General features: G+C 71.0%; 392 protein-coding genes, 18 pseudogenes and 1 riboswitch (2 of these 411 running past the window's edge). Of the genes and pseudogenes, 204 read left to right on the top strand and 206 right to left on the bottom strand.

The features are described from left to right. The 4 genes from ACQEXA_RS16735 to ACQEXA_RS16720 all read right to left on the bottom strand — a co-directional run. On the bottom strand, positions 1-543 hold the 5' portion of the coding sequence (locus ACQEXA_RS16735) for a response regulator (RefSeq protein ID WP_432933737.1). Its footprint begins 147 nt before the window's first position; the window shows 543 of its 690 coding nt (coding positions 1-543); its start codon is at positions 541-543; its stop codon lies beyond the left edge, outside the window. Further along, positions 540-2273 carry an ATP-binding protein gene (locus tag ACQEXA_RS16730; RefSeq protein WP_432933739.1) on the bottom strand — a complete coding sequence of 578 codons (1734 nt, stop codon included), beginning with the start codon at positions 2271-2273 and terminating at the stop codon, positions 540-542. Before ACQEXA_RS16730 ends, ACQEXA_RS16735 begins: the two co-directional genes overlap by 4 nt. Before the next feature lie 106 nt (positions 2274-2379). Then, positions 2380-3330: a sucrase ferredoxin gene (locus ACQEXA_RS16725; protein WP_432933741.1), complete on the bottom strand. Its 951-nt coding sequence runs from the start codon at positions 3328-3330 to the stop codon at positions 2380-2382. 175 nt (positions 3331-3505) lie between these two features. Continuing rightward, the gene (locus ACQEXA_RS16720; protein WP_433130464.1) at positions 3506-4762 is read right to left on the bottom strand and encodes a citrate synthase family protein; all 1257 of its coding nucleotides are present in this window, start codon (positions 4760-4762) and stop codon (positions 3506-3508) included. Positions 4763-4858: 96 nt separating this feature from the next. Here ACQEXA_RS16720 and ACQEXA_RS16715 point away from each other — a divergent pair, with 96 nt between their 5' ends. Further along, positions 4859-6025 (top strand): citrate synthase/methylcitrate synthase, encoded by a 1167-nt coding sequence (locus tag ACQEXA_RS16715; protein WP_432933745.1) that lies wholly within the window; start codon positions 4859-4861, stop codon positions 6023-6025. A 28-nt stretch (positions 6026-6053) separates the two neighbouring features. On the opposite strand, the gene ACQEXA_RS16710 is transcribed toward ACQEXA_RS16715, so the two are convergent. The 3 genes from ACQEXA_RS16710 to ACQEXA_RS16700 all read right to left on the bottom strand — a co-directional run bounded on the left by ACQEXA_RS16710 (position 6054) and on the right by ACQEXA_RS16700 (position 8144). Further along, positions 6054-6761: a DUF6082 family protein gene (locus ACQEXA_RS16710; RefSeq protein ID WP_432933747.1), complete on the bottom strand. Its 708-nt coding sequence runs from the start codon at positions 6759-6761 to the stop codon at positions 6054-6056. 467 nt (positions 6762-7228) lie between these two features. Continuing rightward, positions 7229-7465 (bottom strand): hypothetical protein, encoded by a 237-nt coding sequence (locus ACQEXA_RS16705; RefSeq protein WP_432933749.1) that lies wholly within the window; start codon positions 7463-7465, stop codon positions 7229-7231. Between the two features lie 130 nt (positions 7466-7595). Beyond that, positions 7596-8144, bottom strand: coding sequence for a DUF6082 family protein (locus ACQEXA_RS16700; protein ID WP_432933750.1), 549 nt, complete (start codon positions 8142-8144; stop codon positions 7596-7598). 369 nt (positions 8145-8513) lie between these two features. Here ACQEXA_RS16700 and ACQEXA_RS16695 point away from each other — a divergent pair, with 369 nt between their 5' ends. Further along, complete coding sequence (locus ACQEXA_RS16695; protein ID WP_432933752.1) at positions 8514-9599, top strand: CobW family GTP-binding protein; 1086 nt, start codon at positions 8514-8516, stop codon at positions 9597-9599. On the opposite strand, the gene ACQEXA_RS16690 is transcribed toward ACQEXA_RS16695, so the two are convergent. Continuing rightward, positions 9600-12056: a DNA gyrase/topoisomerase IV subunit A gene (locus ACQEXA_RS16690; RefSeq protein ID WP_432933754.1), complete on the bottom strand. Its 2457-nt coding sequence runs from the start codon at positions 12054-12056 to the stop codon at positions 9600-9602. 333 nt (positions 12057-12389) lie between these two features. Between ACQEXA_RS16690 and ACQEXA_RS16685 the strand changes: the two genes are divergently transcribed. The 4 genes from ACQEXA_RS16685 to ACQEXA_RS16670 all read left to right on the top strand — a co-directional run bounded on the left by ACQEXA_RS16685 (position 12390) and on the right by ACQEXA_RS16670 (position 17276). Next, complete coding sequence (locus ACQEXA_RS16685) at positions 12390-13754, top strand: M16 family metallopeptidase (protein WP_432933756.1); 1365 nt, start codon at positions 12390-12392, stop codon at positions 13752-13754. Next, positions 13751-15139: a M16 family metallopeptidase gene (locus ACQEXA_RS16680; protein ID WP_432933758.1), complete on the top strand. Its 1389-nt coding sequence runs from the start codon at positions 13751-13753 to the stop codon at positions 15137-15139. Before ACQEXA_RS16685 ends, ACQEXA_RS16680 begins: the two co-directional genes overlap by 4 nt. Positions 15140-15410: 271 nt before the next feature. After that, positions 15411-15619, top strand: a riboswitch (cyclic di-AMP (ydaO/yuaA leader). Between the two features lie 13 nt (positions 15620-15632). Next, positions 15633-16385: a M23 family metallopeptidase gene (locus ACQEXA_RS16675; RefSeq protein WP_433130462.1), complete on the top strand. Its 753-nt coding sequence runs from the start codon at positions 15633-15635 to the stop codon at positions 16383-16385. Positions 16386-16580: 195 nt separating this feature from the next. After that, positions 16581-17276: a GntR family transcriptional regulator gene (locus ACQEXA_RS16670; RefSeq protein WP_432933762.1), complete on the top strand. Its 696-nt coding sequence runs from the start codon at positions 16581-16583 to the stop codon at positions 17274-17276. Positions 17277-17647: 371 nt separating this feature from the next. Here the strand turns inward: ACQEXA_RS16670 and ACQEXA_RS16665 are convergent, their stop codons facing one another. Further along, positions 17648-17929, bottom strand: coding sequence for an HPr family phosphocarrier protein (locus tag ACQEXA_RS16665; protein WP_359394575.1), 282 nt, complete (start codon positions 17927-17929; stop codon positions 17648-17650). A gap of 157 nt (positions 17930-18086) precedes the next feature. Here ACQEXA_RS16665 and ACQEXA_RS16660 point away from each other — a divergent pair, with 157 nt between their 5' ends. The 4 genes from ACQEXA_RS16660 to ACQEXA_RS16645 all read left to right on the top strand — a co-directional run bounded on the left by ACQEXA_RS16660 (position 18087) and on the right by ACQEXA_RS16645 (position 23451). After that, positions 18087-20891 carry a GNAT family N-acetyltransferase gene (locus tag ACQEXA_RS16660; protein ID WP_432933766.1) on the top strand — a complete coding sequence of 935 codons (2805 nt, stop codon included), beginning with the start codon at positions 18087-18089 and terminating at the stop codon, positions 20889-20891. Between the two features lie 42 nt (positions 20892-20933). Beyond that, a complete protein-coding gene (locus tag ACQEXA_RS16655) occupies positions 20934-21530 on the top strand; it encodes a DUF5998 family protein (protein WP_432933768.1) in 597 nt (198 codons plus the stop codon). After that, positions 21530-22720 (top strand): alkaline phosphatase family protein, encoded by a 1191-nt coding sequence (locus ACQEXA_RS16650; protein ID WP_432933770.1) that lies wholly within the window; start codon positions 21530-21532, stop codon positions 22718-22720. Before ACQEXA_RS16655 ends, ACQEXA_RS16650 begins: the two co-directional genes overlap by 1 nt. 80 nt (positions 22721-22800) lie before the next feature. After that, positions 22801-23451 carry a thymidine kinase gene (locus ACQEXA_RS16645; protein ID WP_432933772.1) on the top strand — a complete coding sequence of 217 codons (651 nt, stop codon included), beginning with the start codon at positions 22801-22803 and terminating at the stop codon, positions 23449-23451. 43 nt (positions 23452-23494) lie between these two features. Here ACQEXA_RS16645 and ACQEXA_RS16640 read toward each other — a convergent pair whose 3' ends face one another. After that, positions 23495-24298 carry a VOC family protein gene (locus ACQEXA_RS16640; protein WP_432933774.1) on the bottom strand — a complete coding sequence of 268 codons (804 nt, stop codon included), beginning with the start codon at positions 24296-24298 and terminating at the stop codon, positions 23495-23497. 336 nt (positions 24299-24634) lie between these two features. Between ACQEXA_RS16640 and ACQEXA_RS16635 the strand changes: the two genes are divergently transcribed. Then, positions 24635-25486, top strand: a complete 852-nt coding sequence (locus tag ACQEXA_RS16635) for a sulfurtransferase (RefSeq protein WP_432933776.1) — start codon at positions 24635-24637, stop codon at positions 25484-25486. Positions 25487-25538: 52 nt separating this feature from the next. On the opposite strand, the gene sepH is transcribed toward ACQEXA_RS16635, so the two are convergent. From sepH to ACQEXA_RS16620, 3 genes are all read right to left on the bottom strand, one after another. After that, positions 25539-26576 carry a septation protein SepH gene (gene sepH, locus ACQEXA_RS16630; RefSeq protein WP_432933778.1) on the bottom strand — a complete coding sequence of 346 codons (1038 nt, stop codon included), beginning with the start codon at positions 26574-26576 and terminating at the stop codon, positions 25539-25541. A gap of 448 nt (positions 26577-27024) precedes the next feature. Continuing rightward, positions 27025-28344, bottom strand: coding sequence for a D-arabinono-1,4-lactone oxidase (locus ACQEXA_RS16625; RefSeq protein ID WP_432933779.1), 1320 nt, complete (start codon positions 28342-28344; stop codon positions 27025-27027). Continuing rightward, positions 28304-29542, bottom strand: coding sequence for an MFS transporter (locus ACQEXA_RS16620; protein WP_432933781.1), 1239 nt, complete (start codon positions 29540-29542; stop codon positions 28304-28306). The genes ACQEXA_RS16625 and ACQEXA_RS16620 overlap by 41 nt, the downstream gene beginning before the upstream one ends. 243 nt (positions 29543-29785) lie before the next feature. On the opposite strand from ACQEXA_RS16620, the gene ACQEXA_RS16615 reads away from it, so the two are divergent. Then, complete coding sequence (locus tag ACQEXA_RS16615) at positions 29786-30913, top strand: ferrochelatase (protein WP_433130460.1); 1128 nt, start codon at positions 29786-29788, stop codon at positions 30911-30913. Positions 30914-30921: 8 nt separating this feature from the next. Further along, the gene (locus ACQEXA_RS16610; protein ID WP_432933785.1) at positions 30922-31740 is read left to right on the top strand and encodes an inositol monophosphatase family protein; all 819 of its coding nucleotides are present in this window, start codon (positions 30922-30924) and stop codon (positions 31738-31740) included. Positions 31741-32027: 287 nt separating this feature from the next. Here ACQEXA_RS16610 and ACQEXA_RS16605 read toward each other — a convergent pair whose 3' ends face one another. Then, positions 32028-32201, bottom strand: coding sequence for a hypothetical protein (locus tag ACQEXA_RS16605; protein ID WP_181923169.1), 174 nt, complete (start codon positions 32199-32201; stop codon positions 32028-32030). Between the two features lie 414 nt (positions 32202-32615). Here ACQEXA_RS16605 and ACQEXA_RS16600 point away from each other — a divergent pair, with 414 nt between their 5' ends. The 4 genes from ACQEXA_RS16600 (at position 32616) to ACQEXA_RS16585 (ending at position 36110) form a co-directional block, all read left to right on the top strand. Continuing rightward, positions 32616-33269, top strand: a complete 654-nt coding sequence (locus ACQEXA_RS16600) for a response regulator transcription factor (protein ID WP_055494404.1) — start codon at positions 32616-32618, stop codon at positions 33267-33269. 5 nt (positions 33270-33274) lie between these two features. Continuing rightward, positions 33275-34507 carry a sensor histidine kinase gene (locus ACQEXA_RS16595; protein ID WP_432939625.1) on the top strand — a complete coding sequence of 411 codons (1233 nt, stop codon included), beginning with the start codon at positions 33275-33277 and terminating at the stop codon, positions 34505-34507. A 390-nt stretch (positions 34508-34897) separates the two neighbouring features. Continuing rightward, the gene (locus ACQEXA_RS16590; protein WP_003993510.1) at positions 34898-35194 is read left to right on the top strand and encodes a DUF4193 domain-containing protein; all 297 of its coding nucleotides are present in this window, start codon (positions 34898-34900) and stop codon (positions 35192-35194) included. A gap of 13 nt (positions 35195-35207) precedes the next feature. Continuing rightward, the gene (locus ACQEXA_RS16585) at positions 35208-36110 is read left to right on the top strand and encodes a hypothetical protein (protein WP_432933788.1); all 903 of its coding nucleotides are present in this window, start codon (positions 35208-35210) and stop codon (positions 36108-36110) included. A gap of 21 nt (positions 36111-36131) precedes the next feature. Here ACQEXA_RS16585 and ACQEXA_RS16580 read toward each other — a convergent pair whose 3' ends face one another. After that, entirely contained in the window at positions 36132-36593 is a 462-nt protein-coding gene (locus ACQEXA_RS16580) for a DUF3093 domain-containing protein (RefSeq protein ID WP_360989717.1), read from the bottom strand. Positions 36594-36651: 58 nt separating this feature from the next. On the opposite strand from ACQEXA_RS16580, the gene ACQEXA_RS16575 reads away from it, so the two are divergent. The 8 genes from ACQEXA_RS16575 to ACQEXA_RS16540 all read left to right on the top strand — a co-directional run bounded on the left by ACQEXA_RS16575 (position 36652) and on the right by ACQEXA_RS16540 (position 44524). Continuing rightward, complete coding sequence (locus ACQEXA_RS16575) at positions 36652-37236, top strand: PaaI family thioesterase (RefSeq protein ID WP_432933790.1); 585 nt, start codon at positions 36652-36654, stop codon at positions 37234-37236. After that, on the top strand, positions 37233-37748 hold the full coding sequence (gene dut / locus ACQEXA_RS16570) for a dUTP diphosphatase (protein ID WP_432933792.1): 516 nt from the start codon (positions 37233-37235) through the stop codon (positions 37746-37748). Before ACQEXA_RS16575 ends, dut begins: the two co-directional genes overlap by 4 nt. 1 nt (position 37749) lies before the next feature. Then, positions 37750-38508 carry a DUF3710 domain-containing protein gene (locus ACQEXA_RS16565; RefSeq protein ID WP_432933794.1) on the top strand — a complete coding sequence of 253 codons (759 nt, stop codon included), beginning with the start codon at positions 37750-37752 and terminating at the stop codon, positions 38506-38508. 163 nt (positions 38509-38671) lie between these two features. Beyond that, positions 38672-39880: an alginate lyase family protein gene (locus tag ACQEXA_RS16560; protein ID WP_433130458.1), complete on the top strand. Its 1209-nt coding sequence runs from the start codon at positions 38672-38674 to the stop codon at positions 39878-39880. 186 nt (positions 39881-40066) lie between these two features. Then, entirely contained in the window at positions 40067-42610 is a 2544-nt protein-coding gene (locus ACQEXA_RS16555) for an ATP-binding protein (protein WP_432933798.1), read from the top strand. Then, positions 42607-43290 (top strand): response regulator, encoded by a 684-nt coding sequence (locus ACQEXA_RS16550; protein ID WP_432933800.1) that lies wholly within the window; start codon positions 42607-42609, stop codon positions 43288-43290. The genes ACQEXA_RS16555 and ACQEXA_RS16550 overlap by 4 nt, the downstream gene beginning before the upstream one ends. 64 nt (positions 43291-43354) lie before the next feature. Further along, a complete protein-coding gene (locus ACQEXA_RS16545) occupies positions 43355-43753 on the top strand; it encodes an OB-fold nucleic acid binding domain-containing protein (RefSeq protein WP_433130456.1) in 399 nt (132 codons plus the stop codon). A 3-nt stretch (positions 43754-43756) separates the two neighbouring features. Beyond that, a complete protein-coding gene (locus ACQEXA_RS16540) occupies positions 43757-44524 on the top strand; it encodes a DUF3159 domain-containing protein (RefSeq protein ID WP_432933804.1) in 768 nt (255 codons plus the stop codon). A gap of 155 nt (positions 44525-44679) precedes the next feature. On the opposite strand, the gene ACQEXA_RS16535 is transcribed toward ACQEXA_RS16540, so the two are convergent. Next, positions 44680-45351, bottom strand: a complete 672-nt coding sequence (locus tag ACQEXA_RS16535; RefSeq protein WP_359394627.1) for a potassium channel family protein — start codon at positions 45349-45351, stop codon at positions 44680-44682. Further along, positions 45351-46022 (bottom strand): potassium channel family protein, encoded by a 672-nt coding sequence (locus tag ACQEXA_RS16530; RefSeq protein WP_432939628.1) that lies wholly within the window; start codon positions 46020-46022, stop codon positions 45351-45353. The genes ACQEXA_RS16535 and ACQEXA_RS16530 overlap by 1 nt, the downstream gene beginning before the upstream one ends. A 392-nt stretch (positions 46023-46414) precedes the next feature. On the opposite strand from ACQEXA_RS16530, the gene ACQEXA_RS16525 reads away from it, so the two are divergent. The 3 genes from ACQEXA_RS16525 (at position 46415) to ACQEXA_RS16515 (ending at position 51026) form a co-directional block, all read left to right on the top strand. Next, on the top strand, positions 46415-48466 hold the full coding sequence (locus tag ACQEXA_RS16525) for an APC family permease (protein WP_432933806.1): 2052 nt from the start codon (positions 46415-46417) through the stop codon (positions 48464-48466). A 108-nt stretch (positions 48467-48574) separates the two neighbouring features. After that, positions 48575-49894 carry a class I SAM-dependent RNA methyltransferase gene (locus tag ACQEXA_RS16520; RefSeq protein ID WP_432933808.1) on the top strand — a complete coding sequence of 440 codons (1320 nt, stop codon included), beginning with the start codon at positions 48575-48577 and terminating at the stop codon, positions 49892-49894. A gap of 421 nt (positions 49895-50315) precedes the next feature. Further along, positions 50316-51026, top strand: a complete 711-nt coding sequence (locus ACQEXA_RS16515) for a phosphatase PAP2 family protein (RefSeq protein ID WP_432939630.1) — start codon at positions 50316-50318, stop codon at positions 51024-51026. 22 nt (positions 51027-51048) lie between these two features. On the opposite strand, the gene ACQEXA_RS16510 is transcribed toward ACQEXA_RS16515, so the two are convergent. The 22 genes from ACQEXA_RS16510 to ACQEXA_RS16405 form a co-directional block, all read right to left on the bottom strand. After that, positions 51049-52404 (bottom strand): glutamate-1-semialdehyde 2,1-aminomutase, encoded by a 1356-nt coding sequence (locus tag ACQEXA_RS16510; protein WP_433130454.1) that lies wholly within the window; start codon positions 52402-52404, stop codon positions 51049-51051. After that, a complete protein-coding gene (rfbC, locus tag ACQEXA_RS16505) occupies positions 52391-52942 on the bottom strand; it encodes a dTDP-4-dehydrorhamnose 3,5-epimerase (protein WP_432933812.1) in 552 nt (183 codons plus the stop codon). Before rfbC ends, ACQEXA_RS16510 begins: the two co-directional genes overlap by 14 nt. Then, positions 52939-54150, bottom strand: coding sequence for a polysaccharide pyruvyl transferase family protein (locus tag ACQEXA_RS16500; protein ID WP_432933814.1), 1212 nt, complete (start codon positions 54148-54150; stop codon positions 52939-52941). Before ACQEXA_RS16500 ends, rfbC begins: the two co-directional genes overlap by 4 nt. Then, positions 54147-55094: a glycosyltransferase family 2 protein gene (locus ACQEXA_RS16495; RefSeq protein WP_432933816.1), complete on the bottom strand. Its 948-nt coding sequence runs from the start codon at positions 55092-55094 to the stop codon at positions 54147-54149. Before ACQEXA_RS16495 ends, ACQEXA_RS16500 begins: the two co-directional genes overlap by 4 nt. Next, entirely contained in the window at positions 55091-56398 is a 1308-nt protein-coding gene (locus tag ACQEXA_RS16490) for a hypothetical protein (protein ID WP_432933818.1), read from the bottom strand. The genes ACQEXA_RS16495 and ACQEXA_RS16490 overlap by 4 nt, the downstream gene beginning before the upstream one ends. Further along, the gene (locus ACQEXA_RS16485; protein ID WP_433130451.1) at positions 56395-57678 is read right to left on the bottom strand and encodes a DUF4910 domain-containing protein; all 1284 of its coding nucleotides are present in this window, start codon (positions 57676-57678) and stop codon (positions 56395-56397) included. Before ACQEXA_RS16485 ends, ACQEXA_RS16490 begins: the two co-directional genes overlap by 4 nt. Next, entirely contained in the window at positions 57666-58691 is a 1026-nt protein-coding gene (locus tag ACQEXA_RS16480) for an NAD-dependent epimerase/dehydratase family protein (protein WP_433130449.1), read from the bottom strand. Before ACQEXA_RS16480 ends, ACQEXA_RS16485 begins: the two co-directional genes overlap by 13 nt. A 3-nt stretch (positions 58692-58694) precedes the next feature. Continuing rightward, positions 58695-59342, bottom strand: a complete 648-nt coding sequence (locus ACQEXA_RS16475; RefSeq protein ID WP_432923033.1) for a PIG-L deacetylase family protein — start codon at positions 59340-59342, stop codon at positions 58695-58697. Beyond that, a complete protein-coding gene (locus ACQEXA_RS16470; RefSeq protein WP_432923036.1) occupies positions 59339-60142 on the bottom strand; it encodes a glucose-1-phosphate cytidylyltransferase in 804 nt (267 codons plus the stop codon). The genes ACQEXA_RS16475 and ACQEXA_RS16470 overlap by 4 nt, the downstream gene beginning before the upstream one ends. Next, positions 60139-61374 carry a class I SAM-dependent methyltransferase gene (locus ACQEXA_RS16465; RefSeq protein WP_433130447.1) on the bottom strand — a complete coding sequence of 412 codons (1236 nt, stop codon included), beginning with the start codon at positions 61372-61374 and terminating at the stop codon, positions 60139-60141. Before ACQEXA_RS16465 ends, ACQEXA_RS16470 begins: the two co-directional genes overlap by 4 nt. Further along, a complete protein-coding gene (locus ACQEXA_RS16460) occupies positions 61371-62615 on the bottom strand; it encodes a glycosyltransferase (protein ID WP_432933824.1) in 1245 nt (414 codons plus the stop codon). Before ACQEXA_RS16460 ends, ACQEXA_RS16465 begins: the two co-directional genes overlap by 4 nt. Before the next feature lie 2 nt (positions 62616-62617). Next, positions 62618-63850, bottom strand: a complete 1233-nt coding sequence (locus ACQEXA_RS16455; protein WP_433130445.1) for an O-antigen ligase family protein — start codon at positions 63848-63850, stop codon at positions 62618-62620. Between the two features lies 1 nt (position 63851). Beyond that, positions 63852-65396 carry a right-handed parallel beta-helix repeat-containing protein gene (locus ACQEXA_RS16450; protein ID WP_432933828.1) on the bottom strand — a complete coding sequence of 515 codons (1545 nt, stop codon included), beginning with the start codon at positions 65394-65396 and terminating at the stop codon, positions 63852-63854. An 8-nt stretch (positions 65397-65404) separates the two neighbouring features. Beyond that, on the bottom strand, positions 65405-67348 hold the full coding sequence (locus ACQEXA_RS16445; protein WP_432933830.1) for an alginate lyase family protein: 1944 nt from the start codon (positions 67346-67348) through the stop codon (positions 65405-65407). After that, positions 67345-69525: a bi-domain-containing oxidoreductase gene (locus ACQEXA_RS16440; protein WP_433130443.1), complete on the bottom strand. Its 2181-nt coding sequence runs from the start codon at positions 69523-69525 to the stop codon at positions 67345-67347. Before ACQEXA_RS16440 ends, ACQEXA_RS16445 begins: the two co-directional genes overlap by 4 nt. A 29-nt stretch (positions 69526-69554) precedes the next feature. Then, positions 69555-71489, bottom strand: coding sequence for an asparagine synthase (glutamine-hydrolyzing) (gene asnB, locus ACQEXA_RS16435; RefSeq protein ID WP_433130441.1), 1935 nt, complete (start codon positions 71487-71489; stop codon positions 69555-69557). Positions 71490-71492: 3 nt separating this feature from the next. Then, the gene (locus ACQEXA_RS16430) at positions 71493-73013 is read right to left on the bottom strand and encodes a Wzz/FepE/Etk N-terminal domain-containing protein (protein WP_432933836.1); all 1521 of its coding nucleotides are present in this window, start codon (positions 73011-73013) and stop codon (positions 71493-71495) included. Next, positions 73010-74380, bottom strand: a complete 1371-nt coding sequence (locus tag ACQEXA_RS16425) for a Wzz/FepE/Etk N-terminal domain-containing protein (RefSeq protein WP_432933838.1) — start codon at positions 74378-74380, stop codon at positions 73010-73012. The genes ACQEXA_RS16430 and ACQEXA_RS16425 overlap by 4 nt, the downstream gene beginning before the upstream one ends. Beyond that, positions 74377-75645: a glycosyltransferase family 4 protein gene (locus ACQEXA_RS16420; RefSeq protein ID WP_432933840.1), complete on the bottom strand. Its 1269-nt coding sequence runs from the start codon at positions 75643-75645 to the stop codon at positions 74377-74379. The genes ACQEXA_RS16425 and ACQEXA_RS16420 overlap by 4 nt, the downstream gene beginning before the upstream one ends. Beyond that, positions 75635-76951 (bottom strand): nucleotide sugar dehydrogenase, encoded by a 1317-nt coding sequence (locus tag ACQEXA_RS16415; RefSeq protein WP_432933842.1) that lies wholly within the window; start codon positions 76949-76951, stop codon positions 75635-75637. The genes ACQEXA_RS16420 and ACQEXA_RS16415 overlap by 11 nt, the downstream gene beginning before the upstream one ends. Before the next feature lie 73 nt (positions 76952-77024). Then, complete coding sequence (locus tag ACQEXA_RS16410; RefSeq protein ID WP_432933844.1) at positions 77025-78503, bottom strand: sugar transferase; 1479 nt, start codon at positions 78501-78503, stop codon at positions 77025-77027. 626 nt (positions 78504-79129) lie between these two features. Further along, a complete protein-coding gene (locus ACQEXA_RS16405; RefSeq protein WP_432933846.1) occupies positions 79130-79351 on the bottom strand; it encodes a hypothetical protein in 222 nt (73 codons plus the stop codon). A gap of 295 nt (positions 79352-79646) precedes the next feature. On the opposite strand from ACQEXA_RS16405, the pseudogene ACQEXA_RS16400 reads away from it, so the two are divergent. From ACQEXA_RS16400 to ACQEXA_RS16390, 3 genes and pseudogenes are all read left to right on the top strand, one after another. Further along, positions 79647-80662, top strand: a pseudogene (locus tag ACQEXA_RS16400) (IS200/IS605 family accessory protein TnpB-related protein); the annotation flags it as partial. A gap of 125 nt (positions 80663-80787) precedes the next feature. Beyond that, positions 80788-81711: an IS5 family transposase gene (locus ACQEXA_RS16395; protein ID WP_432929601.1), complete on the top strand. Its 924-nt coding sequence runs from the start codon at positions 80788-80790 to the stop codon at positions 81709-81711. A 22-nt stretch (positions 81712-81733) separates the two neighbouring features. Beyond that, positions 81734-82348, top strand: a pseudogene (locus ACQEXA_RS16390) (IS200/IS605 family accessory protein TnpB-related protein); the annotation flags it as partial. Between the two features lie 115 nt (positions 82349-82463). Here the strand turns inward: ACQEXA_RS16390 and ACQEXA_RS16385 are convergent. The 3 genes from ACQEXA_RS16385 to ACQEXA_RS16375 all read right to left on the bottom strand — a co-directional run bounded on the left by ACQEXA_RS16385 (position 82464) and on the right by ACQEXA_RS16375 (position 84535). Continuing rightward, positions 82464-83099, bottom strand: a complete 636-nt coding sequence (locus ACQEXA_RS16385) for an RraA family protein (RefSeq protein WP_432933848.1) — start codon at positions 83097-83099, stop codon at positions 82464-82466. A gap of 135 nt (positions 83100-83234) precedes the next feature. Beyond that, positions 83235-84137: a M48 family metalloprotease gene (locus ACQEXA_RS16380; protein WP_432933850.1), complete on the bottom strand. Its 903-nt coding sequence runs from the start codon at positions 84135-84137 to the stop codon at positions 83235-83237. Further along, positions 84134-84535: a BlaI/MecI/CopY family transcriptional regulator gene (locus ACQEXA_RS16375; protein ID WP_359394184.1), complete on the bottom strand. Its 402-nt coding sequence runs from the start codon at positions 84533-84535 to the stop codon at positions 84134-84136. Before ACQEXA_RS16375 ends, ACQEXA_RS16380 begins: the two co-directional genes overlap by 4 nt. A gap of 259 nt (positions 84536-84794) precedes the next feature. Between ACQEXA_RS16375 and ACQEXA_RS16370 the strand changes: the two genes are divergently transcribed. From ACQEXA_RS16370 to ACQEXA_RS16355, 4 genes and pseudogenes are all read left to right on the top strand, one after another. After that, positions 84795-86309: a hypothetical protein gene (locus ACQEXA_RS16370; protein WP_433130439.1), complete on the top strand. Its 1515-nt coding sequence runs from the start codon at positions 84795-84797 to the stop codon at positions 86307-86309. Next, positions 86306-87277 (top strand): lysylphosphatidylglycerol synthase transmembrane domain-containing protein, encoded by a 972-nt coding sequence (locus ACQEXA_RS16365; RefSeq protein ID WP_433130437.1) that lies wholly within the window; start codon positions 86306-86308, stop codon positions 87275-87277. Before ACQEXA_RS16370 ends, ACQEXA_RS16365 begins: the two co-directional genes overlap by 4 nt. Before the next feature lie 136 nt (positions 87278-87413). Beyond that, positions 87414-88239 (top strand): annotated as a pseudogene (locus tag ACQEXA_RS16360) (COG4705 family protein). 152 nt (positions 88240-88391) lie between these two features. Next, positions 88392-89291: a COG4705 family protein gene (locus tag ACQEXA_RS16355; protein ID WP_432933854.1), complete on the top strand. Its 900-nt coding sequence runs from the start codon at positions 88392-88394 to the stop codon at positions 89289-89291. Here ACQEXA_RS16355 and ACQEXA_RS16350 read toward each other — a convergent pair. From ACQEXA_RS16350 to modA, 8 genes are all read right to left on the bottom strand, one after another. Then, positions 89272-90690 (bottom strand): sensor histidine kinase, encoded by a 1419-nt coding sequence (locus ACQEXA_RS16350; protein WP_432933856.1) that lies wholly within the window; start codon positions 90688-90690, stop codon positions 89272-89274. The two genes, ACQEXA_RS16355 and ACQEXA_RS16350, sit on opposite strands and share 20 nt — an antisense overlap. Next, positions 90687-91349, bottom strand: coding sequence for a response regulator transcription factor (locus ACQEXA_RS16345; RefSeq protein WP_432933858.1), 663 nt, complete (start codon positions 91347-91349; stop codon positions 90687-90689). Before ACQEXA_RS16345 ends, ACQEXA_RS16350 begins: the two co-directional genes overlap by 4 nt. Positions 91350-91409: 60 nt before the next feature. After that, on the bottom strand, positions 91410-92060 hold the full coding sequence (locus ACQEXA_RS16340; protein ID WP_432933860.1) for a phosphatase PAP2 family protein: 651 nt from the start codon (positions 92058-92060) through the stop codon (positions 91410-91412). Beyond that, positions 92057-92740, bottom strand: coding sequence for a DedA family protein (locus ACQEXA_RS16335; RefSeq protein ID WP_432939633.1), 684 nt, complete (start codon positions 92738-92740; stop codon positions 92057-92059). The genes ACQEXA_RS16340 and ACQEXA_RS16335 overlap by 4 nt, the downstream gene beginning before the upstream one ends. A 157-nt stretch (positions 92741-92897) precedes the next feature. Then, complete coding sequence (locus ACQEXA_RS16330; protein ID WP_432933862.1) at positions 92898-93317, bottom strand: TOBE domain-containing protein; 420 nt, start codon at positions 93315-93317, stop codon at positions 92898-92900. Positions 93318-93410: 93 nt separating this feature from the next. Beyond that, complete coding sequence (locus ACQEXA_RS16325; RefSeq protein WP_432933864.1) at positions 93411-94502, bottom strand: ABC transporter ATP-binding protein; 1092 nt, start codon at positions 94500-94502, stop codon at positions 93411-93413. Next, entirely contained in the window at positions 94499-95350 is an 852-nt protein-coding gene (modB, locus tag ACQEXA_RS16320) for a molybdate ABC transporter permease subunit (RefSeq protein WP_432933866.1), read from the bottom strand. The genes ACQEXA_RS16325 and modB overlap by 4 nt, the downstream gene beginning before the upstream one ends. Then, positions 95347-96189 (bottom strand): molybdate ABC transporter substrate-binding protein, encoded by an 843-nt coding sequence (modA, locus tag ACQEXA_RS16315; RefSeq protein ID WP_433130435.1) that lies wholly within the window; start codon positions 96187-96189, stop codon positions 95347-95349. The genes modB and modA overlap by 4 nt, the downstream gene beginning before the upstream one ends. A gap of 191 nt (positions 96190-96380) precedes the next feature. Here modA and ACQEXA_RS16310 point away from each other — a divergent pair, with 191 nt between their 5' ends. Further along, positions 96381-96863: a molybdopterin-dependent oxidoreductase gene (locus ACQEXA_RS16310; protein ID WP_432933870.1), complete on the top strand. Its 483-nt coding sequence runs from the start codon at positions 96381-96383 to the stop codon at positions 96861-96863. Between the two features lie 20 nt (positions 96864-96883). Here the strand turns inward: ACQEXA_RS16310 and ACQEXA_RS16305 are convergent, their stop codons facing one another. Together ACQEXA_RS16305 and ACQEXA_RS16300 are read right to left on the bottom strand one after the other, a co-directional pair. Beyond that, positions 96884-97282, bottom strand: a complete 399-nt coding sequence (locus ACQEXA_RS16305; RefSeq protein ID WP_359394209.1) for a TOBE domain-containing protein — start codon at positions 97280-97282, stop codon at positions 96884-96886. Between the two features lie 57 nt (positions 97283-97339). After that, entirely contained in the window at positions 97340-97942 is a 603-nt protein-coding gene (locus ACQEXA_RS16300; protein WP_432933872.1) for a hypothetical protein, read from the bottom strand. 86 nt (positions 97943-98028) lie between these two features. Here ACQEXA_RS16300 and ACQEXA_RS16295 point away from each other — a divergent pair, with 86 nt between their 5' ends. Beyond that, positions 98029-98787 carry a YcnI family protein gene (locus tag ACQEXA_RS16295; protein WP_432933874.1) on the top strand — a complete coding sequence of 253 codons (759 nt, stop codon included), beginning with the start codon at positions 98029-98031 and terminating at the stop codon, positions 98785-98787. A gap of 194 nt (positions 98788-98981) precedes the next feature. Here the strand turns inward: ACQEXA_RS16295 and ACQEXA_RS16290 are convergent, their stop codons facing one another. Then, a complete protein-coding gene (locus ACQEXA_RS16290; RefSeq protein ID WP_433130433.1) occupies positions 98982-100703 on the bottom strand; it encodes a hypothetical protein in 1722 nt (573 codons plus the stop codon). Between the two features lie 243 nt (positions 100704-100946). Here ACQEXA_RS16290 and ACQEXA_RS16285 point away from each other — a divergent pair, with 243 nt between their 5' ends. The 6 genes and pseudogenes from ACQEXA_RS16285 to ACQEXA_RS16260 all read left to right on the top strand — a co-directional run bounded on the left by ACQEXA_RS16285 (position 100947) and on the right by ACQEXA_RS16260 (position 105324). After that, positions 100947-101333, top strand: a complete 387-nt coding sequence (locus ACQEXA_RS16285) for a cell division protein SepF (protein WP_432933878.1) — start codon at positions 100947-100949, stop codon at positions 101331-101333. Positions 101334-101453: 120 nt separating this feature from the next. Then, the gene (locus ACQEXA_RS16280; RefSeq protein ID WP_432933880.1) at positions 101454-102623 is read left to right on the top strand and encodes an ATP-binding protein; all 1170 of its coding nucleotides are present in this window, start codon (positions 101454-101456) and stop codon (positions 102621-102623) included. Further along, the gene (locus ACQEXA_RS16275; RefSeq protein WP_359394220.1) at positions 102620-102973 is read left to right on the top strand and encodes a nucleotide pyrophosphohydrolase; all 354 of its coding nucleotides are present in this window, start codon (positions 102620-102622) and stop codon (positions 102971-102973) included. The genes ACQEXA_RS16280 and ACQEXA_RS16275 overlap by 4 nt, the downstream gene beginning before the upstream one ends. 213 nt (positions 102974-103186) lie before the next feature. Next, complete coding sequence (locus tag ACQEXA_RS16270) at positions 103187-103663, top strand: DUF6099 family protein (RefSeq protein WP_432933882.1); 477 nt, start codon at positions 103187-103189, stop codon at positions 103661-103663. Between the two features lie 445 nt (positions 103664-104108). Next, a pseudogene (locus ACQEXA_RS16265) lies at positions 104109-104216 on the top strand (LLM class F420-dependent oxidoreductase); the annotation flags it as partial. 64 nt (positions 104217-104280) lie between these two features. Further along, positions 104281-105324, top strand: coding sequence for a recombinase family protein (locus ACQEXA_RS16260; RefSeq protein ID WP_433130431.1), 1044 nt, complete (start codon positions 104281-104283; stop codon positions 105322-105324). Here ACQEXA_RS16260 and ACQEXA_RS16255 read toward each other — a convergent pair. Beyond that, a complete protein-coding gene (locus ACQEXA_RS16255; RefSeq protein WP_432923211.1) occupies positions 105235-106269 on the bottom strand; it encodes an IS630 family transposase in 1035 nt (344 codons plus the stop codon). The two genes, ACQEXA_RS16260 and ACQEXA_RS16255, sit on opposite strands and share 90 nt — an antisense overlap. Positions 106270-106453: 184 nt before the next feature. Between ACQEXA_RS16255 and ACQEXA_RS16250 the strand changes: the two genes are divergently transcribed. The 7 genes and pseudogenes from ACQEXA_RS16250 to ACQEXA_RS16220 all read left to right on the top strand — a co-directional run bounded on the left by ACQEXA_RS16250 (position 106454) and on the right by ACQEXA_RS16220 (position 113338). Then, a complete protein-coding gene (locus ACQEXA_RS16250; RefSeq protein ID WP_432933886.1) occupies positions 106454-107182 on the top strand; it encodes a hypothetical protein in 729 nt (242 codons plus the stop codon). Positions 107183-107430: 248 nt separating this feature from the next. Then, the gene (locus tag ACQEXA_RS16245) at positions 107431-107616 is read left to right on the top strand and encodes a hypothetical protein (RefSeq protein WP_432933888.1); all 186 of its coding nucleotides are present in this window, start codon (positions 107431-107433) and stop codon (positions 107614-107616) included. A 319-nt stretch (positions 107617-107935) separates the two neighbouring features. After that, positions 107936-108589: a response regulator transcription factor gene (locus ACQEXA_RS16240; RefSeq protein ID WP_361005458.1), complete on the top strand. Its 654-nt coding sequence runs from the start codon at positions 107936-107938 to the stop codon at positions 108587-108589. Further along, complete coding sequence (locus ACQEXA_RS16235; RefSeq protein ID WP_432933890.1) at positions 108580-109848, top strand: sensor histidine kinase; 1269 nt, start codon at positions 108580-108582, stop codon at positions 109846-109848. The genes ACQEXA_RS16240 and ACQEXA_RS16235 overlap by 10 nt, the downstream gene beginning before the upstream one ends. A gap of 38 nt (positions 109849-109886) precedes the next feature. Next, positions 109887-111161 carry a COG4705 family protein gene (locus tag ACQEXA_RS16230; protein ID WP_432933892.1) on the top strand — a complete coding sequence of 425 codons (1275 nt, stop codon included), beginning with the start codon at positions 109887-109889 and terminating at the stop codon, positions 111159-111161. Between the two features lie 153 nt (positions 111162-111314). Beyond that, positions 111315-111965: pseudogene (locus tag ACQEXA_RS16225) on the top strand (response regulator transcription factor). Next, positions 111962-113338 (top strand): sensor histidine kinase, encoded by a 1377-nt coding sequence (locus tag ACQEXA_RS16220; protein WP_432933894.1) that lies wholly within the window; start codon positions 111962-111964, stop codon positions 113336-113338. Before ACQEXA_RS16225 ends, ACQEXA_RS16220 begins: the two are co-directional and overlap by 4 nt. A gap of 311 nt (positions 113339-113649) precedes the next feature. Here ACQEXA_RS16220 and ACQEXA_RS16215 read toward each other — a convergent pair whose 3' ends face one another. Beyond that, complete coding sequence (locus ACQEXA_RS16215) at positions 113650-114858, bottom strand: hypothetical protein (RefSeq protein ID WP_432933896.1); 1209 nt, start codon at positions 114856-114858, stop codon at positions 113650-113652. A gap of 962 nt (positions 114859-115820) precedes the next feature. Between ACQEXA_RS16215 and ACQEXA_RS16210 the strand changes: the two genes are divergently transcribed. From ACQEXA_RS16210 to ACQEXA_RS16195, 4 genes are all read left to right on the top strand, one after another. Further along, the gene (locus ACQEXA_RS16210; protein WP_432933898.1) at positions 115821-115961 is read left to right on the top strand and encodes a hypothetical protein; all 141 of its coding nucleotides are present in this window, start codon (positions 115821-115823) and stop codon (positions 115959-115961) included. Between the two features lie 205 nt (positions 115962-116166). Continuing rightward, positions 116167-116463 (top strand): GntR family transcriptional regulator, encoded by a 297-nt coding sequence (locus ACQEXA_RS16205; protein ID WP_433130429.1) that lies wholly within the window; start codon positions 116167-116169, stop codon positions 116461-116463. A gap of 62 nt (positions 116464-116525) precedes the next feature. Next, the gene (locus ACQEXA_RS16200) at positions 116526-118004 is read left to right on the top strand and encodes a 3' terminal RNA ribose 2'-O-methyltransferase Hen1 (RefSeq protein WP_432933902.1); all 1479 of its coding nucleotides are present in this window, start codon (positions 116526-116528) and stop codon (positions 118002-118004) included. After that, entirely contained in the window at positions 118001-120562 is a 2562-nt protein-coding gene (locus ACQEXA_RS16195) for a polynucleotide kinase-phosphatase (RefSeq protein ID WP_432933904.1), read from the top strand. Before ACQEXA_RS16200 ends, ACQEXA_RS16195 begins: the two co-directional genes overlap by 4 nt. A gap of 180 nt (positions 120563-120742) precedes the next feature. Here the strand turns inward: ACQEXA_RS16195 and ACQEXA_RS16190 are convergent, their stop codons facing one another. Together ACQEXA_RS16190 and ACQEXA_RS16185 are read right to left on the bottom strand one after the other, a co-directional pair. Continuing rightward, positions 120743-121642, bottom strand: a complete 900-nt coding sequence (locus tag ACQEXA_RS16190) for a hypothetical protein (RefSeq protein ID WP_433130427.1) — start codon at positions 121640-121642, stop codon at positions 120743-120745. Beyond that, complete coding sequence (locus ACQEXA_RS16185) at positions 121639-122751, bottom strand: SPFH domain-containing protein (protein WP_432933908.1); 1113 nt, start codon at positions 122749-122751, stop codon at positions 121639-121641. Before ACQEXA_RS16185 ends, ACQEXA_RS16190 begins: the two co-directional genes overlap by 4 nt. Positions 122752-122913: 162 nt before the next feature. Between ACQEXA_RS16185 and ACQEXA_RS16180 the strand changes: the two genes are divergently transcribed. The 3 genes from ACQEXA_RS16180 (at position 122914) to ACQEXA_RS16170 (ending at position 126879) form a co-directional block, all read left to right on the top strand. Then, positions 122914-124143 carry an arginine deiminase gene (locus ACQEXA_RS16180; protein WP_359394234.1) on the top strand — a complete coding sequence of 410 codons (1230 nt, stop codon included), beginning with the start codon at positions 122914-122916 and terminating at the stop codon, positions 124141-124143. Positions 124144-124280: 137 nt separating this feature from the next. Further along, positions 124281-125288: an ornithine carbamoyltransferase gene (argF, locus tag ACQEXA_RS16175; RefSeq protein WP_432933911.1), complete on the top strand. Its 1008-nt coding sequence runs from the start codon at positions 124281-124283 to the stop codon at positions 125286-125288. 136 nt (positions 125289-125424) lie between these two features. Beyond that, the gene (locus tag ACQEXA_RS16170; protein WP_432933913.1) at positions 125425-126879 is read left to right on the top strand and encodes an amino acid permease; all 1455 of its coding nucleotides are present in this window, start codon (positions 125425-125427) and stop codon (positions 126877-126879) included. On the opposite strand, the gene ACQEXA_RS16165 is transcribed toward ACQEXA_RS16170, so the two are convergent. Beyond that, complete coding sequence (locus ACQEXA_RS16165; protein WP_359394240.1) at positions 126839-127288, bottom strand: ATP-binding protein; 450 nt, start codon at positions 127286-127288, stop codon at positions 126839-126841. The two genes, ACQEXA_RS16170 and ACQEXA_RS16165, sit on opposite strands and share 41 nt — an antisense overlap. 321 nt (positions 127289-127609) lie before the next feature. Between ACQEXA_RS16165 and ACQEXA_RS16160 the strand changes: the two genes are divergently transcribed. Next, positions 127610-128437 carry an enoyl-CoA hydratase family protein gene (locus ACQEXA_RS16160; protein WP_432933915.1) on the top strand — a complete coding sequence of 276 codons (828 nt, stop codon included), beginning with the start codon at positions 127610-127612 and terminating at the stop codon, positions 128435-128437. 2 nt (positions 128438-128439) lie between these two features. After that, complete coding sequence (locus ACQEXA_RS16155) at positions 128440-130785, top strand: bifunctional salicylyl-CoA 5-hydroxylase/oxidoreductase (RefSeq protein ID WP_432933917.1); 2346 nt, start codon at positions 128440-128442, stop codon at positions 130783-130785. Between the two features lie 42 nt (positions 130786-130827). Here the strand turns inward: ACQEXA_RS16155 and ACQEXA_RS16150 are convergent, their stop codons facing one another. Then, positions 130828-131640 carry a PaaX family transcriptional regulator gene (locus ACQEXA_RS16150; protein WP_432933919.1) on the bottom strand — a complete coding sequence of 271 codons (813 nt, stop codon included), beginning with the start codon at positions 131638-131640 and terminating at the stop codon, positions 130828-130830. Between the two features lie 15 nt (positions 131641-131655). Next, positions 131656-133371: an AMP-binding protein gene (locus ACQEXA_RS16145; protein ID WP_432933921.1), complete on the bottom strand. Its 1716-nt coding sequence runs from the start codon at positions 133369-133371 to the stop codon at positions 131656-131658. A gap of 134 nt (positions 133372-133505) precedes the next feature. Here ACQEXA_RS16145 and ACQEXA_RS16140 point away from each other — a divergent pair, with 134 nt between their 5' ends. The 3 genes from ACQEXA_RS16140 to ACQEXA_RS16130 all read left to right on the top strand — a co-directional run bounded on the left by ACQEXA_RS16140 (position 133506) and on the right by ACQEXA_RS16130 (position 135713). After that, complete coding sequence (locus ACQEXA_RS16140; protein ID WP_432933923.1) at positions 133506-134633, top strand: acyl-CoA dehydrogenase family protein; 1128 nt, start codon at positions 133506-133508, stop codon at positions 134631-134633. Continuing rightward, positions 134630-135028 (top strand): RidA family protein, encoded by a 399-nt coding sequence (locus ACQEXA_RS16135; protein WP_432933925.1) that lies wholly within the window; start codon positions 134630-134632, stop codon positions 135026-135028. Before ACQEXA_RS16140 ends, ACQEXA_RS16135 begins: the two co-directional genes overlap by 4 nt. A gap of 265 nt (positions 135029-135293) precedes the next feature. Then, positions 135294-135713, top strand: a complete 420-nt coding sequence (locus ACQEXA_RS16130; protein ID WP_432933927.1) for a DUF6299 family protein — start codon at positions 135294-135296, stop codon at positions 135711-135713. Positions 135714-135809: 96 nt separating this feature from the next. Here the strand turns inward: ACQEXA_RS16130 and ACQEXA_RS16125 are convergent, their stop codons facing one another. From ACQEXA_RS16125 to ACQEXA_RS16115, 3 genes are all read right to left on the bottom strand, one after another. After that, positions 135810-137339: a helix-turn-helix domain-containing protein gene (locus tag ACQEXA_RS16125; protein WP_432933929.1), complete on the bottom strand. Its 1530-nt coding sequence runs from the start codon at positions 137337-137339 to the stop codon at positions 135810-135812. Between the two features lie 64 nt (positions 137340-137403). After that, positions 137404-137601 carry a DUF4236 domain-containing protein gene (locus ACQEXA_RS16120; RefSeq protein ID WP_360989866.1) on the bottom strand — a complete coding sequence of 66 codons (198 nt, stop codon included), beginning with the start codon at positions 137599-137601 and terminating at the stop codon, positions 137404-137406. 101 nt (positions 137602-137702) lie between these two features. Then, positions 137703-138083 (bottom strand): DUF2267 domain-containing protein, encoded by a 381-nt coding sequence (locus ACQEXA_RS16115; protein ID WP_432933931.1) that lies wholly within the window; start codon positions 138081-138083, stop codon positions 137703-137705. A gap of 291 nt (positions 138084-138374) precedes the next feature. Between ACQEXA_RS16115 and acnA the strand changes: the two genes are divergently transcribed. After that, the gene (gene acnA / locus ACQEXA_RS16110) at positions 138375-141089 is read left to right on the top strand and encodes an aconitate hydratase AcnA (RefSeq protein ID WP_432933933.1); all 2715 of its coding nucleotides are present in this window, start codon (positions 138375-138377) and stop codon (positions 141087-141089) included. Between the two features lie 103 nt (positions 141090-141192). On the opposite strand, the gene ACQEXA_RS16105 is transcribed toward acnA, so the two are convergent. Continuing rightward, complete coding sequence (locus ACQEXA_RS16105) at positions 141193-141558, bottom strand: hypothetical protein (protein ID WP_432933935.1); 366 nt, start codon at positions 141556-141558, stop codon at positions 141193-141195. Positions 141559-142086: 528 nt separating this feature from the next. Between ACQEXA_RS16105 and ACQEXA_RS16100 the strand changes: the two are divergent. Continuing rightward, positions 142087-142224 (top strand): annotated as a pseudogene (locus tag ACQEXA_RS16100) (glycoside hydrolase domain-containing protein); the annotation flags it as partial. Positions 142225-142296: 72 nt separating this feature from the next. Here the strand turns inward: ACQEXA_RS16100 and ACQEXA_RS16095 are convergent. Next, entirely contained in the window at positions 142297-146100 is a 3804-nt protein-coding gene (locus ACQEXA_RS16095; RefSeq protein ID WP_432933937.1) for a GH92 family glycosyl hydrolase, read from the bottom strand. Between the two features lie 448 nt (positions 146101-146548). Between ACQEXA_RS16095 and ngcE the strand changes: the two genes are divergently transcribed. The 9 genes from ngcE to ACQEXA_RS16050 all read left to right on the top strand — a co-directional run bounded on the left by ngcE (position 146549) and on the right by ACQEXA_RS16050 (position 158735). Next, complete coding sequence (ngcE, locus tag ACQEXA_RS16090; RefSeq protein WP_432933939.1) at positions 146549-147997, top strand: N-acetylglucosamine/diacetylchitobiose ABC transporter substrate-binding protein; 1449 nt, start codon at positions 146549-146551, stop codon at positions 147995-147997. Positions 147998-148084: 87 nt separating this feature from the next. Then, positions 148085-149020 carry a carbohydrate ABC transporter permease gene (locus ACQEXA_RS16085; protein ID WP_359394268.1) on the top strand — a complete coding sequence of 312 codons (936 nt, stop codon included), beginning with the start codon at positions 148085-148087 and terminating at the stop codon, positions 149018-149020. Positions 149021-149035: 15 nt separating this feature from the next. Then, positions 149036-149968 (top strand): carbohydrate ABC transporter permease, encoded by a 933-nt coding sequence (locus ACQEXA_RS16080; RefSeq protein WP_432933943.1) that lies wholly within the window; start codon positions 149036-149038, stop codon positions 149966-149968. A 199-nt stretch (positions 149969-150167) separates the two neighbouring features. Beyond that, a complete protein-coding gene (locus ACQEXA_RS16075; RefSeq protein ID WP_432933945.1) occupies positions 150168-151367 on the top strand; it encodes an ROK family transcriptional regulator in 1200 nt (399 codons plus the stop codon). A gap of 133 nt (positions 151368-151500) precedes the next feature. Then, positions 151501-152604, top strand: a complete 1104-nt coding sequence (locus ACQEXA_RS16070; protein ID WP_432939635.1) for a substrate-binding domain-containing protein — start codon at positions 151501-151503, stop codon at positions 152602-152604. A gap of 178 nt (positions 152605-152782) precedes the next feature. Continuing rightward, complete coding sequence (locus tag ACQEXA_RS16065; protein WP_359394273.1) at positions 152783-153574, top strand: ATP-binding cassette domain-containing protein; 792 nt, start codon at positions 152783-152785, stop codon at positions 153572-153574. Then, positions 153571-154863: a sugar ABC transporter permease gene (locus ACQEXA_RS16060; protein ID WP_432933947.1), complete on the top strand. Its 1293-nt coding sequence runs from the start codon at positions 153571-153573 to the stop codon at positions 154861-154863. The genes ACQEXA_RS16065 and ACQEXA_RS16060 overlap by 4 nt, the downstream gene beginning before the upstream one ends. A 294-nt stretch (positions 154864-155157) precedes the next feature. Next, positions 155158-157092 (top strand): 1-deoxy-D-xylulose-5-phosphate synthase, encoded by a 1935-nt coding sequence (dxs, locus tag ACQEXA_RS16055; RefSeq protein ID WP_432933949.1) that lies wholly within the window; start codon positions 155158-155160, stop codon positions 157090-157092. Positions 157093-157238: 146 nt separating this feature from the next. After that, the gene (locus ACQEXA_RS16050; protein ID WP_432933951.1) at positions 157239-158735 is read left to right on the top strand and encodes an amino acid permease; all 1497 of its coding nucleotides are present in this window, start codon (positions 157239-157241) and stop codon (positions 158733-158735) included. 23 nt (positions 158736-158758) lie between these two features. On the opposite strand, the gene ACQEXA_RS16045 is transcribed toward ACQEXA_RS16050, so the two are convergent. Beyond that, on the bottom strand, positions 158759-159157 hold the full coding sequence (locus ACQEXA_RS16045) for an NTP pyrophosphohydrolase (protein ID WP_432933953.1): 399 nt from the start codon (positions 159155-159157) through the stop codon (positions 158759-158761). A gap of 69 nt (positions 159158-159226) precedes the next feature. Between ACQEXA_RS16045 and ACQEXA_RS16040 the strand changes: the two genes are divergently transcribed. Further along, entirely contained in the window at positions 159227-160252 is a 1026-nt protein-coding gene (locus ACQEXA_RS16040) for a hypothetical protein (protein WP_432933955.1), read from the top strand. Positions 160253-160354: 102 nt separating this feature from the next. Here ACQEXA_RS16040 and ACQEXA_RS16035 read toward each other — a convergent pair whose 3' ends face one another. The 5 genes from ACQEXA_RS16035 to ACQEXA_RS16015 form a co-directional block, all read right to left on the bottom strand. Next, the gene (locus ACQEXA_RS16035; protein ID WP_432933957.1) at positions 160355-162484 is read right to left on the bottom strand and encodes a 3-hydroxyacyl-CoA dehydrogenase NAD-binding domain-containing protein; all 2130 of its coding nucleotides are present in this window, start codon (positions 162482-162484) and stop codon (positions 160355-160357) included. After that, the gene (locus tag ACQEXA_RS16030; RefSeq protein WP_359394288.1) at positions 162481-163698 is read right to left on the bottom strand and encodes a thiolase family protein; all 1218 of its coding nucleotides are present in this window, start codon (positions 163696-163698) and stop codon (positions 162481-162483) included. The genes ACQEXA_RS16035 and ACQEXA_RS16030 overlap by 4 nt, the downstream gene beginning before the upstream one ends. A 337-nt stretch (positions 163699-164035) precedes the next feature. Beyond that, positions 164036-165310 (bottom strand): HRDC domain-containing protein, encoded by a 1275-nt coding sequence (locus tag ACQEXA_RS16025; RefSeq protein ID WP_432933959.1) that lies wholly within the window; start codon positions 165308-165310, stop codon positions 164036-164038. A 239-nt stretch (positions 165311-165549) separates the two neighbouring features. Further along, complete coding sequence (locus tag ACQEXA_RS16020; RefSeq protein WP_003993737.1) at positions 165550-166212, bottom strand: response regulator transcription factor; 663 nt, start codon at positions 166210-166212, stop codon at positions 165550-165552. Positions 166213-166501: 289 nt separating this feature from the next. Further along, positions 166502-167170, bottom strand: a complete 669-nt coding sequence (locus ACQEXA_RS16015; protein WP_432933962.1) for a DUF3000 domain-containing protein — start codon at positions 167168-167170, stop codon at positions 166502-166504. A 217-nt stretch (positions 167171-167387) separates the two neighbouring features. Between ACQEXA_RS16015 and hemE the strand changes: the two genes are divergently transcribed. After that, positions 167388-168455 carry a uroporphyrinogen decarboxylase gene (gene hemE / locus ACQEXA_RS16010; RefSeq protein ID WP_433130425.1) on the top strand — a complete coding sequence of 356 codons (1068 nt, stop codon included), beginning with the start codon at positions 167388-167390 and terminating at the stop codon, positions 168453-168455. A gap of 57 nt (positions 168456-168512) precedes the next feature. Here hemE and ACQEXA_RS16005 read toward each other — a convergent pair whose 3' ends face one another. Then, on the bottom strand, positions 168513-169337 hold the full coding sequence (locus ACQEXA_RS16005) for a rhomboid family intramembrane serine protease (protein ID WP_432933966.1): 825 nt from the start codon (positions 169335-169337) through the stop codon (positions 168513-168515). A 125-nt stretch (positions 169338-169462) separates the two neighbouring features. Here ACQEXA_RS16005 and ACQEXA_RS16000 point away from each other — a divergent pair, with 125 nt between their 5' ends. After that, entirely contained in the window at positions 169463-169807 is a 345-nt protein-coding gene (locus ACQEXA_RS16000) for a hypothetical protein (RefSeq protein ID WP_432933968.1), read from the top strand. 57 nt (positions 169808-169864) lie between these two features. On the opposite strand, the gene ACQEXA_RS15995 is transcribed toward ACQEXA_RS16000, so the two are convergent. Together ACQEXA_RS15995 and ACQEXA_RS15990 are read right to left on the bottom strand one after the other, a co-directional pair. Further along, the gene (locus tag ACQEXA_RS15995) at positions 169865-171262 is read right to left on the bottom strand and encodes an FAD-dependent oxidoreductase (protein WP_432933970.1); all 1398 of its coding nucleotides are present in this window, start codon (positions 171260-171262) and stop codon (positions 169865-169867) included. Between the two features lie 28 nt (positions 171263-171290). Then, positions 171291-172235 (bottom strand): DUF4349 domain-containing protein, encoded by a 945-nt coding sequence (locus ACQEXA_RS15990; protein ID WP_432933972.1) that lies wholly within the window; start codon positions 172233-172235, stop codon positions 171291-171293. 159 nt (positions 172236-172394) lie between these two features. Here ACQEXA_RS15990 and hemG point away from each other — a divergent pair, with 159 nt between their 5' ends. Next, complete coding sequence (gene hemG, locus ACQEXA_RS15985; RefSeq protein ID WP_432933974.1) at positions 172395-173873, top strand: protoporphyrinogen oxidase; 1479 nt, start codon at positions 172395-172397, stop codon at positions 173871-173873. A 4-nt stretch (positions 173874-173877) separates the two neighbouring features. Then, positions 173878-174609, top strand: coding sequence for a hydrogen peroxide-dependent heme synthase (gene hemQ / locus ACQEXA_RS15980; RefSeq protein WP_432924057.1), 732 nt, complete (start codon positions 173878-173880; stop codon positions 174607-174609). Positions 174610-174646: 37 nt separating this feature from the next. On the opposite strand, the gene ACQEXA_RS15975 is transcribed toward hemQ, so the two are convergent. Together ACQEXA_RS15975 and ACQEXA_RS15970 are read right to left on the bottom strand one after the other, a co-directional pair. Next, positions 174647-175408 (bottom strand): DUF4142 domain-containing protein, encoded by a 762-nt coding sequence (locus ACQEXA_RS15975; RefSeq protein ID WP_432933976.1) that lies wholly within the window; start codon positions 175406-175408, stop codon positions 174647-174649. A gap of 269 nt (positions 175409-175677) precedes the next feature. Then, complete coding sequence (locus ACQEXA_RS15970) at positions 175678-177114, bottom strand: DUF692 domain-containing protein (protein ID WP_432933978.1); 1437 nt, start codon at positions 177112-177114, stop codon at positions 175678-175680. A gap of 355 nt (positions 177115-177469) precedes the next feature. Between ACQEXA_RS15970 and ACQEXA_RS15965 the strand changes: the two genes are divergently transcribed. Then, positions 177470-178426, top strand: a complete 957-nt coding sequence (locus ACQEXA_RS15965; RefSeq protein ID WP_432933980.1) for a glycoside hydrolase family 16 protein — start codon at positions 177470-177472, stop codon at positions 178424-178426. Here ACQEXA_RS15965 and ACQEXA_RS15960 read toward each other — a convergent pair. The 7 genes and pseudogenes from ACQEXA_RS15960 to zapE all read right to left on the bottom strand — a co-directional run bounded on the left by ACQEXA_RS15960 (position 178334) and on the right by zapE (position 183805). Then, positions 178334-178777, bottom strand: coding sequence for a hypothetical protein (locus ACQEXA_RS15960; protein ID WP_432933982.1), 444 nt, complete (start codon positions 178775-178777; stop codon positions 178334-178336). The two genes, ACQEXA_RS15965 and ACQEXA_RS15960, sit on opposite strands and share 93 nt — an antisense overlap. Before the next feature lie 192 nt (positions 178778-178969). Then, positions 178970-179728: a peptidyl-tRNA hydrolase gene (locus tag ACQEXA_RS15955; protein ID WP_432933984.1), complete on the bottom strand. Its 759-nt coding sequence runs from the start codon at positions 179726-179728 to the stop codon at positions 178970-178972. 80 nt (positions 179729-179808) lie between these two features. Further along, on the bottom strand, positions 179809-179985 hold the full coding sequence (locus ACQEXA_RS15950; RefSeq protein WP_432933986.1) for a hypothetical protein: 177 nt from the start codon (positions 179983-179985) through the stop codon (positions 179809-179811). Beyond that, positions 179982-180872 carry a polysaccharide deacetylase family protein gene (locus tag ACQEXA_RS15945; RefSeq protein ID WP_432933988.1) on the bottom strand — a complete coding sequence of 297 codons (891 nt, stop codon included), beginning with the start codon at positions 180870-180872 and terminating at the stop codon, positions 179982-179984. The genes ACQEXA_RS15950 and ACQEXA_RS15945 overlap by 4 nt, the downstream gene beginning before the upstream one ends. Before the next feature lie 142 nt (positions 180873-181014). Further along, complete coding sequence (locus ACQEXA_RS15940) at positions 181015-182136, bottom strand: SPFH domain-containing protein (RefSeq protein WP_432933990.1); 1122 nt, start codon at positions 182134-182136, stop codon at positions 181015-181017. Between the two features lie 129 nt (positions 182137-182265). Further along, positions 182266-182685, bottom strand: a pseudogene (locus ACQEXA_RS15935) (SulP family inorganic anion transporter); the annotation flags it as partial. A gap of 19 nt (positions 182686-182704) precedes the next feature. After that, positions 182705-183805 (bottom strand): cell division protein ZapE, encoded by a 1101-nt coding sequence (gene zapE, locus ACQEXA_RS15930; RefSeq protein ID WP_432933992.1) that lies wholly within the window; start codon positions 183803-183805, stop codon positions 182705-182707. A 37-nt stretch (positions 183806-183842) separates the two neighbouring features. Between zapE and ACQEXA_RS15925 the strand changes: the two genes are divergently transcribed. The 4 genes from ACQEXA_RS15925 (at position 183843) to msrB (ending at position 187268) form a co-directional block, all read left to right on the top strand. Further along, the gene (locus tag ACQEXA_RS15925; RefSeq protein WP_432933994.1) at positions 183843-184694 is read left to right on the top strand and encodes a pyrimidine reductase family protein; all 852 of its coding nucleotides are present in this window, start codon (positions 183843-183845) and stop codon (positions 184692-184694) included. Between the two features lie 201 nt (positions 184695-184895). Next, positions 184896-185372 carry an indole-3-glycerol phosphate synthase gene (locus ACQEXA_RS15920; protein WP_359394330.1) on the top strand — a complete coding sequence of 159 codons (477 nt, stop codon included), beginning with the start codon at positions 184896-184898 and terminating at the stop codon, positions 185370-185372. A gap of 82 nt (positions 185373-185454) precedes the next feature. Next, entirely contained in the window at positions 185455-186846 is a 1392-nt protein-coding gene (gene murC, locus ACQEXA_RS15915) for a UDP-N-acetylmuramate--L-alanine ligase (RefSeq protein ID WP_432933996.1), read from the top strand. A 14-nt stretch (positions 186847-186860) separates the two neighbouring features. Then, positions 186861-187268, top strand: a complete 408-nt coding sequence (gene msrB / locus ACQEXA_RS15910) for a peptide-methionine (R)-S-oxide reductase MsrB (protein ID WP_360989914.1) — start codon at positions 186861-186863, stop codon at positions 187266-187268. A gap of 80 nt (positions 187269-187348) precedes the next feature. On the opposite strand, the gene ACQEXA_RS15905 is transcribed toward msrB, so the two are convergent. Both ACQEXA_RS15905 and ACQEXA_RS15900 read right to left on the bottom strand, forming a co-directional pair. Continuing rightward, positions 187349-188380, bottom strand: a complete 1032-nt coding sequence (locus tag ACQEXA_RS15905) for an alpha/beta fold hydrolase (RefSeq protein ID WP_432933999.1) — start codon at positions 188378-188380, stop codon at positions 187349-187351. Between the two features lie 10 nt (positions 188381-188390). Beyond that, positions 188391-189680 (bottom strand): esterase/lipase family protein, encoded by a 1290-nt coding sequence (locus ACQEXA_RS15900; protein WP_432934001.1) that lies wholly within the window; start codon positions 189678-189680, stop codon positions 188391-188393. A 293-nt stretch (positions 189681-189973) separates the two neighbouring features. Between ACQEXA_RS15900 and ACQEXA_RS15895 the strand changes: the two genes are divergently transcribed. Genes ACQEXA_RS15895 through ACQEXA_RS15885 form a run of 3 tightly spaced genes read left to right on the top strand, consistent with a single transcriptional unit; the run spans position 189974 to position 192482 of the window. Next, complete coding sequence (locus ACQEXA_RS15895) at positions 189974-191104, top strand: ABC transporter ATP-binding protein (RefSeq protein WP_432934003.1); 1131 nt, start codon at positions 189974-189976, stop codon at positions 191102-191104. Beyond that, positions 191101-191817, top strand: a complete 717-nt coding sequence (locus tag ACQEXA_RS15890) for an ABC transporter permease (RefSeq protein ID WP_359394343.1) — start codon at positions 191101-191103, stop codon at positions 191815-191817. The genes ACQEXA_RS15895 and ACQEXA_RS15890 overlap by 4 nt, the downstream gene beginning before the upstream one ends. Beyond that, positions 191814-192482, top strand: coding sequence for an ABC transporter permease (locus tag ACQEXA_RS15885; RefSeq protein ID WP_432934006.1), 669 nt, complete (start codon positions 191814-191816; stop codon positions 192480-192482). Before ACQEXA_RS15890 ends, ACQEXA_RS15885 begins: the two co-directional genes overlap by 4 nt. A 52-nt stretch (positions 192483-192534) precedes the next feature. Here the strand turns inward: ACQEXA_RS15885 and ACQEXA_RS15880 are convergent, their stop codons facing one another. From ACQEXA_RS15880 to ACQEXA_RS15865, 4 genes are read right to left on the bottom strand one after another with little or no spacing between them, the layout of a single operon-like run. Next, positions 192535-193134 carry a GTP-binding protein gene (locus tag ACQEXA_RS15880; RefSeq protein WP_432934008.1) on the bottom strand — a complete coding sequence of 200 codons (600 nt, stop codon included), beginning with the start codon at positions 193132-193134 and terminating at the stop codon, positions 192535-192537. Continuing rightward, positions 193121-193561 (bottom strand): DUF742 domain-containing protein, encoded by a 441-nt coding sequence (locus ACQEXA_RS15875; RefSeq protein WP_432934010.1) that lies wholly within the window; start codon positions 193559-193561, stop codon positions 193121-193123. The genes ACQEXA_RS15880 and ACQEXA_RS15875 overlap by 14 nt, the downstream gene beginning before the upstream one ends. Before the next feature lie 36 nt (positions 193562-193597). Beyond that, on the bottom strand, positions 193598-194074 hold the full coding sequence (locus ACQEXA_RS15870) for a roadblock/LC7 domain-containing protein (RefSeq protein WP_432934012.1): 477 nt from the start codon (positions 194072-194074) through the stop codon (positions 193598-193600). Then, the gene (locus ACQEXA_RS15865) at positions 194071-196680 is read right to left on the bottom strand and encodes an ATP-binding protein (RefSeq protein WP_433130423.1); all 2610 of its coding nucleotides are present in this window, start codon (positions 196678-196680) and stop codon (positions 194071-194073) included. Before ACQEXA_RS15865 ends, ACQEXA_RS15870 begins: the two co-directional genes overlap by 4 nt. Positions 196681-197113: 433 nt before the next feature. Between ACQEXA_RS15865 and ACQEXA_RS15860 the strand changes: the two genes are divergently transcribed. Both ACQEXA_RS15860 and ACQEXA_RS15855 read left to right on the top strand, forming a co-directional pair. Next, the gene (locus ACQEXA_RS15860) at positions 197114-198073 is read left to right on the top strand and encodes an ABC transporter substrate-binding protein (protein WP_432934016.1); all 960 of its coding nucleotides are present in this window, start codon (positions 197114-197116) and stop codon (positions 198071-198073) included. Between the two features lie 11 nt (positions 198074-198084). Next, on the top strand, positions 198085-199569 hold the full coding sequence (locus tag ACQEXA_RS15855; RefSeq protein ID WP_432934018.1) for an aromatic amino acid ammonia-lyase: 1485 nt from the start codon (positions 198085-198087) through the stop codon (positions 199567-199569). A 126-nt stretch (positions 199570-199695) separates the two neighbouring features. On the opposite strand, the pseudogene ACQEXA_RS15850 reads toward ACQEXA_RS15855, so the two are convergent. After that, a pseudogene (locus ACQEXA_RS15850) lies at positions 199696-199845 on the bottom strand (SAM-dependent methyltransferase); the annotation flags it as partial. Positions 199846-200084: 239 nt separating this feature from the next. Here ACQEXA_RS15850 and ACQEXA_RS15845 point away from each other — a divergent pair. From ACQEXA_RS15845 to ACQEXA_RS15835, 3 genes and pseudogenes are all read left to right on the top strand, one after another. Continuing rightward, positions 200085-200417, top strand: a pseudogene (locus tag ACQEXA_RS15845) (ATP-binding protein); the annotation flags it as partial. 310 nt (positions 200418-200727) lie between these two features. After that, positions 200728-200919, top strand: coding sequence for a hypothetical protein (locus ACQEXA_RS15840; RefSeq protein WP_432940067.1), 192 nt, complete (start codon positions 200728-200730; stop codon positions 200917-200919). 324 nt (positions 200920-201243) lie between these two features. Then, on the top strand, positions 201244-202044 hold the full coding sequence (locus ACQEXA_RS15835) for a VOC family protein (protein WP_432934020.1): 801 nt from the start codon (positions 201244-201246) through the stop codon (positions 202042-202044). Between the two features lie 35 nt (positions 202045-202079). On the opposite strand, the gene ACQEXA_RS15830 is transcribed toward ACQEXA_RS15835, so the two are convergent. The 3 genes from ACQEXA_RS15830 to ACQEXA_RS15820 all read right to left on the bottom strand — a co-directional run bounded on the left by ACQEXA_RS15830 (position 202080) and on the right by ACQEXA_RS15820 (position 203540). Further along, positions 202080-202226: a hypothetical protein gene (locus ACQEXA_RS15830; protein WP_432934022.1), complete on the bottom strand. Its 147-nt coding sequence runs from the start codon at positions 202224-202226 to the stop codon at positions 202080-202082. Between the two features lie 217 nt (positions 202227-202443). Further along, on the bottom strand, positions 202444-202863 hold the full coding sequence (locus ACQEXA_RS15825) for a DUF6114 domain-containing protein (protein WP_432934023.1): 420 nt from the start codon (positions 202861-202863) through the stop codon (positions 202444-202446). Beyond that, positions 202863-203540 carry a DUF6230 family protein gene (locus ACQEXA_RS15820; protein WP_359394369.1) on the bottom strand — a complete coding sequence of 226 codons (678 nt, stop codon included), beginning with the start codon at positions 203538-203540 and terminating at the stop codon, positions 202863-202865. The genes ACQEXA_RS15825 and ACQEXA_RS15820 overlap by 1 nt, the downstream gene beginning before the upstream one ends. Positions 203541-204166: 626 nt before the next feature. On the opposite strand from ACQEXA_RS15820, the gene ACQEXA_RS15815 reads away from it, so the two are divergent. Beyond that, entirely contained in the window at positions 204167-204823 is a 657-nt protein-coding gene (locus tag ACQEXA_RS15815) for a Tat pathway signal sequence domain protein (RefSeq protein WP_432934026.1), read from the top strand. Between the two features lie 47 nt (positions 204824-204870). Here ACQEXA_RS15815 and ACQEXA_RS15810 read toward each other — a convergent pair whose 3' ends face one another. After that, positions 204871-205794: a lytic polysaccharide monooxygenase gene (locus tag ACQEXA_RS15810; RefSeq protein ID WP_432934028.1), complete on the bottom strand. Its 924-nt coding sequence runs from the start codon at positions 205792-205794 to the stop codon at positions 204871-204873. A 220-nt stretch (positions 205795-206014) separates the two neighbouring features. On the opposite strand from ACQEXA_RS15810, the gene ACQEXA_RS15805 reads away from it, so the two are divergent. Then, positions 206015-206590, top strand: a complete 576-nt coding sequence (locus tag ACQEXA_RS15805; RefSeq protein WP_432934030.1) for a hypothetical protein — start codon at positions 206015-206017, stop codon at positions 206588-206590. After that, on the top strand, positions 206583-207743 hold the full coding sequence (locus tag ACQEXA_RS15800; RefSeq protein ID WP_432934032.1) for a damage-control phosphatase ARMT1 family protein: 1161 nt from the start codon (positions 206583-206585) through the stop codon (positions 207741-207743). Before ACQEXA_RS15805 ends, ACQEXA_RS15800 begins: the two co-directional genes overlap by 8 nt. Here the strand turns inward: ACQEXA_RS15800 and ACQEXA_RS15795 are convergent. Together ACQEXA_RS15795 and ACQEXA_RS15790 are read right to left on the bottom strand one after the other, a co-directional pair. Further along, positions 207736-209001 carry a cytochrome P450 gene (locus tag ACQEXA_RS15795; RefSeq protein WP_432934034.1) on the bottom strand — a complete coding sequence of 422 codons (1266 nt, stop codon included), beginning with the start codon at positions 208999-209001 and terminating at the stop codon, positions 207736-207738. The genes ACQEXA_RS15800 and ACQEXA_RS15795 overlap by 8 nt on opposite strands. Further along, the gene (locus ACQEXA_RS15790; protein WP_432934036.1) at positions 208998-209819 is read right to left on the bottom strand and encodes an alpha/beta fold hydrolase; all 822 of its coding nucleotides are present in this window, start codon (positions 209817-209819) and stop codon (positions 208998-209000) included. Before ACQEXA_RS15790 ends, ACQEXA_RS15795 begins: the two co-directional genes overlap by 4 nt. 219 nt (positions 209820-210038) lie before the next feature. On the opposite strand from ACQEXA_RS15790, the gene cyc2 reads away from it, so the two are divergent. The 6 genes from cyc2 to ACQEXA_RS15760 all read left to right on the top strand — a co-directional run bounded on the left by cyc2 (position 210039) and on the right by ACQEXA_RS15760 (position 217549). Then, complete coding sequence (cyc2, locus tag ACQEXA_RS15785) at positions 210039-212243, top strand: germacradienol/geosmin synthase Cyc2 (protein ID WP_432934038.1); 2205 nt, start codon at positions 210039-210041, stop codon at positions 212241-212243. A gap of 225 nt (positions 212244-212468) precedes the next feature. Further along, positions 212469-212870, top strand: a complete 402-nt coding sequence (locus ACQEXA_RS15780) for a YciI family protein (RefSeq protein ID WP_432934040.1) — start codon at positions 212469-212471, stop codon at positions 212868-212870. Beyond that, positions 212867-214105 carry an RNA polymerase sigma factor gene (locus tag ACQEXA_RS15775; protein WP_433130421.1) on the top strand — a complete coding sequence of 413 codons (1239 nt, stop codon included), beginning with the start codon at positions 212867-212869 and terminating at the stop codon, positions 214103-214105. Before ACQEXA_RS15780 ends, ACQEXA_RS15775 begins: the two co-directional genes overlap by 4 nt. Further along, complete coding sequence (locus ACQEXA_RS15770; RefSeq protein ID WP_433130418.1) at positions 214105-214998, top strand: hypothetical protein; 894 nt, start codon at positions 214105-214107, stop codon at positions 214996-214998. Before ACQEXA_RS15775 ends, ACQEXA_RS15770 begins: the two co-directional genes overlap by 1 nt. Positions 214999-215378: 380 nt before the next feature. Beyond that, positions 215379-216524, top strand: coding sequence for a M24 family metallopeptidase (locus tag ACQEXA_RS15765; RefSeq protein ID WP_432934046.1), 1146 nt, complete (start codon positions 215379-215381; stop codon positions 216522-216524). A 101-nt stretch (positions 216525-216625) separates the two neighbouring features. Beyond that, positions 216626-217549, top strand: a complete 924-nt coding sequence (locus tag ACQEXA_RS15760) for an aminoglycoside phosphotransferase family protein (protein ID WP_432934047.1) — start codon at positions 216626-216628, stop codon at positions 217547-217549. Between the two features lie 164 nt (positions 217550-217713). On the opposite strand, the gene treZ is transcribed toward ACQEXA_RS15760, so the two are convergent. Then, the gene (treZ, locus tag ACQEXA_RS15755) at positions 217714-219459 is read right to left on the bottom strand and encodes a malto-oligosyltrehalose trehalohydrolase (protein WP_432934049.1); all 1746 of its coding nucleotides are present in this window, start codon (positions 219457-219459) and stop codon (positions 217714-217716) included. Positions 219460-219628: 169 nt separating this feature from the next. Between treZ and ACQEXA_RS15750 the strand changes: the two genes are divergently transcribed. From ACQEXA_RS15750 to ACQEXA_RS15740, 3 genes are all read left to right on the top strand, one after another. Next, the gene (locus ACQEXA_RS15750; protein WP_360989969.1) at positions 219629-220180 is read left to right on the top strand and encodes a DUF1707 and FHA domain-containing protein; all 552 of its coding nucleotides are present in this window, start codon (positions 219629-219631) and stop codon (positions 220178-220180) included. A gap of 337 nt (positions 220181-220517) precedes the next feature. Next, the gene (locus ACQEXA_RS15745) at positions 220518-221843 is read left to right on the top strand and encodes a M14 family zinc carboxypeptidase (protein ID WP_432934052.1); all 1326 of its coding nucleotides are present in this window, start codon (positions 220518-220520) and stop codon (positions 221841-221843) included. Beyond that, positions 221840-222283, top strand: coding sequence for an SSI family serine proteinase inhibitor (locus ACQEXA_RS15740; RefSeq protein WP_432934054.1), 444 nt, complete (start codon positions 221840-221842; stop codon positions 222281-222283). The genes ACQEXA_RS15745 and ACQEXA_RS15740 overlap by 4 nt, the downstream gene beginning before the upstream one ends. A gap of 116 nt (positions 222284-222399) precedes the next feature. Here the strand turns inward: ACQEXA_RS15740 and treY are convergent, their stop codons facing one another. Together treY and glgX are read right to left on the bottom strand one after the other, a co-directional pair. Beyond that, a complete protein-coding gene (gene treY / locus ACQEXA_RS15735) occupies positions 222400-224751 on the bottom strand; it encodes a malto-oligosyltrehalose synthase (protein WP_432934056.1) in 2352 nt (783 codons plus the stop codon). Between the two features lie 58 nt (positions 224752-224809). Then, a complete protein-coding gene (gene glgX, locus ACQEXA_RS15730) occupies positions 224810-226921 on the bottom strand; it encodes a glycogen debranching protein GlgX (protein ID WP_433130415.1) in 2112 nt (703 codons plus the stop codon). A gap of 511 nt (positions 226922-227432) precedes the next feature. Between glgX and ACQEXA_RS15725 the strand changes: the two genes are divergently transcribed. Together ACQEXA_RS15725 and ACQEXA_RS15720 are read left to right on the top strand one after the other, a co-directional pair. After that, positions 227433-228671: an SAV2148 family HEPN domain-containing protein gene (locus ACQEXA_RS15725; protein ID WP_432934060.1), complete on the top strand. Its 1239-nt coding sequence runs from the start codon at positions 227433-227435 to the stop codon at positions 228669-228671. A 101-nt stretch (positions 228672-228772) separates the two neighbouring features. Further along, a complete protein-coding gene (locus ACQEXA_RS15720) occupies positions 228773-229495 on the top strand; it encodes a 3'-5' exonuclease (protein WP_432934061.1) in 723 nt (240 codons plus the stop codon). 34 nt (positions 229496-229529) lie between these two features. On the opposite strand, the gene ACQEXA_RS15715 is transcribed toward ACQEXA_RS15720, so the two are convergent. Together ACQEXA_RS15715 and ACQEXA_RS15710 are read right to left on the bottom strand one after the other, a co-directional pair. Then, positions 229530-230027, bottom strand: coding sequence for a YbaK/EbsC family protein (locus tag ACQEXA_RS15715; RefSeq protein ID WP_359401779.1), 498 nt, complete (start codon positions 230025-230027; stop codon positions 229530-229532). Continuing rightward, on the bottom strand, positions 229997-231016 hold the full coding sequence (locus ACQEXA_RS15710) for a DMT family transporter (RefSeq protein ID WP_432934063.1): 1020 nt from the start codon (positions 231014-231016) through the stop codon (positions 229997-229999). The genes ACQEXA_RS15715 and ACQEXA_RS15710 overlap by 31 nt, the downstream gene beginning before the upstream one ends. Before the next feature lie 79 nt (positions 231017-231095). Between ACQEXA_RS15710 and ACQEXA_RS15705 the strand changes: the two genes are divergently transcribed. Further along, entirely contained in the window at positions 231096-232025 is a 930-nt protein-coding gene (locus ACQEXA_RS15705; RefSeq protein ID WP_432934065.1) for a LysR family transcriptional regulator, read from the top strand. Between the two features lie 9 nt (positions 232026-232034). Here ACQEXA_RS15705 and ACQEXA_RS15700 read toward each other — a convergent pair whose 3' ends face one another. Both ACQEXA_RS15700 and ACQEXA_RS15695 read right to left on the bottom strand, forming a co-directional pair. Then, positions 232035-232898: a phosphotransferase enzyme family protein gene (locus ACQEXA_RS15700; RefSeq protein ID WP_432934067.1), complete on the bottom strand. Its 864-nt coding sequence runs from the start codon at positions 232896-232898 to the stop codon at positions 232035-232037. 268 nt (positions 232899-233166) lie between these two features. Then, on the bottom strand, positions 233167-235425 hold the full coding sequence (locus ACQEXA_RS15695) for an MMPL family transporter (protein WP_432934069.1): 2259 nt from the start codon (positions 235423-235425) through the stop codon (positions 233167-233169). 252 nt (positions 235426-235677) lie between these two features. Between ACQEXA_RS15695 and ACQEXA_RS15690 the strand changes: the two genes are divergently transcribed. Together ACQEXA_RS15690 and ACQEXA_RS15685 are read left to right on the top strand one after the other, a co-directional pair. Beyond that, positions 235678-236232 carry a DUF1697 domain-containing protein gene (locus ACQEXA_RS15690; protein WP_432934071.1) on the top strand — a complete coding sequence of 185 codons (555 nt, stop codon included), beginning with the start codon at positions 235678-235680 and terminating at the stop codon, positions 236230-236232. Positions 236233-236336: 104 nt separating this feature from the next. Then, complete coding sequence (locus ACQEXA_RS15685) at positions 236337-236945, top strand: TIGR03086 family metal-binding protein (protein ID WP_432934073.1); 609 nt, start codon at positions 236337-236339, stop codon at positions 236943-236945. Positions 236946-237001: 56 nt separating this feature from the next. Here the strand turns inward: ACQEXA_RS15685 and ACQEXA_RS15680 are convergent, their stop codons facing one another. From ACQEXA_RS15680 to ACQEXA_RS15610, 15 genes and pseudogenes are all read right to left on the bottom strand, one after another. Continuing rightward, on the bottom strand, positions 237002-237754 hold the full coding sequence (locus ACQEXA_RS15680) for a sirohydrochlorin chelatase (RefSeq protein ID WP_432934075.1): 753 nt from the start codon (positions 237752-237754) through the stop codon (positions 237002-237004). A gap of 15 nt (positions 237755-237769) precedes the next feature. Beyond that, on the bottom strand, positions 237770-238684 hold the full coding sequence (locus tag ACQEXA_RS15675) for an ABC transporter permease (protein ID WP_432934077.1): 915 nt from the start codon (positions 238682-238684) through the stop codon (positions 237770-237772). After that, positions 238671-239459, bottom strand: coding sequence for an ABC transporter ATP-binding protein (locus ACQEXA_RS15670; RefSeq protein WP_359401807.1), 789 nt, complete (start codon positions 239457-239459; stop codon positions 238671-238673). The genes ACQEXA_RS15675 and ACQEXA_RS15670 overlap by 14 nt, the downstream gene beginning before the upstream one ends. A gap of 36 nt (positions 239460-239495) precedes the next feature. Further along, positions 239496-240638: an aliphatic sulfonate ABC transporter substrate-binding protein gene (locus ACQEXA_RS15665; protein ID WP_432934079.1), complete on the bottom strand. Its 1143-nt coding sequence runs from the start codon at positions 240636-240638 to the stop codon at positions 239496-239498. Positions 240639-240951: 313 nt separating this feature from the next. Then, positions 240952-242280: a sulfate adenylyltransferase subunit 1 gene (locus ACQEXA_RS15660; RefSeq protein WP_360990003.1), complete on the bottom strand. Its 1329-nt coding sequence runs from the start codon at positions 242278-242280 to the stop codon at positions 240952-240954. A 2-nt stretch (positions 242281-242282) separates the two neighbouring features. After that, positions 242283-243227, bottom strand: coding sequence for a sulfate adenylyltransferase subunit CysD (cysD, locus tag ACQEXA_RS15655; protein WP_432934082.1), 945 nt, complete (start codon positions 243225-243227; stop codon positions 242283-242285). Continuing rightward, positions 243224-243760, bottom strand: a complete 537-nt coding sequence (cysC, locus tag ACQEXA_RS15650; RefSeq protein ID WP_359401818.1) for an adenylyl-sulfate kinase — start codon at positions 243758-243760, stop codon at positions 243224-243226. The genes cysD and cysC overlap by 4 nt, the downstream gene beginning before the upstream one ends. Before the next feature lie 26 nt (positions 243761-243786). Continuing rightward, positions 243787-244497: a phosphoadenylyl-sulfate reductase gene (locus tag ACQEXA_RS15645; protein ID WP_432934084.1), complete on the bottom strand. Its 711-nt coding sequence runs from the start codon at positions 244495-244497 to the stop codon at positions 243787-243789. Then, on the bottom strand, positions 244494-244673 hold the full coding sequence (locus ACQEXA_RS15640; protein ID WP_059129589.1) for a hypothetical protein: 180 nt from the start codon (positions 244671-244673) through the stop codon (positions 244494-244496). Before ACQEXA_RS15640 ends, ACQEXA_RS15645 begins: the two co-directional genes overlap by 4 nt. Beyond that, positions 244670-246361, bottom strand: coding sequence for a nitrite/sulfite reductase (locus ACQEXA_RS15635; protein ID WP_432934086.1), 1692 nt, complete (start codon positions 246359-246361; stop codon positions 244670-244672). The genes ACQEXA_RS15640 and ACQEXA_RS15635 overlap by 4 nt, the downstream gene beginning before the upstream one ends. Before the next feature lie 124 nt (positions 246362-246485). Continuing rightward, the gene (locus ACQEXA_RS15630; RefSeq protein WP_345942706.1) at positions 246486-246569 is read right to left on the bottom strand and encodes a putative leader peptide; all 84 of its coding nucleotides are present in this window, start codon (positions 246567-246569) and stop codon (positions 246486-246488) included. Positions 246570-246695: 126 nt separating this feature from the next. Beyond that, positions 246696-247268 (bottom strand): GNAT family N-acetyltransferase, encoded by a 573-nt coding sequence (locus tag ACQEXA_RS15625; RefSeq protein ID WP_432934088.1) that lies wholly within the window; start codon positions 247266-247268, stop codon positions 246696-246698. A 62-nt stretch (positions 247269-247330) separates the two neighbouring features. Next, entirely contained in the window at positions 247331-248719 is a 1389-nt protein-coding gene (locus ACQEXA_RS15620; protein WP_432934090.1) for a hypothetical protein, read from the bottom strand. A gap of 150 nt (positions 248720-248869) precedes the next feature. After that, a pseudogene (locus ACQEXA_RS15615) lies at positions 248870-250246 on the bottom strand (GAF domain-containing protein). 421 nt (positions 250247-250667) lie between these two features. After that, the gene (locus ACQEXA_RS15610) at positions 250668-252302 is read right to left on the bottom strand and encodes an acyl-CoA dehydrogenase family protein (protein ID WP_432934092.1); all 1635 of its coding nucleotides are present in this window, start codon (positions 252300-252302) and stop codon (positions 250668-250670) included. Between the two features lie 122 nt (positions 252303-252424). On the opposite strand from ACQEXA_RS15610, the gene ACQEXA_RS15605 reads away from it, so the two are divergent. After that, entirely contained in the window at positions 252425-253594 is a 1170-nt protein-coding gene (locus ACQEXA_RS15605) for a YihY/virulence factor BrkB family protein (protein WP_432934094.1), read from the top strand. Between the two features lie 81 nt (positions 253595-253675). Then, entirely contained in the window at positions 253676-254365 is a 690-nt protein-coding gene (locus ACQEXA_RS15600; protein ID WP_432934096.1) for a helix-turn-helix domain-containing protein, read from the top strand. 166 nt (positions 254366-254531) lie between these two features. Here ACQEXA_RS15600 and ACQEXA_RS15595 read toward each other — a convergent pair whose 3' ends face one another. Next, a complete protein-coding gene (locus tag ACQEXA_RS15595) occupies positions 254532-254924 on the bottom strand; it encodes a VOC family protein (RefSeq protein ID WP_432934098.1) in 393 nt (130 codons plus the stop codon). Positions 254925-254997: 73 nt separating this feature from the next. Here ACQEXA_RS15595 and ACQEXA_RS15590 point away from each other — a divergent pair, with 73 nt between their 5' ends. Beyond that, on the top strand, positions 254998-255654 hold the full coding sequence (locus ACQEXA_RS15590) for a ThuA domain-containing protein (protein WP_432934100.1): 657 nt from the start codon (positions 254998-255000) through the stop codon (positions 255652-255654). A 206-nt stretch (positions 255655-255860) separates the two neighbouring features. Then, complete coding sequence (locus ACQEXA_RS15585) at positions 255861-257486, top strand: carboxylesterase/lipase family protein (RefSeq protein ID WP_432934102.1); 1626 nt, start codon at positions 255861-255863, stop codon at positions 257484-257486. A gap of 71 nt (positions 257487-257557) precedes the next feature. Here ACQEXA_RS15585 and mmuM read toward each other — a convergent pair whose 3' ends face one another. The 3 genes from mmuM to ACQEXA_RS15570 all read right to left on the bottom strand — a co-directional run bounded on the left by mmuM (position 257558) and on the right by ACQEXA_RS15570 (position 265677). Continuing rightward, complete coding sequence (gene mmuM, locus ACQEXA_RS15580) at positions 257558-258490, bottom strand: homocysteine S-methyltransferase (protein WP_432934104.1); 933 nt, start codon at positions 258488-258490, stop codon at positions 257558-257560. A gap of 75 nt (positions 258491-258565) precedes the next feature. Next, positions 258566-261100 (bottom strand): SpoIIE family protein phosphatase, encoded by a 2535-nt coding sequence (locus ACQEXA_RS15575; RefSeq protein WP_433134572.1) that lies wholly within the window; start codon positions 261098-261100, stop codon positions 258566-258568. Between the two features lie 296 nt (positions 261101-261396). After that, positions 261397-265677: a HAMP domain-containing protein gene (locus tag ACQEXA_RS15570; RefSeq protein ID WP_432934106.1), complete on the bottom strand. Its 4281-nt coding sequence runs from the start codon at positions 265675-265677 to the stop codon at positions 261397-261399. A gap of 762 nt (positions 265678-266439) precedes the next feature. On the opposite strand from ACQEXA_RS15570, the gene ACQEXA_RS15565 reads away from it, so the two are divergent. Further along, positions 266440-267213 (top strand): isocitrate lyase/PEP mutase family protein, encoded by a 774-nt coding sequence (locus ACQEXA_RS15565; protein WP_432934108.1) that lies wholly within the window; start codon positions 266440-266442, stop codon positions 267211-267213. Here the strand turns inward: ACQEXA_RS15565 and ACQEXA_RS15560 are convergent. The 4 genes from ACQEXA_RS15560 to ACQEXA_RS15545 all read right to left on the bottom strand — a co-directional run bounded on the left by ACQEXA_RS15560 (position 267190) and on the right by ACQEXA_RS15545 (position 270516). After that, positions 267190-267789 (bottom strand): TetR/AcrR family transcriptional regulator, encoded by a 600-nt coding sequence (locus tag ACQEXA_RS15560; RefSeq protein ID WP_432934110.1) that lies wholly within the window; start codon positions 267787-267789, stop codon positions 267190-267192. The two genes, ACQEXA_RS15565 and ACQEXA_RS15560, sit on opposite strands and share 24 nt — an antisense overlap. Before the next feature lie 104 nt (positions 267790-267893). After that, on the bottom strand, positions 267894-269324 hold the full coding sequence (locus ACQEXA_RS15555; protein WP_432934112.1) for a selenium-binding protein SBP56-related protein: 1431 nt from the start codon (positions 269322-269324) through the stop codon (positions 267894-267896). A gap of 164 nt (positions 269325-269488) precedes the next feature. Beyond that, positions 269489-269683: a DUF397 domain-containing protein gene (locus tag ACQEXA_RS15550; RefSeq protein ID WP_432934114.1), complete on the bottom strand. Its 195-nt coding sequence runs from the start codon at positions 269681-269683 to the stop codon at positions 269489-269491. Continuing rightward, on the bottom strand, positions 269680-270516 hold the full coding sequence (locus ACQEXA_RS15545; protein WP_359401873.1) for a helix-turn-helix domain-containing protein: 837 nt from the start codon (positions 270514-270516) through the stop codon (positions 269680-269682). Before ACQEXA_RS15545 ends, ACQEXA_RS15550 begins: the two co-directional genes overlap by 4 nt. 154 nt (positions 270517-270670) lie before the next feature. Here ACQEXA_RS15545 and ACQEXA_RS15540 point away from each other — a divergent pair, with 154 nt between their 5' ends. Both ACQEXA_RS15540 and ACQEXA_RS15535 read left to right on the top strand, forming a co-directional pair. Next, positions 270671-271102: an ATP-binding protein gene (locus ACQEXA_RS15540; RefSeq protein WP_432934116.1), complete on the top strand. Its 432-nt coding sequence runs from the start codon at positions 270671-270673 to the stop codon at positions 271100-271102. An 80-nt stretch (positions 271103-271182) separates the two neighbouring features. Then, positions 271183-272450 (top strand): annotated as a pseudogene (locus tag ACQEXA_RS15535) (MFS transporter). Positions 272451-272638: 188 nt separating this feature from the next. On the opposite strand, the gene ACQEXA_RS15530 reads toward ACQEXA_RS15535, so the two are convergent. The 3 genes from ACQEXA_RS15530 to ACQEXA_RS15520 all read right to left on the bottom strand — a co-directional run bounded on the left by ACQEXA_RS15530 (position 272639) and on the right by ACQEXA_RS15520 (position 278275). Then, the gene (locus ACQEXA_RS15530; protein WP_432934120.1) at positions 272639-275536 is read right to left on the bottom strand and encodes a glycoside hydrolase family 2 TIM barrel-domain containing protein; all 2898 of its coding nucleotides are present in this window, start codon (positions 275534-275536) and stop codon (positions 272639-272641) included. 92 nt (positions 275537-275628) lie between these two features. After that, the gene (locus ACQEXA_RS15525) at positions 275629-276897 is read right to left on the bottom strand and encodes an ROK family transcriptional regulator (protein WP_432934122.1); all 1269 of its coding nucleotides are present in this window, start codon (positions 276895-276897) and stop codon (positions 275629-275631) included. 130 nt (positions 276898-277027) lie between these two features. Continuing rightward, a complete protein-coding gene (locus ACQEXA_RS15520) occupies positions 277028-278275 on the bottom strand; it encodes an FAD-binding protein (protein WP_433130413.1) in 1248 nt (415 codons plus the stop codon). 203 nt (positions 278276-278478) lie between these two features. Between ACQEXA_RS15520 and ACQEXA_RS15515 the strand changes: the two genes are divergently transcribed. The 3 genes and pseudogenes from ACQEXA_RS15515 to rsgA (ACQEXA_RS15505) form a co-directional block, all read left to right on the top strand. Beyond that, the gene (locus ACQEXA_RS15515) at positions 278479-279810 is read left to right on the top strand and encodes a radical SAM protein (RefSeq protein WP_432934126.1); all 1332 of its coding nucleotides are present in this window, start codon (positions 278479-278481) and stop codon (positions 279808-279810) included. Between the two features lie 216 nt (positions 279811-280026). Then, the gene (locus ACQEXA_RS15510) at positions 280027-281520 is read left to right on the top strand and encodes a cellulose binding domain-containing protein (protein WP_433130412.1); all 1494 of its coding nucleotides are present in this window, start codon (positions 280027-280029) and stop codon (positions 281518-281520) included. A gap of 427 nt (positions 281521-281947) precedes the next feature. Further along, positions 281948-282398: pseudogene (gene rsgA / locus ACQEXA_RS15505) on the top strand (GTPase RsgA); the annotation flags it as partial. 141 nt (positions 282399-282539) lie between these two features. Here rsgA (ACQEXA_RS15505) and ACQEXA_RS15500 read toward each other — a convergent pair. Next, a complete protein-coding gene (locus tag ACQEXA_RS15500) occupies positions 282540-283229 on the bottom strand; it encodes a response regulator (protein WP_432934130.1) in 690 nt (229 codons plus the stop codon). Continuing rightward, positions 283226-284917, bottom strand: a complete 1692-nt coding sequence (locus tag ACQEXA_RS15495; RefSeq protein WP_433130410.1) for an ATP-binding protein — start codon at positions 284915-284917, stop codon at positions 283226-283228. The genes ACQEXA_RS15500 and ACQEXA_RS15495 overlap by 4 nt, the downstream gene beginning before the upstream one ends. Positions 284918-285152: 235 nt before the next feature. Here ACQEXA_RS15495 and ACQEXA_RS15490 point away from each other — a divergent pair, with 235 nt between their 5' ends. From ACQEXA_RS15490 to ACQEXA_RS15465, 6 genes are all read left to right on the top strand, one after another. Beyond that, on the top strand, positions 285153-286013 hold the full coding sequence (locus ACQEXA_RS15490) for an ABC transporter ATP-binding protein (RefSeq protein WP_433130408.1): 861 nt from the start codon (positions 285153-285155) through the stop codon (positions 286011-286013). Continuing rightward, positions 286010-286888: an ABC transporter permease gene (locus ACQEXA_RS15485; protein WP_433130406.1), complete on the top strand. Its 879-nt coding sequence runs from the start codon at positions 286010-286012 to the stop codon at positions 286886-286888. Before ACQEXA_RS15490 ends, ACQEXA_RS15485 begins: the two co-directional genes overlap by 4 nt. Positions 286889-286981: 93 nt before the next feature. Next, entirely contained in the window at positions 286982-288070 is a 1089-nt protein-coding gene (locus ACQEXA_RS15480; RefSeq protein WP_433130404.1) for an ABC transporter substrate-binding protein, read from the top strand. A 504-nt stretch (positions 288071-288574) separates the two neighbouring features. After that, positions 288575-290257 (top strand): SWIM zinc finger family protein, encoded by a 1683-nt coding sequence (locus tag ACQEXA_RS15475; RefSeq protein WP_432934138.1) that lies wholly within the window; start codon positions 288575-288577, stop codon positions 290255-290257. A gap of 251 nt (positions 290258-290508) precedes the next feature. Then, entirely contained in the window at positions 290509-291669 is a 1161-nt protein-coding gene (gene rsgA, locus ACQEXA_RS15470) for a ribosome small subunit-dependent GTPase A (RefSeq protein ID WP_433130402.1), read from the top strand. Positions 291670-291774: 105 nt separating this feature from the next. Then, positions 291775-293196: a DNA-3-methyladenine glycosylase 2 family protein gene (locus ACQEXA_RS15465; RefSeq protein ID WP_433130401.1), complete on the top strand. Its 1422-nt coding sequence runs from the start codon at positions 291775-291777 to the stop codon at positions 293194-293196. A 35-nt stretch (positions 293197-293231) separates the two neighbouring features. Here ACQEXA_RS15465 and ACQEXA_RS15460 read toward each other — a convergent pair whose 3' ends face one another. Both ACQEXA_RS15460 and ACQEXA_RS15455 read right to left on the bottom strand, forming a co-directional pair. Further along, complete coding sequence (locus ACQEXA_RS15460; protein WP_432934144.1) at positions 293232-293600, bottom strand: PPOX class F420-dependent oxidoreductase; 369 nt, start codon at positions 293598-293600, stop codon at positions 293232-293234. Positions 293601-293678: 78 nt separating this feature from the next. Continuing rightward, the gene (locus ACQEXA_RS15455; protein WP_433130399.1) at positions 293679-294836 is read right to left on the bottom strand and encodes an RNA-guided endonuclease InsQ/TnpB family protein; all 1158 of its coding nucleotides are present in this window, start codon (positions 294834-294836) and stop codon (positions 293679-293681) included. 23 nt (positions 294837-294859) lie between these two features. Here ACQEXA_RS15455 and tnpA point away from each other — a divergent pair, with 23 nt between their 5' ends. Continuing rightward, positions 294860-295288, top strand: coding sequence for an IS200/IS605 family transposase (tnpA, locus tag ACQEXA_RS15450; protein WP_432939643.1), 429 nt, complete (start codon positions 294860-294862; stop codon positions 295286-295288). Positions 295289-295311: 23 nt separating this feature from the next. On the opposite strand, the gene ACQEXA_RS15445 is transcribed toward tnpA, so the two are convergent. After that, entirely contained in the window at positions 295312-296154 is an 843-nt protein-coding gene (locus ACQEXA_RS15445) for an IS5 family transposase (protein ID WP_432920252.1), read from the bottom strand. A gap of 251 nt (positions 296155-296405) precedes the next feature. Between ACQEXA_RS15445 and ACQEXA_RS15440 the strand changes: the two genes are divergently transcribed. The 4 genes from ACQEXA_RS15440 to ACQEXA_RS15425 all read left to right on the top strand — a co-directional run bounded on the left by ACQEXA_RS15440 (position 296406) and on the right by ACQEXA_RS15425 (position 302060). After that, entirely contained in the window at positions 296406-297785 is a 1380-nt protein-coding gene (locus ACQEXA_RS15440) for an IS1380 family transposase (protein ID WP_433130396.1), read from the top strand. 312 nt (positions 297786-298097) lie between these two features. Next, entirely contained in the window at positions 298098-299321 is a 1224-nt protein-coding gene (locus tag ACQEXA_RS15435; protein WP_432934148.1) for an SGNH/GDSL hydrolase family protein, read from the top strand. 244 nt (positions 299322-299565) lie between these two features. Beyond that, the gene (locus tag ACQEXA_RS15430) at positions 299566-300093 is read left to right on the top strand and encodes a recombinase family protein (protein WP_433130394.1); all 528 of its coding nucleotides are present in this window, start codon (positions 299566-299568) and stop codon (positions 300091-300093) included. Continuing rightward, positions 300090-302060, top strand: coding sequence for a zinc ribbon domain-containing protein (locus tag ACQEXA_RS15425; protein ID WP_433130392.1), 1971 nt, complete (start codon positions 300090-300092; stop codon positions 302058-302060). The genes ACQEXA_RS15430 and ACQEXA_RS15425 overlap by 4 nt, the downstream gene beginning before the upstream one ends. Positions 302061-302070: 10 nt before the next feature. Here the strand turns inward: ACQEXA_RS15425 and ACQEXA_RS15420 are convergent, their stop codons facing one another. Further along, positions 302071-303051 carry a helix-turn-helix domain-containing protein gene (locus ACQEXA_RS15420; RefSeq protein ID WP_433130390.1) on the bottom strand — a complete coding sequence of 327 codons (981 nt, stop codon included), beginning with the start codon at positions 303049-303051 and terminating at the stop codon, positions 302071-302073. Between the two features lie 544 nt (positions 303052-303595). On the opposite strand from ACQEXA_RS15420, the gene ACQEXA_RS15415 reads away from it, so the two are divergent. Next, positions 303596-305053, top strand: coding sequence for a protein phosphatase 2C domain-containing protein (locus tag ACQEXA_RS15415; protein ID WP_433130388.1), 1458 nt, complete (start codon positions 303596-303598; stop codon positions 305051-305053). Positions 305054-305107: 54 nt separating this feature from the next. Continuing rightward, positions 305108-306850 (top strand): pyruvate dehydrogenase, encoded by a 1743-nt coding sequence (locus ACQEXA_RS15410; protein WP_432934157.1) that lies wholly within the window; start codon positions 305108-305110, stop codon positions 306848-306850. A gap of 97 nt (positions 306851-306947) precedes the next feature. Here the strand turns inward: ACQEXA_RS15410 and ACQEXA_RS15405 are convergent, their stop codons facing one another. Further along, positions 306948-307787, bottom strand: a complete 840-nt coding sequence (locus ACQEXA_RS15405; protein ID WP_432934159.1) for a hypothetical protein — start codon at positions 307785-307787, stop codon at positions 306948-306950. A gap of 517 nt (positions 307788-308304) precedes the next feature. Here ACQEXA_RS15405 and ACQEXA_RS15400 point away from each other — a divergent pair. Beyond that, complete coding sequence (locus ACQEXA_RS15400; protein WP_432934161.1) at positions 308305-308787, top strand: ATP-binding protein; 483 nt, start codon at positions 308305-308307, stop codon at positions 308785-308787. 57 nt (positions 308788-308844) lie between these two features. Here ACQEXA_RS15400 and ACQEXA_RS15395 read toward each other — a convergent pair whose 3' ends face one another. Continuing rightward, positions 308845-309888, bottom strand: coding sequence for a DUF2637 domain-containing protein (locus ACQEXA_RS15395; RefSeq protein WP_432934163.1), 1044 nt, complete (start codon positions 309886-309888; stop codon positions 308845-308847). A gap of 237 nt (positions 309889-310125) precedes the next feature. On the opposite strand from ACQEXA_RS15395, the gene ACQEXA_RS15390 reads away from it, so the two are divergent. Then, positions 310126-311757, top strand: a complete 1632-nt coding sequence (locus ACQEXA_RS15390) for an IS200/IS605 family accessory protein TnpB-related protein (RefSeq protein WP_433130386.1) — start codon at positions 310126-310128, stop codon at positions 311755-311757. A gap of 245 nt (positions 311758-312002) precedes the next feature. Here the strand turns inward: ACQEXA_RS15390 and ACQEXA_RS15385 are convergent, their stop codons facing one another. Next, a complete protein-coding gene (locus tag ACQEXA_RS15385; protein WP_432934167.1) occupies positions 312003-312845 on the bottom strand; it encodes a (2Fe-2S)-binding protein in 843 nt (280 codons plus the stop codon). Positions 312846-313009: 164 nt separating this feature from the next. Here ACQEXA_RS15385 and ACQEXA_RS15380 point away from each other — a divergent pair, with 164 nt between their 5' ends. Both ACQEXA_RS15380 and ACQEXA_RS15375 read left to right on the top strand, forming a co-directional pair. After that, a complete protein-coding gene (locus tag ACQEXA_RS15380; protein ID WP_433130384.1) occupies positions 313010-313885 on the top strand; it encodes a GntR family transcriptional regulator in 876 nt (291 codons plus the stop codon). Between the two features lie 151 nt (positions 313886-314036). Beyond that, a complete protein-coding gene (locus ACQEXA_RS15375) occupies positions 314037-314267 on the top strand; it encodes a hypothetical protein (RefSeq protein WP_432934171.1) in 231 nt (76 codons plus the stop codon). 12 nt (positions 314268-314279) lie between these two features. Here ACQEXA_RS15375 and ACQEXA_RS15370 read toward each other — a convergent pair whose 3' ends face one another. The 3 genes from ACQEXA_RS15370 to ACQEXA_RS15360 all read right to left on the bottom strand — a co-directional run bounded on the left by ACQEXA_RS15370 (position 314280) and on the right by ACQEXA_RS15360 (position 317558). After that, on the bottom strand, positions 314280-314792 hold the full coding sequence (locus tag ACQEXA_RS15370) for a DUF2231 domain-containing protein (RefSeq protein ID WP_432934173.1): 513 nt from the start codon (positions 314790-314792) through the stop codon (positions 314280-314282). Positions 314793-314927: 135 nt separating this feature from the next. After that, complete coding sequence (locus ACQEXA_RS15365) at positions 314928-315716, bottom strand: hypothetical protein (RefSeq protein WP_359407981.1); 789 nt, start codon at positions 315714-315716, stop codon at positions 314928-314930. Between the two features lie 150 nt (positions 315717-315866). Then, complete coding sequence (locus ACQEXA_RS15360) at positions 315867-317558, bottom strand: PucR family transcriptional regulator (RefSeq protein ID WP_433130383.1); 1692 nt, start codon at positions 317556-317558, stop codon at positions 315867-315869. 331 nt (positions 317559-317889) lie between these two features. On the opposite strand from ACQEXA_RS15360, the gene ACQEXA_RS15355 reads away from it, so the two are divergent. The 5 genes from ACQEXA_RS15355 to ACQEXA_RS15335 all read left to right on the top strand — a co-directional run bounded on the left by ACQEXA_RS15355 (position 317890) and on the right by ACQEXA_RS15335 (position 324547). Continuing rightward, entirely contained in the window at positions 317890-318780 is an 891-nt protein-coding gene (locus ACQEXA_RS15355; RefSeq protein ID WP_432934177.1) for an FAD binding domain-containing protein, read from the top strand. Further along, on the top strand, positions 318780-319352 hold the full coding sequence (locus tag ACQEXA_RS15350) for a (2Fe-2S)-binding protein (RefSeq protein ID WP_360990107.1): 573 nt from the start codon (positions 318780-318782) through the stop codon (positions 319350-319352). The genes ACQEXA_RS15355 and ACQEXA_RS15350 overlap by 1 nt, the downstream gene beginning before the upstream one ends. A 2-nt stretch (positions 319353-319354) precedes the next feature. Continuing rightward, positions 319355-321733: a xanthine dehydrogenase family protein molybdopterin-binding subunit gene (locus tag ACQEXA_RS15345; RefSeq protein ID WP_433130381.1), complete on the top strand. Its 2379-nt coding sequence runs from the start codon at positions 319355-319357 to the stop codon at positions 321731-321733. 158 nt (positions 321734-321891) lie between these two features. Beyond that, entirely contained in the window at positions 321892-323349 is a 1458-nt protein-coding gene (locus ACQEXA_RS15340; protein ID WP_433130379.1) for an NCS2 family permease, read from the top strand. A 46-nt stretch (positions 323350-323395) separates the two neighbouring features. Then, positions 323396-324547, top strand: coding sequence for an XdhC family protein (locus ACQEXA_RS15335; RefSeq protein ID WP_433130377.1), 1152 nt, complete (start codon positions 323396-323398; stop codon positions 324545-324547). Positions 324548-324553: 6 nt separating this feature from the next. Here ACQEXA_RS15335 and ACQEXA_RS15330 read toward each other — a convergent pair whose 3' ends face one another. Both ACQEXA_RS15330 and ACQEXA_RS15325 read right to left on the bottom strand, forming a co-directional pair. Further along, on the bottom strand, positions 324554-325204 hold the full coding sequence (locus ACQEXA_RS15330) for a class I SAM-dependent DNA methyltransferase (protein ID WP_433130375.1): 651 nt from the start codon (positions 325202-325204) through the stop codon (positions 324554-324556). A gap of 11 nt (positions 325205-325215) precedes the next feature. After that, on the bottom strand, positions 325216-325662 hold the full coding sequence (locus ACQEXA_RS15325) for an SRPBCC family protein (RefSeq protein ID WP_433130373.1): 447 nt from the start codon (positions 325660-325662) through the stop codon (positions 325216-325218). Between the two features lie 183 nt (positions 325663-325845). Here ACQEXA_RS15325 and ACQEXA_RS15320 point away from each other — a divergent pair, with 183 nt between their 5' ends. After that, complete coding sequence (locus tag ACQEXA_RS15320; protein ID WP_433134570.1) at positions 325846-326856, top strand: DUF2278 family protein; 1011 nt, start codon at positions 325846-325848, stop codon at positions 326854-326856. Positions 326857-326892: 36 nt separating this feature from the next. Here ACQEXA_RS15320 and ACQEXA_RS15315 read toward each other — a convergent pair whose 3' ends face one another. Together ACQEXA_RS15315 and ACQEXA_RS15310 are read right to left on the bottom strand one after the other, a co-directional pair. Continuing rightward, a complete protein-coding gene (locus ACQEXA_RS15315; RefSeq protein WP_433130369.1) occupies positions 326893-327633 on the bottom strand; it encodes a polysaccharide deacetylase family protein in 741 nt (246 codons plus the stop codon). Positions 327634-327806: 173 nt separating this feature from the next. Beyond that, positions 327807-328070: a transposase family protein gene (locus ACQEXA_RS15310; protein ID WP_433130367.1), complete on the bottom strand. Its 264-nt coding sequence runs from the start codon at positions 328068-328070 to the stop codon at positions 327807-327809. 160 nt (positions 328071-328230) lie between these two features. On the opposite strand from ACQEXA_RS15310, the gene ACQEXA_RS15305 reads away from it, so the two are divergent. The 4 genes from ACQEXA_RS15305 to ACQEXA_RS15290 all read left to right on the top strand — a co-directional run bounded on the left by ACQEXA_RS15305 (position 328231) and on the right by ACQEXA_RS15290 (position 332263). Then, complete coding sequence (locus ACQEXA_RS15305; protein WP_433130365.1) at positions 328231-328419, top strand: hypothetical protein; 189 nt, start codon at positions 328231-328233, stop codon at positions 328417-328419. A gap of 377 nt (positions 328420-328796) precedes the next feature. Then, on the top strand, positions 328797-330062 hold the full coding sequence (locus ACQEXA_RS15300) for an ISL3 family transposase (RefSeq protein ID WP_433130364.1): 1266 nt from the start codon (positions 328797-328799) through the stop codon (positions 330060-330062). A gap of 44 nt (positions 330063-330106) precedes the next feature. Continuing rightward, positions 330107-331666 carry a transposase gene (locus tag ACQEXA_RS15295; protein ID WP_433130362.1) on the top strand — a complete coding sequence of 520 codons (1560 nt, stop codon included), beginning with the start codon at positions 330107-330109 and terminating at the stop codon, positions 331664-331666. Between the two features lie 78 nt (positions 331667-331744). Next, positions 331745-332263 (top strand): zinc ribbon domain-containing protein, encoded by a 519-nt coding sequence (locus ACQEXA_RS15290; RefSeq protein WP_433130360.1) that lies wholly within the window; start codon positions 331745-331747, stop codon positions 332261-332263. Here ACQEXA_RS15290 and ACQEXA_RS15285 read toward each other — a convergent pair. The 5 genes and pseudogenes from ACQEXA_RS15285 to ACQEXA_RS15265 all read right to left on the bottom strand — a co-directional run bounded on the left by ACQEXA_RS15285 (position 332260) and on the right by ACQEXA_RS15265 (position 339815). Next, complete coding sequence (locus ACQEXA_RS15285; protein WP_433130358.1) at positions 332260-333420, bottom strand: magnesium and cobalt transport protein CorA; 1161 nt, start codon at positions 333418-333420, stop codon at positions 332260-332262. The two genes, ACQEXA_RS15290 and ACQEXA_RS15285, sit on opposite strands and share 4 nt — an antisense overlap. A 267-nt stretch (positions 333421-333687) precedes the next feature. Then, a pseudogene (locus tag ACQEXA_RS15280) lies at positions 333688-333960 on the bottom strand (trypsin-like serine protease); the annotation flags it as partial. A 274-nt stretch (positions 333961-334234) separates the two neighbouring features. Then, the gene (locus ACQEXA_RS15275; protein WP_433128595.1) at positions 334235-335458 is read right to left on the bottom strand and encodes an IS110 family transposase; all 1224 of its coding nucleotides are present in this window, start codon (positions 335456-335458) and stop codon (positions 334235-334237) included. Positions 335459-335946: 488 nt separating this feature from the next. Further along, entirely contained in the window at positions 335947-338757 is a 2811-nt protein-coding gene (locus tag ACQEXA_RS15270) for a helix-turn-helix transcriptional regulator (RefSeq protein WP_433130356.1), read from the bottom strand. Positions 338758-338978: 221 nt separating this feature from the next. Next, positions 338979-339815 (bottom strand): helix-turn-helix transcriptional regulator, encoded by an 837-nt coding sequence (locus ACQEXA_RS15265; protein WP_359406086.1) that lies wholly within the window; start codon positions 339813-339815, stop codon positions 338979-338981. Positions 339816-339916: 101 nt separating this feature from the next. On the opposite strand from ACQEXA_RS15265, the gene ACQEXA_RS15260 reads away from it, so the two are divergent. Both ACQEXA_RS15260 and ACQEXA_RS15255 read left to right on the top strand, forming a co-directional pair. After that, positions 339917-341596, top strand: a complete 1680-nt coding sequence (locus tag ACQEXA_RS15260) for an AMP-binding protein (RefSeq protein WP_433130354.1) — start codon at positions 339917-339919, stop codon at positions 341594-341596. Continuing rightward, positions 341593-343200, top strand: coding sequence for an AMP-binding protein (locus ACQEXA_RS15255; protein ID WP_432934201.1), 1608 nt, complete (start codon positions 341593-341595; stop codon positions 343198-343200). The genes ACQEXA_RS15260 and ACQEXA_RS15255 overlap by 4 nt, the downstream gene beginning before the upstream one ends. A 44-nt stretch (positions 343201-343244) precedes the next feature. On the opposite strand, the gene ACQEXA_RS15250 is transcribed toward ACQEXA_RS15255, so the two are convergent. Continuing rightward, positions 343245-344000 carry a hypothetical protein gene (locus ACQEXA_RS15250; RefSeq protein ID WP_432934203.1) on the bottom strand — a complete coding sequence of 252 codons (756 nt, stop codon included), beginning with the start codon at positions 343998-344000 and terminating at the stop codon, positions 343245-343247. A 236-nt stretch (positions 344001-344236) separates the two neighbouring features. Between ACQEXA_RS15250 and gcl the strand changes: the two genes are divergently transcribed. After that, entirely contained in the window at positions 344237-346021 is a 1785-nt protein-coding gene (gene gcl / locus ACQEXA_RS15245) for a glyoxylate carboligase (protein ID WP_432934205.1), read from the top strand. 57 nt (positions 346022-346078) lie between these two features. Here gcl and ACQEXA_RS15240 read toward each other — a convergent pair whose 3' ends face one another. The 17 genes from ACQEXA_RS15240 to ACQEXA_RS15160 form a co-directional block, all read right to left on the bottom strand. Continuing rightward, positions 346079-346660 carry a TIGR04222 domain-containing membrane protein gene (locus tag ACQEXA_RS15240; RefSeq protein WP_359406101.1) on the bottom strand — a complete coding sequence of 194 codons (582 nt, stop codon included), beginning with the start codon at positions 346658-346660 and terminating at the stop codon, positions 346079-346081. 160 nt (positions 346661-346820) lie between these two features. Beyond that, complete coding sequence (locus ACQEXA_RS15235; protein WP_432934207.1) at positions 346821-347057, bottom strand: hypothetical protein; 237 nt, start codon at positions 347055-347057, stop codon at positions 346821-346823. Between the two features lie 438 nt (positions 347058-347495). After that, on the bottom strand, positions 347496-348389 hold the full coding sequence (locus tag ACQEXA_RS15230) for a 2-hydroxy-3-oxopropionate reductase (protein WP_433130352.1): 894 nt from the start codon (positions 348387-348389) through the stop codon (positions 347496-347498). 44 nt (positions 348390-348433) lie between these two features. Further along, positions 348434-349273, bottom strand: coding sequence for a TIM barrel protein (locus ACQEXA_RS15225; protein ID WP_432934211.1), 840 nt, complete (start codon positions 349271-349273; stop codon positions 348434-348436). 205 nt (positions 349274-349478) lie between these two features. Further along, positions 349479-350264 carry a hypothetical protein gene (locus ACQEXA_RS15220; protein WP_432934213.1) on the bottom strand — a complete coding sequence of 262 codons (786 nt, stop codon included), beginning with the start codon at positions 350262-350264 and terminating at the stop codon, positions 349479-349481. 48 nt (positions 350265-350312) lie between these two features. Beyond that, a complete protein-coding gene (locus ACQEXA_RS15215) occupies positions 350313-350825 on the bottom strand; it encodes a hypothetical protein (RefSeq protein ID WP_432934215.1) in 513 nt (170 codons plus the stop codon). Continuing rightward, positions 350798-352072, bottom strand: a complete 1275-nt coding sequence (locus ACQEXA_RS15210; RefSeq protein ID WP_432934217.1) for an MCE family protein — start codon at positions 352070-352072, stop codon at positions 350798-350800. The genes ACQEXA_RS15215 and ACQEXA_RS15210 overlap by 28 nt, the downstream gene beginning before the upstream one ends. Next, positions 352069-353355: an MCE family protein gene (locus ACQEXA_RS15205; RefSeq protein ID WP_432934219.1), complete on the bottom strand. Its 1287-nt coding sequence runs from the start codon at positions 353353-353355 to the stop codon at positions 352069-352071. The genes ACQEXA_RS15210 and ACQEXA_RS15205 overlap by 4 nt, the downstream gene beginning before the upstream one ends. Beyond that, entirely contained in the window at positions 353352-354485 is a 1134-nt protein-coding gene (locus tag ACQEXA_RS15200; protein ID WP_433130350.1) for an MCE family protein, read from the bottom strand. Before ACQEXA_RS15200 ends, ACQEXA_RS15205 begins: the two co-directional genes overlap by 4 nt. Next, on the bottom strand, positions 354482-355651 hold the full coding sequence (locus tag ACQEXA_RS15195; protein ID WP_432934223.1) for an MCE family protein: 1170 nt from the start codon (positions 355649-355651) through the stop codon (positions 354482-354484). The genes ACQEXA_RS15200 and ACQEXA_RS15195 overlap by 4 nt, the downstream gene beginning before the upstream one ends. Then, positions 355648-356685 (bottom strand): MCE family protein, encoded by a 1038-nt coding sequence (locus ACQEXA_RS15190; protein ID WP_432934225.1) that lies wholly within the window; start codon positions 356683-356685, stop codon positions 355648-355650. The genes ACQEXA_RS15195 and ACQEXA_RS15190 overlap by 4 nt, the downstream gene beginning before the upstream one ends. Next, a complete protein-coding gene (locus tag ACQEXA_RS15185; protein ID WP_433130348.1) occupies positions 356682-357923 on the bottom strand; it encodes an MCE family protein in 1242 nt (413 codons plus the stop codon). Before ACQEXA_RS15185 ends, ACQEXA_RS15190 begins: the two co-directional genes overlap by 4 nt. A gap of 11 nt (positions 357924-357934) precedes the next feature. Next, positions 357935-358759 carry an MlaE family ABC transporter permease gene (locus ACQEXA_RS15180; RefSeq protein ID WP_433130346.1) on the bottom strand — a complete coding sequence of 275 codons (825 nt, stop codon included), beginning with the start codon at positions 358757-358759 and terminating at the stop codon, positions 357935-357937. Between the two features lie 3 nt (positions 358760-358762). After that, complete coding sequence (locus ACQEXA_RS15175) at positions 358763-359533, bottom strand: MlaE family ABC transporter permease (RefSeq protein WP_360994691.1); 771 nt, start codon at positions 359531-359533, stop codon at positions 358763-358765. Then, positions 359530-360468 (bottom strand): ABC transporter ATP-binding protein, encoded by a 939-nt coding sequence (locus ACQEXA_RS15170; protein WP_432934231.1) that lies wholly within the window; start codon positions 360466-360468, stop codon positions 359530-359532. Before ACQEXA_RS15170 ends, ACQEXA_RS15175 begins: the two co-directional genes overlap by 4 nt. A 118-nt stretch (positions 360469-360586) precedes the next feature. After that, on the bottom strand, positions 360587-361645 hold the full coding sequence (locus ACQEXA_RS15165; protein WP_433130344.1) for a sigma-70 family RNA polymerase sigma factor: 1059 nt from the start codon (positions 361643-361645) through the stop codon (positions 360587-360589). A gap of 68 nt (positions 361646-361713) precedes the next feature. Then, positions 361714-362781, bottom strand: a complete 1068-nt coding sequence (locus ACQEXA_RS15160) for a lytic transglycosylase domain-containing protein (protein ID WP_432934235.1) — start codon at positions 362779-362781, stop codon at positions 361714-361716. Positions 362782-363007: 226 nt separating this feature from the next. Here ACQEXA_RS15160 and ACQEXA_RS15155 point away from each other — a divergent pair, with 226 nt between their 5' ends. The 6 genes from ACQEXA_RS15155 to ACQEXA_RS15130 all read left to right on the top strand — a co-directional run bounded on the left by ACQEXA_RS15155 (position 363008) and on the right by ACQEXA_RS15130 (position 367181). Further along, positions 363008-363256 carry a hypothetical protein gene (locus ACQEXA_RS15155; protein WP_432934237.1) on the top strand — a complete coding sequence of 83 codons (249 nt, stop codon included), beginning with the start codon at positions 363008-363010 and terminating at the stop codon, positions 363254-363256. Continuing rightward, entirely contained in the window at positions 363253-363621 is a 369-nt protein-coding gene (locus ACQEXA_RS15150) for a helix-turn-helix domain-containing protein (RefSeq protein WP_432934238.1), read from the top strand. Before ACQEXA_RS15155 ends, ACQEXA_RS15150 begins: the two co-directional genes overlap by 4 nt. 208 nt (positions 363622-363829) lie before the next feature. Then, positions 363830-364345, top strand: a complete 516-nt coding sequence (gene uraD, locus ACQEXA_RS15145) for a 2-oxo-4-hydroxy-4-carboxy-5-ureidoimidazoline decarboxylase (RefSeq protein WP_432934240.1) — start codon at positions 363830-363832, stop codon at positions 364343-364345. After that, a complete protein-coding gene (gene uraH, locus ACQEXA_RS15140) occupies positions 364342-364749 on the top strand; it encodes a hydroxyisourate hydrolase (protein WP_432934242.1) in 408 nt (135 codons plus the stop codon). The genes uraD and uraH overlap by 4 nt, the downstream gene beginning before the upstream one ends. Positions 364750-364755: 6 nt before the next feature. Next, entirely contained in the window at positions 364756-365676 is a 921-nt protein-coding gene (gene pucL, locus ACQEXA_RS15135) for a factor-independent urate hydroxylase (RefSeq protein ID WP_432934244.1), read from the top strand. Between the two features lie 125 nt (positions 365677-365801). Then, a complete protein-coding gene (locus ACQEXA_RS15130) occupies positions 365802-367181 on the top strand; it encodes an 8-oxoguanine deaminase (RefSeq protein ID WP_432934246.1) in 1380 nt (459 codons plus the stop codon). Positions 367182-367526: 345 nt separating this feature from the next. On the opposite strand, the gene ACQEXA_RS15125 is transcribed toward ACQEXA_RS15130, so the two are convergent. Then, the gene (locus ACQEXA_RS15125; protein WP_432934248.1) at positions 367527-368102 is read right to left on the bottom strand and encodes a 3'-5' exonuclease; all 576 of its coding nucleotides are present in this window, start codon (positions 368100-368102) and stop codon (positions 367527-367529) included. Positions 368103-368142: 40 nt separating this feature from the next. Between ACQEXA_RS15125 and ACQEXA_RS15120 the strand changes: the two genes are divergently transcribed. The 4 genes and pseudogenes from ACQEXA_RS15120 to ACQEXA_RS15105 all read left to right on the top strand — a co-directional run bounded on the left by ACQEXA_RS15120 (position 368143) and on the right by ACQEXA_RS15105 (position 372266). Then, positions 368143-368760 carry an IS607 family transposase gene (locus ACQEXA_RS15120; protein ID WP_433130342.1) on the top strand — a complete coding sequence of 206 codons (618 nt, stop codon included), beginning with the start codon at positions 368143-368145 and terminating at the stop codon, positions 368758-368760. Next, the gene (locus ACQEXA_RS15115) at positions 368757-369818 is read left to right on the top strand and encodes a hypothetical protein (RefSeq protein WP_433130340.1); all 1062 of its coding nucleotides are present in this window, start codon (positions 368757-368759) and stop codon (positions 369816-369818) included. The genes ACQEXA_RS15120 and ACQEXA_RS15115 overlap by 4 nt, the downstream gene beginning before the upstream one ends. Before the next feature lie 72 nt (positions 369819-369890). Continuing rightward, positions 369891-371046, top strand: a pseudogene (locus ACQEXA_RS15110) (IS701 family transposase); the annotation flags it as partial. 44 nt (positions 371047-371090) lie between these two features. Next, the gene (locus ACQEXA_RS15105) at positions 371091-372266 is read left to right on the top strand and encodes a zinc ribbon domain-containing protein (RefSeq protein ID WP_433134568.1); all 1176 of its coding nucleotides are present in this window, start codon (positions 371091-371093) and stop codon (positions 372264-372266) included. 84 nt (positions 372267-372350) lie between these two features. Here the strand turns inward: ACQEXA_RS15105 and ACQEXA_RS15100 are convergent, their stop codons facing one another. Next, a complete protein-coding gene (locus ACQEXA_RS15100) occupies positions 372351-373793 on the bottom strand; it encodes an MFS transporter (protein ID WP_433130338.1) in 1443 nt (480 codons plus the stop codon). A 101-nt stretch (positions 373794-373894) separates the two neighbouring features. Here ACQEXA_RS15100 and ACQEXA_RS15095 point away from each other — a divergent pair, with 101 nt between their 5' ends. Then, positions 373895-374296: a winged helix-turn-helix transcriptional regulator gene (locus ACQEXA_RS15095; RefSeq protein WP_432934257.1), complete on the top strand. Its 402-nt coding sequence runs from the start codon at positions 373895-373897 to the stop codon at positions 374294-374296. A 10-nt stretch (positions 374297-374306) separates the two neighbouring features. Here ACQEXA_RS15095 and ACQEXA_RS15090 read toward each other — a convergent pair whose 3' ends face one another. From ACQEXA_RS15090 to ACQEXA_RS15075, 4 genes are all read right to left on the bottom strand, one after another. Further along, positions 374307-374741: an acyl-CoA thioesterase gene (locus tag ACQEXA_RS15090; protein WP_433130336.1), complete on the bottom strand. Its 435-nt coding sequence runs from the start codon at positions 374739-374741 to the stop codon at positions 374307-374309. A 131-nt stretch (positions 374742-374872) separates the two neighbouring features. Continuing rightward, positions 374873-375496 carry a hypothetical protein gene (locus ACQEXA_RS15085; RefSeq protein WP_432934261.1) on the bottom strand — a complete coding sequence of 208 codons (624 nt, stop codon included), beginning with the start codon at positions 375494-375496 and terminating at the stop codon, positions 374873-374875. Positions 375497-375550: 54 nt separating this feature from the next. Next, on the bottom strand, positions 375551-376201 hold the full coding sequence (locus ACQEXA_RS15080; RefSeq protein WP_432934263.1) for a histidine phosphatase family protein: 651 nt from the start codon (positions 376199-376201) through the stop codon (positions 375551-375553). A gap of 95 nt (positions 376202-376296) precedes the next feature. Next, entirely contained in the window at positions 376297-377505 is a 1209-nt protein-coding gene (locus ACQEXA_RS15075; RefSeq protein WP_359403834.1) for a pyridoxal phosphate-dependent aminotransferase, read from the bottom strand. 84 nt (positions 377506-377589) lie between these two features. On the opposite strand from ACQEXA_RS15075, the gene ACQEXA_RS15070 reads away from it, so the two are divergent. Next, the gene (locus ACQEXA_RS15070) at positions 377590-378216 is read left to right on the top strand and encodes a winged helix-turn-helix transcriptional regulator (RefSeq protein ID WP_433130334.1); all 627 of its coding nucleotides are present in this window, start codon (positions 377590-377592) and stop codon (positions 378214-378216) included. A gap of 120 nt (positions 378217-378336) precedes the next feature. On the opposite strand, the gene ACQEXA_RS15065 is transcribed toward ACQEXA_RS15070, so the two are convergent. The 6 genes from ACQEXA_RS15065 to ACQEXA_RS15040 all read right to left on the bottom strand — a co-directional run bounded on the left by ACQEXA_RS15065 (position 378337) and on the right by ACQEXA_RS15040 (position 384397). Next, the gene (locus ACQEXA_RS15065) at positions 378337-379146 is read right to left on the bottom strand and encodes a hypothetical protein (protein ID WP_433130332.1); all 810 of its coding nucleotides are present in this window, start codon (positions 379144-379146) and stop codon (positions 378337-378339) included. Then, positions 379146-380411: a VWA domain-containing protein gene (locus ACQEXA_RS15060; RefSeq protein WP_432934269.1), complete on the bottom strand. Its 1266-nt coding sequence runs from the start codon at positions 380409-380411 to the stop codon at positions 379146-379148. Before ACQEXA_RS15060 ends, ACQEXA_RS15065 begins: the two co-directional genes overlap by 1 nt. 60 nt (positions 380412-380471) lie before the next feature. Continuing rightward, positions 380472-380723 (bottom strand): hypothetical protein, encoded by a 252-nt coding sequence (locus ACQEXA_RS15055; RefSeq protein WP_432934271.1) that lies wholly within the window; start codon positions 380721-380723, stop codon positions 380472-380474. A 510-nt stretch (positions 380724-381233) separates the two neighbouring features. Then, positions 381234-381899: a hypothetical protein gene (locus tag ACQEXA_RS15050; RefSeq protein ID WP_432934273.1), complete on the bottom strand. Its 666-nt coding sequence runs from the start codon at positions 381897-381899 to the stop codon at positions 381234-381236. A 9-nt stretch (positions 381900-381908) separates the two neighbouring features. Further along, entirely contained in the window at positions 381909-382760 is an 852-nt protein-coding gene (locus tag ACQEXA_RS15045) for a hypothetical protein (protein ID WP_432934275.1), read from the bottom strand. 128 nt (positions 382761-382888) lie between these two features. Then, positions 382889-384397 (bottom strand): IucA/IucC family protein, encoded by a 1509-nt coding sequence (locus tag ACQEXA_RS15040; protein WP_432934277.1) that lies wholly within the window; start codon positions 384395-384397, stop codon positions 382889-382891. 102 nt (positions 384398-384499) lie between these two features. On the opposite strand from ACQEXA_RS15040, the gene ACQEXA_RS15035 reads away from it, so the two are divergent. From ACQEXA_RS15035 to ACQEXA_RS15025, 3 genes are all read left to right on the top strand, one after another. Continuing rightward, on the top strand, positions 384500-385981 hold the full coding sequence (locus ACQEXA_RS15035; protein WP_432934279.1) for an IucA/IucC family protein: 1482 nt from the start codon (positions 384500-384502) through the stop codon (positions 385979-385981). Between the two features lie 73 nt (positions 385982-386054). Then, positions 386055-386969 carry a HipA family kinase gene (locus ACQEXA_RS15030; protein ID WP_432934281.1) on the top strand — a complete coding sequence of 305 codons (915 nt, stop codon included), beginning with the start codon at positions 386055-386057 and terminating at the stop codon, positions 386967-386969. 17 nt (positions 386970-386986) lie between these two features. Then, the gene (locus ACQEXA_RS15025) at positions 386987-387265 is read left to right on the top strand and encodes a SelT/SelW/SelH family protein (protein ID WP_359403849.1); all 279 of its coding nucleotides are present in this window, start codon (positions 386987-386989) and stop codon (positions 387263-387265) included. A gap of 1 nt (position 387266) precedes the next feature. Here ACQEXA_RS15025 and aceB read toward each other — a convergent pair whose 3' ends face one another. Beyond that, positions 387267-388886, bottom strand: coding sequence for a malate synthase A (aceB, locus tag ACQEXA_RS15020; protein ID WP_432934283.1), 1620 nt, complete (start codon positions 388884-388886; stop codon positions 387267-387269). A gap of 198 nt (positions 388887-389084) precedes the next feature. Next, positions 389085-389684, bottom strand: a complete 600-nt coding sequence (locus tag ACQEXA_RS15015) for a nucleotidyltransferase family protein (RefSeq protein ID WP_432934285.1) — start codon at positions 389682-389684, stop codon at positions 389085-389087. 187 nt (positions 389685-389871) lie between these two features. Here ACQEXA_RS15015 and ACQEXA_RS15010 point away from each other — a divergent pair, with 187 nt between their 5' ends. From ACQEXA_RS15010 to ACQEXA_RS15000, 3 genes and pseudogenes are all read left to right on the top strand, one after another. After that, a complete protein-coding gene (locus tag ACQEXA_RS15010) occupies positions 389872-390186 on the top strand; it encodes a DUF5955 family protein (protein ID WP_432934287.1) in 315 nt (104 codons plus the stop codon). A 94-nt stretch (positions 390187-390280) separates the two neighbouring features. Next, positions 390281-390563: pseudogene (locus ACQEXA_RS15005) on the top strand (FtsX-like permease family protein); the annotation flags it as partial. Next, positions 390554-390899: pseudogene (locus ACQEXA_RS15000) on the top strand (ATP-binding cassette domain-containing protein); the annotation flags it as partial. The pseudogenes ACQEXA_RS15005 and ACQEXA_RS15000, both read left to right, overlap by 10 nt. A gap of 10 nt (positions 390900-390909) precedes the next feature. Here the strand turns inward: ACQEXA_RS15000 and ACQEXA_RS14995 are convergent. After that, the gene (locus ACQEXA_RS14995; protein WP_360994642.1) at positions 390910-391707 is read right to left on the bottom strand and encodes an IclR family transcriptional regulator; all 798 of its coding nucleotides are present in this window, start codon (positions 391705-391707) and stop codon (positions 390910-390912) included. Between the two features lie 270 nt (positions 391708-391977). Between ACQEXA_RS14995 and allB the strand changes: the two genes are divergently transcribed. Together allB and alc are read left to right on the top strand one after the other, a co-directional pair. Then, positions 391978-393318: an allantoinase AllB gene (allB, locus tag ACQEXA_RS14990; protein ID WP_433130330.1), complete on the top strand. Its 1341-nt coding sequence runs from the start codon at positions 391978-391980 to the stop codon at positions 393316-393318. A gap of 47 nt (positions 393319-393365) precedes the next feature. Further along, the gene (gene alc, locus ACQEXA_RS14985; protein ID WP_433130328.1) at positions 393366-394481 is read left to right on the top strand and encodes an allantoicase; all 1116 of its coding nucleotides are present in this window, start codon (positions 393366-393368) and stop codon (positions 394479-394481) included. Between the two features lie 51 nt (positions 394482-394532). On the opposite strand, the pseudogene ACQEXA_RS14980 reads toward alc, so the two are convergent. Continuing rightward, positions 394533-395110, bottom strand: a pseudogene (locus tag ACQEXA_RS14980) (SDR family oxidoreductase). Between the two features lie 159 nt (positions 395111-395269). Here ACQEXA_RS14980 and ACQEXA_RS14975 point away from each other — a divergent pair. The 3 genes from ACQEXA_RS14975 to ACQEXA_RS14965 all read left to right on the top strand — a co-directional run bounded on the left by ACQEXA_RS14975 (position 395270) and on the right by ACQEXA_RS14965 (position 398457). After that, the gene (locus ACQEXA_RS14975; protein WP_359403790.1) at positions 395270-396082 is read left to right on the top strand and encodes an AIM24 family protein; all 813 of its coding nucleotides are present in this window, start codon (positions 395270-395272) and stop codon (positions 396080-396082) included. Positions 396083-396332: 250 nt separating this feature from the next. Beyond that, positions 396333-396728 carry a ribonuclease domain-containing protein gene (locus tag ACQEXA_RS14970; protein WP_361824402.1) on the top strand — a complete coding sequence of 132 codons (396 nt, stop codon included), beginning with the start codon at positions 396333-396335 and terminating at the stop codon, positions 396726-396728. A 271-nt stretch (positions 396729-396999) separates the two neighbouring features. Then, complete coding sequence (locus ACQEXA_RS14965; protein ID WP_433130326.1) at positions 397000-398457, top strand: sensor histidine kinase; 1458 nt, start codon at positions 397000-397002, stop codon at positions 398455-398457. Between the two features lie 48 nt (positions 398458-398505). On the opposite strand, the gene ACQEXA_RS14960 is transcribed toward ACQEXA_RS14965, so the two are convergent. After that, entirely contained in the window at positions 398506-398916 is a 411-nt protein-coding gene (locus tag ACQEXA_RS14960; RefSeq protein WP_433130324.1) for an N-acetyltransferase family protein, read from the bottom strand. 171 nt (positions 398917-399087) lie between these two features. Here ACQEXA_RS14960 and ACQEXA_RS14955 point away from each other — a divergent pair, with 171 nt between their 5' ends. From ACQEXA_RS14955 to ACQEXA_RS14915, 9 genes are all read left to right on the top strand, one after another. Continuing rightward, the gene (locus ACQEXA_RS14955; RefSeq protein ID WP_433130323.1) at positions 399088-399759 is read left to right on the top strand and encodes a response regulator; all 672 of its coding nucleotides are present in this window, start codon (positions 399088-399090) and stop codon (positions 399757-399759) included. A 100-nt stretch (positions 399760-399859) separates the two neighbouring features. Continuing rightward, a complete protein-coding gene (locus ACQEXA_RS14950; protein ID WP_359403846.1) occupies positions 399860-400609 on the top strand; it encodes a GntR family transcriptional regulator in 750 nt (249 codons plus the stop codon). Positions 400610-400746: 137 nt separating this feature from the next. Next, entirely contained in the window at positions 400747-401751 is a 1005-nt protein-coding gene (locus ACQEXA_RS14945) for a sugar ABC transporter substrate-binding protein (protein WP_432934299.1), read from the top strand. Continuing rightward, positions 401748-402815 carry an ABC transporter permease gene (locus tag ACQEXA_RS14940; protein ID WP_433130321.1) on the top strand — a complete coding sequence of 356 codons (1068 nt, stop codon included), beginning with the start codon at positions 401748-401750 and terminating at the stop codon, positions 402813-402815. Before ACQEXA_RS14945 ends, ACQEXA_RS14940 begins: the two co-directional genes overlap by 4 nt. Then, positions 402812-403624: an ATP-binding cassette domain-containing protein gene (locus ACQEXA_RS14935; RefSeq protein WP_359403766.1), complete on the top strand. Its 813-nt coding sequence runs from the start codon at positions 402812-402814 to the stop codon at positions 403622-403624. Before ACQEXA_RS14940 ends, ACQEXA_RS14935 begins: the two co-directional genes overlap by 4 nt. A 127-nt stretch (positions 403625-403751) precedes the next feature. Continuing rightward, positions 403752-404897, top strand: a complete 1146-nt coding sequence (locus ACQEXA_RS14930) for an ROK family glucokinase (protein WP_432934305.1) — start codon at positions 403752-403754, stop codon at positions 404895-404897. A 74-nt stretch (positions 404898-404971) separates the two neighbouring features. Further along, positions 404972-405481, top strand: coding sequence for a sugar kinase (locus tag ACQEXA_RS14925; RefSeq protein WP_433130319.1), 510 nt, complete (start codon positions 404972-404974; stop codon positions 405479-405481). A gap of 132 nt (positions 405482-405613) precedes the next feature. Continuing rightward, entirely contained in the window at positions 405614-408418 is a 2805-nt protein-coding gene (locus tag ACQEXA_RS14920) for an SNF2-related protein (protein WP_433130317.1), read from the top strand. 413 nt (positions 408419-408831) lie between these two features. Continuing rightward, positions 408832-410967, top strand: a complete 2136-nt coding sequence (locus ACQEXA_RS14915; protein WP_433134566.1) for an SWIM zinc finger family protein — start codon at positions 408832-408834, stop codon at positions 410965-410967. 28 nt (positions 410968-410995) lie between these two features. Here ACQEXA_RS14915 and ACQEXA_RS14910 read toward each other — a convergent pair whose 3' ends face one another. From ACQEXA_RS14910 to ACQEXA_RS14900, 3 genes are all read right to left on the bottom strand, one after another. Beyond that, positions 410996-412477 carry a multicopper oxidase family protein gene (locus ACQEXA_RS14910; protein ID WP_433130315.1) on the bottom strand — a complete coding sequence of 494 codons (1482 nt, stop codon included), beginning with the start codon at positions 412475-412477 and terminating at the stop codon, positions 410996-410998. 307 nt (positions 412478-412784) lie between these two features. Then, positions 412785-413975: a sensor histidine kinase gene (locus ACQEXA_RS14905; protein ID WP_433134565.1), complete on the bottom strand. Its 1191-nt coding sequence runs from the start codon at positions 413973-413975 to the stop codon at positions 412785-412787. Between the two features lie 538 nt (positions 413976-414513). Continuing rightward, a complete protein-coding gene (locus tag ACQEXA_RS14900; protein WP_433130313.1) occupies positions 414514-415200 on the bottom strand; it encodes a response regulator transcription factor in 687 nt (228 codons plus the stop codon). Between the two features lie 146 nt (positions 415201-415346). On the opposite strand from ACQEXA_RS14900, the gene ACQEXA_RS14895 reads away from it, so the two are divergent. The 9 genes from ACQEXA_RS14895 (at position 415347) to ACQEXA_RS14855 (ending at position 423068) form a co-directional block, all read left to right on the top strand. Beyond that, positions 415347-415889: a hypothetical protein gene (locus ACQEXA_RS14895; protein WP_433130311.1), complete on the top strand. Its 543-nt coding sequence runs from the start codon at positions 415347-415349 to the stop codon at positions 415887-415889. A 454-nt stretch (positions 415890-416343) separates the two neighbouring features. Next, entirely contained in the window at positions 416344-417642 is a 1299-nt protein-coding gene (pcaC, locus tag ACQEXA_RS14890; protein WP_432934319.1) for a 4-carboxymuconolactone decarboxylase, read from the top strand. Between the two features lie 70 nt (positions 417643-417712). Further along, positions 417713-418348 carry an MBL fold metallo-hydrolase gene (locus tag ACQEXA_RS14885; protein WP_433130309.1) on the top strand — a complete coding sequence of 212 codons (636 nt, stop codon included), beginning with the start codon at positions 417713-417715 and terminating at the stop codon, positions 418346-418348. A gap of 87 nt (positions 418349-418435) precedes the next feature. Further along, positions 418436-419215, top strand: coding sequence for an exodeoxyribonuclease III (locus ACQEXA_RS14880; RefSeq protein ID WP_433130307.1), 780 nt, complete (start codon positions 418436-418438; stop codon positions 419213-419215). A 57-nt stretch (positions 419216-419272) separates the two neighbouring features. Beyond that, positions 419273-419713 (top strand): DUF6278 family protein, encoded by a 441-nt coding sequence (locus ACQEXA_RS14875; protein WP_432934325.1) that lies wholly within the window; start codon positions 419273-419275, stop codon positions 419711-419713. A 138-nt stretch (positions 419714-419851) separates the two neighbouring features. Next, a complete protein-coding gene (locus ACQEXA_RS14870) occupies positions 419852-420595 on the top strand; it encodes an amino acid ABC transporter ATP-binding protein (RefSeq protein ID WP_433130305.1) in 744 nt (247 codons plus the stop codon). Positions 420596-420613: 18 nt separating this feature from the next. Continuing rightward, a complete protein-coding gene (locus tag ACQEXA_RS14865; protein WP_432934327.1) occupies positions 420614-421525 on the top strand; it encodes a glutamate ABC transporter substrate-binding protein in 912 nt (303 codons plus the stop codon). Between the two features lie 11 nt (positions 421526-421536). Beyond that, complete coding sequence (locus tag ACQEXA_RS14860) at positions 421537-422181, top strand: amino acid ABC transporter permease (protein WP_432934329.1); 645 nt, start codon at positions 421537-421539, stop codon at positions 422179-422181. Beyond that, on the top strand, positions 422178-423068 hold the full coding sequence (locus ACQEXA_RS14855) for an amino acid ABC transporter permease (RefSeq protein WP_432934331.1): 891 nt from the start codon (positions 422178-422180) through the stop codon (positions 423066-423068). The genes ACQEXA_RS14860 and ACQEXA_RS14855 overlap by 4 nt, the downstream gene beginning before the upstream one ends. A 52-nt stretch (positions 423069-423120) precedes the next feature. Here the strand turns inward: ACQEXA_RS14855 and ACQEXA_RS14850 are convergent, their stop codons facing one another. Together ACQEXA_RS14850 and ACQEXA_RS14845 are read right to left on the bottom strand one after the other, a co-directional pair. Beyond that, positions 423121-424686, bottom strand: a complete 1566-nt coding sequence (locus tag ACQEXA_RS14850) for an alpha/beta fold hydrolase (RefSeq protein ID WP_433130303.1) — start codon at positions 424684-424686, stop codon at positions 423121-423123. Between the two features lie 115 nt (positions 424687-424801). Beyond that, positions 424802-425563, bottom strand: a complete 762-nt coding sequence (locus ACQEXA_RS14845; protein WP_433130301.1) for a hypothetical protein — start codon at positions 425561-425563, stop codon at positions 424802-424804. 264 nt (positions 425564-425827) lie between these two features. Between ACQEXA_RS14845 and ggt the strand changes: the two genes are divergently transcribed. Further along, positions 425828-427627 (top strand): gamma-glutamyltransferase, encoded by a 1800-nt coding sequence (gene ggt / locus ACQEXA_RS14840; protein WP_433130299.1) that lies wholly within the window; start codon positions 425828-425830, stop codon positions 427625-427627. Positions 427628-427639: 12 nt separating this feature from the next. Here ggt and ACQEXA_RS14835 read toward each other — a convergent pair whose 3' ends face one another. Further along, positions 427640-430294: an ATP-dependent Clp protease ATP-binding subunit gene (locus tag ACQEXA_RS14835; RefSeq protein WP_433134563.1), complete on the bottom strand. Its 2655-nt coding sequence runs from the start codon at positions 430292-430294 to the stop codon at positions 427640-427642. A gap of 266 nt (positions 430295-430560) precedes the next feature. Next, positions 430561-431337: a type I methionyl aminopeptidase gene (map, locus tag ACQEXA_RS14830; protein ID WP_433130297.1), complete on the bottom strand. Its 777-nt coding sequence runs from the start codon at positions 431335-431337 to the stop codon at positions 430561-430563. A gap of 73 nt (positions 431338-431410) precedes the next feature. On the opposite strand from map, the gene ACQEXA_RS14825 reads away from it, so the two are divergent. The 10 genes from ACQEXA_RS14825 to ACQEXA_RS14780 all read left to right on the top strand — a co-directional run bounded on the left by ACQEXA_RS14825 (position 431411) and on the right by ACQEXA_RS14780 (position 443779). Beyond that, positions 431411-431662, top strand: a complete 252-nt coding sequence (locus ACQEXA_RS14825; protein WP_359398223.1) for a helix-turn-helix domain-containing protein — start codon at positions 431411-431413, stop codon at positions 431660-431662. Positions 431663-431819: 157 nt separating this feature from the next. After that, complete coding sequence (locus ACQEXA_RS14820; protein WP_433130295.1) at positions 431820-434159, top strand: hypothetical protein; 2340 nt, start codon at positions 431820-431822, stop codon at positions 434157-434159. A 184-nt stretch (positions 434160-434343) separates the two neighbouring features. Next, on the top strand, positions 434344-435186 hold the full coding sequence (locus tag ACQEXA_RS14815) for a nitrilase-related carbon-nitrogen hydrolase (protein WP_433130293.1): 843 nt from the start codon (positions 434344-434346) through the stop codon (positions 435184-435186). Then, positions 435183-436466 carry an aspartate aminotransferase family protein gene (locus tag ACQEXA_RS14810; RefSeq protein WP_433130291.1) on the top strand — a complete coding sequence of 428 codons (1284 nt, stop codon included), beginning with the start codon at positions 435183-435185 and terminating at the stop codon, positions 436464-436466. Before ACQEXA_RS14815 ends, ACQEXA_RS14810 begins: the two co-directional genes overlap by 4 nt. A gap of 67 nt (positions 436467-436533) precedes the next feature. Beyond that, positions 436534-438093: a PucR family transcriptional regulator gene (locus tag ACQEXA_RS14805; protein ID WP_359398215.1), complete on the top strand. Its 1560-nt coding sequence runs from the start codon at positions 436534-436536 to the stop codon at positions 438091-438093. A gap of 148 nt (positions 438094-438241) precedes the next feature. Then, positions 438242-439084 carry a nitrilase-related carbon-nitrogen hydrolase gene (locus ACQEXA_RS14800; protein WP_359398213.1) on the top strand — a complete coding sequence of 281 codons (843 nt, stop codon included), beginning with the start codon at positions 438242-438244 and terminating at the stop codon, positions 439082-439084. 133 nt (positions 439085-439217) lie between these two features. Then, complete coding sequence (gene hydA, locus ACQEXA_RS14795) at positions 439218-440618, top strand: dihydropyrimidinase (protein ID WP_433130289.1); 1401 nt, start codon at positions 439218-439220, stop codon at positions 440616-440618. A gap of 11 nt (positions 440619-440629) precedes the next feature. Beyond that, entirely contained in the window at positions 440630-441649 is a 1020-nt protein-coding gene (locus ACQEXA_RS14790; RefSeq protein WP_433130286.1) for a TIGR03842 family LLM class F420-dependent oxidoreductase, read from the top strand. 160 nt (positions 441650-441809) lie between these two features. Next, positions 441810-442019, top strand: coding sequence for a hypothetical protein (locus ACQEXA_RS14785; protein WP_432934352.1), 210 nt, complete (start codon positions 441810-441812; stop codon positions 442017-442019). A gap of 209 nt (positions 442020-442228) precedes the next feature. Beyond that, positions 442229-443779, top strand: coding sequence for an NCS1 family nucleobase:cation symporter-1 (locus tag ACQEXA_RS14780; protein ID WP_433130284.1), 1551 nt, complete (start codon positions 442229-442231; stop codon positions 443777-443779). Positions 443780-444191: 412 nt separating this feature from the next. Here the strand turns inward: ACQEXA_RS14780 and tyrS are convergent, their stop codons facing one another. The 11 genes from tyrS to ACQEXA_RS14725 all read right to left on the bottom strand — a co-directional run bounded on the left by tyrS (position 444192) and on the right by ACQEXA_RS14725 (position 454954). After that, on the bottom strand, positions 444192-445595 hold the full coding sequence (tyrS, locus tag ACQEXA_RS14775; RefSeq protein ID WP_432934356.1) for a tyrosine--tRNA ligase: 1404 nt from the start codon (positions 445593-445595) through the stop codon (positions 444192-444194). A 184-nt stretch (positions 445596-445779) separates the two neighbouring features. Further along, a complete protein-coding gene (locus ACQEXA_RS14770) occupies positions 445780-446430 on the bottom strand; it encodes an L-threonylcarbamoyladenylate synthase (protein WP_432934358.1) in 651 nt (216 codons plus the stop codon). Between the two features lie 3 nt (positions 446431-446433). After that, entirely contained in the window at positions 446434-447198 is a 765-nt protein-coding gene (locus ACQEXA_RS14765) for a phytanoyl-CoA dioxygenase family protein (RefSeq protein ID WP_433130282.1), read from the bottom strand. After that, on the bottom strand, positions 447182-448021 hold the full coding sequence (locus tag ACQEXA_RS14760; protein ID WP_433130280.1) for a creatininase family protein: 840 nt from the start codon (positions 448019-448021) through the stop codon (positions 447182-447184). Before ACQEXA_RS14760 ends, ACQEXA_RS14765 begins: the two co-directional genes overlap by 17 nt. Then, entirely contained in the window at positions 448018-448815 is a 798-nt protein-coding gene (locus ACQEXA_RS14755; RefSeq protein WP_433130278.1) for a class I SAM-dependent methyltransferase, read from the bottom strand. The genes ACQEXA_RS14760 and ACQEXA_RS14755 overlap by 4 nt, the downstream gene beginning before the upstream one ends. Continuing rightward, on the bottom strand, positions 448812-449477 hold the full coding sequence (locus ACQEXA_RS14750; protein ID WP_432934365.1) for an HAD family hydrolase: 666 nt from the start codon (positions 449475-449477) through the stop codon (positions 448812-448814). Before ACQEXA_RS14750 ends, ACQEXA_RS14755 begins: the two co-directional genes overlap by 4 nt. Further along, positions 449474-449920, bottom strand: a complete 447-nt coding sequence (locus tag ACQEXA_RS14745; RefSeq protein ID WP_433130276.1) for a hypothetical protein — start codon at positions 449918-449920, stop codon at positions 449474-449476. The genes ACQEXA_RS14750 and ACQEXA_RS14745 overlap by 4 nt, the downstream gene beginning before the upstream one ends. Beyond that, complete coding sequence (locus ACQEXA_RS14740; protein ID WP_433130274.1) at positions 449902-450972, bottom strand: enolase C-terminal domain-like protein; 1071 nt, start codon at positions 450970-450972, stop codon at positions 449902-449904. Before ACQEXA_RS14740 ends, ACQEXA_RS14745 begins: the two co-directional genes overlap by 19 nt. Beyond that, positions 450969-453014 (bottom strand): hypothetical protein, encoded by a 2046-nt coding sequence (locus ACQEXA_RS14735; protein WP_432934371.1) that lies wholly within the window; start codon positions 453012-453014, stop codon positions 450969-450971. The genes ACQEXA_RS14740 and ACQEXA_RS14735 overlap by 4 nt, the downstream gene beginning before the upstream one ends. Then, positions 453014-454108, bottom strand: coding sequence for a hypothetical protein (locus ACQEXA_RS14730; RefSeq protein WP_432934373.1), 1095 nt, complete (start codon positions 454106-454108; stop codon positions 453014-453016). The genes ACQEXA_RS14735 and ACQEXA_RS14730 overlap by 1 nt, the downstream gene beginning before the upstream one ends. A 147-nt stretch (positions 454109-454255) precedes the next feature. Then, positions 454256-454954, bottom strand: a complete 699-nt coding sequence (locus ACQEXA_RS14725; protein WP_433130272.1) for an HAD family hydrolase — start codon at positions 454952-454954, stop codon at positions 454256-454258. A gap of 98 nt (positions 454955-455052) precedes the next feature. Between ACQEXA_RS14725 and ACQEXA_RS14720 the strand changes: the two genes are divergently transcribed. Together ACQEXA_RS14720 and ACQEXA_RS14715 are read left to right on the top strand one after the other, a co-directional pair. Beyond that, a complete protein-coding gene (locus ACQEXA_RS14720) occupies positions 455053-455802 on the top strand; it encodes an XRE family transcriptional regulator (protein ID WP_432934377.1) in 750 nt (249 codons plus the stop codon). A 7-nt stretch (positions 455803-455809) separates the two neighbouring features. Then, the gene (locus ACQEXA_RS14715) at positions 455810-456277 is read left to right on the top strand and encodes an NUDIX hydrolase (RefSeq protein ID WP_432934379.1); all 468 of its coding nucleotides are present in this window, start codon (positions 455810-455812) and stop codon (positions 456275-456277) included. A gap of 10 nt (positions 456278-456287) precedes the next feature. On the opposite strand, the gene ACQEXA_RS14710 is transcribed toward ACQEXA_RS14715, so the two are convergent. Then, the gene (locus tag ACQEXA_RS14710) at positions 456288-456857 is read right to left on the bottom strand and encodes an HD domain-containing protein (protein ID WP_432934381.1); all 570 of its coding nucleotides are present in this window, start codon (positions 456855-456857) and stop codon (positions 456288-456290) included. A gap of 411 nt (positions 456858-457268) precedes the next feature. Between ACQEXA_RS14710 and aspS the strand changes: the two genes are divergently transcribed. Then, positions 457269-458579: an aspartate--tRNA(Asn) ligase gene (aspS, locus tag ACQEXA_RS14705; RefSeq protein WP_432934382.1), complete on the top strand. Its 1311-nt coding sequence runs from the start codon at positions 457269-457271 to the stop codon at positions 458577-458579. A gap of 248 nt (positions 458580-458827) precedes the next feature. Here the strand turns inward: aspS and ACQEXA_RS14700 are convergent, their stop codons facing one another. Next, complete coding sequence (locus ACQEXA_RS14700; RefSeq protein WP_432934384.1) at positions 458828-460291, bottom strand: DUF6545 domain-containing protein; 1464 nt, start codon at positions 460289-460291, stop codon at positions 458828-458830. Positions 460292-460321: 30 nt separating this feature from the next. On the opposite strand from ACQEXA_RS14700, the pseudogene ACQEXA_RS14695 reads away from it, so the two are divergent. Further along, positions 460322-460780, top strand: a pseudogene (locus ACQEXA_RS14695) (cytosine permease); the annotation flags it as partial. A gap of 22 nt (positions 460781-460802) precedes the next feature. Here ACQEXA_RS14695 and ACQEXA_RS14690 read toward each other — a convergent pair. Then, on the bottom strand, positions 460803-461373 hold the 3' portion of the coding sequence (locus ACQEXA_RS14690; protein WP_433130270.1) for a hypothetical protein. It continues 122 nt past the right edge of the window; only the last 571 of its 693 coding nucleotides appear in the window; its start codon lies off the right edge, out of view; its stop codon occupies positions 460803-460805.

Here is a 461373-nt window from a genome sequence, read left to right as displayed (position 1 = left end):
CTGGGCCGACAGCGGCCCGTCGGCGTGCATCAGGGCCCGGCGTACGAGATCCGCCGTGCTGGGGGAGTGACCCTTGGGCAGTCCCGGTCCGGGACCTGCCGACAGGGCGCCGAAGATCCGGTCGACCTGAGCCTGTTCGGCCTCGCCTCCGCCGTCGAGGGTGCGGCGCAGTTCGGCGTACGCCTCCAGCTTGGCGCGCAGGCCCGCGAAGGAGAACGGCTTGACGAGGTACTGGAGTACGCCGTGCCGCATCGCCGCCTGCACGGTCCCGACGTCACGGGCGGCCGTCACCATGATCACGTCGGTCTCGTGGCCGCGCCGTCGCATCTCCTGGACGACGCCGAGTCCCGTGCCGTCCGGCAGGTAGTGGTCCATCAGCACCAGATCCAGGTGGGGCAGGGTCTCCAACCGATCCAGCGCGGCGGCCGCGTTGTGCGCCTCGCCGACCACATGGAAGCCCGGGACCTTTTGCACGTATGCGGCGTTGACCCGTGCAACCCGGGAGTCGTCGTCCACGACCAGAACTCCGATCGGCCGGGTCATCGGGATCCCTCCTCGGGGGTCTGCACGGTTGCGTCCGGGTCCGGAGACCCGTCGTCGGGCACCCGTTGAGCGTGGACCAGGGAGCGGCGGTCTCCCACAGCGGGCCGCGGTGCCGGATCGGCCTCCTCCAGCGCTTCCGGCAGCACGACGGTGAACTCCGCGCCCCCGCCCTCCGCCTCGTCCACCCGGGCGATTCCCCCCTGGCGCTCGGCGAGACGACGCACCAGGGAGAGGCCGAGTCCGCGCTTGCCGTGGACGGGCGGCTGCTTGGTCGACCATCCGTCGGTGAAGACCAGCTCCCGCCGCTCGGCAGGGATTCCGGGGCCCGTGTCCCGCACCCTGAGGATCGCGGTGCGCCCCTCGGCGCGCAGTTCGATCTCCACGCGCGCGTGGGGCGTGCCGGCCACGGCGTCGAGCGCGTTGTCGACCAGGTTGCCGACGACGGTGACCAGTCCCCGCGGGTCGATCAACCGGTCCGGCAGCAGCGTGCCGTCCGCGATCCACAGGGCCACGCCTCGCTCCGCGGCGACCGTGGCCTTGCCCACCAACAAGGCCGCGAGCAGCGGATCGTGGATTTTCTCGGTGACCTGCTCGGAGGTGGCCCGGTGGTCGCCCACCACCTCTCCGACGAACTCCACCGCGTCGTCGTACATCTCCAGTTCGAGCAGTCCCAGGAGCGTGTGCATCCGGTTGGCGTGTTCGTGGTCCTGCGCGCGCAGGGCGTCGATGAGACCGCGCGTGGAGTCGAGTTCCCGGCCCAGCTGCTCCAGTTCGGTGCGGTCGCGCAGAGTGGCGACGGCACCTCCGTCGTCGGTCGGCATGCGGTTGGCGACCAGGACCCGGTGGCCGCGCACGGTCAGCAGGTCGGTGCCGGTGACGCGTCCCGCCAGGACGTCCGTCGTACGGCCCTCACCGAGTGCCTCGTCGAGGGGCTTTCCGACGACCTCGTCACCGATGCCGAGCAGACGCTGCGCCTCGTCGTTCACCAGCCGCATCCGGCCGGCCCGGTCCAGGGCGACGACGCCCTCCCTGATGCTGTGCAGCATCGCCTCCCGTTCGGCGAGCAGCGCCGAGATGTCGGAGAAGGCGAGGTCCCTGGTCTGCCGCTGGACCCTTCGGGAGACCAGGTACGCCGCCAGAGCGCCGATCGCGAGTGCCGCTCCGGCGTAGGCGAACAGCCCGGGTATCGCGTGGATCAGGCGGGCTCGCACGCTGTTGTACTCGATGCCCACCGACACCGCCCCGATGATCCTGCCGTGCGCGTCCCGCAGCGGCACCTTGCCGCGGGCCGAGCGGCCCAGGGTGCCGGTGTCGATCTGCAGGACGTCCCGGCCGGCCAGGGCCTCCCTCGGATCGGTGGAGACGACCTTGCCGATCTGCGAGAGGTCGGGGTGCGACCAGCGCACGCCCCTCATGTTCATCACCACGACGTACTCGGCGTTGCTGGCCTTGCGGATCCGCTCCGCCTCCGCCTGCACGGGCCCGTCCTTTGAGGGCAGCGTCGACTGGAGGTCCTCGGCGATCTGCGGCTGGGCCGCCGTGGTCTGCGCGATCGCGAGGGCCCGGCGCATCGCCTGGTCGTCCAGCAAACGGCCGAGCGGCGCCAGGAACAGCCCGGTGGCGAGCACCGCGACGCCCGCGGCGATGGCCACCTGCATCAGCAGGACCTGCGAGAACATCCGCCGCGGCATACCGAGCCGCAGTCGTCGTGCAGGGGGAGAGGGCCTCATGCGTACGACGGTACGGGGCCCAGCGCGCCCTGCCGTAGGGGGTGTGGCGTGGATCTCCTGCGGGACTCCCGTGGGCCGGAGCCGGTTGTGAGCCGGCGCGACGGTCTCAGCAGCGCGCGGGGTCGGTGACGACCGCGGCGTGCAGTTCCCGTACGGACACGACGTCCATCCGGGCCGGCGAACCCAGTACCGAGCCGCAGCTCTCCGGGCGCGGCGGCAGCGAGCTGCCCTGGGCCACGAGGACGTGCCACAGCCGCCCGTCGGTGTGCGCGACGGTGACATCCCAACGCGGTGCGTCCCCGTCGGTGCGGACGACGGTCAGCGCGTTTGCCGCGTACTCGTGGGCCGCCGTGCGCACCGCGAGTTCAGCGGCCTGCGCGGGGCGCTCCCAGGCGGAGCTGCCACGGCATCCCTCGACCACGACCCGCCCTTCTCGCACCCCCTGGAGGACCTCTTTGACATGCGGGGCCTGGGCCCGCCCGTACGCGTATCCGAACGGAAGGACGAGCACTGTGGGCGAGAAGCGGTGGCCCCCCAGGTGGGTGACCTCCCAGACGCCGTCGACTCCGGAGCCGGCCAGCTCGGTGGCGAGGGGACGGCCGAGCAGCGCGCAGCAGCGGTCCCGCTTGCCGTTGGTGCACACGAGGGCGAGCGGATCGCCCGTGTGGGGCCGCCCCCGAAAAATGTCGTCGAAGGTGTGCGGGTCGCCCATGCCGAGCGCCGTGAAGTCGAGGTCGAGCAACCGTTCGGGCGCGGAGGTCGTGGTGGCGTGCAGCCATACGTTTCCGGGAACGGTGTGGGCTACATACACCTGTCGTACGGACGGTTCGCCGCAGTCGGCGTGCCGGCCGGGTCGGCGGATGAGCGCGATCCGCACTCCGGTGCCCTCCGAGGCCGCATCGAGGGCGCGACCGAGCTCCGGGTCCAGGTGGCTCGAGGTGAGCGCCTTGGGTCCCCAGGGGCCGGGCTGCTCCAGGAGCAGCCATGTCCTTGCGGTCGCCGCGGTCCCCGCGAGGAGCTCGTCGAGGTCCCGGGACGCGGTCGTGCACGTACTCACAGAGGTGAGCCTAACCTGACTTTGCCTGGGGTGACTTCCGCTACCGCGGACGGGGCGCGTTGGCGGCGCATCCAGGCGCGCGAAAGGGGCGTGCGGAGCACGTCGGGAGAGCGGAGCGCGAGCGGACGCGCAACGGCTCACTCGGGGCGCGATTGCGGACACGGGCGTGCCGGGCTCAGCGGGGGAGCGGCTGCGGCGGACGCGCCCCCACGTAGCGTCCACTCGGGCGCATCCGCAGCGGGCGCTCCTCGTACTCCTCCAGGATGTGGGCGATCCAGCCCGCCGTACGCGCGACGGCGAAGACGGTCTCGCCCGCCGTGGCCTCCATGCCACACGCGACCGTGAGGACGGCGAGTGCCAGGTCGACATTGGCGTACAGGGGCGTGTGGCGGGCCGTCGTGGCGACGACGTCCCTGGCCGCCGCCAGGGCCGGGCCCGCGGCCGGTACGTCCTCCAGGAGCGCGAACAAGGCACGTGCGCGCGGGTCCTCGCCGGGATACAGCCGGTGTCCGAGCCCGGGGACGCGGCGTCCGGTGCGCAGTTCGTCGGCGACGACCGGGGCCGCGGTGCCCCGGTCCAGGACGTCCAGCAGCAAGCGGTGCGCGAAGCTGCTGGCCGCACCGTGCAGGGGGCCCTCCAGAGCGCCGAGGCCGGCCGAGACGGCGGCGTACGGGTGCGCACGGGCGGATGCGGCGACACGGACCGCCAGGGTCGAGACGGCCAGGTCGTGGTCGACTAGCAGCCCGAGTGCCGTGTCGAGCACCCGAAGTGACGACTCGTCCGGGGTACGGCCGGTGAGCCGCCTCCACAGGCGCTCGGCGAGCGGGACCGGCTCGCGATGTGTGTGCCGCAGCGGGGGAAGGGCGGCGACCATGGTGGGGATCAGGGTGCGGGCGGCGCCGAGGACCGCGTCCGGTGACAGGTCGAAGCGGAGCGGATCCGCGGTGGCCGCCGCGATCGCGGCCACCCGCAGCCGGTCGGTGGGGCCGCTGTGCTCGGGCAGCGCGTGCACGGCGCGACGGGCCACGTCGACGGCCGTGTCCGGGGCGGTGAAGGTGATTCCGGGCCGCAGCCGTCCCGTCCACAGCCACTCGGCGATCTCCTCGTACGAGTGGCGCGCGGCCAGCTCGGTCGCGTCGACGCCGCGGAAGTAGTACCAGTCCTTGTCGATCAGGGTGATGCCCGTCCGGACCGAGAGCTCGCCGCTCGCAGGGGAACTCCCGCCCAGATCACGTCTGTTGCGCCGCGCGAGTGCCGCGACCTCCTTGGCGTCGAAGGTGCTGCCACGGCCGCCCGGCTCGCGCCGGCTGCTGAGCTGGCCACGGCTCACATAGGCGTAGACGGTCTCGGGCTTCACGCCGAGCACCTCGGCCGCCTCCTTGGTGGTGAGCCGGGTTCCGTCCTGACCGTGAGCCGCTTCCTGATCTCTCATGGCCGCCACCGTATCCGTGGATCGAATATTGATTCAATCAATATTGACAACATATAAGTCAAGGATAGACAGTCGAGTCAAGTTGAGGGAGGAAACATGCCGATCAGCAGGGCCGCAGCCACCTCCGTGGACGTGCCGCGAGGACTCGCGGGCGTCGTCGTCACCGACACCGCATTGGGTGACGTCAGGGGGCTGGAGGGCTTCTACCACTACCGCCAGTACTCGGCCGTCGAACTCGCACAGACCCGCGGCTTCGAGGACGCCTGGCACCTGATGGTCCACGGCGAACTGCCGGACGCGGCGCAGCGGTCCGCCTTCGCCGCGCGGACGGCGGAGCTGCGCCGGCTGCCCGAAGACGTACGGGCCGCGCTTCCCGCGGTGGCCGCGGCGAGCGGCACCTCCGGCCCGCTGTCCGCACTGCGCACGGCGCTCTCCCTGCTCGGCGCGTCCAAGGGGTTCCGGCCGGTGTACGACATCGACGCGGACCAGCGCCGTGAGGACACGATCGCGGCGGCCGCGACCGTCCCCACGCTGTTGACGGCGCTGTACCGGCTGGGCCGGGGGCTGGAGCCGGTCGAGCCTCGGCAGGATCTGCCGCATGCCGCGAACTATCTGTACATGCTGACGGGTTCGGAGCCGGACGCGGCGCACGCGAGGGCGGTCGAACAGTACTTGATCTCGACCATTGACCATGGATTCAATGCGTCAACCTTCACGGCGCGGGTCATCGCCTCGACCGGTGCGGACGTGGCGGCGGCCCTGGTCGGTGCCGTCGGCGCGCTGTCCGGACCGCTGCACGGCGGCGCGCCGAGCCGCGCCCTGGACACCCTCGATGCGATCGGCACGCCCGGCCGTATCGACTCCTGGATCCGCGAGCGCGTCCTCGCGGGAGAGCGCATCATGGGCTTCGGCCACCCCGTCTACCGTACGGAGGACCCGCGCTCCCGGATGCTCCGCGGCATCGCCGAGCGGTTCGGCGGCCCGCTGGTCGACTTCGCGATTGAGGTCGAGCGCCAGGTGGAGGCCATCCTGGCCGAACTGAAGCCCGGCCGTGAGCTCCATACGAACGTGGAGTTCTACGCGGGCGTGGTGATGGAACTCTGCGGGCTCCCGCGCGAGATGTTCACCCCGACCTTCGCGACGGCCCGGGTGGTCGGCTGGAGCGCCAATCTCCTGGAACAGGCGGAGGACCCGAAGATCATCCGCCCGGCTGCCCGGTACGTGGGGCCGGTGCCACCGGTGGCGGTGCCGGCGGTGGCATGACCGACGGTGCACGGTGGGCGGTGAGGCATCATCCCGCCACGCCACCGGATGGATCACCCTGTCGACGAAGTTCGGGGAGAGCCCTCTCGAAGATGCGGAACACTTGTCCCTCGGTGGTCATCGGAGGCACTGCGCTCTTGGCGGTCCTGGCAGCGTCCCAGTACCGGCGAAATGCGGGGCTCCGGAGTAGATTCCGCGCGTAAGCAAGGAGGTCGGCCTCGGACTGGTTCTCCCAGCTGTACGCGAGAACAAAGTGGTTGAAGGTCAGGTTGGCGAACAGGTGTTGCCGGAGCATGGCTTCGGACGATCCGGGAAAATCGTTCCACACATCGGCCAATGACGGATCGTCCATGACCATCTGCGTGAGCTGCATGTGGAGGCCACGTAGGTCGGCCTCCGCGCTTCGGCGCAGCTCGTCCCGAGAAGCGGTCAGCTCGTGACGCTGCAGAGACAACTCCTGCCGCTGCAACCGTAGCTCTCGTTGTTGGAAGAACAGGGCGACGATCAGCAACAGCAGCGCCAGTCCCGAGAAGACCGCTTCCGCCCCGCCGAAGGAGCCGCCTATGGGGCTTTGCGCGAGTGCCGTTCGTCTTCCTCCTGCGGCTCGTTCGGCCCCGTCTATGAGCCATTTGCTGACGACGATTGTCGCGACTCCGACCAGCGCGATGCCGAGGACCGCTGTGACCGACCAGGCGAGAAGCCTGGGGATGGGGTGCCGGACATGGAAACGTGCCATCAACCCTCCCGAGTGGTGCGAGATGACCTGGTGACATGAAGTTGAAGGCGACCCGACTGACGGCCGGGCGACGTGCGCTCGAGCCTGCATCTGCGTGAAGTGATGGCGCCAGGTGGCGTCCTTAGCGGCCCATAAGGTCCGGGATGACGATCAGGCGACGGAGGGATCGCGGCGGTGTGGCGAAGTCATGGAAGCCGCCGTTCTCACGTCGTGTGGGCCCTGAGAGCGGCGGAGGTCCGGCGCCGGTCTGACGTCGGACCTCTCAGAATCAGTTCGAACGGTGGACGAGGTGAGCGTTTGACCGACTCGATCGAAACGCCTCCTGTATTTCGGGGTGGTACGCGGAGGCGCGAGCGTGTGAGGGCTGTGAAGTCGGGGCGTACGCGGATGTGGGACCCCAAAGGGGGTGGGCGCGGAGGGCCCGGGAGTTGACGTATGGCTATCGTTGTCGCCCTGAGGGGGAAGTGCTATGCGTCAGGAATGTCGGCTTTGGCGCGTACGAGCGTTTCTCGGCTGACGATGACGATCCGTTCGTAATCGGCTCTAGCGGCGTCAGCAGGAAGTTCGTTGTCGAGTGCCGCAGTGGCCTCGGTCCCGATGACAGCGAAGTTGCCGTCACTGAGTTCGAAGATGTCGGGGCAGCTCTCGCCAGACAAGCTGCCCCGTTCGCGTGGGGACGCACCGATGCGGCGCACGATTTTCAAGGGGATCCCAGTCCTCGTGATTAGACAGTTTAGGGCTGGGACAGGGTAGCCGACGGAGCGCCACCCGAATGGCCCAGACTGGGCCAACTGGCCGCCCGCCGTGTGGTGTTCACCTCTGCGATTGTGGGCTTTATTCTGCGGGCGGTTCACCTACGACCCACCACTCCTCGGTGTCCGCTTCGTCCAGATCGCGGATTATTGTGTCCATCATTTGACCTACGCGCGCTTCATCGGACGAATCTTTGAGGCTTGCGCGATGGTGGCGCGTAGCATCCCAGTAGTCGCGAAATATGGCATTCCGGCAAATGATGCGCAGGTGGCCGTGAAGCTCGTCCCAAGCGACCACCCCCACCCGATAGGCGAGAAGTGCGTTGGTGTACATCGCGTTGGCGAACAGGTACTGCCGGCGCCGTGTGGGGTCCACTTCCTCGATCGTGCTCATCACCGCGGCCAGATCGGGATCGCTCAGTGCCTTGTCCAGAAGGTATGACTGCAGCCGCTGCTGCTCGGCCAGCCGTGCTTCGCGGCGGTCGTTCTGCTCGGTTCGTTCGATCCGCAGGCGCAGTTCCTCGTATCGCAGTTGCTGGACGGCCACGGCGACCACCAGGCCTACCGCGAACCCGAGCCCCGCTGCGGCTGCGGCACCCAGCCCCCTCGTCCCGTGCTTCTGTGTGACCATGTCAACCCCCGAATCAGGCGACCGTCCGCCGGTCGTCGGGTGCGGGTCGCTGATGGGGACCGGCGAGCGATGGGCGGCGCGCTTGCCGCCTCCCAGGGTGCCGAGCGGCTCTGATCGGCGGGGAGGCGGAGAGGAGGCGCACGGGGGGAAGTGCGGGTCGCGCGTCCCGGCGCCATGCTGAACGTGTGCCCCGCGAGCGCCGCTAACAATCGTTCACTTCGCTGCGTATCGGCCCACTCGTATCCTGGGTCGGCATTCAATCCTCGTACGAGAGCCGACCCGATCCTGCGAAAGCCGGTCCGTGAGCCGTCCTCGTACACCCGCCGGTACGCGATCCGGCGCACGCAACGGTGTGAGAAGGGGCGCGCGGTGAGCCGGTCGTCGAGTTCGCAGCAGATTCCGGTCGTCGTACTCGCCGGATTCCTGGGTTCGGGAAAGACCACCCTGCTCAACCACCTTCTCCACCACAGTGGGGGCAGCCGGATCGGCGCCGTCGTCAACGACTTCGGGGACATCGAGATCGATGCGATGGCCGTCGCCGGGGCGCTCGGGGACTCCACCGTGTCCCTGGGCAACGGCTGTCTGTGCTGCGCCGTCGACGCCAGTGAACTCGACCTCTACCTGGACCGCCTGGCCCAGCCCTCCGCCGGCATCGACGTCATCGTCATCGAGGCCAGCGGACTCGCCGAACCCCAGGAACTCGTCCGCATGGTGCTGGCCAGCGAGCAGTCGCGCGTCGTCTACGGCGGACTCGTCGAGGTCGTCGACGCGGTCGAGTTCGACGCCACGCGCGAGAAGCATCCCGAACTCGACCGCCATCTCGCCCTCGCCGATCTCGTCGTCGTCAGCAAGACCGACTGCGCCGACGACAGCGAGCGGGTGCTTCGGCGGGTGCAGTCGCTCGCCGAGCGTGCCGCCGTCGTCCCGGCCGTCCACGGGCGCCTCGATCCTGAATTCCTGTTCGATTGCCGACCGGTCGAGGAACGGATCGGGCAGCTGTCCTTCGACGACCTCCACCGGCACGACGACGAACACGGGAACGACAGTCCGCACCACACGCATCTGCACACCGGATACGACAGCCTGTCCTACCGTTCGGGCGTACCCATGAACCCGAGGCGGCTGCTGGATTTCCTCGACAGCAGGCCGGAGGGCCTCTACCGGATCAAGGGGTACGTCGACTTCGGCGCCGCCGATCCGCGCAACCGGTACGCCGTGCACGCGGTCGGGCGGTTTCTGCGGTTCTACCCCGAGGCATGGAAGGCCGGCGACGAACGGCTCACCCAGCTCGTCCTCATCGGGTCCGGCATCGACACCGCCGCCCTGCGCAAGGAGCTCGAGGCGTGCACGGACAACGCCCCACACGCCGACGAGCACGGCATGTGGGGCGTTCTTCGCTACGTCCAGGACAAGGGGGCCGAGGCTCCCACGAGCCTCGGCGACCTCGAAGGCTGACTACATCGGTCCCGCCACCACCGAGACCGTCTTTTGCAGCGACACACCCGAGCCGTCGCGCCGCGGGTCGATCTCCGGCAGCTCGGCCGGTGTGCCGTTCTTCTGCGCCGCCCGCGCCGGGGTAGCGCCCGCCCAGGCGAACGACAGGCAGTCCTCGCCCTTCAGGAACCGCTGGCAGCGCACACCGCCGGTGGCCCGGCCCTTGCGCGGGTACTGGTCGAACGGGGTCATCTTGGCGGTCGTCTGGACCGAGTCGTCCAGCGTGCCGCGCGAGCCGGCGACCGTGAACACCACCGCGTCCACCGCCGGGTCCACCGCCGTGAAGGAGATCACCTTCGCACCGTCCGACAGCTTGATGCCCGCCATGCCGCCCGCGGGCCGGCCCTGCGGTCGCACCTGGGACGCGGGGAAGCGCAGCAGCTGGGCGTCGTCCGTGATGAAGACCAGGTCCTCCTCGCCCGTGCGCAGCTCGATCGCGCCGACGATCCGGTCGCCCTCCTTGAGGGTGATGACCTCCAACTCCTCCTTGTTGGCGGGGTAGTCGGGGACCACACGCTTGACCACGCCCTGTTCCGTGCCGAGCGCGAGGCCCTGGGAGGACTCGTCCAGCGTCGTCAGGCAGACCACCGTCTCGTCCGCCTCCAGGGAGACGAACTCCGAGACCGGGGCGCCCCCGGACAGGCTCGGCCGGGTCGCCGTCTCCGGCAGCTGCGGGAGGTCGATCACGTTCAGCCGCAGCAGCCGCCCGGTGGACGTCACCGCGCCCACCTCGCCTCGTGCCGTCGCCGCGACCGCGGAGACGATCACGTCGTGCTTGGCGCGCTTGCCGTCGGTGTCCTCCTCGAACGGGTCGCCGTTCGCCGTGCGCGCCAGCAGGCCCGTCGACGACATGAGCACCCGGCACGGGGCGTCCTCGACCTGGAGCGACACCGTCGGCGCCGGGGCACCGGAGGACTCCAGCAGGACCGTGCGCCGCTCGGTGCCGAACTTCTTGGCCACCGCGGCCAGTTCCGTGGAGACCAGCTTGCGCAGCTCCGCGTCGGACTCGAGGATCCTGGTCAGTTCCGCGATCTCGGCGTTGAGCCGTTCCTTCTCTGCCTCGAGCTCGATGCGGTCGTACTTCGTCAGGCGGCGCAGCGGGGTGTCGAGGATGTACTGCGTCTGGACCTCGCTCAGCGAGAAGCGCTCCATCAGGCGCTCCTTGGCCTGCGCGGAGTTGTCGCTGGACCGGATCAGGCGGATGACCTCGTCGATGTCCACCAGGGCCGTGAGGAGGCCCTCGACCAGGTGGAGCCGGTCGCGCCTCTTTCCGCGGCGGTACTCCGAGCGGCGCCGGACGACCTCGAAGCGGTGGTCGAGGTAGACCTCCAGCAGCTCCTTGAGGCCCAGCGTGAGCGGCTGGCCGTCGACCAGCGCCACGTTGTTGATGCCGAAGGACTCCTCCATCGGGGTCAGCTTGTAGAGCTGCTCCAGCACGGCCTCCGGCACGAAGCCGTTCTTGATCTCGATGACCAGACGCAGCCCGTGTTCGCGGTCGGTGAGGTCCTTGACGTCGGCGATGCCCTGGAGCTTCTTCGAGCCGACCAGGTCCTTGATCTTGGCGATCACCTTCTCGGGACCGACCGTGAAGGGAAGCTCGGTGACGACCAGGCCCTTGCGGCGCGCCGTCACGCTGTCCACCGACACCGTGGCACGGATCCTGAAGGTGCCGCGGCCCGTCTCGTACGCGTCCCGGATGCCCGAGAGGCCGACGATCCGGCCGCCGGTGGGCAGGTCGGGGCCCGGGACGTGCTTCATCAGGGTGTCCAGGTCCGCGTTCGGGTGGCGGATCAGGTGGCGGGCGGCCGAGATGACCTCGCCGAGGTTGTGCGGCGGCATGTTCGTGGCCATGCCGACCGCGATGCCGGAGGCGCCGTTGACCAGGAGGTTCGGGAAAGCGGCCGGGAGGGCCTCGGGCTCCTGCTCCTGGCCGTCGTAGTTGGGTGCGAAGTCGACCGTGTCCTCGTCGATCGACTCGGTCATCAGGCTCGTCGCCTCGGCCATCCGGCACTCGGTGTACCGCATCGCGGCCGGCGGGTCGTCGTTGCCCAGCGAGCCGAAGTTGCCGTGGCCGTCGACCAGGGGGACGCGCATCGAGAAGGGCTGGGCCATGCGCACCAGGGCGTCGTAGATCGACGCGTCCCCGTGCGGGTGCAGCTTGCCCATGACCTCGCCGACGACACGGGCGCACTTCACATAGCCGCGCTCGGGACGCAGGCCCATCTCGTTCATCTGGTAGACGATGCGCCGGTGCACCGGCTTGAGGCCGTCGCGCGCGTCGGGCAGGGCTCGGGAGTAGATGACCGAGTACGCGTACTCCAGGAAGGAGCCCTGCATCTCGTCGACGACGTCGATGTCGAGGATCCTCTCCTCGTACGCGTCGTCGGGCGGCGGGGTCTTCGTGCTGCGGCGGGCCATCGCTGCCGGCTCCTTCACAGTCTGCGCGGGGCATGAACGAAACTGACGGGGACCATTGTGGACCGCCGCACCGACAACCCCGACCAGTACCCGTCCTCAAGGGCCCCCGGACCCGGCAGCGGGTGTCCGCGGGCCGCCGTCGCGGCCGTCCCGCGGTGCCGGACGGACCGCGTCAATGGTGCATTCGTTCGTCCACCCCCCGTAATCACAGTCTCGCTCTCGGCGTACGACACACGGGAACTTGTCCACTGGTCCGCACGCTTGCATACAGTGACAGGACCGGCAGGAAACCGCGGATTTTCCGCGACAGCTTCCGCGAGCGAAGGGATGTACATGCCCATGGGTCACACGGCCACAGCCGAGGCAGGCTCCGGGGGCCTGACAGCGACCGAGCACCGCCTGGCCAACGGGCTGCGCGTGGTGCTCTCCGAGGACCATCTGACCCCGGTCGCGGCGGTGTGCCTCTGGTACGACGTCGGCTCGCGTCACGAGGTCGAGGGCCGCACCGGTCTCGCCCACCTTTTCGAGCACCTGATGTTCCAGGGCTCGGGCCAGGTCAAGGGCAACGGCCACTTCGAACTGATCCAGGGCGCCGGCGGCTCGCTGAACGGCACCACCAGCTTCGAGCGCACCAACTACTTCGAGACCATGCCCACCCACCAGCTGGAGCTCGCCCTCTGGCTCGAGGCCGACCGCATGGGCTCGCTGCTCGCCGCCCTGGACGACGAGTCCATGGAGAACCAGCGCGACGTGGTGAAGAACGAGCGCCGCCAGCGCTACGACAACGTCCCCTACGGCACGGCGTTCGAGAAGCTGACCGCGCTCGCCTACCCGGAGGGCCACCCCTACCACCACACGCCGATCGGGTCGATGGCGGACCTGGACGCGGCCACCCTGGAGGACGCGCGGGCCTTCTTCCGCACGTACTACGCGCCCAACAACGCCGTGCTCTCGGTCGTCGGTGACATCGATCCCCAGCAGACGCTCGCCTGGATCGAGAAGTACTTCGGGTCCATCGCCTCCCACGACGGCAAGCCCGAGCCGCGCGACGGCTCGCTGTCCGACGTCATCGGCGAGCAGCTGCGCGAGGTCGTCGAGGAGGAGGTCCCGGCGCGCGCCCTGATGGCTGCCTACCGGCTTCCGCAGGACGGTACGCGCGCGTGCGACGCGGCCGACCTGGCCCTCACCATCCTTGGCGGCGGCGAGTCCTCCCGCCTGTACAACCGGCTCGTCCGGCGCGACCGTACCGCCGTCGCCGCCGGATTCGGCCTGCTGCGGCTGGCCGGAGCGCCCTCGCTGGGCTGGCTGGACGTGAAGACGTCCGGTGACGTCGAGGTGCCCGTCATCGAGGCGGCCATCGACGAGGAGCTCGCCCGGTTCGCCGAGGAGGGTCCCACGGACGAGGAAATGGAGCGCGCCCAGGCCCAGTTGGAGCGCGAGTGGCTGGACCGGCTGGGCACGGTCGCGGGCCGCGCCGACGAACTGTGCCGGTACGCCGTGCTGTTCGGCGACCCGCAGCTCGCCCTGACCGCCGTCGGGCGCGTGCTCGAGGTCACGCCCCAGGAGGTGCAGGAGGCCGCTCAGGCCCGGCTGCGGCCGGACAACCGCGCGGTGCTCGTGTACGAGCCGGTCGCGGCCCAGGCCGAGACCCCGGAAGGCGCCGAAACCACCGACGAGACCGAGGAGTCGGCGAAGTGACCGAGCTCGCGACCATGGACTTCCACCCGCAGCCCCAGCCCGGCGAGGCCCGGCCCTGGGCGTTCCCGGCGCCCGAGCGCGGCACGCTCGACAACGGCCTGACGGTGCTGCGCTGCCACCGCCCCGGCCAGCAGGTCGTCGCCGTCGAGGTGCTCCTCGACGCGCCCCTGGACGCCGAGCCGGCCGGCCTCGACGGCGTCGCCACGATCATGGCGCGTGCCTTCTCGGAAGGCACCGACAAACACTCCGCCGAGGAGTTCGCCGCCGAGCTGGAGCGCTGCGGTGCCACCCTCGACTCGCACGCCGACCACCCCGGCGTCCGCCTCTCCCTGGAAGTGCCCGCCTCCCGTCTCTCGAAGGCGCTCGGGCTGCTCGCCGACGCCCTGCGGTCGCCGGCGTTCGCGGAAAGCGAGGTGGAGCGCCTGGTGCGCAACCGCCTCGACGAGATCCCGCACGAGATCGCCAATCCGGCCCGGCGTGCCGCCAAGGAACTGTCCAAGGAGCTGTTCCCGGCGTCCTCGCGCATGTCGCGCCCGCGCCAGGGCACCGAGGAGACGGTCCAGGGCATCGATGCCGGCGCCGTCCGCGCCTTCTACGACCGGCATGTGCGCCCGGCGACGGCCACCGCCGTCGTGGTCGGCGACCTCACCGGGCTCGACCTCGACGCGCTTCTCGGGGAGACCCTCGGCGCCTGGACCGGGGCACCCGCCAAGCCGCGCCCCGTGCCCCCGGTGACCGCCGAGGACACCGGTCGCGTGATCATCGTGGACCGCCCCGGGGCGGTCCAGACGCAGCTGCTGATCGGCCGCGTGGGCGCCGACCGGCACGACCGGGTGTGGCCGGCCCAGGTGCTCGGCACCTACTGCCTCGGCGGCACCCTCACCTCGCGTCTGGACCGGGTCCTGCGCGAGGAGAAGGGCTACACGTACGGAGTGCGGGCGTTCGGCCAGGTGCTGCGCTCCGCGCCCGATGGCACGGGTGCCGCGATGCTCGCCATCAGCGGCTCCGTCGACACGCCGAACACCGGCCCGGCGCTCGACGACCTCTGGAAGGTGCTGCGCACGCTCGCCGCCGAGGGGCTGACGGACGCCGAGCGGGACGTCGCCGTGCAGAACCTGGTGGGTGTCGCGCCGCTCAAGTTCGAGACCGCGGCGGCCGTCGCGAGCACGCTGGCCGACCAGGTCGAGCAGCACCTCCCGGACGACTACCAGGCGAGGCTGTACCAGGCGCTGTCGGCCACGGGCACGGTGGAGGCCACGGCCGCCGTCGTGAACGCGTTCCCGGTCGACCGGCTGGTGACCGTCCTGGTGGGCGACGCGGCGGCGATCGAGGAGCCCGTCAAGGCGCTGGGTATCGGCGAAGTGAGCGTCGTACGGGCCGAGTAGAGCGAGACCGCGCGCCCGCGAGGCGCAACCCGGTGCGATCGCGACGTGATTGAAAGACGGGCGCGCGTCGCACGGCGGGGACATGAGGGCCCTGGTGCCTTTTCCGGCACTAGGGCCCCACTTGTGCGCTGTTTGTCCGTATTGCCATAGAGGTTGCCTCTCTGCCCTGTGGGATGCGCTACAAACACTCTGTTCGGTTTGGTGATTGAAAGACCGTCCTCTTAGCGTCTCTCAGGCTGTCCGTCAGACAGTGCGTCGCACCCGCGGCGCCGGACAGTCATCGCCGAGTCCCCGTACGGCGCGAGCCAGGGGAGCCGGGGACCCACCTTTCGTGGCCGCCTGCGCGGCCGACGGAGCCCGCTGTCGCCGCCTTCGCGGCCCGGCGGGCACAAGTCCCTGGGGTGAATCGGGCACACGCCCGTAGGAGACCTTCCTGCTCCGAACCCGTCAGCTAACCCGGTAGGCGAGAAGGAAGGAAAGGACCAGCCACTTCATGGCGTTCACCTGCGCCACCGGGAAGCACCGGCGGCCGAGCCGCGTCATGCGCACGACCACCAACGCCGTGGGCGTCGCGGCGCTCACCACCACCGGTGTCATCGGCGCTCTGACCACCCCGGCGTTCGCCGCCGGCGACCCCGTCCAGCAGACCGGCCTGATGCAGGCCGTCACCCTCGGCGACTCGGTCGCCCAGAAGATCGACGCACAGGCCGCCGCCCAGAGGCAGGCCGCGGAGCAGAAGACGGCCGAGCAGGCGGCGCGTGTGCGTGCCGCGGTGAAGGCCGCGCAGGAGCGCGAGGCCAAGGAGCGCGCCGCTCGCGAGGCCGAGCGCCGGCGCCTGAACGCGTATGTGGCGCCGATCTCCCACTCCTATGTCTCGACCGGCTACAAGACCGGCGGCTCCCTGTGGTCGTCCGGCACCCACACCGGCATCGACTTCCACGCCGGGACCGGCACGCCCGTGCACGCGGTCGGCTCCGGCACCGTCGTCGAGACGGGCTGGGGCGGCGCGTACGGCAACCAGATCGTCATCAAGATGAACGACGGCACCTACACCCAGTACGGCCACCTGTCGTCGATCGGTGTCTCCGTGGGCGAGACGGTCACTCCGGGCCGGCAGATCGGCCTGTCCGGGGCCACCGGCAATGTCACCGGGCCGCACCTGCACTTCGAGGCCCGTACGTCCCCGGAGTACGGCTCGGACATCGACCCGGTCGCCTATCTGCGGTCGCACGGCGTGAACGTCTGACGACCCGTCCGAAGCAGGCGCGCGCCCTTGGAAGGCCCCGGCTCAGCAGCCGGGGCCTTCCTCTTTCGAACGGCTGTCTGTCCAAAAAATATCCATGGATTCCGGCCCGCGGTCGGAAATTCCGGTCCGCTGCAATAGAGTCGGTTGAACACGTCAATCGGCGACGTTTCGCGGGGATTAAGGCGGAGGTCGGGCATGCGTATTCCGGCGCACTCGGTATGCACGGCGATCCGTGATGACATCGTCGCGGGTGTCTACGAGCGCGGCAGCCGGCTCACCGAGGAGCTTCTCGCGCGCCGGTACGGCGTCTCCCGCGTCCCCGTGCGCGAGGCGCTGCGCACGCTGGAGGCCGAGGGGTTCGTCGTGACCCGCAGGCACGCGGGCGCGTGCGTGGCGGAGCCCACCGAACAGGAGGCCGCCGACCTGCTGGAGATGCGGATGCTGCTGGAGCCGCTGTGCGCCGCGCGGGCCGCGCAGCGCCGCACCGAGGCCCATCTCAAGGTGCTGCGCGGCCTGGTCAGACTGGGCCAGGAGCGGGCCAGGAAGGGCGGCAGCGAAGATCTGCGCTCCCTGGGCGGCTGGTTCCACGAGACGCTGGCGCAGGCCTGCGGAAGTCCCGCGCTGACCTCCACGCTGGCCCAGCTGCGGCACAAGATCTCCTGGATGTACGCGGTCGAGGCACCGGCCGGCCCGGTGGAGTCCTGGGCGGAGCACGGCGGCATCGTGGACGCCGTCGCACGCGGGGACAGCGAGCGGGCGCGGGCCATCACGGCCGTGCACACCGAGCGTGCGACCGCGGCGCACCGGCTGCACATTCCCGGCGCGACGGACCGGGCGGAGCGCGTGAGGACTTCGCAACATGCCGTAAACATGTCGGGACTGCGTCATTAACATGGGCGACGTATACAAAGAGAGAGATATTCGGCAGGGACTTATTTAAGCTGTCTTTTTCCGCGCGCACGGAAATCCGGTGCGTGCGATATCTGTGCGACTTGCGCGCTATTTGATGTGACCTGCTGAATTTCCTGCCCGGCCGGAGGCGGTGCGGGGGCGGCATGTTTGTGGAACGTCGCACCGGGTGACCGTGCGACGGTGCCTCGCGCACGACGGCGGCCGCTCGGCCGGGACCGGGGTCTGGGCGCCCGGTGAGGGCAGGCCCGAGGAGCCGCGCAGACGGGTGCCGTGAACGGGTCCGAACACGGCGGAGCCGCGTCCGCCCGAAGGCCGACGCGGCTCCGCCGTGTGGTGCTCTGCCCGAAGGGTCAGACGGTCTCGGGAAGCTCCTCGAGGCCCTCGGCGACCAGCTTGGCCAGACGGTCCAGCGCGGCGTCCGCGCCCTCCGCGTCGGAAGCGAGGACGATCTCCTCGCCGCCCTGGGCGCCCAGTCCGAGCACCGCGAGCATGGACGCGGCATTGACCGGGTTGGTGCCCGCCTTGGCGATGGTCACGGGGATACCGGAGGCCGTGGCTGCCCGGACGAAGATGGAGGCGGGGCGGGCGTGGAGGCCCTCGGCCCAGCCGACGTTGACGCGGCGCTCAGCCATGTGATGCTGCCCTTCAGGTGTTCAGGGTTGTCTAGACCAGTGTTCCATAAGTCGAGCGCGCCCAGAAAGAGGGCGGCGGACGGCCCGTGCGCGGTGCGGCCAGGCTCCCTCAGCCTGCCTCGCACCGCTGTCGGACGCGAGCCTTACTCTGGGGCGCATGCAGACCTCGTCGGACCGGCACGAGTACCCCGCCCACTGGGAGGCCGACGTGGTGCTGCGCGACGGCGGCACCGCGCGCATCAGGCCCATCACCGCCGATGACGCCGAGCGCCTCGTCAGCTTCTACGAGCAGGTCTCGGACGAGTCGAAGTACTACCGCTTCTTCGCGCCGTACCCACGCTTGTCCGCGAAGGACGTCCACCGCTTCACGCACCACGACTTTGTGGACAGGGTGGGACTCGCGGCCACGGTCGGCGGCGAGTTCATCGCCACCGTACGCTACGACCGCATCGGCTCCGACGGCATGGCCGCCTCCGCGCCCGCCGACGAGGCGGAGGTCGCCTTCCTGGTGCAGGACGCACACCAGGGCCGCGGCGTCGCCTCGGCCCTCCTCGAGCACATCGCGGCGGTGGCCAGGGAGCGCGGCATCCGCCGGTTCGCCGCTGAGGTGCTGCCCGCCAACACCAAGATGATCAAGGTGTTCACGGACGCCGGCTACCAGCAGAAGCGCAGCTTCGAGGACGGCGTCGTACGTCTGGAATTCGGCCTGGAGCCCACCGACCGGTCGCTCGCCGTGCAGCGTGCGCGGGAGCAGCGGGCGGAGGCGCGGTCCGTGCAGCGGCTGCTCGCGCCCGGCTCGGTCGCCGTGATCGGTGCGGGCCGCACGCCCGGGGGAGTGGGCCGCAGCGTCCTGGACAACCTCAGGAGCGGCGGGTACACGGGCCTGTTGTACGCGGTGAACGGGGCGCTGCCCGAGGGGCAGAAGGAGCTTGCCGGGGTGCCCGCCCACCGCTCGGTCCGCGACATCGCCGAGCCGGTCGACCTCGCGGTGGTCGCCGTGCCCGCCGAGCACGTCCCGGAGGTCGTCGCGGAGTGCGGCGAGCACGGGGTCCAGGGCCTCGTGGTCGTGTCCGCGGGATACGCCGAGAGCGGTCCCGATGGGCGCGAGCGGCAGCGGGAGCTGGTGCGGCAGGCGCGGTCGTACGGGATGCGGATCATCGGCCCCAACACCTTCGGGATCATCAACACCTCGCCGCAGGTCCGGCTCAACGCGTCTCTCGCGCCCGAGATGCCGCGCCCCGGGCGCATAGGTCTGTTCGCGCAGTCCGGTGCCATCGGCATCGCCCTGCTGTCGCGCCTGCACCGGCGCGGGGGAGGCGTCACCGGCTCGACCGGCGTCTCGACCTTCGTCTCCTCCGGGAACCGCGCGGACGTCTCGGGCAACGACGTGCTCCAGTACTGGTACGAGGACGCGGACACCGACGTCGCCCTGATGTACCTGGAGACCATCGGCAACCCGCGCAAGTTCAACCGGCTCGCCCGGCGCACGGCGACGGCCAAGCCGCTGGTCGTGGTGCAGGGCGCGCGGCACGGAGGCGCCCCGCAGGGGCACGCCGTACGGGCCACGCGGCTGCCGCACGCCACGGTGTCCGCGCTGCTGCGGCAGGCGGGCGTGATCCGGGTGGACACGATCACGGAGCTGGTGGACGCGGGACTGCTGCTGGCGCGGCAGCCGCTGCCGGCCGGCCCGCGGGTGGCGATCCTCGGGAACTCGGAGTCGCTCGGGCTGCTGACGTACGACGCGTGCCTCACCGAGGGGCTGCGGCCGCTGCCGCCCCTCGACCTGACGACGGAGGCGACGGCAGAGGACTTCCACCGGGCGCTGGCCGCGGCGCTGGCCGACGACACGTGCGACGCCGTCGTGGTCACGGCGATCCCGGCGGTCGGCGAGAGGTCGCCGAGGGACGTCGAGCTGGCCGAGGCGCTGCGGTCGGCGGCGGCCACGGCGCCCGCCAAGCCCGTGCTCGTGGTCCATGTGGAGCTGGGCGGGATCGCGGAGGCCCTGTCGGCGGCGGTCAGCACATCGCCCCAGGCGCAGCGCGGCGACCTCCCGCGTCCGGCGGAACCGCCGCCCACCGCGGTTCAGGCACCGGAGGAAGCCCGTCTCATCCCCGCCTATCCCGCCGCCGAGCGCGCCGTGCGGGCCCTGGCCGAGGCCGTCAACTACGGCCAGTGGCGCCGCGACGCCGCCGACCCCGGCAAGGTGCCCGAGTACGAGGACATCGACGAGAAGGGCGCCGCCGGGCTGATCGACGGGCTGCTCACCCGGGGACAGGGGCTCACGCTCGGCGGCGACGAGACCTGCGACCTGCTCGCCCGGTACGGCATCGACGTCCGCCGGGCACTGCCCGCGCCCGCGCCCGAGGCAGCCGCCGAGGCCGCCCGCGCCCTCGGCTACCCGGTGGCCCTCAAGGCCACCGCCCCGCACCTGCGCCACCGCGCCGACCTCGGCGGTGTACGTCTCGACCTGGCCGACGAAGAGCAACTGCGCCGGGCCTACGCCGAGTTGACCGAGCTGTTCGGTCCGCCTCTGGAGCTGCGGCCGGTCGTCCAGGCGATGGCGCCACGAGGCGTCGACACGGTCGTACAGGCGGTCATCGACCCGGCGGCCGGACCGGTGCTGTCGTTCGGGCTCGCCGGGGCCGCCTCACAGCTCCTCGGCGACACCGCGCACCGATTGATTCCGGTCACCGACCGGGACGCCACCTCCCTGGTCCGGTCGATCCGCACGGCACCGCTGCTGTTCGGCTGGCGCGGTTCGGCCCCGGTGGACACCCCGGCCCTCGAGGAGCTGCTGCTGCGCGTGTCGCGGCTGGTCGACGACCATCCCGAGGTGGTCGCCGTCACCCTGGAGCCCGTCGTCGTCGCGCCGCACGGCCTGAGCGTGCTCGGCGCCACAGTGCGGCTCGCGCCCCCTCCCGCCCGCGACGATCTCGGCCCGAGGACACTTCCGGTGTACTGAGCGGCGACGAGCGGTGCCTCGCAGTCAGTGCACCCCCGTAGGATGGACGTCATGGCCAAGACCAGTACGACGACCCAGGGGCTGCGCGCGGCGATCGAGCGCAGCGGCTATTACCCGGCTCTCGTGGCCGAGGCGGTGGAAGCCGCCGTGGGCGGCGATCCGATCCGGTCGTACCTGGTCCATCAGGAGACCACGTTCGACGCGAACGAGGTGCGCCGCCATGTGACCGTGCTGGTCCTCACGGGCACCCGCTTCATCGTCAGCCACACCGACGAGCAGGCCGCGGACGACACCTCCCCGACGCCGTACGCGACGACCTCCACGGAGTCGGTGAAGCTCGGCCGGATCTCTTCGGTCGTCGTCAGCCGCGTCGTCGCCAACCCGGAGGCGTACACGCCGGGCACGCTGCCCCGCGAGGTCGTCCTGACCATCGGCTGGGGCGCCGTCTCCCGTATCGACCTGGAGCCCGCCGCCTGTGGCGACCCCAACTGCGAGGCGGACCACGGCTACACGGGCAGTTCGACGGCGGACGACCTCAGCCTGCGCGTCAGCGAGGCCGGGGACGGCCCGGAGACGGTGCGCCAGGCGCTCGCCTTCGCACAGTCCCTCTCCGAGGCGACCGCGGACCTGACCCACTGATGGCGCTGACCACCTGGGACGACCACCCGGAGCCGCTCGCCGCCGGTTCGGCGCCGGTCCCCGAGTACGGCACCGGCTCACTGGCCGACCTCCTGCCCACCCTGGCCGCGGGCATGGGGGTGCCGGGCCACAGCGCCGCCATACCGGAGCTGACCGCCGCCGACCGTAACTGCGTGTTCCTCGTCGACGGGCTCGGCTGGGAACAGCTGAAGGCGCACCCCGACGACGCGCCCTTTCTGACCTCGCTGCTCGGCTCCTCGCGCGGCGGCACCGGCCGGCCCCTCACGGCCGGATATCCGGCGACCACCGCGACCTCGCTCGCCTCCGTCGGCACCGGACTGCCACCCGGCGTGCACGGCCTGCCCGGGTACACGGTCCGCAATCCCGACACCGGTGAGCTGATGAACCAGCTCCGCTGGCAGCCCTGGACCGAGCCGCGCGCCTGGCAGCCCTACCCGACGGTCTTCCAGCTCGCCGACGCGGCCGGAGTCCACACGGCGCAGGTCTCCTCCCCGACCTTCCAGAACACCCCGCTGACCAAGGTCGCCCTCAGCGGCGGAACGTTCCTCGGGCGGTTGACCGGCGAGGACCGTATGGACCTGGCGGCCGAGCAACTCGCCGCTGGCGACCGGGCTCTGGTCTACACGTACTACGCCGAACTCGACGGCGCGGGCCACCGTTTCGGTGCCGACTCCGATACCTGGCGCGGCCAGCTCATGTGCGTCGACCGGCTCGTCCAGCGGCTGGCCGAACAGCTGCCGCCGCGCTCCGCCCTGTATGTCACCGCCGACCACGGCATGATCGACATCCCGTTCGACGAGCAGCACCGCATCGACTTCGACGAGGACTGGGAGCTGCGCGCCGGGGTCGCCCTGCTGGGCGGAGAGGGCCGCGCCCGCCATGTCTACGCCGTGCCGGGCGCCGAGGACGATGTCCTGACCTGCTGGCGCGAAGTGCTCGGCGAGCAGTTCTGGGTGGCCTCGCGGGACGAGGCGATCGCCGCGGGCTGGTTCGGCCCGCACGTCGAGGAGCGCGTGTACCAGCGCATCGGCGACGTGGTCGCGGCGGCCCGCGACGATGTGCTCATCATCGCCTCCGAACGCGAGCCGAAGGAGTCGGCGATGGTCGGCAACCACGGCTCGATGACGCCCGTCGAACAGCTGGTGCCCCTGCTGGAAGTCCGTACCTGAGCGCCGCGCGTCCCGTCGCCCAGTAGGCTGCTGAAGATCCGCACGCCCCGAACCCCTGCCCGAAAGGTCCTCAACTCCCCATGCCCGAGCTGGTGTTCTTCTCCGGAACGATGGACTGTGGGAAGTCGACGCTGGCTCTCCAGATCGAGCACAACCGCTCCGCGCGGGGACTGCAGGGCATGATCTTCACGCGCGACGACCGGGCCGGCGAGGGCAAGCTCTCCTCACGGCTCGGCCTGGTGACGGACGCGGTGGAGGTGGCGGACGGGCAGGACCTGTACGGGTACGTCGTCGACCATCTCTCGCAGGGCGGGCGTGCGGACTATGTGATCGCCGACGAGGCGCAGTTCCTGACGCCGGAGCAGATCGACCAGCTGGCCCGTGTGGTCGACGACCTCGGGCTCGACGTCTACGCCTTCGGTATCACCACCGACTTCCGCACCAGGCTCTTCCCGGGATCGCAGCGCCTGGTCGAGCTCGCCGACCGGGTCGAGGTCCTCCAGGTGGAGGCCCTGTGCTGGTGCGGCGCCCGCGCCACGCACAACGCCCGTACGGTCGGCGGGGCGATGGTGGTCGAGGGTGCCCAGGTGGTCGTGGGGGACGTCAACCAGTCCGCCGACGAGATCGGCTACGAGGTCCTGTGCCGTCGCCACCACCGGCGCCGGATGACGGCGGCCACCGCCCGCGCGGCGGCCCTCTCCCCGGACGTCCTCCCCGTGTCGTCCACCTGACGCCCCGGCCTCACCCGAAAGAACGGCCGTTTCACCCGAAAGGTCAGCCCAGCGGGCTGACCACCGAAAACGTCGCGCCCTCCGGGTCGGCGACCGTGATCATGTGACCCAGGGCCGTGTTGCACATGGCGCGCACGATGTGGCCGCCCAGCTCGGTGACCCGTTCGGCCGCCCGGTCGGCGTCCACGACCTGGAAGTACGTCATCCAGTGCGCGCCCCGGTCGCGCGGCAGTGCCTGCCCGACACCGTGGATGCCGGCGACCGGACGACCCTCGATGTGGAGGGTGATGTAGTCGAAATCGGGGGAGACGACCGGCTCCTCGGCGTAGCCGAAGACGGTCCGGTAGAACGGGGCGACACTCGCCGTGTCGTAGGTGAGCAGCTCGTTCCAGACCGGGGTGCCGGGTACTCCGGTCAGGCCCGTGCCGAGGTGATCGGCAGCCTGCCAGATGCCGAACACCGCGCCCATCGGGTCGCAGGCTATGGCCAGCCGTCCGGCCTCGGCCGCGTCCAGGGGGCCCACGCCCACGGTTCCGCCGCAGCTGCGTACCTGCTCGGCGGTCACGTCCACGTCGTCCGAGCCGAGGTACGGCGTCCAGGCGATGGGCAGATGGCGGTCCAGCGGCAGCTGGCCGATGCCCGCCACCTCGTAGCCGTTCAGCACGGCCCGCACATATGGTCCGAGCGGCTGTGGTCCGGGCCGGAACTCCCAGCCGAACAGCGCCCCGTAGAACTCCTGGGTCGCGGCCATCCCGTGCACCATCAGACTCACCCAGCACGGCGTACCGGGTGCGTGCCTCTCATGCGTCGTGCCGGTCAGGCCCGCCGACCCCCGTGCCTCGGTCATCGTCACTCTCTCCTCGGCCCCTCATAGCGGCCGCTCAGCTTCCGCCCGCATGCCCGTGCGCCGCGCACGCGCAGGGGCACGCCTCGTGTCGATGCTCGCACCACCGGTCGCGACCTACGGTCCGGCCGCGCCGTGGCGAGGCGCCCGGCGGCCCGAGGTGCCCCTGCCCGATGCGCGATGTCCCGTCCCGTTTCCCGGGCGATGCGGCGTGCCGGCCGTGAGCATCGGCTGTACAGCATGTGCCCAACCCCGTACACGCGGTGACCGGACCTGTCCGGCGGAGCAGAGTAGCCGGACCTGAGCGACTCGGCCACCCCGTGCGCGAGGATGGGGGCCATGAAGGCCATCATCTCCGCATCCGAACTCGCGAGCGACTTGGCGGGACCGCAGCCGCCGACGCTGCTGGACATCCGCTGGCAGTTGACCGCCGCGACGGCGTCCGGCGCTCCTGCTTTCGACGGCCGCGCCGCCCACGCCGCCGGTCACATTCCGGGCGCCGTCTTCGTGGACCTGGACGCCGATCTCGCGGATCCGCCCGGCCCCGCCGGGCGGCATCCGCTGCCCGGCACGAAGCGTTTCGGCGCTGCCATGCGGGCCGCCGGCGTCTCCTCGGAGTGGCCGGTCGTCGTGTACGACGGCGGGCAGGGCTGGGCCGCCGCACGTGCGTGGTGGATGCTGCGCTGGACCGGGCACCCGCACGTCCGGGTGCTCGACGGTGGACTCCCCGCGTGGCAGGGACCGCTCGCCACGGGGGCCGAGGAGCCGGCGCCCGGTGACTTCCGGCCCCTGCCGGGGGCCCTGCCGCTCCTGGACGCCGACGGTGCCGCGGCACTCGCCCGGACCGGGGTGCTCCTCGATGCGCGGGCCGGTGATCGCTACCGGGGCGAGGTGGAACCGATCGACCCCGTGGGCGGCCACATTCCGGGTGCGGTGTCGGCGCCGACGTCCGAGAACGTCGATGAGGACGGCCTGTTCCGGCCGGCCGTAGAGCTCGTCGACCGTTTCAAGTCGCTGGGTGCCAGGGAGGGCGCCGAGGTCGGCGTGTACTGCGGTTCGGGTGTCTCCGCGGCCCACGAGGTGCTGGCGCTGGCGGTCGCCGGGATCACGGCCGCGCTGTACGTGGGGTCGTGGTCGGAGTGGTCCGGCAACACCGGCCGCCCGGTCGCGGTCGGTCCCGACCCGCAGTGAACGCGAGGGCGGGGTCCACGCGACTGCGTGGACCCCGCCCTCGGACGTCGGGTCAGTCCTGCTTCTTGCGCCGGGTGCCGAAGACGATCTCGTCCCAGCTGGGTACCGCCGCTCTGCGACCCGGCCGGACGCCGTCCGCCTCGGCCTGGCGGTCCGTCGCACCGATCAGACGGTCACGGTGGCTGCCGACGCTGCGCGGCATCAGGACGTCCGCGTAGGCGGAGCCGGCCGAGGCCGCGGGCGCCGGCGGCTCCTCCGCCGCGGGCTCCTGGACGGGCTCCTCCTGCGGCTCGGCGGGCCGCTCCGGCACCACCAGGTCGCCGCGGAAGCTGGGCACCGCCTCCAGAAGACTGGTGAGCGAGTCCCGCTCACCGGTGCTCTCCTCCGGCGGTTCGGACGACTGCGCCGGCAGGACGGGCCGCTCCGCCTGGCGCTCCAGGGCGCGGTCCATCCTGCCGTCACGCGGCAGCCGGGCGATCCGCGGCTTGAAGGGGTAACTCGGCTCGGCTGCCGAGAAGTCGTCGGACTCGCCGATCAGTGACCGCGCCTCGTCGTCGACCGCCTGGACGAGCCGCCGGGGCGGGTCGTACGTCCAGCTCGCCGAGTGCGTCTCACCCGCGACCCGGTAGACGAGCAGCACCTCCCAGGTGCCGTCGTCGCGGCGCCAGGAGTCCCACTGGACGGTGTCCTTCTCGGCACCTCGCAGCAGCAACCGCTCCTGCACGGCCTCGCCGAGCTGGGGACCGGCGTTCTCGCCGGGCCGGCGCACGGGTGTCTTGCGGGCCCGCTCGGCCATGAAGGCGCGCTCCGCCAGCACAGGGCCCTCGAAGCGCCGTACGCGGTCGACGGGGATCCCGGCGAGCTGCGCCACCTCTTCGGCGGTCGCACCGGCGCGTATACGGGCCTGGATGTCACGGGGGCGGAGATGGCTCTCCACCTCGATCTCGATCTGGCCGAGGCGGGGACGGTCGCCGCGCACGGCGGCGCGGAGCCGTTCGTCGATCGGAAGCGTGTACTCCGTACTGTCCGCAGCCTTCAGCACCAGCCGTGTGCCGTCATTGGAGACGGCCACGACACGCAGTTCGGGCATGGGGACCTCCCGGGTGGTGCCTGCCGACGTCACGTGCGTCGCTGCTTCCGCTAGTCGAGTGTGGCCTGCCCGGGTGCAGCCTGCCACAACCTTGCCGAGTTGCCCGGCGTGTCGGGCATGAGCCCTGAGTCGCCGTTATGGCACGGTTACCTATTCGCAACGCTAAGTGACGATACCCGTCACCCTGTGCAACTAGCCCCCCTCCCGGCGGTCCAGCAAGGCCCCGGACGCCCTGGCGGGAGACCGGACCCAGGGCTCGCAACAGTACTCCATTCGGGCCACCTAAGTAGATCGGCACGCCGCCCGACTTCTGGCAAGGGGTGTGACTCGGCCGCCGACTGCACCGTTTCGCGGCCGTCAAACGTGGCGCACCTCACCCGACGCGCAGCACCGCAATCACCCTGCGACGGAAAGGCGACTGAATCTGAGAGGCTGTCAAATGCCTTCCCTAGGCGCCGAATACGCGGCGCAGATAGTCGTTTCCGAAGCGCCGGTCGGGGTCGAGACGGTCCCGCAGAGCGGTGAATTCGCCGAAGCGCGGATAGACCTCGGCGAGGTACTCCGCGTCCCGGGTGTGCACCTTGCCCCAGTGCGGGCGTCCCTCGTGGGCCGTGAAGATGCGCTCGGCGGCGGTGAAGTATGCCTGATAGGGCGTACCGCGGAACATGTGTGCAGCGATGTATGCGGTGTCCCGCCCGGACGCCGTGGACAGGGCGATGTCGTCGGCCGGGGCGGTTCGCACCTCGACGGGGAAGCTGACGCGCAGGGGCGAGCGGTCGACCATCGCCTTGAGTTCGCGCAGCGTCTCCACCAACGCCTCGCGCGGGACGGCGTACTCCATCTCCACGAACCGCACCCGGCGCGGCGATGTGAAGACCCTGTAGGGGATGTCGGTGTAAGTGCGGGCCGACAGGGCGCGACTGGAGATCCGGGCGATCGCCGGGATGGTGGCGGGCGCGGCGCGGCCGACCCAATTGGCCACCTGGAAGACCCCGTTGGAAAGGAATTCGTCCTCGAACCAGCCGCTCAGCTGTCCGATGGGCTTCTCGGGGCCGAGGCTGCGGTTGTTGCGCTTCGTGTTGGTGTTCCCGGTGTGCGGGAACCAGTAGAACTCGAAGTGCTCGTTCTCGGCCCACAGTTCGTCGAAGTCGGCGAGCACCTTCTCCAGGGGCATCGGCTCCTCGCGAGCCGTCAGCAGGAAGATCGGCTCGACCGCGAAAGTGATCGCGGTGATGATCCCCAGGGCGCCGATCCCGATGCGCGCTGCCGCGAAGACGTCCGGGTTCTCCTTCTCGGAGCAGCTCAGCACCGAGCCGTCGGCCGTCACCAGTTCCAGCCCCCTGATCTGGGCGGCGATCGACCCCGAGTCGCGGCCGGTGCCGTGGGTGCCGGTGCTGGTGGCGCCGGAGATCGTCTGTTCCATGATGTCGCCCATGTTGGTGAGCGACAGCCCCTCGCGTGCGAGCGCGGCGTTGAGTCTCTTCAGCGGGGTGCCCGCCTCGACGGTGACGGTCCCGGCCTCGCGGTCGATCCCGCGTATGCCGGTCAGCAGTTGAGGGCGTATCAGTACGCCGTCGGTCGCGGCGGCGGCGGTGAAGGAGTGCCCGGTGCCGACGGCCTTCACCGTCAGCCCGTCCTCGGCCGCCCGCCGTACGGCGGCGGAGAGTTCCTCCACCGACGCGGGGGTGACCTCCCGTCGGGGCCGGGCGGTGACGTTCCCCGCCCAGTTACGCCACGTGCCGCTCTTCCCGCTCACTGTGGTGCTCATAGGGCCCTCCCCGCTGCGGAACCGGCCTGCCCAGCCGGCGATACCCGAGGAAACCGACCGCGACCGCGACGGCCCCGGACACCGCCGGAACCCCGTACCCGGACCTCGCGCCGGCCGCGTCGATCACCCAGCCGGCCAAGGAGGAGCCGATCGCGACCCCGACCGCGAGCCCGGTGGATATCCAGGTCATTCCCTCGGTCAGATGCGCGCGTGGTACGTGCCGCTCGATGAGGGCCATCGTCGTGATCATCGTGGGTGCGATGGACAGGCCCGCAACGAACAGCGCCACGGCCAGAAACAGCAAGTTTCCGACCAGTAGGAGGGGGATCATACTCACGGCCATGGCACATATGCCCAACAGCCATCTGCGTTCCGGCGCCCCGGTGAAGCGGAGCAGGCCGAAGACGAGGCCGGCGACGCAGGAACCCGCCGCGTACAGCGCCAGGACGACGCTCGCCGCGGCCTTGTGGCCCTGCTCGTCGGCGAAGGCGACGGTCACCACGTCGACCGCGCCGAAGATGGTGCCGGTGGCCACGAACGTGGCGACGAGCACCCGCAGTCCCGGTGAGCGCAGCGCGGTGCCGCCGGTGTGGTGCTCTCGCGGGTGAGGCTCGGGCTCGGTGGCGCGCTGGGCGGTCAGCCAGAAGACGCCCGCCGCGAGGAAGCACGCGGCGAGCAGCGGTCCGGCCTCCGGGAACCAACTCGTGGACAGGCCGATGGAGATGATCGGCCCGAAGATGAAGCAGACCTCGTCCACCACCGACTCGAACGAGTAGGCGGTGTGCAGCTGCGGAGTGCCCCGGTACAGGGCCGCCCAGCGGGCCCTGATCATGGCGCCGAGGCTCGGCACCGCGCCGATGCCCGCGGCGCACACGAACAGCACCCAGTCCGGCCCGTTCAGATACGCGGTGAGGAGTAGCCCGGTGGCCGCGGTCAGGGCGCAGAGCGTCGCGGGGCGCAGTATCCGGCGCTGCCCGTACCGGTCCACCAGGCGCGAGACCTGCGGTCCGACCGCGGCGGCGGAGAGCGCGATGGTGGCGGAGAGCGCCCCCGCGAGCCCGTAGCGCCCGGTGAGCTGGGAGATCATCGTCACCACGCCGATGCCCATCATCGACAGAGGCATCCGGCCGAGGAAGCCGGCGGTGGAGAAACCCTTGGAACCGGGAGCGGCGAACAAGGCGCGATAGGGGCTGGGCACGGGGTCTCCGATGGTAAGGCATGAAAAGCGATCATGCACCTTACGAGTTAGGCAACCCTAACGTATGCGCAGCTCACCGTCCGCACCAGTGTCCGGACGGTACCGGTGGTACGCCTCAGTAGACCCGGTTCCGGTACCGGCGGACCACGGTGCACCGAACGCCCAGTCGATCATCCGTGAACGGCTGCCCGGCACGGGCGGGTGGCAGGAGCGTTGCCGGAGGCGGGTGGCAGGATCGTAGACATGCCCGACGCACTAGACGCCAGACCGTACGACGCCCTGCTGCTCCTCTCGTTCGGAGGCCCGGAGGGCCCGGACGACGTGGTCCCGTTCCTGGAGAACGTGACGCGAGGCCGGGGTATCCCCAAGGAGCGCCTGAAGGAGGTGGGGCAGCACTACTTCCTCTTCGGCGGGGTCAGCCCCATCAACAGCCACAACCGCGCCCTTCTCGACGCGCTCCGCAAGGACTTCGCCGACCACGGCCTGGACCTGCCCGTCTACTGGGGCAACCGCAACTGGGCGCCCTACGTGACCGACACCCTGCGCGAGATGGTCGCCGACGGCCACCGCCGCATTCTGGTCCTGGCCACGAGCGCGTACGCGTCCTACTCCGGCTGCCGCCAGTACCGCGAGGACCTCGCGGGGGCGCTGGCCGCCCTGGAGGGCGAGGGCCTCGAGCTGCCGCGGATCGACAAGCTGCGGCACTACTTCAACCACCCCGGCTTCGTGGAGCCCATGATCGAGGGCGTCCTGAAGTCCCTGGCCGACCTCCCCGAGGACGTCCGGGGCGGCGCCCACATCGTCTTCAGCACCCACTCCATCCCCACGTCGGCGGCCGACACCTCCGGCCCGGTCGAGGAGCACGGGGACGGTGGGGCCTATGTGAAGCAGCACCTGGACGTGGCCCGGCTGATCGCCGAGGCCGTGCGCGAGCGGACCGGCGTCGACCACCCCTGGCAGCTCGTCTACCAGTCGCGCTCGGGCGCCCCGCAGATCCCCTGGCTGGAGCCGGACATCTGCGACCACCTGGAGGAGCTGCACGGCGCAGGGGTCCCGGCGGTCGTGATGGCGCCCATCGGGTTCGTCTCGGACCACATGGAGGTGCTCTACGACCTCGACACCGAGGCCACGGCCAAGGCGCAGGAGCTGGGGCTGCCGGTGCGCCGCTCGGCCACCGTGGGCGCCGACCCGAGGTTCGCCGCCGCCGTCCGCGACCTGATCGTCGAGCGCGCCACGGCCGAGCGGGGGCAGCAGGCCGCCGCGTGCGCCCTCGGCGCCTTGGGCCCGAGCCACAACGTCTGTCCGGTGGGCTGCTGCCCGGCCCGTGCCCCCAAGCCCGCCGCCGCGGGCGCCGACAGCCCCTACGCGTGAGGAACACCGTGACCGAGCAGTCCGAGCCGTCGCAGCGGCTGAAGGCCGAACTCCTGGAGATCGCGCTGGACGCCGCGACCCGCGCGGGCGCCTTCCTGCGCGACAGGCGCCCCGAGGACCTCGGGGTGGCCGCCACCAAGTCCAGTGCCATCGACGTCGTCACCGAGATGGACATCGCCGCCGAGAAGCTCATCACCGGGCTCCTGTCCGACCGCCGGCCGGACGACGGCCTGCTCGGCGAGGAGGGGGCCAGTGTCGAGGGCAGCAGCGGTGTCGAGTGGGTGATCGACCCGATCGACGGAACGGTCAACTACCTCTACGGGCTGCCGAGCTGGTCGATCTCCATCGCCGCCCGCAAGGACGGGGAGACGCTGGTGGGAGTGGTCCACGCCCCCATGCGCGAGGAGATCTTCCGGGCCGTCCAGGGCGAGGGGGCGTTCGTGAACGACCGCCCCGCGCGGGTGCGTCCCGCGGCCGAGCTCGGCCTGGCCCTGGTGAGCACCGGCTTCGGCTATCGCGCCGAGCGCAAGGCCCAGCAGGCCGAGGTGGCCCGTCGGCTGATCCCCGAGGTACGGGACATCCGGCGGGGCGGCTCGGCCGCGATCGACCTGTGCGATGTGGCGGCGGGCCGCCTGGACGCGTACTACGAGCGGGGGCTGAACCCCTGGGACTACGCGGCCGGCGACCTGATCGCGCGCGAGGCGGGCGCGCTGACCGGCGGCCGCCCCGGGGAGCCGATCTCCCCGGCCTTGACGATCGCCGCCCCACCGGGTCTCTTCGAGCGGCTCCAGGCCCGGCTGGACGAGCTGGGAGCGTGGCACGACTGAGCCACACCCACCCGGCCCGTGCGTGACCCCAGGGCCGGGCCTGAGGCTCGTGGGCGGGTCCCCGGGCCGGATCGACGGGCGTGCGCCGGCCGGGGGAGCGCGCTCGACGGACCGACCGGTGGTCCGTGCGTGGCTTCGGCAGGATCACCCACTCGGCCGCCCACCCGTGCGGGCTCCGGCGATCCCGCCTCCGAGAAAGTGCCGGGCCCGGGCCTTCGCTCCCACAGCCCAGGCACGCGAAGCGGGCCCCGGCTTGGATCTGCCGGGGCCCGCTTGGTGCGAGCTGATCAGACGCGCGTCGCGCCGACTTCCACACCGTGCTCGGCGGCAAGGCGATGCAGGTCGTCGAGCTCCGACTGCTCGACCTCCGCGAGGAAGTCGTCGCCGGTTTCGCGCGCCCGCGTCAGGTCGGACTCGGTCGCCCGTATGCGCTGCAGAAGTCCTGCGGTGAATGCGTCCATGCTGCGCCCCCTCGTCCTGGGTCGTGGGTCGATGGCACGGGGGTGTGCCGTTGGGAAGGTCGATCACGTTTCCACTGGGTGCCCAGCGCAGCCCTGGCTGGGCGGCGACGGTGCCGGACACCCACGCCCGCCCTGCGGGAAGCGGTGAGCAGCCGACCACATCGTGGTGTGCCACATGCAGAGCGTGATCGCGGGGTGTAAAGCCGTCCTCCCCCCGCGCCCTTCCACGGAAACCTCAACCGCCCGAGATTTTTTCTCATTCCCGGACCGCCGCCCCGGTATGGCGGAGCGCCTCACCCCGTCTTACAGCCGGTTTACGGCTGAAAAGGGCAGGATGGAGCTCATCCACGACAGACCTGCCCGTGGGCTGCCCGCAATCGGGTGACGCGGGTGGACAGAGGAAGGACAAGCGACGTGCGCGTACTCGTCGTCGAGGACGAGCAACTGCTCGCCGATGCGGTGGCCACGGGACTGCGCCGGGAGGCCATGGCCGTCGACGTCGTGTACGACGGTGCGGCTGCCCTGGAGCGCATCGGCGTCAACGACTACGACGTGGTCGTCCTCGACCGCGACCTCCCGCTCGTGCACGGCGACGACGTCTGCCGCAAGATCGTCGAGCTCGGCATGCCCACCCGGGTGCTGATGCTCACCGCTTCGGGCGACGTCAGCGACCGCGTGGAGGGTCTGGAGATCGGCGCCGACGACTACCTCCCCAAGCCGTTCGCGTTCAGCGAGCTCATCGCGCGCGTACGCGCCCTCGGCCGGCGCACGAGCGTGCCGCTGCCGCCCGTCCTGGAGCGCGCCGGGATCAAGCTGGACCCCAACCGCCGTGAGGTCTTCCGGGAGGGCAAGGAGGTCCAGCTCGCCCCCAAGGAGTTCGCCGTCCTGGAGGTGCTCATGCGCAGCGAGGGTGCCGTGGTCTCGGCCGAGCAGCTCCTGGAGAAGGCCTGGGACGAGAACACGGACCCCTTCACCAATGTCGTGCGCGTGACCGTCATGACCCTGCGCCGCAAGCTCGGAGAGCCCCCGGTCATCGTGACCGTGCCCGGCTCCGGATACCGGATCTGATGACCGTGTCGCCGACACCCGCACCGCCCATGGCACCTCCCAGGCCCACGTGGGACCCACGCCGTCCGGAACTCGCGTTCCCGTTGCTGCGCCCGACCATCCGCATAAGGCTCACGCTGCTGTACGGCGGCATGTTCCTGATCGCAGGCATCCTGCTGCTGTCGATCATCTATCTGTTCGCTGCGCATGCGCTCAACGTGGGCAGCGAACTGCCGTTCAAGATCCTCTCGGGTCAGGTCGCCAGCGACACCTGCAACTTCCCCGCGTCCCCCACGGCGAACGAGCTCAACAACGCCATGAACGCGTGCGTGAACGAGCAGCGCCAGCACGCCCTCGACAACCTGCTCAGCCGCTCGCTGCTGGCCCTCCTGGGCCTTGCGGTGATCGCCTTCGCCTTCGGTTACGCGATGGCCGGCCGTGTGCTCTCGCCGCTCGGCCGGATCACCCGTACCGCGCGTGCGGTGGCCGGCTCGGACCTGTCCCGCCGTATCGAGCTGGACGGCCCCGACGACGAGCTGAAGGAGCTGGCGGACACCTTCGACGACATGCTGGAGCGGCTGCAGCGGGCGTTCACCGCCCAGCAGCGCTTCGTCGGGAACGCCTCGCACGAGCTGCGCACCCCGCTGGCGATCAACCGCACGCTCCTCGAGGTGCACCTGTCCGATCCGGCGGCGCCCGTCGAGCTGCAGCAGCTCGGCAAGACGCTGCTCGCCACCAATGAGCGCAGTGAGCAGCTCGTGGAGGGCCTGCTGCTGCTCGCCCGCAGCGACAACCAGATCGTCGAGCGCAAGCCCGTCGATCTGGCGGAGGTGGCGTCCCAGGCCGTCGACCAGGTGCACGCCGAGGCGGAGGCCAAGGGCATCGAGATCCGCGGCCGGCGCGGCCCGGCGGTCGTCCAGGGCAATGGGGTCCTGCTGGAGCGGATCGCCCTGAACCTCGTTCAGAACGCGGTGCGTTACAACATCCCGGAGGGCGGTTGGGTCGAGGTGACGACCGAGCTCCAGCACGGCGAGGCCGTGCTGGTGGTCTCCAACACCGGACCGGTGGTCCCCGCCTACGAGATCGACAACCTCTTCGAGCCTTTCACCCGGCTCCGTACGGAGCGCACGGGCAGCGACAAGGGCGTGGGGCTGGGTCTGTCGATCGCGCGGTCCGTGGCGCGCGCCCACGGCGGGCACATCAGCGCGCAGCCCCGGGAGGGCGGTGGACTGGTGATGCGCGTCACCTTGCCCACCTGAGAGGACGTCGGCTCGGTCGGATGTTCGCTTTGCGCAGAATTTTCTGATCCGGGCCCTCGATTGTCCTTGTGTGATCGATCACAGCGATGTTTTTCCAGCCATCTACTCTCTGTGATCGTTCGGGTGCCCATAAAGCCTAAAAATCCGGGTTTTCCCGGGCCTTGATCACGGGAAGTACACGGTGAGATGCCTTTGTACTGGGGCACACGGACCGTGTACGGTCCCGTTCGCCATCCAACCCGATCACTCTTGAGGAGTCCGGTTGGGTGTCGATTGAGTAACAGACCTTGATGTGAGGCAAAATCTCCGCCTCGAGGCGGGCACAAGTCCGGCCTCTCACGCGTTACGTGCGCTGGAGACACCCGCAGACACCCAGAGGGGGAGAGCGAAATGGCAACCGACTACGACACCCCACGCAAGACCGACGACGATGTCGACTCCGACAGCCTTGAGGAGCTGAAGGCCAGGCGGAACGACAAGTCCGCTTCTGCCGTCGACGTCGATGAGTTCGAGGCCGCGGAAGGCCTTGAGCTGCCGGGCGCAGACCTCTCGAACGAGGAGCTGGCCGTCCGTGTGCTGCCGAAGCAGCAGGACGAGTTCACCTGCATGAGCTGCTTCCTGGTGCACCACCGCAGCCAGCTGGCCCGGGAGAAGAACGGTCAGCCGATCTGCCGCGACTGCGACTGAGGACGGGTCGGCCGTGACTGGCTCGACCCCTCCTCGGAAGCGCCGCTTCCCGCACAAGGGAGCGGACCTGGAGCCCTCCGAGGGTTCCCGTGGCGCACGTGACGACGAGCGGGGCTCTTCCGATCCGGGAGCAGCCTCGCTCGAACCGGCACAAGCCTCCACGGCCCCGGAAGGGCCCGAGGAGGTACCGGCCCGACCGCCGGTACCCGTGTGGCAGCGCCGTGCGGCCGCCGTCCGGGACGGGGTCCAGGAAGGCGTCCGCAAGGGCGGTGGCTGGGCCAAGGTGGCCCTGGTCAACCTCACCGACCGGGTCATCGAGACGGCCCCGCGGATCCCCGTCCGTGACCTCGCGACCCTCCGCAGGCAGTTCCCCGGCCTCGGGCCCGAGGAACTGGCCGACAAGCTGGTTGCGGGCGCCGCGAGGGGGACGGCCACGGTCGGGGCCGGCATCGGGGCCGCGGCGATGCTGCCCGTGCCGCCTGCCATGCCGACCGAACTGGCCGCGGAGATCACCGGAGTCGCCGGGGTCGAGATCAAACTGATCGCCGAACTGCACGAGGTGTACGGGCGGCGGCCGGCCGGGAACCTCGCCCAGCGCAGTACCGCTTATCTGCGCTCGTGGTCGGGCGAGCGCGGCATCGACGTGACCAGGCCGTCGACCATAGACACGGCCCTCGGTGGTCAGGTGAAGCGCAGACTGCGACAGCAGATCATGAAGCGAGTGGTGCGCGACCTGCCCAGTCTCATGCCCTTCCTGGTGGGCGCCGCGGTGGGGGCGGTCATGAACGGGCAGGACACCCGACGGCTCGCGGATCGCGTCCGGTCGGACCTGCGCAAGGTGCAGGTGCCGTGGGAGGCCTTGCCGGAGCTGCCGCCGCTGGAGCAGCCGAAGGACGCCCTGCCGCCGGGGTACTGACGAGCCGGCGCGGTCCCGCTGTCACCCCCGCGCCCGGGCCGCCTTGATCGCGGCTGCCAGCTTCTCCGGCTCCCTGGTCGACAGATACAGGTACGGCGTCGGGTCCTGCGGGTCCGTCACCTCGACCTTGAGAGCGGTCGGGATGTAGGCGCGCAGGAGCATGAAGGCGCGCGTGTTGGCCTTGTAGGTGCGCCAGGCACGGGCCTCCTCCGCGTCCAGGATCTCCGAGTCGCCGAGCGCCGACACCGGGATCTTCGCCTCGCCGGCGATCAGCGAGTCGCCCACCACGCGGATGCGGAGGGAGCCGTACGAGCTCGCCACCACCGCGGCGGCGGCGGTGCCGCCGACCAGCCCGCCGAGCAGCGGCAACGTGCCGAAGGGGAGCAGGATCAGGGCCAGCGCGACACCGGTCAGGAGGCACATCAGCCACCAGGACCGCGGCGCGGTGAGACGTTCTTCGTACGGCGGCGCGGAGAGCTGCATGAAGCCAAGCTTGGCACGGTGTCCGAAGCACGCTCACGCGCGGGTAAGGTCTGCGCCTGTGAGTGGTACTTCCGCAGCTCTGACGCCTCCCGACCACGCCGTGGCGCCCGTACGGCACCCCGATGCCCCGGCACCGGGTGAACTCCTCGGCGCCCACTACGGGCAGTGCTTCGGATGCGGCGGAGAGCAGCCCCACGGGCTGCACCTGCAGGCGCGGGCCGGTGAGGGCGTCTCCATCACCGCCGAGTTCACCGTCCAGCCCGCGCACCAGGGCGCGCCCGGCCTGGCCCACGGCGGGGTCCTCGCCACCGCCCTGGACGAGACCCTCGGCTCGCTGAACTGGCTGCTGCGCACCATCGCGGTGACGGGACGGCTGGAGACCGACTTCGTCCGGCCGGTCCCCGTGGACACCGTGCTGTATCTGGAGGCCGAGGTGACGGCGGTGGCCGGACGGAAGATCTACTCGAGGGCGACCGGGCGGATCGGCGGCCCGGACGGGCCCGTGGCCGTCCGGGCGGAGGCCCTCTTCATCGAGGTGAAGGTCGACCACTTCATCGACAACGGCCGCCTCGAGGAGATCCAGGCGGCCATGAACGACCCGGACCGGCTCCGGCGCGCACGAGCCTTCGAGGTGAATCCGTGAGCAGCGACCCCGTGAACGTGCTGATCCGGCGCGTCGACCCCGACGTACCGCTTCCGGCGTACGCGCATCCCGGCGACGCCGGAGCCGATCTGCGCACCACGGAAAGCTGCGAGCTCGAGCCGGGAGAGCGGGCCGTACTTCCCACGGGTGTGTCTGTGGCGCTCCCCGAGGGGTACGCGGCCTTCGTGCATCCACGGTCCGGTCTCGCCGCCCGCTGCGGTGTCGCCCTCGTGAATGCCCCGGGGACGGTTGATGCCGGGTACCGTGGGGAGATCAAGGTGATCGTGGTGAATCTCGACCCGCGCGAGTCCGTGCGGTTCGAGCGCTTCGACCGGATCGCCCAATTGGTCGTCCAGCAAGTCGAGAGGGTCCGCTTCCAGGAGGTGGCGGAGCTTCCCGACTCGGCGCGGGCCGCAGGGGGCTTCGGGTCCACCGGCGGTCACGCCGCGATGGGCGGCACAACGGGTGGGAATCGATACGCTTCGGTCGTATCCGACCGGGAAGGACAGTGACGTGTTCGGACGTCGCAACAAGAAGGATGCCGCCGAGGACGCGGCCGGCGAGGCCGAGCAGGTCGTCGACGGTGTCGACACTGAGGCGGACGAAGAGGTCGAGCACGAGCGCGTGAGGCTCGAACCGGAGCCCCGGCCCGACGGCCCCTGGGACAGCACCGAGGTCCGGGAGCCCGACGAGGGCCGGGTGGATCTCGGCGGTCTGCTCGTGCCCGCGGTCGAGGGCATGGAGCTGCGGGTCGAGGTCGCGGGAGACGCGATCGTCGCGGCCACCGTCGTCCTGCGGGACAGCGCCGTCCAGCTGCAGGCCTTCGCTGCGCCCAAGCGCGAGGGCATCTGGGGCGAGGTGCGCGAGGAGATCGCCAGCGGCATCACCCAGCAGGGCGGCATCGTCGACGAGGTCGAGGGACCGCTGGGCTGGGAGCTGCGCGCTCAGGTACCGGTGCAGCTGCCGGACGGCACGGGCGGATTCCAGGTCGTGCGGTTCATCGGTGTGGACGGTCCCCGCTGGTTCCTGCGCGGTGTGATCTCCGGTCAGGGTGCCGTGCAGCCGCAGGCGGCGGGCCTGCTCGAACAGATCTTCAGGGACACGGTCGTGGTCCGCGGCGAGGGCCCGATGGCGCCCCGCGATCCGATCGTCCTGAAGCTGCCCAACGACGCGCAGATGGTGCCCGAGGGCGTGCAGCAGGAGGAGGGCTCCCGCTTCTCGGGCGGCATGGGCCAGTTGCAGCGGGGACCCGAGATCACCGAGGTCCGCTGACAGCTTCGCGTACACAACCGACACGAGGCCGTACCCCGCAAGGGGTACGGCCTCTTCGTGTGCGGCCCCTTGACGGCCAGTTGGTCTGTACCTATGGTCACCGGCCAACGCGAGCGTTCAATAATACGCTCATCGTTCACATACAAGAACGGGTGGCTGTCGTATGCGCGCTGCACCCCCACGTCGTCGCCGCACATCCCGGGCCTTGCTGTTCGTCACGTCGGTCGCCGTGCTGGCGGCCGGTCTCCTCCTGCCGGAGCCCCCCAGCGCCGGCGCCGCCCCCGTCACCTTCGTCCATCCCGGAGTCACCGTCTCCAGGGGGCAGCTGGACTTCGCCCGTGCCAGGGTGAACGCCGGCGCCCAGCCCTGGAAGGCCGCCTTCGACCAGATGATGGCGAGCGAGTACGCCGATCTGAACCGCACCCCCAAGCCCCGTGCGACCGTGGAATGCGGCTCGTACTCGAATCCGAACTACGGCTGCACCGACGAGCGCGAGGACGCGATCGCCGCGTACACCGACGCCCTCGCCTGGTACATCACCCGCGACGACCGGTATGCGCAGAAGTCCATCCAGCTGATGGACGCCTGGTCGGCCGTCATCAAGGAGCACACCAACAGCAACGCGCCCCTGCAGACCGGCTGGGCGGGCTCGTCCTGGCCCAAGGCGGCGGAGATCATCAAGTACACGTACACCGGCACCTGGGCCAACTCCGGGCGCTTCGCCACCATGCTCCGCGACGTCTACCTGCCGAAGGTGATCGGCGGCTCCAACTCCAACGGCAACTGGGAGCTGTCCATGATGGAGGCCGCCGTCGGCATCTCCGTCTTCCTCGAGGACAGGACGTCGTACGACCAGGCGATGGCGCGGTTCCGCACCCGCACGGCCGCGTACGTCTATCTCGCTTCCGACGGCGATCTGCCGAAGACCGTGCCGAGCCAGCACCTCGACACCAGGGACAAGATCATCTCGTACTGGCAGGGGCAGTCGACCTTCGTCACCGGGCTCACCCAGGAGACCTGCCGCGACTTCACGCACACCGGCTACGGCATCTCCGCCATCTCGCACGTCGCGGAGACCAGCCGGGTCCAGGGGCAGGACCTGTACGGCACCGACGTCGGCGAGCGGCTGCGGCAGGCGCTCGGCTTCCAGTCCAAGTACCAGCTGGGCACGGCCGTGCCCAGCTGGCTGTGCGGGGGCTCGCTCACCCTCGGCCTCGGACCGGTCACCGAGGTCGGCTACAACGCGCTCCACAACCGCCTGGGCATCGCGATGACCAACACCCAGGCGCTGACCGAGCGGAACCGACCGGCCGGCAGCAACAACCTCTTCGTGGCCTGGGAAACCCTCACGCACGGGGACAATCCGTCCTGAACCGTGTACGGCGGCCGTGGCTCCGCTGCCTCGGAGCCCGGCCGCCGTACCGTCCGCAGCGGCTCGGCGGACGCATCAGGGTTGCGTCAAAGAGGCCCTGGCCGAGGCACCCCGTCCCATTTGCCGTGATTATTGGCCGTAAAGTCGACGCAGCGTACGCAGGTGTGATGGGAAGACAATGGGGCCATGGGACGCGGCAAGCTTCGGATCTACCTCGGTGCGGCACCCGGCGTGGGCAAGACATACGCCATGCTGTCCGAGGCACACCGACGCGTCGAGCGCGGCACGGACTGCGTGGTGGCCTTCGTCGAGCACCACGACCGCCCGCGCACGGCGGTGATGCTGCACGGCCTGGAGCAGATACCCCGCAAGGAGCTCGTCCACCGCGGCTCGGTCTTCACCGAGATGGACGTGGACGCGGTCCTGCGTCGTGCCCCCGCCGTCGCCCTGGTGGACGAGCTCGCCCACACGAACATCCCCGGCTCACGCAACGCCAAGCGCTGGCAGGATGTCGAGGAGCTGCTGGCCGCCGGGATCGATGTGGTCTCGACCGTCAACATCCAGCACCTGGAGTCCCTCGGCGACGTCGTCGAGTCCATCACCGGCATACGGCAGCGCGAGACCGTACCCGACGAAGTGGTGCGGCGCGCTGACCAGATCGAGCTCGTCGACATGTCGCCCCAGGCGCTGCGCCGCCGGATGGCGCACGGCAACATCTACAAGCCGGACAAGGTCGACGCGGCCCTGTCCAACTACTTCCGGCCCGGAAACCTGACCGCCCTGCGGGAGCTGGCCCTGCTGTGGGTGGCGGACCGGGTCGACGAATACCTGACCGCGTACCGCAGTGAGCACCAGGTGTCGAAGATCTGGGGTTCGCGCGAGCGGATCGTGGTCGGACTCACCGGCGGCCCCGAGGGACGGACCCTGATCCGCCGCGCCGCGCGGCTCGCGGAGAAGGGCGCAGGCGGCGAGGTGCTGGCCGTCTACATCTCCCGCACCGACGGGCTCACCTCGGCCTCGCCGAAGGAGCTCGCCGTCCAGCGCACCCTCGTCGAGGACCTGGGCGGCACCTTCCACCATGTGGTGGGCGAGGACATACCCGCGGCGCTGCTGGACTTCGCCCGCGGCGTGAACGCGACCCAGATCGTGCTCGGCTCCTCGCGCCGCAAGACCTGGCAGTACATCTTCGGACCCGGCGTCGGTGCGACGGTCGCCCGCGAGTCCGGCCCCGACCTCGACGTGCACATCGTCACCCACGAAGAGGTCGCCAAGGGACGCGGTCTCCCGGTGACCCGCGGGGCGCGCCTCGGCCGTACGCGCATCCTGACGGGCTGGCTGGTCGGCGTCGTCGGGCCGGTCGTGCTGGCCCTGCTGCTGATCGCCGTGCACCTCGGTCTCGCCAACGACATGCTGCTGTTCCTGGCCCTGACCGTGGCGGCGGCCCTGCTCGGGGGGCTCTTCCCGGCGCTCGCCTCGGCCGCGCTGGGCTCCCTGCTGCTGAACTACTACTACACGCCCCCGCTGCACCGGCTGACGATCGCCGACCCGAGGAACATCGTCGCCATCGTGATCTTCGTCGGCGTCGCCGTGTCGGTGGCCTCGGTGGTGGATCTCGCGGCCCGGCGCACCCACCAGGCGGCACGGCTGCGCGCCGAGTCCGAGATCCTCTCCCTCCTCGCGGGCAGTGTGCTGCGCGGTGAGACCAGCCTGGACGAGATCCTCGAACGGGTGCGCGAGACCTTCGCCATGGAGTCGGCGGCGGTGCTGGAACGCACCAGCGAGCTCGATCCCTGGACCTGCGCGGGCAGCGTGGGCCCGGGCGCGCCGACCGGACGGCCGGAGGACGCCGACGTGGACGTGCCGGTGGGCGACAACATGGCGCTGGTGCTGTCCGGGCGGGTACTGCCCGCCTCGGACCGCCGGGTGCTGGCCGCCTTCGCCGCACAGGCGACGGTGGCCCTCGACCGCCAGCGCCTGCGGCAGGAAGCCGAACAGGCCCGCGCGCTGGCCGAGGGCAACCGGATCCGCACCGCCCTGCTGGCGGCCGTCAGCCATGACCTGCGCACCCCGCTCGCGGGCATCAAGGCCTCGGTCACCTCGCTCAGGTCGGACGACGTGGAGTGGTCGGAGGAGGACCGGGCCGAGTTGCTCGCGGCGATCGAGGAAGGGGCCGACCGACTCGACCACCTGGTGGGCAACCTGCTGGACATGTCCCGGCTTCAGACCGGCACCGTCACCCCCCTGATCCGGGAGGTCGACCTGGACGAGGTCGTCCCGATGGCGCTCGGCGGTGTACCCGGGGGCAGCGTGGAACTGGACATCCCAGAGACCCTGCCGATGGTCGAGGTGGACGCCGGACTCCTGGAGCGCACGGTCGCCAACCTCGTCGAGAACGCGGTCAAGTACGGCCCCCTGGGGACGCCCGTGGTGGTCTCGGCGAGCGCCCTCGCCGACCGCGTGGAGGTCCGTGTCGTCGACCGCGGTCCGGGTGTGCCCGACGACGCGAAGGAACGGATCTTCGAGCCCTTCCAGCGGTACGGTGACGCTCCGCGCGGTGCCGGCGTCGGCCTCGGCCTGGCGGTCGCCCGCGGCTTCGCCGAGGCCATGGGCGGCACCCTGACCGCCGAGGACACCCCCGGCGGCGGGCTCACGATGGTGCTCACACTTCGGGCCGTGGAGAGTGTTCTCGGCCCCGAACGACTCGCTGAACCAGAAAGGCAAACCACATGACCCGGGTGCTCGTGGTCGACGACGAGCCGCAGATCGTGCGCGCCCTCGTGATCAACCTGAAGGCGCGCAAGTACGAGGTCGACGCGGCCCCCGACGGCGCGACCGCGCTCCAGCTCGCCGCCGCCCGCCACCCCGATGTCGTGGTGCTGGACCTCGGGCTGCCGGACATGGACGGCGTCGAGGTGATCAAGGGCCTGCGCGGCTGGACCCGGGTGCCGATCCTGGTGCTGTCCGCACGCCACTCCTCGGACGAGAAGGTCGAGGCGCTCGACGCGGGCGCCGACGACTACGTCACCAAGCCGTTCGGCATGGACGAGCTGCTGGCCCGTCTGCGCGCCGCCGTCCGCCGTGCCGAGCCGACCGGCGGCGATGACGACGACGTGATGGTGGAGACCGACGGCTTCACGGTCGACCTGGCCGCGAAGAAGGTCAACCGCGACGGCAAGGACGTACGCCTCACCCCCACGGAGTGGCATCTGCTGGAGGTGCTCGTCCGCAACACCGGGCGCCTGGTCAGCCAGAAGCAGCTGCTCCAGGAGGTGTGGGGGCCGTCGTACGGGACGGAGACCAACTATCTGCGGGTCTACATGGCCCAGCTGCGACGGAAGCTGGAGACGGACCCCTCGCACCCCAAGCACTTCATCACCGAACCCGGCATGGGCTACCGGTTCGAGAAGTGAGCCGGGCCGCCCGGGCGGTGCCTCGGGTACGCCGGTGCGAGGCGTCCCCCGGTAGGCTTTCTGTATGACTGCTGTCCCCCGCTCCGAAAGGCCGGTCGGCCGGCTCCGCCGCATGCTCGACCGTCTCTCCTCCTCGCAGGAGGAGCTGGATTCGGAGGAACTGCGGGAGGACGCCGAGACCACCGGCTGTACGCGGATCGGGGACTGCCACGACCGGCAGATCGTCACGGTTACTGGTACGTTGCGCACGGTCACGCTGCGCCCGCGGGCCGGTGTGCCGGCGCTGGAAGCCGAGCTGTTCGACGGTTCGGCGGCCCTGGACGTGGTGTGGCTGGGCAGGCGCTCCATCGTCGGGATCGAGCCGGGACGCAAGCTGATCGCGTCAGGCCGGATCTCGATGAGCCGGGGCCGCAGAGTCCTGTTCAACCCGAAGTACGAACTCAGACCACTCGGACGGGAGTAGCCGGTGACGTCACTCGAGAAGCCGACCGAAGACGCCCAGCACGATTCGCGGGCGGTGACGGAGGCCGCGCTCTTCGAGGCGTTCGGCGGGGTCCGCGGCATGGTCGAGACCGTGGTGCCGGGCCTCCTGTTCGTCACCATCTTCACGATCAACAAGGACCTGCATCTGTCGGCGATCGCCGCGCTCGCGGTGTCGCTGCTGCTGGTGGTGGTACGCCTCGTCAGAAGGGACACCGTCAAGCACGCCTTCAGCGGTGTGTTCGGTGTGGCGTTCGGCGTGGTCTTCGCGATGATGACCGGCAACGCCAAGGACTTCTATCTGCCGGGCATGCTCTACACCCTCGGCCTGGCCCTCGCCTACATCATCACCACGCTCGCCGGGGTCCCTCTGATCGGCCTGATCCTCGGCCCGGTCTTCAAGGAGAACCTCTCCTGGCGCACCCGCAACCCGGGACGCAAGAAGGCGTACGCCAAGTCCAGCTGGGCCTGGGGACTGATCCTGCTCGCCAAGTGCGCGATCCTCTTCCCCCTGTACTGGTGGGCCAACACCGCCCAGCTCGGCTGGGTGCTGGTCACACTGAAGATCCCGCCGTTCCTGCTCGCCGTCTGGCTCACCTGGGTGTTCCTGGCGAAGGCACCGCCGCCGATCGACGTCTTCGCGGAGATGGAGGCGGAGGAGAAGGCCGAGAAGGCCGAGAAGGCCGAGAAGGAACGGACGGCCGCGGTGGGGGAGCACGAGGCCTCCGCGGGCCGGCATCGCCGGCAGTCCTGAGCTCTGTCGCCGGACTCCCGCTTGCGTCGCCCCGCAGCCGGTGGCCGCGCCCCCGGGGCTCCTTCGCCCTGAACGGTTTCCCTCTCGAACGCCGGACGACGGAGTGACGCGGGGCCCCGGACGTGTCCGGGGCCCCGCGTCGACCGCGATCCGGACTAGGCGTCCTCGCGCCGCACCGAGAGCAGCTCCTCCAGCTGCTCCTCACGGGCCTGGGCCGCCACGAACAGCAGCTCGTCGCCCGCTTCGAGCGAGTCCTCCCGCGACGGGGTCAGGACCCGGGTACCGCGGATGATCGTCACCAGGGACGTGTCCTCCGGCCACTGCACGTCGCCGACCTGCGTGCCGGCCAGGGCCGACTCCGGGGGCAGCGTGAGCTCGACCAGGTTGGCGTCGCCGTGGCTGAAGCGGAGCAGCCGGACCAGGTCGCCGACGCTCACCGCCTCCTCGACCAGCGCCGACATCAGACGCGGCGTGGAGACCGCCACGTCGACGCCCCATGCCTCGTTGAACAGCCACTCGTTCTTGGGGTTGTTCACCCGGGCGACGACGCGCGGGACGCCGTACTCCGTCTTGGCCAGCAGGGAGACGACCAGGTTCACCTTGTCGTCGCCCGTCGCGGCGATCACCACGTTGCATCGCTGCAGCGCCGCCTCGTCCAGGGACGTGATCTCGCAGGCGTCGGCCAGCAGCCACTCCGCCTGGGGCACGCGCTCCACCGAGATCGCGGTCGGCGCCTTGTCGATCAGCAGGACCTCGTGCCCGTTCTCCAGGAGCTCGCCCGCGATCGAACGGCCCACGGCACCGGCACCGGCAATGGCGACCCTCATCAGTGACCGCCCTCCCTCTCAGGGCCCTCGGCGAACGACGCCTCGACCTTCTCGACGTCGTCCGTCCGCATCATCACGTGCACCAGGTCGCCTTCCTGCAGCACCGTCTGGGACGTCGGCAGCATCGTCTCGCCCAGCCTGGTGAGGAACGCCACGCGGACGCCCGTCTCCTCCTGCAGCTTGCTGATCTTGTGGCCGACCCATTTCGGCGAGGCGTGCACCTCGGCGAGCTGGACACCGCCGGTGGGGTCCCGCCACAGCGGCTCGGCGCCCGACGGCAGCAGCCGGCGCAGCATCTGGTCCGCGGTCCAGCGGACCGTGGCGACGGTCGGAATGCCGAGCCGCTGGTAGACCTCGGCGCGGCGGGGGTCGTAGATACGGGCCGCGACGTTCTCGATGCCGAACATCTCGCGTGCCACGCGCGCGGCGATGATGTTCGAGTTGTCGCCGCTGGAGACGGCGGCGAAGGCGCCGGCCTCCTCGATGCCCGCCTCGCGCAGGGTGTCCTGGTCGAAGCCGACTCCGGTGACACGACGGCCGCCGAACCCGGAGCCCAGTCGTCGGAAGGCGGTGGGGTCCTGGTCGATCACGGCGACCGTGTGCCCCTGTTGCTCCAGGGTCTGGGCAAGAGCGGATCCCACTCTTCCGCAGCCCATGATGACGATGTGCACGACCGTCCTTCCGATGTCAATGGTCACGGCTCAGTCGAAACGCCAAAGACAGGGTCTCAGACCGCCGACCAAGCTACACATGCGCGGTCTGCCCGGGGCACCCCTGTGACACGCGCCGGACCGCTTTGTGTGCTGTGCGGGAGTCGGTGCCGCGAGCACCGGGGAAGAGTCAGGAATCCGGCGCCGGCGAGTGCCGCCGCGGTGCCGGGTCGTTCCACGGTCGTGTGCGCAGAAGTGTGCGGCGGCGGCAGCGGACGGGAGTTCGCCGTCAACCCGTGCGCGACCGGTCACCTGCGGAAACCGCAGCCCGGCCGCTGTGAGATCGCACTCGTGAGGCAGATCTCCATCAGCGGGTGGAGGGCTCCCGGTACGAGCCCTTACGATCCTCTGTTGTGTCCAAACTGACCGACGTGCCCAAACGCCTCCTCATCGGGCGCGCCCTGCGCAGTGACCGGCTCGGGGAAACGCTGCTGCCCAAGCGCATCGCCCTCCCCGTCTTCGCCTCCGACCCCCTGTCCTCCGTGGCCTACGCGCCCGGAGAGGTGCTGCTGGTCCTGTCCATCGCGGGCGCGTCGGCCTACCACTTCAGCCCTTGGATCGCGGTCGCGGTCGTCGTGCTGATGTTCACCGTGGTCGCCTCCTACCGGCAGAACGTGCACGCCTACCCGAGCGGTGGCGGCGACTACGAGGTGGCGACCACCAACCTCGGCCCCAAGGCCGGCCTCACCGTCGCCAGCGCGCTGCTCGTCGACTATGTGCTCACGGTCGCCGTGTCGATCTCCTCGGGCATCGAGAACCTGGGCTCCGCGATCCCGTTCGTCGTCGAACACAAAGTGCTCTGCGCGGTCGCCGTGGTCGTGCTCCTCACGCTGATGAACCTGCGCGGGGTCAAGGAGTCCGGCACGCTGTTCGCCATTCCGACGTACGTCTTCGTCGCGGGCGTCTTCATCATGATCGTGTGGGGCGCGTTCCGCGGGCTGGTGCTCGGCGACACCATGCGGGCGCCCACGGCCTCGTACGAGATCAGGGCCGAGCACCAGGGCCTGGCCGGCTTCGCGATGGTCTTCCTGCTGCTGCGCGCCTTCTCCTCCGGCTGCGCGGCGCTCACCGGTGTCGAGGCGATCTCCAACGGCGTCCCGGCCTTCCGCAAGCCCAAGTCGAGGAACGCGGCGACCACGCTGGCGATGATGGGCCTGCTCGCCGTCACCATGTTCTGCGGCATCATCGCGCTGGCCATGACCACCAAGGTCCGCATGGCGGAGAACCCCGCCGCAGACCTGCTCCACCACGGTGTGGCACTGGGCTCCGGCTATGTGCAGAACCCGGTGATCTCGCAGGTCGCCGAGGCCGTCTTCGGCAAGGGCAGCTTCCTGTTCATCGTGCTCGCGGCGGCGACCGCGCTGGTGCTGTTCCTCGCCGCGAACACCGCGTACAACGGCTTCCCGCTGCTCGGGTCCATCCTTGCCCAGGACCGTTATCTGCCGCGCCAGCTGCACACCCGCGGCGACCGCCTCGCCTTCTCCAACGGCATCGTGCTGCTCGCCGGCGCGGCCAGCCTGCTGATCTTCATCTACGGCGCGGACTCGACCCGGCTGATCCAGCTGTACATCGTCGGCGTGTTCGTCTCGTTCACGCTCAGCCAGACCGGCATGGTCAGGCACTGGAACCGTCACCTGGCCGTCGAGCGGGACCCGGTCAAGCGCCGTCACATGCTGCGCTCCCGCGCCATCAACACCTTCGGCGCCTTCTTCACCGGCCTGGTCCTGGTCGTCGTCCTCGTCACGAAGTTCACGCACGGCGCCTGGGTCGCCCTGCTCGGCATGTGCATCTTCTACGCGACGATGACCGCGATCCGCAGGCACTACGACAGCGTCGCCGAGGAGCTCGTGGCCCCCGAGGGCCCCAGCGACGACAGCGTCCGCCCGTCGCGGGTCCACTCGGTGGTGCTCATCTCCAAGATCCACCGGCCCACGCTGCGCGCCCTCGCCTACGCCAAACTGCTGCGCACGGACACCCTGGAGGCGCTCAGCGTCAACGTCGACCCCGCGGAGACCAAGGCGCTGAAGGACGAGTGGGAGCGGCGTGCCATCGATGTGCCGCTGAAGATCCTGGACTCGCCCTACCGCGAGATCACCCGCCCGGTGATCGAGTACGTGAAGAGCCTGCGCCGCGAGTCCCCGCGCGACGCCGTGTCCGTGATCATCCCCGAGTACGTGGTGGGCCGCTGGTACGAACACCTGCTGCACAACCAGAGCGCGCTGCGGCTCAAGGGCCGGCTGCTGTTCACACCGGGCGTCATGGTGACCTCGGTCCCGTATCAGCTGCAGTCCTCGGAGGCCGCGAAGCTCAGGGCCCGCAAGCGGCAGGACTGGAACGCTCCGGGTGCGGTGCGCCGGGGCCCGGCGGAGGAACGGGCCAGGGAGACGTCGTCTTCGCAGGGCTGAGGCCGCTGTGGTGAACGGCCGGGTCGCACCCACGTAGACTGGTGGGCTGTCGTCCGGCCGTGCCGGTTTCGCAGTCGTCCCCCCTCTCGTATCTGGAGTCGTCCCGCCATGCAGGCAGAACCGAAGAAATCGCTGGTGGGGGAGGAGTACGAGGTCGAGATCGGCCCCGTCGCCCACGGTGGCCACTGCATCGCCCGTACGGAGGCCGGCCAGGTCCTCTTCGTCCGGCACACGCTGCCCGGCGAGCGAGTCGTGGCGCGGGTGACGGAGGGCGAGGAGGGCGCCCGCTTCCTGCGCGCGGACGCGGTGCGCGTGCTGGAAGCCTCCAAGGACCGCATCGAGGCACCCTGCCCGTACGCGGGTCCCGGCCGCTGCGGCGGCTGCGACTGGCAGCACGCCAAGCCGGGAGCGCAGCGTCGCCTCAAGGGCGAGGTGATCGCCGAGCAGCTGCAGCGGCTCGCGGGCCTCACTCCCGAGGAGGCGGGCTGGGACGGCACGGTGGTGCCGGCCGAGGGCGACAAGGTTCCGGCGGGCGAGGTGCCGCAGTGGCGCACCCGGGTGCAGTACGCGGTGGACCCCTCCGGAAAGGCGGGCCTGCGCAGGCACCGCTCGCACGAGGTGGAACCGGTCGACCACTGCATGATCGCCGCCGAGGGCGTCAGCGAGCTGGGCATCGAGAAGCGGGACTGGACGGGCATGGACTCGGTCGAGGCGATCGCCGCGACGGGCTCGCAGGACCGCCAGGTGATCCTCACGCCGAAGCCGGGCGCACGACTGCCGCTGGTGGAGCTGGACCGGCCGGTGTCGGTCCTGCGGGTCGACGAGAAGACGGGTGGCGTCCACCGTGTCCACGGCCGGCCCTTCGTCCGCGAACGTGCCGACGGCCGTACGCACCGTGTGGGCGGCGGCGGTTTCTGGCAGGTCCACCCGAAGGCGGCGGACACGCTGGTGACGGCCGTGATGCAGGGGCTGCTGCCCCGCAAGGGCGAGATGGCGCTGGACCTGTACTGCGGCGTCGGCCTCTTCGCGGGCGCGCTCGCCGACCGGCTGGGCGACAAGGGCGCGGTGCTCGGCATCGAGTCCGGCAAGCGCGCGGTGGAGGACGCCCGGCACAACCTGGCGGACTTCGACCGCGTCCGGATCGAACAGGGCAAGGTCGAGTCGGTTCTGCCGCGCACCGGCATCACGGAGGTCGACCTGATCGTCCTGGACCCGCCGCGCACCGGCGCGGGCCGCGGCACGGTCGCCCATCTGTCGACCCTGGGCGCGCGCCGGATCGCCTACGTGGCATGCGATCCGGCCGCGCTGGCACGGGACTTGGCGTATTTCCGGGAAGGCGGGTACCAGGTGCGGACGCTCAGGGCGTTCGACCTTTTCCCGATGACGCATCACGTGGAGTGCGTCGCCATTCTCGAGCCGGTCCGGTAGGCCGTCTGACCTGCGGTTTCCGGTGGTTCGGTAGCGGGCTGCGTGCCGGCGTCACTGGGCCACTCGGCGCACGGATGTCGCTCGTTCTGAGCGCCCGTCAGTTATAGAGGGACGGGTGCGCGAGCGCGGGCGAGCCCAGCAACCGAAATTGGCGGAGTGTTGACCCGCGGACGTTCCGACGGCGGTGTGCCGCGACCGTATTGTTGGTTAGGGTCCGGAATAGGGACTTTTCGAATGCTCTTGGCAGGGTGATGGACAGTCTGGGAGGTTCGGGGTTCACGGGCTGATGGCTCCCGCGCGGGCCAAGTCAGACACGACAGGGGGCTCGTTGGTGAGGAGTTGGCACCTGCAGAAGCCGAAGACCCATGTCGGCGGGCGGCAGCGGGCAGTTCTCGGGGGCGATCCGGAACACCCTCTACCGATCACGGCACAGCACCACAGGCCGACCGGACGCGGTGGGCGGTCGGCGCCCGCGGTGCTGCCCCCGTCGCTGCGCGGGTGGCTCGGGCCGATCGCGGCTCTCGCCGCGCTGGTGGTCGTCGTGCTCGGGGTCCTGTATGCGGACGACAGCAAGCCCGGCATGGTGGACGGGCGGATCTTGGCGGCGGTGGACGGGGTGGGGCCGCCGTGGTGGTACGTCGCTCAGACCCTGGACTTCTTGGGGGAGCCCGTGGGATCGGTGATGCTGGTCGTGGCCACCGTGTCGGGCTGTCTGCTGCTTCGGCGTCCTCGCGCCGCGGTGCTCACCGTTGCCGGCGTCGGCCTGGCCGTGGGGACGACGACGCTGCTCAAGTCCCTGGTGGGACGCACCATCCACGACGGGCACCTGTCCTACCCGAGCGGGCACACCGCCTTTCTCACCGCGCTCGCCCTCGTGGTGGCGCTGCTCGTGACCGGCCGGCTCGGCCTCGGCAGGACGGCCGGCATGTCACTCGTGCTTGCCTCGGCGCTGGTTGCCGGTGCCGCCATGGGCTGGGCGGAGGTCGTCCTGGGCGCGCACTACCCGACCGACGCCCTCGGCGGTTTGTGTACCGCGCTGGCGGTGATACCGGCGACCGCGTGGCTGGTCGACCGGACGGCTGACTTGCTGGTCGACCGGACGGCCGAGGCCGGTCGGCCGGAGCGTCGCTGACGTCACGTCACGTCACGTCATGTCACGCCAAGCGGCGGAATACGGGCTTGACCGGTCGTCCGGCCAGCCAGGGGGTGGGGTCGGCGGCGTCCAGTGCCTTCCGGTACACCGCGCACGCCTGGGCCACCACCTCGACGGTGTGATCGATGTCGGCGTCGTCGAGCGCGCTGCTCACCACGAACGACGGGGCCAGCACCCCGCCCGCGAGGAGCCGGCGCAGGAACAGGGTGCGGTACTGCTGCGACGGCTGCCCGTTCTCGTCGAGGGTGGCGAAGACCAGGTTGCTGGCCCGGCCCCGGACGACGAGGTGGTCGCCGACGCCCGTGCTGGCCGCGGCGTCGCGGACACCGGCGGCCAACCGCTCGCCGAGGGCGTGCAGTCGTGCGGTGACGCCCTCTTCGACGTAGGTGGTGAGCACGGCCATCGCGGCGGCCAGGGAGTGCGTTTCCGCACCGTGGGTGGTGGACAGCAGGAACACCCGGTCGCCGGAGTGACGTAGTCCGCCCCGTTCCATCAGATCGCGGCGTCCGGCCAGCGCGGAGACGGCGAATCCGTTGCCCAGCGCCTTGCCGAAGGTGGAAAGGTCGGGGACGACGCCGTACAGGCCCTGGGCGCCCGCCTCGGACCAGCGGAAGCCGGTGATCATCTCATCGAAGATCAGTACGCAGCCGTGCCGGTCGGCCAGCTCGCGCAGGCCGGCGAGGTAGCCGGGCGGGGGCTCGGTGTGCGAGGCGGGTTCGAGGATCAGGCAGGCGACCTCGTCCTGGTACCGGGTGAGCAGCTCCTCCGTGGCGGCCAGGTCCCCGTAAGGGAAGGACACGGTGAGCTCGTTGGTCGCCGCCGGAATGCCGGCGGACATCGGCGTGGTGCCGATGAACCAGTCGTCGACGGAGAAGAACGGGTGGTCGGCGCAGATCGCCACCCGCGGGCGCCCGGTGGCGGCGCGGGCGAGGCGCACCGCGGCGGTGGTGGCGTCGGAGCCGTTCTTCGCGAACTTCACCATCTCGGCGGTCGGCACCGTGGCCAGGAAGCGTTCGGCGGCTTCGACCTCCACGATGGACGGCCGCACGAAGTTGCTGCCGCGGTCGAGTTCCCGCCGCACCGCCTCGATCACGCGTGGGTGGGCGTGGCCGAGGCTGACCGACCGCAGGCCGGACCCGTACTCGATGTAGCGGTTGCCGTCGATGTCCCACACGTGGGCACCCTTGCCGTGGCTGATGACCGGGGCCAGGTTGTCGGGGTACTGGTCGTCGCCCTTGGCGTAGGTGTGCGCGCCCCCGGGGATCATGGCGTGCAGCCGCTCGTTCGCCCTCCGCGACCGGGGCAGGAAGAGCTCTCCGGTGTCTTCGGTGTCCACGCCAACCTCAACTCTCTTCATGCTTCAGGACCTCGGCGAGGCTCGGCGCCTCCCGGTCCCGTTGGGACATCGATGTGACCGGCAGCGGCCAGGGAATGGCGAGCTCCGGGTCGTCGAAGGCGATCGTCACGTCCTCGGCCGGGTCGTGCGGGCGGTCGATCCGGTACGAGACGTCGGCCGTTTCGGTCAGAGCCTGGAAGCCGTGCGCGCACCCCGCCGGGATGTACACGGTCACCTGCGCCTCGCCGGACAGCTCGAAGAAGACCCAGTTCCGGTAGGTCGGCGACTCCGGGCGCAGGTCCACGACGACGTCGTAGATCCTCCCGTACGAGCACCGCACCAGCTTGGCCTCGCCGGCGCCGGAGCGCAGGTGCAGGCCGCGCAGCACGCCCAGGACCGAACGGGACACGCTGTCCTGAACGAAGGCGTCCGGGTCGAGGCCCACCGAGCGGACCACGTCGGCGTCGAAGGTGCGGCAGAAGAAGCCGCGCTCGTCGGCATGCGGCGTCGGCTCGAACAGGTATGCGCCGGCGATCGCCGGGACTTCGGTCGCTTTCATGGAGACTCCCGCGGGGCGTGGGCGTTTGCCGGGAACAGAGTCGTGGTCAAGGCCGTGAACTGCTGGGCGAGTTGCTGTGCGGCGACCCGGTTTCGCTCGGTGAGGGTCTGCCGCAGCTCCGCCGATCGCTTCTCCAGGTCCCGGAACTGTTCGAGGAGCCGGTCCGCGTCGACCTCGCGAGCCGGGTGGCAGTACGCGCCGAGGCCCATCCGGTCCATGAGCGCGTCGCTCTTCGCCGCGTAGCAGAGGGCAAGCACGGGCGTTCCGGTCTTCAGCGCGCAGATCAGGTTGTGGTAGCGGACGGCCACCACGGTGTCGGCGGCCGCCATCTCGTTCATCAGGTCGGCCAGTGAGGCCGGTTCGGCGGCGGTGACCAGCGGTGAGTCGACCGCGTCGAGGATCGCGGCGACCACCGACTCGTCGCATGTGTCGCCGGTGAGCAGCCGGACCGGCCTGCCCTCCTCGACCAGCGTGCGGACGAACTTGATCGTCCCGTCGAGGTAGCGCCGGTGGATCTCCTCGGCCCGGGCGCGGTCGTCGTTGCCGCCGTGGAAGTCCATGACTCCGAGGCAGACGGGACCCGGCGTCCCGGTGGGCGCGCTCACTTGTGGTGTCGGCAGGGAGAACGCGAGGTCGGGGTAGACCTCGTCGCGCGCGGTGTCCACGCCCATCGCGCGCATCGCGTCGCGGGACTGGGCGTCCCGGTACGACCGGTATGCGGCCAGCCGTGCCGACCAGCGCACCAGGGCCCGGGTCGGGCGGTTGCCGATCGCTGCGGCGCCGACGCTGACCAGCGCGACCCGGGTGCCCAGCAGCCGTCCGCTCGCGCAGAGCAGGAACAGCGAGTACGGGAAGCCCCACGGCCGCAGCGGCAGCGTGGCCTCCAGGACGCCCATGCCGGGCACGATCACCACGTCGTGCCGGCGCACCCAGGCGGCGGTGCGGACGACGTCGACGAGTTTGCCCAGACCCTTCGACGCGATCGCGCCCGCACGGGACGCGGTCCGGTACTCCGCGCGGTTCCAGTGCAGCCGCGTCGCGGGGATCCCGAACTTGGCCGTCACCGCCTCGGGTCCGCCGCACAGCGCGTCCACGACCGCGTCCGGATGCTCGGCGCGGAGGTATCCGAGCACGGCTTCCAGCGATCCGTCGTTGCCGAGGTTGCCGGAGCCGAGCAGGCCGAACACCCCAATGCGGACAGCGGTCACGGCTGCCTCCCCTCACGTCCGGCGACAAGGGCGTCGACGGAGACGGTCAGCTTGGCCGGATCGACCGGGGCGCGGTCCTCGACCCGCTCGCCGGCGCCCGGCCGGACCCGGCTGGTCATCCATGCGGCCAGGTGGCGGTAGCAGGCGCGCCGGTCGGCCGGGGACAGCGGCGCCCGGCGGATCGCCGAGGCGAAGCCCCAGACGTACTCGGCGAGCAGCCGGGGCGTCGGGTGCAGCGGACCTGCCCGGCGCGGGTCCAGGTTGACGCACCGGGAGCGCTTGGAGGGGTTCGCCCGCTCGGCGCGGGTGGGGTGGTCGCGGCGGAAGTACAGGAGTTCCGGAACCTGGTGGAAGCGGCCGTGCAGGGCGATCTCGGCGACGAACGTGCGGTCCGCGTGGTGGTAACTGTCCATCGGCTTCACCCGGCGCAGCGCGTCGGCCCGGATCACCCCGTAGAAGTCGTCGCCGCCGGGCTCGAACAGCATGCTGCGGAAGCGCTCCGGCGGGCGCGGCGAGTCGGTGGCGAGCGTGTACTCGTAGGGGACCTTCACCTGGCCGTCGCCGTCGATGACCGCCTGGCCGGTGTGCGCGAGGATCACGTCCGGCCGCTCGTCCAGCGCCTGGATGCAGCGCCGCAGCAGATCGCGGGCGTAGAGGTCGTCGTGCGAGGCCCACTTGAACAGTTCGCCGCGGGACTCGGCGAACACCCGGTTGTGGTTCGGCGCGGCGCCGATGTTCCGGGGCAGCCGGAGGTAGCGGATGCGCGAGTCCTGCGCGGCGTACTTGCGGCAGATGTCCTGGGTCCCGTCGGCGGAGGCGTTGTCGGAGATGACCAGTTCGAAGTCCTCGTAGGTTTGGCCGAGCAGGGCGTCGAGCGACTCGGCCAGGTACTCCTCGCCGTTGTAGACGGGCAGGCCGATGGTCAGCCTGGGTTGGGCGGTCATGAGGTCCTCACTTCGGGGATGGGGTGGTCTTGGCGCTCGCGCAGGGCGGACCGCAGTTGCAGCCACCACACGGCTGAGCCGCTGACGGTCGCGGCGGCGACGCCCCAGGCCGAGCCGACCGTGCCGGCGAGGGCCGCCCCCCCGAGCCCGCCGCCGACGTAGCAGGCGGAGGCGAACAGTTGGGAGCGCAGGCTGCGCCGGGCCGCGCCGAGCGCGCGCAGCCCGGCCGCCGCGCCGGTGCCTAGGCCGGCGCCCGCGACGCCGAGGGTGACCATCACGATGAGCTGCGCGGCGGAGTGCCAGACGTCGCCGAGCAGGAGTTCGCCGAGCCGGTCCGGCATCAGCAGCAGCGCGCCGCCCCAGAGCAGCGCGCCGGCGGCCTGCCCGCCGCCCAGCAGGAGGCAGAATCTGCCCAGTTGCTGCGGGGCCTGCCGCAGCACCCGTGCCGCCTCCGGGACGGTGACCAGCGACAGCCCCATCAGCACGGCGAGGAACGGGCCGAGCAGCAGCTCGGCGCCCCGGACCGCGCCCACCGCGCCGAGGCCGACGATCGCGCCGAGCCCGTACGCCCGCAGCTGGCTGGCGCCGCTGAGGCAGGTGTTCTCGACCAGGTACCGGTAGCCGAGATCACGCTGCTCGCGAAGCCAACCGCGCGCCTGTGCCGTCCGGGGCCGGATGCCGGACTGGAGGCAGCCGTAGCCCGCCGCCACCGCGGCGGACGCGCCCCAGGCGAGCACGAAGGCGGCCACGCTGCCCACGTGGGCAGCCACGACCAGGGCCGGGATGAGCGCGACGCCCCACACGACGTCGTTGACGAACGCCTTGCGCCCGGTGCCGGCGGCGAAGAACGAGAACCGCCAGGCGTCCTGCAGCAGCAGCCCCGGCAGCACGACGCCGAGGCAGACGAACGCGGGCCCCACGCGGCCACCGAGGGCCGGCCCGATCACCAGACACGCCGCGCCGATGGCCGTACCCACGCCGAGCGCGGTACCCGTCGACCGGGCCACCGCCCCGCGCCAGGACGCCTCCGGCACACCGCTGAAGCGCACCACGAGCGGATCGGTGGCCAGCCCGCGGGAGACGTTGAGCACCACGCCGTAGGTCACCCAGGCCAGGCTGAACACGCCGAACGCGGTTACCCCCAGCGAGCGGGCCACGTAGATGCCCACCGCGAAGTTGCTGATGCTGGAGGCCGCCTGGTCGGCCAGTCCCCAGGACATCCGGCCGACCAGGGCCCGCTTGGCGGATCTGGCCGGTGGCGCCGTTGTCTGCGCGTTCTCCCCCTCGACGGGCATCGGCGTCATGTCTTGATCAGCCCGGCCTCGTGCAGGGCGTCGGCCGCGTCGGCGACGGTGTCGAACGGGAGCCCGGACCGGTCGGCGACGTCGAGCAGGCTGTGCTCGCCGTCGGAGAGGCTGAGCACCCAGAGCATGGCCATCTGGGCCTGCTTGGTGTCGCTGCGGCCGCCGAGCGCGTCGTACAACCCGCGTCGGCCCAGCTGTGGTTCGCCGTACGGGCTGAGGTTGACGTACTGACGGTTGCGGTCGAGGACGGCGAACGCCTCGCGGCAGACGGCGAGGGTGTCCGCCATCGCCTCCGGGGAGACGAAGTCCAGGTTGTCCGCCGAGGTGTGGTACTCGGGGTAGCCGGCGTACGGGGTCCGGGTGAGCGAGCCCACGCCGAGATTGAACCCGGGCGAGCAGAACTGCCGCTCGTCGTAGCCGTACGGGGTGAACTCGACTGTCTGGTGCGGGCGTTCGGAAGCGGTCAGCACGTGCCGCATGACGCGGTCGATCTCGGCGTCGCCGCGTCTGCTCTGCTTGTACGTCAGCCGGCCCGGGTCGCCGGCGCAGGCCAGCACGAGGCCGTGCTTGACCCGGTCCACCCGTTCCGCGTTGCGGGCCAGCCAGGTGATCGCCCCGATGGTGCCGGGCGCGAACAGGAACCGGTAGGTGTAGTACGTCGGCTGCTCGACAAGGGCCCGGGCCAGGAACGTCGCCACCGCGATGCCGGCCAGGTTGTCGTTGGCCAGCGACGGGTGGCAGACGTGGCAGGAGACGATCACCTCGTCGGCGACCTGCCCGGGGACCACGTACTCGGCGTAGGTGAGGTGCCCGTCGGCGAGTGTGGAGTCGACGCACACCTCGTACTCGCCGTCCGGCAGCGCGTCCAAGGTCTCCTGGGCCAGGCAGAACCCCCATTCCGGCTTGTAGTAGCTGGTGCGGTACGGCACCCAGGCCGGGTGCTCCGGCAGGGTGTGCAGGTGCGCGCGAAGCTCGGCCAGCGGCATGGTCGCCGACACCGGCACGCTGTAGCCGAGCACGTGCAGGCTGGACGCGGCGAAGTCGACGACCCGCTTGCCGGCGGTGTCGGCGATGTACGCGTCCCGGATGTTCCACTCCTTGGGCACCGTCCAGTCGAGCACCTGAGTCCCGGTCGGCACCTCGTGCACCTGGAGCGGAACGTACTCGCCGACGATCTCCAGGGTGGCGCGCACACCGTCGCCGGTGATGCTCCGGCACAGCGGGTACAACCGTTCCACCAGCGCGTACATCTCTTCGCCGGCCGTGGTCATCGGCGCCACCGCAGGGTGTCGTCGACCGTGCCGGCGTCGGACGCCGCGCGCAGCACGGCCAGCCGGGTGAAGCGTCGCTCGAAGTCCTCCCGGGTCAGCCCGTGCTGACGGTAGGCGTCGGCGAGTTCGAGCGCGCCCTGCTTCACCGTCCACTCGCAGTCGAAGCCGGGCACCGCGGTCCGGAACCGGGAGAAGTCCACCCGGTAGGACCGCGGATCGGCACCGTTCTCCCCGGTGATCACCACCCGCGAGCCGGATACCGCCTCGGCGACCTGCTCGGCGATCTCGGCGACCGTGACGTTGTTGATCTCGCTGCCGATGTTGAACGCCCGGTCGTGCACCGCCTCCCGCGGCGCCACCAGCGCGGCCGCGAAGGCCCGTGCGATGTCGGCGGCGTGCACCAGCGGGCGCCAGGGGGTGCCGTCGGAGAGCACCAGCACCTCGCCGGACAGGAGCGCGTGGCCCACCAGGTTGTTCAGCACGATGTCGGCGCGCAGCCGGGGTGAGTAGCCGAAGGCGGTGGCGTTGCGCATGTACACCGGGCTGAAGTCGCCGTCGGACAGCGCGTGCAGGTCGTCCTCCACCCGTACCTTGGACTCCGCGTACGGCGTCACCGGCCGCAGCGGGGCGTCCTCGGCCACCAGGTCGTCGCCGCCGGCGGCGCCGTAGACCGAGCAGGTCGAGGCGTACAGGAAGCGCCGTACTCCGGCGTCGCGGGCCAGCCGGGCCAGCCGCACGGACGCGTGGTGGTTGATGTCGTAGGTGAGGTCCGGCGCCAGTGCTCCCAGCGGGTCGTTGGACAGGGCGGCCAGGTGGATCACGGCGTCGACCCCGGCCACGTGTTCGGCCGTGACGTCGCGCAGGTCCACCCGCCGCCCCGGCGGATCGGCGGGCGCCGGGCCCAGCACGCAGTCGGCGAACAGGCCGGCGTCCAGCCCGACGACCTCGTGCCCGGCGGCCGCGAGGACCGGGGCCATGACGGTGCCCAGATAGCCCTGGTGCCCGGTCAGCAGTACGCGCAAGGTTCATTCCCCCAGGTCGAGAGTGAGTTTGGTGACGGCGAACGCCTCGGCGTAGCGCGCGTGGCATTCGATACCGCGGATCCGCGCCAGCCCGAGGAAGGCCTCGCGGTCGTACCAGGGCCGGCGCCGCTGCGAGGGGTAGTGCTCCTGCAGCAGCCGCACCTTCCGCTCGGCGATCTCCGGCGACAGCGGCTGATACGCCGCCATACGGCCGAGATCGCCGTCCCACTTGACGATCTCGTAGCCGAGCACCAAGTGGTCGCGGAACGCGGTGGTCATCAACTTCGCCAGACCGCGGTGGTCCTGGTGCGCGTCATCGGTGCGCGGGGCCAGGATCAGATCCGGGTCGGTCTGTCCACGCAGTTCCTCCACGGCGGCCTTGGCCTCGTCCCAGTGCACGGGCATGCGGCCGTCCGGCAGTTTGAGCACGGTCAGTCGCAGGTCGGCGCCCGGGCAGAAGGCGGCGAGCGCGGCCTGCTCCTCCTGCTCCCGCTCGCTGCCGCCGCCGGAGAGCACCAGCACGTCGACGCGGACACCCGGCCGCGCCAGGCACAGCGTCAGCAGCGTGCCGCCGGCGCCGATGGCGATGTCGTCGCAGTGCGCACCCACCGCGACGATCCGGTCCAGGCGCCCGGCCCCGAGCCGGATCACGCGGTCCTCACCGCCGCGTTCGCGCCGGCTTGTTCCCACACGGCCCAGGGACGCTCGCCCCGGGTGTAGGCGGCGTCGAGCGCGGCCCGCTCCTTCACGGTGTCGGTCGGCTTCCAGAAGCCACGGTGCTGGTACGCGATCAGCCGCCCGCGCTTGGCCAGTTGGGCGCAGCCGTCAGCGACCAGGTCCCCGTTCTCCGGGATGTGGTCGAAGACCTCCTGGCGGAGCACGAAGTAGCCGCCGTTCTCCCACAGCGGCAGTTCACTCACCGCGGTGATGCCCCCCACCAGGCCGTCCTCGCCCAACTCCACACAGTGGAACGAGGACTGCGGCGGCACCACCATCATCGACGCACCCGCGTCGCGCCGGGCGAACCGGTCGATCATCTCCGGCAGCGGGGCATCGGTGAGGACGTCGGCGTAGTTGGCAAGGAACATCTCGTCGCCGTCCAGGTGGCGGCGCACCCGGCGCAGCCGCTCCCCGATCGGCGACTCGATGCCGGTCTGCACAAACGTGATCGTCCAGTCCGAGATGTCGGTGGACAGCAGCTCGGTGCGCCCGCTGCGCAGCACGAAGTCGTTGGACGTCGTCTCCTCGTAGTTGAGGAAGAAGTCCTTGATGTGGTGGGCCCCGTACCCCAGACACAGGATGAACTCCGTGTGCCCGAAGTGCGCGTAGTAGCGCATGACATGCCAGATCAGCGGACGGGGGCCGACCATCGCCATCGGCTTGGGCACGTCGTCGGAAGCTCCGTTGCGCATCCGCATCCCGTAACCACCGCAGAACAGAACGACCTTCATCGCTTGACCTCGACAATGCTCAGTTCCGGGATGGGAAAGACCAGACGACCGCCCCAGTCGTGCACGAAGGACAGCTGCTCGACCAATTCGGCCCGCAGGTTCCACGGCAGGACGAGCACGTAGTCCGGTCTGTCGGCGGCGATCTGCTCGGGCGGCAGGATCGGGATGCGGGTGCCCGGAGTGAACCTGCCGTGCTTGTAGGGGTTGCGGTCGACCGTGTATGTGAGCAGGTCGGGCCGGATGCCGCAGTGGTTGAGCAGGGTGTTGCCCTTGCCCGGGGCGCCGTAGCCGACGACCGTCTCGCCGCGCTCGGCCGCCTCGATGAGGAACTTGAGGAGGTCCCGGCGTACCTTGGCCACCCGCTCGGAGAACTCGGTGTACCCGGACAGCTCCTGCAGCCCGGCGGCCTTCTCCCGGTCCAGCACGTCGGCCACCCGCCGGGTCGGCTCGCCGGCCACCTCGGCCGGCCGGGCCCACAGCCGGATGGAGCCGCCGTGCGTGGGCAGCAGCTCGACGTCCACCAGCGCGAGTCCGCCGCTCGCCAGCGCCCGGATCGCGGACGCGACCGTGTAGTACTGGAAGTGCTCGTGGTAGATCGTGTCGTACTGGTTCTCCTCGATCAGGGTCAGTAGGTGCTGCACCTCGATGGAGACCCAGCCGTCGTCGGCGACCAGGGCGCGCAGCCCCTGGGTGAACCCGACCACGTCGGGGATGTGCGCGTACACGTTGTTGGCCACGACCAGGTCGGCCGGGCCGTGCTCGGCGCGGACGCCGGCGCCGGTGGCCGGGTCCAGGAACTCCGTGAGCGTGGGCACACCCGCCTCGCGTGCCGCGGCGCCGACGTTCACCGAGGGCTCGATGCCAAGGCAGCGGATCCCGCGGTCCACCACGTGCCGCAGCAGGTACCCGTCGTTGCTCGCGACCTCGACCACGAAGGCGTCGGTGCCGAGACCCAGCCGCTCCACGGCGTCGGTGACGAATGTGCGCGCGTGCTCCACCCAGGAGGTCGAGTAGGAGGAGAAGTACGCGTACTGCGTGAACGTCTCCTCCGGCGTGATCAGCGGCGGGATCTGCGCCAGCCAGCAGCCGGTGCACACCCGCAGGTGCAGCGGGTACGCCGGCTCCGGCTCATCCAGTTGGTCCGCGGCAAGAAAGCTCTCGCACGGCGGCGTCGCCCCAAGATCGACGACGCTCGCCATCGCTTCCGAGCCGCAGAGTCGGCATCGTGTCATCTGCTGTTCCCATCCCCCCTGCTCGCGCGGGTGTCCCCGGCGCGAGTCTGTGCTGACCGACCCGCGATCGCGGTGCGGTACTCCTCCACCAGGCGCTCCAGCCCGACGGCCGGGCTGAAGCCCTGCTCATAACGGAGCCGGGCCGCCCGGCCCATCTCCCGGTTGCGGTCCGGGTCGGCCGTGATCCGGCGTATGCAGGACGCGAGCGAGGCGGGCTCTCCCGGCCGGTGCAGCAGCCCGGTCACCCCGTCCTCGACGAGCTCGACGAAGGCGCCGTGGCCGGCGGCGACGGCCGGGACCCCGGCCGCCATCGCCTCCACGACCACCAGGCCGAACGCCTCCAGCCACGTCGAGGGAGCCACCACGGCAACCGACCTCGCGATGACCTTGCGGCACTCCGCCGTATCCAGCAGGCCGGCGTAGCGCACGTCGTCCCGGCCCGCCGCCCAGGCGGTCACCTCCGCCTCCAGCGGCCCCGTGCCGGCGATCACGAGCGGCACGCCCACCCCGCCGCTCGCCGCGATCTCGTCCCACGCGGCCATGAGCAGCCGCACGCCCTTGGCTTCCGCGAGCCGGCCGAGATAGAGCAGATGCTCTCCCCCGCCTACTCGGCACGTGCCCGGGTCGGGCACGAAGTTGTGCTTCACCGCCAGCCGCTCGGCCGGCATGCCGGCCCGCACCAGGACGTCGCGCTGCGCCGCGGAGATGCAGAAGAACCGCTCCACACCGGACCACCACCGCCGCCGGTTGACCGACAGGCTGACCGCGAGCGGCACCGTCGCGAGGCGGGAGCCGCGGTAGCAGCCGTGCCGGACGGCGGGCAGCGGCGCCGCCGACCCGACGCACTCGGTGCACGGCCGGCCGTCCCGCTGCAGCGTGCCGGGCGGGCAGACCTGGGTGTAGTTGTGCAGCGTGGCCACGGCGGGCACACCGGCGTCGGCGCACGCGGCCAGCACCGCGGGCGACAGCAGCGGGAAGACGTTGTGGACGTGCACCACGTCCGGCCGCTCGGTGCGAAGCCGGGCGGCGAGCTCCGTGCGGACCGCCGGGTTCCACGGCACCCGCAGGGGCACCGCGACCTTGGCGAGGAGGGACATGGCGGCGATGTCGTCGCTGCGCCGCTCGAACATCTCGACCCGGTGGCCGGCCGCGCGCAGCAGCTCCACCTCCTGGTCGACGACCCTGTTCTCCCCGCTCGGCTGCGCCGAGGCGTAGCGGTTGTGCACCACGAGGATGTGCATGCTCAGGTCGCCTCCACTTTCCGGGCCCAGCGCGGGGTGTGCTGGCGGGGAACGTCGGGCATCGCGAGGGGTGCGGCCTGGGCAGGTGCCGCCAGCAGCGAGGCGGCCAGGGCCAGATGCAGCAGATACGGCGAGGCGTCGCCGAGGCCGGCCTCGGTGTACGACGCGATCGCGCAGTAGCTGATCAAGAAGATCGCGCAGGCCCTCGACAGCGACGGTGGCCGCAGCAGCGCGACGCCGCCCAACACGATGATGATCGCCGCGACGAGGGTGACGCCGATCAGACCCTGCTCGTTGTAGACGGCCAGCCAGCTGTTGTCGATCGGCAGCCCGCCAAACGACTTGTCGCCCAGGCCCACGCCGAAGAACTTCTCCCCAGTCGTCCGGGGGGCGGCCAGCAGGGCGTCCCAGACCTTGGCCCGGCCGGTGAGGCTGGAGAAGTTCTCCTTGCTCTGTCCGCGCAGGAACCACGTCTGCAGGGCGGAGGCGAACCCCACCGCGGCCACCACGCCGCACAGCACCGCCCAGGTGAAGAACCGGCGGGCGGCCGCACTGGTCAGGATGAGCGAACCGATCGCCAACGCCAGCCCGATGAACAGGCCGAGTGTGGCCGTCCGGGTATGGGTGAGCGCGAGCAGCACGAACGACGGCACGATGACCACCGCGGCGCTGGTCCCGTTGGTCCGGCGGCCCAGGACGAGCAGCACGGTGAGTCCGATGATCACCGCGGCGTACTGTCCGATCTGCGGCGGGGTGAGCGGCCACAACGCGCCGACCAGCCGCCCGCCGTAGAGATCGGGCATGGCCGCGCCCGGTGAGACGACCAGGCCGGCGGCCACCGTCCCGAGCACCGCGAAGTACATCCGGATGTGGTGCCGGACGAACGTCAGACCGCCGTCCCACCAGCGGCTGAGCAGCCACAGCGTGCCGACGAAGAGAGCCAGCCGGAAGCAGCGGAACAGCGCGCCGAACCCGGACTCCAGGTGCACGCTGGAGATCACGCTCGACACCAGCAGCAGGGTGAGCAGGAACACGTACGCACTGGGTCGGATGCGCAGCCGGAGATTGACGGTGAGCGCCAGCGCGAACGCGGCGACCAGCGCGCCCATGGTGACCATCTGGATGAGGGAGCGGGGCAGCGGGACGATGGTCTTCGCCCCGGCGGAGCCCAGCGTGTTGAGGACCAGCAGCCCCCAGACAGTGCCGACGATCTTCGGTGTGTGACCCCCGCTCATCTCAACCACCGTCCCGTGCGCGGAGGGTGCTGCCCGCGTCCTGCCGGTACGGCGTGGCCTGCCACTGCGCGAAGTCGAGCACCTGGCTCGGGTCGTGGGCGACGAACTTCCACGGTCCGACGTAGACGTTGTCGTGCCAGCGGTTGTCCTGCTTCTGGGTGATCGCGTCGGCGACCTTCTCGCCCTTGTACGGCGACCAGTCCGGATAGGTGCCGTAGTTGGACAGCACCGCCATGCGGTCGCACTTCGCCGTGCAGTTGACGACGGACTTGTCCAGCACGAAGCGGTTGTCGTGGATGTCCACCCGCTGGGTCTTCCACCGGCAGTCGGCGTAGAGCGGTGCGGTGGCAATCGCCGGCTTCGCGCAGCTGGCGGTCTTCTTCACCAGCAGCGTGCAGTCACCGGACGAGGTGTTGGCCGGGCTGTTGCAGAACCGGTCGGCGTTCTCCCACAGGGTGATCCCGGACCAGTTGTCCTCCAGCACGTTCCGGTAGATCTCGATCTTGTTAGTGCGGGCCTTGATCCGTGGTTCGCCGCCGGACTCGGACAGGTAGATGGTCGCGAACGGGAAGCTGTCGCCGCTGTCGGCCGCCTTGCGGCCCTCGACCCAGTTGTTCCGCCGGATCGTGTTGTTCCGGATGACCGCGTTGTAGCTGATCTCGTAGATCAGCGCCGCACCGTCGTTGGCCTCCAGCACGTTGTCCTCGATGAGGAAGTCGTTGTTGTTGGTGTCCGCCCACAACCCCGTTCCCCGGTTGTCGTGCACCCAGTTGCCGCGTATGTCGGCGCCGTTGACTGCCCAGAACTTGACGCCTCCGGTGCAGCCGCAGCCCGGCTTGCGCCGCTCCCAGTCGCCGGTGTTGTTGCCCGTGATCTCGTTGCCCTCGACCACCAGGCCGGTGATGGTGCCGGTGGCCTTGTACGCGTTCATGCCGTATTGGCCGTTGTCGCGCAGGCAGTTGGCGCGGACCTGCTGGCGGTCACCGGCCATCAGCCCGGCACCGGAGTTGTTCTGGATCGTCGCGTCCTCGATCACCCACCCGTCGGCCGAGTCATGGTTGACCACGCCCTCGTCCGACGGTGCCACGAAATGTTGCACGGTCAGGTAGCGGATGGTGACGTCGGGGGCGGTGCCGCTGAACGCGTACTGGTTGGTCTTCCGGCCGTCGAGCACCGCGCCTGGCGCGCCGAGGTAGACGTCCCCCTCCTTGGGGATGACCTGGGCGTAGCGGTCCGATTCGAGCCTGTGCGTGCCCGGTCGAAGCCAGAACGTGGTGTGCGGGGGGCTGTTCTTGGTCTTCGCGGCCAGGTCACCGGCCACCGCGGGGTCGACCGTCACCGCGCCTGCCGGCGCCTTCGCCGGCCCGGCCACGGGGTTGGCGCACACCCGGGCCAGGGCCGTGGGCCGAGCTCCGGACGTGGTCGGCACGGCGGTGGCGGTCGGGTTCGCGCGGGCGTCCGACGTGCTCTCGCAGCCGGTCGCCGTCACCAGGGCCAGCGCCAGCGCCGCCGCCACCAACGCCCAGTGCCACCTCTTGATCTCCACGCGCCCTCCTAGCCGCGGAACCTGAGCACGGTGGTGAACCCCTCCGTGCCATCGGCGGAGCCGGTGCCGACCAGCGTGGTGGTGGGTTCCTTGCGCCCGAAGCCGGCGGAGTACCAGCCCAGCGGCGGGCCGGTCTCGCCGCGGTGCGCCCGCCAGGACAGCTGCCCGGGCAGGTCGAGCGCCGCGGAGCGGTCCTCGCCGTCCCGGGTCCAGGTGAGCTGTGCCCGGTTCCCCACCAAGTCCGCGGCGATCGCCGGGCCGAGGTGGAACGCCAAGTGCACGGCCCGGCGCGGGCCGCGCACCTCGTCCACGACCCGCAGCTCCTGGCTCTCGGCGGTCAGCTCCACCCGGCGGCGGTGCACGGAATCCTGGTACCCGTCGTGCTCGGCACTCCAGTGAGCCACCCCGTCGCCGGACGCGTCCGCGGCCAGGACGCGGCTGCGGGCGTGCCGGGTCCACAGGAACGGGCCGCCGGAGACGGACTGGTCGGTGCCGTCCAGTTGCAGGGTGTTGTGGCCGAGGGTCGACCGGAAGTACTGCCGCCACTGGGGCTGTCCGTGGTAGCAGAACGTCCCCGGGTCGGCGAGGACGTCGACCCCGTCGTGCCGGACCTCCACGGACAGCGCGTCCGCGTGGGCATGCGCGGCGATGGACAGGAAGCCGTGCGGCCCGCCGTCGCAGCGGCACCAGATCTCTCCCGGACCGCGCAGGATGGTCATGCCCGCGTCGGCGAAATGGGCCGGCCGGCCTGCCGGGCGGGACACGGCCGGTGCAGTGGGCCGGATGAGCGCGGCCAGCAGCGGGGTGCGCACATCGGTGCCGGTCACCGCCGGCCACCAGGCGAGCCGGCCGAACACGGCGTCCCCGGTGGCCAGCAGCGAGGCCCAGCGGTCGGTGCCCGCGCCGTCCACGACCAGACCGTGTCCGTCGTCCGCGTCCCCCTGGCGCGGCGGCCGCAGCCGGCTGTCCACGACGGCCGCGAGCGCGTCGGTCATCCGCAGCAGCACCAGCCGGATCGACGCGGGGACCGGCACGCCGGCGGCATCCGCCTCGGCGACCGCGGCCAGGCCGAGCTCCAGCACCAGTCCGTGATATTCGGTGGCCAGCTCGCGGTTGAGGCCGGAGGCGAAGGTGTTGGCGCGCAGGTGCCGATCCAGCGACCGCAGCGCGTCGGCGCGCCAGCGCGCCGAGGAGGGGAACCAGGCGAACGCGCAGGCCGCGGCGAACTGCCCGGCGGCCTCGGCGATGACGTGGTTGTTCGCCGAGGACCCCCGGCTGGGGAAGGCGGCCAGCCAGCGCTGGTGGTGCCAGATCTGGTTCAGTGCCACCGGGTTGCCCTCGAACAGCCCGGCCGCGCCCGGCCAGCCCTCGAGCAGCCGGCGGATCCACACCCAGGACAGCAGCCGGATACCCAGCTCGATGCCGCTGGTCCAATGGACGCCGCGCAGCGGCGTGTTGACCGCCCACCACGAGCGCAGGTGCTCGGCCACCCGCTCGGCGTACCGCTCCTTGCCAGTGATCGCGTAGGCGGCGGCGAGCTGGGTGAGGTACTGGTGCCGGGACAGCTCCCAGATCTGCTTGATGTCCCCGACCGCGTCCTCGTTGCGGTACGGCACGTCGAAGGCGTAGCCCGAGGGAGCCCGGCGCCCGGTCTTCGGGTCGTACCACCAGTCCGGGTCGGTCAGGTCGTCGCGGTCCACCCCGAAGTACTCGGCGTGCCCGGCCATCAGCCGGTCCGCCTCGGCGATGAGGCGTTTCGCGGCGTCCGGTGGCACCGCGTCGATCGTCCCTGCGGGCAGTACCGCGGTGAACCGGGCGCCGGTCACGCTGGGGCAGTCCGGTCGCGCCGACCGCCACCGCCGCCTGCGCACCGCGTCGCCCGCCCGGCCGCCGACCTCCTGCGGTCCCATCCGGGACAGCCGGCGCAGGTACCAGCCCGCGCTCATGGTCATCGCGCCCTCGCCAACGTCACCGGCACGCCGCCGGCCAGGCCGGCCTGCACGGCGAGGGTGGCCGCCGTGGTGGCGACCAGCGACTGGAGCGGCACCGGCATCGGACCGCCGGTCCGCACGGCCTTGATGAACGCGGCCAGTTCGGCGTTCTGGCCCTTGTCCCGGGCCTTGGGCAGCCGCGAACTGACCCACTTCTTGCGGCCGTAGACCGAGGCACGGACGAAGTCGTCGAGCCGCAGCACCTTGCCGTCCGCGACCAGGTCCAGCGTCTCCTTGGGGAAGCCGGGCGCACCGGTGGTGACGTAGCTGATGGTGGCCGTGGACTCGTCCGGGTAGCGCAGCACGATCTGCAGATCCTCGTTGCCGGACGTGGCGGTCGCGTACACCGAGACCGGGTCGGCCTCCAGCAGCCAGCTCGCCGTGTCGATGAAGTGCCCGCCCTCGCCGGCGAACCGCGAGCCCTCGGTGCCCTGCCGGAGGTACCAGCTGCCGTGCGTGAGGCGGCCCGCATTGACCAGGTAGCGCAGGCTCGCCGGACCGGTCCGGACGCCGAACCGCTTCCTGGCCTCCTGCAGCAGCGGCGCGAACCGGCGGTTGAAGCCCACCTGCAGCCGGTCGTTGCCGGACTCCTCCACCGCCGCGAGCACGCCGGCCAGCTCGTCCTCGGTGAGCGCCAACGGCTTCTCCACGAACACCGTCTTGCCGGCCAGCAGCGCCCTTCGGGTCAGTTCGGCGTGCGAGCTGTGCCGGGTGACCACGAACACCGCGTCGATGGACTTGTCGCCGAGCACGGCGTCGAGATCAGTGGTCGCCTCCGCGAAGCCGAACTTCCGCTGCGCGTTGGCCGCGGACAGCGCCGTCGTGGTGACCACGGTCGACAACTCGACGCCCTCGCGCCGTGCCAGGTGCGGCAGCAGCATCGACGTCGCGTAGTTCCCCGCGCCCACGAACGCCAGCCGCACCGGCGCCTTGGCAGACCTGGCCGGGCTCCGCTGCACGTTCACCGCGGGCACGGCCACCGCCAGGGCCGCCAACTCGGCTTTTCCGGCCTCCTGTTCGGGGTAGCGGAACAGCACGGCCACGGCCTTCAGGTCGCCCTCCTTCAGGCGCTGGTACGTCTCGACGGCGTCGTCGAAGTCGGCGATGTGGGAGACCAAGGGCTCCACGTCGACGCTGCCGCGGGCGAGGAGGTCGAGGAAGCACGCCAGGTTGCGGCGCTCGGTCCAGCGCACGTAGCCGATCGGGTAGTCCCGCCCCTCCAGCTCGTACTCCGGGTCATAGCGCCCGGGTCCGTAGGAGCGGGAGAAGCGGACGTCGAGTTCCTTCTCGTAGTACGCGTTCCACGGCAGGTCCAGGCGGCACTTGCCGATGTCGACGACCCGACCGCGGTCCCGGCAGAGCCGGGCGGCCAGCTCGACGGGCTGGTTGCTGCCGCCGCCGGCCGCCAGATACACCTGGTCCACGCCGTGCCCGCCGGTGAGTTCGGCGACGGCTGCTTCCACGGCCGCGGACGCGGGATCGCCGCAGGCCGCCGCGCCCAGGCGCTCGGCGAGCTCGCAGCGCGCCGGGTCGGGGTCGGCCCCGACGACGCGGACTCCCGAGGCGGCCAGCAACTGCACCACCAGCTGCCCGATCAGCCCGAGGCCGATGACCAGCGCCACTTCGCCGAGCCGTGACTCGCCCTGGCGGACGCCCTGCATGGCGATCGAGCCGACGGTGCCGAAGGCCGCGTGCCGCGGCGCGAGGCCGTCCGGCACCCGGGCGTAGAGGTTCTTCGGCACCCAGTTCAGCTCGGCGTGCAACGCATGCTCGTTGCCCGCGCAGGCCACGAGGTCGCCGACCTTCACATCGTCGATCCCGGGGCCGACCTGCTCGACCACCCCGCACAGCGAGTAGCCCAGCGGCGTGTAGGAGTCCAGCTTGCCCATCACCTTGCGGTAGGTGGCGGGCACCCCGTTGGCGGCCACGCTCTGCACGACCTTCGCCACCTGGTCCGGCCGGGAGCGCGCCTTGCCCAGCATCGACATGCCGGCCTCGGACACCTTCATGAGCTCGGTCCCCGTGGAAATCAGCGAGTAGGCGCTGCGGACCAGCACACCGCCCGGCTTGCACCCCGGCACCGGCACGTCGAGCAGCGCCAGCTCGCCGCTCTTGTAGTTCTGCACAACCTGCTTCACTCGAAGTCCCCTTGTTTCTACGCCGTCTTCTACGCCGCCGAGCGAGCGTTCTGGCCGGACCTGGAGGTCGCGTCGCGGTACCAGTACTCGAGGGTCAGCACATGCCACAGATGCTTGGAGAAGTCCCGCTGCCCGGCGGCGTCCTCGGCGACCATGCGCGCCAGGGCGTCGCGGCGCAGGAACCCTGAACCGACGAGCACGCCGTCGTTGACCACCTCGCGCACCAGCGGTGCCAGATCCCGGCTCATCCAGGCCCGCAGCGGGGCGCTGAACAGGCCCTTGGGCCGGTACACGATCTCCCGGGGCAGAACCGAGGCGGCCGCCTCCTTGAGCACGGCCTTGCCCTGCCGTCCGACGATCTTGCGGTCACCGGGCACGGCGAACGCCGCCCTGACCACCTCCACGTCCACATACGGCACCCGCACCTCGGTCGACGCGGCCATGCTCGAGCGGTCCGTGTAGGCGAGGTTCAGGCCCGGCAGGAACATCCGGGCGTCGGTGAGGCACATGCGGTTGACGAAGTCGTCGAGGTCGTTGTCCTGGTAGACGTCCGCATGCTCGGTCAGCACGTCCTCGACCGCCGGGGCCAGGTCCGGATCGATCAGGGCGAGCAACTCGTCCTGGTCGTACATGGTGTAGCTGCGCCGGAACGCGGTCTCCTCCGGCAGATCGGCGAAGGAGAGGAACCGCTTCGCGAAGCGCACCGACCGCAGTCCCCGGCGGGACGTGGCGACCGGCAGCCGGTCCACGGCCCCCGACACCCCGCGCCGCAGGGGCCGCGGGACGCGCTGGTAGCGCAGCGCGATCAGATTGGCCAGGTGCTTGCGGTAACCGGCGAACAGCTCGTCCGCACCCATCCCCGAGAGCATCACCTTCACCCCGGCCTCCCGGGCGGCCGAGCAGATCAAAAACGTGTTGATCGCCGCGGGATCGCCGATCGGCTCGTCCAGGTGGTACGTCATCCGCGGCAGCAGGTCGAGCACATTCGGAGCGATCTCGATCTCATGCAGGTCGACACCGAACCGCTCGGCCACCTGCCGGGCATAGCGCAGGTCGTCCGGCATCGCCTCGAACCTGGCGTCCTCGGCCCGGAACCCGATCGTGTACGCGGAGATCCCCGGCCGGTGGCGGGCCGCCAGCGCGGTCAGGTAACTGGAGTCCAGCCCGCCGGAGAGAAAGGTCGCCACGGGTACGTCCGAGAGCAGGTGACGCCGCGTCGACTCCTCGACGACGGCAGCGACATCCGGCCGCTCGCCGGCCCGGGCCCGCTCCCGGCCCTCGGCAGCGACGTCCCTCAGGTTCCAGAACCGGCCGCGCTCCACCCGGCCGTCCGGCCGGCACCTCAGCCAGCTCCCCGGCGGCAGCTTCTCCGCCTCACGCAACGCGCACCGCGAGTCCGGCACCCAGTAGTACAGCAGCGAAGCCACCAGCGCCGCATGGTCCACCTCCAGCGACCCACCGGTCACCGCGGCGAGCGCCTTGAGCTCCGAGGCGAACACCAGACCCTCACCGCGCCGGAGCAGGAACAGCGGCTTGATGCCCAACTGGTCGCGGACCAACACCAGCTCACCGGTTCGCTCGTCGAAGATCCCGAACGCGAACATGCCACGCAGCCGGGGCAGGCAGTCCGTGCCCCAGCGCCGCCAGGCCTCCAGCAGCACCTCCGTGTCGGAGGTACCGCGAAAGCGCACCCCGGCGGCCTCCAACTCGGCACGCAGCTCGGGCGCGTTGTACAGCTCGCCGTTGTACGTCAGCACGAGGCCGTCCAAGACCATCGGCTGGGCGCCGGTCTCGGACAGATCGATGATGGCCAGCCGGCGGTGCCCGAGATGCACTTCGCCGCCGCCAGCGGGGTGGCTGTACCGGCCTGCCCCGTCCGGACCCCGATGGGCGAGGATCTCGGTGAGCCGGTCCGTCACGACCTTCCCATCCGGCCACCGGTAAGCGCCTGCGATGCCACACATGTCCTACCGCACCTCCTGGTCGCTGTCCGGGACCCGTGCCGCCCACACCGGCAGCCGCTCCGTCTTCACCTGGCCGGTCCCGTTCTGCCGGGCCGACCGCTCGCTCTGGCCGCGCAGCGCGGTGTGCAGCCCGTCCCACAGCGTGCCGTCGGTCCGGTCACGCGGATCGGGGTCGATCAGCACCACACCGATCACCACAATGCGCTGGTCCGCGAGCTGCCGCGCCACGGTGTGCAGCCAGGCCGCGCTGCCGTGCCCGGCATGCACGACGAGCACGGTCTGAGTGCCGAGGTACTGAAGGTCGGTCCACGCCGTGCCGGGGGCCACCGAGCCGACGCCGAGCCGGAGTTCCTGATCCGGCACGGCCGCGGCACGCTCGCCGCTGACCACGGTCGGGTCTCCCGGCTTCGGGCGACGGCCGGAGAGCTGTGAGCCGGGCAGGCCGTCGATGACGGCCACGGGCCCCACATCCGTCAGTGCCCTGGCGACGTTCAGCGCGATCAGACTCGCGCTGCGCGCACAGCCCAGTTCCAGCAGCGACACCGGTTCCGCGGAGCCGCGCACGGTGCGGGCCAGGGACGTGGTGAGCCGTTCGCGTGCCGCGCGGATCCGTCGGCGCCGCCACGGCCTGCCCGACCTGTGGGGCAGCTCGGCGATGACCGAGGCGCCGAGGTTCGCCGCGATGTCGCGGCGCAGCACGGGGCGGTCCGCGACCACCACGCCGACCGCGGCGACGGCAAGCCCGAGGAAGAGTCCGAGGACGAGCCCGATCACGGCGTCGGTGGCGGCTGCCTTGGGCAGGGAGTGCCGCACCGCGCGCGGTGCGTCCACGATCTGCGTGCCGGCGATGACCTGGGGCGTGCCGGTGCGCGCGTCCGCGGCGCGCTGGTCGAAGTCGGCGATGCGCGAGTTGAGTTCGGCCCGGCGGGCGTAGAGCGACTCGATGCTGGCCGACGCCTGCGGGTCGCTGTCCGGGGATCGGTCTCCGATCTCCTTGTTGACCTGGGCGAGCTCGTCCCGCGTTCGGTCACGCTGGTCGAGCAGGGCCTTGGACTCGGCCTTCGCGGTGTCCTGCATCCGCTTCACGTGGTCCGCGACGAACGCGTCGGCCAGCGCCTTGGCCCGGGCCACCGCTTCGGCGTCGGTGTCGGCGGTCACGTCGATCTGCAGCAGGTTGTTGGTCAGGCCGGTCCCCCGGTAGTCCTTCATGAAGTCCTCGGGTTTTTCCGGGGACTTGAGGGACTGCAGGGCCGTGTCGGCGATCTGCGTGGTCTGCAGCAGCGCGACGTCGGTGCGGATCAGCGTTCCGGTGTCGTTCGGCTGGTCCTCCGCGTGCGTGACCAGCACCTTGGTCATCGCGCTCGGTGGCGGCGGCATCAGGACGGCCACCGCCGAGCCGGCCAGGAAGCCGAGGAGCGCCATGGTGCACCACAGGCGGCGGCGCCTGCGCACCGCCACCACCAGCGCCTGCAGGTCCAGCAGCGGAGCGGCGGCCGGCGACTCCGTGATCGTGCTCGTCGTCACGCCTGGCCTCCCGTCGCCCGGCGGGGAACCGCGAGCGCCAGAGTGGCGTCGTCGGGAAGTTCGCCAACAGGCCGCGTGGGGCGGGCCTGGACCGTGCCTGCGACGACGACGCCGACGACCTCGTGCCCGCCGTCGGCGCACGCCTCGGCGATGCCGGCGAGCTCCTCCGCGGTCCAGCTGCCCGCGCTGACCACGACCAGGGCACCGGACTCGTTGTCGCGGTCCGGCACCATCGGCCGGTCCAGCGACACCTGCACCACGCGCAGCAGCGGATCGGTCTTGGCCTCGGCGACGAGCTGCCCGGCGGCCCGGCGGGCGATCTCGTCGCCGTCCGGTACGACAACCAGCAGCCGCCGGGGAGCGGGCAGTTGCTCTCTCAGGCGAGCGCACACCCGCCGGTAGCGGAGCCGTCTGCCGGCCTCGTCGCCGGACTTCTGCGGGGTGGGCATGTCCCACCGGGTGTCGGTGCCGAGGAGTCGGCGGATCCGGGCTCCTCGGCCCCCGGTTTCCGGCCGGTGCGCGGGCTGTTCACCGGGTACGTCGACAGTACCCAGGGGCGCCGAGCCCAGCGCCGCGGCGATCTCCGGTTCGGTGCGCAGTCGGCGGTTCATCCGTGCGGCGGCGAGATGGCCGATGACGGCGAGCAGGAAGAACACCAGCGCCCCGCCGACGATGAGCTGCATCCGCGTCGGCGGCGCCTCGCCGGTCGGCCGGGCGGCCGGCCCCATGACGACCATGCCTGCCTTGTTGGTCGTCGGGTCGGCCTCTTCTAGTTTCTTCATGGCCGCCTCCAGCGAGGTGCGCAGGTTCTCGAGTGCTGTGCGGGCCTGCACGCTCTCCACGGTCTGTCCCGGGTCGGCCGCCTTGGCCAGGTCGGTGATACGGCGGTTGGTGTCCGCGACCTGCTTGCGCAGTGCCTCGGTCTCCGACGCCGTTCCGGGGTCGGCGCTGCCGCCTGCGATCCGCGCGGCGAAGCTGACGAACTGCTGGGCCATCTGGTCGGAGAGCCGCTGTGCGCGCTCCGGGGTGTCGGCCGTGCCCGAGATCGTGATGATGTTCCCGTCGGCGGCCTTGGCGCTCACGTTGTCCCGCAGTTCGGTGTCGCTGACGCCGGTCCAGTGGAGTGCGTCGGCCGCGCGGTCGACCACCGCCGAACTGGTCGCGATGTCCACCTGGGTGAGCAGCTCGCGCTCCTCCCACACCCCAGGCAGAAGTACCGGGGCCGACGCGGTGTAACGCGGCGGGAACACCAGCACTGAGGCGCCGTAACCGACGAGTGCGCCCACCACGGCGAGGGCGGCGAGAAGCCGCCACCGCCGACGGAGTATCCGTCCGATCGTGACGAGGCGGATGGTGTCTTCGTTCAACTGCGCTGCCTCTTCTTCCTTGTGCGCACCGGACCGCCCGCCGAGACCGCACTGCGGTCCCGGCAAGCGGCGGCGTAGGCGGCGAGCAGCGACCGCTGGGAGTTCCGCCAGGAGAGCGGCCCGCTGATCCGCTCCTGGCCGATCTTGCCCATCCAGGCCCGCTTCTCCGGATCGTCCAGCAACACCGTGATGAGCTTGGCGAACTCGGCCTCGTCGTTGGCGGGTGCGTACACGGCCGCCTCACCGGCCGAGACGCGTGCTTCCTTCAGGTCGAACGAGACGATCGGCCGGCCCATCGCCATGTACTCCAGGACCTTGTTCATGGTCGACACGTCGTTGAGCGGATTGCGCGGGTCGGGAGAGAGGCACACGTCCGCGGTGGACAGGTAGCGCACCAGTTCGGCGTCCGGAACGCGCCCGGTGAACTGCACCTGCTCCGAGAGCCCGAGCCGCCGGGACAGCTCCACCATCGCGTCGAAGGCGTCGCCGGCGCCGACGAACACCGCATGCCAGTCCGTCCGCCCGAGCTCGTCGCGCAGCTTCGCAAGAGCCCGCAAGGCGTAGTCGACGCCGTCCTGCGGGCCCATGACGCCGAGGTAACACAGCAGATGAGGCTTGCCGCGCTTCAACTCCGGCTCGGGCGGCACCGGTTGGAACCGTTCGATCGCGGGCGCGCTGCGCACCACGAAAACGTCCTCCGGCCGCCGGCCGCCACGGCGCACCGCGACGTCCCGGTAGCTCTCGTTCGTGGCGAGCACGACGTCCGCGGCCCGGTAGGTCAGCCGTTCCAGCGCGCACACCGCGCGGTAGAGCAGATCCTCGCCGCGGCCGAACCGGGAGAGGTACAGCTCGGGTACCAAATCGTGCTGGTCGAAGACGAACCGCGCTCCGCGCCGCTTCAGCCACATTGCCGGCACGAACAGCAGGTCGGGCGGATTGCAGGCGTGGACCACGTCGACCGAGCCGACCCTGCGGGCCAGCCGGACCGTATGCCACAACGCCGATCCGTACTCCCGCAGGTAGCCGGCCGGCCCTCCGGTGGCCGCGCGCAACGGATAGCGGTGGATCCGCACCCCGTCGATCTCCGCCTCCGCCTCCGTGTCCCGCTTACTCCCCTGGGGACAGATGACGTGCACCTTCCAGCCCGCGTCGCGCAGCGTCGTGCACTCCTGCCACACCCGCCGGTCGAACGGCACCGACAGGTTCTCCACAAGGATCAGCGCGCGCCGGCCGGAACCGGCGCCGCTGGTCGCTTTACCAAGCAAGGCCCATGTATCCCGGTTCGGCCCGGCGCGCCTCGGCGTCGGGAAGGCGGATGAGGTCGACGATCACCGGGCCGCCGCCATGGGGCAGCGCCGACAGCACGGCCGGGTCCCTGGTCCCGACCAGGCACACCTCGGCGTGCTCGAGCACCTCCTCGACGGAGTCCGCGAGCAGCTGCGCAAGGTGCGGCAGCCGGGTCTCGATGTACTCGCGGTTCGCGCCCAGCAGCCGGGACAGGCTCACGTTGGCGTCGTGGATCCGCAAGTCGTAACCCTTGCCGAAGAGCCTCTCCGCCAGCTCGACGAGCGGGCTCTCGCGGAGGTCGTCGGTGCCGGGTTTGAAGGACAGCCCGAACAGGCCCACCCGGCGCTTGCCGGTGCGCTCGACCAGCTCCACCGCCCGCTGCAGATGGTCGGAGTTGGAGGGCAGCACGTGGGCGAGGATGGGCACCGAGACGTCCGCCCGCTGCGCCGCGTGGACCAGGCTGCGCAGGTCCTTGGGCAGGCAGGAGCCACCGAAGGCGAAGCCGGGACGCAGATAGGCCGGGCTGATGTTCAGCTTGCGGTCGGCCAGGAACACGTCCATCACCTGGTGCGAGTCCACCCCGAGCGCCTGGCACACCGCGCCCAGCTCGTTCGCGAAGCCGATCTTGAGGCCGTGGAACGCGTTGTCCGCATACTTGATCGCCTCGGCCGTCGGGACCGGCACCCGGAACACCTCGCCGGGCAAGCCGTCGTACAGCTCCATCACCACATCGCCGCTCGCCGGGTCGAGCTCGCCGATGACGGTCTTGGGCGGGTCGAAGAAGTCCCGCACGCTCGTGCCCTCGCGCAGGAACTCCGGGTTGACCGCGACTCCGATGTCCACCCCGGCCGTGCCGCCGACGTACTTCTCCAGGATCGGCACCAGCAGGTTCAGGCAGGTGCCCGGGAGCATGGTGCTGCGGAACACGACGGTGTGCCGCCCACCCCGCTCGGCCAGCACGGCGCCGATCTGCTCGGTGACCCGCTCCAAGTACGTAGTGCACAGGCTGCCGTTGGGCTCCGACGGCGTGCCCACGCAGACCAGCGACACCTCACTGCCCATGATCGCCTCGCGGACGTCGCCGGTAGCGCGCAGCGCTCCGGTCCGCACGACCTCCGCGATGAGCTCGCCAATCCGCTCCTCGACCACCGGGGCCTTGCCGTCGTTGACCAGGTCGACCTTCACCTGGTTCACGTCCACCCCGATGACCTCGTGCCCCATGCCGGCCAGGCACGCGGCCGACACGCAGCCCACGTAACCGAGCCCGAAAACGCTGACCCTCATGACCCGTTCCTCCCCCCAGGCAGGCCCTCCCGGCCTGCGTTCCGCACGTCGGCCGGACGACGACCCTCGCGCATCAGTAGGCCCCCTGCCCATACACCACCGCACGCAGCGTCTTCCACAAGATCACTGTGTCCAGGGCGAGCGACCAGTCCTCCACGTACCGCAGATCCAGCCGGACGGCCTCCTCCCACGACAGGTCGCTGCGTCCGCTGATCTGCCACAGGCCGGTGAGTCCGGGCCTGACCAGCAGCCGCCGCCGGATGTCAGGGCCGTACGCAGCGGACTCCTCCGGTAACGGAGGCCGCGGACCGACGAGCGACATCGATCCGGTGAGCACGTTGAAAAGCTGCGGGAGTTCGTCGATCGAGTACCGGCGCAGTACTGCTCCCACCCGGGTCACCCGCGGATCCCGGCGGACCTTGAACAGCAGGCCGGCGCCTTCGTTGAGGTCGGCCAGCTCGGCACGTGCCCCATGAGCCCCGACGACCATGGTGCGGAACTTGAGAATGGTGAACTCGCGGCCGTGCTTGCCGACTCTGCGCTGGCGGTAGAACGCCCCACCCCGACTGTCCATCAGCACGAGCAGCCCGACGACCACCATCAGCGGCGCGAACAGGATCAGCAGGATCGCTGCGCCCAGCCGGTCGACGACCACTTTGATCGCCCGGCGGCCCCCGGTGAAGGTCGGCATGCTGACCCGCAGCAGCGGGATCCCGAGCACCGCGTCGACGTGCAGCCGCGGGCCGGCCACCTCCATCAGGACGGGGGCCACGACCATTTCGGCGTCGCTGCCTTCGAGGTTCCAGGCCAGCCGCTGCAACCGGTCCGGTGACCAGTGCGGGTCCGGTGTGACCGCGACGACACGGTAGCCGTCGCGGTGGACGTGGGTGGCCACGTCCGCCAGCTCGCCGACGACCGGCACTCCGTCCAGCTGGTCACCGTCGAGGCCGAGACCGTCCGTCGTGCACACCGCATCCACCCGCCAGCCGAGGTGCGGGAACTTGCGGGTTCGGGTGATCAGGTCGCGCACGGTGGCCAGGCTCCCGGCAGCGAGCACCGGTCGCAGGCACAGGCCTTCCTTCCGCTGTTTGTGCAGCCGGAGGCGCAGCAGATACCGCGCGGTCATGGTGATGAACCCGATCGCGGGGATCGCGACGAAGATCCAGAGCTTGATGTTGCGCGAGGTGAGGGCGATCCCGCCGAGCGCCAGTACGACGGTCGCCGTGAACAGTGAGCGTCCGAGCCGGCGGAATTCCTCGGCGCCCTGGCCGAGCACGGCCGGAGTCCACGCCCGGCTCACCGCAAGCGTCCCCAGCACCAGCAGCTCGGTGCAGAAGGCGAGAATTCCCCACTTCTCATGCCAGTTGGCCGCGTCCCGGGCCCCGAAGAAGTTGCCGATCGCCGCCACCACGAAGGCGGTGGCCACGGTGTCGCTGATGATCACGGTACGGCGGTACCGCTGCTCCCACTCGATCGCGGTCTGCTTGATCGCCCCGTTCGCCAGACGCTCGCGCGCCGACGGAAATGGGCGCGCCAGTCCCCCCTGTTGCACAGAACCCCCCAAGGTCCCCAGTGGTTCGACGTGTTCGCCTAACACTGTTCCGGGAGGCCCCCGCCTCCCGAGTTGCGCTGTTCCTCCCCTGGGAGGCTCCGCCTCCCGCGCCGCGCTGTTCTTCCCCCTGGGAGGCCCCGCCTCCCGCGCATGATCCCGGCTATGTCAGAGCTGCTCGAACAACCCACCCTGGCAGCGGCAGACTTGAATGCCCTGCCGGACTCTCAAGGTGCGCGGGAACCCGTCGAAAACCTCGGGTGCCCTCCGCACCCAAAGCCCCCCCGGGCTCCAAGAACTGATCACCCCCACGTCTGGCGCCGGGGACGCGACTGCTGGCTTCCCGTAGCGCTGGACCTATAGATCATCATTGGTCGCCTCATGTCCGAACAGCTGAAGCACGATCAATCTAGACCATGGAGGCCGGTATGAAGAGTGGGATGTGTGGAAATTGTGCTCAAGATTTGAGGCTCATCCACCAATGGGTGACTGCCTACGGGTGCCTTGACGCCGCCGCGCGCTCCAGCAGCGCGCCCGGCCCCGGCGGGCTTCCACGCGGTAGTGATCGGCGAGCTGCAACGGGCCTTCTACGGCGCCCAGTTCGGCAACAACGTCCCACTGTTCGTGCCCTACGGCGTGCCGATGAGGGTGCCCGAGGTGGGCGGGGCGACCGACCCCGACAACGAGGCGCACGACATGATCGGGGACTCGCCGACGGTAGTACGGCGGAGCCGGCCGACGTGCGTGGCGTGGCCGAATCGTGTCGGTGGGGCGTCGTTCGAGGAACTCGCCTCGCGGTGGGCGTTCGTGGAGTACACGGAGATCCAGGCAGCGTATGAACGCGGATGCACGGTCGGCGTGATCGAGGCGTACTGGCGCGCGTTGCTCCGGGAGGTGTCCCCGCGCCTGCGGTCGGTCGTCGAAGACGCCGGTGAACGGCCCCGCAGGTGTGCGATGTTCCCGCTGGACAGTCACCAGGGGTGGGGAACTGGTCGTTTTCGGATGTGCAGGAGCGTGCGTGGGTGTGCAGGAGCGTGTTCTGGTTCGTGGTGTTGTAGCGCGCACACGTCGTCGGGCATTGATGTCAGTGCCGGCTCGTACTGTTCTTCCTGTTGCTGATCAAGCGTGGTGGAGGGGAGTACATCGATGCGTGGTGAGTCGTTGCGCACGATCGCTGCTCCTAATCAGTTCGGGGAGTCGGCCCGTCGGGCGTGGCGATCCGGACCCGTCTGGGTCACCTGAGCGCCGAGGACGAGCGGGTGCTGCGCCTGGTGGGCGCGCATCTTGGCTCGCTGGCCTCTAAGGACCTCAAACGCCGGTGCGCTGAGGGCCTGGAGCACTCCGCGGAGAGGTGGGCGGGGCGTAAGCGGGCCCTGACAAAGGAGTCTTCGTCGCGTTGGGCCGGGAGCATTACCAAGGCCACGCATGATCAGTGGGCGCTGTCCAGGCGTGCCCAACTCGCGCACATCCACAGCCTTGAGGCGGGCGTGCGGACGATCGCGCACCGCCTGTCCCTGCCGATCGGCGAGAAGGGAAGCAGGCGGGGGTCGGGCGGCTACCGCAGCGCCAAGGAGTGGTTCGCCAAGACCCGACGCCTGCGGGTCCTTCACGACCGGCTCAGTGCCCAGCAGGCCGACCACGCCGTGGGCCGCGTCCGCATCGTGCGCGGCGGGAAGCGGCTCGCGCGCAACCGGCACCACCTCAAGGCCGCCCAGCTCACGCAGGCCCAGTGGCGGCAACGCTGGGAAGCATCGCGCTGGTTTGTGCAGGCGGACGGGGAATCGGGCAAGCGGTTCGGCAACGAGACGATCCGCGTCACCCCGGACGGCGCGGTCTCCCTCAAGCTCCCTGCTCCGCTCGCCCACCTGGCCAACGCCCCGCATGGCCGGTATGCGCTCACCGGCGCTGCCCTCTTCCACCACCGCAGCGACGAGTGGGCCGACCGCATCACCACGAACAAGTCTGTGGCCTACCGCATCCACTACGACACAGACCGCGCCCGCTGGTACCTCACCGCCTCCTGGACCATCCCACCGGTCAAGACCGTCCCCCTGTCCCACGCCCGCACCGGCGGACTGATCGGCGTCGACACCAACGCCGACCACCTCGCCGCCTGGCGGCTGGACGAGCACGGCAACCCATGCGGCGAACCGCGCCGGTTCTTCTAAGAGCCCGTGAACAAACTGATCGTTGTCGGCGGGTGGGAATCGGTGAAGTGACGTGAACGACCAGGACCTCTTGGTAGCAACTGCGGTGTCGAAGCCCAGTCGCGCCAAGAGGTCCTGTCATGCCGTTGTACGCCCCTGCCGCCACCGCTGTCACCCCAGACGGGCAAGGTCACTGCCCCTGCCTGGCCTGCCGGTTCGGGCACGGTCGCCGTCATCCGGCCCGGCCCCGCCGCTACACCTCAGACACCACGGATGCGGAGTGGCAGGTCATCGCTTCGGTACTGCCGTGGCCGGCATGGCTGGACGGCAATGGCGGGCGGCCGGAGGAGTACTGCCGTCGGCTGATCGTGGACGCGATCTTCTACGTCGCGGACAACGGCAACAAGTGGCGCAACCTGCCAGGCGACTTCCCGCACTGGCGCACGGTGCACACCATCTTCACCCGGTGGTGGCAGGACGGAAGCGTCGACGCCATCCACAACGACCTGCGTGACGAGGTCCGCCGATCCGAGGGCCGGGACACCGACCCGACCGCCGCGATCATCGACTCGCAGTCGGTACGCGCTGCGGAGACGGTCGGCGCCGACAGCCGCGGGTACGACGCGGGCAAGAAGGTGGCAGGCCGCAAGCGCCACGTGATCGTGGACACGATCGGCTTGCTCCTCGTCGTCATGGTCACCAGCGCGAGCGTGCAGGACCGCGACGGCGCCCGCCCCTCGCTGACGCACCTGCGTGACCTCTTCGAATCAATCAGCCTGGTCTGGGCCGACGGCGGCTACGCCGGGAAACTCGTCACCTGGGCCAAGAAGAAGCTCCAGCTCACGATCGAGATCGTCAAGCGCAACGACGACGTCAAGGGCTTCGTGGTACTGCCACGCAGGTGGGTGGTTGAGCGCACGCTGTCGTGGATCTTCCAGCGCCGCCGCTGCGTACGCGACTACGAACGGTTACCCGAGCACCATGAAGCCATGGTCAAGTGGTCCATGATCATGCTGATGTCCCGGCGCCTGGCGGGCACGAAGGACGCCAAGCACCGGAAATGATCAGTTTGTTCACGGGCTCTAAGACCTGTCCGGCACCGCGAACCATCGTGACGCCCAGGTACGGCATGCACTGATCCGGCTCCTGCACTGGGCCGAACGCCGCGGCCTGTCGATCGCGGTCGAAGACCTCGACTTCAGCGCGGAGAAGACCCGGGAGAGGCACGGCCGCCGGAAGCGGTTCCGGCAGGTGATCTCCGGCATGCCGGTGTCCAAGCTGCGGGCCCGGCTTGTCAGCATGGCGGCCGAACTCGGCATCCCCATCATCGCCGTGGACCCGGCCTACACCAGCAGGTGGGGCGCCCAGCACTGGCAGAAACACCTCACCCACACGACCAGGAAGACCAGCCGTCGCGATGCTGCGAGCATCGCGATCGGCAGGCGCGCCCTGGGGCACCGCATCCGGCGACGGACGGCACCGCCCCCACACGACCAGAGCGATCGTGTGGGGCATCGGACCGCCCAGGCCGGACACGGCACCCCAGGGCGTGAGGGAACCCGCCCCCGCATCCCCGGACCACGGACACGATCCGTGTCGCCGGACGCGGCGCGAACGCGGGCGACCAGTGCATCCACCACCGTTCGAGATGCGCCAGCTGACCAGGATTGGGTACAAGACTCACTCCTGCTCACTGACTGACTAGGAACGGTTCTGCGTAGTCCCAGACCTGGGCAAGCGTTGGACCACGCCGTACGTCCGGCCGAAGCACCTTGTGGGCTTCGAGCTGGATGCTTGACGTCGCGTCAAGAGTGGCTCAGTCCTCGAACCCCTTCTCCGACAGAATCGCGTCGATCTTCGCCCGGTGCGCCTTCTCCCACATGTCGAGGGTTTCCTGCTCCTCCTTCGCGAGCTTATTCCGGGCGGCGGCGAGGATCTCTTCGCGACGGGCGGCGGGGACCACCGCCACGCCCTCCTCGTCGGCCACCACCACGTCGTCGGCGTGCACCCGGACACCGCCGCACCGCACCGTCACATTGAGCGGTTCCACGGCGTTCTTGGTGCCCGGGATCGGGATGACGCCCCGGGCGAAGACCGGGAAGCCGATTTCGCGGACCTCCGCCAGGTCGCGGATGACGCCGTCGGCCACGAACGCGGCGACTCCCCGGCGCTGGGCGACGGCGCAGACGTTGCCTCCCGCGAGCGCGTAGTCGACGTCTCCCGACTCGACGACGATGACCGAACCGGGCTCCGCGCGGTGGATCGCCGCATGCAGCATCAGGTTGTCGCCGGGAGGGCAGCGGACTGTGAACGCCGGACCCGCCACGCGCGGCCCCGAGGGCCACAGCGGGCGGATGCCGATGTCCATGACCTGCTCGCGGCCGAGCAGGTCGGCGAGGGTGGTGGTCGGGATGTCCTTGAATGCGCCGGCGGTTCCGGTGGCGTCGGTCATGGGACTCCTCCGTTCGGACGATCATCGACTCTACGCTTCCGGGGTGCCGACGATCATCCCTTCGGGCACCGGGAGTTGAGCGGAGGGAGCGTCCTGTGCGGAGTCCGGCCCCGGGTGGCGGGGCGTGTCGGCCGGTCACACCAGGACGTGCTCCAGCAGCCGCAGCAGATCGCCTGTCGCGTCCGCGGCCCCCAGGGCCGGCAGTGCGCCGAGGGCGAGCGTCGTCGCGGCGAGCGGCCACAGGTGCGGAGGCGGACCGGCCTGGAGGGCGGCGATGCGCCGGACGACCGCGTGGTCGCTGAAGTACAGCGCACAGGACGGAGAGCGGCGTTCTGCGCTGAGGGCCGCGCGCGCCAGGGCGCGGGCCGTCGTGGAGCGGTCGCCGACCACGTCGGCCGCCTGCTCGTCCGCCCAGCGCTCGACGAGGAAGCTGACGGTGGTGCGTACCGGTGCGAGCAGCGGGTCGGCCGCGGTGGCGAGGGCGACGGCACTCGCCAGGAACGCGTGCCGGTGGGCCAGATGGGCGCGCTCGTGGGCCAGCAGCACCCGGCGCTCTGCCGGTTCGAGCGCGCTCAGCATCGCCGAGGTGACCAGGATCCGGCCCGGTGCCCCGGCGTTGCCGGGGATGGCGAACGCCTGTGCCCGGGACGACGCGGCGACGACGAGTTCCGTGTCCTTCGGATACCCGGCGCACAGGCGGCGCAGTGCGCGGCGGGTGGTGCGCTCGGCGCGGACGGTCCGGTACACGCGTACGGCGATCAGTACGAGTGCGAGGGTCGCTGCCACGGCGATCGTCTCCGGGACCGGGTCGGGCAGTCGGCGGCCGTCGTCGCGGGCGTCCGCGACGACCGGCGGCGCCTGGTTCACCAGGGTGACCGCGAGCAGGAGCAGCGACCAGGTGGTGGCGGCCGCGGTGAAGACGGCGGACGTGGCCAGCACCCGGGCCGCGAGCGCGGGCGCCACCCGCCGGCCGACCAGGGGGCTGAGGGCCGTCAGCAGCAGCGAGAGCAGGATCGGGAGGTAGACGTCGATCCTCATACGCCGCCTCCGTCGGGGAGCGGTGGGCCGCCGAGGAGGTCACGCAGGGCCTGCTCCTCCTCGGGGCTGAGTCCGGAGACGAACTGCTGGAGCGTGGCGATCGGGTCGGGTCCGCGGTCCAGGGCCTCGTGCATGGCCTCGGCGGTCAGCTCGGCCGCGTTCTTCGCGGGCCGGTACGCGCCGCGCCGCCCGTCCACGTCGCGCAGGACGAGTCCCTTGTCGTAGAGGCGCTTCAGGATGGTGTGCACGGTGTTGTAGGCGAGGCCGCCGCCGATATCGGCCTGGATCTCGGCCGGCGTGAGCGCCTGCTCGGTGGCCCACAGTGTGGCGAGCACCTCGCTCTCCAGCTCACCGGCGTTGCGCCGTTCCGCTCTGCCCTGGGGGCCTGTGCCAGCCATGCTCGCAACCTTACAGCGCGTAGGGGAGCGCGACGGCGGCGGGCGGAGCGCGCTGCCTTCCGGCCGGAGCGCTGTGCGTTCACCCGATCGGCGCAATGACGCCGAAAGGTGGCCGGGTGGCCACCCCACTCGAACTGCACCCCAAGGTCAACCGGGTTAACTTAGGCGTGATTTGCCTGATTCGTCCCTGATTTCGACCGTCAACCCTACGTACTGTAGGGTGTGATGCCCCTACGGCCTGTAGGGGGTGAGGATGGGTATGACCAACAGCGGGTACACCACGCTGGCCGGGGTCCGCCGGCTCACGGGGCCGTCGGTGGCCGGTATGTCGTGGCGCGACCGCGGCCCGGGTCTGATGGCCCTCGTGGCGGCCGCCTTCACGCTCGCCCAGCTACTCGTCGTACGGCCCCGCATGGGACTCGGCTGGGACGAGACGGTGTACGTCAGCCAGATCAGCGCCCACGCCCCGGCCGCGTACTTCAGCGCGCCGCGCGCCCGGGGGACATCCTTCCTGGTCGCCCCGGTCACCTCGTGGTCCTCCTCCACCGCCCTGCTCAGGCTCTACCTCGCGGTGCTGTCCGGCGCCTCCCTGTTCCTCGCCCTGCGTTCCTGGTCCGGCCTCCTCCCGGCCCGCGTCCTCGCCCTCGGCGGCGCACTCTTCGCGAGCCTGTGGGTGACCCTCTTCTACGGCCCGCAGGCCATGCCCAACTACTGGGTGGCGGTCGGCGCCCTGGCCGCCGTCGGCTGCTTTCTGCGCGCTCACGCGGACACCGCGGACCGGGCAGCCGTGTGGGGCGTCGGCGTGAGCGTGGCGGTCATGACGTTGATGCGGCCCACCGACGCCGTCTGGACCACGGCACCGCTGCTGTTCCTGCTGATCTTCCTGCCCCGGTGGCGGCGCCTGCCGGTGCTGCTGGCGCTGGTGGGCGGGCTCGCGGTCGGATGGGCCCAGTGGACCGCCGAGGCGTACGAAAGCTACGGAGGGCTCCTGCGGCGCCTGTCCGAGGGCTCCCGCATACAGGGCGGCCTGGGCTGGAGCATCGCGATCGGCGACCAGTTGCGCAGCCTCGGCGGCCGCACCCTGTGCCGCCCGTGCTCCGGCCCCCTGCCGAACCCGTCCATCACGGCCTGGTGGTTCGTCCTGCCGCTGCTCGCCGCTCTGGCGGTCGTCATCGCCTTCCGGGCCCGGCGCCCGGCACCCCCCAGCCGGACCGTGGTGCCGGTGGTCTGCGCGGTGACGGCGGCCTTCCCGTACCTGTTCCTGATCGGATACGCGGCGCCCCGCTTCCTGCTGCCCGCCTACGCACTGCTCGCGATTCCCGTGGCCGACGCACTCTTTCACCTGGTCACGGCGCCGGACGGACGGTGGCGGCCGGTCACCGCGTCGCTCGTCGCGCTCGGTCTCGCCGGGCATCTGGCCGTGCAGTACACGGTGCTGCACCGCACCGTGGACCGCACCACCGCCGACCGCCACGCCTGGTCCCGTACCGCCGCCGAACTGCACCGGCTGGGTGTGCGGCCGCCCTGTCTGCTGGCCGGGTACGAATCCGTCCCCATCGCCTTCTACACCGGCTGCTCCTCCGCCGCGACCGACGGCAGCAACGAGAACAGCACCGCCGGGGACATCGCGCGCATCGCCGGGCGCATGCCCGCCGCCTATCTGGACACCGTCGCGGGCCGGCTGCCGTCGTACGCGCACGACTGGAGCGCGCACTCCTTCGACGGTGTGCACATCTACGTCGCCCCCACGGCGGCAGGGGGCGGACCCGGATGACGCCTCCGACCACGACCGAGGCGGCACCGGCCACGTCCGCGCCGCCCGCCCCCCGGCTGATGTCCCTGCGCGGGCGCGCCCCCTGGCACGTGGCCGCCACCCTCGCCGTGCTCGTCGGCGCCGCCTTCCTCGCCCGGCACCACTGGCCGGTGATCGAGGCGGGTGCCGCGCGGCTCGCCGGCGCCGACCCGGGCTGGCTGCTGTTCGCCGCGACGGCCACCGTGTCGACCTGGGCCTGCTCGGCGCTCGCCCAGCAGGGTGCCGTGACCGAGGGCCTGCCCGGGGCACGCCTGGTCGCCGTGCAGTTCGCCGCCTCCGCCGCCAACCATCTGCTGCCCGCGGGCGCCGGCGCGGGCGCCGTCAACCTGCGCTTTCTGACCCGCTGCGGACTGTCCGTGCCCCGCTCGGCGACGGCGCTGGCGGTGAAGGCCACCGCGGGTGCCGTGTCGCGCGGCGCGCTGATCGCGGTCCTGGCCCTGGCCGGCCCCGGGCTGCTGCGCCTGCCGCCCCTCTCCACCGTCGCGGTGGCGGCCGCGGTCCTTGTCGCCGTGGCGCTCGGGGTGGTCCTGTGCGGACCGCTGCGGCGTGCCTCGCGGGCCGTGCTGGCGGATGTACGAGCCGTGCACCGGCTCCCCGGCCGCGCGGCCGCCCTGTGGGGCGGGTCGCTGGCCTTCGCCTCGCTGCACTCACTGGTGGTGATCGCGGTCGCCCGGTCGCTCGGTCTGCCGCTGCCGCCGGGGGAGGTGGCGCTGGCCTACCTCGTGGCGAGCAGTGCGGCCGTACTGCTGCCCACCCCCGGCGGTATCGGCTCCCTGGACGCCGCGCTCGCCATCTCCCTCGCACTCGTCGGCGCCCCCGGCGGCATGGCGGCCTCCGTGGTCATCGGCTACCGGCTGCTGACGGTGTGGCTGCCGCTGATCCCGGGCCTTGTGGTGCTCGCCCTGCTGGTCAAGCGCAAGGAGTTGTGACCGCCGGGGTGTCGCAGCGGCGTCAGCAGGCCGATGTCCGGCCGTAGTGTGCCCTGTGAGTGTGTGCCAGGTGGGGCGCGTGATGCGCCGCCGTGGTCAGGATGCGTTCAGGTTTCCGTTGGCACCGTCGGGCCTCATGGCATCTGAGATATCTGAGAACGCCCGGCTCCGGGACGCCGCCGAAGCCGCTCCGCGACTGCGCTGGAACAAGGTCCCCGAGGTCACCGTCTACTTCTGGATCATCAAGGTCCTGTGCACGACGGTCGGCGAGACCGCGGCCGACCTCCTCAACGACAAGGCGGGCCTCGGCCTGACCGGTGTCGCTGCTGATGAGCGCGCTGCTCGCGGTGGTGCTCGTCGTGCAGTTCCGCACCAAGGCCTACCGTCCCGGCGTGTACTGGCTCGCCGTGGCCCTGATCAGCGTGGTCGGCACCCTGATCAGCGACAACCTCACCGACAACATGGGTGTGCCGCTGACCTTGAGCACCACGGTGTTCGCGGTCCTCCTCGCGATCGTGTTCGCCGCCTGGTACCGCACCGAGCGCACCCTGTCCATCCATCACGTCGACACCGTGCGCCGCAAGTCCTTCTACTGGCTCGCGGTCCTGTTCACCTTCGCCCTCGGCACCGCCGCGGGCGACCTCGTCGCCGAGAAGATGAACCTGGGCTACTGGGTCTCCGCGGTCCTGTTCGCCCTCGCGATCGCCGCGGTCGCGGTGGCCCGCTTCGCGCTCGGCCTGGGCGCCGTGACCAGCTTCTGGATCGCCTACGTCCTCACCCGTCCGCTGGGCGCCTCGATGGGTGACTACCTCTCCCAGCCGACCGGTGACGGCGGCCTCGGCCTGGGCACTGTCGTGACCAGCGCGCTGTTCCTCACCGTCATCCTCGCCCTGGTCATCCACCTCTCGGTGACCCGCACGGATGCCGCCGATCCCGAGCATGCGGCGGCAAACACGAACTGACGGGTCATCACGTGTTCAGGATCGATTCAGGTCACCGCTGACAGGGTCGGACCCCGACGCGGCCGCGACGCACGGCCGTCCCCACCGTCTGCGCAGGGCGCTCGCCTTCCACGAGCGCCCTGTGTCATTGCCCGCACTGGAGGGTCCGCACCGTGGAGAAGTCCGAAGTCCTCACCCGCCCCGGCGCCGCCGAGGCACGAAGGAGTGTGGTGAAGAAACTGCCGGAGGTCACCCTGGCCTTCTGGATCATGAAGATCGCGGCGACCACCCTGGGCGAGACGGCGGGCGACCTGTTCGCCCAGACCCTCAGGCTGGGCTATTTCCTCACCACGATCGCGCTGTTCCTGGTCTTCGTGGTGACCCTGGTCGTCCAGCTCCGCTCCGCCCGCTACAACCCCTTCTTCTACTGGACCGTCATCCTGTCGACCAGCATGGCCGGCACGACGATGTCCGACTTCATGAACCGCGACGCCAGCGAAAAGTACCTGGCGAAGGGATCCACCTCGCTCGGCTGGGGGCCCCAGGGCCTGGGTCTCGGCTATCCCGCGGGCGCCGCCATCCTCATCTCGATCCTGCTCGTCATCTTCACCGTCTGGAAGCTGACCGGGATGACGTTCCAGATCCGCGACATCGTCACTTTCCGCGGCGAGGCCCTCTTCTGGTCGGCGATCCTCGTCTCCAACACCCTCGGCACCTCGATGGGCGACTTCCTCTCCGACAGTTCCGGCCTCGGCTACGGGGGCGGCGCGCTGCTCGTGACCGGTGCGCTGCTGGTGCTCGTCGTCCTGATGCGGGTGCCCGCGGTGCCCAATGTGGTGTTGTTCTGGATCGCCTTCGTGCTCACCCGCCCGCTCGGCGCCACCGCCGGTGACTTCCTCACCAAGCCGGCCGACAAGGGCGGCCTCGACCTCGGCACCGCGGGCTCGTCGGCCGTGCTGCTCGCGATCCTGCTCGGCCTGATGGCCTACGCCCACGTCCAGGAGCGCAGACACGCCGTCGCACCGCCGCCGGCCCCCGACGGTCGGGATCCCGTCAGCCGGCGGGCAGGGTGACCACGAACCGCGCGCCCGGGGTGTGGCCGGGATCGTGGCGCACCTCGCCGCCGGCCGAGCGGGCCAGGCGTCGCGCGAGCGGAAGCCCGAGGCCCGCACCTCCGTGCCCGTCGTGCGGATCGGCTCGCTGCCCGGGCTGGAAGAGCCGCCCGGCGAACGACTCCGGCACCCCCGGACCGTCGTCCGTGACGTCGATCCGTACGCCGTCGACCGTGCGCCGGGCCTCGACAGCGATGTACGAGTGGGCGAAGCGCAGGGCGTTGGCGAGCAGCGGACTGACCGTCCGCTGGAGCAGGGCGGCGGGGACCCCCGCCTCCAGCCGCTCGTCCCCTGCGCGGATCTCGACCGTCAGCTGAGCCGGGGCGGCGAGGCCGGCGGCCAGGCGACGCAGCACCGGCAGCACTTCGGCCGTCCCCGGAGCGGTGGACGTGCCCTCGCGGGCGTCGTTCAGCAGGGTGTCGCAGATGGTGCGCATCGACTGGGCGGCGTCGGCGATCACGGCGTGGGCGGCCCCTGTCTCGGCGTCCGTGCGCGGGCGGGCCTGCCACCAGTCCAGCTCGGCGACGATCCTGCTGAGCGGGGTGCGCAGTTCGTGCGACAGCTCCGCGGTCAGCTGCCGTTCATAGCGCAGCACCGCCCGGATACGGTCGAGGAGGGCGTCCAACGACAGCCCGAGACTGGCCAGTTCCGCCGGCCGGCCTAACGCGCCGAAGCGTTCTTCGGAGGCCACGGCGCTCCACTGCGTGGCCTGGTCGGTCATGGTGCCCACGGGACGCAGCGCCCGTCCGACCGCGAGACGGGTGAGCGCATAGGTGCAGGCGAGCATCACGGTGTCCAGGACGAACGATCCCAGCAGCAGCGTGTCCGCCGAACTGCGGTACGGGGAGAGGTCCAACGCGGTGACGACGGTCGCCGCACTGCCTCCCGCGCGCCGGGCCACGGGCTCGGCGCACAGCCGGACGGGTCCGTCGGCGTGGCGGTCCTCGGCGGTGACGCAGTCCTGGCCGCCGTGCGCCACCAAGCCGTACGCGACGCGGGTCAGCGGCCCCCGCGCGGTGGTGGAGGCGGGCTGTTCGAGCAGGCGCGCACCGGAGTAGATCCAGACGTTGGCGTCCAGGAGCGCGTCGTTGGAGGTCTCCAGGAAGCGCACCTTCGGGCCGCTGGTGTCGACCGTCGTGGCGACCGCCGCCGCCCGGGTGCGCAGTTCGTCGTCCGCTTGGCGCTGGAGGTGCTGACGGACCACCGTGTTGAAGAGGATGGTGAGGATCACCATGATGAGCGCGGCGGTGGTGAGCGCCACCAGGGAGAGACGGCCGCGCAGCGTGCTCGGGGCCAGCCGGGCGAGCAGGGCCGCCGCCCGTGCCGGGCGGGCGACGAGCCGGGCGGGGACCGCCGTCATGACAGCCGGTGCCCGATGCCGCGCGCGGTGCCGATCGACAGGTCGCTGCCCGACTCGCGCAGCTTGCGGCGCAGCCGGGTCAGATACTGGTCCAGCGTGTTGTCACTGACCAGGGCGCCCTCGGGCCAGCCCGCCCGGACCAGCTCGCGGCGGCGCACGATGTCCCCGCCCGCCGCCATGAGCGCGGCGAGGAGACGGAACTCCGTCGGCGTCAGGTCGACGTGCCCGCTGCGCACGGTGAAGCGGTGCCGCACGGGATCGAGGACCAGGTCGCCCGCGGTCGCGGCCGGGCGGGGAGCGGCCCGTTTGACGGCCGCGCGCAGCCGGGCGGCGAGTTCGGCGAGGTGGAACGGCTTGGACAGGTAGTCGTCGCCGCCGGCCGAGAAGCCGGACAGCCGGTCCGGGAGCCGGTGATGGGCCGTCAGGAAGACGACCGGCGCGAGGAAGCCGTTGGCCCGGATCGCCTGGCACACGTCACGGCCGTCGGCGTCGGGCAGTCCGATGTCGAGGACCGCCGCGGAGACGTCGTCGCGGGCCAGCCGCAGGGCGGTGGCGCCGTCCGGGGCGGGCACCGTGTCGAACCCCTCCTCCCACAGGCCGCGCAGCAGCACGTCCCGCAGGGCGTGGTCGTCCTCGACGACCAGGATCTTGTGGCGCATGGTCCTCCATGGGGTCGCGCGCCGGTCGGGCGGGGTTTCGCGGGTGCCGGCCCGGGCCGGTCAGGTGGGAGTGGCCACCCGGTCCGAGGCGGGGTCCTCCGCGGCCGCGGACGCCGAGAGGAGCGGACGCAGCCGGGTGGTCGCCAGACGGCGGGCCAGGGCATCGGGGTGACGGGTCAACGGGATCATCACGACCGATGCGACGAGGGCTCCCACGACGAACCCGGCTATCACGTCGTGCGGATAGTGCACACCGACCCACACCCGGGACACGCCCATCGCGCCGGAGGCGAGCAGCGCCGTGCAGCCGATGGGGCGGGAGACGAAGTACAGCGCGACCGCGGCCGCCGCGGCTATCGCCATGTGGTTGCTGGGGAACGACCAGTCGCCCGGGGCCGGGCACGCCTCGAGCGTGACCACACGCAGGCTCTGGCACGGGCGGTCCTCGCGGACGACCAGTTTCAGCGCGTCGTTCAGCGCATAGGCGAGGACGACCACGAACGGGACCGCGAGGGCGACCACCGCGGCCCCGGAGCCGGTGCGGCGTGCCCGCCACCAGCCGGCGAGCATCAGTACGGCGAACAGGCCGAGCCCGTAGGTCGACCAGGCGGAGATCAGGGCGTCGAGCCAGGAGGGCGCGCGGTGGGCGAGGCCCACCACGTCGGTGTAGGCCGAGCCGTCCACCCACGTTCCGTCGAAGGCTTCCGTCATCCGCGGACACCCTCCTTCGCGGCCCGGCGGGAGCGCAGCAGCTCCAGGGCGAGCGGGATCAGCGAGACCACGACGATCACCGCGATCATCGGCAGCAGGTACTTGTCGACATTCGGCACCGAGGAACCGAGGGCGTATCCGGCGAGGGTGAGGCCGAGGGACCACAGGAGGCCGCCGACCACCTGCCAGAGGGTGAAGGTCCGCGCGGGCACGTGCAGTGCGCCGGCCATCGGGTTGAGCACCGTGCGCACCACGGGGACGAAGCGGGCCAGGACGATCGCCTTCGCGTGCCCGTAGCGGTCGAGGAGCTCCTCGGCGCGCTGTGCGCCCTCCTTCAGCCGGGCCGAGCGGCTGCGGGCGAGGAGCGTGCCGCCCGCCTTGCGCCCGATCAGATAGCCGCACTGGGATCCGGCGATCGCGCCGACGGCCGCGGCGACCAGCAGCAGGGGCAGCGACAGCTTCACTCCGTGCTGACCCGAGCCCGTGCAGAGCAGGCCCGCCGTGAACAGCAGGGAGTCGCCGGGCAGGAAGAAGCCGATGAGCAGGCCCGTCTCGGCGAACATCACCACGCCGACGCCCAGCACGCCGAAGGCGGCGAGCAGGGACTGGGCGTCCAGCACGTTCACCGCGAGCTGGGCTCCCAGTGACAGGGGTGTGGCCATCGTCGCGTGCCCTTCCATGGGGGAGGCCGGGCGCGGCACGGCGCCACCCAGCATGACTACAATCTTGTAGACCGTCTACTTAACTGTAGACGATAGTGCGGTGGCGAACGTTCCCGTGATCGGCGATTCGGGTGAACGCCGCCGCGTCGCAGCAGATGACCAGGGCGGCGAGGGCTCAGGCCGTCGCCAGCGCGACCTCGGTCGACTTGATCAGGACGACGACCGGGGAGCCGGGGGCCAGGGCGAGGTCCTCCACCGCGAGCCGCGTGATCACGGCCGTCAGCGCACCGCCCGCGACCGTGACCCTCACCGATGCCATGGCCTCGCCCGTGGTCAGACGCTCGACGGTACCGGGGAGCTGGTTGCGGATGGAGATGCCCTCCACGGCGGCGGTCGCGAGCGCGACCTCCGTGGACTTGACCAGGGCGTACACGGAGGCCCCCGGGGCGAGGTTCAGTTCGTCGACGGCCTCGATGGTGACCGCGGCGGTCACGTCCTGACCTCCCGTCAATCTGACCTTGACGATCGCCATGACCTCGCCCGGAGTGACGGCCGTCACGGTCCCGGGGATCTGGTTGCGGATGCTCAGGTTCATGGGTGCGCCTCGCGGTACGTGGGGGAATGTCAGCGTCCGTACCTATGCTGAGCCCACGGCGGCCGGATCGGCGGGCCGCACCGGCGCGGCGTGTCAGGCCGGATACGCGTGCGTCTGCGCCGCCTTGACGGCTGCCCAGACCGGGGCGCCCGGCTGGAGGCCGAGTTCGGCCGCGGCGACGGCAGTCAGGTCCGCGGCCAGGGACAGCTCACCGGTGAGGTCGGCGCGGATCTGGTCGCCGTGCGTCTCCAGGCCGGCCACCTCGCACCGCCACAGATTGCGGGCGCTGGTGCCGCTCGGCCGGTCCCGGTACAGGGTCACGGCACTCGGCGGAAAGGCCACGAAGACCGGTCCGGACAGATCCTCCGTGGTCGTGATCGCGGGGCCGGCGTCGAGCCGCACAGTGTGCCCCTTGGCCGTGCCCCGGTACAGATTGAGTCCCACGAGCCGGGCGATGTAGTCCGTGCGCGGACGGCGGGCGATCTCCGAGGGCGTGCCGGCCTGGACGACCCGGCCGTGCTCCACGACCACCAGCCGGTCGGCGAGCACCATCGCGTCCAGCGGGTCGTGTGTGACGAGCACCGCCACCGCCTCGAACTCGGCGAGATGGCGCCGCAGTCCGGCCCGCACCTCCAGCCGGGTGCGGGCGTCCAGCGCGGCGAGCGGCTCGTCCAGGAGCAGCAGCCGGGGCTGAGTGGCGAGGGCGCGGGCGAGCGCCACCCGCTGGGCCTGGCCGCCGGACAGCCGCCGCGGCTTGGCACCGGCGTGGTCGGCGAGACCCATGCGCCCCAGCCATGCGGCGGCGATCGCGCGAGCCTCCGCCTTGGACGCGCCCTGGCAGCGAGGACCGAAGGCCACGTTGTCCAGGGCGGTCAGATGCGGGAAGAGCAGGTAGTCCTGGAAGACGACTCCCACGGGACGCGACTCGGTCGGCGTACGGTCCAGTGCGGCGCCGTCGAGCCGCAGATGGCCGCCGGAGAGCGGGACGAGTCCGGCCAGCGCCCGCAGGGCGGTGGTCTTCCCTGCGCCGTTGGGCCCGAGGAGCGCCACCACCTCGCCGGGCGCCACGGTCAGCGCCACGTCGAGCCGGAAGGTGCCGCGCTCGACGACGACCCGCGCGTCGAGCCCCTCGTCGCGTGCGCCGGCCGGGGTGCTGCCGGTCGCCGCCTGTCCGGTCTGGGTCATGACGCGGTCATCCAGCGGTCCCGCAACCCCGCAAGGACCGCGATCGACACGGCCAGCAGCACCAGGCTCAGGGCGATGGCCGCCGCCGGGTCGTTCTGCAGGGCCAGGTAGACGGCCAGCGGCATCGTCTGCGTACGGCCCGGGAAGTTGCCCGCGAAGGTGATGGTCGCCCCGAACTCACCGAGCGCCCGCGCCCACGCCAGTACGGAACCGGCCGCGATGCCCGGCGCGATCAGCGGCAGCGTGACCCGGCGGAACGCGGTGAAGCGGGAGGCGCCGAGTGTCGTGGCGGCCTCCTCGTAGCGAGGATCGGCGGCCCGCAGTGTGCCCTCCACGCTGATGACGAGGAACGGCATCGCCACGAACGCCTCCGCCACCACCACCCCTGCCGTGGTGAACGGCAGCGTGATCCCGAACCACGCGTCCAGCCATCGCCCGACCACTCCGTTGCGCCCGAGCGCCAGCAGCAGGGCCACACCGCCCACCACCGGGGGCAGCACGAGCGGCAGCGTCACGAGCGCCCGTACGACACCCCGTCCCGGAAAGGTGGTACGGGCCAACAGCCAGGCCAGCGGCACGCCCAGCACCAGACTCACCCCGGTGGCGGCGGTGGCGCTCACCAGGGACAACTGCAGGGCCTGCCACACCTGTGTGCTGGTCAGCTGGTCGGGCAGAGTGCGCCACGGGGCCCGTACGAGCAGGGCGATCAGCGGCAGCAGCAGGAACGCCAGGCCGACCAGCGCGGGCAGCAGCAGCGGCAGTGGAACTCCCGGGCGGCGGACACGCCCGCGCCGCGGCACGCCCACCAGCGTGTCGGCCGCGGCGCCGGACGTGTCGAGCCGGGTCACGGCTGGAGGAACCCGGCCTCGGTCAGGACCTTGCGGCCCTCGGCGGACTGCACCAGAGCGATGAACGCCTTGGCCGCCTCGGCGTTGGGCGCGTCCTTGAGCTGGACGATCGGATAGTCGTTGACGGCCTTGGCCGACTCGGGGAACTCCACGCCCTGCACCTTGTCACCCGCTGCCTTCACATCGGTCTTGTAGACGACCGCGGCGTCTGCTTCCTTCAACTCCACCTTCGTCAGGGCGCTCTTGACGTCCTGTTCGTACGACACCGGCGTGAGTTTCAGGTTGCTCGCCTCCAGCGCCTTCTGCGCGGCCGCACCGCACGGCACTGTCTTGTCGCACAGTACGACCTTGAGGCCGGACTTGGTGAGGTCCTTCAGGGAGGCGACCTTGTCCGGGTTGCCGGGCAGGGTGGCGATCTCCAGCTGGTTGCGCACGAAGGTGGCGGGCGTGCCGGCCGCGTCGTTCTTGTCCGTGACGATGGCCATGGTCTTGGGGCTGGCCGCGGCGAAGACGTCGGCGGGGGCGCCGCTGGTGATGCTCGCGGCGAGGGTGTCACTGCCGCCGAAGTTGAAGGACACCTTCGTGCCGGGGTGCTGCTTCTCGAACTCCTGGCCGAGGGTCGTGAAGCTCTCCTTGAGGGAGGCGGCGGCGAAGACGGTGACGGTGCCGGACAGCTTCGCGGCCGAGGACCCCGTGGACGCCGTGGACGCCGAGGAGTCGGACTTGGGGGAGGAACTCGAGTCGGACGAGGACGAGCAGGCGCTCAGGGCCAGCAGCGCGGCGGCCGCCACGCCGGTCACCTGCAGCAGACGGCGACTGCGGCGCGCGGAACGGGTCATCACGGGTCCACTCCCCCTTTTCGGTTGGGAGGGACCCCTTGGACCCCTCCGATACGCCGATCATAATGACGCAGATGCCATCCGGAAGTCATCTATTGCATCGCATCAGCAGGGTGATCGGCCTCCGGAGCCGGTATGTGCGTTTGTACGGTGTCGCCGCCCGGGTACTGACATCCGGGAGGTGGTGACCTGTGGGCCAGACCCTGACGGAACCGGTCGCCGACGCCGCGGTGCCGGCGGAGCTCAGCCTTACCGGTGACCTCGCGCGTCCCGCCCGGCTGACCGTGCCCGATCTGCTGGCCATGCCGCAGCGCGAGAAGCGGGTCAGTTTCGAGTGCGCCACCAGCGGCGTACAGCACCACTGCTTCAGGGGTCCGCTGCTGTACGACGTGCTCTCGGCCGCGGGTCCCGTGTTCGATCCCGCCCGGCGCAAGGACCGGCTGCGCTTCCTGATCCTCGTCACGGGCGCGGACGGCCACTACGTCCTGCTGTCCTGGGCGGAGATCGACCCGGACTTCGGGCGTGCGCCCGTCCTCCTCGCGGCAAGCATCGACGACACCCTGCTCGACCGGTCCGGACCCCAGCTCGTGCTGCCGCAGGACCGCTGCGGCGCGCGCTATGTCAGCGGCATCAACGCGATAAGGGTGGACGGCCGTTACGGCCCAGGGGCCTGAGAGCGGTTGGCACCCGCTCGTCAGGTCCTGTCGATATGTACGTTCGTCGACTTCACCCGGGCGGTGGCCTCCATCCCGACCTCCAGGCCGAGTTCCTCCACGGCCTCCCGGGTCAGCAGTGAGACCAGGCGGTGCGGTCCGGCTTGGATCTCCACCTGGGCGGCCACGTCGCCGAGTTTCACGGCGGTGACGATGCCGGGGAACGCGTTGCGGGCCGAGGTGTACGAGGGGGCGTCCTCCTCGCCGGTGCCGCCGCGCGCCAGCTCCACCGAGAACGCGGCCAGGTCCTTGCCGTCGATGACCCGCCGCCCGCTCTCGTCGCGCCGGGTCGCCACCCGGCCCGCGTCCGCCCACCGTCGCGCGGTGTCCGGGCTGACTCCCAGCAGACGGGCGGCCTGGCCGATTGTGTAGGACTGCATGGGCGTCACGATAGGTGCCCGGCGCCGCCCCGCCCGAACGCGGCCCGGAGGCGCGCCTCACACGCCTTGTCCTGGCAAAGCGACATGATCGCCGATCTCCGCGTGGGAGGATCCCACGCAATGACAGTGTCCTGGACGGTGCGGAGCGTGCGCGCGGCGGTGTTCGCCGTCGTCTGCGTGCTGCTCGCCGCAGGGGGACACACCCTGGCCACCGGCTCCGCTCCACCGGTGTGGGCGGACGCGGCGGGATTCCTTCCCGTGTTCGCCGGCGGTGTGGCGTTCGCCGGAAGGGAGCGCTCGCTCCTCGGCATCGGTCTCGCGATGCTGTTCGTACAGGGCGGACTCCATCTCGGCTTCGACGCGGCGGGCCGGCCGGCCACGCCGATGGACATGCCGGGCATGCCCCACGGCATGCACATGGCCGGCCAGCCGCACGCGATGACCTCTCACGCCGTCGCCGCTCACCTGGCCGCCGCTCTGGTCTGCTCCTGGTGCCTGCGGCGCGGCGAGGCCGCCCTCTATTCGCTGCTGCGCAAAGCCGTCGCCTTCGTCCCGGGCCTCGCCGCCTGGTGGCGTACGGTGCCGCTGCCCCAGTACGCCGGGCCGCCCCGCTCCCGCGGCCCGCTGCGCCGCCCGCTCCGGCAGGTGCTGCTGCGGCACGCCCTGTCCCGGCGTGGCCCGCCCCTGGGATCCCCGTACCGAATCTGCCCCCCCAAATCGAGCACGAGTACGGAGCTTCCCTACACATGTCCCCGATGCGTACCACTTTGCGCCGCGCCGCCACCGTCGGCGCCCTCACCGCCGCCGGTGTCCTCGCCGCGGCGGGCGCGGCCTTCGCGCACGTCACCGTCCACCCGGAGAGCTACGCCAAGGGAGCCACGGACGGTGTGCTCACCTTCCGGGTCCCCAACGAGGAGGACACCGCCGCGACCACCAAGGTGCAGGTCTTCCTGCCCACCGACCACCCGGTCCTCGGTGTGCTGGTCTCCCCGCAGGACGGCTGGACCGCTCAGGTGACCACCACCAAGCTCAAGACGCCGGTCAAGACGGACGACGGCACCATCACCGACGCCGTCTCCGAGATCACCTGGACCGGCGGCCGCATCCGGCACGGCCAGTACCAGGACTTCGACGTCGCCTTCGGTCAGCTCCCGGACGACACGGACCAGCTGACCTTCAAGACGCTGCAGACCTACTCCGACGGAAACGTCGTCCGCTGGATCGAGAAGACTCAGAAGGGCGCGGACGAGCCGGAGAACCCTGCGCCGGTCCTCCAGTTGACCGCCAAGGGCGCGGCGGAGGGCAACGATTCGGCGGCGGCTTCCGCCTCCACCGCCACGGGGGCGGCGGACAAGCCGGGCGACTCCACCGCCAAGGCCGCCGCCACCAGTGACTCCACCGCCCGGGGCCTCGGTATCGCGGGCCTGGTCGTGGGCGTACTCGGCCTGGCCGCCGCGGGCTTCGCGGTCGCCCGCGGCCGTACGCGCCCGTCCTCGTCCGAATGACGGGTCCCGTCCCGCGGGCGGTCGACCACCGCTCGCGGGACGGGTGGTCCACCGGCCCTGGCCTCCGCCCGGGCGGAGGCCAGGGCCGACTCTCCACGCTGGTTCACGAAGGCCGAGCAGGGGGTGCGCCGTGCGCTACCGGCCAGCCGGCTCGGTGGTGCGAGAGCCGTCGCGCCCCGTGACGTGACAGGCGGTTACTTCGGGGGAGCCTGACGGCGGTCCAGACGGATGTCCTGGCTCGACAGCGTCATGGGCGACGCGGAGAAGGCGCGCAGCCTGATCCGGGTGCCGTCCTTGGGCAGATCGAAGCGGCCGCCGGGTGCCTCGAGCCGGTAGGTGGCCGTCCCGTGACCGGCGACGGACGAGGGGCCGCCGAGCACCTTCCACCAGCGGCTCATGCCCTGGCCCGTGGTCAGCGTGAAATGCGGTTGGACGGCCGCGTCGCCGGTGTTGGTCACACGGACCGTGAGGGTCTTGACGGACGTGGGCGTCCGGGAGGCGGCGGTGGCCTGCATGTGCAGCGGCGGCCTTCCGGTCGCCCCCAGCATGACGGCGATGAGGGCCGGAACGAGTACGGCCGCGGCCAGCACGGCCCGGGCCTGCCGCCGCCCGGACAGCAGCCGGGGCTGCCAGGCGGTGGTGAACACGCTGGACGGCACGGTGACGGCGGCCGCCAGCCACAGCGGGGTCATCAGCAGGTAGTAGCCGTCCTGAGAGCGGGTCGCCAGGAAGAACGCGCACCAGGGCAGGACGGTCGCGGCCGGCCCCAGACGGCGCACGAACAGCACGAACAGGGCCAGCAGACCCGCGAGCATCAGCATGCTCGCGTGGGAGTACCAGGCCAGGCGGTCGCTGCCGTCGGTGAAGTAGAGGGAGATGTCGACCAGACCCTGGCCGTGGATCACCGCACCCTGGGTGATCGGCAGCGCGATGCCTTCGAGCCACGTATGCGGTTCGCTCACGATGAAGTACGCGTTGATCAGCAGCCAGGTACCGGCGGCTATGCCGACGATCCGTGCCACCGCCACGGCCGCCGCGCGTGCCCCCAGTTCACCGCGCCTGAGCGCGTAGATACCGGCGAGCAGGAACGGTGTGAGGAACCATGGCAGTTGCTGGCTGGCGCAGGCCGCGCCCAGACAGGCGGCCCGTGCCCAGTCGGCGGCGCCGCCCGCGCCCATCCGCGTCCAGCGCACCACCACGGGGATGAGGAAGGCCATGGCGACGACCGCCGGGTAGCCGAGCCGGGCGTACATGGGGAGCATGCCGAAGCCCAGGCACACCATGGTGGCCGCCGAGCGCCAGGGGGTCGGCAGCATCTTCCACATGACGATCGTGCCGAGGACGAGCGCGGTGTTGGTGACCAGGGTCTCCGCGAGCGCCCCGTGGCCGATCCACAGCAGCGGCGCGGTCAGCAGCATGGTCACCGGCGGATAGCCGTACGTGTAGTCGTAGCCGCCGGTCATCGTCTGGGTGTAGGCGATGCCGTGACCGAACAGCCAGGGCCAGGGCTGTCCGTACGCAGGGTGGCCGTGGAGCAGCTCACGGGCGGCCTGCGTGGTGAGTATCGACTCGTCGCTGAAGTTGTGGGCGACACTGACCGTGCAGTAGGCGAGAGTGACCGCCGTCACCAGGACGACCAGGTCGAGACGCGCCAGCGACCTGCTGCGCCGGACCACCACGGTCAGGATTCCGGTGACCAGGATCGACGCGTAGCACAGCGAGATGACCCCGGCCACCACCGGTCTGTGACTGGCGGCGGCGGCCCACACACTGCGTGTCCCGATGAGCAGACTGATGTTCGCCAGCAGCGTCAGAACGCGATGCCACTGTGCGGGAGTCTGGTCCGGATCGTCCTGCGCTGCGAAGGGGCGCGTCCAGCGGCCGATTGTCGCCGGCCTCACTTCTGCCAACTGCACCCCCGGAACCTAACGGGACCTCGTGAATGTCGAGCGCTCGGAGGTGAAGACTCCGGTGTGAGGGCGGTAAGAACTGGTCGTAACCGGGCACCGGGAGCCGGCCGCCCTGGCAGACGGGCGCCAGGAGCGGCGACGTGACCGCGGAAGATATCGCGGTCCGTGTCGCTGTTGGGCCGAAAGGGTGAGCGTGGTTAAGAATTGACCGGTGCAGACGATGAGTGCGAGCCAGTGCGGGGAGGGCCGGTGAACAGCCGCGATGTCACCGACGAACAGTGGGAAGGGCTCGCCCAGGTCGTTCCGTTGCGCGGCCGGGACGCCTGGCCGTCCGCCGTCGGCCACCGTTCGATACCGGAGGCCGTGACCGAGGCGCGCCGGCGCTTCGTGGTCCTGCGGGTCAACGTCTTCGCGGACGCCCGCGAGGTCGCCGAGACGCTGATGACGGGCGTGCCCGTGCTGCTCGACCTCACCGGCGCGGAGAACGACGTCGCCAAACGGGTGCTGGACTTCAGCACGGGTGTCGTCTTCGGTCTCTCCAGCGGGATGCATCGCGTCGACCGCAATGTGTTCCTGCTGACCCCACCGGGGACCGAGGTGCGAGGTCTGATGGAGGGGGCCGGAGTCACCCGCTGAGACCGGTGGGCGTCCGTGCAGCACGGTTCGTCGCCGCGCGGCCCGGACGGTCGCCCGATCGTGGGAAGGGTACGAGGGCGGAACGGTTCGCCCCGGCGCCGCGGGCCTACCGTCCCGGACATGACCGCGTCCCCTGCGTTGTCCCCGCCCGAGCCGGACACTGCCCCGAGTCCCCGTCCGGACCGGCCCTGCGTCACCGAGCTGCGGCTGTCCGCGTTCGCCGGGCATCGCCGGGCCGTCTTCGCGCTGGCGCCGCTGACCCTGTTCACCGGGCCGAGCGGCTCGGGCAAGTCGCGGGCGCTGCAGGCGTACGAGGCGCTGGCGCGGCTCGGGGGCGGAGCGGAGCTGGCGGAGGCGTTCCCCGACCCGGTGACGTGCGTGCCCGAGCGGGCGCGGCCCGACGGCGAGCGGCGGCGCGGGTTCCGCATCGGCTGCACGACCGCCGGCCCGGAGGGACCCGTGCGGCTCGACGTCGCGATCCAGGCCGAGCCCGAACTGCGCATCGTCAGTGAGCGGTTGACCGCCGACGGCCTGGTTCTGCTGGAGTCGGCGCTGCGCGACCCGGGCCGCCGGGCGGTGCAGGCCGCCTGGCACACCGCGGGGTCCGCCCCGGTGACCCGCGGGCCGCTCCCCGACGACCGCCTCGGCACCGCCCTGCTGCCGCTGCGCGTGGCGGGCAAGACGGACGGCCAGCGCCGGGTGCTCGCCGCGGCCGAGCAGATGGTGGTCGCCCTGCGGTCGGTCTTCGCCTGTGATCCGAGCCCCGGCTCGATGCGCGCCCCCGTGCCCCTGGGCGCGGGCCGGCTGCTGCCGGGCTGCGGCAACCTCGCCGAAGTGCTGCTGCGCACCCGCGCCGAGTGCGGCCGACGGCACGCGCTGCTGGCCGCGGCGGTCGGAGCCGGGTGTGCGGGGCGGGTCGTGGACCTGCTGGCCGAGCCGCTCGACGACGGTACGGTCCGGGCGCTGCTCGACCGCGGCGACGGACTGCGCACCCCGCTGAAGCTGCTGGGCGACGGCGAGCTGCGGTATGTGGCGCTGGCCCTGGTCCTCCTCACCGGTCCCGGCGTCCTGGAGGTCGACCCGGTGGGCGAGGTACCGGCGGCGCTGCAGACCCTCACGGTGCTGGCCGACGGCCTCGACCGCTGTATGGACCGGCGGCAGACGCGTGAACTGCTCGGACTGGCGGCCCGGATGTGCGAGCGGGGTCACATCAGGCTGGTGGGCGCGGTGGGTGAGGCGTCCTGGGCGGCGGGGGTGGACGGGGCGACGGTGGTAGACCTGAGCGCGTGACAGAAGAACCCGGGCGGCGCAGGGACCTGGACGTCGCGTGGCTGCAGCGGCGGCTCGCGGACTTCGCCGCGACACGCGACTGGCAGCCCTACCACACACCGAAGAACCTGGTGTCCGCACTCAGCGTCGAGGCGTCCGAACTGGTCGAGATCTTCCAGTGGTTGACGCCCGAGGAGTCGGCCCGGGTGATGGACGACCCGGACACCGCCCATCGGGTGACCGACGAGATCGCGGACGTGCTCGCCTATCTGCTCCAGTTGTGCGAGGTGCTCGGCGTCGACGCGCTCGCGGCGCTGGACGCGAAGATCGACCGCAACGAGAAGAGGTTCCCGGCACCCGGAGCCGAGTGAGGCGGAACCACCCTGCGGAGGACGCCGGGGCACCGCGTGGACCGGTGGAGCCGCTGTCACTCTCCGGAGTCATGGACTTGTTCTCCCCTCCTCCGTTGTCCACAGATTTCGGACTCCCTCTGGCCTTTCCTCTCCTGACCCTTCACGCTGGGTAGTGAACAACGGAGTTCGGGCAGACGTGCGGGAGTGCGTCGCGACAGACGGGGGCAGCGCATGGACGCGGTGCGGCTCATCGTGACGAGCAGGCGTGCCCTTTCGGGGAGCGAGGGCGGGCCGAGAGTCATGACCGAGGCGTGGCAGGCGTACGCCCTGGCGCAAGCGATCGGCAGTCGGCTGGCGGTCTCGGGACCGCCCGAACTGCGCGGCGAGGCACTGGGGTTGACGGAGTTGGCGGGCAGGGGGTGCGGTGTCCTGGACACACCCTCCATCGACGTGGCCGACCTGCGGGCCGCCCAGCTCACGGAGCTGGGCGACGCACGCAGTGCCCTCCTTGACCTCGGCACCCTCCTCGTGGAACTGGGCATGGCCCTTGTCGCGGCCGCGAGCGCCGCGGCGGACGAGGGCACGTACTGGCAGTGCATGGAGGCCATCGACGCCGCGGACGAGTCCAGGGACCGGGTCAGAGAGATGCTGCGAAGACTGGCGGCAAGGGACGGGGAGGTACGGGAGCGGGACAGAGCGGCGGGCTGAGCGCACACTCATTCCACCTGGTCCGGAGGGCAACAGCCGGTCCGGGCCGGACGGGTGCTGTACGTGCTGGGCGGGGGCGGGGCGGGGTGGACGCACTGCTCAGATGTCGGGGCGGGGACGGCGTGCTGCTCGAACGTTCGGTGCGGCGTCGTATGCGCCGTGTTCGGGCCTCCGGCGCTCCCTTGTGCGGAGGGGCGGCATGACGCCTTCTCAGCCGAGGACCGGCCCGGGCTGACGCGGCCACGCCAGCCGACCGGCGGCCGGCACCCCGTACCGGCGGCCGGATTCGCGGTCCGGTCCCCGTCGTGGGACACCGCCGCGATGGGCCGGAAGTGGTGCGCTTCACCCGGTCGCCCGATGGGCGGATTTTTCACCCGACCGGAGTCGGGTGGGGCGCTCGGGACCCGTGGGGCCGAATGTTCTCCGGGAGGTGCAGGAAGGAAACATGGATCTTCGCATCTTCACGGAGCCCAAGCAGGGGGCGACCTACGACACCCTCCTCTCCGTCGCCAAGGCCACCGAAGACATGGGTTTCGACGCCTTCTTTAGATCCGGTACCGTATCTACCCATGTAGCTAGTCGCCCTGGGGGACAGGGATCAGGACATGATCAGGGCCGTGACCTACGAGCGTCAGAGCCACAAGAGCGAGACTGACAGCCAGGCGTCACCGAAGATGCAGCGAGACAAAAGTGTCGCGTACATCAACTCACAAGACAATTGGACGCATATCGACACCGATTACTCGGACGTCGGCATCTCTGGCTACGACCCGAACGTCTACCGCCCGGGGTTCGAGCGGCTCATGGAGGACGCCCGCGCCCGCAAGTTCGACGTCGTAGTGATCTACATGCTCTCCCGCCTGACGCGCCAGGGGGCCGCGGAGGCGTTGAAGATCCAACACGAGTTGGCCAAGTACGGCGTTGCTCTCGTCTCGACGCAAGAGCCCTTCATCAATACGTCAGACGACAACCCGTTTGGCGTCGCATTCTTCGCGCTTATCGCTGGGCTCGCGCATCAGGAGTCGAAGAACAAGAGCAAGTTTATTCGCGACGCCTTCGCAGAGCTAAAAGCGAAGGGTTCACACTCGTCCGGCCCTGGCCCATACGGCTTCAAGTCCGAACCCGTCCAGGTCGACAGGCTCACTATCCGGAAACTGAGTCCCGGGGCGCGGAGCAGCGGGGATATCGGACCCGAATCCACGCCGGCCGACGTCGTGGAGTACATCATCAACGAGGCGGAGTCGGGGACGACGTCGAACGGCATCGCCTACGACCTCACGGAAATGCGCGTACCTACGCCTCTCGGCAGCCTCGACGACGAGTCGGCCAAAACGCTGCGGGAGGCCGCACAGAGCCGTCGGAAGAGCGGGACGGCCGACGGCGCTGGGTATGAGTGGTCGGCGACGGTCGTAGGGCGCATCCTCCGTGATCCGCGGCTGGCAGGCTTCGCCATCGGTCCCGTGGACCCGAAGACAAGGCGCCGCGTGATCCTCCGCGACGACGAGGGGCAGCCCGTCCAGCCGCACGAGGGCTTCATCACGCCGAAGCGTTGGTACGACCTCCAACAGCTCCTAAGCGGCTTGCCTGAAGTTCTGCGCGTAACTCTTCGGCAGCCAGGGCGAGGCCCAGGGTGCGGCGGTGGTCAGCATCTGGGTGGGTGAGCGCTGCCGGAAGAAGGCGTGGACCTGGCGCAGGCGGCCCGGCCAGGTGACGGCGGTGTTGGCAATGTGGGCCTTCAGCGCGGCCCAGATGCGCTCGACCGGGTTGTCGTGCGGGCTGTAGCGGGCGCCGAACAGCAGGCGCAGGCGGGGCTGGTCGGCCAGGTAGGCGGTCACCGCCTTCGCGTGATGAATGCTGTCGTTGTCGCAGACCACCGCGACGACCGGGGCGGCGGGGTAGGCGGCCAGCAGTAGCTGGAGGAAGGCGACGAAGGCGGCGGCATTGCGGCGGCCCAGGGTGTAGACCCAGGCGCCGGTGGCCACTTCCAGGGCCCCGAAGACGGTGGCCTGCCGGTTCTTGCCTGGGGTGGCCACCTGCTGCCGCGTCCCGCGCAGGATCCAGCTCGCCCGCACGTGCGGCAGTAGGTGCAGGTGGGTCTCGTCCTCGGCCCAGACCACCGACCCGTGGGGCAGGGCGGCGAGTTGGCGGCGCAGGGCGGCGAGGGTGCGCCTGCGCTCGGGGTCACCCCTGGCCACCAGGCGGGGCCGCCGCCAGGCCGCCTGTTCGCGAGTGTGCCGGTACACGGTGCGCAGGCTCATCTTCGGCCGGCCCAGGCGGCGCCAGATCCGGCGGATGGTCCACGGCCCGGGGCGGGTCAGCAGGCGGCGGATGCGCTCGCCCAGCCTCGGCCCGCCGAGCCGGGGCCGCCCCGCGCGGGGGCGATCGGCCAGGCCCGCCAGGCCGGCGGTGTTGTAGCGATGGATCCAGCGGCGCACCGTGGCCGGGTGGTAGCCGAGCAGCTCGCCGATCTCTCCTGCGGTCATGCCGGCCGCGGACAGCAGCACGATCACCGCGCGGGAGGCCTCTCGCCACCGGTGATGCAGCAGGTGATACAGGTGCTGGTACGCCGGACCGGGGCGGTTGGCGAACACGGATGCCGGACGCATACTGGCCTTGACCTCGCCGGTTTTGTCGTAGTTTGGTCAACCTCGATACAACACCCGGCGAGGTCTTCTCGTCATCGAGGCCATCGCGCCAGGCCGCCGCTGCCGCTCCAGATTCCGCGCAGAACTTCAGGTCATCCGCTTAGACGGGCGGAAGCCTGCCAGGAAGACGGACCGCGCAGGGGCGATGACGTTCCTAGGCTCGTGGGGCACGCTCCGCTGTGGGATGTGCACGTCGGGGATGACGATCTCCAACGCTGACGAGACGTATGTGTGCAACCTCCGTCGCAGCGTCGGCGACGCCCCGAAGCACGTCCTCCGCATTCGACGGCAGGAGGCGGACGCCATCGTCGGGGCCCGCCTGTGGTCAAAGGTGGCGTCACTGGACCCCGACGACCCGAATGACGTCGCCATCCTCGCGGCTGCCGCGGAGCGCTTCGCCGTCCAGGGGACGGATCCCGAGGCGGCTGCGGAGCTCGCGGAACAGGAGGCGCAGCTCCTCCACGTCCAGCAGAGCATGAGGACGCTGTACGCCGACCGGGACGAGGGTCTCTACGAAGGGTCCACGGGCCGTCAGGCGTTCAAGGACACCATCCGGAAGTATCAGGCGCACGAAACCCGTTGCGCCGCGCGTATCGACGAGCTGAAGGCGGCTGCCACGACGGCCACGAAGCTCCCCATTGACGAGTGGTTCGCCAACTCCGACGACGGCGATCCGTTCGTCCCGGGAGGGTTGTGGGACCGGTGGGACGTCCCCGACAAGCGCGCGTTCCTGTCCCTCTTCGTCGACTCTGTGACCGTCAAGCCGGCAACTACGAAGCGTGGGACGGCATTGGAGCGGGCGGACGGGAGGATCGAGATCGAGTGGGCGACGCCAGGAGAGGCCGAAGAGGATAACGACTCGGTAACAGCTTGAGGTGCGTTCGCGGGCGGCTGCGGAGCTCCTGGCGTCCCCGGCACCCTTCCGTCGCCCATCTCGTCGACGTCGAGCGGCGTCCACGTCGCCCACAGACTCCTGTGGACGACTCCAGAACGTGAGCGTAGTGACCCATGTCGGCACTGAGTGTAGCCAGTTGAGCCAGTCTGCGTGAGGTCTGTCGGAGGACGCTTCCAAGATCGCTACCGCGTCACATGCGCCCAATAACAGTAGTAGAGGGGGAGGACGTGACCCGCTATCTCCGCCTGATCCCGCTGCCTGAGGGGCACCCGACCAGCCACCTGCGCGACGTCCTCATCGCCAGCCTCGGCGAGCTGGCCGCGGCCACGTCCTCCGAGACGTCCTGCGGGATGGTGAAGCCCTGCTCGGGGTACTCCATCACCCGCTGCAGCGCCCCCGCCATCAGTCGATGACCAGCTTCGCGTCCCCGATCCCCTCCGCATACTGCGCGAGCCCCCGGCTCCGACGAGCACACCACGTCCAGCTCGGGCCACACCTTCTGGAACCGGCCTACCATCCGTACAGCCAGTATCGATGAGATTGATCTTGGTGCTGCCGCTCCGTATCCGAGCGTCGAGCGCCACCCCCCTCAGTGGCGGGGCGCGAAACGCTCGCCGGGGGCGAGGACCGTCCAGCCACACCGGGAGTGGAAGCCGTTACGGATCTCGAGGACTACCAGGGCGCTGACCAGGGAGAATGGAGAACTCTCGCTGGAGTACCTAGGGTCAGCCTGTGGCTTTTATTATGGTGTGCGAAGATGATGCAGCAGTCCGCGACGTCCTCAAGCGCGCACTCGAGCACGACGGCCATACGATCGCAGTCGCTTCTACGGCGGACAGCCTGATGCGGCACCTTGAGCCGGTCCCTCACCTGATCGTCCTGGATCTAGGGCTCCCGGACGCTGATGGCCGCGATGTCTGCTTGGCGCTGCGGGCACGTGGCGTTGATGCCCCGGTGCTGATGCTCACCGCTCTGGATGGCATGCATCACAAGGTGGGTGGCTTCGAGGCGGGAGCCGACGACTACATGACGAAACCGTTCGACGTCCCGGAGTTGCTGGTGAGGGTCCGCGCCCTGCTACGCAGAACAACCGCGACGACCCCACCGAGGGGCGTCGTTCTTGATCCGGCGAAACATGTCGTGATCTACGGTTCGACAAGCGAGAGCCTGACGCCGACCGAGTTTCGGTTGTTGGGCAGGCTTATCGCTTCGCGGGGTGACGCTGTACGCCGCCACGTCCTCGTTGCTGCCGGTTGGCCGCATGGCGCGCAGGTCAGCGACAACACCCTTGACTCCTACGTTCGCCGACTACGGACCAAACTCGGTGCGCTGGGTGTGGCCGATCACCTGGCGACGGTCCGTGGGGTGGGCTACCGATGGGAGTGACGGGCTTCCGCGGGAGGGTGGTCGCGCTTGCGGTTCTGATCGCGACAGCTGTGGTCGCAGTGCTGGTGGTGGTCTCGCACGTGTTGCTGAGCCAGGTGACCGACGCCGACGCGAACGCTTTGGCGCATACGCGTGCAGAGGCAATGGCGGCGAACGTAACCACACGCAGTGGCCACGTCGTGCTGATCGAGAGCGGCAACGAAGCCCTGGACACGGTCTCGTGGCTGTATGCCGATGGGCACCTCATTGACGGGATCGTGCCGGGCAGCGTCCTTGACCGCGTCGAGGCGCTTGCCGACTCCGGGCAGTCCCAAACCACCACGGTCGGCAGTTACCTTCTGTATGCCCAGCCGATCCGGCTCGAGGGCCACCGCGTCGTGGCGGTCGTGAGGGTGGATCTGACGCCGTACGAGACGTCGGAGCAGCGCAGCCTGGCGATGTCGCTCATGTTGGGTGGCATCTCGATCCTGCTCGCAGGCGTCGTCGCATACGTCGTGGTGGGTCGTGCGTTGCGGGTGGTTCACGAAATGGCCGCTCTTGCCGACGACTGGGGCGATCACGAGCCCGGGCGCCGATTCAACCTTGGCGTTCCTCGCGATGAATTCGGGGAGCTCGGGCGAACTCTCGATCGCCTACTTGACCGCGTGGACAACACGCTCGCGGACGAGCGCCGGCTCACCGATGAGATCGCCCACGAGTTGCGGACGCCCCTGACGGTCCTGCGAGGCGAGGCACAGTTGGCGCAACTCTCCGGTCACCGTGTGGCACCGGAGTCTGTTCTGACCGAGGTCGATCGCCTGAACACGGCGATCACGACGATTCTGAGTGCTGCCCGGACACGGATCGATGGCGATACCCGCTGCGATCTCAGGGCGGCGGCGCGACAGGCGATCGCTGGTCGCTCCATCGAACTCGCCATCCCAACCAACGTCGACGTCGCCGTGGCAACCGAACTCGTCGTGGCTGTGTTGTCACCCCTGCTGGAGAACGGCCTGCAGCATGCGAGTTCGCGCGTTTGGGTCACAGCGCGCATCCAGCCCCAAGGGGTCGTGATCGATGTCCTCGACGATGGCCCGGGGTTCGATCCGGCAGAGGTTGACCGGGTCTTCGAAGCGGGGGTGACCAGTGGCGACGGGCACGGGTTGGGGCTGGCCGTGGTAAGGCGTCTCGCCGCGTCCGCGGGAGTGGCGGTCCGTGCGATCGCGGATGGCCACGGTCGCGTCGAGGTGACCTTCCCCACGCCACAGGCGGCTGCGTAGTCAGGTTGTGTGCAGGTTGGCCGAGCCAGCCTCGTCGCATGACAACGACAAGCGAAGTCCGCACGCACCGCAGTGGGCGGCTGATGCTGAACAAGGTTCCCGAGGTCACCATCTGGTTCTGGGTGATCAAGATCCTGTGCACGACGGTCGGTGAGAGTTTCGCCGACTGGATCAACATGAAGCTGGGCGTCGGTCTGGTGAACACGGCCTGGATCTTCACCGCGGTGTTCGTGGTGGTTCTGGGCGTCCAGCTGCGGCTGAAGCGGTATGTCCCGTTCCCGTACTGGCTGACTGTGGTCGTTGTCAGTGTCACGGGCACGCTGTACACCGACATCCTGACCGACCAGCTCAACGTGCCGCTGTGGATCAGCTCCACAGTGTTCTCGGTCCTGCTCGCCGTGGTCTTCGGCGTGTGGTGGCTGCGCGAGCGCACCCTCTCGATCCACTCGGTCACGACGCTGTCGCGTGAGTCGTTCTACTGGCTCACCGTTCTCGTCACCTTCGCGCTCGGCACCGCGACCGGCGACTGGACCCTCGAGCTCACCGGCTGGAGCCCGGGAGTCTCGGTCCTGCTGCCGCTCGGCCTCATCGCGGCGATCACGCTGTTGCGGAAGTTCGGCGCGAACCCGGTGCTGTCCTTCTGGCTCGCCTACATCCTGACCCGCCCGCTGGGCGCCAACATCGGCGACTGGCTCGCCTCCCCGAAGGTCGCGCAGCCGGGCGACCCGACCGGCCTTGCACTGGGCACCTTCACCACCAGCCTGATCTTCCTTGGCCTGATCCTGGCGACTGTCGTCTACCTGACGGTGACGCGCTCCGACGTGACCGAGACCTACGAGGCTTCGCACACCCCGCAGATCACCGCCAACCCGCACAGGGAACGCATCGCGCTGGCGGGCTTCGGTCTCCTCGCCGTCGCCACCGGGGGCCTGCTGGTCTGGGCGCACAGCCAGCCGCACGTCGGCCCAGCGCCGGAGACCGACGCCACCTCCACCGTTCAACTCGCCCCTGGCCAGGCCGTGAAGAAATTCCCGCCCGCGAAGGTCGACGCACTCAAGGCACTCGCATCGACCTCGCTCAAGGACGCACGGTCGGGGAACGCGACCGGGGCCCACGCGGCTGCCCAGTCGCTGCGAGACCTCTGGGATGCCGACCAAGCCTCGTTGCAGCCGCTGGACAACACCGGCTGGACGTTCATCGACGCCCAGATGGACCGCGTCCTGAAGACCTTCGGCATCGACCACCCGAACCCGCCGATGTCGCCGGCCCGGCAGGAGGCTGAACTCAACACCCTCCTCACAGATATGCGCTGACGGACCTGATCGGCGGCGATTACTCCACAGAGGTCGCCGCCGATCACGCTCTCGCGGTGCACGGGATCGCCTCGACGTCGCCCGCACACTGCTGGCTGCCCGCATCGCTCGTCACGGGTACGGCCCACCCTGTCCGAGGACCGACGGAGGACCATGCGTCACAAGATTCTGGTCGCTGAGGACGATGACGTCCTGTGCGGGACGTACTGCGCCGCGGGTTGTACGAGGAGGGCTTCGAGCCCGTCGTCGCCGCCGGTGCCACCGCGCTGCGGTGGCACCGGCGACATCGCGGCGGTCATCGCGGATTTGGGGCTGCCCGACGCGCACGGCCGGGACGTATGCCAGGTGATGCGTGCCAACGGTTTCATGGCCCCGGTGATCTTCCTGACAGCCCGGCACTACCTCACCGACCGGCTGTCCGGGTTCTCAACAGGAAGCGACGACTACCTGCCCAAGCCCGTCCATCTCGCCGCCCAGCTACGCGCGTTCGTCATGCGTGCCGCACCGGGCCCGGCGACCGAGGCCGGAGACCTGGTCCTGGACGCGGTGGGCCACAGCGTCACCGTGCACCGCACCGACGTCGCGCTGTGTCCCACGGAGTTCCAGCTGCTGGCCCCGCTGGTGGCTGCGGGCGGGGACATCGTGCGCTGGCGCGATCTGATCAGGGCCGGCTGGCCCGAAGACGCCGAGGTCAGTGACAACACGCTGGACCAGTACCTGACCCGGCTGCGGCGCAAGCTGCGCGAGGCCGGCAGCGCACTGACGATCGGCACGGCGCGCGGAATCGGACACCGCCTGTCATGAAGCGCGTCGTCCGCAGCCTCACCCCCCGTACCCTGCGCGGCCGGCTCTCGCTGGCGGCGCTGACCACAGCCGTGCTGCTGATGACGGTCCTGACCGTGGTGTTCAACACCATGGTGGACCGGCACCTGCAGCACCAGGCGGACGACGAGCTGCACAACCGGGCCGTCGCAGTGGCCACGACCGTCGATACGCGTCACGCGCAGGTGCGGGTCCTGGAGACCGTCAACGACAGCCTCCTCGACACCAACGTGTGGATCTACGCGGGGACGCGGCTGCTCGAACAGCCGCCGTCCGCCATGGCGGGCAGCACGCTGACGCGGGCCGCCGGACGCCTCGCCGCCGAGGGCAAGCGGGTCTGCACGACCGTGCCCGCAGACAGTCAACGGTCCGTTCGGCTGTGCTCCCGGCCAGTGCCCGGCCGCCACGGCACAGCCACCGTGGTCACGACGCTGGACCTGCGCCCATATCAGAGTTCGGCCGAAACCCTGCTGCTGGGCTCCCTGATCCTGGACGCCGTCATGCTCGCCTGCACCTACGCGCTGACCCGGTTCGCGGTCGGCCGGGCCCTGCGTCCGGTCCATACGATGACCGACCAGGCCACCCAGTGGAGCGCCGTGGGCTCCGACGAACGCTTCGGCGCGACCGAGCAGCCCGCCGAACTGGCGCGTCTGGGCAGCTCGCTGGACTTGCTCCTGGACCGCATCCGCTCCGTGCTGCGTCACGAGCAGCAGCTGACGGGAGAACTGTCCCACGAGCTGCGCACCCCGCTCACTCGGATCGTCATGGAACTCGACTGGTGGCGTGTCCGCCCCCGCACGGACGCCGAGACCCGCGCCACCCACGAAGTGATCGACGAAGCCGCCCAGTCCATGCGCACCATCTGTGACACCCTGCTTAACGACGCCCGCGAGAATGCCCGGCACCCCACGACCGCTGCCCCGGGCACGACTCAGATCGCACCAGTTCTACGTCGGATGGTCCAGCACCTCGAACCACCGGATCCGGTGAAAGTCGCGGTGCAGACGGCCGCCCCCGAGGCGGAGGCCGGCGTCGCACCCGCTCTCCTGGAGCGCATCGTCAGCCCCCTGCTCGCCAACGCCGTCCGCTACGCCCGCTCCCGGGTGACCGTCTCTGCGCACCTTGCCCCCGGCGTCGTACACATCGATGTCACCGACGACGGCCCCGGTGTACCGCAGACGTTTCACGACGAGCTGTTCCAGCCCGGCCGGCGGGCGGACACTGACGACGGACACGACGGCGCGGGCCTCGGGCTGCCGCTCGCGCGGCGCCTGGCCCGCGCCGTCGGCGGGGATGTGTCCTACGACCCCTCACATACGCCCGGGGCGCGCTTCACCGTCACCCTGCCCGCCTGACCGGCTCCTGCTCCGCGTCCTGTACGCCGGCACCGCGGCGTTCCTGCACCTGCGCGTAGGCCATCAGCCCGAACAGGATCGCCAGCGCGTGCTGGAGATGAGGATCGCCGACCAGAAAAGGACATCGCCCCCGACCAACAGGAGCGAGCCAGTCAGGATGGCCGCTCTGGTCGGGTAGCCCCGGCGAAGCTCAGGCAACCACTGCTCAAAACCGGAACCAGCCTCCTATGGAGGACAGGACTGGAACCATCCGTACCAAGGTCGTGGCGGCGCGCCCCTGAAGCTCCTGAACCGGGAGGGCGGTCCTCCCATCACAGGGCCCGATGGGAGACGGTGAGCAGGTAGGTGCCGTAGAAGAGGGAGACGCCGGCCAGGGCGGTAAGCAGGACGACAATGGTGCGTAGGCGGCTCCGCCCCAGATGCAGGGCGAGCGGGAGCAGCAGAGGGAAGGCCGGTAGCAGGAACCTCGGCTTGCTGGTGAAGAAGTGGGTGCCGCCGACGGCCATCACGATGAGGACCGCGCAGTATGCGAGCAGGGGCGAGGGCATCCCGTTCAGGATGCAGAAGAGGAACAGCAGCATGGAGCCGAGGACGATCGCGGCGGTCACGTAGACGACGAGGGTGTCGTGCCCGACGATCAGGTGTTTGAACGTGCGGGCCGTGTAGCGGCCGAAGTCGAACCGTGAGCCCCAGAGACTCTGCACGTGGAAGTAGCCGACGGGGTTGTGTGTCCTGAACCCGACACAGCCGATGTAGCCCAGCCATCCGAGGGGAGCCGCGGCGGCGGCCGCCCAGGCGCGCGGAGCGGTGGGCACACCGGCGCGGCGCAGCTGCCAGAGATGAGCGACGGCGCTGGTGACGATGGCGGCCGCCACGGCGAGGCCGTTGGGACGGCACAGCCCGGCCAGTACTGCCAGCGTCCCCGCGGTCAGCCAGCGGCGGGTCAGCACGGCGTAGAGCGACCAGGCGGCGAAGGCGGTCATGAGGGGTTCGGTGTACGCCATCGTCAGGATGATTGCGTGTGGCAGCAGCGCCCACAGCGCCACGAGGATGATCCCGACGCGTCGTCCGTGCAGCAGCTCGCCGACTGCGTACACGCCCCAGGCGGCCACCAGGGCGGCACTCCATGTGATGAGCAGCGCCACGTTGATCGGGCCGATTGGCAGCACCGTGTTCACTGCGCGGATCAGGCCCGGGAAGAGGGGGAAGAACGCCAGGTCGTTGTAGACGATGTGGCTCCCTTTGGGGTGGATGATCAGGCCGTAGCCGTACTGGGAGATGTGCCAGTACCAGTGGCCGTCCCATTCCAGGCCGAGCACGGTCCGTGGGTGCCTGCCGAGGTGCAGCGACCACAAGGCCGCCATGATCACACCGGTCAGCCGCACGAAGGCGAACAATGTCAGGGCCGGCAGTGCCTTCCCCAGCTCGCAACGCCACCGCCGCTGCTGAGGTGGTGGATCGAGCCTCGGCGCGAACCGCCGCTTGAGCGCGTTGCCCGTCTTCGTGGGGCTGTCGCCCATACGACCTCCTTCTCTGCCCTGCAGGAGGGAGCGGCCGGAGGCAGGGTTCCATTGATAAGAAATCTCTTACTCGCAAGAATCGGTGATATTCGACGCTAATGCCGCATTATGAAAGTTTTGCTGTGTCGCCCCTCAGATGCAGATGTCGCTCAACGAGAACGCGACCGGCACGGGTCCGTATCGCCACCGAGTTGCTCTCGGCGACGGAACGGGCTCGCCACTCGCTGAACTCGATGCCGCACAACAGGCGCTCCACCTGCCCAATGCGGAGACCCAAAGCACGCTCTCCACACCCCCACCTCGAAGACGGCGGTGCCCCTCGGGCCATCCGCCGAGACACACGGACGCCGAGAGACATCACCGTCTCGCGCAGACGTCCGCGATGCGGTGCGCGGGAAGATCGAGCCAAGGGGGGATATTCATGGAGTTCCGGCTGATCGCCCGTGCTCCGAAGACGTTTCAGCAGCCATGACTGGTGATGCGACCGAGGCAATGTGCCGCCGGGGCTTCGGCCGGCATACGAAGGTGCTCTCCGCCACTGAACTCGGCGCCGGGCTGACAACACGACTCTCCGCGTTGCCGTTGCCGGCCAGGAACGGCCGGGGGTCTTGCGGATCGCTCCGGAGCCGGGCCGCAGTTCGTCGGAACGAGACGTGATGCGCAACGAGTCGACTGCACCCAGAACATTGGCGTCGGCCTCCTGCGCGGCCTTGACGACACCAAGGGCGGCTTCCGCGTCACCCTCGTCGGCTACCGGCTCGTCGGCCTGCCCGCCGCCGCACTCCCGGGCTTCGCGGCCGGCCTGGACACCCTCGGCATCTGGCTCGGCCTCCTCACCAGCCTCGCCATGACCGCGGCCCTACTGCTACGCCGCGTCGCCCAGGGCGTCGGTCGGCTGGAAGCCACCGCTGCTCCCGCCGCCGCGTGACCCACCCGCGCTGATCAGGTCGGCCGGAACTCCTGTGAGCGGGTTCTGGAAGTGCGCCCCCTCCTACGGAACGGCGGAGGTGGCGGCCGGGATGTGGGCGGTGGTGATCGTCATCGGTGTGCCGGTGACGGCGATGGCAGGCCCGTTGCGGCACGTGGCCCGCCTCGCCCAATGAGGGAGGGCGCGGCGAGGCGGGCCTGAGCGGTGCGATAGATGTCGTGACGAGCTCACTGTGACACGCGGGAGCGTGCCTGGTGAGGTAACTCCGGGTGCGCCGACCCCTTTCGGGTGATGCGCCAATCAGCTGGTCAGCCGAACCGCCAGCCGGGCAGCCGGCCATCCTCGCCGACCTTCGCGGTCAGCCGCACACCCGGCAGATCATGGACCCGGACGCCGATCGCGGCAGCGATCACCGCGGCCCGGTTAGCGCTCCGGCTCGGCGCGCTCCGCTGGCGGGACGTCGAGCTCGTGCGGGGGCTCACAGCGTCTCGATCATGCGAGCGCGCCTCCCACGAAGACATAACGTGGCGCTGGCAGCAGAGTTCGACGTGTCGCAGTCAACGGCATCCCGTGCGCTGGCCAGACTCCGCACTGAGGGACTTGTGTACGTGATCAGTGGACGTGGCTACTTCGTCTCTGAGCCTCAGCAGTCCCAGGGAGTCTCAGAGGCTCTGTGAGCGGCTGAGGTTCCCAGGTAATCCGGTACCGACCTGGCCCACTGACACCCATACTCGGTCATGTGTTCCTGATGATCTCTACCACCGGCACCGAGCAGCATCCCGCCACTGACCTGGGGTTTCTCCTCCACAAGCACCCTGATCGAGCGTTCTCAACTAACGTGTCCTACGGCACGGCACATGTCGTCTACCCACAGGCGGACACCGAACGCTGCACGGCCGCGTTGCTGCTGGAGGTCGACGCGCCCGCACTGGTGCGCAAGGGCCGTGGCAAGGGCCGCGGCGGCGCTCCCGACGCGGCCCTCGCACAGTACGTCAACGACCGCCCCTACGCGGCCTCGTCGCTGCTGGCCGTGGCGCTGAGCAGCGTGTTCTCCACCGCGATGCGAGGCGTCTGCCTGGCCAGGCCCGAGCGCGCCGGGCAGCCGCTGCCGCTGCGGGTGGAGATACCGGCCTTGCCCGCCCGGGGCGGAGCGGCCCTGGTGCGACGCCTCTTCGAGCCGCTCGGCTGGACGGTCACCGCCGAACCGGTGCCGCTGGACGCCCAGTTCCCGCAGTGGGGCGACTCGCGCTACGTGGGCCTCGTCCTGGAGTCGGCCGAACTGACCCTTGCCGAGGCCCTGCGCCACCTGTACGTCCTGCTGCCCGTCCTCGACGACGCCAAGCACTACTGGGTCTCCGCCGACGAGGTCGACAAGCTACTGCGGGCCGGTGAGGGCTGGCTGCCCGGCCACCCCGAGCAGAAGCTGATCACCAGCCGCTACCTCTCGCGCCGCTGGTCGCTGACCCGGCAGGCGATGGAGCGGCTGGAGCTGCTGCGGCTGGCCGAGGCGGACGACAGCGAGGTCGAGGAGATCGACAACGCGGTGGAGGAGGACAGCGAGACGGAGGAGCGGCCGACGCCGCTCGCCGTGCAGCGCCGGGACGCGATCATCGCTGCACTCGGGGAGAGCGCGGCCGCACGTGTCCTCGACCTCGGCTGCGGCCAGGGCCAATTGGTGCAGGCGTTGCTGAAGGACCCGCGGTTCACGGAGATCGTCGGCGTCGACGTGTCGGTGCGGGCGCTCACCATCGCGTCCCGGCGCCTGAAGCTGGACCGCATGGGGGAGCGGCAGGCCTCGCGCGTGAAGCTGTTCCAGGGATCGCTGACCTACACCGACAACCGGCTCAAGGGGTATGACGCAGCGGTGCTCAGCGAGGTCGTCGAGCACCTCGACCTGCCGCGGCTGCCGGCGCTGGAGTACGCGGTGTTCGGCTCCGCCCGCCCGAGGACGGTCCTCGTGACGACCCCGAACGTCGAGTACAACGTCCGCTGGGAGACGCTCCCGGCCGGGCACGTCCGGCACGGCGACCACCGGTTCGAGTGGACGCGGGAGGAGTTCCGCGCCTGGGCGGACCGGGTCGCCGAACGGTACGGCTACGCCGTGGAGTTCACGGCTGTGGGCCCCGACGACCCGGAGGTCGGGCCGCCCACGCAGATGGCGAGGTTCGAGCTGAACACCACCACGACGATCGGGACGAAGGAGGAGAAGGCCGCATGACCGAGACCAAGGGGCGCACCCTGCCCGTCACCGACCTCTCCCTCGTGGTCCTCGTCGGTGCCTCGGGGTCGGGCAAGTCGACCTTCGCCCGCAGACACTTCAAGCCGACGGAGGTCATCTCCTCGGACTTCTGCCGCGGACTCGTCTCCGACGACGAGAACGACCAGAGCGCGACCAGGGACGCCTTCGACGTTCTGCACTACATCGCCGGCAAGCGTCTCGCGGCGGGCCGGCGCACCGTGGTGGACGCCACCAGCGTGCAGCAGGAGGCCCGCCGTCAGCTGATCGAGGTGGCCAGGCAGCACGACGTGCTGCCTATCGCGATCGTGCTCGACGTACCGGAGCAGGTGTGCGCCGAGCGCAACGCGGCCCGCACCGACCGGGCCGACATGCCGCGCCGGGTGATCCAGCGCCACATACGCGAGCTGCGCCGCTCCGTGCGGCACCTGGAGCGGGAGGGCTTCCGCAAGGTGCACGTCCTGCGGGGCGTGGACGAGGTCGAGGGCGCGACGGTCGTCACCGAGAAGCGGTTCAACGACCTGACGCACCTCACAGGACCCTTCGACATCATCGGCGACGTCCACGGCTGCTCCTCGGAACTGGAGGCGCTGCTGGGCAAGCTGGGGTACACCGACGGGGTGCACCCGCAGGGCCGCACCGCCGTCTTCGTCGGAGACCTGGTGGACCGCGGCCCCGACAGTCCGGGCGTGCTGCGCCGGGTGATGTCGATGGTGGCGTCGGGCAACGCCCTGTGCGTACCGGGCAACCACGAGAACAAGTACGGCCGTCATCTGCGCGGCCGCAAGGTCCAGCACACGCACGGGCTCGCCGAGACCATCGAGCAGATGGAGGGTCAGAGCGAGGAGTTCAGGCAGCAGGTGAAGGAGTTCATCGACGGACTGGTCAGCCACTACGTGCTCGACGGCGGCCGGCTGGTGGTCTGCCACGCCGGTCTGCCCGAGAAGTACCACGGCCGCACGTCGGGCCGCGTACGCTCGCACGCGCTGTACGGCGACACCACGGGCGAGACGGACGAGTTCGGTCTGCCGGTGCGCTACCCGTGGGCGGAGGAGTACCGGGGCCGGGCGGCGGTGGTGTACGGCCACACACCGGTTCCGGACGCCACCTGGGTCAACAACACCCTCTGCGTGGACACCGGTGCCGTTTTCGGCGGCAGGCTCACGGCGCTGCGCTGGCCCGAGCGGGAACTGGTCGATGTGCCCGCCGAGCGGGTCTGGTACGAGCCGGCCCGGCCGCTGGCCACCGAGGCGCCCGGGGGGCAGGACGGGCGGCCGCTCGACCTGGCGGACGTGCACGGCCGCCGCGTGGTGGAGACCCGGCAGGCCGGACGGGTGGCGGTCCGCGAGGAGAACGCGGCCGCGGCGCTGGAGGTCATGAGCCGTTTCGCGGTGGACCCGCGTCTGCTGCCGTACCTCCCGCCGACCATGGCACCCACGGCGACCTCGAACGTCGACGGCTACCTGGAGCACCCGGCCGAGGCGTTCGCGCAGTACGCGCAGGACGGGGTCACGCGGGTCGTGTGCGAGGAGAAGCACATGGGCTCCCGCGCGGTGGCGCTGGTGTGCCGGGACGCGGAGGCGGCGCGCGAGCGGTTCGGGGTCGACAGCACGTCCCCGTCGAGCGGGGGAGGGCCGACGGGCTCGCTCTACACCCGTACCGGACGCCCGTTCTTCGACGACGAGGCGTTCACCGAGCAGATCCTCGGCCGCCTGCGGACGGCGATCTCGGAGGCGGGCCTGTGGACGGAGCTGCGGACGGACTGGCTGCTGCTGGACGCCGAGTTGATGCCGTGGTCGCTGAAGGCGCAGGGGTTGCTGCGGTCGCAGTACGCGGCCGTCGGCGCGGCGTCCGGGGCGGCCTTCCCGGCGGCGCTGGTCGCTCTGGAGGGCGCCGCGGCGCGGGGCGTGGACGTGACCGCACTGCTGGCGCGCCAGCGTGACAGGGCGGGGGACGCGGCCGCGTTCACCGACGCGTACCGCCGCTACTGCTGGACGACGGACGGCCTGGACGGGGTGCGACTGGCGCCGTTCCAGATCCTGGCGGCGCAGGGACGCAGCCTCGCCTCCGTGCCGCACGACGAGCAGCTCGCCCTGATCGACCGGCTCGTCGAGCACGACGGGAGCGGGCTGCTGCAGACCACCCGGCGCCTGTACGTGGACACCGGCGACCCGGAGTCCGTGCGGGCCGGCGTCGACTGGTGGCTGGAGATCACCGCACGCGGCGGCGAGGGCATGGTCGTCAAGCCGGTGGGCGCGGTGGTGCGCAGCGCCGAGGGGCGCCTGGTGCAGCCCGGCGTCAAGTGCCGTGGCCGCGAGTACCTCCGGATCATCTACGGACCGGAGTACACGCGCCCCGAGAACCTCGCCAGGCTCCGTCGGAGGTTCCTGAACCACAAGCGCTCGCTCGCGCTGCGCGAGTACGCGCTCGGCCTCGAGGCCCTGGACCGCCTCGCGGACGGCGAACCGCTGTGGCGGGTGCACGAGGCGGTGTTCGGGGTGCTGGCCCTCGAGTCGGAGCCGGTGGATCCCCGTCTGTGACGGGACCGTACTCCTCGGGTCCGCTCGTCCTCGCGGATGATCGGACCCGAGGGGCGCTGCCGGGCGACGCCTCGCGGAAGGCGGCCGGCGGGGCCTCCGGGAGTCCGTCGCCGTGACCCGCCGACGCCCGGCGCCGGGGTCCGCTCGCTTCGAGTGGGCCCCGGCGCTCGGTGCGGCCCCTTAGCCCACCAGCCGCAGCCGTTCCTCGCACACCCCCACCCGGACCGTCTGGCCCCACGTCAGCTCCATCGCGTCCCGCTCCATTCCGTCGCCGAAGGCGATCAGACGCTCGGATTCGACGGTGAGTCTGAGGTACGACGGGGCCGTGAGGTCGCCCGACACCAGGGACGTGCCGGTGACGGGGGAGGGCCAGGCCTCGCGGACGAACCACAACAGGCGGTCGTCCGTGGGGCGGGGGAGCGGGAGGGCGCCGTCCCGTTCCCGCCAGAGCGACAGAAGCCAGCCGGTGGCCCCCGTCCCCGTCCCCACCAGCACCCCGGACGAAGCCTGGGCTTCGGCGACACCCCCGTCGCCGTCGAGGCCCAGGCGGTAGCGGGCGGTCTGATGACCGGCGGCGCCCAGATAGATCTCGTTGAGTGCGACGAGCCGCTGTGTGTCGTCGGCGACGGCCTCGACCATGGTGAGGTCGTCGACGCCGGTGCCCTGTGCGCGGGCCGTCGGCAGCAGGGCCGCGGCGTTCCGCGGCCGGTGCCGCACCAGCACCCCGGGATTGCGTCCGGGCTCGGCGTCGATCCCCATCACCGGCTGGCCCGCCAGGTATTTGGCCACGTTCGCCACCAGCCCGTCCTGCCCCACCACGACCACCACGTCCTCGGGCGCGAACAGGAACCTGTCCAGGTCCGACCGCTCCACCCGCGCCTGACGCCAGGTCAGCGGCACCGCCGCCGTCACCTCGGCCAGCGCCTCCCGCGCACGCCGGTGCCGTACCTGCACCTCGTCGATGGACCGTCCCCGCGACGCCAGGAAGAACGCGGCCTGCCCGTGCGTGCCGTGCCGGGCCAGCAACTCCTCGTACTCCGTGGTGCGGTGGACCAGCACGGCCCGCGGGGCGAGGCTCACGCCCGTTCCCCGCCGGCCGTCCCGCCCAGCCGGGACAGCAGCCCGGTGAGCACGTCCGGCGACACCGTCACGCTGTCGATCCGCGGCAGGTTGTCGGCGAGCCGTGTCCCGGTCAGCGCGTGCAGCGTCGCCACGTCCACGTCCGCGTGCACCCGCAGCCACGCCGCCTGCGCCCCGGCCCGCGCCTCGCCGAGCTCCCGGGCGGCCCGCGCCTCCGCCTCGCCGAGCGCTACGGTCCGCCAGGCCTCGGCCTCGCCCAGCCGCACGGAACGGGTGGCCTCGGCATCGGCGAGCCGAACCGCTCGGGCCGCCTCCGCCTCGGCCAGCCGGACCGTCCGCGCGGCCTCCGCCTCGGCGCGCACCGCGTCCGCCGCCGCGTGCTCCTCCGCCTCACGCCGCGCGTTCGTACCGCGCTGCTCGACCAACTGTTCCTCGCGCCGGGCGAGTTCGATCTGGCTGGCCAGTTCGTTCTCGGCGATGGTGCGCTCCCGTTCCACGGCGACGGCCCGGCGTTCGTACGTCGCCCGGTCCGCCTCCTGCTGGATCTGCTCGCGGGCCGGGGTACGCAGAGCGCGTTCCACCTCGGGCTCGGGACGCAGCGCCACCACCCGGACGGCGACCACTTCGATACCGGTCGCGGGCAGCCGGGGCTCCGCCGCGAGCCCGGCCGCGACCCGCTCGCGTACCGCCGCGACGCCGTCGACCAGGGCCGCCGACAGCGTCGTCCGGGCCAGCACGTCCAGGGCGTGCTGTTGGGCGGTCTCCGTCAGCAGTGTGGAGAGCTGCTCCAGCGGCGCGCCCCGCCACACGCCCGTGTCGGGGTCGATGGAGAAGTCCAGCCGCGCGGCCGCGACACCGGGGTCACTGATCCGGTACGTGACCGTGGCCTGCACCGCCACGTCCTGGAAGTCGGAGGTGCGGGCGTGGAACGTCATCGCCAGTTCCCGGTCGTCCACCGGCACTTCGGAGAGCGCGGCGGTCAGCGAGCGGTACCAGAAGCTGAGCCCCGGCCCGTCGTGGACCAGGTGGCCCGCCCGGTGGTGCCGGATGTGCGCGGTCGGCGCCCCGCGCAGATGACGCCAGCCGAAGCGCCGTGTGATGTCGGCCATGTGTCCGCTGCCCCCTCCTGACGAGAGCCCGTGAGGCCCTCTACCTTTTCGTCATGGAGACGATAATGAGGTGAGCCACTTATCGTCAAGAGGACGAAATCAAACGGTCGGGTTCGCGCCGAACGAAGGGTGAACCGGGACCTGAGTGGTCAGGATGGAGGCATGGGATTCCATGTCGACTCCGAGGCCGGGCGGCTGCGCCGCGTCATTTTGCACCGGCCGGACCTCGAGCTGAAGAGGCTCACCCCCAGTAACAAGGACGCGCTGCTCTTCGACGACGTGCTGTGGGTGCGCCGGGCGCGCGCGGAGCACGACGGGTTCGCCGATGTGCTGCGCGATCGTGGAGTCGTCGTCCATCTCTTCGGTGATCTGCTCGCCGAGGTCCTGGAGATCCCGGCCGCTCGCTCCCTCGTCCTGGACCGGGTCTTCGACGAGAAGGAGTACGGGCCGCTCGCCACCGACCATCTGCGCGCCACCTTCGAGACGCTGCCCGCCGCGGAGCTCGCCGATGCCCTCGTCGGCGGTATGACCAAGCGCGAGTTCCTGGAGGCCCACCTCGAGCCGACGTCCGTGCGGTTCCATGTGATGGAGCTCGACGACTTCCTCCTCAGGCCCCTGCCCAACCACCTCTTCACCCGCGACACCTCCGCCTGGATATACGACGGTGTCTCCATCAACGCCATGCGCTGGCCCGCACGGCAGCGCGAGACCGTCCACTTCGAGGCGATCTACCGGCACCATCCGCTCTTCAGCCACGAGGACTTCCACGTGTGGTCCCAGGGGCAGGCCGACTACCCGTCCACCATCGAGGGCGGGGACGTCCTGGTCATCGGCAGCGGCGCCGTGCTCATCGGCATGAGCGAGCGGACCACGCCCCAGGCCGTGGAGATGCTTGCGCACAAGCTCTTCGCCGCGGGCTCGGCCCGCACCATCGTCGCGCTCGACATGCCCAAGCGGCGGGCGCTCATGCACCTCGACACGGTGATGACCATGGTCGACGGCGACACCTTCACCCAGTACGCGGGGCTCGGCATGCTCCGCTCCTACACCATCGAGGCCGGCGCCGGGGACAAGGAGCTGAAGGTCACCGACCACCCGCCGGAGCACATGCACCGGGCGATAGCCGCCGCACTGGGGCTGAGCGAGATCCGGGTGCTCACCGCCACGCAGGATGTGCACGCGGCCGAGCGCGAGCAGTGGGACGACGGGTGCAATGTGCTGGCGGTCGAGCCGGGAGTGGTGGTGGCGTACGAGAGGAATGTCACGACCAATACGCATCTGCGCAAACAGGGAATCGAAGTGATCGAGATCCCGGGAAGTGAGCTGGGGAGGGGGAGAGGCGGCCCCAGGTGTATGAGCTGTCCGGTGGAGCGGGACGCCGTCCCGAGGTGAACGCGGGTGCGGGCGGGCGCTATTCGCGTCCGGCCGGATGCGCCCGGCTGATGTCGCGCATAGAAATGTCGCCGATCGTATAGACTTCCATTCGTCCTCTTGTTCGTCCTGCCCCCTTCGTACCCTGGAGCGCCCTGATGGCGACAGCCCCGACCGCCCTCACGGGACGTCACTTCCTCAAGGAGCTGGACTTCACCGCGGAGGAGTTCCGTCACCTGGTCGAGCTGGCGGCCGAGCTCAAGGCGGCCAAGAAGGCCGGGGCCGAGACCCCTCGCCTGCGGGGCAGGAACATCGCGCTGATCTTCGAGAAGACCTCGACCCGTACGCGGTGCGCCTTCGAGGTCGCCGCCGCCGACCAGGGCGCGCACACGACCTATCTGGACCCGACCGGCTCACAGATGGGGCACAAGGAGTCGGTCAAGGACACCGCCCGGGTGCTCGGCCGCATGTTCGACGCCATCCAGTACCGGGGGCATGCGCAGGGTGTCGTCGAGGAGCTGGCCGCCTACGCCGGGGTTCCCGTCTACAACGGACTCACGGACGAGTGGCACCCGACCCAGATGCTCGCCGACGTCCTCACCATGACCGAGCACAGCGCCAAGCCGCTGGCCGGGATCGCCGCCGCCTATCTCGGCGACGCCCGTTACAACATGGGCAACTCCTACCTCGTCACCGGCGCGCTGCTCGGCATGGACGTCCGGATCGTCGCGCCCCGGCTGCTGTGGCCGGATGCCGCGATCGTCGAGGTGGCCCAGCAGCTCGCCATCTCCTCCGGGGCGCGCATCACGCTCACCGACGACGTGAAGGAGGGCGTGCGCGGAGCGGACTTCGTCGCCACCGACGTATGGGTGTCGATGGGCGAGCCCAAGGAGGTCTGGGACGAGCGCATAGCGCTGCTCGCCCCGTACGCCGTCACCATGGACGTGCTGCGCGCCACGGGCAACGACGCCGTGAAGTTCCTGCACTGCCTGCCGGCCTTCCACGACCTCGGTACCGCCGTCGGCCGCGAGATCCACGCACGGCACGGGCTGACCGAGCTCGAGGTCACCGACGAGGTCTTCGAGTCCGAGCACTCCGTCGTCTTCGACCAGGCGGAGAACCGCATGCACACGATCAAGGCGGTCCTCGTCGCCACCCTCGCCTGACCGGACCGGTGTGCCGCTGTCGCAGCGGGCGCCGGAGACCCTCCCGTACGACCTCGGCGGATCCGGAACCACCCCTTCCGTGATCCGCCACGCGGCGAACCCGTCGCGACGCACCACCGAAAAGAGCACCATCCGTATGCCCGGCAGTCCCGCCAACCCCTTCCGTATCAAGTCCCCCGAGCTGCTCGTCGCCGAGGCCGGCGCCGATCTCGCGGGCCACGGCCTCAAGCGCCACATGGGCCTGTTCCAGCTCGTCTGCTTCGGCGTCGGCGCGATCGTCGGTACCGGCATCTTCGTCGGTCTGTCCGACTCGGTCGCCGAGGCCGGGCCCGCCGTCGTCGTCTCCTTTGTGCTCGCCGCGCTCACCTGCGTCTTCACCGCGTTCGCGTTCGCCGAGCTGGGCGGTGCGATCCCGGTCTCCGGGTCCTCGTACTCCTTCGCCTACGCGGGCCTCGGGGAGGGCACGGCCTTCCTCGTCGGCTGGTGCCTGCTGCTGGAGTACGGCGTGTCCGTGTCGGCCGTCGCGGTCGGCTGGAGCCAGTACGTCAACGAACTGCTGCACAGCCTCACCGGGTGGCAGCTGCCCGCCGCGCTCTCCGCCGGGCCCGGCGACGGCGGGGTGGTCAACCTTCCCGCGGTGATCGTCATCGCCCTGGCCTCGGTGCTGCTCGTGCGCGGCGTCCGGGAGAGCGCCCGGGCCACCGCCGCCATGGCGGTCCTCAAGCTGGCCATCCTCGTCGCCTTCTGCGCCATCGGGTTCACCGCGTTCAGGCACGGCCATCTGACCCCGTTCTCCCCGGCCGGGCTCGGCGGCATCGGGGCCGGCACCACGGCCGCCTTCTTCTCGTACATCGGCTTCGACGCGATCACCACCGCGGGCGAGGAGGCCAAGAACCCGCGGCGGGACATCCCCGTGGCGATCCTCGTCTGCCTCGGCCTTGTGACGCTGCTGTACTGCGCGGTCGCCGTCGCCGCGATCGGTGCGATCGGCGGTCCGGCGGTGGCCGGCCGGCCCGCGGCGCTGTCATACGTGGTCAACCAGGTCACCGGTTCCACCGTCGGCGGCGGTGTCATCGCCTTCGGCGCGGTCGTCGCCATCGCCTCGGTGGTGCTCACGGTGATGTACGGGCAGACCCGCATCCTGATGTCCATGTCCCGCGACGGGCTGGTCCCCCGTGTATTCGAGCGCGTCTCCCCGAAGACGTCGACGCCGGTCACCGGCACGGTGATCGTGGCGGTCGTCTTCGCGGTCCCGGCGGCCTTCGCCTCGCTGGACGCCGTGGTCGGCCTGTGCACCATCGGCACGCTCGCCACGATGGCCGTGGTCAATGTGGCGGTGATCGCCCTGCGCCGCAGGGAACCCGGCCTGGCCCGCAGCTTCCGGGTGCCCCTGTACCCGCTGATGCCGCTGCTCGGGATCGGCTTCTGCCTGTACCTGATGTACGAGACGGGCTGGACGACCTGGGTGCAGTTCGCGGTGTTCCTGGCGGCCGGGTGCCTGGTGTACGCGCTCTACGGGCGCCGGCGCTCCCGGCTGGTCGCGGGCGCTGTCACGCCGGACGCCACTGCCGTGGAACCACAGGCAGTCTGAACCACACCGCTTTGCCGGACGCGGTCGGGCGGTGACCGCAGGCCGAGCTGAGGCTGCGGATCAGCAGCAGGCCGCGCCCGTGCTCCTGCCAGGGGTCGGGGACCTCCGCCGCCGGGCGGGTCAGGCTGCCGGGCGGCTCCGGGTCGGGGTCGTGGACCTCGACCTTGCAGCCCGTCGGCAGCAGCTCGACCACCAGCTCGATCGGCCCCTCACCCGTGGCGTGCTCCACCGCGTTCGCGACCAGCTCCGCCGTGAGCAGCTCCGCGGTGTCGCTGTCCGCCGCATGCTCCAGCTCCGCCAGCGCCGTGCGGACCAGGGCACGGGCGACGGGCACGGCCGCGGCGGTGTGCGGCAGCGCGACGCGCCAGGAGGCGGGGGCGGGCGGTTCGTACAAGGCGGATCCGTTCATGGCGCAGGTCGTCCTGCTTTCAACTACAAGGCATGGTACGGCGCGCCCCACAGGGAGCGATCGCCGGGCTTCGCCCGGAGCCCTCGTCGGCTCCGGCAGGGGGCTGCCTACCCGGGACGACGCCCGGCCTTGCGCTGCGGCGCAGGTCGTTACCAGCCTGTCGACGAGCTGTGACGCGACGCCGGGACCGGCGACGGCCAGGATTTCCCTCTCCCGCACACTGCCTTATCGCGCACTCGTGACGACAGTCACGAACAAGTGATAACTTCGTCACAGAGAAGCAGCGCGGACAGCCGCCCCCGTCCGAGGAGGCCGCACCACATGAGTCCTTTCACCGGCTCCGCCGCCCGTACCTCCGACTGGCGTCACCTCAGATGCGTCCTCACCAACGGGGTCGCCACCGTCACCCTGGCGCGCCCCGAGAAACTCAACGCGCTCACCTTCGGCGCCTACGCCGACCTGCGCGACCTGCTCGCCGAGCTGTCCCGGGAGAAGTCCGTCCGGGCCCTCGTACTGGCCGGCGAGGGCCGGGGCTTCTGCTCCGGCGGCGACGTCGACGAGATCATCGGCGCCACGCTGTCCATGGACACCTCCGAGCTGCTCGACTTCAACCGGATGACCGGGCAGGTCGTACGGGCCCTGCGGGAGTGCCCGTTCCCGGTGATCGCGGCCGTGCACGGCGTGGCCGCGGGCGCGGGTGCGGTGCTCGCGCTGGCCGCCGACTTCCGGGTGGCGGATCCCTCGGCCCGCTTCGCCTTCCTCTTCACCCGGGTCGGGCTCTCCGGCGGTGACATGGGGGCCGCCTATCTGCTCCCGAGAGTCGTCGGACTCGGCCATGCGACCCGGCTGCTGATGCTCGGCGAGCCGGTGCGGGCACCCGAGGCCGAGCGGATCGGGCTGATCAGCGAGCTGACCGAGGAGGGCCACGCCGACAAGGCGGCCCAGGCTCTTGCCCGGCGGCTCGCCGACGGCCCGGCACTCGCGTACGCCCAGACCAAGGCGCTCCTCACAGCCGAGCTGGACATGCCGCTCGCCGCCTCCGTCGAGCTGGACGCGGCGACGCAGGCCCTGCTGATGAACGGCGAGGACTACGCCGAGTTCCACGCCGCCTTCACCGAGAAGCGGGCGCCGAAGTGGCAGGGGAGGTAGCCATGGCGGCGGTCCACCCGACGGCGGCGCGGCAGGCGCTGCGGGTCGCCGTCATCGGCGGAGGCCCCGGCGGCTTGTACGCCGCCGCCCTCCTCAAGCGTCTGCACCCGGCTCGCGAGGTCACCGTCTGGGAGCGCAACGCCCCCGACGACACCTTCGGCTTCGGTGTCGTCCTGTCCGACGAGACCCTCGGCGGCATCGAGCACGCCGACCCCGTCGTCTACGCGGCGCTGCAGGACGAGTTCGTGCGCTGGGACGACATCGACATCGTGCACCGGGGCGTCCGCCACACCTCCGGCGGCCACGGGTTCGCCGCCCTCGGCAGGCGGAGGCTGCTGCAGATCCTGCACGAGCGCTGCCGCTCCCTCGGGGTCGACCTGCGCTTCGGCTCCGAGGCCCCGCATCCCGCGCGGCTCGCGGAGTCGTACGACCTGGTGATCGGCGCCGACGGCGTGCACAGCGCCACACGCCAGGCCTACGCCGAGGTGTTCCGGCCCTCCGCCGAGGAGCACCTCTGCCGCTACATCTGGCTCGCCGCCGACTTCGCCTTCGACGCGTTCCGCTTCGAGATCGCCGAGACCGAGCACGGCGTGATGCAGCTGCACGGCTACCCCTACTTCCGCCCGTCGCCGGACCAGGCGGGGCCCTCCGGGCCGCAGGACCAAGGCGCCTCCACCGTGATCGTGGAGATGCGCGAAGAGGTGTGGCGGGCGGCGGGCTTCGCGGAGCTGGACACCGCCGAGACCATCGAGCGCTGCGCCAAGATCTTCGCGGAGGCGCTCCACGGCATGCCCCTTCGGTCCAACAACTCCGCCTGGACCACGTTCCGCACGGTCGTCAACGAGCGCTGGTCGCACGGCAATCTGGTCCTCCTCGGCGACGCCGCGCACACCGCGCACTTCTCCATCGGCTCCGGCACGAAGCTGGCCGTGGAGGACGCGCTGGCCCTGGCCGCCTGTCTGGAGGAGCACGCCTCGCTGCCGGATGCCCTGGCCGCGTACGAGGAGGAGCGGCGCCCGGTCGTCGCCTCCACGCAGCGCGCGGCCCGGGCCAGCCTGGAGTGGTTCGAGAACCTCGGGCTCTACGTCGGCCAGCCGGCCCGGCAGTTCGCCTTCAACCTGCTCACCCGCAGCCGCCGGGTCACCCATGACAACCTGCGGCTGCGCGACCCGCACTTCACCGAGTCGGTGGAGCGGGACTTCGGCTGCCCACCCGGTACACCGCCGATGTTCACCCCCTTCCGGCTGCGCGGTCTGAGCCTGCGCAACCGGGTCGTGGTCTCGCCGATGGACATGTACTCGGCGGTGGACGGGGTTCCGGGCGACTTCCACTTCGTCCACCTGGGCGCGCGGGCGCTCGGCGGAGCCGGCCTGGTCATGACCGAGATGGTGTGCGTGAGCGCCGAGGGCCGGATCACACCGGGCTGCGCGGGTCTGTACACCGGTCGGCAGGGGGAGGCGTGGCGGCGGATCACCGACTTCGTGCACACCAGTGCGCCGGGCACCGCGATCGGAGTGCAGCTCGGGCACAGCGGCCGCAAGGGCTCGACCAAGCTGATGTGGGAGGGCATGGACGAGCCCCTGGAAGGGGGCAACTGGCCGCTCGTGGCCGCCTCCCCGATCCCGTACAAGCCCGGGAGCCAGACACCCCGCGAGCTGTCCCGCGCGCAACTGACCGACATCCGGGAGCAGTTCGCGGCGGCCGCCTGGCGGGCGGCGCGCAGCAACTTCGATCTGCTCGAACTGCACTGCGCCCACGGCTATCTGCTCTCCGGATTCCTCTCGCCGCTCACCAACCGCCGTACCGACGGCTATGGCGGCACCCTGGCGAAACGGCTGCGCTTCCCCCTGGAGGTCTTCGACGCCGTACGGGCGGTGTGGCCCGAGGAGCGGCCCATGACCGTGCGGATCTCCGCGACGGACTGGGCCCAGGGCGGCACGACGGCCGAGGAGGCCGTGGAGATCGCCCGCGCCTTCGCCGCTCACGGCGCCGACGCGATCGATGTGTCGACCGGGCAGGTGGTGGCCGAGGAGCGACCGGCATTCGGGCGTTCGTACCAGACCCCGTACGCCGACCGGATCCGCCAGGAGATCGGCATCCCGGTGATCGCGGTGGGCGCCATCTCATCCTGGGACGACGTCAACTCGCTGATCCTGGCCGGGCGTACGGATCTCTGCGCGCTCGCCCGGCCGCATCTGTACGACCCGCACTGGACGCTGCACGCGGCGGCCGAGCAGGATTACAGCGGGCCGGGCGTGGCGTGGCCGGCGCCCTACAGGGCCGGCAGCAGGCGCCCGCAGACGGGGCGCACGGATGCCCCCAAGCCCCGGCTCACCCTGGGCGGTTGAGCCGAGTCCCGCGCGCCGGGGAGCGCGGCCGGGGCGGTGGGGTCACACCCCCGCGAAGGCCGCCCCCGCGTCCCGCAGCCGCTCGTGCAGAGCCCGGAAGACAGCGGCCGAGCGGGCGCCCGGCCAGTCCACGGGGAGCAGCTCGGCGGGCAGCCCGGGGTCGACGTACGGCAGATGGCGCCAGGAGTCCAGAGCGAGCAGATAGTCGCGGTACGCGTCCTCGGGCGGAGTGGTCGGGCGGGCCTCCCAGCCGTGCAGCACGGGCGCGTGGCGTTCGAGGAACGCCTCGTGCTGCCCGGCGATCGCGGTGAGGTCCCACCAGCGTGCCACCGCCCGGACGGTCGGCGTGAAACCGAGATGGTCGCCGCGGAAGAAGTCCACGTACGGGTCGAGCCGCAGCCGCTCCAGGGTGTGCCGGGTCTCCTCGTACAGGCGTGCCGGGGCGATCCACACGCCGGGAGCCGCGGTGCCGAAGCCGAGCCCGGCGAGCCGGGAGCGCAGCAGGTGCCGCTTCTGCCGTTCCGATTCCGGCACGGAGAACACGGCGAGCACCCAGCCCTCGTCCTTGGGCGGAGTCGTCGCGTACACGCGCCGGTCGCCGTCGTCGAGCAGCTGCCGTGCGTCCGGCGACAGCGCGTACCCGGCTGCCCCCGTGGCCGTGCGGGCCGGCACGAGCAGTCCGCGTCGTTTCAGCCGTGAGACCGACGAGCGGACCGAGGGCGCGTCCACGTCCACCGCGGCGAGCAGCCTGATCAGCTCGGCCACCGGCACCGGGCCGGGGGCGAAGCGGCCGTAGGCGCCGTAGAACGTGACGATGAGGGACCGGGGAGCGTGCTGATCGGACACGCTGATCACTCTAGGACGTCCGCGTCACTCATGATCACCTTCTGCGGCAGCGGAGTTGGCGTCCGGGCGGGCCTCGGCAGCCGTCCCCGCCGCAGGGGTGAGATGGGTACGCAACCGGAAACGCTGGAGTTTGCCCGTCGCCGTGCGTGGCAGCGCGTCCAGGAAGACGAACTCGCGCGGGCATTTGTACGGCGCGAGCTCGGACGTCAGGAACGCGCGCAGTGCGTCCGGGTCGGGGGCGGCGCCGGCCCTGAGGACCGCGTACGCCACCACGATCTGCCCGCGGGCCTCGTCGGGCTGCCCGACGACCGCCGTCTCGACCACGTCGGGATGGCGCAGCAGGGCTTCCTCCACCTCGGGTCCGGCGATGTTGTAGCCGGCCGAGATGATCATGTCGTCGGCGCGCGCGACATAGCGGAAGTAGCCGTCGGGGTCGCGGACATAGGTGTCGCCCGTGATGTTCCAGCCGTCCCTGACGTACTCCTGCTGCCTCGGATCGGCGAGGTAGCGGCAGCCGACCGGGCCGCGTACCGCGAGCAGTCCCGGTTCGCCGTCGGGCACAGGCCGGCCGTTCGCGTCCTGCACGCGCGCGTGCCAGCCCGGTACCGGCACTCCGGTGGTTCCCGGACGGATCCGGTCGTCCGCGGCGGAGATGAAGATGTGCAGCAGTTCGGTGGCGCCGATGCCGTTGATGACGCGCAGGCCGGTGCGCTCGTACCACGCCTGCCAGGTCGCCGCGGGCAGGTTCTCGCCGGCCGACACACAGCGTCGCAGCGATGTGATGTCGTGCCCGTCCAGCTCGCCGAGCATCGCACGGTAGGCGGTCGGGGCGGTGAACAGCACGGAGACGCGGTGCTCGGCGATCGCGGGCAGCAACTGCCCGGGCCCCGCCTGTTCGAGCAGCAGGGCGCTGGCACCGGCCCGCAGCGGGAAGACGACGAGCCCGCCGAGACCGAAGGTGAAGCCGAGCGGGGGACTGCCCGCGAAGACGTCGTCGGGGCGCGGCTGGAGTATGTGCCGGGAGAAGGTGTCCGCGATGGCCAGCACGTCGCGGTGGAAGTGCATACAGCCCTTGGGGCGGCCCGTGGTGCCCGAGGTGAAGGCGATCAGCGCCACGTCGTCGGCCGCCGTGTCCACGGGCGGGAACGGCTCCTCGGACGCCGGCAGGTGCAGCAGGTCGTCGGGGGAGTCGCCGCCGTAGGTGGTGATGTGCAGCCCGGGGACGTCGGCCTTCACCAGGTCGTCGACCACGCGCACGTCGCACAGGGCGTGGCCGACCCGGGCGATCCCGCAGATCGTGTGCAGTTCGTGCGGGCGCTGCTGGGCGAGCACCGTGACGGCGACCGCGCCCGCCTTGAGCACCGCGAGCCAGCAGGCCGCAAGCCAGGGGGTGGTGGGGCCGCGCAGCAGGACGCGGTTTCCGGGGACGACGCCCAGCCGGGAGGTGAGGGTGTGCGCGATCCGGTCGACGCGGGCGCGGAGCTGTCCGTAGGTCCACACCTCGCCGTCGGCGGTGCGGAAGGCGGGGCGTTCCGCGGCGGTCCCGGCGAGCAGTTCGGCCGCGGCGTTCAGCCGTTCGGGGTAGCTGAGCTCGGGCAGGTCGAAGCGGAGCTCGGGCCACTGTCCGGGCGGCGGGAGATGGTCGCGGGCGAAGGTGTCCCGGTGGGCCGTGCGGGCGGGGCGTGCCGCGGCAGCGGTGCTCGCGGTGTCCGTGGAGCTGGTGGCGTCCCTCGGTTCCATGGCCGTTCGCCCCTCGTCGTGGTGGGCTCGCGCATCGAGCGTATCGTGTTGGTGACGACAGTCAACGGTCCGCGATACGGTCGGACGGTCAGCCCGGCCGGGCCGGGTACGCGGTCAGGGAGAGGGGACCGGCAATGACCGCATTCTCGCTCGATCCCGAACAAACCGCCTTCTGCTCGGAGCTGCGCGCCTGGGCCGAGCAGCGGCTGCGCCCGCCGGCCGAGAAGGGCGAGCCCGGCCACGTCAACCGCGAACTCCTCACCGAGCTCGGCCGGCTGGGGCTGCTGGACCGGCTGTTCACCTCGGGCGCGCTCGATCTGTGCCTGATGCGCGAGTCCCTCGCGTACGCCTGCACGGAGGCGGAGACGGCGCTCGCCCTGCAGGGCCTCGGCGCCCATCCGGTGCACGCGTACGGCACACCGGCACAGCGCACCCGCTGGCTCCCCGGCGTCCGGGCCGGCACCACGGTGGCCGCCTTCGCGCTGACCGAGCCGGACGCGGGCTCGGACGCGGCGGCGCTGTCGCTCACGGCCGAACCCGATTCCGCGTCCGGCTGGCGGCTCACCGGTGAGAAGTGCTGGATCTCCAACGCCCCCGAGGCGGACTTCTACACCGTCTTCGCGCGCACCACCGCGGGTGCCGGCTCCCGCGGCGTGACCGCCTTCCTCGTACCCGCCGACCGCCCCGGCCTGACCGGCAGCCCGCTCGAGATGCTCTCCCCGCACCCCATCGGCAGCCTCGCCTTCGACGCCGTCCCCGTCACCACCGACGACGTCATCGGCGAACCCGACAGGGGCTTCCGGGTCGCCATGGGCACCCTCAACCTGTTCCGCCCCAGCGTCGGCGCCTTCGCCGTCGGCATGGCGCAGGCGGCCCTCGACGCGACGCTCGCCCACACGGCCCGGCGGGACGCCTTCGGCGGCAAGCTGAAGGACCTTCAGTCCGTCGCCCACCAGGTCGCCGAGATGGCCCTGCGCACCGAGGCGGCCCGCCTGATGGTCTACGCGGCGGCGACGGCGTACGACGAAGGCGCCCCGGACGTCCCGCGGCGTGCCGCCATGGCGAAGCTGCTCGCCACCGAGACCGCGCAGTACGTCGTCGACGCGGCCGTCCAGCTGCACGGCGCTCGCGCCCTGCGCCGCGGCCACCTCCTCGAACACCTCTACCGGGAGGTGCGGGCGCCCAGGATCTACGAGGGCGCGAGCGAGGTCCAGCGCGGCATCATCGCCAAGGAGCTGTACGCCACCGTGGAGGCCCCGTGACCAGCGAGCGCATCAACCCGCCCACCCTCTCCCCAGCCACGGGCTTCTCGCACGCCGTCGTCGCGACTGGGTCCCGGCTGGTGTTCCTGGCCGGGCAGACCGCGCTCGACGAGAACGGGAAGGTGGTCGGCGACTCCCTCGCCGAGCAGTTCGAGCGGGCGCTCACCAACCTGCTCACCGCCCTGCGGGCGGCCGGTGGCACCCCCGCCGACCTCGCCCGCGTCACGGTCTACGCGACCGACGTCGCCGACTACCGCGCCCACGCCCCCGAACTCGGCCGTATCTGGCGAGACCTAGCCGGCCGCGACTACCCCGCGATGGCCGTCGTGGGCATCACCCGCCTCTGGGACGAGCAGGCCCTCGTGGAACTGGACGGCTTCGCCGTGCTTGCGTAGCACCTGCCGGGAACCTGCGCCGGGTGCTCTGCGGTGGGCGGGGGCACATGCTCCGTCCCGCCGCCCGCCGCCCGCCGCCCGCCGCCCGCCGCCCGCCGCCCGCCGCCCGCCGCCCGGCGCCGGCCGGACGGCGTGATGCCCTGCGGGCCGCTCAGGGGCAGTCCGACGACGGCCGGTGCGGACTCGCCACCGGACGGGTGAAGGTCACCTCACCCGGTGCGGCCTGCCGGTACCTGTGGAGTCCCCCCACTTCAGGAGGTTCTCCATGTCCGTGCGCCAGGTCATCGTGGTCGTCGGCGCCGCCCTGCTCCTGTCCGCCGCCCCCGCTGCGGGCGCGCTGTCAGGCCGGCACGACGAGGTGACCGTCGACCGAACCGGTCACCTCTTTGCCGACGGCACGGTCACCCTCTCCGGCACCTACCGGTGTCTGCGCGGCAGCGGCCCCGTCTTCGTCTCGTCCTCCCTCTCCCAGGGCGACCGCCGCGTCAGTCACGGTGTCGGCGGCACCCTGGCCCACTGCGACGGCGCCAAGCACCGCTGGACCAACTCCGAGACGATCCGGGGCGCGTACACCCCGGGCCGGGCGCACGTCGAGGCCACCCTGACGGAGCTGAGCGCCACCGACCTCCCGCTGCCCCGCTTCCACGTGGTACGGGAGCAGGGCATCAGACTCGTCCGGGACTAGCGCCCTCGGCGGCCGCCCGGTGCGCGGGCGGCCGCCGGCCAAGGACGCGCGGCCCGCGCGGCCCCGGCCGGCCGGTCCGGACGCCGGTCGCCGCCGTCAGATGTTCCGGAACGTCTCGATCTGCGCGCCGACCGAGTTGAGCCGCTCGGCCAGGTCCTCGTAGCCGCGGTTGATGACGTACACGTTCCGCAGCACGGACGTGCCCTCCGCTGCCATCATCGCCAGCAGCACGACCACGGCGGGCCGCAGCGCGGGCGGGCACATCATCTCGGCGGCGCGCCAGCGCGTCGGGCCCTCGACCAGCACCCGGTGCGGGTCGAGGAGTTGCAGCCGTCCGCCGAGACGGTTGAGGTCGGTCAGGTAGATCGCGCGGTTGTCGTAGACCCAGTCGTGGATCAGCGTCTTGCCCTGCGCGGAGGCCGCGATGGCCGCGAAGAACGGGACGTTGTCGATGTTCAGGCCCGGGAACGGCATCGGGTGGATCTTGTCGATCGGCGCCTCCAGCTTGGAGGGCCGCACAGTCAGGTCCACCAGCCGGGTCCGGCCGTTGTCGGCGACGTACTCGGGCGTGCGGTCGTGGTCGAGCCCCATCTCCTCCAGCACCGCGAGCTCGATTTCCAGGAACTCGATCGGCACCCTGCGCACCGTCAGCTCGGACTCGGTCACGACCGCGGCCGCCAGCAGGCTCATGGCCTCGACCGGGTCCTCGGAGGGGCAGTAGTCGACGTCGGCGTCGATGTTCGGCACGCCGTGCACGGTGAGCGTGGTGGTGCCGATGCCCTCCACCTCGACGCCGAGCGCCTCCAGGAAGAAGCACAGGTCCTGGACCATGTAGTTGGAGGAGGCGTTGCGGATGACCGTGACTCCGTCGTGGCGGGCAGCCGCCAGCAGTGCGTTCTCGGTCACGGTGTCCCCGCGCTCGGTCAGCACGATCGGCCGTCCGGGGACGACGGACCGGTCCACCACGGCGTGGTAGTACCCCTCGGTGGCGGTGACGTCGAGCCCGAACCGGCGCAGCGCGATCATGTGCGGCTCGACGGTGCGCGTGCCCAGGTCGCAGCCGCCCGCGTACGGCAGCCTGAAACGGTCCGTGCGGTGCAGCAGCGGACCGAGGAACATGATGATGGAGCGCGTACGGCGGGCGGCCGACGCGTCGATGGCGTTCAGGTCGAGGTCGGCGGACGGCACGATCTCCAGGTCGACGCCGTCGTTGATCCAGCGGGTGCGCACACCGATCGACCCGAGCACCTCGAGCAGGCGGTACACCTCCTCGATGCGCGCGACCCGGCGGAGCACCGTGCGGCCCTTGTTGAGCAGCGACGCGCACAGCAGGGCCACGCACGCGTTCTTGCTCGTCTTCACGTCGATGGCGCCGGACAGCCGGCGACCGCCGACCACCCGCAGATGCATGGGACCCGCGTAACCGAGGGAGACGATTTCGCTGTCCAGGGCTTCACCGATTCGGGCGATCATCTCAAGGCTGAGGTTCTGATTGCCGCGTTCGATGCGGTTCACGGCACTCTGACTGGTGCCAAGCGCCTCGGCGAGCTGGGCCTGAGTCCAGCCACGGTGCTGCCGGGCGTCACGGATGAGCCTGCCGATGCGTACGAGGTAGTCGTCTGACATGAGGTTGAGGTTATCTCAGATATGAGATGATGCCTCTTGGGGGGTCCGTTTGGGTGAGTGACCGTCAGTGACTCCTGGTGGAACGGGTGCGTCGCCACCCGAAAGGTCCCGGCAAATCCATCGATGTCGTACGACGTCCCGTGCTGCTGCGCGTGTGGCGGGGCCCGCTCTTCCCGCCGGTGGTGATGGACCAGGAGTGCCTGTTGATGTTCAGGCGCACTCCGGGCAGGATCCGGAACGTCTTGCGGAACGTGAGTGACATGCGAGGGCTCCTTCCGGTTGCCGACTCGGTCCGGATACCCCGGCTCGCCGAACTGATGGCATACCGAAGGCTGTCGGGACGCGGAGCGGGCGGGGAAGTGCTCAGCCGGCGGACTCGAGGGGGCGGGAGAACTCGGCCCCGAGCTGCGACATCAGATGCTTGAACTCCCTCTCGGCGACGGCCTCGCGCAGGACCACCAGTACGGCGCGGATGCCCCGGTCCACCTCGTCCTCCTTGAGCATGTTGCGCTCGGCCACACGGAGCACCGTGTCCTCCCAGCCGAAGTGCTCGATGCGTGTCGTGGTCCCCCGGTGCACGGACTCCGCCAGGCCGTCCGGGAGCTCCGCCTCCAGGTCCCGGGCGTCGACCGTGCTCAGCCGGTGGGTGAGTGTCTCGAGGGTGGCCCGGGTGAGGTCGGCCGCTTCCTGCCGGGTGAGCCCCGTGCGCTCGGAAACCGTCCGGATGAACTCCTTCTCGTCCATGCCCGCACTCCTTCGCTGCCGTGCCGTCGGAGGGCCTCGGCCCTTCCGGCCAGCGTGACACGGGGTGGCGGTACGTGCTCGGCCACGCCGAGGGCAGGGCGGAGCGGGGCCGGGCATGACCATCCGGCCCCCATGTACTAGAGTTATCTCGACATCGAGATATCTGCCGGGGCGCCCCGCAACCGCCGACTTAGTAAGGCTTACCTAACTAAGTTTTACCTTAGCTGATCGGCCAAGTCGTCGTGGCGGCAGGATTGCGGTGGTACGCGCACATCAATGAAGGAGACTGTCGTGTCGGCGAACAGCTTCGACGCCCGCAGCACGCTGCAGGTGGGCGACGAGTCGTACGAGATCTTCCGGCTGGACAAGGTGGAGGGCTCGGCCCGCCTGCCGTACAGCCTCAAGGTCCTGCTGGAGAACCTGCTCCGCACCGAGGACGGCGCGAACATCACCGCCGACCACATCCGCGCCCTCGGCAGCTGGGACTCCCAGGCCCAGCCGTCGCAGGAGATCCAGTTCACGCCGGCCCGCGTGATCATGCAGGACTTCACCGGCGTCCCGTGTGTCGTGGACCTCGCGACCATGCGTGAGGCCGTGAAGGAACTGGGCGGCGACCCCGCCAAGATCAATCCGCTGGCCCCCGCCGAGCTGGTCATCGACCACTCCGTCATCGCCGACAAGTTCGGCACGAACGACGCCTTCAAGCTGAACGTCGAGCTGGAGTACGGCCGCAACAAGGAGCGCTACCAGTTCCTGCGCTGGGGCCAGACCGCCTTCGACGAGTTCAAGGTCGTCCCGCCGGGCACCGGCATCGTCCACCAGGTGAACATCGAGCACCTGGCCCGCACGGTCATGGTGCGAGGCGGTCAGGCCTACCCCGACACCCTGGTCGGCACCGACTCCCACACCACCATGGTCAACGGCCTCGGCGTCCTCGGCTGGGGCGTCGGCGGCATCGAGGCCGAGGCCGCGATGCTCGGTCAGCCGGTCTCCATGCTCATCCCGCGCGTCGTCGGCTTCAAGCTCACCGGTGAGCTCAAGCCCGGCACCACCGCCACCGACCTGGTGCTGACCATCACCGAGATGCTCCGCAAGCACGGTGTGGTCGGCAAGTTCGTCGAGTTCTACGGTGAGGGCGTCGCCGCCACCTCTCTCGCCAACCGCGCCACCATCGGCAACATGTCGCCGGAGTTCGGCTCCACCGCCGCGATCTTCCCGATCGACGACGAGACCCTGAACTACCTGCGCCTGACCGGCCGCAGCGACCAGCAGGTCGCGCTGGTCGAGGCCTACGCCAAGGAGCAGGGCCTCTGGCTGGACCCGAAGGCCGAGCCGGACTTCTCCGAGAAGCTCGAGCTGGACCTGTCCACGGTCGTCCCGTCGATCGCCGGCCCGAAGCGCCCGCAGGACCGCATCGTCCTGGCAAACGCCGCCGAGCAGTTCAAGGTCGACGTCCGCAACTACGTGGACACCGCCGACGAGGCGGGCAAGGAGTCCTTCCCGGCCTCCGACGCCCCGGCCTCCGCTAATGGCGTGCCGTCCAACCCGGTCCAGGTCACCGCCCCCGACGGCACGACCTACACGCTCGACCACGGTGCGGTGACGGTCGCGGCCATCACCTCCTGCACCAACACCTCCAACCCGTACGTCATGGTCGCCGCGGCGCTCGTGGCGAAGAAGGCGGTCGAGAAGGGCCTGACCCGCAAGCCGTGGGTCAAGACCACCCTCGCTCCGGGCTCCAAGGTCGTCACCGACTACTTCGACAAGGCGGGTCTGACCCCGTACCTCGACAAGGTCGGCTTCAACCTGGTCGGTTACGGCTGCACCACCTGCATCGGCAACTCCGGCCCGCTGCCGGAGGAGGTCTCCAAGGCCGTCAACGACCACGACCTCGCGGTCACTTCGGTCCTCTCCGGTAACCGGAACTTCGAGGGTCGCATCAACCCCGACGTCAAGATGAACTACCTGGCCTCCCCGCCGCTGGTCGTCGCGTACGCCCTCGCGGGCTCCATGAAGGTGGACATCACCAGGGACGCCCTCGGTACCGACCAGGACGGCAACCCGGTCCACCTGAAGGACATCTGGCCGACCGAGGCCGAGGTCAACGACGTCGTGGCCAACGCCATCGGCGAGGACATGTTCAACAAGTCCTACAGGGACGTCTTCGCCGGTGACGCCCAGTGGCAGTCGCTGCCGATCCCCACCGGCAACACCTTCGAGTGGGACGCGGAGTCGACGTACGTCCGCAAGCCCCCGTACTTCGAGGGCATGCAGATGGAGCCGGCCCCGGTCACCGACATCGCCGGTGCCCGTGTCCTCGCGAAGCTGGGCGACTCGGTCACCACCGACCACATCTCCCCGGCCGGTGCGATCAAGGCCGACACCCCGGCCGGCAAGTACCTCACCGAGCACGGTGTGGAGCGCCGTGACTTCAACAGCTACGGCTCGCGCCGCGGCAACCACGAGGTCATGATCCGCGGTACGTTCGCCAACATCCGCCTGCGCAACCAGATCGCGCCGGGCACCGAGGGCGGCTACACCCGCGACTTCACCCAGGCCGACGCGCCGGTGTCGTTCATCTACGACGCCTCGCGCAACTACATCGAGCAGGGCATCCCGCTGGTCGTCCTGGCCGGCAAGGAGTACGGCTCCGGCTCGTCCCGCGACTGGGCGGCCAAGGGCACCGCGCTGCTCGGCGTGAAGGCCGTCATCGCCGAGTCCTACGAGCGCATCCACCGCTCGAACCTCATCGGCATGGGCGTTCTGCCGCTCCAGTTCCCGGAGGGCCGGAGCGCCGAGTCCCTCGGCCTGACCGGTCAGGAGACCTTCTCCATCTCCGGCGTCACCGAGCTGAACGAGGGCACCACGCCGCGCACGGTCAAGGTCACCACCGACAGCGGTGTCGAGTTCGACGCGGTCGTCCGCATCGACACCCCCGGTGAGGCCGACTACTACCGCAACGGCGGCATCATGCAGTACGTGCTGCGCAACCTGATCCGCAAGTAAGCGGTCAGGGCCGCCCGTTGGCGGTCCGACACGGTCGCCATCGGGCCGCAACCCCGGCAAGGGGTTGCGGCCCGATGTCTTTGCCCCGCCCGTGCGGGGCCCCTCAGATCCACCCCGCGGCCTGAGCTATCGCGAACGGCGCCGGGACCAGGGTGGTCATGCCGAGCCACAGGTTCAGCGGTCTGCCCTCCTGCCAGGGCATGAGGATGTCCACGACCAGGATCATGCCGAGGACGAACGCACCTCCCAGCACCGCGCCGAGCGTCATGCCGATCGCATGGTCGGGCGACTGCTTGGCGCAGCCGAACCCCCCGCCGCAGGGCATCAGCGCATAGCGGCTGAGCAGCCAGCGCACGCACACGCCCGGGACGATCGCGGCCATCCCGATGAGGAGGTTCGCCACCGCGGCCGCCCACCAGGAACCGGCGGTGCCCTCCTGGTGGCCACCGTCCGTACCGGAACCGTGCACAGTGCGCCCTCTCCCCGCTCGCCGTGTCCGTACAGATAGATGACCAGGGGAGCACTCGGGTTGCCCCGCGCGCCCCCCCAGGGCGGCCAACACCGCTCCCACGAGTGACGTTTCGTGGCTCGGGGAACACGTCGGGTTGATTCACCGGCGTCGTCCGTGCGGGGGTGGCAGGGGTGCGCACGGCGAAGGGGGCACCTTGCGGGCCGGCGTCCTCGCCCGGTTCCGTGGATGACGGAACGTCAACATCCAGTGGCAGTCGCGTGGTTCGGGATACTCGGGCGGACCGGGTGGCCGGTGTGTGAGCCACCCGGTCCGCGAGCCGGTCCGACCCGGGGGGAGAGGGTCGGACGGGTGATAAGTGGCTTGTGCGCTGCCCGCGCCGACGACAACGTTGTCGGAATGGTCTGTACATGACTGTACTCCCTGAACAGACAACGATGTCAAGGTTGTTCGCCCGTAAGGCTGACACTGGGGGAACGGGCCCGGACCCACTCCGTTCAGGTGCCGCTGGCGGCCGCGATGAGCAGGCTCTGGTCGACGAAGCCCGAGGCATCCCGGGCAACGACGACCTCGGCACGATGTCGTCCTGGTACGTCTTCTCGGCGCTCGGCATGTATCCGCAGGTGCCGTCCCCAGGCCGAACTCGTCCTGGCTTCACCCCTGTTCCGCGTGTCCCCCGAGGGAAAACGAGGGGCGGGCGCGGAGGGAACTCCGCGCCCGCCCTGTCCGTGCGGTGGGTCAGGCCAGCAGCTCCACCTCCGCCAGGGTCGACGCCCCGCTCAGGACCAGGCGGTAGTGCGTGTACGAGCCGGTGCGCGGGATCGAGAACGCCCTGGTCTGCCGGTCCCAGGCGAAGGACTCACCCGAGCGTTCGTCCAGGGTGGTCCACTGCGCGCCGTCCTGGGAGCCCTGCAGAGTCCAGCCCGTCGGTGCCTTCGTGTGGTCCGCCGGCGACGTCAGCGTGTACTGCGCCGCCTTGGTGGCGCCCGGGACCGGAAGGTCCACGCTCGTCGCCTCGGCCTCCGTCGCCGACGTGTTGTCGAACAGCGCTCCGTCGCCCTTGAGCACGTCCGCACGGGGAGAGGGCACCTTGTCGTCCTGAGTGATCGACACCGGGGCCGCGTTCTTCCCCGTGCCCCAGGCCGACGGCCGCGGACCCATGTCGAAGTCCAGCACCCCGCCCTTGGACAGCAGCGAGTGCGGCAGCGACGTCGACGTCCACTGCTTGCCGTTCACCTTCAGGCCCTGGACGTACACGTTCCCGGTGCTGTTCTTCGGCGCGTTGACGACGAGTTTCTCGCCGTTGTCGAGGTGCACCGTCGCCTTGGTGAACAGCGGCGATCCGATGACGTACTCGCCGCTGCCCATCACTAGCGGGTAGAAGCCGAGGGCCGAGAAGACGTACCAGGCCGACTGCTCGCCGTTGTCCTCGTCGCCGTGGTAGCCCTGGCCGATCTCGCTGCCGGTGTAGAGCCGGGAGAGGACCTCACGGACGTCCGCCTGAGCCTTCCAGGGTTCGCCCGCCGCGTCGTACATGTAGATCACGTGGTGGGCGACCTGGTTGGAGTGCCCGTACATGCCCATCCGGACATCGCGCGCCTCGGTCATCTCGTGGATGACACCGCCGTAGGAGCCGACGAACTCCGGGGAGGCCGTCTCGGGCGTCGCGAAGTACTCGTCGAGCTTGTCCGCCAGCTTGGTGCGGCCGCCGTACAGGTTCGCCAGGCCCCGGCTGTCCTGCGGGGCCGTGAAGGCATAGCCCCAGCCGTTGGTCTCCGTGTAGTCGTAGCCCCACACCCGTGGGTCGTACGTGGACGAGTCCAGGCGCCAGTTGCCCTGCGCGTCGCGGCCCTGGAAGAAGCCGGCCTTCGCGTCGAAGAGGTCGACGTAGTCCTGGGCGCGGTTGAGGAAGTACGCCGACTCCTCCTGGTAGCGCTTCTTGCCGGTCTTCTCGTAGAGCGCCCGGCCCATCTGCGCGATGCCGTAGTCGTTGACGTAGCCCTCCATCGCCCACGACAGGCCCTCACCGGTGGCGGTGCTGGTGTAGCCGAGGAACGGGGAGGTCGCCATGCCCTTGCGGCCCACCCCGGACGCGGGCGGTGCGACCGTCGCGTTCTTGACCGCCGCGTCGTAGGCGGCCTGCGCGTCGAACTTCACACCCTTCACATAGGCGTCCGCGAACGCGACGTCCGACGAGGTGCCCGTCATCAGGTCCGCGTAGCCGGGCGAGGACCAGCGGGAGGTCCAGCCGCCGTCCTTGTACTGCTGGACGAAGCCGTCCACCAGTTCGCCCGCCTGCTTCGGGGTGAAGAACGAGTACGCCGGCCAGGTCGTCCGGTAGGTGTCCCAGAAGCCGTTGTTCACATACACCTTGCCGTCGACGATCTTCGCGCCGGTGTGCGTGGGCGTGTCCGGCCCCGTCATAGGGGAGAAGGGGGAGGCGTACCGGTAGGCGGAACCGACCTTCTCGAATCCGGAGTTGGGGTAGAGGTAGAGCCGATAGAGCGAGGAGTACAGCGTGGTCAGCTGGTCGGCCGTCGCCCCCTCGACCTCGACCTTGCCGAGCAGCTTGTCCCACGCCTGCTGCGCGGACTTCTTGACGGTGTCGAACGAGGTCCCGTCGGGGATCTCCTGGCCCAGGTTGTCCTTCGCCTGGTCGATGCTGATGAGCGAGGTGGCGAGGCGCAGGGTCACCGTGTGGTCGGCGCCCGGCTTGAAGCGCAGGTACCCCTTCACCCCCGAGGAGGCGCCGTCGGTCACGGGCGCGTCGAACACGCCGTAGACGAACAGCCGTGTCGCCCCGGTCGACAGCCCGGACTTCACATCCGAGAAGCCGGTGACGATCCCGTTGTCCTTGTCGAGCGTCAGCCCCGCCTGCTCGGTCACGTTGTCGAAAATCACACTGGCGTCGTCACCCGGGTAGGTGAACCGCAGCACCGCCGCGTGGTCCGTCGGCGTCATCTCCGCCTTCAGCCCGTTCTCGAAGGTGACCCCGTAGTAGTACGGGCGCGCGATCTCGTTCTGGTGCCGGAAGGCCAGCCCTCGTGCCGCACGGCCGGTGTCCGGGGTGCCGGAGACAGCCGACGGCATCACCTGGAAGGTCTGCCGGTCGCCCATCCACGGGCTCGGCTCATGGCTGGCGCTGAACGCCTCGATGGTGGGCAGATTGTCGTCGTTGTTGGCCCGGGCGTAGTCGTACAGCCAGCTCAGCGACCCCGCGTTGGTCACCGGAGTCCAGAAGTTGAAGCCGTGCGGCACGGCCGTCGCCGGGAAGTTGTTGCCCCGGGAGAAGGCGCCGCTGGAGTTGGTCCCACGGGTCGTCAGCGCGTAGTCGGACAGGTGCGCCTTGGGCTTGTCCGGTGGAGCGACCTTCAGAGCCACGTCGTCCAGCCAGCCGCGGAACTTGGCCGGCCCCTTGGGCGAGTCGTAGGCCACCAGGATCCGGTCCACGGTCTTGCCGGCCGCGACCGACCCGATCTGCGACGCCACGTTGTTCCACTGGTTGACGTACAGGACCTTGGCCGAGCCCTGCCCCTGCGGGGTCAGCGCGAACCCGTGCTGGTCGAGCGCCCCGAGGCCGCTTAGCTGGGTCCCGTCGGTGAAGGCCAGGTCGACGGAGACGTTCGTGGCGTCGTAGTCCCGGTCCCCGTCCGCCATCGACGGGAAGATCCGGTACGACAGCCGGGTGTCCCGCTCGACGCGCACGTTCACGTCGAAGACCTTGTTGTACGAGTACGCCCGCCCGTTCGTCGTGTGCGTCCCCGCGTACCGCAGCGCCCGCTTGCCCGTGAAGCCCATGCCCGCCTTGGCGGTGGGGGAGCCGATCGGGCCGCGGTCCACCAGCGTGCGCATGTCCTTGGGCGTGGGCTCGGTGCTGTTGCCCGTGGAGAACTGCACGTCGGCGAGTTGCAGGAGGTCGGCGCCGTGGTTCTTGGCGATGTCCAGCCGGAAGTGCTGGTACGCGGCCGGCTCGGCGAGATCGTAGGAATGCGTCTGGAAGCGCTCGCCGAACGACTCGCCGGTGCGGGTGTCGAGGGTCTTCCAGTCCTTGCCGTCCGTGGAGCCCTGCAGGGTCCAGTCGGCCGGGTCGCGCTCCGCGACGTCGTTGGCCGACGTCAGGGCGTAGGTCACGACCTTGACCGGCGCGTCGAAGTCGAACTCCACCCAGCCGGTCGGGGCGAACGTGAGCCACTTGGTGCCCGGTTCGCCGTCGATCAGGTTCTCCTTGACCTCACCGCCGCCCGTGTTCTCGGCGCTGGCCCGGACACCGCTGACCTCGTCCGTCACATTGCCCGGGATGCCGGTCGTATAACCGCCGTCCACGCCGGACGCCCGCTTCGAACCGTCCGCCGCCGTGTCGACGGTGTTCAGCCATGTCGGCGCGGGCTCACCCGCTTCGAACGACGAGGCGAACTCCCGGTCGGCGGGCGCCGCCTGGGCGGGAAGTGCCGTGGCCGCACCCTGTGCGGCCACGAGCAAAGCGAAGGCGGCCGTTGCGACGACCGCCGTCGGAGCCCATCTGTGCCGAGATCTGTGCTGCATACGCAAGCACCCTCCCTGCGCTGAGAAAATATGGACAACGTTGTCAACTCGCTGCGCAAGGACCAGTAGGTAGTCAAGTGACCCATGGTGTCAAGGGTGTTGGGTGTGGCATTCGGGCTCATTGTGGTTGATATCCCATTCGTGGGGCGCACGAGCATCCCGTATTTCCGCGAGGTCTCAACTCGGAAAAGCAAAGCGTCAACCTTGCATTCGATCTTGCCCAGTTGGCGGGAAGTGGACTATACCTGTCGGCGTCCCGGCGGCCATCTGTGCGGCGGCTATGGACAGGTATGACCGGTGGGAATCGGGGGGCGGCTGCGTTTCGGACATGGCCGACTGTCGTACCACCCGACTAATCCCTCGTGCACGACCCCAGCTTCACCATCACCGCGGTGCCGGGGAGGATCCGGTTCACCGCCTGAGTCCTGGAGAAGGCGAGGACTTGAGCATGGGATCCACTTCCGGCGAGAACACCACCCGCCAAGGCGTCGGCCGCCGCGATCTGATCAAGCGGTCCGCCGCGCTCGGTCTGATCACCGTCCCCACGATGAGCTTCCTTTCCGCGTGTGCCAGCGGTGGCGGGGGCGACGACTCCGGTAACAAGGAAACCAAGGGGACGACGTCCAAGACGAACCCCTTCGGTGTGGAGAAGGGCGGCAAGCTCGATGTCGTCATCTTCAAGGGCGGTTACGGCGACGACTATGCCAAGGCATGGGAGGGCGATTACCAGACGAAGCTGGGCATCACCTCGACCCACACCGGCACCCAGGAGATCACGGGCAAGCTGCAGCCCCGCTTCAACGCCGGCAACCCGCCGGACATCGTGGACGACTCCGGCGCCCAGCAGATCAAGGTCGACGTGCTGTACAAGAACGGCCAGTTGCTGGATCTCGCCGAGGTCCTCGACGCGCCGTCCGTCGACGACCCGAGCAAGAAGGTCCGCGACACCCTCATCCCCGGCACCCTCGACCCGGGCGTGCAGGAGGGCAAGGTCGTCGCCCTCAACTACATCTACACGGTGTGGGGCCTCTGGTACTCCGGCAAGCTCTTCAAGGAGAAGGGCTGGGACGCGCCGAAGACCTGGGACGACTTCCTCGCCGTCTGCCAGGACGCCAAGAAGCAGGGCATCGGTGGCCTCGCCCACCAGGGCAAGTACCCGTACTACATCAATGTCGCCATCATGGACATGATCGCCAAGAAGGGCGGCATCGACGCCGTCAAGGCGATCGACAACCTCGACCCGAAGGCGTTCGTGGGGTCCGACGCGGCCAAGGCGGGCATCGAGGCGGTCTACGAGGTCGTGGAGAAGGGCCTGTTGATGCCCGGCACGAACGGCCTGACCCACACCGAGTCGCAGACCCGCTGGAACCAGTACAAGGCCGCCTTCATCACCTGCGGCTCCTGGCTGGAGAACGAGCAGCTCAAGCAGACCCCGGCGGACTTCGACATGAAGTTCCTGCCGATGCCGCTGCTGTCCGGCAGCCAGATGCCCTTCGAGGCGATCCGGGCCGGCTCCGGCGAGCCCTTCATCATCCCCGCCAAGGCCAAGAACCTGCCCGCGGCCAAGGAGTTCATGCGGCGGATGCTCTCCAAGGAGTGGTCGACGCTCTTTGCCAAGCAGGCCAACTCGCTCACCATCCTCCAGGACGGGGTCGACTCGAGCGTGACGCTGCGTCCGGGCACGCAGTCCACCGTCGAGGCGTCCAAGGCGGCCGGTTCCAACACCTTCCGCTACCTCTACCCCGACTGGTACAGCGAGATGGACACCGCCATCCAGAACGCGTCCAACGAGCTCATGGCCAAGCGCATCCAGCCCGCGGAGTGGCTGAAGCGCTGTCAGGCCGCGGTCGACAAGCAGGCCCAGGACCCGGCCAGCAAGAAGAACCACCACGACTGAGCTCGCTCGACCGACCGCATTCCGGGCCGGAAACCGTCGTATTCGGTGGTTTCCGGCCCGCACGGCACACCAGGGGCAGGCACGCCTATGCGCAAAGGGCAGTACCGGTTCGTCGCGGGATTTCTCTTCGTCCCCGTGGCGCTCTATCTGATCTTCGTGATCTGGCCGTACATCCAGACGTTCGGCTATTCGCTGACCGACTGGAAAGGCCAGTCGCAGACCTTCAAGTTCGTCGGACTCGACAACTACCGCGCGCTCTTGCAGGACGACGTCTTCCTGCAGGCCATCTGGCACAACATCCTGTTTTTGGTGTTCATCCCGGTGATCACCATTCTGCTCGCCCTCTTCTTCGCCTTCATGGTGAACGCGGGCGGCCGCGGACGGGCCGGCGGAGTGCAGGGCGTGGGCGGATCGAAGTTCTACAAGATCGTCTACTTCTTTCCGCAGGTTCTGTCGCTGGCGATTCTCGCGGTGCTGTTCAACGCGGTGTACCGCAGTGACGGCGGCGGTCTGCTCAACGGCTTCCTGATCAAGCTGGGCCTGGTCGACGGGAACAACCCCGTGGAATGGCTCAACGAGCCCAATCTGGTCTTGTGGGCACTGATCCTGGTCGTGGTCTGGCACGGCGTCGGCTTCTACCTGGTGCTGTTCTCGGCCGCCATGCAGTCCATTCCGAAGGACATCTACGAGGCGGCCCTGATCGACGGGACGAACCGGTCCCAGTCGTTCTTCCGCATCACCCTGCCGCTGCTCTGGGACACCGTGCAGACGGCCTGGGTGTACCTGGGCATCGTGGCCATGGACATGTTCGTCCTGGTCTCCTCGATGACCCAGAACATGGGCGCCTACGGCGGCGGCCCCGACCATCACAGCGACGTCATGTCGACCGTGATGATGCGCAACTTCCTCTACTTCGGCAAGAGCGGCTACGCCTGCGCCATGGGCGTCGTCATGCTGCTGCTCACCCTCGTCCTGTCCGTGGTCACGCTGCGCGCCACCCGCCGCGAGCGCATCGAGTTCTGAGCGGGAGTAACGACGATGAGTGCACCCCTCAAGGAGACCCCCGCCACCGGCACGGCCCCCTCCGGGGCCCCGGTGAGCAAGGCGCCGGCCCGCGCTGGCCACCGCCCGGGCGAAGGCGTCGTCCTGAACGTCTTCTCGCACGGCTTCCTCGCCCTGTGGGCCCTGCTGATCGTGCTGCCGCTGCTGTGGCTGGTGCTCAGCTCCTTCAAGACCGACGCGCAGATCGGCGGCTCGGCCTTCGGCTGGCCGCACGAGTGGTCCTTCGACGTCTTCCGGCGCGCCTGGGACAAGGGCATCGGCGACTACTTTCTGAACACCGTCATCGTGCTGGTCTTCTCCGTGCCGCTGACGATGCTGTTCGGTTCGATGGCCGCGTATGTGATCGCCCGCTACCAGTTCCCGGGCAACCGGCTGCTTTACTACTTCTTCGTCGCGGGCGCGATGTTCCCCGTGTTCCTCGCCCTCGTCCCGCTGTTCTTCATGGTCAAACGGCTGGACATGCTGAACACCTACCAGGGCCTGATCCTGGTCTACATCGCCTACTCGATGCCGTTCACGGTGTTCTTCATGCACGCCTTCTTCCGGACCCTGCCGACGGCGGTCTTCGAGGCGGCGGTCCTGGACGGCGCCTCGCACACCCGGACCTTCTTCCAGGTGATGCTTCCGATGGCGAAGCCGGGTCTGATCAGCGTCGGGATCTTCAACACCCTGGGTCAGTGGAACCAGTTCATTCTGCCGACGGTCCTGATGCAGCCGCAGAGCGGCGACGACCCCGAACGCTATGTCCTCACCCAGGGCCTCATCCAGCTCCAGCAGCAACAAGGGTACGCCTCTGACCTGCCCGTTCTCTTCGCGGGTGTGACGATTGCCATGATCCCGATGCTGGCGGTCTACCTGTCCTTCCAGCGTCAGGTGCAGGCCGGCCTGACCTCCGCGACGCTCAAGTAGACCCGGCCGGAGCCCAGCGCTCCGCAGCGGTCCGTGCGCGCGCCGCTCCTCGCTCCGGGGCGGCGCGCGCAGCTGTGTCCAAGGACCCGGATGCGGTTCAACCTCTTGACGGGAGGCAACCCGAACGGCTCAGCTTAGAGTTCACTAGTTGGACGTAGACGGGGCCTCATCGAGGCGGCCCCGTGCTCAGGAGGTCGTCGTGGAGACTCCAGGGTCGCAGTCGTCGCTGCACCGAGCCAACCTGGAGCGGGTTGTACGCGCCGTGCGGCTGGCCGGATCCCTCACGCAGGCGGAGATCGCGAGGACGACGGGCCTGTCGGCGGCGACGGTCTCCAACATCGTTCGGGAACTCAAGGACGGCGGAACCGTTGAGGTCACGCCCACGTCGTCGGGTGGCCGCAGGGCCCGTAGCGTCTCCCTCAGCGGCGACGCCGGCATCGTGATCGGCGTCGACTTCGGGCACACCCATTTGCGCGTCGCGATCGGGAACCTCGCCCACCAGGTGCTCGCCGAGGAGGCCGAACCGCTGGACGTGGACGCCTCGGCCGCGCAGGGCTTCGACCGGGCGGAACAGCTGGTCAGCAGGCTGATCGAGGCCACCGGAGTGGACCGCTCCAAGATCGCCGGCGTGGGTCTCGGGGTGCCCGGCCCCATCGACGTCGAGTCGGGCACGCTCGGCTCCACCGCCATCCTGCCGGGCTGGACCGGAGCCAGGCCCGCCGAGGAGCTGCGGGGGCGGCTCGGCGTGCCCGTGCACGTGGACAACGACGCCAACCTCGGCGCCCTGGGCGAGCTGGTCTGGGGCAGCGGCCGAGGGGTCAAGGACCTGGCGTACATCAAGGTGGCGAGCGGTGTCGGTGCCGGTCTGGTGATCGAGGGCAAGATCTACCGGGGCCCCGGTGGCACGGCCGGAGAAATCGGGCATATTACCCTTGACGAATCCGGTCCGGTCTGCCGCTGCGGCAACCGCGGATGCCTGGAGACGTTCGCGGCGGCGCGGTACGTGCTGCCGCTGCTCCAGCCCAGCCATGGCGCCGATCTGACCATGGAAGGCGTGGTCAGGCTGGCTCGGGACGGTGATCCGGGCTGCCGTCGGGTGATCGCCGACGTCGGCCGTCACATCGGCAGTGGAGTCGCCAATCTCTGCAATCTGCTGAACCCGAGCCGGGTGGTCCTGGGCGGTGATCTCGCCGAGGCCGGGGAGCTGGTTCTCGGGCCCATCAGGGAGTCGGTCGGCCGGTACGCGATCCCCAGTGCCGCCCGCCAGCTCTCGGTGTTGCCAGGGGCTCTCGGAGGCCGCGCGGAGGTGCTGGGAGCGCTTGCTCTGGCGCTCAGCGAGATGGGTGATTCGACCCTTTTGGACGGAACCCTACCTGCCGTTGCCCCTGCCTTCACTTAGAGAACGGATGGCACCGTTGCCATCTCGTTAAGGATTTACTTCTTGACGTCGCACGTGCGGCCGAGTTGACTTCCAGCCACCTCGGCCGCAACGACGCGGCCTCGTCAGGGAGGTTTCTGAAGTGAACACGCGTATGCGTCGTGCGGCCTTCGCCGTTGCTGCTGGTGCCATGGCCGTCTCGCTGGCCGCCTGTGGCAGCGCCAAGGAGTCCGGTGGTGGCTCCTCTGCGTCGTCCCCGAGCGCCCAGAAGGGCGACTCCATCAAGGTCGGTCTGCTTCTCCCCGAGAACCAGACCGCGCGTTACGAGAAGTTCGACCGCCCCTTGATCGAGAAGAAGGTCAAGGAGCTCACGAACGGCAAGGGCGAGGTCGTCTACGCCAACGCCAAGCAGGACGCCAGCCAGCAGAACCAGCAGGTCGACACCATGATCACCAACAAGGTCGACGTGCTGATCGTGGACGCGGTGGACTCCGCGGCCATCAAGAACTCGGTCCAGAAGGCGAAGGACGCCGGCATCCCGGTCGTCGCCTACGACCGTCTGGCGCAGGGCCCGATCAGCGCTTACACCTCGTTCGACAACGAGACCGTCGGCAAGACCCAGGGCCAGGCCCTCCTCGACGCGCTGGGCTCCAAGGCCAAGTCCGGCAAGATCGTCATGATGAACGGCTCCGTCACCGACCCGAACGCCGCGCAGTTCAAGAAGGGCGCCCACGAGGTGCTCGACGGCAAGGTGAACGTCGGCAAGGAGTACGACACCAAGGACTGGAAGCCGGAGAACGCCAACACCAACATGGAGGGCGCCATCTCCGCCCTCGGCAAGAAGAACATCATCGGCGTCTACTCCGCCAACGACGGCATGGCCGGCGGTATCATCACCGCCCTCAAGGCCGCCGGGATCAACAACATCCCGGTCACCGGCCAGGACGCGGAGCTCGCCGGTGTGCAGCGCATCGTCGCCGGTACGCAGTTCATGAGCGTCTACAAGCCGTACGCCCCCGAGGCCGACGCCGCCGCCGAGATGGCCGTCGCGCTCGCCCAGGGCAAGACGCTCGACTCGATAGCCAAGGACAAGGTCGACAGCCCGACCACCCCGCAGGTCCCGTCGGTCCTGGTCCCGGTCCAGTCGCTGACCAAGGACAAGATCAAGGACACCGTCGTCAAGGACGGCGTCTACACGGTCGCCGACATCTGCACGGCCCAGTTCAAGGCGGCCTGCGACAAGATCGGTCTGAAGTAATAGACCGCGAGCCCTTTCCCCGTACGGGAATTCCCTCTTGAATTCCCGTACGGGACTGGCGAACTAGGCTCCTCCGGCGCCCCGCAGTCACCAGCCCCGCAAGCTCGTCGCGGGGCGCCGGACGGAACATCCCCCTAATCTTCTGCACAACCTCCCGCCGGGTCAGGCGGCGAAGGAGATGGTTCACGTGTCCGCTACGCCCGTGCTGGCGTTGCGCGGGGTCTCCAAGCGGTTCGGTGCCGTTCAGGCGCTCACCGACGTAGAGCTTGAGGTCCACGCCGGTGAGGTGGTCGCCCTGGTCGGCGACAACGGCGCCGGAAAATCCACGCTGGTCAAGACGATCGCCGGTGTGCACCCCATCGATGAGGGCGTCATCGAATGGGAAGGCAAGCCCGTACAGATCAACAAGCCGCACGACGCCCAGAGCCTGGGCATCGCGACGGTGTACCAGGACCTCGCGCTGTGCGACAACATCGATGTTGTCGGCAACCTCTACCTCGGCCGCGAGGTCGTGAAGCGCGGTGTCCTGGACGAGGTCGAGATGGAGCGGCGCTCGCGTGAGCTGCTGGACCAGCTGTCGATCCGCATCCCCAGCGTCCGCATCCCCATCGCCTCGCTCTCCGGCGGTCAGCGTCAGACCGTGGCCATCGCCCGTTCCATGCTCGGCGAGCCCAAGCTGGTCATCCTCGACGAGCCCACCGCCGCCCTCGGTGTCGAGCAGACCGCCCAGGTTCTCGACCTCGTGGAGCGCCTGCGCGAGCGCGGTTACGCCGTGATCCTCATCAGCCACAACATGGCCGACGTGAAGGCCGTCGCCGACAAGGTGGCGGTGCTGCGTCTGGGGCGCAACAACGGCGTCTTCGAGGTCAAGTCGACCTCGCAGGAAGAGATCATCTCCGCCATCACCGGCGCCACGGACAACGCCGTGACCCGTCGTGCGGCGCGCAGCAATGGGGAGATCAAGAAGTGAGCATCGACAAGACCTCCACGCCCGCCGAGGACCACGTCGTGGAGAACCCCGAGGCGGCCGCCAAGGCCGTCACCGCCGTGGACCCCCGGCTGCTGGTGCGTGAGCAGGGCTTCAAGGGCTATGTCACCGAGTTCAAGCGCAAGTTGAAGGCCGGTGACCTCGGTGCCATTCCGGTCGTCATCGGTCTGGCGATCATCTGGATCATCTTCCAGAGCCTGAACTCCAACTTCCTCACCGCCGGCAACCTCTCCGACATCTCCGTCGCCATGGTCGGCACGGGCATGATCGCCGTCGGTATCGTCTTCGTGCTGCTGCTCGGCGAGATCGACCTGTCGGTCGGTTCGGTCTCCGGTGTCGCGGGCGCCTCCTACGCGGTGCTGACCGTCACCCACGGCATGAACGCCTGGCTGGCCTTCGTGCTGGCCATCCTGACGGGCACCGTCGCGGGCGCGATCCACGGCTTCTTCTTCGCGAAGATCGGTGTGCCGGCGTTCGCGGTCACCCTGGCCGGTCTGCTGTTCTGGAACGGCTTCATGCTCCAGATCCTGGGTGACAGCGGCACCATCAACCTGGACAGCGAGGGCCTCGTCGCCAAGCTGACCAGCTACTACTTCTCCGACGTGGCCGCCTCCTACGGGCTCGCCCTCGCGGTGACGGTGATCTTCTTCCTCAGCTCCTACTTCGGCAACAGGCGGCGCGAGGCCGCCGGTGTGCCGTCCCGGCCGCTGAGCGAGACCATCCTGCGCACGGTGCTGCTGGCGATCGTCGCCTTCGCCGTGGCGGCCGTCTACAACCAGTACAAGGGTCTGCCGCTGGCCGTGGTGATCTTCGTCGGCGTGCTGCTGATCACCGACTTCGTGCTGCGCCGCACCGCGTACGGCCGCAAGATCTTCGCCCTCGGTGGCAGCGTCGAGGCCTCTCGGCGTGCCGGCATCAACGTGGACATGGTCCGGATCTCGGTCTTCGCGATCTCCGGCACGTTCGCCGCGATCGGCGGTCTCTTCATCGCCTCGAAGATCGCCTCCGCCAACCAGGGTGCCGGTGGCGGTGACCTGCTGATGAACGCGATCGCCGCGGCGGTCATCGGTGGTACGTCGCTGTTCGGTGGCCGCGGGCGCACGTGGAACGCGCTGCTCGGTGTACTGGTCATCGTGTCCATCCAGTACGGCCTGGCCCTGGAGGGCATCGCCTCGCCGGTCCAGTACATGATCACCGGTGGCGTCCTGCTGGCGACCGTCGTCATCGACGCGGTCACCCGTAAGACGCAGAAGTCGGCCGGCCGCGCGTAAGCGCTCCGCGGGAAGCGCCGTCCGGGTACGGCGGCGGTTCCCCCGGCAGCGGGTCCGCTGTGGCTGGTCCAGCCCACGCGGCGGAACCGCATGATGCAACCGGGCCGCGCCCCCTGAGGGGCGCGGCCCGCGCTCTTGACCTGCGCCCGGTACCGATGGTGGTGCCGGGCCCGGTCGTGTCCCGCCGGACGTGTTGCGCGGAAGGTGAGGGCCGCACATGATCCGCACAGACGGAACATTAGACTCGACGGGCCCGGCAAAAGCTCGACTCAGCTCTACTGCAAGGAGGCACGGGTGCCGCTGCTGACCCGCATCAGGGGACCGCGCGATCTGGACCGGCTCAGCCTGGAAGAGCTGGACCTGCTGGCAGAGGAGATCCGGACCTTCCTCGTCGGCGCCGTCTCCAAGACCGGCGGCCACCTCGGCCCCAACCTCGGTGTGGTCGAGCTCACCATCGCCCTGCACCGCGTCTTCGACTCGCCCAGGGACAAGGTCCTCTTCGACACCGGTCACCAGGCCTACGTCCACAAGCTGCTCACCGGCCGTCAGGACTTCACCGGGCTGCGCAGCAAGGGCGGCCTGTCCGGGTACCCCTCGCGCGCCGAGTCCGAGCACGACATCATCGAGAACTCGCACGCCTCCACGGTCCTCGGCTGGGCCGACGGCCTCGCCAAGGCCAACCAGCTGCTCGAACGGGACAGCCACGTCGTGGCCGTCATCGGCGACGGGGCGCTGACCGGCGGTATGGCTTGGGAGGCGCTCAACAACATCGCGGACGCGAAGGACCGCCCGCTGGTCATCGTCGTCAACGACAACGAGCGCTCGTACTCGCCGACGATCGGCGGGCTCGCCAACCATCTGGCCACCCTGCGCACCACGGACGGGTACGAGAAGTTCCTGACCCGCACCAGGGAGGTCCTGGAGCGCACGCCCGTCGTCGGCAGGCCCCTCTACGACACCCTGCACGGCGCCAAGAAGGGCCTGAAGGACTTCATCGCCCCGCAGGGCATGTTCGAGGACCTCGGGCTCAAGTACGTCGGCCCGATCGACGGTCACAACATCGAGGCCCTCGAGTCCGCCCTCTCCCGCGCCAAGCGCTTCGGCGGCCCGGTCATCGTGCACTGCCTCACCGAGAAGGGCCGTGGCTACAAGCCCGCCGAGCAGGACGAGGCCGACCGCTTCCACGGCATCGGGCCCATCCACCCCGACACAGGCCTGCCCATCAAGGCCTCCGCCGCCAGCTGGACCTCCGTGTTCGGCGACGAGATGGTCAAGCTCGGGCGCGAGCGCGACGACATCGTCGCCATCACCGCGGCGATGCTCCAGCCCGTGGGCCTGAAGAAGTTCGCGGACGCCTTCCCGAACCGGATCTATGACGTCGGCATCGCCGAGCAGCACGGCGCGGTCTCGGCGGCCGGTCTCGCCACCGGCGGAGTGCACCCCGTCTTCGCGGTGTACGCGACCTTCCTCAACCGCGCCTTCGACCAGGTCCTCATGGACGTCGCCCTGCACAAGTGCGGCGTGACCTTCGTACTCGACCGGGCCGGTGTCACCGGTGACGACGGCGCCTCGCACAACGGCATGTGGGACATGTCGATGCTTCAGGTGGTCCCGGGCCTCAGGATCGCCGCCCCGCGCGACGCCGAACAGCTGCGCGCGCAGCTGCGCGAGGCCGTCGACGTCGACGACGCGCCGACCGTGCTGCGCTACTCCAAGGGCGTCGTCGGCCCGGCCGTCCCCGCGGTCGGCACCGTCGGCGGCATGGACGTGCTGCGCAAGGCCGACGTCCCCGTACCGGACGTGCTGCTGGTCTCCGTCGGCGCGCTCGCGCCCATGTGCCTGGAGGTCGCCGACCTCCTCGACAAGCAGGGCATCTCCACCACCGTCGTCGACCCGCGCTGGGTCAAGCCGGTCGACGAGGCGCTCGCCCCGCTCGCCGAGCAGCACCGCGTGGTCGTCACCGTCGAGGACAACTCTCGGGCCGGCGGTGTCGGTTCGGCGATCGCGCAGGCGCTGCGCGACGCGGGCGTGGATGTGCCGCTGCGTGACTTCGGCATCCCGTCGCGCTTCCTCGACCACGCCTCCCGCAAGGAGGTCCTGGCGGAGATCGGCCTGACCGCGCCGGACATCGCCCGGCAGGTCACCGGGCTCGTCGCCAAGCTCGACGGCCGGTTCGACCGTGCGGATGCCCCGGGGGCCGTGGATCCGATGGAGTCCGCACGCGACTGACCTCTCACCGCTGGGCTGCCTGGGCCGGTTCCGCCATCCTTTACGGTGGCGGAACCGGCCCGTTTGCGTGATCCCCCCGCGCCGGGGCATACGGACTACGCCCCCTCTCGATCATGTCGGGGACGACAAGCGTGGGAGGTCCGCCCGTGAGCCGCACCCTCTTCCGGACGAAGAGCGTCGAACAGTCGATGCGGGACACCGAGGAACCCGAACACGCGCTCAGAAAGACCCTCTCCGCCCTGGACCTGACCGTGTTCGGCGTCGGTGTCATCATCGGCACCGGCATCTTCGTGCTGACCGGCAAGGTGGCCAAGGAGAACGCGGGCCCCGCTGTCTCCCTGGCCTTCGTGGTGGCCGGTGTGGTCTGCGCGCTCGCCGCGCTGTGCTACGCGGAGTTCGCCTCGACGGTCCCCGTCGCCGGATCCGCGTACACGTTCTCCTACGCCACCCTCGGGGAACTGCCCGCCTGGATCATCGGCTGGGACCTGGTCCTGGAGTTCACGCTGGGCACGGCGGTGGTCGCGGTCGGCTGGTCCGGGTACATCCGCTCGCTGATGGACAATGCGGGCTGGCACCTGCCCGACTATCTCGGCGGACGCGACGGGGCGCACGGCTTCGGCTTCGACATCCTGGCCGCCGCGCTGGTCCTCGTGCTCACCGCCATCCTCGTCGTCGGCGTGAAGCTCTCGGCCCGGGTCACCGAACTCGTCGTCGCCATCAAGGTGGCGGTGGTGCTGATCGTGATCATCGCGGGTGCCTTCTTCATCAACAGCGCGAACTACCAGCCGTTCGTCCCGAAGCCGCGACCGGTGGAGGCGGGCGGCACGCTCTCGGCGCCGCTCATCCAGCTGATGTTCGGCTGGGCACCGTCCGACTTCGGCGTGATGGGCATCTTCACCGCCGCCTCCGTCGTCTTCTTCGCCTTCATCGGTTTCGACATCGTGGCGACGACGGCAGAGGAGACCCGCAACCCCCAGCGCGACGTGCCGCGCGGCATCCTCGGCTCGCTGTTGATCTGCACCGTGCTGTACGTGGCGGTGTCCATCGTGGTCACCGGTATGGAGAACTACTCGAAGCTGTCCGTGGACGCCCCGCTCGCCGACGCCTTCAAGTCCGTCGGGCACCCCTGGTTCGCAGGTGTGATCAGCTTCGGGGCCGCCGTCGGCCTGACGACCGTCTGCATGATCCTGCTGCTCGGGCAGACCCGGGTCTTCTTCGCGATGAGCCGCGACGGGCTGCTGCCCCGCTTCTTCTCCCGGGTCCACCCGCGGTTTAAGACGCCGCACCGGCCGACCGTGCTGCTGGGCGTGGTCATCGCCGTCGTCGCGGGTTTCACCAGTCTCAGCGAGCTCGCGGAACTGGTGAACATCGGCACGCTGTTCGCCTTCATCGTGGTCGCGATCGGCGTGATCATCCTCCGCCGGACCCGTCCCGACCTGCACCGTGCCTTCCGCACGCCGCTCGTCCCGGCGGTGCCGATCCTGTCGGTGTGCGCCTCGCTGTGGCTGATGCTGAACCTGCCCACGGAGACCTGGCTGCGGTTCGCCGTGTGGCTGGTCGTCGGCTTCTTCGTGTACTTCCTCTACGGCCGCACGCACAGCCGCGTCGGCCGTGAGGAAGAGCCACGGCCGACCGGGCGATGAGGACGTCACCGGCCGGGCGGTACTCAGCCGCGCTGTGCCGGCGGCTCCTCCTCACGCAGTGTGCGCGGTCCCGCGAACTCGGCGCCCAGTTCCGCCACCCGGCGCCGCAACTCGCGGTCCGCCGTGACCACCACGACGGGACGGCCCCCCGCCTCCGAGACCAGTTCGACGATCCGGTCGTCGCCGCTGCCGGGCGCCGACTCCACCCGTACGTGGGGTATCGACTCCACCCCGCGGGCCGCACCCTCGACCACGAGCACCATCTCCACGGGCCCGGGACGGTCCGGAAGTCCCGCCTCGGCGTACAGCACGAGCCGGTCCCTCAGTCGCTCCGCCGCGCCTCGCCGGTCGCGCCACCATCCGTCGGGCACCGACCCGACGACGTTCGCGGCATCGACGACGACAAGGGGTGGGGCACTCATGTCCACAGCCTCGCACGAGAGCGGCCCGCTCGCTTGCGCGTGCCCGATTAGAGTGGGGGAGTGTCAACGGTGCGTACGGTCAACGGCCGCTGGCTGCTGCGCGGCAGGGACGGCAGCCTGAGCGCTTACGCGGCGCGGGACGAGGCGGTGTGGTGCCGTGCCGAGCGGCATCCGGGTCTTCCCTGGGGGCCCGCACGACGCGTGGGCGGGGACCAGCGTCTGCATGCCGGGCCCGGCGTCGGACAGGGCAGCGACGGGTACGCCCATCTCGTCGCCTGGCGTCCCACGGTCCGCGGCGAATCGGGACTTGTGCACTCCACGCACTTCCGGCCCCATCTCTCCGCCCTCGACTGGACACCGATCGGCCACCCGGACAAGAAGGGGGACCGGACCGGTGTACCGGCGGTGGCCGTCGACGACGAGGGCCGTGCCCATGTCTTCGTGCGCAACAAGGGCGGCGGCGTCAGCATGGTCGCCCAGAAGGAGAAGGGCGGCTGGGACCCCTGGCGCGATCTCGAGGGGAGCGCCGTCCACGAGGAGTTGGCGGCGGTGACGGGGGAGTCGGGGCGCGTGGAACTGTACGCGGCCGTGTCCGGCGGCATCCTGCACTGGCGGCAGCAGGCGCCCGGCGAGCAGCCGGTCCTGGAGGAGACGCTGGAGGCCCAGGTCCGCCCGGGAACGCTCCACGCCCTCGCCACCTCGCCGGACAGTACCACCCTCTTCTACCTCGAGGAGTCCGGCGGTCTGTACGCCTGGCGACCCGGAGGCAAGCCGGTCACCGTGCTGGCCTCCGCCGGCCCCGGCCCGGTCTGCGCCGTGCGCTGCGAACTGGACGGTCACGACTGCACGTTGCTCGCCCAGCGCTCGGCCGGGGGCCGCGCGGTCTTCGCCGCCTACCCCACCGGGCGGGAGTCGGCCGGCGCCTCGTGGACCGAGTCCGGCCCCCGGCTTCCCGCGGACGCCGAGGTGTCGCTGACGGTGGACGCGGACGACCGGGTGGTCGCCGCCGCGTTCGCCCCGTCCACCGGTGAGCTGCTCCTCGCCCGCCGCACGGACGGAACGGGCCTTGCACTGGAGGCGTGGCAGCCCGTCTGACGGCGGATCACCCGCGCCGGGCGGCCCGTTGGGCCCTGGCGTTCGTGAAGACGAGGAGAGGGCCCCCGCCGAGGCGGGGGCCCTCTCCTTCTCACGCCACGATCACGCCGGGACCGAGGCCATGCCCGGCTCGAGGAACCGCTTGCCGTTCACGCGCTCCGAGACGCCCTCGCGGTCCAGGTACGGCGTGATGCCGCCCAGGTGGAAGGGCCAGCCGGCGCCGGTGATCAGGCACAGGTCGATGTCCTGGGCCTCGGCGACGACGCCCTCGTCCAGCATCAGGCCGATCTCCTGGGCCACCGCGTCCAGGACACGGGCGCGGACCTGCTCCTCGCTCAGAACGGTGTCGCCCTGCTTCAGGAGCGCGGCGACCTCCGGGTCCAGCTCGGGCTTGCCGCTGTCGTAGACGTAGAAGCCGCGCTTGCCCGCCTCGACGACCGCCTTCAGGTTCGGGGAGACCTTGAAGCGCTCCGGGAACGCGCCGTGCAGCGTCTCGGAGACGTGCAGGCCGATCGCGGGGCCGACCAGCTCGAGGAGGACCAGCGGGGACATCGGCAGACCGAGCGGTTCGATCGCCTTCTCCGCCACCGTGACCGGGGTGCCCTCGTCGATGACGTTTTGGATCTCGCCCATGAAGCGGGTGAGGATGCGGTTGACGACGAACGCCGGGGCGTCCTTGACCAGAACCGCCGTCTTCTTCAGCTTCTTGGCCACCGCGAAGGCGGTCGCCAGCGAGGCGTCGTCCGTCTGCTCGCCGCGCACGATCTCGAGGAGCGGCAGGATCGCGACCGGGTTGAAGAAGTGGAAGCCGACGACCCGCTCGGGGTGCTGCAGCTTCGACGCCATCTCCGTCACCGACAGGGAGGAGGTGTTGGTCGCGAGGATCGCGTGCGCCGGGGCGACCGCCTCGACCTCCGCGAACACCTTCTGCTTGACCGACATCTCCTCGAACACGGCCTCGATGATGAAGTCCGCGTCCGCGAAGCCCTCCGCCTTGTCCAGGACACCGGAGACCAGCGCCTTGAGGCGGTTGGCCTTGTCCTGGTTGATGCGGCCCTTGCCGAGCAGCTTGTCGATCTCGGCGTGGACGTAGCCGACGCCCTTGTCGACGCGCTCCTGGTCGATGTCCGTGAGGACGACCGGGACCTCGAGGCGGCGCAGGAACAGCAGGGCCAGCTGGGAGGCCATCAGACCGGCGCCGACGACACCGACCTTGGTGACCGGGCGGGCCAGGTTCTTGTCGGGGGCGCCCGCCGGGCGCTTGCCGCGCTTCTGGACGAGGTTGAACGCGTAGATGCCGGCGCGCAGTTCGCCGCCCATGATCAGGTCCGCGAGGGCCTGGTCCTCGGCGTCGTAGCCCTGCTGCAGGTCGCCGTTCTTCGCGGCGGCGATGATGTCCAGCGCGCGGTAGGCGGCCGGGGCCGCGCCGTGCACCTTGCCGTCGGCGATGAAGCGGCCCTTGGAGACGGCCTGGTCCCAGGCCTCACCGCGGTCGATCACCGGGCGCTCGACCTGGATCTCGCCCTTGAGGACGGTGGCGGTCCAGATCAGCGACTGCTCGAGGAAGTCGGCGCCCTCGAAGATGGCGTCGGCGATGCCGAGCTCGTAGACCTGCTTGCCCCCCAGCTGCTTGTTCTGGTTGAGCGAGTTCTCGATGATCACCGAGACGGCCTTGTCGGCGCCGATCAGGTTCGGCAGCAGGGTGCAGCCGCCCCAGCCGGGGACCAGGCCCAGGAAGACCTCGGGCAGGGAGAACGCCGGGAGGGCCGCGGACACCGTGCGGTAGGTGCAGTGCAGGCCGACCTCGACGCCGCCGCCCATGGCCGCGCCGTTGTAGTACGCGAACGTCGGGACCGCGAGGGCCGACAGGCGCTTGAAGACCTCGTGGCCGCCCTTGCCGATGGCCAGCGCGTCCTCGTGCCTCTTCAGCAGTTCGACGCCCTTGAGGTCGGCGCCGACCGCGAAGATGAACGGCTTGCCGGTGATGCCGACGCCGACGATCTCGCCGTCCGCGGCCTCCTTCTCGACCTGGTCGATCGCGGCGTTGAGGTTCGCCAGCGACTGCGGGCCGAAGGTGGTCGGCTTGGTGTGGTCGAAGCCGTTGTCCAGCGTGATCAGGGCGAACTTGCCCGCGCCCAGCGGCAGGTCGAAGTGGCGTACGTGCGCCTGCGTGACGACCTCGTCCGGGAACAGCTCGGCCGCGCCCTTCAACAGTTCGGCGGTGGTGCTCACTTGTCCCCCTCGAAGTGCGGGTTCTCCCAGATGACCGTCGCGCCCATGCCGAAGCCGACGCACATGGTGGTCAGGCCGTAGCGGACCTGCGGCTGCTCCTCGAACTGGCGGGCCAGCTGCGTCATCAGACGGACGCCGGAGGAGGCGAGCGGGTGACCGTAGGCGATGGCGCCGCCGTACTGGTTGACGCGCTCGTCGTCGTCCGCGATGCCGTAGTGGTCGAGGAGGGCCAGGACCTGGACAGCGAAGGCCTCGTTGATCTCGAAAAGGCCGATGTCGGAGATCGAGAGACCCGCCTTGGCGAGCGCCTTCTCCGTGGCCGGGATCGGGCCGTAGCCCATGACCTCGGGCTCCACGCCCACGAAGGCGTAGGAGACCAGGCGCATCTTGACCGGCAGGCCGTTCTCCCGCGCGAAGTCCTCGGACGCGATGATCGAGGCGGTGGCGCCGTCGTTCAGACCGGCCGCGTTGCCCGCGGTGACCCGGCCGTGGACGCGGAACGGCGTCTTCAGGTTCGCCAGGTTCTCCAGGGTGGTGCCCGGACGCATCGGCTCGTCGGCGGTGACCAGGCCCCAGCCCGTCTCGCCGCCCTCGGGGTTGGTGCGGCGCACCGAGATCGGCACCAGGTCCTGCTGGATCTTGCCGTTGGCGTACGCCTTGGCGGCCTTCTCCTGCGAGCGCACCGCGTACTCGTCGGCGCGCAGCTTGGTGATCTGCGGGTAGCGGTCGTGCAGGTTCTCCGCGGTCATGCCCATGAACAGGGCGGACTCGTCGACCAGCTTCTCGCTGACGAAGCGCGGGTTCGGGTCCACGCCCTCGCCCATCGGGTGGCGGCCCATGTGCTCGACACCGCCCGCGATGGCGACGTCGTACGCGCCGAAGGCGATGGAGCCGGAGACCGTGGTGACGGCGGTCAGCGCGCCCGCGCACATGCGGTCGATCGAGTAGCCGGGAACCGAGGTGGGCAGGCCCGCGAGGATGCCTGCGGTGCGGCCGATGGTCAGGCCCTGGTCACCGATCTGCGTGGTGGCGGCGACGGCCACCTCGTCGACCGTCTTCGGGTCGAGCCCGGGGTTGCGGCGCAGCAGCTCCCGGATCGCCTTCACGACGAGGTCGTCGGCGCGGGTCTCGTGGTAGATGCCCTTCGGGCCCGCCTTGCCGAACGGGGTACGGACGCCGTCGACGAAGACGACGTCCCTGACGGTACGAGGCACGATGGCTCTCCTCCAGGGTGCGGGATGGCACTGCTGCGACGCACTGAGCGCGCGCTCAGCTCCCATGCTACTTGTGGGTAACCAAGCTGCCCAGTCCCGCAGGCCCAAGCGGTGAAGGTCACACCATCGGGGGAGCCCTCGGGCGTCGCCCACCCGGCGGCGCCACGCCGATCTTGGCGCGATCTCGACGCTGCCGCCCGCTTCAGGCAGCGTGCGAGCCCCTTCGGAATACGGCCGGCACCATGGTGCGGCCGGGGCGGGACCCGCGACCGACCCACGGCGCCCGCCCTGTCCTGCGACCGGCTCCCTCCGGCGCGCCCCGTGGCCTTCCCGGTCCTCAGCCCAGGACCGACAGCGCCGCCACCAGCACCGGAGTGACCTGCTCGACCTGCCACGGCCGCGCCCCGTAACCGGTGAGCGCGGCCGCGACGGACCCGGCGTCGGCGGGTTTGGGCGGCTCCCAGCACACCCGCCGGACGGTGTCGGGGGAGATCAGATTCTCCTGCGGCATGTTCAGCTGCTCGGCGAGCGCCGAGATCGCCGCGCGCGCCGCGGTCAGCCGGGCCGCGGCCACCGGATCCTTGTCGGCCCACGCCCGCGGTGGCGGGGGCCCGATCACCGGCTGGCCGGGCTGCGGCAGTCCGGTCTCGGGCAGGGTCCTGGCACGGTCGACCGCGGCCTGCCACTGCTCCAGCTGACGCCGTCCCATGCGGTGCCCGAAGCCGCCGAGCGCGGCGAGGGCGTGCACATTCGGCGGCAGGGCCAGCGCGGCTTCGACGATCGCCGCGTCCCCGAGCACCTTGCCCGGCGAGACGTCCCGGCGCTGTGCGATGCGGTCCCGGGTCTGCCACAGCTCACGGACGACCGCCATCTGCCGGCGGCGGCGCACCTTGTGCATACCGGAGGTACGGCGCCAGGGGTCCTTGCGCGGCTCCGCGGGCGGCGCGGAGGCGATCGCCTCGAACTCCTGCTGGGCCCACTCCAGCTTGCCCTGCCGGTCGAGCTCCTTCTCCAGGGCGTCCCGCAGGTCGACGAGCAGCTCGACGTCCAGCGCCGCGTAGCGCAGCCAGGGATCGGGGAGGGGCCGTGTCGACCAGTCGACGGCCGAGTGCCCCTTCTCCAGCACGAAGCCCAGAACGCCCTCGACCATGGCGCCGAGCCCGACCCGGGGGAACCCCGCGAGGCGCCCGGCCAGCTCGGTGTCGAACAGCTGGGTCGGCATCATGCCTATTTCCCTCAGGCACGGCAGGTCCTGCGTGGCGGCGTGCAGCACCCACTCGGTGCCGGAGAGCACCTCGCCAAGGCCCGACAGGTCGGGGCAGGCGACGGGGTCGATCAGCGCGGTGCCCGCGCCCTCACGGCGCAGCTGGACCAGATAGGCACGCTGACCGTACCGGTAGCCGGACGCGCGTTCGGCGTCGACGGCCACCGGGCCGGTGCCGGCGGCGAAGGCCGAGATCATCTCGGCGAGGGAGGACGCGTCGGCGATCACGGGAGGAATCCCGTCACGCGGCTCCAGCAAAGGGATCGGCGCCGCTTCGACATCGTCCGGAGGGGCGCCTCCGGTGGTTCGCAGTGGGCTGTCTTCTGCGGTCTCTTGGGCGTCGGTCACCTGTCAAGGGTATCCGTGTATGGACTGCACCCGCCGACGGAACGTTCCGTCGACGGGCGGTGGAGGGTCGTAAACCAGTCATGTGTCAGATGTGCGGGAAAGGGATCAAGGTGCCGCCTGTACGCGGGTCGGTGGGCCCGGCCCGCTCGGTGATCTCCCCGGACTCGGGTCGGCGGCGGCTCGGTGCGGACGCGGATCGGGGTGGGCGGTGGGAACGGTGGACAGGGATGGCTGCGGGGTCAGTGGATGATGCCGGTGCGCAGGGCGACCGCCACCATTCCGGCGCGGTCGCCGGTGCCCAGCTTGCGGGCGATGCGGGCGAGGTGGCTCTTGACGGTCAGCGCGGACAGGCCCATCGAGACGCCGATGGCCTTGTTCGACTGGCCCTCGGCGACCAGGCGGAGTACCTCCACCTCACGGCCGGACAGTTCGCGGTAGCCGCCCGGGTGGCTCGGGGCACCCGGGGGGCGGCGGTGCAGGCGCGCGGCGGCGGCGCCGATGGGAGCGGCGCCGGGTCGGGTGGGGAGCCCGACGTTGGTGCGCGTGCCGGTGACGACATAGCCCTTCACTCCGCCTGCCAGGGCGTTGCGGACCGCGCCGATGTCGTCGGCGGCGGACAGGGCCAGACCGTTCGGCCAGCCCGCGGCACGGGTCTCCGAGAGCAGGGTGAGACCGGAGCCGTCGGGGAGGTGGACATCGGCGACGCAGATGTCGCGGGGGTTGCCGATGCGAGGGCGCGCCTCCGCGATGGACGACGCCTCGATCACGTCGCGCACTCCGAGCGCCCAGAGGTGGCGGGTGACGGTGGAACGGACGCGCGGGTCGGCCACGACGACCATGGCGGTCGGCTTGTTCGGGCGGTAGGCGACCAGGCTTGCGGGCTGCTCGAGAAGAACGGACACCAGGCCTCCTGGGGGTGCGGGACGGGGCCGGCTCTGGGGATCAAGCCGGGACGAACCGTGCTTTCAAGGTCACAGTCGTCTTCGGCACCAAACCTCTCGTCCTTTAGAGAATGATCACGATTTGGTGAGTAACAATCCGGGCAATTCGGACGCGCGAGCGATCAATGGGAGACCGAGTTGGATCACTCTGGCGTTGATATGAGGCTGAAAGTGGTTGTATCGACAAAGAGATGGCAAGAAACGTCAGTCGGAGGTTGACGCTGTCCGTCTTCCGGGCAGAGCGGCGAAATCAGCGGGACTGGGGATCCCGTCGCTGCGGCAGCGTCACCACGGAGGCATCACCCGGGCCTGCCGGAGGCAGCCCCGCCACCTGGCACAGCAGATCGCACCACGAGGCGAAATGGGCGGCCGTGTCCGGGGCGCCGCCGAGGCCCTCGCGAGGCGTCCAGGAGGCGCGGATCTCGATCTGGGAGGCGGCCGGGCGCGCGGCGAGCCCGCCGAAGTAGTGCGAACTCGCGCGGGTCACCGTCCCGCTCGGCTCGCCGTACGCAAGCCCGCGGGCCTGCAGCGCCCCGGTCAGCCAGGACCAGCAGACCTCGGGCAGCAGCGGGTCGGACGCCATCTCCGGCTCGAGCTCGGCCCGCACCAGCGTGACCAGACGGAACGAGCCCTGCCAGGCCTCGTGCCCGGCCGGGTCGTACAGCAGGACGAGGCGCCCGTCGGCCAGATCCTCGCCCTCCTCGACGACCGCGGCCTCCAGCGCGTACGTGAACGGGGCGAGCCGCTGCGGAGGCCGCGTCGGCTCGACCTCGATCTCCGGCCGCAGCCGTGCGGCCTTCAGCGCGTCCACGGCGGCACGGAAGGGCGGCGGCGCCTGTTCCCTCGCATCGCCGTCTGCCTCCTCCACGTCGTCCATTCCGCCAGCGCCGTCCGTCGGTCGTCCCTGAGCCGCAGCCATGCGGGGAAGATTAAGGGCAGGAAAGCACGTTCGCAGGGAGAGACACCCGTGCCGCCGGTGGTTGGCCGGGAAAGGCACCGAGTGGCTGCGGCCGGGGCGAGTGCGCACCGGCCGTACCTGTGATATGGCGACGTCGAGTCGCGCGCGCGTCCCAGTGGCCCTCCGGCGCGCTCGCCCCCGGTCTCGGCGGTCCATGCGGCGTGCGAGACTTTCCGGCGTGAGTGCCACTGACCGCCCCGCCACGGGCCAGCCGACAGCGACGTACGACTCCGCCTTCCTCAAGGCGTGCAGGCGCGAACCGGTGCCGCACACACCGGTCTGGTTCATGCGGCAGGCCGGGCGCTCACTGCCCGAGTACCGCAAGGTGCGCGAGGGCGTCCCGATGCTCGAGTCCTGCATGCGACCGGAGCTGATCACCGAGATCACGCTTCAGCCGGTCCGCCGGCACGGGGTGGACGCGGCGATCTACTTCAGCGACATCGTCGTGCCGCTAAAGGCCATCGGTGTCGACCTCGACATCAAGCCCGGCGTCGGGCCCGTCGTCCAGCACCCGATCCGCTCCCGCGCCGACCTCGCGCAGCTGCGTGACCTGACCCCCGAGGACGTCTCGTACGTCACGGAGGCCATCGGCCTGCTCACCGCCGAACTGGGCGAGACCCCGCTGATCGGTTTCGCCGGCGCGCCTTTCACCCTCGCGAGCTACCTCATCGAGGGCGGCCCCTCTCGCACGTACGAGAACACCAAGGCGCTCATGCACGGCGACCCGCAGCTGTGGACCGACCTGGTGGACCGGCTCGCGGAGATCACGGTCGCCTTTCTGAAGATCCAGATCGAAGCGGGCGCCTCGGCGGTCCAGCTCTTCGACTCGTGGGCCGGCGCCCTCGCCCCCGCCGACTACCGCCGCTCGGTGCTGCCCGCCTCGGCCAAGGTCTTCCGGGCCGTCGAGGGGTACGGCGTCCCGCGCATCCACTTCGGTGTCGGCACCGGTGAACTGCTCGGCCTGATGGGCGAGGCGGGCGCGGACGTGGTCGGCGTCGACTGGCGCGTCCCGCTCGACGAGGCGGCCCGCCGCGTCGGCCCCGGCAAGGCCCTGCAGGGCAACCTCGACCCGGCGATCCTCTTCGCCCCGCGGGAGGTCGTCGAGACCAAGACCCGTGAGGTGCTGGAGGCCGCCGCCGGTCTGGAGGGCCACGTCTTCAACCTCGGCCACGGCGTCATGCCCTCCACCGACCCGGACGCCCTCACCCGGCTCGTGGAGTTCGTCCACACACAGACGGCCCACTGACACCTTTTTCTCCGGCCCGGTCGGCCACGGGCGCGCCTGAGCCCGTGCCGAGCCGTGTCACCAGACCTGCCGGGCCCGGGCCTGCCTGCCCCACAGCAGGCCGCGCGGCTCGGGCGGCGCCGGGGTGCCCCGGCGCAGCGGCCAGGCCAGCAGCATGCCCACGATGAAGCCGACGATATGGGCCGCGTACGCCACGGTCCCGGCATGGGAGACGGCGGCCCCGGACGAGTAGAACGCCTGCAGCACGAACCAGAAGCCGAGCACGATCCAGGCGGGCAGCCGCAGCGGCAGGAAGATCAGGAAGGGGACCAGGACCCAGACCCTGGCCCGCGGGTAGAGGACCAGATAGGCGCCGAGCACGCCGGCGATGGCTCCCGAGGCGCCGATCAGCGGGTCGCCCGAGTTGGCGTTGAGCAGGGCGAAGCCGTACGCCGCCGCGTAGCCGCAGACGACGTAGAAGACGGCGTAGCGGACATGGCCGAGACGGTCCTCGATGTTGTTGCCGAAGATCAGCAGGAACAGCATGTTGCCCAGCAGATGGAGCCAGCTGCCGTGCAGGAACATCGCCGTGAACACCGACGTCGGTGGTGACTTGTGGTAGTCCGGCGGGGCCACGACACAGCCGGCGCCGTGCGGTCCGACGCCGACGGCGCCCGTGGGCACGAGCCTCGGCAACTGGTCGTGGATCAACTCCCGCGGGACCGCGGCGTAGTGGTCCAGGAACGCCTGGAGATGGCACAGCTGCGAGAGGTCGCTCTGTCCCGCCACCGAACCGGCCAGCCCCGGGGTGAACAGGAAGACGATGAAGTTGGCCGCGATCAGCGCGTACGTGACATAGGGCGTACTGCGCACCGGGTTCACGTCATGGACGGGGATCACCACAAGGAAGTACTGCCCTCGATCGGCCGCGTGAATCGGTGAACACGGCGGTCCGGGTGCCCGTATGTCTCGTCAACCGCCCGCGGCGCGGGGAAGGCGTGTCGCGGGGACGACGTGAGGAGCAGGCGATGAACGACCGGGTCACCCCTCCGATACACGCTCTGCCCGACGGCGAGGCCGAGCTCGCGCTGGTGATCCACCTGCCCTGGGAGGACATCGCCAGGCTGGGCCAGGAGGCCGGCCGGCTGGCCTCCCAGATGCAGCGTCCCGTCACCCTCGACGAGGCGGTCAGCCACCGGTTGCGCTCCACGCGCCCCGCCGCGCACGCCAAGCCCGCGGGGGCGCAGCCGCACCCGGCCGCCGCCGTGCCCGCCGGCGTCTCGGTGTCGTCGCTGCCGCCGCGACCGCCGGCCGAGCAGGCCCGGCAGGCGATCGAGCGGATCAACGGGGTCGGTCAGCACGAGACGGCTTGAGCGGAGGGCGCCGCGGTGGCCGCCCGTGGTTCGTCCGCGTTCCCCTCGCACCCCTTATCAGGGCTGCGCCCGTACCGCCGTGACCGCCTTGCGGGCCGCCACCAGGACCGGATCCCACACCGGTGAGAACGGCGGCGCATAGCCCAGGTCCAGGGCCGTCATCTCCTCCACCGTCATCCGCGCGGTCAGGGCGACCGCCGCGATGTCGACCCGCTTGGCCGCGCCCTCCCGGCCGACGATCTGGACGCCGAGCAGCCGGCCCGTGCGGCGTTCGGCGAGCATCTTCACGGTCATGGGCGCGGAGTCCGGGTAGTAGCCCGCACGGCTGGTCGACTCGATGGTGACCGTCACATACTGCAGCCCCGCCCGTCGCGCGTCCTTCTCGCGCAGACCGGTGCGGGCGATCTCCAGGTCGCAGACCTTGCTCACCGCCGTGCCGACGACACCCGGGAACGTGGCGTAGCCGCCGCCCACGTTCGTGCCGATGACCTGCCCGTGCTTGTTGGCGTGGGTGCCGAGCGCGATGTGCCGCTCGCGCCCGGAGACCAGGTCGAGGACCTCGACGCAGTCGCCGCCGGCCCAGATGTTCTCGTGACCGCGCACCCGCATCGCGAGGTCCGTGAGCAGTCCGCCGTGCCCGCCCAGCGGCAGCCCCGCGGCCTTCGCCAGGGAGGTCTCGGGGCGCACTCCGATGCCGAGGACCACCACGTCGGCCGGGAACTCGGCGGTCTCCGTGCCCACGGCCCGCACCCTGCCGTCGTCGCCGGTGAGGATCTTGGTGACCTCGGCGTCGTTCACCATGGTGATGCCGAGCCCCTCCATGGCCCGGTGCACGAGCAGGCCCATGTCCGGGTCGAGCGTCGCCATGGGCTCCCTGCCGCGGTTGACGACGGTGACCTCGTAACCGCGGTTGATCAGCGCCTCGGCCATCTCCACACCGATGTAGCCCGCGCCGACGACCACCGCGCGGCGGCCCGTCGTGGCGGTCAGCGTGTCCAGGAGCGCCTGGCCGTCGTCCAGGGTCTGCACGCCGTGCACCCCGGGCGCGTCGACCCCGGGCAGGTCGGGGCGGATCGGACGGGCGCCGGTCGCGATCACCAGCTCGTCGTACGAGGTCCACGCCTCGGCCCCGGTGTCGAGGTCCCGCGCCCGCACACGGCCGCCGTCCACGTCGATCTCCGTGACCTCGGTCCGCATCCGCAGGTCGATGCCGCGCGACCGGTGTTCTTCGGGGGCACGGGCGATCAGCGCGTCCCGCGAGTCGACGTCGCCGCCCACCCAGTACGGGATCCCGCACGCCGAGAACGAGGAGAAGTGGCCGCGCTCGAACGCCACGATCTCCAATGCGTCGGGACCTTTGAGGCGGCGCGCCTGCGACGCGGCGGACATGCCCGCCGCGTCGCCGCCGATGACCACCAGGCGCTCTGTCGAACGGCTCGTCGGGCTCGGGTTCATACGAACACGCTACGGCGCGGGGGGTCCGTCAGTCCTGCCCGCCCCGCCCTTCCTCCGGGGCCGCGGCGGTCGCGGGCGCCGGACGGTGCGGCAGCCGTGGGCGTACGCCCCGCACCCACACCAGTACCAGCAGCGCGGCGCACACCGCGAAGGGAAGTGCCGCGCCGATCGCCAGGGCGATCCACCGCAGCAGCGTGACGAAGACGTGCCAGCCGCCCGCCAGCGCGTCCAGGAAGCCCGGCCGGTCGTCCTTCGCGGCCTTCTTCACCGGCGTCTCGGACAGCGAGAGGGTGATGGTGGCCAGGCTGGTGCGGTCGTCTAGGGAGGCCTGCCGGGCGAGCAGCGACTCGAGGTCGGCCTCGCGCGCGCTCAACTCCCCTTCCAGGGTGACCACGTCACTGAGCTTGGTCGCCCGATCCATCAGCTCACGCACCCGTGCCACGCTCGCGCGCTGCGACTTGATGCGGCTGTCGACGTCCACGACCTGGTCGGTGACGTCCTGGGCCTTGGCGGTGCGCTCGACAAGCCTGCCCGCGCCCTGCAGTTCGCCGAGCACTTCCTCGTACTTCGCGACGGGCACGCGCAGGACGAGCCGGGTGCGCTCGTGGCCGGCGGTGTCGCGGCTGGTGCTCTCGCTGCCGACGAACCCGCCCGCGTTCTCCACGGCCGTCCGCGCCTCGTCGAGCGCCTTGGGCACCTCCTTGACCTGCACGGTGAGGGACGCCGTACGGATGATGCGGTTCGCGGTCAGCCGGGGCGCGGTGTCGCGGGCCTTCGCTTTGCCGGATGCGGCGCTGCCGGCGTCACTGTCGGCGGCGCCCTGCTTGTCTGCGGGTACGGCGGCCTTGGCATCGCTGCCACCGGCGCTGCTCGTGTCGTCGGCGCCGACGCTGCAGCCCGCGAGTGCGAGCGAAGCGGCGAGCAGTGTCGCGGCCAGCACCTGAACCGGCCGTGGTGAGCGTGGAATGCGCATGTGGTCATACCCCCCGAGGGTCGTTGTGACGGACGCCTCTTCGACGCCGGACCCGGACCGGACGTTGGCCTGATCCGGTTCCGATGCGGTCACGGTCGGGACTCGGCAGGGACACCCGGCCCCTGCGGGAGGGCCGGCGGGGTCTGAGAGGCTGGGGGCATGAGCGCAAGGGAGACCCCCGCGTCCGCGGGGCACGTCGTCGTCATCGGAGGCGGGATCGCGGGCCTGGCCGCCGCCCACCGGCTGCTGGACCGGGGCGCGCGGGTGACGGTGCTGGAGGCCTCGGACCGGGTCGGCGGCAAGCTGCTGCCCGGCGAGATCGCGGGCGCACGGGTCGACCTCGGCGCCGAGTCGATGCTCGCGCGACGGCCCGAGGCGGTGGCGCTGGCCCGCGCGGTCGGCCTCGCGGACCGCCTGCAGCCGCCGGCCACGGCCACCGCCTCGATCTGGACGCGCGGCGCCCTTCGCCCGATGCCCAAGGGGCACGTCATGGGCGTGCCCTCCGCCGCGTCCGCACTGTCCGGCCTCCTGTCCGACGAGGGCCTGCGCCGTATCGAGCGGGACGCGGACCTGCCGCGCACCGAGACCGGCGACGACGTGGCCGTGGGGGAGTACGTGGCGGCGCGCCTCGGCCGCGAGGTCGTCGACCGCCTGGTGGAGCCGCTCCTCGGCGGGGTGTACGCGGGCGACGCGTACCGCATCTCGATGCGCTCGGCCGTCCCGCAGCTCTTCCAGGCCGCCCAGGCCCACGACTCGCTGACGGAAGCGGTCCGCGAGATCCAGGCCAAGGCGGCCGCCGCCGCGCAGACCGGCCCGGTGTTCATGGGCATCGAGGGCGGTGTGGGCCGGCTGCCACTCGCGGTGGCGGAGTCGGTGCTCGCGCGGGGCGGCGAGATCCGGCTGAACAGTCCCGTCCACGGCCTGCGCTTCACCGCTGAGCCCGGGGGCGGTGGCGCTCGCTGGGAGGTGCTGGTCGACGACCACGTCGAGGAGGCCGACGGCGTCGTCGTCGCCTCGCCCGCTCGTGACGCGGCCCGCCTGCTGTCCGGGGCGTGCCCCGGGGCCGCCGCCGAACTGCGCTCGATCGAGTACGCCTCCATGGCCCTGGTCACCCTCGCCTACCGCCGCGCGGATGCCTCGGCCCTTCCCGAGGGCAGCGGCTTCCTCGTGCCGCCGGTCGACGGCCGCACGATCAAGGCGTCGACCTTCGCCTCCCGCAAATGGGGCTGGATCGCCGACGAGGACCCGGACGTGCTCGTGGTGAGGACGTCCGTGGGGAGGTACGGCGAGACGGAGATCCTGCAGCGCGACGACGCCGGCCTGGTGGCCCTCTCCCGGCACGACCTGCGCGAGGCGACCGGCCTGGACGCCGTCCCGGTGGAGACCCGCGTCACCCGCTGGACCGACGGTCTGCCCCAGTACCCCGTGGGCCACCACGCGCGCGTGGCCCGCATCCGCGAGCACGTGGCCGGGCTTCCGGGCCTCGCGGTGTGCGGTGCGGCGTACGACGGCGTCGGCATCCCGGCGTGCATCGCGAGCGCGTACGCCGCCGTGGACCAACTCGACGGTGATCTGCGCAGTGTGCGGGAGCTCATGGCGAGCCCGGTGCAGAGCCTGCACGGCGGAGCGGGAGAATAGGCACATGAGTGACGACGCCCCCACCACCGAGCCCGGCAGGATTCCGAACAAGGGCAAGCTGGCCAAGGACCTCAACGAGGTCATCCGCTACACGCTGTGGTCCGTCTTCCGGCTGAAGGACACGCTGCCGGAGGACCGCACCGGTTACGCCGACGAGGTCCAGGAGCTGTTCGACCAGCTCGCCGCGAAGGACGTGACCGTCCGGGGTACGTACGACCTGTCGGGTCTGCGCGCCGACGCCGACGTGATGATCTGGTGGCACGCCGAGACCAGTGACGAGCTGCAGGAGGCGTACAACCTCTTCCGCCGTACGAAGCTCGGCCGTGCGCTCGCGCCGGTGTGGTCCAACATGGCGCTGCACCGCCCGGCGGAGTTCAACCGTTCGCACATCCCGGCGTTCCTCGCCGACGAGACGCCGCGCAACTACGTCAGCGTCTACCCGTTCGTGCGCTCCTACGACTGGTACCTGCTGCCGGACGAGGACCGCCGCCGCATGCTGGCCGACCACGGCAAGATGGCCCGCAGCTACCCGGACGTGCGCGCCAACACGGTCGCCTCGTTCTCGCTCGGCGACTACGAGTGGGTCCTCGCCTTCGAGGCCGACGAGCTGCACCGCATCGTCGACCTCATGCGCCACCTGCGCGGCTCGGAGGCCCGGATGCACGTCCGCGAGGAGGTGCCGTTCTTCACCGGCCGCCGCAAGTCGGTCGCGGAGCTGGTCACGGGCCTCGCCTGACCGCGTGGGGCGGGCCGGGACACCCGGCCCGCGCCCCTCACGGCGGGGGGCTGGAGGCCGCCGGCGGCAGCGAGTACGTCGCCGAGGGCGTCACCGGCACCGGTGTGCCGGGGTCGTTCGTGGGGCCCGGCGGGGCCGGGGACGGGGTGAGCGGGGGCGGACTGGCCGTGGCCGCGTCCTGGGCCAGGGCGTCGAAGTCGACGTAGCCCGTGGCCTCGAGGACCTTGATGTGGTCGAGGACGGTGGCGTTCGCGTCGTCGGCGAGGACCCGCACGAGCGAGTTGCGCGTGGTGGCGCGGACCTGGGCGACGACGGCGAACACCTTGCCGTGGGCCTGGCGCAGGAGGTTGGCGAAGTCGCGGTCGTACTCCTCGCCCTGCGCCGCGTCCAGCGTCGAGAGCCACTGACGCTGCTGTGCGTTCGGCTGGTTGGGCAGGGCGAGCCCGAGGCGGGCGGCGACGTCGCGGACGCGGGCGTCCAGGAAGGTGTGCCCCTCGATGAGGTGCTCGCCCGCGGTGCGCACGGCCTGTGTGGTGCCTTTCTGCTCGGCCTGCTGACCCGCCGGCAGCTCCCACAGCCCGGCCAGCCGGACCCTGGTGATGAAATCCCGGTCCAGCGCGGACAGCGGGCCGTAGCTCGTGGGCACGGTCTGCGCGTTCAGGGTGTCCAGGCCGGTGCCGGAGCGGTCCGCGTAGGACCAGACGGGGAAGACGAGTGCGGCAAGGGTCCCCGCGAGCAGGGTGATGATGATCCCGGTGCCGCCCAAGATTCCGCGGCCCTGGACCGGTCTGGATCGCATGGTGCCTCCTGCTTCCGGCACCGCATGCTCGTGCGCTTCGGGTGCAGGCTGGCATATTACTGCGCCGTACCGACCAACTGCCCTACGGGCAGAAATAGTTGGATAGCAGGCATCGCATGCCTTATGCGCTCGGCGAACAGGCCGTCATCCCCTGGCGAAGTGGGGTGAATCGACGCTGCGGGCGCGATGTGCGACTGCTGTGTCGACCGTGGCACATTCCGTGGAATCGGCCCCCGGAGCACGCCAGGAGTGATACGGGCGAGCTCCGGTCAGTGCCGCAGCAGGACCCGGCGCGTGGCGCGGGCGAGCCGGGCCGCGGGGTGCCAGGAGGGCGGGGTGGGGCCGGAGCGCTCCAGCCACCACTCGCGCAGCCGGCGCCGCCGCTCGGCGTCCTCGGGGCGCCCGGCGAGCAGCAGGTGCTCGGCGAAGTCGAGGGCGTCGCGCCGATAGCCGTCCGACATCGGCCGGCCCTGGGCATAGGCGAGGAACGCGGACCGGTACTCCTCCCCGAGGATGCCGGGCAGTTCCGGCGCGACCTTCGCCACGATCGAGGACCGCTTGGCGGCGAGGGCGCGTGCCTGCACCCCGAGCCGCACCCGGTCGAAGCCCTCGGGCACGGGCGTACCCGCCACGAGGGAGGAGAGCAGCGCGGCCTGCGCGAGCGCCAGCCGCTGCCGAGCGGAGGCGGAAGCGGTGCCGCGCGCGTCCGTGGTCCGCGTGTCCGCGAGCTCTGCCGCCGGGCCGGCTGTCCCGGCGGGCCGTTCCGCCGGGAGCAGTCCCTTGCCCGACTGCGCCGCGGTGCCGCGCCGGGTCCCGGTCGCCGGCTGCCGCGCGGCCGTCCGCGCCGGGGGACCCTGCCGCACCCCCGTCCGGGTCCGTGCTCCCGCCTTCTCGACCGTTTCCCGAATGGCGGCCAACTCCCCCTCCAGCTCGGCCGGTTCGGGGAAGTTGTCGTCGCGCTCCAGCAGGACGCCGGGCGGGGTGGCGCGGGACGCGAGGTCGGCCAGCACATCGAGGACCGGCTGCGTGACCGGGTGGGCGTGGCTGTCGTGCCACACGCCGTCGCGTTCGTACCCGCCCGCGACGTGGACGTACGCGATGGCCTCGACGGGCAGTTCGTCCAGCGCCTTCGCCGGGTCCTCGCCCCGGTTGACGTGGTTGGTGTGCAGGTTCGCCACGTCGATCAGCAGCCGCACGCCGGTACGGTCGGCCAGTTCGTACAGGAACTGCCCCTCGGTCATCTCCTCGTCCGGCCAGGAGATCAGCGCCGCGATGTTCTCCACCGCGAGCGGCACGGGAAGGGCGTCCTGCGCGATCCGGACGTTCTCGCACAGGACGTCCAGTGCGTCGCGGGTGCGCGGGACCGGGAGCAGGTGCCCCGCCTCCAGCAGCGCCGAGGCGGTGAGCGGCCCGCCCGCCCGCACATACGCGATGTGCTCGGTGACCAGGGGAGACCCCAGCGCCTCGGCGCATGCGGCGAGATCGGCGAGCCGGCCCTCGTCGGGGCGGTCCGCGCCGCCGAGGCCGAGGGAGACGCCGTGCGGGACGACGGTGACGCCCCGCGCGCGCAGGCGCAGCAGCGACTCGGGGAGGTGCCCCGGACACACGTTCTCGGCCACGGTCTCGACCCAGTCGACGCCGGGCATGGCCTCCACGGCAGCGGCGATCTCAGGCCGCCATCCGATGCCGGTTCCCAGTCGTTCCATCGTCCCCTCCTCCGCCACGGTTCCCGCCGGGCCGCTCTCGTGCGGTCCACGGCGGCACCCGGTGCGCCCGTCCGTCCCCGTCGGCGCACCGCCGGTGCCGGCGTGACGAAGTCATGGCCCCGGCAACTCGCGTCGAACCCCTTCCGGGGGACGTTCAGAGCAACATTTGAGGTTCCGCCGGACTCCGGTCCGGCTTGCGCGACCACCGGCCGGCGGGGCTTTTCGACCCCAATGGCGGAACCTCCCCGCGCGGCTTTCAGGAAGATCTATTAGGAGGCCGTCCAGCACCCTGCCCGGACCCAGGGCGACCGGCCACCACTGCGCCGGTCGCGGCCCAGAAGTCAGGAGCAGGAGATTGAGCCGACACCGCCGCGCTCACCGGCGCCGCCTGCGCGCCGCCGCCCTCCTGGTGGCGGCCCTCGAGGTGGCCTGCACCGTGCCGCGGACCGATGCCGCGACGCCGTCCGAGGACGCCTGCCACACCACCGGCGACATGCTGCCCCGCGGCGACTGCGGCCCCTTCCACCAGGTCTTCGCCGAGAACTTCGACGGTGACGTGGTGCCGCTCGGCTCCTTCAGCGACTGCGACCACGACGCCGACACACGCGGCGCCTACTGCGGTGGTCTCACCGGCTCCTACCGTGCCGACTGGTGGGCCTACCCGTGCGGCTGGTACGACACCGCCGACCCACGCAACCACTCCGACGGCAACGACCGTGTGCTCGGTGGCGAGTACCGCGCCGACGACACGGTGTGGGTCGGGCCCGCCGAGGGCGGCGACGGCCGTATGCACATCCGCATGTACCGGCCGGCCTCCGGCGGTGACCTCCATGTCGCGGCGGTGGTGCCGCGCGCGGTGATGCAGCAGGCGTACGGGAAGTACAGCGCCCGGGTCCGCGTGGTGAGGGCCGCCCCGGGTTACAAGAGCGCCTGGCTGTTCTACGGGGGCGGCTGCGAGATGGACATGTACGAGCAGTCGTGGGTCGACACCGTCCACTTCTTCCACCACCCGTGCGACGGGCGCCCCCAGGGTGGCGCCGACACCGGTGAGCCGTTCACCGAGTGGCACACGGTCTCCCTGGAGTGGACGCCCGGCCGGGCCCGCTACTACCTGGACGGGCATCTGTACCTCAGCGACCACCGTGGCGTGGCCTCGCGCCCGCTGAGCTGGGTCCTCCAGAACGAGAGCGCGCTGTACGGGCCGTACGCGGCCCCCGGCTCATGGGCGCAGATGGACATCACCTGGGTCACCGCCTACGCGTACACGGGGCCGCGTCCGCCTGCCGCCGGGCCGCAACGCGAGCCGGAGTGACCGTGTCCCCGTGACCGGGGGGCGTCCATCAGGCCGGGCGATCCGGACTCCCGCCGATAACTCGTCGTGGATGTCCGGCCGGACCTCCACGATGACGTCCGCGTCCGCCGCGTCACCCTCCGCGTCCCGCCACAGCAGGACCCGCACATGCCTGGCCCGGGGGAGGCCGAGCATCTTCCACTCGGTCATCAGGTCGGCGACGACGAGGGCGACGGCGTACTGGGGGCCCTCGCTCGAATCATCGGCGGTGATGGTGCCCTGCCACCGCTCGGGGTCGCGGCCGTAGGGGCGCCATCCCTCCGAGCCGTGTGGTTCGCACACCCGGTACACCCAGTCCGTCTCGGTGTCCATACCACCGATCCTGTCACTGCGAGGACCGCGATGCGCGTGCCGCCAGACCGAGGATGTGCCACTGCCTCACGGTGGTGGACTCCTGCTCGTGCGGCGGTGCACCTGCCCCCACCACGCCCACAACCGCAATCCCGCAGACGCCCGCTCCGGTCAGTAGTCCCGAGCGGTCCGGCCCCTCGGGACCTTGCCTGGTCAGGAACCGTTTCGCGGGCGAAGTGCCGGATGCTCCGCGACCACCGTGCAGCTGCCCGGGGCGATCTCGGTGAAGCCGGCGTCCCGTACCAGGGGCAGTCCGGAGGTGGTGAGTGAGGCCCAGCGGGACGGGCGTGCGGTGCGCACGGCGAGGGGGAAGCCCGCGTCGCGCCAGGCGGCGCGCTCCTCGTCCGGCAGGGCCCACCAGGCGAGCTGGGCGCCGTGTCCGGCCTGGGCCATCGCCTTGCCGGCCGACATCTCAAGCTCCGGGTTCAGCCACAGCACCGGGCTCCCCGGATCGGCCTCGGCCGGCGGCTCGGGGTCCTCCAGGTCGGTGCCGGAGACCTGCAGCTTGGCCAGGTCCTTGGGCCAACCGTCCAGCGGGACGGGCGGGAAGACCCGTACCTCGGCCGACTTGCCCGTGACCGTGAGGCCCGGCAGCGCCTCGGCCCGCCGCCACTCGGCGCCGCGCGCCCGGCGGACCACCTTGCGAATCCGTGCGTCCTGCCAGTCCCGCATCGCCTGGGCCCACTCGCCCTCACCCAGTGAGCGCTCGTCGCTCAGGATCTCGAGCACCGCACGCGCCGCCGTCTCCAGCGCGTCCGTGCGTGCCGGGGGAGCGGCCCGCTCGATGCGCACGACGAGCGGCAGCACGAACTGCGGTGCCTCGTCGCGTGTGGTGCGCTCGGCGCGGAAGGGGCTGTCCTGGCCGTCGTGCGAGGCGTCCGCCGGCGCGGCGGTGGTCTGGTCGCTGCTCACGGGCTCAAGTCTGCCAGGCGGAACATCGGGTCATCGTGGGGGAGAGGACGGCCTCGTACGCCGCCGGCGGACTGCCGCGCTCATCCGGAGCAGGCGGTGCGCTGCGCCTCCTGCCACTCGCAGATCGGGCACAGCGTGAGTCCCTTGTACGACTCCGGGTACTCCGTCGGCTTCCGGCACAGCACACACTCGGCGAACGGCGGCCCGCCCGCCACGGGCTCCCGTGCTGCCGGCTCCGTCTCGCAGTAATCGCTCATGGCCTCAGGGTAGGCGCAGGACTGGAGCCGGGGTCCTGCCGCCGTCCGCCGGACGCTCCGATCAGCTCGGAGACCTTGGCGAAGCGGTAGCCCCTCTTGCGCAGCTCGGGCACCACGGCCCGGACCACCTTCTCCGTCACCGGCGCCCCGCCGCGGGTGCAGTGCATGATGACCACGGAACCGGGCCGGACCCCTCGCAGGACCTGCCGTACGACCGCGTCCGCGTCCGTCGCGAACGCGTCGCCGCTCACCACGTCCCACTGCACCGCGGTCATGCCGAGCGCACTGATCGTGCGCAGGGCCCGGTTGTCGTAACAGCCGCCGGGGAAGCGGAAGTACGGCACCGGATGGGGCACCCCCGCCCTGTGGAGCGCCGTGACGCCGCGTTCCACGTCCGAGCGCATCCGCTGCGGCGGCAGGATCGGCAGCCCGTAGCAGGAGCCGGCGAAGGAGTAGTGGCTGTAGGAGTGGCTGCCCACCTCGAAGAGCGGATCCCGGCCGATCGCCCGTGCCTGCCGCGGGTACTGGTCGACCCAGCGGCCGGTCAGGAACACGGTCGCCGGAACCCGCAGCTCCCGCAGGGCACCGATCAGCCCGGGGTTGTCGAAGTGCTCGCCCGCCGCCGCGCGGCGCCCCTCGTCCGCGGTCATGTCGGCGTCGAAGGTGAGGGCGACGACCTTCTCGTGCGTCGGGGCTCTCTTGAACACGGCCGCCAGTCCCTGCGGCCCGGGCGCGAGTGTGGGCGGCCCGGGAACGGTCGTCGTGGGGAACGCCGAAGGAGACGCCGAGGGTCGCGGGGCGTGGTGCGACGCACCGGGGATCGTGCAGGCGGCGAGCGCCGCGCCCAGGACGCCGAGGGTGGCGATGTGCCGTACGAGAGCGTTCACCGCATGAACGTAACCACCGAAATGATCAGAAAAGCAGATCTTCCGGGTGTGCCGGGCCGGTGAGGGGGCGAAGTCACCCGCCCGGCCGCCCGCAGAGAGTCACTCGGGCGCGGTCGTCACAGCCGGCGGAGGCGGTCGACGCTTACGGGGAAGGCGACGGTGTGCCTTCCGGCGAGGGGTCGGCCCACAGCTCCGAAGGGGGTGTGGGACCGGGGCCTGGTGCGGCTTCTCGCGTAGGCACCGCCGTCGCGGTTTCGGGCGCGGGCTCCTGCACGGGTGCCGCGGGCTCCGGTGTGACTTCCTGCACGCGTGCTGCGGGCTCCGGTGCGGCTTCTTGCGTGGGCACCGCCGTCGTGGCTTCCGGTGCGGCTTCCGGCACGGACTCCGGCACGGGTGCCGCGGCTTCCGGCAGCGGGCCTGCCACAGCCTCCTCCAAGGCTTCCGGGGTGGGCTCCGCCGTGGCCGACGGCGGCCGTGCGCCGTCATGGCCGGGCGTCACCTCCTGCGGCGCCGCCCGCTCCAGGAACCGCAGCAGCTCCACCGGGAAGGGCAGCACGAGTGTGGAGTTCTTCTCGGCCGCGACCGCCACTACGGTCTGCAGCAGCCGCAGCTGGAGCGCGGCGGGCTGGTCCGACATCACCCCGGCGGCCTCCGCCAGCTTCTTCGAGGCCTGGAGCTCGGCGTCCGCGTTGATGATGCGCGCCCGGCGCTCACGGTCCGCCTCCGCCTGGCGGGCCATCGACCGCTTCATCGTGTCCGGCAGGGACACGTCCTTGATCTCGACCCGGTCGATCTGCACGCCCCAGCCCACGGCCGGGCTGTCGATCATGAGTTCGAGGCCCTGGTTGAGCTTCTCGCGGTTGGAGAGCAGGTCGTCCAGATCGCTCTTGCCGATGATCGAGCGCAGCGACGTCTGGGCCATCTGCGAGACCGCGAACCGGTAGTCCTCCACCTGGATGAGCGCGTTCGTCGCGTCCATCACCTTGAAGTAGACGACGGCGTCCACGCGCACGGTCACGTTGTCCCGTGTGATGCCCTCCTGTGCGGGGATGGGCAGCGTCACGATCTGCATGTTGACCTTGTGCAGCCGGTCCACCATTGGAACGATCAGGGTCAGACCCGGCGACCGGGGCGACCCCAGGACCCGTCCGAAGCGGAAGACCACTCCGCGTTCGTACTGCTTGACGACCCGTGCTGCCGAGGCGAGGAACACGAATCCGGCGGCACCCGCCGCCACCAAGGCACCCACCAGCTCCTGGATCACGACGACCTCCTCGTCGAGAGGCCCGATATGTCTGCACTGCCACCATAATTCCGCCGGTGTCCACCAAGCGAGGGCCGACCGGCCCACCGGTAGACGCTCGCCCGGGACGAGCCCGGTGGCCCCCTGCGGTCAGCGGCGGGATGTCATCCGCACCGGTTCCGTCCCGGCCGCGCTGTGCCGCTCCGCCCAGCTCTCCAGGGCCGCACGGCACGCGTGGTTCAGGTGGGGTGCAGCCCGGTCAGGTCCAGTTCGACCGGCCGGTCCTGGGGCACCGCCTCCAGGCCGTCGAGGATCTTCGGCAGCCGCAGGGACGTCGCGTTGCCCGGCAGCCGGGGCCTGGTCCGGGCCCGTCCCCTTGTCGGCGAGGTGCAGCACCGGGGACGCCTTGGTCCTGGCGTCCGCCTGGACGTCGGCCGCGCTGCGGACGATCACCGCGGTCATCGGCAGGGTGCCGAGCAGCCCGCAGATCGCGTTCCCGGCGCCCTGCGCCATCAGCTCCCTGTCGTACTGGGCGCGCGGACCCCTGTGCATCGGGTCCACGGCGGCGGCGCACAACCGTTTGGGCTTGTTACTCCTTCACGAGACCCTGCGCGTCACGGGCGAGCGCCGTGAGGCGGGAGATCGCACGGAAGTACTTCTTGCGGTAGCCGCCTTTCAGCATCTCCTCGCTGAACAGCTTGTCGAACGGCAGTCCGGAGGCGAGCACCGGGACCTCGCGGTCGTAGAGCCGGTCCGCGAGCACCACGAGCCGCAGGGCCGTCGACTGGTCCGGCACCGGCCGGACATCGGTCAGGCACACGGCGTGCACCCCGTCGGCCAGAGCGCCGTACCGGCTGGGGTGGACGCGCGCGAGGTGGTCCAGCAGGTGCGGGAAGTCGTCGAGCGAGGCGCCCGCGGTGGCGTACGCCGCCTTCGTCACCTGCTCGTCGCTGTACGGGGCCGGAGCCTCCGGCAGCCCGCGGTGGCGGTAGTCCTCGCCGTCGATGCGCAGCGTGCGGAAGTGGGCGGACAGGCCCTGGATCTCGCGCAGGAAGTCGACGGCGGCGAAGCGGCCCTCGCCGAGCTTGCCCGGCAGGGTGTTGGAGGTGGCGGCGAGCGCGACGCCCGCCTCGACCAGCTTGCCGAGCAGCGTGGAGACGAGGACGGTGTCGCCCGGATCGTCGAGCTCGAACTCGTCGATGCAGAGAAGGCGGTGGCTGGAGAGCGTCTGGACCGTCTGCTGGAAGCCGAGCGCGCCGACCAGGTTGGTCAGCTCCACGAAGGTGCCGAAGGCCTTGAGCGAGGGCGCCGCCTGGGTCGCGTGCCACAGGGAGGCGAGCAGATGGGTCTTGCCGACGCCGTAGCCGCCGTCGAGGTAGACACCGCGGGGGCCCGACGGGACCTTGGTGGACTTCGCCTTGCCGAAGCCGAAGAACGAGCGCTTGGCGGAGACGGCGTGGGCACCGCCGAGGCCGTCGGCGAAGCCCTCGAGGACGCGGACCGCCTCGGTCTGGCTGGGCTGGTTCGGGTCCGGGATGTAGGTGGCGAAGCGGACCGAGTCGAAGCGCGGCGGCGGCACCATCTCGGCGACGAGCCGGTCGGCGGGGACGTGCGGCTCGCGGGAACAGAGCGACAGCGGGGCCGCCTCGGCTATCGGATCGATCCCTGAGGCGGCGGTGGAGGACGACACGGTTCACCACTCTAAAGGCCGTGCCACACTGCTCGACATGCGACGCCTGTTCCCTGTGACCGACGAGACAGCGACCCGGCCGGGTGACACGGCCCCCGATGGCGGGCAGGCGGCGGGCGCGGGTCCAGCAAGCGGGCTCCCCGGTGCCGGCCAGACCGACCGCGAGTGGAGCCTGGAGGAGCTGGCCGCGGCGTACGCGTATCCGGAGGCGGGGCCGGGCGGACGGGAGCCCTGGCTGCGCGCCAACATGGTCTCCACCCTGGACGGTGCCGCCCAGCACGACGGGCGCTCCCAGCCCATCTCCGGCGCCGCCGACATGCGGATCTTCGGCACTCTGCGGGGGCTCGCCGATGTCGTGATCGTGGGGGCTGAGACGGTACGGCAGGAGGGATACCGCCCGGCCCGCGAGCGAGAGGCCTTCGCGGCGTTGCGCACGGCGGCCGGGCAGGGGCCCGTGCCCGCGATCGCGGTCGTCAGCGCGAGTCTCGAGCTGGACTTCTCATGGCCGCTGTTCACCTCGCCGCTGGTGCCCACACTGGTGCTGACCGGGGCCGCGGCGGCGCCGGACCGGGTGGCCGCCGCCGAGAAGGCGGGCGCCCGGGTGGTGACCGCCGGGGACGGCATGGGCGTGGACCCGGCCCGCGCCGTACGCGCCCTCGCGGATCTCGGCCTGACCCGGCTGCTCACCGAGGGCGGGCCGCGGCTGCTGGGCCAGCTGGTCGCGGCAGGCGTGCTGGACGAGCTGTGCCTGACGGTGTCCCCCATGCTCACGGCGGGTGACGCGCAGCGGATCGCCGGGGGGCCGTCGGTGGCCGTACCCAGGCGGTTTACGCTCGTGTCGCTGCTGGAGGAAGAGGGATTCCTGTTCAGCCGCTACCACCGGAGCTGAGCCACGGGGCTGTGCGTGTTCCTGTGCCTTGAGCCGGATTTTGTGGAATCACCTGTTCCGTGCGACCCCGGATGGGCGCACTAAATCAGGCGGTCTCTGTGCGATCACGGGGCAGGATGGTTTCCGCAGGGCCTTGGAGGCCCACGGAGGAGAGGCCCCTCGGGGGTCCTCGACGGACTCGGAAAAGAAGGGGCGCCCGTCGTGTTCACGAGCGTACTGATGATCGAGAAGGCCCTCACGTCGGCGGACGTGGAGTTCGTCACCACTCTGCACGGTGACGAAGCGGTGTCCTTCCACGTCCTGTTGCAGCCCCGCGGCGACCAGGCCGACCGTCTGCTGCGCGCCATCGACGACATCGCCCTCGGCGAGCTGGACGAGGCGGCGCACGAGCGGGAGACCCCGGAGGGCAAGGACGCCGTGGCGCTGGGGCAGCAGGCCCTGGAGGTCTCCCTGTCCGCGCTGCACGGGGCGGGCAGCGAGGCGGAGGGCAGGCTCATCGAGGACCACCCGCTCGACGCGCTCAAGAAGCTCGTCGACGAGGTCGGCGCGGACGAGGTCATCGTGCTGACCGACCCCCACTACGTGGAAGAGTTCTTCCACCGCGACTGGGCCTCGAGAGCCCGGCACAAGGTGGGCGTGCCGGTGCTCAAGCTGTTCTCGCACAGCAAGAGCCAGTGACCGGTCGGTGTCCCTGGGCGCGCGCGATACCGCATAGGCTGGGGCGCTGAACGCACGCCGTACCAGCATCCAGGAGACACGCATGGCACCCGGCCTCCCCACCGCCATGGACCGACCGCACTTCATCGGCATCGGCGGCGCCGGAATGTCGGGCATCGCGAAGATCCTCGCGCAGTGTGGCGCCAAGGTGGCGGGCAGTGACGCCAAGGACTCCCCGACCGCCGAGGCGCTGCGCGCGCTGGGCGTGACCGTGCACATCGGTCACGCGGCCGAGCACCTCGCCGACGACGCCAGCTGCGTCGTCGTCTCCTCCGCCATCCGGGCGGACAACCCCGAGCTGGCCCGGGCGGCGGAGCTGGGCATCCCCGTGGTCCACCGCTCGGACGCGCTGGCCCGGCTGATGGACGGTCTGCGTCCGATCGCGGTCGCCGGCACCCACGGCAAGACGACCACGACGTCGATGCTGGCGGTCTCCCTGACCGAGCTGGGCCTCGCCCCGTCGTACGCGATCGGCGGCGATCTCGACGCACCCGGCTCCAACGCCCTGCACGGCGAGGGCGAGATCTTCGTCGCCGAGGCCGACGAGAGCGACCGCAGCTTCCACAAGTACGCGCCCGAGGTGGCGATCGTCCTCAACGTCGAACTCGACCACCACGCCAACTACGCCTCCATGGAGGAGATCTACGACTCCTTCGAGGCGTTCGCGGGCCGGATCGTGTCCGACGGCACGCTCGTGGTCTCGGCGGACCACGAGGGCGCGCGCGAGCTGACGCGGCGGCTGGGGGGCTCGGTGCGGACGGTGACGTACGGCGAGTCGCGGGACGCCGATGTGCGCATCCTCTCCGTCGTCCCGCAGGGCCTCAAGAGCGAGGTGACGGTGGTGCTGGACGGCACGGAGCTGACCTTCACCGTCTCCGTCCCCGGCCGTCACTACGCGCACAACGCGGTGGCGGCGCTGGCGGCGGGCGCGGCGCTGGGAGTCCCGGCGGCGGAGCTGGCCCCGGCTCTGGCGGCGTACACGGGCGTGAAGCGCCGCCTCCAGCTCAAGGGCGAGGAGGCCGGCGTCCAGGTCATCGACTCCTACGCGCACCACCCGACGGAGATGACGGCGGACCTGGAGGCGATGCGGGCCGCGGCCGGTGACTCCCGCATCCTGGTGGTCTTCCAGCCCCACCTCTTCTCCCGCACCCAGGAGCTGGGCAAGGAGATGGGCGAGGCGCTCGGCCTGGCCGACTCCTCGGTCGTCCTCGACATCTACCCGGCCCGCGAGGACCCGATCCCGGGCGTGACGAGCGAGCTGATCATCGAGGCGGCCCGGGCGGCGGGCGCGGACGTCCAGGCCGTCCACGACAAGGCCGATGTCCCCGCGGTCGTGGCGGGAATGACGGAGCCCGGAGATCTCGTTCTCACCATGGGCGCCGGGGACGTCACGGACCTCGGCCCCCGGATTCTGGACCGTCTCGCACAGAAGTAAAGGGGTTGGCCTTCATGTCGTACGACATCGACAAGCCGGACGAGCAGTGGCGCGCGGAGCTGACCCCGGCGGAGTACGCCGTCCTGCGCCAGGCGGGCACGGAACCCGCCTTCACCGGTGAGTACACCGACACCAAGACCCAGGGCGTCTACTCCTGTCGTGCCTGCGGCGCCGAGCTGTTCACCTCGGACACCAAGTTCGAGTCCCACTGCGGCTGGCCGTCCTTCTTCGACCCGAAGGACAGCGACGCCGTGGAACTGATCGAGGACCGCTCCCACGGAATGGTCCGCACGGAGGTGCGCTGCGCCCGCTGCGGCTCGCACCTCGGGCACGTCTTCGAGGGCGAGGGCTATCCGACCCCGACGGACCAGCGGTACTGCATCAACTCGATCTCGCTGCGTCTGGCGCCGAGCGAGGGCTGACCGGCCGAAGGGCGGGGCGGCGGGCGTCCGGGAAGGACGCCACGCCGCCCGCGAAGAGGCCTGCTCGGTCGCGCACACCGTCAGGCCGACAGGACCTCCAGCAGAGCCGCACCGAACTCCTCGGGGCGCTCCAGGTGCACGGCGTGCCCGGCGCCCGGGACGGCGACCTCGCGTACCGTGCCGCCGGCCGACGCGTAGCGGTCCAGCACGTGGCGGGTCTGCGCCACCATCGGCTGGGCGGGCGTCCCGTCCCAGCCCGGCACCGCGCCGATCGAGCCCAGGTGCGCCAGGTCGAACAGCGAGATGTCCGAGACGATCACGTCGTCCTCGCCGCGTATCCACAGCACCGGCGGCTTCGGGTCGAGCAGATGCAGCTCGTCGACACGGAAGACCAGCGGTGAGAGGCAGTTGAGGACCCCGCGGGTACCGGGTGCGACGCCCGGCCAGGCGGAGGACGCCACGCTGTCGCCCGGGTAGTGGTCGTCCCCTGTGCGGGTGGTGAGCATGGACTCGACGTACTCGTCCTCGTGCTCGGGGCGCAGGGGCGGCTTGACGTAGCAGTTCGCCAGGACGGACCGGGGGGAGAGCGGGGAGTCCTCACCGCGGTCGCCCTTCGCGAGCCGCGTGACGAACTCGGGGTTGGCCGTGCCGCCGCCCGAGCCCGCCCCGTCCTCGGAGTTGAGGGTTCCGTCCACCCCCTGGGTACCGCCGAAGCCGTACGGGGAGACCGGGTTGACCAGGGTGACCGAGCGCACCGCGGCCGGGTGGTCGCACAGGTACTGCAGGACGACGCCCCCGCCCATCGACCAGCCCACCAAGTGTACCCGGTCGAGCCCCAGGGCCGCCAGCAGCGCGGCGAGGTCGTCGGCGTGGTCGCGCAGGCCGCGCGTCGCGTCGATGGGCAGCGGGTCGGTGTCGCCGAACCCCCGCAGGTCCGGTGCGAGGGGGCGGTACCGCTCCGGAAGCAGAGGCAGGGTGGTGCGCCAGAAGGCGGCGGAGGAGACGTTTCCGTGGACGAAGACGACCGGTTCGCCCTCGTCCCGGATGTCGGTGACCCCGACGGTGAGCCGGTCGGTGGGAACTCGTCGGGTGCGGATGCTGCTGGTGCTCATGGGCGGTCCTTCAGGAGAGCCAGGTGGCGATCTGGGCGGCGGCCGAGCTGTTCCAGCCCAGCTCGAGGTGGTTGGCGCCGACCACGGTGGCCGTGCCGCCGACCGTGGGGATACCGGTGGTGTCGAGCGCGCTCGCGATGAAGACGACACCGTCGCTGGGCCCGCGGTTCTCGTTGAAGATGCCGACGACGTCCGCGGAACCGCCGGCCAGCAGATAGGTGGTGACGGAGGCGGGTACTCCGGCGTTGTGCAGGGGCGTGATCAGTGAGCCGGCGTTGATGGCGGCCTGGATGCCACTGCCCGCTGTGTAGAAGCCCTGGCCGCCGTAGTACGTCGTGTACCAGTCCTGCCCGGAGCCGTCGACCCCGAACACCCCGTCCCAGCGCGCCAGCATCTGGCGCTGACCGGGATAGTCGTCGTAGCCGCCGGCCGGCGTCATGGAGAACTCGGGGTGCGAGGTGTACTGGCCGTAGCACGTCATGTACGAATGCGGGGACGGGGCGTTGACCGTGCCTCCGCACTCGGGCCAGATGGAGAAGTCGTGCGCCCAGCCGTGGGCGTACGGATAGTCGTAGCCGCCGTTGGGCCCGCCGACGGTGATCAGCCTGCGGACGTCACCGGCGTAGGCCCGTCCCCAACTCGGCTTCAGGGACGACACATACGCGCGGGCCGACATCTCGCCCTTGCTCCAGCCGACGAGGTCGACATTGGTGACGCCCAGCTTCGCCTTGATGACCGCGATCGCGTCGCCGACGATCTGCGCCTGCATCAGGTTGTCACCCTGCTTGTGCGCGAAGCCGACGGCGAAGACGCGCTGGCCACGCCCCGACAGATACTGCATCAGCCCGGTGGACGGGCAGGACAGGGCGCCGCAGCCGTAGCCGCCCGCCTCACCCGGATTGGCCCAGGCGCGGTCCGCGGTGTCATTCGCGCCATGGACGAGCAGGACCGGCGTGGTGCTGGTTCCGGTGTTCCAGCCGGGGGCCGAGTAGAGCAGGAAGCGGCCGGAGTACGGGCGCGAGACGCCACCGAAGTAGGTCACCCGCTTGCCGTCCTGGTCACCGCGGCCGTCCGGCGGGTAGCCCTCGGTGCGGAATCCGGTGGTGGTGTCGAGGTAACGCTCCACGCGCTCCCAGCCGTTGGTGACGACACCGGCTCCGTAGGTGGCCTCGAGAGTGAGATACGGAGGCGGCTCGGCGGCGTACGCCGTGCCGCCGGTGGCCGGAAGTCCGGCCACCACCGCCATCAGGACGGCGAGCAGCAGCCGCCACCGGCCCGCACGGCCTTGTCTGTACCGCATGTCCTGTCCCCCTTGCCGACGTGTGCCCGACGCTCCTCGGTGCGGCGACACGTTAGGCAAAGGAGGCATGGGACGGCATATGTGGGGACCCCATAAGAAAGGGCGGCCATATGGGGCAGCAACCTGGCCATCTCCGCCCCGATTTCGCATGCCGGGCGCACCGCCGTGGTCCGACCGGCAGGTCACCCGCCATGGAGCCGCAACATGCGCCGTCTACACTCTCCCCGCAACGGCCCATGCGACACCGGCCGGGATCAGGCCGCTCCTGCCACACCCGAAGGGTATTCGGCGCTTTGATACGGATAGATTCAGTCACCAAGCGGTACCCGGACGGCACGGTGGCGGTCGACCGGTTGTCACTGGAGATACCGGACCGCTCGATCACCGTCTTCGTCGGCCCCTCGGGCTGCGGCAAGACGACGACCCTCCGCATGATCAACCGGATGATCGAGCCGAGCGAGGGCACGATCACGCTCGACGGCGTCGACATCAGCAAGCAGCCCGTGAACTCGCTGCGCCGGTCGATGGGGTACGTCATCCAGAACGCCGGGCTCTTCCAGCACCGCACGATCGTCGACAACATCGCGACCGTGCCCCGGCTGCTCGGCTGGAGCAAGGACCGGGCCCGGGCCAGGGCCCGGGAGTTGATGGACCGGGTCGGACTCGACGCCTCGCTGGCAAAGCGGTACCCGTACCAGCTCTCCGGCGGGCAGCAACAGCGCGTCGGTGTGGCGCGCGCACTCGCCGCGGACCCGCCGGTGCTCCTGATGGACGAGCCATTCTCCGCCGTCGACCCGATCGTGCGCAAGGGCCTGCAGGAGGAACTGCTCCGTATCCAGGAGGAGCTGGGCAAGACCATCGTCTTCGTCACCCATGACATCGACGAGGCCATCCGGCTCGGCACCATGGTCGCCGTCATGCGGACCGGTGGCAGACTGGCCCAGTTCGCGCCGCCGGCGGAGCTTCTGTCGTCCCCGGCCGACGCGTTCGTGGAGGACTTCCTCGGCACGGACCGCGGCATCCGGCGGCTGTCGTTCTTCACCACCGAGGGCCTTGAGCTGAAGAAGACGGCGATCGTCGCCGTCGACTCCACCGCCGAGCAGATCGCCTCCCGCGCCGCGTCCGACGTGCCGTACCTGCTCGTCACGGACCTCGACGGCAAGCCGCTCGGCTGGAGCGAGCCCGGGGACCTCGTCGCCGGGGACATCGCACCGCAGCGACTGCTGCCGTACGGACGGCCGTTCGTGTACGGCAAGGACTCGCTGCGCGCGGCGCTCGACGGCGCGGTGCTGTCACCCACCGGCTGGTCCGTCGCCGTGGACGGCGACGGCCGGGTGGTCGGGGTCGTGTCGCAGCAGACCGTCGGCGACGCCATCCGCAGCGCCCATGCCGAGGAGCACCCGGACGAGAAGGTCGCCGGATGAACAGGTTCTTCGACATCCCGAGCGACCTGCAGAGCAGCTATCTCGGCCTGATCGGCCTGCACTTGAGGGAGTCCCTGCTCCCGGTCCTGGTGGGTCTGCTGGTCGCGCTGCCCGTCGGTCAGCTCTGTGTGCGGTTCCGCTGGCTGTACCCGCCGGTGCTGTGGGTGACGACCGTGCTGTACGCCATCCCCTCGCTGGCCTTCTTCGTCGTCCTCATCGACTACACCGGCCAGACCGAGACCACGGTGATGATCCCGCTCGCCGTCTACAGCCTGGTCGTGCTCGTCCCCGCGATCGTGGACGGCGTCCGCTCCGTACCGCAGGAGACGCTCGCCGCGGCCACCGCGATGGGCTTCGGACCCGTACGCCGTTACCTCCAGGTCCAGTTGCCGATCGCCGTGCCCGCCATCATCGCCGGGTTGCGGGTGGCCACCGTGTCCAGCATCAGCCTGGTCAGCGTCGGCATGCTGATCGGCAACCAGGGCGCGCTCGGAAACCTGCTCAACGACGCGAACATCTACCACCGGCCCGAGCTCGCCTGGAACTCCGTGCTCACCACGGCGGTCCTGGCCATCCTCGCCGATGCCGTGCTGGTCCTCGTCCGCGTTCTGCTGACCCCCTGGATGCCGAGCGGCGCGCGCCGCCCGAAGCCCAAGGCCGCCGCGGCCCGGCCCGATGCGGCCGTGCCCGTCCTGGAGGACGCCGCCCGGTGAACGTACTCAATTTCGTCAGCGCCTTCTTCAACGACAGCGCCCACTGGCACGGTTACGACGGCATCCCCACGCGCCTGTGGGAGCACCTCCAGTACTCCCTGGAGGCGCTCGTCGTCGCCGCCGCGATCGGGCTGCCGGTCGGGCTGGTCACCGGCCACTTCGGGCGCGGCGGCAACGCCCTCGCCCTGATCGCCACCGCCGCCCGGGCCCTGCCCAGTTTCGGCCTGCTGGTGCTGATGGTCATCCTGCTCGGGTTCAGTCTGCTGCCCGTGATGATCCCGCTGATCGTCCTCGCGGTTCCACCGATCCTGGTCACCACCTACGAGGCCGTCCGCTCCGTCGACCCGTCCCCGGTGGACGCGGCCCGCGGCATGGGCATGCAGGAGTCGCGCATACTCTTCCAGGTGGAACTCCCGGTCGCGCTCCCGCTGATCCTCAGCGGTCTGCGCTCGGCCGCCATCCAGATCGTCTCGACGGCGACCATCGCCGCGTACCTGGGCCTCGGCGGCCTCGGCCGGTACATCATCGACGGCCTCTACCAGAGGAACTACGAGAAGGTGGTGGGCGGCGCCACGCTGGTGGCCGCCATGGCGCTCGCGACGCTCGGACTGTTCTGGGCGGCCGGGCGCTTCGCGGTGTCGCAGGGCGTGCGCCGGAGCGCCTGACGGAACGACCGGGGGCCCGGGAATCCACGATTCCCGGGCCCCGCACGGTGTGTCATCCCTCGCTGCGGGCCAGCGCCTGCTCCAGCACCACGAGCAGCGCGTCGCGCACCGAGCCGCGCTCCCGGGCGTCGAAGACGATGACCGGGACGTGCTCGGAGACGTCCAGCGCCCAGCGCACCTCGTTCACGCCGTACTCCACCCTGCCGTCGAAGGCGTTGAGGGCGACCGCGAACGGGATGTCCTTGTGCTCGAAGTAGTCCACGGCCGCGTAGCAGTCGTCGAGGCGCCGTGTGTCGACGATGACGAGCCCGCCGACCGCGCCCTCCACGATGTCGTCCCACATGAAGCCGAACCGGTCCTGCCCGGGCGTGCCGAACAGGTACAGCTTCAGGGTCGGGTCGATGGTGATGCAGCCGAAGTCCATCGCGACCGTGGTCGTGGTCTTGCGCGGGGTGTGCGTGAGGTCGTCCACGCCCGCCGCCACCTCGGTGATGGCCGCCTCGGTGGTCAGCGGTTCGATCTCGGAGATCGAACCGACGGCGGTGGTCTTGCCCACCCCGAAGCCGCCCGCGATCACCATCTTGACCGGCAGCGGGGGACGTACGGCCGTCTGCGCTGCCGCGCCGCCGGTGACCAGTTTAGTCGGTGTCACGGAGTACCCCCCGGGAGTCGGGGATGGCCCGGAGGCCATCGATAACCCTTCGCAGGACGGACGCGTCGTGCGTGACGTCGGTGTGCGGCACATACACCGTCAGCTGCCCGGCGGCGCGCAGGTCCTCGGCGAGGACCCGGACCACGTTCAGATGAAGCCGCAGCCGGGCCGCGATCTCCGCGATGGACTGCGGCTGCCTGCAGGCGGCGACGATGTCGTGCTGCTCGAACGAGAGCCGGTCGAGCGCTTCGAGACCCTCCGTGGTGGCCACCACCTGGGTCTCGACGGGGACCGGCCGGCCGGACGCGGTGGGCGCCACCCGGCCGGCGGTGACCAGGAACGGCCGTACGGCGGCGACGCGACCGAACGGTTCCAGCGGCGTGCGGCCCTCCTCGTCGGTGCCGCGCGGAGTGCGGCCGTCCGCCATGGGTGCGACTTCCTTCCTCGGCCGGGTCGGGACCGGTCACCCCGCCGAGGCGGCGCCGACGCTGTTCTTCAGCTCCAGCACCAGCTGGGGGCTGAGCGCGGCACCCGCCCGGTTGGCGAACAGGGTCATCTCGTAGGCGATGTTGCCCAGCTTGGCCTCCTTGTCGGTGACCACGCCGAGCACGGCGCCGCTGCCGATCGCGGAGACCAGGACGTGACCGCCCTCCAGGTCGATGATGACCTTGTTGAGGCCGCCGAGGCCGTAGTTGCCGGAGGCGCCGGCGGCCAGGCTGGTGATGCCGGAGACGATCGCGGCGAGCCGCTCCGAGTCGGCGTGCTCGCGCAGTTCGGAGACGGCGATGAGCAGACCGTCGGAGGAGACGGCGATGGCGTCGACGACGCCCGCGGTCTCGGTCGCGAACCGGTTGAGCAGCCAGGTGAAGTCGGCTGCTGCGGCTTGCAGGTCGGCCGGCGTGGTGCCTCCTGCCGGAGTGTCACCTGTCGACTTGCTCACTGCTCCGCTCCTTCCTGGAGGTGGTTCTGGTCGTGCGTGCGATGGGGGGTGGTGCGGGCGGCGGCGTCGCGGTTGGCGCGCTCCACCGCGGCCTCGAACTCCTCGAGCGCGGAGCGGACTTCGTCGGCTTCGGCGGGCCGGAGAGCCCGTGACGCCGCCTGCCGGCCGGTGTCGGAGGTGGTGGTCGGCAGCGTCGCGCCCCGGACGCGGCGGCGCAGCGGCCTCGGGGTGCCGGGTGCGCCCTCGGCCACGACGTGCGCCGATTCGGGGGTGCGGGCCCCGGGAGCCGGTGCGGTGCCCTCCGCGCGGGGGTGGGGGACGAGCGGGAGCTCCTCGGCACCGTCATGACGAGCCGAATGATCCAGGGCGCCGGTGCCGTCGGGCAGGCGGGACTCCGTACGGTCCGCACGCTCGTGGCCGTCTCCGGCCGCCTCCCCGCCCACCTCGTGCTGCTGGTGGCGTGGGAGCCGCCGGGGCAGGGCATCGGGCCGCTCCTGGGCGCCGACGGGAGCCTGCTCGGCGGGCACGGCCGCCGGGGCGACGACGGCCGACGGCACCGGGCCGGACACGGCAGCCGCGGGCTCCGGCCCGGCCGTGGCCGACGCCGTGGCCGCGGGCTCCGGCGCGTCCACCGGGCTCATCGGCAGCAGCAACATCGAGGGGATCTCCACGGTGGCCGTGACCCCACCGCCGGGTGTGCGGGACAGTACGACCCGGACCTCCCAGCGGCGCGCCAGCGTGCCCACCACGAACAGGCCGAGCACCTTCGTCGGTACGACGTCCAGGCGCTCACGGCGGACCAGCCGGGCGTTCTCCTCGGCGAGCCGCTGGGCGCTCATCCCGAGGCCGTGGTCGGCGACCTCGATCACCGCGCCTTCGGCACGGGTGCGCACCGTCACCTCGACGGGGCTGCCGGCGGGTGAGAACGAGACGGCGTTCTCCAGGAGTTCGGCGACCATCAGCGTCAGGTCGCCGATGATGTCGGGTTCCACCATGACATCGGTCTCGGCGTGCAGCCGCACCCGCTGGAAGCCCTCGATCTGGCCGAGCGCGGCCCGTACGACGTTGGTGAGCGCGGTGGGACCGGAGTCCAGGACCGTCTCGCGGATGCCGGCGAGCAGCATCAGGCTGTCCGCGTTGCGCCGCAGCCGCACGGCGATGTGGTCGATGGAGTAGAGGCGTTCGAGGAGCGCGGGGTCCGTCTCGCCTCGCTCCACCGCGTCGATCAGCACCAGCTGACGCGTGGTCAGGTTGCTCACCCTGCGCCCCACGTTGCCGAACATCTCGGCGACGTTGCGCCGGCTGAGCACCTGGCGCTCCAGCAGCGCGGCCGCGGTGGTCTGCACACGGTTGAATGCCTCGGCCAGCTCGCCGATCTCGTCGCGTGCGGTGACGGGTATCTCGCGCAGCCGTGGCGGGCCGTCGTCCTCGGCGTCCTCGTCGGCCACCCGGGCCAGTTCGCGGCTGGCGACCTCGGCGACCTGCTGGGCGGCGCCGGTGAGGGCCTGGACGGGGCGGACCACGGAGCGGCGCACCGCCCCGGAGAATGCGATCCAGACGGCGAAGCCCACGAGCGCGAGGCTCAGCAGCAGTCCGGCTCGCCACTTTGCGGTGCTGGACGCGGCGTCGGCCCGGTCGGCGACCTGGTCGATCAGCGAAGCGGTGATCTCCAGTCGACTGGCGGCCTGCCGGGGGTAGGCGGAGTAACCGCTCAGGGCCGCCGTGGACTTCGCTCGGACCTCCGCCAGGGTGGCCGCCTGCAGGGCGCTGGGGTCGATCTGGAGCTCGGCGTACGCCTCGGCGATGTCCCGCTGGGCGGTGCTGTGCTCCATCCCGGAGAGGAGGTCCGCCTGCTCATCGCTGGCGAACCGGCCGAAGCGGTCCGCCTGGTAGGTGTACAGCTCGTAGGAGCCGACCGCACCCGCGTACTCGATGAGGGCGTTGGTGTCACCGGTCGTCGCCGAGAAGACACCGGTCTCGAAGGCGCCGTGCGCGGCGTCGGCGCGCAGCAGCGAGTCGAGCAGGTTGCCGGTGAAGGTGGCCGCGAGATCCTCGTTCCGGTCCAGCCCGAGACCGTCGATCAGTCCTTCGGAGGCGTTGGTGTAGGCCGGGTCGATGTTGTCGGCGGGCAGGTATCCCTGCTCGACGGTCTCGCGCAGGCTGGACAGTCCGTCGATCTCTTTGAGGACCTGGTCCTCCGTCTCCGGCAGCCGGTCTCCGAAGGCGGCCCGCACCTCGTCCACTTGGGCGTCCACGGCCTGCTGGGCGGCGCGATAGGCCGACAGCGAGGGCTTGGTGCCGCCGGCGGCCGCCTCGTAGCGCACCGAGAGCAGGATGGCCTGCTGGTGTTCGGCCTCCAACCGGTCGACGAGCCGGGCGACCTGGGTGCTGTCGCGTACCAGCCGAGCCGCGGACCCGGCGCTGACCGACTCCTGTATCAGGCCGCTGATGAGGTAGACGAGCAGCACGGCCACCACGGCGAGCGGTACACCGAAGAGGATGTTGAGCTTGCGCCTGAACGGCCATCGGACGGCGAAGCCGCGTAGGCCACCGCCCGGCGGGGACGGCGCCGGCCGGGTCGGCGCGTCCACCTCGTTCGTGGACACCAAGCCTCCTTTGAAGGCGTCTTGGGGCGCGTGTAGATTCAATTAGATTCAATGTGACCGCAATGGATCGACCGGGGTCGCCAACGGAACCGACCGGGTCGGCACAGAACGGTACAAGGCGGCCCGGACACCGTTGTCAGTGCACACTGCAGCCCCGCGCGAACTTCCGGGAGACTACCGTCTCTTGAGGCCCCGGTTCCGGTCGCCCTACGTCAAGAATCCATTACGAAGAGCGCGTGGTTCCGCCCCGGTTCGGTCGTTGCTCCTTCATAATCGGACGTTCACGATCGTCCGGGCATCGAGGCCAATCGGTGACCAGAATGCTCTTGACTGACCGAGAACGAGCTGGATTGGATCAGTGGAGTGCGGCGCCCGCACCCCCGCACAGCAGCGCCACGCCTTGCCCCAACCCCTTCGGCCCGGAACGGGAATCGTGACTTTTACAGCGAACACCAGCACGTCCAGCAGGAGACTCCCCGGCACGGCCGCCGTCGCCCTCGCCGCCACGGCAGTACTGCTCGCGGGGTGTTCCTCGTCCTCCGACAACAAGTCCGACCCGCTCTCGGGCGGTAAGTCCGACGGCAACACCGTCGTCGTGGGTTCCAACAACTTCGCCGAGAGCATCCTGATCGCCGACATCTACGGCGAGGCCCTGAAGGCCAAGGGCCTGAAGGTGACCTACAAGCCCAACATCGGTAGCCGCGAGACCACTTACGGCCTGCTGAAGAACGGCTCCATCACGGTCCTGCCGGAGTACAACGGCGCGCTGCTGGCCTACCTCGACAAGGACGCCACCCCGAAGACGATCGCCGCCACCACGGCCGCGATCAACGCCAAGCTGGACTCCAAGCTGACGCTGCTGGAGCCGGCGCCCGCGCAGGACAAGGACTCCGTCACCCTCAACGCGGACACCGCCAAGAAGTACGGCCTCACCGAGCAGTCCGGCATCGCGGACCTCAAGAACGCCGCCAAGGACCTGGTCATCGGCGCGTCCCCGGAGTTCCAGACGCGGCAGCAGGGACTGGCGGGCCTGAAGTCGGTCTACGGCCTGGAGTTCAAGTCCTTCAAGGCACTGGACGCGGGCGGCCCGCTGACCCAGGCGGCCCTGAAGAAGAACACCGTGCAGGCGGCGGACATCTTCACCACGGACCCGACCATCTCCAAGGAGAAGTTCGTGGTCCTTCAGGACCCGAAGAACCTCTTCGGGTTCGAGAACGTGCAGCCCCTCGTCTACAAGTCGGGGCTGTCCCAGCAGGGCGTCGACGCGCTCAACGCCGTGTCGGCCAAGCTGGACACGGCGGCGCTGCTGGACCTGGACACCCAGGTGCAGCTCGGCAACAAGGACCCGCTGGACGTCGCCAAGGCCTGGCTGAAGTCGGCCGGCCTGGGCTGACGCACCCGCCCGTGGACACCGCGGACGGAGCGGCGCGGGTGCCCGAGCCCACGGGCGCCCGCGTCGTCCTCGACGGCACCGCCCTCGACGTCGGCGGGGTGGTCCGCCTGGCCGGGGGCGCGGCCGTCCCCGTCGTGCCCGCACCGGCCATGGAGCGCGCCCGGCGCTCATGGCACACGGCCCAGCGGCTCGCTGCGGCGGGCCAGTTGTACGGCCGCGGCACCGGCGTCGGTGCCCACCGCTCGGTGCGGGTCGATGCCGAGGAGGAGTCGGGGCACGGGCTGCGGCTGCTGCGCAGCCACGCGGGAGGAGCGGGCGCCCTGCTCCCGGCCCGCGAGATCCGGGCGATGCTCGCCGTGCGCGCCAACCAGCTGCTGGCGGGCGGCTCCGGCATCCAGCCCGCCTTCGTCACCGCGCTCACCGACGCCTTGCGGCTCGGCGTCCGCCCCGCCGTCAACGAGTACGGCGGCGTCGGCACCGGCGATCTGACCGCGCTGGCCCAGACCGGTCTCACCCTGATCGGCGAGCGCCTCTGGCTCGGCGACCCGCAGTCGGGTCTGCCCGCGCCCGTGGCCCTGAGTCCCGGTGACGCCCTCGCCCTGCTCAGCAGCAACGCCCTCGTGCTCGGTCAGTCCGCGCTGGCCTGCCACGACCTGACGGTGCTGCTGGACGCCACGCACGCGGTGGCGGCTCTGTCGCTGGCCGCCGTGTCCGGGTCCTTGGAGGCTTACGCGGCCCCCGTGCACGCCGTACGCCCGTACCCCGGAGCGGCCCGCGCCGCGGCGGAGGTACGGCGCCTGCTGGCCGTCCCCGACCGGCCGCCGCCGGCTGTGGGGCGGATCCAGGACCCGTACGGCTTCCGGGCCTTCCCGCAGGTGCACGGGCCCGCGCTGGAGGCCGCCGACGTGCTGCGGCGGATCGTCGAGGTGGAGGTCAACTGTCCTTCGGAGAACCCGCTGATCGGTGAGGACGGCACGGCCCACCACCACGGCGGATTCTTCGCGGCACCGCTCGGCCTCGCCCTGGACGGGGCATGCCTGGCCCTGCTGGGGACCGCGCAGCTGTCCGCGGCGCGGCTGACCGCGCTCGGCAGGGCGGACCTGACCGGACTGCCCGCGTACCTGGCCTCGGGACCCACGGGCAGCTCGGGCACGATGATCCTGGAGTACACGGCCAACTCCGCGCTCGCCGAGCTGCGTTCCTGTGCCGCACCGGTGTCGGCCGGGCACACGGTCCTGTCCCAGGGACTGGAGGAGGCGGCCAGCTTCGCCTCCCAGGCCGCACGCCAGTCGCTGCGCGCAGTGGACGCGTACCGCACCGTCCTCGCCTGCGAACTGGTCGTGGCCGTACGGGCGTTGCGCCTACATCCCGCCCCGCCGCCCGTCCCGGCCTTCACTGTGGCGGCCGCGGCGCTCCCGGGGACGACGGAGGACCGCCCGCTGACGGGGGACGTGACGGCGGCGGCGGAACTGCTGCCGACGCTGGCGGCGTTGTAGACGGCGACGGGCCGTGCCCCCGGCAGGGACGCGGCCCGTGGCATCGTGCGAGCTCCGCCGCAGGGGCGCGATCAGCCGTGCGACCCGCACTCGGCAGCCGGCGGTGCCCCCGCGGCGACGTTCCGGTCAGGGCTTGCGGGCAACCGCCCCGGACATCGCGATGTCCTCGTCCGGGATGCCCTGCTCACCGGTCCCGTCTGGGTGCCACTTGTGCACCTGGACCACGCCGGGCGCGGCCAACTCCAGCCCGTCGAAGAACTCGTGGGCCTCGTCGAGATGCACGATGTCCGGCAGCGCGGGCGCCCCGCAATTCTCAACTCGTCAGTTGCGAGCCGTTGTTGGCGGGTGCCACAGTGTTCATGGCGTCGGCGGCCGGTGAACCAAGATGTTGAGCAGCCCGGTTGGGGGAGACGGGGCTGCGGTCCCTGTGCGGTGGAGTGAGATGCACGGGGCGCGGCACGGCGTCCGGCGGTGGGCGCCGGCAGGGTGCCCCGGCAGACGAAAGGCGAACGGCGATGGCTCCGCCCTCCCTCCCCCAGTCCTTGGACCGCCTCTCCGGGGGCGCCTCACCGCGTCGGTCCGATGTCTTCGCCGTCCTGGCCGTCCCGGCGGCGGTGGGGGTGGCCCGGAGCAACGTCCGGGCCCTGCTCGCCCGGTGGGGCACCGGCCACGGAACCGTTGACAACGCTGTCTTGGTGACCTCGGAGCTCGTCACCAACGCCGTCATGCACGGCGCCGGCGAGCGCATCGTGTGCCGGCTGCGCACCGACGGCCACCGGCTGCACATCGAGGTCCAGGACGAGAACCGCGGCGGGACCCTGCCCACGCTCCGCAGCCCGCACCCCGACGACCAGAGCGGCCGCGGCCTCGTCCTGGTCGACGCGCTGAGCAGCGACTGGGGAGCACGGGACGCCCTGATCGGCTCCGGTCGCGTCGTCTGGGCCGAGCTGAGCCCCCAGCCCGGTGAAGCCCTCGTGACCGTCCCACCAGCCGTCCCGCACCTCAGGCCCGCCCCCCCACCCGGCCGACCGCGCCCCGGCGGCGGACGAGTAACAAGGCCCATGGAACGGCCGCACGCCTCTGCCGAACCGCTGCCCGCCCACCCGCCGCCCCCCTGGCCCTGCCCCGGCGCTGACCGCTGCTCTCGGATACGACGCCGTGGGCACTCCGAGGGACCACGGCGAACGGATCATGAAGTGCCTGTCCCGTGTCGGCTGTGCGTTCGGCGACGACCTCCAGCGGTGGTGGATCGTCCCCGCGGGCTCCGACATCGGCGTCACCTGGCCGCCGTCGACGAGCTGTGCGGTCGACGCCCGCCTGGGCCGCGGCGCACCGGAGCCGCAGCCGTAGCCACACCGGGCCGCCCCCTCCTGGAGCGGCCCCCGTGCCGACCGGCCGCTGCTGATCCACTCACCCGACGGTGACTTTCCGTACACGCCGTCGATCTCGCTGTACTTCCTCGCCTGCCGCCTGGCCGGCAGCACTCCGCACTGGTCCTCGGGGCCGGTGCCCGAGGCGCTTCCGGCCCCGACACACCCCGGCCGGTCCCTCTCCGGATGACGCCCGCCGCTCGGTGACGCATCCTTGCTAGGGCGCTATCGGGGTACCCGGAGACCCTGAGCGAACGTTGGGGGAGGTGCCCGGCATCTCCCCAGGGAACCGGGCGGAGTGGTCATGGTCAAGGACGAGGCACGGGGCAAAGGAGGAGTCCCCAGTGACTCGGTGTTCGGTGCACCGTGCTGGGTCAGTCTGACCACGCGCGACCTCGACGTCGCGGAGAACTTCTACCGGGCCGTGTTCGGCTGGGAATGGCGGCCGAACAGCATGGATGAGCGAATCCGGGTGGCGTTGGCGGACGGGGTGCCCGTCGCCGGGATCGCCGCCGTGGCCTCGATGTGGCAGATGGCCGTCGCCTGGACCCCGTACTTCGCCGTCCCCAGCGCCGACGAGGCGGCGAGCCGCTGCCGTGAGCGCGGCGGTACGACGGCCGTCGGCCCGCTCTCCTTTCCGCCCGGCCGGGCCGCCCTGCTGGCGGATCGCGACGGAGCGGTCTTCGGCGTCTGGGAGGGCCCGCTCGTCACGGGCTGGGAGGAGTGGCGCGAGGCCGCCCCCACCTTCATACGGCTGCACACGCGGAACGCCTTCGACTCCGCGATCTTCTACGGGGAGGTCCTCGACTGGGCCTCCGCACGTCAGGGCTGCTGCGAGGTGCAGTACGACGGCGACGAGGTGGTCCTGCGCAGCGGTGGAACGGTGGTGGCACGGATCCACTCGGGAGCGGTGGAGGCCGCGCCCGACCCCACGATCCGCCCGCACTGGCAGGTCCACTTCGTGGTGGGCGACGTCGAGGCCTGTGCGCGGGCCGCGCGGGCCCAGGGCGGCTGCGTCCTGCAGTGGGAGGAGGGCGCCGAGGACGCGGTGCTCGCCGACCCGGACGGCGCGCGCTTCACCGTGACCGCCAAGCGGCAGCCCTGAAGGCCGCGGGCCCTCTGTGACGGCACCCGGGGGTCTCAGGAGTCCTGGTCGGGGGCGCCTTCGCCCACCCGGTACGCCGTGGTCCAGGTGGCCCCGCAACGACAGCGGGACTTCTCGATCAAGTGCCCGTCCTCGTTGACCCCGATGCCGTCCCTGATACGGACGTGAACGTGCTCACCCACGGTGCGTCTCCTCCGGTCGGCCGGCATACGGGCGAACCGCCATTCAACGAGATGCCGCACAGGTCGTCTAGGAGCGCGCTCACAGGGTTGGGCCGGCTCACGGGATGAGACCGTCCGGTTCCCCGTCGTACGGCCTCGGCGGACGGGACCCGGCAGGGGGCCCCGTGCAGATGTGGGGGTCGGGGCGACCGGCCCGCCCGCCGAGGGGTCGAGGGGGTCAGGAGGCGGCCGTGTCGGCCGTGGGGGACCGATCGCGACGGCGGCGCAGGACGCCCCGGCGCGGCTCCTGGTCGGGCAGCCAGCCGAAGGCCAGGCAGCTTCCCGTCACGCCCAGCAGCAGGCCGATCAGGAAGCCGCCCAGGTTGGACGTGATCCAGCCGCCCAGGGACACCAGGACGCCGAGGACCGAGTAGAACACGCGCTGGGCCGGGCTGAAGAGCAGCAGCAGCCCGCACAGCAGCATCACCGTCGGCAGCAGATACCCGGCCAGGCCCTGCACGCCGATGTGCGTGATCACCTTCAGCGACGCCTTCTCCGTGAGGAGGATCTCCGCTCCGCCCAGCGTCAGCAGCAGCCCGCCCCAGAAGGGGCGGTCCGCCCGTCGGCGCCGGAAGGCGGCCCTCGCCCGGCCCGCCATCAGCAGCCCGTGTCGCTGAAGCTGAGGTTCAGGCCGGGCAGCCTGAAGACCGCGGCGGTGGTGGCGTAGTTGGTCTGCCGCAGGTTGGCGATGTGCACCGTGTCCGCCTGCTGACCGAAGACGCCCTTGTTGCCCTGCACCCCGGCCTTGGTCAGGGTGCTCGCGTCGTTCCCGATCTCGATGTGGTTGAAGTCGGCGTCGCCGGTCAGCAGGGTCGAGTCGGTGGTCAGATCGGTGGCGGTCACCTTGTCCTTGCCGCCGCCCGCGGTGATCTTCAGGTTCGTGCCGCCGAGGTCGACGCTCTGGCACAGCTTGACCAGTGTGGCGTCCTTGATCGCGGAGGTGACGACCAGCACCTGGCCGCCGGTGTCGCCGGCGTTCGGACTGTCGTCCGCCATGTTGTCCAGGGCGCCGAACTGCTCGAAACCGGTGCCGTGCAGGTCCGTGGCGGCGACCGTGAAGGGCAGACCGGAGATCGCGAACTGCACCCCCAGCGCTCCCTGGGCGGTCATGATCGCGAGACCGGCGGCGATCGCGGTGGCAGGCACCGCCATCACCGCGGCGCGGCGCAGGCGGACCCGCCCGCGCCTTTCGGGCGACGCTGCGGCGGTGGCACCGCTTTCCTGGTGCTCGGGTGAGGGACCGGGGGACGCCGTGGCGTCCGAGGACGAGGCCATGTCTGCTCCTGTGCATAGGCAATGCGAGTAGGGCTTCGCTGGCGTGTTGTCCTGGCGCGGACAGCGGCTGCCGTGCGCGCCTCCTCTGGCATCCCGGCGTGTGCAAGGGCTTGCTCGCGGCGCGGCAGTTACCACCGGGGAAGTTACCGGCGGTTACATCGAGGGGTCAAGAGAGCTGTGGAAAAAGGGTGTTGGTTGTGTTGCACCTGTGCCGCCGATGCTCCGGCGGCCTCCCGGGCAGGGTGGCCGCCGACCTGCCCCGCCGCATCTCTTCCCATCAACTTCGTTGTCACGTATTGACGTTGACGGTTCATCAGGTTTACAACTTCCCCTGATCTCGCATGGATCCGTGGCGCCGGATCCGTCGCACCGCACACGTCACTCTCCCGGCCCCCGTCCTCCCGGGGCGTTGGTGACACCTCCGCACGCGCGGTGCGATGCACGGAACCTTCACATCCGGCCGCGATCCAGCACTCTCCGCGACACCGGCACGGTCGCCTCCCCTGCCCGTGCACCGTTCCCGGTGGTCCGGCTGCCGCTGCCAGCCCGTCACGTACGGAGAAGGCGTCACGGGCCCGCAGCGGCACACCCCCCGCAACCCCCCACTTCGGAGAAGAGGCACCCTCATGCGTACGCCCCGATCCCTGCTCGCCGTCGCCGGCGCCGCCGCTGCCCTCGCCCTGGCCGCGGCTTCCCCCGCCTCCGCGGACGGCGCCGTGCTCACCGCAGGCGGCACCGCCGTCGCCGTCGGCGACGTCCTCAACGCGTCGCTCGCCGCCGGCACCACGGCCACGCTCTACTCCAGCGCCACCGGCACCAGCGGGGTCTCCTGCACCTCGTCCGCGTTCACCGCCACCGTCACCGACAACCCGGCCGCCCCGGGCACCGCCACCGAGTCGCTCACCGGCCACAGCTTCGACAGCAGCAGCTGCACCAGCAACGTCATCGGTGTCCTGGGCGTCACCGGCATCACCGTCGACCACCTGCCCTACACCACCACGGTCGGCTCCGAGGGCACGGTCACCGTCACCCCGGCCGCCGGCTCCACCATCCAGACCACGGTCAAGCTGCGCACCCTGCTCGGCACCGTCACCTGCGTCTACCAGGCCCCGAGCCTGACCGGCACGGCGAGCAACACCGACAACGGCATCGCCTTCACCAGCCAGCAGTTCACCAAGGTCTCCGGCTCGTCGCTGTGCTTCGCCAACGGCTACTTCACGGCGAAGTACGCCCCGGTCACCGACACCAGCCAGGCGGGCAGCCCGGTGGTGTCCGTCAACTGACGGACCGGCGCCGACGGCCGCTGCCAGTGGGTCCGGCGGCGGCCGTGTCAGCCGCGCCTGCGGCGCAGTGCCAGGGCGGCGCCCCCGGCGAGCACCGCGATCGCCCCGGCGCCGCCCGCCAGCAGCGGCAGCGACGGACCGCCGTCGGATCGGGGCGCGGTGGCCGCCGCCGGTGTGCCGGGTATGGAGGTCGCCAGTCCGCCCGGCCGGGACGAGGTGCTCACCGCAGGCCGGCTCGGCGACGGCGTGGGGGTGGGCGTGGGCGAGGCTTTGGCACCGGCCCGGGTGCCCGAAGTCTTCGCGCTGCCGGAATCCCGGGTGGCCCCGGACCCGCGGGAGGCACCGGACGCCGCCGGGAACACCACGTCCGAGCACGAGTAGTACGTGTCCGTGGTGCTCGAGTTCTGCCAGATCGTGAAGAGCACATGGTGCCCGGACCGGTTCGCCGGGAGCTTCGCCCTGATCCGGTACGCGCCGTTCGTCAGCGGCGGGTCGGTCACCTGGGCGAACGGTGCCGTCGGGAGGTCGGACCAGGTCAGCGGCTTGGTGGGGTCGTACCCCTGCTTCGTCAGGAACAGCTTGAACGTGCCCGTGTGCGCGATCGTCGAGCTGTACGCCATGGTCAGTACGGCCCCGGGCGCGAGCCGGGTCGACGGCCAGTCGGAGCGTGCCAGGTCCAGACCCCGGTAGGCGGGCAACCCTCCGCTGCACAGCCGGCCGTCGGGGACGGTCTGCCGGTCCCTGCCGTTCACGCCGGCCACCCGGAGGTTGTCCCAGGCCGTGAACGGCGAGCCGTTCGCCCTGATCGCCGCCAGACATGCCGCGGTCGTGCGGAAGCCGCCCACGGGTGAGCACGCGAAGACCCGGCTGACCGGATGCGTGGGCGCCCCGTGGGCGAGGGCCGGGGTCGCCGGCAGCAGGGTCGCCGCCACGGCGACGGCGGCCACGGCGGCTGTGCGGTGTGCGGTCATCCGGTGTCTCCAGGCACATCGGGTGCGGCGGGTGCGTACAGGGGAGTACGGGGACGGGGAGGCGCACGTTCAGAGCCGCGACCGCTTCCCGCGCGTTCCCCGCGCGGAGCGGGACACAGCGGGCAACCGGCCCGTGCCGAGGGCCGTTTACCGGCCGGACAGCCCCAGGGGAGCGGGCGGCCGGCGAGGGCGCCGGCCGGGCGGCCGTTAGCGTAGGCCCATGGCAACGGAGAGAGCCCCAGGGGCAGTCGAGGCGATATGTCCGGGCTGCGCATCGGCCGGGGTGCGGACGGTACCGGAGATCTGCGCCGACCACGCGGCCATGCGTGAGGGGCTGGCCGACCGGCTGGCCCGGACGCCGGGCGTGCCCTCGCGGTTCGACCGGTTCCTGCACTTCGCGGAGGGCTTGCTGATGGCTGGCGTCGGCGTCGTCCTCGCCTACGACGGCATCGGCAGCGGCAAACCCCTCTTCACGATCGGCGGCTCGTTGCTCGCCGTGCTGCTGTTCGCCGGCACGATCGTCGTGGTCCGCGGCGAAGGCCGCGAACGGGCCGTCGTGGCCGCGGGGGAGCCCCGCGCCGACGCACTGTGGCGATCGGCGTACTACTGCCCCGGGTGCGCGTCGGTGTTCTGTCCGGACGGCGCTCCGTGGCAGGGTCTGCTGACGCCGGAGCAGTTCAAGAAGTTCGTGTGGACCGAGGCCGGCTACGGGAAGCAGCTGGAGGAGCGGTTCACGGACGTGGACGTGCCCCCCGGGATCCTGACCGGCCCTGGAGGAGACCGAGACCATGCCTGACGCCCCCGTGATCCTCGCCGACGAGCCGGGCTCCTTCCCGCACGGTGTGCTCGCCGCCCGGCACCCCGCGCTCATCCGCGCGGTGCAGGAGGCCTTCCCGTACGGACCCGGGCAGCGACGGGCGCTCGACGGGCTGCTGAGCAGCGCCACGGAGGGCGTCATCGAACCGCTCTGCACGGAGGACGACGAGCGCTGGGCGGCCTGGGGAGCCCGTGAGTACCTCGGCCGGTCCTGGTTCGAGGTCCCCTTCCTGTGGTCCGAGAGCTACTTCTACCGCCAACTTCTACAAGCCGTCGGCTACTTCGGCCCGGGAGCCTGGCAGGGCATCGACCCGTTCCGCCCGTTCAAGCTCGCCGAACTCGACTCGCCGGAGACGGACGAGGAACTGGCGGCGCTCGACCGGCTCATGGAGCAGTCGCCCGACGAGCAGGCACGGGCGCTGCTGCACGGCTCTCTCTGGGGCAACCGCGCGGACCTCGGCTTCCGCCTCTCCGCTCCCGGTGCTCCGGCGATGGACAGCAGGCTCGTCGCGGACGACAGCGAGGCGCTGTGGTCCCTCCTCCCCGCCGGTACGGTCTGCCTGGTGGCCGACAACGCGGGCCGCGAGCTGATCCCGGACCTGCTGCTCCTCGACCATCTCCTCCGCCACGGACGGGTGCGCCGGGCCCTGTTGCATGTGAAGCCCCATCCCTACTACATCTCCGACGCCACGACGGCCGACGTCGTGGACGCGGTACGCCGGCTGACCGGAGCGAAGGGAGCGGCGGCCGACGCGGGGGAGCGCCTGTGGACGGCGATGGCCGAGGGCCGCCTCGAGGTCCGGGCACATCCCTTCTCGTGTGCCCCGCTGCCGTACGCGCAGATGCCGGAGGACCTGCGCACGGACTTCGCCGCCACGGACCTGACGATCTTCAAGGGAGACCTCAACTACCGGCGTCTGGTGGGGGACCGGCTGTACCCGCCGACGACGTCGTTCGCCGAGGTGACGGCCTACTTCCCCGGCCCGGTCGCCGCGCTGCGCACCCTGAAGTCCGACGTGATCGTCGGGCTGGACGCCGCCACGGAGGCCGCCCTAGTCGCCGCCGAGGAGCAGCACTGGCGGACCAGCGGAGCCCACGCACTGATTCAGGTCGAGCCCTCACGCGTCAAGTGAGCGCCAGCGGAAGCGACTTGATGCCGTTGATGAAGTTGGAGACCAGCCTTCGGGGCGGCGCGGCCAGGCGGGGGGCGGGCAGGACCCGCAGCGCCTCCTCGTAGAGCACGCCCAGCTGCAGCCGGGCGAAGTGGGCGCCGAGACAGACGTGCGGGCCGTCGCCGAAGGAGACGTGCGGGTTCGGCGTCCGGGACAGGTCGAGCCGGTCGGGTGCGGTGAAGACGCGCTCGTCCCGGTTGGCGGACGCGTGGAAGACGACGACCTTGTCGCCCGCGCGGATGCGCCGCCCGGCCAGTTCGGTGTCGCGGACGGCGGTCCGCCGGAAGGTGAGCACGGGCGGATGCCAGCGCAGCAACTCGTCGACGGCGACCGGAAGCCGGTGGTAACCGGCGCGCAACTCCTCATAGGCCGCGGGATGCTCGGCCAGCGCGAGGATGCCGCCGGGTGCCGCGGAGCGCACCGTGTCGTTGCCGGCGATCGTCAGCAGGAAGTAGAACATCTCCAGCTCGGGGCCGGTCAGTTCGGGATCGGTGGCCAGCGTGGTCATGATGTCGTCCGCCGGGTGGCCCCGTTTGTACGCGGCGAGCTGCTGGGCATAGGCGAACATGTCGCTCAGGGCCGCGGGCGACCGGGGATCGACCGGCTTGCCCTCGGCGGCCAGGAGCGGCTCGCCCGCCTCGTCCGGGTCCTGGTAGCCGATCACACGCTGGGTCCAGTGCAGCAGCAGGCCGCGGTCGGACTCCGGGACACCGAGCAGGTCGGCGAGATTGACCACGGCGTAGTCGTCGGTGACGGCCGCGACGAGATCGCAGGTGCCGTCGCCGCCGCGCGCCCGGTCCAGGGCGGACGCGAGCAGGGTGCGGGCCCGTGTGCGGGTCGTCGCCGTGAAGCGGTCGATGCGGCGCGGGGTGAAGGCGCGGCTGACCAGCCGCCTCAGCCGGCCGTGCGCGGGGGGATCCTGATTGAGCATCATCCGCCGGATGAACGGCAGGTCGTCGGGGTGGGGGTCGCGGATCTGGGTGGCTCCGGCGTAGGAGGAGAACGTCCCGGAGTCCCTGAGCACGTGTACGACGTCCGCGTGCCGGGTCACCGCCCAGAATCCGGGCCCGGCCGGCCAGCCGAGCACCTCGGGCTCGTCCTGCCAGGCGACCGGGTGGTGGTCGCGCAGAAGGCGGTACGCGGCATGGGGGACGCTGTCGGCGTACTGGCGTGGGTCGAAGACGTCGGGGACGGGCGGCGCACTCTCACCGACGTTCACGGGCGGAGGCTCTCTTCGGTGTCCGGCTTTTTGGCGGGGGCCGCGGTACTCGTGTCCGCCCGCAGGAAGTCCTCCACGACACGGAGCAGGTCGAGCGGCGCCTCGTCCATCGCGTAGTGGCCGGCCGAGGGCAGTTCCAGGAGCGAGGCGTTGGGATACCAGCGCAGCCAGGTCTCTCGCAGCAACCCGGCCGTCAGCGCGGGGTCGAGGGCGCCCGCGACGGCCAGCGCCGGAACCGTCGAACCCGCGACCGTGGTGTGGAAGTCCTCCCCGGCCCACGAGTCGAGCCAGGTCCGGAACGCGTTCGCGTCGCTGTGCGCGAGCGAGCGGGCGACCATACGGTCGAGCCAGGCGGCGGGCGCCCGGCCGCCGGTGGTGACGTCGATGATGACGCGCCGGTTGCCGGGCTTGTGCGCGGCGTCCGCGAACAGTTCCCACTGCTCGGCGGGCATCGGCATGCCGGAGGCGGGCACGGGGGAGACCCCGACGATCCGGCGCAGCCGCTCCGGGGCGAGCGCCAGCAGCCGTTGGGCGACCGCGCCGCCCATCGAGTGCCCGATCACCGAGAACCGCTCCCAGCCTAGCCGGTCGGCCAGGCCGACGAGGTCGGTGGCGGCCTCGGCCGTGCCGTACGTGCCGGCGGCGTCCTTCGCGGCCCCGTACCCGCGCAGGTCCACCAGCGCGTAGGTGAAGGTCTCGCGGTCCAGATCGGGCAGTACCGGCGCGTACGCGGCCCGGTCGGCGAACCAGCCGTGCACCGCGAACACCTTGTGGGCGCCGTCGCCGTGCACTTCGTGAGGCAGCACGAAAGAGGTCATGCGACCACGGTGGCCCGGGGCGTGAGTGTCGGCAAGGGGGCGTGCGAGGCGCCCGGATTCCGGCGCGGACGCCTCCGGACCGGCGCCAGGCCGCGGACGTGGACGGGCAGAGCGCGCCGGGATCGGGCCCGTTCCGCCTCCGCGCCCCCGATTCACGCGATGGTGTGGCCGTGATCCGCCCGGCGGATGTCGCGGCAGGGCCACGGGTAGGGCCCGGCCATGACGCAGCCGTTCGAACTCCCTCGCTTCTACATGCCGTATCCCGCGCGGCTGAACCCGCATCTCGACGAGGCGCGGGCCCACTCCACGCACTGGGCGCGCGCCATGGGCATGCTGGAGGGCTCCGGCATCTGGGAACAGTTTGACCTCGACGCGCACGACTACGGGCTGCTGTGCGCGTACACCCACCCCGACTGCGACGGCCCGGCCCTCTCACTCGTCACCGACTGGTACGTGTGGGTCTTCTTCTTCGACGACCACTTCCTGGAGGCCTTCAAACGCACCCAGGACCGCGAGGGCGGCAAGGCCCACCTGGACCGGCTGCCCCAGTTCATGCCGATGGACCTGCAAACCTCCGTGCCCGAGCCGGAGAACCCCGTCGAGGCGGGACTCGCCGATCTGTGGGCGCGCACGGTGGCGTCCATGTCCCTGGAGTGGCGCAGGCGCTTCGCGGTCGCCACCGAACATCTGCTGCGCGAATCGCTGTGGGAGCAGTCCAACATCGACGAAGGCCGGATCGCCAACCCCGTCGAGTACATCGAGATGCGCCGCAAGGTCGGCGGCGCGCCCTGGTCCGCGGGACTCGTGGAGTACGCGACCGCCGAAGTACCCGCGTCCGTGGCCGGTTCACGGCCGCTGCGGGTGCTCATGGAGACGTTCTCGGACGGCGTCCACCTGCGCAACGACCTGTTCTCCTACCAGCGCGAGGTCGAGGAGGAGGGCGAACTCAGCAACGGCGTACTGGTCCTGGAGACCTTCTTCGGCTGCAGTACGCAGGAAGCGGCCGACACCGTCAACGACATCCTCACCTCGCGGCTGCACCAGTTCGAGCACACCGCGCTCACCGAAGTACCCGCCCTCGCCCTGGAGAAGGGTCTGACACCGGACGAGGTCGCCGCGATCGGCGCCTACACGCGAGGCCTTCAGGACTGGCAGTCCGGCGGCCACGAGTGGCACATGAGGTCCAGCCGCTACATGAACAAGGGCGCCCGCGCCGAGGAGCGGCCCTTCGGGCCGTCCGGGCCCGGTCTCTCCGCCGCCGATGTGCGCGGGCTGCTCGCCGACGGGCGGGCCACGGGGACAGCTCCCACGCCCTTCGGGCGGCGGGGGAGGCTGCGCGCGTACACGCATGTCCCCTTCCAGCAGGTGGGACCCTCGCTGATCCCCGACTTCCACATGCCCTACGAGGTGGAGCTCAGCCCTCATCTGGACCGCGCCCGCAGCCGCCTCACTCCCTGGATGCACCGGACGGGCATGCTCCAGGAGGGCGTCTGGGACGAGGACAAGCTGACGGCCTACGACCTGCCGCTGTGCGCCGCGGGCCTGGACCCGGACGCCACCCCCGAGGCGCTGGACCTCAGTTCCCAGTGGGTGGCCTGGGGTACGTACGGCGACGACTACTACCCGCTCGTCTTCGGCCACCGGCGCGACCTCGCCGGGGCCAGGCTGTGCACCGAGCGGCTGTTGTTGTGCATGCCCCTCGACGGCGAGGTACCGCCCGCCCCGGTCAACGGTATGGAGCGCGGACTGCTCGACCTGTGGACGCGGACCACGGCGGGGATGGACCCGGAGCAGCAGCGCGCAGTGCGCACGGCCGTCGACACCATGACCGAGAGCTGGCTGTGGGAGCTGTCCAACCAGCTTCAGCACCGCATCCCGGATCCCGTCGACTATCTGGAGATGCGCCGCGCCACCTTCGGCGCCGACCTCACCAAGAACCTGTGCCGTATGGGCCACGGCCCCGAGGTCCCGCCGGAGGTCTATCGCAGCGGCACGGTCCGCGCCCTGGAGAACGCGGCCATCGACTACGCGATGCTGATCAACGACGTCTTCTCCTACCAGAAGGAGATCCAGTATGAGGGGGAGTTCCACAACGCCCTCCTCGTCGTGCAGAACTTCTTCGGCTGCGACTACCCGGCGGCCCTGCGGATCGTGGGCGACCTCATGACCCGGCGCATGGAGCAGTTCCAGCATGTGGCCACCCGTGAACTGCCCGTTCTCTGCGCGGACTTCGAACTCCCGGAAGAGGCCCGAGCGGTCATGGACGGCTATGTCGCGGAGCTGCAGAACTACATGTCCGGCATCCTGAACTGGCACCGGGGCTGCCACCGGTACGGCGCGGCCGACCTGGCCCGGCGCACCCACGGTTTCGTACCGGATCTGGCGCCGGCCGTCACCTGGCGACCCGCCCCGGTGGCCCGCTGACCGCACACCGGGCGACGGTCCGGCCGGCGGAACGGGTCCCGGGGAGGTACAGCCGGGGTCCGTGGCGCGTCGGGCGGGCCGTCGCGCGCGGTGCAGACGGTCCGCCCGGCTGTGCCCGGCTCGCCGCCGTCCACCCGGCCCGGCCGATCCGTTGAGAACGTCGGGCTCAGGGTGTCGAGATACGGTCGGTCTGTTCGTCATCCTCTTCGACCGACCGTGATCCGGGTGAGCGGAGGACAAGTGCAGTACATGCTGTTGATCTACGATTGCGAGCGGCCCGAGCCGGACGATCCGGGTTTCGCCGAGGCCCTGGCCAGGGTGAACGCGTTCGCCGACGAGTGCCGCCGGCGCGGCGCGTTCGTCTCGGGGCATCCCCTGCAGGCCGAGCACACGGCCACCACCGTCAGCGTGCGGGACGGTCAGACGCTGATCACCGACGGTCCGTACGCCGAGACCCACGAGCACCTCGGCGGCGTCTACGTGCTCGACTGCCGCAACCTGGACGAGGCCCTGGAGCTGGCCGCGCTGTGCCCGATGGCCGAGCAGGGCGGGATCGAGGTCCGGCCGATCGTCGGTGTGCCGGGCCTGGACCACCGTCCTGCGAACCTGGCGGCCACCGGCGAATGAACGCCGCTGCGGTCCTGCGGCGGGTCTACCAGGAGCACCGGGCGCGGATGCTCGCCGCTCTGATCCGCGTCCTCGGCGACTTCGAACTCGCCGAGGACGCGCTGCAGGACGCGTGCGCGCTCGCGCTGGGCGCATGGAGCGAATCGGCGCCGGGCGACCCGGTGGCGTGGCTGCTGACCGCGGCACGCAACAGCGCGATCGACCGGCTGAGGCGGGCACGGCTCGGCCGGGAGAAGCTCGCCCGACTCGGCGCGGCGCCCGAGGCGGTGACGACGATGACGAACGTCGGCGAGGACGGCCTGCTCAGCATGGGGGACGAGCGGCTCAGCCTGATCTTCACCTGCTGTCATCCCGCCCTGGCCAAGGACGTGCGGGTGGCCCTGACCCTGCAGGCCGTGGCCGGGCTGACCGCCGGGCAGATCGCCCGGATGTTCCTGGTCGGCGAATCGACTCTGGCCCAGCGCCTGGTGCGCGCGAAACGGAAGATCCGGGATGCCGGCATCAGCCTGGAAGTGCCCGCCGACCCGCTGCTGCCCGAGCGGCTTTCGGGCGTTCTGGCGGTGATCTATCTGATCTTCACCCAGGGCTACACCGTCGCGCCCGACCGGCCCGAACACCGCACCCTGCCCCAGGAGGCGATCAGGCTCGGGAAGCTCGTCGCCACCCTCATGCCCGACGAGCCCGAAGCGCTCGGCCTGGTCGCCTTGTTGCTGCTGCAGGACTCGCGCAGCACCGCCCGCCACAGCGCCTCGGGTGATGTGGTGCTCCTGGCCGACCAGGACCGGTCCCGCTGGGATGCCAACGAGATCGTCGAAGCCGTCGGGCTGCTGGACCGGGCGCTGCGCCTGGGCAGACCGGGCCCGTACCAAATACAGGCCGGGATCGCCGCGCTGCACGCCCAGGCCGTCTTCGCCGATCGGACGGACTGGCCGGGCATCGCCGCCCTCTACACCCGGCTGCTCGCGCTGACCCCTTCACCGGTGGTGGCGCTCAACCACGCCGTCGCCGTGGCCATGGCCACCACCCCGGACGAGGGACTGGCGTTGATCGACCGGATCGACGGGCTCGACCGCTACCACCTGCTGCATGCCGCGCGCGCGGATCTGCTGCGCCGCCTCGGCCGCACCCCGGAGGCGGCATCGGCGTACCGGCGTGCCCACGAACTGGCCACCAATCCCGCCGACCGGCGGTTCCTCGCCGGCCGGCTACACGACCTCGACGTCCTGGAGTCCTGATGAGACTGTCCGTTCTCGACCATGGCCACCGCCGCCGCGCCAAGCTGTTCCTGGCATTCACCTCCGCGATGTCGCGGGTGGAAAGCCCGGACATCGTGAAGATGCTGCTGTACCGGCCCGGCTTCCTCACCCGTCCGCTGCTGGAGCTCACCGCCGACGCGATGCGCGGACCGTCGTACTGGACCGCGGGGGAGCGCGAATACCTCGCGATGTGCACCGCGCGGCTGCACCAGTGCCCGTTCTGCATCGACACGCACGCCGAGCTCACCCGCATCGCGGGCCAGGGCGAGATCGACCCGGACGATCCCGCGTCGGTCCGGCCGCAGCTGCGCGCCGTCCGGCAGTTCCTCGATCTGGCCGGCCGGACGCCGGACCGCATGAACGCCACCGAGATCCCCGCCGGGGTCGCCGACCTGCCCGATCACGCGTTGCAGGAGGCACTGCACGTCAACCTGGTGTGGAACATCGTCAACCGCCTGGCCAACGCATTCGGCTTCACCCTCCGCGAGGGCCAGTTGTACAGCGGTACCCGTGCGCTGCACCGGTTCGGCTACCGCTTCCCGTCCTTCCTGCTCGCCGACGGCCCTGCGACCGATCACGGTGACGTCGTGGCCGACCTGCGCCACGCGGTGCTGGACACACCCGCCACCACCGACCCGGTACTGCGCGCCGCCGCCGCGGCCGGTGACCCGCTTCCTGCACCGTGGCAGCCCTATGCCACGGCAGTCCGCGACGCTTCGTACCGGATCACCGACACCGACGTGGACCGGCTCACCGCCGCCGGCTGCTCCGAGGACCAGATCTTCGAAGTCACCGTCGCGGCTGCGGTCGGCGCGGCGCTGCACAGCTTCGACGCCGGCCGGAACGCACTGGCGCACAAGACCACGGGCTGAGGCGAGGGCCTTGCCGATAACGGCTACCGCCGTCCGTCCTCCGAGCCGGCCGAAGTGAACTGCCACGGCGGCCCGAAATGCGCCTCCTCCTGCGCCGGCCGGGGGGCGGGCCGGGCGTTCTCGGGCACGTGACTCCTGACCGCGAGTCCCGGGCACCCCCCGTCACCCTCGCCGTGTGTCGCGCGGACGGCAGCCGTCGGCATCCGATCGCGACGCCGGGCATCGCCACCTGAGCCGCGCTGGAGTTCGCCAGGTCGCCCGGCACGGTGTGCCGCGCCGGTCCTCCGGCCGCCGTGGTCGTAATGGGCTCGCATCCGTCCCGGTGGAGAGGCAGGATGCTGCCCGTAGACCCTGGGAGAATCCGGACCGCGGAGGTATGGATGACCGGCACGCCCACGCCGCCCGAAACGGGCGGAACCGCGCCCTTCACCGCCGAGGACTACGCGGCCCGCATGCGGCGCGCCGCGGAGGCCGCCGACGCGGCCGGGCTGGCCGGGCTCCTCATCGCGCCCGGACCCGACCTGGTGTGGCTGACCGGGTACCGGCCGGGGGAGACCGAGCGCCTCACCCTGCTGGTACTGCGCGCCGGGCACGACCCTGTCCTCGTCGTCCCCACCCTGGAGGCGCCCGACGCGGCGGAGGCGGCCGGCGCGCCCGCCCTGACGCTGCGCGACTGGACCGACGGCAAGGACCCCTACGAGGCGGCGGGCTCCCTGCTCCGGGGCGACGGCCGTTACGGCATCAGCGACAACGCCTGGGCCCTGCACCTGCTCGGGTTGCGCGAACGGCTCCCGGACGTCGGCCAGGTGGCGCTCACGCGTGCCCTTCCGATGCTGCGGGCCGTCAAGGACACCGCGGAACTGGAGCGGCTCGCGGCCGCCGGCGCCGCGGCGGACGCGGCGTACGAGGAGATCCTGAAGGTGCCCTTCGCGGGGCGCAGGGAGAGCGAGGTCTCGGCGGATCTCGCCGACCTGCTGCGCCGGTTCGGCCACGCGCAGGTCGACTTCACCATCGTCGCCTCCGGGCCCAACGGCGCCAACCCGCACCACGAGGCCGGTAAGCGCGTCATCGAGCGCGGGGACATGGTGGTCCTCGACTTCGGCGGTCTCAAGTACGGCTACGGCTCCGACACCTCCCGCACCGTCCACGTCGGCGAACCGACCGACGAGGAGCGCCGGGTGCACGACCTGGTGCGCGCCGCCCAGGAGGCGGGCTTCCGGGCCGTCGGGCCCGGCGTGGCCTGCCAGGAGGTTGACCGGGCGGCCCGCGCGGTCATCGCCGACGCGGGCTACGGCGAGTACTTCATCCACCGCACCGGGCACGGCATCGGCGTCACCACCCACGAACCGCCGTACATGATCGAGGGCGAGGAGCAGCCGCTCGTCCCCGGCATGTGCTTCTCCGTGGAGCCCGGCATCTATCTGCCGGGCCGCTTCGGGGTCCGCATCGAGGACATCGTGACGGTGACCAAAGACGGCGGGCGGCGGTTGAACAACACGTCGCGCGAGATGGCCGTAGTCGGCTGAGAGGCGGTGGCGGACCGGGACGCGACAGCGGGGCGGGCGACGGTCGGCCGGCCCGTCACCGGCAGCCCCGAGCACGCATCCGAGACGACAACGGCGTGATCATGACCCAGCCAACGACACCGACGGCGGAGACCGTACACCGACTGGTCCGTTCCCTGCTCCCTGGCGACGACAGACCGGAGGTGACGCCTGTCGTGCAGGGCGCGGGGCACGCCACGTGGCTCGTCGGTACGCGCCATGTGCTGCGGCTCGCCACCGACCGGGACGCCTCCGCGCGCCAGCGCCGCGAACTGCGCCTGCGTGTCCTGGTGCGGCCGCACGTGGGGATCGCGGTCCCGACCAGCGTGGCGCACGGAGAGTGGGCCGCCGGCCTCGCCTACACCCTCGACACCCGGCTGCCCGGGAGCACCGAAGAGGAACCGGACATCTCGGCGGTCGGCGAAGCGGACCTCGCGACGCTGCTCACGGGGCTGCGCGAGGTGCCCGCGCGCGAGGCCGAGGCGCTGGGCGTCCCGCGGATGGCGCCACGGTCACTGGAGACACTGCGCGCGGCCGCCGCGCGTGTGACCGGGCGCCTGGGCGAGGACGACGAGTTCGACCCCGCCGGGCTCGACCGGCTCGGTGCGCCCGCCGCACGCCAGTTGGCCGCCCCGGCGGGCGCCGCCGTCCTGGTGCACCACGACCTCCGGGGCGAACACCTCGTGGTCAGCGGCGACGGGCGGGTGCGCGGTGTCCTCGGCTGGAGCGACGCGGTCATCGGTGACCCGGCCGAGGACATCGCCTCGCTCGCCGTCGCCGTGGGCACGCCCGCGGCGGTGTGCGCCGCCACCCTGGCCGGCTACGGAGCCCGCTCCTGTCTGCGCGGCCTGTGGCTCGCCCGTTGCGACACGCTCGTCCGCCTCGCCGACGGGCTCGAGGGCCGCGACGGCACCCCGCTGCCGGTCCTGCGCGCCCGGGTAGGGCGCGCCTGGGAGTCGATCATGCTGGAGCGGGTCACGGAACTGCCGCAGGAGGAGACACCGTAGGGCGTCCGCGTCGGACACCGGCCCGAGCATTCCCGTTGCGAAGTGCCCTGGAACGCCCCTTCCCGCTGAGAAGAGACCCGGGGCGCCGCGCGCACGGCCCGCTTGCGCAGCGCGCAGCGTACGTGCGCTGCGGCGAAGCTGCCGCGGGCGCCCCGGTGTCCCGGTCACTCCCGCGTCAGCACCACGCACGACTCGCCCGGCACGCTCAGCACACCGTCCTGGTCCGGCGGTTCCACGGGCTCCCACGCCGCCAGCACGCGGGCGTGCGTGATGCCGAGGGGGATCTTGGCCGTTTCCGCGGCCAGGTTGACGGCGACCAGGACGTCGCCACGGCGGAAGGCGAGCCAGCCGGCGCTCTCGTCATGGGTGACCTTCACGTCCTCGAGGTCGGGGTCCGAGAGGTCCGGCTCGGCACGGCGCAGCGCGATCAGCTCCCGGTACCAGGCCAGTACGCGCGCGTGGATGCCGTGTCCGGGCTCGGACCAGTCGAGACAGGAGCGGTCACGGGTCGCCGGGTCCTGGGGATCGGGTACGTCCTCCTCCGCCCAGCCGTGCGCGGCGAACTCCCGGCGCCTGCCGCGGCGTACGGCTTCGGCCAGTTCGGGATCGGTGTGGTCGGTGAAGAACTGCCACGGCGTGCCGGCGGCCCACTCCTCGCCCATGAACAGCATCGGGGTGAACGGGGCGGTGAGCACCAGCGCCGCCCCGCACGCCAGCAGCCCCGGGGACAGGGACGCCGAGAGCCGGTCGCCCTGGGCGCGGTTGCCGACCTGGTCGTGGGTCTGGGCGTAGCCGAGGAGGCGGTGCGCGGAGACGCGGGTGCGGTCCAGCGGGCGGCCGTGTCGCCGGCCCCGGAACGTGGAGTACGTGCCGTCGTGGAAGAACCCGCCCGTCAGCGTCTTGCCGAGGGCCGCGAAGGGGGCGCGGGCGAAGTCCTCGTAGTAGCCCTGGGATTCGCCGGTCAGGGCGGTGTGCAGCGCGTGGTGGAAGTCGTCGTTCCACTGCGCGTGCACCCCGAGGCCGTTCTCCCCGCGCGGGGTGATGACGCGGGGGTCGGCGAGGTCGGACTCGGCGATCAGGAACAGCGGGCGTCCCGTCTCGGCGGCCAGCGCGTCCACCGCCGAGGACAGCTCCTCCAGGAAGTGGACCGCGCGGGTGTCGCACAGCGCGTGCACCGCGTCCAGGCGCAACCCGTCGAGCCGGTAGTCGCGCAGCCAGGCCAGCGCGCTGCCGGTCAGGAACGCCCGCACCTCGTCCGAGCCCGGTGCGTCCAGGTTCACGGCCGCGCCCCAGGGGGTGTGATGCGTCTCGGTGAAGTACGGGCCGAACGCGGGGAGGTGGTTGCCGGAGGGGCCGAGATGGTTGTGGACCACGTCCAGCACGACGCCGAGGCCGAGCTCGTGGGCCCGGTCGACGAACCGTTTCAGCGCCTCCGGCCCGCCATAGGGCTCGTGCACCGCCCACAGGCTGACGCCCTCGTACCCCCAGCCGTGGCGCCCCGGGAACGGGCACAGCGGCATCAACTCGACGTGCGTGACGCCCAGGTCCGCCAGGTGGCCGAGCCGCTCGGCCGCCGCGTCCAGCGTGCCCTCGCGGGTGAACGTCCCCACGTGCAGCTCGTACAGCACCGCGCCCGGCAGCCCGTGCCCCTCCCCGGGGGTGCGCCAGGCGTACGCCCCGTGGTCGACCACCGCGCTCAGCCCGTCCGGCCCGTCCGGCTGGCGGCGCGAGCGCGGGTCGGGCAGCACGGGACCGTCGTCCAGGGCGAATCCGTACCGCGTGCCGTCGCCGGCCTCCACCTCTCCCGTCCACCACCCCGCGCGCCCCGGATCACGTGTCAATCCCTGCTCGGCCGCTCCGCAGTGGAGCGTCACCCGGGCGGCTTGCGGAGCCCACACCTCGAACTGCACGGACGGTTCCCCCTCGTCTGTTCCTCCTGACGCAGCGCCTCCATCGTGCGCCACGCGAGATCAATTCTTCGCCGGATCCACCCTTTTGACACATGGAACCGCCTGATGGCGGCGGAGGTCGTTCCACGCTTTCTGGACACCCGCGCGCGGCTGACCGACAATCACGTGCGTGACGTCGTCCTTCGAGTTCCACACGCACCCCGCTCGGCTCTCGGACGCCGAACGCGACAGGGCGCTGAAGATGCTGCGCGACGGCGTCGCACTGGGACGCCTGTCCCATGACACCTTCATCCGGCGCATGGAGCTGGCGCTGGTCGCCCGGCAGCCGCATGAGCTGGCCGCGCTCACCGCGGATCTGCCCACCGAGAACCGCTGGTCGCGGATGGTGTTCGGGACCGTCGAGGCGATCTCCGGGTTCACCGTGCGGCTGCGCCGTGCCTGGCAGGCCGAGCGGCTGCCCAAACTGCTGCTGCCCAGCCCTGGCAACCCCTATCCGCTGCGGATAGGCCGCGATCCCGCGAGCGGTCTCAGGCTGAGCCACGACACGGTCTCCCGCGTGCACGCCGAACTGCGGCACCAGGGCGGTCTGTGGGTGCTGCGCGACCTCGGCTCCACCAACGGCACGACCGTCAACGGACGCCGCGTGATCGGCGCGGCGATCGTCCGCGACGGCGACCTGGTCGGCTTCGGCACGATGACGTTCCGGCTGTCGGCGCAGTAGCCGGTCACCGGGCCGAGAAGGCCGAGGAGGGCCGGCGGGAACCGGCCGGCGGCCCTGACGGACCAGCGGATCCCGGGCACCTGATGCCCGGGTGCCTGATGTGGGCCGAACGCGTGGACGTGCCGGGCCGGAGCCAGGCCTCCGGCGGACGGCGTGCCCCGCCCGGGCTCGGCCTGTGGCCGGAACACCCTCCCGTTCCCGGCCGACCACCCTCGTCGTCCGCGGTGTTGACGTACCTGCCGAGCCGTGACTGACTGTGCGTACACCATGTACACCAGGTGAGCCGACGTAACCGCAGTGGAGGTGTGCCCTGCCGCCACTCCTCCGCTACCCGACGGTGGACGAACTCGGCGCTCGTGCTGCCGCGCTCGTCGCCCGCCGCCCGCGTGACGCCCGGCTGCGTCGCGTGGGCACGTCCCGGGGCGGCACGCCGCTGTGGCTGCTCTCCGTGGGACACGGCAGCCGCCACGCCCTCGTGGTCGCCGGACCCCATGCCAACGAACCCGTCGGCGGCGCCACCGCCCTGCGCCTGGCCGAACGGGCGCTCGCCGACCCCCGGCTCGGCGCGGGGGCCGACACCACCTGGAACCTGCTGCTGTGTCTCGACCCCGACGGCGCACGGCGCAACGAGGGCTGGCTGTCGGGCCCGTACACCCTCGGCCGGTACTTCCGGCGCTTCTTCCGCCCCGGCTTCCTCGAGCAGCCCGAGTGGCTGCCGGACGGCGCGGAGCGCGCCGCCCTGCCCGAGACCCGCGCCCTGCTCGACCTCCAGGACGAGTTGCGGCCCTTCTTCCAGTGCTCCCTGCACGGAGTCGACGTCGGCGGCGGCTTCGTGGAACTGACCCGCGACCTGCCCGGAATGGCTCAGCGGCTCGCCCAGGCGGCGGCCCGGCTCGGCATCCCGCGCGAACTCGGCCCGTACGACACCCTGTACTGGCCGACCCTGGGGCCCGCCGTCTACCGCATTCCGCCGCCCCGCCGGGGGGACCTCGCCGCGGCGATCACGGAGGCCGCGGTCGAGTCGACCTGGTTCCATCCGCACCGCTACGGCACCGTCACAGCGGTCGTGGAGGCGCCCATGTGGGGGGTGGAAGCCGTGGAGGACGACTCGCCGCACCCCGACCCCGAGGCGGTGCTGCGGACGGTCAGCAGGACGCTGCGGCACGACACCCGCCTGCTGGAGGGCTTCCTGGTCCGCATCCGCCCCCATCTGCCGGGCGTCGTGGACGCCGACCGGTTGCTCGCCCCGGTCGACGACTATTTACTGGTCGGCCCCGGACTCGCCGACTCCTGGGACCCCGACACCTACGGGCCCGGGGAGCGGCCGCTGCCGCCGCTCGACTCCGCCCGGCTGACCGCCCTCGGCATCTCCGGCCGCCGGGTCGCGCTGCGCACCGCCGGACTGCTGCACCAGCTCGCCGGGGCCGCCGGGCCCGGGGCGGCCGAGGTGCTGGCGGAGCTGGACGTGCTCATCGACGAGTGGTGCGCCGACTACCGCGACGGCTACGAAGCGCGCTGGATCCCCGTGGCACGCCAGGCCGAGTACCAGGCGCGGGTGGTGCTCGCCGCGTTCGAACTCGCCGCTCGGTATGCGCCTGTGCGTTCCCATTCGGGTGAGTCGGGGTGGGGTTCGGGAGCCGCGGTGCCGATGCATACGGAATGAGGAAGACGACCCTTGCCCTGCGCGGTGTCCTGCTCGCCGCGGCCGCCCTGCTCATCGCGCCCTCGGCCTCGGCCGCGCCCCGGCCGGCGACCGCGGGCAACTGGCTCTATCTGACCGTCGCCAAGGGTGACACCCGCTCCAGGGACATCCGCGGCACGCTTCTGATGTGCGATCCGCCCCGGGGCCACGCGGCGGCCCTCCGGGCGTGCGCCCAGCTCGCCGCGGTGCAGGGGGACATCGGCCGTATCGCGCCCGCGCACATGTACTGCCCGATGATCTACGCTCCCGTCACGGTGTCCGCGCGCGGCGAGTGGGGCGGCCACCCCGTCGACTACAGCCACACCTTCGCGAACGCATGCGACCTCGAGGCGCGCACCGGAGCGGTCTTCGCCCTGTGGGACCAGGGCCAGGGGGCGTCGGTGCCGGGCCTGCCCCACTGACGTCCGGATCCGGGCCCCGAGCGCGCACCCCGTGGGGCGCTCGTGCGGGGCCCGGTGCGGTCCGCCTCCGGTGAGCGGGGGAGACGCGCAGCGCCCCCGGCGATTCCGCCCCCGGCTCACTCCCCGCCGATCCGCTCCAGCAAGGCCACCGGCAGCCGCCCGAAGAGGGCCTCCACGCGCGTGTCGCCCTCGAACTCCCGCTCGGGAGCGAGCGCGTCGGCCCACCGGCCCGGCGGCAGCGTGAGAGAGGTGTCGCGCCAGCCGCCCGCCTCGGCGAGCCGCAGTGACAGCCGGGTGACCGCCGTCAGCACTTCCCCCGAGCGCACGAAGGCCACGCAGTGCGCGGCGGCGGGTCCTTCGGCGGCGAGAGGGGCGTAGGCCGCCGAGGCGCCGAACACCTCCGGACGACGACGGCGCAGCCGCAGTGCGGCTCCGGTGAGCTCCGCCTTGTCCGACGGCTCCTTCTGCGGTGCGAACGGCCGCCTGTTGTCCGGGTCGACCAGGGCCCGGTACTCGCCCTCCGTGCCCTGGTAGACGTCCGGCACGCCCGGCATCGTCAGATGGACCAGGGCGGCTCCCAGGACGTTCGCCTCGATGTGCGGTGCCAGGGCCTCCCGGAAGTGGGTCACCAGCCGTCCCGCCGGCCCCGACGGCATGCCCGCGGCGAACGCCGCGACCGCCTCCTCGTAGCCGGGGTCCTGCTCGGTCCACGTGGTGTGCAGTCCCGCCTCCCGGACGTGCTTGAGCAGCGCCCTCTGGAGGCGCTCCGCGGCGGCCGGCCCCAGCCCGAAGTACGTCTGCCAGGCCGCCCACACCAGGTGGGGATCGGGGGCCGCGCCGCTCGCGCCGGTCACCTCGGCCAGCACGTCCGCCCACCGCTGCGGGCACTCGGTGAGCACCGCGATCGCGGCCCGTACGTCCGCGCTGCGCTTGGTGTCGTGCGTCGACAGCACGGTGCCGGTGGTGGGCCAGTCGTGCTGCACCCATGCGCAGTACGCGTGGAAGTCCTCGGGGGAGAGCCCCGGGGCCCCGGGGTCGCCGCCCACCTCGTTCGCCGACAGCAGCGGCACATACCGGTAGAACGCCGTGTCCTCCACGGACTTGGCGCGCAGCGCCGACGCCGTCTGCGCGAAACGGGCCCGGAACTCCGCCTGTTCGGCGCCGTCCCCGGCGCGTCCGAGCGCCAGCTCCCGTACCACGTCGACCGCGTGTGCCTCCTCGGGCACCGTGAACGTGGCGCGGGCCTCGGCGGCGGCCTCCTCGGTGACCACCGCGGCGGCGTCCGTGGAGGTGTAAGGCCGGTACACCTCCATGCGGACCAGGAGCTCCGCCAGCGCGCCCCGCAGCGCCCAGGGCGCGTGGTCACGCAGGGCAGGGTCGGGGGACGTGGCGCACAGGCGGCCCGCCAGACGGGTCAGGCGGTCCAGCTCGGTGGCCAGCTCGTGCGTGACCACCCGATGGGCGGCGCGCCGAACGGTGGCGGCCCAGTCCCCGCCGCGGTCCGCCTGCGGGGCCGCGAACCGCCGGTAGTGACCGAGCAGCTCGTCGCTGCCCGCGGGATCGGTGAAGAGCCCGTCCACCTGCCGCAGCGCGTCGTAGCCCGTGGTGCCCGCGACCGGCCAGGCGGACGGCAGGTGCTCGTCGGCCGCGAGGATCTTCTCCACGACGGTCCAGCGGCCGCCGGTGGCCTCGTGCAGGCGGCTCAGATAGGCGTCCGGGTCGGCCAGTCCGTCCGGGTGGTCCACCCGCAGCCCGTCGATCACGCCCTCGTCCAGCAGCCGCAGGAGCGTGCCGTGCGTCGCCGCGAAGACCTCCGGGTCCTCGACGCGTACCCCGATGAGCTCGGAGATGCTGAAGAAGCGCCGGTGGTTCAGCTCGGTACGGGCCAGCCGCCACCACACCGGCCGGTACCACTGGGCGTCCAGCAGCTGTGGCAGCGGCAGCGACTCGGTCCCCTCGCGCAGTGGGAAGACATGGTCGTGGTAGCGCAGGACGTCCCCGTCCACCTTCAGCTGCCCGAGCTCCTCGCCGAGCCGCCTGCCGAGCACCGGCACCAGCAGCCGGCCGCCCTGCGCGTCCCAGTCGATGTCGAACCAGCGTGCGTACGGCGATGCGGGGCCCTCGCGCAGCACCTCCCACAGGGCGCGGTTGTGGCGCGGGAAGGCGGCCATGTGGTTGGGCACGATGTCCACGACCAGGCCGAGCCCGTGCTCCCGGGCGGTCCGGGACAGGGACCGGAGTCCCGCCTCGCCGCCCAGCTCGTCCCGCACGCGGGCGGGGTCGACGACGTCGTAGCCGTGCGCCGATCCGGGGACGGCCTCCAGGACGGGGGACAGATGCAGATGCGAGACGCCGAGTGCGGCCAGATACGGGACGGCCGCCTCCGCCGCACCGAACGGGAACTCCGGCTGCAGCTGCAGCCGGTACGTGGCCGTGGGCACCGCCGGGGCAGGTCGCTCAGGTGTCATGGAAACCTACGTACCCGCCCCGTCGGCTTTCGTGCGGCGGACGCGCCGCGGTTCGTCGTCAGGCGGGGCGTTGCAGCACCGTCAGGCTCCGGTCCGGCAGGGTCAGCCGGCCCCCCGCCTCGATCTTCATGCCGGTGCCGGGCGTCACCCCTTCCGGGACGGCCGTGTCGACGACCAGCTGCCACTGGCGCCCGTGGTCGACCGGCACCACGAACTCCAGGGGCTTGGGCGAGGCGTTGAACATCAGCAGGAACGAGTCGTCGGCGATCCGCTCCCCGCGCGAGCCCGGCTCGGAGATCGCGTTGCCGTTGAGGAACACGGTCAGGGCGCCTGCCTGCGACGACGTCCAGTCGCGCTGGGTCATCTCCTCGCCCTGCGGGGTGAACCACGCGATGTCGGACAGCTCGTCGTGGGTGCCCTGGACCGGCCGGCCGTGGAAGAAGCGGCGCCGGCGGAACACCGGGTGGTCCCGGCGAAGCCACACCATCGCGCGGGTGAACTCCAGCAGCTCGCCGCCGCCGTCCTCGGGCCACTCCACCCAGGACAGCTCGTTGTCCTGGCAGTAGGCGTTGTTGTTGCCCCGCTGGGTGCGCCCGTACTCGTCGCCGTGGCTGAGCATCGGCACGCCCTGGGAGAGCATCAGCGTGGCGATGAAGTTCCGCATCTGCCGGTCCCGCAGCTCGAGCACCGCCGGGTCGTCGCTGTCGCCCTCGGTCCCGCAGTTCCAGGACCGGTTGTAGTTCTCCCCGTCGCGGTTGTCCTCGCCGTTGGCCTCGTTGTGCTTGTCGTTGTAGGCGACGAGGTCGTGCAGCGTGAAGCCGTCGTGGCAGGTCACGAAGTTGATCGAGGCGAGTGGCCGGCGGCCGTCGTCCTGATAGAGGTCCGAGGAGCCGGTCAGCCGGGAGGCGAACTCCGCGAGCGTACGGGGCTCGCCGCGCCACAGGTCCCGTACGGTGTCGCGGTACTTGCCGTTCCACTCGGTCCACAGCGGCGGGAAGTTGCCCACCTGGTAGCCGCCCTCGCCCACGTCCCACGGTTCCGCGATCAGCTTCACCTGGGAGACCACCGGGTCCTGCTGGACCAGGTCGAAGAAGGACGACAGCCGGTCGACCTCGTGGAACTGTCGGGCCAGCGTCGCCGCGAGGTCGAAGCGGAAGCCGTCCACGTGCATCTCGGTGACCCAGTAGCGCAGTGAGTCCATGATGAGCTGCAGCACGTGCGGGGAGCGCATCAGCAGGGAGTTGCCGGTCCCCGTGGTGTCCATGTAGTAGCGCGGGTCGTCCGTCAGCCGGTAGTACGAGGGGTTGTCGATGCCCCTGAAGGAGAGCGTCGGTCCGAGGTGGTTGCCCTCGGCGGTGTGGTTGTAGACGACGTCCAGGATGACCTCGATGCCGGCTTCGTGCAGCGCGCGGACCGCCGACTTGAACTCCAGGACCTGCTGGCCGCGGTCGCCCCACGAGGCGTACGTGTTGTGCGGGGCGAAGAAGCCGATGGTGTTGTAGCCCCAGTAGTTGCTCAGTCCCATGTCCGACAGACGGTGGTCATTGACGAACTGGTGTACGGGCATCAGCTCGAGCGCCGTGACGCCCAGCTCGGTCAGGTGCTCGATGATCGCCGGATGGGCCAGTGCCGCGTAGGTGCCGCGGAGTTCGTCGGGCAGGGCCGGGTGGCGCATCGTCAGCCCCTTGATGTGGGCCTCGTAGATCACCGTCCGGTGGTACTCGGTGTGCGGGCGCCGGTCGTCGCCCCAGTCGAAATAGGGGTTGATGACCACGGACGCCATGGTGTGGGGTGCCGAGTCCAGGTCGTTGCGCTTGTCGGGTGAGCCGAAGGGATAGCCGTACACCTCCTCGCCCCATTTCACGCTGCCGCTGATGGCGCGTGCGTACGGGTCGAGCAGCAGCTTCGCCGAGTTGCAGCGCAGACCGCGCTCGGGGGCGTACGGGCCGTGCACCCTGAACCCGTACCGCTGCCCCGGCATCACGCCGGGCAGATATGCGTGCCGTACGAACGCGTCGGTCTCCCGCAGCTCCACCGCCGTCTCCGAGCCGTCGTCGTGCAGCAGACACAGCTCGATCCGGTCGGCGGCCTCCGAATAGACCGCGAAGTTGGTCCCGGCGCCGTCATACGTGGCGCCGAGCGGATACGCCTCTCCAGGCCAGACCTGCATGGATACGACTCTCCCAGTTGTCCTGGCCCCGCGGGGCGCCTTGCCGCGGAGTCTTCCCCGAAAGTGACACAACCTCCTATGACGTTCGTCCCTCTTTACATTCCGGCAGGTGCGGGCCTGCCGGACGCGCCCCCGGTGGCACGCCTGGCGAGCGGAGCCCGGAACGCTGCGGGAGCACGGGCCGAGCGATGGGAAGGGAGTCAACCGGCAAACGCCCGGCCACCCCGTGGAGTGGGCCGACGCCGGCAGCCACCCCATCGTGCCGACCGGGGGCCGGCAGTGCGTCGCCCTCCACGGGCAGCGCCCCCTGGCCGCTCCGTACCACGTCAGGGCTATGAATCCGCTCACGCGGCCCGCTCCCGCCAACCGGAACGGGCATGCGGAATACGGTAGTTGAGAAACGACCCTGTCCATCCGGCTGCATCGTGCCAGACTCCCGGAGTACCCTTCCTTGATCGTTGGCTGGGGCCTGGCCCCTGGGGAGGCTCGGGGAGCGGAAGGCGGTGCGCGGGTGGGCTCGGGAGGGCTGGAGCTTCCCCCTGGTGACGAGGGTCACGAGGGGAACTCCACGGATGTCCCGCCCGGGGCGGTGTCCCTGGCACGGCCGATGGAAATGGGCTCCATCGGGCCGGAACTGGACTGGGACGCCGACGCGTGGCGCGAGGTGCGCACCCGCGCCCAGCGGGCGGGGCGCGCCTACATCTGGCTGAACCTGGTCGAGCAGCGGCTGCGCGCGGTCGTGGCCGCCGTCCTCCGTCCCATCTACGAACCCGTCCACGGGGACGACTGGGTGGTCGCCGCCGCCGGGCCGGCCGGCCAGGAGTGGGTACAGCGCGCGGTCGCGGTGCGCGAGGTCAGCCGCCGCAAGGGGTACTTGCTTGACCCGGCCGACGACAACGTGCTCAGTTTCCTCACCCTGCCGCAGCTGCGTGAGCTGATGGTGCAGCACTGGCCGTGCTTCGAGCCCTACATAGACGAGCGCCGGGACGTCGAACTCGCCCTGGACGAGCTGGAAGTGACCCGGAACGTCGTCTCCCGCAACCGGGCCCTGTCCGAGGCCGTCCTCGCGCAGGCGGAGCGGGCGTCGGCGAGGCTCCTGGAGGTCCTGGGCGCGGGCGGTGACGTGCCCTCCGCCCGGCGGCTGCCCGTGGACGCGGTCGAGGACCTGGTGGGCGACCGGTATGCGGACGTGGTCGCCGTCCATCCGGACCGCGTGCGGCTGCTGCGGCGGTTCCCGGCCGAGGACATCTTTGGCGGTGCCCGCCGACTCGACGCCATCGGCATCGGCCTCAACCTGCTTGTGCAGAACTTCTCCGGCCGCCGCCTGGTACGCCTGGCCGAGTCGGGCTGCCGGGTGCGCCTGCTGTTCCTCAACCCCGCGTCCAGTGCGGTCAAGCGGCGCGAGCGGGAGCTCGGCATAAGGAAGGGCGAGCTCAGCCGCGCCGTCGAGATGAACATCCTGCACATGCGCCGGGTGCGCTCGAGGCTGCGTGACCCGGGCGCCTTCGAGATTCAGGTCTTCGACGAGACGCCGCGGTTCACCGCGTACCTGGTGGACGGGGACGGCGCGGACGGCATCGCGGTGGTGCAGTCCTATCTGCGGCGCACCCGCGGCATGGAGGCGCCCGTGCTGGTGCTGCGCAACGGCAACCGGGTCGTCAAGCCGGAACAGTCCGACGAGAGCGGTCTCTTCCCGGCCTACCGTGAGGAGTTCGAGCTGGCTTGGGCCGATTCGCGCCCGGTGTCCTGAAGCGTCCCGGACCATGAGCACGACTGGGGACCCTGGATTGTCAGTGGCGCATGGGAGGGTGAAGACCACTGGGGGAGAGCACCACGGAGAAGGGGGCCGCCATGGCCTGGCACCGACAGCTGCTGATCGGCTTCGACCTGGAGACGACTGGCACGGACCCGTATGAGGCGCGCATCGTCACGGGTGCGGTGATCGAGGTCAGGGACGGGCAGCCGCTGGGCCGCCGGGAATGGCTGGCGGACCCGGGTGTGGAGATCCCGGCGGACGCGGTCGCCGTGCACGGCATCAGCAATGAGCGCGCCGCGGCCGAGGGCGGACCGGCCGACCGGGTCGCGGACGCCATCGCCGAGGTCCTGGTGACGTACTGGAAGACGGGCGTTCCGGTCGTCGCCTACAACGCGGCCTTCGACCTCACCCTGCTCTCCGCGGAGTTGCGGCGGCACGGCCTGCCCTCCCTGCGCGACCGCCTGGGCGGCGCGGAGCCGGGCCCGGTCATCGATCCGTACACCATCGACCGATGGGCCGACCGCTACCGCAGCGGCAAGCGCAACCTCGAAGCGGTCTGCGCGGAGTACGGAGTCGCGCTGGACGCCGCGCACGACGCCGGGGCGGACGCCCTGGCCGCGGCCCGGCTCGCCGGTGCGATAGCGAGCCGCCATCCGAAGGTCGCGGCCTTCGGCCCGGCGGAGCTGCACCGCCGCCAGATCGAGTGGTACGCGGACTGGGCGGCGGACTTCCAGAGCTTCCTGCGCAGCAAGGGCGACGCGGCGGCCGTGGTGGACGGCACATGGCCGCTGCGGGAGGCCGTGCACGGCAGGGCTTGAGCCGGGGCGCCGGCACGCCACGGCGCCCCGCGGATCATGCCGGCGCCGGGCCCGCGATGGGTTCCACGCGCGGCTCGGCGATCCGTGCGTAGTCGGCGCCGCTGATGACGAGCGACCGATCCAGCCGGGCGGCGTTGAAGTACAGCCGCGGTCTGGCGACGACGTCCGGGTCGGCGACGAGTTCCAGGCCGGGGTCGAAGCTGAACGGAAGGACCGTGCCGGGTACGGCGCGGGCCAGGCGTTCGGCGGTCTCCGCGTCGCTGAAGCCGGCGTAACGAGCCGCGAACAGCTCCCGTACGGCGTCCAGGTCCACTCTTCGGTCCCCGGGCACGACCGCGAGGACGTGCCGGGTGGTACGGCGGTCGACCTTGACCCGCAGCACCAGGCACTTGGCCGCCTCGGACGCCGGGTGCCCGCGCAGCGCGCTGACGGCCTCGGTGGCGCCCTCCGGTGCATGGTCGACGAGGGAGTAGTCGACGTGGGAGGAGTCGAGCAGCGAGATCAGGCGCTGGTAGGTGTCGTGGTCCGGCATGAGGCGTCCTCTTCGGTGCGGGGTTCGGTGCGGGGTTCGCTGCGGAGGCGAGGGTCGTGTGCGGCGGGGGAGGGGCCGAGCGCCCGGCCCGGCGCCGATGTGCGGTGGGCGCGTTCCACGGACTGGCCCCAGTACGTCCCGGCGACCATCAGGGCCGCGCCGAGCCCGGTGAGCGGAGTGAGACGGTCGCCGCCGAGGACGACACCCACCGCGAGGGCCCAGACCGGCTCGGTGCCGAGCAGCAGTCCGGCACGGCTGGCGGACGTGCGCTGGACCGCCCACGTCTGCGCGAGGAAGGCGAACACACTGCAGAACAGGGCGAGATAGAGCAGCTGGGTCCAGGTCGCGGCGCTGGCGGTGGCGAGGCCGGGCAGCCGGGTGGCGGCCGGCGGCAGGAACAACGCCGTGCCGACCAGGGTCTGCAGCGCCGTCAGGTGCAGGGGGCGGACCGCGCGGCCCGCGGTCAGCCGCCCGACGAGGGCCATGTGCGCCGCGCGGACGCAGGCGGCGCCGAGCATCAGCAGGTCGCCGAGCCCGGGCGCGTGGAAACCGTTGCCGGACATCAGGAGCCCGACGGCCAGGACGCAGACTCCGGCGGCGGTGTGGAAGGACCACGGCAGCCCGCCGGGATGACCGGAGCGGTCGAGCAGCGGGGTGAGCACCATGGTGAGGCTGATGATCAGCCCGGCGTTGGCGGCGCTGGTGTGGGCGACTCCGTACGTCTCGATGACCAGCACCGCGGCCTGGGTCAGCCCGAGCGGCACCCCGGCCCGTACCTCCTCGCGCGTCCACCGGCGCCGTCCGCGGCGGACGGCGACGAGGGCGAGGCAGGCCAGGGCGGCGAGTGCGTACCGGGCGAACAGGACCGGCGGGACGGGCAGCGCGGACACGGCCGTCCGGGCCGAGAGATAGCTGGAACCCCAGACGAGCGCGACCACGAGGAGTACCGCATCGGTACGGCGGGCGTAGAACACCCGCCTACGGTGCACCGCCGGGGACCTTGAAGCCCAGAACCAGTTTCTTCATCGATCTTTTAGCAATCCTGCACAGTGGTCCTACACTGCGGGAATGGACGAACGGCAGCTGCGGATCCTGCGGGAGCTGGGTGAGCTGGGCAGCGTCACCGCCGTCGCCGAGGCGCTGCTGGTGACGCCGTCGGCCATCTCCCAGCAACTGCGGCTGCTGCAGCGCGCGATCCCGGTGCCGCTCACCGAGCGGCAGGGGCGGCGGCTGGTGCTGACCGACGCCGGACAGGCGCTCGCGGGCGCGGCCGTCGAGGTGGAGACCGCGCTGGCACGGGCCCGCGGTGCCGTCGAGGAGTTCGTCGGGCGACCGGACGGTGAGGTGTCGGTGGCGGCGTTCCACAGCGCGGCCGCGGCCTTCTTCCCGCTGCTGCTGCGCGCCTTCGCCCGGCCCGGCACACCCGGGCTCGCGCTCGCCGACGAGGACGTGGCGCAGGACGACTTCCCCCGGCTGACCAGGGAGTACGACCTGGTGCTCGCCCACCGGCTCGATCACGCCCCGCCGTGGCCGGGCACGGTGACCGCGACCACGCTGCTGCACGAACCGCTCGATGTGGCGCTGCCGGCCGGTCATCCGCTGGCCGGCAAACGGCGCCTGACGCCGCGGGACGTGGCGGACGAGCCGTGGATCACCGTGCACGACGGCTTCCCCGTCATGGCCACCATCGAGGCCATCGCCGCCGCGGCCGGGCGCCGGCTCCGTCTGGCCCACCGCATCAACGAGTTCGCGGTGGTCGCGGAGGCCGTGGCCGCGGGCGGCGGGATCGCTCTCATGCCGCGCTGGACCATGCGGCCGCATCCGGCGCTGGTCCTCAGACCGATCGGCGGCGTGCAGGCCAGGCGGCACATCGACGCGCTGTACCGCCCCGAACGTACGGCCCGCACGGCGGTCCGCACGGTCCTGGCCGAGCTGCGCCGCGCCGCACGCACGATCCGGGACCGCGACCCGGGCGAGCCCGCCCCGGGCACGACCTAGACCGAAGCCTCAGAACGGATACCAGCGCACCGACTCGTCCCCGTCCCGCAGCGAGGCCACGCGCCGCCGGAACTCGGCGAGGGCCTTCGGGTTGCTGGGCGCGTGCTGGGCTACCCAGGCGCAGCTGGCCGTCTCCCGGGCGCCGCGCAGCACGGAGCAGCCGGCCCACTCGCGCACGTCCCAGCCGTACGCCGCGGTGAAGGAGTCGTACGCCTCGTCGGGAAGCCCGTAACGGTCCCGGGTGAGCGCCATGACGACGAGATCGTGCTCGCGCAGATCGGCGGAGAAGGTCTCCAGGTCGACCAGGACGGGGCCGTCGGGGCCGACGTGCACATTGCGGGGCAGTGCGTCGCCGTGGATCGGGCCAGGCCGCAGCCGGGGGGTGAGCGCGGCCGCGGCGGCGGCGAATCCGTCCCGGCGCTCGCGCAGATACGCCGCGTCCGCCGGGTCGATCGCGTCGCCCGCGAGGCGCAGCCAGCGCTCCACGCCGCCCAGCAGGTCCCGGGCCGGGAGCGCGAAGGGCGGCACAGGCAGCGCGTGGACGATCCGCAGCAGTTCGGCCAGGTCCCGCGGCTCGGCGGGACGCACGGAAGGGGGGAGCCGGTGCCACACCGTCACGGGATGCCCGTCGACGAGCAGCGGTGCGGGCCCGGCGGACCGCACCGCCGGGACGCCCGCCTCGGCCAGCCACACCGCGATCTCCAGCTCCCGGCGCGCCCGCTCCAGCAGCTCGGCGTCGCGTCCCACCTTGACGACCAGGTCCCCGGCGGCGAACACCGCGTTCTCCCCGAGGGCGAGCAGCGCCGCGTCCTGCGCCGGAGTGGGCAGCACCCCCGCCGCGGCCAGTACCTCGCGCGCCCCTGCCTCGTCCATCGTCCGCCTCTCCGACCTCGTCCGCCCGGTGGACGGCGGCGACCCGGCGCCGTCCGACGGTCAGTGTCGCATTCATGGAAAACCGGTCGTCCGCCCGGCCAGGACCGCCTGCCGAGCGGCGCGCTCCGGTCGGCACGGTCCGGTCCGCGTGTCCTCGTCGGCGAGGTGTCACCCGCGGTCCGGCACCGGTTCCCGGACGCGTGAGACGCGCGCACGGGGAAGGGCCCGTCGGCGTCCAGTGACCGACGGGCCCTTCCCTGGCAGGGGTTCATACGCGGACCGGTTCGCTCTCGTCCCGGGTGGTCGGCGCCACCGCCTCGGGCGACTCGTCGTGCGTCAGATCCGGCAGACGGTGCAGCCACTTGGGGAGGTACCAGTTGCGCTCGCCGAGCAGGGCCATCACCGCCGGGAGCAGGACGCCCCGGATGATGGTCGCGTCGATGAGCACGGCGGCGGCCAGGCCCACGCCCATCTGCTTCATGGACTGCATCGACAGTGTGCCGAAGATCGCGAAGACGGCGACCATGATGACCGCGGCACTGGTGACGACCCCGGCCGTGGTCACCACACCGTGAGTGATCGCGTCCTTGGTCGTACGGCCCCGCAGACGGGCCTCGCGGATCCGGGAGACCACGAACACGTGGTAGTCCATCGAGAGCCCGAACAGGATGACGAAGAGGAACAGCGGCAGCCAGGTGATGATGGCTCCCACGCCCTCGGCGCCCACCAGCGACGCTCCCCAGCCGTGCTGGAAGACGGCGACCAGGATGCCGTAGGCCGCACCCACCGACAGCAGGTTGAGCACGATGGAGGTGATCGCGATGGTCAGCGAGCGGAACGACAGCAGCATCAGCAGGAAGGCGAAGACCACGACGAAGGCGAAGACCGGCACCACCGAGCCCAGGAGCTGGTCGTTGAAGTCGTGCGAGCCGGCGACCTGCCCGGTGATCGGCGCCTGCACGCCTTCCACCTTCCCGAGCGTGCCGGGCCGCACCTCGTCGCGCAGCAGTTCCAGGCTCTTGCCCGCCTTGTCCAGGTCGGAGCCGCCGACGAGCGGCACGGAGATCACGGCCACGTTCTGCGCGTCGTGCAGGTCGATGTCGACCGGACCGCGGGAGGCACCCGAACTGATGGCCCGCGTGCGGAAGTCGGCGAGCGCGGTCTTCACCGCGGGTGCGTTGATGTCCTGGGCCTTGACGACGACCTGAGCGGGTTCGGAGCCGCCGGGGAAGGCGTCGTTGACGCGGTTGTACGTGGCCACGATCGGCAGCTTGTCGCCGAACTCCTGGTCCAGGGTGAGGTTCTGGGTCTTCATGCCGAGCGCGGGCGCCGCGACCGCGAGCAGCGCTCCGGCCGCGATCACCAGGGACACGGCGGGCCTGGCGAGGACGACCTTGAGCACGGCACCCCACACCCGGCTGCCCTCACCGGACCCGGTTCCGCGGTCCCGTCGCTTGTCCGGGTGCAGGAAGGGGAGACGGCCCTTCTCGACGCGCTCGCCCAGCAGCGACAGCAGCGCGGGCAGCACGGTCACCGAGCCGACCATGGCGACCGCCACGACCATCAGCGAGGCCAGTCCCATCGCCTCGAACGTGGCGAGGCCGGTGAACAGCATGCCCGCCATGGCGACGCACACCGTGACACCGGAGACGATGACGGCGCGTCCGCTGGTGGCCGCCGCGATGCTCAGTGCGGTCCGCGCATCCCGGCCGGCCTCCCGCTCCTCCCGCTCACGTCGCAGGTAGAACAGGCAGTAGTCGACGCCGACGGCGAGTCCGACGAGGAGCATGACGGAGTTGGCGGTGTCGTTCATCGGCTGCAGATGGCTGACGATGCCCATCAGACCCATCGTCGCCATGATCGCGGTGATCGCCAGCGCGACCGGCAGCAGCGCGGCGACCAGCGCGCCGAACGCGATCAGCAGGATGCCGAGCGCCACCGGCACCGCGGAGTACTCGGCCTGCTTGAAGTCGTCGCCGAACGCGTCGGAGAACGTCTTCTGCATGCTGGCGCTGCCGATCTCCTCGATCCGCAGCTGCGGGTGGTCCTTCTGGACCCCCGCGACGGCCTTCAGAACCGGTTCGACGCGGTCGCCCGCGGTGTCCGCGTTGCCGCGCATGTCGAACCGCACCAGCGCGCTGCGGCCGTCCTTCGAGATCGTCTTCGTGTCGTACGGCGAGGCCACGTCCGTCACCCGGCCGGTGCCGTCCACCGCTCGCACGACCGCGGTGACGGCGGCGCGGAACTGCGGGTCGGTGGCCTTGGTGCCGCCGTCCTTCCCCTGGATCAGCACGGTCTCACCGGCCGGCTCCTTGATCCCGGCGTCCTCGATGATCTTGGCTGCGGTGTGCGTCTCGCCCTTGAGCTCGTCGCTGTCCTTGACGTCCACCCGGCCGGCCGCCGAACCGATGGCCATCGCCAGGACGACGAACAGCACCCAGATGCCGACGGCAGCCCATCGGTGCCGGGCGCTCCAGCCGCCGGCCCGCGCGGCGATGCCCCGCACCCGTGTTTCTCCGTTCCCCATGACGGGCATGCCCCCTCGTCCGCGGGTGACAGCCCCCTGCCGTCACCGTTCGTTTCGAAGGTATGGGCCGGATAAGAAGGACTCGTCGTGCTCGTCGGTGAACCGTGAAGGGTCCGGCTCATCCCCACGGATGCCCCTTCTCTCACCACCTGGGAGGAGCCGACCCCTACGCCCGGTCGGGGTCGGGTGGGGGCCGGACTCAGGGTCGAGGAGGCCGCTCGCGGACGCGGGTGCCCGGCCTATGGTGGTGCGATGACGACGAAGTACGCGGCGCTGCTGCGCGGGATCAACGTGGGCGGCAACAAGAAGCTGCCGATGGCCGAGTTGCGCACCCTCGTCGAGGGGCTCGGGCACAGCGGCGTCCGCACTCATCTGCAGAGCGGCCAGGCCGTGTTCGCCGCCGACCGCGGGGACGAGGAGTCGTTGGCCGTGGAGCTCAGGGAGGCCATCGAGAAGCGCTTCGGTTTCTCCGTGGACGTGATCGTGCGCGACCACACCTATCTGAAGGCGGTCGCCGAGGCCTGCCCCTTCCCGGCCGCCGAGCTGGAGGCAAGGCAACTGCACGTCACTTACTACTCCGCGCCGGTCGACGAGGCCCGTTTCGCGGAGATCGACCAAGCGGTACTCCTCCCCGAGGAGTTCCGGCTCGGCGACCGGGTTCTGTACCTGTACGCGCCGGACGGACTGGGCCGTTCCAAGCTCGCCGAGCAACTGTCTCGCTCCCGGCTGAACAAGGGGCTGATCGCCACCACGCGGAACTGGAACACCGTCGTCAAGCTGATCGAGCTGACCGCTGAAGGAAGCTGACCTCCGCAGGGGCGGGCTCGGTTTCGGACGGGGCGGCGGCGGCCACCGGCGCAGCTGTCGCGTTTGTTCAAGAGGACCCTGCCGGCCGTCCCTAGCGTGGAGGCATGAGCGATCCGTACAAGAACGTGCATCCGTACATGGTCGAATGCGCCGCCGAGGCCGCCCGTGTGGCCCGCGGGGTCCGGGCGGAGCACCTGCCCGAGCCCACCCACTGCCCGGCCTGGGACGTCCGCGCCCTGGTGAACCACTGGGTCCTGTACTCCTCGCACGGCCTGGAGCACCGTGCCCTGCGCACACCGATCCCCGATGAGCTGACCGCCCGCGACTTCACCGCGGATCCGGGCTGGGCCCAGTCGTACGCCGAGCAGCTCGACCGCGCCGTCGCCGCCTGGGACGACCCCGCCGTGTGGGAGGGCGAGGTCGACCTCGGAATGGCGAAGATGCCCGCGGCCGAACTTGCGGCGATGATCGTCAAGGAGATGGCCGTCCACGGCTGGGACGTCGCGACGGCCACCGGGCAGGAGTTCCGGGTGTCCGAGGGCGCGGGCCGGCTCGTACTGGAGGTCGTCGAGACCCACGGCGACCTCTACCGCCAGTACGACGGCTTCGCCGACCAGGTCCCCGTCCCCGACGACGCCCCCGTGTTCGAGCGCGCGCTGGCGGCGAGTGGACGTGACCCGCGGCAGACCGCGGTGGGCACGGTGGGCCACTGAACGAAGCGGGCGGGGCGGAGCCGTCACCCTCGGCGTATGCGCGGGCGGCGGGCGCCTCAGGCCCCGAGGGCCGTCAGCACCGGCAGGCGCGCCTGGTCGTAGCGTTCCAGGACCACCCGGGCCACCTCCGGAGCGGGACCCAGGACCTCGGCCAGCACATCGGCCTCGGCCGCGCCCCGTGCGATGCGGTCCGGGAGGAAGCCGGGGGCGAGGACGTACGGCGCCACGGCCACCCGTGCGCAACCCGCCGCCCGCAGTTCGCGCACCGCGTCCTCGGTGCGCGGGAACCCCTCGGGAGACGAGGCGGAGGCGAACGCAGGCCGCACGGCGCACCATCCGGTGTGCCGCCACTCCCGCGCGATGTCAGCGATCACTGCGATCGCCTCCGGGTCGGTGGACCCCGCCGAGGCCAGCACGACCCCGGTCGAGGACTTGTCGGCGGGGGTCAGGCCCGCCTCGTACAGACGCTCCTCCAGGGCACGCAACAGCAGCGGCGACGGGCCGAGCACCTCCGCCTGCGTGATCCGCAGCTGCCGGGGCGCCTGCCTCAGGACCGCCGGGATATCTGCCTTCGCGTGGAAGGCCCGGGTCAGCAGCAGCGGCAGGGCCACGGCTTCGCGTACTCCCTCCGCCGCCAGGGACTCCAGCAGCCCGTGCACGGACGGCACGTTGAAGTCGAGGAAGCCGGTCTCCACCCGCAGCCCGGGCCGCAGCGACCGCACCCGCTTCACGAGGGCGTGCACGGTCGCGGCATGGCGCGGGTCGCGGCTGCCGTGGGCGATGACCACGAGAGGCGGGTGAAGGGGCATATGGCGCATGGGAGATCAGCTCTTGACGAGAAGGCCGCGGCTGCGCAGCACCCGCCGCTCCAGCGGGCTGAAGATCAGCAGGTCGATGGCGATGCCGACGAACAGGATCAGGATGACGGCCTCGAAGACCATGGACATGGAGCTGGCGTTGCGGCCGTTCTCGAGCAGGGCGCCGAGGCCGATGCCGAGGTCGGGCGAGGAGGCGATGATCTCCGCCGCCATCAGCGAGCGCCAGGAGAAGGCCCAGCCCTGCTTCAGACCGGCCAGATAGCCGGGCAGCGCGGCCGGCATGACGATGTGCCAGGTGCCCTTGAGGCCCGTGGCGCCCATCGTGCGGCCCGCCCGCAGGAACAGCGGAGGCACCTGGTCGATGCCGGACACCAGGCCGTTGGCGATGGAGGGCACGGCGCCGAGCAGGATCACCGCGTACATCATCGAGTTGTTCAGGCCCAGCCAGATCACGGCCGGCGGCACCCACGCCACCGACGGCAGCGACTGGAGCCCGGACAGGATCGGGCCGATGGCGGCGCGCACGAACTTCACGCGGGCCACCAGCAGACCCAGCGGGGTGCCGATCGCCAGCGCGAACAGGAAGCCCAGCAGACCGCGCGAGACGCTGGTCCAGATGTAGCCGAGCAGCTTGCCCTGCAGCCAGGCGTCCTTCACCTCGCCCCACACATCGGCGGGCGAGGGCAGCTTGGTGGGGTCGTCGACGACCTTCAGCGTGATCAGCGCCTGCCAGATCACCAGGACGACCGCGATCGCCAGGACCGGCGGCAGGATCTTGCCGACGAAGGTCTGCCGGAAGGACGTACGGCTCGTGGCCGAGGACTCCAGGGCGTCGAGCCCCGCCTCCAGGCCGACCAGTCCGCTGCCGTCCTTGACGGGGGCGTCCGCCGTCGTGCCGGTCGTCGTCTCAGTGCTGGCCATGACGGCGGATCTCCCCACGCAGTACTTCGGTGATCTCGACGGACAGCTCCGCCACCGGGGCGTCCTCGATCCGGCGCGGCTGCGGAAGGTCCACCCGCCATTCGCGCTCCACCCGGCCGGGCCGGGAGGAGAGCAGTACGACACGCTGCGCCAGCCGCACCGCCTCGCGCACGTTGTGCGTGACGAAGAGCACGGACAGACCGGTCTCCTGCCAGATGCGGGTCAGCTCGTCGTGCAGCACGTCCCGGGTGATCGCGTCGAGCGCCGCGAACGGCTCGTCCATCAGCAGCAGCCGGCTGTCCTGCGCCAGGGCGCGGGCCATCGCCACACGCTGGCGCATACCGCCGGACAGCTCGTGCACCCGCTTCCCGTACGACCCCTTCAGGCGTACGAGTTCGAGCAGCTCCTCGGCCCTGCCGCGCCGCTCGTTCTTGGGAACGCCCCTGAGCTTCAGGGCGAGTTCGATGTTCTTGCCCGCGGTCAGCCACGGGAACAGGGCGTGCTCCTGGAACATCAGCGCCGGGCGCCCGTCGGTCGTGATGCTGCCGGCGGAGGGCTGGTCCAGCCCCGCCACCAGGTTCAGCAGCGTCGACTTGCCGCAGCCCGAGGCCCCCAGGAGGGTGACGAACTCGCCCGGCGCGACATCCAGCGTGATGTCGTCGAGGGCGAGGTGCTGCCCCGCGGGCCCGGCGAAGGACTTCGAGACATGCTCGATGCGGGCGGCCTGCCCGACCGACGCGGCACCGTCGGCGGCCCTGGCGAGGGTGGTGGCCATGGTCGTCACCTCCTGGGAACTGATCGGGGTCTGGGCTTACTTGGCGCCGAGGCCGGCGTCGTCGACCGTGCTCTCGCCCTCGTCCTTGAGGACCTTGTTCAGAAGGGTCAGGTCGTAGATGCCGTCCAGCTTCGGGGCCTTGAGCAGGCCCGCCTTGACCGCGTGCTCCGCCTCGGTGTCGAGGGTGGAGGCCAGCGGGTCGTCGGTGATCTGGATGGACTTCCACGCCGGGTCGAGGACGTCGGCCGGCAGGGCCTTGCCGGAGTCGGTCTCCAGCTGCTTGTTGGCCGCGGCCTTCGCCTCGTCCGAGTTGGCGTTGATCCACTTGTTGGTCTCGACCGACGCCCTGAGCACCGCCTCGACGGCCTTCGGGTGCTCCGTGAGGAACTTCTGCGACACGATGATGTTCGTGATCACGAACTTCTTGTCGGGCCACAGGGACGACTCGTCCAGGAGCACCTTGCCGCCCTCGGCGACCAGCTTGGAGGCGGTCGGCTCCGGCACCCAGGCGCCGTCGATCGACCCGGCCTTGAAGGCGTCCGGCGTCACCTTGTTGTCCGTGCGCACGACGGACACGTCGCCCTTGCCGCTCTCGGCGTCGACCTTCCAGCCCTGCTCCGAGATCCAGTTGAGGAACGCGACGTCCTGCGTGTTGCCGAGCTGAGGCGTGGCGATCTTCTTGCCCTTGACGTCCTTCAGGGACGTGATCTTCTTCGGGTTGACCACCAGCTTCACGCCGCCGGACGCCGAACCGCCGATGATGCGCAGGCTCTTGCCGTCCGACTTGGTGTAGCCGTTGATCGCCGGGGAGGGGCCGATCCAGCCGATGTCGATGGCACCGGAGTTGAGGGCCTCGATCTCGGAGGGGCCCGCGTTGAAGATCTGGTACTTGGCCTGCGTGGCGCCGAGCGACTTCTGGAAGAAGCCCTTCTGGACGCCCACGAGCGCGGTCGCGTGGGTGAGGTTGCCGAAGTACCCGATCTTCACGGAGTCAAGACCGTCGATCTTCTTGGCCCCGGCGGCGACCTTCTGGTCGGACGAGTCGCTCTTGGCCTGGGAGCCGTAGCCGCAGGCGGCGAGGGTGAGGAGGGGAAGAGCAGCGAGCACGGCTATGCCGCGACGCAGGATGGGGGTGCCCCCATTCGAGCGATGCCGGGAAAGGGGGAGGTTGGCAGGCACGGGAGGTGCTCCTCTCGTTGGCCCGGCGGTCACGGTCTTTCAGGTCGTGGCCGGGAGGTCGGCAGGTTTTCGTCGTCTCTTCCGATGCGGGGGTACCTCCCTGCCCACGGCGGTCCCGCCGCTCGGCCGAAGCCGGGTGCGGGGGAGAAGCCGAGAGCTCGCGGGAGGGTGGGGGGTCGGCCGGGCGCGCAGGCAGTGCGCGTACGTCACCGTGCACATCGCGCGACTCCGCCCTGCCCGCTGCCGAGGGCGCCGCTGCCGACACGGCCGCCCTCCTTCGCGAACATGGAGTAGAAGCAGGTGGTGGTCATGATCAGAAGTCCCACCCGTCGTCGTCGGCCTCGTCCTTCACCGGCTCGGGCGCGGCGAACGACTCGCCGACCATGCCCGCGGTCAGGGTGGTGCCGTCGGCCGGGTCGATCAGGATGAACGAGCCCGTGCGCCGGGAGTCCGCGTACGCGTCCACCGGCAGCGGCTCGGCGGTACGGATCTTCACGCGGCCGATGTCGTTGGCGACGAGCTGCCCCGGGTGCGGGTGCAGGGACAGGTCGTCGAGCGTGAGCCGGGACGGGATGTCCTTGACGATCGCCTTGACCGTGCGGGTGCCGTGCTTGAGCAGCACGCGGTGACCGACGGTCAGCGGCTGGTCGGCGACGTGGCAGACCGTCGCCTCGATGTCCTGGGTGGTCGCGGGCGCATCCTTGCTCGGCACGAGCAGGTCGCCGCGCGAGATGTCGACGTCGTCCTCCAGCAGCAGGGTCACCGACTGCGGGGTCCACGCCACATCGACCGGCTTGCCCAGCAGATCGATACCGGAGACCTTCGAGGTGCGGCCGGAGGGCAGGACGGTGACCCGGTCACCGACGCGGAACGTGCCGGCCGCGATCTGCCCCGCGTACCCGCGGTAGTCCGGGAGCTCGGCGGTCTGCGGACGGATCACGTACTGCACGGGCAGCCGCGCGTGGCAGTGCGCCAGGTCGTGGCTGACCGGGACGGTCTCCAGGTGCTCCAGCACGGTCGGGCCGCCGTACCAGTCCATGTGCGCGGACGGCTCCACGACGTTGTCGCCGGCCAGTGCGGAGATCGGTATCGCGGTGACCTCGGGGACGCCCAGCTCGGTGGCGTAGGCGGTGAACTCCTTGGAGATCGCCGCGAAGACGGGCTCCTGGTAGTCGACCAGGTCCATCTTGTTGACGGCGAGCACGACGTGCGGGACGCGCAGCAGGGCGGCGATCGCGGCGTGGCGGCGGGTCTGCTCGACGACGCCGTTGCGGGCGTCGACGAGGACCACCGTGAGCTCGGCCGTCGAGGCGCCGGTGACCATGTTGCGGGTGTACTGCACATGCCCGGGGGTGTCGGCGAGGATGAACCGGCGGCGCGGGGTGGCGAAGTAGCGGTAGGCGACGTCGATGGTGATGCCCTGCTCGCGCTCGGCGCGCAGACCGTCGGTGAGCAGCGCGAGGTCCGGTCCGTCCTGGCCGCGGCGCGCCGAGGCGCGCTCGACGGCCTCCAGCTGGTCGGCGAGGACCGACTTGGAGTCGTGCAGCAGCCGCCCGACGAGGGTGGACTTGCCGTCGTCGACCGAACCCGCGGTCGCGAACCGCAGGAGGGTGGTGGCGGAGAGTTCGGTGGTCGTGGTCATGGCTAGAAGTACCCCTCGCGCTTGCGGTCCTCCATGGCGGCCTCGGAGAGCTTGTCGTCGGCGCGCGTCGCGCCGCGCTCGGTGAGTCGGGAGGCGGCGATCTCGGCGATGACCTGCTCCAGGGTCACCGCGTCCGAGTCGACGGCACCGGTGCAGGACATGTCACCCACGGTCCGGTAGCGGACGAGCCGCTTCTCGACGGTCTCGCTGTCCTTCGGACCGCCCCACTCACCACCGGTCAGCCACATGCCGCCCCGCTGGAAGACCTCGCGCTCGTGCGCGAAGTAGATCTCGGGCAGTTCGATGTGCTCGCGGGCGATGTACTGCCACACGTCCAGTTCGGTCCAGTTGGACAGCGGGAAGACGCGGACGTGCTCGCCGGCGGCGTGGCGCCCGTTGTACAGCTGCCACAACTCGGGGCGCTGGCGGCGGGGATCCCACTGGGAGAACTCGTCGCGCAGGGAGAAGACGCGTTCCTTGGCGCGGGCCTTCTCCTCGTCGCGGCGGCCGCCGCCGAAGACGGCGTCGAACCGCTCGCCCTGGATCCTCTCCGTGAGGGGCAGGGTCTGCAGCGGGTTGCGGGTGCCGTCGGGCCGTTCCTTGAGCACACCGCGGTCGATGTAGTCCTGGACGGAGGCCACATGGAGGTGCAGCCCATGGGCGGCCACCACACGGTCCCGGTACTCCAGCACCTCGGGGAAGTTGTGCCCGGTGTCCACGTGCAGCAGCGAGAACGGCACCGGCGCGGGGGCGAAGGCCTTCAGCGCGAGGTGCAGCATGACGATGGAGTCCTTGCCGCCGGAGAAGAGGATCACCGGCCGCTCGAACTCGCCCGCAACCTCGCGGAAGATGTGGACCGCCTCGGACTCCAGCGCGTCCAGATGGCTCAGGGCGTACGGGTTGACCGTGCCCTCGCCGCCCCCCTTGACCTCGGCGACGGTCGTCATGCCAGTCCCCTTTCGCTGAGCAGCGCGTACACGGCCGCCGCGGACTCCTGCACGGTCTGGTTCTGGGACTCGATCCGCAGATCGGGCGAGAGGGGCTCCTCGTACGGGTCGTCGACGCCCGTCAGGCCCTTCAGCTCGCCCGCTGCCTGCTTGGCGTACAGGCCCTTCACATCGCGTACGGAGCACACCTCGACAGGGGTCGCCACATGCACCTCGAGGTACGGCGCCCCGCTCTCCTGGTGGCGCTTGCGCACCGCCTCACGGCTGTCCGCGTACGGCGCGATCACCGGTACGAGCGCCTTGACGCCGTTGCGGGCGAGCAGGTCGGCGAGGAAGCCGATGCGCTGCACGTTCGTGTGCCGGTCCGCGCGGCCGAAGCCGAGGCCCGCCGAGATGAACTCGCGGATCTCGTCGCCGTCGAGCACCTCAACACGGTGCCCCTCCTCGCGCAGGCGGCCCGCCAGCTCGTACGCGATGGTGGTCTTGCCGGCACTCGGCAGACCCGTGAGCCAGACGGTGGCCCCGGTCGTCACGTATGTCTCCTGAATGTCCGTCATGGTCAGTCGTGCAGCCCGCACTCGGTCTTGCCCCGGCCCGCCCAGCGCCCGGCCCGCGCGTCCTCGCCCGCGAGGACCCGGCGGGTGCAGGGCGCGCAGCCCACGGAGGCGTAGCCGTCCATCAGAAGCGGGTTGGTCAGGACGCCGTGTTCGGCCACGTACGCGTCCACGTCGTCCTGGGTCCAGCGGGCGATGGGCGAGATCTTGACCTTCTGCCGCTTCTCGTCCCAGCCGACGACCGGGGTGTTCGCCCGGGTCGGGGACTCGTCCCGGCGCAGTCCGGTCGCCCAGGCGTCGTAGCCCGTCAGCCCCTCCTCCAGGGGCTGCACCTTGCGCAACTTGCAGCACAGGTCGGGGTCGCGGTCGTGCAGCTTCGGGCCGTACTCGGCATCCTGCTCGGCGACCGTCTGACGCGGGGTGAGCGTGATGACGTTGACGTCCATCACCGCCTCGACCGCGTCACGGGTGCCGATGGTCTCCGGGAAGTGGTAGCCGGTGTCGAGGAAGACGACGTCGACGCCGGGCCTCGCGCGCGAGGCGAGATGGGCGACCACCGCGTCCTCCATGGAGGAGGTCACGCAGAAGCCCGTGCCGAAGGTGTCGGCCGCCCATCGGAGGATCTCCAGCGCGGAGGCGTCCTCCAGGTCGCGCCCAGCCTGCTCGGCCAGTGCCCTGAGTTCGCCGGTACCCCGCTCGTCCCGAGTCGTCGTCATGTCCCGTCCCCTCCCCGATCGGTCTGCACGAGCCCCCGGGCCAACAGCCCCAGGAACTTCAGCTGGAAGGCTCGATTGCACGCTCCGCACTCCCATGCGCCGTGGCCCTGCTCGCTCGGACGCAGATCCTCGTCGCCGCAGTAGGGGCAGTAGAAGGGGGCGGCCCGCTCGCTCACGACAGCGCCTCCTCGGAAGCCCGGGCCGCCCAGGTCGCGAACCGCTCGCCCTCTTCGCGTTCCGCCTGGAACCGCTTGAGGACGCGCTCGACGTAGTCCGGCAGCTCCTCCGAGGTGACCTTCAGGCCGCGGACCTTGCGGCCGAAGCCGGCCTCCAGGCCGAGCGCGCCGCCCAGGTGCACCTGGAAGCCCTCGACCTGTCGGCCCTGGTCGTCGAGGACCAGCTGGCCCTTGAGGCCGATGTCCGCGACCTGGATACGGGCGCAGGCGTTCGGGCAGCCGTTGATGTTGATGGTGATCGGTTCGTCGAAGTCGGGGATGCGGCGCTCCAGTTCGTCGATCAGCGAGGAACCGCGCGCCTTGGTCTCGACGATGGCGAGCTTGCAGTACTCGATACCGGTGCAGGCCATGGTGCCGCGCCGGAATGGGGAGGGGTGCACCGTGAGGTCGAGCGCCTCCAGGCCCGACACGAGCGAGTCGACCTGCGACTCCACCACGTCCAGCACGATCATCTTCTGCTCGACCGTCGTACGGACCCGGCCCGAGCCGTGCGCCTCGGCGAGCTCAGCGATCTTCGTCAGCGTGGCGCCGTCGACCCGGCCGACCCGGGGGGCGAACCCGACGTAGAAACGGCCGTCCTGCTGCCGGTGCACACCGACGTGGTCGCGCCAGCGCTCCACGGGCTGCTCGGGCGCCGGGCCGTCGACCAGCTTCCGCTGCAGGTACTCGTCCTCCAGCACCTGACGGAACTTCTCCACGCCCCAGTCGGCGACGAGGAACTTCAGCCGGGCGCGGTTGCGCAGCCGCCGGTAGCCGTAGTCACGGAAGATCGAGATGACGCCCTCGAAGACGTCGGGCACCTCGTCCAGCGGGACCCACGCGCCGAGCCGCTGCCCGATCTTCGGGTTGGTGGACAGACCGCCGCCGACCCACAGGTCGAAACCCGGGCCGTGCTCGGGGTGGACGACGCCGACGAAGGCGACGTCGTTGATCTCGTGCGCCACGTCGAGCAGCGGCGATCCCGAGATGGCGGTCTTGAACTTGCGCGGCAGGTTCGAGAACGCCGGGTTGCCGATGACCCTGCGGTGGATCTCCTCGACGGCCGGGGTGCCGTCGATGATCTCGTCCTCGGCGATGCCGGCGACGGGCGAGCCGAGGATCACGCGGGGGGTGTCACCGCAGGCCTCGGTGGTGGAGAGACCGACGGCCTCCAGGCGGTTCCAGATCTCGGGCACGTCCTCGATCCGGATCCAGTGGTACTGGACGTTCTGCCGGTCGGTGATGTCGGCGGTGCCGCGCGCGAACTCCTGCGAGATCTCGCCGATGACGCGCAGCTGAGGTGTGGTCAGCCGGCCGCCGTCGATCCGGACGCGCATCATGAAGTACGTGTCGTCCAGCTCCTCCGGCTCCAGGATCGCGGTCTTGCCGCCGTCGATCCCGGGCTTGCGCTGGGTGTACAGGCCCCACCAGCGCATCCGGCCCCGCAGGTCGTTGGGGTCGATGGAGTCGAAGCCCCGCTTGGAGTAGATCGTCTCAATGCGTGTCCGCACATTGAGACCGTCGTCGTCCTTCTTGAACTGTTCGTTGCCGTTGAGCGGGGTGAAGTGACCCACGGCCCACTGGCCCTCGCCACGGTGACGGCTCACCTTGCGGCGGGGCGTGGCAGGATTCTCCGGGGTGGCAGCCATGGTGGATACGTCCTTCGGACAGGCAGGGGAAGCGGCTCTGACCTGCGCGCACGGGCATGCGAGAGGCGTGCGCGGCAGTGCGCGACGAGGCAAATAAAGGGAAAACCGGGCTGGCTGGAGGCTGTCAGCTCGCCGGACAGATGGCGCTGGACATGCGGCCGAGGTCGACGTGCCGCCGACTCACCAAGGCAACTCCAGTTCCAGACATGATGGAAGCGTGGCACGGTGCTCTGGACGCAGTCCAGCTTTATCCATCATGCGGACACCCTTGTCCCGGGATGTGGAACAAGGGTGTCATCGGTCACAGGACCGTGAATGGTTGTGTCAACGCAGGTCAGGCTGGGTACGCCCCAGGCCAGGGCCCCGGGGTCGGCGCGTCGGGCTCCTCCTCGACCTTGGTGTCGAAGAGCCTGAAGCCACGGCGCAGGTAGTTGTCCATCGCGTGTTCGCCGTCCTTGCTGCACGTATGCACCCACACCCGCTTCGTCGGGGCCAGCCCGGGCCAGCGGTCCGCGAGGTCCCAGGCGCGGGCGGCGCCGTACGACAGCAGGTGCCCGCCGATGCGCCGGCCCCGGAACGCCGGGAGCAGCCCGAAGTAGAGGATCTCCACCGCGCCCTCGTCCTGCGGTTCCAGCTCCACGTACCCGGCGGGCGTCCCCCCTTCGTGAGCGACCCAGGTCTCCACACCCCGCCGGTTCAGATGTTCCTCCCACCGGGCGTACGTCCAGCCGAGCCGGTCGGTCCAGCGGATGTCCCCGCCGACCGATGCGTACAGAAAGCGGCTGAACTCCGGCGAGGGCACCTGGGCACGGACGACGCGGACGTCGCCCTCGGGGGCCTTCGCGGGCAGCACATCGGCCGGGGACGTCTGCTCCAGGGACCACGTGGTCACGGTGAGGGTGCTCATGCGGTCAGGGAATCACGGAGGTCCGCGGTACGACAAAGGGGTCGCGGCCGGGGGCCGGGCTCCTAGTCCAGCGCGTCGTCCACCGAGTCCAGCGGCACCGCGTACAGCACCCGGCCCCCGGCCGCCGTGAGTCCCTCGTCCGCGTCCTCGCTCACGGCTCCCACCGTCAGCGTCCACAGCTCGCCGGTCTCCTGCCAGTACGACAGGGAGGCGGTGTGGCGGCCCCAGCAGGCCTGGGTCTCGTCGGCTGAGCAGGTGGCCGCCTTGGCTCCGGAGGCGTTCTGCCGCCAGAGCGTGCCGTGCCGGCCGCGGACGGTGGGCGCGGGGTCGACGTACCAGTCGCTCCGGGCCGCCCCGTTGCGCCGGTGCGAGAGCACGCCCCGCACCCCGGTCGCCTCCGTCTCGTAGGACTCGCTCGCCGCGACGTCGTGGTGCGTGTCGGTGGCGAGCAGACCGGCGTGGCGGGGCACGGTGCTGAACGGGTAGCGCCACAGGCGGGTCGATGTGGCGCTGCTGCCGGCACGCAACCGCTCGGCGGCCACCAGGCTGTGCGGTGTCGAGGTGCGGTCGAGCGAGAGCGCGGAGAAGCAGGCGACCGAGCGGTCGTCGGCGGTGGAACAGGGGCCGCCGGTCAGACGGTAGGAGCCGATCGTCGGGAGCACGTACTGGTAGCCGTGCGCGGCATAACCGCGGCCGACCCGGCCGATGGCGGGGCTGTCGACGTCCGCCCGCAGGATGCGGTGCAGGTCGAAGACCAGCAGGGAGTCGCGGGAGGTGACGAAGAGCTTGTCCCGGTACCAGACCATGCCGGACAGGGTGGTGCGTACGGCGCTGAAGTCCTTGCCGCCGGCGCGCGGGGCCACCAGCAGGACCCAGCGGTAGGCGAGGCGGGCGCGGTCGTCGGCGTCGACGAAGGCGATACGGGCGAGGCCCCGGTCGGCGGCCGGCTCGCCCGGCGCGCGGTCGTTGTGCGTCCAGCCCGCCAGGATGACCCGGTCGGGGCCCCAGCGGCCGTCTGCTTCGGCGTCCCCGGAGGTGGTGACGGACCGGGGCAGCCACTGCGCGGTCGTCGCGTCCTTGTGGTCCCAGCAGTACGCCCGCGTGGCGGTCGGCTTCACCGGCAGCGCGGCGGTCTCGGCGGCGTCGCACGCGGACCGGTCGCGCAGCGTGCGGTCGGCGGAGGCGAGGACGCCGTGGACGTCGACGCCGCCCCCCATCGCGTGGGTGAGCCTGTCCAGGGTGGTGCGGTCGGTGAGGTTTTCATGGAGGCGGAACGTCGCGGTCCGGGCCGCGCCGGTGACCCGGGTGAGGCTGCCGGGGTCGTCCCCGCCGGCGGCCTGTGAGGTGCTGATCAGCGTGGCGGCCGCGGTCAGCGCGAGCGCGGCCCCGGCCAGCGTGGCCCGCAGCGCACGACCCCTGCGCCTGCGGCGATGTCGGCCACGGTGCGTCATACAACCTCCCGGCGTAGGCCAACTGCTCCTCGGTGTCCGGACATTGACGTGAGGTGCGGGTGGGGTGGCCTGTGGGAGGGATGCTACGGCAGAAGGATGCGGAGCCGGTCGAAGACCGGGGAAAATGGAGGGTTGTCCCCACCATGAGGGCTAAACGCCGGGGCGGGGGACGAGCGGTGGGGCGAGCTGGAAGCCGGTCTCCGGGCCGGGCAGGGCCAGTTGTGCGCCGATGTGGTCCAGCAGGCTGCCCCGCGCCCGTACCACCCCCGGCGCCACCGAGTGCGGCAGCAGGTCACGGGGGTCGGCAGGGGCCAGCAACTCCACTTCCGCGGAATCGCAGAAACGATACGGCCGGTGTTCCAGGAACGCCCCCAGGTATCGGCGCACCCGGGACATCTCCGCGCGGACCGTGACCGTGCGGGCCGGGTCGCCGAACACGTCGGAGGCCAGGGCCGCGGCCGTGCGACCGGTGCGGCTGATGGCCAGCAGATAGAGCAACTCCGCGTGCCGGGAGCTGAGTTTATGGGTCCAGGAGCCCGTGTCGCCCGACACGGTCACCGACCAGCGGCGCGGGTGTGCCACGTCCAGGACGACACGTGTGGTGGGTACGGGTGCGGGTGCGGGTGCGTCCGCGATCCGGATCAGCCAGCCGCCCGGCAGCGGCTCCACCGTGCAGGGTCCCCAGGCCGGCAGCAGGCAGTGGCCGGCCGACAGCGATGTGGGCAGGGCGACACGACCGGTGTACGGCATCCCGGTCACCGCGGCCGTCCAGCCGTCCGTGTCCACCGCCAGCGCCCGGCCGCCCAGTTTGGCCAGCAGTGGTGCCGCCACCGCACGCAGCCGCTCCAAGGAGGTCAGATGCAGCTCCCGCAGCCGTGCCTCCGCGAGTTTCGCCACCGCGTCCACCCAGGCGAGCGTCGCCGGATGCATCGTCTCCAGCGGACCGCTGACGTCCACGACCCCGATCAGCCGGCCGTCGCGCGGATCGGTGATCGGGGCACCCGTGCATGTCCACGAAGCGTGGGACCGTACGAAGTGCTCCGAGGCGAACACCTGCACAGGGCGCCGGGTCACCGTCGGAGTGCCCACGCCGTTCGTGCCGACGACCCTCTCGCCCCAGTCCGCACCGGGCTCGAAGCCCATTCCGTCCGCCTTGCGCAGCACCGACGAGCTGCCCTCGCGTCACAGCACCCGCCCCTCCGCGTCCGCGACGACCATGATGTGCTGCGCCACGTCGGCGACCGACAGCAGGCCCTCGCGCAGCACCGGAAGAACGCGCCGCAGCGGCGAGTCCTGGCGGCGCCGCTCGATCTCCTCACGGCTCAGCAGGCCGGCCCGGAAGTCCTGGTCGGGGTCCACGCCGCTGCGCAGCATCCGTCCCCACGACGCCTCGATCACCGGGCGCGGCGCGACGGGGGCGCGCTGTCCCGAGAGCGTGGCGCTGCGTACTTCGTTGAGCACGCGCGCCGCCTGCGTGGCATCCAGCGCGACGAGCCGGGTGACGTCTTTCCTGGTCGAGTGCGTCACTGAACTTCCCCCTGTTCCTGGCTCGTTCGCCGTGGGCAGCTCAGCGGATGCCGCACGCCCCTCGGCTCACTCGCCGTGCGTGACCGCCGGCGGATTCCGGGCATGAGCCACGGAACCCGTGTTGACGCTGGGTCTCATCTTGCCGCCTGCCCGCTACGGAGGGGTGCACTCCGGCAACAGCGAGCAGCAAGTTGCAACCCCTTGCAACCCTGGCGAACGGTCCGGCGGTCATTGAAACTTGTTCAACGCCGCTCACGCGGCGGCCGTGGTCCTTGAAACGGGGCCAGGGGCGGGGGTGGTGCCGTGTCGGCGCAGCACCACCCCCGCCACACGCGCCCCCGGGGGGACGCGCGTTGCGTCACGGGCTTGGGGGAGCCCGTGACGTGCGCGCCCAGGGGGCCGTGAGAGACCGCGGCGAGCGTCAGACGACGGGCCGTGCCCGCTCCACCACCGTGGCCAGATCCAGGCTGTGCGGCAGCGTGCCGAAGGCCGAGCCCCAGTCGCCGCCGAGCCGGGAGGCGCAGAAGGCGTCCGCGACCTCCGGCGGCGCGTAGCGGACCAGCAGCGATCCCTGGAGCACCAGCGCGATCCGCTCGACCACGCGGCGGGCCCGCCCCTCGATGCCGTCCAGGTCGGCGAGTTCGGCGAGCAGGTTCTTGATCGCGCCGTCCAGGCGGTGGTCGGCGCCACGCGCCAGGCCGACCTCCTGTAGATAGGCGTTCAGGGCCTGCGGTTCGCGCTGGAGCGCGCGCAGCACGTCGAGCGCCTGGACGTTGCCCGCGCCCTCCCAGATGGAGTTGAGCGGGGACTCCCGCAGCAGCCGGGGCATGCCCCACTCCTCGACGTAGCCGTTCCCGCCGAAGCACTCCGACGCCTCCGCCACCAGCGGAGTGCACCGCTTGGTCACCCAGTACTTGGCGGCCGGCACCGCGAGCCTGAGGAACGCCCGCTCCTGCTCGCTGCCGTCGTCGTAGGCCGCCGCGAGCCGCAGCCCGAGGGTCGTAGCCGCCTCCGACTCCAGGGCCAGGTCGGCCAGTACGTTGCGCATCAGGGGCTTGTCGACGAGCGTGCCGCCGAACGCCTCCCGGTAGGTGCAGTGATGGATCGCCAGCGCCACGGCCTGCCGCATGAGCGCCGCCGAGCCGAGGACGCAGTCGAGCCTCGTGGCCGCCACCATCTCGATGATGGTGCGCACCCCGCGCCCCTCCTCACCGACCCGGCGCGCCCAGGTGCCGTCGAACTCGACCTCGCTGGACGCGTTGGACCGGTTGCCGAGCTTGTCCTTGAGCCGCTGGATCATGAAGACGTTCCGGGTGCCGTCCTCCAGCACGCGCGGGACGAGGAAGCAGGTCAGCCCGTCCGGTGCCTGGGCCAGCACCAGGAACGCGTCGGACATGGGCGCCGAGCAGAACCACTTGTGGCCCGTCAGCTCGTATGTGCTGTCCTCGGCGAGCGGCCGGGCCGCCGTCGTGTTGGCGCGCACATCGCTGCCACCCTGCTTCTCCGTCATGCCCATGCCGAAGAGGACACCGGCCTTCTCCGCGGCGGGACGCAGACCCCGGTCGTAGACCATGGACGTGAGCCGGGGCTCCCACTCGGCGGCCAGCGCCGGGTCCGTGCGCAGCGCGGGCACCGCCGCGTGGGTCATCGACAAGGGGCAGCCGTTGCCGGCCTCGGCCTGCGTCCAGAGCACGAACGCGGCGGCGCGGCGGACATGCCCGCCCGGGCGCGGCCAGGCCGAGGTCAGGCCCGCGGCCACACCCTTGCCGAGCAGCCGGTGCCAGGCCGGATGGAACTCGACCTCGTCGATGCGGTTGCCGTAGCGGTCGTGGGTCCGCAGCTTCGGTGGGTTCTCATTGGCCTGCGCGCCCCATTCCTGCACCTGGGCGGAGCCGACACTCCGCCCGAGCCCCGACAGTTCGTCGCGGGCCTCATCGAGAAGCGCGGGGTCCAGATGCCGCTCGACGGCCTCCACGAGGGCGCGGTCGGCGGTGAAGACGTCATGTCCCACCAGGGGCGGAGCCTGGTTGGTGACAGTGTGCGTGGTGGCTGCCATGGGCCGAACCTACCCCTCAGTACGCCATCGGTCACCCGTATCGCGCGGGCCGTGCGCCACCCCCTTCGAGCCCGTCCCACCGGGAGATGAGCCCGGGCACCGGCGGCGGATACCGTTGAGGCGTGCAGTCAGCAGCAAAAGAGAACCCCGAGCCGCCGTCCGGCCGCCTCCACCGGGCACGTGCCCTCTACCGGAACGTCTCCAAACGCAGGACCGCCTGGCTGCTGCTGAAGGACACGGTCGACTCGTGCCTGGAGTACCGCATCCTCGGCCTGGCGGCCGAGGCGGCGTTCTTCACGCTGCTGTCCGTGCCGCCGCTGCTGCTGAGCCTCATCGGACTGCTGGGCTACGTCGACGACTGGACCGGTGCCGACACCATCCAGAGCCTGGAGAACAACCTCCTGGAGGCCTCCCGCACGGTCCTGTCCGACAGGGGTGTCGCGCAGATCGCCCAGCCGATCCTGCACGATGTGATGAAGGGCGGACGGCCCGATGTGATCTCCATCGGGTTCCTGTTCGCGCTGTGGTCGGGGTCGCGGGCGGTGAACGTCTTCATCGACACGATCACGGTGATGTACGGGCTCGACGGCACCCGGGGCATCGTGAAGACCCGGCTGCTCGCGTTCGTCCTCTTCATCGTGGCACTCCTGATCGGCTCGGTCGCGCTGCCGCTCATGGTGGCGGGGCCGGACGCGGTCGTGAACGTCGTGCCGTGGTCGACGACGGTCGTGCAAGTCCTGTACTGGCCGGTGGTCATCGTCCTGTCGATCGTGTTCCTGACGACGCTGTACCACGTGTCCGTTCCCGTGCGGTCACCGTGGGTGGAGGACGTACCCGGGGCCCTGGTGGCCCTCGCGATGTGGGTGCTCGGCTCCTTCCTGCTGCGCATCTACCTGACCCACACCATCGAGGGCCCGACGATCTACGGTTCGCTGGCGGCGCCCGTCGCCGTGCTCCTGTGGATCGGTGTGTCCGCCTTCGCGGTGCTGGTGGGCGCCGCCGTGAACGCGGCCATCGACCGGGTCTGGCCGGCCGCGGCCACCGCGGCGGCCCGCGAGGCCAACGAGCGGCTGCGTCAGGAGCAGGCCGCGGAGTACGTGGCCCGCGCCGCGGCGGGCCGCGCGGACGACCCCGACGACCTCGACGACGCGGACGACCCGGACATGCCGTCCGAGTTCCCGGAGCGCTGGTCGCGCTTCCTGCCCCCGGAGGACGTCACCTCCCGCCTGCGGACACAGGTCCGCAGCGCCCCCCACCCGCCGCGGAAGGGTGACGACGGGTCGCGGGAGTGAGACGGACGCCCCGCTCCTCGCCCTCCCGGCGCGGGCCCGTTCCCCGCAAGCCCCGCTCGCCCGGGGCGTAGCCTGGCGGTCGTGTACGCGGAGAGGCCGTCACGGTTCACCGGAGCGGTGGTGTGGCACCGCACGCTTGAGCTCGCCGTGGTCCGGCCGGTGCTGCCCGACGGCTGCATGGACCTGCTGTGGACCGAGGGCAGGCTGCTGGTCGCCGGCCCGGACACGCACGCCTACCAGCCCGGGGGTCCGGCCGCGCGCTGGGCGGGCGTCCGCTTCCACCCCGGCACCGCCCCGGCCCTGCTGGGCGTTCCGGCGTACGAACTCCGTGACCGGCGCGTCGAGCTGGCCGATCTGTGGCCTGCTGCCGACGTGCGCCGGCTGACCGCGCGCGTGAACGCCGCCGCCGATCCCGCGACCGCGCTGGAGGAGATCGCGCTGGACCGGGCCGCGCTCTCGCCGGGCCCCGACCCGCTGCTCGGCGCGGTGGTCGCGGCCCTCGAAGCGGGCCGCTCGGTCGCCGCCACCGCCGATGAGCTGCGCATGGGTGCACGCCAGTTGCACCGCCGCTCACTCGCCGCGTTCGGGTACGGGCCGAAGACCCTGGCCCGTGTGCTGCGGTTGCAGCGGGCGCTGGCGCTGGCTCGGTCCGGGGTGTCCTTCGCCGAGACCGCGGCTCGCGCGGGCTTCGCGGACCAGGCTCATCTGGCCCGGGACGTACGCGAGTTGGCGGGGATGCCGCTGGGTGACCTACTGGCCCGCGGTCACTGAGGCGGAGAACGGACCGGTTCCTTGACCCGGGACCGAACGCAGGCCCCGCAGCACCTCGAGATCCCGCCCCTCTCACAGAGCCTGCAACAGCCGTAGTGGGCGACGCTGCTGCCGCGGCGACCTCGGTATCCCCGTCGATGCCGAGGTCGCTTGTCCTTGGAACAGCTCAGTGCAGGGTCGCGAACAGGTCGACGCCGTTGCCGTCCGGGTCGTGCACGACCGCGTACCGCATCCCCCACACGGCGTCCCACGGCTTGAGCTCGCCGTGGTGACCGGCACCCACCAGCTCCTCGTAGAGATGGTCCACCTCGGCGGGGGAGTCGCACCGGAAGGCGAGGGAGACCCGGCCGCCCCCGCTCGGCGGCTGCCAGCCGGTGTGGAAGGAACGGACGGTCTCCTCGGTGTCCAGGGCGAGCCGCAGCCCACCGGGCAGCTCCGCCTCGACGTGGGGCTGGCTCTCGGCGCCCTCGGGGAAGACGAGCCCGAGGCGGCGGTAGAAGGCGAGGGAAGCGGCCAGGTCGGAGACGACCAGGCCGATCACATCGAATCGTGGAGTCATGCGGCCACCGTAGGCAGCCGGCGGGGGACGAGTCTTGAAGGAATCGGACAGCACACGTCCCTAGGCTCAGGCCATGGCCTTCCGTGTCCTCGTGTACACCCGCACCACCGACTACCGGCACGACTCCATCCCGGACGCCGTCGCCGCCGTGGGTGCCCTCGGGGCCGCGCACGGCTTCACGGCCGACGCCACCGAGGACCCGGGCGTCTTCGCATCGGGCCTCGGCGCATACGCGGTGGTCGTCTTCCTCTCCACCACCGGCGAGGTCCTGACCCCGCCGGGACGCGTCGGGCTGGAGGCGTACATGCGGGACGGCGGCGGGTTCGTCGGTGTGCACGCGGCCGCCTGCGCCGAGGACGACTGGCCGTACTACGGCGAGCTGCTGGGCGCCCGGTTCGCCCGGCACCCCGACCTCCAGCCGGGCAGGGCGGTCGTCGAGGACCGAGGCCATCCGGCGACCCGGCACCTGCCCGCCGTGTGGGATTTCACGGACGAGTGGTACGACTTCCGTACCAGCCCGCGGGGTTCGGTGCGCGTCCTCGCCTCGGCAGACGAATCCTCGTACGAGGGCGCCGGGATGGGCGCGGACCACCCGCTGGTGTGGTGCCGTGAGCAGGGCGCCGGCCGGGTGTTCTACACGGCGCTGGGACACGCCTCCGAGGCGTACGAGGACCCGGACTTCCGCGCCCATCTCCTCGGCGGCATCCGCTGGGCGGCGCGGGCGGAGTAGGCGCCGTCCGCCGGTGCGCGTCACCGGCCGGCCACCTCGCCGCCGCCGGTCTCCTGTGTCCCGTGCGACGAAGGAGACCGTCGTGCCGAGGCGGATGTGGTCGCACTCTTGTCGGGACGCGCGGACGCCTTCTGTGCGGCTCGGCGATCCGGGAAAGTGATGTGATGCGGTGAAACGGGCAGTCCCCGGCGTGTGAGGAGAGCCGTATGGAGCGCGCGGACGAGGTGGCCGGCAATCCGGCGAGTGCATCGGACCCCGTGGTCCGCACCCCCCACGGAGCCGTGCGCGGCCGCTACGAACAGGGGGTCGCCGTCTTCCGCGGCATCCCTTTCGCCGCCCCGCCCTTCGGCGCGCACCGCTTTCGCCCGCCGGTCCCGCCCGAACCCTGGGACGGGGTACGGGACGCGGGCGCGTACGGGCCGACTCCGCCCAAGCCGCCGTACTCGGAGGCCTTCGCCCGCTATCTGAGCGACCCGGTGGTGGCCGGGGACGACTGCCTCAACCTCAACGTCTGGACACCGGACCCGAGCCCCGGCGCCCGGCTCCCGGTGATGGTCTGGATCCACGGCGGCGCCCTGACCCGCGGCTCCTCCGCCGTGCCCGTCTACGACGGCAGCGCCTTCGCCCGCGACGGTGTCGTGCTCGTGTCCTTCAACTACCGGCTGGGTGTGGAGGGTTACGGACTCTTCCCGGACGTTCCGCCCAACTCCGGGCTGCGCGACCAGCTCGCCGCGCTGGAGTGGGTGCACGATGCCATCGCCGCGTTCGGCGGCGATCCGGACCGGGTGACCGTGTTCGGCGAGTCGGCGGGCGCCATCAGCATCGGCGCCCTGCTGGTGAGTCCGCGCACCCGGGGGCTGTTCCACCGGGCCGTGCTGCAGAGCGGGCCGCCGGAGTCGACCGACCGGGACCGGGTCCGGCGTCTGGTGCGCCGCATGGCCACGAAGTTGAAGGTGCCGGCGACGGCGGCCGCCTTCGCCCAGGTGGACCGCACGGTGCTGGCCGACACCCAGGCGGAGGTGGGCCGCCGGGCCAGCCCGATCCTCGGCGGACCCGCCTTCGGGATCGTCGTGGACGGCGACCTGGTGCCGCGCGACCCGCTCGAAGCGCTGCTCGACGGTGCCGCCCGGGACATCCCCCTGCTCATGGGCTGGACCAGTGAGGAGCACCGGCTGTGGCTCGCGCCCACCGGGCTGATCGAGCGCATCGACAGACTCGGCGCGGTCGCCATGGCCGGCGCGATGGCCCGCTGCCACTGCGGCCCCGACGTCCCGCGCGGCTACCGCAACGCCCACCCGGACGCCCCCATTTCCGACCTGGTGGGCCAGATGGTCACGGACTTCCTGCTCCGCCGTCCCCTGCACCGCCTGGCCGGTTCCCGCGCGGGCGAGGGCGACGCGCCGTGCCATGTCTACGAGTTCGCCTGGCGCTCGGGTCTCCCCGGCCTCGGCGCCTGCCACGCGCTGGAGCTGGGCTTCGTCTTCGACAGCGCGGATGTGCCGGAAGCGGCGAAGCTCGCCGGCCCCGACGCGCCCCGCGCGCTCGCCCACGAGATGCACTCCGCATGGGTGCGCTTCGCGACGGACGGCGACCCGGGCTGGCCCGCATGGGACGAGAGCCACCCGGTGCGGATCTTCGGCGGCGACGGCGACCCGGTCGTGCACGGCCCCCGCGACGGCGAGATGGAGCTGTGGGAGACCGCGTCCACACCTCCGGCGCCGGCCTCCGCGCCGGGTGCGGGCAACGGTTCGATGCTGCGGGGCGCGGTGCCGCTGTCGGCGGTGCGCCGTCTGCGGCGGCCCGGGGGTGTGCGGCGCAGCGATGCGGAGTGACACGTGCGGCGGTGTTCCGGCGTCGGTGGCTCGGGCCGGGGCCGACGGGGTCCGAAGTGCCGCCGGGTGGCTCAGGCCGGGGTCGGCCGAAGCGTTTCGGCGATCGAGGCGATCTGCCGCGGGCCCACCCGGCAGCACCCCCCGATCAGCCGCGCCCCCACGTCGCGCCAGCCCGTGACCCGGGTCGTGGCGAAGGTGGTGCGGCCGTCCCAGGCGCGTGCCCGGGCGTCCCAGGTCTCTCCGCTGTTCGGGTAGACCACCACCGGCTTGCCCGTCACCCGCGCGGCCGTCTCGACAGCGGCGTCCACGTCCCCGGGCGCGCAGCAGTTGACGCCCACCGCGATCACCTCGTCCGCGTCGCCGGCCAGGGCGAACGCTTCCTGAAGCGGCTGTCCCGCGCGCGTGCGGTCGCCGGAGACGGTGTAGGACAGCCAGGCCGGTACGCCGAGCCCGCGTACCGCCCGCAGCAGCGCTTCGGCCTCGTCCGTGTCCGGGACCGTCTCCAGCGCCAGTACGTCCGGGCCGGCCGCGGCCAGCACCTCCAGGCGGGGGCGGTGGAAGGCCTCCAGCTCGGCGACCGTGCGGCCGTAGCGGCCCCAATACTCGGAGCCGTCCGCGAGCATCGCACCGTACGGTCCCGCGGACGCGGCCACCCACAGCGGCCGGCCGGCGCCCTTGGCACGCGCCCGATCCGCCGCCTCCCGGGCCAGGTCCACGCTCAGGGCCAGAAGACCCGCCGCCCGCTCGCGGTCGATGCCCCGCCGTGCGAAACCCTCGAACGTCGCCTGGTAGCTGGCCGTGATCGCCACGTCCGCGCCCGCCTCGAAGTACGCGAGGTGCGCCTCGGTGATCGCCTCCGGCCGCTCTGCGAGCAGCCGCGCCGACCACAGTGCGTCGCTGAGGTCGTGCCCGGCGGACTCCAGCTGGTTGGACATGCCGCCGTCGAGGACGAGGGTCCCGCCGGCCAGGGCGTCGGCGAGGGCGGGAGCGGTGTTGCCGGTCATGTCATGACGCTAGTCGATGCACGGGCGGCCGCCCCGGGGATGTCCAGCACGTGGGCGTGCGGCCCGCCCTGCCGGTCAGGCGACCCGGATGCCCACGATGCAGGTGTCGTCGTCCGTGTCCGACTTGCTGTAGGTGAGCAGCCGGTCCAGCTGCTGGTCCAGCGTCGGGGGCACCGTACGCGCGGCGGTCAGCAGCTGGGCGAGCGACTCCTCCACGGACCGGTCACGGCGCTCGATCAGGCCGTCCGTGTACATCAGCAGGGTGTCGTCGACGGCGAACTGGACCTCGTGCTCCGCGTACGCCGCCTCGGCCACGGCCCCGAGCAGCAGCCCCTTGACCAGGGGCAGCGTGGCCGCCTCGCCGCCGCGTACCAGGACGGGCGGCAGATGGCCCGCCCTGGCCCACCGCAGGGTGTGGCGGTCCGGGTCGTACAGGCCGCAGACCGCCGTGGCGGTGACGGCGCCGGTCAGATGGTGGGCCACCATGTTGAGCCAGGACAGCAACTGGCCGGGTCCCGCACCCGTCACGGCGAGTCCGCGCAGCGCGTTGCGCAGCACGACCATGCTGGTCGCCGCCTCGATGCCGTGTCCTGCCACGTCGCCCACGCTCACCAGCACCAGTCCGGACGGCAGGAGGACCGCGTCGTACCAGTCACCGCCGACCAGTTGTTCCGTCTCCGCGGGCCGGTAGCGCACCGCCACCTGGAGGCCGGGAGCCTCCAGCGGCGCCTGCTCCGGAGGCATGATGGCCTGCTGCAGCTGGAGGGTGAGCCGGTTGCGTTCGCTCGCCTGCTGCTCGGTGTGCGCGAGCTGGTCACGGGTCGCGGCGAGCGCGACCTCGGTCCAGTGCTGGGCGGAGATGTCCTGGTAGGCGCCGCGCACCACGAACAGGCGGCCGGCGGAGTCGAGTACGGGCTCGGCCACTACGCGCATATGACGGGTCACCCCGTCGGGACGCTGCAGCCGGAAGGCGGTGGACGCGGGCCGCCGCTGGTGGAGCAGGGTGCGCAGGAACCTGCCGATGGCGACGGCGTCGTCGGGGTGGGCGTGGGCGGGCAGGTCCTCCAGCGGCACCGGGGAGCCGGACGTGGGCTTGCCGTAGAGGCTGAAGAGCTGGCCGTTCCAGGTGATCTCGCCGGTGAGCAGGTTCTCCTCGAAACCGCCGATGCGGCCGAGGCGCTGGGCGTGCTGGAGCAGGCTCGCGAGACGTGCCGTCTCGTCCTCGATGCGCCAGATGAGCAGGACGCTGCCGCCGTGCCGGCTGACGTTGATGTCGGCCACCGCCGCCAGCGGCACATCGTCCACCAGTGCGGTGAGCCGCATGCGGTGGGCGCGGAAGGGCTCGCCCGTGGCGTAGACGCGCTCGACCCGGTCGAAGAGCTCGCACTCCCCGGCGGCCATCGGATAGGCCTCGAGCAGCAACGCACCGTTGACGACGCCGCGCGGCCGGCCCGCGGGGTCGAGGAACCGGCTGTTGACATGCTGGATCCGGAAGTCGACGAGCTCGCCGTCGGCGTCGAGGTGCGGCAGCAGCACAAGGGCGGGGTCGTGCAGCCCGTCCGCCAGGTCCATCAGCTCCGCGACGTCGGGCAGGACGCGGGGCCTCGGGGTGCCGTCGGGGTGCTGGAGCGCGTAGGTCTCCAGGGTGTGGGCGCACAGCTCGGCCAGCGCCTCGACCTGACGCACTATCTGCGGGGGCTGCGGATCAAGCGGGACCGGCCAGGCGATCTCCAGTACGCCGTGGATCCGCCCGCCGGTGCCGGCCGGCAGGGCGACCCTGCCGCCGTCGGGGTGGTGGTGCTGGCCGATGGAGGGCACACCGGTCCGGGACAGGGAGCCGATCCACTGCCCGGCGCGCTCGGCGAGACCGCGACGCGCCACGGTCGTCACACCCGGCGGCACGTACCGCCAGCGTGCGGCCTCGGCCGAGGAGAAGCCGGCACTGCCGGCCAGCGTGAGCGAGCCGTCGGACCCGGCGGCCCAGATGGCGACGGCCACCGCACCGAGCGGAGTCAGGGCGTGCTCCAGCAGGGAGTCGGCGACGGCCTGTGTGTCGTGCGCGGCGAGCGCCCCGCTCTCGGCGGCCCGCAGCCGTACGGCGGAGGACTCGCCCGCCGGCCCGTCGCCCGCTTCGGATCCCTCCTCGTCGCGGGCCTCGGTGGCGACGGCCAGAAAGGCGGCGGCGACCTCCGACAGACGGTCCCGCGAGGCCTGGTTGATGACGTCGACCGCGAATTCGAGGGGGGTCACACCCGCCTGTTCGGTCAACTCGGCGAGCTGCCAGGCCGCTTGTACCGGTCCGCAGCGCAGCCGTTCGACCAGGATGCCCTTGGCGAGTTCGATGAGGGCCCGACCGTCCGCCTCGGCCTGCGCCGCCCGCACCTCGCGGCGCAGCCGCTCCACGGTCGCGGCGAGCCTGCCCACGGGAGTGGCCGACCGGTGCCCGTCCTCATCGACGACCCCGGCCCCGTCCACCCCGTCGGCACGTACCGACTCCGCGCCGACGGAGGCCACGGCGACGGACCCGATGCCGATCAGCGCGGTGCCTGTGGTGTATCCGGTCTCGGCCGGGGCGACGAGACCGTGCCGTGTGCCTGCCGGAGCCGGCATGCCCGGATCGCCCTCGGCCGGGCCGAGGGCTTCCTGTTCCGTGCCGGCCCGGGCCAGCCCTCCTCGCCCGGTCGGCGCCCCGTGGTCGCCGCCCGCCTGGGTGGCCGCGGGTGCCTCGGAGCCCGCCGAGCCGGCCGTGGCCTGCTCGGTGCCCGCCGGGTGCGGCCCCGTCTGCTCGGGCGGTTGTTCGGGATTGGTCACGGTCGGCCCGTTCCTCGGCTCGGGCGTACGGGGACGCCACGCGGAGGGCGCCGGTCGGCGCCCGGTCGGCTGGTGCGCACTGCGGGTGTCCCCCCTCAGACGCGCAGCCAGCGTCGGACACAGGCGATGAGGTCGTTCGTGTCGACGGGCTTGGTGACGTAGTCGTTCGCACCCGACGCGAGGCTCTTCTCCTGGTCGCCCGGCATCGCCTTCGCGGTCACGGCGATGATGGGCAGGTCCGCGTACTGGGGCATCTTGCGGATCTCGGAGGTGGCGGCGTAGCCGTCCATCTCCGGCATCATCACGTCCATCAGGACCACCGCGATGTCCGGGTGGGCGAGCAGCGTCTCGATGCCCTTGCGGCCGTTGTCCGCGTGCAGCACCTGGAAGCCATGGAGCTCCAGGATCCCGCTGAGCGCGAAGAGGTTGCGCGCGTCGTCGTCGACGACGAGCACCGTACGGCCGAGGAACGCGTCGTCCACCGGCTGCGCGGCCGCGTGCTGCGGCTCGTCGGCGCGGACCAGGGACAGGACGTCTCCCGGCTCCTCGGCCGACAGATGCAGCGTGATGTGCTCGCGCAGCTCGTCCAGACTGGACAGGAAGTCCAGCGGCCGGCCCCCCGAACGGGAGCGCAGGTCGTGTTCCTGGGCCGGGTCCACCCGGTGCCCGCTGTGGACGAGCACGGGAACGCTGGCCAGCGCGGAGTCGCCCTGCATGGCCTCCAGGAACCGCGCGCCCTCGTCGTCCGGCATGCCGAGTTCCAGGACGACGCAGTGGCAGGGCTCGGCGGCCAGTGCGCTCGCCGCCTCCTGCGCGCCCACGACGGTGATGATGTCGATCGACCCGCGCGGGTCACCGCTTTCGCGATCGTGCGCTATGTCGGTGACGGCGCTCTCCGCGACCAGGGTCAGCAGACCGCGCGGGCGCTCCTCGACGACCAGCAGGCGGCGCCGCCGCTGCCCGGTCGCGCCCGCCGGGGCGTACTCCGCCCGCGGCACCGGCACCACCTCGGAGGGGACCCCGGACTCGGGCTGTTCCGCGGGCCGGCCGCCGCCGTCCACCTGCTCCTCGAAGTCGGCGCGCGCCACGGGCAGATACAGCGTGAACGTGCTGCCCTGACCGGGTGTGCTCTCGACCGTGACGGCACCGCCCAGCAGATGGGCGATCTCCCGGGTGATCGACAGACCGAGGCCGGTGCCCCCGTACTTGCGGCTGGTCGTCCCGTCCGCCTGCTGGAACGCCCCGAAGATCGTCTCCAGCTGCTGGCGGGGGATGCCGATCCCGGTGTCCTTCACTCTGAACGCCACGATGGTGCTGCCGCGGTGGACGCCGGCGGGCACCTCCGGGTCGGCGGCCGGTTCGATGCAAAGCTCCACGCTTCCCTGCTCGGTGAACTTCACCGCGTTCGAGAGCAGGTTGCGCAGGATCTGCCGCAACCGGGAGTCGTCGGTGAGCAGGTCGGCCGGGGCGCCCGGCGCGGTGGTCACCGTGAACTCCAGGCTCTTCTGCGTGGTCATCGGCCGGAACGTCGCCTCGACATACTCGAGCAGCTGCCGCAGCGAGACCCGCTCGGGGGAGACGTCCATCTTCCCGGCCTCGACCTTCGACAGGTCGAGGATGTCGTTGATCAGCTGCAGCAGGTCCGATCCGGCGGAGTGGATGATGCCCGCGTACTCGACCTGCTTCGGGGTGAGGTTGCGCGACGGGTTCTGCGCGAGCAGCTGCGCGAGGATCAGCAGGCTGTTGAGCGGGGTGCGCAGCTCGTGGCTCATGTTGGCCAGGAACTCGGACTTGTACTTGGAGGCCAGCGCCAGTTCCTGGGCGCGGGTCTCCAGTTCCTGCCGGGCCTGCTCGATCTGCAGGTTCTTGGCCTCGATGTCGCGGTTCTGCGAGGCCAGCAGGGACGCTTTCTCCTCCAGCTCGGCGTTGGAGCGCTGCAGTTCGTCCTGTTGGACCTGCAACTCCTCGGAGCGTGCCTGGAGTTCGGCGGTCAGCCGCTGGGACTCCTCCAGCAGCTCGTCGGTACGGGCGTTGGCCACGATGGTGTTGAGGTTGACGCCGATGCTCGGCATCAGCTGGCCCAGGAAGTCCTGGTGGATCTGGGTGAAGCGGGTCACGGAGGCCAGTTCGATGACGCCGAGCACCTGGTCCTCGACCACGATCGGCAGCACCGTCAGGGCGGTCGGCACGACCTGGCCGAGCCCGGAGGAGATGGTCACGTAACCCGGCGGAAGCTCTTCCACGCTGATGGCGCGGTGGTTGCGCGCGGCCTGCCCGACCAGCGAGCGGCCCACGGGGATGCGGGCGGGCCGCTCGGCGTCGTCGGGGTATCCGTAGGAGCCCACGAAGCGGAGTTCGGCCCCGCGATCGGTCTCCTCCGCGAGATAGAAGGCGCCGTACTGCGCCGACACCAGGGGCGCCAGCTCGTCCATGATCAGCTCGGCGACGACAGGCAGTTCGCGGTGGCCCTGCATCAGGCCGGAGATCCGGGCGAGGTTGGTCTTCAGCCAGTCCTGCTCCTGGTTGGCCCGCGTGGTCTCGCGCAGGGACCCCACCATGGAGTTGATGTTGTCCTTGAGCTCGGCGACCTCGCCGGAGGCCTCCACGGTGATCGAGCGGGTCAGGTCGCCCTCGGCGACGGCGCTCGCGACCTCGGCGATCGCGCGGACCTGCCGGGTGAGGTTCCCGGCCAGTTCGTTGACGTTCTCCGTCAGCCGCTTCCAGGTGCCCTCGACGCCCTCGACCTCGGCCTGCCCGCCGAGCCTGCCCTCACTGCCCACCTCGCGGGCGACGCGGGTGACCTCGGCGGCGAACGACGAGAGCTGGTCCACCATCGTGTTGATGGTGGTCTTGAGTTCGAGGATCTCGCCCCGGGCGTCGACGTCGATCTTCTTCGACAGGTCGCCGTTGGCCACCGCGGTCGTCACCAGCGCGATGTTGCGCACCTGGCCGGTGAGGTTGTTGGCCATCGAGTTGACGTTGTCGGTGAGATCCTTCCACGTACCCGCCACGTTCGGCACGTGCGCCTGTCCGCCGAGCCGGCCCTCGGTACCGACCTCGCGGGCCACACGGGTGACCTCGTCGGCGAAGGCGGACAGCGTGTCGACCATCGTGTTGATGACGTCGGCGAGCGCGGCGACCTCGCCCTTGGCCTCGACCGTGATCTTCTGCGACAGGTCGCCGCGCGCCACGGCGGTGGCGACCTGGGCGATGGAGCGGACCTGACCGGTCAGGTTCGACGCCATCACGTTGACGTTGTCCGTCAGGTCCTTCCAGGTGCCGGAGACACCCCGGACGATGGCCTGCCCGCCGAGATTGCCCTCGGTGCCGACCTCGCGGGCGACGCGGGTGACCTCGTCGGCGAAGGCGGAGAGCTGGTCGACCATCGTGTTGATGGTGTTCTTGAGTTCGAGGATCTCGCCGCGGGCGTCGACGGTGATCTTCTGGGAGAGGTCGCCCTGGGCGACCGCGGTGGCCACCTGGGCGACGTTGCGGACCTGGGCGGTGAGGTTGCCCGCCATGAAGTTGACGGAGTCGGTCAGGTCGCGCCAGGTGCCCTTCACGCCCTTGACGTCCGCCTGTCCGCCGAGGCGCCCCTCGGTGCCGACCTCGCGGGCGACGCGGGTGACCTCGTCGGCGAAGGCGGAGAGCTGGTCGACCATCGTGTTGATGGTGTTCTTGAGTTCGAGGATCTCGCCGCGGGCGTCGACGGTGATCTTCTGGGAGAGGTCGCCCTGGGCGACCGCGGTCGTCACCTGGGCGACGTTGCGGACCTGGGCGGTGAGGTTGCCCGCCATGAAGTTGACGGAGTCGGTCAGGTCGCGCCAGACACCGCCGACGCCGGGCACCTGGGCCTGACCACCGAGCCGGCCCTCGCTGCCGACCTCGCGGGCGACGCGGGTGACCTCGTCGGCGAAGGCGGAGAGCTGGTCGACCATCGTGTTGACGGTCTCCTTCAGCTGAAGGATCTCGCCGCGCGCCGGCACGTCGATCTTCTGTGACAGATCGCCCTTCGCCACCGCCGTGGCCACCTGGGCGATGTCACGGACCTGGGTGGTGAGATTGCCGGCCATGGCGTTGACCGAGTCGGTGAGATCGGCCCAGGTGCCCGAGACCCCCGGCACCTCCGCCTGCCCGCCCAGCGTGCCCTCGGTGCCCACCTCGCGGGCCACACGTGTCACTTCCGAGGTGAAGACGGACAACTGGTCCACCATGCCGTTGAACACGGTGGCGATGTCGCCGAGCAGGCCTTCGCCGTCGGACGGCAACCTCGTGCCGAAGTCGCCGTCCCGTACGGCGGTCAGTCCTGCCAGCAGCTGACGTAGCTCCTGCTCACCCGGCGCCCGTTCCACGGTGTCGATCGTCTTGCTGCTCATCAGCACCCTCGTTCCGCTCCCCAAGAGCCCTCGCACCGAGGACTCGGAACCGCGCCGGGTCCGCGAATGGCCCCGCTCATCGCCCCCACATTTCCGCAGATCACGGATATGCCAGATGAGAAAATCGATCGCAGGTTAGCTCAGTTGTCGTGTGACAACCAAAGCAGCTGGCAAAGATGCCGGCTCGCCGAGTCAGTATGGCCGCGAGGTGCATGCCCACGCGGAGTTTGGGGTACTCGCCCGAGTTTTATCCGCGGCCGCGCGTCACCCGTCCGGCCGACAGCGATGCGGCGACGGCCGCCGGCCACCTCCCGCCGACCGGTCCTGCGCCGGGACCGGAGCCCCGCCGGACGCGCCGGCCGGCCATCTCCCGGACGAGAAGCGGCAGATGGCGCGTTCGTTCTTCGCTGGGCGACGGGGTACGTGGGTCTGGTGTGCGAGGCGCCAGTGGCGCAAGATCTGATACCGGAGGGTGTTTCACGTTGACGGCGGCCCCTCCGGCGGAGGCCGTGCCTCCGGGCGTACGAGTCCGTCCACAGCCCCTGGGGCGTCCCGACCGGAACCGGGGCGTCCCAGGTTCGCGTCGCCCGCGACCGCAGCGACACTTCGGCGGGCACCGAACCAAGGGGCCCCTACGGTGGGGCACATGACCGAGTCCGCACCGCCCCGACCCGCCGACGTCGGCACCGCCGTGATCGGCCACGTCCTCGCACTCGCGGCCGGCAGGCGGCCCTGTTACCCCGCCGCAGGGGGTGATCCGTCGTGACCGCCTTCGCCGATCTCCACCACGCCGACGAGCCGCTCCTGCTGCCCAATGCCTGGGACCACGCCTCCGCGGCCGCCCTCGCCGACGCGGGGTTCGGGGCGATCGGCACGACGAGCCTCGGCGTCGCGGCTGCCGCCGGACTGCCGGACGGGGCCGCGGCGACCCGCGAGGCGACCCTGCGGCTGGCACGCGGGCTGGGCACCGGCCACTTCCTCCTGTCCGTCGACGCCGAGGGCGGCTTCAGCGAGGACCCGGAGCAGGTGGCGGAGCTGGCCCGCGAGTTGCGCTCGGCCGGGGCCGTCGGCATCAACCTGGAGGACGGGCTCGGTCCCGCCGCGGTGCACGCCGCCAAGATCGCCGCCGTCAAGTCCGCCGTGCCCGACCTCTTCGTGAACGCCCGCACCGACACGTACTGGCTCGGCGACGGGGATCCGAGGGACACGCGCAGCCGCCTCGACGCGTACCGGCAGGCGGGGGCGGACGGCGTGTTCGTCCCGGGTCTCGCCGAACCGCAACACATCGCGGAACTGGTTCGGTCCGTGGAGGTCCCGCTCAACATCCTGTACTCGCCCAGCGGACCGTCCCTTCCGCAGCTCGCCGACCTGGGCGTGCGCAGGGTCAGCCTCGGGTCCCTCCTCTACCGCCAGGCCTTGGGCGCCGCGGTGGCAGCGGCGAAGACCGTCCGCTCCGGCCACCGGCCCGAAGGTACGGCCCCGTCGTACGACGAGGTGCAGGCCCTGGTCCCGTCACGCCCGGAGGCCCGGGGCTGACGACGTGGTCCCACGGGGCCAGTGCTCCAGTGCCACATGTAGGGCGTCGACGGCCTTGTCCCAGGACGCCTGGACGTCACGGGGCGCACCGAAGCCGCCAGCGGCCTCCAGCGCGCAGTAGCCGTGGAAGGTGCTGCGCAGCAGGCGCACGGCATCCGTGAGGTCGGGTTCCTCGAGGCCGTAGGCGCGGAGCATCCCGTAGGTGATCTCGGCGGTGCGGCGCAGGGCGGGGGAGTCGGCGACGAGGGACTGGTCGACACGGATCTGGGTGGCCGCGTACCTGCCCGGGCGTTCCAGCGCGTAGGCCCGGTAGGCGTCGGCGAAGGCGGCCAGCGCCTGCTTGCCCGCGCGCCCGGCGACCGCCGCGGCAATCCGGTCGATCATCTCGCCACCGGCCAGCAGTGCCAGCCTGGTGCGCAGGTCCTGCAGGTTCCTGACGTGCGAGTAGAGGCTTGCGTCCTTCACCCCGAAGTGCCGCGCCAGTGCGGAGAGCGTGACCTGCTCGAAGCCGACTTCGTCCGCGAGGTCGGCCGCCGCCTCGACCACCCGCTCGACCGTGAGCCCGGCACGGGGCATGGGTGTGGCTCCTTACCTAGCGTTCCCAGGCGGAAGCCTAGCCCCGGCCGAATGCGGCTGGTCCCGCCGGGATGAGAACGTAAACAGGCGTTCGAGTGGTGGCTTCAGCGGCGGTAGCAGTACGAATCCGAGGAGGCGTCGCCGCCTTGCAGGCGCGTCTGGTGCACGCGCAAGCCGAGGAAGTCCGCGCCGTGCGGGAAGAAGCGGCTGTCGACCGAGAGCCCGCCGTGCGAGGTGTCGGCGTCGAGTTTGACCATCCACGGGTCGATGCCCGCGGGATAGAACTGCGCGTCCCAGGCGGAGTACAGGGAGTTCGTCAGGTACACGCGCCGCCCGTCGCGGCTGACCTCGACCATCTGCGCGCCGCCGGTGAGCGGAACGTCCGGCTCGGCGGGATGCGGCTGCCGGCTGACGACGCCGCCAAGGCGCACGGACGAGGTCTGCCGCGGATGGAAGGGGTCGCTCACGTCGTACTGGAGCAGATCGCCGGTTCCCCACGCGGATACGTACAGCCACCGGTCGTCCACCGACAGGTCGATGTCGGTGATGCACGGGAGCACGGCGCCGAACGGCTGCAGCGCCGGGGGCAGGTCCTCCGTCTGCGCCGGCTCGGCGGGGACGGTGATCACCTTGCGGACCACGTAGTCCTCGCCCTCCCGGTTCCACAACCACACCGACGCCGACAGGTCCTCCACGTTGACCACGGTGTTCGCGAACCCCCACGTCGCCTCGGGGTCGTGCGCGGGACGCAGCTCCAGCACCATCTGGTTCTCGTCCCCCAGATCGACGCGCTGCAGGTGCCGGCCGGAGTCCAGCTCCCAGAAGTGCAGTGAGTGGCCGTACCGGCGGCTCAGCAGCAGTTCGGGGACGAGGCCGTCCTCGATCATCGAGGGAGTCCCCCACTCGCTGGTCACGGCGATGTTCTGGCGCAGATGCCACCAGACGTCGTAGGCGAACCACTGCGGTCCGCGGTCGCTCTCCCAGGCCCGCAGCACGTCGAAGCTCTCGTGGTCCAGCAGCGCGACGCCGCCGGGCCCGTCCGCACCGTCCGCGCCGCCCAGGCAGGACAGGAACACTCCGTCGGGGCCACAGTGGAGGGTGTGCGCACGGGAATATCCGGCCTTGGCCGCCAACTCCTCGGGCTCGACCACCTTGACCAGGCGGGGGCGGGCGGGATCAGGACCGGTGTCGAAGACGTGCAACCGGGAGGAGCGCAGTCCTGGGACGATGAGGTAGCGCCGCGCCGCGTGATGATGACCGGCGTGCGCCAGCGCGCTCGAGCAGGCGTTCCAGCCGAAGTGATGCAGTTCGTTGCCCAGGTCGGGCAATGCGGCGTGGGAGGTCACGCGGCCGTATTCGGGGGATCCGGGGTCGGTGACGACGGTGAACAACGCGTCCGCGCGCTGTGCGGTCGGGTCGAAACCGACGACATAGGCGAGCGTCTCCGGGGGCGCGGCGATGGCGTCCGCCGGAGAGCGGTACAAGGTGGGATCCCTGTGCTCGTCGCGGTCCTGGGGCTGATCGGTCGTCGTCATGGCTGTTCCTTCTCCCGAACGGGAGCCTGGAACCCGGGGGACCCCTGAGAGGCAGCCGGGCTCACCCGGCCGAGATCGATGTGCGGAAGCCGGACATATGTCCCATAAGCCAGCGTTTCACAGCCCCGAAGCACTGCCAAGCCGGGTCCGCGACGTGCCCGAGGCTAGCGTGCGCAGTCCGCGCCGATGTGCCGGCAGAACTCGGCCCAGGCGGTGGGGGCGAGGGTGAGCCGGGGGCCGGCGATGTCCTTGGAGTCGCGGACGTGGACGGTGGTGGGGCAGAGGGCTACTTCTACGCAGTCGCCGGAGTCATCGCCGCTGTAGCTGCTTTTGAACCAGGCAAGTTCAGTGGTGCTCATAGCGCTCCTCGCATCCGCTGCAGCAGGCTCCGGGAATCCTCCGGAGTGAGAGCCTGTGAACGCAGTTTCGCATAGCGCATGTGCAGCACACTGATCGTTTTCGGGTTGACGATGAACTGACTGCTCTCCTGGCCCTCTAAGTAGGCGAACCACTCGTTCTCGGGAGTCTCCGCCAGCCGGATCGGTCCGTTCAGCCCGGCATGCACGTCGCGGTCCATCGGCATCAACTGAAGCTCGACATTGCGCAGTTCCGTCGACTCCAGCACGTGGTCGATCAACTCGCGGGTGACCTCGACCCCGCCGGTCCGCCGTTCGAAGACGTACTCCTCGACGATGAAACTGAACGCGGTACCGGGCCGTTCGGCGAGCAGCGACTGCCGCTCCAGACGAGCGGTGACCATCGCCTCGATCTGCGAGTCGGTGAGCAGCGGCAGGCGCTCGCTGAACAACCTCCGCGCATACGCCTCCGTCTGCAACAGGCCCGGCACCAACCGGCTTTCGAACGTGTAGAGGCTGATCGCCTGCTCCTCCAGTTCCGCCCACTGCCGGAACCAGGACGCCAGCCCCTTCTCCCGTCCCACGTGCTTGTACGCACCCTTCAGCGCGCCGAAGGCGTCCAGTACCTGTTCGGCCCGTTCGACGAACACACGGGGTGGGAAGCGGCGTCCCTGTTCGATCGACGCGACCGTCGAGGGCTGGTACCGCACAAGCGGCGCGTACTCCTCCTGCGTGAGACCCGCGCGCCTGCGGAATGCCTTGTGGACCGCGCCGAAGCCTTTCAGACTGTCGGACGATTCCGGCTCGTTCGTGGTGCCGATGGTGCTGTCGGTCATGCCGGGAACCCCCGAATGCAGTGGTGCCTACCGCGCCAAGTCCCTTATGGTCACGCACCGTTACACACACTGTCCACCGCGTGAACTCGTACGGGTCGCAGCGTACGAGTGCCGTACCTGGTTGGACGCGGGTGATCTCGGGGACTTTTGGGTCATGTGCGCAGAACCACGACTCCATGAGCCCGTCACCGTACGTACGTTCACTCAGCTCTTCAGCAGTACACCGAGGGGTGCCCGGCTCGCGCGGCGGCTGGTCGCCCATCGCATGGACGTGTGGGGGTTTCCGTACGACGGGGGCGCGGGCGAGATCGTGACCCTGGTCGTTGCCGAACTCGCGGCCAACGCCGTGCGGCACGGGCGTGTGCCCGGGCGGGACTTCCGTCTCCGGCTGGTCCTGCGCGACGGGGTCGTACGCGTCGAGGTGGCCGACGGGCGGACGGAACGGCTGCCCGTGCTCCGGAAGTCGCGCGGCGAGGAGGGCGGGTACGGTCTGATGCTCGTCTCCGCGGTCGCCGAGCGGTGGGGCGTGGAGCCGCGGGTCGGCTGTGCGTACAAACTGGTCTGGGCGGAGGTGAGGGTCGCGTGAGCCCGAAAACCCCGTGGGGCGCGCCGGTCCGGTCGGCGTACGGTGGTGCGTCTTGATCGTTCGGCGGGACGGGGCCAGGGATGTCGGGTGACCCAGAGGTGCGGGCGAAACGGCCGGCGCAGGACAGGCGAGGGCCGGGGCGCAGCCGTGACTTCCGGATCTTCTGGGCCGCGCAGACCCTGTCGTTTCTCGGGGACTCCTTCGCCCTGATCGCGCTGCCCCTGCTGGTGCTGGAGGCCACCGGGTCCGTCGCCCGGATGGGGCTGTTGACCGCGGTCGGCGGGGCCGCGTCGGTGCTGGCGGGCGTCTTCGCCGGCGTGGTGGTGGACCGGGTGGACCGCAGGAAGCTGCTGATCGCCTGCGACCTGGTCAGGATGGTGCTGTACGCGCTGATTCCGCTGCTGTGGCTCGCCGGGCCGCGCATATGGCTGCTGTACGCGGTGCTGCCCGTGTGCGAGGCCGTCGGCATGCTGTTCGCGGTCGGGTACGTCACCGTCGTACGCCAACTGGTCGACCCGGAGCGGATCACCGCCGCCAACGGCCGGCTGAACGCGACCGCCGCGGCGGCGGGGTGGCCGGTCCGCTGGGCGCGGGCGTCGTGGCCGCATGGGCGGGTCCGGCCGCCGCGGTCGCGGTGGACGCGGCGAGTTTCGGGGTGTCGGCGCTGTGCCTCTGCTTCGTGCGGTTCGGGCGGGCCGTACCGCCCGAACCGGCGGCGGCCGGACGGCGGCTGTGGCGTGACCTGCTCGCCGGAGTGTCCTTCCTGCGCAGTCACCGGGTGCTGCGGGCCCTGACGGTGCTGCTGTCCCTGTTCAGCTTTCTGGAACTGGGCCTGAACGACCTGCTCATCTACCACCTCAAGCACGACCTCGGACAGAGCGACGGCACTGTCGGCACCGTCCTCGCCGTCGGTGCGTTCGGCTCGATCACCGGGGCTCTGCTGGTCGCCCGGATCCGGCGCGGGCTCGGTTTCGGCCCCACCTGGATCGGCGCGGTCACCGTCTGCGGCTGTGCGATGGCCGGCATCGGCTGGGCGCGCGACGTGCCGGCCGTCGCCATCCTGATGGCGGCGTTCGTCGGCGGCGGCAGCATCGCGGGAACGTGCTCCATGTCCCTGCGCCAGCAGGTGACCCCCGAGCATCTGCTCGGCCGGGTCACCTCGGCGTTCTGGACCATCCACTACTCCGCGGCCCCGATCGGCGCGGCCGTGGTCACCTGGGCGGCCCAGCACCATGGCACGGCGCCGGTGGGCGCGGTTGCCGGCGCGGCGTGCGTGGGCATCGCGGCACTGGGCCTGTTCACCCCGGTGAGCGCTCGCCACCCGGAGGTGGCCGCCGAGGCCGCTTGAGGATGGGCCCGGCCCTCACCCGTTCCCCCCGTACGCGACCCGGGCACCGGCCCTCCCGGCCTGGGCGAGCGGCCAGGTCGGCGACGGGAAGCCGGACGGCCAAGGCCAGGAATGCCGCGGCTCACGACGGGCCCGCGGCCGGACGGCTGAAGCACCGTCCGGCCGCGGATGGCCCATGGCCGTGCCGGTCAGCCGATCTCGGAGAAGACGAAGGAGAACTCCGTGGGCTCCGCCCGCAGGAAGTACTGCGGCAGTGGGCCCGGACCGCACGACTGCGAGCCGATGCCGTGCTGACCGTGGTCGAGGTTCACCCACACCGTGTCACCCGCGACGAGGTCGGTGAGGTGACGGGCGGCGTCCAGTTGTTCGCTGGTCCAGCGCCGGGCGCTGAACCAGAACTCCGGGTCGCCCTCGATCCTGAGGCCGCCGATCTCCGCCCAGCGGACGTCGGCACGGGCGCCGTTCTCCTGCGGTCGTACGTACGGCGTCTGCAGCCCGTCGACCGTGGACTCCCAACGGCTGAGCAGCGAGGCGGCCTTGGTGTCCGGGTACCCCTCGCCGGGGCCGCCGCCGAACCACCGCACACGGTCCGCCGAGCCGGCCAGCCCGAAGCGGATCCCGAGCCGCGGCAGCGGCACCGTCCAGTCGCCCTCCGGGGCCACGGACACGGTCAGCCGCAGCCGGTCCCCGTCCGACGTCCAGCGGTACACCGTGGCGAAGCCCAGCTCCCGGGCGGCGGGCGCGACCCGGGTGCGCACGGTCAGCGCGTCGCCGCTTCGTTCCACCCCGTCCAGGCGGTGCCGCATGCGGTGCAGACCGAGCTTGCGCCACAGCAGTCCGTTGCGGGTGTCGCTCTGCCACGCCGCGCCGTCGTCGTTGTCGGTGGGCGCCCGCCACACATCCAGGCGCAGACCGGTCACGTCCACCGCGCCGACGGACGTCAGCGCGCCCGTGCGGGCGTCGAAGGTGGCCGGGCCGAGTGTGATGCGGCCGTCGCCGGGGACCGGGCCCGCACTCCGGGCGACCCGTACCGCCGGGCGGGCGGTCACGGGGAACTGGCCCCAGGCCACCTCGTGGCCCTTCGGTCCCCACTCGGTGCCGGACGCCAGCAGCGCCCGTACCGTCCACTGCGTCTCACCGGCGCCGGTCTCCGGCGGCTCGGGGAGTTTCACGTCCGCCCACTCGCCCGGCGCGAGCGTGGGCACCGGCAGCGTGCCCGACTCGACCGTCTCCCCGTCGAGTTGATAGGACCATTCGAAGGTGAGAGCGGAGAGGTCGGCGAAGTCGTACGCGTTGCGGACCCGTACGGTCCCCTCCGGCCCCCATTCCTCGATCCGGACCGGTTCGACGACCTTCTTGTACTCGATCAGGCCCGGCGAGGGCCTGCGGTCCGGGAACAGCAGCCCGTCGCAGACGAAGTTCCCGTCGTGCAGCTCCTCGCCGAAGTCACCCCCGTATGCGAAGCCGTACCGCTCGTCCTTGATGCCGTGGTCGATCCACTCCCAGATGAAACCGCCCTGGAGCCGGTCATGGCTCTCGAAGAGCCGCTGGTAGTCGGCGATGCCGCCGGGGCCGTTGCCCATCGCGTGCCCGTACTCGCAGAGGATGAAGGGGAGTTCACGGCGTTTGAGGGTGCCGCCGTCCAGCCCCTGGCCGATCCTCTCCACCTCGCCGTGGTAGGCGTACATCCGCGAGTACATGTCCGTGTCACGGCAGTCGATGTCGCCCTCGTAGTGGACGAGCCGCGAGGAGTCCCGGCCGTGGATCCACTCGGCCATCGCCGTCAGGCCCCGGCCGGTGCCGGCTTCGTTGCCCAGGGACCAGACGACGACCGAGGGGTGGTTCTTGTCCCGTTCGACCATGCGGGCGGCGCGGTCCAGGAGCGCCGGGGTCCAGCGGTCGTCGTCGACCGGGTTGTCGCGCCAGGCCTGCTCGACGAAGCCGTGGGTCTCCAGGTCGCACTCGTCGATCACCCAGAGGCCGTATTCGTCGCACAGATCCAGGAAGGCGGGGTGCGGTGGGTAGTGCGAGGTGCGTACGGCGTTGACGTTGTGCCGCTTCATCAGCAGGACGTCCTCGCGCATGGTCTCCGGATCGAGGGCGCGGCCCTTCTCCGGGTGCCACTCGTGCCGGTTGACACCCTTGAAGAGCACCGGCCTTCCGTTGACCTTGATCAGGCCGTCCTCGAGTACGACCGTGCGGAAACCGATCCGCAGCGGCACCCGTTCGCCCTCGGTGACCAGTTCGCCGTGGTACAGCCTCGGGGTCTCCGCGGTCCACGGCTCGACGGCGACGGTCACGGGTTCGCCGGTCGCGACGTCGATGCCGAGGGCGGGCACGGCGACCCGGCCGTCCACGTCCGAGTCGACCCTCAGCGTGCCCTCGCCGGACCGGTGGTCGTACGAGGCGTGCACGAAGAAGTCCAGGACGCAGCCCGCCGGGCGGTGCAGCAGCGTGACATCGCGGAAGATGCCCGGCAGCCACCACTGGTCCTGGTCCTCCAGGTACGAGCCCGCGGACCACTGGTGGACGCGGACCGCGAGCACATTGCCGCTCGGCTTGAGCAGATGCCCGGCGGCGAACTCGTGCGGCAGCCGGGAGCCCTTGAACTCGCCGAGTTCCGTGCCGTTCAGCCATACGCGGGCGCACGACTCGACGCCGTCGAAGCGCAGCACCGCCCCGCCGTCCGACGGCCAGTCGTCCGGCAGGTCGAAGACGCGGAGATGGTCACCGGTCGGGTTCTCGGTCGGCACGCGCGGCGGGTCGACCGGGAAGGGGTAGAGGTGGTTGGTGTAGATGGGGGACCCGAACGAGCCGTCGCCCTGGAGGACCCAGTGGCCGGGCACCGAGAGCTCCGCCCAGTCGGCCGCGTCGAATCCGGGAGCGGCGAACGAGTCGTCCTCGGCGTCGGCCGTGGCCGACAGCCGGAAGCGCCAGCTGCCGTTGAGGGAGAGGGATGTGGCGTCGGAGGACGCGTACCGGGCGCGCGGCGGCAGGGCACCGCTGCCCGGCGAGACGTCCTCTACGTAGTCGTTGACCGAGTGCGGCGAAGAAGCCGGGAGTCCGGGGGAGCTGCGGAAGGACATCGTTCTCCTGGTTCGTTGTGCGACGTCAGGAATGCCGAAGGCGACGGAGTGCGAGACACCCGGAGGCGGCCCGCTGCGACCTCCGCACCCCCTCACGAAGGCGATGCGGCAGGCCTCCTTGCGGGGGCGGTGCGGTCGGCGGACTGCGCTGTTCCTCTGCGGGATGTGCCGGCCGGCTGGAGCGCCCCTTCGAGGGCGAAGGTCGCGGCCCCGAGGCACACCGGGTCGGTGGGGATGGGGGACAGGACGATCTCGGTGGCGGCGAAGGGCCGGCGCAGCGCGCGCCGCTCGACGGCCGCGCGCACCTCGGTCAGCAACGGCTCGCCGAGCGCGGCGGCGACCCAGCTGCTGAGCACGACCACCTCCGGATTGAGGAGGTTGACGAGGTCGGCGATCCCGGCGCCGAGGTAGCGGCCGGTGTCCTGGAGGACCTTGAGCGCGACCGGGTCCTCGGCGGCGGCCGCGCGGGCGAGCGCGTCGATCGTGGCGGTCTGGTCCTCGGGGTGCAGCAGCGGGCTGCCCGGGCTGAGCTCCCGCAGGTTCAGCATGATGCCGGGCGCCCCGACGTAGGTCTCCACACAGCCGTGGTCGCCGCAGTGGCACAGCCGCCCGTCCAGCACCAGCGTGGTGTGTCCCCACTCGCCGGCGCTGTTGCTGACGCCGCGGTGCGGCCCGCCGCCCAGTGCGAGCCCGGCTCCGACGCCGGTGCCCAGATTGACGACCACGGCGTCCCCGCGTCCACGGGCCGCCCCGAACCACAGCTCGGCGACCGCGCAGGCGCGCAGCGGACTGTCCAGGTACAGGGGGTGGGCGATGTGTTCGGCGAGCAGGTCGAGCAGCGGAACGTCGTGCCAGTCCCAGTTGTGGGCGTACTCGCAGACCCCGCGGTCCCGGTCCACCTGGCCCGGCACGCTGACACCGACGCCGAGCACGCGGGACCCCTCCACCCGGGCCCGTTCGACCACCGAGCCGACCGCCGCCGCCACATGACCGACGACCTGCTCGGGGCGTCTCTCGCCGGGACGCATGTCCTCGTCCGCGCGGGCCAGCATGTTCAGGGCCAGGTCGAACAGCTCGACACGCACGTATGTCTCCGCGATGTCGACGCCGATCAGGGCGCCCCCGGAGGCGTTGACGGCGACCAGTCCGCGCGGCCGGCCGCCCGCCGAGTCCTCGAACCCGACCTCGGTCAGCATCCCGAGGTCGAGCAGCTCGCCGACGAGCGTGGCGACCGTGGCCAGACTGAGCCCGGTGGCTGCCGCCAGCTCCTGCCGGGAGGTGGGGGAACGGGCGATGATCTGGCGCAGTACCTCGTAGCGGTTCGCGGTGCGGATGTCGCGTGAGGTGCGCTTGGCGGACACGTTCCCTCGGTCCCTCCGGGCCCGGCGGGGCCCAGTGCCCCGGCCGGCGCGAGCCTATGCCGGGGACGGCCTTTCTACAAGGGGTTAGGAAAGGGGCTGTACGAAGCGCAGGTCGCCACCGGCGCCGCCCTCACAGAAGCTCGAGGGCGCTGCGGACGAACGCGTTGCGGAACTTGCCGGAGGGGTCCAGCTCCACCGCCGACGCGGTGAAGTCGCCGAGCCGGGGGTAGCGCTCGCCGAGCACCCGGGCGGGCACGGTGAACACCTTGCCCCAGTGCGGCCGGGGCGCGAAGGCGTCCAGCGCCTGCTCGACCAGGCGCACCACGGGCAGGACGGCCGCCGTGTCCTTGACCCAGGTGAAGTGCACCGCCACGGTGTCCCGCCCGTAGGACGGACTCAGCCACTGCGTGTCGGCGGCGACCGTGCGCACTTCGCAGGTCTGGAGCACGGGGGCCACCGTGCCGCGGACGGCGTCGAGGGCGTGCAGCGCGTCGAGGGCGCAGGAGCGCGGCATCAGATACTCCGACTGCAGTTCGGTGCCGCTGCTCGGCATGAAGTCCGCCCGGAAGTGGGGCAGCCGCTCGTGCCAGGGGCCGGCCACGCCGAACTGCTGGGTGCAGTTGACCGCGGGCATGCCGGGTACGGGGTGCAGCGCCTCGGTGGCCGGCGCGGCCCACGGGAAGTCCGGCAGCGGCTGGTCGGTGCGCCGCTTCAGCCACACCTGCCGGAAGCCCGGCTCCCGCCAGTCCGTGAACAGGCTCACGCTGTACGCCGTTCCGGCGACCGTCTCGAAGTCCAGTCCTTGCAGGGGGAGCTCGGTGAACACGTGCTGCTCGACCTCGTAGTCCGGCTCCAGGGCGAGGGTGAGCGCGGTGACCACACCGAACGCGCCGAGCGAGGTCACGGCGCCGTCGAAGTGTCTCTCGCCCCGGGCGATGCGCACCGTGGAGCCGTCGGCCGTGACCAGCTCCACCTCGCGCACCGCCGAGGCGAGCGAGCCGTTGGCGATCCCCGAGCCATGGGTGCCGGTCGCGACCGAACCCGCGACCGAGATGTGCGGCAGCGAGGCCATGTTGTGCAGTGCGAGCCCGTGCCGGTGCACCACGCGGGCGAGCTCGGCGTACCGGACGCCTCCGCCGACCCGTACGGTGCGGGCCGCGGTGTCGACCTCGACCTCGGACGGCAGATCGGCCAGCGAGAGCAGCACCCCGTCGACGCCCGCCTCGGCGATGTCGTTGAACGAGTGCCCGCTGCCCAGGACCCGTACATGCGCGCTGTCCGCGACGAGGGAACGCAGCGCGTCGAGCGACCGCGGGCGGTGCAGCTCCTTCGCGGCGTAGGTGATGTTGCCCGCCCAGTTGGTCACGGTTTCGGTCATTCCGTCGTCCCTCCCCGTGGCCCGCGGCCACGCACACGCAGTCACCTGGAACCTACATCGACCACCTATGAGGCGCCGCCGCCCGCTCCCGGACATCGCCGTTCCGGCGCACATCGCACGGCACGAGGGGACCCGGCACCGCCGGCGGACGGGCGGGGGCATACCGTGAGTAGTCGAACGCCTGAGCCGGGAGGAGACACGGGATGGGCAGCCGCACCACACTGGTCGAGGATCTGATGGAGCGATTCCCGCACGTTCCGCGGGAAGCCGTCTTCAAAGAAGATCTGCTCCGCGGGGGTGTGGCCTTCGACGCGTCCGCCCTGTCCGACAACGAGGACGGCGAGGTCAAGCCGAAGTCCTACTTCATCTTCTCCTTCGACCACGGCACCCTGCCCGAGCTGGGCGAGGCGGCGCTGCGGCGCCCGCCCGAGGAGATCATCCTCACCGGCGGCCCGTACGACCTGCGTCGGACCGTGGTGTCCGTACGGGTCAATCCGACCTCGCCGTACCGCGTGGCCGCGGACGAGGACGGGCTGCTCGGGCTCTACCTCGACGGGCACAGGATCGCGGACGTGGGCGTGCCGCCCATGCCCGAGTACTACCGGCACACCCTCTCCAACGGGAAGTCCGTGATGGAGGTGGCCCCCACCATCCAGTGGGGCTACCTGATCTACCTCACCGTCTTCCGCGTCTGCCAGTACTTCGGCGCCAAGGAGGAGTGCCAGTACTGCGACATCAATCACAACTGGCGGCAGCACAAGGAGGCCGGGCGGCCCTACACCGGTGTCAAGGACGTCGAGGAGGTCCTGGAGGCGCTGGAGATCATCGACCGGTACGACACCCAGAAGGCCTCCACCGCCTACACGCTCACCGGCGGCGCGATCACCAAGACGGTCGCCGGCCGTGACGAGGCCGACTTCTACGGGCACTACGCCAAGGCCATCGAGGAGCGCTTCCCGGGCCGCTGGATCGGCAAGGTCGTCGCCCAGGCGCTGCCGAAGGACGACGTACAGCGCTTCAAGGACTACGGCGTGCAGATCTACCACCCCAACTTCGAGGTGTGGGACCGGCGCCTGTTCGAGCTGTACTGCCCCGGCAAGGAGCGCTACGTCGGACGTGACGAATGGCACCGGCGCATCCTCGACTCGGCCGAGATCTTCGGCGCGCGCAACGTCATCCCCAACTTCGTCGCGGGCGTCGAGATGGCCGAGCCCTTCGGCTTCACCACGGTCGACGAGGCGATCGCCTCCACCACGGAGGGCCTGCGCTTCTTCATGTCGCACGGCATCACCCCGCGCTTCACCACCTGGTGCCCGGAGCCGACCACCCCCCTCGGCAAGGCCAACCCCCAGGGCGCTCCGCTGGAGTACCACATCCGGCTGCTCGAGGCCTACCGGGCCACGATGGACGACTTCGGGCTCTCCTCGCCGCCCGGCTACGGCCCGCCCGGACCCGGCCGCGCGGTGTTCTCCGTCAGCTCCTTCATGGACAGCCTGCCGGCGCACGAGGAGACCGAGGAGCCGACCCGCGCGTAACGATGGCATCACGTGCCCCGGAGAGCTGAGCCGAAGCGGGGCGCGATCCGTACAACTCAACAGTGCGCGACGACGGCTGCGGCAAGTGAATACGCCGCTTGTCAGTTGTGTGAGAAGCGTGAAAGGCTCTGGGCCAGTCGTGAGATGATCCTCAACTCCCATGGTCCCCGGGCGAGTTGACTCTGCCTGTGGAAGCAGTTGATGCAGGAGCCTTCCATGCCCGAGCTGCCCACCCCCCAGGACGCCGCCGAGGCCGCGCTGTTCTCGGAGTGCTGGGACGCGGTGCTGTCGTACGCCGACCTGTGCACGTCCGGTACGGCGGCCGGCAGGCAACTGGCCACCGAGGCGTTCACCCAGGGCATCCAGGAGGCCCGTGCCGCCGCGGCCCGGGCAGGAACCGCCGGACGCCGCACCCCGCGGCTGCCCGGGATCCCCCTGCTGCTCACGGCGGTGCGCAGTACCGCGGCCGCATGGGAGGCGGAGGGCAAGGGACATCTGCTCGACCCCGAGCTGCGGCTGTGGCTCAACTCCGGCAAGGCCGCGCGGTACACCGGCCCACCCCTGCAACGTCCCTTGGCCCTGCGCGGGCTCAAGGACATGCAGGAGGCGGACGCCGCGCTGCTGTGGCTGGCGGAGGTGGAGGCGCTGCCGCTGCCCGACGTGGCCCGCAGGCTCGGCCTCGACCCGGCGGCCGTGGCCACCGAACTGGCCCAGGTACGGGCGCTGTTCAGGGACCGCTGCCAGCGCAACCACCTCGACACCCCCATGGACGCCGACTGCCGCAGGTACGCGCGGCTCCTCGACGCGGTCACCCGCGCGTCGGCCCCTGAGACGCCCGAGGACCTCTCGCGTCACCTCGCCACCTGCGTAGAGTGCGCGGAGGCGGCCGCCTGTCTGCGGCTGCACGGCGGAGGAACGCCCGCCGCGCTGGCGAGCGGAGTGATCGGCTGGGGCGGCCTCGCGTATCTGGAGCGGCGGCGCCGGGCGGCGGAAGCCGGGCTGACCGGCGGGCGCACGGACGCGGGCGCGGACCGGGGCATCGCCGTCGGCGCCGTGACGCGGCCCCGGATCGGCCGCGCGGGCCTCCTGACCACCGCCGTCGTCGTGTCCGCGCTGGCGCTGACGGTCTCGCTCATGCAACTCGGCGACTCCGGCGGGCCGACGTCCGACGGCGACACGGCCGACAGCCAGGCCGTGGCCGAACCGGCACCGCCCCTCCCGTCCGTCGGCTCCGTCCCCGACAGCAGCACGAGTGGCACCTCCCCGACCGCGCACCCAGGCGGCTCGGCCACCGGCACCAAGAGCGGGGACTACGACACCGAACCGCAGGGCACGTCGACGAGTCCGGTGAAGGACACGCCGACCGCGTCCACGCCTGCCCGGCGGACGCCGTCGCCCTGCCGGGCGAAGTACCACCTGGACGACGAATGGCATACCGGGTTCCAGGTCGCGATCACGGTCACCTCGACGACGGCGCTCGACGACTGGAACATCACCTGGACGTTCGACGACGGCCAGCACATCACCCAGATGTGGGACGGCATCTTCACCCAGGCGGGGTCCGAGGTCACCGTGAAGGCCGCCGACTACAACAAGAAGGTCGCCGCGAACGGCACGTTCGCGTTCGGTTTCCTCGCCTCGAAGCACGGGGGCAACGCCGTGCCGCACGACTTCATGGTGAACGGGGTCGGTTGCTCGACGGTGGGCTGAGACGACCCGAGCCCATCACGTCGGCGAGCCGCAGCAGGGACCGCTCGTGCCCGGTGGCCACGCGTCCGCTCCACCCGCCCCGGGCCCAACCCCCATGCCCACGAACGGCACCGCCCGCACGCGTGCCCGAGGTTCGTGGTCACGGCCTCATTCCCGACGGCCCGTGACGTGCCGCAGGGCTCGAAACAAATCGGTGGCGGCCCTGAACGCGGCGCTTCTATGGTGGGGGCGCTTCTCGTGGTGGCAGTGGGCTGCCACGGCCCGCCGAGTGAAGAACCGGAGGTGTGACCCATGGCTGTCTCTGTGATGGGCGCTGCCCGCAACCAGGAATTCGTCCGATCCACCTCCGCGGTCTCCGGCTGATCCTTCCCACCTCTTCCGCGCCTGCGGGCGCGCGCCGGGGGCCACCTTTGTGAAGGGTTCCCCCTTGAAGCTGTCCTCTCTTTCGTCTTCCTCGGCTGCGCCGCACCCTCTCGCTCCCTACGGCTGGGACGGGGACTGGGAGACGCAGTTCGCTCCCTACGCCGAGCAGGACCTCCTGCCCGGACGTGTCGTACGGGTCGACCGCGGTCAGTGCGACGTGATCACCGCCGGCGGGGTACTGCGCGCCGACACCGCCTTCGTCACCCCGCACGACCCCCTGCGGGTGGTGTGCACCGGCGACTGGGTCGCCGTCGAACCCGGGGGGCAACCCCCGGTATGTCAGGGAGTATCTGCCGCGCCGCACCGCCTTTGTGCGCTCCACCTCCTCCAAGCGGTCCGAGGGGCAGATCCTCGCCGCCAACGTCGACCACGCGGTCGTCGCCGTCTCGCTCGCCGCCGAACTGGACCTCGCACGTGTCGAACGCTTCCTGGCACTGGCCTGGGAGAGCGGCGCGACTGCGCAGCGGTGAAGCACGCTCGGCGCCGGCGTGCGCGATCCGCATGCCCGACAGACAGGACTCAGGCGAGCAGTGCCTTGTCGGTGCGGCGATGTACGGCCTCGCGGACGGCAGCGCACCGACTCCGCATGGAGTCCCTCAGCGGACGATCCGGTAGAGGTGTTCGGGGCGGCCGGTGGTGCCGTAGCGGAGTTCGAGGCGGACCATGCCCTCCTTCACCAGGTAAGAGAGGTATCGCTGGGCCGTGGCGCGGGAGACGCCGGTGAGTTCGGCGGCCTCCATGGCCGACAGGGCGTCCTGGGCGGCGCGGAGGGTCTGGTGCAGCAGGGCGAGGGTCGGCGCGGAGTGGCCCTTGGCCGGAACCCGGGGGACGGCGGGCGGACGGGCGGCGCTGAACAGGGCGTCCACGTCGGCCTGTTCGGTCTGCGGGACCGAGCCGAGGGCGTCCATGCGGTGCTGGAGTTCGCGGTAGGCGGTGAGCCGCTCGGCCAGGTCGGCGGAGCCGAAAGGCTTGACGAGATATCCCACAGCGCCGAGCTTCATGGCGATCCGCACCGAGGTGATGTCCCGGTCGGCGGTGATCATGATGACGTCGGGGCGGTCGCCGCCCTCGTCCCGGCTGAGCTGCCGGAGCACGTCGAGTCCGCTGCCGTCCGGCAGGAAGACATCGAGCAGCAGCAGGTCCGGGTGATGGTCGTGCACCGCGTTCAGCGCCTCGGCCACGGTCGCCGTCCGGCCGACCACCTCGAAGCCCTGGACGCGGGACACGTAGTCGCAGTGGATGTCGCTCACCCGGAAGTCGTCGTCCACCACCAGCGTCCGGATCACCAGCGATCTCCTCCTTCGGCACCGTCCGCCGCTCCGGCAGGTACCGGCGGAGCCGTCGTGAACAGGGCGCCTTGTGGCGCGGGGGCGGTGTCGGGCAGGGGCAGTACGACGGTGAAGACCGCGCCCGGCCCCTGGCTGACCGTGATCGTGCCGCCGTGCCCCTGCACCAGCCGGTGGACGAGGGCCAGGCCCAGGCCGCGCCGGGCGGTGCCTCGGTCGGGCCGGGTCGACCAGCCGTCCTCGAAGATCGTCTCGGCGGCGCCCGGCGGGATTCCCGGACCGGTGTCCGCCACCCGCACCAGCACCTGGTCGACGGCCTCGACCAGCGACAGCCGCACCTCGCGGCCGCGCGCCGGGACCGGCCCGCAGACCGCCGCGTCGACCGCGTTGTCCAGCAGATTGCCGACGACCGTGAGCAGCCGGCGCAGCTGCGGTGGGCCCTCGCCGAGGGCCGAGTCGTCGCTGAGCACCAGCCGTACACCACGCTCGGCGGCCACCGTGGTCTTGGCCACGATCAGCCCGACCATCAGCGCGCTGCCGATCCGCTCGCGCACGGACTCGGCCAGCGCCTGCTCGGCGCCGGCCGACTCGACCGCGTACTCGTAGGCGGCGTCGTGGTCGCCGATGTCCAGCAGCCCGGCCACGGTGTGCATACGGTTGGTGAACTCGTGCTGCTGGGCCCGCAACGCGTCGGTCAGGCCACGCACGGAGTCCAGCTCGCGCAGCAGCCCGATCAGCTCGGTCCGGTCGCGAACGGTGACCACCGCGCCCAGTTCCCGGCCGTGCAGCGCCACCGGCATCCGGTTGACGACCAGACAGTGCTCGTCGGTCAGCACGCTGATGTCGGTGCCGGTCAGGGTGCCGTCCAGCGCACTGCGCAGCCGCCCTTCCGGCAGCACCTCCGCCAGCGTGCTGCCGAGCGCCGTACCGAGACCCAGCAGATGGCGGGCCTCGTCGTTGACCACGGTGATCCTGCCTTCGGGGTCGAAGGCGAGCACGCCCTCCCGGATGCCGTGCAGCATCGCCTCACGGTCCTGGAGCAGCCCCGCTATCTCCTCCAGCTCCAGCCCGAACGTCGTCCGCTTCAGCCGCCCGGCCAGCAGGAACGCGGCCGCCGAGCCGAGCGCGACGGCGATCGCGGCGTACAGGCCGAAGGTGGGCAGCTCCCGCCACAGCTCCCCGAGCACATGGCTTTCCGGGAGGCCGGCGGACACCTCACCGACCAGGGTGCCGGTGGGGCCGTACACCGGGGCCTTGCCGTTGGCGGACCGCCCGGTGGCGCCCTGGTCGGAGCCGACGTGGGTGTGGCCGTCCCGCACCACGATCGGGTCGTTCACCGGCTCGCCGATCAGAGCCGACTGGGGGTGCGAGTGGCGGATGCCCCGCAGGTCGATCACGACCACGTACGACGCGCCCGAGGCCTTCCGGATCCGTTCGGCGACGGTCTGCACGACGTCGCCGCCACCGCCGTACTCCATGGTCCGCCGGATCTGCGGATCGGCGGCCGCGGTCTTCGCGATGGCCAGCGCCCGCTGCTCGTAGGAGCGGTCGATCTCGGCCCGCTGGGCGAACGCGAAGAGGACGAAGCCGATGGTTCCGGTGAGAGCCAGGATGACCAACTGGTTGACGAGGATCCGCCCGGAGAGCCTCCCCTTCCCGCCGCGGCCGATCCCGATACGGATGGGCATCACTGGTGCCTTCGCCCTTGTCGTGCTGCCGGGCGCGGCCCCGTCGCCGTACCCGTGGTGGCGTGATTGTGCCCCACCCAGCACATGCTGCCCACCCCCGGCCCGCCGAGCAGAATGAGCAGAACCCCCGGTAACACGGCTAACGCGGGATACGTCTGAAACAGCGACGCAACACCGACGGGCCTTTAGCGTCTGCCTTCCTCGACCTCCGAGGTTAGGAAGGAGACGGCCTCAGATGGCTTCGCGAAACGATCTCGCGGTGAGCCCGGGCGCCGAGAAATTCGGCCGGGACAGCGCGCGAGTGGAGATCTCAGGACTCACCAAACGGTTTCTGACTCCGGCAGGTGAGGTGTTCACGGCGCTTCAGGACGTCTCCTTCACCGTGGAGCCCGGCCAGTTCTGTGCGGTGGTCGGCCCGACGGGCTGCGGCAAGTCGACGACGCTGAGCATGGTGTCCGGGCTCGACCGGCCCAGCGAGGGATCGGTCAAGGTCGGCGGCCGTGAGGTGGACGGCGTCGCCGACGGCGTCAGCTTCATGTTCCAGACCGACGCGCTGCTGCCCTGGAAGACCGTCCTCGGCAATGTGCTGATGGGCCCGGTGTTCCGCGGCGTCCCCAAGCAGCAGGCCCAGGCCTCGGCGCGTGACTGGCTGCGCCGGGTGGGCCTGTCCGGGTTCGAGGACCGCTACCCGCACCAGCTCTCCGGCGGTATGCGCAAGCGGGTGGCGATGGCCGCGGCGCTGATCAACGAACCCAAGATCCTGATCATGGACGAGCCGTTCGGCGCCCTGGACGTGCAGACCAAGGCGATCATGTCGACCGAGCTGCTCGGCCTGTGGGAGCAGATCCGGCCGTCGGTCATCTTCATCACCCACGACCTCGACGAGGCTGTGGCGCTCGCCGACCGGGTCGTCGTCATGACGTCCAGCCCCGGATCGGTCAAGGCGGTCTTCGACATCGACCTGCCACGCCCGCGCGGCGCGGTCCAGGAGATCCGCTTCCAGCCCCGCTTCATCGAACTGCAGCACCAGATCTGGGAAACGCTGCGCGAGGAGGTGGAGCGCGCCTACGCACGCACCGCAGGAGGTCCGGCATGAGCACGACATCCGCTGTTCCCGCCGCCCTGGTCAAGGACGGCGCACAGTCCTCGACCGCGGCCGCCGCCAAGCGGGCCGCCCGGCGGCGCACCGCCCTGGTGTGGGCGGGCCGTATCGGCCTCGCGGTCTTCGTCGTCGGCGGCTGGCAGGCGTCCACCACCTGGGGGATCGTCGACCCGTTCTTCTTCGGGCAGCCGTCCGGCATCGCCCAGCGGCTGGCCGACCTCTTCCAGCACGGCACCGAGTTCGGGTCCTTCTACGCGAACATCTGGACCACGATCCAGGAGGCGCTCGTCGGCTTCGTCCTCGGGACCGTCACCGGAGTGATCTTCGGCGTCGCGCTCGGCCAGAGCCGCTTCCTCGCCGATGTGCTGGGCCCCTACATCAAGATGGTCAACGCGATCCCGCGGATCGTCCTCGGCTCGATCTTCATCGTCGCGTTCGGTATCGGTGTGCTGCCGAAGATCCTGCTTGCCGCGGTGCTGGTGTTCTTCATCGTCTTCTTCAACGCCTTCCAGGGCGTCCGTGAGGTCGACCGCAACATCCTCGCCAACGCCAGGGTGCTCGGCGCCTCGCAGCTGCAGATCATCCGGCACGTCATCGTGCCCTCCGCGCTCACCTGGATCATCGCCAGCCTGCACAGCGCCTTCGGCTTCGCCATCGTCGGCGCGCTGGTCGGCGAGGTGCTCGGCGCGCAGAGCGGCCTCGGCCTGGTCATCAAGACCGCGCAGAACAACTTCGACCCCAACGGCGTCTTCGCGACGATGCTCGTCATCTCGGTCATCGTGCTCGGCGCCGAGTGGCTGATCGGCAAGCTCGAACACCGGCTGCTGGCCTGGCGCCCGCCGGCGTCGTCCGAGGCCAACTCCCTCTGACGCCTCGGCTCCTCCGCGCACCACCTCGGAAACCTCAGCGAGTCGAGCAACTTCAACAACCCCAGCAACCTCAGCAAAGGAATGTGGTCAGCCATGTCCAGACGACCCGTCGCCGTCGCCGCGTCCCTCCTCACCGTGCTCGCCCTCGGCGCGACAAGCGCCTGTTCCGGCAACTCCTCAGCCGCAAGCGGTGGTTCGGGCGGCACGCCGACCGTCAAGCTCATGGCAGGCGGCCTCGACAAGCAGATCTACCTGCCCTACCAGCTCGCCCAGCAGCTCGGCTTCTACAAGAAGTACGGTGTCAACGTCGAGCTGAGCACCGAGCAGGACGGCGGTGTCGGCGCCGAGGACGCCATGGCCTCGGGGCAGGTGGACATGGCGGGCGCCTGGTACATCCACACCATCGACTTCCAGGTGAAGGGGAAGGCGGTCGAGGACGTCGTCCAGCTGTCCGGCGCGCCGGGGGAGCGGGAGATGTGCACCGCGAAGAGCGGCGTCAAGTCGGCCGCCGACTTCAAGGGCAAGACGCTCGGCGTCACCGACCTGGGTTCGGGCACCGACACACTCACCCAGTTCGTGGCCGCGAAGAAGGGCCTCAAGACCAAGGCCTTCAACCGGATCGGGGTCGGCGCGGGTTCCACCGCCGTCGCCGCGCTGCAGAACGGCAAGGCCGCCTGTGTGATGACGACGCAGCCGACGGTCGCCGCGATCGAGAAGAAGGGTGTCGGCACCTCCGCGATCGACCTGGCCACCACGGAAGGCGCCAAGGCCGCGATGGGCGGCGCCTGGCCGGCCGCGAGCGTCATCGCCCGTACCGACTGGGTGAACTCGCACAAGGACGCGGTGCAGAAGGTCGTCAACGCTCTCGTCGCCACCATGCACTGGATCAACTCCCACAGCGCGGCCGACATCGCGAACAAGCTGCCGGCGTCCTTCGTGCAGAACCAGCTGGTGACCAAGGCCGACTACATCGCGGCCCTGACCCAGGACAAGGGCCAGTTCCTCCCGGACGGCATCATGCCGGCCGGCGGCCCGAAGACCGTTCTGGCGACCGAGGAACTGGTCGGCCACGCGACCTCGTCGGTGAACCTCGGCACGACGTTCACCAATGACTTCGCCATCAAGGCCAACAAGACCGAGGGCTTCACGACCACGACGACCCCGGCGGGGTCTAACGGCTGAGTCTCCGGCACGTGGGGCCCCGCCCAGGTGACTGCCACCTGGGCGGGGCCCCACGTCGTGAGCGCGAGGGCTACGTGTCGAAAGGAAGACCCGGTCCGAGAAGCGTTGCGTTGATCTCCGAGGCGTCCGTCGCCGGTTGGGTTCGGCGCGCATGGTCCAGGAGCGGTACACGGAGTTGCGTCTGGTATCCCGCAGGCTCGGTGAACGTTGTCCGGGTCGAGCACTACGAGGCGGACACCGTGCTCACCCTCGGCCGGCGGAATTTTTGCGTCATCGGCCCGCTGACGGGACACATCGCGTTCCGGCTCCTGGCCGGCGATCTGTGGGTGTCCTCGACGCGGAGGCTCAAGGTACAAGTCCGGGGTCCGGCCGGTCAGCCGCCGGCCCGTCGTGGCGGTCGTGAGCCGCGGCCGCCGGCGTGCGGATGTGGGGGCGAGCGCCAGCCAGCACAGCAATGCGGGCACTGCAGGGGCCGTCGCTCCGCTCGGCAGGTTGAATGCCTCTGTGGCAAAGGACTTGGACTTCGACGAGGAAGACCTGCGGGCGCTGGCCGGGCCACGCTCCTTCGAGCGGGGCCGAGGGTATCTGGCCGCGGTGACCGCCGTGGAGGTCGGCGACGGCTGGATCACGGCCACCGTCCACGGGACGGACGCCTACCAGGTGGAGCTGACCTTCGATGGAGGCGACGGCCTCGCCGGGGAGTGCGACTGCCCGTACGGGATCGAGGGCAACTTCTGCAAGCACCTGGTCGCCCTGGGCCTGACCGTGCTTGCCGAGCCTGAGGTGGTGTCGCGGCAGCGCGGCCGGGCCAGGACTCGCGCCCAGGAGCTGGACGCTTGGCTGGCTGCGCGCTCCAGGGACGAGCTGCTCGCCCTGGTACGGGAACAGGTCGCCGAGGACCGGCAGTTGGCGCGTCGGCTGGAGTTGCGGGCTGCGAGCGCCCGCGGAGACCTGGTCGAGGTCCACGCCCGGATCCGGGAACTCTTCGACACCGCCCCCTTCGCACGGTACGGCTATGTGGAGTACGCCGATGCCCATGCCTATGGCGAACAGGCCTCTCAGGCGGTGTCCGCGATCGCCGCACTGACCGCCGCCGGGCGGCCCGCAGACGCGATCTCCCTGTCCCGGGAGGCGATGCGGCTGCTGAGCGAGGCGCAGGACGCGATCGACGACTCCGACGGTCACCTGGGCCGAATCGGGGCTGCGCTCGCCGAAGCCCACCTCGACGCGTGCCGCGCAGCAGGCCCCGACGCGGACGAGACCGCGCGGTGGCTGGTCGGCCATCTGCTCAGTGACCCGGACGATCTCACCGGCATCGATCCCCTCGACTACGAGGATGTCCTCGGCGTGCAAGGGGCGGCGCACGTAAGGGAGTTGGCGGCTGCGGCCTGGCGCCGCAACCGCACCGGCTGGGCAGAGAAGTACCTGATGGAAAGGCTGGCCAAGGCGGAAGGAGACGTCGACGGATGGGTCACCGTGCACGCGGCCGACCTCGCCCAGGACGGCAGCACCCACCTGACCGTCGCCCGCGAACTGGACACCGTCGGCCGCCCGGACGAGGCCCTGCGGTGGGCGGAACGCGGCATTGAGGAAACACACGACGACGTCACCCCCGACATCGCCCTGATCGACTACCTCTGCTACCGCTACGCCCGCGCCGGCCGGCTTTCCGACGCTGTCGCTCTCCGTCGCGGCCACTTCGCCGCCCGCCGCTCCCTGGCCGCGTACCAGCAGTTGCGTACGGCGGCACAGGCGGCCGGCTGTTGGCAGGTCGAGCGGGAGCCGGCGCTTGTGCTGCTGCGCGCTGACGCCGGGCAGCGGCAGCGGTCCTGGTACGGCGGCCCGGTCCTGGTCGATGCCCTGCTCGACGACGGGGACGTCGACGCTGCCTGGCGGGCCGCGGCCGAAACGCGTGCGCACGACCGTCAGTGGCGCGCCCTCGCCGACCAGGCCCGCGCAGTCCGCCCTGCCGACGCGCTCGGGGTCTACCTGCGGCTGGCCGCACCGCTCATGAAACAGACGGGCAACGCCGTCTACGAGCAGCTGACCGTTCTGCTGCTGAGCATGCGTGACTGCCATGGCCGCCTGGGGACCGAAGACGAGTTCACCGCGTACCTCGCCGCTCTGCGTGCCGACCAGAGGCGCAAGCGGAACCTGATGCGGCTCCTCGACCAGCACGGCCTGTGACCCTGCCAGAAAATCGGTGGCGCCGGAATGCGGGCGCCTCTAGGGTGAGGTTCGCTTCTCGCAGTGGCCGTTGGCCGCTGCCGTCTGCCGAATGAGAAACGGGAGGTGTGACCGATGGCTGTCTCTGTGATGGGCGCTGCCCGCAACCAGAAGTTCATCCACTCCACCTCCGTGGCCTCCGGCTGACCTCTTCCTGCTTCTTCCGCGCCCACGAGCGCGGGCGGCCGGGGCCACCCTGTGAAGGGTTCCCCTTGAATCTCTCTTCTCCTTCGGCTTCTTCCGCCTCGTCGCACCCTCTGGCCCCGTACGGCTGGGACGAGGGATGGGAAGCGGAGTTCGCTCCGTACGCCGAGCAGCGCCTACTGCCCGGCCGTGTCGTACGCGTCGACCGCGGTCTGTGCGACGTCGTCACCCCAGCTGGCACAGTCCGCGCCGACACCGAGTTCGTCGTACCCCGCGACCCGATGAAGGTCGTGTGCACGGGGGACTGGGTCGCCGTCGACCCCGAAGGCAGCGATCCGCGGTACGTGCGGACGCTGCTGCCACGCCGTACCGCCTTCGTGCGCTCGACATCGTCCAAGCGTTCCGACGGCCAGGTGCTGGCCACTAACATCGATCACGTCGTCATCTGTGTGTCGCTCGCGGTCGAACTGGACCTCGGGCGGATCGAGCGGTTCCTGGCACTTGCCATGTCCAGTTCGAGTGGTGAGGCCCTGCTGCATAAGTCGGCACTCTCTTGGGAGTCCGGAGCCCAGCCGCTCGTGGTGCTGACCAAGGCCGACGTCGTGCCGCACGCGACGACACTCGGGCACCTCGTCCAGGACGTGGAGGCGGTCGCGCCCGGCGTGCCGGTGCTGCCGGTCAGCGCCCAGCGCGGGGACGGCCTCGACGTCCTCGAGGCGGTCCTCTCCGGCGGCACGTCCGTACTGCTCGGACAGTCCGGAGCGGGCAAGTCCACGCTCGCGAACGTGCTGCTCGGTGAGGAGGTCATGGACGTACAGGCCACCCGGGACATGGACGGAAAGGGCCGGCACACCACGACCACGCGCAACCTCCTCGTGCTGCCGGGCGGCGGAGTCCTCATCGACACGCCGGGGCTGCGCGGAGTGGGGCTCTGGGACGCCGAGAGCGGTGTGAGCCAGGTGTTCTCCGAGATCGAGGAACTGGCCGCGGAGTGCCGGTTCCACGACTGCGCGCACGTGGCGGAGCCGGAGTGCGCGGTGCGCCGCGCGGTGGAGTCCGGAGAGCTGTCCGAGCGACGGCTGGAGAGCTACCGGAAGCTGCTGCGCGAGAACGAGTGGATCGTCGCCAAGACCGACGCGCGGGTACGGGCGGAACGACGCCAGGAGTGGAAACGGAAGGGGGCGGAGGGCCGGGCGGCGATGGAGGCCAAGCGGGGACGGTTGCGGTAGCCGCGACGGCACGCCGCAGACTGTCGTGCCCGCGGCGTGCCGCGTCCGGACGTCATGTCCGAAACCCGCCGGAACAGTGCCGCGCCACGGCGCACACTGGACGACATGACCGAGGAAGACACCAGGTACGAGGCGGTGCGCAGCCGGGACGCCCGGTTCGACGGCGCGTTCTTCTTCGCCGTCGCCACGACCGGGATCTACTGCCGGCCCAGCTGCCCCGCCGTGACGCCCAAGCGTCGCAACGTGCGGTTCTATCCGACGGCCGCCGCCGCGCAGAGCGCCGGGTTCCGCGCCTGCCGGCGGTGCCGTCCGGACGCCGTGCCCGGCTCCGCCGAGTGGAACGTGCGCGCGGACGTCGCGGGGCGGGCCATGCGCCTGATCAAGGACGGCGTGGTCGACCGCGAAGGTGTCGCCGGGCTCGCCCTGCGCCTCGGCTACAGCGCTCGTCAGGTGCAACGGCAGCTGACCGCCGAGGTCGGAGCCGGACCCATCGCGCTCGCCCGGGCCCAGCGGGCCCACAGCGCCCGCCTGCTGCTGCAGACCACCGAGCTGCCGGTCACGGAGATCGCCTTCGCGGCCGGGTTCGCCAGCGTGCGCCAGTTCAACGACACGATCAAGGCGGTGTACGCGGCCACTCCGCGCGAGCTGCGCGCCACGGCGCCCCGGGACGGAGGGGCCGCCGGCCGCGAGGCCGAGGCGTCGGCGGGGATCGCATTGCGCCTCGCGTACCGCGGCCCGTACCAGTCCGCGGCGGCCTTCGACCTGCTCGCCGCCGAAGCGGTGCCGGGCATCGAGGAGGTGTCGGGCCGGCCCGGGCGCCGGATCTACCGGCGTACACTCCGGCTGCCGTACGGCACCGCCGTCGTCGCCGTCGGCGAGCATCCGGGCCGCCCGGCGTCCCGGACGGGCGGGGACGGTCACCCCGGCGGCTGGCTCGACGCCCGGATCCATCTCACCGACCCCCGCGACCTCACCACCGCGGTCCAGCGGGTGCGGCGGCTGTTCGACCTCGACGCGGACCCGTACGCCGTCGACGAGCGTCTCGCCGCCGATCCCGGGCTCGCCCCACTGGTCGCCGCCCGTCCAGGACTGCGCTCACCGGGTGCGGCGGACCCCGAGGAGTTCGCCGTGCGCGCGCTCGTCGGCCGGACCCGGGCCGGGGAACTCGTCCAGCGCTACGGGAAGACGCTCGACGCGTCGCACGGCACCCTGACCCACACCTTCCCGGACCCCGCCGTGCTCGCCGAAGCCGGGCTGCACGGCACACCGGCCGCCCTCGCCACCGCGCTCGCCGACGGCACCCTCCGCCTCGACGCGGGCGCCGACCGCGACGACGCCCACCAGGCACTGCTCGCGCTGCCGGGCATGGATCCGCACACCGCCGCGATCATCCGCACCCGCGCCCTCGGCGACCCCGACGTGGCACCGCCGGACGAGACCGCCCCGGACGCCTGGCGCCCCTGGAGGTCATACGCCCTCAGGCACCTGTGGACGGCGAGCGGGTCCGAGCCGTCCCTCGCTCCGTGAAGGATCCCGTGAGGTGACGATCGCCCCGGCGAGGTTCAGGCCTGCTCGCCCTCCAGGCCCCAGCTGTGGATCCGCCGCGGACGGATCCGGATCACCTCGTCGCTGAAGTGCGGCCCCAGATCGTGCGGACCGGTGAGGAGTTCCGCCTCGCCTCGGACGTCCACGCCGCGCACCCGCCACGGGCGTGTGCTCACGATGTCGTCGACGACCAGCGCCACCTTGGGGTTCTGCTCCAGGTTCCGCCACTTCTTGGTGGCGCCCATCGCATGACCGCCGATCAGGACGGTCCCGTCCTCCTGGAGGAAGAAGCCGACCGGGTTGGCCTGGGGCTGTCCGTGCGGATCGACGGTGGCCAGCCGCCCGAGTCGCTGGGAGTGCAGATACGCGCGTTCGGCATCAGTCAACTTGACCCGGCCTTGAAGGACCGGGTTTGGAGGTAGCGCCCAACTGGCTGCTGGGTGGGCTCCTCCGTCCAGACACCCTTACGGGGTGGCAGGGGCGTGTGACTCACGCCCCGCAGTCCACGCGTCTTCGCCCCTGCGGGCGAGGACGCGGGAAGCGTTCCGGTCGGCGTGCGCAACGACGCCACACGACCGGCATGCGAACTTGGCTTGCAAGACGCGGTTGAGCCGGTCCACGTGCCCGCACTGCGCGCACTCCTTGGAGGAATAGGCGGGATCCACGAACACGAGCGGGACTCCGGCCCGTCGAGCCTTGTAGACGATGAAGTCTCCGAGCTGGGCGAAGGCCCAGGAGTGGAGTGCGACCCGTTGGGGCTTGCGGAGCCGTACCCGGGTGCGGATGCCCTTGAGTTCTTCCAGGGACAGGCCGCGTCCGGTGCGTTCAGCCTCGGTCACGATCGTCTTGGCGATGATGTGGTTGGTGTTCTTCACGTGCCGCTGTTCGCGGCGGGAGCGTTCCTTGAGCCGTCGCCTGGCGGACTTGGTGCGCTTCTTCTGGAGTTTGGCCCGCAGGGCGCGCTGCTGCTTGCGGTATCGGTTGAGGTGGCGGCCGGCGGCCTGGTAGCCGGTGGACGTGGTGGCGATGTTGACGATGCCCAGGTCCACGCCGGTGAACCCGCCGGGTTCATACGGGGCGGCTTCGGGAACCTCGCAGGTGGCGATCAGATAGAACACGCCGTCGCGTTCGATCAGGTCCGTTTCGCCCTTGCGGTACTGCTGGAGCGTCTTGAGCGCGCCCGCCGAGCAGGCGAACCGCACGCCCTTCAACCGGCCCTGCGTGGTCCAGATGGACACGGTTCGGGTGTCGTACTGCCAGCTCAAACAGCGGTCGTCGTAGGGCTGCGCGGCATCAGGGCGGAATGTGATCGGCTTGGACGCGGCCTTGATCCGGCGCTTGGAGCCCTTTTGGCCGAGGTTCCCGGCACGCAGGTTGGCGTGCAGCGTGGTGTACGCGTCACGCACTTTCTTGATCGCATGCTGCGCCGCCTGCGCTCCCAGGCCACGGGTCATTAGTTCGGCGTAGGTGTGCTTGCGTAACTCGTACTCACGCGGCACGTCGCCCGCGAACGCCACCTCGGAGACCCAGTTGGCCGCTTCGTTGACTGTGCGCAGGGTCGCCGACAGTGCGGATGCCTGCGCGGCGTCCGGTATCAGCTTGACCTGCGTCACGATCTTCACGGGCGTGATCGTATCATTGCTCTCTGTCACCTCGATGGGAGCCAAACTCCGATGTCCGCAGCGGCCGTAGCGCCGTCTACACGCTGCATGCGCACGTGGTCTTCACGCCGAAATACCGGCGCGGACCGTTCACCGGCGAGATCCTGACGCGCTGCGAGGAGGTCATGCGTGACGTCTGCACCGACTTCGGTGCGGAGCTGCGGGAGTTCAATGGCGAGACCGATCACGTCCACCTGCTCGTCCACTACCCGCCGAAGGTCGCCCTCTCCCGGCTGGTCGGCTCTCTCAAGGGCGTCTCCGCCCGGCGTCTGCGCCAGGAGTTCCCGGGACACATCCGCAAGTACCTGTGGGGCGAACACTTCTGGTCCCCCTCGTACTTCGCCGCCTCATGCGCAGGTGCACCGCTCGCCGTGGTGAAGGAGTACATCGAGAACCAGAAACGCCCCGGCTAAGAGCGTGCGCGGATAGGCGGTGTTCAGGGGCGTTTCCGGGGGCGTGTGTCCCAGCGGTAGAGGGTCCACGCGCGGCGGATGAGGCGACGCAGAGTGATGATGGCGTGGGCCAACGACAGGTACGCATCGATGACTTCGGTGCGGCGTTCGGTGCAGCGAGCGATCTTGAAGAATTGATTGCCCCAGGCGTTCGTGCGCTCCACCGGCCATCGTTTGGTGTTCTGGATCGGTGCGGCCACGCCCTTGACCGCGACCTGTGCCCGCAGGCCGTACTCTGCTGCCGTTCTGGTCCCCTTGCCGGTGCCGTAGGCGGCGTCGAGGTGGACCGTGACGTTTTCCGGGAGCGGCCCGATACGTTCCAGTCTCTCCAGGGTGGGACCCAGCAGCGGGGAGTCGTGCCGGTTGCCGGGAGCGGTGACAGCGCCGAGCGGGATGCCGCCGGCGTCTGTTGCGGTGGAGCGTTTCATACCGCCCTTTCGCCGGTCCACGGGCGAAGGGCCTGCAACTTCACCACCGCAGGGGGCCTTTGAGTGACAGCCGTCGACTGGCACATCCGACAGCTGTAGGCCGATGAAACGGTCGTAGGCTTCCAGAACGAGCAGCTCCAGGCGTTCGAAGACCCCAGCTTCGATCCACTCCTGACGGCGGGTACGGATGGTCGTCGCCGAGCACGCGTTGTCGGCGACCTTGCGGTAGCCGCAGCCGAACACCAGTACCTGCACGAGCCGGTCGAAGACAGTGCGGTCACCGATGCGTCGGCGATGACAGCCCAGCGGGTGGTCGGAAGCGAACTCACCGCGCTCTGGTAGCAGTTCCCGGAACTGCTGCCAGAGCGGATCGACAAGCCATAATGGGAGCGCAGGCACGGAGCCTCCACGGTCACGGAGCGTAGGAACTCACATGATCGCGCAGGCCCGTGCCTGCACCTGCATCCAGCCCTTACACCCGCCTATCCGCGCACGCTCTAAGCCTCGATCCACCGGGCAATAGCCGGTCCAGGGCTTGGACATGAAGACGCGGATGCCCTCTGAGCTGGGACGATGGGACTTCCTAGGGTTCCATGTCCACAGAATCGGAGTACATCCGCGAGATGTAATCTTCCCATGCCACTTCGGCGGTGTCCGCCGCGTTCGATGAGGCGAATCTGGTCGCGTATGCCGGGCTGGTCCCGGTGATGCGGTTGGCTGAGCGGTGCGGGCTTGCCCGTCTGACGGCGGACAAGGTGAAGCTGAGGGGGGCGAAGAACGGGGCGGGTGCCGCGGCGGACGCCAAGGTCGGAAGCATCGTGGCCGGCATGGCCGCGGGCGCGGACAGCATCGACGACCTGGACGTGCTGCGGCACGGTGCGATGCCCCTGCTGTTCGCAGGTATCCGTGCCCCGTCCACTCTGGGCACGTTCCTGCGCTCGTTCACCCACGGTCATGCCCTCCAACTGCACGCGGTGCACCGTCAGTTCCTGGCCGCGCTGGCCGCGAACACCCCGCTGCTGCCCGGCGCGGGCGAGAAGGCGTTCATCGATGTCGACTCCACTCACAAACGCGTCTACGGTCGCACCAAGCAGGGTGGCGAGTACGGCCGGTTCAAGGGCATCCGCACCCTGCACCCCCTGCTCGCCACGATCTGCACCCCCACCTCCCGGCCGGTGATCGCCACCGTGCGGATGCGCCGCGGCAAAGCGGCCGACTCCCGCGGCGCCCCGAAATTCGTCAGCGAGGCACTGGCCACCGCCCGTGAGGCCGGCTGCACCGGCCTGCGCATCCTGCGCGCCGACTCGCAGTTCTACAACGCCGGTGTCATCGCCGCCTGCCGCCGGGCCGGCGCCCGCTTCTCCCTCACCTGCGGCATGAACCCCTCCATCAAACGGGCCATCGCCGCCATCGACGACACCGCCTGGCAGCAGATCACCTACCCCACCGCGGTGCTCGACCCGGAGAGCGGCGAGCTCATCTCGGACGCCGAAGTCGCCGAGATACCCGCCTACACCGCGTTCGCCGGCCGGAAGAAGGCAGATCGGGTCACCGCCCGGCTGATCGTGCGCCGGGTCCGTGACCTGGCCAAACCCGCCACCATCGGCGAGCAGGGCGAACTCTTCCCCGCCTGGCGCTACCACCCGTTCTTCACCGACAACCCCGCCCCCACCCTCCAGGCCGAGCGGGAACACCGCCACCACGCCGTCGTCGAGCAGGTCATCGCCGACAGCAAGAACTCCGCACTGGCCCACCTGCCGTCCGGGCACTTCCACGCCAACGCCGCCTGGCTCACCCTGTGGGCCATGGCCTACAACCTGCTGCGGGCCACCGGCGCCCTGACCTCCGCCTTCCACGCCAAAGCCACCACCGCCACCCTGCGCGCCCACCTCGTCCACGTCCCCGCCAGGATCGCCCGCTCCGCCCGCCGCCTCACCCTGCACCTACCGCAGCGATGGCCCTGGCAGCACGCCTGGACACGACTGTTCGACACCGTCCACCCGCCACCCGAGGCGGCCCGACGTCACTGACCATCCCGCCCCGCCAGGGGCCCGATCGGAGCAGAACCGTGGAAACGCTGGGCAGACCAGCAAATACCCCTTGCCCACGTCCAGTCACAGCCCCAACGCCCGACCCTCGAAACCTCAAAAGACCCCTTCAAAGCCGACCGGTGGATCGAGGCTTAGTTCCGTGGGCGGATGCGGGCGACCGAATTGTTCTGTGGGCGGTCCGTACGCCCGACCGTGTGACGATGTGTTACCTCGCCGGTGGGTCCTGGGAAGTCTTCGAACGCTTCCCGGCCCCGCGTCCCGGGGCCGCCGGTGAAAAGAGGGCGCATCCATATGATCCGGTTGGCCCGCGCAAGGGGAACACGGCGTCGCTTCCTCGCCGTCCTGGCTCTCACCCTGCTGTCGACCGCGGTCGCCGCCCCGGGTGCGTCCGGCGGGACCGGGACGGCTCCCCGGTGGACCGGTACCTGGGAGGCGGCCCCCTCCGGCACCGCACCCGCCCTGCCCGGCGTCTCGATCCGCAACGTCGTGCACACCAGCGTCGGCGGCAGCGCCGCCCGCATCCGCGTCTCCAACCGCCTCGGCAGCGCCCCGCTCCGACTCGACGCCGTCACGGTGGCGTTGCGGCGGGGGATCGGTGCCGAGGCCGTTCCGGGCTCCCTGCGCATCGCGACCTTCTCCGGCGCGACCTCCGTCACCGTGCCCGTGGGGGAGGACCGTGTCACCGACGCCGTCCCTCTGCGCGTCCCGGCCGACGCAGACCTGCTCATCACCGTGCACACGTCCGCCGACTGCGGCCCGGCCACCTACCACCGCACCGCGATGCAGACCAACTACCTGGCCAGGAACGGCAACCGGGCCGCCGACACCAGCGGAGCCGCATACACCACCACGGTCTCCCACTGGTACTACGTGACCGGTGTGGACGTCCTGCGTCCCGCGCTCGCCGGCAGTGTGGTGGCCCTCGGTGACTCCCTCACGGATGGCACCGGCACCTCCCAGGGGACCAACCACCGCTGGCCCGACCTGCTCTCCGAGCGGCTGCGCGCGCTCCCGGCGAGCCGCAGACCCGGCGTCCTGAACGCCGGGATCGCCGGCAACCGCCTCCTGCTGGACGGAGTCGGCCCGAGCGCCCTGGCCCGCTTGGACGCCGACGTCCTCACCCGCACCGGAGCCCGCACCGTGATCGTGCTGGAGGGTGTCAACGACCTCAAGGACACACCGGGCCAGACCGATCCGGCCGCCTTCGTACGGGCGTACCGGCAGATTGTGACCCGTGCGCACGCCTACGGCCTGCGCGTCATCGGGGCCACCCTCACGCCGTTCGGCGGCCACCAGCGTTGGACCCCGGCACGCGAGCGTCTGCGTCATGAGATCAACGCCCTCATCCGCGGCGGCATCTTCGACGGGATCGCGGACTTCGACAGGGCCGTACGGGACCCCGCGCGCCCGGATCGCATCCTGCCGGACTACGACCCGGGCGACCATCTGCACTTCAACGACGCGGGCGCGATGGCGCTCGCGGACGCGATCGACCCGGCGGCCCTCGAGCGGTGACGGGTGGTCAGTCGGGCACATGCCGGCCGGGGACCGTCCGTCCAGGGCAGCGAAGTCACGAAGCTGGGAGAGATCCGAGGGGCCGCCCCGTGAATCGCCTCGGACTCCAGGCTCATCGATTTGCTTAGAGTTCTTCAGTGATCGTACGGTGACCGTGTGGAGCTTCTTCGACTCTCAAAGGCCGCCAGGCTTGGGTGTTCACTCCGTGACGCTTCGGCTTTGGGCTGACTCGGGGAAGGTTCCGGTGACTTGGGTCGGGCGTGAGCGTCGGTCCTCCTCGATCGATGTGGAGGCGATGAAGGTCTTCACCGGTGGCGAGCGTGTCCGGCTGGAGGGCCTGTACGTGCGTGTGTCCGGCTCCCACGGGGAGGAATCCTGGCTTCAGGCGCAGAGGAAGGAGTTGCGGGCCACCTCCACCGGCGAGATCGTCAAGGTCTTCCGTGACCGGGCCTCTGGCCTGGGGGAGGACCGGCCCGGTCTGAGCCGGCTCCTGCGGGGCGTTGCTGACGGCTCGGTGAGCGTCGTGCGTGTCACGCACGAGGACCGGCTCGCCCGGTTTGGTGTCGGCTGGCTCACACACGTGCTGTCCGTGTACGGCGCGAGTCTTGAGGTGCTGCACCCGAAGAAGCTCAGCAGCCGGGACGAACTCCTTGAGGACTTTGTGTCGCTGGGCACCACGTTCGCCGGCCGCCTGTACAGGATGCGGTCGGCCGAAAACCGGCGTCGCCTGCTGGCCGAGTCGGGCCAGTGCGACGCAGGGCGCGCCGCGTGAGTCGAAAGCTGCCGCTCGGTAAGGGCAAAACCCCCCGTACCTCGTGCGCCCGCGCCCTGCTCCGCCGGGCAGTGGACGAGAAGACCGGCGAACGCCTGTCGCTGTCCGCTGTGAGGTTACGCGTCGGCTGGTGCGCGGACCTCGTGTCCAACCTGGCCGCCGCCCTGCTGGCCGAACACTGCAATACCGGCGATGTTGATGTGCTGGCCTCCGGCGTGGACGAGGGCGGCCGGGCACTGCCGTCGAACGCGTGGATGGCGCTGCGGCGTCTGGGCTGGAGCGCCGCCCCGCCCGAGGGCGTGAAAGTCAACGACCGGATCGTGCGCATGGCCCAGGAGCAGGCCGGGCGGGCGCTTCGCTCGGCGAAGTGGCGTGCCGACCTGACTGCCGGAGTCGTGGCGGCATGGCCCATCGATCCGGGCAAGCGCACTCCCCTCGAGTGGGACACCGTCCGCACAGCGGTCCCTGGTGGAAAGTATCTGCCGTCCAGCATCATCAAGGCCCGCACCCGGCAGGCCGCCACGTATCTCAAGGCCAACGGCCGTCTGCCCGTGGACGTGTTCGAACTCGAAGGCACCCCGAAGATCCCCCGCATGCTGCTGCTCGCCGCATGCGACGGGCAGCAAGCCACGATCGAACGCTCCGAAACCGACACCGGGCAGGCGCTGCTACGACTTCAGCTGCCCACCCGCCCCGACCCACAGACATACCGGGACTGGACATGGGTGGCCTGCCCCATCGCGCTGCCGCCGACGGTCCCCGCATCGGCGGTGCTCCACCTTCCCACCCTCCGCTGCGCGGGTGACACCGTGCGCGCTGACCTGGCCTACACCCACGCCGTCCCCAAGGCCCACCGCACCGGTCATACGGTGGCGCTCGGCGTGGACTGGGGCCTGAACACGCTCCTCAGCGCAGGCGCCGTGCAACTGAACGGCGACGGGCGGATCACCGCGCTCGGTGCCGGCGCCCAGTTCCGGTCCGCCGGTGTGCTCGCCAAGCAGCACCGCCTGCGCCGCCTCTCAGAGCGACTGCACACCAAGGCCGACCAGTACATGCGGCTCATCGCAGGCCACGACCACCAGCTTGCCTCCACGCTCGACGTGCTCCGCGGCGAGATCCAACATGTCTCGCAGCGCCGGTCGAGCCTCAACGACGCCCTCGCCTGGGCTGCCGCCAGATGGACCGTCGACCAGGCCATCGCGGCCGGGGCCACGGTGATCTATGTCGAGGATCTGCGGTCGATGGAAGCCGGGGGCATGGGCCGCACCCTGAACACCCGCCTGTCCCAGCAGGTCCGCGGACAGATCGCCGACCGCATGCGGCACCTCGCCACCGAACAGGGCATCGCCGTCGTCACGGTTCCGGCCCGCAACACCTCCAAACTGTGCCCGCACTGCCTGACCCCGCTGCGGCACCGCAAAACCCCCGACCGGCCCACCCTCGCAGGATGGAAATGGGCCATCTGCCCCCACCAGGACTACCGTTGGCAGGGCGACCGCGACCACGGTGCCTGGCGACGAATCGCAGCCCGCGGCCTGGCCCACCAGGCCACGACCGTTACCGACCACACCAGCGGCCACATGGTGATCCGGACGGTCCTCGACAACCTCGAAGCGAACGCCGTCCTCACACCGACTGCCAAGACCAGCCGGAAGGACCGGACCAAGACCGGCCCCACCCGGCCACGTTCCACACGCCCCGCGCCCAGGCGACGCAGGGCACCCTCCCCAGCACGGCCTCGCGGTCGTGTTGGCCAGCGTCCGGAGGGACACGCTCACACGGACCGGACCCGGCTGCCCCGCGCAGCCCACCGACACCAGGGCATGAACACGGTCAGCACATCCACCACCGGCCACCGGCCACGAGGGGCAGCACTCGGCGCGGGATTCCACTTCCACGCCCACGCCTCCCCACCACGGTGGGAAACGATCCCGGAAACTCAATCCGACTCAGGATCGCGTAGCTGATCAGAGACGCTCAGTCCCGGGCCACCCAGCCCCGCTCGTACGCGTGCCAGCCGAGCTGCAGCCGGGTCGTCACCCCGGTCAGCTCCATCAGCCGTTTCACCCGGCGCTGCACCGTGCGCAGGCCCAGGTCGAGCTGCTTGGCGACGCTCGCGTCCGTCAGCCCGGCGAGTAGCAGGGACAGCACCTGGAGGTCGGTGCCGTCGGGGCCGTCCAGCGGCTGCTCGGTGACGCCGGACGCCCCGAGCCGCAGCGGCAGCGCGTCCCGCCACACCGACTCGAACAGGCCGGACAGCAGCTCCAGCAGTCCGCTCGCGTGCACGACGAGAGCGGCGGGTTCCGCGGTGTGCGTGGTGAGCGGCACCATGGCGAGCGATCGGTCGGCGACCACCAGCTTGGTCGGCACCTTGTCGAGGACCCGCACCTGTTCGTCGCGGCCGAGCGCGGAGGTCAGCTCGGTGATGCCGTTGGGCCGGTCGAGCACCGCCCGTTCGACCACCACCCGGTAGTGCACTCCGCGCTGCGCCGCCTGCTCCTCCGCGTCGTTCTCCATGCCCGACACGGCGACCGGGGTGCCGGTGACCAGGGCGCACACCTCCTCGGTCGCGGCGAGCTGAAGCTGCAGGAAGCGCCGGCCGACCCCGGCCGCGCCGATCACCACCTCGACCAGGTCGTGCACGGCGGGCTCCGCGGCCGCCGCCCGGTACTCCTCGGCGAGCAGTGCGGCCGCCAGTTCGGCCTTCTCCAGTTCGTGGCGCTGCTGGGTGAGCAGCGCGCCCAGCAGCACTCCGGGCGGCGCCGCGACCCAGCGGCCGGGCCGGGCCGACGACTGGGCCGCGAGTCCGTGCCCTTCGAGCCGGCGCAGGGCGCGCTCGGTGTCCTGCTCGCCGAGGGTCAGCCGCCGCGCCAGATCGGGCACGTCGGCGGCGCCCACGGACACCAGCGCCCGGTACGCCGACTCGTGCGTCTCGTCCAGGCCTATCACTGCCAGCATCAGCCGGTCGCCCCTCCCCGAATAAAAGCCGCACGGTACGGCGCCGTGGCGGAAATCGGCCACGGCACAAACCCGCCTCGGGACATCATCGCCCTACCCCCTGTTCGTCTGCCAAGGTGACGGCATCGCGGTGTCGACCACTGCCCGCTGTACCCGCTTACGGCCCGTTCAGCCTGCGCGGATGCCGTCTGCGGTCCTCCGGAGGGACGTACCGGAGGCCCTGATGCCGGTCGTCGCACGCGCCGGCCCGGCGTGCCGGGCCGGCCGGCACTTCGGGACAGCGGTTCACACCCGGCCTCACCTGGCCGAAGGCCAGTGGCCGCACGAACGTGACGGGGCGCCGGAGGCGTGTCGGGCCCTGTCACCGCGGTGCCGCCGGACGGTTCCCCTGTGGGGGGTGGGATCGTCCGGCGGTCCGCCTCCCGGTGGCTGGTTTCGGACCGCAGTTCGAGGTGTCGTCCGACGTGTGGATCGCAGACCGGTCGCCTGGCCGGATTTTCCTGATGCGCCGTTTTCACGCCCCTCGCAGTGGACAATCGGGGGCATGAGTCAGCAGGGGTGGAGCCCCATCGAGAACGCGGACGACTGGTGGGGGCAGTTGTACGACGACGCCACCGGGGACACGGGACCGGCCCTCGCGGCGGACAGCCTCGACGACCGTTTCGCCTCCGCCGTGGGGACGGTGGCAGACCGCGGCACCCGGGCCGGGGCCGAGGAGCTGCTCCCGTCGGCGGGCGCCGGCACCTCACCGCCCGGGAACGGGACGGCCACCCCGGTCGTACCCCGCGCGGGCACCTCCGCACCGCCCGCCGGGCCCACCGGTTCCTCCCGGCTCGTGGCTCCGCTCGATTGGGGTGACCCTCCCGCCCGTGGCCCGGCGCCGTGGGAACATCCGTCCGCCAGGTCGCTGGGCCCTCTGACCTTTCCCTCCCCGTCCAGGCCTGCGGCCCTCGAGGCCGGCCCCGCCTCCGGCGACCGTGACGTTCCGGCCGCCGCCGCGGAGGCGGAGCCCCGGCCCGGCCGAACCGGAACAGTGCCTCCCGTCGACTACGTCGGCTCCGGGCCGCCCACCTACGACCCCGAGCCCACCGCCCTCCCGCTCGCCGACCCGGACGACCTCGGCGACCTGGTCGCCGACACCGTGCTGGACGGGGCGCGCTACGGGGCCTGCACGCTGCGCGCGGTCTCGGTGCGCGGGGACTCGGCGCGCTACCGGGGCGAGCCGCGCCGGGACGCCTTGCTCACCGCCCGCTTCGGCACCGGCGACCAGGCGCTCGTCCTCGTCGCCATGGCGACCGGCGCGCGGGCCGCGCCCGGTGCGCACCTGGCCGCGGCAGAGGTGTGCCACTGGATCGGGCGTGCCGTCGGGCGCAGTCACCTCCGCCTGAGCGAGGACATCAGGGCCGACCGGCGCGGCGACCTCAAGTCGGGCCTTCAGCGGCTCACCGACCGTAGTTTCGGCAAGCTGCGCGCCGACGCCGTCGAACGGAGCCTTGACCCCGAGGAGTACACGGCCACGCTGCGCTGTCTGCTGCTGCCCGCCGACCCGTCCTGTCGTGCGCGCGTCTTCTTCGGCGTCGGCCCGGGCGGCCTGTTCCGGCTGCGGGACGGCGAGTGGGAGGACATCGAGCCGCAGGGGACCGAGGCGGCGGGCGAGGCCGTGATGGGGTTCGGTTCGCTGCCGTCCGAGACCCCCGAAGGCGACCGGATCACCATGGACCTGGCCCTTACGACGCCTCCGAGCCCCTATGAGCCGGCCCCCGAGCCGCCCCATGACCCCTTCCGCTTCCGTGCGTCCATCGCCCGTCCGGGTGACACCCTGCTGCTGTGCTCGGGTGGTCTCGCCGAACCGCTGCGCGGCGAACCGCTTCTCGCCGAACACCTCACGGAGCGCTGGTCGGCGGGCGGGCCACCGGGCCTCGCCGCGTTTCTCGCCGACACGGCGGTGCGGGTGAAGGGCTATGCCGACGACCGTACGGCGGTCGCCGTTTGGGAGGCGTGATGGCGGTCGCTGTGGATTGATGGACCCAAGGCAAGCGAAGGGGTGCATGCATCCATGGCCAAGCAGAACGTTGCCGACCAGTTCGTCGACATACTCGCCCGCGCCGGGGTCAAACGCCTGTACGGAGTCGTCGGCGACAGCCTCAATCCGATCGTGGACGCCGTCCGTCGCAACGCCGCCATCGACTGGGTGCATGTACGCCACGAGGAGACCGCCGCCTTCGCAGCCGGTGCCGAGGCACAGATAACCGGCAAGCTGACCGCCTGCGCGGGCTCCTGCGGCCCCGGCAACCTCCACCTCATCAACGGCCTCTACGACGCCCACCGTTCCATGGCCCCGGTGCTGGCCCTCGCCTCGCACATACCCTCCAGCGAGATAGGCCTCGGCTACTTCCAGGAGACGCACCCGGACCGGTTGTTCCAGGAGTGCTCCCACTACTGCGAGCTGATATCCAATCCGAAGCAGATGCCCAGGCTGCTGCAGACGGCGATCCAGAACGCGATCGGCCGCAGCGGCGTCAGCGTGGTGGCGCTCCCCGGCGACATCGCCGACCAGCCCGCCCCCGACAAGCCCGCCGAGACCGCCCTTGTCACCTCCCGGCCCAGCGTCCGCCCGGGTGACCACGAGATCGACGAACTCGTTCGGATGATCGACCAGGCGGAGCGGGTCACCCTCTTCTGCGGCAGCGGCACCGCCGGCGCGCACGCCGAGGTCATGGAGCTCGCCGGGAAGATCAAGTCCCCGGTGGGGCACGCCCTGCGGGGCAAGGAGTGGATCCAGTACGACAACCCGTACGACGTAGGCATGAGCGGCCTTCTGGGCTACGGCGCCGCGTACGAGGCCACCCACGAGTGCGACCTGCTGATCCTGCTGGGCACCGACTTCCCGTACAACGCCTTCCTGCCGGACGACGTGGCCATCGCCCAGATCGACGTACGCCCGGAGAATCTGGGCCGCCGCTCCAAGCTGGACCTGGCGGTGTGGGGCGATGTGAAGGAGACCCTGCGGTGCCTGACCCCGCGGGTGACGGCGAAGCAGAACCGGCGCTTCCTCGACAAGATGCTGAAGAAGCACGCGGATGCGCTGGAAGGCGTGGTGAAAGCGTACACCCGAAAGGTGGAGAAGCACATTCCGATCCATCCGGAGTATGTGGCCTCGGTACTCGACGAGATCGCCGATCCGGACGCCGTCTTCACGGTCGACACGGGGATGTGCAACGTCTGGGCCGCCCGTTACATCTCTCCGAACGGCCGTCGGCGTGTCATCGGCTCGTTCTCCCACGGCTCGATGGCGAACGCGCTGCCGATGGCGATCGGCGCGCAGTTCACGGACCGCGGGCGGCAGATCGTGTCGATGTCGGGCGACGGCGGCTTCTCCATGCTGATGGGCGACTTTCTGACCCTGGTGCAGTACGACCTGCCGGTGAAAGTCGTGCTGTTCAACAACTCCTCGCTGGGCATGGTCGAACTGGAGATGATGGTGGCCGGGCTGCCCGCGTACGGCACTTCCGCGAAGAACCCCGACTTCGCCGCCGTGGCCCGCGCGTGCGGGGCGTACGGCATCCGGGTGGAGAAGCCCAAGCAGCTCGCGAGCGCCCTCAAGGACGCCTTCCGGCACAAGGGTCCCGCGCTCGTCGACGTCGTCACCGATCCGAACGCCCTGTCCATCCCGCCCAGGATCAGCAGGGAGATGGTCACGGGCTTCGCGCTCTCGGCCTCGAAGATCGTGCTGGACGGCGGGGTCGGTCGCATGGTCCAGCTGGCCCGTTCGAACCTGCGCAACGTGCCCCGGCCGTAGCCGGCGGACACGTCGCGCGCAGACCGGAACCCCGGCCCGATTCCGGCGGGCCGGGGTTCTCGTTCTCTACCTTCAGAGGGACCTTTGGTCCCCAGGATCACCTGCCTCCGCTGCTGCCTCCGTAGTTGTTGTTGTTGTTGTTGTTGCCCTCGTTGCCCTTCCCGCTCTGGCCGCCGCCGCCGCCCCCGCCGCCGCCGCTGTGCTCCTCGCGCTGCTCCACGAAGCGCTCCACGTGCCGGCGGATCACTCGGAAGCTGGCCGTCACGCCGTTCTTGACCTTCACACCGCCATGGACGTGCATGGGGCGGAGCCCGTTCGACGAGCTGTGCGGGCCGACGGTGGCGAGGGGGGCACCGTTGTCGCAGGTGGCGCCGTTGAAGACCTCGACGGTGTTCCTGCTCTCGTTGCGGACGTTGATGGTGTTGGCGCCGAGGCCACTGACCACGGTGATGCAGCCGTCGGGCACGCCGCTGAACTCGCGCTCGTTGACCGAGATCCTGTCGCGCGAGAAGCTGTTGTCGTCGCGACCGCAGTCCCGGCCGCCGTTGCCGCCGTTGCCGCCGTGGTCGTTGTCGTCGAAGTTGCCTTCGCCCTCGTCCGACTCGCACCGGGTGATCTTGCGGAAGCTGCTGCTCCCGCCGCCACCGCCGCCGCCGCCGCCGTTGTTGTAGTTGTCGTTGTTGTTGTTGCCGTTGTTGTTGTTGCCGTAGCTGTTGTTGTTGTTGCCGTAGCTGTTGTTGTTGTTGCCGCTGCCGCTGCCGCTGCCGTTACTGCCGTCCGGCGCGGAGGCCGGGGCTGCGGCCGGGGCTGCGGCGGCATGCTGCGCCAGCGGAGCCGCCTGCGGTTCGGATGCCGCGGAGGCGTACGTGATTCCCGTGGCCACCAGGGCCGCGGCGGCCGCGGCTGCGGCCGTTACAGCGGTGGAACGCGTTGCCATGTCACTTCTCCTGTCTCTGACACATCGGCTGCGCGCCGATGCGAGATTGAACCTACTAACGATCTCTTTATCCGTCATGTCGGACATGCCGACAATATGAAGAAAGACACGGTTGGAGCAATCCAGGCACTGACGGCCTGTCACCCCGGCCTACGTGCCCTGTCTACAAGTCGACCCGGGCGGGAGCGACCGCAGGCACCGTACAGCCGTATCGGCAGCCCGCAGCCGGCCGAAGGGCCCAGCGGCAGCGGTCTCGTGGCCCGCGCCGTACCCGGTCGCGAACGGGCGTACGGCTGTGCGTTTCTGAGGAGCCGGGCGTGTCGTGCGACGGGCCCGGTCCGTACGGGTGACCGGGAGCCGGACCGAGGGCGCGCAGGGCGCACTCGCGCCCGGCTCATATGACCCAGTGCGTACGGTAGTTGACGATTCGGCATGACTGGCGACCCGCCGATGGGGCATGGATCCCCGTGGACGTGTTCGAGCAGGGGGATCCGGCATCCACGTACGGGCGGGGGTCATGAAGAGGCGAGCGCGACGCGGCGGTCCCGTGGTGATCGGGTCGCCGTCGGTGAAACAGGCGGAGGAAGCGACCGACACGACGACGGACCGGTCAGGGGGCCCGCAGCTGAGGCGCCGTCTGGGACAGGCCGACTTACGGGCGGTACCCGAGGCGCGCAGGGCGCTGCGGGAACTGCTGACGCACTGGGGAAGGCCAGGAGGAGCCGAGATAGCCGAGCTGCTCACCAGTGAGCTGGTCACCAACGCGCTCATCCACACCGACCGCGACGCGGTCCTGACGGCCACCGTGTCGCCGTGCGGACTCCGCGTGGAGGTAAGGGACTTCGTGGGGCGCAAGCCGAGGCCACGGGTGCCGGAGGCCGGCGAGGACACGCACGGCCGGGGCCTGATCCTCGTTCAGTCCCTGGCGGACGCGTGGGGCGTACGGGCGCACGGTGTGGGAAAGGCCGTCTGGTTCGAGCTGGACGCGGAGGCCGCCTGACGCACTGAAGGGGGCGCGGCAGCGTGCCGCGCCCCCTTCCAGTGATGGCGTCCGGACTCAGCCGAACTGCTGCTCGAGGTCCTTGAGCTTGCGCTCCAGGGAGTCGAGGCGAGGCAGAGCCATGGTGTCGTCCTCGGCCGTGAGGTCGACGGTGATCGGGTCAGCCGAGGGCTTCCGGACGGGCTGGAGCGAGGGGCGGGTGCGCGTGGGCAGTTCTCCCGCGGCTATGGCGGGCTCCGCGGGGACCGGAGCGCTCGCCCGTTCGACGGTCGGCATCTCGACCTGACGTCCGCCGTTTCCGCCGGTCAGCGAGCGGTGACCGCGGCTGAGCGCCTTGAGCTGCACACGCTCGACGCGCTGCTGCTCGCGCCGCAGCGCCTTGTTGTGCTCCTCCTGGCGCTGGTCCTCGCGGACCTCCTCGACCGCCTCGTCCAGGGTGCGCACGCCCTCCAGAAGCATCAGCGACCAGGCCTTGTACGTCTCGCGCGGGGCCCGCAGCCAGCGGACGATGCGGATCTGCGGCAGCGGACACGGCACCAGGCCCTGCTCCCGCAGAGCGGCGCGACGAGTCTGCTTGAGCGCCCGGTCGAAGAGCACGGCGGCCGACAGCGACATGCCGGCGAAGAACTGCGGGGCGCCCGCGTATTCGACGCCCCTCGGCGCGTGCACCCAGTTGAACCAGGCGGAAGCGGCCGCGAACGTCCACACGAGGATCCGGGAGCTGAGCGCCGCGTCACCGTGGCTGGCCTCGCGCACCGCGAGCACGGAGCAGAACATGGCCGCCCCGTCCAGACCGAACGGGACCAGGTACTCCCAGCCACCGGTGAGGCCGAGGTTCTGCTGGCCGAAGCCGACCAGGCCGTGGAAGGAGAGCGCAGCGGCGACGGCCGCGCAGCAGAAGAGCAGTACGTAGGAGGCCGTGGCGTAGATGGCCTCCTTGCGCCTGCGGCGCTCCTCGGCGCGCTCCCATGAGTCGTCCGCGCTCGCGTTCTCCCCGGAGGAGCGCTTTCCGCGCGCGAGCATCGCCACCGCTGCCACCACGCCCAGGAGCAACACGACGCCCGGAAGCAGCCAGTTCAGCGATATCTCGGTCAGTCTCATCTGGGTCCCTTGCATTGGGATAGGGCGTAACGCCCGCCATAGTGGCCCAATCCCGCCGGCCCTCAGGGGGTGGGGAACTGTTCGTTTTCGGATGTGCAGGAGCGTGTGAGTGTGCAGGAGCGTGTACTGGCTGATGGTGTTGTAGCGCGCACACGTCATATGGCGGGCACTGATGTCAGTGCCCGCCCGTACTGTTCTTCCTGTTGCTGCTCAAGCGTGGTGGAGGGGAGTACATCGATGCGTGGTGAGTCGTTGCGCACGATCGCTGCTCCCTTCGTGGCCGTCGGCCCGTCGGGCGTGGCGATCCGGACCCGTCTGGTCCACTTGAGGGCCGAGGACGAGGAGGTGTTGCGTCTGGTGGGCGCGCATCTGGGTTCGCTGGCCGCAAGGGATCTCAAACGCCGGTGCGCCGACGGTCTGGAGCACTCCGCGGATTCGTGGGCGGAGCGTAAGCGGGCCCTGACAAAGGAGTCTTCGTCGCGCTGGGCGGGGAGCATCACCAAGGCCACGCATGATCAGTGGGCGCTTGCGCGGCGTGCCCAGAGCGCGCACATCCACAGCCTTGAGGCGGGCGTGCGGACGATCGCGCACCGCCTGTCCCTGCCGGTCGGGGAGAAGGGGAGCAGGCGGGCGCCGGGCGGCTACCGCAGCGCCAAGGAGTGGTTCGGCAAGTCCCGGCGCCTGCGGGTCCTTCACGACCGGCTGAGTGCCGAGCAGGCCGACCACGCCGTGGGCCGCGTCCGGGTGGTGCGCGGCGGGAAGCGGCTCGCGCGCAACCGGCATAACCTCAAGGCCGCCCAGCTCACGCAGGCGCAGTGGCGGCAGCGTTGGGAAGCATCGCGCTGGTTTGTGCAGGCGGACGGGGAATCGGGCAAGCGGTTCGGGAATGAGACGATCCGCGTCACGCCTGAGGGCGAGGTGTCACTGAAGCTGCCTGCTCCGCTCGCCCACCTGGCCAACGCCCCGCATGGCCGGTATGTGTTCACCGGCGCTGTGGTCTTCCACCACCGCGGCGACGAGTGGGCCGACCGCATCACCACGAACCGGGCCGTGGCCTACCGCATCCACTACGACACAGGCCGCTCCCGCTGGTACCTCACCGCCTCCTGGACGATCCCGCCGGTCAAGGCCGTCCCCCTGTCCCAGGCCCGCACAGGCGGTCTGATCGGTGTCGACACCAACGCCGACCACCTGGCCGCCTGGCGGCTGGACGCCCACGGCAACCCGTGCGGCGAGCCGCGCCAGTTCTTCTACGACCTGTCCGGGAGCGCGGACCACCGTGACGCCCAGGTACGGCATGCACTGATCCGGCTCCTGCACTGGGCCCAACGCCACGACCTGTCGATCGCGATCGAAGACCTCGACTTCGGCACGGAGAAAGCCCGGGAGAAACACGGCCGCAGGAAGCGGTTCCGGCAGGTGATCTCCGGCATGCCCGTCTCCAAACTGCGGGCCCGGCTCGTCAGCATGGCAGCCGAACTCGGCATCACCATCATCGCCGTCGACCCCGCCTACACCAGCAGATGGGGCGCCCAGCACTGGCAAAAACCCCTCACCCACACGACCAGGAAAACCACCCGTCACGATGCCGCGAGCATCGCGATCGGCAGGCGCGCCCTGGGGCACCGCATCCGGCGACGGACGGCACCGCCTCCACACGACCAGAGCGATCGTGTGGGGCATCGGACCGCCCAGGCCGGACACGGCACCCCAGGGCGTGAGGAAACCCGCCCCCGCATCCTTGGACCACGGACACGATCCGTGTCGCCGGACGCGGCGCGAACGCGGGAGACCAGCGCATCCACAACCGTTCGGGATGCGCCAGTTGACCAGGATTGGGTACAAGACTCACTCCTGCTCACTGATTAAGAACGGTTTCGGGGCAAGAGGCCGCCATGGCATCGCAAGGGGTTGCCCAGGGCGGCGTTCTGCTCGAACTGCCGCTTGAGGGGCGGGAGTTGAGTTCGATTAAGCCTACCCGTGGACGGTGGTGCTGCGGAAAGTTCCTGCGACAGGTGAGGATGTTGTGAAACGCCTGTGATCCGTGCTGGGCCTCACTCGGGACGGATCTTACGGCACGCGGCGTAGGGCCGGACGCCGGGCCTGAGGAGACGTCAAGCCGCAGCGGTGCTGCTGAGCTTGGCGACGCGGTCGGCGTCGCAGGTGCGCGGGCAGGTCGCGCAGGTGTCCTCGGGGCGCAGCGTGTAGAACATGCAGCAGGTGACCCGGTCCCGGGTGGACAGCGAATCGCCGTTCGATCCGGTGAGTTCGCGGAACGCGGCCGAGCCGGCGAACGGCTTCGTCCGGCCCGGCAGCAGCAGCTCGAGTTCGTGCCTCGCCCGCCGCTCCTCGCCGAGCAGCCCGGCCACGTACCAGAGCCCTTCGACCACCTCGTCCGTGGCCATGCCCCACAGGGCGCGCCCGCGCCGTCGCATGCGCGGTCCGAACCCGGCGAGCACGGGATCGAGGTGCTCGGCCACGGCCGTCCGCACCTCGGCGCGCAGCGCCTCCTCGTCCGCCACGACGAGGGCACCGGGCAGGGCCGCCGTCGGATCGTCCGGCAGGCAGGCGAACGCTCCGGTGCGTACCGCCAGGCGCCCGAGGGTGCGTTGGAACGCGACGTGCTCCACCGGGAAGCGCGGCACCCGGCGGCGCAGGAACCACGGCACCGTGATCAGCAGACAGGCCGGCCACGCGTAGCGGTGCAGGCCGAAGCTCGCCACGACGTCCGGGCGGGCCCGCTGCCCGTAGTCGCGCAGCACCTGCTCCTCGTCCCACGCGAGGAACGCGTCCAGAGCGGCCCCGCCCGCCGCGAGCCCGGCGGCCGACACCCAGCCGTCGCCTTCCGGTGCGGCCTCGCCCGGACCCAGTTCCGTGACGGCCAGTCCCGGGAGCACCTCGGTGAGCCGGGCGTACGCGTCCGCCGCGACTGACGGGGGCGGGGTGGAGAGGGGCATGAAGGGACCGCCGTTTCACACGCTCTGATAGGTAAGCCTTACCTTATCGAATGTGAGTGGTGTGTGAACCGGAGCGTAAGGTGCCTATGGTGCTTTCCGAGCGGTAACCGTCCCGTGCACGTTCCGCGCACCGTCCAGCACCGCCACGACCGGAGGAGGAGCCCGTGGAGCAGGCACGTTCCCGCCGTGCGCAGGGCTCCGCCGAGTCGTCGGCCGAGAGCGACGGTGCGCCGGTCTGCCGGGTTCCGGCGCAGCTCGGGGCCGGGGACGGAGCCCGCGAGCGGAGCGCCGCCCCGGGCTCCGCGCGCGGTGAGCACACGCACAGCGAGACCCCGATCCCGGGACCTCGCGTGGACGAGCGGCCGCAGCGCGGCGAGCCGTCCGCGGCGGGGCAGGGGGCGCAGGACGGGCGTCCCGTCGTGCAGCGTGCCTCGGTGCGACGGCAGATCCTCGACGCCCTGCGCACCGCGCTCGTCGCGGGGGAGCTGGCGCCCGGCGAGGTCTACTCGGCGCCCGCGCTCGGCGAGCGCTTCGGGGTGTCGGCGACCCCGGTGCGCGAGGCGATGCAGCAACTCGCCCTGGAGGGCGCCGTCGAGGTCGTACCCAACCGCGGCTTCCGCGTCGTCGTGCACGGCGCCCGGGAACTCGCCGAACTCGCCGAGATCCGCGCGCTGGTCGAGGTCCCGGTGATCCTGCGGCTCGCCCGCACGGTCCCCGCCGAAAGCTGGGCGGAGCTGCGACCGCTCGCCGACGCGACCGTACGGGCCGCGTCGTCCGAGGGCCGGGTGACGTACGCCGAATCCGACCGTGCCTTCCACCGCGCGGTGCTCGCCCTCGCGGGCAACGAGCAACTGGTGCGGATCGCGGAGGACCTGCACCGCCGTGCCCAGTGGCCGCTCGTCCAGGGCTCCGCCCCGCGGAGCCGCGCGGAGCTGATCGCCGACGCGGCTGAGCACGCGGCCCTGCTGGACGCACTGGCCGGGCAGGACCTGGCAGCGGTCCAGGCCCTGGTGAGCAAGCACTTCGACGGGGCGTCCTGACTCCTGGGCGGCGCGTGGTGCTTGCTCTTGGCCGTCCCCGCGTCACGGCGGTGTCCCCGGTCGGCAACGGCCGGCCCTGCGGGGAACTGTGCCGGCGGTCCCCGGAGTGCTGCCCGGTGAGGGACGACCGTCCCACGGGGGGTGGACGACGATGGTGTCCGATCCGCTGCAGCACGCCCGGCGCCGAGGCCGGCCGGGCATCGGGCGTGCCGAGGGGTACCGGGGCGAGGCCCGCGGGCGCCCGGCCGGACGGCCGGGGCGACCGGGGGTGGACGGCGTCGGCGTGCTGCTGGCCTTCGTCCTCTTCGTCGCCGTCGTGGTTCTCGTCGTCCACGACGGCGAATTCCGCGGCGCCCTCTGGACGTTCGTCAGGAGTCTGTGAGCGGGCCTGCCGTCACTGCCGGGCGCCCGTAGCGGTCTTCGAGTAGGCGTCGTGCCAGGCGGCCTTGGCGCCCGAGTCACCGATGCGGTAGACGTCGACGACGGCGCCGACCGCGACCGCGACGGACAGCACGGCGATGGCGATCCGGACCAGGCCGCCGGCCCACGTGCCGGACGAGGTGGGGGCGCCGGCACGGGGCGCGGCCGTCCGGCGGGTCGTCCACCACACGAGTCCGGCCAGGACGAACAGACCCACGGCCCACGGCAGCAGCCCGTCGCCGAGTTCGGCGTGCCGGCTGACCAGCGGGTCGCCGTCGACGTGCCGCTCCAGCCACTCGCCCGCCTGTGTCGTCAGCGGCACGGACGCCAGGGCGACGAGCGCCAGCAGAGGCAGGACCGGACCCAGCCGCAGCGCCGCCTTCGGCCACACGGCGGCGACCACGAGTGCCAGCGCGCTCAGCGGGATCAGTACGACGACGAAGTGGACGAACAGGACATGCGCGGGCAAGCCGTTGACGAGGCTCATCGGGTACCCCTCCAGGAGGCGGTCGTGGGGCGGGGCACACGGCCGAGTCCGTGTCCGCCGGACGGCGCGCCAGCCTGGCACAGGAGTCTCTCAGGTTCCTCTGAGCTCAGGCGTGACCCGGAGGGGGCCCATCCCTCACGGAGCGGCGGGATCCGCCGCCGGTTCCACCGACGCCAGCTGCCGCGCCAGCCAGGTTGGTACGCCGCCCAGCAAGCGGAACAGCCGGGCCGCCTCGGCCCGTAGCCGGGAGGCCTCCGGTTCGGTCTCCGTGTCCGCGAGCGAGGCCAGCGCCGGCGCCGTGCCGACGAGGTAGCCCAGCTCCTCGCGGATCCGCAGCGATTCGGCGAAGCCGTGCCGGGCCTCCGCGAGCTCGCCGTCGCGCAGGGCCAGTCCGGCCAGATGGCGCCAGGTGAAGGAGAGCAGCAGCGTGTCGCCGTACGCGGAGGCGCTCGCATGGGCCCGGCGGTAGGCGGCGTGGGCCGCCTGCGGGGAGAGGGCGAGGTTCTCGGCGATGAGTCCGCGCCGGAAGTCCAGCAGTGCCCGGCCCGCGGCGCCCGGCGGGATCAGCGCGGCGGCCCGGCCGAGCGCCGCCCGTGCCTCGTCGGCCCGGTCGCGCACGCCGTGCAGCGTGGCGGCGTACGCCAGTTGACCGCGCTCACAGGCGGCGGCGCCCCGCTCGTCGTCGCTGTGGGCCTGCGCCTCGGCCGTGCGCAGCGCGTCCTCGGCCTCCTCCCAGCCCTGCTCCGTGTACAGGCACCGTTCGACGAGCAAGGACGCCCGCTGCAGCGAGGCCGCGGCCGTCTGCCCTCTCAGCAGGGCTGCCGCGTCGGCCCAGCAGGCGCGCGAGCGCAGCCGCCATACCGCGGTCTGGAGTGGATCGTCGCCAGCGGTCGTTCCCGTACCAGACATGGCGGTATGCGCCACGTTGCCCTCCCCGAGCGCGCCATCGAGCTGTTGAGTGGTGGCGGCATTCCAGCACCAATCTCGGCGCTGGGCCAAGGGGGCGGGTGAAGGATTTCACAAAGTCGTGGGACAGCGGAGGCGGCGTCGCGACCCCTCCGACGGTGCATCGCCTCAGCTCATACGCAGGGCGAGGAAGAAGTCGAGCTTGTCTTCGAGGCGCGAAAGGTCACGGCCCGTCAACTGCTCGATACGCCCGACCCGGTAGCGCAGCGTGTTGACGTGCAGGTGCAGCCGGGTCGCGCAGCGGGTCCAGGAGCCGTCGCAGTCGAGGAACGCCTCCAGGGTCGAGATCAGCTCCGCGCGATGCCTGCGGTCGTAGTCGCGCAGCGGGTCGAGGAGACGGGCCGTGAAGGCGCGGCGTACGTCGTCGGGGACAAACGGCAGCAGCAGCACGTGCGAGGCCAGCTCCTGGTGGCCGGCCGCACAGACCCGGCCCGTCCGGGCGGCGGCGACCCGGCGCGCGTGCCGTGCCTCCTCCAGCGCGCCCCGCAGCCCCTCGGCCGAATGCACGGCCGCGCTGACGCCCAGCGTGATGCGTCCGTCCTCGTCGAGCCCCGCGGACAGCGGTTCCCGTACGGCCTCCAGGAGGGCGTCGGCGACGATGCCGGGCTCGGGACCGTCGTGCTCGGAGGAGACCGCGGGGAGCGGAACGAGCGCGATCGCCTCGTCACCGCTATGCGCCACGGCGATGCGGTCGGAGTGCTCCGGTCTCGTCGACAGGGGGTCGACCAGGATCTCCTCCAGCAGCGACTGGGCGACCGGGCCGCCCTCGACGGAGCCGCCGTCCCACTCGACCCGGGCCACGACCACCTGCCAGTGCGGCGCCGCCCCGAGGCCGGGCAGCAGCACGGGCGCGGCGACCCGCAGCCGGGCCGCGATCTCGGCGGGCGCCGATCCCGTCTGCACGAGTTCCAGCACCTCCTGCGCGAGCCGCCGTCGCACCGTACGGGCCGCGTCCCGCCGGTCCCGCTCGACCGCGATCAGCTGGGTGACGCCACGGAGCAGGTCCACCCGCTCCTCGGGCCAGTCCCCGGCGTCCGCCTCGACGGCGAGCAGCCAGTCGGAGAGCACCGTCTCGCGCACGTCCCGTGCGGCACCGTCGCTCCGGTCCTCCGCGTCCGGCGCGGGGCGGTGCCCCCAGTTGCGGATCGGGAAGAGTGAGTACGTCGTCGCGCCCACCGTCGCCCGATGGGGGACGCGCCGGCCGGCGCGGGTGGCCGCCAGGTGCTCGGCGGCCAGTGCCGCGCGCACATCCGGCGTGAGCCCCGGTCCCGGGCCCGCGATCCGCCGGCCGGTGGGGGAGAGCACCCACGCGCGCAGATCGAGGTCGGAGCCGAGCAGGTCGAGGACGACCTCCGGGCCGCCGCCGGCCGGCCCCGAGGTCATCATCCGCCGGTGCCGGTCCACCACGGCCGCCAGATCCCCGGCCCGCTCGCCGGAGACCTGCCGCACGACGTGTTCGGTGATGGTGGCGAACGCCACCGACTCATGGACGGCGAACAGCGGCAGCCGGTGGCGGGCGCAGGCCACGACCAGATCGTCCGGGATGTCCCCGAGTTCCGCCTCGCCCGCGGCGAGCGCAGCGACTCCCGCGGCTGCGAGAATACGGACGAAGGGCTCTGAGTCAGCGGCGTCGTGCCGCCACGCCAGGCCCGTGAGGACCAGTTCGCCGCCGGAGAGATAGCGGCTGGGGTCCTTGAGATCCGTGGTCATCACCCCGCGCACGGCGCGGTCCAGCTCGTCCTCGCCGCCGAGCAGCCGCAGCCCCAGCGCGTCGGTGTTCAGCAGTGCGCGCAGCCGCATGTCTCGTCGCCGCCGTCCTTGTCGGGAAATCCACGTTCGGTCGGCCACGGTCGTGGCCTGGGGTTTCGGAAGCAGGGCTCGCGATTCCCTCTGGCCGGGCGCCGTGTTTCCAGAGGAAAGCGGAGATGTTACTGATCGCCTCCGTTCATATGAATCTACAAGATGTGCGCCCTGGCCAGCCAACTCCTTCATGGTTTCGGTGACTGACACCGCTGTGGACGGAGCGGTGTACTGACATCACCCCGCGTGAACAGGACATGAACGAGCCCGGCCCGCCGCGCCGGAGATGGCTCCTCACCTACGCCCCACGAGACGAAGAAGAGAGCCGGTCATGGACTTCCTTCGCCCCGCAAGCTGGGAGGAGGCGCTCGCCGCCAAGGCGGAGCACCCCACCGCTGTGCCGATTGCGGGTGGCACCGATGTGATGGTCGAGATCAACTTCGACCACCGGCGCCCCGAGTACCTCATGGACCTCAACCGCATCGGCGAACTCACCCAGTGGGAGGTCGGCGAGGACAGCGTGCGGCTCGGGGCCTCGGTCCCGTACACCGCGATCATCGAGAACCTGCGGACCGAACTGCCGGGCCTGGCCCTCGCCTCCCACACGGTCGCCTCCCCGCAGATCCGCAACCGCGGCGGCGTCGGCGGCAACCTCGGCACCGCCTCCCCGGCCGGTGACGCCCACCCCGCCCTCCTCGCGGCCGGCGCCGAGGTCGAGGCCGAGTCGGTGCGCGGCACCCGGCGCATCCCGATCGACGAGTTCTACACCGGTGTGAAGCGCAACGCGCTGGCGCCCGACGAACTGATTCGCGCCGTCCACATCAAGAAGGCCGACGGCCCGCAGCAGTTCGCGAAGGTCGGCACCCGCAACGCGATGGTGATCGCGGTGTGCGCCTTCGGCCTCGCCCTGCATCCCGGGACCCGCACGGTCCGCACCGGCATCGGCTCGGCGGCCCCCACTCCGATCCGGGCCGAGACGGCTGAGGAGTTCCTGAACGCGGCGCTCGAAGAGGGCGGTTTCTGGGACAACGGGAAGATCATCACCCCGTCGGTGGCCAAGCAGTTCGCGGACCTGTGCTCCGCCGCCTGCAACCCGATCGACGACGTCCGGGGCACCGCGAGCTACCGCCGCCACGCGGTCGGCGTGATGGCCCGCCGCACGCTGACCTGGACCTGGGAGTCGTACCGCGGCACCGCCCGCACCTCGGAGGGAGCTGCGTAATGCGCGTCAACTTCACTGTCAACGGACGTCCGCAGGAAGCCGACGACGTCTGGGAGGGCGAGAGCCTGCTCTACGTCCTGCGCGAGCGGCTCGGCCTCCCGGGTTCCAAGAACGCCTGCGAGCAGGGGGAGTGCGGGTCCTGCACGGTCCGCCTGGACGGTGTGCCGGTGTGCTCCTGTCTGGTCGCCGCGGGTCAGGTGGAGGGCCGTGAGGTCGTCACGGTCGAGGGGCTGGCGGAGTACGCCGAGCAGCGGTCCCGCGGGACCGGCACCTGCGGAACGTCCCTGGACGAGGCCAAGCACTGGCAGGCCAAGGGGACCGACTCCCACACCGGGGAGGGAATCGGACTCTCCCCGATCCAGCAGGCGTTCATCGACGCGGGTGCGGTCCAGTGCGGCTTCTGCACCCCGGGTCTGCTGGTCGCCGCCGACGAGATGCTGGAGCGCAACCCCAACCCGACCGACGCGGACATCCGCGAGGCGCTCTCGGGCAACCTGTGCCGCTGCACCGGCTACGAGAAGATCATGGACGCGGTCCGCCTGGCGGCCGCCCGGCAGTCCGAGGGGGTCTGAGCATGACCAACGGTGCTCCCACCAAGATCACGCAGGGCTCCCGGACCAAGGGCGGCATCGGCGAGTCCACGCTCCGTCCCGACGGCATCCTCAAGGTCACCGGGGAGTTCGCGTACTCCTCCGACATGTGGCACGAGGACATGCTGTGGGGCCAGATCCTGCGCTCCACGGTCGCGCACGCCGAGATCGTCTCGATCGACACGAGCGAGGCCCTCGCCACACCCGGCGTGTACGCCGTCATGACGTACGACGATTTGCCCACCGAGGTGAGGAACTACGGCCTGGAGATCCAGGACACACCGGTCCTCGCCCACGGCAAGGTTCGCCACCACGGTGAACCGGTCGCGATCGTGGCCGCCGACCACCCGGAGACCGCGCGCCGCGCCGCCGCCAAGATCAAGGTCGAGTACCGCGAACTCCCGGTCATCACCGACGAGGCGTCCGCGACCGCCCCGGACGCGGTCCTGGTCCACGAGAACCGCACCGACCACCACATCGGCCACGTCCCGCACCCGAACATCGTCCACCGGCAGCCGATCGTCCGGGGCGACGTGACCGCGGCCGCGCGGCGGGCCGACGTCATCGTCCGGGGCGAGTACCACTTCGGCATGCAGGACCAGGCCTTCCTCGGGCCCGAGTCCGGGCTGGCGGTCCCTGCGGAGGACGGCGGCGTCGACCTGTACATCGCCACCCAGTGGCTCCACTCCGACCTGCGCCAGATCGCGCCCGTCCTCGGACTGCCGCCGGAGAAGGTGCGGATGACGCTGTCCGGCGTGGGCGGCGCGTTCGGCGGTCGCGAGGACCTGTCGATGCAGATCCACGCCTGTCTGCTGGCGCTGCGCACCGGCAAGCCGGTCAAGATCGTCTACAACCGCTTCGAGTCCTTCTTCGGCCACGTCCACCGCCACCCCGCGAAGCTGTACTACGAGCACGGCGCCACCCGTGAGGGGAAGCTCACCCACGTCAAGTGCCGGATCGTGCTCGACGGCGGCGCCTACGCCTCCGCGTCCCCGGCGGTCGTCGGCAACGCCTCCTCGCTGGGCATCGGGCCGTACGTCGTGGACGATGTCGACATCGAGGCCATCGCCCTCTACACCAACAACCCGCCCTGTGGCGCCATGCGCGGCTTCGGCGCGGTGCAGGCGTGTTTCGCCTACGAGGCGCAGATGGACAAGGTGGCGAAGGAACTCGGCCTGGACCCGGTGGAGTTCCGGCAGCTCAACGCCATGGAGCAGGGCACCCTCATGCCGACCGGGCAGCCGGTCGACTCCCCGGCTCCGGTCGCCGAACTCCTGCGCCGCGTCAAGGCGATGCCGATGCCGCCGGAGCGCCAGTGGGAGAGCTCCGAGGGCGTGGACGTACGGCAGTTGCCCGGCGGCCTGTCCAACACCACCCACGGCGAAGGCGTCGTACGGGGGGTCGGCTACGCGGTCGGCATCAAGAACGTGGGCTTCTCCGAGGGCTTCGACGACTACTCCACCGCCAAGGTGCGTCTGGAGGCCGTCGCGGGCGAGCCCGTGGCGACCGTGCACACGGCCATGGCGGAGGTCGGCCAGGGCGGAGTCACCGTCCACGCCCAGATCGCCCGGACCGAGCTGGGCATCAGCCGCGTGACGATCCAGCCGGCGGACACCCAGGTCGGATCGGCGGGTTCGACGTCCGCCTCCCGTCAGACGTACGTCACCGGCGGCGCCGTGAAGAACGCGTGCGAGCTCGTACGCGAGCGGGTTCTGGAGCTGGGCCGCCGCAAGTTCGGCTCGTACCACCCCGCCTGGGCCACGGCCGAACTGCTGCTGGAGGGCGGCAAGGTGGTCACCGACGCCGGCGAGGTGCTCGCCGATCTGGTGGACGTCCTCGGCGACGAGGTGGTCGAACTCGAACGCGAGTGGCGGCACCGGCCGACCGAGCCCTTCGACCTGCGCACCGGCCAGGGCAACGGCCACGTCCAGTACTCCTTCGCCGCACACCGCGCCGTGGTCGAGGTCGACACCGAGCTGGGCCTGGTCAAGGTCATCGAACTGGCCTGCGCCCAGGACGTCGGCAAGGCGCTCAACCCGCTGTCCGTCCTCGGCCAGATCCAGGGCGGTACGACCCAGGGCCTGGGCATCGCGGTCATGGAGGAGATCGTCGTCGACCCCAGGACCGCGAAGGTCAAGAACCCCTCCTTCACGGACTATCTGATCCCCACCATCCTCGACACGCCGACCATGCCGGTCGACGTGCTCGAACTCGCCGACGAGCACGCCCCGTACGGGCTGCGCGGTGTCGGCGAGGCACCCACCCTGTCCTCGACTCCGGCTGTGCTCGCGGCGATCCGTGACGCGACGGGCCTGGAGCTGAACAGGACGCCGGTACGGCCCGAGCACCTCACGGGCAGGTGACCCCTGCGGTGCTGCGCAGGTGAAATGCACCTGGGGGACCGCGTCCCCCAGGCCCCCGATGTTCGTCTCGGGCCGTCCCTCGGGTCGTGCACATCCCAAATTCCGTGCCCGCCATGGCGGTTGCACGGGAGTCCCTATGAACCTTGGGAGATGGCACCATGACCCAGCAGTCAGTGGAGCCCAGGACCACCGCCGAGGACGCGGGCGCGGGAACCCGCGTCCCGGCCGGCCGGTCCTGGCTCGACCGGTACTTCCACATATCCCGGCGGGGATCCACGCTCGCGCGTGAAGTGCGCGGCGGCGTCACCACCTTCATGGCGATGGCGTACATCCTGCTGCTCAACCCCCTGATCCTGTCCGGCAAGGACGTGGCCGGGGACACGCTCGGCCCGCAGGCGGTGATCACCGCGACCGCGTTCGCCGCGGCCGTCACGACGCTGCTGATGGGTTTCGTCGGCAAGGTGCCGCTCGCGCTCGCCGCAGGCCTCTCCGTCTCCGGTGTCATCTCCTCCCAGGTCGCCCCGCAGATGACCTGGCCGCAGGCGATGGGCATGTGCGTGATCTACGGCGCGGTCATCATGCTCCTGGTCGTCACCGGCCTACGCGAGATGATCATGAATGCGATCCCAGCGGCGCTCAAGCACGGGATCACCATGGGCATCGGCCTGTTCATCGCCCTCATCGGCTTCTACAAGTCCGGCTTCGTGCACCAGGGCAAGGCCACCCCGGTCACCCTCGGCCCCGCGGGCGAGCTCGCCGGGTGGCCGGTCCTGCTCTTCGCCGGCACCCTGCTGCTGATCTTCATGCTGCAGGTCCGCAACGTCCCCGGCGCCATTCTGATCGGCATCGTCAGCGGCACCGTCGTCGCCGCTGTCCTGAACACCGCGGGCGTCGTGAAGGCCGGCGCCTGGGCGAGCGGCGCCCCTGAACTGCACGGCAGCGCCGTGTCGATGCCGGACTTCTCGCTCTTCGGGCATGTCGCGTTCGGCGGCTGGGGCAAGGTCGGCGCGATGACCGTCGGCGTGATCGTCTTCACGCTGGTGCTCGCCGGGTTCTTCGACGCGATGGCCACCATCATCGGCGTCGGCACCGAAGCGGGACTCGCCGACGACAAGGGCCGGATGCCGGGCCTGTCCAAGGCGCTGTTCATCGACGGCGCGGGCGGCGCGATCGGCGGTGTGGCGGGCGGCTCCGGCCAGACCGTCTTCATCGAGTCCGCCACCGGTGTCGGCGAGGGCGCCCGCACGGGACTCGCCTCCGTCGTCACCGGACTGTTCTTCGCCGCCTGCCTGTTCTTCACCCCGCTCACCGCGATCGTGCCCCAGGAGGTCGCCTCGGCCGCCCTGGTGGTCATCGGCGCGATGATGCTGATGAACGCCCGCCATGTGGACTGGTCAGACCGCGCCACCGCGATCCCGGTCTTCCTGACCGTGGTCCTGATGCCGTTCACCTACACGATCACCACGGGGGTCGCGGCGGGCGTCGTATCGTACGTCGCCATCAAGTCGGCCCAGGGCAAGGCGCGGGAGATCGGCGCCTTCATGTGGGGTCTGGCGGCCGTCTTCCTGATCTACTTCGCCCTCGACCCGATCGAGAGCTGGCTGGGCGTCCACTAGGCCCGCCGAGCCCTCCGCACGCCGACGCCGCTAAGGAGACCGAGAGATGCTGGACATCGCCGACGAGCTGCACCGGTGGGTCGGGCAGGGACGTGACTTCGCCGTCGCCACGGTGGTGGCCGTCGGCGGCAGCGCGCCCCGCCATGTGGGCGCCGCCCTCGCGGTGGACGCCGACGGCACGGCGATCGGCTCGGTCTCCGGCGGCTGTGTGGAGGGCGCGGTCTACGACCTGTGCCGGCAGGCGCTCGAGGACGGGGAGACCGTGCTGGAGCGCTTCGGGTACAGCGACGAGGACGCCTTCGCCGTCGGTCTGACCTGCGGTGGCGTCATCGACATCCTCGTCGCTCCCAGCCGGGCGGCCGACGGCGCCCGCCCGGTGCTGGCGTCCGCGCTCGCCGCCGCGGCCTCCGGCTCGGCCGCGGCCCTGGCCCGGATCGTGACCGGACCGGCCGAACTGCTCGGCAGGGCCCTCCTCGTACGTCCCGACGGCACCTACGAGGGCGGCTTCGGCGCCCACCCCGAACTCGACCGTACGGTGGCGGCCGAGGCGGGCGCCCTGCTGGACGCGGGCCGCACCGGCACCCTGGAGATCGGTGAGCAGGGCTCGCGCTGCGGGGCACCGCTCACGGCCCTGGTCGAGTCGTCCGTGCCGGCACCGCGGATGATCGTGTTCGGTGCGATCGACTTCGCCTCCGCGCTGGTCCGGGTCGGAAAGTTCCTCGGCTTCCATGTCACGGTGTGCGACGCGCGCCCGGTGTTCGCCACACCCGCTCGCTTCCCCGAGGCCGACGAGATCGTCGTCGAGTGGCCGCACCGGTACCTGGAGCGCACGGACGTCGACGGCCGCACGGTGCTGTGCGTCCTGACCCACGACGCCAAGTTCGACATACCGCTGCTGAAGCTGGCGCTCGGGCTCCCGGTCGCGTACGTCGGCGCCATGGGATCGCGCCGCACCCATCTGGACCGCAACGAGCGCCTGCGCGAGGCCGGTGTCACCGACCTGGAACTGGCGCGCCTGAGGTCCCCGATCGGCCTCGACCTCGGCGCCCGGACGCCGGAGGAGACCGCCCTGTCCATCGCGGCGGAGATCGTCGCGAGCCGGCGCGGCGGAACCGGCGCTTCGCTGGCGGGGGCGCACACGCCGATCCACCACGACGCGGCACCGGTCACGGCGCGGCGGATCGGGTCGGTGGCCTGACCGGGGCTACTGGGCCCTGCGCGCCAGCAGATACGCCTGCGCAGTCGTCTCGCGCTTCTCGTCGGCGGCCCTCACCAGCCGGGCGACCTCGACGAAGCCCGCACTCCCGAGCAGTTCGGAGATCTGCTCGGGCGGGAAGCGGTAGACGTCCAGGGACAGATCGTGGCCGTAGGCGTGGTCGAGGTGCACGCATCCGTCGCCGACCTTGAAGGCCATGAGGAGGTGTCCGCCGGGAGCGAGGACACGCTGGAATTCCGCGAATACCACAGGGAGTTCACCGGGCGGGGTGTGGACGGCCGAGTACCAGGCGACGGCTCCGGCTAGCGACCCGTCCTCCAGGTCGAGGCCGGTCATCGAACCGACGTCGAAGCGCAGCGCGGGGTACGCCCGCCGGGCCACGGCCACCATCCCCGGCGACAGATCGACACCGAACACATCGAGGCCGAGCTTGTCCAGATGGGTCGTCACCCGTCCGGGCCCGCAGCCGAGATCCCCGACGAGCCCGCCTCCGCTCTCCAGCACGCGCTCCGCGAACACGCCCAGCATGGCCCGGTCGAAGGGCATGTTCGCGAGCTGGTCCCTGAGCAACCGGTCGTAGTCCACGGCCACCGTGTCGTACGAGGCCCTGGTCGTCTGAAGGTGCGTGGTCTCGGTCATGGACGAGGACTCTAGACGCCGCCACCGACAGCCGGGCCCCGTATCAGCAACCCGTCCACCGCGCGCCCGAACATCCACCGGGCCGCCCAGCCGACCTGGCGGTCGAAGAAGGCCGGCAGCAGGCGCACCGCCAGGTCCTCCCGCCACACCACACGCGAGTGCCCTTCGCCGTGCGGATGCACCTCGATCTCCGCCCAGCCGGTCAAGAGGCCGCCCCGTTTCTCCAGCCGGCACAGCGCCGGCGGTCGCCACACGGTGACCTCCATCGGGTCCTCGAAGGCGAGCGGGCCGATGCCGGTCCGGGCCACGAACACGGTGCCCACACCCGTCGGCGGTGGAGTGGGCACCGTGACGCGGGTCAGCGGTACGACGTCCCCGTGACGCGGCCAGTCCGTGAGGCGGAGCCAGGCCTGCTCGACGGGGAGGGGAGTGAGGCGTTCGAGAAGGAAGAGGGCCACCGGGGGATCGTAGGCAGCGGAGCCGTCCTTCCCCGATCAGCCACGCACAGTGAGATCCTGACCAGCCACGCACAGACGGACGGAGTGTGAATTCCCGGTAGGAGGGGTGACAAAGGGCGCAGCCTCACTAGCATGCCCAGCACGGGCGGACGACGCGCCTGCCCCCAGGGGGAGTTGGTCACCATGCCGTTGAAGGCCTATGGCGTACTGATCGGACGTGCCGTCGGCACCCGCCGCGAAGGAGAGGCCGACACACCGCATTACCAGATCCATCTGACGGACGATCACGGTACGCACTACCGCGCGTCCGTCAACGTGAAGTCCCAGGAGAAACCCTCCGATCTGCTCTACCTCGTCAGCGAGGACTTCTGGCATCCGGTCACCGCCCGTCTCGAGGGGCTCGCGGACGGCTGGAACACCCTGCCGCCGGGTCCCGGCGGGCCCAACCTCGACTTCATCCGCGGCAACCTCTTCGACCACGCGCTGATGCGTGCGCTTCCGCCCGAGGTGTCGGGCCCCGACAACGACCTCGCGGACCTGCTCGACCACTATGTGCGCCGCGCGGTCGACGACGCCTCCGCCCGGCTCTACGTCTTCGGTGAGCGCTGGGGTCCCGAGACGAACGTCCCCGACAAGGTCTTCGGCTTCCTGCCCGGCAACGGCGTTCACGACGTCCATATGAACCAGGGCAACAGTTCCCGCTTCGCCCGGGACGACGGCGTCTGGCAGGACGGCGGTCTGCTGATCCACTTCCCCGCGCAGTCCCGCTGGGTCGGCGTCTTCCTCGCCTTCCAGAGCCAGCAGTGGCACACGGACGATGTCACCGGGCATGTCCTCGTGCCGGCCGGCGGGACGGTCCCCGAACCCGCCGGCGGCCCCGTGCGGATCGTCGCGGCCCTGGTCAACCCGGTGGGGCCCGACCCCGAGCCGGAGAACGCCACCCTCATCAACGTCTCGCCGGGCCCCGTCGCCCTCGCGGGCTGGCGCCTCGTGGACCGCCTCGGCCACGCCTGCCCGTTGCCCCAAGGCGCCCTGGCGGCCGGCGCCTGTCTGACCGTCGCCCTCACGGGCGGCGCCCAACTGGGCAACCACGGCGGTGAGATCACTCTGCTCGACGCCGAGGGCCTCAAGGTGCACGGCGTCTCGTACACCGCGGCACAGGCGGCACGTGAAGGGTGGACGGTGGTGTTCTGAGCGAAGCCGGGCCGGGGCCGGTGGACCGTGCCCTGCTCAGGGCCGGTAGACCGTGCCCGGTTCCGCCTTGCCCGGTGCGAGGAGCTGGGGCACGGTCACGAACACGTACCCCCGTTCCTTGAGCGCGTCGACGATCCCGGGCACCGCGGGCACGGTGCCCGGGTAGATGTCGTGGAGCAGGATGATCCCGTCCCGGGACGCCTGCTCCAGCACCCTCTTCCGGATCAGTGCGGAGTCATCGGTCGTGTAGTCCTTGGCCGTCACACTCCACAGCACCTCGGCGAGCCCCAGCTCCCGGCTGATCCGGTGCACGGTGTCGTCGGTGCGCCCCTGCGGCGGCCGCATCAGGGTGGGCCGGTGCCCGGTGAGTCTCTCTATCGCCTCGTTCGGTCTCTCCAGTTCCTCACGTATCCGCTTCGGTGGGATCCGGGTCAGGATCTGGTGGTCCCAGGTGTGGCTCGCGACTTCGTGCCCCTCGGCGGCCATCCGCCGGACCAGGTCCGGATACTTCTCGATGTGCCGCTTGCCGAGCAGGAAGAAGGTCGCGGGGACCCCCTTCTCCTTGAGGATGTCGAGCAGGCGCGCCGAGTTCTCGCTCGGCCCGGCGTCGAACGTCAGCGCGATGCACTTGGCTTCGCGGCAGTCCACGGTCCCGAACCGGGCCGGCGCACCCGGCGCCGCCTGGACACGGGCTGTCGCCGGTGCGGTGGTGTGCACGGTGGTGCAACCCGAGAGCGCGAAGACGCCGGCCGCGAGCAGGGCCGGCGCGGCGCGCAACCCGGCCGCTCGTTTGTTCGTCTTCTATGTGGAGACCATGCGTTGACTATGCATATCGTGTATACACGTAATGCATAGTGCCCCCGGTGTGGAGGCGCGAGCGGTGACCGCCGACGCTAAGAGCTTTCACGTGATGCGAGGCTGGACGTGCCTCACCGTCGTGGGTGCATTGCTTACCGGAGCTCGAACTTGAGGTTGTGGAGTGCGGCGACGCCGGCTACGGCGTGATTGATCGCGTTGCCGCGGCGTCGGCACTGGCGCAAGATCTGGTGGTCTTTGAGACGGGCGAGGGCGTGTTCGGCGACGGCCCGGCGTTTACGGAATCGGCGGGAGTTCCGGTCTTTGATGATGCGGCGGTCTGCTCCGTGCTGTGGTGTTCGGATGCGGTCGCTGCCGCGGTAGCCACCGTCGCCAGAGAGTCTGGGATGGCCGGGCAAGGTGGCGGCGAGAGTTTCCCGGAAGACGACGATGTCGTTGCGGTCTACCGGGCCCGTGACCGGCGCGTAGTCGTGGCCGGGCAGATCTGCACGTTGACGCTGCGCGGTTGTTCTTCGCTTTGGCGGTGCGTTGCTGGTCTTGGACGGGGATCAGTGTGCCGTGGACGATCCACAGTTCCCGCCGGTCGGTGGGCGGCGGGCCGAGAAGCTGCGCGAGCGGTGCAGCAAGCCGGGTGATGGCCCGGTGTGCGGCGGCGTGGGAGATGCCGAACGGGAATCCCAGTTGCTGCAGGGTGAGGTTGGTCCGGTGGGCAAGGACGATCAGCAGGACTGGGCCGGCGATTGGTAGTGCCCAGGGCCGGCCGCGGCCCGTGTCCGGTGCGAACTCCCACGACTGCCGCACCAGATGCTGCATCTGCGGGCCGGTCCAGCCCGTCCACGCGCGAAGTTCGGTGGTCGTGCCCTATCTGCGACGCAGGCGCATGAACGGAGCATATGGGTCCCGGCGTTGCTGCTGTGCGAGGGCTGGTTGTCAGTGGCGCCCTGTAGTTTCGGCGTAATTTGCCGCACGGGCCAAGCTGCGGACAGGTCCTGGATGTTGCGACGTCAAAAAGGGCTCTCCTGCCGCATGTGTGGGTGCCCTGACCTGCCCTGATAGGGGAAACACGCCGTCTCCTGCAAGGCTTGAGGTCTCGAGGCTCAAGTTGGATCAAGCAGGAAAACGGCGTGTCCCTCTTCAGGATATGGAAGCGGACGCTGACGGCCGAACACACGGTGGTCGAGGGCGTCCGGATCGACGAGAACGAACAGTGTGTGATCGTGTCGGTACGGCCCGATGCGCGCCGTCGGCAGCGGTGCGGCCGGTGCCGGCGTCCGGCGCCCTGGTACGACGCGGGGCGGGGACGGCGGCGGTGGCGGGACCTCGACCATGGGGTGCTGCGTGTCTTCCTGGAGGCCCAGGCGCCGCGGGTGACCTGCCGGGAGCACGGGACGACCGTCGCCGCGGTGCCCTGGGCTCGTCACGGCGCCGGGCATACCCATGCCTTCGACCAGCAGGCGGCTTGGATGGCTGCCGAGTGTTCCAAAAGCGCGGCCGCGCAGTTGATGCGTACGTCCTGGCGGACCATCGGTGCGATCGTCGAGCGGTACGTCGCCGACCGCGACCGGTTTGTCGACCGCCTGTCGGGGCTGCGGCGGATCGGCATCGACGAGATCAGCCACCGCCGCGGGCAGAAGTACATGACGATCGTCGTGGACCACGACACCGCGAGGGTGGTGTGGATGGCCGACGGGCACGGCAAGGACGTCCTGCACCGGTTCTTCGACCAACTCGGCGTCGACCGCACCGCCCGCTTGACGCACATCAGCGCCGACGGCGCCGCCTGGATCGCCGATGTCCTGGAACACCGGGCCACGCAGGCCGTGCGCGTCATGGACCCCTTCCACGTTATTACCTGGGCCACCGACGCCCTGGATACCGAACGCCGCTCGAGCTGGAACCGCGCCCGCCGCCAGGCCCAGGACCCCGAGCGGGCCCGGGCGCTGAAGGACTCCCGCTTCGCCCTGTGGAAGAACGAAGCCGACCTCACCGACCGGCAGGCCGCGAAACTCGCCTGGATCGCTGCCACCGATCCACGCCTGCACCGCGCCTGGCGCCTGAAGGAGGCCCTGCGGGCAGTGTCCTCCCTGGCCAAGTCCCGCCCCACCGCGGCCCTGCGGGCACTGGACCGGTGGATCGGCTGGGCCCGCCGCTGCCGCATCGACGTCTTCGTCGACCTCCAGCGCCGTATCCGCCGCCATTACCAGGCGATCCGCGCCGCGCTGACCACCGGTATGAGCAACGGCCTGATCGAGTCCACCAACACCAAGACCCGCCTGATCATCCGCAGAGGCTTCGGCTTCCACTCCGCCGACGCCATCATCGCCCTGGTCATGCTCACCCTCGCCGGCCCCCGCCCCCAACTCCCCGGACGCCAACCCGCCTCAGCATGACCCACACATCAAGCAGGAGAGCCTCAAAAAGGAGGGAGGCATCGGTGAACGTCGAGCCGCGTGATGTCGTGCCTGCCTCCGATGCTCCTTCGCGCCGGTTCCGGGGCAAGAACAAAGGGAAACGGTGGACGCGGGGCGAGGACACCGAACTTGCGGTGATCCGTCTCCCGCTGGATGTTCACGATTCGGGCGTCCGGCATCGGGTTGAGCAGTTGTTGTTCTCGGCCATGTGGTCCATCAAGCGTGCGCTGCAGCGGGACGCCCGGGATGCGGTTGACGCGTATTGGGCCGGTGACGTCCGCCGTGAAACGGACGCGAAAGCGTGGCGTCTGGAACTGGGCCTGTCCCGGGCGGGGATGGAGCGGCGCGCGTACCGGCACATGGAGAAGTCGAAGCATCTGGGTCATCACGTCACCAAAGCTCTGGTGATGCATCAGGCCGACGAGGTCTTTGAGACATCCGTGAGTCGGCATCTGTTCCCGGATGCTTCCGGTCGCCGGCACGGCAGGCCGAAGGTCGGCCGGTGGTGGGAGTACACCCGCATCCCCGGCCGCGCCCGGTCGCACACCATGGCCCGGAAATGGGAGACGTTCCGCCTGCACGGAACGCTCGCCGGGCACGTGGCTGCCTACCGGCACCGCGGCCTCGGCCGTTCGGTGACCACCCCGGAGCAGGCCGCAGCCCTCCCGCCAGGCAAGAACGTCCTGGAGCAACCGCGCCACCTGCCCGCACCCTCGCGCCCGTCGGGGCGCATCGCAACGGGCGAGAAGACAGCGAAGGCAAAACCGAAGACGCGGGCCGCGACGTGGTGGGACCACACCGGACCCCTGGCCGTCGTGTTCACCGGCGGCGCCGACAGCAGTCGCGGCGACCTGGTCCTGCCCGTTCGGCTGCCGTCGGGTTCTGGCCGGTGGCCACGCTTGCTGCACTTCCTGAACAACCCGGAAACGTGGCACAAGATCGACCTCGTGCGGCGCCGGGACGCGTCCGCACCGGGCGGGTGGGCGTACGAGGCCCACCTGATGGTCCTGGCCGGCGGCTACACGTCCCCCGGCACGCGGGCCCGGCGTGCAGCGGCGGCCGCGCTCGAGCGTGTCGGTGGGGTCGACGGCAACGTCTCCAACCTCTCCGTCGTCTCGTTCCCGGCCACGTTCGACCCGTCTCATGGTGATGTTGAGGCGACCCGGGTGGATCTGTCTGCCGACGAACTCGCCGCCCTGGCGAAAGCCCGACGCAAGGAACGCGGCCGCAACAGGGCGCTCGACCGCTCCCGCAGGGCATCCAACCCCGGCCAGTACGGGCCGTCGAAACGGCAGCAGACCCGGGCGGAACGCCGCCAGGCCACCGGCCTGCCTGCACGAAGCGTCGAAGTCCCTCGCGGTGCCCGGGCAGCGAACAAGGCCGGTGCGCCCAAGCAGGCGTTTCGGCGCGACACCTTGTCGGCCGGCTACCGGCTCAACCGTGCCCGCCTCGCCGACACGGCCGCGACCTCGGCCGCGGCGAAAGACCACCGCGCCAGGCGCATAGCCGGGAGTATCACCGCCGGCCACGGTGCGAACCTGATCGTCGAGGACTGCGACATCCGCACCTGGTACCGCCGGTAGGGCAAAGCCCTCCAAGCCACCACACCCGGCCGACTCATCACCGCCATAGCCCGGGAGTGCGAGAAGAGCGGCGGGCGGATGCTGCGGGCTTCCACCTTCACCACAAAGTTGTCCCAGACCTGCTTCTGTGGAGAACGCGTCGCCAAAACCCTCTCCGAGCGGATCCACACCTGCACCTCGTGTGGGCTGGTCGGTGACCGGGACATGGTCTCCGCCGCACTCAACGCCCATGTCCGGCTTGAGAATCCGGACGATCCGAGCACTGCCCGCCTGGACACCGCCCAGACGCGCACCACACAGACCTTGTTCCATGAAGGGCTGCAAGAGGCCCTGTCGAGTCAACCACAGCGCGGTGCCCGCCCCGCACGGGGCCGCACCCACGCGGCAGCCCGCACGCCGGATGTCTCTGGCCTCGGGCCTCTGCTCGACACAACACACCGACCGGTACCGGACAAACCCCGAATGAGACCCGACCCGCGAACGAGCGGCACAAGGCCCACGTCGGAACAGCCGGCTGCACGGACAACACGCCACCCAGGCGCGCCAGCCCCGCATAGACACCGGACGGACATCACGGCATCACGTGATGACTCTTAGAGCCAGTCCTTCCGCTTGAAGATGAGGTACAGACTGGTGCACACGACTGCCATCAGGACGATGGCGAAGGGGTATCCGAGGGCCCAGTGCAACTCGGGCATGCGCGAGAAGTTCATGCCGTAGATGGTTCCGACGAGCGTCGGGGCGAACAGGATCGCCGCCCAGCTGGAGATCTTCTTGATCTCCTCGTTCTGCTCGAAGCCCGCCTCGGCCAGCGCCCGCATCTCCGCGTTCTGCTCCTGGGTGACGAGTGTGGCGTTCACCGTCAGGATGTCCGTCAGGGCCTGGCGGAAGCCGTCGACCCGTTCGCTGATATGGGTGACGTGGTCGGCGACGTCGCGCAGATAGCGCTGGAGTTCCTCGTCCGTGCCGTACTTCGCGAAACCGGCCATCAGGCCGTGCAGCATGCCCACCAGGGGGCGGGTGGCGCGCTGGAACTCCACCATTTCGCGGGAGAGTTCGTAGATGCGGCGGGAGACCTCCGGGTCGCCGCGGAAGACCTCGGTCTCGATCTCGTCGACGTCGATCTGCACCCCGGCCACCACCGGGGCGTACCCGTCCACGACCGCGTCCAGGATCGCGTACAGCACCGCCTCCGGGCCCAGTTTCAGCAGCTCGGGCGTCTCCTCCATGCGGCGGCAGACCGCCGACAGGTCCGGGGCCGCTCCGTGCCGGACCGTGATCACGAAGTCCGGGCCGACGAACACGTGCAGTTCGCCGAAGTCGACCTCCTCGGGGGCGTCCAGATAGCGGGCGGCGCGCAGTACCACGAACAGTGTGTCGCCGTACCGCTCCAGCTTGGGCCGCTGATGCGCCTCCATCGCGTCCTCCACCGCGAGCGGGTGCAGGTCGAACTCGTCGGCCAGGGAGAGGAGTTCCGACTCGGTCGGACGGGCGAGACCGATCCATGCCATGCCGTGCGGTTCGTCGCGCAGCTCGCGGAAGGTGTCCGCCAGGGAAGCCGGCGACGAGACGCGGACGCCGTCCCGGTACAGGGCCGCCTGGACGATGCTGCCCGCCTCGGCCGGTTCCGCCGGCGGCTGGTCCGGGCCGGGCGCGGCCGGGACGGCGGGCGGTGTCGGTGGCTGGGTGAGACCGCGGCGCCAGACGGACTTCCTGCCACCCCTCGGGGTGGGACGGGCACGACGCTCGGACATCGCGGCTGCCTCCCGTGTCGAACGTACGTCTGCGTGATCACGTTGCAGGATATACGGGGCAAACGGCGCGGGAGCGGGGAGTGCGACCAGGATCCGGTGAGAGTTGCGGACCGTGACTGTCCGTGAACAGGGTGGCCGCCTCCAACGGGCCGGGACGGGGACGGCCCCGGTGCGGACAGTGGAAAGGGGGCGTTGCGGGCCGCTCGTGGAGGCCCGCAACGCCCCCTGGTATCTGCCTGAGTGGTACTCAGGAGCCTTCTGGGCCGGCTATGAGGTGACCTGCGCCGTGACCAGGTTCGAGAAGGTGGTCACCCGGGTGTGGTCACCCGGGTGACCGGCCTCCGCGCAGCCGTTGCCCCAAGAAGTGATGCCTGCCAGGACGCCCCCGATGAGCGGGGGACCGCCGCTGCCGCCCTGGCAGGTGTCCACGGGGCCGGACGAGTGTCCGGCGCACACCATGTCGCGCGCGACGAAGTCGGAGCCGTACGAGCCGCGGCAGCTGGAGTCGGACACGATCGGCGCCGTGGCGGTGCGCGGCTGGTCGGCGGCGGCGACCGTTCTCCTGGCGCGGTTGGGGCCGAACATGGGTCTCCTCAGCGGAATGCCGGTGGGGGGTGCCCCTATCTGTTTCGTCAACCCCGGTGGGGTCGGTTCGCAGGGGTTGATCCTGGTTTTCGGGAACGTCCCGCGAAGCGGGATCGGGACGTTCCCGGTGGATCGGGTGGCTGATGGGCAGCCCGGTGGCCGGCGGAGCCGGAGTGGCCATGCCGGTGCGCGGGCGTGATGGGGCCTGGAGGGCGGGGCGGTGGGGTCGTCAGGCGGCGAGGCCGACGTCGCCCGGGGTGCGTGCTTCGTAGAGGGCGCCGGTGCGGATCATCGCGTGGATGACGTTCACGCGCTGGCGGGCCAGGCGGAGGATCGCCTGGGTGTGGGTCTTGCCGCGTGCGCGTTGACGGTCGTAGTAGATCCGGGAGGACGGGTCGGACTTGCAGCCGATCGCGGCGAACGCGGCCTGGAACAGGGCGCGTTTGAGGAGTCGGTTGCCGCGGTGGGGTGCGTGCTCGCCGCGGATGGAGGTGCCCGAGGACTTCGTGGCCGGGGCGAGTCCGGCGTAGGAGGCGAGGTGTCCGGCGGTGGGGAAGGAAGTGCCGTCACCGATCGCGACGATCACGGCGGCTGTGGTCCTGACGCCCAGGCCGGGCAGGGACGTCAGGAGGTGGAAAAGAGGGAGGGCCTCCAGCAGGGCGGCGATCTCCTGCTCGGCCTGGCGGCGCTGGGTGTGGGCGGCGGCGAGCTGGGCGGCGAGTCCCGGCACGATCACGGCGCTGGCCTCGGTGCCCGGAACGACAAGGGTCTGCTCGGCGAGCGCGTCGAAGATCTCTGCGGTCAGGTGGTGGGCCTTGCGTGAGCCGTGGGCCTTGAGCAGGGCCTCGCAGCGGGCACGGCCCAGCTTCTTCAGCCTGGACGGGGATCCGTGCCGTTGAAGGAGAACCTGGATGTAGGGGTAGGCCAGGCGGGGGCCGAGGACGCGTTCAAGGGAAGGATGGATCTGGGAGAGCAGGCCGCGCAGCCGGTTCGTGGTGCGGTTGACCTCGCCGGCCAGGTCGTTGTCGTAGCCGGTGAGCATGGTCAGCTCGGCCAGCGCCTCGTCGTCACGGTCCACCGCGCGCAGGGTGTGCGGCATGCTCCGGGCGGTCTCAGCGATCACGTAGGCGTCACGGGCGTCGGTCTTGGCCTCGCCCGGATGCAGATCGGCGGCCCGGCGCATCGACAAGCCGGGCAGGTAGGCGACCCGGCAGCCTGCCGCGCGGGCCACCGTCAGCGGCAACGCGCCAATGTTGGCGACCTGGTCCACGATCACCAGGACGGTGCCGAACTTCGTCACCAGCCGGCTGAACAGCTCCAGCAGCCTCGGTTCGGTGTTCGGCAGTCTCTTGTCGTGGACGGTCTTCCCTTCGCACGTCAGACCGTGGGCGTGGTGGAACTCCTTGCCCAGGTCCAGGCCGAGGAAGAGATCTATCCCGGCGGTGTCGACCATGTACGCGTGCCCCTCGTCACTCGTGCTCCCCCCGGCCGTCCCTGCGGCACCACACGCCGGCAACCACGTTACGCAGACATCCCCGCCCACAAGCGGTCCGGCGTTGCACCGGGCCAGGCGGTCGTCAGGCCCCTCATCAGCGGTCAAGCGGTGCCCCAAAGCCCGGCGGCAACACCCCCCAGGTCATCACCTCGACAGGGGGCAAACAGCCATACCGGGCCCGGGGGCCAGGCGCCCCATTGCGGGGCCACGGAAAAGGTAACGGGGCGCGCGGGTGGGGGGTGGTGCACGGAGGTCGTGGCTCCGTCACACCCGACGGAAGCCGAGTGCGGGGAGGGGCCCCCGTGTGCCCGGGCGAGCGGCACGCCCTTACGCTAGGAGCCGGAGGGGTCCGGCCCCAATGAGGGAACTCCCTAAGGGCAGTTGGGCAGGGTTAACCCTCGGTTTGCGCGTGTATAACCGTCATCTTGGTTTCCAGTAAGGGTTGTTCAGCTGGGACGCTGCCCCGCCGCCAGCCGCACGATGTCCACCCGGGACCGGATGCCCAGCTTGCGGTAGATGCGCGTCAGCGTCGCCTCCACCGTCTTCACGCTGATGAACAGGCGCGCCGCGATCTCGCGGTTCGTCGCACCCTCCATGACCAGCGCGGCCACCTGTCGCTCGGTCGCGGCGAGGGTGTCGAGGGCGGCCGCGGCCAGGGGCGGCTGGGCGGGGCCGGTGACGGAGGCGGTCTCCACCTGGCGCAGCCACGGCATGGCGCGGCAGCGGCGGAAGAGCCTGGCCGCTTCGTCGTACGACGCCTGACCCGGCCGCTGGGTGCGCAGGTGTGCGAGCGCATAGGCCGCCCGCGCCTCCTCGAGGCAGTAGCCCAGGGCCGCCAGCCGGTCCTGAGCCGACGTCAACTGCCGCTCGGCCTCCTCGGCTTCGCCGCGCCCCGCCCGGATCAGGGCCTCGGCCCGGTCCAGTACGGCCAGTACGCTCTCCCGGCCGAGCCGCAGCGCCCGGGCGCGGGTGGCGTCGACGACGTCCTGCGCCTCGGCCGGCTCCCCGATGCGGACCAGCGCCTCGGCGAGGTCGCCCTGCCAGCGCCCCCGGGCTGGGTCGGTGACCCCGAGGCCCTCCTCCAACTCTCTCACCCGGCGCAGGGAATGCACCGTGCCCGCCGCGTCCCCGGCCACCAGCTGGGCGTGCCCCAGCGCGGCCAGCGCCCGCGACAGATAGATCACGTCGCCGTCCTCCTCGGCGCGCCCCACCGCCTCGCGGGCCAGCGTGAGCGCCCGGTCCACCTCGCCGCCGGCGGCCTCCGCGAGCGAGGTGAGCATCGCGCTCGCGGCCTCCCCGATCCCGGTGTCCCGCGCCAGCCGGAGGCTCTCCCGCGCCAGGTCGAGGGCCCGCCCGCAGTGCCCGGCCCGCAGCTCGGTCTCGGCGAGCCCGCGCAGGAAGTGGACCTCGGCCTCGACCATGCCGCGCCGCCGTGCCTCGCGCAGCAGGGCGCTGACCGTCTTGCGGGCCTCGCCCAGCTGGTCGCTCATGACCAGCCAGCGGAACCGTACGGCGCCCGCGCCGTTGTGGTCGCACGCCACCCGGGGGTCCTGGGGTTCCTTCAGCGCCCGCTTGATGGTCGCCGGGGCGTCCGGATGCCCCATCAGGGTCTCCGCCTGGGCCTGGAAGGCCAGCGCCAGCAGCTCGTTGCGCCGGTCCCCGGCCCGCGCCGCCAGGTCCGCGGCGAGCGCGCCCTCCTCCCGCGCCCGCTCGAAGTCGCCCTCCACGAGCAGGGCCCGCCAGGCGAGTTGGTAGTGCACCAGGGTGAGCAGGCGCGGGTCGTCGCCCGCGTCCGCGAGCGCCTGCGGGAAGACCGAGTCGACCTCGGCCATCGCGTGTCCGGCGGCGTCGATCACGACCATCCAGGCCCGTACCCGGTCCGCTGGTTCGGTCGCTTGGGCCAGCACCTCGTGGGCGATGTCCCGGGCGAAGTCCGTCTCTCCCGCGGTCAGCGCGTCCTCGGCGGCCTGCGACCGCCGTGTGTCCGGGCCCGGGACGGTGTCGCAGGGAGTGTGCCGGGCCGCGAGCAGTCCGAGCCCCGCCGCCACCGAGGGGGCGCCCCTGTCCCGGGCGGCGGCCGCGGCCTCGCCGAGGCGTTCGGCCACATGGGGGTCGGTGCCGGTGGTGGCCAGCGCGAGATGCCGGGCCCGCTCGATCGGATCGGCGGCCGCCGTGGCCAGCGCGGCGTGCGCGCCGCGCCGCTCTTCCGGGCTCGCCTGGGCGTACAGCGCGGCCGATATCAGCGGGTGCGCGAACCGTACTCCCGGCGTGTCCCGCTCCGTCCCCATCAGCCCGAGTGCGGCGGCCTGCGCGGTCTCCGCCTCGGCGTTCTGCCGGCCGGCCGCGCGCAGCAGGGCGAGGGTGGGCCGTGCCCCGGCGCTCGCCACGAGCAGGGTGCGGCGTGCCTCCGCGGACAGCGCCTCCAGCCGGCTCAGGACCAGGGCACGCAGCGAGGTCGGCACCGGCAGCGGCTCACCGGGTCTCGGGGGCCTCGAGCTCTCGGCGAGGGCACGGCCGAGCTCCAGCGCGAACAGCGGATTGCCGCCGCTGGTGCGGTGGATGTCCCTGACGGTGGAGCGGGGCAGGCCGGTGTAGCCGCGATGGTCGAGAAGTTCGGCGACGTGGGTGCGGGAGAGCGGGTTGACCCGGACCGCGAGCGTGTCCGGCGGGGACGTGCCCAGGTAGCGGTCGTGCTCTTGGGCCTGCGGTTCGTTGTGCGTGCGCACCGCGCACAGCAGTTGCACCGGCGTGCCACCCAGGCGCCGGGCGGCGAAGCCCAGCAGTTCGGTGCTTGCCGGATCCAGCCACTGCAGGTCGTCGGCGACGATCAGTACGGGGCCGCGGGCGGCGAGCGCGCGCAGGGTGGACAGGACCGCGAGCCGCAGCGCGAGTCCGTCCCGTTGCAGCGTGGACTCGCCGCGGCCGGTGAGCGCGGACTCCAGGGCGGTGCGCTGAGGGGCGGGGAGCTGAGAGGCGACCTCGTCCACCACGAGACCGAGCAGGTCGGCGAGGGCCAGGAAGGGCAGATGGGATTCGGACTGGGTCGCCGAGCAGCGCAGGACGGTGCGCACGGTTTCACCGTATTCGGCGGCCAGCGCGCGCAGCACCGTCGACTTTCCTATTCCGGCCGGGCCGTGCACCAGCACACTGCCCCCAGCGGCGAGCTGCTCGCGCGCTCCGGCGAACAGCTCCTCCCGGCCGATGACCAGGTCGGGGCGGGGTCGGGCAGGCTCCTTGAAGTCCCGTCGCACGGTCACCGCTCCCTCCGTGTGTCGTGTCCTGGCCAATATTAGGCAGTCGGTCTTTGAAATTCGGACGGACGGTGTGGTGAGGGGAATAACAGCGGGCCGGTACAAGGGAATTCAGTTCGGTCTTGAACGAATGGAGAGCCGGCAATCCGGGTGAGGGCACGAAGCGCGGCTGGGTGCCGGTCCACCGGGAGTCACAGGGGAGGAGCTGCCGCAAGCCGGCCCGGGGCCTACGGCAGGACTCCGGCCCGGCGCGCCGCCACCACCGCCTCCCACCTGGTGTGCGCACCCAGCTTCCGCATTGCGGACCGTAGATAGCCCTTCACGGTCTCCGGCCGCAGCCCCAGCCGTTCCGCGGCCATCGCATTGGTCGCCCCGACCGCCAGGCACGACAGGACGTCCACCTCCCGCGGGGACAGGCCCGCGGTCCGTGCCCCGGAGCCGGGTGACGCCGCGCCCGCCAGGCGCCCGCAGACCTCGAGGATCTCGGCCCGCAGCGCCGGGTCCTCGATGCGCCCGGCCAGCGTCCGCAGCACGCCGTGGGCCTCACGGACCTGCTCCCAGGCCGCGCCCGCCGGCGCCGACGGCTCGCGTACGGCCGCCAGCACGGCCTGTGCCTCGTCCCGTGCGACCAGAGCCTGCTCCACGTCCCGTGCCGCCTCCACGGCCGCGTTCAGTGTGCGGTCGCCCAGCGGCTGCGCGGTCCGCAGGGCGCCGTACAGCACACCGCGCACCCGGCGCCGTACGACGACCGGGATCGCGAGCACGGACTTGAGGCCTTCCGTCGCCACCGCCACGTCGTACTCGTGAGTGATCTGCCGGGAGGCCGAGTAGTCGGTCACCGCGCACGGCCGGGACAGGGCGACTACCTTGCCGCCCAGGCCGTTGCCGGAGACGACGGCGAGCGAGCTGAGCGCCGTGGTGGCGGTGCCGCTGAGTTCGCTGATCCGTATCTGCGGCCGCCCGGACTCCACCAGGCCCCCGAAGGCGACCGGCAGCCCCGTGGCGCGCCGCAGCCGCACGAGCGCGCCCCGTACCTCCACTGCCTCGGCTGCGTCAGCTGCCACGTGTTCAACCCTTCATCGCGGCGCACCCCCGTTCGGGGGTGGTGAGACCTCCATCACGGATTACACGATGCTAGGTGGCTGTCCGGCAATGAGGAGGACACATGACGGCGAACACCGACGCGACGGAAGCGTTCCGGACCGCGCGGGACTTTCTGCTCGCTCACCGGGATGACTACGGCACGGCCTACGAGGGCTTCCGCTGGCCGCGTCCGGCGTACTTCAACTGGGCGCTCGACTGGTTCGACGTCATCGCGGACGGCAACGACCGCACGGCCCTGCACATCGTGGAGGAGGACGGCACCGGCACCCGGCTCACCTTCGCCGAGATGTCCGAGCGCTCCGACCGGGTGGCGAACCGGCTGCGCGCGTGGGGGGTGCGGGCCGAGGGCCGCGTCCTCGTCATGCTCGGCAACCAGGTCGAGCTGTGGGAGACCGCGCTGGCCGCGATGAAGCTGCGCGCGGTGGTCATCCCGGCCACCCCGCTGCTCGGACCGGCGGACCTGCGCGACCGCGTCGAGCGCGGCCGGGTCCGGCATGTGCTCGTACGCGCCGAGGACACCGCGAAGTTCGACGAGGTGCCGGGCGACTACGGCCGGATCGCGGTCGGGGGCGCGCCCGAGGGCTGGCGGGCGTACGAGGAGGCGTACACGGCCGACGCCCGGTTCGAGCCGGACGGCCCCACCCATGCCGACGACCCGCTGATGCTCTACTTCACCTCGGGCACCACCGCCCGCCCCAAGCTGGTCGAGCACACCCATGTCTCGTACCCGATCGGCCATCTGGCCACGATGTACTGGATCGGCCTCAAGCCCGGGGACGTGCACCTCAACATCTCCTCGCCGGGCTGGGCCAAGCACGCCTGGTCCAATCTCTTCGCGCCGTGGAACGCGGAGGCGACCGTCTTCCTGCACAACTACACCCGCTTCGACGCCCCCCGGCTGATGGCCGAGATGGACCGCGCGGGCGTGACGACCTTCTGCGCCCCGCCGACCGTGTGGCGCATGCTCATCCAGGCCGACCTCAGCCAGCTGCGCACCCCGCCGCGCGAGGCGGTCGCCGCAGGAGAGCCGCTCAACCCCGAGGTCATCGAGCAGGTGCGGCGCGCCTGGGACGTGACCATCCGGGACGGCTTCGGCCAGACGGAGACGGCCGTGCAGGTGTCCAACAGCCCCGGGCAGGCGCTGAAGACCGGCTCCATGGGCCGTCCCAGCCCGGGATTCCGCGTGGAACTGCTGGACCCGGTGACCGGGGTGCCGGGCGCGCAGGAGGGCGAGATCGCGATCGACCTGTCCGCCGATCCCGTCGGTGTGATGACCGGCTACCACGGCGACCCCGACCGCACGGCGGAGGCCATGGCGGGCGGCTTCTACCGGACGGGGGACATCGGCTCGCGGGACGAAGAGGGGTACATCACCTATATCGGGCGCGCGGACGACGTCTTCAAGGCCTCCGACTACAAGATCTCCCCCTTCGAGCTGGAGAGCGCGCTGCTCGAGCACGAGGCGGTGGCCGAGGCGGCCGTGGTGCCCGCGCCGGACGAGCTGCGGCTCGCCGTTCCCAAGGCCTACGTCGTGCTCGCCGCCGGCTGGGAGGCGGGCCCGGACGCCGCGAAGGTCCTCTTCGAGCACTCGCGTGAGGTCCTCGCCCCCTACAAGCGCATCCGTCGTCTGGAGTTCGGCGAACTGCCCAAGACCGTCTCCGGCAAGATCCGCCGGATCGAGCTGCGCGAGGCCACCGCGGCGGGCTCGGCACACGAGTACCGCGAGGAGGACTTCCGGTGACGGAGCTGTCGTACACGCACGGGACCAGCACCACGCCGCTGCTCGGCGACACCATCGGCGCCAACCTCGACCGTGCGATCGCCGCCCACCCCGACCGCGAGGCCCTGGTGGACGTGCCGTCCGGACGTCGCTGGACGTACGCGGAGTTCGGCGCCGCCGTCGACGAGGTGGCCCTCGGGCTGCTCGCCAAGGGTGTCGGCAAGGGGGACCGGGTCGGCATATGGGCGGTCAACTGCCCCGAGTGGGTGCTGATCCAGTACGCCACCGCGCGCATAGGCGCGATCATGGTGAACATCAACCCCGCCTACCGGGCCCATGAGCTGGAGTATGTGCTCAGGCAGTCCGGGGTCTCGCTGCTGGTCGCCTCCCTGGCCCATCGCACCAGCGACTACCGCGTCCTGGTGGACCAGGTCCGCGGCCGCTGCCCCGAGTTGCGCGAGACGGTCTACATCGGCGACCCGTCCTGGGAGGCGCTGACCGCCGGCGCGGCTTCGGTGCCGCGTGAACGACTCGTGTCCGCGGCGGACGGGTTGAGCTGCGACGACCCGGTCAACATCCAGTACACCTCGGGCACCACCGGGTTCCCCAAGGGCGCCACGCTCTCGCACCACAACATCCTGAACAATGGCTACTGGGTGGGCCGTACGGTCGGCTACACCGAGCAGGACCGGGTATGTCTTCCCGTGCCCTTCTACCACTGCTTCGGCATGGTGATGGGCAACCTCGGCGCCACCTCGCACAGCGCGTGCATCGTCATCCCGGCGCCGTCCTTCGAGCCGGCGGCCACGCTGCGGGCGGTGCAGCAGGAGCGCTGCACGTCCCTGTACGGCGTGCCGACGATGTTCATCGCGGAGCTGAACCTGCCCGACTTCACGTCGTACGACCTGTCGTCCCTGCGCACCGGCATCATGGCGGGCTCCCCGTGCCCGGTCGAGGTGATGAAGCGGGTGGTCGCCGAGATGCACATGGAGGAGGTGTCCATCTGCTACGGCATGACGGAGACCTCGCCGGTGTCCCTGCAGACGCGGATGGACGACGACCTGGAGCACCGCACCGGAACGGTCGGCCGGGTCCTGCCGCACATCGAGGTCAAGGTCGTCGACCCGGTGACCGGTGTGACCCTGCCGCGCGGCTCGGCGGGCGAACTGTGCACCCGGGGCTACAGCGTGATGCTCGGCTACTGGAACGAGCCCGAGAAGACCGCGGAGGCCGTCGACTCCGGCCGCTGGATGCACACCGGTGACCTCGCGATGATGCGCGAGGACGGCTACGTCGAGATCGTCGGCCGCATCAAGGACATGATCATCCGCGGTGGGGAGAACATCTACCCGCGCGAGATCGAGGAGTTCCTGTACGCGCATCCGAAGGTCGCCGACGTCCAGGTGGTCGGTGTTCCCCACGAGCGGTACGGGGAGGAGGTCCTCGCCTGTGTCATCCCACGCGATCCGGCCGATCCGCCCACTCTGGAGGAGCTGCGGGGCTTCTGCGACGAACAGCTCGCGCACTACAAGATCCCGAGCAGGGTGCAGATCCTCGACTCCTTCCCGATGACGGTCTCGGGCAAGGTGCGCAAGATCGAGCTGCGGGAGACCTACGGCGAGTGAGCCGGCGCTCGGAGCGCCGGATGTGCGGCCGGCCGCGGGGGTGATCAGCCGCGGCCGGCGGCCAGTTCGTCGGCCGGGCTGTTCACCGGCTGCGGTGTGCCCGTGAGATCGAGGACGAACAGGGCTACGCCGAGGCGGTTCGCGACCCTGCGCGCGTCGTCGTCGTATCCGGCGAGGGAGAAGTACGCGCAGCGGACGGACTCCGACATGGCGGTCAGCCACAGGCACTCCACGTCCCGCGGTGCGGCCGGGCGCAGCGTCGGGTTCACCTGCGCCAGGATTCCGCGTGCCGCGAGTCCTATCCCGTTGGGCGGCCGCTGGGCGGCGCGCCGGACGTCCCGGTAGCCGAGCCTGCGCAGATAGAGCGCGGTGGCGGTGACGGCGTCCCGCGGGGTGCGGATGGCGACGGGCCGGAAGTCGGCGGGGGACGACTCCCGCCCGGTGCCGTGTTGCGTTGTGACGCTGCTCCTCTGGGGCCGAAGACCCGGGTCCGGCACGTCGTCCGGATGCGACCGGGCCGAGGGGTCGGCCGGTCGCGGCCCCCCGTGCAGCGGAATCCGCAGGACGGCTCCGCAGGGGCAGCCCAGTTCCGGCTGCGGCCACTGGTCCTCGCGGGCGCACATGGCGCAGCGGACCGTGACCCATTCCTCGTCCCATGTGCGGTGAGTGATCACAAAGGGCGTGGAACAGCGGCTCAGCGGCGGTGCCACGGGTGCGCCGCAGGGGCAGGGATAGGCCGGCGCGGTGTAGAGGTGCTCGCGCCGGCAGGCCGGACAGTGCACCGGCACGCTCTCGGGCATGGCCCACTCCAAGGCGATCGGGACAGCGCTCCCATCGTGCTCCTACACAGCCTTTTTTGTCCTGGGCTTCGCCCGCTTGGCCGGGCCGGTGACCGTCCCGGTCACCCTCTCTTGACGGTCTTCTGCCTCCCACCTACATTGCTTCCAGATAGTAGAATTCAATTTCCGTATTACGGAAGTGCTCACCGCGGGGCGCGACGGGAGCGCGAGTCCGACATCCGAAGCAGGAGTACTCAATGGCTCGTATGACCGCTGCCCGAGCGGCAGTCGAGATCCTCAAGCGCGAGGGCGTCGGCGACGCCTTCGGGGTCCCGGGTGCGGCGATCAACCCCTTCTACGCGGCCCTCAAGGCCTCCGGCGGCATCCGCCACACCCTGGCCCGGCATGTCGAGGGCGCCTCCCACATGGCGGAGGGCTACACCCGTACGCGCCCGGGCAACATCGGCGTCTGCATCGGCACTTCGGGTCCGGCCGGGACCGACATGATCACCGGCCTGTACTCCGCGACCGGTGACTCGATCCCGATCCTCTGCATCACCGGGCAGGCGCCGACCGCCGTCATCCACAAGGAGGACTTCCAGGCCGTCGACATCGCGTCGATCGCGGCACCGGTCACGAAGATGGCCGTCACCGTCCTGGAGGCGGCGCAGGTCCCGGGCGTCTTCCAGCAGGCTTTCCATCTGATGCGCTCGGGCCGGCCGGGCCCCGTCCTCATCGACCTCCCGCTCGATGTCCAGCTCACCGAGATCGAGTTCGACCCGGAGACGTACGAGCCGCTGCCGGTCTACAAGCCCGCGGCGACCCGCGCCCAGATCGAGAAGGCGATGGCGCTGCTCAACGCCTCCGAGCGCCCGCTCGTCGTCGCCGGCGGCGGGGTCATCAACGCCGACGCCGCCGAACTGCTCGTCGAGTTCGCGGAACTGACGGGCGTTCCGGTCGTGCCGACCCTGATGGGATGGGGCGTCATCCCCGACGACCACGATCTGAACGCGGGAATGGTCGGCCTGCAGACCTCGCACCGCTACGGCAACGCGACGTTCCTGGAGTCCGACTTCGTCCTCGGCATCGGCAATCGCTGGGCCAACCGGCACACCGGCCGGCTCGACGTCTACACGGCGGGCCGTACGTTCGTCCACGTCGACATCGAGCCCACCCAGATCGGCAGGATCTTCGCCCCCGACTACGGCATCGCCTCCGACGCCAAGGCGGCCCTGGAGCTGTTCGTCGCGGCGGCCCGGGAGTCGAAGGCCGCGGGCGAACTGCCCGACCGCTCGGCCTGGGCGGCCGCCGCGCAGGAGAAGAGGGCAAGGCTCCAGCGCCGTACGCACTTCGACGACATCCCGATCAAACCGCAGCGCGTCTACGAGGAGATGAACAAGGCCTTCGGCCCCGAGACCCGGTACGTCTCCACCATCGGTCTCTCACAGATCGCCGGCGCCCAGATGCTGCACGTCTTCCGGCCGCGCCACTGGATCAACTGCGGTCAGGCGGGCCCCCTCGGCTGGACCGTCCCCGCCGCCCTCGGCGTCGCCAAGGCCGACCCGGAGGCGTCCGTGGTCGCCCTCTCCGGCGACTACGACTTCCAGTTCATGATCGAGGAGCTCGCCGTCGGGGCCCAGCACAGGATCCCGTACGTCCATGTCCTGGTGAACAACGCCTACCTCGGCCTGATCCGCCAGGCGCAGCGGGCGTTCGAGATCGACTTCCAGGTGAACCTGGAGTTCGAGAACGTCAGTGCGCCGGAGTTGGGCGTCTACGGCGTCGACCATGTGAAGGTCGCCGAGGGCCTCGGCTGCAAGGCGATCCGGGTGACCGACCCGAACGAACTGGGCGCCGCCTTCGAGCACGCCAAGAAGCTCGCCGCCGAGTACCGGGTGCCGGTCGTCGTCGAGGCGATCCTGGAGCGCGTCACCAACATCTCGATGTCGACCACCAACGACATCAGCCAGGTCGTCGAGTTCGAGGAGATCGCGACCGAGCCCGGCCACGCGCCGACCTCCATCAAGACGCTGAAGGTCTGAGCGGATCGCCGCAAGGGGCGGCCGGGGTGCACGACCGGCCGCCCCGCACGGCTGTCCTCATGCCATCCCGCAGCCGCCGCCGTCCCCGCTGCCACCGGTTGCGCCCCAGCCCGGCCGGAGCTCCAGCTCCGTGGTCCCGGCACGCCCGACGAGCCCGGCCGCACGGGCGAAGCGCGGCACGAGCGAGGTCAGTGCCTGGTCGCCGTACAGCGCGACGGCGAGCAGCAGTTCGTCGTTCGTGAGCCCCGTCCTGGACTCGGGAAGCGGGTCCCGGGCGCGCAGGGACCGCAGAGTGCGCCGTGCCGTCCACGTGGGGCCGGGCGGGAAGGCGCGCAGCAGTCCGGCCGCCCTGAGTCCGCGGCGCACCTCGGTCAGCGCGCTCCGCACACCCCGCCGCTCCAGCAACTGCCCCATCCCCGCGGTCCGGTAGAGCGCGGAGTGCACGGCCTTCGTCAGTGCCGGGACGGCCTGCTCCGGGTCGTTGAGCGCCCCCGTGGTCCGCATCGTCGCGGGCCGCCCGGGTCCGACGGCGCCCCGCAGGTGCAGTGTGAGCACGGCGACCGTGACGGCGGCGCGGGGACCACCCCGTAGAAACGCGATCTCGTGCGGCTCCAACCGGATCGTCGACGTGGTGTCCATAGGGTCCCCCGAACGAGTCGGGGCCCGCCGCCCCCGTGCCGGCGGGCCCCGTGTGCCGAGAATGTGCCCTCGGACCGGGGTGGTTGAAGCCTTTTGAACAGTGTTCAGAGGTTGATTTGAGGATTGCGTAGCCGGCGTACGCCCGCAGGCGTAAGCGCTCTCATTCGGCGTCGAGGTCCGACAGTCCCGGCCAGTCGTCGGGTCCTCCGCCCTGCCAGTCGATGAGGTCGCCCTCCTCGACCTCGATGCGGTCCAGATCGGCCATGCGCAGGATCTCGACGACGTCGTCCAGGTGGCTGGCGATCCCGAGCGTCACGTCGCCCTCGGTGACCCGCCGCGATCCGTCGAGGGCCGGGGGGTGCACCACGATGTGCGGAAATTCCGTTGGCTGCTCCATGCCTTCAGCCTCCTGCCACCGGGCCGGAACCGCACCCGGGCACACCGAGAGCGCCGGATACGGGACATCGCGCATCCGGCGCTCTCGGTCGTACGCGGGCCGGGACCGCGGCGGGCGCGACGGTCCCGGGGGCCTGCCTCCCTCTGGTCGGGAGCAAGGCGCCCGGGGCCTTCGCCACCGCACTGGCTCGCACGCCACCGCGGTCCCGGTCCCGCTCTCCGCCGATCCGGGCGACCACCCCTCATCCGGGTCGCTCGGTGGTGGCGGGCCTCGCGCCCGTCTCCCGACCCTTCGTCAGGAGACGGACGTGGTCACGGGCGGCCTGCGTGGGGCCGCCGGCGACGGTCGTCCCGTGCGGCGGCTGGTTCCGGGCCGCGGCGGCGCCTGGGCGCGACAGGACAGATGTCGGCGCCGGCGCGGCCCGGGGTCTTGGAGGGATCAGGCCTGTGTGCCGGAGAGACGTTCCACGGCCCGCAGCAGGGCCGAGTGGTCGAGCCCGCCGTCGCCCTGTGCACGCAGAGCGGCGACCAGCTGGGCGACCACGGCGCCCACCGGCAGGACCGCGCCCACGGAGCGGGCCGCGTCCGTGACGATGCCCATGTCCTTGTGGTGCAGGTCGATACGGAAGCCCGGCTTGAAGTCGCGGTTCAGGAAGTTGTCCTTCTTCCGGGCCAGCACGGTGGAGCCCGCGAGCCCGCCGCCCAGGACCTCCAGGGCAGCCCTCAGGTCCACGCCCGACTTCTCCAGGAAGACCACGGCCTCGGCGCACGCCTGGATGTTGACGGCGACGATCAGCTGGTTCGCGGCCTTCACCGTCTGGCCCGAACCGTGCGGTCCGCACAGGACGACGGTCTTGCCGAGCGCCTCGAAGACCGGCCGGGCCGCGTCGAAGTCGGCCTGTTCACCGCCGACCATGATGGACAGCACGGCCTCGACCGCGCCGGCCTCGCCACCGGAGACCGGGGCGTCGAGGACACGGATGTTCTTGTCCCGGGCGGCCGCGGCGAGGTCGATCGAGGTCTGCGGAGTGATCGAGGACATGTCGATCAGCAGGGCGCCGGGCCGGGCGTTCGCGAGGAAGCCGTCCGGGCCGTACGCGACGGCCTCGACCTGCGGCGAGGCGGGCACCATCGTGATCACCACGTCGGCGTCCCGCACGGCCTCGGCGATCGAGCCCGCCGCGGTGCCGCCGGCGGCGGTCAGCCGGTCCAGCTTCTCCTGTTCCAGGGTGTAGCCGGTGACGTGGTAACCCGCCTTGATCAGGTTCTCCGACATGGGGGAGCCCATGATGCCGAGGCCGATCCAGGCGATCTTGGGGAGGGTGCTGGTCATGAGGGTGCCTCTCTGACTGCTCTGGTGTCTCAGTGGGGTGGCGCTCAGCGGGAGGAGCGGGCCTCGACCGGCAGCCACGCGAAGGTCTCGGCGCTCGGCTTGTCCCCGGGCTTGTACTCCAGGCCGACCCGGCCCGTGTAGCCGGACTTCGCGAGCTCGTCGAGGAGGTCCTCCAGCGGGAGCGAACCCGTGCCGGGGGCGCCGCGACCGGGGTTGTCGGCGATCTGGACGTGGCCGGTCCTGGACGCGTACCGCTCGATCACCGACGGGAGGTCCTCGCCGTTCATGGACAGGTGGTAAAGGTCCATCAGGAACCGCGCGTTGCCGAGGCCTGTGGCCTCGTCGACCTGGTCGGCGATCGCGACGGCGGCCGAAGCCGACACCAGCGGATAACGGGGCGACTCGGGCCTGTTCAGCGCCTCGATCAGCAGGACCGCCCCGATCCGGTCGGCGGCGCGGGCCGCGAGGACCAGGTTCTCCAGAGCGAGCGCGTTCTGCTCGGCCGGGTCGACGCCGTCGACGCGGTTGCCGTACAGCGCGTTGAGCGCCCGGCAACCCAGCGCCTCGGCGAAGTCCGCCGCCACATCGATGTTGGCGCGGAACTTCTCCGACTCCTCGCCGGGGACCGACAGGGCGCCGCGGTCGGGGCCCGGCAGCTGTCCCGCGTAGAAGTTGAGGCCCGTGAGCAGGAGGCCCGCGTCCTCGATCGCCTTCTTCAGGGCGTCGAGTTCCGAGCGCTCCGGGGTGGGCGAGTCGGTCCAGGGCCACCACAGCTCGGCCGCGGTGAAGCCGGCCGCGGCGGCGGCCGCGGGCCGCTCCAGGAGCGGGAGTTCCGTGAAGAGGATCGACAGGTTGACGGTGAAGCGCTGGTCTGCGAATCCCATCGGGGCGGGGCTCCCTTCCCTTCCGGCGGTGCTTCCGTGCTGAAGCCCAGGATCACTGTAATTCCGTATTGCGGAATATAATTTCTGCCTAATGGAAGACTGCCGCCGGTGAGGGGTGAGTGTCAAGAGAGCTCACGAAAAGTGCCCCCGCGCGAACTGCGCGAGGGCACCGCCGTGTACGGAGGCGAGGGCCTGCCGGTGTGGGTCAGAGCGCGTCCACGGCACTGACCTTCCAGCCCCCGGAGGTACGGGTGAGCGTCATCCGCACCCGGTTCAGGTCGAGGCGGGACCCCGACACCTGGGTGCTCCGGGTGACCTGGTTGACGAACAGCAGCACCACGACCCGGTCCGGTGCGGCCGACACCACGGAGGCCGCGGGGGCACCGCCCGTGGGCGCCGCCACCGTCGCCTTCACCACTCCGTGGTACTTCGTCGCGGTCGGTCCTACCACCGTCTTCGTGGTCTTGAGGTACTGGTCTCGGAAGGCGCCGGTCAGGCAGGCGCGGGCGCGCGCGAAGTCCCGGTCCAGATGCCGGTAGTCGTACGACAGCACGACCGGTGCCGCCTTCTGCGCGGCCGCGAGCGCCTCCTCGCGTGCCTGTTCGGTCTGTCGGCCCTCCCGGTACTGCCATCCGAGGACGGCGGCGGCCACCAGGCCCGCCACCAGCAGGATGCAGAGCGCCACGGTGAGCAGCCCGGTGCCGGACCACCGGGCGGGCGTGCCCTCCTCAGGCCTCTCCTCGGCGGATTCCTGCGACGGCTCCGGCGGGTCCTCCCAGCCGTTCGGCGGGGCCTCGATGAGCAGGGTGCGCCCGGAGCGCTGCTCCTCGGCCGGCGGTGCCTCGTCGGCGGGGCCTTCCGCCCCGAGGGTGCCGTGCTGCTCCGGGCGCGCCGGCCGTCCGGCGCGCTTGGCCGCAGCGCGGGCGGCCGCGGACATGGTGCGGCGGGCGGGTGAGCCGGCGCCGCGGACTCGGGAGCTCGGGTTCGCCACGGTGTCTCTCCTCACTGATGTGGCCTGGCGGATCACGAGGCGGCCTGCTCAGCCCACGAACGCGACGTCGGAGGTCAGCCAGCGGCCGCGCTCGCGCACGAGGTCGAGCTGCAGCCGGTAGGTGCGCGCCTGTCCCTGGGGCGCGGCGGTGTTGGTCACCTTGCTGTCGGCGACGACCAGGACCCGGGCCGAGCGGTCGTCCGAGCGCACGATCCCCGCCTCGAGGACCTGCCCCTCGGACACCGACTTGTTCTGCGCGACGAGCTTCGTCAATTCCCCGGTCTGCGCGGCGAACTGCTTCTTGAAGTCGCCGGTGGCGCCGTCGAGCACGTTCCCGCTGTCCTGGCGGTAGTGCCGGTAGTCGAGCGAGGTGAAGTTCAGCGCCGACTGGCGGGCCGCCGCCAGGATGTCCTGTCTGCGCTGCTCCACCGCGCGCTGGTCGGCGAGGCGTACGCCCAGCAAGGCCGACAGCGCGACGGTCAGCACGGTCACGGCGACGAGTCCCGCGGCCAGCGCCCTGCGGCGGCCCCCGCTCATGCCATCGGTCCCACGAGCAGCCATTGCCACGACTCCTTTCCGAAGACGGTCTGTTCGCCGCCCGTCGAGCCGATCTCGACGGGCGTTCCGTCCGGGCCGGTGGCGGTGCCGGTCTCCGGGTCGTACGGGGTCACGTAGGCGGACCGGTCGGCGCCGCCCGAACCGCTCTGCGCGCCGGGGGCGTTCTGGGCGCCGCGCACCGATGTGGCGCTCCCGCGCGGCGCGGTGCAGCGCGCACCGGTGTCGGCCGCCCGTGTGCTGGTGTCGGAGGGATCGCGCCGGCGTGTCCCGTACCCCTGGGTGCACGGCGGCGGATCGTCCACGTTCACGACGAGCCCGAAGTGGGTGGTGCCGTCGCCCGGGAGGACGGTGTAGCCGCCCGCGACCACCACCGGGAAGGTGACCAGGGCCTGCTCCAGGCCGGGCAGCCGCGCCGTGGTGACCTGACCGCCGCTGATGAGGTTGGCCAGCAGGACGGGGAGGTCCGGCCGGCCGGACCTCAGCAGGGAGTCGACCTCCTGCGCGGCGGGCGCCGTGTTGCCGATCAGCCGGCGCAGGTCACCGTCGCTGGACTTCAACCGGTCGGTGAGCGCGGCCAGATCGCGGGAGAACGACTTGATGGCCGAGCCCTTGTCGGCCTGTGTCTTGAGCACCTTCTGCGAGTCCTCGATCAGGGACACCGTCTGCGGGAGCGAGTCGGACGCCGACTCGACGAGCGCGTTGCCCGAGTCCACCAGGCGGCTCAGCCGCGGTCCCGTGCCGGCGAAGGCCTTGCCCAACTCGTCGACGGTCGTGCGCAGATCGTCCTTGCCGACCGATTCGACCAGCCGGTCCAGGCTGAGGACGAGATCGGTGACGGGCAGCGGAACACGGGTGCGGCTGCGCGGGATCGGGCTGCCGTCGATCAGATACGGGCCGCCCGAGCGGCGGGGCTGCAGGTCGACGTACTGCTCGCCGACCGCGGAACGGTCGGCGACCACCGCCAGGGTGTCGGCCGGGATCCGCGGTGCGCCGTCCTTGATCGTCAGGGACACCGAGACACCGGAGCCGTTCAGCCGCAGATCGCTCACGCGGCCGACCGGCACTCCGCGGTAGGTGACCTCGGCGCCGGGGAAGATGCCCCCGGACTCGGCGAAGTCGGCGCTCACCGTGTAGCCGCGGCCGAGGATGTCGTCCGCCAGGCCGGTGTACTCGGCGCCGACGTAGGACACCCCGAGGGCGGTGAGGGCGGCGAAGGCGATCAGCTGGGCCTTGACCGTTCGTGTGATCACGGCTGTATCCCCTTCAGCATGAGCTCGGCGAGGGCGAGGTCGATCCCTGGCGGGAGGCGGCGCGCGTTCCCCGCGGTGCCGTACGCCGCGGTGCACACCGGCGGGCACAGCGGGCCGCCACCACCCGGCGGAGGGGAGGTCGAGACGGGCGGTTTCGGCACCTTGGGAAGGCCCGGCACCGTGGGCAGCGCCGTGGGCACCGGAACGCTCGGTACGCTGGGGAGCGGGGGAATGCCAGGGGTACCGGGCTTGCCCGGTTTGCCGCTGCCCTTGCCGGGTTTGCGGGTGAGGTTGCCGTAGAGGTCCGCCAGGTCCAGATCGGCGGTGATCTTGAGGTTGACGTAGTCGCCCTTGACCGCGTCCACCGCGTTGCGCGGGAACGGGTAGGTCGTCAGCAGCTCCAGGGAGTTGGGCAGATCGTCGCCCGCTTTGTCAAGCTGTCGCAGGATCGGCCGCAGCTGCTCGAGGTCGGCCACGGTGTCGTCCCGCGAGGCGTTGACGACCCTGGTGCCGGTCGTGCCGAGCCGCGAGAGGGCGGTGAGCATCTTCGTCAGGTCCTTCCGCTGGTCGGCGAGGACCTTCAGGGCGGGCGGCAGCGCGTCGACGGCCTGGCCGATCGTCTTGTTCTCGGTCCGCAGCCGCTCGGCCAGCCGGTCGATGCCCTTGAGCGCGCGGACGATCTGGGCGCGCTGCTCGTCCAGACCGCCGAGGAACGTGTCGAGCTGGGTGAGGAGGGACCGCACCCGGCTCTCGCGCCCCTCCAGCGCCTTGTTCAGCTCCACGGTGATCGTCTTGAGCTGGGCCACTCCGCCGCCGTTGAGGAGCGCCGAGAGAGCGGACAGCACCTCCTCGATCTCCGCGTTGCGCCCGCTGCGGGAGAGCGGGATGACGGCGCCCTCGCGAAGCCTTCCGACCGGCGGGGTGCCGGCCGGCGCGGACAGTGCCACGTACTTCTCGCCGAGCATGCTGGTCTGCCGCAGGTCGGCCACCGCGTTGGCGGGCAGCTTCACCGAGTCGGCGACGCGCAGCCGCACCCGCGCGTGCCAGCCTTCCAGTTCCACCTTCTCGACGGCGCCCACCGTGACGTCGTCGACCTTGACCGCCGACTGCGGCACCAGGTCGAGGACGTCCCGGAACTCGACCGTGACGTGGTACGCGTGGCCGTCCCCGGCCGCACCGCCGGGGAGCGGGACGTCGTACCAGCCGTTGAACTCGCAGCCGGACAGCAGCAGTGCACCGGTCACCGCCCACGCGACCGCCCGTCCCGTGCTCAGGATCCTCATGCCGCGCCCCCCAGGATCCCGCCGAGCGTCCGGTCGACCGTGCCCGTCCCGGCCGGCGCCGTGGGCACCTTCGGCAGGGAGTCGAAGAGCCGCCGCAGCTCCTTGCAGTCCGGGTTCCTGCCGCCCTCGTCCCCGGTCGTCTTCAGCAGGGAGCACAGCAGGGACGCCGGGTCCTGCGCATTCTGTACGTTCTCGCGGGTGTCGAGGGTGCCGGAGGACGGGTTGTAGGCGTTCTCCAGGTTCGACAGACCCGTGGGGGCGACGGTCAACAGTTCCTCCAGCGCGGCCCGTTGGGTGACGAGGACCTTGGTGACCTTGCTGAGACCCCGGACGTTCTCGGTCAGTGACCTCTTGTTGGCCTTCACGAAGCCGGACACGTCGCCGAGTGCCGTCGCCAGGTACCGCAGGGCCGCCGCGAGGTCGTCGCGCTCCCCGGCGAGCTGTGCCGCCACCTCGGCGAGGTCGTCGTTGAACGACCGCACGCTCGTGTCGTCGGCCGCCAGAGCGGCCGTGAACACCTGGAGGTTGCGCACGGTGCCGAACAGATCGCCCCGGCCGTCGGAGAGCGTGGTGACCGCCTGCGAGAGGTCGTCGACCGCCTGGTTGAGGTTCGTGCCCTGGCCCCTGAGGTTGTCCGCGCTCACCCCGAGCAGCCGCGACAGGAAGCCGTCCTTGTTCGCTCCCTTCGGCCCAAGCGCGTCGGCCGTGGTGTGCAGACTGTCGAAGATGCGGTCCAGCTCCACGGGGACGGCCGTGCGTGACTCGGGGATCACGTCGCCGCTGCGAAGAGCCGGGCCCTTCCGGTACACCGGCAGCAGCTGGACGTAACGGTCGCTGACCACGGAGGAGTTGATGATCGCGGCCCGCGCGTCGGCCGGGATCCGGCGTCCCTCGTCATACTCGAGCTCCACCCGCACCCGGCCGCCCTCCGGTGTGATCGTCTTGACCTCGCCGATGCGGATGCCGAGGACACGGACGTCGGAACCGGGGTAGATGCCGACGGTGCGGGGGAAGTACGCCGTGATGTGGACCGTGCGGGGGTGCGGCCACAGCGCGACGGCGAGTGCGGCGAGTACGGCGAGCGCGGTGAGCAGGGCCAGGGCACGGCGGAGACCGAAGCGTTTCGTCATCGCGAACCTCCCGTCCGCGGCACCAGCGGGGCGGCGACCAGGTTCTGCACGTAGGTGTCGAACCACCGGCCGTTGCCGAGGGTGTTGGTGAAGACCCGGATGTAGGGCGCGAGCAGTCTGACGCTCCGGTCGAGGCTCGCCTGGTTGCGTTCGAGCATCCGCACGAACGTGTTGAGGTTCCTGAGCGCCGGCCCGATCTCCTTGCGGTTGTCCTCGACCAGCCCGGACAGCTCGATGCCCAGCAGGGCGGAGCTCTTGAGCAGGGTGTGGATCGCCGCGCGGCGCTTGCTGATCTCCTTGAACAGTTCGTCGCCGTCCTTCACAAGCACGGAGAAGTCCTTCGTGTGCTCGGCCAGCACCCCGGTGACTCCGTTCGCGTGCTCCAGGAGCCCGCGCAGGGCCTCGTCGCGCGAGGCGACGGTCCGGGAGATCCTGGCCAACCCCTGGATGGACGCGCGCACTTCGGCGGGGGAGTCCTGGAAGGTGGTGGATACGGTGTCCAGCGCCTTCGCCAGCCGCTGGGTGTCGACCTTCTCCGTCGTGGTGGTCAGATCGCTGAACGCCTGCACGACGTCGTACGCCGACACCGTCCGCCCCAGCGGGATCTCGCTGCCCGGTCTCAGCCGGCCCGGTCCCTTCGGACTCAGCGCCAGGTACTTGGCGCCGAGGATCGTCTTCACCCGGATCGAGGCGCCGGTCGTGGTGCCCATCTCCGGGTCGCCCTTGACCTTGAAGGTCACCCTGACGTGGTCGTCCTCCAGGTCCACGCCCTTGACCGCGCCGACCTTGACCCCGGCGATCCGCACCTCGTCACCCGGCTTGAGACCGCCCGCCTCCGAGAAGGCCGCACTGTACGTCTGGCCGCCACCGATCAGCGGCAGGCTGTCCGCGTTGAACGCGGCCACGGTCAGCAGGGCGAGGACGGTGAGTCCGACGGCCCCGACCACGAGGGGGTTCCGCTCACGGAACGGCTTCAGCCGTGGCCGGCGCAGCCGCACCCCGGGCAGCTCGGGCGGCAGGACGCGCACCCTGACGAGGGGTTCGGGGCGTCCGGTCCGGCTGCGGCGGGCCGGACGCCGCACCCTGGGCAGCTTCGGTGGCAGGACGCGCACCTTCACCAGGGGCTCCGGACGGCGGCTTCGGGCCCTGCCCGGCAGGATGCTCATCCGCCGCACCTCGCCTGCGCCACGTGCATCTCGGGGGTCAGCACCTGCTTCGTCTTCGGCAGCACGATGCGGCCGTCGAAGTCGCACAGGTAGAAGTTGAACCACGAGCCGTAGGACGCCGTCCCCGTCAACTCGTTGAGCTTGTCCGGCAGCCGCTTCAGCACGCCCTCCACGGTCTTCTCGTTCCTGTTCAGCGTTCCGGTCAAGGTCGTCAGCCCGGCGATGTCGTCCTTCAGCGGCGGACGCGCGTCCTTCAGCAGCCCCGAGGTGGCCTCGGTGAGGTCGCCGATGCTCACCAGGGAATCCCCGATGGGTTTGCGGTCGGCGGACAGCCCGGAGATCACCCGCCGCAGCTGGGTGATCAGCCCGGAGAAGCGGGCGCCGCGCTTGTCGAGCGTCGCGAGCACCGTGTTGAGGTTGTCGACCACGGAACCGATGAGCGCGTCACGGTCGGCGAGGGTCGTGGTCAGCGACGCCGTGTGCGCGAGCAGGCTGTTCACGGTTCCGCCCTCGCCCTGCAGGGTCCGGATGATCTCGGTGGCGAGCTGGTTGACGTCGTTCGGGCTGAGCGCGGCGAACAGCGGCTTGAAGCCGTTCAGCAGCGCGTTGAGGTCCAGCGCCGGCTTCGTCCTGGACAGCGGGATCGTGCCACCGGGCCGCAGCCGGGTGCCGTCGCCGGGCCCCTCGGCCAGCGCGATGTACCGCTGTCCGACCAGATTGCGGTAGCGGACGAGGGCGTGGGTGCCGGTGAGCAACGGCCGGTCGGCCGCGACGGTGAAGGTGACCTCCGCCAGCGTCCGGTCCTTGATCCGGATGCCCTCGACCTCGCCGACCCGCACCCCGGCTACCCGGATGTCGTCGCCCTCCTGCAGACCGGTGACATCGCTGAACACTGCGTGGTACGTCTGCTTCGGGGTGAACGAGACACCCGCGACGGTGGCGGCGAGCAGCGCCGTCGCCGCGATCGTCACCAGCGCGAACAGGCTGAACTTGACCAGCGGTGCGACCGTCTGCCGGGCGTGTGTCCTGCTCATGCGACGCTCACCGCCGTTCCCCGGGCGAGCGGTCCGAACAACAGGGTCGTGACGGGCGGCACCTCGTCCGCGGGCACGCCCAGGACGGGGGCCACGAGCGAGCCCACGGCACGCTGCTCGGCCGCGGTGCCGGACACGGTGGCCCCTCCGGGCAGCGCGCCCCCCGAACCATCGGCCTTCGTACCGTCGTCGAGCTTGGGTTTCGGTCCGGGCACCGGTGGATGGGGCATGCCGCGGCAGCTCGGCCCCGACCGCTCGGCGTAGCGCGGCTCCTCGCCGGGCCGGTAGGCGCTCTGCGGACGCACGGCCTCGAGGGTGATCCGCATCTCGCCGCCGCGGAACGCCTTCTCGGACTCCTGCTCCTGCCTGACCAGACCGGCCAGCAGGCAGGGGTACTCCGGGGAGTAGCGGGCGAACAGCTCCAGGGTGGGACGGGAGACCCGGCCCAGGGTGATCAGCCGGTCGCCGTTCTCGTCGAGCACGTCCCGTGCGGTGCCCGCGACCGTCGCCGTGGTGCGGAGCGCGGCGGCCAGCCTGTCCTGCTTCTCCACGAGGGTGCGGCTGGTGGTGACGGTGTCGTGCAGGATCCGCATCAGGTCGGGCGCGGCGTCGGCGTACACCTCGGCGACGTCGGCGAAGCGTGCGATGTCCCGCTTGAGGGACGGCAGATGCGGATTGAGGCGGCGCAGATAGCCCTCGACGCGGGTGAGGTTGTCGCCGATCCGGTCGCCGCGGCCCTCGAGCGCGGTGGCGAACGCCGAGAGCGTGGCGTTCAGTTCGCCGGGCCGGACCGTGCGCAGCAGCGGCAGCAGGTCGTTCATCAGCCGCTGGAGCTCGATGCCGGTCCTCGTGCGGTCCTGGGTGATGACGTCCCCGGCGCGGATGGGCCGGGCCGCGGACCGGGCCGGAGCGACCAGGTCGACGTACTTCTCTCCGAACAGCGTCTTGGGCAGCAGCCGGGCGTGCACGTCCGAGGGGATGTACGCCACGTAACGCGGCTTGAGCGCGAGGTCGAGGGTCGCCTTCGAGCCGTCGGTGTGCACCCCGCGGACCTCGCCGACGAGCAGCCCGCGCAGCTTCACGTCGGCCCTCGGATCGAGCTGGTTGCCGAGGCGGTCCGCCTCCAGAGTGATGCGCACGACGGGGGTGAACGCCTGCTGGTACACGGCCACGGCCAGCGACAGCAGCAGCCCCAGCACTGCGATGAAGGCGATGCCGTACAGCCGGAGTCTCAGCACTCTCGCCCCTCTCACCCCGCGATCCGCACGGTCGTGTTGGCGCCCCAGATCGCGAGGCTGAGGAAGAAGTCCAGGACGTTGACGGCGACGATGGAGGTGCGCACCGCGCGGCCCACCGCGACGCCGACACCGGCCGGCCCGCCGCTCGCGTGATAGCCGTAGTAGCAGTGCACTAGGATGATCAGCAGCGCGAAGACGATCACCTTGCCGAAGGACCACAGCACGTCGACGGGCGGCAGGTACTGGTGGAAGTAGTGGTCGTACGTGCCCTTCGACTGCCCGTAGAAGACGGTGGTGATGGTGCGGGCCGCGAGGTAGGACGACAGCAGCCCGATCACGTACAGCGGGATCACGGCGACGAAACCGGCGATCATGCGGGTCGTCACCAGGAACGGCAGCGAGGGGACGCCCATCACCTCGAGAGCGTCGGTCTCCTCGCTGATCCGCATCGCGCCGAGTTGCGCGGTGAAGCCGGCGCCGACCGTCGCGGACAGGGCGAGCCCGGCCACCAGCGGGGCGATCTCCCGGGTGTTGAAGTACGCCGAGAGGAACGCGACGAAGTTCGAGGTGCCCAGCTGGTTCAGGGCCGCGTAGCCCTGGAGCCCGACCTCGGTGCCGGTGAAGAACGACAGGAAGGCGATCACCCCCACCGTGCCGCCGACGACGGCCAGCGCACCACGGCCGAAGCTGACCTCGGCGAGCAGCCGCAGGACCTCCTTCTTGTAGCGGCGCAGGCTGCGGCCCGTCCACGCCAGTGAGCGTCCGTAGAAGGAGAGTTGGCTGCCCAGCTGCTCGAGTGAGCGCAGCGGGGCGTCGAGGAGTCGTGTAGGTCGCATCGGCTACCCCCGCTGCGGGACGATCTGGAAGTACACCGCGGTCATCACGAAGTTCGTCACGAACAGCAACATGAAGGTGATCACCACCGACTGGTTGACGGCGTCGCCCACGCCCTTGGGGCCGCCTTGGGCGTTGAGTCCCTTGTACGAGGCGACGATCGCGGCGATCGCGCCGAACACCAGCGCCTTGATCTCGGCGGCCCACAGGTCGGACAACTGGGCGAGCGTCGTGAAGGAGGCCAGATACGCGCCGGGCGTGCCGTGCTGGAGGATCACGTTGAAGAAGTAGCCGCCCGCCACGCCCACGACCGACACCAGCCCGTTGAGCAGTACCGCCACCACCATGGAGGCCAGCACACGGGGCACAACGAGCCGGTGGATCGGATCGATGCCGAGCACCTGCATCGCGTCGATCTCGTCCCGGATCCTGCGCGCCCCGAGGTCCGCGCAGATCGCCGTGCCGCCCGCACCCGCGATCAGCAGCGCGGTCACGATGGGCGACGCCTCCCGCAGCACCGCCAGCACCGAGGCGGCCCCTGAGAAGGACTGGGCGCCGAGCTGCCGGGTCAGGCTGCCGATCTGCAGCGCGATGACCGCCCCGAACGGGATCGAGACGAGGGCCGTGGGCAGGATGGTGACGCTCGCCACGAACCAGGCCTGCTGAATGAACTCCCGTGCCTGGAAGGGGCGTCGGGGCAGGGCCCGCAGCACGTCCAGCGCCATCGCGAACAGCTGGCCCGAGTGCCGCAGCGCTCCGGCCGGGGACAGGCTCATGCGCCGGTCACCTCCGTGCGGTGCAGCTCGGCCTCCCGTCTCGCGATGGCCTCCCAGCGCGGCGGGCGGCTGATGCCGGGCCCCGGCAGCAGGCGGGGGGTCATCTCCCCGCGACCCGGGGTCCGCGGGCCGTCGCCGAGCTGCGCCAGCTCCTGCTCGACCTGGGCGGCGTCCTTCTCCTCCGCCATGCCGATCGGCCCCTGCATCCGGCCGTTCAGGAACTGGCGCACGACGGGCTCGGCACTGGTCAGCAACTGCTCGCGGGGCCCGAACATCACCAGTTCACGCCGGAACAACAGACCGATGTTGTCGGGCACCTGGCGCGCCGAGGCGATGTCGTGCGTGACGATCAGGAAGGTCGCGTCGATCTGCGCGTTGAGGTCGACGATGAGCTGGTTGAGGTAGGCCACCCGCACCGGGTCCAGGCCCGAGTCCGGCTCGTCGAAGAGGATGATCTCCGGGTCGAGCACCAGCGCCCGTGCCAGACCGGCCCGCTTGCGCATCCCCCCGGAGATCTCGCCGGGCAGCTTCTCCTCGGCGCCGATCAGCCCGACCATGTCCATCTTCTCCAGCACGATGCGCCGGATCTGGCTCTCGGACCTTCGGGTGTGCTCGCGCAGCGGGAAGGCGATGTTGTCGTACAGGTTCATCGAGCCGAACAGCGCGCCGTCCTGGAACAGCACCCCGAACAACTTCCGCACCTCGTACAGGTCGTGCTCCCGCAGTCTGGTGATGTCCCGGCCCGCGACCTTCACCGAACCCCAGTCCGGCTTGAGCAGCCCCACCAGCGTCTTGAGGAACACCGACTTGCCCGTCCCGGAAGGACCGAGCATGACCGAGACCTCCCCCGCGGGAAGGGTCAGCGAGACGTCCTGCCAGACGACCTGGTGACCGAAGGACTTGGTCAGCCCTTCCACACAGATCTCGACACCCATCCCGTCCACCCTTCGCCCGCGAGCAGCTCCGACATCCGCTCTACGGGGAGGGGCCGGGCGTCCGTCGCGGCGAGGCCGGAATTTTTCCGACGGGTTTCCGGACGGGCCTACGGCCGGTCTAGGGCAGCTTCACGGGCGGCGTGCCCGGCGTGGGGAGCGAGAGGGACGGCAGGGCGGAGGTGGCCGGAACCGACGGGAGCGGGGGGACGCTGACCTTGACCGGCAGGTCCGGCACGGCCGGCAGTCTCACCTCGGGGAGTCCTGGCACCCGCAGGACCTCGGGTCCCGAGAGCACGGCGGCCGGGGCCGACGAGGCGTCCGGCGGGGACGGCTCGGACTGCGGCCTGGACGATCCGCCGGAATGTGGTTCCGTCGCCCCCCGAGCAGGGTGCGCCGCGGTGGGGGCGGGCCCGCGCACCCGCGGAGTGCGCAACACGTCGTTTCTGCCCGGCCGGGGCGACTGCGGGCTGCGTGACGCGGACGGCCGCGGAGCCGGACCGTGTGTGCCTCCGCTGGAGTCGAGGGTGTTCGGCAGGACGAATCCGGCCACCACCAGGGTTGCCGCCGTCGAGGTGACGGCCACCGTCTGCACCTTTCCGCCCAGGCCCTGCCGTCCGCGCCCGAGCAGGAACAGCGCGAACCCGAGCGTCCCCGCCAGCGACGCGCGCAGGGTCCGGCGGGCGCGGGCCAGCAGCGACTCGACGGTGCGGTAGCTCAGCCCCATCCGCACGGCGACCTGACCGACGTCCAGGTCCTCGGACTTGAGCCGCAGCGCCTCCGCCTGACGGCCGGGCAGCTCCCCGCTGCGCACGGCCAGCCACCTGGCCTCGGCCCGGTCGCACACCGCCTCGTCGACGGGGACGGGGCCCGGGGCGATCAGCGTGGGGCTGCGGCGCACCTCGGCCTCCCGGTTGACCTGCCGGTGGCGGTCGACGCACAGCCGCATGGTCACGGTCGTCAGCCAGGCGCCGAGACGCTCCTCGTCGAGATCCGGGCGCTCCGCCGCGCGCAGCATCGCCTCGTGCACCGCGTCCTCGGCGTCTTCCAGGCTCATCGATCTGCGCCGGGCCACCTTGAGCAGTTGCTCACGGTGGCTCCACATGCGCTCCCACCGGTCGTGGGCCGCCTGTGTCTCGTCGGGCGTGGCCGTCTTCGCCTCCGCAGGCTCCGTCCCCATGAGGGCCCCTTTGCGCTTTCCCTCCGGTTCTCCTACCCCCGGTGGGTGGCGACATTACCGCCCGGTATTCAGAGTTGGGAGGGGGAGGAACCCGGCGAATTCCTGCCGGCGCCCGTCAGCGGGCCGATGGGCAGCAGACCTGTGGGCAGCCCGAGGCTCGGGGTCGGTATGGGCAGCGCCGGTGCATGCGTGCGCGGCGCGGCGCCCGCCGAGGTGGACGGACCGGGGGAGGGCGCGGCAGGCGTCGGCGTCGGATTCGGGGTACGGGACGGGCCGGGGCCCGGGCGGCGGTGGGACGGCGTCGGCGAGGGTTTCGGCGTGCTCGGGTGGGAGGGTGCCGGGCGGTCCCGGGACGAGGCGGGCAGGTCCGGCACCACCAGGTGTCCCTCCAGGAAGTACGCGTACCAGGCCCTGACCGTGCGCAGATAGGCGTCCGAGTGGTTGTAGCCGAGGATCGCCCGGTCCAGGCCGGCGGGGTCGGAGAGGTCCCGCCCGCCCGCGCACAGATAGCGCCCGGCGGCGAGCGCCGCGTCGAACACGTTGTCCGGGTCGGCCCGCCCGTCGCCGTTGCCGTCCGCTCCCCATCGGGCCCAGGTCGACGGGATGAACTGCATCGGGCCGACCGCGCGGTCGTACACCGTGTCCCCGTCGTACACACCGCCGTCGGTGTCCCGGATGACGGCGAAGACGCCGCCGGTCAGCCGGGGCCCGAGGATCGGTGCCGCGGTCGTACCGTCCGCGGTCAATCGGCCGCCCCGTGCCTGCCCGGATTCCACCTGGCCGATCGCGGCCAGCAGCTGCCAGCGCAGCCGGCAGCCGGGCGCGGTGCGCGCGAGCTGCGCCTCGGCGCGCCGGTATGCGCCGAACACGCCGGCGGGCAAAGCGCCACCCGTCGCCTCCGGCGCCCTGGCGCGCTCCGGTTCCGCCGTCCGCAGCGGCGGGAGCGCGGTGCGGTACGGGGTGTCGCCCGAGACGCTCGGGCCGAGCTCGGCGGGCACCCCCGGCCGCGCGGGCTCCGACGCCCGCGCCGCCACCACACCCGGCGCCTGCGAGGCGGTGAGCGCCGCCATGGCCGCCGCCGCGACGGCCGTACCCCTGGCCCTTGCGAGCCGGACCTTGAACTGTCGCCCTGCCACTGTGCCGTCCCTCCGTGTGAACGTTCCGTCCCCTGCTCTACGCGGACGGACGGCGTGTCCGTCGCGGGAGAGCGGGCCCGTTCCACGGGAGGCGCTGCCCCCGGTCCGCCCGCAGCCGGCCCTCCGGTGCGAGGAAGGCGCTCGGGAGCCGGGGGGTTCGGCGTCGGTTAGGGTCGCATCGTGGCGATCGGAGCGGCTCCGTCGCCGACCGTTCTGGGGGCACGCGATGCGTTTGAGAGTGGAGTTCACGACCGAGCCCTTCGACCTCGACGAGGCGCCCGCGCACGCGCTCGTCGCCCGTGAGGTCATCGGGGCGGCCGAGCTGGACGCCGTGGACGTCGGCCCGTTCGGCAACACCGCCGAGGGCGGCGCCGACACGGTGCTCACCGCCGTCGACGCGCTGCTGCGCAAGACCCTGGAAGCCGGCGCCACCCGAGTCACGCTGCAGATCAACGTGCTGGAGGAGGGCGAGTGACCGGTGTCGGGGACGAGCCCTTCATCACGGCCGTCAAGCCGCTGGTCGACGCCATGGGGGGAGAGATGCTGCCCCTGGACCAGGCCGGCCCCGACGATGTGGTGCTCGCCTGGGACGGCGCGGACGTCGTCGCCGTACGCCTGCCGCAGCTCGCCGACTCGCTCGATCACATCCTGGCCGCGATGGAGCGCAAGCAGGGCAAGCCGCTGGCCGAACTGGACCGCAAGGCCAAGCAGGAGGTCGTGCGGATACTGGAGGCGCGCGGTGCCTTCTCCGTGCGCCATGGGGTGGAGACCGTCGCGAGCGCCCTGGGCGTGAGCCGCTTCACCGTCTACAACTACCTGAACCGTGAGAAGGGGGCCTGACCGGCCCGGACGTTGCCTCTCCGGCAGTGGCCGCCGGACCCGAGGCCCTTCCTCCGCCTCCCGTGACGAGCCGCCGTCCGGCCTTCGGGCGGCGGTCTTCCGTACGAGGATTTCGTCACCCCGATTTTTCAACAAAGTGTTGACCTCGCCTCGGCGGGGGGCGTTAGCTGTTCGCAGCCCAGTCAGCACACAGGCCACGGAGGCCCATGTGACGTCGACTTCCACGCCGCCGGGCCTCGCCCGGTTCAACGCCCTGGGGGAGCACGCGGCCCTGGCCGCCCTCCTCGAGGCGTGCGCCTCCACGGCGTGGGCCGGGCGGCTGCTCGCCGCGCGCCCCTACGCCAGCGCCGAGGAGCTCTACGCCGCCAACGACACGGCCATGGCGGAGCTGACCACGGCGGACCTTCAGGAGGCGACGGCCGGGCACCCGCCGATCGGCCGGCCCAAGGCCGGGGACCCCACCTCGGCCCGGGAACAGCGCGGCATGGCCGGCGCCTCCGCGGAACTAAAGGCGGAGATGCTCGAACTGAACCTGGCCTACCAGGAGAAGTTCGGCCATGTCTTCCTCATCTGCGCGACCGGAAGGAGCGGCGAGCAGATGCGCGACGCGGTCAAGGAGCGGATCGGCAATCCGCCGGAGTGGGAGCGGGAGATCGTCCGCACCGAGCTGGGAAAGATCAACCGCATCCGGCTCGCCCGACTGCTCGAAGAGGAAACTGCATGAGCACCGAGACCACCGCCTCCGTGTCCACACACATCCTGGACACCAGCGCCGGTCGCCCCGCCGAAGGCGTCCCGGTCCGCCTCTCCGCCCGCTCGGGCCGGAGCGCCGACTGGCACGCGGTCGGCGGCTCGGCGACCGACGCGGACGGCCGGTGCAAGGACCTCCCGGTGCCGCCCCAGGGCACGACCCATGTGCGACTCGACTTCGAGGTCGAGCCGTACCTCGAAAGCACTGAGAAGAAACAAGCCGATACGCAGCAGGACGCCCCCGCGAATCGGGACAGCGGTGCGGCCGGAGCGTTCTTCCCGGAGGTGGCGGTCACCTTCGCCGTCGTGCCGGGCGAGCACTACCACGTACCGCTGCTGCTCAACCCGTTCGGCTACTCCGTATACCGAGGGAGCTAGCAGAAGATGCCCACGATGCTCGGCCAGAACCAGTACGGGAAAGCAGAGAACCGCGTCGTCAGGATCGTGCGGGACGGCGCCACCCACCACATCAAGGACCTGAACGTGTCGGTGTCGCTCTCCGGCGACATGGACGAGGTCCACTACTCCGGCTCCAACGCCCATGTCCTGCCGACCGACACCACGAAGAACACGGTGTACGCGTTCGCCAAGGAGCACGGCATCGAGTGCGCCGAGCAGTTCGGTATCCACCTCGCCCGGCACTTCGTGACCTCGCAGGAACCCATCCACCGGGCCCGCATCCGCATCGAGGAGTACGCCTGGGACCGGATCGGGACCTCGGGTGCCGGCTCGAAGTCCGCCGCCGTTGAGGCCGGGCACTCCTTCGTCCGCAGGGGCCAGGAGACCCGGCTGACCCAGATCACCTACGACGGGCAGAAGTGGGAGGTCGTCTCGGGGCTCAAGGACCTCGTCGTGATGAACACGACCGACTCCGAGTTCTGGGGCTACGTCAAGGACAAGTACACGACGCTCCCGGAGGCGTACGACCGCATCCTGGCCACCGAGGTCTCCGGCCGCTGGCGGTTCGGCTGGAGCGAGGACGACCAGCCGGCGCCCGACTGGGAGACGTCCTACGAGCAGACCAGGCAGCACATGCTGCAGGCCTTCGCAGAGACCTACTCCCTGTCACTGCAGCAGACGCTCTACGAGATGGCCGCGCGTATCATCGACAACCGTGGCGAGATCGACGAGGTCCGCTTCTCGCTGCCGAACAAGCACCACTTCCTGGTCGACCTCGAGCCGTTCGGGCTGAAGAACGACAACGAGGTGTACTTCGCCGCCGACCGCCCGTACGGCCTGATCGAGGCCACCGTGCTGCGGGACGGGTGCGAGGCGCGAATCCCCGTCGACCTCACCAACCTCTGACGCGCCGGGTGCTCCCGGCCCGCCGGGGGCACCCGTCCTCCTTCGGCACCCGTGGCCGCCGGGCCGCGGCACTCAAACCTCCGGGGTCCTGCCGTGCCCTCTCCACAGAGCGAAAAGGACGCACCATGGCAGCAGACCGGCGCATCGTCATCGAGAACTGTGCGATCGCGACCGTGGACGCGGACGACACCGAGTACGCCTCGGGCCATGTCGTCGTCGCCGGGAGCCGCATCGAGGCGGTCGGCGCGGGAGCAGCCCCCGAGGGCCTGGAGAACGTCGTACGCCGCATCGACGCCTCCGGTCACCTCGTCACGCCGGGCCTGGTCAACACGCACCACCACTTCTACCAGTGGATCACCCGGGGCATCGCCACGGACCACAACCTCTTCGACTGGCTCGTTGCGCTGTACCCGACCTGGGCGCGCATCGACGAGGAGATGGTGTACGCCGCCGCGCAGGGCTCGCTGGCCATGATGGCCCGCGGTGGAGTGACCTGTGCCATGGACCACCACTACGTCTACCCGCAGGGCTCCGGCGACCTGTCCGGCGCCATCGTCCGGGCCGCCCGCGAGACGGGCGTCCGCTTCACCCTGGCCCGCGGCTCCATGGACCGCAGCAAGAAGGACGGCGGACTGCCGCCCGACTTCGCGGTCGAGACCCTGGACGGCGCGCTGGTCGCCACCGAGGCGACGATCGACGAGCACCACGACGCCTCCTTCGACGCCATGACCCAGGTGGCCGTGGCCCCCTGCTCCCCGTTCTCGGTCTCCACCGAACTCCTCCGGCATGGTGCCGAGTTGGCGCGGCGCAAGGGTGTGCGGCTGCACACCCACGGCTCGGAGACGGTGGAGGAGGAGAAGTTCTGCCACGAGCTGTTCGGGATGGGGCCCACGGACTACTTCGAGTCCACCGGTTGGCTCGGCGAGGACGTCTGGATGGCGCACTGCGTCCACATGAACGACTCCGACATCGCCGCCTTCGCCCGTACGCGGACGGGCGTCGCCCACTGCCCGTCGTCCAACGCCCGCCTGGCGGCCGGTATCGCCCGGGTCCCGGACATGCTCGCGGCCGGCGTCCCGGTCGGCCTCGGCGTCGACGGCACGGCGTCCAACGAGTCCGGCGAGCTGCACACCGAACTGCGCAACGCGCTCCTGATCAACCGTCTGGGCGCCCGTCGCGAGGCGGCCCTGAATGTCCGTCAGGCACTGCGCCTCGGCACCTACGGCGGTGCCCAAGTCCTGGGCCGCGCCGCGGAGATCGGCTCCCTGGAGCCGGGCAAGCTCGCCGACCTGGTGCTGTGGAAGCTCGACACGCTGGCCCACGCCTCCATCGCGGACCCGGTCGCCGCGCTGGTCCTCGGCGCCGCGGCCCCGGTCACGCTCTCGCTCGTGAACGGTGAGCCCGTCGTCGAGAACGGCCGTCTGCTGCACGTCGACCAGGACGCCGTCGCCCGCACCACGCGGGACGAGGCCCGGCGCCTGGCACGCATCGCGGGCCAGGGCTGAGCCACCGCCGGACTCCGGCCGGGAGGGACGGCTCCCGGCCGGTGGCCGTGGACCCGAGCGGGTCCACGGCGCCCGTTCCGGGGCGCGCAGGGACGTGCGCGCCCCGGAACGGACCCCTTCCCCTCGAACGATCCCGTCCCCGGTCCCGCACGACCACACGCACCACCTCCTTGACACCCACGTCAGAGCCGACGTGCAACCGACCGGAGGAGCCGCCGTGGCCGCCCACCCAGTTGACGAGACGATCCCCGCCCTCAAGCTGGTGACCAGCGGTCTGCAAACGGGTCGGTGCGGGGCGTCCTCGCGGTGGCGCCCGTACCACGGCTTCGGCCGGGTCCCGGTGCCCTATGCGCCGGGGCCCGGCCACGCCATGAGGTTGGCGAGCAGCTCGGCCTGCTCGACGGCGTCGTCGAGGGCGTGGTGCGTGTGGCGGCGCTTCGACAGGAGGTGACGCGGCATCGTGCCCTTGGCGACCGCCCGCAGGGGCAGGCCCGCCTTCGTCGCGTACAGCGTCTTCATGTCCAGGCAGCCGGAGTGCCCGAAGGGGCTCGCGCCGGTGAAGCGGATCAGGTACCAGTACAGGAACGTCCAGTCGTACGACGCCGGATAGCCGCACATCACCGGCTGCGCGCCCGCGCTCACACGGCGCACCCAGTCGGCGAACTCACCCAAGGCGGCGGCCGGTTCACTTCCCTCGCGCGTCAGCCGCTCTCGTTCCAGGCCGCTCACAGCGAGCGCCTCGGGCACGAACTCCGCGCTGATCGGGCGTAGTTCGCGGTAGAAGGTGTGCTCCTCCGGGTCGGCCGCGCTGAACCCCTCCGCATCCTGGCGCCCGGCCACGGCGGCGCCGAGACTCAGCATGGAGTACGGCCCCGGGATCGGTCCGTCGGCCTCGATGTCCACGGAGATGTACAGGCTCATCAATTTGCTTAGTTTTCTTCAGTGATTGTACGGTGATTGTGTGGAACTTCTTCGACTCTCAATAGCTGCTAAGCGTTTGGGTGTTCACTCCGTGACGCTTCGGCTTTGGGCTGACTCGGGGAAGGTTCCGGTGACTTGGGTCGGGCGTGAGCGTCGTTTCTCCTCGATCGATGTGGAGGCGATGAAGGTCTTCACCGGTGGCGAGCGTGTCCGGCTGGAGGGCCTGTACGTGCGTGTGTCCGGCTCCCACGGGCTGGAATCCTGGCTTCAGGCGCAGGAGATGGAGCTGCGGGCCACCTCCACCGGGGAGATCGTCAAGGTCTTCCGTGACCGGGCCTCTGGCCTGCGGGAGGACCGGCCGGGTCTGAGCCGGCTTCTGCGGGCCGTTGCTGACGGCTCGGTGACCGTCGTGCGGGTCACGCACGAGGACCGGCTCGCCCGGTTCGGTGTCGGCTGGCTCAAGCACCTGCTGTCCGTGTACGGCGCGAGTCTTGAGGTGCTGCACCCGAAGAAGCTCGGTGGCCGGGACGAACTCCTTGAGGACTTCGTGTCGCTGGTCACCACGTTCGCCGGCCGCCTGTACGGGATGCGGTCGGCCGAGAACCGGCGTCGCCTGCTGGCCGAGTCGGGCCAGTGCGAGGCAGGGCGCGCCGCGTGAGTCGAAAGCTGCCGATCGGTGAGGGCGAGACCTCCCGTACCGCGTGCGCCCGCACCCTTGTGCGCACAGGCGTGGATGAGAAGACCGGCGAACGCCTGTCGCTGTCCGCTGTGACGTTACGCGTCGGCTGGTGCGCGGACCTCGTGTCCAACATGGCCGCCGACCTGCTGGCCGAACACTGCAATACCGGCGATGTAGATGTGCTGGCCGCCGGCGTCGACGCGGGCGGCCGGAAACTGCCGTCGAACGCGTGGATGGCGCTGCGGCGTCTGGGCTGGAGTGCCGCCCCGCCCGAGGGCGTGAAGGTCAACGACCGGATCGTGCGCATGGCCCAGGAGCAGGCCGGGCGGGCGCTGCGCTCGGCGAAGTGGCGTGCCGAGATGACTGCCGGGGTCGTGGCGGCATGGCCCATCGATCCGGGCAAGCGCACTCCCAGCGAGTGGGACGCCGTACGCACAGCGGTCCCTGGTGGGGAGTATCTGCCGTCCAGCATCATCAAGGCCCGCACCCGGCAGGTCGCCACGTATCTCAAGGCCAACGGCCGTCTGCCCGTGGACGTGTTCGATCTCGAAGGCGCCCCGAAGGTGGCGCGCCTGCTGTTGCTCGCCGCGTGCGATGGGCAGCAGGCCACGATCGAGCGCTCCGAAACCGGCACCGGGCAGGCGCTGCTACGGCTTCAGCTGCCCACCCGCCCCGACCCGCAGGCATACCGGGACTGGACGTGGGTGGCCTGCCCCATCGTTCTGCCGCCGACGGTCCCGGCATCGGCGGTGCTCCACCTTCCCACCCTCCGCTGCGCGGGTGACAGCGTGCGCGCTGACCTGGCCTACACCCACGCCGTCCCCAAGGCCCACCGCACCGGTCATACGGTGGCGCTCGGCGTGGACTGGGGCCTGAACACGCTCCTCAGCGCGGGCGCCGTGCAACTGAACGGCGAGGGGCGGATCACCGCGCTCGGTGCCGGCGCCCAGTTCCGGGCCGCCGGTGTGCTCGCCAAGCAGCACCGCCTGCGCCGCCTCTCGGAGCGACTGCACACCAAGAGCAAGCACTATCGGTGATTTGTTGACCTGGGGCGGAACGTGCGGTAGGCCGGTAGGCGGGGGCGATGTTGTTCGGAGGTGGTCGCGATGGTGACCGCGAGGCGTCCGTGCCCGCCGGCGCCGGGGCCGCTGGAGGGCTACGCGGCCCGGTTCGACGACCTGTTCTCGTCGCTGGCGCAGCGGCGCGGGTTTAGGGAGTACCTGACCGGGCTGCTGGCCCCGCGGGACCGGAACAAGACGCTGACCTGCCTGGCCGGGGCGGAGCCGGTCGTGGGGGCCCAGCACCCGGCGGTGCAGCGGCTGCAGTTCTTCCTGTCCGAGTCGACCTGGGACCCTGAGCGGGTCAACGCCCGGCGGCTGGAGCTGCTGCTGCAGGGCGAGGCGACCGCCCCGCACGCCGGCGGGGTGCTGGTCATCGACGACTCCGGGGACCGCAAGGACGGCACTGCCACCGCGCACGTGGGCCGGCAGTGGCTGGGCCGGTACGGCAAGACCGACAACGCCGTGGTCACGGTGACCACGCTGTGGGCCGACGAGCGCCTCTACTACCCGCTGCACGCCGTGCCCTACACCCCGGCCCACCACTTCCCGCGGGGGAAGAGCGACCCGGCCTTCCGTACCAAGTGGAAGATTGCCGCCCAACTTGCCTGTCAGGCCAGGTTCTTGGGGATCGCGTTCCGGGCGGCGGTGGCCGACGGCGCCTACGGGGACCTGGACGACTTCCGGTGCGAGCTGCACGCCGCCAAGGTGCCGTTCGTGATGGCCGTCAAGCGCCGCCGCGGGGTGTGGGCCTACGGCGACCAGGCCCGCACCCCGGTGGACGCCGCCCGCGAACTGGCCTGGCACGGCCCCGAGGAGCCCGGCGCCTGGACGCCGGTGGTGCGCACCTTCCGCGACGGGCACACCGCCACCTGGTGGGCCGCCGACGCCACCTTGGGCTTTTGGGGTCCGGACGGCCTGACGCGGCTGGTGGTGGCCACCGCCGATCCGTCCACCCTGCCCGCGAAGGCCACCTGGTACCTGGCCACCGACCTGCCCCGCCCCGGCTCGCCCCGCGCGGCCGAGTCCCCCTATCCGCCCGCGGACCTGGCCGAGGTCGTGCGGATCTACGGGATTCGAAACTGGATCGAGCAGGGCTACAAGCAGGTCAAGGACGAGCTGGGGTGGGCCGACTTCCAGGTGCGCACCGATGTCGCGATCCGCCGCCACCAGACCCTGGTCAATTGCGCGTTCGCCTTCTACTGGGAAGCAGGACGCACCAGCGCGGGACCTGAGAGTACGTCACCACTGATGCCGGAAGCCGACGCTGGAGAGAGGGGGCCCGGCACTGCCGACCCCGCCCCCACCACCGTGCTGGCCGAAGGCGATTCGCGCCGTCCGCGGCTGGCTGACCCCGTCGATCGTGCTGCAACGCTGGTGGCGGGCCTGGTCCAACGCGCCCCCTCCACCCGAACTCCAAGCCCTGATCGACGCGGTCACCACCGGACAGACCCTGAACCTCTACCCCCCGAACTAACAAACCACCGCTATGAACGGCTGATCGCAGGCCACGACGACCAGCTTGCCCCCACGCTCGACGTGCTCCGCAGCGAGATCCAGCACGTGTCCAACCGCAGGTCGAACCTCAACGACGCCCTCGCCTGGGCTGCCGCCAGATGGACCGTCGACCAGGCCATCGCGGCCGGGGCCACGGTGATCTATGTCGAGGATCTGCGGTCGATGGAAGCCGGGGGCATGGGCCGCACCCTGAACACCCGCCTGTCCCAGCAGGTCCGCGGACAGATCGCCGACCGCATGCGGCACCTCGCCACCGAACAGGGCATCGCCGTCGTCACGGTTCCGGCCCGCAACACCTCCAAACTGTGCCCGCACTGCCTGACCCCGCTGCGGCACCGCAAAGCCCCCGACCGGCCCACCATCGCAGGATGGAAATGGGCCATCTGCCCCCACCAGGAATGCCGTTGGCAGGGCGACCGCGACCACGGTGCCTGGCGCCGTATCGCAGCCCGCGGCCTGGCCCACCAGGCCACGACCGTTACCGACCGCACCAGCGGCCACATGGTGATCCGGACGGTCCTCGACAACCTGGAAGCGAACGCAGTCCTCACACCGACTCCCAAGACCAGCCGGAAGGACCGGACCAAGACCGGCCCCACCCGGCGTCGTTCCACACGCCCCGCGCCCAGGCGACGCAGGGCACCCTCCCCAGCACGGCCTCACGGTCGTGCCGGCCAGCGTCCGGAGGGACACGCTCACACGGACCGGACCCGGCTGCCCCGCGCAGCCCACCGACACCAGGGCGTGAACACGATCAGCACACCCACCACCAGCCGACACCGGCCACAAGGGGCAGCACTCGGCGCGGGATTCCACCTCCACGCCCACGCCTCCCCACCACGGTGGGAACGATCCCGGAAACCCAATCCAACTCAGGATCGCATAGCTAATCAGAGACGCTCGGCTTGATCGTTCGTGGTGCCATGGCTGTGCAGCATGACAGCCGCGGGCGCCCGCTCGCATCCGGGATCCGTGTTGGTCGCCCCCCGGCGCTCACTCGGGACGGGGACGCAGCACGACCGCCGCCAGGACCAGCGCCCCCGCCGCGATCCCCGCCGCCACCCGGAAGGCCAGCCCGTAACCCGCCGCCGTGGCGGGGATCAGCTCCACTCCCCGCTCGAGTAGTCCGCCGGTCCGGCCCGCCGCCAGTGTCGACAGCGTCGCGAGGCCCAGCGAACCACCCACCACCTGCGTGGTGTTGAAGAGCCCGGACGCCAGCCCCGCGTCCTCCTCCCGGGCTCCCGACATCGCGAGCCCGGTCAGTGCGGGCATCGCGGCCGCGAACCCGGCGGCGAGCAGCAGCAGCGGCGGCAGTACGTCGGTGAGGTACGAACCGTCGACCGGAGCCCGGCTCAGCAGGCCCATCCCGGTGACGATGAGTACGAGCCCGGCCATGAGCACCCGGTACGCGCCGAACCGGGCGATGGTCCGTGCCGAGAGCCCCAGCATCAGCGCTCCGATCGCGACCGGTGCCGGCAGGAACGCGGTTCCGGTGGCCAGCTCGCTGTATCCGAGGACGCGTTGGAGGTAGAGCGCGCCGAGGAACTGGAAGCCGTACATGGTCCCGATCATCAGAACCTGGACGGCGTTCGCACCGGTCAGCAGCCGCGAGCGGAACAGACGCAGCCGCAGCAGCGGACGTGCGGCCCGTGTCTGCCGGAGGGCGAACGCCACGAAGAGGGCGAGCGCGAGCCCGGCAAGGAGCAGGTCCGCCGTCAGGCCGCGGCATCCGGAGCCGACGATGGTGTACACGGTGAGCATCAGGGCGCCGGTGACGAGGGCCGCCCCGGGGTAGTCGGCGCCCTTGCCGAGTCCGGCGCCGCTGTCCGGGGCGAGGACCCGGACCGCCGCGAGCCACGCGGCCACCCCGATCGGCAGGTTGATCAGGAAGATCCAGTGCCAGTTCAGGGCCTCGGTCAACGCCCCGCCGAGGAAGGTGCCGAGCGCCCCGCCGGCTGCTCCGACCGCGCTGAACACCGCGATGGCACGGGCCTGTTCACGCGGTTCGGAGAACAGCGCCACCAGCATGCCGAGCACCACGGCCGAGGCCATCGCCCCGCCGACGCCCTGCACGGCCCGCGCCGCGATCAGCACCGCCTGGCCGGTGGCGAGTCCGCACAGCAGGGAGGCGGCGGTGAACACGGCGAGTCCCGCCGCGAACATCCGCTTGCGGCCCACCAGGTCCCCGAGGCGGCCCACCAGCAGAAGCAGCCCGCCGAAGGGGATCAGGTACGCGTTGACGACCCAGGCGAGGCCCGGCCCGCTGAAGCCGAGGTCGCTCTGGATCGCGGGCATCGCCACCGTGACGATGTTGCCGTCCAGGATCGTCATCAGCGTCCCCGCGCACAGGACGACAAGTGACGCCCAGCGCGAGTACGTCCGGTGCGGCGATGTCCGGGCCGGTGACGGTGCCGGTGACTCGATTCCGGTCGACATGGCCTTGTGGCCTCCGTATTCTCCATGGGAACCATAGGTGCACGACTTGTAACGGGGTACATCGTGGGTGACCATGGAGGACGGCGTAAGGAGGCAGTCCGATGTCCCAGGGGAACACCGGTGTTACCGCGCAGGTCGTGAACGCGCATGCGTGCCCCGTCCGCGAGGTTCTTGACAGGGTGGCCGGGAAGTGGAGCGTGCAGATCCTCGTGGCCGCCGCGCACGGGCCGATCCGCTTCACCGAGCTGGAGCGCAGCATCGAGGGCATCAGCCGCCGCATGCTCACACTGACCCTGCGCAATCTGGAGCGCGACGGACTCGTCACCCGCACCGTCCATCCGACGGTGCCGCCCAAGGTCGAGTACGAACTGACGCCCATCGCCGAGGAGTTGCACGCCACGCTGCTGTCGCTCACCGACTGGGCGGAACGGCACCGGGTGGCCATCGCCGAGGCGCGCGCGGTCTACGACGCCGAGCACCGCCCGGAGTTGCTCGACGCGTAGACCGCCGAACTCACAGGCCGAATGCCCCCGGCTCGCTCGCCATCGCCCGGAAGTGCCCCTGCGGGTCGGACACCAGCTTGCGCAGGTTGAGGTCCATCAGTCCGCCGACCGCCGTGACCTTGGCGGAGACCGTGCCGTCCGTCCTGCGGATCGTCTGGACGACCCGGAACGTCTTGCCCTCGCCCCACTCGAAGGCGCACGTCACCTCCACCTGGTCGCCCGCGCGCAGCTCCCGTAGATAGCGGATCGTCGTCTCCAGGACCACCGGCCCCACGCCCTTGGCGAGCAGCTCGGACGGGCTTACTCCGGCGGCCTGCAGCAGGCTCCAGCGTGCGTGCTCCGCGTACTGCAGATACACGCTCTGGTTCAGGTGCCCGAGGGCATCGGTCTCGTACCCGCGGACGGTGACGGCGACGGAGAACGGCTCCGCGGTGTGCTCGGCCATGTTCTTCCTCCAAGGTGACGGCAACAGACGTGCGAGCGTACGAATGTACGGCAGTGCCCTGTGTGTTGATCACCCGGCCGCGGTCGGCTCCTCGGTACTCCGCGCGGTTCGCGCCAGGGGGCTCATCCGGTTCATGTGCGCCGCGGTGATGCCAGCAGGTACCGCGCCCCGGTGCGCGGCTGCGTGTGCTCGCTCACCTGCCACCCGGCCTTCTCCAGCGTGGCCGCGCAGGCGTGCCGTGCCCCGAGGTCCTGTTCGTACACCGCGACCGCCTCCGGCTGCGGTGTCGCGCGTACTCGGTAGCCGTCGCCGTCGCCTGGGGCGGGCCGGTGTCCGGCCGCCTCCAGGGCGAGCGCGGCGGCCCGCACCAGATGGGCCCGCTCCCAGCCGCACGGGCGGTCCACGGCACCGTCCGGGTTGGTCATCCGGCGCAGCTCCAGCAGTCCTTCCCAGGCGCCGCGCACCTCGCGCAGCCGGGCGGGCCCGGTGTCCGGTGCGTCCTCGCCGCCGACGCGCGCGGCGAACACACCGGAGTCGGACGGCGCCGGGTCCGCGGTCGGCTGTTCCGGGGGCGACTCGCGTATGCGATGGCCCGAGGGGGTCAGGAAGTGGTCGTGCGGCGGACGTGGATGCCGGAACGCGAGGCCTCGCTTCACCAGCGCGGCCAGCTGGGCGTCCGTCCCTCTGAGCCGGCCGGTCACGGGATCGGCCGCGTCGATGACTCGCCGCTGCGCGGCGGTGGGCGGTCGGGTCACGGCGTGCTCCTTCCCCTGGGCGCACCGGGCGGGGGACCGGTGTCCTGGCCCCGGTCAGGGCACGTCCGGTCCCGCCTCTCCTTCCGAGACGGACCCATGGGAACAGTACGTGTCGGGTCTGACATTCCACCCGGCCATGACATGGCGCCGGTGCTCCGTGCCCAGCCGGCTCAGCGTGCCGGTGGAGAGCTGGAACAGCGCGCCCGACGACGCGGGCAGCCCGAGGCGCCGCGCCGTCAGCACCCGTAGGAAGTGGCCGTGCGAGACGACGACCACGCTGCCCTCCGCGTCGCCGAGCGCCGCGTCGATCTTGGCGAGCATGCGCTCCGCGCGTGCCCCGACCTCGTCCGGGCCTTCCCCGGGGTGCTCGGGCGGGCCGGGCGCCACACCGTCCGTGAAGAGGAACCAGTCCGGACGCGTCCGGTGGATCTCGTGGGTGGTGATCCCCTCGTATCCGCCGTAGTCCCACTCGGACAGGTCCGCGTCGACGCGCGCCCCGCCGATCCCGGCCAGCCGGGCCGTCTCGCGGGCCCGCTGCATCGGGCTGACGAACGCGGCGGCGATGTGGTGCCGCGCGATCAGCGGAGCCAGCCGGCGCGCCTGCTCCCGGCCGTTGTCGGTCAGCGGTACGTCGGTCCGCCCGGTGTGCCGCCCGGACAACGACCACTCGGTCTCACCGTGCCGGACGAGAATGAGGTCGCCCACGCCTGCCCTTCCTGGCCCTTCCGCTTCCGTCTACCGGCACCGTGTCACACGCTCGTGGCGGCGCGCAGGACGGATTGAGCCAGACGGTCGTTCCCCTACTGGCGGTACCCGCTCAGGAACCGCCCGATCCGGCCGATCGCCGCCTCCAGGTCGTCCGCGTAGGGCAGCGTGAGGATGCGGAAGTGATCCGTGGCGGGCCAGTTGAAGCCCGTGCCCTGGACCACCTGGATCTTCTCGCGGAGCAGCAGGTCGAGGACGAACTTCTCGTCGTCGTGGATCCGGTGCACCTTCGGGTCGAGGCGCGGGAACGCGTAGAGCGCGCCCTTCGGCTTCACGCACGTCACTCCGGGGATCTCGTTGAGTTTCTCCCAGGCGCGGTCGCGCTGCTCGTGCAGACGGCCGCCCGGCGCGGTCAGCTCGTGGATGGACTGGCGTCCGCCGAGCGCGGCCTGAATGGCGTACTGGGCGGGTGCGTTGGCGCACAGCCGCATGGAGGCCAGCATCGTCAGGCCCTCCAGATAGTTCCGCGCGTGCTGCTGCGGACCGGTCACCACCAGCCAGCCGGAGCGGAAGCCCGCCACCCGGTACGTCTTCGACAGGCCGCAGAAGGTGAGGACCACCAGGTCGGGGGCGAGCGCGGCGGCCGAGTGGTGCACGGCGTCGTCGTAGAGGATCTGGTCGTAGATCTCGTCCGCGAAGACCATCAGGCCGTGTCGGCGGGCGAGGTCGAGGATGCCCTCGAGGATCTCCTTGGGGTAGACGGCGCCCGTCGGGTTGTTGGGATTGATGATCACGACGGCCTTGGTGCGGTCCGTGATCTTCGACGCCATGTCGTCCAGGTCCGGGTACCAGTCGGCCTGTTCGTCGCACAGGTAGTGGACGGCCCGGCCGCCCGCGAGGGTCGTCACGGCCGTCCACAGGGGGAAGTCCGGTGCGGGGATGAGGATCTCGTCGCCGTCCTCCACCAGTGCCTGTACGGCCATCGAGACCAGTTCCGAGACGCCGTTGCCGAGGAAGACGTCGTCGACGCCCACCTCCAGGCCGCGCTCCTGATAGCGCTGGGCCACGGCGCGGCGTGCGGAGAGGATGCCGCGCGAGTCGGTGTAGCCGTGCGCCTGCGGCAGCATCCGGATCATGTCCTGGAGGATCTCCTCCGGCGCCTCGAAGCCGAAGAGCGCGGGGTTGCCGGTGTTGAGGCGCAACACGCTGTGGCCCGCCTCCTCCAGCGCGTCGGCGTGCTCGATCACCGGGCCGCGGATCTCGTAACAGACCTCGCTGAGCTTGCTCGACTGCCGGAACTCCATGCGTCGCTTCCTCCGCTAGCTGTGATGCTTGGTTTTACCAAGTGGGAGCTTGGAAAGTCCAACACCGTGTCTAGACTGCGTCGCATGTCACCTCGCCGAAGCTACGACCAGTACTGCTCCACGGCCCGGGCTCTCGACGCCGTCGGCGACCGCTGGACCCTTCTGATCGTCCGTGAACTGCTCGCGGGACCGCGCCGCTACACCGATCTGCACGCGGACCTGCCGGGCGTGAGCACGGACGTCCTGGCGTCCCGGCTGAAGGACATGGAACGCGACGGACTGGCCACGCGGCGTCGGCTGCCGCCGCCTTCCGCCGCGTTCGTGTACGAACTCACCGCTCGCGGCCGCGAGTTGCTCCCGGTGATCCAGGCGCTCGGCGCGTGGGGCGGGCCCGCGCTGGGGGAGCGCAGGCCGACGGACGCGGTGCGCGCGCACTGGTTCGCGCTGCCGCTGCTGGCCTCGCTGGAGGGGGAGGGGCTGGTCGAAGTCCACTTGGACGAGGGCGAGTTCCATCTGCGGCTCGGCGTCGAGGACGGCCCGGTGTACGGCGAGGGAGCCGCCCCCGAGGAGCCCGACGCCCGGCTCTCCCTCGACGCCGGCACCTGCGCCGCCCTGGGCCGAGGTGATGTGACACTGGATCAGGCCGTCCGCGCAGGCCGTGTGGAGGTGTCGGGGGACGGGACGCTCGCCAAGGCGCTGCGCGGGGACTGACCCGCGCGCGTGGCGTTTTCCGGCACCTTCAGCCGTCCGGGTGTGGTACGCGGGCGTTCAGCGGGAAGGCCCGCCGTGCCGAGACGGCACGGCGGGCCTCCGCTTGCCCCGAGCGGTGCCTCAGGCGCCCGGCGGCACCCGGTACGGACGTCCCGAACCACGTGTCAGCGCGTATCCGCCGATGCCCGCGAGGGCCGCGAGGATGCCGCCGACCGCGGTCCACACCCAGCGGTCGGACCACCAGCCGGAGGCCCAGCCGTCGTCGGGCTTCAGCGAGGACAGTACGGCCGCGTCCGACTCGGGCGACTGCTGCTGCGAGGTGGTGGTCGCGATCCCCGGTACCAGCGGCTGCGCCAGCGAACCGTCCACGGCCGCCGAGCCGCCGATCTCCTTGGACTCCACCTGGAGTTCGGCGCTCACCGGCATGCCGAGGTCCGCGGCACCGAGGCCCACGGCCGTCAGCCGGACGTAGTACGTGCCCGGCAGCGGGTCGTCGGACCACCGCTCCGACCAGGCGCGGACCGTGCGCAGCGTGCAGGACAGGTTCACGGAGGACGCACCCTGCGCCGCCGTGCGCGTCTGCGTGCCGTACTGGCAGGCCTGGCGGCGGCGCAGCCCGTCGTACACGTCCAACTGCCAGGTCTGCGTCCCGCTCTGGGACGCCGAGGGCAGCTTCACCGTCGCCTTCACGGTGGGGCGCTGTCCCGCGTCCGCGGGGAACGACCAGTACAGGTAGTCACCGGTGGAGGCGCTCGCCGTGGCCTGCTGGCCCTGCTCGATCTCCGTCGCCGTACGGAACGACGTGCCCGCCGAGGTGGGCGCGGCGCTGTCGCCGGACGCGCTCGGGGACGGTGAGGAGTCGGCGAGGGCCGGGGAGACGGAGGCGCCCAGCAGCAGGGCCGCCGCGGTCAGAATCGTTCCGATACGCATCAGTTGGTCCTCCAGACCGCGAGCCGCCAGCGGGAAATCCAGCCCCACAGAACACCCGCGAGGAAGCCGGTCAGGACCAGGGCGCCGAGCAGCCACCAGCCACGGCCGAGGCCGAAGGAGGCGACGTCGCCCGCCTGGTCGGGCCCGTCGACGACGTCGACGGTCAGCTCCAGCGGAAATCCGGGCGTCGTCTTCACACCGGCCACGGGCGAGAAGGAGTTGGCGACCTGGAGACACACCGTCTCGGCGGGTGCGTCCTCCTCGTCGCTCTTCGCCTTCGGATAGCGCAGACCCGTCGACATGACGTCCGTACGGCCGGAGCCCGTCGCCTCGCCGCGCACGATCTCACGCCCGTGCGAGCTGATCGCCCGCAGCGTCACCCCGTAGTCCGGGTTCACCTGCCGGTCGTCGGCCACGCTCACGGAGGCGCGCAGCTCCTGACCGGGCGCCACGTCCACACGGTAGAAGCGGTGCTGACCGATCTCCTCGCGGTCCGTGTAGAGGCCGGACTTCAGCGTGGGCGCCGTCGTGCACTGTCCGGTGCCCTCCACGGCGACCGGGGTGACCACCTTGTCGGCCGTGCGGTCCACCAACTGGTTGACTTTGTCGGAGAGCTGCTCCTTGTGCTGCACCGAGGTGTAGGTGCCGCCGGTGGCCTCGGCGATGCAGCTGAGCTGCTTGCTGAGCTTGGCGTTCGGCACGAGCCCCAGGGTGTCGATGGTCAGCCCGATTCCCTTGGCCGCGATCTCGCGGGCCACTTCGCAGGGGTCGAGCGGGGCGCAGGTGTCCTCACCGTCGCTGATGAGGACGATGCGGCGCGAGCCGTTGCCGCCGTTGAGGTCGTCCGCGGCCTTCAGCAGGGCGGGGCCGATCGGGGTCCAGCCGGTGGGCTGGAGCGTGGCCACGGCCGTCTTGGCCTCGGTCCGGTTCAGCGGCCCCACCGGGTAGAGCTGCGCGGTGTCCTTGCAGCCGGTCTTCTGGTCGTTGCCCGGGTAGTTGGCGCCCAGCGTCCGGATGCCCAGCTGCACCTCCTCCGGTGTCGCGTCGAGCACCTCGTTGAAGGCCTGCTTCGCCGCAGCCATCCGCGAGCCGCCGTCGATGTCCTGCGCCCGCATGGAGCCGCTGACGTCGAGGACGAGATCGACCTTGGGCGCGGCCTGGGCCGTCGTCTCGTCGGCGACGGCGCCGGCCGGGACGGCCATCCCGGCCGCCAGGGCGGCGAGCAGGGCACAGACACCCGTCGCCAACCGTTTTCTTGTGATCATCGGCGGATCCTATTGATCAGAAGCCGCGCACTTCAAAACGAGCCGTGGAACCTTGGTGGTCTAATCGAACAACCCTGCCAGACGGGCCCGGTAGAGCACCGCGATGGTGAAGGCGTCGGTGATGTCTCCCGTACGCACCATCTCCTCCGCCTCGGCGCAGGTGACGACCTTCGCCCGGCGGATCCCCTCGTGCCGCTCCAGCTCGCCGACGGACTCCACGCGGGCCGCGAACAGTTGGACCTGCTGGGCCAGCAGGCCCGTGTCCGGGTGGAGTTCCCCGAGCGGTACCGTCTGCCGCGGGTGGGCGGACACCTCCTCCTGGGGTTCCGCGCCACGTTCTCCTCCGCGCTCGCCCCCGGTTCGCCGAACCCCCGCACCACCTCCCAGTGCCACTCCCGGGTGGCATGCCGGTAGTGCTCGATCAGCAGGATCCCTCCGTCCGGGCCCAGCAGCGGCAGCACGACGACGCCCGGTGTCGCCCCCGGCGGCGGGACGATCCGGTTGTACAGACCGAGCGTTCCGTCCGGGAAGCGCACCGGATCGCGCAGATGGAACAGAAAGCGGTCGGCCGACACCACACCGACGGTTTCGGGACGCACCGCGTGCCGCAGTCGCGCCCACCAGTACCGCCCCCGGCTGCCGCGCGCCTCCCGCGCGGCGGTGTGGCACCGCATCCGCCACAGCGACGAGGTGAGGGCGGGTTCGGACAGGATCTCGATACCGCCCGACTCGTTGCGGAACCACTCCGGGCGGACCCGGCGCAGGGCCTCATAGGCGCGCCGTGCGCGCCTGTACGCGGTCATCGGCTCCCGCGCACGACGGTCACCACTCCTGCAGGTCGTCGTCGTCCTGCGTGGTTGTGACGGCGGTCGCCCGCGGCGGGGGCGCGGCGGCCTCCCGGTAGGCGCCGAGCCGGCTCACCAGGTCGTGGAACACGGCCCATTCCCGCTCGCTGTCGAGTCGGACCCGGGCGATCTCACGGGCGAATCTCTGTTCCCGCATGCCTTCCCGCCTGTTGCGCAGCACCAGTTGTACCGAGCCGCCCACCGGACCGGCCGCCAGGGGCGCGATACTTCCCAGCACTTCCCAGGTCTGGTCGCCGGTAATCGCGGAGAACACGGAACCGCCCAGGGTGACCACGACCTCGATGACGGGTGACCACCGGCTGGTTCCGATCCGCTGCCCGCGCGCCGCCGCGAGGTCCACGATGGCCCGGTTGACCCGGACGTAGTGGTCGAAGACACGTCCCACCTGGTCGTGGAAGGCCAGCGGATCGGCGGTCAGCGCGCCGAAGGCCCTGATGTAGGCGTTCCAGGCCCCGCTCTGCCGCAGCGACCACACGTCCCCGAGGGTCAGCCCGTCGACGTTGGAGGGCGTGAGGTGGTCCTGGACGATGCCGAAAGCCTGCCTTCGTAGGAACAGGGACAGCGCTTCGGGATCCCGGATGATCTCGGGATCGTCCCGCACCTGCCGGACCTCCTGCAGCACGACCCGCCGCTAGCTGCCCTGCGGGGTGAGCGGGAAGCGGCCCAGCGCATCGGCGAGGTTGACGTTGTAGAGCAGGTCGAGCAGCTGCTTGAGCTGTGCGGCGAACGGCTTGGCGCCGTCGTACCGCCCGTCCACCACGCTGCTGCCCGGCACGGTCACGAACTCCTCGTACAGGACGTTGCGCACGACCGACTCGCCCCGGACGTTCAGGTCGTTGCTGAAGGAGACGAGCTCGCCCAGCCGCCGCCGGAACGCCCCGTACTCCTCCGGCGCGACGCCGACCTGACCGGCCAGCAGATCGAGGTCCAGTGCGGTCAGTCCCTGCACCTTCGCGGCGAACGGCCTGTACAGCCGGGCCCGGGTCCGCTCCCGGTTCTCCTGGTCGTCCCACGACATACGCACGCACCGGACCCGGTCCGTCGCGGACATCTCCTCGAAGGTGTCCCGCCACGCCGCGTATCCGGCCCCGTCCACGTGCAGATGGGGGGCGGGCTGCTCGGCCGGGTGCCGTTCGTTGAGCAGATACGGGACCAGGGCGCCCGAGGTGAGGAGCTTGCGATGAGCCTGCCGCGCGTCCCCGCCCTCGATCAGGTCCCGGCTGATCGCCGGGTTGTTGTAGAAGAACGCCCGGTTCACCACGACCTGCGGGGCGTTGATCAGACTGCGGAAGTACTCGGCGCGCACCTGTGTCTCCCGCCGGTCCGCCACCTGCCGCAACGATCTCCCGTCCCGGATCATCTCCTCGGCCAGATGCGCGCTCACCCACTGGTTGTCCAGCGACTGGGCGATCACCGCTCCCGCGTCGAGCTGGTCCGGACGCAGAGGGGTCATCGACTCGTCGATCCCCCGGATGTCGGCCACTGTTCAGTCCCCTCGTTCCACCGCGCCACTTCTGCAGCACTCCATGATTCAGTGCCGAACGGCCGGGAGGCAATGCAACTCCCTTCCATCTCCAAGTAGTTGAAGCAGATGTGACAGGCCCGTCGCGGTCACGGGCCCGCCCCGGTCAGCGGGTTCGGCAGCAGCGTCCACAGATCGCCGGGCCGCTGCGGGGACAGTCGCATCAGGGTCAGGGCCTTGGTGGGCAGAGGCTCCGCACACAGCGCCGTCAGATCGGCCGTGCGCGGCAGGTCCCGCACGGCCGGCTCCAGCGCCTCACGCAGCACGGGGGCGGACCCCGCGGCCGAGGCCAGCGCGCCCGCCACGAGCGAGCCGAACAGCTTGCGGCGCAGGGTCGTCTCGTCGTCCGTGACCATCCGGCCGGCCAGGTCCGGGGCCTTGATGCCGTGCCGGGCCAGCCGGGCCGGGCTCACCCGGATGTCGGCGAGGTCGCGGTAGACCAGTCGTCGTGGGGCGCCTGTGGGTGAGAGCACGACCAGCAGGTTCTGGCCGTGCGCCTCCAGCGCCACGCCCAGGTCCAGCAGGCGCAGTCCCACGGTGAGGGCGAGACGGGTGAACGCGGCGAACCAGGTGGCGGACGAGGGCAGGCCGGTCAGCGGCAGAGCGGCGACCGGAACCACCCGTTCACCGGTCGCCGTGTCCGCGTGGGTCTCGGGCGACTCCCGCAGCAACGCCGCGAGGTCGGGGGAGTGCGCGCTGACCGCTCCGAGGGTGCGGGTGACGTGCAGCAGGCCGTCGGTGCGCGCGGCGATCGACCCCACGAAGTCGGAGACAGTGAGCGATGTCTCGACGGACTGCACCGAGATGTCCCGCACCGAGGACGTAAGCCGTGCGCTGAGCGCCGTCTTCACATGCGGGCCGTCGTCGGGCAGGGCCAGGGTCCGCAGCGACATCAGCGGATGGGCGGTGGGTCCTTCCTGCGCCGGCATCCCCAGTACGTGCGCGGTCTGCCAGGGATGGACCGGGACCAGCGGGCGCCTACCGTCCCGCAGCCACTGCGGCCACTCGCCCCGTACGGGACCGCCGTCGTCCAGGGGGACCAGACCGAGGCGTACCAGCGGCCGGTGCTCGGGCCCGTAGGCGAGCTGCTCGGCGACCGAGAAACCCGGCCGCGACCGGCAGTTGGGGTGGAACGGGTGCCCGTCGACCACCCGCTGCTCCCACGCCCAGCTCGTCACAGGTTCCCCGGTGTCCTGCGGCCGGCCGGCCCGCGACAGTGCGAGCGACGCGGAGCTGTGGTCAAGTTCGGCGGCGAACGACTCGCCGTGGGGGACGCCGAGCGCCCTGACCAGCGCGCCCGGGCGGTCGTACGCCCGTCCCTCGAGCCGCACCTCGGTCACGTACGCGGCGGTCGCGCAGGGGTCGGCGAGCGGTCCGCGCAGCCTGCGCCCGTCGGTCAGTCGGAGCGTGAGCCCCCCGGCCGCCGGCTCCCGGCGCGCGATCCACGGCAGCGGCTCATGGGCCAGCGCCCGCCACAGGCGCGACAGGACGGCCGAGCGGGCACCGGGGAGCGCGGCCGCGTACGACGCCGACAGGTCGGGCCGTACGGCGTCGAGCTCGGCGGCGAGCTCGGTCTCGGCCGAAGGAGAAGGGGGCACGGTCTGGCTCCTCGGGGGCTGGGTGCGGATCGTGGTCAAGGACCACCAAAGACATACTGATCGCCAGTGCCCGTACGGAACGAATGGACCACCGTGGACCCCATGCACCACAGCGACGAGGTCCCCGAGCGCGCGGACGCCTACGCGGCGGCGCCGCTGCTCAACTGCCTGCTGCGGGAGGCGGCGGAGCCCGCCGGTGAACAGGGTGTCCACCGCCTGCGGGCCGGCGGCCGGCTGCTCCGTGTCCGCGGCGGGCGCCGGCCCCATGACCCCGAGGTGTACGCCGACGGCTCCTGGCACCCGCTCACCCATGCCGAACTGGTCAAACTCACCGCCGACGAGCTGCGCCGCGCCACCGGTCTGTCCAATCCCGAACTGCCGGGCGAGATGCTCGACAGCCGGGAGGCGGTGGCCGCCATCCTGACGGCCCGCGCCCGCGCGACGGCGCCGCAGGACCCGTATGTGCGTTCCGAACAGTCCCTGATCATGGGACACCCCCACCACCCCGCCCCCAAGGCGCGCGGCGGCGGGCCCGTGGCGAGCTGGCTGCCGTACGCCCCCGAGGCGTACGCCCGCTTCCCGCTCACCCTTCTGGGTGTCCGCGAGGACGCCGTGGTGGAGGAGGGCGACACGACAGCGCTCGACGCCCTCGGCACCGCACCGCGCGGCTACCGGCTGCTGCCCGCGCACCCCTGGCAGCTCGGCCTGGTCGCCGGCCGCCCGGAGATCCAGCAGGCGTTCGCGGACGGGCGCCTGGTCAGGCTCGGCGCGACCGAACGGCCCGTGACGCCGACGGCCGCGATCCGTACGGTGTACGCCCCCGACGACGACCTGTTCGTCAAGTTCAGCCTTGACGTGCGGATCACCAACGACATCCGCCGGCTGTGGCGCCACGACCTGCTGGAGCTGCGGCGCAGGGACGGGGCGGTGGCCCGCGCGTTCGCGGCGGCCCAGGGCCCGGCGGCCTGGCTGAGCGACCGCGGCTACCGCACGGCCGATTTCGCCTTCGAGGAACTGGCCGTGCTGGTCCGTGACGGCCTGCGCCGGCACGTCCTGCCCGGCGCCACCCCGCTGCTCGCCGCCGGCCTGGTGGAGGGCTTCGAGGGCAGCCCGCTCGACGCGCTCAGCGACCCGGAGGCCTGGTGGACGGCGTATCTGCGCCAGGTCGTCCCGCCGGCCCTGGAGGCGTTCGAGCGGCACGGTGTCGTCCTGGAGGCGCACCTGCAGAACACGGTCGTCGCGGTGGACGCCGCCGGTCTGCCGGTCCAGGCGCTGTTCCGGGACGCGGAGGGCGTGAAGCTCCTGACGGACGTGTCGCGTCAGGCGGGCTGGGAGCGGTTGGTCTACTGCCTGGTCGTCAACAACCTCTCGGAACTGGCCGCGCTGCTGACCGAACGCCACCCCGGGTGGAACCCCTGGCCCGCCGCCCGCGCCGAGCTCGCCCGCCACCCGGTCCCCGAGATCCCGGGCCTGCTGGCCGCGCCCACCCTCCCCGGCAAGACCAACCTCCTGCTGCGCTGGACCGGCGCGGACGGCGCCGACGCGCGCTATCTGCCGCTGCCCAGCCCGCTGGCCTGCCGGTGAACGCCCGCAGGCGGTGCCGGCGGGCAGGCGATCTCCGCCGGCCCCTGCGAGCGGCTGTCCTACAGTGGCCGGTGTGCTGCGCGACGTGACTGCTGTTCGATACGTGAACCCGCTCCGGTCCGGCGGCTCCGTGCCCGGAGTCGTCGAGGCCGACGACCTGGGGACGTACGTCGTGAAGTTCACCGGTTCCGCGCAGGGCGTGAAGGCACTGGTCGCCGAGGTGATCGTCGGGGAGCTGGCCCGCAGCCTCGGACTGCGCGTGCCCGAACTGGTCCTCGCCCACTTCGACCCGGCCATCGCCGCACACGAACCGCACCAGGAGGTGCGCGACCTGCTGAACGCGAGCCCCGGTCTCAACCTCGGCATGGACTACCTCCCCGGCGCCCGGGACTTCACCCCCGAGGTCGCCCGGGCCTGCACCGTCGACCCGGTGGAGGCGGGCAGGATCGTCTGGCTGGACGCGCTGACCGTGAACGTCGACCGCACCGTGCACAGCTCCAACCTCATGGTCTGGCCCACCTTCGGCACCGCACCCCCGCGGCTGTGGCTGATCGACCACGGCGCCGCCCTCGTCTTCCACCACCGCTGGGACGCCTCGGCGCCGGACAAGGCGTACGACTTCCGGCACCACGCCCTCGGCCACTTCGCCCCGGACATGCGGGCCGCCGAGGACCAGCTCGCGCCCAAGGTGACCGAGGAGCTGTTGCGCGAGGTCACCGGGGAGGTGCCGGACGCCTGGCTGGCCGGAGAGCCGGGCTTCGCGACGCCCGGAGAGGTCAGGGACGCCTACGTCGACTACCTCCTGGCCCGGGTCAAGACCTCGGAGGCCTGGCTGCCCACCGACTTCCCCACCCGGGAGGAGCTCGCGGCCGAGGAGGCCCGGCGCGCGGCGCGGACCCAGCAGGGCCGGCCGGACTGGCTCAAGCGGGTCCCGGACCTGCACGGCAAGCCGGCCGCGGAACAGGATTGGTCGGTGCATCTGGGATGACGGACCCCGCCGGCGCGATGACCCATCGCGTCCAGATCGAGTACTGCACCCAGTGCCGGTGGCTGCCCCGCGCGGCCTGGCTGGCGCAGGAGCTGCTGACCACGTTCGAGAACGAGCTGGCGGAGCTCGCCCTCAAGCCGGGCAAGGGCGGTGTCTTCGTCGTCCGGGTGGACGACGAGGTCGTCTGGGACCGCCGTGAGCAGGGCTTCCCCGAGCCCACGGCGGTCAAGCGCCTCGTACGCGACCGAGTGGCCCCGGGAAAGCCCCTCGGCCACTCGGACAGGGCGGCGGAGTAGGTCAGCTGGCGAGCTGCTCGTACGCGGGGAGGGTGAGGAAGTCCGCGTAGTCCTCGTCGAGCGCCACCTTCAGGAGCAGGTCGTGGGCCTGCTGCCAGTGGCCGGCCGTGAAGGCGTCCTCGCCGATCTCGGCCCGGATGTTCGCGAGCTCCTCGGCGGCGACCCTGCGGGCGAGCTCGGCGGTCGCCTTCTCGCCGTTCGAGAACTCGACGCCCGCGTTGATCCACTGCCAGATCTGCGAGCGGGAGATCTCGGCGGTGGCCGCGTCCTCCATCAGGTTGAAGATGGCGACCGCGCCGAGACCCCGCAGCCAGGCCTCGATGTAGCGGATGCCGACCTGGACCGCGTTGACCAGGCCCGCGTACGTCGGCTTGGCGTCCAGGGAGTCGACGGCGATCAGATCGGCCGCCTTGACGTCCACGTCCTCGCGCAGCCGGTCCTTCTGGTGGGGCCGGTCGCCTAGGACCCGGTCGAAGGACGCCATGGCGATCGGCACCAGGTCCGGGTGGGCGACCCAGGAGCCGTCGAAGCCGTCGTTCGCCTCGCGGTCCTTGTCGGCCTTGACCTTCTCGAAGGCGACCCGGTTGACCTCCTCGTCGCGGCGGGAGGGGATGAACGCCGCCATGCCGCCGATCGCGTGGGCGCCGCGCTTGTGGCAGGTGCGGACGAGGAGTTCGGTGTACGCGCGCATGAACGGGGCCGTCATGGTGACCGCGTTGCGGTCCGGGAGGACGAACTTGGGGCCGCCGTCGCGGAAGTTCTTGACGATGGAGAAGAGGTAGTCCCAGCGACCCGCGTTCAACCCCGAGGCGTGGTCGCGGAGTTCGTAGAGGATCTCCTCCATCTCGTACGCCGCTGTGATCGTCTCGATCAGGACGGTGGCGCGGACGGTGCCCTGCGGGATGCCGAGGTAATCCTGTGCGAAGACGAAGACGTCGTTCCACAGGCGCGCCTCCAGGTGGGACTCCGTCTTCGGGAGGTAGAAGTAGGGGCCCTTGCCGAGGTCGAGCAGGCGCTGCGCGTTGTGGAAGAAGTACAGGCCGAAGTCGACCAGGGCGCCGGGCATCGGCTGTCCGTCGACCAGGAGGTGACGCTCATTCAGATGCCAGCCGCGGGGACGCGTCACGACCGTGGCGAGCTCCTCGGCCGGGCGCAGGGCGTAGGTCTTCCCGCTCGCCGGGTCCGTGAAGTCGATGTTCCGGGTGTAGGCGTCGATCAGGTTGAGCTGACCGAGGACCACGTTCTCCCAGGTGGGCGCCGAGGCGTCCTCGAAGTCCGCGAGCCATACCTTCGCGCCCGAGTTGAGGGCGTTGATGGTCATCTTGCGGTCGGTGGGGCCGGTGATCTCGACACGGCGGTCGTCGAGGGCCTGGGGCGCGGGGGCGACCTTCCAGGAGTCGTCCGCGCGGATCGCCGCGGTCTCCGGCAGGAAGTCGAGGGCCGAGGTGCGGGCGATCTCGGCGCGGCGCTCGGCCCGGCGGGCCAGCAGCTCGTCACGCCGAGGTGTGAACCGGCGGTGCAGCTCGGCCACGAAGGCGAGGGCCGCTTCCGTGAGGACCTCGTCCTGCCGCGGCAGGAGCTCGGCCTCGACGACGACCGGCGACGGCGCTGATGCGGACATGAGCTGTCACTTCCTTCGGCTGACGTGAGTTCGCCGCGGCACTGGGTGCCAGGTGGCGCGGATGCGGCTGACGGCACCCGGTGAGCCCGTCAGGCGCTTCTGATCAGTGGATAGTAGTTTCCTCATAGTGGAAGTTCAATGATTTGTTGACGTCGAGATTCTCTGCATCGAGCCAAGGTGACGCTCGGTGCCACGCCCTCACTCGAGGTGGACCAAGTCGCCCCGGGTGTCGATGTCGTAAGCCTGCGCCACGTCCCCGCACTCCACGAGGGTGATCGCGTCCTCATGGGCTTTGAGGTAGTCGCGCGCCCCCCGGTCGCCCGTCGCCGCCGCCGCGATGCCCGCCCAGCGGCTCGCGCCGAACAGCACCGGATGGCCGCGTACCCCGTCGTAGGCGGCCGAGACCAGCGATGTCCCGTCCTTGTACGCGGCCAGCACCCGGGCCACCGCCGCCGGACCGATCCCGGGCTGGTCGACGAGCAGGACCAGGGCCGCCGACGTCCCCGTTCCGGCGAGCGACGCGAGCCCCGCCCGCAGCGAGGAACCCATGCCCTGCTCCCAGTCCGGGTTGTCCACCAGTACGCAACCGGTGAGCTCCGCCCGCTCACGTACGACTTCGGCAGCCGCTCCCAGCACCACGTGCACGCGGGCGCACCCGGCCGCCCGCAGGGCCTCGACCGCGTGCTCCACGAGCGGCCGCCCGCGGTGTTCGAGCAGCGCCTTGGGCCGTCCGCCGAGCCGCCGGCCTCCGCCCGCCGCGAGGAGGAGCCCGGCGATGCGGTCGTCGTTTCGCGTCATACGTCCTGCATACCTGACCCCGTGCCGGGCGTGCGGTTTCCCAGGGCTGAATTTCGGTCCGCACGGTGGCGCCCGGCGCACCGATTGGCGTTTACTGACCCGCGTCCCCCGGCGCCTGACCGACGCCACGGGGCACCGGGCGACGTACCGACGCCGTGCGCACAAAGGGGTGCGAGGGGGGAGAGCTGTGTTGCGGAGCTTGGGGCAGAGGCCAGTGACCGGCAGCGATGAGGACCCGCGAATGGCGGGACTGCGGACCGCGGTGTACCAGCTGCGCCGCGAACTCGCCATGCTCCCGGCCGAGTTCCCCGACCGCGGCATAGCCGAGGACGAACTCGCCGCGCTCGCCTCCATGGCCGTGAGCGGCGCTCCCGAGATCCCGCGCCTGCGCCGGTCCCTGCTGCTGGTCGCCGGTGCGATCGGCTCGGTCAGTGCCCTGGCCCGGGGCCTCGCGGACGTCCGCAGCGCGGTGGAGCTGTTCGGGGAGCCGCCCCGCGACTGAGCGCACGCTGCCGGGGCTACCCCCGGCGGCGGATGACTCCCCGCTCCGCGGCCACCGCCACCGCGGCCGTGCGCGAGTCGACGCCCAACTCGTGATCTCCGCCCTCGTCACCGGGGCCTTCTTCACGGTGCGGACGATCCAGCGGTCGCCTGACATTGCGGTCCTGAAGGCGCTCGGCGCCACCACGCCGCATCTGCCGCGCGACGCGCTCGGCCAGGCGGTCGTCGTGCTGGTCGCCGGGACCCTGCTCGGGGCCGGACTGGCCGCCGTGACCGGTGTCCTGATCTCCGGCGGGGACGTGCCCTTCGTGCTCGACGCGCCGACCCTTCTCGGGCCGTCCGGGGGCGATGACCGTCCTCGGAGCGCTCGGCGCGGCGCGGCGGACCGCGCCCGGGACCTGCTCGCCTCGGTCGGGCTCGCCGGACAGACGCACCGCCGGCCGCACCAGCTCTCCGGGGGCCAGCGGCAGCGGGTCGACATCGCCCGTGCGCTGATGAACGAGCCGTCCGTGCTGCTGGTGGACGAGCCGACCAGCGCCCTCGACCACGAGCGGGGGCGCTGCCGTGGTGGACCTGCTGTTCCGTCTCACACGGGAGCGGGGCACGGCCACGGTCCTGGTGACGCGCGACCGCTCCCATCTCGAAGGAGTGGACGCGGTGCGGGAGATGACGGACGGGCGGCTGACCTCCCTGGTGGACGGGCAGCCCGTGTGACGGCCGTGGGTCAGGCGGCGGGGCCCGTGCTCGCCAGCGCCGCCGACAGCTCGGCGGCCACCTGCTGGAGCACCGGCACGATCTTCTCCGTCGCCGCGTCCGTGACCCGGCCCGCCGGCCCGGAGATGGAGATCGCCGCGGCCGTCGGGGAGCCGGGGACGGACACCGCGAGACAGCGGACCCCCATCTCCTGCTCGTTGTCGTCGACCGCGTACCCGAGCCGGCGTACCTCGGCCAGTGCGGCGAGGAAGGCGTCCGGAGTGGTGATCGTCTTCTCCGTCGCGGCGGGCATGCCCGTGCGGGCGAGCAGCGCGCGCACCTCGCCGTCCGGTGTATTGGCGAGCAGCGCCTTGCCCACACCCGTGGAGTGCGGCAGCACCCGCCGGCCCACCTCGGTGAACATCCGCATCGAGTGCTTGGACGGCACCTGCGCCACGTACACGATCTCGTCGCCGTCGAGCAGGGCCATGTTCGCGGTCTCGCCGGTCTCCTCCACCAGGTGTGCGAGGTGGGGGCGGGCCCAGGTGCCGAGCAGCCGGGACGCCGACTCGCCGAGCCGGATCAGCCGGGGACCGAGCGCGTAGCGGCGGTTGGGCTGCTGGCGGACGTAACCGCAGGCCACCAGCGTGCGCATCAGACGGTGGATCGTGGGCAGCGGCAGCCCGCTGCTCGCGGACAGCTCGCTCAGGCCGACCTCGCCGCCCGCGTCGGCCATTCGCTCCAAAAGGTCGAAGGCACGCTCGAGGGACTGGACGCCACCGCCCGCGGCGGACTTTGCGGGGGCGTCGCTGGCGCTGGACGTCGGCACGGCGCGTTCCTTTCGGGGCGGACAGGAGGGGCAGAAGCCTACCCGGCGGCCGGTCCACCGCCCGGTGGTGCATAGCTACGTCTCTCGTTACGAAAGTCTAATTCCGCTTTGTGGAAACGTCCAGAACGGTCGTGCCGGAGGTGCTCGGAGTAGGCGCACCCTTGACGGTGCAGGGGCGGGAGTGAAGACTCCTTCAACAGAACGTTGAATTCGTTCCGTGGAGGCAACTCCCGTTTCCCGTGGGCAGGACGTCGGCAGAGAGGGGCCGGGGTGTCCGACGCTGAACTGGTGCTGCGCTCGAGACGCGTTGTCACTCCCGAAGGGACGCGCCCGGCGGCGGTCGCGGTCGCCGGGGGCACGATCACGGCCGTACTGCCGTACGACGCGGACGTGCCGGCCGGGACCCGACGGGAGGACTTCGGCGACGACGTCCTGCTGCCCGGCCTGGTCGACACCCACGTCCACGTCAACGACCCGGGCCGCAGCGAGTGGGAGGGCTTCTGGAGCGCCACCCGCGCGGCGGCGGCCGGCGGCATCACCACGGTCGTCGACATGCCGCTCAACTCGCTTCCGCCGACCACGACGGTCGGACACCTGCGCACGAAGAAGGAGGCCGCGGCCGGCAAGGCGCACATCGACGTCGGCTTCTGGGGCGGCGCCCTGCCGGACAACGTCAAGGACCTGCGACCGCTGCACGACGCCGGTGTCTTCGGGTTCAAGGCGTTCCTCTCCCCGTCGGGCGTGGACGAGTTCCCCCCGCTCGACCAGGAGCAACTGGCCCGTTCCCTGGCCGAGATCGCCGGCTTCGGCGGACTGCTCATCGTGCACGCCGAGGACCCGAGCCGGCTCGCCGCCGCCCCGCAGCGGGGCGGCCCCAGGTACGCCGACTTCCTCGCCTCCCGGCCCAAGGACGCCGAGGACACGGCGATCGCTCACCTCATCGCACAGGCGAAGCGCCTCGACGCCCGTGTGCACGTGCTCCACCTGTCGTCCGGCGACGCGCTGCCGCTGATCGCCGAGGCCAGGGCCGAGGGCGTACGGATCACCGTGGAGACCAGCCCGCACTATCTGACCCTGACGGCCGAGGAAGTCCCGGACGGGGCGAGCGAGTTCAAGTGCTGCCCGCCCATCCGCGAGGCCGCCAACCAGGACGCGCTGTGGCGGGCGCTGGCCGACGGCACGATCGACTGCGTGGTCACCGACCACTCGCCCTCGACGGCCGACCTGAAGACCGGCGACTTCGCGACCGCGTGGGGCGGCATATCCGGACTCCAGCTGAGCCTGTCCGCGGTCTGGACCGAGGCCCGCGGGCGCGGCCACGGACTTGAGGACGTGGTGGGCTGGATGTCGACACGCACGGCACGACTGGCGGGACTCGACGCACGAAAGGGCGCCATCGCGGCCGGGCGCGACGCCGACTTCGCGGTATTCGCCCCCGAGGAGACCTTCACCGTGGACCCGGCGGCCCTCCAACACCGCAACCGGGTCACGGCGTACGCGGGCCGGACCCTGCACGGCGTCGTCAAGTCCACCTGGCTGCGCGGCGAACGCATCGTGGCGGACGGCGCGTTCACCGAGTCGAAGGGACGACTGCTCGCCAGAACCGACTGACCTCCGCACCCGCTGCGGCCGACTCCCGAAAGGAAGACCTGATCACTGTGACGGCGATTCCCACGTTCACCGGCGACGCCGGCCCCTACGGAGGCGGTGACCCGTACGCGGACTACCGCACCGCCGACTTCCCCTTCACCCGCCACGCCGACCTCGCCGACCGGCGGCTCGGCGCCGGGGTCATCGCCGCCAACGACGAGTTCTTCGCCCAGCGCGAGAACCTGCTGGTGCCCGGGCGCGCCGAGTTCGACCCCGAGCACTTCGGGCACAAGGGCAAGGTCATGGACGGCTGGGAGACACGGCGCCGCCGCGGCGGCTCGGCGGAGCACCCCTGGCCCGCGGAGGACGACCACGACTGGGCGCTGATCCGCCTCGGCACGCCGGGCGTCGTACGCGGCATCGTCGTCGACACCGCCCATTTCCGCGGCAACTACCCGCAGGCGGTGTCCGTCGAGGGCACGGCGGTAGCGGGCTCCCCGTCCCCGCAGGAGCTGCTGGGCGACGACGTGAAGTGGACGACGCTCGTCCCGCGCACCCCGGTCGGCGGTCACGCGGCCAACGGGTTCGCGGTCGCCGTCGAACAGCGCTTCACGCATCTGCGGGTCAACCAGCACCCCGACGGCGGCATCGCGCGTCTGCGCGTCCACGGCGAAGCGGTGCCGGACCCGGCGTGGCTCGAGGCCCTCGGCACCTTCGACGTCGTCGCCCTCGAGAACGGGGGCCGGGTCGAGGACGCCTCGAACCTCTTCTACTCGCCCGCCACCAACACCATCCAGCCGGGCCGCTCCCGCAAGATGGACGACGGCTGGGAGACACGGCGCCGCCGGGACCACGGCAACGACTGGATCCGCTACCGGCTCGTGGCCGAGGCGCAGATCCGGGCGATCGAGATCGACACGGCGTACCTCAAGGGCAACTCGGCTGGCTGGGCCTCCGTCTCGGTCAAGGACGGCGAGGACGGTGAGTGGCGGGAGATCCTCGCGCGCACCCGCCTCCAGCCGGACACCAACCACCGGTTCGTCCTGCCGGATCCGGCCGTCGGTACGCACGCGCGCGTGGACATCTTCCCGGACGGCGGCATCTCCCGGCTGCGCCTGTACGGCTCCCTGACCCGGGAGGGCGCGGCCCGCCTGGCGGCACGCTTCCAGGAACTGGGCGGCTGAGGCCCCGGCACCCATGGGGTGCACCGGCCACGGGTGCGCCCCATGGGGTGTTCAGGCGGTGTGCTCGCCGTCCACGGTGAACTCGGCGCCGTGACCTAGGCGGCGTCCGCTCCCGCCAAGTACGTCACCGCCGACGCCACCTCGTGCGCCGTGCCGAAGCGGCGCAGCGCCGTCATCGCCGCCTGGGCGGAGGCGTGGGGGCCGTCCGCGGGATCGTGCCGGTGTCGACGGGACCGGGATGGACGATGCCGGCGGTGATCCCGCGCTCTCCGAGCTCCCATGCGAGGGCCTTCGTCAGGCCGCCACCTCGCGCGGGGAGCGCGGCGGCCGGATGATCAGCGTCGGCACCGGTATGACCCAGCGCGTGCGGGTCCCCGGCCGAGCACTCCGACGCCGGCGTTGTCGACCAGGACGTCCAGCCCTCCCAGTGCCTCCCCGGCACGGCCCACCGCGCCCGCGGCCTCGCCCGCGTCGCCGGAGTCCGCCGAGTCCGCGTGCTGGGCCACTGCCCGGCGGCGGCCCCAGCGCCTCGACGCCCCGGACGACCTCGGCTGCCCCTAGCCGCTCGCACAGGTGACGGCCCTGTCCGCCCCCTCGCGGGCCGGCCGCCGTGCCGTCGCCGCGCCCATGCCGCGGCTGCCGCCGGTGATCAGGGCCGTCCCGCCGTCAGAGTTCCTCGTGGAGTAATGAGCCCGTCCCAGCGCCCCGGCGCGCGGAACACAGGCGGCGAACGGACATCGGCTTGGCGTGTCCGGAACTCTTTCACCCGTCCGCCGCGTTCTCCCCCCGTGACTCTTCAGCAAGAAATCGTCGGCAACGCCATGCAGATGGCGGTCGTCAACCTGCATCCGGGACAGACCGTGTACTGCGAGGCGGGCAAGTTCCTCTTCAAGACCACGAACGTCACCATGGAGACCCGTCTGTCCGGCCCGTCGAACAACGGCGGCCAGCCCCAGGGCGGGGGCAGCGGCATGGGTGGATTCCTGCGCCAGGCCATGGGCACCGCCATGCAGGTCGGCCAGCGGGCGCTCGCGGGTGAGTCGCTGGCGTTCCAGTACTTCACCTCACAGGGCGGCGAGGGCACCGTCGGTTTCGCGGGTGTCCTGCCAGGCGAGATGCGCGCGCTGGAACTCGACGGCGCGCGCGCGTGGTTCGCGGAGAAGGACGCTTTCGTGGCCGCCGAGTCGACGGTGGACTTCGGCATCGCCTTCCAGGGCGGCCGTACCGGGATGAGCGGCGGCGAGGGCTTCATCCTGGAGAAGTTCACCGGTCACGGGACGGTGATCATCGCCGGTGCGGGCAACTTCATCGACCTCAACCCCGCCGACTTCGGCGGCCGCATCGAGGTCGACACCGGATGCGTCGTCGCCTTCGAGGAAGGCATCCAGTACGGCGTCCAGCGCGTCGGCGGCCTGAACCGCCAGGGGATCATGAACATGGTCTTCGGTGGCGAGGGCCTGTCCCTGGCCACCCTGGAGGGCAACGGCCGCGTCATCCTGCAGTCCCTCACCATCGAGAGCCTCGCCAACGCCCTCAAGAAGGCACAGGGCGGCGACAAGCAGGGGCCGACGGGCGGACTGTTCTCGACGAACGTGGGCTGAGCCGAGGAGTTCCGGGTGCCGACGTGGCCTTCCGCCGGTACCCGTACGACCGGCGCGGGCGCCGCCTTCCACCCGTACGACCTGGAGGGCCGCCCGTGACACGGCTCCCGCGCGCCTGTGCGACACGCCCTGCCCGAGATCGTCCGCGCTGCGGCCGCAGGTTAACTACGCGAAAATTCAAGGGACTTGACAGGAAACTCTGTCGACTTGTCATTGACATGTCATCGTCTACGCGCGTCATCATGACGGCATGAGATTCCCCCCACGCGCAACACGAATCGGTGCCGCGGCCGCGCTCGCGTCGGCCCTGCTCATGGGCGCCACCGTCACCACCACCACCGCGGAGGCCGCTGCCACGTCCGTCGGCAGCATCTGCTACGGCGACCTGCCCTCCCAGGCGTACACCACGCTCCGTCTGATCGACTCGGGCGGTCCGTTCCCGTACCCGCAGGACGGGATCGTCTTCCAGAACCGCGAAGGCGTGCTGCCCCGGCAGTCGACCGGCTACTACCACGAGTACACGGTCAAGACGCCCGGCTCCTCCACTCGTGGGGCCCGCCGGATCGTCACCGGCAGGCAGTACGAAGAGGACTACTACACCTCGGATCACTACGCGACGTTCGATCTGATCGACTTCGACTGCTGAGCGAACAGCGCCACCACTGCTGAGCGGACAGCATGACCGTCCGGGCCCCGACCGGTGCCCCGACGGACCTCCGCTCGCAGTCCGCTCCACCGCAGCACAGAACCCGCCCCGCGGCTCCCCCCGGAAAACCGGCCGCGGGGCGGGCCGCGTCCTACGGAAGTCCCGCTCCGCCCCGAGGCCCGCGCCCAAAGTCTGCGGCCCTGCGACTTTGGTCTCGGATCGGGCCGGCGGGGGAGGTGCCCAGGGCCGTTCCCGCATAGATTGGCCGACCGTGAGCGGAGACGAGTCGGCACGTCCCGCGGGGACGTCGCCCCGCCCAGAGACGGCCATGGAAGGCGTCCGAAGCGCCCTTGGCCTGTTGCGGACCGGCCGGCTGCGGCGGCCGGGGGCTCCTCTCGTCCCCGCCGCCCGGCCCGCGCCCCAGCCGGTGCCCGCGCCCCAGCCGGTGCCCGCGCCCCAGCCGGTGCCCGCTCCCGCTCCGGTCTCGCGACCGGCGACGGGGCAGGCGGGATACGGGCTGCCCCGGCACCGATGGTTCCTGCCCTCCGCCGTGATAGCGGAGCTGAATCCCGGAGCCGGGCGCGCGCGGCCCCGGCGTACCGTGCGGGACTGGGTCGTCGACTTCGGGTGCTTCGTCCTGGCGGTGCTCATCGCCTGTGCCGCCGGAGCCACGGTGGGACACGACCACCACATCTCGCAGGGCCTCGCGGCGGCCGACAAGGGACTCGGCGGGCTCGCCTGCCTCGCCGTCTGGCTGCGGCGCCGCTGGCCGCTCGGTCTCGCCGTGGCGATGCTCCCGGTGGGCCTGGTCTCCGATACCTCGGGCGGCGCGTGCATGATCGCCCTCTTCACCGTCGCCGTGCACCGGCCGTTCAAGTACGCCGTCTGGCTCGGCGGCGCGCAGTTCGCGCTCATCCCGGTCTTCTACTGGCTGCGCCCGGACCCGGGCATGCCGTATCTGGCCAGTGTCGCCGTCACCGCCCTGTTCACGGCGGCGGTCGTCGGCTGGGGCATGTTCGTACGGTCCAAGCGGCAGCTCATGCTGAGCCTGCGGGACCGGGCACGGCGGGCCGAGACGGAGGCGGCGCTGCGGGCCGAGCAGGCCCAGCGACTGGCCCGGGAGGAGATCGCGCGGGAGATGCACGACGTCCTCGCGCACCGTCTGACGCTGCTGAGCGTGCACGCGGGCGCCCTGGAGTTCCGGCCGGACGCGCCCCGCGAGGAGATCGCACGGGCGGCGGGGGTGATCCGGGAGAGCGCGCACGATGCACTGCAGGACCTGCGGGAGATCATCGGGGTGCTGAGGGCGGGCGACTCCGACGACGCCGGCCGCCCCCAGCCGACGCTGGCCGCGCTCGACGCCCTGGTCGCCGAGTGCCGTCTGGCCGGCATGAAGGTCGTCCTTGTCGACCGCCTCGCCGATCCCGCCGCCGTGCCGGCCTCCGTGGGCCGCACCGCCTACCGCATCGTGCAGGAGGGCCTGACGAACGCGCGCAAGCACGCCCCCGGGACCGAGGTCACGGTCACGGTCGTGGGCGGGCCCGCCGACGGCCTGACCGTGACGGTGCTCAATCCGGCGCCGCCCGGAGAGGTCCCGCACGTGCCCGGATCCGGGCAGGGCCTGATCGGTCTCACCGAACGCGCGACCCTGGCCGGCGGCACCCTCGACCACGGCACCGGGGACGACGGCGGCTTCCGGGTGTGGGCGTGGCTGCCCTGGCCCGGGTGAGCGCGGGCCGCGTGGTGTGCGGCTGGTTCAGCCGAGCCGCAGCGTGTGTCACACCTCGTCGACGTCCGCCACATGGCGGTCGACCTCGACGAAGCCGCGTTGGTGCGCGAACCGCAGCCCGTCCGCGTTGACGCCGAGCACGATCGTCTCGATCACCTCGGCGCCCAACCGCCGCGCCCGCTCGACGCCCCGCTCGTAGAGCTGCCCGCCGAAGCCCTGCCGGCGGTGGGCGGGCAGGATCCGGGCGATGACCATGGCCGTGCCGTCCTTCGGCGGGCGTACCGTCGAGCAGCCCACGAGGACGTCGCCCAGGTACGCGACCTCCAGGTGATGGCGCGTCACCCGCTCGCGGACGTCGTCCGGGGAGAGGGGGTCCGCCGGGATGATCTCGTTGTGGACGTGACGCCAGTCCTCGAGCGTGGCGTCATCGTGCGGCTGTTCGAAGCGAAGGCTCGGCATCGCAGCAGAAAACCGGCGGCCCTTCGTCGGCGTCAACCGAATTCCCGGCCCCGCACGGCACCTCGGGCCGAGCGTCGGAGGTGCGCGGCACCACCGGCAGCCCGCCCCGCCGCCGCGCCCGGCGCGGCAATCCCCTCATCGACGGGGCCGTGCGGTCAATACCGTAGGGCCATGACCGCGATCCGACTGCTCCTCGTCGACGACGACCCCCTCGTACGGGCCGGCCTGTCCTTCATGATGGGCGGTGCCGACGACATCGAGATCGTCGGCGAGGCCGCCGACGGCAGCGAGGTCGAGCGGCTCGTCGACCGCACCAGGCCCGACGTCGTCCTCATGGACATCCGGATGCCGACCGTCGACGGACTGGCCGCCACCGAGCTGCTGCGTCGCCGCGCGGACGGACCTCAGGTCGTGGTCCTCACCACCTTCCACGCCGACGAGCAGGTGCTGCGGGCGCTGCGTGCGGGCGCCGCCGGGTTCGTCCTCAAGGACACCCCGCCCGCCGAGATACTCGACGCGGTACGCCGGGTCGCGGCCGGCGACCCGGTGCTGTCGCCCGCGGTCACGCGGCAGCTGATGGCGTACGCCGCCGGGGCCGGGCCCGGCACCCGGCGCCATGCCGCACGCGAGCGGATCGCGGCACTGGGCGAGCGCGAACGGGAGGTCGCCGTCGCGGTCGGCCGGGGCGCCTCGAACGCGGAGATCGCCGCCGAGCTGTACATGAGCGTCGCCACGGTCAAGACGCATGTCTCCCGGCTCCTCGCCAAGCTCGGCCTCAACAACCATGTGCAGATCGCCCTGCTGACCTACGACGCGGGACTGCTGGACGAGCCCGGGCACTGAGCGCGGCGCAGGTGTCAATTCAGTTTGTCTGGACAATCGGACTACACAACTTCCCGTCAAGGAATGCCGGAGCTACGCTCGGGCCGTGCCGAAACCACTTGTGGATCCGACCGTCTCGCTCCAGCTCAGCGTCGACCGGAACAGCCCAGTACCGCTGTACTTCCAGTTGTCCCAGCAGCTGGAGGCCGCGATCGAGCACGGGTCGCTGACGCCGGGCAGTCTGCTGGGCAACGAGATCGAGCTGGCCGCACGGCTCGGGCTGTCCCGGCCCACCGTCCGCCAGGCCATCCAGTCCCTGGTCGACAAGGGCCTGCTCGTGCGCCGCCGGGGTGTCGGCACACAGGTCGTGCACAGCCAGGTCAAACGTCCACTGGAGCTCAGCAGCCTGTACGACGATCTGGAGGCGGCCGGGCAGCGGCCCGCGACCCGTGTGGTCGTCAACACCTTCATGGCGGCCTCCGCCGAGGTCGCCGCCGCGCTCGGCGTGCCCGAGGGCAGCGAGGTGCACCGGCTCGAGCGGCTGCGTCTCGCGCACGGCGAGCCGATGGCGTACCTGTGCAACTACCTGCCGGCCGGCCTGCTCGACCTCGACACCGAGCAGCTGGAGTCGACCGGTCTGTACCGGCTGATGCGGGCCACCGGCATCACGCTGCACAGCGCCCGGCAGTCCGTCGGGGCCCGGGCCGCCACCGCGGTCGAGGGCGAACGGCTCGGCGAGCCCGAGGGCGCCCCGCTGCTGACCATGCAGCGGACCACGTTCGACGACACCGGCCGTGCCGTCGAGTTCGGCACCCATACCTACCGCGCCTCGCGCTACTCCTTCGAGTTCCAGCTGCTCGTCCGCCCCTGAATCCGGCCCGAATCCGCCCCCGAGCCCGCCCCTGAGACCGTCCTCTCACCCCTCACCAGGCCCCTGACCTGCGGCGTCGATCCGCGGTCAGCGATACTTGGTAGTTCAAAGCAACTACGCAAGAAGGGCACGGCCTCGTGGCACGGACCAGGACCTGGGCAACCATCGCGCTCGCAGGAGCGCTCGGCCTATCCCTCGCGGGGTGCAGCAGCCACGGCGGCAAGCGTGCCGAGGACGCCCGCAATGCCGCCGCCGCCCAGGGTCGCGCAGCGGTGGACACGCCCCGGTGGACCTTCGCGATGATCACCCATTCGGGTGATGGTGACACCTTCTGGGACATCGTGCAGAGCGGCGCGAAGCAGGCCGCCGTCAAGGACAACATCGACTTCCTGTACTCGCACGACGCCAACGCGCAGCAGCAGGCGCAGCTCGTGGACGCCGCGGTCGACCAGAAGGTCGACGGCATCATCGTCACGCTGGCCAAGCCCGAGGCGATGAAGGCCGCCGTGGAGCGGGCCGAGAAGGCCGGCATCCCGGTGGTCACGGTCAACTCGGGCTCCGCTCAGTCCAAGGCGTTCGGCGCGCTCACCCACATAGGCCAGGACGAGACGATCGCCGGCGAGGCGGTGGGCCAGGAGCTCGACAAGCGCGGCAGGAAGAAGGTCCTGTGCGTGCTGCACGAGCAGGGCAACGTGGGCCACGAACAGCGCTGCGCGGGCGTGAAGAAGACCTTCCACGGCACCGTGGAGAACCTCTACGTCAACGGCACCAACATGCCGGACGTGCAGTCCGCCGTGGAGGCCAGGCTCCAGTCGGACAAGTCCGTCGACGCGGTCGTCACCCTCGGCGCCCCCTACGCCGACACCGCCGTGAAGGCCAAGGCCGACGCCGGCAGCGGGGCGGAGATCGACACCTTCGACCTGAACGCCAAGGTCGCGGCCGGGCTGAAGGACGGGACCCTCGGCTTCGCCGTCGATCAGCAGCCGTACCTCCAGGGTTACGAGGCGGTCGACCAGCTCTGGCTCCACAAGTACAACGCCGACGTCCTCGGCGGCGGCAACCCGGTCCTCACCGGACCGCAGATCGTCACCAAGGACCAGGCCGCGGCCCTCGAGCAGTACACGAAGCGGGGGACACGATGACCGTCACGGCACCGGCCTCCGCGCCCAAGACGCAGCAGGAGCGGACGGCGGACGAGCGGCTCCTGAGGACCTCGCCGCTGAAGAGAGTCCTCGGCAGGCCCGAGTTGGGCTCGGTGGTCGGCGCGCTCGCCGTCTTCCTCTTCTTCTCGCTCGCCGCCGACAGTTTCCTGCGGGCGTCCAGCCTCAGCACCGTCCTGTACTCGGCCTCGACGATCGGCATCATGGCCGTGCCGGTCGCCCTGCTGATGATCGGTGGCGAGTTCGACCTGTCCGCCGGTGTCCTGGTGACGACGTCGGCGCTGGTCTCCTCGATGTTCAGCTACCAGATGACGGCCAACGTCTGGGTGGGCGTGGGCGTGTCCCTGCTGGTCACGCTGGCGATCGGGGCCTTCAACGGAGTCGTGCTGACCCGCACGAGGCTGCCGAGCTTCATCGTCACGCTCGGTACGTTCCTGATGCTGACGGGGGTGAACCTAGGCCTGACCAAGCTGATCAGCGGCACGGTCTCCACCAAGTCGATCTCCGACATGGACGGCTACTCCTCGGCCAGGGCGGTCTTCGCCTCCACGCTCACGATCGGCGGAGTCCCCTTCAAGATCACCATTCTGTGGTGGTTCGCCCTGGTCGGCCTCGCCTCCTGGATCCTGCTGCGCACCCGGGCCGGCAACTGGGTCTTCGCGGTCGGCGGCAACAAGGACGCGGCCCGCGCGGTCGGCGTCCCGGTCGGCAGGACCAAGACCGGCCTGTACATGGGCGTCGCGCTCGGCGCCTGGGCCTCCGGACAGCACCTGCTGTTCTCGTACGACGTGGTGCAGTCCGGCGAGGGCGTCGGCAACGAGCTGATCTACATCATCGCGGCGGTCATCGGCGGCTGCCTGATCACCGGCGGCTACGGTTCCGCGGTCGGTTCCGCGGTCGGCGCGTTCATCTTCGGCATGACCGGCAAGGGCATCGTCTTCGCCCAGTGGAACCCCGACTGGTTCAAGTTCTTCCTGGGAGCGATGCTGCTCCTCGCGACCCTGCTCAACGCCTGGGTCCGCAAGCGTGCGGAGGCCACGACATGACGACGGACGTCACGGAGCGCACCGCGCTCGTCCACCTCGAAGGGGTCGGCAAGCAGTACGGCAACGTCCGCGCGCTCGACGGCGTCGGGCTGGAGGTCCACGCGGGCGAGATCACCTGCGTCCTCGGCGACAACGGCGCGGGCAAGTCCACCCTCATCAAGATCGTCGCCGGGCTGCACCGGCACGACTCGGGGAGCTTCCGCATCGAGGGCGAGGAGACCCGTCTGTCCTCCCCGCGCGAGGCGCTGGACCGGGGGATCGCCACGGTCTACCAGGACCTCGCCGTGGTCCCCCTGATGCCTGTGTGGCGCAACTTCTTCCTCGGCTCCGAGCCGCGCAGGGGCATCGGCCCCTTCAAGCGCCTCGACGTCGACTTCATGCGGCGTACGACACGCGAGCAACTGCTGCGCATGGGCATCGACCTGCGCGACGTCGACCAGCCCATCGGCACCCTGTCCGGTGGCGAACGTCAGTGTGTGGCGATCGCGCGGGCCGTGTACTTCGGTGCCAAGGTGCTGGTCCTGGACGAGCCGACGGCGGCACTGGGCGTCAAGCAGTCCGGCATGGTCCTCAAATATGTGGCGGCCGCACGGGACGAGGGCCTGGGTGTTGTTTTCATCACCCACAACCCACATCACGCCTACCTGGTGGGCGACCGTTTCGTGCTGCTCAAGCGCGGCGAGATGGTGGGCAGCCACATCCGCCAGGAGATCACCCTGGAGGAACTGACGCGCCAGATGGCGGGCGGAGAGGAGCTCGACGATCTCCGTCACGAGCTGGAGAACCGCGCCTCGCAAGAGGCGGGCTGAAGGGGCACCGGGCTCCGCCGCGTGCGCGTGACGAGGCACGATGCACCCGTACCCGGAGGCCGTGCCGCACCGCCTGCTGCTCCCCCTGCGGAGCAGCGGGCGGCGGCGTGAGGCAGAATCGGGGCCGATGAGCACCTACCGCGACTTCACCCACCGTGGGTCCGCCCGGGCCACCGTCCTGCGGACCGTCGGCACGCGCGAGCGCCGCTCCCATCTGACGGCGCCACGCGTTCCCACGGTCGGCATCGACATCGGCGGTACGAAGGTGATGGCGGGCGTCGTCGACGCCGACGGCAACATCCTGGAGAAGCTCCGCGCCGAGACGCCCGACAAGTCCAAGAGCCCCAAGGTCGTCGAGGACACCATCGTCGAGCTCGTCCTGGACCTCTCCGACCGCCACGACGTGCACGCCGTCGGCATCGGGGCGGCCGGCTGGGTGGACGCGGACCGCAACCGCATCCTGTTCGCCCCGCATCTGTCCTGGCGCAACGAGCCCCTGCGCGACCGGCTGGCCGGGCGGCTCGCCGTGCCCGTCCTGGTCGACAACGACGCCAACTCCGCCGCCTGGGCCGAGTGGCGCTTCGGCGCGGGCCGCGGCGAGGACCACCTGGTCATGATCACCTTGGGCACCGGGATCGGCGGCGCCATCCTGGAGGGCGGCCAGGTCAAGCGCGGGAAATTCGGCGTCGCCGGCGAGTTCGGCCATATGCAGGTGGTGCCCGGCGGCCATCGCTGCCCGTGCGGCAACCGCGGCTGCTGGGAGCAGTACAGCTCCGGCAACGCCCTGGTCCGGGAGGCCAAGGAGCTCGCCGCCGCAGACTCGCCGGTGGCGTACGGGATCATCGAGCACGTCAAGGGCAACATCGCCGACATCACCGGCCCGATGATCACCGAGCTGGCCCGCGAGGGCGACGCGATGTGCGTCGAGCTGCTCGAGGACATCGGCCAGTGGCTGGGCGTCGGCATCGCGAACCTGGCGGCGGCCCTCGACCCCTCCTGCTTCGTGATCGGGGGCGGCGTCAGCGCGGCCGACGACCTGCTGATCGGTCCCGCCCGGGACGCCTTCCGGCGCCATCTGACCGGGCGCGGCTACCGCCCCGAGGCCCGTATCGCGCGCGCCCAGCTCGGCCCCGAGGCCGGCATGGTCGGCGCCGCGGACCTCGCCCGGCTCGTCGCCCGCCGCTTCCGGCGCGCCAACCGGCGCCGCGTGGAGCGGTACGAACGCTACGAGCGGTACGCGCAGGCCCGCCGCACCGCCAAGGGGTCCCTGTGACGGCAGCCGCCTCGATACCGCGTCAGTCGTCGCCGCCGGACGAGCCCTCGAGGCCTCCGGAGAGCCGGTGGCACATGATCCGCCGCCGGGCGCTGACCCTGCTGACCATCGTGCTGCTCATTGGCGTCCCGGCCGGCTACCTGGTGATCTCCGCGAACCAGAGCCGCAACAGCGGCAAGGACAAGGAGGCCAAGTACTCGGCCACCGGCCTCACCGTCGGCTGGCCCTCGCGCGTCCAGCGCCGTATCTACCAGGTGACGATCCCGATGGGCGCCACGAACGTCGCGTACTACGAGACGAACAACTGGAAGACCAGCAGGCTCTACGTCCAGTTCGACACCGACGACGCCGGCCTGACGCGGTTCCTGGGCCACCTGAAGACCACCCAGGCCGCGCTGAAGCAGGACGACATCGCCATCAGCGGGCGCGACCAGAACATCGTCAGCTGGAACTTCACCCGGCCCGGCTCCTGGTACGGCCTCGTCCACAAGCAGAAGAACCCGGCGCCCACCCTGGACATCGTGGTGAACAAGTCCCGCCCCCTGCAGCCCACCGTGTACGTGGTGTCCCGCACCATCCCCTGACGCACCGCTCCAGGCGACCCCGGTTCAGGCCCGCGCGTCCGTGCTCCGGCCGGAGTCGGAGCCGATTGTCGGACCCCGCCCGTACAGTCGAAGACGTCCGACGCGACGCGACGGCGGGAGGTGACCGGACGTATGGGAGAGCAGGTGGCCGAGGCCGCCGTGCCCGTGAGACTGGCCGCCGTCTTCCTGCCCGCGCCACTGCCCCGCGAGAGCCGGGTCGCCTTCTGGGACCCGGAGGGCGGACCGCCGCCGTCGGGCGCCACGGAGGAACTGACGGTCGTCCGCCCTCACGGGTCCGGAGTGCGCCGGGGCGGAGTGCCCGCGTTGCTGCTGCCGATCGCCGACGCGCTGCCGCTGCTCGCCCGGGCCCGGCGCGATCCCGCCGCCCACCCCGCCACCGCCTGCTGGGGCGCGGCCACGCTGCACGCGCTGCGGCTCGTCGCGCGGGGCCGCCTGCTGCCCGGGCTCACCCCGGACGGCTACGACGCCTGGCGGGCCGGGCCGCTGGAGCCGGACGACATCACCCACCTCAGGGCGATCGCCGCCGCGCTTCCGTACGAGGGCCATGCCGTCCCGCTCCCGGGCCGAGGACCCCTGCTGCTGCCCGAGCCCGAGGCGCTGGTGCGCGCCTTCCTCGACGCGGTGGCCGACACCCTGCCGCGCACCCCGGCCGCCGCCCACACCGCGGGCGGCCCGTTCGCCGCGCGCGAGCCGCAGCGTCTGCCGCACGCGCACGACTGGGCGGCCGAGGTCGCGGCGGGCATGGACGCGGGCGTACGGATCTCGCTGCGCCTGGACCTGTCGGCGTACGACCTGTTCGACGACGGCGAGGGCACCCACCGTGCCGGGGCGGCCGTCGTGCAGGTGCACAGCCTCGCCGACCCGACCCTCGTCGTCGACGCGGCGGCGCTCTGGGCCGGTGAGGCGGACGCGGTCTTCGGCCCCCGTACCCGGGTGGACGCCGCCCTGGCCGTACGGCGCGCGGCCCGGGTATGGCCGCCGCTGGACCGGCTGTGCGAGCAGGAGGTGCCGGACGTCCTGGCGCTCTCCGAGGAAGAGCTCGGTGATCTGCTGGGTGCCGCGGCCGGCCGGCTGGGCGCGGCCGGGGTCGCGGTGCACTGGCCCCGCGACCTGGCGCAGGACCTGACCGCGGCCGCGGTCGTACGGCCCGCTCCCGGCTCGGCGACCGACGGCACGGGCTTCTTCGAGACCGAGGACCTGCTCCAGTTCCGGTGGCAGTTGGCGCTCGGCGGCGAACCGCTCACCGAGGCCGAGATGGACGCTCTCGCGGAGGCCCACCGTCCGGTCGTCCGGCTGCGCGACCGGTGGGTTCTGGTCGACCCCGCGCTCGTCCGCAAGGCCCGCAAGCGCGAACTGGGCCTGCTCGATCCGGTGGACGCGCTCTCCGTCGCGCTCACCGGCACCGCGGAGGTGGACGGCGAGACGGTGCAGGCGGTGCCGGTCGGCGCGCTGGCCGCACTCCGGGACCGGCTGACGGCGGGCATCGGCCCCGCGGAGCCGCCCGCCGGCCTCACCGCACGCCTGCGGGACTACCAACTGCGCGGCCTGGCCTGGCTGGACCTGATGACCTCCCTCGGCCTCGGCGGCTGCCTCGCCGACGACATGGGGCTCGGCAAGACGGTCACGGTCATCGCCCTGCATCTGCGCCGGGCGCGCCGCGAGCCGACCCTGGTGGTCTGCCCGGCCTCCCTGCTCGGCAACTGGCAGCGGGAGATCACCCGGTTCGCCCCCGGAGTGCCGGTCCGCCGCTTCCACGGCGCCGAGCGGACCCTGGACGACCTGGACGGCGGCTTCGTGCTCACCACGTACGGGACGATGCGGACGGCGGCGCCGCGGCTCGCCGAACAGAGCTGGGGCCTGGTCGTCGCCGACGAGGCGCAGCACGTCAAGAACCCGTACTCGGCGACCGCCAAGGCCCTTCGTACGATCCCGTCGCCGGCCCGCGTGGCCCTGACCGGCACCCCTGTGGAGAACAACCTCTCCGAGCTGTGGGCACTGCTCGACTGGACGACCCCGGGGCTGCTCGGCCCGCTGAAGTCCTTCCGCGCCCGGCACGCACGCGCCGTCGAGAACGGCGAGGACGCGCAGGCAGCGGAGCGGCTGGCCCGCCTGGTCCGCCCCTTCCTGCTGCGCCGCAAGAAGTCCGACCCGGGCATCGTCCCCGAGCTGCCGCCGAAGACGGAGACGGACCACCCGGTGCCGCTCACCCGCGAACAGGCCGCGCTGTACGAGGCGGTGGTACGCGAGTCCATGCTGGCGATCGAGACGGCGCAGGGCATCGCCCGCCGGGGGCTGGTGCTGAAGCTTCTCGGTGCGCTCAAGCGGATCTGCGACCACCCGGCGCTGTATCTGAAGGAGGACACGGGCACGGCCACCGGCCTCATCGCCCGGTCCGGCAAACTCGTGCTGCTGGACGAGCTGCTGGACACACTGCTGACGGAGGACGGCTCGGCGCTGGTCTTCACGCAGTACGTCGGCATGGCCCGGCTGATCAGCACACATCTGGCCTCGCGCGCGGTACCCGCCGACCTGCTGCACGGCGGCACCCCGGTGCCCGAGCGTGAGCGGATGGTGGACCGCTTCCAGAGCGGAGCGACCCCGGTCCTCGTCCTGTCCCTCAAAGCGGCGGGCACGGGCCTGAACCTCACCCGGGCGGGTCATGTCATCCACTTCGACCGCTGGTGGAACCCGGCGGTGGAGGAGCAGGCCACGGACCGGGCGTACCGCATCGGCCAGACCCAGCCGGTCCAGGTGCACCGCCTGATCACCGAGGGCACGGTGGAGGACCGTATCGCCGAGATGCTGGAGTCCAAGCGGGCGCTGGCCGACGCGATCCTGGGCTTCGGCGAGTCCTCCCTGACGGAACTGACCGACCGTGAGCTGGCCGACCTGGTGTCGCTGAGGAGGACCGAGTGAGCGCCCGGCCCGGACCCGGCGAGGAGTCCCACGCCGGCACCACGGGACCTCCGGGAGAGACGCCACGTCCAGCGGACGCGGCACGCCGTGCGCTACGGGACGCGCGGGAACGGGCCGGTGAGCTCCCCACAGGCGACGTCGAGATCGCCGGTTGTGAGCGGGATGGGCGGGAGCGGTCCGGTGAGCCTCTCGCAGGCAGTGCGGATGTCGCCGGTCGCGAGCGGGATGGGCGGGAGCGGTCCGGTGACCCTTCCGCAGGCGGTGCGGACATCGCCGGGAGCGAGCGGGATGGGCGGCCGGGGGACGCGGCGCGCGCGGCGTTGCGGCGGGCGAACGCGGAGCGCCGGAGCGGCCAGGCGGCCGAGGCGTCCGTCATCCGGACCCCGGAATCCGGCGCGGAGGATGCGGCCGCAGTGAGTGAGGCGGGTGCGCTTACCGGTCCCGTCCGTGCGAGTGGACCGGCGGCGCGTCCCGGTGATGCCGCGCGCGAGGCGTTGCGGGCGTCGCGGGCAGAGGTGGAAGGTGAGCCAACGGACGTCGGGGAGAGGGGTGTTGAGCCTCACTCCGACGCGGGCACCTCGGAGTCCGGCGCGCAGGACGCGGCTGCTCTGCGCGCCGGTCCGCTCACCGGTCCCGTCCGTGCGAGTGGACCGGCGGCGCGTCCCGGTGATGCCGCGCGCGAGGCGTTGCGGGCGTCGCGAGCAGAGGTGGAAGGCGAGCTAACGGGCGCCGGGGAGAGGGGTGTTGAGCCTCACTCCGACGCGGGCACCTCGGAGTCCGGCGCGCAGGACGCGGCTGCTCTGGGCGAGGCTGGTCCGCTCACCCGTCCCGTACGTGCGAGTGGACCGGCCGCGCGTCCCGGTGATGCCGCGCGCGAGGCGCTGAGGGCGGTGCGGGAAGAAGCGGAGGGTGAGCGAACGGACCTCAGAGAGAAGGGCGTTGAGCTCCGGCCCGGTGCAGGGACCTCGCATTCGTCCGCCGCTCATGGGAGGAGCCGTGACCGGGAGCGCCGCACCCCCCGCACCGGTACACCGGACGCCCCCCAGCTTCGGGACCTTCGGGAGCTGCTCGCCGGGGCCTTCGAGGCACCGGCGCCGTCGGCCTCCCGGGACAGGGGGGTCTCCGGCGAAGGGGAGCGCGACGACCGGCGGGAGCCCGGTCGCGCGCGGGTGCGGCAGCCGTCCGCACGGCCCGCGCCCGACACGCGGAGCCGCTCCTCGCAGGACCTCCCGGACCAGGGTCCCGGCTCCCCGGAGTCCGGGCCGCCCCCGGCAACCGCACGCTATCCGCGTTCCATGGCGGCTCCCGGCCGCGACGGCGAACTGCGGCGGACCTTCGCGGCGCTCCCCGCACGGCCCGCGGCGCAGGGCGACCGGTTCGCCGGGACATGGTGGGGCAATGCCTGGGTCGCCGCTCTGGAGGAGGGGGCCCTCGACGCGGCCCGGCTGGCGCGGGGCAGGGCGTACGCGGGCCGGGGGAACGTGGACGCGATCACCGTCACACCCGGTCTTGTGCTCGCCTATGTGCAGGGGAGCCGCCCGCGCCCGTACCGCGTACAGGTGAGGCTGCGGACGTTCTCCGACGACGAGTGGGACCGCTTCCTGGATGCGGCCGCCGAGCGCCCCGGGCACATCGCCGCGCTGCTGGACAAGCAGGTGCCGCAGTCCCTCGCCGAGTGCGGTGTCCGGCTGCTCCCGGAGGCCGGCGATCTCGAACCGCGCTGCAGCTGCCCCGACTTCGGGCATCCCTGCAAGCACGCGGCCGCCGTCTGCTACCAGACCGCGCGCCTGCTCGACCAGGACCCCTTCGTGCTGCTTCTGCTGCGCGGCCGCGGCGAGCGCGAGTTGCTCGACGCGCTGTCCCGGCGCAACGCGGCGCGCGAGGCCCGGGCCGCGCAGGACAGGGAGGCCCCACCCGTTCCCGGCGTACGCGCACGTGACGCCGTGGCCCGCGAGGCACTGCCGCCGCTCCCCGCTCCGCTGCCGCCGCCCGCCCATCCCGAGCAGCCGCCGGTCTATCCGGGAGCGCCGGGCGGCCCGGACCCCTTCGCGCTGGACCAGCTGGCCACGGACGCCGCGACCCGTGCACACGCGCTGCTGACCAGGGGGTACGACCCGGTCGCGGAGCTGACACTGTGGCAGGACGCGGTACGGCTCGCCGCGGCCCGCCCGGGTTCGGGTCTCACCGCGGGGACACGGGCGCTGTACGCCTCGCTGGCCGCCGCCACCGGACGGACCCCGGCCGACCTGGCGCGGGCGGTCGCCGCGTGGCGGCAGGGCGGCCGGACGGCACTGGCCGTACTGGAGGAGCCCTGGGATCCGCCGGCGGGCCGCTTCGACCGGGCCCGCCCCCTGCTGCTGGCGGCGGACCTGCCGGCCTTTCGCCCATGGCGCAACCGCCTGACCCACCCGGACGGCCATGTCCAGCTGCGCCTCGGTCAGGACGGCCTCTGGTACGCCTACGAGTCGGAACCGGGCCACGAGGACTGGTGGCCCAGGGGCACCCCGGACCTGGATCCGGTCGGCGCCCTGACGGGTCTGGGGGCGTGAGCGCCGTCGGTCCTCCCGCCGGCGGCGGTCACTGACTCTCCGGCTCGTGTTTCTGGTCGACGATGTCGAGGACGGCCATCATGCCGCTGTCCTTGTGGCTGAGGATGCCGCAGTGCAGGACTGTCTTTCCGGGGAAGTCGGCGAAGCGGACCCGGACGACGATGTTGCCCTGCGCCGGGACGTTCACCGTGTCGTACCAGCCGTGGGTGGGGTCGTAGGGCTTTCCGTTGACGCTCATCAGCTGCAGGCCGTTGGTGTGGAGGTGGAAGGACTGGTCCTCCTCCGTGGCATTGCGGATGTTCCACTCCTCGACGGTGCCGAGTACGGCGGTGAGGTCGGTCCTCTGCGGGTCGTACGTCCGGCCGTTGATGAAGTACTGCGAGCCCCAGTAGTTCTCCGTGAAGACCATGGTCTTGCGGTCCGCGATCGTCGCGTCGGACAGGTCCTCGTGCGGGGCGAAGTCGGTCGGGATGGCGGCCGGGGTCGTGCTCGGGCCGCTGGTGACGACGGTGGCCAGGTTCGCCTGGGGGAACTTGTACCCGGCGGACCCGGTGTCGTACGGGAGGGTCTCCAGCTGGGTCGTACCGGGGTTGCCGCCCTGGACGAGGACGTCGAACCGGGCGCCGGAGGGCATGAGCAGGGTGTCCTGGGAGTAGACCTTGGTGACGGGGATGCCGTCCTGGGCGAGCACATGGAAGCTGGTGCCGTTGAGATGGACCTTGTAGTAGATGTTGGCGCCGATGTTGGCCAGACGCCACAGCTGGGTCTCGCCGGGCCGGATGCTGATCACGGGGTTCTGCTGGCCGTTGACGGTGCGGTTGGTGGGCGCGCCGATGCTCAGGGGACGGGTCTTGATCGAGTCGCCCTGGATCTGGTCGTCCTTCAGCGCGATCGTGTGCTCGGTGATGTCGCGCAGTGACGGCGGCAGGTACCGCTGGAGCCCGTCGACGATGATGATGCCCGACTCTCCGCCGACGACCTGGGCGGTGGACCGCAGGTCGGCCTGCGAGTGGTACCAGTAGGTCCCCATGGGCTGACTGCGCGGAATCCAGTACTTGTAGTGGTACGACTGCTTGTACTTGATGGCGGTGAACATGTCGTCGGCGGGGGCGGTCGGTGACACGTGCAGGCCGTGCAGATGCAGCCTCGTGCTCTCGTCGACGTTGTTGGTCATGGTGATGTCGATGTGGTCACCGGGTCGCACCCGCAACGTGGGCGGCATGTACGCCCCGTTGTACGTGGTCGCGTACAACTGACGGTCGCCGACCTGGACCTTGTGCCGTTCCACCTTGATGGTGGTCTTGAGCAGGCCGTCGCGGCTGACCACTTCCGGAGGGTCCTGCAGAGCCGGACCCTGGCCGGTGTCCGCGCCGCTCTCCTTGGGCCCGGTCTGGTGATGGCCGTGCTCGGCCGGGTCGGGGCCCGCGCAGCCGGCCAGCACGGCGGTGGCGAGGACCAGGCCGGCAACCAGCCAGGTCAGCGGAGAACGACGAGTAGTAGGCCTGGTCACATCTCTCCCCAGGGAAGCTGCGCCGGGCGGGCGAGGCCCGGTTGCGGAGTCACGACGACCGCCGGCGGTCCGTCCTCCGGAGCCTAGGGCGACGGAGGACCACAGCCGGCTGGTGCGCGACCCGGGGCGGCGGCATCCGCTCAAACGGCAGTACACGGAGCACCTGAATGGGTGTGTCCGATCGGCGGCCCCGTGTGCGAGCGGGCGGCGGATCGGCGGCACTCGTCGCGTCGGCGTGGGCCGTGCTGACGACCGCTCGTGCGGTACGGCATGGAGTTCCCCGCGGGGACGTGCTCCGTACTCGTCGTCACTTCGCGCGCGGAAGCCGGGCGCGGAAGACCGCTCCCTCGCCGGGATCACCCCCGACGGTGAGCGAGCCGCCGTGCCGCAGCACCACGTCCCGGGCGATGGCCAGTCCGAGACCGGCACCGCCTGCATCGCGGCTTCGGGCCTCGTCCAGGCGGACGAACCGCTCGAAGACCAGCTCCCGGTCCTCCGGAGCGACCCCGGGACCGTCGTCCGCGACGGTGAGGACGATGTCGTCGCCCTCGACGGCTGCGGTCACCAACACCGCGCCCTTCGCGTGGCGTTGAGCATTGTCCAGGAGATTGGCGAGGACGCGGACGAGCTGTGTCCTGCTCCCGGTCACCGCGAGCGACTCGCCCTCCAACGTCACGGCGGGGGCGAACCGGTCCGTCGCCGCCCGCGCGGCCACCTCTTCCCGTATCAGGTCCGCGAGGTCGACACGCGCGTGGGCCGGACTCTCCCCGGCGTCCAGCCGGGCGAGGAGCAGCAGGTCGGTGGCCAGGTGCTGCAGGCGTACGACGTCCTGGACGAGGTCGTGGGTGTCCAGCAGTTCCGGGTGCGCGTCGGCGACCTCCAGTTGGGTGCGCAAGTTGGCGATGGGGCTGCGCAGTTCATGGGAGGCGTCGGCGATGAAGCGGTGCTGCCGCTCCACCGAACTCTCCAGGGCGGCCAGTGTCTGGTTGGTGGTGCGGGCCAGCCGGGCGATCTCGTCCCCCGACCAGGGCTCGGGAACCCTGCGGGACAGGTCGCCGCTCCCCGTGATCTCCGCCATCTCGGCGCGGATACCCTCCACCGGCCTCAGCGCGTGCCGAGTGACCAGCCAGGTCACGGCCGCCACCACGGCGAGCAGGAACGGCAGACCGGTCAGTAGCGACTTCGTGACCTGGTCAAGGGTGGCTTGCTCCTCCTCCAGGGAGACCCCCGCATAGACGGTGTAGGTGCGGCCGTCGTAGGTGGTGCCCTGTACGGCGGCGAAGCTGTAGTCGTGGGTCGCGCCGGCCACGGTGGCCCGGATCGTGCGCCGCTGCACGTCGGTGCCGACCTTGCCGCGCGGGGGGCTGCTGGTGGCTCCGCCGTGGTCGTCGCCGGTCGGCCCCTCGCTCTTCCCGTCTGGCGTGGCGGAGCCGTCGTCGCTGCCGCCGTGGTCGTCAGCGCCCCGGCCTCGGCGCCCGTGGTCGTCCACGGGGACCACGGTCCGGGCGATCCCGCCGCGGACGGGGACGTACACGGCGGCGAGCACGCCACCCGGAACGCCCGCACTGGTATTCGCGTGCGCGGCCGTGCCGGTCACGCCTGCTGTCCCGGACGCCGACGGGGAAGGCGGTACGAATGCCGCTCCCGACCCCGACGGGGAGGGCGCTGCGGACGCCGGTGCCGTGGGAGTAGGGGAGGCGGTGGACGCGGGCGCTGCGGTGCTGTCCGCCGCCCGGGCGTAGTCGGCGACGGGGGCACGGCCCGCGAGGGCGGCACCGGCGCCCAGCACCTGCCCGGCCGAGTCGACGACCTGGACCACGCGCCCGTCCTCCGGCAGGTGGAGCCGGTCGAACCGGCCGTTCAGCGCGTCCTGGGAACCGGCCACCGTACGGGCGGTGACCTCGGCCTCCAGGCCGGCCCGTCCGGTGAGGTTGTGCCGGAGCACCGCGACCACACCGAAGCCCGCCGCGACCAGCGCGAGGCAGACCACCACGGTGGCCGCGAGCGCCGCGCGTGCCCGGACCGACGCCGGCAGCCTAGGCATCGCGTCCCCCTTCGGCCTCCAGGCGGTATCCGGCGCCGCGCACGGTCTTGATGGAGCGGCGTCCGAACGGGACGTCGATCTTGCGGCGGAGCGCGCTCACGTAGACCTCGACGATGTTCGGGTCGCCGTCGTAGGCGAAGTCCCAGACGTGCGTGAGGATGTCCGCCTTCGAGACCACCTCACCGGCGTGCCGTGCGAGGTGTTCCAGTACCGCGAACTCCTTGGTGGTCAGGGCGACTTCCTCCCCGTCCCGGGTCACGCGCCGGGCTCCGGGATCAAGGCTCAGACTGCCGACGCGCAGGACCGGGGAGCCGGTGCGGCCACGGCGGCGCAGCAGGGCGCGGATGCGAGCCTGGAGGACGACGTAGGAGAACGGTTTCGTCAGGTAGTCGTCAGCGCCGGTGTCCAGGCCCTCCGCCTCGTCGTATTCGCCATCCTTGGCGGTCAGCATCAGGATGGGCGTGTCGTCGCCCTCGTCCCGGAGCGAGGCGCAGACCCGGTAGCCGTTCATGCCGGGGAGCATGATGTCGAGCACGATCAGGTCGTACTCCTGCTCACGGGCCAAGTGCAGCCCGTCGACACCGTCATGGGCCACGTCGACGGCGAAGCCCTCGGCGGCCAGTCCGCGTGCGAGGGCGGTGGCGAGGCGTCGCTCGTCCTCGACTATCAGCAGGCGCATGGCGACAGGGTGTCAGAGCCTTCCTGCAGACGGCTTCAGGTTGCTTCAGCCTGGCTTCAGGATGCGTGGCGCACGGTGGTTCCCGTCCGGTGAAGGCGCCGGACGGACTCCGCGGACCGGCCGCGGAGCGAAGGAGGGGACACATCATGAGCATCTTCCGGCTCACCGGCCGCCGTCGAACCATCGCAGCCGTGTGCGTCGCGGCGGCCGTGATCGGCGGAGGCGCCGTCACCGCCACGGCCGTCGCCTCACCGGCCGGCCACCAGGCCCCCGGCCCCGTCACCCCGTCGACGCACCACCAGCGGCACGGCACGGACGACCGGGGCGCGGACGACCACGGCCGCCACTCGGGCGCGGACGACCACGGCCGTCACTCGGGCGCGGACGACGGTGCCCGCGCCGGCCTGGACGACTCCCGCACCGCACCGGCGACCCAGGGCATGCCGGGCGCCGCCGTGGAGGACCGGCCGCACGCCGACGACTATCCGACCGCGCATCACGGCCGCTCCGGCGACCGGAGCCCCGAGGCCCGGCACCACGCCGACGATCCGGCCGGCGACGACCGCGGCGGTGCGCGAGGTCGCGGCGCGGACGACCCCGCTGGTGACGACCACCATGGGCGCGGCTCGCACGACGGCGGGGACGACCACCACGGCGGCGGCTCGTACGGCGGCCGCGACGACCGCTGACGGCTCCGGACCACGAAGCCGACAGGCCGACAGGCCGACAGATCGACAAAGCTCGGCCGTCTGACGGTCGGCAGATTGGCGAGATCGGCAGCCGGGCACGTCCTGCGGGTCAGTCGACCCGCAGGACGTGCTGACCGGCAGATCGGCGAACGGGCACACCGGCAGACGCGAGACCGACCGGGGCGGGCCGAGGGCCTGCGGGTCACCACCGTGGCAGCCACGGGCCGCGGCCGGTGGGACTCCCCGGGCAGGGCCACCCACCCCCAGACCCTGCCCGGGGGCCCTCCGCCCGGAGTGCCGGCGGCGGTCCGGACTCCGCCAGGTGAGGACCGCGGGAAGCACCTGTGAAGGCGGCCGTGAAAGATCTTCGCCAAGCGGCCACGAAGTGGGACGGCTCGCATGGGGTTGCGACCCCTGCTCATGAGAAATGGGCGGATGTGAGAGCGTGAGTCGAGTGAGTGAGACGACTGCCGCACCCCTGCAATACCGCTTTGACGGGCCAGAAGACGCCCCGGTCCTGATCTTGGGGCCGTCGCTCGGGACAACATGGCACATGTGGGACCGCCAGGTCCCGGAACTCGCCAGGCAGTGGCGCATCTTCCGCTTCGATCTACCCGGGCACGGCGGCGCCCCCGCGCACCCGGCGGGCTCCGTCACCGACCTGACCACCCGGCTCCTCGCCACCCTGGACAGCTTCGGTGTGCAGCGCTTCGGCTACGCGGGCTGCGCGCTCGGCGGTGCCATCGGGGTCGAACTGGCGTTGCGCCACCCCGAACGCCTCGCCTCCCTCGCCCTGATCGCCGCCTCCCCCCGCTTCGGCACGGCCGACGAGTTCCGCCAGCGCGGAGTGATCGTCCGGTCCAACGGGCTCGACCCGATCGCCCGGATGTCCCCGGAGCACTGGTTCACCTCCGGGTTCGCGGCCGCCCAGCCCGCGATCACCGAGTGGGCGGTGCAGATGGTGCGCACCACGGACCCCGGCTGCTACATCGCGGCCTGCGAGGCGCTCGCCGCGTTTGACGCACGGGCCGCACTCGGCCGTATCGGCGTCCCCACCCTCGTCCTGGTCGGCTCCGACGACCGGATCACCGGTCCCGCCCAGGCGCGGACCCTGGTCGCCGGGATACCCGACGCGCGGCTCGCGGTCGTCCCCGGCGCCTCCCATCTGGTGCCCGTCGAGCAGCCCGCGGCGGTCACGGATCTGCTGGTCCACCACTTCTCGACCGCGTGGCAGCCCGGATTCGACGCGGTGACCGGCCAGATGGCGGCGATCACCGCGTCTCCGGTGAAACCCGTCCTGTCCGCGGCGCCGCTGGTGGCCCCCCGGGCCGAGATCGCCCCGGTGGCCGTACCGCTCGAGCCCGGGGGCAGGCCCGACCCGTACGACGCGGGGATCAAGGTCCGCCGCGAGGTGCTCGGTGACGCGCACGTCGACCGGGCGCTCGCCGCGGCGGACGACTTCTCCGGGGACTTCCAGGAGTTCATCACCCGGTACGCGTGGGGCGAGATCTGGGACCGGCCGGGCCTCGACCGGCGCGCGCGCAGCTGTGTCACGCTCACCGCGCTGGTGGCGGGCGGCCACCTGGAGGAACTCGCCTTCCACACCCGGGCGGCCCTGCGCAACGGGCTCACTCCCGGCGAGATCAAGGAAGTGCTGCTCCAGGCCGCGGTCTACTGCGGCGTACCCGCCGCGAACAGCGCGTTCAAGGTGGCCCAGCAGGTCATCCGGGAGGAGACGACTCCTCAGGCATGATCGTCAGCCGGGCACCAGGAGCACCAGGCTCGGCGGGCCCCGGCTGCCCGGGCCGGGGCAGGATGGACGTATGAAGCTCACGAAGAAGTCGCACGCCTGCATCCAGCTCGAGAAGGACGGGCGCAGGCTCGTCATCGACCCGGGCGCCTTCAGCGAGGAGGACGCCGCGGTCGGTGCAGAGGCCATCCTCGTGACGCACGAGCACATGGACCACTTCAGCGAGGAGCGGCTGCGGGCCGGGATGGAGGTGAACCCTGCCGCCGAGATCTGGACGCTCGCGTCCGTGGCGGAGCAGATCTCCGCGGCGTTCCCGGGCCGCGTGCACACCGTCGGCCACGGCGACACGTTCAGCGCCGCCGGCTTCGACGTCCAGGTGCACGGCGAACTGCACGCCGTGATCCACCCGGACATCCCGCGTATCACCAACGTCGGGTATCTCGTCGACGGCGGCAAGGTCTTCCACCCCGGCGACGCGCTCACCGTCCCCGATCAGCCGGTCGAGACGCTGATGCTTCCGGTGATGGCCCCCTGGAACAAGATCGCCGAAGTCATCGACTACGTCCGCGAGGTCGGGCCGCGGCGCGCGTACGACATCCACGACGCCCTTCTGACGGATCTGGCCCGTCCGATCTACGACCACCAGATCGGGGCGCTGGGCGGTGCCGAGCACCTGCGGCTGACGCCGGGGGCGACGGCGGAGGTCTGAGCACCGGGAAGCCGGGGAGGCCGGGCCGCGGGGGGTTCCGTGGGACGCGGGACCGCGTTGTCACACCCGCCGGGTAGGTTGTGAGGCATGCGCATCGCGACCTGGAACGTGAACTCGATCACCGCCCGCCTCCCGAGGCTTCTGGCCTGGCTGGAGAGCAGCGGCACGGACGTGCTGTGCCTGCAGGAGGCCAAGGTCGCCGAGCAGCAGTTCCCCTACGACCAGCTGCGCGAGCTGGGCTACGAGGCAGCGGTCCACGCCACCGGCCGGTGGAACGGCGTCGCGGTGCTCTCCCGCGTCGGCATCGAGGACGTCGTCAAGGGCCTGCCCGGCGACCCCGGCTACGAGGGCGTCGAGGAGCCCCGCGCCCTCTCCGCGACCTGCGGCCCGGTCCGCGTCTGGTCGGTGTACGTGCCGAACGGCCGCGAGGTGGAGCACCCGCACTACGCGTACAAACTCCAGTGGTTCGAGGCGCTGAAGGCGGCCGTGGCGGGCGACGCCGGCGGCAGTCGCCCGTTCGCGGTGCTCGGCGACTACAACGTGGCGCCGACGGACGACGACGTGTACGACGTCGCCGCCTTCGAGGGCGCCACGCATGTCACCCCTGCCGAGCGCGCGGCCCTGGCCTCCCTGCGTGAGACCGGCCTCGCCGACGTCGTCCCGCGTCCGCTGAAGTACGACCACCCGTTCACGTACTGGGACTACCGTCAGCTCTGCTTCCCCAAGAACCGCGGTATGCGCATCGACCTCGTGTACGGCAACAAGCCGTTCGCGGCGGCGGTCAAGGACGCGTACGTGGACCGGGAGGAGCGCAAGGGCAAGGGCGCCTCCGACCATGCGCCGGTGGTGGTGGACCTGGACGTGTAGGGGGTTTGGGCAGTGTCACTATGGTGCGACCGGTGTCGCCGGTGACACGCTGAGCCTATGAACATCCCCTTCCTGGGCAACTGGCGCAAGAAGCGTGGCCCCGCTTTCGGTATGGCGGTGTTCTCCGACGACGGCACCGACGCGGCCGGTGTCGGCGAACTCCTCTCCGAGTGCGAGCTGTTGCGCGCACAGGCCGGGCAGGACGGTGTCGAACTCGACGACTCCGCCGCGTCCCTGGAGGCGCTCGACCAGCTGGTGCCGCGCTGGCGCGACGACGAGGAGATCCTCCCCTGGCTCGGGAACGACGCGGGCCTGTATCTGGGCACGGTGATCGTCCGTACGGTCGCCGGCGCCGCCTGGTCGATCTGGCCGAACGGCCATCCCGTGGTGCGGCTGGCCTCCGGGCGCGAGATCGACGTGGTGGCCGACGGGCACACCTGGGCCGCCACGGGCGCCCCTGAACTCTCCTACGTATACGCCGAGGTGACCGAGGCCTAGCAGTGCCGCGGCCAGTGCCTCGCCTCAGCGCCCGGTAAATACGGCTAATCACCGAAAGGTGCGTGTCGGGTGTCGGGCCCGTTCCCGTCCGGATAGGTTGCGGGGCCTGCGGCACTCGGCGAGTAGGACGGGCTGGGCATGGCGGGCGATCCGCTGATCGAGCTTCACGGCGTGAACAAGTGGTACGGCGACCTGCACGTCCTGCAGAACATCGAGCTCACGGTCGGCAAGGGCGAGGTGGTCGTGGTCGTCGGCCCGTCGGGATCGGGCAAGTCCACGCTCTGCCGGACGATCAACCGGCTGGAGACCATCCAGTCCGGCACGATCAGACTCGACGGCCGGCCGCTGCCCGAAGAGGGCAGGGCACTCGCCCGTCTCCGGGCCGACGTGGGCATAGTCTTCCAGTCCTTCAACCTCTTCGCCCACAAGACCGTCCTCCAGAACGTCTCGCTCGCCCCGGTCAAGGTCCGCCGGCGCAGCAGGGACGAGGCCGACCGGCGCTCCCTCGAACTCCTCGACCGCGTCGGCCTGGCTTCCCAGGCGTCGAAGTACCCGGCCCAGCTCTCCGGCGGCCAGCAGCAGCGCGTCGCCATCGCCCGCGCCCTCGCCATGGAGCCCAAGGCGCTTCTGTTCGACGAGCCGACCTCCGCTCTGGACCCCGAGATGATCAACGAGGTCCTGGAGGTCATACGGCGGCTCGCCCGCGACGGGATGACGATGGTCGTGGTCACCCACGAGATGGGATTCGCCCGCGCCTCCGCCCACCGTGTCGTCTTCATGGCGGAGGGCCGGCTGGTGGAGGACCGCACCCCCGAGGAGTTCTTCACCGATCCGCGCAGCGACCGCGCCAAGGACTTCCTGTCCAAGATCCTCAAGCACTGACCGGGGGGTGTGCGATCCGTGATCCGAACCAGATCCGTGTGCCTCGCCCTCGCGCTGCTCGTCGCTTCGGCGGCCGCCGCCTGCGGCAAGGAGGGCAGTCCGCCCACCAAGGGGCCGGCGACGGACAGGCTCCCGCACTACCAAGTGGCCCAGGGGTTCCGGCTCCCCGGCTCGCCCACCTGGGAGCGGGCGAGGAAGCGCGGCTACTTCGTCGTCGGCGCCAAGGAGGACCAGCCCTACCTCGGCGAGAAGGACCCGGCCACGGGTGTCTACTCCGGGTTCGACATCGAGATCGCGAGGATGATGTCGGCCTCGCTCGGCCTCTCCCCGAAGACGATCCGCTTCCTGACCATCGCCTCCGCCAACCGCGAAACAGCCCTGCAGAACGGGCAGATCGACTACTACGTCGGCACCTACACCATCAACGCCCTGCGCAAGAAGCTCGTCGGATTCGCGGGCCCGTACTTCATGGCCGGCCAGGACCTGCTGGTCCGCCAGGACGAGCACGGCATCGACGGCCCGCAGGACCTGGACGGCAAACGCGTGTGCTCGGTGGCCGGTTCGACCCCGTACCAGCGCATCAAGAAGGAGTACCCGAAGGCGGTCCTGGTCGCCTACGACACATACTCCGTCTGTGTCGACAACCTGCTCACGTACCAGGTCGACGCGGTCACCACCGACGACGCCATCCTCATCGGCTTCGCGGCGAAGGCCCCGAAGGAACTCAGGGTCGTCGGCAGGCCCTTCTCCCAGGAGCCCTACGGCATCGGCGTTCCGCGCAGCGACAACGCCCTCCGGTTCGCGCTCGACGACGCGCTGGAGGCCCGTATCAAGGACGGCGACTGGAAGAAGGCGTTCGAGGCGACGCTCGGCCTGTCCGGGGTGCCCGCGCCGACCCCGCCCGCGATCGACCGCTATCCGGCGACCTGAACGAGGCACGTGTGAAGGTACTGACCGACAACTTCTCCGTCTTCGCCGAGGGCTTCCTCGGCACCGTCGAACTCACCGTCTACTCCTCCCTGCTGGCCCTCGCGCTCGGCTTCGTGATGGCCTCCTTCCGGGTCGCGCCCGTGCGCTCCCTGAGGGCTTTCGGCACCGCGTGGGTGACGGTCCTGCGCAACACCCCGCTCACACTGCTGTTCTTCGCGGTGCTGCTCGGGCTGCCGCGCTTCGGGCTCGTGCTGCCCTTCATGGTGTTCGCCGTGCTGGCACTCGGCTGCTACACCTCGGCGTTCGTCTGCGAGGCACTGCGCTCCGGCATCAACACGGTGCCGACCGGCCAGGGTGAGGCGGCGCGCAGTCTCGGCATGACCTTCCGGCAGACCCTGTCGCACATCGTGCTGCCGCAGGCCTTCCGCTCGGTGATCCCGCCGGTCGGCTCGATCCTGATCGCGCTCGCCAAGAACTCGGCGATCGCGGGCGCCTTCAGCGTGACCGAACTGCTAGGCACCTACCGGACGCTGAGCGAGCTCGGCTACAACGTCGTCTGGACGTTCTTCTGGATCGCCGTCGGCTATCTGGTCGTCACCGGCGCCATCAGCGCGCTCTTCAACCTCCTGGAGCGCCGCTGGGGAATCGCCCGATGACCGGCAAGGCCGCGGTCGCCACGGCCCTCTACGACATCCCGGGCCCCAGGGCCCGGCAACGGCAAGGCGTCTTCGCGGCCGTTGCCGCCGTCGTCCTTCTCGGAATCATCGCCTGGATCGTGTATCTCCTCGTCGACACCGGCCAGTTCTCGTACACGAAGTGGATGCCCTTCGAGTACAAGGGAATTCAGGAGCTTCTGCTGCGGGGCCTCGGCAACACGCTTAAGGCCTTCTCGATGGCGGCCGTGCTCTCGCTGGCCCTCGGCGGGGTCCTCGCCACCGGACGGCTCTCCGAACACGCCCCCGTACGCTGGCTGTCGACGCTCGTCGTCGAGTTCTTCCGCGCCATGCCGCTGCTGGTGATGATCTTCTTCATCTTCGTGGCGCTGAAGGTGCAGCCCCTGCCCGCACTGGTCGCGGGACTCGCCCTCTACAACGGCTCGGTGCTCGCCGAGGTGTTCCGCTCCGGGATCGCCTCGGTGGACCGAGGCCAGCGGGAGGCGGCCTACGCGCTCGGTATGCGCAAGACGCAGGTCATGTCGTACGTCCTTGTGCCGCAGGCCGTACGGGCCATGCTGCCCGCCATCATCAGCCAGTTGGTGGTGGCGTTGAAGGACACCTCCCTCGGGTTTCTGATCACCTATGAGGAGTTTCTTCACGCCGGGAAGCTCATCGCCTCGAACCTCGACTACGATTTGCCGTTCATCCCCGTGGTGATGGTGATCTCACCGATCTACATCGGGATGTGCATGTTGCTCTCGCGGGTCGCGCAATGGGCGTCCCGGTGGGAGCGGCGCAGCCCCAAGACCGAGGCCGTGGACGTCGCCACGGCCGGGGCGGGGACGTTGCTGCCGGGTGGGATTCCCCCCACGGCCCCGGGACCGTAGGGGGAGGAGGGCGGCAGCCACAGGGCCAGGCCCGGCCGGCGCCGGCCGGAGATCACTGCTCGCGCAGCGGAACGGACACATAGGACGGATCGTCCGCCGGTGAGGAGAAGGTCAGCTGCGCGCCGGACGGGTTGTGCTCGATGTACAGCGGGTCGACCGTGTCGACGACCAGGGCGAGCCGGTGCCCGGCCGGGACGTCGTAGGCCGTGGAGAACAGCTCCAGGTCGACGCCGAACGGCTTGCCGGGCGTCTGCCCGTACCAGGTGTACGGCGCGTTGCTGACCAGCTTGCCGAGGCCGAGCGGGCCCACGTCGTACAGGTACGCGACGAGGGTGCCGCTCTCCTTGCTGCCGGTGACCGTGGTGTGCAGCCTCACCGTGCCACGGATCCGCTGGGCGGTGGCGGACTTCTGCGACTGCCAGACGGCGGCCCAGCGGCGCGGGAGAAGCGGGATGGAGGCGATCGGGGGCACCCGTGCCACCTGGTCGAGGATGCTGGAGAGGAAGATGACCCCGCCGTCGGCGCCGGAATCGACGTTCGCGTGGATCGTGGTGGTGCCGGCGAGATCTATCTTCCTGCTGGTCGCGGCCACCGACTTCCAGTCCGGGTAGCCCTCGTAGCCGTCCGTGGAACGGGACTTGAGCTGTACGGGCTGCTCCCTGTCGATGCCGTTGTCCACACCCTTGAGGTAGTGGTCCAGCCACCGCTGCGTGTCGCCCCATACGTCGTTGGGCAGCCCGAACAGTCCGGGCAGCTCGGCGGTGGCGTGGTCGCCCGGCCGCAGTTCGAGTCTCTTCGGGACCTTCAGCTTCTCGTAGAAGTCCGCGTATCCGTTGACCGGGAAGATCGTGTCGCCCCAGGCGTTGGCGAGCATGATCGCCGCGCCGTTCCTGTTGAGTTGATCGAGGTAGGTGGCGGGGGAGCGCTCCTTGCCCCAGGCGATGAGTTCCTGTTCCTTGGCCAGGTTGGAGGCGTAGAAGTCGTTGAACACCTGCCTGACTTCGGGGCTCTCGCGGCCGGTGAGTGTCGCCGCGCCGTCCAGCAGAGCCGCCGCCTGCAGATGCTGGGTGCGGCCGGAGTAGATCGAGCCGATCAGGTCCGACCAGCCGCTGAGCGAGGCGACCGCCTTGATGCGCTTGTCGTGCGCGGCGGCCAGCAGGCTGATGCCGGCGCCGTAGGAGACACCCGCCATGCCGATGTGCCGGGAGTCGGAAGGTGTGTTGGCGAGCGCCCAGTCGATGACCTTGGAGGCGTCGGCTATGTCGGGCGGCCCCGCCACTTCTATGTCGCCGCCGGACTGCCAGAACCCGCGGACGTTGTAAGCGACCACGACGTACCCGGAGTCGGCGAGCCTCTGGGCCTGGGCGAGGTATTCGACCTGCGGCAGACCCCAGCTCGTCGGAAGCACGACGAGCGGATAGCGCCGCGTGCCGTCGGCGCCCTGGGGCGTGGCGACGTTCGCTTTGAGGACCGTGCCGCCGTCGCCGGCGATGTCGACGAACCGCACGGCGCCGGAGGCCTGTGCGGCAGGGGCGAGCCCAAGGGCACTGCCGGCGATCAGCGTCGCCGAGGCGGCACCCACGGCGGTCGTACGCAGGGCCTTGCGTGAAGTTCCCACGGGTCACTCCTCACTCGTTCAGTGCAAAGTGACCAGACGGTAACCTCAGGCCATTACCGGAGGTAACCCGTCGGTAAGTTACGTGGGAGTAACGATTGTTGACGTGCGGACGGACCTAGGCGGCACGGTGGGAGTTACGGGGCGCCGGCGCCGGCGCCGGAGCGGGAGCCTGAGCGGCCCGGGTGACGTCCTTCACCAGTTCGACCACATCCGGCCCGTACGCCTGCGAGTTGACGACCTTCAGCAGCAGGACGAAGGAGTTGCCGCCGTGCTTGCGCGCCAGTCGCTCGTGATGGCGCGCGAGATAGCGTGTCGCCGCCTGGTTGGTGATCGCGCGCTGGCCGCAGAACAGGAAGACCGGCCGCGCGCCGTTTCCCTGGTCCGCGGTGAGCCGCGCGAGGATCACGAACTCGGCCTTGCCGGCCTCCAGCCCGTAGCGCTCGCCGCCTATTCTGAACGCCCCGCGCTCCGGGCCCGGTTCGGGGTCGGTGTTCACCTCGATGCCCGGCAGCAGGGAGTGCAGATGCGCCGCCATCCGGCGGTTCGACGCCGGGCCGCCGACACAGAACTCGGTCCGCTCACCGAAGCCCTGCTGGGCCGCGTCGTGCGCTATGACCTGGGCGTTGGCGCCGCAGTCCTTGATGAGCGCGGACAACTCCAGCAGCGCGAACACGTCGTGGCGCGTCACCGTCAGCTCGGGGCCGCCCGCGTCGCGGTTGACCACCAGCAGCGACTCGGAGTTGTCGGGCAGCCCGAAGAATGCCTGCTTACGACGGAGTTTCCGCCTCCAGAGATACGTACGGGCCAGCCAGCCGAGGGCCGCGCTGATGCCGGCCGCGACCACTCCCAGGACGATATTGCGCACGTCGTCGTTCATGGGCGCGCATGGTAGCGGGCCAAGATGGACCGGTGTTCGATGGGACTGACGGGACCATGGCAATCCGGTTACGCTCGGCGGACGGTCGCGGCGAGTGAGCCAATGGGGCGCGCCGGTGTCGAGGGGCCATGGGACCGCCTCCCGTGCGAGCGAAACCGGGCGCGGGGGAGCGCGGAGACCTGAAGGGCTGAGCACAACCGGGCCCTGGACACCGGCTGTGACACCCGGAGGCGAGCCCAGCCATGGAGGAGCCTGGAGGTACGAATGCGTCGCCCTGTCGCACGGAATCTGGCGGTCCTGGCGGTCTCAGCCGCCGTGGTGTCGGTGGGAGCGGCGGCCCCGCCGCAGGCCGCCCGCCCGGCTCCCGGGAAGGTCCCCGTGGCCGTGGGCTACGGCGGTGCCGTGTCCAGCGTCGACGCGGACGCCACCGCCGCCGGTATCGAGGTCCTCAGAAAGGGCGGCAACGCGGTGGACGCGGCCGTCGCCACGGCCGCCGCGCTCGGCGTCACCGAGCCCTACTCCGCGGGCATCGGCGGAGGCGGCTACTTCGTCTACTACGACGCCAAGTCGCGCACTGTCCACACGATCGACGGCCGGGAGACGGCCCCCCTCACCGCGGACTCCCGCCTCTTCGTGGAGAACGGCAAGGCGCTCGCCTTCGCCGACGCGGTCAGCAGCGGGCTGAGCGTCGGCACCCCGGGCACGGCCGCGACCTGGCAGAAGGCGCTGGACGAATGGGGCACCGAGCGTCTTCGCACCGTCCTGAAGCCCGCCGAGCGGATAGCCCGCGACGGGTTCACCGTCGACGACACCTTCCGCTCGCAGACCGCGTCCAACGAGACCCGCTTCCGGTACTTCCCGGACACGGCCGAGCTGTTCCTGCCGGGAGGGAAGCTCCCCGCGGTCGGCTCCAGCTTCAAGAACCCCGACCTGGCCCGGACCTACGAGGAGCTGGGCCGCAAGGGCATTGGCGCGATCTACCACGGCGACCTCGGCGAGGACATCGTCGCCACCGTGAACAAGCCGCCCGTCGACCCGGCCGCGGGCTGGAACGCCCGCCCGGGCAGGCTCTCCGAGCAGGACCTCGCGGCGTACCGCGCGAAGCTCCAGGCGCCCACGAGGACCTCGTACCGCGGTCTGGACGTCTACTCGATCGCGCCCTCCTCCTCCGGCGGCACGACGGTCGGCGAGGCCCTCAACATCCTGGAGCGGACGGACCTGTCCAAGGCGAGCGAGGTCCAGTACCTGCACCACTTCATCGAGGCGAGCCGCATCGCGTTCGCGGACCGGGGGCGCTGGGTCGGCGACCCCGTCTACGAGGACGTGCCGACGAAGGAGCTGCTGTCGCAGAAGTACGCCGACTCGCGCGCGTGCCTGATCAAGGACGACGCGGTGCTCACGAGCCCGCTCGCGCCCGGCGACCCCCGCCACCCGGCGGCCTGCGGCAGCGGCGGTAAAGCGGCCCCCACCACGTACGAGGGTGACAACACCACTCACCTCACGGTCGCCGACAAGTGGGGCAACGTCGTCTCCTACACGCTCACCATCGAGCAGACCGGCGGCAGCGCGATCACCGTCCCGGGCCGCGGCTTCCTCCTCAACAACGAGCTCACGGACTTCTCCTTCACGCCCGCCGACCCGGCCGTCCACGACCCGAACCTGCCCGGCCCCGGCAAGCGCCCGCGCTCCTCGATCTCGCCGACGATCGTGCTCGACAAGCAGGGCCGGCCGGTCGTGGCGCTCGGCTCGCCCGGCGGCGCCACCATCATCACGACCGTGCTGCAGACCCTGACCGGCTTCCTCGACCGGCATCTGCCGCTCGTGGACGCGATCGCCGCACCGCGGGCCAGCCAGCGCAACGCCGCCCAGACGGAACTCGAACCCGGCCTCTACGACAGTCCCCTGCGCGCGCAGCTCGAGGCGATCGGCCACTCCTTCAAGCTGAATCCGGAGATCGGCGCCGCCACCGGTGTGCAGCGGCTGCCCGACGGCAAGTGGCTCGCGGCGGCCGAGAAGGTGCGGCGCGGCGGCGGGTCCGCCATGGTGGTGAACCCGGCGCCGTAGCGGCCACGCGGCTCACTCGGGGCGGGCGGCCCCGTTCCCTTCGGGGCGGGCCGTCTCGCCGCCCTGCACGGCGGGGGGTGCCGCGGCCGGCTCCGTGGCAGTGCCCTGGGGCGCGGAGCCCGTCCCGTCCGACCGTGCGGCGGGCGGCTCGGTGCGGAAGGCGAGGTCGCCCTCCGCGACGTCCACCACGACCCGGCCGCCCCGCTCGATTTGGCTGTCCAGCAGCAGCCGGGAGAGCTGGTTGTCGACCTCCCGCTGGATGGTGCGGCGCAGCGGCCGGGCACCGTACTCCGGCTGGAAGCCGCGCTGTGCCAGCCAGTCGACGGCCGCCTCGGTGAACGTGACGTGGATGTCCTGGGCGTGCAGCCGGCGGCGCGTCTTGTCGAGCATCAGGTCCGTGATGCGCCGCAGCTGCTCGGCCGTCAGCTGCCGGAAGATCACGATCTCGTCGATGCGGTTGAGGAACTCGGGCCGGAAGTGCTCGCGCAGCGGACGCAGGATCTGCTCCCGGCGCGCCTCCTCGTCCGCGTCCGGGCCGCCCGGACCGAACCCGATGCCCGCGCCGCGCCGGGTGATCGCCTCGGAGCCGAGGTTGCTGGTCATGACGATGACCGTGTTGGTGAAGTCCACCGTGCGGCCCTGGGCGTCGGTGAGCCGGCCGTCGTCGAGGACCTGGAGCAGGATGTTGAAGACGTCCGGGTGCGCCTTCTCGACCTCGTCGAGCAGCAGCAGCGAGTACGGGTGCCGCCGTACCACCTCGGTGAGCTGGCCGGCCTCCTCGTGGCCGACGTACCCGGGCGGGGCGCCGACCAGGCGGCTGACGGTGTGCCGCTCCTGGTACTCGCTCATGTCGAGCCGCACCATGCGCTCCTCGCTGCCGAACAGCACCTCGGCCAGGGCGCGGGCCAGTTCGGTCTTGCCGACGCCGGTCGGACCGAGGAAGAGGAAGCTGCCGATCGGCCGTTCGGGGCTGGACAGGCCCGCGCGAGAGCGCAGCACCGAGTCGGCGACCACGCTGACCGCCTCGTCCTGCCCGACGACCCGCTGGTGCAGATGCTGCTCGAGCTGGAGCAGCCGTTCCTTCTCCTCCTCGGTGAGCCGGCTGACCGGGATTCCGGTGAGCCGGGAGACGACCTCGGCGATGGCCTCGGCGGTCACCTCCAGGTGCTGGCCCTCGTCGGCCTGGGTGTCTCCGGCGGCCTGCCCGATCCGCTCCTTCAGCCCGGTGATCCGGTCCCGCAACTGCGTGGCCTGCTCGTACTGCTCGTCGGCCACCGCCTGGTCCTTGTCCCTGGTCAGCTGTTCGACCTCGCGCTCCATGGCCCGTACGTCCGTGCCCTTGGTCCGGGCGCGCAGCCGCACCCGGGCCCCGGCCTGGTCGATGAGGTCGATCGCCTTGTCCGGCAGATGACGGTCGGTGAGATAGCGGTCGGACAGTTCGACGGCCGCGACCAGCGCCTCGTCGGTGTAGCGGACCTGGTGGTGCGCCTCGTAGCGGTCGCGCAGTCCGCGCAGGATCTCGATGGCGTCCGTGACGGACGGCTCGGGAACCAGGATCGGCTGGAAGCGGCGGGCCAGCGCCGCGTCCTTCTCGATACGGCGGTACTCCACCAGCGTGGTGGCGCCCACGACATGCAGTTCACCGCGGGCCAGGGCGGGCTTGAGTATGTTGCCCGCGTCCATGGACCCGCCCTCCGTACCGCCGCCACCGGCGCCCACCACGGTGTGCAGCTCGTCGATGAAGACGATCAATTCGTCCGAGTGCGCGCGGATCTCGCCCACGATGTTGTTGAGCCGCTCCTCGAAGTCGCCCCGGTAGCGGGTGCCGGCGACCACCCCGGTCAGGTCCAGGGCGACGACCCGGCGGCCGAGGAGGATGTCGGGCACGTCGCCGTCGGCGATGCGCTGGGCGAGTCCCTCCACGATGGCGGTCTTGCCGACGCCCGCGTCTCCGATGAGCACGGGGTTGTTCTTGCCCCGGCGGGAGAGCACCTCGATGGTCTGCTCGATCTCCTCGTCCCGCCCGATCACCGGGTCGATACGGCCCTGGCGCGCGAGGCCGGTGAGATCGTGGCCGTACTTGTCGAGAGTGGGGGTCGGGCTGGGCCGCGGCCGCTCCGGACGCGCCTGCGCGGCCTCCCCGACCTCGGGCGGCGGGGAGGGAGGCGCGAAGTGCGCGGAGTGCAGGATGTGCCCGGCGGCCGAGTCCGGGTTCGCGGCCAGCGCGCTGAGCACATGCTCCGGGCCGATGTACCCGGCGCCGCTCGCCCGGGCCAGTTCGTGCGCGTCCAGCAGGGCGCGTTTGACGGCGGGCGTCAGAGAGAGCGAGGTGGGCGGCGGCGCCTCGCGCGAGCCCTGGGGCGGGCCGGACCGCTGGTCGATCTCCGTCGCCAGTGAGTCGGGATCCGTTCCGGCACGGCTGAGCAGGCTCCGGGTGGGTTCGGCGGCGAGCGCGGCGCGCAGGAGGTGCTGGGTGTCGAGATCGCGGCTGCCGTGCTGGGCCGCGTACTGCGCCGCCCCGACGACCAGTTGCCGGGCGGGCTCGCTCAGCAGCCGTCCGAGATCGATCTGCCGGGGACCGGGACGCTGTCCGCCGAAGATCCGGGAGAAGAACTCTGCGAAGGGGTCCGAGCCGTAGCCCTGCGGACCGTTGAACCCGCTGGTCATGGCCATCCGTTCCGGCGTCCCGGCGGGGGCCCGGGACACGCTCGTTGATCGACGTGCCGGTGCCGGGTGCCCGGGCGGGGCCCGGCTACACCTGTGGGGCGCGCCTGCCGCTCGTACCACGATGGCACGATCCCCAGCGGCGGGCACCTCCGGAGCCGCGTGCCGGGAGGCCGCCTGCGATCTCCGCGGCGCTCATGGCCGGACGGGTCCGCGCAGCTCCGCCGTAGGTCCCGCGGACGCCGTACGCGTCACGGCGGCTCGCTCCCTCAAGAGGCCTGCCATGCGGTGAGGATCCGCGGGCCCGCGTCCGTGATCGCCACCGTGTGTTCCGTGTGCGCGGCACGGGAGCCGTCGTCCGTGCACAGGGTCCAACCGTCGGGGGCCGCGTGATAGCTGTCCGTGCCGCCGCCGATGAGCATGGGCTCGATGGCCAGGACCATGCCGTGGCGTAGCCGGAGCCCGCGGCCCGGGCGGCCCTCGTTCGGGACCGCGGGATCCTCGTGCATCCTGCGGCCCACACCGTGCCCGCCGAAATCGTCCATGATGCCGTACCCGGCGGCCCGGCACACCGAGCCGATCGCGTGGGCGATGTCCCCGATGCGGTTGCCGACGACGGCCGCCTCGATGCCGGCCGCGAGTGCCCGCTCCGCGGTCTCGACCAGCCGCAGGTCCTCGGGCCGGGGCCTGCCCACGACGAAGCTGATCGCCGAGTCCCCGACCCAGCCGTCCAGTTCGGCGCCGCAGTCGATGGAGACCAGGTCGCCGTCGCGCAGCCGGTAGCCGTCCGGGATCCCGTGCACGATCGCGTCGTTGACGGACGCGCAGATGACCGCCGGGAAGGGGGTCGGCGCGAAGGAGGGGCGGTAGCCGAGGAACGGCGAGCGCGCACCCGCGTCGCGCAGCACCCCGTGGGCCACCTCGTCCAGTTCCAGCAGGGAGACGCCCACGCCGGCGGCGTTCCGCACCGCCGTGAGGGCTCGGCCGACGACCTGCCCTGCCGCGTGCATGGCATCGATCGACGGATCTGTCTTGAGTTCCACCATGCCAATTACTATACCGCGGAATGCCAATTACTATACCGGTCGCGCTGTGGGGGACCGGTATTAGAATGGGCGCATGGTGCGCAACCCGTTGACCCCCGAAGAGCGCGAACGCGGCGAGCGACTCGGGCTGTTGCTGCGCGAGGCCCGCGGGCCCCGCAGCATGGCGGAGGTGGCCGCGGGCGCCGGGATCTCCGCCGAGACCCTCCGCAAGATCGAGACCGGGCGCGCACCGACCCCCGCGTTCTTCACGGTCGCGGCGCTGGCCCGGGTGCTCGGCCTGTCCCTGGACGAACTCGTCGGTCTGTGCGCGCCGGTGGCGGCCTGAATCGCGGACGCCCCCCGTTGGCCGGCGGGGGCGCACAGGGCTCGGGACGCTCCCGTGAGGTTGTCCGGGCGCGGCCTGAAAACTCCCTGTAGCCGATCCGTAACACGGCTGGTGTTTTCTACCGGACCGGGATACTCCACTCGGGCGGGAGCTGGCGATGGCTGTGGATCGACTCCCGGGCGGGGTGCGGGAATTCGCGGACTACCTGAACGCGCTGCTGACACGGCTCGACCAGGGTGGCGGCTGGTGCGGAGTGTTCTGGCAGCGCGACCCGGAGGGGATGCGGGCCTGCCTCGACGGGCGGGAAGTGCCGCCCTGGGACGTCGTGGAGGCGCTGCTGCACGACCTCGGAGCGGCATACGGTCCCGAGGCCGCCACCGGGGAGGCCGAGCGGGCGCGGACGCTGCACGGTGCCTCGCTCGCCGCGTACGACGCCCGGCCCGGCGGCAGGGACGCCCTCGGGCACCGGCTCGATGTGATGCTCCGCGAGCAGCGCCGTGCGGCCGATCGCCAGGCGGACCTCGGCCGCCGGCTCGAGACCGCCGCGACGCGCGAGGAGGCCGACTCACTCCGTCTCGACCTGGCCTGGGCCCACGACGACCACGAACGCGCCACGGCCCGCTGCGCGGAACTCCGTCGCCGTATGGAAGCCCTCGACCACCGCGCCATGCGTCCGCTCGCCGAGGGCGCGGGTGATTTCCGGGCGGCAGCCGCCGGGGACGGCGGGTGGGCGGGGGAGACCGGGGGCGGGAGGGAGGGCTACGGCGACCGGGGTGCCTCGGGCCCGCCCTCCCCGGGTGCTGGTGATTTCCGGGCGCCTGGCCCCGTGGACGGCGAGTGGCCGGGGGAGACAGCGAGCACGGCAGTACGCGGGACCGACCGGGATGGCGAAGCGTCCGGCCAGGGCGCCGAGGGCCACCCGGTCGGTGGCGGCGGGTGGCCGGAAGGCCGGGATGCTTCCGGGGTGCCGGTCGGCGGCCCCGGGTGGCCGGAAGGCCGTGGGGCGAGTGGGCCGGATGGTGCCGGTGGCGGGCCGAGCGGTGCTGGTGCGGAGTGGCCGGAGGTCCGCCGCGTAGACCCGGCTCGTGCGCGATCGGCCCGGTGGCCGGAGGGCCGGGATGCTTCCGGGGTGCCGGTCGGCGGCCCCGGGTGGCCGGAAGGCCCTGGGGCGAGTGGGCCGGATGGTACCGGTGGCGGGCCGGGCGGTGCTGGTGCGGAGTGGCCGGGGGAGGCCCGCCGCGTAGAACCGGCTCGGCTGCGATCGGTCGGCTGGGCGGAGGGCCGGGATGCTTCTGGGGTGCCGGTCGGCGACGCCGGGTGGCCGGAAGGCCGTGCGGGGAGTGGGCCCGATGCCGCCCGTGGTGACCCGGGCGATGCCCGAACGGAGTGGCCGGAGGCCCACCGAGTGGCCCCGGCCCGGTGGCCGGAGGGCCGGGATGCGTCCGGCGTGCCGGTCAGCGAACCCGGTCGGCCCGCCGGGAGTGACGCCGGCAGCCCCGGTGCAGGTGCGCAGGCCCCTTCCGTGGAGGCGCGACGGGAACCGTCCAGGGTGGAGGGCACCGCGGCCGACGGTGGGTCCGCGACCGCGGGGCCTTGGGCCGGTGGTGGCGACGCCGGCGGCGGCTTCGTGTGGCCGGACGGCCGGCCCGGCCCCGAGGGGCACGGGTTCGGCTCTCGCGCCGACGCCCGGCCACCGGCCGATTCGGCCGCACCCCACCTGCCCGTCGCCGAAGAGCCCCACCCGGCGGCCGGGCAGTCCGAGGCCCCCGTCAAGCAGCGCGCCCGGCGCCGCCCCCGCGGCAGCGCGCGATTCGCCGGCGTGATGGACGTACAGGAGGCGTCCGCGGGTACCGCGTCCGCGCCCGCGCCCGCCACGAGCCGTCGCGGCCCGCGTGGCGCCCGCTTCGCCGGGGCCACGGCTGCCGGGCCCCCGGCGGATACCCCGTCACGCCGGGACGTCCCCGACGAGACGGATCGGCGCCTCACCGCCGAGACCGTCGCGGCCCTCACCCGGTTACGCGCGGAGGGTCGCAGCGGCGAGGCGCACGCCCTGCTCGTCGAAGCCGCCCACTGGCCGCCCGCCCGCTACCCGCTGCTCGCCGACGAACTGCACCGAGCGGGCCTCCACGCGGACTGGACCACTCTTCTGTGGGAGGCAGCCTCACTGTCCGTCGCAGGCCTGGTCGCCGCCGCTGACGCGCTCACCTCGGCGGGCCGTAGCGCGGACGGCGAGCAGATGCTCCGCCAGGGCGTGGTGCGCCCCGCCGGGGAGATCGGCGAGGCCGTGCTCGGGCTGAGCGAGGAGCGCCGGCACCGCGAGGTCCGCGCCCTTCTCGACGTATATGTACGCGCCCGTACGCCGGAGGAGGCGGCCCGCAGTGCCGCGCCGGACCCGCAGCGGCTCGTACCGCTGCTTCTGGAGGCGGCCCGAGGGGTCTCCGACCAGCGGCACTGGGATCTCGTCCATGCCCTCAGAGTCGCCGGACACACCGCTTGAGCGGCCCGCGGGCCCTCCGGGCACTCACCCGCAGGGGTGCGAAACGTGATCGACTCAGCGGGTTGACGACGATGGTCTTGGCAAGGCCGTCCCTGAGGCTTACGTTCGAGCCTCTACCACCTGTGTCTACGGGCGTAGAGGCTCTGACGTCCCCGCGGCGGACAACAGGCAAAGGAGCAGCACCATGGCCCACGTCGTACGCGCCGCACTGGTCCAGGCGACCTGGACCGGTGACACCGAATCCATGATCGCCAAACATGTGGAGCACGCCCGCGAGGCGGCCCGGCAGGGCGCGAAGATCATCGGCTTCCAGGAAGTCTTCAACACCCCCTACTTCTGCCAGGTCCAGGAGCCCGAGCACTACCGCTGGGCCGAGCCGGTGCCGGACGGCCCCACGGTCACCCGAATGCAGGAACTGGCCCGCGAGACCGGGATGGTGATCGTCGTCCCCGTCTTCGAGCGCGAGCAGTCCGGCTTCTACTACAACACCGCGGCCGTGATCGACGCGGACGGCAGCTACCTCGGCAAGTACCGCAAGCACCACATCCCGCAGGTGAAGGGCTTCTGGGAGAAGTACTACTTCAAACCGGGCAACCTCGGCTGGCCCGTCTTCGACACCGCGGTCGGCAGGGTCGGCGTGTACATCTGCTACGACCGCCACTTCCCGGAGGGCTGGCGGCAACTCGGACTCAACGGCGCCCAGTTGGTGTACAACCCGTCCGCCACCTCGCGCGGCCTGTCCGCCTATCTCTGGCAGCTCGAACAGCCCGCCGCCGCCGTCGCCAACGAGTACTTCATCGCCGCCATCAACCGCGTCGGCCGGGAGGAGTACGGCGACAACGACTTCTACGGAACGAGCTACTTCGTCGACCCGCGTGGGCAGTTCGTGGGGGAGGTCGCCGACGACAAGGAGGAGGAGCTCGTCGTCCGGGACCTCGACTTCGATCTCATCGAAGAAGTGCGGCAGCAGTGGGCGTTCTACCGCGACCGCCGCCCCGACGCGTACGAAGGACTGGTGAAGCCGTGAGTGACCTGCACGCCCGCCACAGGGCCGTCCTGCCCGACTGGCTGGCCCTCTACTACAAGGAGCCCCTGGAGATCACCCATGGCGAGGGCCGCCATGTCTGGGGCGGCGACGGGAAGAAGTACCTCGACTTCTTCGGCGGCATCCTCACCACGATGACCGCGCACGCGCTGCCCGAGGTCACCAAGGCGGTGACCGAGCAGGCCGGGCGGATCCTGCACTCCTCGACCCTCTACCTCAACCGGCCGATGGTCGAACTCGCCGAGCGTATCGCCCAGTTGAGCGGCATCCCGGACGCCCGTGTCTTCTTCACCACGTCCGGCACCGAGGCCAACGACACCGCCCTGCTGCTCGCGACGACGTACCGGCGCAGCAACCAGATCCTGGCGATGCGCAACAGCTACCACGGCCGTTCCTTCAGCGCGGTCGGCATCACCGGCAACCGCGGCTGGTCCCCGACCTCGCTGTCCCCGCTGCAGACCCTGTACGTCCACGGCGGCGTCCGCACCCGCGGCCCGTTCGCCCACCTGAGCGACGCCGAGTTCATCGCGGCCTGCGTCGAGGACCTCAAGGACCTGCTCGGGCACACACGGCCGCCCGCCGCGCTGATCGCCGAGCCCATCCAGGGCGTCGGCGGCTTCACCTCGCCGCCGGACGGGCTGTACGCGGCCTTCCGCGACGTGCTCCAGGAGCACGGCATCCTGTGGATCGCCGACGAGGTGCAGACCGGCTGGGGCCGCACCGGCGACCACTTCTGGGGCTGGCAGGCCCACGGCCGCAGCGGACCGCCGGACATGCTCACCTTCGCCAAGGGCATCGGCAACGGCATGTCCATCGGCGGTGTCGTCGCCCGCGCCGACATCATGAACTGCCTGGACGCCAACTCCATCTCGACGTTCGGCGGCACCCAGATCACGATGGCGGCAGGTCTCGCCAACCTCTCGTATCTGCTGGAGCACGACCTGCAGGGCAACGCCCGGCGCGTGGGCGGGCTGCTGCTGGAGCGCCTGCGGGCCGCCGCCGCTCGGCTGCCGGCCGTACGGGAGGTGCGCGGACGCGGCCTGATGATCGGCGTCGAGCTGGTGCGGCCGGGCACCGACCGGGCCGACCCGGACGCGGCGTCCGCGGTGCTCGAGGCGGCCCGCGAGGGCGGTCTGCTGATCGGCAAGGGCGGCGGCCACAACACCAGCGTGCTGCGCATCGCCCCACCGCTCACGCTCACCGTCGCGGAGGCCGAAGAGGGCGCCGCGATCCTCGAGCGAGCCCTGGCGAGCGTCCACTGATGCTCCAGCCCCTCGACAGCGCCGTCACGAGGTGTCTTCGGTAAGACCAGAGCAAGGGAAGACAGCCATGACCACCGCCTTGGAACCCGCCCTGTCGGTACGCCAGGTTCTCACGCTGGACCGGGTGCTCGCCGGAGAGCCCGAGGTGGTGGCCGGCGCGGCGAACCTCGACCGACCGGTGCGCTGGGTGCACGTCGCAGAGGCCGCCGACGTCGGGGTGATGCTCACCGGCGGCGAGATGGTCCTGACCACCGGGGTGCTGCTCGCCGGCGACGAGGACAAGCAGACCGACTACATCCGCTCCCTGCATCGCGCGGAGGCCGCGGCCGTCGTCCTCGGACTCGGCCGCGCCTTCCCCACGCCGCCGGACGTGATGCGCCGGGCGGCCGAACGCTGCGGACTGCCCATGGTGGTCCTGCACCGGCCCTTCCCGTTCGCCGAACTGACCGAGGAGGTCCAGTCCCGGCTCGTGCGGCGGAATTTCGCGGCCGTGAGCCTGTCGGAGTCCGTCCGTACGGCGCTGACCGGACTCATCACGGCCTGCGCCCCGCTGCAGCGACTGCTCGACGAGATCGCCGTGCACGCCGGCTGTCCCGTGATCCTCGCCAACCTTGCGCACCGCGTGCTCGCGACGGCGGGGGAGCGGTCCGCGGTGGACGACGTGCTGCGCGACTGGGAGCGCATCGCCCGGCAGGCGGGCGGCACCGAGGGCGACGGCTGGGTCCGCGCCGAACTGGGCGGACGCGGCGAGCGCTGGGGCCGGATCGTGCTGTGCGGCTACCGCGGCGACAGCCCCATCGGGAGCCTCCTCGCCGAGCGCGCGGCCGAGGCCCTCGTCCTGCACCGCATGCTCGGCGGCTCGGTGCACAGCTGGGAGGAGCAGTCCGCCCAGAGCCTGCTGACGGACCTCGTCTTCGGCGTGGTGCCGGCCCGTCAGCTGCTGCCGCGGGCGCGTGCCGCCGGACTGCCCGTCAACCGCCGTACCTTCGTGCCGCTCGTGGTCCGCGACGGGGACCCGGCCCATCTGGACCGGATGCTGCGCCTGCTCGGGCTCTCCGGGCTCGTCGCCGAACTCGCCGACGGGGCCACCGCCGTGCTGCTCAGCCTCCCCCGCGACCAGGACGCCGAGGCGCTGACCGCCCACTTCGCCGCCCGGCTGAGGACGGAGTCGGTCTCGGGCGGAACGGTCGTCGCGGCGGCCGACGCGCGCGCCGCCTGGGAGGACGTACCCGCCGGGCTGCGCGAGGCCCGGCATGTGGCCGACGCCGTCGCCGGGCATTCGGCCGCGCTCGACCTGCCGCCGGTGGTCCGGCTCAGGGACGTCCATCTGCGCGGCCTGATCCGGCTGCTGCGCGACGACCCGCACGTCCAGTCCTTCGCCGAGCGGGAACTCGACGGACTGCTGTGCGGGCGCGACGCCGAGCAGGAGCTGCTGCCGGTGCTGCGGACGTATCTCGCCACCGGCCGCAACAAGTCCCGCACTGCCCAGCTCCACCACGTCAGCCGTCCCGCCCTCTACCGCAGGCTGGAGGCCATTCAGGCCCGCCTCGGGGTCGATCTCGACGACTTCGAACAGGCCGCCTCCGTGCACATCGCGCTGCTCGCGCACGACGCCCAACAGGGGTGAAACACCGTGGAAAAGTGCGGGAAACCAGTGTGCACGAGCCGGGTTGACACCGTGCAACGCAGGGCGCCCGCAGACGTGACACGGTGCAACTCAAAGCGGCCCGCACGGCTTCCTAAGCTCACCGCACACCGAGCGACCGGAGGTCCCGATGAGCAGAGTGATCCGTGCCGCCGTCTTCCAGACCGCCTGGACGGGCGACAAGGAATCGATGATCCAGGTCCACGAGCAGGCGGCCCGCGACGCGGCCGCGCAGGGTGCTCAGGTCCTGTGCTTCCAGGAGCTGTTCTACGGGCCGTACTTCTGCCAGGTCCAGGACCCGGCGTTCTACGAGTACGCCGAGCGGATTCCGGACGGCCCGATCGTCAAGCGCTTCCAGGCGCTGGCGAAGGAGCTGGGCATCGTACTGGTGCTGCCCATGTACGAGGAGGAGCAGCCCGGCGTCCTCTACAACACCGCGGCGGTGATCGACGCCGACGGCTCGTACCTCGGCAAGTACCGCAAGACCCACATTCCTCAGGTGAAGGGCTTCTGGGAGAAGTTCTACTTCCGTCCCGGCAACTCCGGCTGGCCCGTCTTCGACACCAAGGTGGGCCGGATCGGCGTCTACATCTGCTACGACCGCCACTTCCCGGAGGGCTGGCGGGCCCTCGGCCTCGCGGGCGCCGAGATCGTGTTCAACCCGTCGGCCACCTCGCGCGGCCTCTCCGGCTATCTCTGGCAGCTGGAGCAGCCGGCCGCGGCCGTGGCCAACGAGTACTTCGTGGGTGCGATCAACCGGGTGGGCGTCGAGGAGCTGGGCGACAACGACTTCTACGGGACCTCGTACTTCGTGGACCCCGAGGCGCAGTTCGTCGGCGAGGTGGCGAGCGACAAGGAGACCGAGCTCGTCGTGCGCGACCTCGATCTGGCCAAGCTGCGCGAGGTCCGTGACCGCTGGCAGTTCTACCGCGACCGCGCCCCGGGCACGTACGGCCCGCTGACCGCGCCGTAACGGGTGAAGGTACCCCCGCGCCCCTGAAGAGGGGCGCGGGGGCAGGCCCGGCATGCGGCTCCGCCGCGTGGGCGCGACAAGCCACAGACAACCCGCACTTCTCACGACCGCCGTCAACGCCCGGAGGGTGAGCATGACTCGTACCGTCATCCGCGGTGGCCTCGTCATCACCGCGTCCGACGAGATCCACGCCGACGTCCTGATCGAGGACGGCCGCATCGCCGCCCTCGCCGCGACCGGCACCCCGGCCGCCGAGGCCTTCACGGCCGAGCGGACCATAGACGCCACCGGCAAGTACGTCATCCCGGGCGGCGTCGACGCCCACACCCATATGGAGCTGCCGTTCGGCGGCACCTTCGCCTCCGACACCTTCGAGACCGGGACCCGGGCCGCCGCCTGGGGCGGGACCACGACCATCGTGGACTTCGCCGTGCAGAGCGTCGGCCACACCCTGCGCGAGGGCCTGGACGCCTGGCACGCCAAGGCCGAGGGCAACTGCGCCGTCGACTACGGCTTCCACATGATCGTCTCCGATGTCAACGAGGAGACGCTCAAGGAGATGGATCTGCTGGTCGAGGAGGGTGTCACCTCCTTCAAGCAGTTCATGGCCTACCCCGGCGTCTTCTACAGCGACGACGGCCAGATCCTGCGCGCCATGCAGCGTTCCGCCGAGAACGGTGGCCTCATCATGATGCACGCCGAGAACGGCATCGCGATCGACGTGCTGGTCGAACAGGCACTGGCCCGCGGCGAGACCGACCCGCGCTACCACGGTGAGGTCCGCAAGGCCCTGCTGGAGGCCGAGGCCACCCACCGCGCCATCAAGCTCGCCCAGGTCGCCGGCGCGCCGCTGTACGTCGTGCACGTCTCGGCGCAGGAGGCGGTCGCCGAGCTGGCCAGGGCACGGGACGAGGGGCTCAACGTCTTCGGCGAGACGTGCCCCCAGTACCTCTTCCTGTCCACCGACAACCTCGCCGAGCCGGACTTCGAGGGCGCGAAGTACGTGTGCAGCACGCCGCTTCGCCCCAAGGAGCACCAGGCGGCCCTGTGGAAGGGGCTGCGCACCAACGACCTCCAGGTGGTCTCCACCGACCACTGCCCCTTCTGCTTCGTGGGCCAGAAGGAGCTGGGCCGGGGCGACTTCTCGAAGATTCCCAACGGAATGCCCGGCGTCGAGAACCGTATGGACCTGCTCCACCAGGCCGTCGTCGACGGGCACATCTCCCGCCGCCGCTGGATCGAGATCGCCTGCGCCGCCCCGGCCCGCATGTTCGGGCTCTACCCGAAGAAGGGCACCATCGCCCCGGGCGCGGACGCCGACGTCGTCATCTACGACCCGCACGCCGAGCAGGTCATGTCCGCCGAGACCCACCACATGAACGTCGACTACTCGGCGTACGAGGGCAAGCGCACCACCGGCCGGGTCGAGACCGTCCTCTCGCGCGGGGAGCCCGTCATCACCGACCGGGAGTTCACCGGACACGCGGGCCACGGCGTCTACACCCCCCGCTCCACCTGTCAGTACCTCAACTAGGAGTGGCGCCCATGGACTTCGGACTCGTCCTGCAGACCGACCCGCCGGCATCGCGGGTCGTCAGCCTGATGAAGCGTGCCGAGCGCAACGGCTTCCGCTACGGCTGGACCTTCGACTCGGCCGTGCTGTGGCAGGAACCGTTCGTGATCTACAGCCAGATCCTGGCGAACACCCAGAAGCTCACGGTCGGTCCGATGGTGACGAACCCGGGCACCCGCACCTGGGAGGTCACGGCCTCCACGTTCGCCACCCTCAACGACATGTTCGGCAACCGCACGATCTGCGGTATCGGCCGCGGTGACTCGGCCATGCGCGTCGCGGGCCGCAAACCCAACACCCTGGCCCGCATCAGCGAGGCCATGAAGGTCATCCGGGCCCTCGCCCGTGGCGACGAGGCGGACCTCGGCGGTACGGTGATCGGGTTCCCGTGGATCAAGCCGGGCGCCGAACTGCCGGTCTGGATGGCCGCGTACGGCCCCAAGGCCCTGAAGATGACCGGGGAGGAGGCGGACGGCTTCATCCTCCAGCTCGCCGATCTGTATCTGACCGAGTACATGGTGAAGGCCGTGAAGGACGCGGCCGTCGCCGCCGGACGCGATCCGTCCGAGGTCAAGATCTGCGTCGCGGCCCCGGCGTACGTCACCGAGGACGACTCGCCCGAGGCGCTCGCGCACGCCCGTGAGCAGTGCCGCTGGTTCGGCGGCATGGTCGGCAACCACGTGGCCGATCTGGTCGCCAAGTACGGCGAGCACTCCGCCGCCGTACCCGAGGAACTCACTGAGTACATCAAGGCTCGGGAGGGCTACGACTACTCCCATCACGGACGCAGCGGCAATCCCGACACCCAGTTCGTGCCCGACGAGATCGTCGACCGGTTCTGCCTCATCGGCCCGCCCGAGCAGCACATCGACAAGCTCATCGCGCTGCGCGACCTCGGGGTCGACCAGTTCGCCGTCTACGACATGCACGACGCTCAGGAAGCGGTCATCGACGCGTACGGGAGTCAGGTCATCCCGGCCGTCAACGGCTAGTTCCCGCAAGGGTCCTTCCACCGGCCCTCTTCGCTCGTCCCCTTCTCGCTCCCCCGGGAAGGGGCCAGGGCGCTCCCGTGCCTTCGTTGCCGGGGCGCACCCCCCATCGGCTACGCCACCCCCACGGCCTTTCCCGTCCCGCCTCATGATTGGCCTGCCCATGACCGACACGGCTCCTACGGCCATACCGCTGTCCGACCAAGTCACCGGCCCTGACGGGCGGGTGGAGTTCGCCCCGGGCTCCGCGCAGCCCACCGGTCAGTACGCCAACGAGGACCTGCTTCCGGTCCCCGTCGCACGGCGCACCTGGACCACGTACAACTTCTCCGCACTGTGTGTTGCGCAAGAGAGAACACATACTGCGCAGTGAGGCGCTGACCAGTGCCTTCGCCAGCCATCGTGCTGGTCGCGCGAGCACGCGGCCAGTGTGCGTGCTTGACGCCGTCGGAGTGGGTCGCCTTCCGCAGCTGTGCTCGCGGAGCTGGTCGGCTTCTCCATCGTTCGCTGTAGTCCCGGGGTTGCGACAAGGCCCAGGATTCACGTCCCTGCATGAGTCTCCGAGTTGCGAGGTGGTCTCCAATGTCCTCCAGTGGAAGAACCCTGGCCGATCCGGCCGTTGCACAGCAGGCGCATCCAGACGGCCGGGTCGCCTTGTCCGATCCGGCGGGGCTGGACGACTCGCGTTTCGCCAACGCGGACCTGGTGCCGGTCGCGATCGAGCGCCGTACGTGGGGGACTTACAACTATCTCGCCCTTTGGGTGGGAATGGCGCATTGTATTCCGTCGTGGACGCTGGCCTCGGGGCTGGTGGCGCTGGGGATGGACTGGAAGCAGGCGGTGCTGACGATCGCGCTGGCCAACGTGATCGTGCTCATACCGATGCTGCTGACCGGCCACGCCGGCACCAAGTACGGCATCCCGTTCCCCGTCTTCGCCCGGGCGTCCTTCGGGGTGCGCGGCGCGAACCTGCCGGCGATGGTGCGCGCGGCGGTGGCCTGCTGTTGGTTCGGCATCCAGACTTGGATCGGCGGGGAAGGCATCTTCCTGCTCGCCGGCAAACTGTTCGGCCACGGCTGGCTGAACGCCGGCGCTATAGCGGGCACGCCATGGACTCAGTGGCTGTCGTTCCTTGTCTTCTGGCTCATCGAGGTCGCGATCATCACCCGCGGCATGGAGACCCTGCGCAGAGTCGAGAACTGGGCGGCGCCGCTGGTGATCGTCGGCGCGCTGGCCCTGCTGGGCTTCATGGCCGCCAAGGCGGGAGGCTTCGGCCCCCTCCTGGACCAGCCCTCACGTCTCGGCTGGGGGAGCGACTTCGCGAAGGTCTTCTTCCCCTCGCTCATGGGCATGATCGGCTTCTGGTCCACACTGTCGCTGAACATCCCCGACTTCACTCGCTTCGGCGGTAGCCAACGCGCTCAGCTGTGGGGCCAGACACTGGGCCTGCCGACCACGATGACGCTCTTCGCGGTCCTATCGGTGCTGGTCACGTCAGGCTCGCAGGCTGTCTACGGGGAGCCGATCTGGGACCCGATCGCACTGAGCGCGAAGATGAGTAACACTGTCGGCGCCCTGTTCGCACTGCTCATCGTCATGGTGGCGACCCTGTCGGTGAACATCGCCGCCAACGTCGTCTCACCGGCGTACGACCTGTCCAACCTGCTGCCGCGACTGGTCAGCTTCCGCACCGGCGCGCTGATCACCGGCGTGGTCGGCATCCTGATCATGCCGTGGAAGCTGATCGCCAACCCGCACGTGTACATCTTCACGTGGCTCGGCTTCGTCGGAGGCCTGCTCGGCACGGTGGCCGGCATCCTAGTCGCCGACTACTGGATCGTGCGCGGTGCCCGCCTGGCGCTGGGGGAGTTGTACCAGTCTGGCGGCCGGTACTGGTACACCGGCGGGTGGAACCTGCGCGCGGTGGCGGCATTCGTGGTTGGAGGCATCCTGGCCGTCGGTGGCTCGTACTCGACCGTCGTCAAGGGCGTCAAGCAGGGCCCGTTCCCCGTCGACGGGGTCATCCCATTCCTCAAGCCGCTGGCCGACTACGGCTGGGCGGTCGGCCTGGCCTCCGCCGTGCTGCTCTACACGCTGCTCAGCCTCGGCACCGGGCGGAACCAGGACGCCTGAACCGCAGACCGGCTGGTGAGTACGCCGGGCACGGATCTGGCGGAGTACGCCTGTGCCCTTGTACCGGGAGGACGACAGTACCCGGCGTACAGCCCGACTCGTCTGCCGCCACCTGCGGCTTTGCCAGGGAAAGGGCCTCTGACCTGCGTCGGAGGCTCTTTCCGGTCTTTCGGGGGCTTGCCGTGTAAGGCGGCGAAAAGTCCCTCGGAAGTCCCTCGGACAGCACTGAAAGTCCCTGAAAAGTCCCAGGAGCAGAGGGGCGGACGATGTCTCTCGACTGGTTCGGATCGACGGGACACAGCGCGCCAGTGGGCGTGAATCACGCCCTACCCCGGCTTGCCTCGCGCGGTCGCACAGAGGCCAAAGAGAACGGCGCTGACCCATACTGGTAGGTCGGCGCCGGACCTCGATCTCAGACGTGGATACGGGCGACCTTACGACCCACCTTGAGGTACAGCTCGGCGCCATCGAGTGCCCCGGCCTCGTTCACAACTGCGCCGAGCGTCTGTTGAACAGAAGCCTCCGTGAGCGGAGTCGGTTGCTGGTCTCCGTTCGATTCGCGGATCAGGCGGAGGCCTTTCTGCTGAGCTACACGGCGCACGGCGGAGATGCTGGGAGCGAACTCCAGCGTGCGGCTGACCAGCGTGCCGAGCGTCTCCTCGGCGTGATCCTTCAGGGAGACGACGGGGAGGTTCTGCGTGTCCCCAAAGGAGCGCTTCGAGAAGCGCGCCGTGAACTCCGCCCGGGCGGCGGCGGCAGCGTCCAGGCCATGGAGGGCGGCCACCACCTCGCCTGCGAGGATGCGCTTGACCGCCATCGGGTGCGCAGTTCCCTCCTCCAGGCGCTTGGTGATCATGCGAATCTCGTCGTCCGTCCACTCGGTGAGCAGCTGGAGGTACGACTCGGTCAGGTGGTCGGGGATGGACATCAGCCGACCGTAGACGTCATCAGGCGACGCCTTCAGGCCCACGTAGTTACCCTTGCTCTTGCTCATCTTGGTGCCCGTGCTGTCGGTGCCCTCGATGAGCGGGGTGGTGATGACGACCTCGGGGGTCTGCTCCGAGATCTCCATCACCTTGCGGCACATCTGGAGGTTCAGCAGCTGGTCCACACCGCCGAGTTCGACATCGGCGTCGATGGCCACCGAGTCCCACGCCATGACGACGGAGTAGACGAACTCGGCGACCGACAGCCCGTGGCCCTCGGCGAGTCGGGTGCGGAAGTCCTCGCGCTGGAGCGACATGGAGACCGGCACCCGGGCGAGGACCCCGACGAGCTCCGGCAGGGTGACCTTGTTCAGCCACTCGCCGTTGAAACGTAGGTCGGCGCGCTCGAAGTCGATGAACGGCGTGACCTGCTGCTGGTAGCCGCTCAGGTTGCGCGCGATGTCCTCGTCGGTGAGGGGCGGTCGCTCCGAGGAGCGTCCCGAAGGGTCGCCGATCTTGGCCGTGACGTCGCCGATGATGAAGACGACGTGGTGGCCCATCCGCTGGAACCGGCTGGCGATAATGATCGGCACCGCGTGTCCGAGGTGGACATCGAGCGAGGTCGGGTCGATGCCGTACTTCACGACGAACGGCCGTCCCGCCGCCTGCGCGGCCTCGATCTTCTCGGCGAGCACCGTCGCTGAGGGGATCAGGTTGATCGCGCGCCGCTCGACCAGGGAGGCCTGCTCCTGGGGGGAGAGGTCGGAGAGGTCGAGAGAGCGCCTTGCTGTTGTCTCGCCGAGCAGTTGCGCGACCGTGTAGTCCGCGCCCAGGTCCGCTCCATCGAGGATGTGCATGACACGTGTGACGGACTCACTCAAACGGCTCATGGCACCTCTGCGCTCCTGGGCCGGACAACATCCTTGTCCAGTACGGGTTTGGAAGCGGCGACACTACCGAGTAGGTGTTGTGCCAGTACATCGAATTTGGGAGACGGCAACTGCACGGCCCGCGCACCCTCTTGTTCGCTCGGGTAGCCCGCTCCTGTCTGCTCAGTGGGAGGGGGCGAGGCCGTCAGGCGGTCCGGATCTCGGTGCCTAGCGCCGCCGAGATGGCCCGCTGGTGGACGAGGCCCGTACGCACCAGCCTGGCCTCCGGGGTGAAGCAGTCGACGATGGTCATGTGGTTCGCCGCCGGGCACACTCCTCCGTCGACGATGACGTCGGGCTCCAGGCCGGAGGCGGCCAGGAAGGCGTGAGCCTGGTCGAGGGTGATGGCCGGTCCGGGGTCGTTCGGACCGGCGTCCCCGGAGATGTTGGCTGTGGTGGCCGCGAGAGGAACTTTCACCGCCGACGCGAGGTCCCCGAGGATGCCCGGGGCGATCGTGACCAGGGCGGGTGATCCGACTGCCGCGTGCTGGGCGGCGTCTTCCGCATTCTGCCACGGCAGTAGCAGGGCGAGGTCGCCGGGCCAGAAGGCTGCCGCGAGTCGCCTGGCCTCCGGGCTGAGGATGAAGCGTTCCTCGCAGGATGCGGTGGAGGTGGCTACGTAGGCGAGGGGCTTGCCGCTCGGGCGGCGCTTGCCCGTCATGATGTCGTCGCACGCCTGCGCGTTGCTCGCGTCGGCGCAGACCATGTACCAGCGTCGGGTCGGGACGACGACGAGTCCTCCGCCCTCGATCGCCTGTGCTGCGGCTTCGAGGTTTTCGGGACCGATGACACGCATGGGCTACTCCTTGTCGACTGCGGGCTGAGAGGTCGCGGTGAGAGGCGGATAGTCGAGCCATGGGTCGCGCAGGGCTTCGAGTGGGCGGCGGGGGTGGTCCGGGTGGGAGACGCGGAAGTAGGCCATCACCCTGGGGAACGGGGTGAGGTTTCGTCCCACCGAGTGCGGGACGAGGTGGTGCATGAGCAGGACGTCGCCGGGGGCGCCGAGCAGGGGCACACCCCGCTCGTGGTCGACCTCTGGGGGCACCTGTTCCGTCATGCCGAGCGACCACTGAGTCCGGAACCAGCCCGCCATGGTGTGGTGACCGGCCGGCTGGTAGTGCAGCGCGCCGTCCTGCGCGCTGCTCACGTCGGACAGGATGACCCCGACGAGGAGCGAGAAGGTACGCAGTTCTCGCGGATCGAGGTGAGGGCAGGAGACCCCGTCCACGTGCATCGCCTTCTCCGGCTGCGCGTCGGGGAACTCCGACTCGGGCACGCGGATCTGGATCTGGGCGGTGGTGACGCGGAGGGTGTCCCCGAGGAGGTCGGTGGCGAGTTCGGCGGCGTCCGTCTCCCCGTACAGGGCGAGGATGTCGGGGTGGTTCCCGAGTTCGGGGGCGAAGGTGCGCTGGCTGTAGGCCGGGATGTCGCCGGGTTTCAGGTCGCGGTACCAGGTTCCAACCAGGGAGGTGGCGCGTTGGACGAGTGCGGGGGCGACTAGTGCACGGCGTACGAGAACGCCCGCCTGTTTGAACGTGGTCTGCTCCTCAGACGTGAGGGGCATAGTGCCTCCGTAGGGTCTGCGACGGCCCATGGGACGTGGCCGTGTCGATGCGGTCGAGGACGTGCGTACTGGCGTCGAGCGCTGCGGTGAGGAGCTTCTGGCCCACTTCCGGGGTGGCCTTGCGCGGATCGCCGCCGATGACGCCGTCGGTGGAGAGCGCGGGGTCGTCGGAGGTCCAAGGCCAGGTGACGCCCCGATCGAGTACGAGCTGGCCGATCGCCCGGCGCTGGCCGGGGTCGGGGAACGCCTCGCTTGGCAGGAGGTCCAGTCGGACCCGGTCCGGGTCGAGGGCGAGCATGAGGGCGGTCTCCAGCGCCCCGGCATGCACCTCGGGCAGCTCGCTGTCGAGCGGAATGCGGCTGGCGGCGAGTGCGGTCGGGTGCAGTACGCAGGTGGTAACGCCGTAGGAGTGGCGGAGCTGGTGGACGACCGCTTCCAGCACGCCGCGGTTGCCGCCGTGTCCGTTGATGAGGAGCACGGAGCCGACACGCATGGAGCGGGTGTACTCGGTGACGAGCGTGGTGATCAGCGTGGCGTACAGGTGGAGGGCCACGGTGACGGTCCCCGGCGTCCGAGCGTGTTCGGGCGAAAGGTCGTAGGGGACGGCCGGTCCTACCCAGAGGTCGTACCGGCCCGCCACATGCGCGGCCAGACGGTGGGCGAAGCGCTCGGCGATGACGGTGTCGGTGTTCAGGGGCAGGTGCGGGCCGTGCTGTTCGACCGACCCGAGCGGCAGGCAAAGGACGGACCGCTCGCCGAGCTCGGCCGCCACACGAGGTGCGGTGAGCGCGGCGAACGCCCGTCTGGTGCTGCTGGTCGTCACCTCCTGCTCCGCCGCCCGAAGCAGATCAGGAACTCGTTCTCCTCCGGGAAGGTGTCGTCCTTACTGAAGTCCGTGAGCCGCTCCTTGACCGCGGTCTCGAATTCCGGCAGCCGGTCGCCGAAGAGGTGGGGCGCGGCGAAGGATGTGGAGTAGAGGTAGCCGAGGATGCTCTCGGTGGTCCAGGTGCGGTGGACAGGGATCTGCGCCTCCTCGACCTGGTCGAAGGGCGACTCCTCCATGATCTCGCTGTAGGGGCGGTTGTGGTGCTGGAAGGTGCCGGAGCCGGCGCGCCGTTCCTCGCCGAGGAACGTCTTGATGACGTCTCGGACGGCCTCCTTCCATGGGCTGGTGGCGGTCCAGAAGCTGCTGTCGCCGAAGATGGCCACGACGCCGTCGGGAGCGACCTGGTCGTCCAAGCGGGCCAGTACGCCGGCCTGGTCGAGCCAGTGGAACGCGCGGCAGATCGTGACCACGTCGGCCTTCCAGCCGGCGGGCGGCACGAAGTCCTCGGCGGTGCTCTCTACGAGCGACAGGCGTGTTCCTCCGGGGAGCTTCGGGCGCAGCGCCGACTCCGCCGCGGCGAGCATGTCGGCGTCGTTGTCGATGGCGATGATGTCGTCGAAGCGGCCGAGCAGTGCCTCAGCGACCAGTCCGGTGCCGGTGCCGACGTCCAGCAGGCGACGCGTCCCGCCGGTACGGGTCGGTGCGGCCTGGTCCAAGGCTGCGGCGACGTCTTCCGGGATGCCGGGGCGGAACTGGCGGTAGTAGCTAGCGGTTCCCGTGAACAGGCTCATGTGGCGCTCCGAGGTGCGAGGTGCTGGATGTGGGCGGCGGCTGCCGCCAAGTCGTCCGCGACGAGCACACCCTGGTCAACGAGCAGGGACTCGTCGGGGACCTGCCTTCCGCGCGAGATCCACACGGCACGCGCCCCTGCTTCGATGGCACCCACGATGTCGCACGTCCAGTCGTCACCGACGTGGATCAGGCCACTTGGGTCCGTGTGGAAGTGGTCGGTCACGGCCTGGAAGGCGCGACGGTCGGGCTTGGTGTGGCCGATGCGACAGGACGGAAAGAAGTCGCTCACCCACGGGGAGAGAAGCGTGCGCATTCCGCCGGTGTCGGCGTCGACACAAGTCACGTTGGAGAGGGTGACGACGGTCGCTACGGCACTGATCCTGCGCAGGGCCTCGGTGGTACCGGGGTAGAGGCTGAACGGGGCCGGTGGCACATCGCGTGGGAACGTCTCTGCCGGCACCTGGATGGCCTCGCAGACCTCGTGGACCAGGGAGTCGGTCAGGACCGGGCGGGTGTGCAGGCTGGACCGAAGGATCTCGCGGGTACGCGCAGGAGGAAGCGGCGACGCCTCGACCAGCCGCATCGTCAGGCCGGGGCCGTCGGCCATGCCCAGGGTGCCCCCGACGTCCACCGAGACCAGCCGTTCGGGCCGTGACGTCACTGGGTCCTCCCCGTGGTGGCCGGGAGCGCTGAGACGACGGCTTCGATACGGGCCTGCCGGATGTCCGGAGCGGTGGCTTCGGAGAGGAACGTGAGAACGTACCGCAGCTCCGCGTCGTCGAGCGCGCCGAGTGATCGCCCTTCTTGATCGGCGGCGGCGTTGAGGTCCGGTGGGACGCTGCGGGGACGCAATCCGTGCGGCACGTGCAGTCGGCCGTGCCAGTGCTCGCCGTCGGCCGAAGCCGGAAAGCCGTTCGTGGGGCGCAAGACGGTGACGTCGTCCAGCGTCAGGATGCGCACAGGGACGGACGAGTCCTCGATGTCGACGCTTCCGGTGAGGAAGGTGTCGTGGCCGTCGAGTCGTCGCGACAGGCGGAGCAGGGGCCCTTCCGGGCTGTGGGTAACCGTGCCCTCGACAGGGACGTTCAGTGAGGCGCTGGGCATGCTGTGCTCCTTGGTGTGGTGCCAAGACCTGGGGTGTCGGGCAGGCGGATGTGGCCCTTTTCAGGGCGGAGCGGCACCTCGTAGAGGCGTTGGCGCCCGGGCTCCCACCGCAGCCGGTACTCGACGGCCGGGACGGCGTCGGGGTAGGCGGCGGCGAGGTGGAGGCCGGGCAGGAATGAGCGACCGTGCGGGTACACGGGGACGCCTTGGGCCTGAGCGACTGGGATGATCTGTGCCGCTCGAGTCAGACCGCCGCATCCGACGGTGTCGAGGGTCAGGGCACTGGGCCGTATGTACTGGATCAGTCCGGCGGGGTCCTCGTCGCAGTGCGCGCGTTCGCCGACTGCCAAGGGCAACGGGGAAGCCGCCAGGAGTTCGTAGGTGTCCGCGTCGTGACGCAGGAGCGGGTCCTCCAGCCACCGAAGGCAGGCGGGATCGGCGGCCTGCGCGAAGGCCAGGGCCACGGCCGGTGTCCAGGTGCCGACCGCGTCGACGGCGAGCGGCGCGCCGAGAGCATCCGAGAAGCGCTCGACCGCTTGGGCCATGCGGGCCGCTGCTTCCCCCGACGGTTCGGCCGGATCGCGGCGAAGCCCCCACTTGCTGAAGCTCCAGCCGCCGGCCATGACGCTGGTCAGCACGTTCGGGCTGTTGATGCTGCTGAGATCCTGGGTGAGCCAGGAGGCATACGCCGGGATGAGCAGCCGGGGCGCTGCGGTCGTAATGAGTTCGGCCACGCTGCGCTCGGCGAGTCGGCCGTGGAGGTCCCAGACGGCGCAGTCGACCGTGCCGACCGCCCACGACGCCACCTCGGACGGATGCCTGCGAGCCGCAGTCTGCAGGCCGTCGAGCAGGCCAACGTGGTCCGTGACCAGCGCGTCCTTCGTCTCAGGGGCCAGTACGTCGTTCACGAAGCGTGCCACGCGTTCCCCGACCGGGCCGTACCAGCCGACCGCGTGCCCGGCGCGGGCCGCGACGAAGAAGGTGTCGTCTCCGACTGCCGCGGGCTGCCTTGTCTGGACCACGTGGAGGTCCTGGATGGTCCACGAGGTCATCGGACCACCTCGCGGGAGGCCAGGAGGAAGTCGGCAGCCCGCTCGACTCCCGACACGTCCATGCCCATGGTGCGGGCGAGATCGCGCTGCGGCATCGGTCCGGCGGGCTCCTGCCAGCCGATGACGTCGACGGGGCGGCGAAGCCTTCCCGCCAACAGGCCCCACACAGCCGCCGGGTGGCCGAGAGTGAGGATGAAAACGGGAGCGTGGGCACCGAGATAGTCCTCGATCTCACGACCGTTCAGACCCCGTGGCCACACGCTCGGGGCACCGAGGACCGTGAGGTCCAGCAGATTGACGACTCGGACCCGGCACCGGTGACGGTTGCGAATGCGGTCGACGGCCTCCGTGGCCACGGCAGCGGGGATGTCACCTGCTGTCACGATCGTCAGGTCAGGCTCGTCATCGTCGCTGAGGTGCGACCACACCGCGAGACCACGGCTCTGTTCCTCGGCGAGGTATCCCTCTGCGTGGCGAGTGCGGCTGTGCTTGCCGGTGATGATCAGGTTGACGCGGTCCACCGAGTCGAGCGCCTCGTCCAGGACCGCCGCCGTCCGCGCCGGGTCCGCCGGGGTCAGCACGCGCACTCCGGGGGCGCCCAGTCCCAGCAGGGCTGTGGCGAGGGATGGGTCGCCGTGCGTGTGGACGTTGTGCCAGCCGTAGGAGGTCAGGAGGACGTTGAGGCTGGGCAGGCCCCGCGCACCGTCGAGGCGTCGCTGCTTGATGTGCCCCACCAGGCCGCTCGAGAGCAGAGGGGCGAAGCTTTCGTACGACACGAGCAGGCCCCGTCGCCCGCTGGCGGTCCAGCCAGCGAGCCACTCCAGCAGTACCTCCTCTGCCAGCAGCTCGTGAGCCCATCGCTCAGCCGCGAGATCGGGGAGACGGTTGGAGGCCAGTTCGTCGGGGCTGAGGAGCAGGAAGTCCCCTCGTTCGGCGTGCTGCCGGACAATCCCAGTGACCGCGCTTGCGAACGAAACCACACTGACCTCTCGTGGAGCTGGGGGAGTTGCCGACCGTGCGGAGGGAAGGGAGCACCAGCGAACCTGAGCGACCGCTTCCGCGAGAGGCCCTCGGCTGTGCCCGTTCGCGTCGAAGAGCTGCGAAGGCCGGTAGGAGGCTAGCCAGTCATCGAGCTGCGCCAGTTGTTCCGCGTCGGCGCGCGGGTTCGTGAGGGGTGTCTTATGCAGGGCAGGCGTACCGAGGAGCGTCTGGTTGCCGAGGGCGACGGGGCCGGTCCATCCCTTGACGCAGCGCAGGACGAGAGCTGTAGGCCTGCCATGCAGGGTGAACTCCATGGCGTCCTGTAGAGCGGCGTGAAAGGATGCGTGCTCGGCCTGTGATCCGGTGGTGACGTGGACGACCTCGACATCCCATCCAAGGCCGGCGAAGTACGCGCGAAGGCGATCGTCTTTCAGCCGTCCGAGCAGAGATGGACCGCCCATGCGGAAGCCGTTCACGTGCACTACGGGAAGGACGGCGGCGCCAGCGAGGTCTCGGTGCGCGAGCCAAGCGGCTGCGGTGGTCGGAGTCTCGCACTCGCCGTCGCCGATCACAGGGACGACGACCCTACCGGGAGCGCCCAGGGCGGCTCCTTGGGCAAAGGGCAGGCAGCCGCCGAGGCGTCCGCTGAGAAAGGCACCAGCGGGAAGCGCCGGGGTGACCTCGGCACCCAGTCCATCCACGTCGGGGAACGACCTGGAAAGCCGTCGCAGACCGTCGGCGTCCGGGCCGAAATCGGGGCGCAGCCTGCCAAGCTCGCCCGTCACCCAGGAGGCGGAGAGCTGGACCACGCCGGCGTGCCCGGCTCCGAGCAGCGGCACGAGGCCGACTTCTTCTTCGAAGGCCCCGGCGGCGAGAGCGAGGTGGGACAAGGCCCAGGCGGTGCCCGGCACGGTTCCCCAGTGACCCGAGGGGCGCGACTTCGCGTGTTCGGCGGTCAGCGGATGACTGAGCAGGACGTTGTCCTGTAGGTGGAGTTGGCACACCGAGGCGTAGCAGATGGCTCTCCACAGGGCGTCGGCCAGAACGGCATTGCCCTCCATCAGGCACCGACCAGGGGCTCGTCAGCGAAGGTGAAGTACCACAGGGGGCGGTAGCACTCCCATGCCGCAGGCCGCAGCCCGGAGGGCTTCATGATCTTCTCTATCTCGGTGCGGGCGCGGAGGTAGTACTCAAGCTCCTGGGCCCCCGAGGCGCGCAGGCCGACCATGATGCGGTTGTGTGCCTGGTAGACCTGGAAGTTGGGGAACTCGGTCACGTACGGCGCGAGGGCCTCGACACCGGTGCGCAGTGCGTCGAGGTCGTCCAGGCCCGCGATGTACGTGAACGACGTGCCGTGGCCGGCGGCGACCGCCCGCCTCAGCACTTCCGGCATCGAGGTGCTCGTCAGTACGGCCTTGCTGGCCTTCAGCAGAAGGTCGCGTCGGGTAAAGCACTCAGCGGTGAGCCGGAGCACGAAGGGGCCGACGTCGGCGAGCTCGTCGAACGCCTGCCTGGAGTGGAGCACTGAGGTGAGGAAGCCGAGCCGGGCTTCGATGCGGTACTCGACGAGTACCGAGCGCAGAGCCCGCAGATGGTAGACGGCCGCGGGCTCCCGCTCAAAGCATCCGGTGGAGACGGTGACCTCTCGGACTTCCGTCAGGTTCCGCCGCGGGTGCTGTTCGCGCAGCGCGACGAGGAGTTCTCGGAGGTCCTGTTCCTCCGACAGCCGCGGGTCTGCCGCCGCTTCCAGTGTGTTGGGGCAGAAGGCGCAGCCCACGCATCGGCTACGGGCGTTCGGGTTGAGGGTCATGGCGGTGCCGTTGTCGCGGAAGTAGCCACCGACAGCCTCATCGGCATCGACACGCTCCACAAGGCCGATTGCGGATTCACCCAGCAGCAGTTGCCCGTCCGCCAAGAGGCGGAAGGGCGACTCCGCCGCGTTAAGCGGGACGATGAGCTGCCAGGGCACCGAACGTGCGCTGTCCAGCCGCACCTGCAAGCGGGCGCGGTGACGCGGGGCTTCCCCGTCGATTCCGTGGAGGTTGATCGCGATGAGCAGGGCGTCTTCGACCGGGATGCCGTACTGCTGCGCGAGTCGCTCTACGCCCGCGAGTGTGGACGTCGCGCCCGCCTGTCCGCCGAGTAAAGCTGTCACGCGCATGCTCCATCCATGAGGCGGGAGAGGGGATGGCGTCGGCGGAACCCGGGGGACGCTCCGCCGACGGCTTCCAAGAGCGTGCCGTCGTAGGGCAGGACGGCGAACCACGCGCAGGGATTTTTGGCGGACGTCCCGGGACGTTTTTCAGTAGACGGCGTGGGCCAGTGACCGTAGGTGACGCATCAGGGCGGCGATGTCCGTGAGGTCGGCGAGCACGGTGCTCGCTCCGGCCTGCTTCAGCTCGTCTGCGCTGTGGACACCGGAGGCCACGGCAATCACGTGCGCGCCGGAGGCGAGGGCGGCCTGGACATCACGCGGGGTGTCGCCGATGAGCACCACAGGCGTCTCGGCCGGGATGCCATAGGCGGCGCGGACACGGCCCCGGGCGACGTCGACCAGATCCGCCCGGTCCGTCGCATCCGCTCCGTACGCCCCGCACTCCATATCGACCAGTCCGTCCAGCCCGAAGGCCCTGAGTTTGATCCGGGCATTCGCCTGGATGTTCCCGGTCAGAACTGAGGAGATCAGGCCGGGTTCGGCCGCCACCGCGGCGAGCGCCTCGCGAGCACCGGGAAGCGCTCGGCCACGACGGGCGAGATCAGCCTCCCGCGCTGCGCCGGCGGCCTCCAGGGCGGGCTGGATCAACGCCCACTCCGGTGACTCCATACCGTGGTCCCGGAACATCCCCGTGAGGATCAGTCGGTCGGTCCGGCCCTTGGTGCGGGCCGGATGGTCGGCGGCACGGCCGGCGACGCCTTCGAACGCGGCGGCGTAGATCTCCTTGCTGACGCCGGAGTTCTCGATGAGGGTGTGGTCGATGTCCCAGAGCACGATCAGTGGCACCGGACCAGCCTAGGCATACGAACAGTTCCGGCCACAACCGCGTCCGCCGGGCTTATCGCACTTGCGGCCTGCTGCCACAGTCCGGTTGGGTTGCCTGAGTGAATGAACGACTGCGTTCTGCGCTCGTGCAACGCGGCCTGACCGTGGAGGAGTTGGCCGAAGCCTGCGCCGTGGATCCCAAGACTGCCAGCCGGTGGGTCGGTGGTAGGGTCCCCCACCGTCGGCACCGTTGGACGGTCGCGAACCTACTGAGCGTCGACGAGACATACCTGTGGCCGGAGAACGGCCAGGGAGCTCAACGGCCCGGTACGGCCCGCTCGGAACTCGTCGACACCTATCCCAATCGGGCGAGCGTCCCCCGCGATGTGTGGCTCTCCTTGCTCCTGGGGGCAATGAAGCAGGTCGACGTACTCGTCTTCTCAGGGACCTTCTTCGCGCAGACGAACCCGCACATCGCGAGGATGCTCCAGGAAAGGGCGCAGGCAGGCGTTCGTGTCCGGTTGTGCTTCGGCGATCCGGACGGGGAGGCGGTCCGTGTCAGGGGCAGGGAGGAGGGCATCGGAGACACGCTCGCGGCCAAGATCAAGGCATCCCTCACGTACTACCGCGACCTCGTCGGCTACCCAGGCTGCGAGGTACGCCTTCACGACACGACGCTCTACAACTCGATCTTCCGATACGACGACCATCTCATGGTCAACCCGCACATCTGGGGCCAGCCGGCCAGCGCCAACCCGCTACTCCAACTCCGCAACACCGACGGCGAAGAGTGGTTCCAGCGGTACAGCGACAGCTTCGAGGCCGTGTGGGAATCCGCGCGCCCCTGGGCGCCCGACAGTCAGGAGTAGCACCACCGTGGGCAGGACCGAGTACTACCACGACCCCAAGGCCCCCAAGGCCAACACCCTCATCCCCGCCAGTAACCTGCTCGTGGTCAACGACGAAGGCGCCATCCTCCTCCAGCGACGCCGCGACACCGGCCAGTGGGCCCTGCCCGGCGGAGCCCAGGACATCGGCGAGAGTCCGGCACAGTGCGCCGTCCGCGAGTGCGAAGAGGAGACCGGCATCGTCGCGGAGGTCACCGGTTTCCTCGGCGTCTACTCCAACCCGGACCACATCATCGAGTACACCGACGGCGAGATCCGGCAACAGTACGAGGCCGTGTACATCGGCCGCCCCGTCGGCGGCAAGCCCACCGTCAACGACGAGGCCGACGGCGTGCGCTGGATTCACCCGGACGACCTGCACACGCTGGACATCCACGCGAGCATGCACGAGCAGATCGGCCACTACCTCACCGGGGCCTACCCCTACCTCGGGTGACGGCTCGCATTCACAACTCGAGGTCGGCCTCGACCGCGGCCGCCCGCACCCGATCCACACTCGCGTGGATGTGCGGCGCGGCCCGGCGAATGAAACGCCCCACCACGCTGTCCTCGCCGTAGCGGCCCAAGATCTCATGCAGCCGTTCATGGGACGTCGTCCGTCGGCCGTCCGGCGTCGTGGTCATATCGCAGTAGACCAGCGCGTCCACCAGGAGCGGATCACCCAGGAGGGGGAACTCGTCGGTCAGCTCGTCTCGTAGGCCACGCTCCTCGGCTTCCAGCAGGGCGTACGAGTCGTTCGCGACCGAGCGGACAACCCGTTCCTCCGCCGCGTGCACGCTCCGGAGGTACCGTGCTCCGTCCAGCGGATGGAATCCGGTTGAGACCAGCGGTGGCGCGTAGCCGATGTCATGGAGCACCGCAGCGGCTTCCAGTACCGGGGCGCTGTTGCCGACCAGCGGCGCCAGCATCCGGGCGCAAGCGGCAACGCCCTGAGTGTGTGCCCACCTGCGCGGGAGGCTGCTACTCAGCAGCTCGCCAGCCAGTTCATACGCCCAGTCAACCTCGGTCGTCGCCACGGGGGGACGATAGGGCAGCAACGGCGACGGCGTCTTGGCCATCCGTGATCGTGGGCAACGGGGAAGCCCGGAAGCTGCGGGATTCACCGAAGGGTTTCTCGATTGCGGACGCGATCGCGGCGTCCGTATCCTTCCGGGCAGCGCGTTGACGGAGACGAGTAGCCAGGGATCACGCGAGCCGAGAGAACCGCCGACAGCTGGGAAGGCGGTCTCGCGCCCCGAGGTGAAGACCCTCCCGAGCGCGGGGAGGAACGGCCCCGCTTGGTGGCCCAATGCCCCGCCGGCCGACCCCCGTTACCGGGCCCGAAATGAGGCCGCCACCTCGTGGCGGCGAAAGTGCGGTGGCACCGCGAGTTGCCCTTCTCGCCCGCACTCCCAAGGGATCATGACAGCGTCCTTCGGAGGATCGAAATGATCCACAGCCGCGTACACATCTCCGACCTGCGAGAGCACGTGGGCCGTACCGTCACCGTCTGCGGATGGGTGAAAGCCCTGCGCCTGATGAGCAAGGTCCAGTTTGTCATTGTTCGGGACAACAGCGGCCTGGTGCAGGTGACCCACAAGCGTGGCGACGGGCCGTTGGAGGCCCAGCTCGACGCCCTCACCCCAGAGTCCGCCGTCAAGATCACCTGCCGTGTCGTGGACGCCGCCCAGGTCAAGCTCGGCGGGCTGGAGCTCGTCCCAGAGGCCGTCGAGGTCCTGAACCCGGCTGCTGTCCCCCTGCCGATCGACGAACAGACCGGGATCGAACACCGGCTGGACTGGCGGTTCCTGGACGTGCGCCGCCGTCCCGCCGCTCAGCTGATGTTCGCTGTGCAGACCACCCTGGAGCAGGGCATGCGCGAGTACGCCTATGCGCAGGGTGCCACGGAGATGCACACTCCCAAGCTGATGGGCACCGCCTCGGAGTCCGGAGCGGAGGTCTTCGAGCTCGGCTACTTCGGCCGCAGCGCCTATCTGGCCCAGTCGCCCCAGTTCTACAAGCAGATGGCGATCTCGGCCGGCATCGAGAAGGTCTTCGAGATCGGCCCGGTCTTCCGTGCCGAGCCGTCGTTCACCTCCCGGCACGCCACCGAGTTCACCGGCGTCGACGTCGAACTGGCGTGGATCGACGGTGTCGAGGACATCATGGCGTTCGAGGAGCAGATGCTCGCCCACGCCATCGCCAAGGTCGCCGAGGCCCACGGCGAGGCCGTCCGGGAGCATTACGGCGTGGAGATCACCGTCCCTACAACGCCCTTCCCCCGTATCACCATGGCCGAGGCGCACGACATCCTGCGCAAGGGCGGCTGGGACCCGGAAAGCGTCAAGGAGGACCTGGACCCGGAGGGCGAGCGACGCATCAGCGCCCACATCCAGCAGGCCACGGGCCACGAGTTCGTGTTCATCACGCACTACCCGGTCGGCATCCGGCCCTTCTACCACATGAGGTCGGCCGACGACCCGACCGTGACCCTGAGCTTCGACCTGCTGTGGAAGGGGCTGGAGGTAACCACCGGCGCCCAGCGCGAGCACCGTTACGACGTGCTGCTGAGGCAGGCCGCCGAGAAGGGCATGAGCCCCGAGCCGATGCAGGACTACCTGAACGCGTTCCGGTACGGGTGCCCGCCGCACGGCGGCCTTGGCATGGGCCTGGGACGGGTACTGATGGTGATGCTCGGTCTGGAGTCGATCCGCGAGGCCACCTTCCTCTTCCGCGGACCGAACCGGCTCACCCCGTAGCTCGCCGCTGCATTTTGCTGGCCTACGACGGACTCCCCTTCCAGGTCCTCGTTCACTGAGAGCATGGACAGGTGGGTGCTGAGGGAGCGGGGCGCTGGGTGCTGGCTCGTCCCGAAGATCTGGCGTCATGTTCGCCGAGGCCGACTTCCCGTGGTGGATCGCCGGCGGGTACGCGATCGAACTCGCCGTCGGTCGTGATCCGGCGGACACCGCTCGGTCCGCTGATGCGCGGAACCTGCGTGGATGGGTCAGCGCAGCCCCGCGAACACCACAGCTGCCGCCGTGCCGCCCAGGATGGTGCCCACGATCACCTGTGCCGTCGTGTGGTCACGCAGTGAGACCCGGGACCAGCCGACGGCGACGACGCCTAGGAAGAGGAGGGCGGCCCACCAGCCGTAGGCGACGGTGATGACGACGGCGACGCCGGAGGCGACGGCGGTGTGGACGCCGACCTTCCACCAGACGGTGACCGCCATGGTCAGTAGCAGGCCAGCGATCATGGCGGCGACCAGGGCGACGACCTCGCGGGGCGCGTCGAGCGCCAGGAGCAGGCCCGTGCCGACGAGGACGGAACCCAGGTGACGAAGAGCGGTATCCACCGCTGGGAACGGACCTTGAGATGCTTGTCCGTCCAGCGGCCCCGGCGGACGCCGGTGACGATGTAGGCGATCGGCAGGCCGCCGCAGAAGATGCCTGCCAGCAGGCCCCAGCCCGCACCCGCAAGGGAGTTGGTGGAGTGCCAGCCGATGACCAGCAGGACGCCGATGACCAGGTTGGCGGGCGCCAGAGCCTCGGTGACGAGGCGGGCGGAGCGCCGCTCGGCAGGAACAGCGGCAGAGGGTGGAGTCTGGGTGGTGGTCATGCCGGTGTCTCCTCAAGGTGGGCGCGGAGGAAGTCCTGCGTGGCGCGGGAGCGGTAGGCGGTGCTGAGGGTGTTGAGGGCGCGGATCTCGGTGGCGAGGTCGCGGCCTCCGCTGGCGGGGGCATGGGCTCGCCGGAGCCGGTGGTCACGCCGCGGAGCCGTTCCTCGCGGGCGACGGCGAGCCAGCAGGCCTCGGCGGTGATGTCGGCGAGGGCGCCGATGAAGCCGAGGGAGGTGGCGTGGTCGTAGGCGCGTCCGCGTAGTTCCGCCGGTGCGTGGTCGGCGAGAGTGAGGATGGAGTCGCGGATCTCGATGGTGCGCCGGTACAGCCGGTCGTGCGTACGCAGTGGGTTGGTCGCGTCTGTGGCGCGGCTCGGCGGGGTGTCGAGCCGGGTCTCCGGGACGGCGTCGGTGAGGGTGCTGCCCAGCACGATCAGCAGCAGGGCCAGGAAGAGCAGGTCCGTGCTGACTGCGTGGTTGACGTGTTCACCGCGCGGACTGCTGCCGAGGTAGTCGACGAACAGCACGGCGACGCGGTGGAGGGCGTATACGAGGCCGACGGCGGTGCCGGTGCCGATGAGGATCAGCCCTCGGCCGACGAGTCCGCTGTCGGGGCGGCGCCCCCAGCGGAAGCAGAGCAGGGTGGCGCTCAGCAGGGCGGCGCCGAGGTAGGAGGTCCATATGACGCCGTACGCCAGGATCGTGGCGTGGTCGGCGTAGTCCGCCAGGAGGTCCTCCGCCTCGTGAGGCTGGGGCGTGGCGAAGAAGCAGGCAGCCAGTAGGACGACCGTGACGACAGGAACGGCCTTGTGCAGCCTGGATACGCGTATCTCGGTCTTCGACTCGGCCATGTCGGCGACGAAGGTGAGGACCGATGCCGCTTCTCCAACATCGCGCCGCGCAGGATCAGTTTCCGCACCGGCGCCCTCGCCACCTGCGTGCTCGGCGTGCTGATCTTCCCGTGGAAGCTGTACTCCGACCCGCAGGGCTACATCTTCACCTGGCTCGGCCTGGTCGGCGGACTGCTCGGCACGGTGGCGGGCATCCTCATCGCCGACTACTGGATCCTGCGCCGCGGCTCCCTCGTCCTCGGGGACCTGTACCGCTCGGGCGGGCGCTACTGGTACGAGGGCGGCTGGAACTGGCGGGCCGTCGTCGCCTTCGTGGTGGGCGGCGTCCTGGCGATCGGCGGCGCCGACTTCCATCCGCTGGTCGACGGACGTCCCATCCCGGCCCTCAGGCCGCTCGCCGACTACGGCTGGGCGGTCGGCCTCGGTACGTCGCTGGTGCTGTACGTGGTGCTCATGCTGCTGCGGGGACGGGAGAGGACCGCGGCCTGACCCGGCCCGCGCTGGAGGACGGTCAGCCCTTCGTCTGGCCGTTCTCCAGCGCGGCCACCGCGTCCTTGGCGGCCTTGATGGCGCCCTTGTTGATCTCGTCCGTACTCGGTGCCTTCTTCGTCTCGAAGTCACTGCCGTTGTAGGTGATGGACACCAGCGCGTTGGACACGCGGACCAGCACCACGCCCTCACGGGTCTGCTGCTTGTCCTCGGTGGTGAGGTTCACCACCGAGTAGCCCGAATCGCCGAGGCCGGGGACCGCGCCGCCGCCGCTCTTCTCCGTGGTCCGCTCGGTGTACGACTTCTGCGCCTGGGCGTTGGAGCCGGTGATCTCGAAGGAGACGTCGAGCCAGCGGTAGTCGTAGCCCTTGAGCGCGTTCCAGGAGCAGGTGCGCCGGACGGACTTGTCCGTCGACGGGATCTCCTTCCCGGCCGTCTTGGCGCCGGGGACGAGCGACTCGATCGTCTTGGTGGCCACGGCGCCGCACGGCGCCGGCGCGGCGGAGTAGGTCTTGGCCGTCGGCGCTGTGGCGGTAGCGGAGGCGCCCCCGGTGCTCTGGGTGCCTTGCGTGCTCGGGGTCCCCTGCGCCGCC

The sequence above is a fragment of the Streptomyces sp. CA-106110 genome (genome assembly GCF_050936285.1).
Lineage (GTDB): Bacteria > Actinomycetota > Actinomycetes > Streptomycetales > Streptomycetaceae > Streptomyces.
This window is presented reverse-complemented; position numbering and strand designations above follow the sequence as displayed.

Coding starts and splice junctions, on each gene's coding strand:
- ACQEXA_RS16335 (WP_432939633.1), bottom strand. CDS start 92,740: ATGGAAGGGCACGCGACGATGGCCACACCCCTGTCACTGGGAGCCCAG.
- ACQEXA_RS15515 (WP_432934126.1), top strand. CDS start 278,479: ATGGGCAGCCGCACCACACTGGTCGAGGATCTGATGGAGCGATTCCCG.
- ACQEXA_RS14845 (WP_433130301.1), bottom strand. CDS start 425,563: ATGAACGACGACGTGCGCAATATCGTCCTGGGAGTGGTCGCGGCCGGC.
- ACQEXA_RS16715 (WP_432933745.1), top strand. CDS start 4,859: ATGCCGATCAGCAGGGCCGCAGCCACCTCCGTGGACGTGCCGCGAGGA.
- ACQEXA_RS15075 (WP_359403834.1), bottom strand. CDS start 377,505: ATGGAGTTCCGGCAGTCGAGCAAGCTCAGCGAGGTCTGTTACGAGATC.
- ACQEXA_RS15290 (WP_433130360.1), top strand. CDS start 331,745: ATGCTGCGGGCTTCCACCTTCACCACAAAGTTGTCCCAGACCTGCTTC.
- ACQEXA_RS16230 (WP_432933892.1), top strand. CDS start 109,887: ATGACAACGACAAGCGAAGTCCGCACGCACCGCAGTGGGCGGCTGATG.
- sepH (WP_432933778.1), bottom strand. CDS start 26,576: ATGCCCGAACTGCGTGTCGTGGCCGTCTCCAATGACGGCACACGGCTG.
- ACQEXA_RS16120 (WP_360989866.1), bottom strand. CDS start 137,601: ATGTCACTCACGTTCCGCAAGACGTTCCGGATCCTGCCCGGAGTGCGC.
- ACQEXA_RS15240 (WP_359406101.1), bottom strand. CDS start 346,660: ATGGACACCACGTCGACGATCCGGTTGGAGCCGCACGAGATCGCGTTT.
- ACQEXA_RS14755 (WP_433130278.1), bottom strand. CDS start 448,815: ATGAGCCTGTTCACGGGAACCGCTAGCTACTACCGCCAGTTCCGCCCC.
- ACQEXA_RS15740 (WP_432934054.1), top strand. CDS start 221,840: ATGAGGAAGACGACCCTTGCCCTGCGCGGTGTCCTGCTCGCCGCGGCC.
- ACQEXA_RS14920 (WP_433130317.1), top strand. CDS start 405,614: ATGGGAGAGCAGGTGGCCGAGGCCGCCGTGCCCGTGAGACTGGCCGCC.
- ACQEXA_RS15595 (WP_432934098.1), bottom strand. CDS start 254,924: ATGACTCCACGATTCGATGTGATCGGCCTGGTCGTCTCCGACCTGGCC.
- hemQ (WP_432924057.1), top strand. CDS start 173,878: ATGAGTGACGACGCCCCCACCACCGAGCCCGGCAGGATTCCGAACAAG.
- ACQEXA_RS15820 (WP_359394369.1), bottom strand. CDS start 203,540: ATGGCCTCGTCCTCGGACGCCACGGCGTCCCCCGGTCCCTCACCCGAG.
- ACQEXA_RS16490 (WP_432933818.1), bottom strand. CDS start 56,398: ATGACGCCGATGCCCGTCGAGGGGGAGAACGCGCAGACAACGGCGCCA.
- ACQEXA_RS15770 (WP_433130418.1), top strand. CDS start 214,105: ATGAGACTGTCCGTTCTCGACCATGGCCACCGCCGCCGCGCCAAGCTG.
- ACQEXA_RS16415 (WP_432933842.1), bottom strand. CDS start 76,951: ATGAGGGTCAGCGTTTTCGGGCTCGGTTACGTGGGCTGCGTGTCGGCC.
- ACQEXA_RS15360 (WP_433130383.1), bottom strand. CDS start 317,558: ATGCGGCTGCGCGCACTGCTGAACACCGACGCGCTGGGGCTGCGGCTG.
- aceB (WP_432934283.1), bottom strand. CDS start 388,886: ATGTCCGCATCAGCGCCGTCGCCGGTCGTCGTCGAGGCCGAGCTCCTG.
- map (WP_433130297.1), bottom strand. CDS start 431,337: ATGGTGGAACTCAAGACAGATCCGTCGATCGATGCCATGCACGCGGCA.
- ACQEXA_RS14955 (WP_433130323.1), top strand. CDS start 399,088: ATGACCGCGATCCGACTGCTCCTCGTCGACGACGACCCCCTCGTACGG.
- ngcE (WP_432933939.1), top strand. CDS start 146,549: ATGGGATCCACTTCCGGCGAGAACACCACCCGCCAAGGCGTCGGCCGC.
- mmuM (WP_432934104.1), bottom strand. CDS start 258,490: ATGACCGGCAACACCGCTCCCGCCCTCGCCGACGCCCTGGCCGGCGGG.
- aspS (WP_432934382.1), top strand. CDS start 457,269: ATGATCCACAGCCGCGTACACATCTCCGACCTGCGAGAGCACGTGGGC.
- ACQEXA_RS15060 (WP_432934269.1), bottom strand. CDS start 380,411: ATGATCACAAGAAAACGGTTGGCGACGGGTGTCTGTGCCCTGCTCGCC.
- ACQEXA_RS15815 (WP_432934026.1), top strand. CDS start 204,167: ATGCGTACGCCCCGATCCCTGCTCGCCGTCGCCGGCGCCGCCGCTGCC.
- ACQEXA_RS16195 (WP_432933904.1), top strand. CDS start 118,001: ATGACCGAGACCAAGGGGCGCACCCTGCCCGTCACCGACCTCTCCCTC.
- ACQEXA_RS15375 (WP_432934171.1), top strand. CDS start 314,037: ATGGTGTCCGATCCGCTGCAGCACGCCCGGCGCCGAGGCCGGCCGGGC.
- ACQEXA_RS16700 (WP_432933750.1), bottom strand. CDS start 8,144: ATGGTCACACAGAAGCACGGGACGAGGGGGCTGGGTGCCGCAGCCGCA.
- ACQEXA_RS15130 (WP_432934246.1), top strand. CDS start 365,802: ATGGCAGCAGACCGGCGCATCGTCATCGAGAACTGTGCGATCGCGACC.
- ACQEXA_RS16645 (WP_432933772.1), top strand. CDS start 22,801: ATGCCCGAGCTGGTGTTCTTCTCCGGAACGATGGACTGTGGGAAGTCG.
- ACQEXA_RS14885 (WP_433130309.1), top strand. CDS start 417,713: ATGAAGCTCACGAAGAAGTCGCACGCCTGCATCCAGCTCGAGAAGGAC.
- ACQEXA_RS14835 (WP_433134563.1), bottom strand. CDS start 430,294: ATGACCAGCGGGTTCAACGGTCCGCAGGGCTACGGCTCGGACCCCTTC.
- ACQEXA_RS15680 (WP_432934075.1), bottom strand. CDS start 237,754: ATGCCCCTTCACCCGCCTCTCGTGGTCATCGCCCACGGCAGCCGCGAC.
- ACQEXA_RS15520 (WP_433130413.1), bottom strand. CDS start 278,275: ATGACCGAAACCGTGACCAACTGGGCGGGCAACATCACCTACGCCGCG.
- ACQEXA_RS15575 (WP_433134572.1), bottom strand. CDS start 261,100: ATGCCGGCTCCGGCAGGCACACGGCACGGTCTCGTCGCCCCGGCCGAG.
- ACQEXA_RS16650 (WP_432933770.1), top strand. CDS start 21,530: ATGGCGCTGACCACCTGGGACGACCACCCGGAGCCGCTCGCCGCCGGT.
- ACQEXA_RS15690 (WP_432934071.1), top strand. CDS start 235,678: ATGACGACGAAGTACGCGGCGCTGCTGCGCGGGATCAACGTGGGCGGC.
- cysD (WP_432934082.1), bottom strand. CDS start 243,227: ATGACGACCGTCGCCGAGGTCAAGGGGGGCGGCGAGGGCACGGTCAAC.
- ACQEXA_RS16325 (WP_432933864.1), bottom strand. CDS start 94,502: ATGACCCAGACCGGACAGGCGGCGACCGGCAGCACCCCGGCCGGCGCA.
- ACQEXA_RS15990 (WP_432933972.1), bottom strand. CDS start 172,235: ATGCGCATTCCACGCTCACCACGGCCGGTTCAGGTGCTGGCCGCGACA.
- ACQEXA_RS14805 (WP_359398215.1), top strand. CDS start 436,534: ATGACCACCGCCTTGGAACCCGCCCTGTCGGTACGCCAGGTTCTCACG.
- ACQEXA_RS15835 (WP_432934020.1), top strand. CDS start 201,244: ATGGTCAAGGACGAGGCACGGGGCAAAGGAGGAGTCCCCAGTGACTCG.
- ACQEXA_RS14785 (WP_432934352.1), top strand. CDS start 441,810: ATGACCGACACGGCTCCTACGGCCATACCGCTGTCCGACCAAGTCACC.
- argF (WP_432933911.1), top strand. CDS start 124,281: ATGGCGACAGCCCCGACCGCCCTCACGGGACGTCACTTCCTCAAGGAG.
- ACQEXA_RS15035 (WP_432934279.1), top strand. CDS start 384,500: ATGCACCACAGCGACGAGGTCCCCGAGCGCGCGGACGCCTACGCGGCG.
- ACQEXA_RS16255 (WP_432923211.1), bottom strand. CDS start 106,269: ATGCGTCCGGCATCCGTGTTCGCCAACCGCCCCGGTCCGGCGTACCAG.
- ACQEXA_RS15540 (WP_432934116.1), top strand. CDS start 270,671: ATGTGCGCAGAACCACGACTCCATGAGCCCGTCACCGTACGTACGTTC.
- ACQEXA_RS14800 (WP_359398213.1), top strand. CDS start 438,242: ATGAGCAGAGTGATCCGTGCCGCCGTCTTCCAGACCGCCTGGACGGGC.
- ACQEXA_RS15555 (WP_432934112.1), bottom strand. CDS start 269,324: ATGACGACGACCGATCAGCCCCAGGACCGCGACGAGCACAGGGATCCC.
- ACQEXA_RS14825 (WP_359398223.1), top strand. CDS start 431,411: ATGGTGCGCAACCCGTTGACCCCCGAAGAGCGCGAACGCGGCGAGCGA.
- ACQEXA_RS15625 (WP_432934088.1), bottom strand. CDS start 247,268: ATGAGCACCCTCACCGTGACCACGTGGTCCCTGGAGCAGACGTCCCCG.
- ACQEXA_RS15510 (WP_433130412.1), top strand. CDS start 280,027: ATGCCCGAGCTGCCCACCCCCCAGGACGCCGCCGAGGCCGCGCTGTTC.
- ACQEXA_RS14880 (WP_433130307.1), top strand. CDS start 418,436: ATGCGCATCGCGACCTGGAACGTGAACTCGATCACCGCCCGCCTCCCG.
- ACQEXA_RS15345 (WP_433130381.1), top strand. CDS start 319,355: ATGACCAACGGTGCTCCCACCAAGATCACGCAGGGCTCCCGGACCAAG.
- ACQEXA_RS14815 (WP_433130293.1), top strand. CDS start 434,344: ATGGCCCACGTCGTACGCGCCGCACTGGTCCAGGCGACCTGGACCGGT.
- ACQEXA_RS15695 (WP_432934069.1), bottom strand. CDS start 235,425: ATGGGGAACGGAGAAACACGGGTGCGGGGCATCGCCGCGCGGGCCGGC.
- ACQEXA_RS15320 (WP_433134570.1), top strand. CDS start 325,846: ATGCCGTTGAAGGCCTATGGCGTACTGATCGGACGTGCCGTCGGCACC.
- ACQEXA_RS15100 (WP_433130338.1), bottom strand. CDS start 373,793: ATGTCGACCGGAATCGAGTCACCGGCACCGTCACCGGCCCGGACATCG.
- gcl (WP_432934205.1), top strand. CDS start 344,237: ATGGCTCGTATGACCGCTGCCCGAGCGGCAGTCGAGATCCTCAAGCGC.
- ACQEXA_RS15095 (WP_432934257.1), top strand. CDS start 373,895: ATGTCCCAGGGGAACACCGGTGTTACCGCGCAGGTCGTGAACGCGCAT.
- ACQEXA_RS16560 (WP_433130458.1), top strand. CDS start 38,672: ATGCGCGCTGCACCCCCACGTCGTCGCCGCACATCCCGGGCCTTGCTG.
- ACQEXA_RS16720 (WP_433130464.1), bottom strand. CDS start 4,762: ATGAGAGATCAGGAAGCGGCTCACGGTCAGGACGGAACCCGGCTCACC.
- ACQEXA_RS15435 (WP_432934148.1), top strand. CDS start 298,098: ATGATCCGGTTGGCCCGCGCAAGGGGAACACGGCGTCGCTTCCTCGCC.
- ACQEXA_RS14925 (WP_433130319.1), top strand. CDS start 404,972: ATGATCCGCCGCCGGGCGCTGACCCTGCTGACCATCGTGCTGCTCATT.
- glgX (WP_433130415.1), bottom strand. CDS start 226,921: ATGCAGGTCTGGCCTGGAGAGGCGTATCCGCTCGGCGCCACGTATGAC.
- ACQEXA_RS16370 (WP_433130439.1), top strand. CDS start 84,795: ATGACCAACAGCGGGTACACCACGCTGGCCGGGGTCCGCCGGCTCACG.
- ACQEXA_RS16140 (WP_432933923.1), top strand. CDS start 133,506: ATGACCGCATTCTCGCTCGATCCCGAACAAACCGCCTTCTGCTCGGAG.
- ggt (WP_433130299.1), top strand. CDS start 425,828: ATGCGTCGCCCTGTCGCACGGAATCTGGCGGTCCTGGCGGTCTCAGCC.
- ACQEXA_RS15620 (WP_432934090.1), bottom strand. CDS start 248,719: ATGACGCACCGTGGCCGACATCGCCGCAGGCGCAGGGGTCGTGCGCTG.
- ACQEXA_RS15635 (WP_432934086.1), bottom strand. CDS start 246,361: ATGGCTGCCACCCCGGAGAATCCTGCCACGCCCCGCCGCAAGGTGAGC.
- ACQEXA_RS16580 (WP_360989717.1), bottom strand. CDS start 36,593: ATGCAGCTCTCCGCGCCGCCGTACGAAGAACGTCTCACCGCGCCGCGG.
- msrB (WP_360989914.1), top strand. CDS start 186,861: ATGTCGTACGACATCGACAAGCCGGACGAGCAGTGGCGCGCGGAGCTG.
- ACQEXA_RS14870 (WP_433130305.1), top strand. CDS start 419,852: ATGGCGGGCGATCCGCTGATCGAGCTTCACGGCGTGAACAAGTGGTAC.
- ACQEXA_RS15995 (WP_432933970.1), bottom strand. CDS start 171,262: ATGAACCCGAGCCCGACGAGCCGTTCGACAGAGCGCCTGGTGGTCATC.
- ACQEXA_RS16180 (WP_359394234.1), top strand. CDS start 122,914: ATGGGATTCCATGTCGACTCCGAGGCCGGGCGGCTGCGCCGCGTCATT.
- ACQEXA_RS16655 (WP_432933768.1), top strand. CDS start 20,934: ATGGACGTCATGGCCAAGACCAGTACGACGACCCAGGGGCTGCGCGCG.
- ACQEXA_RS15155 (WP_432934237.1), top strand. CDS start 363,008: ATGCGTTTGAGAGTGGAGTTCACGACCGAGCCCTTCGACCTCGACGAG.
- ACQEXA_RS16250 (WP_432933886.1), top strand. CDS start 106,454: ATGACGTTCCTAGGCTCGTGGGGCACGCTCCGCTGTGGGATGTGCACG.
- ACQEXA_RS15890 (WP_359394343.1), top strand. CDS start 191,101: ATGAACAGGTTCTTCGACATCCCGAGCGACCTGCAGAGCAGCTATCTC.
- ACQEXA_RS15415 (WP_433130388.1), top strand. CDS start 303,596: ATGAGTCAGCAGGGGTGGAGCCCCATCGAGAACGCGGACGACTGGTGG.
- ACQEXA_RS15015 (WP_432934285.1), bottom strand. CDS start 389,684: ATGACGCGAAACGACGACCGCATCGCCGGGCTCCTCCTCGCGGCGGGC.
- ACQEXA_RS15705 (WP_432934065.1), top strand. CDS start 231,096: ATGGACGAACGGCAGCTGCGGATCCTGCGGGAGCTGGGTGAGCTGGGC.
- ACQEXA_RS16455 (WP_433130445.1), bottom strand. CDS start 63,850: ATGAGCGGGGGTCACACACCGAAGATCGTCGGCACTGTCTGGGGGCTG.
- ACQEXA_RS16535 (WP_359394627.1), bottom strand. CDS start 45,351: ATGAGGGTCGCCATTGCCGGTGCCGGTGCCGTGGGCCGTTCGATCGCG.
- ACQEXA_RS15330 (WP_433130375.1), bottom strand. CDS start 325,204: ATGACCGAGACCACGCACCTTCAGACGACCAGGGCCTCGTACGACACG.
- ACQEXA_RS14740 (WP_433130274.1), bottom strand. CDS start 450,972: ATGACCTCGTGGACCATCCAGGACCTCCACGTGGTCCAGACAAGGCAG.
- treY (WP_432934056.1), bottom strand. CDS start 224,751: ATGACACCTGAGCGACCTGCCCCGGCGGTGCCCACGGCCACGTACCGG.
- ACQEXA_RS16710 (WP_432933747.1), bottom strand. CDS start 6,761: ATGGCACGTTTCCATGTCCGGCACCCCATCCCCAGGCTTCTCGCCTGG.
- ACQEXA_RS15390 (WP_433130386.1), top strand. CDS start 310,126: ATGCGTGGTGAGTCGTTGCGCACGATCGCTGCTCCCTTCGTGGCCGTC.
- ACQEXA_RS14770 (WP_432934358.1), bottom strand. CDS start 446,430: ATGCGTGTCATCGGTCCCGAAAACCTCGAAGCCGCAGCACAGGCGATC.
- ACQEXA_RS16125 (WP_432933929.1), bottom strand. CDS start 137,339: ATGTCAGACGACTACCTCGTACGCATCGGCAGGCTCATCCGTGACGCC.
- ACQEXA_RS15800 (WP_432934032.1), top strand. CDS start 206,583: ATGCCTGACGCCCCCGTGATCCTCGCCGACGAGCCGGGCTCCTTCCCG.
- ACQEXA_RS16065 (WP_359394273.1), top strand. CDS start 152,783: ATGGTTCACGTGTCCGCTACGCCCGTGCTGGCGTTGCGCGGGGTCTCC.
- uraH (WP_432934242.1), top strand. CDS start 364,342: ATGAGCACCGAGACCACCGCCTCCGTGTCCACACACATCCTGGACACC.
- ACQEXA_RS15025 (WP_359403849.1), top strand. CDS start 386,987: ATGACCCATCGCGTCCAGATCGAGTACTGCACCCAGTGCCGGTGGCTG.
- ACQEXA_RS15805 (WP_432934030.1), top strand. CDS start 206,015: ATGGCAACGGAGAGAGCCCCAGGGGCAGTCGAGGCGATATGTCCGGGC.
- ACQEXA_RS16205 (WP_433130429.1), top strand. CDS start 116,167: ATGGACCCGGACGCCGATCGCGGCAGCGATCACCGCGGCCCGGTTAGC.
- ACQEXA_RS14930 (WP_432934305.1), top strand. CDS start 403,752: ATGAGCACCTACCGCGACTTCACCCACCGTGGGTCCGCCCGGGCCACC.
- ACQEXA_RS16385 (WP_432933848.1), bottom strand. CDS start 83,099: ATGACCGACGCCACCGGAACCGCCGGCGCATTCAAGGACATCCCGACC.
- ACQEXA_RS15905 (WP_432933999.1), bottom strand. CDS start 188,380: ATGAGCACCAGCAGCATCCGCACCCGACGAGTTCCCACCGACCGGCTC.
- ACQEXA_RS16215 (WP_432933896.1), bottom strand. CDS start 114,858: ATGGGCGACAGCCCCACGAAGACGGGCAACGCGCTCAAGCGGCGGTTC.
- ACQEXA_RS15810 (WP_432934028.1), bottom strand. CDS start 205,794: ATGACCGCACACCGCACAGCCGCCGTGGCCGCCGTCGCCGTGGCGGCG.
- ACQEXA_RS15400 (WP_432934161.1), top strand. CDS start 308,305: ATGAAGAGGCGAGCGCGACGCGGCGGTCCCGTGGTGATCGGGTCGCCG.
- ACQEXA_RS16340 (WP_432933860.1), bottom strand. CDS start 92,060: ATGACGGAAGCCTTCGACGGAACGTGGGTGGACGGCTCGGCCTACACC.
- ACQEXA_RS16170 (WP_432933913.1), top strand. CDS start 125,425: ATGCCCGGCAGTCCCGCCAACCCCTTCCGTATCAAGTCCCCCGAGCTG.
- ACQEXA_RS15260 (WP_433130354.1), top strand. CDS start 339,917: ATGACGGCGAACACCGACGCGACGGAAGCGTTCCGGACCGCGCGGGAC.
- ACQEXA_RS15490 (WP_433130408.1), top strand. CDS start 285,153: ATGGCTTCGCGAAACGATCTCGCGGTGAGCCCGGGCGCCGAGAAATTC.
- ACQEXA_RS16605 (WP_181923169.1), bottom strand. CDS start 32,201: ATGGACGCATTCACCGCAGGACTTCTGCAGCGCATACGGGCGACCGAG.
- ACQEXA_RS15645 (WP_432934084.1), bottom strand. CDS start 244,497: ATGACGACGACTCGGGACGAGCGGGGTACCGGCGAACTCAGGGCACTG.
- ACQEXA_RS15385 (WP_432934167.1), bottom strand. CDS start 312,845: ATGCCCCTCTCCACCCCGCCCCCGTCAGTCGCGGCGGACGCGTACGCC.
- ACQEXA_RS14895 (WP_433130311.1), top strand. CDS start 415,347: ATGAGCATCTTCCGGCTCACCGGCCGCCGTCGAACCATCGCAGCCGTG.
- ACQEXA_RS15530 (WP_432934120.1), bottom strand. CDS start 275,536: ATGTCCTTCCGCAGCTCCCCCGGACTCCCGGCTTCTTCGCCGCACTCG.
- ACQEXA_RS16045 (WP_432933953.1), bottom strand. CDS start 159,157: ATGAGTGCCCCACCCCTTGTCGTCGTCGATGCCGCGAACGTCGTCGGG.
- ACQEXA_RS16350 (WP_432933856.1), bottom strand. CDS start 90,690: ATGACGGCGGTCCCCGCCCGGCTCGTCGCCCGCCCGGCACGGGCGGCG.
- ACQEXA_RS16085 (WP_359394268.1), top strand. CDS start 148,085: ATGCGCAAAGGGCAGTACCGGTTCGTCGCGGGATTTCTCTTCGTCCCC.
- ACQEXA_RS14820 (WP_433130295.1), top strand. CDS start 431,820: ATGGCTGTGGATCGACTCCCGGGCGGGGTGCGGGAATTCGCGGACTAC.
- ACQEXA_RS16520 (WP_432933808.1), top strand. CDS start 48,575: ATGCAGGCAGAACCGAAGAAATCGCTGGTGGGGGAGGAGTACGAGGTC.
- ACQEXA_RS15925 (WP_432933994.1), top strand. CDS start 183,843: ATGCGACGCCTGTTCCCTGTGACCGACGAGACAGCGACCCGGCCGGGT.
- ACQEXA_RS15190 (WP_432934225.1), bottom strand. CDS start 356,685: ATGAGCAGGACACACGCCCGGCAGACGGTCGCACCGCTGGTCAAGTTC.
- ACQEXA_RS16185 (WP_432933908.1), bottom strand. CDS start 122,751: ATGGCCGACATCACACGGCGCTTCGGCTGGCGTCATCTGCGCGGGGCG.
- ACQEXA_RS15960 (WP_432933982.1), bottom strand. CDS start 178,777: ATGGACACCGAGACGGACTGGGTGTACCGGGTGTGCGAACCACACGGC.
- ACQEXA_RS15405 (WP_432934159.1), bottom strand. CDS start 307,787: ATGGCAACGCGTTCCACCGCTGTAACGGCCGCAGCCGCGGCCGCCGCG.
- ACQEXA_RS15065 (WP_433130332.1), bottom strand. CDS start 379,146: ATGCGTATCGGAACGATTCTGACCGCGGCGGCCCTGCTGCTGGGCGCC.
- ACQEXA_RS14735 (WP_432934371.1), bottom strand. CDS start 453,014: ATGGAGGGCAATGCCGTTCTGGCCGACGCCCTGTGGAGAGCCATCTGC.
- pucL (WP_432934244.1), top strand. CDS start 364,756: ATGCCCACGATGCTCGGCCAGAACCAGTACGGGAAAGCAGAGAACCGC.
- ACQEXA_RS16675 (WP_433130462.1), top strand. CDS start 15,633: ATGGCGTTCACCTGCGCCACCGGGAAGCACCGGCGGCCGAGCCGCGTC.
- ACQEXA_RS15700 (WP_432934067.1), bottom strand. CDS start 232,898: ATGGACGAGGCAGGGGCGCGCGAGGTACTGGCCGCGGCGGGGGTGCTG.
- ACQEXA_RS15275 (WP_433128595.1), bottom strand. CDS start 335,458: ATGGTCGACACCGCCGGGATAGATCTCTTCCTCGGCCTGGACCTGGGC.
- ACQEXA_RS15715 (WP_359401779.1), bottom strand. CDS start 230,027: ATGCCGGACCACGACACCTACCAGCGCCTGATCTCGCTGCTCGACTCC.
- ACQEXA_RS14960 (WP_433130324.1), bottom strand. CDS start 398,916: ATGCCGAGCCTTCGCTTCGAACAGCCGCACGATGACGCCACGCTCGAG.
- ACQEXA_RS16670 (WP_432933762.1), top strand. CDS start 16,581: ATGCGTATTCCGGCGCACTCGGTATGCACGGCGATCCGTGATGACATC.
- ACQEXA_RS16155 (WP_432933917.1), top strand. CDS start 128,440: ATGGCGGCGGTCCACCCGACGGCGGCGCGGCAGGCGCTGCGGGTCGCC.
- ACQEXA_RS16345 (WP_432933858.1), bottom strand. CDS start 91,349: ATGCGCCACAAGATCCTGGTCGTCGAGGACGACCACGCCCTGCGGGAC.
- asnB (WP_433130441.1), bottom strand. CDS start 71,489: ATGTGTGGCATCGCAGGCGCTTACCGGTGGCCGGATGGGAAGGTCGTG.
- ACQEXA_RS16280 (WP_432933880.1), top strand. CDS start 101,454: ATGACCGCGTCCCCTGCGTTGTCCCCGCCCGAGCCGGACACTGCCCCG.
- ACQEXA_RS16330 (WP_432933862.1), bottom strand. CDS start 93,317: ATGAACCTGAGCATCCGCAACCAGATCCCCGGGACCGTGACGGCCGTC.
- ACQEXA_RS16115 (WP_432933931.1), bottom strand. CDS start 138,083: ATGGACGAGAAGGAGTTCATCCGGACGGTTTCCGAGCGCACGGGGCTC.
- ACQEXA_RS14790 (WP_433130286.1), top strand. CDS start 440,630: ATGGACTTCGGACTCGTCCTGCAGACCGACCCGCCGGCATCGCGGGTC.
- ACQEXA_RS16375 (WP_359394184.1), bottom strand. CDS start 84,535: ATGGCTGGCACAGGCCCCCAGGGCAGAGCGGAACGGCGCAACGCCGGT.
- ACQEXA_RS15570 (WP_432934106.1), bottom strand. CDS start 265,677: ATGAGCAGCAAGACGATCGACACCGTGGAACGGGCGCCGGGTGAGCAG.
- ACQEXA_RS15175 (WP_360994691.1), bottom strand. CDS start 359,533: ATGAGCCTGTCCCCGGCCGGAGCGCTGCGGCACTCGGGCCAGCTGTTC.
- ACQEXA_RS15250 (WP_432934203.1), bottom strand. CDS start 344,000: ATGCCCGAGAGCGTGCCGGTGCACTGTCCGGCCTGCCGGCGCGAGCAC.
- ACQEXA_RS15685 (WP_432934073.1), top strand. CDS start 236,337: ATGAGCGATCCGTACAAGAACGTGCATCCGTACATGGTCGAATGCGCC.
- ACQEXA_RS14940 (WP_433130321.1), top strand. CDS start 401,748: ATGACCGTCACGGCACCGGCCTCCGCGCCCAAGACGCAGCAGGAGCGG.
- ACQEXA_RS16295 (WP_432933874.1), top strand. CDS start 98,029: ATGTCCCCGATGCGTACCACTTTGCGCCGCGCCGCCACCGTCGGCGCC.
- ACQEXA_RS15550 (WP_432934114.1), bottom strand. CDS start 269,683: ATGAGCACCACTGAACTTGCCTGGTTCAAAAGCAGCTACAGCGGCGAT.
- ACQEXA_RS16305 (WP_359394209.1), bottom strand. CDS start 97,282: ATGCAGTCCTACACAATCGGCCAGGCCGCCCGTCTGCTGGGAGTCAGC.
- ACQEXA_RS15200 (WP_433130350.1), bottom strand. CDS start 354,485: ATGACGAAACGCTTCGGTCTCCGCCGTGCCCTGGCCCTGCTCACCGCG.
- ACQEXA_RS16220 (WP_432933894.1), top strand. CDS start 111,962: ATGAAGCGCGTCGTCCGCAGCCTCACCCCCCGTACCCTGCGCGGCCGG.
- ACQEXA_RS16470 (WP_432923036.1), bottom strand. CDS start 60,142: ATGAAGGTCGTTCTGTTCTGCGGTGGTTACGGGATGCGGATGCGCAAC.
- ACQEXA_RS15195 (WP_432934223.1), bottom strand. CDS start 355,651: ATGAGCATCCTGCCGGGCAGGGCCCGAAGCCGCCGTCCGGAGCCCCTG.
- ACQEXA_RS15775 (WP_433130421.1), top strand. CDS start 212,867: ATGAACGCCGCTGCGGTCCTGCGGCGGGTCTACCAGGAGCACCGGGCG.
- ACQEXA_RS16160 (WP_432933915.1), top strand. CDS start 127,610: ATGAGTCCTTTCACCGGCTCCGCCGCCCGTACCTCCGACTGGCGTCAC.
- ACQEXA_RS15660 (WP_360990003.1), bottom strand. CDS start 242,280: ATGACCACGACCACCGAACTCTCCGCCACCACCCTCCTGCGGTTCGCG.
- ACQEXA_RS16130 (WP_432933927.1), top strand. CDS start 135,294: ATGTCCGTGCGCCAGGTCATCGTGGTCGTCGGCGCCGCCCTGCTCCTG.
- ACQEXA_RS15765 (WP_432934046.1), top strand. CDS start 215,379: ATGACCGGCACGCCCACGCCGCCCGAAACGGGCGGAACCGCGCCCTTC.
- ACQEXA_RS15285 (WP_433130358.1), bottom strand. CDS start 333,420: ATGTCCGAGCGTCGTGCCCGTCCCACCCCGAGGGGTGGCAGGAAGTCC.
- ACQEXA_RS15170 (WP_432934231.1), bottom strand. CDS start 360,468: ATGGGTGTCGAGATCTGTGTGGAAGGGCTGACCAAGTCCTTCGGTCAC.
- ACQEXA_RS16015 (WP_432933962.1), bottom strand. CDS start 167,170: ATGGCTGCGGCTCAGGGACGACCGACGGACGGCGCTGGCGGAATGGAC.
- ACQEXA_RS15225 (WP_432934211.1), bottom strand. CDS start 349,273: ATGGGATTCGCAGACCAGCGCTTCACCGTCAACCTGTCGATCCTCTTC.
- ACQEXA_RS16380 (WP_432933850.1), bottom strand. CDS start 84,137: ATGAGGATCGACGTCTACCTCCCGATCCTGCTCTCGCTGCTGCTGACG.
- ACQEXA_RS15070 (WP_433130334.1), top strand. CDS start 377,590: ATGTCACCTCGCCGAAGCTACGACCAGTACTGCTCCACGGCCCGGGCT.
- ACQEXA_RS16690 (WP_432933754.1), bottom strand. CDS start 12,056: ATGGCCCGCCGCAGCACGAAGACCCCGCCGCCCGACGACGCGTACGAG.
- ACQEXA_RS16555 (WP_432933798.1), top strand. CDS start 40,067: ATGGGACGCGGCAAGCTTCGGATCTACCTCGGTGCGGCACCCGGCGTG.
- ACQEXA_RS15180 (WP_433130346.1), bottom strand. CDS start 358,759: ATGCGACCTACACGACTCCTCGACGCCCCGCTGCGCTCACTCGAGCAG.
- ACQEXA_RS15230 (WP_433130352.1), bottom strand. CDS start 348,389: ATGACCAGCACCCTCCCCAAGATCGCCTGGATCGGCCTCGGCATCATG.
- ACQEXA_RS16550 (WP_432933800.1), top strand. CDS start 42,607: ATGACCCGGGTGCTCGTGGTCGACGACGAGCCGCAGATCGTGCGCGCC.
- ACQEXA_RS15340 (WP_433130379.1), top strand. CDS start 321,892: ATGACCCAGCAGTCAGTGGAGCCCAGGACCACCGCCGAGGACGCGGGC.
- ACQEXA_RS16080 (WP_432933943.1), top strand. CDS start 149,036: ATGAGTGCACCCCTCAAGGAGACCCCCGCCACCGGCACGGCCCCCTCC.
- ACQEXA_RS15205 (WP_432934219.1), bottom strand. CDS start 353,355: ATGAGGATCCTGAGCACGGGACGGGCGGTCGCGTGGGCGGTGACCGGT.
- ACQEXA_RS15545 (WP_359401873.1), bottom strand. CDS start 270,516: ATGACCGACAGCACCATCGGCACCACGAACGAGCCGGAATCGTCCGAC.
- ACQEXA_RS14875 (WP_432934325.1), top strand. CDS start 419,273: ATGAACATCCCCTTCCTGGGCAACTGGCGCAAGAAGCGTGGCCCCGCT.
- cyc2 (WP_432934038.1), top strand. CDS start 210,039: ATGACGCAGCCGTTCGAACTCCCTCGCTTCTACATGCCGTATCCCGCG.
- ACQEXA_RS15590 (WP_432934100.1), top strand. CDS start 254,998: ATGGCCTTCCGTGTCCTCGTGTACACCCGCACCACCGACTACCGGCAC.
- ACQEXA_RS15090 (WP_433130336.1), bottom strand. CDS start 374,741: ATGGCCGAGCACACCGCGGAGCCGTTCTCCGTCGCCGTCACCGTCCGC.
- ACQEXA_RS15790 (WP_432934036.1), bottom strand. CDS start 209,819: ATGACCTCTTTCGTGCTGCCTCACGAAGTGCACGGCGACGGCGCCCAC.
- ACQEXA_RS15495 (WP_433130410.1), bottom strand. CDS start 284,917: ATGCCCATCCGTATCGGGATCGGCCGCGGCGGGAAGGGGAGGCTCTCC.
- ACQEXA_RS16395 (WP_432929601.1), top strand. CDS start 80,788: ATGCCGTTGTACGCCCCTGCCGCCACCGCTGTCACCCCAGACGGGCAA.
- ACQEXA_RS16165 (WP_359394240.1), bottom strand. CDS start 127,288: ATGAACGGATCCGCCTTGTACGAACCGCCCGCCCCCGCCTCCTGGCGC.
- ACQEXA_RS15875 (WP_432934010.1), bottom strand. CDS start 193,561: ATGGCGGACGGCCGCACTCCGCGCGGCACCGACGAGGAGGGCCGCACG.
- ACQEXA_RS16615 (WP_433130460.1), top strand. CDS start 29,786: ATGCCCGACGCACTAGACGCCAGACCGTACGACGCCCTGCTGCTCCTC.
- ACQEXA_RS15560 (WP_432934110.1), bottom strand. CDS start 267,789: ATGCCCCGTGCCGGGCTCACGGTCGAGCGGGTGGTCGAGGCGGCGGCC.
- ACQEXA_RS16365 (WP_433130437.1), top strand. CDS start 86,306: ATGACGCCTCCGACCACGACCGAGGCGGCACCGGCCACGTCCGCGCCG.
- ACQEXA_RS16625 (WP_432933779.1), bottom strand. CDS start 28,344: ATGAGCACCACAGTGAGCGGGAAGAGCGGCACGTGGCGTAACTGGGCG.
- ACQEXA_RS16665 (WP_359394575.1), bottom strand. CDS start 17,929: ATGGCTGAGCGCCGCGTCAACGTCGGCTGGGCCGAGGGCCTCCACGCC.
- ACQEXA_RS16545 (WP_433130456.1), top strand. CDS start 43,355: ATGACTGCTGTCCCCCGCTCCGAAAGGCCGGTCGGCCGGCTCCGCCGC.
- ACQEXA_RS14855 (WP_432934331.1), top strand. CDS start 422,178: ATGACCGGCAAGGCCGCGGTCGCCACGGCCCTCTACGACATCCCGGGC.
- ACQEXA_RS15215 (WP_432934215.1), bottom strand. CDS start 350,825: ATGGCTGCTCGTGGGACCGATGGCATGAGCGGGGGCCGCCGCAGGGCG.
- ACQEXA_RS15480 (WP_433130404.1), top strand. CDS start 286,982: ATGTCCAGACGACCCGTCGCCGTCGCCGCGTCCCTCCTCACCGTGCTC.
- ACQEXA_RS15235 (WP_432934207.1), bottom strand. CDS start 347,057: ATGGAGCAGCCAACGGAATTTCCGCACATCGTGGTGCACCCCCCGGCC.
- ACQEXA_RS16000 (WP_432933968.1), top strand. CDS start 169,463: ATGAACGACCGGGTCACCCCTCCGATACACGCTCTGCCCGACGGCGAG.
- ACQEXA_RS15675 (WP_432934077.1), bottom strand. CDS start 238,684: ATGGCCAGCACTGAGACGACGACCGGCACGACGGCGGACGCCCCCGTC.
- ACQEXA_RS16070 (WP_432939635.1), top strand. CDS start 151,501: ATGCGTCGTGCGGCCTTCGCCGTTGCTGCTGGTGCCATGGCCGTCTCG.
- ACQEXA_RS15970 (WP_432933978.1), bottom strand. CDS start 177,114: ATGGAACGACTGGGAACCGGCATCGGATGGCGGCCTGAGATCGCCGCT.
- ACQEXA_RS16590 (WP_003993510.1), top strand. CDS start 34,898: ATGGCAACCGACTACGACACCCCACGCAAGACCGACGACGATGTCGAC.
- ACQEXA_RS16635 (WP_432933776.1), top strand. CDS start 24,635: ATGAAGGCCATCATCTCCGCATCCGAACTCGCGAGCGACTTGGCGGGA.
- ACQEXA_RS15900 (WP_432934001.1), bottom strand. CDS start 189,680: ATGCGGTACAGACAAGGCCGTGCGGGCCGGTGGCGGCTGCTGCTCGCC.
- ACQEXA_RS15670 (WP_359401807.1), bottom strand. CDS start 239,459: ATGGCCACCACCCTCGCCAGGGCCGCCGACGGTGCCGCGTCGGTCGGG.
- ACQEXA_RS16460 (WP_432933824.1), bottom strand. CDS start 62,615: ATGCACATCCTCGTGGTGCACAACCGCTACGCCTCGGCGCAGCCGAGC.
- ACQEXA_RS15585 (WP_432934102.1), top strand. CDS start 255,861: ATGGAGCGCGCGGACGAGGTGGCCGGCAATCCGGCGAGTGCATCGGAC.
- ACQEXA_RS15410 (WP_432934157.1), top strand. CDS start 305,108: ATGGCCAAGCAGAACGTTGCCGACCAGTTCGTCGACATACTCGCCCGC.
- ACQEXA_RS15105 (WP_433134568.1), top strand. CDS start 371,091: ATGCCGGAAGCCGACGCTGGAGAGAGGGGGCCCGGCACTGCCGACCCC.
- ACQEXA_RS16685 (WP_432933756.1), top strand. CDS start 12,390: ATGCCCATGGGTCACACGGCCACAGCCGAGGCAGGCTCCGGGGGCCTG.
- ACQEXA_RS14700 (WP_432934384.1), bottom strand. CDS start 460,291: ATGGCCGAGTCGAAGACCGAGATACGCGTATCCAGGCTGCACAAGGCC.
- ACQEXA_RS15350 (WP_360990107.1), top strand. CDS start 318,780: ATGCGCGTCAACTTCACTGTCAACGGACGTCCGCAGGAAGCCGACGAC.
- ACQEXA_RS15335 (WP_433130377.1), top strand. CDS start 323,396: ATGCTGGACATCGCCGACGAGCTGCACCGGTGGGTCGGGCAGGGACGT.
- ACQEXA_RS15355 (WP_432934177.1), top strand. CDS start 317,890: ATGGACTTCCTTCGCCCCGCAAGCTGGGAGGAGGCGCTCGCCGCCAAG.
- ACQEXA_RS15975 (WP_432933976.1), bottom strand. CDS start 175,408: ATGCGATCCAGACCGGTCCAGGGCCGCGGAATCTTGGGCGGCACCGGG.
- ACQEXA_RS15760 (WP_432934047.1), top strand. CDS start 216,626: ATGACCCAGCCAACGACACCGACGGCGGAGACCGTACACCGACTGGTC.
- ACQEXA_RS16095 (WP_432933937.1), bottom strand. CDS start 146,100: ATGCAGCACAGATCTCGGCACAGATGGGCTCCGACGGCGGTCGTCGCA.
- ACQEXA_RS15125 (WP_432934248.1), bottom strand. CDS start 368,102: ATGAGCCTGTACATCTCCGTGGACATCGAGGCCGACGGACCGATCCCG.
- ACQEXA_RS16730 (WP_432933739.1), bottom strand. CDS start 2,273: ATGAGGCCCTCTCCCCCTGCACGACGACTGCGGCTCGGTATGCCGCGG.
- hemG (WP_432933974.1), top strand. CDS start 172,395: ATGAGCGCAAGGGAGACCCCCGCGTCCGCGGGGCACGTCGTCGTCATC.
- ACQEXA_RS15420 (WP_433130390.1), bottom strand. CDS start 303,051: ATGCTGGCAGTGATAGGCCTGGACGAGACGCACGAGTCGGCGTACCGG.
- ACQEXA_RS15825 (WP_432934023.1), bottom strand. CDS start 202,863: ATGGCGGGCCGGGCGAGGGCCGCCTTCCGGCGCCGACGGGCGGACCGC.
- ACQEXA_RS15165 (WP_433130344.1), bottom strand. CDS start 361,645: ATGGGGACGGAGCCTGCGGAGGCGAAGACGGCCACGCCCGACGAGACA.
- modA (WP_433130435.1), bottom strand. CDS start 96,189: ATGACCCGTTCCGCGCGCCGCAGTCGCCGTCTGCTGCAGGTGACCGGC.
- ACQEXA_RS16270 (WP_432933882.1), top strand. CDS start 103,187: ATGGACGCGGTGCGGCTCATCGTGACGAGCAGGCGTGCCCTTTCGGGG.
- ACQEXA_RS14970 (WP_361824402.1), top strand. CDS start 396,333: ATGAGATTCCCCCCACGCGCAACACGAATCGGTGCCGCGGCCGCGCTC.
- ACQEXA_RS16640 (WP_432933774.1), bottom strand. CDS start 24,298: ATGACCGAGGCACGGGGGTCGGCGGGCCTGACCGGCACGACGCATGAG.
- ACQEXA_RS14745 (WP_433130276.1), bottom strand. CDS start 449,920: ATGCCCAGCGCCTCACTGAACGTCCCTGTCGAGGGCACGGTTACCCAC.
- ACQEXA_RS16465 (WP_433130447.1), bottom strand. CDS start 61,374: ATGACACGATGCCGACTCTGCGGCTCGGAAGCGATGGCGAGCGTCGTC.
- hydA (WP_433130289.1), top strand. CDS start 439,218: ATGACTCGTACCGTCATCCGCGGTGGCCTCGTCATCACCGCGTCCGAC.
- ACQEXA_RS16660 (WP_432933766.1), top strand. CDS start 18,087: ATGCAGACCTCGTCGGACCGGCACGAGTACCCCGCCCACTGGGAGGCC.
- ACQEXA_RS15630 (WP_345942706.1), bottom strand. CDS start 246,569: ATGTCTGGAACTGGAGTTGCCTTGGTGAGTCGGCGGCACGTCGACCTC.
- ACQEXA_RS15370 (WP_432934173.1), bottom strand. CDS start 314,792: ATGAGCCTCGTCAACGGCTTGCCCGCGCATGTCCTGTTCGTCCACTTC.
- ACQEXA_RS15950 (WP_432933986.1), bottom strand. CDS start 179,985: ATGAGCGATTACTGCGAGACGGAGCCGGCAGCACGGGAGCCCGTGGCG.
- ACQEXA_RS15395 (WP_432934163.1), bottom strand. CDS start 309,888: ATGAGACTGACCGAGATATCGCTGAACTGGCTGCTTCCGGGCGTCGTG.
- ACQEXA_RS16145 (WP_432933921.1), bottom strand. CDS start 133,371: ATGGAACCGAGGGACGCCACCAGCTCCACGGACACCGCGAGCACCGCT.
- ACQEXA_RS14780 (WP_433130284.1), top strand. CDS start 442,229: ATGTCCTCCAGTGGAAGAACCCTGGCCGATCCGGCCGTTGCACAGCAG.
- ACQEXA_RS15485 (WP_433130406.1), top strand. CDS start 286,010: ATGAGCACGACATCCGCTGTTCCCGCCGCCCTGGTCAAGGACGGCGCA.
- rfbC (WP_432933812.1), bottom strand. CDS start 52,942: ATGAAAGCGACCGAAGTCCCGGCGATCGCCGGCGCATACCTGTTCGAG.
- tyrS (WP_432934356.1), bottom strand. CDS start 445,595: ATGAGCCGTTTGAGTGAGTCCGTCACACGTGTCATGCACATCCTCGAT.
- ACQEXA_RS14765 (WP_433130282.1), bottom strand. CDS start 447,198: ATGCCCCTCACGTCTGAGGAGCAGACCACGTTCAAACAGGCGGGCGTT.
- ACQEXA_RS16445 (WP_432933830.1), bottom strand. CDS start 67,348: ATGACCATGAGCGCGGGCTGGTACCTGCGCCGGCTGTCCCGGATGGGA.
- ACQEXA_RS16510 (WP_433130454.1), bottom strand. CDS start 52,404: ATGAAGAGAGTTGAGGTTGGCGTGGACACCGAAGACACCGGAGAGCTC.
- ACQEXA_RS15610 (WP_432934092.1), bottom strand. CDS start 252,302: ATGGCAGCCACCACGCACACTGTCACCAACCAGGCTCCGCCCCTGGTG.
- ACQEXA_RS15720 (WP_432934061.1), top strand. CDS start 228,773: ATGGCCTGGCACCGACAGCTGCTGATCGGCTTCGACCTGGAGACGACT.
- murC (WP_432933996.1), top strand. CDS start 185,455: ATGGCACCCGGCCTCCCCACCGCCATGGACCGACCGCACTTCATCGGC.
- ACQEXA_RS14900 (WP_433130313.1), bottom strand. CDS start 415,200: ATGCGCCTGCTGATAGTCGAGGACGAGCGACGCCTCGCCACCGCCCTC.
- ACQEXA_RS15465 (WP_433130401.1), top strand. CDS start 291,775: ATGACCGAGGAAGACACCAGGTACGAGGCGGTGCGCAGCCGGGACGCC.
- ACQEXA_RS16235 (WP_432933890.1), top strand. CDS start 108,580: ATGGGAGTGACGGGCTTCCGCGGGAGGGTGGTCGCGCTTGCGGTTCTG.
- ACQEXA_RS16495 (WP_432933816.1), bottom strand. CDS start 55,094: ATGACCGCCCAACCCAGGCTGACCATCGGCCTGCCCGTCTACAACGGC.
- ACQEXA_RS14935 (WP_359403766.1), top strand. CDS start 402,812: ATGACGACGGACGTCACGGAGCGCACCGCGCTCGTCCACCTCGAAGGG.